Consider the following 430607-nt stretch of genomic DNA (forward strand, 5'->3'; position numbering starts at 1 on the left):
CCCGCACCTGGTGAAGGCGGGCCGGGGTCTGATCGACGCCTGCCCGCTGTGGGACGAGGAGTCGGGGGAGGCGTACCTCGTGCACGCCTGGGCCAAGTCCCGCGCCGGCTTCAACAACCGGCTCACCGGGCACCGGATGAGCCCGGACGGGACGAGGCTCCTCGACGCGGGCCGGGTCCTCGTGGACGCCGACCGGCTCCCCGGCTGGTTCACCCTGGAGGGCCCCAAGCTGTACCGGCACGACGGCTGGTTCTGGATCTTCGCCCCGGCCGGGGGCGTGGCCACCGGCTGGCAGGGCGCGTTCCGGTCGCGGTCGTTCTTCGGCCCGTACGAGGAGCGGATCGTCCTCGCGCAGGGCGACACCGACGTCAACGGGCCGCACCAGGGCGGCTGGGTGCGCACCGGGCCGGGCGAGGACTGGTTCCTGCACTTCCAGCAGTCGGGCGCGCACGGCCGGCTCGTCCATCTCCAGCCGATGCGCTGGGACACGGACGGCTGGCCCGTGCTCGGCGACGAGGGCGCCCCGGTCCGGGTGCACCGCAAGCCGGACCTGCCGGAGCAGCCGCCCGCTCGGCCGGCCGTGGACGACACGTTTCCCGGCGGCCGGTTCGGCAGGCAGTGGCAGTGGACCGCCAACCCGGGCGAGGGCTGGGCCAGTCAGCACACGGGCGACGGGCTGCGGCTCGACTGTGTGCGGTCGGACCGGCCGGCCGATCTCCGCGGCATGCCGCACGTCCTCACCCAGCGGCTGCCCGCCGGGGCCGTGGTCGTCGAGGTCGGGCTGCGGCTCGACGCGGTGGCGCCCGGGGCCCGCGCGGGGCTCGTCGTCCTGGGGGACGCGTACGCGTGGATCGGTCTGGAGCGGGCGCCGGACGGCACGGCCCGGCTCGTCCACCGCTTCGCCCCGGCGGCCGCGGACCGCGAACGGGACGCGGCCCGCTCCCGGCCGCTGACCGGGGACCGGGTCCTGCTCCGGGTCGAGGTCACGGCGGACGCGCGCTGCCGGTTCTCGTACGACACCGGGCACGGCCGCGACACCGGTACCGATGCCGACGCCGATCCCGGGGCCCGTTCAGGTTCCCGTTCCGGGTCCGGCGGCGGTTCCGGCGGCGGGCCGGTCCGGCTCGGTCCGGAGTTCGCCGCCACCCCCTGGCGCTGGGTCGGCGCGTTGCTCGGCCTGTTCGCCGGAGCGCCGGAAGGCGCGGGACACGCCGGGACGGCCGTGTTCTCCGACTTCCGCGTCACCGCCGCCTGAGCGGCATCCCCCGGGGCTCCCCACCGGGGCGCCCCGCCCCGAACTCCCCCACACCCCATCCCCGTACTCCCCTCAACACCCCGAGAGAAGAGAGCCGACGATGACCATCTTCCCCGGCGGACGGCGCAGAGCCGCCCTCGCCCTCGCCCTGACCGGCGTCCTCGCCCTGTCCGCCACCGCCTGCGGTGACGACGGCGGCGGCGGGGGCGGCGCCAAGGGCACCGAGGGATCGGGCAAGGGAAAGATCACCTTCTGGGACAACAACGGCGGTGTCCGCACCGACGTCTGGAAGGAGATCATCGCGGACTTCGAGAAGGCGAACCCCGACATCGACGTCGAGTACGTCGGTATCGCCTCCAAGGAGGTCCAGTCGAAGTACGACACCGCGATCCAGGGCGACGGCCTGCCGGACGTCGGCGGCGTCGGCGCGGCGATGCTCGCCGGGATCGCCGCGCAGAACGCCCTGGAGCCGCTGGACGCGCGGATCGAGGGCAGCGCGCTCAAGGGCAAACTGAACGCCGGCATGGTCGCGAGCGTGAAGTCGGCCGGTGGGCGGGACGAGCTGTTCACCGTCCCCACCTCCGCGAGCAACGGCGTGCTGTACTACCGCACCGATCTGTTCAAGGCGGCCGGCCTCCAGGAGCCCACCACCTGGTCGAGGTTCTACGCGGCGGCCGAGAAGCTGACGGCCACCGACAAGAACCGCTTCGGGTACACCATCCGCGGCGGCGCGGGCTCGATCGCCCAGGCCCTGGACGCCATGTACGGCCAGAGCGGCATCACGAGCTTCTGGAACGGCGACAGAACCACCGTCAACGATCCCAAGAACGTGGCCGCGCTCGAGAAGTACGCCGGCCTGTTCAAGAAGACCACCCCGGCCGCCGACGTGAACAACGACTTCACCAAGATGGTCGCGCAGTGGGACAGCGGCCAGATCGGCATGCTGAACCACAACCTCGGCTCGTACCAGGACCACGTGAAGGCCCTGGGCACGGAGAAGTTCCGGGGCATCCCCAACCCGACCCTCGACGACGGCACCCGGGTGCAGGTCTCCAACCCGGTCGACGGCCTCGGCCTCTTCTCCTCCAGCAAGAACAAGGCCGCCGCCTGGAAGTTCATCGAGTTCGCCGCCTCGCACGCCTCCAACAGCAAGTGGAACAGGTCCGCCGGCGCCATCCCGGCCAACACGGAGGCCGCCCGGGACCCGTGGCTCCAGGAGGCGGAGCCGACGAAGCTCGGCGCCGAGGTCCTCTTCAGCGGCAAGGCCACGATCGTGGAGCTGCCGTACTACCTGCCGGACTGGAACACCATCTCCAAGGCCGAGAACGAGCCGGGCTTCCAGAAGGTCCTGCTCGGTACGTCCACCGCCAAGGAGTTCCTCGACCACCTGGCCGAACAGCTGAACACGGCGCAGGCCGAGTGGAAGCAGCAGAACCCGTGAGCGTCGGCCGCCGCGCGGTGGTCACGGCCGGGGCGAGCCTCGCGCTCGCCCTGGCCGGGGCTCCCCCGGCCCGTTCCCAAGGACACCCCCGTATGCGCACCCTCTTCATCGCCGGCGACTCCACCGCCGCCCAGAAGTACGCCGACGCCGCGCCGGAGACCGGCTGGGGCATGGCCCTCCCCTTCTTCCTGCACCGGGGCGTGCGCGTCGCCAACCACGCGGTCAACGGGCGCAGCACCAAGAGCTTCCTCGACGAGGGACGGCTCGACGCGATCCTGGCCGCGCTGCGCCCCGGCGACCTGCTCCTGATCCAGTTCGGCCACAACGACCAGAAGGTCGCCGACCCCACCCGCTACACCGAGCCGTGGACCACCTACCAGGACAACCTGCGGGTCTTCGTCGAGGGCGCGCGGTCCCGGGGCGCCCTCCCGGTGTTCGCCACCTCCGTCGAGCGGCGCCGGTTCGACGTGGACGGCACCGCGCTGCGGACGCTCGGCGCGTACCCGGCGGCGATGCGGGAGGCCGCACGCGAGTCGGACGTCCCCCTCCTCGACATCGAGGCGCTGTCCCTCGCCCTGTGGCAGCGGCTCGGCCCCGAGGCCACCACGGCGTACTTCAACTGGACCGCGACCGAGCAGGACAACACCCACTTCAACCCGCCGGGGGCGATCGAGGTGGCCCGGCTGGTCATCGCCGAGCTGCTCCGCACCCATGTCCTCGCCCCGCGCGAGACGCGCCGCGTGGACGACCACATACCCGCCGGGCTCATCACCTGGCCCGAACCCACCCCTGCCGTTTCCGAGTTCGAGGAGAGCCGATCGTGAACCGACGCACGCGACGTGGAGTGGTGGCCGCGGCCGCCCTCACCCTGACGATGACCGCCCCCGCGGCCGCTGCCCACGCCGGCCCGCGCCCCGGCGCCGACCCCGCCCGCGCCACGCTGCCGGCCGGTGACGGCTGGGCGTCCGAGGGGACCGGCACGACCGGCGGATCGTCCGCCGTCGCCTCCCGCGTCTTCACCGTCACCACCTGGGAGGAGTTCCGGGAGGCGCTGGCCGTGCCCGGCACCGAACCCCGGATCGTCAAGGTGGTGGGCACGCTGAACGCCACCGCCGCCGGCTGCGCCGCCTTCGAGGCCCCCGGCTACGACTTCGCCCGCTACCTCGCCGACTACGACCCCGCCGTCTGGGGGTACGAGAACGTGGTCAGCGGCCCCCAGGAGGATCTGCGGGCGGCGTCCGCGACCGCCCAGGGCCAGGCCATCAAGGTCAAGGTGCCCGCGAACACCACGATCGTCGGTGTCGGCGACCACGCCGGGATCACCGGCGGCAGCCTCCAGGTGCAGGGCGTCGACAACGTCGTGGTCCGCAACCTGACGATCGAGAGCCCGCTCGACTGCTTCCCGCAGTGGGATCCGACGGACGGTGCGACCGGGGCGTGGAACTCCGAGTACGACAGCCTCGTCGTGTACGGCTCCACCCATGTCTGGATCGACCACAACACCTTCACCGACGGGGCCCACCCGGACAGTTCGCTGCCCTCGTACTACGGCGAGGTCTACCAGCAGCACGACGGCGAGCTGGACGTCGTGCGGGGCGCGGACCTCGTCACGGTCTCGTGGAACGTCTTCACCGACCACGACAAGACCCTGATGATCGGCAACAGCGACAGCGCGGGCGCCACCGACCGGGGCAGGCTGCGGGTCACCCTGCACCACAACCTCTTCAAGAACGTGGTCGAGCGGGCGCCGCGGGTCCGCTTCGGGCAGGTCGACGCGTACAACAACCACTTCGTGGTGCCGAGTTCGACGTACGTGTACAGCCTCGGCGTCGGGCAGGAGTCCCAGCTCTTCGCGGAGAAGAACGCGTTCACGCTCGCCGGCGACGTACCGGCGGGCAAGATCCTCAAGAAGTGGAAGGACGCGCCCGTCACCACCGTGGGCAACTACGTGAACGGCCAGCCGGTCGACCTCCTCGCCGTCCACAACACCCAGTTCCCCGAGGAGCTGTTGCGGGCCGACGCGGGTTGGACCCCCGTTCTGCGCACCCGCGTCGACCACCCGCGCGCCGTGCCCGCCCTCGTCGACCACCACGCGGGCGCCGGCCGCTCCTGCTGAGCCCACCCGCCTCCAGGAGGAGCCGTATGCCCTCACACCCCACCGAAGCGGCCCCGGGGCGCCGTTCGCTGCTCCTGGGCGCGGCGGGAGCGGCACTCACCGCCCTCGCCCTGCCCACCGCACCCGCCTCGGCCGCCGCTCCGTCGCGCGCCCGCCCCTTCGGCAGGTTCGGTTCGCCCGCGCGCCGGCTCACCGAGCGGACGCGGTACGTCCACCCGGGCGGCCTCGGCGACCACACCACCGTCCAGGCGGCGGTGACCGCCGCGAGCGGCGTCGGCTGGACCCTGGTGCTCGCCCCCGGGACGTACCGGGAGACGGTCGCCGTGAGTTCCGCCCGTACGGACATGACCTGGATCGGCGCGAGCGGCGACCCCCGGGACGTCGTCGTCGTGTACGCCAACGCCGCCGGTACGCCGCGCCCCGAGGGCGGCACCCACGGCACCACCGGGTCGGCGACCACCCTCGTCCAGGCCGCCGGTTTCACCGCCCTCGGCATCACCTTCGCCAACGACTTCCTCCGTACCGATCTGCCGGGGAACCCCGGCACGCAGGCCGTCGCCCTCAAGGTGCAGGGCGACCGGTCGGCCTTCCTGCACTGCCGATTCGTCGGCCATCAGGACACCCTGTACGCCGACTCCATGGCCCTGACGGCCTTCGCCCGCCAGTACTTCGCGTACTGCTACGTGGAGGGGGACGTCGACTTCGTCTTCGGCCGGGCCACCGCCGTGTTCGAGCACTGCCACTTCCGTACGCTGTTCCGCCCCGATCTGGCGGCGGCCCCGCACGGCTTCGTCTTCGCCCCGTCCACGGCCCGGGAGAGCCCGTACGGTTTCCTCGCCACCCGCTGCCGGGTCACCGGCACGACCCCGGACGGCTTCTACAAGCTGGCCCGCCCCTGGGTCCCCGGCTCGGACCCCACGGCTTGGCCGTCGCTCCTGGTCCGGGACAGCTTCCTCGGCCCGGCGATCGACGCGGTCACCCCGTACGCGAACATGCGCGACACGTCCCCCTGGCAGGAACAGCGCTTCGCCGAGTACCGCAACTCCGGGCCGGGCGCCCGGGTCTCCGCCCCCGAGAACCGCCCCCAACTCACCTCTGTCGAAGCCGAATCGGTGAACCGAGCCACCTACCTGGGTGACTGGGACCCGGTCCTGCCTCAATCCCCCTGACGTCCTTCCGCACTCACTCACCGCCTGATTCCGCATCCATGTCGCCGGCGGCCGTCCCCTCGCCGCCGGCCCGGCACGTACACCCGGCCCCGCTCGTCGTCAGCGAACGCCAGGCCGCCACGAGTTCCGGCAGCTGCTTGAGAAGGCTGGTGATCAGCGTGACCACCAGGGCGAGAAAACCGAAGAGGCCGAGGGCGAGCATGGTCAGGACATCCCAGGACAAGGAGTGCTCCGTTCAGTGTGTGGACGTCGGCCTCTCCACTCTCCGCGCCCTGGAGGGATGCCCGCCCACGACATGACAGCCAACTGCGTGGACACGCAGCCGGGTTGCCACTCTTTGACACCACGGGCGCCTCCGGTGAAGCATCTGCACAGACAGCAGGAGGGGGTGGCGTCGATGACGGCCGTGCCGATGCCCGACGAATCCGAGGTGCCGCCCGGGCCGCGCCGCACGCTCCTCGAGGAGCTGCTCTCCCTCCACCGGCAGGCGGGGAACCCCAGCCGCCGCCGGATCGCGGAGCAGATCCGGAAGATCGACGAACGCACCGCTGAAGTGAGTCGTGGGACGGTCTCCACCCTGCTCACGAAGGGAGAGTTCCCCACGTGGGCCAGACTGGAAGCCGTCGTACTGGCCCTGGCCGGTATGGCGACCGGGAGACCCAGGCCCCGTGAGGTGGCGTTGTGGTTCCACTCCCTGTGGGAGCGCACCACCGAGTCCGCCCCGCGTCACGACGTACGGGACGGGCGGGTGGCCCGGCGACGGCCGGACGGGCTGCTCCCGCCGGACGCCGCGACGGGCACGCTGCCCGCGGCCCCCGAGGCGCACTGGGCGGCGGCGGAGATGACCAAGGCGCGCCTGGAGTTCGCGTCGGATCCCTCCCTCCGCCTCGTCGACGTCGAGGCGACCGCCGAGGAGATCACGGTGATCGTCAACTCGACTCATCCCCTGGCGGCGGCCTTCACCCCCCGGGAGGACCGTCGGCCCTCCGACGTGTCGCCCGCGGAGCTGCGGGAGGAGATCCGCCGGATGCGCCGCGCCTTCGACCTTCTGATGATCGCCTGGGGGATGACGACCGGAGACGCCCCGTCGGACGACGTGCGGCGCCTCCTCGACCAGGCACAACACACCTGGAGCCGGAATGCCCTGACCGTCGACGCCTGGGACCGCGACGACTTCGACTGGAGCGATCCCGCGACCTGGCGGTGGATGTAGCGGCCGCGCCCCGGACCCTCGTCCCGCACGACCACCGGCTCCGTCATCCCAGGAACGACAGGCGGACCTGGCGGTCGGGGTTGTCCTTGTTCGTGTCCACCAGGCACACCGACTGCCAGGTGCCGAGCGCCAGTTCGCCGTCGATCACCGGGAGCGTCGCGTGCGGGGCGACGAGGGCCGGCAGGACGTGGTCACGGCCGTGGCCCCGGCTTCCGTGGCGGTGCTGCCAGCGTTCGTCGGCGGGGAGCAGGTGGTGCAGGGCCGTCAGCAGGTCGTGGTCGCTGCCCGCACCCGTCTCGATCAGCGCCACGCCCGTCGTCGCGTGGGGGGTGAAGACGTTGAGGAGGCCTCCCCGCCCCTGTGCCACCTCGGCCAGGAAGGCGACGCACTCCCCGGTCAGGTCGTACACCGTCTCCGACCCTCCGGTGGTGACGTCCAGGACGCGTGTGGCGAAACCGTTGCTCATCCCCTCATCGTGACGGAGCGGGGCGGTCTTCTCAAACGTCCCACGCAGACGGCCCGGCGAGGTACGCCCGGGTGCTCTCGCGCGACGTCCGGTGTCAGCCGGGCTCCGGTGCCCCGAGGACCGGCAGCCGCGCGCAGCGGCGGCAGGCGCGGGCCGAGGTCGCCACGACGGCGTGGGAGGCGGCCGCGAGCGCGCCCGCGAAGGCGAGCAGCGGCCAGTTCGTCGCGAGCGCGGCGGCGGTGGCGAGGGCGAGTGCCGTCACCGCCATGGCGGCTCCGGCGGTCGTGCCGGTCCAGGCGACGACCGCCGGCAGCCGGGCCGGCGGGGACAGCCGGCGGGCGAGGGTTCCGGTGACGGCCAGAGCAGCGGCGGCGAGCAGGGTGGCGGCGATCGCGACTCCGGACAGGTGCGCGGCCAGGAGTCGTGAGGCGTGGAGAACCGGTCCCGCGGGTTCCTGGGCGGTGGCGCCGGTGACGTACCAGCAGGCGATCAGGAAGGGTGCGGTGAGCGCCACGACCCGGGCGGTGTGCCGGGCCTGGGCGAGGGTCAGCTCCCGCTGACAGCTCGGGACGAGCTCGTCGACGGTCCCGAACTCCCGGATCGCCGCACCGATCGCCTCACGCCGTGGGACGCCCCGCTCGATCTGCGCGTCCGCCGTGTCCTCCAGTCCGCCGCGGATCTCCTCGATCATCCGGTCCTTGGCCCGGGCGGGCCCGTGCAGGGCGGCGGTGAGGCCGGAGACGTACGCGGCGAGCGGGTCGGCGGCGTGATCGGTGCCGGCGGAGTCGGTGTCGTCGCCCGTGTCTGCGGCGGTCATGTGGCGAGCCCGTGCGGTGGGGTGGGGTTGAGGACCGAGCCGATCGCCGCGGTGAACTCGTTCCAGGCCGTGCGTTCACCGGCGAGCGTGCGCCGGCCCTCGTCGGTCAGCTCGTAGCAGCGGCGGCGCCGCTCCCCGGAGGACTGCCAGCTGCTGCTCAGCAGGCCGGTGCGCTCCAGCCGGTTCAGGGCCGGATAGATGGTGCCCGTGCGCAGTTCGAGCACGCCTCCGCTGCGCTGCTGGACCGCGGCGATGATCGCGTACCCGTGCAGCGGGCCGGGTTCGAGCACCGCGAGCAGCAGTCCGTCCAGGTGCCCTCGCACCGCATCCGCCTTCATAGGTAGGCAGCCTACACAAGAGAGCGGTAGGCAGTGTATGTATTGGCAGCCAACCTATTGGTAGTCAGAACATCCAGCTCTCGTCCGGAGGCACGCGCCGTGACCGAATTCCTGCTGTCCGTCCACGTCCTGGTGGCGATCGTCACGGTCGGATCGATCACCGTGGCCGCCTCGATGTTCCCGCGCATCGCGCTCCGGGCGTGCGGCGGCGAGGAGCGGGACGGCCGGTCCGAGGGGACGGGAACGGCCGTGCTCCTCCACCGGGTCTGCACCGGATACGCCGTCGCGGGGGTCGTCGTGCCGGTGTTCGGCATCGCCACCGGCGCCCAGCTCGGTGTGCTGACCGACGCGTGGCTGATCGTCTCGCTCGTGCTCACCGTCGCCGCCGCGGTCCTGCTCGGCCTGGCCGTCCTGCCGGGTCAGCGGCGTCTGCTCGCCCTCGCCGAGGGCGCGGCCACGGAGGAGGAGGCGCGGCCCACCGCGTCCCGGCTGTCCATGACGACCGGGGTGTTCAACGTCCTGTGGGCCGTGGTCGTCGTCCTGATGATCGTGCGCCCCGGCTCCACGACGGGTGTCTGATCCGGCCCCCAGGGCGTCGTTCCGGCCCTGCCGTCACCTCGGCCCGGGCGTCCCGAAGTCGCCACGCAGGGTGGTGCGGCCGCCGTCGGCGCCCGTCAGGACGACGGTGTACGTGTCGGCCGAGGCGTCCCGTGACCCTTCGGCGTGGTTGTACTGGCCGGCGAAGGCATGGGGCCCCGGCGGGACCGTCCGGCCCGGCTTGAGCGTCCAGCGGTAGACCAGCTCCCGGCCCTCCTCGGTCACCGTCACCGTGAAGTCATCGGCCGGGCGGGTGCGCCAGTGGCCCGTGCTCACGACGCCGGGGGTGCGGACGATCCTCAGTTCGACGGTGAGGCCGCCGACGGGGGTGTCCGTCGCCAGTCGGAGATCGCTCTGCGCCCACCAGCGGTTGCTGCCTGGGTCGATCGTGGCGGTCGCCCGTGCGCCAGGGCCGGGCGCGGGGAGCGTGGTGGCGGGCGCGGCGGGCCGGTCGTTCAGCGTGGTCGCCGCGAGACCACCGAGGCCGACGACTCCCGCGACGGCCGCGGCCACGGCCACGACCGCCGTCCAGCGGCGCCCGGTCCAGCGGGCCGCGGGCCGGGGCGGCCGGGCCGCGGGGGCGGGCTCGGTCATGCCGCGCCGCACCCGGGCGAGCATGCGGGCGTGGTCCGGCCGGTGCGCGAGCGCCGCGTCCCGCAGCTCGCGGCTGAGCCGTGCCTCGTCCATCAGCGCCTCCCCGCGGCGAGTTCGGTGACGGCCTGGGGGCCGAGCAGCCGCTGGAGCTCGGCCATGCCCTTGGCGGTCTGGCTCTTGACCGTACCGACGGAGACGCCGAGCGCGAGAGCGGTGTCGCGTTCGGAGAGGTCGAAGGCGTGCCGGAGCACGACGCAGGCGCGCTTGCGGAACGGCAGGGCGCGCAGCGCCGTGCGCACGTCGATGACGGCGGGCACGTCCGGGTCCTCGGTGTGGTCGGGGCGCCGGTCCCAGAAGGCGGCGACACGGCGTCGCTCCCGGACGGTGCCGCGTATCCGGGTGCGGACGAGGTTGGCGACGACACCGCGGGCGTAGGCGGCGGGGTGGTCGGCGGCGCGCACCCGGTCCCAGCGGTGCCAGAGCGCGAGCATGGCGTCGGCGGCGAGGTCGTCGGCGGCGTCCGTCTCGCCGGTCAACAGATGTGCGAGGCGGGCGAGTTCGGCGTAGTGGCACTCGAAGAACGCCCGGAACTCGGCCGCGCTGTCCTCGGCCTCAGTGTCCGCTGCGACCACGACGGTCCTCTGCGGGAGCGGAGCCGGGCAGGCGGGTTCCGGACACGCCGGAGCCGGATGCCCGGAGGCCGGACACGCGGGAGCCGGACACGCCGTGGCCGGACACGCGGTGCCCGTGCGGGGCGGACCCGGCGATGGGGCCGGTGAAGGCGGGGCCCGCCGGGGCAGGACCGGTGCTCGCGCGCGCGGTCAGCAGCGGCCGGATGAGCTCCGTACCCCGGGGCGCCTCCCCGGCGAGGCGCCGGACGAGCCGTTCGACGGCGAGGCGGCCCATCTCCTGGGCGGGCACGGAGACGGCGGTGAGCGGTACGGAGGCGTGGACGGCCACCTGGTCGGGGCAGATGGCGACCACGGAGACGTCCTCGGGCACGGCGCGGCCCTGGTGGCGCAGGAGCGCGAGCAGCGGCTCGACGGCGGCCTCGTTCTGGACGACGAGGGCCGTGGTGCCGGGGCGTTCCTCGAAGACGCGGGTGACGGCGGCGGCGACGGCCGCGTAGGTACCGTCGACGGGCCGGTGGAGCAGGCCGACGCCGTGGGTCCCGGCGGCGGCGCGCAGTCCGGTGACGGTGCGGGCGGCGAAGCCCGTACCGCGCTCGTGGACGGCGGGCGGTGCGCCGAGGACGGCGACGCCGGTGTGGCCGAGTCCGGCGAGATGCTCGACGCAGCGTGCTCCGGCGGCCTCGAAGTCGAGGTCGACGCAGTCGAGTCCGGCGGCGTCGGCGGCTTCGGCGGGGAGGCCGATGAGGACGGTGGGCCGCTCGGCCTCCTGGAGGCAGGGGAGCCGGGGGTCGTCGCGTCCCGCGTCCATGACGATCATGGCGTCGGCGATCGCGCTGCCCTCGACGCGGCGGACGGCCTCGGGGCCCTCCTCGCCGCTGAGCAGCAGGACGTCGTAGCCGTGGGAGCGGGCCGTGGTGGTGACCGCCATCGCGACCTCCAGCGTGACCGGCACGTGGAGACCGGTACGGAGCGGCATCATCAGGGCGAGGATGCCGGTCCGGCTGCTGGCGAGCGCGCGGGCGCCGGCGTGGGGCCGGTAGCCGAGGGTGTCGATGCTGTGCTGGATCCGCTCGCGGGTGGGGGCGGATATGGAGCGTTTGCCGCTGAGCACGTAGCTGACGGTACTGGCCGACACCCCGGCGTGGCGGGCGACGTCGGCGAGGGTGACCACGTGCGCGCTCCTCGACTGTTCCCGGTGTACCGGGCGAACGGCGCCCGTCGATGATTCGGACCCCGACCCTAAGCGGCCGCTCGTCGGGCTGTCCAGGCGGGCCGCGAGGAGTCCAAGCACCGGGCGGCCGGGCGGGGTTGTACGGGGGCGTGGCGCGCGAGGGGGATGGACACCGGACGGAAGCGCTTTCCCCTCTCCGACAGGAGGACGTCTGGCTGGCGCCGACCGACAACGACGAGGGCGCGCGGCGGCCCGACGAGCGCCACGGCCCGCTCCGGCGGGAGCCCGGACCGCACCGGATGCGGCACCGTACCGACGAAGTCGTCGCTGACAAAGATGAGTTGACCGCACGGCCGCGGGTCACGCGCACGCGTGGAGGACCGGGCGGTCCCCTGCTCGGGGTCCGCCCGGTCTCGTCGTCCGCGGAGCCGCTCCGTGCGGGGCGGCTGCTATTCGAGCAGCTCCGCGTACGAGCCCATGGCCAGGGCGATGTCCGCCTGGGCCCAGAACCGGTGGTACGTGAAGACGGGCGCGGCGCCGCCCGCCAGATAGGCCTCGATCTTCGGCCAGGCCGGGTCGTCCTGGTAGAAGGTACGGATCGAGGCGAAGGTGGAGGAGGCGTTCACCGTGTCGCCGTTGGGCATGGCGCCGGTCCAGCCGTTCGGTACGTACACGGGGTCGTCGAAGCGGTTGTAGTCGGCGCGGGTCTCGGGGACGGCGATGCCCAGCGGGTCCTGGTGGTGGTCCCACATGCCGTCGAGGAGGGCCTTGGCGACGCGCTTGGCCTCGGCGTGGCCGGACTTGGCCGCGTAGTAGGTGAGGGTCTTGGCGTAGGCGGCGGCCACGCCGACGTCGTCGGTGTAGTCGGCGACGGTGACGTGCAGTCCTGCGTTGGCGCCGGGGCTCGCCGCGTTCCAGGTGTCGGGCGCGCCGGACCACTGGAGGGTGGAGGGGATGCGATAGGTGCCGTCGGGGTTGATCGTGGTCTTGGACAGCGCCCAGGAGACCCACTTGTCGAGGACGGTCTTCGCCTGGGCGTCACCGGTCTGCCGGTAGTACTCGGCGACCCGCTCCATGGACCAGGCCTGGAAGCCGAACCACTGGTTGGACGCCGGGTCGTGGTAGACGGGCTTCTCGTCGTAGAAGAGGCCGTGGAAGGTGGGGGTGCCGGCCGGCGGGGCGGCGTAGCGGCCCTGCCAGCTGTTGGTGGCGCCGCCCGCGATGGCGCCCTCGTCGGACTGGAGCCAACGGTAGAACTCCAGCTGCCGGTCGAGGCTGGTCGCCCAGTCGGCCGCGCCCGTCGTCGATTTGGGCTTGAGCGGGGCGTACTCGCTGAGCGCGTAGGCGGCGAGCGGGTTCTGGTAGCCGCCGTGGGCGTGGCTGGAGCCGATGCGCCAGGACCAGCCGGCGGAGGTGTCGGTGGCGCCGCCCCAGGCGTAGTACCAGGACATCAGATAGTGCGCGCTGTCCTTGCCGGTGCCGGCGGGGCAGGTGGTGGGTCCGACGCAGTTCCCGGCCTTCTTGAAGTACTTGTCGAACATGGCGTACCGCAGGTAGTCGCCCATCTTGGCGGCCTTGCCGACGGTCGCGGAGACCTGGCCGCCCTTGCCCTGTTCCTTGGCCCAGAGGTCGGCCCAGTAGGCGGCCTGGACGGCGCGGGCGTCGGCGTCGGGGGCGTTGGTGAACTTCCACTGCTTGGCGTAGGAGGCGTCCCCGGTGAAGAGGTCGAGGTAGCCGTTCCGACCGCCGTAGGAGAAGTTGTCGCAGGTGGGGTGGGTGACGGTCTCCCAGACGGACTCCTGCGGGCCGCGCTGGAAGGTGTTGATGTACGAGGGTCCGGTCGCCGTCGGACCGGCGGAGCACTTCCCGGGCTCGTTGCCGAAGCCGTAGACGTTGTCGACGTCCTGGATCCAGTGCATGCCGTAGATGTCGTCGGTGCCGTACGCGCTCTTGAGTTCGGCGGCGATCGGGTCCGCCCCGGAGGTGACACCGGAGTCGAGCCGCGCCGGGTACTGGGAGGGGAGGTCCCACTCGGGGGCGTAGGTCGCCGGCTTGGAGGCGTTGTAGGAGCCGGTGGTGGGCGTGTCGGCGTGGGTGGGGATCATGAATTTCTCCATGGTCTCCCAGGCGCCGTTGAACTTGGTCCAGTCGCCGGTGATCTTGCCGTACATGGCCTGGAGCCAGATGAGGTAGCTGTACGCCTCCGAGGTCGTCTCGTGCCCGTGGTCGGGGGCCTCGACGATGAGCGTCTCGACGGAGTGGTACGGGATGCCCTCGGGCGAGAAGTAGCCGTTGGCCGGGTCGGTGATCTTGCCGTGGAGGTCGAGGAAGCGGGCGTCGTACGTGGAGTTCGCGGCCAGCTGGGTGACGGTGACCTCGGCCGCGGCGTGGCCGGGTGCGGTCGCGGTGAAGACGGCGGAGCCGGTGCCGGTGGTCGCGGCGGCGACGGTCACCTTCTGGGCGGTGTTCCAGTTCGCCGGGGTGAAGGTGAGCGAGGCCGGGGTCGCGGTGAGCTGGGTGTTGCCGGAGGTACGGGCGACGCTCACCGTGACATTGGCGGTGGGGGCGGTGGAGAGCTTCAGGTCGAAGGTGCCGGTGGCGCCCTGGCGTACCCCGAGCCGGCTCGGGGCGGCGACGAGCGCGGGACCGGCGGCGACGGTGATGCCGACGGGGGCGGACTCGGCGGAGGCGCCGAGGCTGTCGTAGGCCTTGGCATAGAGGGAGTGGGTGCCGGTGGCGAGCCCGGCCGCGCCGAAGGTGAAGGGCGCGGTGGTGTCGGTGCCGAGGAGCGCGGTGTCGCTGTAGAACTCCACCTTGCTCACGGTGGCGCCGTCGGCCGCGGCGGCGGTGGCGGCGAGGGGCACCGCGTCGCCCGAGGTGAAGACGGCGCCCGGTGCGGGGCTGGTGAGGACGGCGACGGGCGGCTGGTGGGCGCCCGTGCAGGGGGTGCCGTTGACCGCGAAGGAGGTGGGGGCGGTGTTGGCGCCGGTGTACGTGAACTGGGCGCCGGTGGTGGTGGCGGCCCCGGCGGCGAGGGTGCCGTTCCAGGCGGCGTTGGTCACCGTGACGTTCTTGCCGGACTGGGACCAGACGCCGCTCCAGCCGTTGGTGAGCTTCTGGTCACCGGCGTAGGCGTAGGTGAGGGTCCAGCCGTTGAGCGCGGTGGTGGCGCGGTTGGTGAGGGTGAGCTCGGCGGTGAAGCCCGAACCCCAGTCGTTCGTCCTGTAGTCGACGCTGCACCGCACGTCGGCGGCCTGGGCCGTGGTGGCGCCGACGGCCGTGAGACCGAGGGGGAGGGACAGCGCGGCGGCCAGCGCGGTCAGCTGCCGGCGTGGTCGCGTTCTTGGTCGGAGGCGTGGCATGCGGGTGGTTCTCCTCGCGGCTCGGGAGGTCGGGGGAGCGAAGAGCGAAACGTGCGTGGAGACAAGCTCTGAACCAGTGGGAGCGCTCCCACTGTGCAGTTGGGACGCATCGGCGTCAAGGTGCGTGAAGAGTCGAAGGCAATCGGCGAGGAAATTTACCCAACTCCTCTTTTCCTTGGCGGCAGTTGCCGCTACGGTCTGCCCGACCAGTGGGAGCGGATCCGTCCGGTCGGCACACCGTCAGGGGTGTGCCCTCGCTGCGAGGACTCGCTCATGCGACATCCCCCACGTCTGTCCGCGCTGCTCTCCGGAGCGGCGCTCACGATGGCGAGCACCGCGTTCGCCCTCATGGGTGCGGCCTCAGGAGCCGCGGCCGCACCCGCCTGCACCGTGGAGTACTCGGTCGTCGGCCAGTGGGCCGGCGGCTACCAGGGTGCCGTCACCGTCACCAACAACAGCGCCGCGCTGAACGGCTGGAGCCTCGGCTTCGCCTTCCCGGCCGGCCAGGTCGTCAGCCAGGGCTGGGGCGGCACGTGGTCCCAGTCCGGGACCGACGTCACGGTCGTGAACGAGAGCTGGAACGCCGCGCTCGGCACGGGCGCGAAGGTCACGGGCGGCTTCATCGCCTCGTGGTCGGGCGCCAACACGGCGCCCACCGCGTTCACGCTCGACGGCACGCCATGCTCCTCGGGCACGACCCCGACGCCGACGCCCACACCCACCGCTCCGACGACACCGCCCACGACTCCCCCGACCACGCCGACACCGGTCACCGGCGCGCCCGAACTCGGCGTGTCCGGCAACCGGTTCACCGATCAGAACGGCGCGACCCGACGCCTGCTCGGGGTCAACCGATCCGGCGGCGAGTTCATGTGCGTCCAGGGCCACGGCATCTGGGACGGACCCGTCGACGACGCCTCCGTCAAGGCCATCGCCGACTGGAAGGCCAACACGGTCCGCATTCCGCTCAACGAGGAGTGCTGGCTCGGCCTCGACAACATCAAGCCCGAGTACCGGGGCACGCACTACATCGACGCCGTGAAGGACCTGGTCACCAAGGTCATCGCACACGGCATGACCCCGGTGGTCGAACTCCACTGGACGTACGGCCAGTACACGGGCAACTCCGCGGGCTGCGCCGACGTCCACGCCTCCTGCCAGAAGCCGATGCCCGACGCCCGGTACACGCCGGCGTTCTGGACCTCGGTGGCGAACACCTTCAAGAACGACAGACGGGTCGTCTTCGACCTGTTCAACGAGCCCTATCCGGACCGGGCCACCTCCACCGCGGCCCAGGCCTGGTCCTGCTGGCGCGACGGCGGCACCTGCCCCGGCATCGGCTACGAGGTCGCCGGCATGCAGGACCTGCTGGACGCGGTGCGGGCCACGGGGTCGCGGAACCTCGTCCTCGTCCCGGGCATCGCGTACTCCAACGACCTCAGCCAGTGGCTCGCATACCGCCCCACGGACCCGGCGGGCAATCTGGCCGCCGCCTGGCACGTCTACAACTTCAACACCTGCTCCGACGAGACGTGCTGGAACAACACCCTCGCCCCGGTGGCCGCCGAGGTTCCGCTCCTCGCGGGCGAGATCGGTGAGAACACCTGCGGACACGCGTTCATCGACCGCGTCATGAAGTGGTTCGACGACCGCGGCCTCTCGTACCTGGGCTGGACCTGGAACACCTGGAACTGCAACTCGGGTCCCGCGCTGATCAGTTCGTACGACGGCACGCCCACCGCGTTCGGCATCGGACTGCGCGACCACCTGCGCGGTCTCACCCCCTGAACTCCCCGGAAAGTCACCTGAAAGGAATCCCCACCCGCATGAGCCGCACCAGCCGCACCGCCCTCCTGGCCGCCCTCGGCCTCATCACGGCCACCGGCGCCACCGCCACCGTCCTCGGCACCGCCACCGCGGGCGCCGCCGCCCCCGGCTGCAAGGTCGACTACCAGATCACCAACCAGTGGAACACCGGCTTCGGCACCAACGTGACCGTCACCAACACCGGTGACCCGGTGGCCGCCTGGACCCTCGAATGGACCTACGCCGGCAACCAGCAGATCACCCAGGGCTGGAACGCCACCCTCACCCAGTCCGGCGCCGCAGTGACCGCCAAGAGCCTCTCCTACAACGGGACCCTGGCCACCGGCGGTTCGACCTCCTTCGGATTCAACGGCTCGTACAGCGGCACCAATGCCGTGCCCGCGACCTTCAAGCTCAACGGGGTCGTCTGCAACGGCGCCACCGAGCCGACGACACCCCCGACCACCCCGCCCACCACACCCCCGACGACGCCTCCGACCACACCGCCGGCCGGCACCAAGGCCGACAACCCGTACGCCGGCGCCAAGGTGTACGTGAACCCCGAATGGTCCGCGAAGGCGGCGGCCGAGCCCGGCGGCACCAAGGTCTCGAACCAGCCCACCGCTGTCTGGCTGGACCGGATCGCCGCCATCAACGGCTCCGCGACCTCCATGGGCCTGCGCGCCCACCTCGACGAGGCGCTGCGGCAGAAGGGCTCCGGCGAACTCGTCGTCCAGCTGGTCGTCTACAACCTGCCCGGCCGAGACTGCGCCGCGCTCGCCTCCAACGGGGAGCTCGGCCCGACCGAGATCGGCCGCTACAAGACCGAGTACATCGACCCGATCGCCGCGATCCTCGCCGACTCGAAGTACGCGGGCCTGCGGATCGTCACCACGGTCGAGATCGACTCGCTGCCGAACCTGGTCACCAACGTCTCGGGACGCCCGACCGCCACAGCCAACTGCGACGTCATGAAGGCCAACGGCAACTACATCACCGGCGTCGGCTACGCCCTCAGGAAGCTGGGCGCGATCGGCAACGTCTACAACTACGTGGACGCCGGCCACCACGGCTGGCTGGGCTGGGACGACAACTTCGGCGCCTCCGCCGAGCTGTTCAAGCAGGCCGCCACGGCCGAGGGCTCCACGGTCGCCAACGTCCACGGCTTCATCGTGAACACCGCCAACTACAGCGCCCTGAAGGAGGACCACTTCACCATCAACGACAGCGTGAACGGCGTCTCCGTGCGCCAGTCGAAGTGGGTCGACTGGAACCGGTACACCGACGAGCTGTCGTACGCCCAGGCGATGCGCGCCAAGCTGGTTTCGCTCGGCTTCGACAGCAACCTCGGCATGCTGATCGACACCTCCCGCAACGGCTGGGGCGGCGCCGCCCGACCCACCTCCCCGGGCGCCACGACCAGCGTCGACACGTACGTCAACGGGGGCAAGTACGACCGTCGCATCCACCTCGGCAACTGGTGCAACCAGTCCGGTGCCGGTCTCGGCGAGCGGCCCCAGGCGGCGCCCGCCGCGGGCATCGACGCGTACGTCTGGGTCAAGCCCCCGGGCGAGTCCGACGGCGCCAGCAAGGAGATCCCGAACAACGAGGGCAAGGGCTTCGACCGGATGTGCGACCCGACGTACACGGGCAACGCCCGTAACGGGAACAGCATGTCGGGCGCGCTGCCGGACGCCCCGATCTCGGGCCGGTGGTTCTCGGCCCAGTTCCAGGAGCTCCTGAAGAACGCCCACCCGGCGCTGTAGCAGCCCGCACGGGCCCCGCGGCCGGGCCGGACCTCCGGGTTCCCGGCCCGGCCGCGGGGAATGTGTTCGTAGGCCCGGCGGGGAGTCCTCGTACGCCTGGCGGGGGGAGTCCTCGTACGCCCGACAGCGAGTCTTCGTACACCCCGGCGGGGCGTCCTCGTACGCCCGGCAGGGAGTCCTCGTACCCCCGGTGGAGGGTCTTCGTACGCCCGGCCCCCGTCGTCCGTTCCCGGGAGTCAGCACGACTCCCGCACGATGAGCTCCGTCGGCAGCACCCGCCGGCGGGGCTCCTCCGGTGCCGCCGCGATCTCCTCCAGCAGCATCCGGGCCATCGTGCGGCCCATCTCCTCGATGGGCTGCCGCACGCTCGTCAGCGGCGGGTCCATCAGCCGTGCCACCGCCGAGTCGTCGACGCCGACGAGGGCCACGTCCTCGGGGACCCGGCGGCCGGCCTCCCGCAGCGCGCCCCGCGCCCCGGCCGCCATGACGTCGGAGGCGGCGAAGACCGCGTCCAGGTCCGGGCTGCGGTCGAGCAGCAGCCGCATCGCCCGCCGGCCGCCCTCCTCCGTGAAGTCACCCGCCGAGACCAGCCCTTCGTCGGGGGCGAGTCCGGCCTCCGCGAGCCCCGCCCGGTAGCCGCCGAGCCGGGCGCGGGCCACGTACATGTCGAGCGGACCGGTGACGGTCGCGATCCTGCTCCGCCCGCGCCCCACGAGATGGGCGACGGCCGCCCGACCGGCCCCGATGTTGTCGGAGTCGACGTACGGCACGGGTTCGGCCTCGGAGCGGCGTCCGTTCATGACGACCGGCAGTCCCAGTTCCCTGATCCGGTCGGGCAGCGGGTCGTCGCCGTGGACGGAGGCCAGCAGGACGCCGTCGACGCGCTGGGCGGCCAGATACTGCTCGAAGCGCTGCCGCTCCTGCTCGCTGCGGACCAGAGTGAGCAGCAACTGCTTGTCGGCCTCGGCGAGTTCGGCGCTGACCCCGCGGATCAGGTCGAGGAAGTACGGCTCCGCGAAGAGCCGGGCCTCGGCCTCGGGGATGACGAGCGCGATCGCGTCCGTACGGCTGCCGGCGAGCGCGCGGGCGGCCTGGTTGGGTACGTAGCCGAGTTCGGCGACCGCTCGGGCGACGGCCGTCCTGGTCCGCTCGCTCACCCGGGGGGAGCCGTTGATCACCCGGGAGACCGTGCCCCGGCCGACCCCGGCCCTGGCCGCGACCTGCTCCAGGGTGGGTCTGCCGCTCTGCCGTCCGCTCACAACTCCCGAACTCCCCTCGTAGGACAACGCGCTGCTCACCGCCGGTCCCGCCGGAACGACAACACTGATGGGAGCGCTCCCACACTAGTCCAAGCCCACACCCCCGCGCCACGACATGCGTTCAGGAGATGACGCGACCGCTCCCGCCCAGGCCCGCGAAACCCCCGGAAAACCTTCCGGTAACGAATCCGCGTTCATGTCTTGACACCCGCACCCGCCAGGCAGCAACCTTCCGGCAACGACGTGGGAGCGCTCCCATCCGGGACGCGCACAGCCTTGCGATCAGGTCCTGGCAGGCGCCGCCGAGCCGCGATCAGCCGGCCGGGCCTCTTGGCGCACAACGAGCACCACCTTGGGACGAGGAGAGTGGAATGCGCACTTCCAGCAGCAGACGCGGACGCCGTGCGGCGATCGCGGCGGTCGCCGTCGTCGTGACCGGCACGACCCTGCTCACCGGTTGCGGCAGCGACGACGACAACGGCGGCAAGGGCGGCGGGGGCGGTCAGAGCAACGAGAAGATCACGCTGCGGATCGGGACCTTCGGTTCCTTCGGCTACGACGACAAGACCGGCGCGAAGCTCTACGCCGAGTACGAGCGGCTCCACCCGAACATCAAGATCGAGGAGTCGAACGTCTCCGACGGCCAGAAGTACTGGGACACGCTGAAGCTGCGCCTCGCCCAGAACAGCGGCGTCGCCGACATCCAGGCCGTCGAGGTCGGCTACATCGCCGAGGCGACCGGCACGGCGATGGCGAACAAGTGGGTCGACCTGAGCAAGGAGGGCGGCGCGAAGATGGACGCCTTCCTCGACTGGAAGGTCAAGCAGGCGACGACCGGCGACGGCAAGGTCATCGGCCTCGGCACCGACATCGGCCCCATGGCCATCTGCTACAACAAGGACCTCTTCGCCAAGGCCAAGCTGCCCACCGACCGCGACGCCGTCGGCAAGCTGTGGTCCGGCGACTGGGCCAAGTTCCTCGCGACGGGCGAGAAGTACAAGGCCGCCGCGCCCGCCGGCACCTCCTTCCACGACTCGGCGAGCGGTCTCTTCAACGCGGTCGTCTCCAGCGACCCGGTGCAGTACGCCAACACCAGCGGCGAACTCGACTGGGAGAACAGCCCCGGCGTCAAGAACGCCTGGGACACCGCGGTCAAGGCCGCCCAGGGCGGACTGACCGCCAAGCTGCGCCAGTTCGACGAGAAGGGCACCTGGAACGCCGCCTTCAAGAACTCGAAGTTCGCCACCGTCGCCTGCCCCAGCTGGATGACCGGCATCATCAAGGACCAGGCGGGCCCCGCCAACCAGGGCAAGTGGGACATCGCCGCGCCCCCGGTCGCCGGCAACTGGGGCGGCTCCTTCCTCGCCGTGCCCAAGGCGGGCAAGCACCCCAAGGAGGCCGCCGAGCTGGCCGCCTGGCTGACCGCCCCGGCGCAGCACGCCAAGGTCTTCGCGGTCAACGGCAACATCCCCTCGTCCAAGGACACGCTCACCTCCACGGCCGTCCAGGAGGCGAAGCTGCCGTACTTCGGTGACACCCCCGTCGGCAAGATCTTCTCCAGCGCGGCGTCGGGGATCACCCCGGCCGCGATCAGCCGCTACGACGGCCAGGTCAAGACCTTCCTCACCGACAACGGCATCCTCGACATCGAACAGCGCGGCACCGACCCGGCCAAGGCCTGGGAGAACGTCAAGAAGCTGGTCGACGACAAGATCGACCAGTAGCGGGGACACCGCCGGTCCGCCGCCCGCGGGCGGCGGACCGGCACCGTCCGCACCACCGCACGCATCGACCCTGGAAGGACGCCCCCGTGGCCACCTCCGTTCGGGCGAGGCCCGACGGCTCCCCGCCGCCCGCCGCACCGCCCTCCTCCCCCGGCCCGCGCGGCCGCCGCTCCCCCGGCGGCCTGCGCGGCAGGCTCTACCGCTGGGACATCAAGGCGATCCCGTACGTCTTCGTCGCCCCCTTCTTCCTCACCTTCGCCGCCTTCGGCCTCTTCCCGCTGATCTACACGGGCTGGCTCTCGCTCCACCGGGTCGAACTCGGCGGTGACCCGACGTGGAAGGGTCTTGAGAACTACACCGACCTCGCGACCAGCGAGTTCTTCTGGAACGCGCTCTTCAACACCTTCACCATCGGGGTGATCGCGACCGTTCCCCAGCTGCTCATGGCGCTCGGCCTGGCGCATCTGCTCAACTACAAGCTCCGAGGCCGGGGCTTCTTCCGGGTCGCGATCCTCGCCCCGTACGCCACCTCGATCGCGGCGGCGACGCTGGTCTTCGCCCAGCTGTTCAACACCGACTACGGGATGATCAACGGCGTCCTGGGCTGGATCGGCGTCGACCCGGTGAACTGGGAGTCGTCCAAGTGGCCGGCGCAGATCGCCATCTCGGTGATCGTCACCTGGCGCTGGACCGGCTACAACGCGCTGATCTACCTGGCCGCCATGCAGGCCGTGCCGCAGGACCTCTACGAGGCCGCCTCGCTCGACGGGGCCTCACGCTGGCGCCAGTTCCTCAGCGTCACGATCCCGTCGATCCGGCCGACGATCCTCTTCACGATCATCGTGTCCACCATCGGCGCCACCCAGCTGTTCGGCGAGCCGATGCTCTTCGGCGGCAGCGTCGGGATCAGCGGCGGCAGCGGCAACCAGTTCCAGACGCTGAGCCTGCTGATGTACGAGAAGGGGTGGGTGACCGGCGCGCTGGGCCAGGCCTCGGCGATCGCCTGGGTCATGCTGCTGCTCCTGCTGCTCGTCGGCGGCGTCCAGGCGCTCGTCTCCCGCCACAACCGCAAGAAGCTGGGGGGCTGACCTCATGGCGCACACTCTCGACAGGAGCCCGGCCGAGTCCGGAGCCCCGGCAGCCGCCCCGGCGGCGGCCCGCCCCGGACGCCGCTTCGGGCAGACCGCCGGCCGCCAGCACCACGCGGGGCCCCTCACCTATGTGCTGCTCGTCGCGGCCGCCTTCGTCTCGCTCTTCCCGCTGTACTGGAACGTGGTCGCCGCCTCGCACAGCGGCGAGCGGGTCGTGGAGGCCCCGGCGCCGCTGCTGCCCGGCAACCGACTCCTGGACAACCTCAGCTTCGCCTGGAACCAGGTCGACATGGGCGAGGCGCTGATCAACACCACGATCGTGGCGAGCCTGGTGGCCCTGTCCACCGTGCTGTTCTCCACGCTCGCCGGCTTCGCCTTCGCCAAACTGCCGTTCCGGGGGCGGGGCGTGCTGCTCTCCCTGGTGGTCGCCACCATGACGATCCCGCCGCAGCTCAGCGTCATCCCGCTGTACCAGATCATCACCGACCTCGGCTGGTTCGACCAGCTCCAGTCGGTCGTCCTGCCCTCGCTCGTCGCCGCGTTCGGCGTGTTCTTCATGCGCCAGTTCCTGGTGGAGGCGCTGCCGACGGAGCTGGTGGAGGCGGCCCGGATGGACGGCGCGCACAGCCTCCGGATCATCTGGCACGTGGTCTTCCCGGTGGCGAGGCCCGCCATGGCCGTGCTCGGCATGCTGGTCTTCGTTCAGGCCTGGAACGACTTCTTCTGGCCCTTCATCGCGCTCACCCCGGACGGCAACCCCACCCTTCAGGTGGCGCTCGCCGGGCTCGGCGCGGGAAACCACACGGTGGACCACGCCGTCGTGCTGACCGGCGCCCTCATCTCCACCGTGCCGCTCCTCCTGGTCTTCGCCTTCCTGGGCAAGCACATCGTGGGCGGCATCACGGCCGGCGCCGTCAAGAGCTGACCGGCCGCCGCCTTCCTTCCGCACGTCTCGAACGTACCGACCCCGTACCCGCGTTGGGAGCCCCCTCCTATGACCGCGTCCGAAACCCGGCCGCTCACCGCCACCCGCTCGTTCCCGTCCGACTTCCTCTGGGGCGCGGCCACCGCCGCGTACCAGATCGAGGGAGCGGCGGCCGAGGACGGCCGCACCCCGTCCATCTGGGACACCTTCTCGCACACCCCCGGCAAGGTCTTCGAGGGACACACCGGTGACGTGGCCGTGGACCACTACCACCGGTTCCGCGAGGACGTCGGGATCATGTCCGAACTCGGCCTGAACGCCTACCGGTTCTCCGTCTCCTGGTCCCGGGTGCAGCCCACCGGGCGCGGCCCGGCCGTCCAGAAGGGCCTGGACTTCTACCGGGCGCTCGTCGACGAGCTGCTCGCCGCCGGGATCGAGCCGGCGCTCACGCTCTACCACTGGGACCTGCCGCAGGAGCTGGAGGACGCGGGCGGTTGGCCCGAGCGGTCCACCGCCGAGCGGTTCGCCGAGTACGCGGGGATCGTCGCCGACGCCCTCGGGGACCGGGTGACCCGCTGGACCACTCTCAACGAGCCCTGGTGCAGCGCCTTCCTGGGGTACGGCTCCGGGGTGCACGCTCCGGGCCGCACGGACCCGGTGGCCTCGCTGCGCGCCGCCCACCACCTGAACCTCGGGCACGGTCTCGCGGTCCAGGCCCTCCGGTCCTCGCTGCCCGCGGACCGGCAGATCTCGGTCTCTCTCAACCTGCACGAGGTGCGGCCGCTGACGGGTTCGGCCGAGGACCTGGACGCGGCCCGCCGGATCGACGCCGTCGGCAACCGGATCTGGCTGGGGCCCATGCTGGAGGGCGCCTACCCCGAGGACCTGCTCCTCGACACGGCGCAGGTCACCGACTGGTCCTTCGTCAGGGACGGTGACACGGCGACCGCACGGCAGCCGCTGGACCTGCTGGCGATCAACTACTACACCCCGACGCTCGTCTCGCAGGTGCCGGAGGGCGCGGAGAAGCCGCAGGACGACGGTCACGGCAACAGCGACCACTCGCCGTGGCCGGGCGCGGACTCGGTCGCCTTCCACCGGGCGCCGGGCGAGCCGACGGCGATGGGCTGGGCGGTCGACCCGAGCGCGCTGTACGACCTGCTGACCCGGGTGTCGGAGGCGTACCCCCGGCTCCCGCTGGTCATCAGCGAGAACGGGGCGGCCTACGAGGACGTGGTGTCCCCGGACGGTTCGGTGCACGACCCGGAGCGCGCCGCCTATGTGCACGCGCATCTGGAGGCGGTGCACCGGGCGATCGAGGACGGGGTGGACGTCCGCGGCTACTTCCTCTGGTCGCTCCTCGACAACTTCGAGTGGGGCTACGGCTACGCGAAGCGGTTCGGCGCGGTCCGGGTGGACTACGACACCCTGGAGCGGACCCCGAAGTCCAGTGCCCGCTGGTACGCGCGGGTGGCGCGGACGGGTGAACTGGTGGCGCCCGACGGCGACTGATCGCGGCGGAAGCGAGGAGGGCCGTGCCGATGATCCGGCACGGCCCTCCTCCACGAGCCTCGGGACGGTGGACGTCGGTCAGATGTCGATCACGCGGTAGCCGATGACGTAGACGCCGCCGGAGCCCTCGACCGAGCGCCACTGGGTCTCGGCGCCGACCTCGCTGCCGGTGACGAGCGTGGCGCCGAGCTTGTCGTCGCCGCTGGTCGAGTCGTAGTCCCAGAGGGTCAGGGTACGGGCCTGCTGCTTGCCCAGGATGAGGGCCGCGTTGCCGTTGCCGTCGGCCATCGACCGGACGTAACCGGTGCCCATGGTCTGGTACTTGACACCGTTGCCGGGCCAGACCTTGACGGCGTTGCCGTTGGCGTCGGTGATCTTGAGGTACGCCTCGTCGTGGTCGCCCTCGCTGTTCTTCTGGCAGTGCAGCTCGACCAGTTCGATCCGGACGTAGTCGATCGGCTCGGCCTGGGCGGTGCCGGCGAACGCGGCGACGCTGCCGAGCCCGAGCAGGGCGGTGGCGGCCGTTCGGGCGATTCGGTTCTTGCGCATGTGGTCCCCCCACACGTCGGGTCACTGACGTGACGGTGTTGTCGGCTCGTCGCGGTTCGGCGGGCCGGCGTGCCGTTCCCCTCGGCACGACACCTACTGTGCCCGCCACTCCCTCCCGGTTCTACGCGCGTTCCACTGGACGGAACGGCGCCGTTCGGAAGCCGTTCAGGGCGCGAGTGCGGCCGTCGGCACGGCCCGTCTCCGCGGTCCGCCCCGGGCGAGCGCGCGGTTGACGGCGGCCCCCGCCTCGGCGACGCCCCGGGCGAGCGTGTCCAGCGGCCGGCCGGCCGGGACCAGCGCGGCGAGCGCCGCGACCGTGCGCCCGTCCGGGGTGCGGATCGGCAGGGCGGCACAGCACACGCCGTCCATCACGTCCTCCCGGTCGAGGACGGCGCCGCCGCGGAGCGGCCCCCGCAGGGCCTTTCCGGCGGCGGTGTCGAGGTGGAAGGCGATGCCCTCCCGTACGGGGTGGAGTGGTTCGAGTTCCCCGGGGACCGAGCCGACGGTGATCGCCATGTCCTCGCGCAGCACGGTGAGGACCACGCTCGCGCCGGTGGCGGCCCTGAGCCGCTGGAGCGGCAGCCGGGCGGCGGGCAGCAGTCCCGGGTGCGGCTCCCAGGCCTGGCCGATGCGGTAGAGCTGGGGGCCGACCCGGTAGCGGTTGCCCTTCCGTTCGACCGCGCCGAGCGTGACCAGCTGGTCGAGCAGACGGTGGACGGTGCCTTTGGGCACTCCGCAGACGAGCGCCAGTTCCGTCACCCCGGCCTCTTCACCGCTCCGGCGCAGGGCGTCGAGCAGCGCGAAAGCCCCTTCGAGCACGCTCCGGCCCCGTACCGGGCCGGGGGTGCCGCCCCGCTCCCGCCGGAGCCCGGCTCTGTGCGGTTCACATACCTCGTTGGTGTCCATGAGTCCCCCCGACTCCGCGGGCCCGGCCGAGGTCCCCCGATGGCACGGCTCCGGGCGTGTCTCCCACCATGCCGCAGACCGGTGGATTCCGGCGAAGGGCCGGCGCTGTCCGTCGTCTTCGTGTCGCGGGACGGGCCCGGGGCGGGGGGGCACCGCCCCGGCCGTACGGACGCGTCGCCGCGCCATGCCGTGCCGTGCCGTGCCGTGCCGTGCCGTGCAATGCCATGCCATGCCGTGAACAGGGGACGACGAAAGCGCGGCGGGGGGTGCGAGCGCCCCCTCCCGGCGTGCGGGGCACGGCCGGCGGGGGCGCCGTCACTCCGCTACGGCTGGCCGTCGAGCCAGCTCAGCTTGTGCCCGTAGAGCACCCGCTGGCAGTAGTCCGTGCCGGTCGGGTCGCCGGTGGCACGGTTCGCCCCGCAGTCCGACGCCTGCCCCGGGCGGTGCTCGGAGAGGGACCACAGCCGGCCGGTGCCGCGCTCGACGTAGAGGTCCTCGGCGCCCCGGGCGGTCTTGACGGGCTGTCCGGACTGGACGAGCCGGCCGCCGTCCCACGTGTAGCGCCAGAGGTTGCCGGGCTCGTCGGTGCCCTTCGACTCGTTCACGTACAGGGTGCCGTTGTACGCCGCCGCGCCCTGTGCGCCGCCGTTGGCCAGGGGCAGGTAGTTCGCCCAGCCCTCGGCGGCGACGTCGGCCGAGCGGCCCTCCAGGGCCGCGACCGGGTAGGAGGCGATGCGGCCGGTGGACGGGTAGCCGCTCTCGGGACGGCAGTACTCGCCCATGATGAGCCGGTCCGGGGTGGTGCCGCGGTCGAGCGAGATGTAGGAGGCCTTCGGCGCTCCGGTGGAGACACAGGCGTACGAGCCCTGCGGGTTGCTCTGCGTCGCCTTGAACTTCCAGGCGGCCACCTGGGGCATCACGTAGCGGTAGCCGAAGCTGTACCAGACGTTGTCGTGCCGGCCGACCTTGGTCTTGTCCTCGACGTTGGCGGTGGTCTTCACGCCGTCGGTGTCGGAGCCCATCGCGTCGTGCGTCTTGGGGTCGCCGTCCGGGTCGAGGTCCATGATGGTGCGCATGTCGAAGACGCGCAGGCCGTTGCGGGTGTCCGCGACGTAGAGGTAGTTGCCGTACCAGACGATCCCGCCGGCGTGGACGCCCTTCTGGATCGGGTACTCGGCGGCGTGCAGACCGTCGAAGGAGACGTGGTCGGCCGAGTTCACATAGGTCCAGCCCAGCAGGACGTGCCGGTACTTGACCTCGGGGCTGCCCGTGGCCGGGTTGGTCCGGCTCTGGACGAAGGTGACGCGGACGCCCTTCTGGTTGCAGGCGTCGTTCGCCTCCAGCTCGGCCGTGGTGCAGTCGCCGGTCGCCGGGTTCGGGTCGTTCTCACGTCCCGGGTCCCAGCCGTCGTAGGAGGCGAAGAGCTGGATGTCGGCGGCGGCGCCCCACAGCTCGTCGTTCTTGGCGTCGGAGACGCCGGTCATCCCCTGGGGGACCCATTCCTGCGAGACGGAGTCGTCGTTCTGCAGGCAGTACTTGATGTCGGGGTCCGGGGCCGTGCCGAACGGGTCACGGGAGCACCACGGCTGCACGGTGCGGTTGGCCCCGGCCAGCAGGTCCTGGACGCCGGACTTGGGCAGCACCGCGTCCAGACGGTTCACCCGGGTGGTGGTCTCGGCGTTCAGGGCGCCGGGCGACATCGTGAAGTCACCGGGTGAGGCCGCGCCGCCGGGCTCGGTCCAGGCGCGGGTGGTGAACGGCGAGGCGGTCGCCTCGGTCGTACGGGGCTCCTGGATCCAGCTCTGCGCGGCGGTGGGCGGAAGGTCCTCCGCCTGGGCCGGTGCCGTGAGGCCGGTGAACGCGAGCGAGGCCGTGGCTGCGGCCGTGAGCCACGCGCGGCGTATGCGCCTTGTGGGCATGTGTGGTTGTCTCCGTTGCTCCTGGGCCAGTAAGTCGAACGGAGAGTTCCAGAACGCTTGAGCTAAACGCAAACCTGTTCGCATCGTCGGCAACAGCGCGTCGCCCGATGTGCAGTTGGGGCGAATCAATCCATCTCGTCACCACTCGGGCGGCCGGTCGCCGATCGGTGAGGGCGGGTGAAGGTTTCCGCCGGTTCCGGTGCGCACCCCCGCGGTGGTTCTCCGGAATTCCCTCACGCATCCGGCCTCCGCCGTCCACGGCACGAAGCGGGCACCGCTCCGTGATCCGGCCCGATCGGCCCGTCGCCCCCTAGTGTGGGCGGACATGAGAGACCCTCACCCGCCCGCCGCCTCCCGGCCCCGCCGGCGCCGCGGGACCGCCGGCCCGGTCGTCGTGGTCACCGCCGTCGCAGGTGTCGCGGCCGTGCTCGTCGCCACCGCCCCGCCCTCACTGGCCGCGCCTCGCTCCGCGGCGGACGGCGCCGCGGCGACGAGTCCCTGGATGCGCCCGGCCGGAGCGCCGGTGACCGTGATCGCCCACCGGGGGGCCTCATCGGCCGCCCCCGAGAACACCCTGATCGCCGGCGAGGTCGCCCGGCGGGGCGGGGCCGTCTGGATCGAGAACGACGTCCAGCCCAGCGAGGACGGCGTGCCGTACGTCCTCCACGACACGACCGTCGACCGGACGACGGACGGCACGGGGCCGATCCGCTCGCTGACCTCGACCGAGCTGGACTCCCTCGACGCCGGTTCCTGGTTCGCCCCGGCGTTCGCCGGCATCCATGTGCCCACCCTGGAGGCGCAGTTGGAGGATCTGCGACGGCGGGGCGGAAAGCTGCTGCTCGAGGTGAAGGGGCACCACACCTACGACCAGGTGCGCCGGATCATCGAGCTGGTGCGCGAACAGGGCATGACCGACCGGGTCTTCGTCCAGAGCTTCGAGGTCGAACACCTGCGGTACGTCCACGAGCTGGCCCCCGAACTGCCCTTGGGGCTGCTGCGGGACATCCTGGACGCCGACCCCGTCGCGCTCGCCGAGGACCTGCACCTCGCCTCGTACAACCCCTCGGACCGGGCCCTGTCCGCCCGCCCGGAGCTCGTCGGCGCCCTGCACGCGGCGAGTGTCGCCGTGAACGTCTGGACGGTCGACAGCCCGGCCCGCTGGAAGGCCCTGGACACCCTCGGAGTGGACGGGATCATCACCAACCGCCCCACGGAGCTGGGCGGTTGGTCGTCCGGACGGGCGTCCTGAGGCCTACGGCACCATCTTGATGTCGTCGACGAAGGCCCGGACCATGATCGCGTGGGTGAAGACCACGGTCCCGGGCTTGATCAGGCCGCCCTCGCCGCCCTCACCCTTGACCTGGACGGTGCGCTCGCCCAGGAAGGTGAAGGTCTTGCTGTCGAAGATCCACTCGGTGCGCTGTCCGCTGGCCTCGTCGAGCCGCGCGACGGCGACGCCCTTGCGGCCGGCGGCGTCGGTGGCGCTGTCCACCGTGACGACACCGGGGATCTTCGCGGCGGCCCGGTAGAGGGCCGCCGTCAGCTTCGGGCTCGGCCAGCTCTCGACGAGCAGGTCCCCGATGGTGGTGAAGGCCTGCTGGTCCTTGCCGTTGCCCTGCCCCTCGGTCTCCTTGTAGATCTTCCGCAGCAGCGCGTCGGGGTCGGTGGGGAGGCTCGCGAGGTAGTCGTGGGAGGGCGCGCCGAGGTGGGGCGTCGGCACGTTGCCCTGCTCGTCGCGTCCTTCCAGGGTGATGCCCTCGGGGCCGGTGTTGCCGGGCTCGATCAGCCAGCCCTTGAGGCCGTCGGGCGACCGCCAGGACTGCCGGGTGTGCAGGGGTTCGCTGACGAGGCTGCTCTCGCCGCCCACGGTCTTCACATGGGTGTTCGCGGAGCGCGTCTCGATGTAGATGTACTGGCCGGCACGGCTGCTGGGGGCCTCGGCCCCGGCGGCGGCGAGCGAGATGCGGTCGAGGAGGCGGGGCGCGCCCTTGGCGTCGGCGACGCCGATGGTGGTGGTGAGGGCGGGGCCGGTGGCGCGGTCGAGGGGGGCCTGGGCATCGCCGGGGGTGAGGACGAGGACGCCGACGGCGAGCGCTCCGGCGAGTGCGGTGGCGGCGGGCAGCAGGATCGCCTTCCGCAGGAAGGGGTTGCGCGGGGTACGGGCGGCGGCGGCGCGGCGGTCGTCGTGGATCTGGTTCATCAGGCGCTCCTTGTGGAACTGGTGGCGGCCCTGAGGAAGGTCGTGTTCCTCGATCGCCGGGAGGCCTCCGGTCTCGTGCCGGTTCGCCGTACGGGTCTTGTCCGGGTCGGGGTTCATCGGATTCCTTCCTGCGCGGGCCGGACCGCGTTCACGCGATCACCTGTTGTCTGTCGGGTGCGGGAGGCGGGTTCCCGGTTTTCCCGGGCGAGTTCGCTTCTCTCCCGGGCGAGTTCCTCCTCGGCGCCGGTACGGAGCTTGGCGCGGGCGCGGGAGAGCCGGGAGCGGACGGTGCCGACGGGGACGCGCAGGGCCTGGGCCACCTCGGTGTAGGCGAGGCCCTCCCAGAGGCAGAGGACGAGGACTTCGCGTTCGGTGCGCCGGAGGGTGCCGAGCGCCCGCAGGGTGGCGGCGATGCGGCGCCGGTCGTCGATCCGGCCCGCGACCTCGGAGGCGTGGTCGGGTACCGAGGCCCCGGCCTGTCCGGCGGCGGCGTACGCGTCGGCGGCCGCGCGGTAGCGGCGGTTGCCGCGGCAGTGGTTGCGGGAGACGTTGGTGGCGACGCCGAGCAGCCAGGGCCGGAGCGATCCCCCGTCCGGGTCCACCTTCTGCCGGAGCCGCCAGGCCTCCAGGAAGGTCGCCGCCATGACGTCCTCGGCGACCGACCAGTCGCCGGTCAGCCGGAAGGCGTGGTTGTAGACGCTCCGGGCGTAGGAGTCGAAGAGTTCGGCGAAGGCCGAGGGGTCTCCGTCCCGGACACGGGCGCGCATGTCGATGTTCACGTCTCTCGTCTGTCCGGCCCCCGGAGCGGGTTCCCGTGACCCGCGTCACACCGGGTGGCGAGTTCTGCCAGGAGTTCGGGGTTGACGATGCGCAGGATGGTCGCGATGTGCTCGGGTTCGGCCGCCGCCCACAGGGTCTCCCGGGCCGCGCGGTACTTGGCGGCGAGCCGGGCCCGCTGTCCGGGCGGCAGGGCGGCGGCCCGGTCCGAGCGGCTGTTGTGGGCGTTGTCGGCGATCTTCACGAGGGTGGCGTCGGGGTCCTCGGTGATCCGGCGGATCTTCTCCTCGTACGCCGTGCCGGGTGTGTTGGTCACGGCCTCGACGACGGCGACGACGCGGTCCGGGATCCCGGCGGCGCGCAGCCGTTCCGCCGTCCACGCGGTGTCCTCGATGACGTCGTGGAGCAGCCCGGCCATGGCCAGGTGCGGGCCGAGCGGTTCCAGTCCCGCGGCGACCGCCCGGACGTGCTCGACGTACGGGACACCGGTCTTGTCGGTCTGTCCGGCGTGCGCGCGGCCGGCGAGCGCGTCCACCTCGGGGAGAGTCGTCATCGCCCCATCATGGCGGGGGCCAGGCCTCCGCCCCGTCTCCGCTCCCCGCCGGCCGCTCTCCGGCGTGCAACGCACTCTTCACACACGGCGGGAATCCCGTTCGCGGTCGGGCCGGTTGGATTCGGTATGACTCTCGGAGTAACGCTCGGTTCGACCGCCGTCCAGCGCACGATCGACAGCACGGTGCGGCTCGCGCGGGAGGCGCGTGACGCGGGCCTGCACTCGGCGTGGTTCGGCCAGACCTTCGCGTACGACTCGCCCTCCCTGGCCGCGATCGTCGGGCGCGAGGTGCCCGGTCTCCAGGTCGGGACCTCCGCCATCCCCGTCTTCGGCCGCCATCCGCTGCTCGTCTCCAGCCAGGCGCAGACCGCCCAGGCGGCCACCGGCGGCCGCTACCACCTCGGGCTCGCCCTCGGCACCCGGCATCTGACCGAGACCGGTTTCGGCATCCCGTACCGGCGGCCCATCGGTCTGCTCAGGGAGTTCCTCACGGCGCTCCGCCCGCTGCTCGAGACGGGCAGCGCCGACTTCCACGGGGAGCTGCTCACCGCGACGACGCCGTACTCGGCGGCGGTGCCGGGCGCCCGGCCGACCGTGCCGGTCCTTGTCGCCGCGATGGGTCCGCAGGCCCTGCGCGTCAGCGGTGAACTGGCCGACGGGATCCTGCCGTTCCTGGCGGGGCCGCGCGCGCTCGCCGAGCACATCGTCCCCACCGTCACCGCCGCCGCGGCGGCGGCCGGCCGGCCCGCGCCCCGGATCGTGGCCCTCGTCCCGGGCGTGGTCACCGCGCGGGCCGAGGTGGAGGCCGTACGGGAGAAGGCCGCCGAGGCGCTCGCGCTGTACGAGCGGATTCCGTCCTACCGGCGGGCGATCGAGGCGTCCGGCGCCGCCCGGGCGGCCGAGATCGCCGTGATCGGCGACGAGGAGACGGTCGCCGCGGAGGTGCGGCGCTACCGCGAGGCGGGGGCGACCGAGGTGGTGTTCACGGCGACGGAGCTGAGCGGGGAGGACGACCGCGTACGCACCTGGAAGCTGCTCGGCGAACTGTCACGGGGCTGAGCCTCGACCCTTCTTCGCGCCGGCCGCCGCCGGTTCCACCTCTCCCTCGCCCTCGGTGTCCAGGTGGGGCAGGATCCGGTCCAGCCAGCGCGGGGTCCACCAGGCGTGCTTGCCGAGGAGGGTCATCACCGCGGGCACCAGAAGCAGGCGCACCACGGTGGCGTCGATGAGGACGCTGGCCGCCAGGCCGAGGCCGAGCATCTTGACCACGATGTTGTCCGAGACGATGAAGGCCGCGAAGACGCTCACCATGATCAGTGCGGCACAGGTGATCACCCTGGCGGTGATCTCCAGCGCGTGGGCCACGCTGGCCTTCGGATCGCCGGTGCGCAGCCATGCCTCACGGACGCGGGAGAGCAGGAAGATCTCGTAGTCCATGCTCAGGCCGAAGACGATGGCGAACATCATCATCGGCACATAGCTCTCGATGGGCACCTTGCCGGAGACACCGAGCGCGGGCCCGCCCCAGCCCCACTGGAAGACGGCCACGACCACGCCGTACGAGGCCGCGATGGAGAGCACGTTGAGGACGGCGGCCTTCACCGCGACGAGGAGTCCGCGGAAGACGATGAGGATGACGAGGAAGGCGAGCCCCACCACCACGGCGATGATCAGCGGGAGCCGGCTGGAGACGAGGTCGAGGAAGTCCACCTGGGCGGCCGTCGTGCCGGTGACGTAGGTCTTCGCCTCGGTGCCGGCCGCGGCCTGCGGCAGTACGTCGTCGACGAGGTGGTTGGTCAGCTGGGTGGTCTTCTCGTCCTGCGGGGAGGCCGCCGAGTAGGCGGTGCCGACCAGGACGTCCCCGTCGGAGGTGGCCTGGAGCGGGGTGATGTAGGCCGCGTCGGGGACACCGGTCAATGACTGCTTCAGCTTGTCGGCGAGGTCCGCGCGGTCCGCGGAGGGCACGGCCGTCTGGTCGACGACCACGGTCAGCGGGCCGTTCGCGCCGGGCCCGAAGGCGGTGGAGATGAGGTCGTACGCCCGCCGGTCCGTGAAGGACTTGGGGTCGGCGCCGTCGCCGATGTGGCCGAGCTGGATGAACAGCAGCGGGAAGGCCAGGACGAGCAGCACCAGGACGCCGCCGGTCAGGAACCACCAGGGGCGCTTCTCCACCCGCTGCGCGTACCGGTGCCAGGTGCCGTGCGCGGGCGCTCCGGGCTCGGCGTCGGTCTCCGCCACGGGCTTGCGCACGTGGTAGCGGTCGATGCGCTTGCCGACGAGACCGAGCATGGCCGGGACCAGGGTGAGCGCGGCCAGGACCGCGGTGACGACCGTGAAGGCGGCCGCCAGGCCCAGTTTGCCGATAAAGCTGACGCCGGAGACCCACAGGCCCGAGAGGGCGATGATGACCGTGCAGCCGGAGACCAGGACGGCGCGGCCGCTGGTGGTGGTCGCGAGACCCGCCGAGTCGGCGGGATCGTGCCCGTTCATGAGGTTCTGGCGGTGGCGGGTGATGAGGAAGAGGGCGTAGTCGATGCCGACGCCCAGGCCGATCATGGTGGCGAGGGTGGGCGAGACCGTGCCGAAGGTGAAGGCCGCCGCCATCAGACCGAGGAGCGCGAGGCCGCAGATCGCCCCGAGGAGCGCGGTGATCAGGGGCAGGACGGCCGCGATGACGCTGCCGAAGCCGATGAGGAGCACCACGATCGCGACGGCGAAGCCGATCGCCTCGCTGGTGCGGTCGTCGGCCGCGGGCCGGGCGAGTTCGCCGAGGGGGCCACCGTACTCGACGTCCACGCCCGCGTCGCGGAGCGGCTGGACGGCGGCGTCGACGCCGGGCAGGTAGCCGGTGCCGAGGGTGGAGGGCGGCACGCTGAAGCGCACGGTGATGTAGGCGGTCTTGCCGTCGGTGGACAGCGGGCCGGTGTTGGGGACCCCGGCCGGCAGGGCGGGCGGGGTGGTGCCCGGCGGCGGCAGGGGGTTCTGGGCGCCGATGACGTCGGGCAGTTTCTCCAGGGCGGCGACGGTCGAGTTGATGACGGACGCCTCGTCCGTGAGCGGCCCGGAGGTCCTGTTCAGGACGATCTGCGACGTGTAGCCGGCGGCCGCGGGGTCGTGCGCCTGGAGGGCGTCGAGGCCCTCCGTCGACTGCACCCCGGGGAGGTCGAAGTCGTCGGAGTACTGCCCTCCGACCGCCCTGTCGGTGATCTGGAGTCCCACCATCGCCGCCAGCCACAGCGCGATGACGACGATGAAGTGGCGGGCGCACCAGTGCCCCAGTCGGTAGAGCGCACCCTTGGGAGGTGTCGGCCGGGTGGCGGCCGGGCTTCCTGCGTTCATGGGCAAGACGGTGTCCCGTTGGGAAGTCCCCGAGCGGTCCCCCGCACCGACCGTGCGCGGGTCTACCCGTCCATTGTTCGCCCGCCCCGCCCCTCCGGCATCTCGACCGGCGCGACGGGTCGGGTCAGGTCATCAGGCTGTTCGGGTGGGAGGAGCGGCGGGCGGCGGCGAGCAGGGCGTGGATCCGGGGGCCGGCCTGGTCGATGTCGGTGACGGGGGTGGGGAAGGGCAGCCGGACGTCCTGGTGACCGGCGGGGTGTTCGAGGCGCAGGGTGATGCCGTACCGGTCGAGCGCGACGGGGAGGGCGCGGACCATGTCCCGCGCGGGACGCGGCCGGACGAGGCGCAGCAGCAGGGGGACGAGTTCGCTGTGACCGTCGACGAGATGGGTCAGCATGGACGCCTCGCAGGAGGCCATCGGGTCGATGTCCGTCGCGTGGAGTTCTTCCAGGGTGATGTAGCTCCGGCCGTCGGCGTCCTCCAGGAGGGCCTGGCCGAACTCCATGCAGATGCTCGCGGTCGCCTCCTGCTCGTACGGGGCGGCGAGGAGTCCCGTCAGGGTGACGCGCGCCCTGAGCCGTTCGCGTACGGGGGTGGGGGCGATGTCGGTGAACTCCAGGCGCACGGGGATCCGCGCGGCCTGCCCGGTGTGGCTCTCCTCGGACGGGTCGTGGAGGTGGATGTGGCCCATGGGTCCGGTCCCGTCCAGGAGGTGCACCTCCTGATGGAGTCCGTCGGAGACGACCGTCATCGAGTGCGCGGCGGCCAGGATCGATCGCACGCGCTCGGCGGGGGTGGGCCGCGTGACGCGGGTGGTGAAGGGACGCATCCGAGTTCTCCCGGGACAGGTGACGGAGACAGGCCGGAGACTGCCGCTCAGGACCATTACTTAGGTAAGCCTAAGCTAACCCATCCCTAACTCGCTACGGGACGGCGAAATCCGGCACGGCGCGGGGTGGCTGACACCTCATGTGATGATCTCCCTTTCGCTTTCCGGATCCACCGCACGCCCCAGGGGGAGAGACCATGGGAACCACGGACGCCAACGGCGTCGATCTGTCCGGCGTCACCGGCAGACTCATCCAGACCGTCGACCTGGTGAAGGGCCCCGCACCGCAGGCGATCGCCACCGACACCGTCAACGGGCACATCTTCGTCCTCCAGGTGGAGAGCTCGGCCACGGCCCCGCAGGGCAACCTCTGCCTCAACCGCATCCACCGCGGGACCGGCGTGGTCACCGGCTCGATGCAGCTGAAGGGCTTCGGTCACGGACTCTCGATGGGCGCCGAGCCGGTGGGCGCCGACACCTACCTCTGGACCGAGGTCGGCCCGCTGCAGCTCTCCGCGGACGACGCCGCCTTCGGCAAGGCCGTCACCCGGTTCCGCTTCGTCGACGGAGGGGTCCTCGACGGAGCCCTGATACCGCAGAGCCAGAAGTTCACCCCGCCCGGCAGCACGTCCAGCACCGGCCCGTCGCTCGACCCGGTGAACAACCAGCTGTGCGTCATGTACCACAAGGACGGAAAGCGGCACTTCACCCGTTACGACGCCGCCGCGGCGGCGGCCGGCTCGTGGGTCCCGGTGGGCACCACCTTCGTCATGCCGGCCGGCGAGGACGTCACTCCCGAGGTGCCGAGCCCCTATCCGCTGCAGAAGACCCTCGTCTCCCAGGGGTACACGGCACTGGGCGACGTCCTGTACGCGTACCAGTGGGCGCCGTACGACAAGAAGAACGTCCCCGAGATACCCGACGCGTTCCCGGGGATCGCGTTCCTCACCTCGTACTCGTGGACGACCGGCGAGCGCATCGACCGCCAGGTGGTCACCAACGCCGACGGGCTCACCCGCCGCGAGCCCGAGGGCGTCGCCGGCGAGGTCGACCCCGCGACCGGCGAGACCCGGCTGCTCTTCGGCTTCAGCAACACCGTCCCCGGCACCACCGGTTCCCGTGACGTCACGATCGGCTGGTACCCCACCAAGCCCGCGGTGGACGGGATCAAGGTGCTCGCCGACTGGGAGAACCTCGCGCTCGAAGCCGGCGTCTCCCCCGGCGCCGAGCGCCCGCGCGGACGGCTGATCGCCCTCGCCGGCACCACCTACCTCCAGCTGCGCGGCACCGTCACCTGCTCCCCCGGCCTGACCGCGGACAGCAGGATCGGGACCCTGCCGCACCGGCTGCGCGCGACGCACCTGACGCGCCAGAACGTGCCCCGCAACAACAGCGCCGGCCGCTGTGTGTGCCGGATCGAGACGGACGTCACCGGCGCCCTCCGCGTCTACGGCGCCACCAGCGACAACGCCATCACCTGGATCGACTTCGACGGCGTCTCCGTCGCCTGGCGATGAGCACCCCCGTGGACGGCCCCGTTCCCAGCCAGGCGCGCAGCCCCGTGGACGGCCCCGTTCACAGCCAGGCGCACAGCCCCGTCACCCCGCCCGCACGCCCCACCCGATCCGGAGGATCGCGCATGACCCAGCCCACCACCAGCCGCCGCTCCCTGCTCACCGCGGCGCTCGCCGCCCCCGCCGTCGCGGTCGCGGGCCCGCTGCTGTCGGCCACGCCGGCCGCCGCGGACCCCGTGGACGGCTGCCAGGTCGTCGTCGACTGGACGGCGATCACCGTGGACCCCGCCGTGGTGAACGAGCCCGGCGCGCCGGCCGAGGCCCGCGTGATCCGGCTCGCGGGGACGGAGTTCCTCCAGCTGCGCGGCACGGTCACCTGCGCGTTCACCGCCGACGGACGCCTCGGCACGCTGCCCGCCACCATCCGCCCGGCCAAGCTGACCCGCGGCGTCTGCCCCCGCAACAACAGCCTGGGCATCAACGCGGTCCGCATCGAGGCCAACACGGCCGGCGCCGTCAACGTCTACGGCCCCCAGACCACCAACAAGGTGACCTGGATCCAGCTGGACAACTTCTCCTCCGTCATGCGCTGAGACCGCGCAACACCTCGGCCGTCCGGCGACACGCCCCTCACGGCGTGTCGCCGGACCAGTCGAGGCGGCCCGGATCGCCGGGGCGCGGGTCGTACAGCGACCGGCCCCCGGCGCCGTACCGCCCCAGCTCCGTCTCCAGGACGGCACCGGCCGCCCGCTGCTCCGGCGTACGGTCGGTGACGTCGAGCAGCAGCCCGTCGAGCGGGCCGCCGACCAGCTCGGCGTAGACACGGCCGGGCCTCGGGCCCGGCCTGGGGTCGTCGTGGTCCTGGCCGTAGACCCGACCTCTCAGCAGCTCCTCGTCCCTGTCCATACGAGACAGCGTCCCAGCCGCCACTGACAACGAGAAGAAGGTCACAGTCGTACGCCCTCCTGCTGCTTTGTCGATCTCCCCTAGCATCCGAGCATGACGGTCCTGCCTGACGACGGGCTCACCCTGGCGTCCGAATTCCCCGAAGCGCCACACGAACAGTGGCAACACCTTGTGGCAGGTGTCCTGCGCAAGTCCGGCAAAGAGGTGTCCGGCGACGCCGCCGAGGACGCCCTTTCCACACTCCTGGAGGACGGCCTCGACGTCCGGCCGCTGTACACGGCGCGCGAGACCGCGCCCGACGCCGGGCTCCCCGGCTTCGCGCCCTTCGTGCGCGGTGGCCGCGCCGAGGGCAACACCCTGGGCGGCTGGGACGTGCGCCAGCGGCACCTCGCCGCCGACAACGACCTGGTCCTCGCCGACCTGGAGAACGGCGTCACCTCCCTCTGGCTGGGCGCCGGCGGCACCGGCATCCCGGTCTCCTCGCTCGCCAAGGTCCTCGACGGCGTCTACCTCGACCTGGCGCCGGTCGTCCTCGACGCGGGCGGCGAGACCGCGGCGGCCGCCGAGCTCCTGTTCGGTCTCTACGAGGAGCGGGGCGTCGCCGACGACGCGGCCCGCGGCAACCTCGGCGCGGACCCGCTCGGCCACGAGGCCCGCACCGGCCGCCCGGCGTACGACCTCGCGTCCGTGACCGGACTCGCGCGCCGCTGCGCCGACCGGTACCCGGGGCTGCGCGCCCTGACCGTGGACGCCCTGCCGTACCACGAGGCCGGCGGCTCGGCAGCGCAGGAACTCGGCTGCTCCCTCGCGACCGGCGTGGCCTATCTGCGGGGTCTGACCGAGGCCGGACTGAGCGTCGCCGAGGCGTGCGCACAGCTGGAGTTCCGGTACGCGGCGACCGCCGACCAGTTCCTGACCATCGCCAAGCTCCGCGCGGCGCGCCGGCTCTGGGCCCGGGTGGCCGAGGTCTGCGGCGCCCCGGACGCGGGCGCCCAGCGCCAGCACGCGGTGACCTCGACGGTGATGATGACGCGCCGCGACCCGTGGGTGAACATGCTGCGCACCACGGTGGCCACGCTCGCCGCCGGAGTCGGCGGCGCCGACAGCGTCACCGTGCTCCCCTTCGACGACGCGCTCGGCCTGCCGGACGCGTTCGCGCGCCGCATCGCCCGCAACACCTCCACCGTCCTCATCGAGGAGTCGCACCTCTCCCGGGTCATCGACCCGGCGGGCGGCTCCTGGTACGTGGAGCGGCTCACCGACGAACTCGCGCACGCCGCCTGGGAGTTCTTCCAGGTCATCGAGCGGGCGGGCGGCCAGGAGGCCGCACTGCGGTCCGGTACGGTCGGCGAGCGCCTCGCCGAGACGTGGGCCGCGCGCAGCAGGAAGCTCGCCACCCGCCGCGAACCCATCACCGGCGTCAGCGAGTTCCCCCACCTCACCGAGAAGCCCGTCGAGCGGACGCCCGCGCCCGCGCAGCCGGCCGGCGGCCTTCCCCGGGTCCGCCGCGACGAGGCGTACGAGACCCTGCGCGCCCGCTCGGACGCCCACCTGGCGGCGACCGGCGCCCGGCCCCGGGTGTACCTGGCCGCGCTCGGCCCGGCGGCCGCGCACTCGGCCCGCCTCTCCTTCGCCGCGAACCTCTTCCAGGCGGGCGGCATCGAGCCGGTCACCGAGGGCACGTTCGAGGAGAGCGGCGCCCGCGAGGCCTGCCTCTGCTCCAGCGACGCGCTGTACGCGGAGCAGGCCGGGACCGCGGCGGCGGAGCTGCGCGCGGCGGGCGCCGAGCACGTCCTCCTCGCCGGTCGTCCGGGGGACCACCCCGGTGTCGACTCGTACCTCTTCGCGGGCTGTGACGCCGTCGCCCTGCTCTCCACCGCCCTCGACCGCATGGGAGTGTCCTGATGTCCATCCCCGATTTCTCCGGGATCGAGCTCGGGGCGCCGACCGCCGACGGCGGTCCCGACGCGTGGCGCGCGGCCGTCAAGAAGGCCACCGGCGGGGACGACCTGCTCTGGGAGACCCCGGAGGGCATCGGCGTCAAGCCGCTGTACACCGGGCAGGACCTGGAGGGCCTGGACTTCCTCGACACCCGTCCGGGCATGGCCCCGTACCTGCGCGGCCCGTACCCGACGATGTACGTCAACCAGCCCTGGACGATCCGTCAGTACGCGGGATTCTCCACGGCCGAGGAGTCGAACGCCTTCTACCGGCGCAACCTCGCGGCCGGGCAGAAGGGCCTGTCGGTCGCCTTCGACCTGCCGACCCACCGCGGCTACGACAGCGACCACCCGCGCGTCACCGGTGACGTCGGCATGGCCGGCGTGGCCATCGACTCGATCTACGACATGCGCCAGCTGTTCGACGGCATCCCGCTGGACAAGATGACCGTGTCGATGACGATGAACGGCGCCGTGCTGCCGGTCCTCGCGCTGTACATCGTGGCCGCCGAGGAGCAGGGCGTACCGCCCGAGAAGCTGGCCGGGACCATCCAGAACGACATCCTCAAGGAGTTCATGGTCCGCAACACGTACATCTATCCGCCCGGGCCGTCGATGCGGATCATCTCCGACATCTTCGCGTACACCTCGCAGCGGATGCCGCGCTACAACTCCATCTCCATCTCCGGCTATCACATCCAGGAGGCGGGTGCGACGGCCGACCTGGAGCTGGCGTACACGCTCGCCGACGGTGTGGAGTACATCCGCGCGGGCCGCGAGGCCGGGCTCGACGTGGACGCGTTCGCGCCGCGCCTGTCGTTCTTCTGGGCGATCGGCATGAACTTCTTCATGGAGATCGCGAAGCTGCGCGCGGCCCGGCTCCTGTGGGCCAAGCTGGTCAAGCAGTTCGACCCGCAGAACGCCAAGTCCCTCTCCCTGCGCACCCATTCGCAGACCTCGGGCTGGTCGCTCACCGCGCAGGACGTGTTCAACAACGTCACGCGCACCTGCGTCGAGGCGATGGCGGCGACCCAGGGCCACACCCAGTCGCTGCACACGAACGCCCTCGACGAGGCGCTCGCCCTGCCGACCGACTTCTCCGCCCGGATCGCCCGCAACACCCAGCTGCTGCTCCAGCAGGAGTCGGGCACCTGCCGGACCATCGACCCGTGGGGCGGCAGCGCGTACGTCGAGAAGCTCACCTACGACCTCGCGCGGCGCGCCTGGAAGCACATCCAGGAGGTCGAGCAGGCCGGCGGCATGGCGAAGGCCATCGACGCGGGCATCCCCAAGCTGCGCGTGGAGGAGGCCGCGGCCCGTACCCAGGCCCGGATCGACTCCGGACGGCAGCCGGTGATCGGCGTCAACAAGTACCGGGTCGCGACCGACGAGCAGATCGACGTCCTGAAGGTCGACAACTCCTCCGTGCGCGCCCAGCAGATCGCGAAGCTGAAGCGGCTGCGCGAGGAGCGCGACGAGCAGGCCTGCCAGGACTCGCTCGCCGCGCTCACCCGGGCCGCGGGCGGCGAGGGCAACCTCCTCGAACTCGCGGTGAACGCGGCCCGCGCGATGGCGACCGTCGGCGAGATCTCCGACGCCCTGGAGAAGGTCTACGGACGCCACGCCGGCCAGATCCGTACGATCTCCGGTGTGTACCGCAACGAAGCCGGCGCGTCCCCCTCCGTGGACCGCACCCGGGCCCTGGTGGACGCCTTCGGCGAGGCCGAGGGCCGTCGGCCGCGCATCCTGGTCGCCAAGATGGGCCAGGACGGCCACGACCGCGGCCAGAAGGTCATCGCCACCGCCTTCGCCGACCTGGGCTTCGACGTGGACGTCGGCCCGCTGTTCCAGACCCCGGCCGAGGTGGCCCGTCAGGCCGTCGAGGCGGACGTGCACATCGTCGGGGTCTCGTCGCTCGCGGCCGGACACCTCACGCTCGTACCGGCGCTGCGGGAGGAGCTGGCGGCGGAGGGCCGCGAGGACATCATGATCGTGGTCGGCGGGGTGATTCCTCCGCAGGACGTGGCGACGCTCCTGGAGATGGGCGCGGCCGCCGTGTTCCCGCCGGGCACCGTGATCCCCGACGCGGCCCACGACCTGGTGACGCGTCTGGCGGCCGACCTCGGACACGAGCGGTGATCGATCTCGACACGTACGTCAAGGGCGTACGTGAGGGGAAGCGGGCGCTGGTCGCCCGCGCGATCACCCTCGTCGAGTCGACCCGCCCCCAGCACCGGGCACTCGCCCAGGAGCTCCTGACCGAACTCCTTCCGCACAGCGGGAACGCCGTGCGGATCGGGATCAGCGGAGTGCCCGGTGTCGGCAAGTCGACGTTCATCGACGCGTTCGGCACGATGCTGACCGGGCTCGGCCACCGGGTCGCGGTGCTCGCCGTCGACCCGTCGTCGACCCGTACCGGCGGCTCCATCCTCGGCGACAAGACGCGGATGGAGCGGCTGGCCGTCGACCCGGCCGCGTTCGTACGGCCCTCCCCCAGCGCCGGCACCCTCGGCGGGGTCGCCAAGGCGACCCGGGAGTCGATGGTCGTGATGGAGGCCGCGGGCTACGACGTGGTGCTCGTCGAGACCGTGGGCGTCGGCCAGTCCGAGACCGCCGTCGCCAACATGGTCGACTCCTTCCTGCTGCTCACCCTGGCCCGCACGGGTGACCAGCTCCAGGGCATCAAGAAGGGCGTCCTGGAACTCGCCGACGTGGTCACCGTCAACAAGGCGGACGGCCCGCACGAGCGGGACGCGCGCGCCGCGGCCCGTGAACTCGCGGGCGCGCTGCGGCTGATGCACGGAGCGGACTCCTTCTGGACGCCGCCGGTGCTCAGTTGCAGCGCCCGGGAGTCGGCGGGCCTCGACGAGGTCTGGGACCGACTCGAACAGCACCGCGCCCTGCTGGACTCGACCGGCCGGCTCACGGCCAAGCGTCACGACCAGCAGGTCGACTGGACCTGGACCATGGTCCAGGACGAGCTGCTGCGCCGCCTCCACGCGGACCCGGCGGTCCAGGACCTCGCGCCCGCCCTGGAGCGGCGGGTGCGTGCGGGCGAGCTGACGGCGACGCTGGCCGCCGAGCGGATCCTGGACGCGTTCGGGGAGCGCAACGGCTGACACGCCACCTTTCAGGGGGCCTTCCTTCGGGAGGGCCCCCTTCGCATGCTCCCCCCATACCCACTTTTTTGTGCGTACTTGTCGGGGGCGCGGGCGCCGGGCGAAGCTGAGAGCGACCCGGAGGAAGGAGAACGGCAGGGCTTCAGGAAGCGGCGGGAGCGGTCACGAGCCTCTCCAGGCGACGGTGGCCCCAGTCGGACAACGGGGCGAGCGCCGCGCAGAGTTCACGTCCGTCACCGGTCAACGAGTAGACGGTCTTCGGCGGCAGGACGTCGTGCACCTCGCGGTGGACGAGGCCGTCCTCCTCCATCTCGCGCAAGGCCTGGGTCAGCACCTTCTCGCTGATCTCGGGGATCCTCCGGCGCAGTTCGCCGGGGCGGTGCGGGCCGTACTCGAGCAGCCACAGCAGGTACGTCTTCCACTTGCCCTCGATGACCACGATCGCGGCGCTCACTCCGCACGTGTTCGAGTCCTGGGCCCTGGCGCGCGCCATCCGCGTCTTTCTCCTTCTTCCGGGAATGTCCTTCGCTCCACTGTCTCCATATGTCTACAAGGGAGTTCACCCATGTCTTCTTCCCGCGACACCGCCGTCGCCGCCGTCACCGTCATCGGCCTCGGACCGATGGGCCGGGCCCTTGCCACCGCGTTCCTGGCGGCCGGCGTACGGACCACCGTGTGGAACCGGACGCCGGGCAGGGACCGGGAGCTCGTGGCCGCCGGTGCCGTGGCCGCGGCGACCGCCGAGGAGGCGGCCGCCGCGAGCCCGCTGGCCGTGGTCTGCCTGGTCAACTACGACGCCACCGACTCCGTGCTGCGACAGGTGGCCGTGACGGCCGCGCTCAAGGGGCGGACCGTCGTCAACCTCAGCGCCGACACCCCCGACCGGGCCCGGGACACCGCGCGCTGGGCCGACGAGCACGGCATCGACTACCTCGACGGCGCCATCATGACCCCGACCACGTCCATCGGCACTCCGGCCGGGGTGTTCCTGTACAGCGGCCCGGAGGCGCTCCACGTCGAGCACCGGACGGTGCTCGACGCCCTGGGCGGCACCCACACCCACCTCGGGGAGGAGATCAGCCGGGCGGCGGCGTACGACATCGCGCTGCTCGACATCTTCTGGACGTCGATGGCCGGCTACGCCCACGCCCTGGCGGTGGCGCGGGCCGAGGGGATCTCCCCGACCGAGCTGGCACCCTTCGCCCAGGGCATCGGCGCGATCCTGCCGCCGCTGTTCCAGGAGTTGGCCGAGGACGTGGAGAGCGGAAGCTACTCCGGCGAGGGCAATCCGCTCACCTCGGCGGTGTCGACGATGGCGCACATCGTGCACGCCTCCGAGGCGCACGGCATCGACGCGAGCGTGATGCGCGCCGCCGAGGGCCTGGCCCGGCGGACGGTGGGCCTGGGCCACGGCGCGGAGGGCTTCACCCGGGTCACCGAGGTCCTCGGGCGGCACTGATCGCGCCTGAGAGCGCTTCGGATGCCGTCCCCGGCGGGACGTGGTGTGCTGATTGACAGGGGTATGCCACGGGGGCGGCGGATGATGCGCCACCCCACCTCACGAGGAGGGATCCACCATGGCGATCTTCGTGCACGCCGTCCTGCCGGGCGTCACCACCGACCAGTACGACGCCCTCAACGCGAAGCTCCAGGCGACGCCCGACATCTTCGACGGCTGCGTGTCCCACGCGTGCGCGGCGACGGACGACGGTCTGGAGATCTTCGACGTGTGGGAGACCGAGCAGCAGATGAACACTTTTGGCGAGCGCATGATGCCGATCGCGGCCGCCGAGGGCTTTCCGGCCGTCGGCGCGGGCCCCCGTGTCCTGGCGGTGCACAACTACTGGGTCCCCGGGGCGGGCGGCTGACGCGCGAGGAAGGCCGGCCGGAGGGACGGGTCGACCGCGTCGTAGTACCGGTGGAAGACCGGGGTGGCGGAGCCGGAGACCGGGGGCACGATCCAGCTCCAGTCGGCGGGCGTCTCCCTCCCGTGGCGGCTCTCCTGGGCTATGTGCCGCAGGAACCGCTGGGACTCGGTGTGGTGGTCGGCCATCGTCACCCCGGCCGCGTGGAAGGAGTGCAGCACCGCCACGTTGAGTTCGACGAGCGCCCGGTCCCGCCACAGGGTGCGCTCGCTCGACCGGTCGAACCCGAGCCGGTCCGCCACCACCGGGAGGAGGTTGTACCGCTCGGTGTCGGCGAGGTTCCGGGCGCCTATCTCGGTGCCCATGTACCAGCCGTTGAACGGCGCCGCCGGATACCGTACGCCGCCGACCTCCAGTGTCATGTCGCTGATCGCGGGCACGGCGTACCAGCGCAGGCCGAGGTCGGCGAACCACGGGTGGTCGGGGTGGCTCAGCGGCACCTCGCGGACGGCGTCGTCCGGCAGCTCGTACCACTCGGGCCGGCCGTCGGGGTGCTCCCGCACCATCAACGGCAGCACCTGGAAGGGCTCTTCGTCGCGCTTCCAGCCCAGGTCGCGGGCCTGGGCGGTCAGGGACGCACTGCGCGGGTCGCCGTGCCACGCCCCCTCCGGAGTACGGTGTCCGGCGTAGCGCACCAGTTGGTCGTTGACGATCCGGGGGCCGGGGCGGCCCGGCCGGTCGGGGGCGAAGACGGTGATCACGGGCCGGATCCTGCCGCCGTTGCCGGCGAGCCTGAGGTGCTCGAAGGAGGCGGCGGCGATGTCGTCGGCGGAGGTGAGGTGCCGCAGGTCGCGCACCACGAGGCTGCGCCAGTAGAGCCTGCCGATGCAGCGGGCCGCGTTGCGCCATGCGACGCGTGCGCCGAAGGCGAGTTCGGCCGGGGAGTGCGTGTAGGTGCCGGTGCGGTCGATCTCGGCCAGCACCTCACGTAGCCGGCCCCGTACGTCGTCCCCGGCACCCGGCTGCTCGTCGTGGAACTGGCGGATGAACCGCTCCGCCTCGTGCCGGTCCACGAGCCGCGGCAGCCGGCCGCGGGCCTCGTCGACGGGGGCTGCGGGCGCGGGGTCCCCGGACGCGTAGGGGCAGGTGCCGTTGCTGGGGACAGACTTCCGGCGGCGGCTGCGACTGAAGATCAATGTGTTCCTCCCGGCCTCATGACTACCGCATGAACACATTCAGGCGCGGAGAGTGCGTGAACATCCGGTCCCGGCAGGTCCGCGCTGGTACCCTTTCGCCGCTCATGCCCGAATGACCGGCTTCCGCACGGACGGCTCCGTCCCGCGCGCCTGGTGGCGCGCGGGACGGAGCCGTCCGTGCGGAAGAAGCCTCAGATCACGCCCTGCGCGGTCATCGCCCGCGCCACCCGCAGGAATCCGGCCACGTTGGCGCCGAGGACGTAGTCCTCCGCGTTGCCGCCGTACGCCTCCGCCGTGGTCCGGCATTCGGCGTGGACGCCGCGCATGACCGCGGCGAGCCGGGTCTCGGTCTGCTCGAAGGTCCAGCTGTCGCGGGCCGCGTTCTGCTGCATCTCCAGGGCCGAGGTGGCCACACCGCCGGCGTTGGCCGCCTTGCCGGGGCCGAAGAGGACTCCGGCCTCCCGGAACACCTTCACCGCCTCGGGCGTGCAGGGCATGTTGGCGCCCTCCGCGACCGCGAGGACCCCGTGCTTGACCAGGGCCACGGCGTCCTCAAGGCCCAGCTCGTTCTGGGTCGCGCACGGCAGGGCGATGTCGCACGGGACGTCGTACACCGTGCCCCGGGCGGAGAAGCGCGCGGTCGGCTTCGCCTCCGCGTAGGCGGAGATCCGGGCCCGCCGCACCTCCTTGACGTCCTTCAGCAGGTCGAGGTCGATGCCGTCCTCGTCGACGAGGTACCCGGAGGAGTCGCTGCAGGCCACGACGCGGCCGCCCAGGGCGTGCACCTTCTCCGCCGCGTACACGGCCACGTTGCCGGAGCCCGAGACCACGACCCGCCGTCCGTCGAAGCCCTGGCCTCGGGTGGCGAGCATCTCCTCCGCGAAGTAGACCGCGCCGTAGCCCGTGGCCTCGGTACGGACGTGGGAGCCGCCCCAGCCCACCGGCTTGCCGGTGAGGACGCCGGACTCGTAACGGTTGGTGATCCGCTTGTACTGGCCGAAGAGGAAACCGATCTCGCGCGCCCCGACCCCGATGTCCCCTGCCGGCACGTCCGTGTGCTCACCGAGGTGACGGTAGAGCTCGGTCATGAAGGACTGGCAGAAGCGCATGATCTCGGCGTCCGAGCGGCCCTTGGGGTCGAAGTCGGCGCCGCCCTTGCCGCCGCCGATCGCCATGCCCGTCAGCGCGTTCTTGAAGATCTGCTCGAACCCGAGGAACTTCACGATGCCGAGGTTGACGCTCGGGTGGAACCGCAGCCCGCCCTTGTACGGGCCGAGGGCGCTGTTGAACTCCACCCGGAAGCCCCGGTTCACCCGCACGGTGCCCTGGTCGTCCACCCACGGCACCCGGAAGAGCAACTGCCGCTCGGGCTCGCACAGTCGCTCCAGGATCGCGGTCTCGACGTACTCGGGGTGGCGCTCGATGGCGGGCGCGAGCGAGTCGAGGACCTCGGCGGCCGCCTGGTGGAACTCCGCCTCCCCAGGGTTGCGTCGGCGGACCTCCGTGTAGACGGCTTCCATGTGTGCGCTGACGTTCATGGGTGTCTCTCGCCTTCTTCTTCATCGAAAGTGCCGTTGCGTGCGGGCGACGTCAGGCCATTGTTGCCCGGCCCTCACGCAGCGCCGCCACCGAGGCGCCCCCGAGCCGGTCGACCGCCTAACGCCCCTCGGTGTCGACGTCGTTGTCGATCCACTCGGTCCAACCCAGGGGATAGGCGTACGCGGGCCGGGCCAGGTTGCCGCTGGTACGGAAGGGACGGCCGTCGTCGTCGACGCGGAGCGTGCCGTGCTCCTCGCCGCTGGACCAGACGAGTTCCAGGTACCAGCTGACATCGTGCGCCTGGGCGCGTGCGGCCACGTTGAAGATGACGGGGTCGGACTCGCTCGTCTTGTACGAGAACGTCCGCTGCCCGCCCACGGGGACGGCGGTGGGCCGGCCGGCGTCGAGATCGACGGCGAAGGCCTTCGTCGACACCTCGCCGCCGCAGCCGACGCCCATCACGTAGTCGTTCCACGCCAGGGGCACCTTCTTGCTCACGACCCGGACGTGGAGGGCCTCCAGGACGACCGTCTGCTTCCCGGTGCCCTGCACGGTCAGCCGGAGCAGCTGGTCCCCGGCCGGCACCGCGTCGAGCGCGGCGATCCATCCCGGCGCGTCCTGCTCCGTGGGCGGCGGCGGAACCTGCTCGGGCTCACGGTCGATCAGGTAGTGCTGGCTGCAGGGCCCTTCCCAGGTGTGGGGCGCGGTGGCGACGGTCGGCGCGAACGCCGACCCCGGCGTCTTGCCGCCGGAGGGCCCGGACCGCCCCGGCGCTCCGGTGGGCACGGCGCCGTCACCCGCCGCCCGTCCCCTCTCCGGTCCGTCTCCGCCCGAGAGGTTCATGACGAGCGCGACCGCCACGGCGGCGGCGACCACGGCGGTTCCCACGACCACGGCGGTACGCCGGAGCCGCCGGTGCTTCGGAGGGGACGGGGCCGCCCCCGCGGGCGGCGCCCCGGGCGCGGCCGCTGCGTCCGGGGCCTCGTCCGCCGACGTCGGCTCCGTCGACGACGCCTCGGGGGACGGCCCGGGCGACGGCTCGGCCTTCGGCTCCGTCGCGAGCGACGGGGCCGGGGCCGGGGCGACGGCCGGAGCCACCGGGACGGCCGGGGTCTTCCGCCCGCGCGACACGTCCGCCCGTACCCACAACCGGTGCAGCTCGACGAGTTCGTCGGGGGTCGCCCGGCAGAGCCGCGCGAGCCGTTCCACGGGCGCGTAATCCACCGGTACGGCGTCCCCGTTGACGTACCGGTGCAAGGTCGAGGCGCTCATGTGCAGACGCTTGCCCAGCGTGCCGTAGCTGAGCCCCGAACGCTCCTTGAGCTGCCCCAACAGCGCCGCGAACTCGTCCCCCGCCACCGTTCCACCCTCTTCCGGCGTTCGTCCCTGCGTCCCCGGACGAGGACATCAGTGCAGGTCAGCGCCTTGTTTTCATTCCAGCGTCCCGTACCACCCGGTAGGAGCGGCAACTGGAACGGATCTTGTCACAAGCTGTGGTCGGTGCAGCAAGGCCGCCACGGGGAACCGGCGGCCAGGCCGTACGACGACCGATTTCCGACCCATCCCGAGGGGGACTCCCATGTCCGGACGCACCACCCGCACCCGTCTTCTCGCCGCCACGACGCTCGCGGTCGCCGCGCTCTCGCTCACCGCCTGCGGCAGCGGCGCCGCGAAGGACGAAGGCGCCGCCACGACCTCCGTCGCACCCACCGCCCCGGCCACGCGGCCGGCCGAGACCACGACCCCCACGAACGACACGACGACGACGCCCCAGGGCGGTTCGTCGGGGAAGACGGCGGGCTCCACGAGTGGCTCGACGAGTGGATCCACGGCCGGATCGACCGGCGGCTCGAAGAACGGCGGTACGAGCACGGGATCCACCACCGGCGGGAAGTCCGGCGGCGCCTCCTCCGCCGGAAGCAGCGGCTCCGGCGGCGTCGGCGGAGCGAACGCGTCGACCTCCGGCGGCGGCGACGACACGAACGGGCCCTCGCGGAACAAGCAGTGCGGCGCGGGCGACACCAGGACCACCGCCACCCCGGTCGCCCGCCCGCTCAACCACATGCTGCTCACCGTCACCAACACCGGCTCCGGCCTCTGCGACCTCCTCGGCTACCCGGTCGCCCGCTTCGGCGAGGCCCAGTCCGTCCCGCCGGTCATGGAGGAGACCCACCCGCAGGCGGTCGTGACCCTCGCTCCGGGAGAGTCCGGGTACGCGGGCGTGCTCCTGTCCGCCGCCGACGGCAGCGGACAGCACGGCTACACGACGACGAGCCTCACGGTCGGCTTCACCAACGGCACGACCGCCAGGCCCCCGCTCGCCGGCGAGGGCGTGTACGTCGACAGCTCGCTGCGCGTGACGTACTGGCAGAGCTCCATGGACGACGCCCTCAACTGACCGGCTGCGTATCCGGCCCGGTCGTCCGTCTCCTCCGGCCGACCGGGCTGCCGTACGTCCGGGTCGTGCGCCCGCTGTGAGGTCTCGGCGGCGCGGCTCTCTGGGGCTCAGTTCTCAGGCGCGCAGTTCTCTGGGGCTCAGTTCTCAGCGGCGTCGGCGGGTGTTGAGGCGGGCTGCCTGGCGTGTCAGGTAGTCGCGTTCGGCGAGGTTGGTGGCCTCCCGGGCCGCGTCGGCGTACAGCCGTGCCGCCGTCGCCAGGTCCCCGGCCCGCTCGTGGAGGTACGCCGTCGCCGCGGTGGCGCGCGGCAGCGGGTGGCCGTGGCCACCGCGGGCGGGCGATCCCTGGGAGGCGTCGGTCAGCTCCGCGAGCGCCGCGAGCCCGGCGCGCGGTCCGTCCGCCTCGCCGACGGCCACGGCACGGTTGAGCCGGACGACGGGGCTGTCGGTGAGCCGTGCGAGCTCGTCGTACCACTCGACGATCTGCACCCAGTCGGTCTCCTCCGCGGTGGCCGCGTCGGCGTGGAGCGCGGCGACGGCGGCCTGCGCCTGGTACTCGCCGAGCCGGTCGCGGGCGAGGGCCGCCTGCAGGATCCCGACGCCCTCGGCGATCAGCGCGGTGTCCCAGCGGCTCCGGTCCTGTTCGGCGAGCGGCACCAGGCTGCCGTCGGACGCGGTACGGCCGGCCCGCCGGGCGTGGTGGAGCAGCATCAGGGCGAGCAGCCCGGCCACCTCGGGGTGGTCGATGACGGCCGCGAGCTGCCGGGTGAGCCGGATGGCCTCGGCGGCGAGGTCGACGTCGCCGGAGTAGCCCTCGTTGAAGACCAGGTAGAGGACGCGCAGCACGGTGGCCACATCGCCCGGCCGGTCGAACCGCACTCCGGAGACGGTGCGCTTGGCGCGGCTGATGCGCTGCGCCATGGTTGCCTCGGGCACCAGATAGGCCTGGGCGATCTGGCGGGTCGTGAGCCCGCCGACGGCGCGCAGCGTGAGCGCGACCGCCGAGGACGGCGTCAGCGAGGGGTGGGCGCAGAGGAAGTAGAGCTGGAGCGTGTCGTCCACCGCGGGCGCGGGCCCGGGCCGCGGCTCCTCCTCGACGAGGTCCTCGCGCCGGCGCCGGGCGGTGTCCGCCCGGGTCGCGTCGAGGAACTTGCGCCAGGCGACGGTGACGAGCCAGCCCTTCGGATCCCGGGGCGGATCCTCCGGCCAGCCGCGGACCGCCTCGATCAGGGCGTCCTGTACGGCGTCCTCGGCCGCCGCGAAGTCGGCTCCGCGGCGGACGAGGATGCCGAGGACACCCGGCGTGAGGCTCCTGAGCAGGGCCTCGTCCACGGGAGGGCTCATCACTCCGTGATCGTGGGCGCCGCGGACAGGAACGGGCGGAGTTCGAGCCACTCGTGGATCGGCTTGCCGCCGGCGCCCGGCGCCGCGGACAGTTCGCCGGCGAGTTCGACCGCCCGCTCGTAGCTGTCGACGTCGATCTCCATCCAGCCGGCGATGACGTCCTTCGTCTCGGCGAACGGGCCGTCGGTGACCGGCGGCCGCCCCTCGCCGTCGTACCGGACGAAGGTGCCCTCCGGGGACAGCGCATGGCCGTCGACGTACTCGCCGGTCTCCTTGAGGCGGTCCGCGAAGTCGCGCATGTACGTCACGTGCGCCGCGATCTCCTCCGGCGTCCACTGGTCCATGGGGACGTCGTTGACGGCGGCGGGAGCGCCTCGGTAGTGCTTCAGCAGCAGGTACTTGGCCATGGGGGTTCGTCTCCTCGGTGCCGGTGCGACCCATTGTGGTCACTTCCGCCCCGGGGACGGAGCCGACCGCGGGTTCTCGACGTCGGCGTCCGGATTTCCTTCGCCCTCTTGGCTGAGCCGGATTCCACGGGAGGTCCCACCGGGCCGACGACACGGACCGGACCACCGTGAAGACACCGTCGCGCCGTCCGCCGTCCGCCGTCCGCCGTCCGCCGTCCGCCGCACGCGGACACGCCGTGGACACCCGGGGACACGCCGGCGCGCCGTCCGCCGCGCGTCGTGCGACCACCCCGCTTCTGTGACCACCATCACTCCGTGGATACGCGGACCGTGTCAACCGGACGCCCGGCGCCGGGCGTATGCGTGGTGAAGCGAAAGATCCGGGAGTGAGTGTTGACCGTTGAGGAGTTCGAGGCGTTCTACGAGCAGGCGGTCGCGCGACTCACAGGGCAGCTGTACGTGATGCTGGGCGATCTGCACGAGGCTCAGGACGTCGTACAGGAAGCGTTCGTCAAGGGATGGAGCCGGCGACGGCAGCTCGATCGCGACGGGCAGCCGGAGGCGTGGATCCGTACGGTCGCCTGGCGCCTGGCGGTGAGCCGCTGGCGCTTCCGCAGGCGCACGTCGGACGCCTGGGACCGCGCGGGCGCTCCACCGCCGGTCGAGGGCCCCGGCCCCGAGTACGTGGTGCTCATCGACGCGCTGCGCGACCTGCCCGCGCAGCAGCGCCGCACGGTGACGCTGCACTACCTGTGCGACCTGAGCGTCGAACAGATCGCCGGCGAGACGGGACAGTCCGCCAGCACCGTCAAGACGCACCTGGTCCGCGGCCGGGTCGCCCTCGCCGATCGTCTGCAGCCCCGGAACGTTGAGGAGGACCCCGGTGCTTGACCCCCAGGACGCCCAGGACCCCCAGGCCCCTCTTCGCGAGATGTTCCGGCAGGCCGCCGCCTCCGGGCAGGCCCGCGCCCGCGCCGTACCGGTCGCGCGCATCGCCGAACGCGCCAGGCGCGCGCACCGGCGCCGCGTCGCCGTGGCCGCGGGGGCCGCGTGCCTGATCCTCGCGGGCGGCGGGGTGACCGCGTCGGCTCTCCTGTCGGACGCGCCGACCCCCGTCGTACCGGCCGTCAGCCCCTCGGCCGACGCGCCGTCCCCCGGGGAGACCACCGGACCGCCGCAGAGCAGCTCGACCGCACCGGGCACGCCCACCCAGGAGGGCCCCGCCGGCGATCCGTCGGCGACGACGACGCAGCCCTCGGGACGGGTGACGACGTCGCCGCCCTGAACATCACAGCCCGCCGCCTGACCTCCGCCGTATGACCCCCTCGTCCCGTGACGCGCCGCCGTCGCGCGATCCGCCATGCCTTCCCATCCCGACGAAAGTCCCCTATGTCTGTGATGTCCCCGAGGTCGCGGGAAAAGACGACGCCGCTCCCCCCGCTCCCCGGCCGCCGGCGGCGACTGCCGCTGCCGCTCAGCGCCGAGGACCGGGACGTGCTGTGGCTGTATCTGCTCACCCGCACGGCCCTGTGGATCACCGCCTACGGCGCGCGCTGGCTGTTCCCGGCCGACGCCGACACCCGCGACGCGGGCCCCGTCCTCAGCCCGTTCGAGCGCTGGGACTGGGGGCACTTCCTGAACGTGGCGCGCGACGGCTACTTCCCCGCCGGAAGCGGCCCGTGGGACGCCGAGTGGGACAACCGCGAGGCGTTCTTCCCGGGGTTCCCCCTCGCCCTGCGGGCCGTCCACACCGTCGTACCGAGCTGGACGGCGGCCGGGCTGCTGATCTCGTTCGTCTCCGGCGGGATCGCGGTTCTGGCACTCGTACGGATCGCACGCCTGTATCTGCCCGCCGCGAACGCCGGCCGGCGGACGGTTCAGCTCCTGCTGCTCTCGCCGTGTGCGGTCTTCCTCGCCACCGGGTACAGCGAGTCGCTCTTCCTCGCCCTCGCCCTGCCGGCCTGGCTCGCCGCCCACCGCCGCGACTGGTCCCTGGCCGCCGTGCTGGCCGCGCTCGCGACGACCGTCCGCGTCAGCGGTCTGTTCCTCGCCACTGCCCTCGCCCTGCACTTCGTCCTGACGGCCCGCGCCCGGTCCGACTGGCGGCGGCTGCCCTGGCTCGCCCTGCCGGCCCTTCCCGCGGCCCTGTACGCCTGGTACCTGCACGCCCGCACCGGCGACTGGATGGCCTGGAAGCACGCCCAGGAGCGGGGGTGGTACCGCCACTTCCACACACCGTGGGACGCCTGGAGCAACACCTGGGAGTCCGCGTTCGACCAGGTCCAGACGACCGGCTACGCGTTCATGTTCCAGGCCGAACTCCTCGCCATGGCCGTCGGCCTCGCGCTGGTGGCCCTCCTGGTACGCCGCCGCCGCTGGCCCGAAGCCGCCTACGTCGGCCTCAGCCTGTGGGCCCTGGGAACGTCCTACTGGTACCAGTCCATCCCCCGGGCGACCCTCCTGTGGTGGCCCCTGTGGATCACGCTGGCCGCCTGGACGCTTCACTCGCCACGCTTCAGGACCGCGTACTTCTGCCTCGCCGCACCTCTGTCGACGCTGTTCGCCCTGACGTATCTGACCGGGCGCTGGGCGGGCTGACTGGCCGACGATCTTGGAGGGCCGAGGGGCAACCCGGTACCACCGCGCGGCGTCCTACCGACCGTGACCGACCTCTTCGCACCCGACTCCCCCTCCGGATCCGACCACTTCGACGACGAGGGGGAGACCGTACGGCCGGGCCCGTTCTGGCGCCACGCGCTGTGGGTGGCGGGCGTCAGCGCCGCCGCGTCGGCGGCGGGCTGGTTCACCTCCCTGTTCCGGATCGGCTTCGAGGAGTACGGGCTCCCGCCCGCCGCGCCCGGCGCGCTGTGGCCGTACCTGGCCGCCTGGGCCGCGATCGGCCTCACCGTGGCCGCCGTCCTGCGCGCCACGGCCGCGAAGGTCCCGGTCTACGCCCCCGGCCGGATCGCGTTCGGGCTGACGTACCTGGGCACCCGGCTCTCCCTGGGCTGGCGCCCGGAGGCGCCGCTGGTCGGCGCGATGGCGGCGGCGGCTCTGATGGCGGCGGCCGTCTGGTGCGCCATCGCACTCCGCCCGCACCGGGCGCAGACGGAGACCGAGGCCGATACGGCGACCGAAGCCTAGACCCAAGCCCAGGTCCAGACCCCGGTCCAGGCCCCGGTCCGGACGCAGCCCCGAGCGGGGGCTCAGCGGACTCCGCGGGGGCGGAACTGGACGCTGATGCGGGGCCCCACGGCGCGGCTCGTCTTGGGGACGGCATGCTCCCAGGTGCGCTGGCAGGAGCCGCCCATCACCACGAGGTCGCCGTGGCCGAGCGGGAGGCGGAGGTGGGTGGGGCCGCCGGACCTCGGGCGGAAGGCGAGGTCGCGGGGGTCGCCGAGGGAGAGGATGGCGACCATCGTGTCGTGGTGGGCGGAACGCCCGGTGCGGTCGCCGTGCCAGGCGACGCTGTCGCGGCCGTCGCGGTAGAGGCAGAGGCCGGCGGAGACGAAGGGCTCCCCGAGTTCGGCGGCGTAATGGGCACCGAGCGTCTCCCGGGCCTCGACGAGGGCGGGATGCGGGAGCGGCGCACCCTCGCCGTAGTGGGCCAGGAGCCGGGGTACGGCAACGACGTTGTCGTACATCGGCCGCTCCTCGGCCCGCCAGGGCACCTGGCCGGCGAGCTCCTCGAAGAGCGCGTCGGCGCCGTGCAGCCAGCCGGGGAGGTGGTCGACCCAGGCGCCGCCGTCGAGCGGCGTCCGCCGGAGACCGTCCAGCGGGCCGAAGCGGATCTCGTCGCCCTGGTCGAACAGGGAGCCCTGAAGTCCGGGCAGGGCGGGTCGTGCTGCGGTCACGGACCCACCATAACGCTAAATCGAACACACAAGCGAGCGCTGTCGACGAAGCGAGGCACGCGCCTCGCCTCGGCCCACGGTCACCGAGACGGCGGCGCAGACGTCTCGTCACTCTCGTCGCTCACATCACTCCCGCCGCTTCCACCACTCCCAGCGTGCTCACCACTCTGGCCTCCCAAGTCACCGGCGTAGCGGAGGCAGGAGGCGACCACCACCAGGGGCCAGGTGGACTGGAGGCAGGTCACGAGCCGTTCGGCGACACCGGCGGACCCCTGCCGGCCCATCTCGACGAGGAACCAGACCGCACCCAGGGCCATCAGCGCGGTCACGGCGACGGAGGGCGTCAGCCGCAGCCCCCACGGCACGCCGCCACGGCGTACGGCGGCCAGCACCGGCCACAGCGCGAGCAGAGTGAAGCCGACCACGACGACCGCCCCGTGCCGCAGCGACCCCCCGCTGCTCGGCGCGGGCACGAGCGCGACCCCGAGGGCCGCCACGCCGCCACCGGCGAGCGCCACCCGCCCGGCGGGAGCGGCGGGCCGCAGCCCCCAGGCGGTGAGGAGATGACAGACGCCCAGCGCGAGGAACGCCGCGGTCATGACCCAGGATCCCTCGGCCCCGTAGGCCGCGAGGACGCTGATGGTCTGCGTGACGGGATCGTAGGCGGGCCCTTCGAGCAGCGCCGCGACGGTCCAGCCGCCGACCAGCAGCAACGGGGCACACCCCGAGGACAAAAGGGCCCATCTGGGTACGGATCGCATCGAACCACCGTAGGACGCGGCACTCTTTCCCCCACCGCACCACGGGGAACGCGTCAGCCGTGTTCCCCGCACGGCGGTGTCCTGGACGTGTACGAGCCCGCCGGCACGGTCACCCCGCGACGCGACCGGCGGCCGCGCCCGGGTGGTCGTCGCCCGAGTCGTCGTAGGTGACCGTGCCTGAGGTCAGGTGACCGGCGATCCCGAGGAGCAGGAAGAGCCAGACCAGTACCTGAGCGGCGGTGCTCAGCCGGAGCGGACGGGTCGCGGAGTACGCGGGCTGTGCGGCGGCCACGGGGGCGTCGCCCAGGAGCCCCTTGGGGTACACGGGCGTCAGCATCGTCGCGTAGGCGGCCAGCCGCATCCGGTACCGGACGACGGCCGCCGTGGCTCCGAAGACCGGTTCGGGGAGGCGGCCCAGGATGATGCCGATCAACCAGAACACCCAGCAGATGGCGAACCAGCCGGACTGCGCGAGGCTGCTGATGATGGCCGCCGGGATCATCAGGATCAGCCGGAAGAGGACGGCGAGCCGGTTGAGCGGGGTGGCGCGCAGTTCGATGCGCACCGGGTAGTCGGGGGCGTCGAAGGCGAACGGCGGGTAGCGGTCGACGAGGAGGGCCGCGCTGGCCGAGACCCGCGTCTGATAGGCGAGGACGGAGCCGAGGAAGGACGCGATCGGGTCGGGCAGCCGGCCCAGGACCAGAGCACTGAACCACCCCGCGATCGTGACGAAGAAGGCGACGAACGTCAGCAGGGCGACGACGATGAACTGCGGGAGGAGCAGCAGCCAGCGCAGCAGCACCGTCCACCGGCGCTGCTGCCCCGGCGGGGGCACGTCCAGTGCGGGCCGCCATTCGGCCCCGTCGACCCCGTCGGCACCGGCGCCGCCGAGGGGCCGGGGATCCCAACCTGCTGCCATGACGGCCTCCGTCTCTCCCGCGTCCCCCACTTCCCGGCTCACGTCGATGGTGACCCGCCGCACAGCCCGTCGCACGGCCACGGGGGCCACCCGGACCACACGGGACACCGCACCGCCGGAACGGTCCACAGGTCCCGGAACGGCTACGACCGGACGTCCGGGGTGTCCTGCCGGCCCGACAGCTTCTCGTACAGCCAGGGCCGGCGGGCCACCGCCACCGGGGTCCGCACCAGGGCGGCCGGGGATCCGTGGCCGGCGAAGGCCCCCAGCAGGACCGGTGCGACGACCATGGGCACGCCGGCCCCCAGGACCCAGCGGGCGCCCCGGCCCGAGACCGCTCCCGCCAGACGGCCTACGGAGAGGAACACGGTGATGCTGCCGCACATGAGCCGGCGCGTCCCGGGCGGCAGATGCCCGTCGACGTGTGCCACCGCCCCACCGAGGGAGGCGGCCAGCGCGGCGAGCGGGCCTGTCGACTCGCAGTGCATCGGCAGCGCGAACCGCGGGGCGAGCACGCCGAAGCCCAGCAACGGCACCGCGCAGGTTCACGTGTGCACCTTGTCCGCGGCGACGTCGCCGTACTCCAGCCATGAGGCGCGTCGTTCGGACTCGGCAGGGAACGCGCGCTGCCGACCGGGGGCTCGGCCGGTCGAGGCCGCTCACCTCCGTGGCCGGCGGGGCATGCCGAACGGCCCGCACCCCTGCCAGGTGCGGGCCGTGCGACTGCTCACGGACGTGCCGGAAAGGGGGAACGGCACGTCCGTGAGCGTGAGGAGCGGTCCCACGCGCTCATCACCCGCCTGCCCCCGATCCCACGTCTCACACCACCCCGCGAACACGACCTCGGCGAGGTGTCCGGTCGTCGCCCCTCGGCAGGGTGGAGGAGCCTCTCGCCAGGAGGCCGCTCACGCCCGCTCCCTTGGTTCCTGGCGGGTTCTTGGCGCCCGCCGGGAACCTCTCCTCACACCTTCTTGACGCGCGTTCCTGACGCGAGCGCCGGGCGCCCGCACCCTCGATCGGCCGGCACCTGGAAGGAGCCCCACCGGTGCGTCTCATCACGATCACCCTGTCGGCGGCGGACGCCTCGACCCACCTGGTGGAGAACCCGCATCTGGAAGAGGCCCTGCCGCCCTGACCGTCTTCCCGAAGCTCGCGCTGGGCCTGTCCGGCTTCGAGACGGGCGCGGCGGTCATGCCGCACGTCCAGGGCGAGCCGGGCGACACGGAGGAGAAGCCCACCGGACGCATCCGTCACTCGCGAGGTCCTGCGCGAGGCGCAACCGGACCGCGACCGCCGCCCCCGCGTCCACGTCGGCTGACCGCAGCCGGCCCGCAAGCCCAGCGGGATCCGTCTCCGCCCACCGGCCTGCCAAGAGGCCCGGCCTCGGGCCCGATGCCGCTGCCGCGCCAAGGCCGGCTCGGTCGGCGCGCGAGGGCCGGGCCGTCCTCGTCGAGGCGGAGGGGCGAGGAGGTCGTGCGGCTCGCCCGTCAGCTGGGCGACGAGCCCCGTACGTCCGCGGTTCGGGCGGCCCGCGTCAGGCGCCGGCCCGGCGCCGGCCCCGCACGCGGCGCGGGTACGGGAAGAGCCGCGGAGAGCGCTTCGCGGCCACGTCCTCGACCCAGCCGAAGGTCAGCACCAGCAGTCCGGTCAGCGGGATCGCCACCAGCAGCGGCAACCACGGGCTCATCAGCAGCCACTGGAAGTGCTCGTAGAAGAAGCCGACGGTCCAGAGGGGGTCGATCAGCGGGATGGCGGCCACCAACGCGGCCTGGTGCCAGAGGTAGACGCTGACCGCGCGTGCGTTGAGCAGGCTGATCAGACCGTTCCAGCGTTCCAGCCGTCGGGGCCACTGTTCCCAGGAGGGACTGATGTGGAGCAGGATCGCGACGAAGCCGAAGGACCACAGGGCCTGGGCGATCGGCCAGCTCTCGATGTCGGTGGGCACGGTCGGATCGACCGGCCGGGTCTGCAGGTACCACCAGCCGGCCACCATGATCAGCGGCGCGACGGACGGCACGACGTACTGCGGGATCTTCTTGAGCAGGCCCTCCTGATGCGCCATGCCGAGGATCCAGCAGGAGCCGAACATGGCGAAGTCGCTGAGGTTCTCCCAGACCCGGCCGTAGAGGAACTCCTGGTCGATGAAAAACGTGTTCATCACGACCGTCACCGCGAGCGGTACGGACAGCGTCACCACCGGCATCCGCCGCAGCGCCCACAGCATCAACGGGGAGAGCAGGACGTACCAGAGGTACGCGCGGAGGTACCAGAGCGGGACGACGACCTGTACCGCCCAGCCCTGCCCCACGAGATGGTCGAAACCGTTCAGCGATTCCGCGTACGGAGGAGTGCTCAGCGGCACGAGCCAGAACAGCAGCTTGCCCCACCACCAGTCGGGGTGCCCCTCGGCCTCGGGCCCCCAGCCGTCGACGATCTCGAGGGTGAGGATGACCGCGCCGAACAGCCACATCGGCGGCAGCAGTCGGCGCATGCGGCCCCGGATGACGCCCAGGGCGGGCCGGCTGAGGGAACGGGCCATCAGCGACCCGGCCAGCGCGAACATCACGCCCATCGACGGGAAGACGACGGGCAGCCAGAACCAGCCGAAGTTGTGGTAGAGCACCACGCGAACCAGCGCCAGGCCGCGCAGCAGGTCGAGATAGCGGTCCCGGCCGCCCCTGGCCCGGGACGGTGCCGTGGGGTCCGGCTCCGGCTCCCGCGTCGGTTCCCGTCGCGGAACGGCGGGGACGCGCAGCCGGAGGGTGTCCTGGGTGCCCCCGAACTCGAAGGATGCGGTCATGGTCAGGCCTCCACCGGTGCGGCGACCTCGCCGGTGCGCCGGAGCTTCTGCCAGCGCAGTCGGCCACCGGTCAGCGCCGTGATCGTGGACTGCAGCAGGACGACGTACATCAGCTGCCGGTAGACCAGTTGTTGGATCGGCAGGCTGATCAGATGCAGTGGCTTCTCGCCGTCGAGCCGGAAGGCGTACCAGGACAGCACGGCCTGGAGCAGGATGAAGCCGCCCCAGCTGGTGAGGGTGATCGGGGCGTCCGCGAACAGCACGCCGTACAGCAGGAACATGTCGACCAGCGGCGCGAGCAGCGGAGCGACCACGCCGAACATCACGACGAGCGGCAGCCCGAGCCGTCCGAAGCGCCCGGCCGGACCGCGGGCGGTCACGGCGCGGCGGTGCTTCCACATCGCCTGCATGGAGCCGTAGCTCCAGCGGTACCGCTGGGACCAGAGCTGCTGGAGACTGGCGGGGGCCTCGGTCCAGGCACGGGCCCGCTCGGCGTAGACGATCCGCCAGCCGTCGCAGAGCACCGCCATGGTGATGTCGGTGTCCTCGGCGAGGGTGTCGTCGCTCATTCCGCCGACCCGCCACAGGGCCTCCTTGCGGAAGGCGCCGACCGCGCCGGGGATGGTCGGGATGACGTTGAGCATGTCGTACATCCGGCGGTCCAGGTTGTGGCCGAGGACGTACTCGATGTGCTGCCAGGCGCCGATCAGGCTGTCGCGGTTGCCGACCTTGGCATTACCCGCGACCGCGCCGATCCCCCGGTCGCCGAACGGCTGGACCAGCTCGCGCACGGTGGACGGCTCGAAGACGGTGTCGCCGTCCATCATCACGATGATGTCGTACGAGGCGGCCGCGATGCCGGCGTTGAGCGCGGTGGACTTGCCGCCGTTGACCTTGCGGATCAGCCGGACGAACGGCAGACGCATGTCCTCGACGATGTCCGCGGTGCCGTCCGTCGAGCCGTCGTCGATGACGATCACCTCGATCGGATAGTCGCTGGCGGCGAGGGAGTTCAGGGTGTTCGCGATGCACTCCCGCTCGTTGTAGGCCGGGACGAGGACGGTGACCGGCTCGGTGACGGGCGGTCCCCACGCGTCCCGCCGCCGCGAGCGTCGGGCGTGCAGCGGTGCGAGGACGAGCATCAGGGCGAACCGGCCGAAGTTGAGGAAGCCGACGACGGCCAGCAGCGCGACCAGAACCGGCAGGGTGAGCACGGCGGCCTGGGTGGCCCAGATGAAGCACTTGCCCGCCCACAGCTGGTAGCCGTGCACCGGCACGGTGGCGTCGGTGGCGCCGAGCGCCTCGGAGATGGTGGCGAAGCGGTATCCCTCGCCCTGCAGCTTCTCGATGATCTGTTCGAGCGCGGCAAGGGTCTCGGTACGGTCGCCACCCGCGTCGTGCAGCAGGATCAGCTCGCCCGCGCCGGGCTTGCGCGGCATCGCCGCCTTGACGATCGCGTCGACGCCGGGACGCTTCCAGTCGTGGGTGTCGCGGTCGATGAACGCGGTGAGGTAGCCGTGGGAACCCACGTACTTGATCACCGGATAGTTCCAGTCGTCGAGCGCCGAGGCGTCGGAGGAGTACGGCGGGCGGAACAGCGCGCTGTGGACGCCCGCGACGCCGGCCAGCGCCAGCTGCGTCTGCGCCAGCTCCCAGCTGATCCGGGCTTCGGACTGGTACGCCAGGTCGGGGTGGGTGAAGGTGTGCACGCCGATCTCGTGACCGCCCGCGACGATCTGCCGGATCAGCTCCGGGTGGCGCGTGGTCATGGCGCCGGTCACGAAGAAGTCCGCGTGGATGTCGTGGGCCGCGAGCACATCGAGGATCTTCGGGGTCCACTCCGGCGAGGGGCCGTCGTCGAAGCTCAGGACCACGGTGCGGTCGGGGATCCGATAGCTCACGGGGCGCTCGTTCTTGGTGCCGCGCGCGTCGATGATCGGGCCGCCCTTGACCAGGTTCTCCGGCACGGTCGTCTTGTCGACCGAGGTCGCGACCCGGGTGTCGTGGAACGCCTCGTTGGTGGCGAGACCGCGCAGGACGAGGAGCGCGAGCAAGCAGGCCAGCAGGGACAGCGGCATGAAGAAGCGCAGCGGTGGCGCAGCCAGTCGGCGCGGTCTCAGCAGGGACTGCCGACGACGCTGGTGGCGGGACAAGGGCGCTCCTGGAGATGGGTGGTGCGGTCGATCAGGCACGCTCGGCCCGGCCCGCAGGTGGTGCTCCGGGCGGCACGACGGTCGCGGTATGCCATGGGATGTCGCGATGTTCGGCGTGTCGGCCGAACTCTTCGGGTGGGGTGTCGCGGACTTCGTCCTCTACGGCAAGGAGGGCGACACGGGCCCCTTGGCGGGCAAGTAGGAGGGCTTCGGCGGTATCCCCATCGCCGGGGCGTCCGACTGCACGCCGATAAGGCTGCTGCCCATGGCCGCCGCCAGGATCGCGCCGACCACGGAGACCGGCCAGCCGAAGCGCCGCAGCAGACGGCTGCGCAGGCCCGACTGGTCGACGAACACCGGCGCCGGAGCGGGCTCCGTCTGACGTGATTCAGCCACTCTGGACTGTGTCGAGTGGACCGATCCGCGCCGGGAGGATGTGGCGACGTGGCGCATGAGTTGTGGCCTTTTTGTGCAGGGTGGGGAGACCGCTGAAGCGTAGAGCGGACCGTAGCGCATGACCTCGATCGATTGGTGCGTGATGTTCGCATTTGGCAGGGTCCGATCGGGCGCCGTAACCGGATCGGTATGTCGACGAGCGCTTCTCGACCCTTGGGTGACCGGGTCGCGAACACGAGGCGGAATGGCTTGAAACCTTCGCTAGGATGACCGCTCGATTCATGCGATCAGCGATCGCTCCGCATGACAACGGGCGTGTCCAGTCACCGCCTCTACGCCCCAAGGAGCCTGTGTGAGCCAGCCCCGCCGCACCTCTCGTCGCCGCGCGTGGACGGCGCTCACGCTGCCGGTCCTCCTGTGCGTCCTCGCCGCGTGTTCCGCCGACCCCGCGACCGGCGGGGGCACCGACGCCGCCGGGCCCGCGCGGGCAGCCTCACCGACGCCCACCGGACCGCCGGGGACCCTGTTCGACACCTTCAACTACACCGGCGCCGACGACCCTTCCCTCGCCGCGCACGGCTGGGAGATCCGTACGGGCGGGGGCGGCCCGGGGATCAAGGACACCTGGAGCGCCGAAGGCGCCGCGTTCCCCTCCGACCCGACGGCCGAGGGGGGCAAGGTCCTCCGACTGCGCTCCGCCACCGACGGCACCCGGCAGGGCACCACGCAGGTCGAGGTGCAGACCACGAGCCGGAACTTCTTCACGGGAACGTTCGCCGCCCGGGTCCACCTCAGCGACAAACCCACGAGCGGACGCGACGGCGACCACGTCGTCCAGACCTTCTTCCCGATCTCCCCCTCGGACTCCTCGGAGAACTACAGCGAACTCGACTTCGAGTACCTGCCGAACGGCGGCTGGGGTTCGGTGGGTCCGCAGCTCGACAACGTCAGCTGGTCAAAGGCCGACCCGCCGGACCGGGTCCACCACACCCTCAAGCGGCGCCTCGGGGGCTGGCACACCATGATGATCACCGCCATGGACGGAAAGGTCACCTACTCCCTGGACGGCAAGGAGCTCTTCACCAGCTCGGGCACGTACGTGCCGCGCGAGCAGATGGACATCCACTTCAGCAACTGGTTCATCGACCTCCCCTTCACCGGTGGCCCCCGCAGCTGGGACATGAAGGTCGACTGGGTCTACCACAAGGCCGACGAGGCCGTCTCCCCGGCGGACGTCCAGAAGACGGTGGACGGCTTCCACAGCGCGGGCACCGACTACATCAACACGGTGCCGAAGCCCTGACCCCACCCGCTGCGCGGTCGTCCCCCCGACCCGCGGCGGCGGGAACCTCGTGTGGTGGCCCTGTCGCGGACCGTGAACGCCACGAGCCCTGTCCGCGGGGAGGTGCTACAACTGGGTTGTGAGCCCGTCTCGTCTCTCGTGCCCGGCGTACGGGTGCGGTCGAACCTAGGCAGAAGATTCGGAAGCGTCGCCGGACAGGTCTTCGTCCTTCAGGTGGCGATCGTGGTGCTGCTCGCCGCCGGGGCACTGCTGGCTCTCGTGCTGCAGTCGCGTTACGACATCGACCGCGAAGCGCGCAACCGGTCGGTTTCCGTGGCTCAGACCTTCGCGAACTCCCTGGGCCTGCAAGAAGCGCTGAGGTCGCCGGACCCGTCCGCGATCCTGCAGCCCCTCACCGAGGAGACGCGCAAGGACGCGGGCGTGGACTTCATCGTGGTGATGGACACGAACGGCATCCGCTACACCCACCCCCAGCCCGACCGCATCGGCGAGCGGTTCGTCGGCACGATCGAGCCCTCCCTCGCCGGCCAGGTGTACACCGAGAGCGTGGAGGGGCCACTCGGCAAGGAGATCCAGGCGATCGTCCCGGTCACCTCGCCCGGGGGTGAGGTCGTCGCCCTGGTCTCGGCGGGTCTGACGGTGGAGAGCGTCACCGGCATCGCCGACCGTCACCTTCCGGTCTTCCTCCTGGCCCTCGCCATCGGTCTGGCGCTGGCCACGGTCGGCACGGCGCTGATCAGCCGAAGACTGCGCCGCCAGACCCACGGGCTCGGCACGCAGGAGATGACCCGCATGTACGAGCACCACGACGCGGTGCTCCACTCCGTCCGCGAAGGGGTGCTGATCACGGACGGCGACGGACGACTACTCCTGGCGAACGACGAGGCGGGACGGCTGCTCGGCCTGCCGGACGACGCCGAAGGACGCCCCGTCGACGAGGTCGGCATGGATCGCCGGATGGCGGAACTGCTGCTGTCCGGCCGGGTGGCCACCGACGAGGTGCTGGAGGCCGGGGACCGGCTGCTCGTGGTCAATCAGCGGCCCACACGCCCACAGGGCTCGGCGGTCACCATCCGCGACTCCACCGAGATGCAGCTCCTGAGCAACCGGGCGGAGACGGCCCGAAGGCGGCTCAAGCTGCTGTACGACGCCGGGGGTGACATCGGCACCACCCTCGACGTGGTGCGCACCGCGGAGGAATTGGCCGACGTCGCCGTTCCGCAGTTCGCGGACTTCGTCACGGTCGACCTGGCCGACCCGGTACTGAAGGGCGACGAGCCCGGCCCGGGCGCCGACATGCGGCGCACGGCGGTCAGCGGCATCCGCTCCGATCACCCGCTGTATCCGCTCCACAGCCTGATCGAGTTCCTGCCGTCCACGCCGCAGGCCCGCGGATACGGCACGGGCACACCCGAACTCGTGCCCGATCTCCATGACGCGCCGGGCTGGCACGCTCAGGACGCGCCGCGGGCATCGGCGATCGTCGGCTACGGGATCCACTCGCTCATCGCGGCTCCGCTGAAGGCGCGGGGCGTCGTGCTCGGAGTGGTCAACTTCTGGCGGTCGCAGAAGCCGGAACCGTTCGACGAGGACGACCTGTCCCTGGCCGAGGAGCTTGTCGGCCGCGCCGCGGTCACCATGGACAACGCCCGCCGCTACACCCGCGAACACAATCTCGCCGTGGCGCTCCAGCGCAGCCTGTTGCCGCAGGATCTGCCCGAGCAGAGCGCGGTGGACGTCGCGCACTTCTACCAGCCCGCCCAGTCCGGAGTGGGCGGGGACTGGTTCGACGTGATCCCGCTGTCGGGCAGCCGCGTCGGGCTCGTCGTCGGAGACGTCGTCGGGCACGGCCTGCACGCCGCGGCCACCATGGGGCGGCTGCGCACGGCCGTGCACAACTTCTCCTCCATGGACCTGCCGCCCGACGAACTCCTCGCCCGTCTCGACAACCTGGTCCAGCGCATGGACCAGGAAGGCGACCGCGCTGCCCAGGACGGCGGCGTCCTGGGCGCGACCTGCCTGTACGCCGTCTACGACCCGGTCTCCCAGAACTGCGCCATGGCGCGGGCAGGGCACATGCCACCGCTGGTGGTCGCCCCGGACGGCACGACGACGATCTCGGAACTTCCGGCCGGCCCCCCGCTGGGGCTGGGAGGCATGCCGTTCGAGACCATGGAACTGCGCCTTGCGGAAGGCAGTCAGCTCGTCCTGTACACCGACGGGCTGGTCGAGGAGCGGAACCGGGACATCTCAGAGGGCCTGGAAAAGCTGCGCACGGCGCTGAGCCACCCCGACCGGGACCCGCACGCCAGCCGCCGCGCCGTACTCGACGCCCTGCTCCCCAGCCGGCCCTCCGACGACATAGCGCTGCTCATCGCCCGGACGCGGACCCTGGGCCCCGGCCGGGTCGCGGAGTGGGAGGTGCCGTTCGACCCGAGCGAGGTCGGCGCCATGCGCAGTCTCGCGGCCGACCAGCTCGAGGAGTGGGGACTCCAGGAACTCGTCTTCACCACGGAACTGATCCTCAGCGAGCTCACCACCAACGCCATACGGTACGGCGCCCCACCGGTTCGCATTCGCCTGTTGCGCGATCGCACTCTTACCTGCGAGGTGTGGGACGGCAGCAGCACCGCCCCACACCTGCGGTACGCCGCCACCACGGACGAGGGTGGCCGCGGACTGTTCCTGGTGGCGCAGCTCAGCGAGCACTGGGGTACCCGGTACACGCCGGAAGGCAAGGTCATCTGGGCCGAACAGGCCCTGCCCACGCCACCGGTGCCCCCTCCTGGAGCACAGCTCTTCCACTGACCGCCGTCGCCCCCACGAGCTCGTGCGCGGTGGGGAGGGTGACGGCGCGAGCGTCGGCGGCCAGGGCGTGCGACGGATCGGACGGACGAGGAGGCTCTGATGACAAGGGTCGGCCGTGACACGGCCGTTGGGCAGAAGGATGATTCGCCCGGCACACCGTCTGGTCCCCAAGTGGTCCACCAGACGCCCGAGCAGCCTTACCAGAAGGAGGCCGGTGGGGGCTGCACAGCCGAGGAGCGAGCTCCCTCCACTCGTTTCAGCGACGTGCGGATAGCATCCTGCGCCTGGAGCGTTTCTCCATCATGTGCTCGGACACGCGGCCAGGGGGCCGCGACGACATCACCGCGGGCCCGATCACGGACCAGCTCAGGCACGCAGCCGTACGGCGAGCGTGGCGAGCCAGGCGCCGGGGCTGAACGGTACCGGGGGCTCGACCTCCGTGCGTCACCAGGGCCAGGGCCAGGCCGTCCTCGTCCAGGCCGAGGGCTAGGAGGTCGTGCAACTCCCCCGTCAGCTGGGCGACGAGCCCCGTAATCGGCGAGCGCGGTCTCCTGGTCGCCGAACTCGTCCGGCATGTCCGGCGAGAACCAGCCGCCGAGCAGTTGCGCCAGTTCGGGGAAGCGGGCCCGCCACTCCCAGGGCGTCGCGGGCGCGGCAGGCGGTGGCGCCTGTCCGTTCGCCAGGCTCCCGTCGAGCCGGTCGGCGTTCGGCGTGCCGGTCGTCGAGGGCACAGCCTGTTCAGGACGAACCCAGCGAACTCTGCACCAGCGGCCGCAACATCAAGGGCTGGTTCCGCGCCGGAGACATCGGCCGGCGCGACGCCGGCGGCGCGACACAGCAGGACTCGGCGGGCACCGACCGCCCCGCCCTGCGAAGCGCACCTTGACCGCGTCAAGATGCGCTCCGGTCGGTCAAGTGCGCTGGTCCCCAACTGGTCCCCAAAAACGATCAAGGGGCCGTTTCAGATTGCTCTGAAACGGCCCCTGATCTGCGACTCTTTCGAGTCGGGACGACAGGATTTGAACCTGCGACCCCTTGACCCCCAGGAGTGGGGGTCAAGGGTATTTTCTGGATATAGCAGACTTAATCCGGGCGCAGATAGTGCACACAACGGTCCGTAGTGCGCTGTCGCGCAGACCGTGTGGTCCCCAACTGGTCCCCAACTCGCGTCCGGGCTCAGCCTTCTGCCCCTCCCTGATCCTTCCGAGCGACAACGAAGCAGCGGACTGCCCCGCCCGCCGAGGCAGTCTGCCGATACCATCCCGTTCCTGGGCTGGGGACTCCATTCATGGGTGTGTGTCAGCCTCATGGCGCTTCATCGCAGAAGAGGAACGAACACCCTGTGAGCATCGCTCGCGTAGACGGGCGGGTACAGCCTGCCCGCTCCGGCGACCCGAAGCGGGTCGGTCCCTACCGGATCATCGGCCGTCTCGGCTCGGGCGGCATGGGCACCGTCCACGCCGGTCTCGATCCAGCCGGCCTCCGTATCGCTGTGAAGGTGATCCACCCCGCGCAGGCCGAGGACCCTGAGTTCCGGGCCCGCTTTCGCCGAGAAGTCCAGCTCTCCTCGCGTGTGCACGGGCCGTGCCTCATCCCGCTCCTCGCAGCAGACCCGGATGCCGAGACCCCCTGGCTGGCCACCGCCTACGCGCCCGGTCTCACCCTCGACCAGCATCTCGCCGCCCACGGAGCTCTCACCGGCGCCACCCTGTACGCCTTCGCCACCGGAACTGCCCAGGCCCTCGCCGCAATACACGCCGCCGGCGTCGTCCACCGGGATGTGAAGCCGCAGAACGTCATCCTCACCCCGGCCGGCCCCCGGGTCCTGGACTTCGGGATCGCCCATGCCGCCGACGGCACCTCCGTGACCCGGACCGGTGTCATGACTGGTACCCCCGGCTGGATCAGCCCCGAGCACTACCGCACAGGTACCGCCGGACCCAAGGGCGACATGTTCGCCTGGGGCACGCTCGTCGCCTACGCCGCCACGGGGCGCCTCCCCTTCGGGACCGGAGCACCCGACGTGGTCGCCTACCGCGTCATATCCCAGGAACCCGATCTCGACGGCCTCCCCGACGAACTGCGCGAGCCCCTGACGAAAGCCCTCGCGAAAAACTCCGCCGAGCGAATCAGCGCCGAAGCGGCAGCAGAAGAATGCGCGCGGCTCCTGGCCCGCCAGACGACCCAGGTCCTCGGCGCAGCCGCCGAACGCGAGCCGACGCGGATCAGTGACTACCTCACCACCGCGTGGAACCTCCCCAGCATGGAGGACCCCGCCTGGAGCCTTCCCGCGCCCCCGAGGCGTAAGCGCGCGCTCATCACCGCCGCCGTCACCGCAATCGCCGTCGCCGCCGCCTCGGGCGGAATCGTCGCCTTCTACAGCAGTGACGACCGGGCGGACGTGGACCTCAGGTCCGGCCATGCCTCCCCTTCGACACCCTCCACCGAGATATCCGCCCCGGTCAGCGCTTCTGGAACCACGATTGCTGGCACGCCTACGGGGACCCCATCCGCTGCTGTAGTCGATCCGCGGACCATCAGGATCCCCAAGGATCCCCTCGCCGGAGTGACCAATCCCGCCTACACACGAGCCGGCGACGAAACGCAACCACTTGCCGACGAGTGGAGTGCGAGCACCATCGCCGGCAGCCCCGAAGAGCATGACGCCGAGAAGGCGATCCGGGACCGGATGACGTCCATGCTGGCCACCAAGGACATGGACTTCATGAAGCCCACGATCACATTCAACCAGCGGGCACAGACCGTAATGGTGACCGGCGGGCCGGTCCCGCAGTTGCCCGAGAACTACCAGGACGTGTTCCGCAGAGCCGGTGAGATGGCGGCCTGCTCCGCCCTCGCGCACCGTCTCAAGAACGACCCGGTCAACTGGCCCTACGGCCGCTTCGCCATCTACTGGAAGACATCCGACGGCGCTCTCGATGCGGCGGCCCTCGGCTATGGCGAGGCTACTGACGGCTGCATCTCGGAAACAGCCGGCCAGTGGCACGGAGACGAATCCGGCATGGCAACGGCCGAGATACCCAGCAGCGACAAGGCGGAGATCCGCGTCGCCGACGCCACGGTCAAGGCCATCGTCGCCACCTGGAACACCGACACCACCGAGACGAACGACGACCCCATCGCACTCGACGACGGCATCAGCCTCGGCTTCGATCCCGTCGAAAACGCCGCCTACGTCTGGACCGACGACCCCAACAGCCGATTCGCCAGCCACGCCTCCCAGTCCAACCTCAGAGGCGCGGTCGAGGAGGCCGTCTGTCGTAAGCTCACGGTCGAGTTCCACAGCAACAGGAGCTGGCCATACACACGCTGGGCAGTCGCCGTCTACGACGCGTATACCGGCACGCGCCAGTTCATCGGGGCAGGTACCTGCTCCTCGTGAGTGCCGCCGACCACCTGGGCGGCGGCGCGCTGCTCAAGTACGAGGGCAGCCCCCGCAAGATGGTCCGTTGTCGCCGCAGAGGCTCTGTGCCCTGCCGGATTCGGCGTGTAGCGAGCACCGACCCCTGCCCAGGAACGTATCGCCCGTGGCAAGCGGCTGATCGTCCTTCGATTACGCCAAAATCCGAGCTTTGAGCAGACCTGGTTGTGATGGGCGGCACGGTATTTCGAGGTGGCGCTCCGGGACCCGACAGTCACCGACGTGTAGTTCGCCGGGCCGGTGCCGTCGTCCGTGGGTGATGGCAGGATGCCTCGTCATGGCAACGAGAGATGGCAGCGATGAGGCGTACGTCGTCGGGCTGTGCAACCGGATTCTCGGGGAAAGCGCTCTGACCCAGCACAGGTTCGACTGGCTGCTGGGAGATCCCGGAGCAGGCGACCGACGAGTCAAGCTGCCGGTCGACGCCTACTGGCCCGGGCATCAGCTGGTGGTCGAGTACCGCGAACGACAGCACGACCAGCTGATGCCTCATTTCGATAAGCCGGACCGCCTCACGGTCAGCGGTGTCCACCGCGGCGAGCAGCGAGCCCTGTACGACGCCCGGCGCGATACGGAGATTCCCGCACGCGGGCTGCGACTGGTCGTCATCCGCCCCTCCGATCTGGATGCGGACATTCGCGGACGACTACGCCGCAACGAAACGGCCGACCTGGTAGCGCTGAAGAAAATCCTGGCCCGCAAGAGTGACGAGGCTCGGGTCACCGACGCCTTCCGCACTTGGCTCCTGGCTGGCGGCTGGACACCAGTCACTCCCACGGACCCGTGGACCGATCTGGAAGCCGTACGCAGCGAGGAACGGCTGATCTGTGAGGCCAAGGGCCGCACCAGCGACAAGGGCATCGACGCCGACATCGCCTACGGCCAACTACTACGCCGCATGACGAGCCAGAACCCGCACACGCGCTACGCCCTCGTCGTACCGTCCTCCTCCGCCAAAGCCGCCACTCGCGTCCCGGCCCACGTCCGTGAGCTCCTGCGCATCGATGTGTACGAGGTAACAGACGACAACCGGGTATGCCAGCTGACCAACTGATCCGCGCCGGGCGCTGCGACAGTGCTGCCTCGCCGTCTGCCCATCCTCCGGAGGCCACGCGATACGCGTCGACACCTCGTCGCACGAGTCGAACACCGGACGCCGTTGGCACGGAGTTGTCGTCCAGGACGGTCAAGGCAAGACCCGTCGGCGCGCTGGAGGTCGCATGCCGCGTGCCATGGCTGAATGCGGGAATGCGGCTCTTGACCGGGTGCACGACGGCTGGGAGCCTCCGGCATCGACGAAGCGGGGGTAGCCATGGCGTTGACCATGTGTCCACTGTGCAGCGACGACGAGGACATCGATGCGGTCCGCCCGCTCGACGGTGGAGGCCGGCTCGTGAGGCACCGATGCGGCTTCGAATGGGAGCACAGGGAGCCCGTGATCCCGCAGCGGATCCCGCTCCGCTCGTTCGGCGAGCTCAAGTCCCTTTTCCCGAAAGCCGAGGACGTCGATCCCGATCAGATGGAGCGCGTGACCCGGCTGAAGGAGCAGTACCTCGCCGCCAGACCGAACTTCGACCCCGACGTGGCCGCCTACTGGGCGAAGTACCAGCGGATCTTCTCCCCGGACGGGCTGTGGACATGCGACCCCCGGGCTCTCAAGGACTTCGCCAACTCCGAGATCGGTGCCCACCCCGGCAATCAGGCCACCTTCAACTCCGCGTGGAACGGCATGGGAGACGCGGCGGCCGGGGAGACGACCCGTCAAACCATCGAATACCTCCTGCGCGGGCCCGACGACGTGCCGCTCGAAGACCGGCTCGAGCACCTGCTGTCCGGCACCAAGCCGTTCGCCATGACCGGTTTCAAGGAAGCCCTCCTCACGCCGGTCCTCTGCGTGATGTACCCCGACCGCTTCCTGACGATCCTGAAGTACACGACCAAGGCCGGCGGCAAACGTGAGATCGCGCGAATGGTCTACGGACTGGAGCTGCCGGCACCCGAGTCGGTGAACTGGACCCTCGGCCGGCTCATCCTGTGGAGCAACGACCTCCTGCTCGACCTCGCCGGCGAGGGCTTCGCCAACCGACAGCACGCCGCCGAGTTCCTGTGGGGGGCCAAGGATCAGCTCTGAGGGCGACAGGCAGCTTAGACCGCCGGCAATCCGGTATCCAGGCTCGGAGGGGGGGAGTTGCAGAACGGGCACGATTTCACGTGATCTTGGAGATCATCACGCTCGATGATCACAAAGGATGGCAGCGCCAGCGCTGCCATCTTCCCTGCTCCAACATCGACCGACTGCATGAGCTGTCCCAGAAACCGGCGTCACCGGATCCACGACCCCTACCTGCACCACCTCGTCGCGACGATCAGGCACGTCGTTAATGTACTTGCTCAAATGCAGTGAGGCCCGCCGAGTGCCCTCACTCAAGCGCGTCAGACTCCCCCTCTGGCGACGTCTTGGACAGATGCATCTCAAGAACCCGACGAACTTCCGCCAGTTGCGTCTCAGCACGCAGCAGAATGGTGATCAGCTTCGAGTACCCGTCTTCCGCGACCGGTTCAGCGTCAGCGTCACCGGTGTACCTTGCGAGGGTGCTTGCAAGTTCAAGGACGGCGTCCCGTGCCGATCGCTGATCGTCGTCTTCGAGATGCCCTGAAAGCTGGAGCCACTTCGCCTCCTTATCGGCCGCTTCCCTTGCAGCAAAAACGACGATCTCACGTACTACGCGGCGGACGGCATCCTCAACGGCCAGTGCGTTCCGAAGCAGCGGGACAGCCGCGGTGTCGTCCTGACTGGGCTCATGCCCGGGCGGGAACATTTGGTAGAAGCCCCACGGGTCCTGGGGCTCACTCAGCCGCTTCAGCGCACTGAATACTGGCTCGAACGCGTCGAGTGGCGGATTGTCCATGGGGAGGGCCGACCGGTGTTTCCAGAGTGCGAGGATGGCGGCCACCGTTTCGCGTCGCATGTCGTCGACATCCGCCTCAGGGGCCGTCTCTGCACGGGTGATCAAGTCGCTGATGTGATGGGCCATCCATCGACCCAGAACATCGTGATCTGCAAGGTCAGCGGAAATTTCCTTGCCCAGTTCGAGCGTCCGTTCAAAGCTCGCCGCATCCTCCGGAGTCATCGAAGAGGTAAATCTTGTAGGACCTTTCGCGCGGGGGAAGGGATTCGTCATCGTTTTGGTCGTACCTCACCGAATGGGGCTGACTGTGGTCTTTATGAGTACGGTCTATCATCACTTGGACGATCATGCTGCGTCCGGCCAGGGAAAGGAGCTCCTGGAGGGCAGCAGGCCGGATTTCCAGTCGCTGCCCCTCAGTCCCTGTCACTCGGTCCAAACCGGTCGTAGCCGTGTCGTCCCAGACGGTACTGCGGAAGGCGGCGTCACCGGCACGAGTCCATTCGCGCATATCTGCGTCCGGTTCCAGCCCTAGCAGACCAATGAACTCGTCGGCGGGCCGATAGGTTGGATATCTAACCCCAGCGGCGAGCGGGTCTCTGCAGTCCTGACCTTCGCGGCTGTCTGGGACGACAATCCAGCCAGTCAGCTGGAAGCCTTGGGCATTGAACTGGTAGTCACTGTCGTCGGCGTCCGGAATCCGATAGGCCATGTACGAAGGGGCGGTCTGCAGGGCGATTGCGAGCGCCCTGGCCTTTTCGGGCGTGACCAGAGCACTGCGGATCAGGACTTGTTGCGCGGCTTCATAGCTCGTGTCGTCAGAGCTTTCCCACACTGTGACCCAGCCGTCGCTCGCCAGGAGACGCTCGCTGAAGTGTCCGCTGTTCAACTGCCAGATCCAGTCGGGCTTTGGTGAGTTGTATGCCCCCCGGAAGACGCTCTGCGGCGAGGGGTCGCGCCGGTCAGCAAGCCATCTGCCGTCGTCGCGTGCGAGAAGGAAGTCATTGAGCCAGTCGCCGAACAAGTCGGTGTCTGCCTCGTTGTCCTGGTACACGGGATTCGTTTTCAGCAACTCTCCGGCGACGGTCCACAAGGCATGGGTGGAGAGATAGAAGTCCAGATCATCAGCGTCCGGCCAGTTCGTGCGGTAGGAGAAGGTGCTTCCTTCCCTGTACAGCTGCAGGCTGTGGCGCGGGTCGTCCTCGTGGGCGCCGCGGTAGGAGACCTGCCAGGTGGACGTGATGGTTTGGCCGACGAGTCGCAGGACTGTCTCCTCGGAGATTCCGAAAGCTTCCCCCAGCGGCCTGCACCAGCGTTCACTAAAGTCCCACAGGAAATTGAAATTGCTCGGCTCGAGTTTGGGGGAGCTTCCCTCAGTTGTCTCGTTCCGCACTCTTTCCCTGCGCTCCTCCCACGATTGGCTGATGACCTTAATCGGAACGTTAACCCTGCGCACGATGTCGAGTTCCTCGACTGTCAGCGTCCCGAAGCCAGAATCAGCCAGGGCCAGGCAGGCGACTTTCGCGCTTTCCTGCATCACGACATGCGGCGCGTCGTCGAAGATCACCTTTCGCAGCAGCGGCTCGAATTCTGCGATTTCCTGGTGCGTTGCTGCGTTCTGAGCGGAACGCGCGAGGGCAAAAAGCAGCCATTGGAGGGCATGTCGGCTGTAGAAGGGCAGGCGGGCGTCGCGGAACGGTGTCACGTCGAGAGTCCCCAGCGCGAAGCACTGCAGCGCTTCGAGTTCTTCTTTGCAGCCGAGTTCGATGAGGATTCGGACGCAGTGCGCGGCCCGCCACCTTGCGGCGGGCTCGGGGTCCCCTAGGACCGCCCACAGATACCCTGCGAGGCATTTCGCGGTCTTTTCCGGTTTAGCTGGAAGATTGGCGAACACACCATCGGCTGAGTCCTCTGGGGCAAGGCCGGCCAGCATGGTCCCGAAGTCGTCCAGGACGACCTGCGCCTGTGCACCCGTGAGACGTGGAGCTATCCGGGCAGCCAGGTGGTGGCACTCCTCGGCGAGGAACGTAGCGGGCTGGGAACCAAGTTCCCGAAGTGCAGTTCCGAGCAGATCCGCATCAGACATGCCGGCCAGGTCAGCGAGGCTCTGTAGGTCGATCGGCTCGTAGCCCTTGGTCGTCAGCTCCCGGCTGAACCGCTTGGCGACCGTGTCCGCAACATGACGCAGCTGCCGGCGCGCGGCCAGGGGAAGCAAGCGCAGATCGGTCAACTTCTTGATCAGATGCGTGTAGTCAAAGGTGCTGAGGTGGGGATTGGAGTGAAACGCGACGAGCATGTCGTCGAGTTCACGCAGGGGCAGAGCGACCGCTCGGTCAATGACCTGCTCCATGTGCAGCAGACGATCCGATCCTCGGACTAGTTGGCGGGCCCTCTCGAAGCCCTCGTCGGTGGAGAGGTCACACGCTCCGAGGGCGTCCTCCAACTGTCGCAGACGCGCCGCTCGCTCCTCGTCCTCCTCACCTCGAGTCCATCGGGGAGAGCTGTAGCCGGATGACTCCGGGAACGCGAGGTGTCGGGACCCAACGGAGAACAACGTTCCGGAAAGGTCGATGCCCAATTCGCTGGCGGTCTCGTCAAGTTGTTCGAAGGTTGCCCTGCCGAAGCGATGTGCCCGCAAGAACTCTCCCAGCGTCCCTGCTATGCGTTCCCCGTCGCTGGGGGCCTCGCGCATGGCTCGTTCGACAAGGCGGAGGACGCTGACACGGTGCTCGCCGAACGGCACCATTGCCAAAGCAGTCACCGCGGGCGGAGCGAGCGGGCCTGCTTCTTCGTCGAGCAGTGCCTGGATGAACGGACCTTCAGAACACAGGCGACGGTCGCGCCAGCGGGAAGCAACGGCTGTCGCGGTCGTAGGGCTCAACTGCCCTATAACGCCGAGGACCTTGGAGTGGTCCAGTCCGTCCCCGAGATAGGGCTGAAGGCTTTCAGCGAGCTGGGCAACGCGATACGCCCGGCGATCGTCCTCGTGATTTCCTTCGGAGGCATGGCGGGCCATGGCAAGGAGGGCCCGCCACAGCACGTGTACGTCGTCGCCCACTCGATCGGTCAGATCGATCGCCCGGGTGAAGTAGGCGTGAGCCTCACTTACGTCGAATCGCTGGACAGCACGGGCGAGTTTGACCATCTGCTCCGCCTTGTACTCAGCACTTTCCTGGGCGGTATCGAGCGACGTGGAGACGGCCTCCGCGAGTTCGACGGCAATGTGCTGTATTTCGTCGACGGGGGCCGCTGCTCGAACGGCGTCGATCAGTGCTCCGTCCGAAATGTGCCTGTGTGTGTCCCGAAGCCAGTCGAGCAGGAGTCGACGTGTCATCTCGGAGGAGCCGAAGGCTAGAATCCGGACGCCGAATCGCGCGATGCCGCGGTACAGGAAGTACGACAACTCATGTCCGCCCTGCTTGCCCGGTATGGCGGCCGCGAGTTCTCGGAACCGAACCTCTGCGTCGCCGGAAGCTCCGAGTAGGCAGTCCATCCACAGGCTGGCCCAGGCACCGAGGGGCACGACGCCCTTCTTGTGGTCGTCCAATGCCCTTGAGTACGTATGGGGGTCCTGCCGCGCCTCGATGACATCGCTGCCCGCGATCGCGTCCACATCGAAGGGCTGCCTGCGAATCCTCGACAACAGGGCGAAACCACACAGCAGTGTGAGTGTGTCGCTGTTATCGCCGTAGCGGCTCCCTGCGCCCCGGCCCAGGTCGTCAGGCAGATTGAGGCACAGGATCCGTTCAGCCTCCGCGCCCGACAGCAGGCCATGGCGCAGGCCCATGGCGATAATCCAGCAAACCGCCGGAAGCGCCTTATTCTCCTCCGCAAGAGCCGGATGCCGGCGAAAGGAGACAGGTCTGCGTTGGCGCTTCAGCCTTCGCACCAGGCGCTGCGCAAGCGGTGCCTGGCAGACGAGGTTGGCCTGCCAGGCCGCGTAGGCGACGGCGAACTGGAGGTACTTCGAGCGCGTGGCCGCGTGGCCGAGGGCCTCCAGTTCCTCGACACGGCCCGAGTCGGCAAGCCGAGTGGTGATGATCTCTCCGGCTTCGAAGCTCACCCGATTGGGGCGCCAACGGGCCAGGTATTCGACGCACGCCTCCACGCCATCGGTGTTGAGGTACCCGAATGCGACTTCAGCGATGTCGGTCGCGGTGACGCGGTAGCGGTGAGGATGCTCCTCGTCCGGCTGCCGCACCCACGCCCTGAGCCATTCCGCCGCGCTGCGCAGCCGACTGAGCGCGAAGTCGGTCTGGCCTGCCGCGAACGAGAGTAGAGCGCCTTCGACATGAAGATTGGAGCCCGGCCAGTCCGCGGCAAGGCTGCGGTTCGCGACTATGTCTTCGACCGTGCTGGCGTCCAGGAACGCGCCCGCCAGATCGGTGTTGCACCTCAGCAGATGAAGCCGGCGGGAGTGACCGGCGGCCAGGCTTCCAGCCTTGACAGCCAGGCGAGCCGCCTCCCACTCCTTTCCCACGCGCAGTGTGGCCTTGAGGGCGAACTGGGCCCGTTGCTGAGCGATCTCCCGTTGCTCCAGATCGTCGCTCTCGGGAAGGGCGCCGTCGGTCATAGCCAGCTCGACCAGGGTGTCGACTTGCCCGGCCTCCCACAGCAGTTGCGGCAGAGAGGCCGCCACATACGGTTCGTCTGTGGCAAGCGGTGTCAGGCGGTCGATGAAGTCAATCAGGGGCTGGCCGGTCGGGCGATATTTTGTCCGAAACCAGGTCTCGGTGGGCTCATCACGGAACTGCAAGCTGTCACCATCGACAAGCAGCGGGCGTCCAAGATCTGCTGCAAAACTGTGGATCAGCGCAGCCGGCACCCCGCACAGCTGAGTCAGAACTCCTATGGGAATCCTCGGCCGGAGCGCGGCCATGGCCTCGCACAAGCGGTCGATCTCCACACTCAGGTGATGGTGGGCGTCCTTACAGCGGTCCACCAGGCTCTGCAGGAGTTCATCGAACAAGGGAACGTCGTGCTGCCTCGCCTCCCCGAGGGAGGCGAGACAGGAGTCGAGGTCCGATGCCGTACTGAGAACGAGGGCCTGGATCCGAGGGTTGCCGCCGGTGCGACGCTGGAACTCGGCCGCCTGCGCCTCCGTAACCGCGCCGAACACCGATTCCAGATGCTTCCTGGATTCGATAACACCAAATCCCGCAAGTTCGATCTTGTGGACACCAGGCGGCGGTTCCAACAGATCGACGCGTTCGGTACGGCACAACATGACGAGTCGCACGTTGTTAGGCAGGGTCTCCCGCAACAGGTCTGCGACGAAGGTACGCTCACCGCCATCTCGCGCGATGAGAGCCGCGTTGTCGGCCGCGTCCACGACAAGAACCAGGAGCGCTCCGGGGGCAGAGGCAGCGATGGCCGCTGCCCCGCCCCTGACCCTGACCATGAATGCCTTCGCGTAGTCAGCCGGCTGGGCCGTACCGGCCGGAATCAGCGGATCGGCCAGAGCATGCGCAGCAAGCTCGTTGGCCAGCTGGACCAAACCTTGCTGATGCTGGTGGCGAGGTGAACTGGAACGCCGGTAACCACCGTTCCCGAAGCAGTCATAGACGAGGGTGACGGATCCGGCCGGCAAGTTCCGTTCAATCTGCGTGGTGAGCACGGACTTCCCGACGCCGCCGGCAGCATGGACAATGACCGGCTGCTGGGCGGACCCCACGATGTCGTCGGCGATCGCGCGAGTCTGCGGAGTCACGATGACGCGCTCAGGCCGGTCAATAAGGCTCGGAGCAGGTAGGACGCGCTCCGGGGGAACCCCGAGAGTAGTGAGCACAGTGGAGCGGTCGACGACGTGATTCGTCTCGAGTGAACTCGCCCGTCTCGCGATCATCTCCTTCAGCAGAAGGGGATGCACGTCGGGGGCGCCGGGCAGGAAGCCGGCCAGATCCAGCCGGAACAGCCCTTCGAGCCGCAGTAGGCTCGGAGCCGTGGGGTCCACCTGCAGCCGCTTGAAGAACTCAGCTTCGCCGTCCGCGTCCTCGGAGAAGCCCGCATACTGCTTGAGAAATTTGACCTCGTGAGCGCACGCGCCAGGCTCACCGTCTGCTGCCAGGATCCCGATTGCTCGCAGTACGGAGTCACGGACAGGCCGATTAGAAAGAAACTCGAAGGCCACCTTCCGCTCAAGCCCTGGCGACTCCAGCCGGATCCGTCGGAACTTCTCCGCGAACCCGCTGACCGTCGTTGCAAGACCCGACACGGTCCACTCCTCCGTGGCCCGCGTCGTCGAATGCTTCAGTTGCCGGTACACCACGCGGTTGGCTTCGTGAAGCCCAGGTGCGCCGTAGTACTCGGCGATGTCAATGACGTCCTCGCCATCGCGACCCTCCGTGTCGTCATGCGACACGCCCTCAATGGCAATGGCAGTCAGATCCGCACCAGGGAGCAACAGCTTCAGCGCCTGCCGAGCCGCCCAGTAATAGTGGAACTGATCGCCGTCCCGGCTGGCACGCAGAAGATCGGTGTCAGCCATGCCCACTCCTGGCAGACCTCAGAGCGAAGGAACAGGGCAACGGTCTCCTCACATCACACCAGATCAAGACGGTACAACCCGGCACACGCTCCCCATCCTCCCCTGAGCCAGGCAACGCGTCCACCGACGGATCGTGTCACTCTGGATCGGTGTGTATCAAAACGACGTACGCGACGCTACGCATCAGGGGACAGTGGTCGTTGTCGGCTGAGCCTGACCAGCCACAACAGCGGTGCCATCAACGGTCAACTTTGGGATGAACGGATAGCAGCACCGCTCTTCGAGGAGAAGTCCCCCGCCTGGCAGAAACCACGCCGCCAATGGGAATCGCCCCCTCGCTGCTTTGAGAGGCGAGGCTGAGCTCGAACGTGGCCCGTCATTTGTCCCAGCTGTCCTGTCAGCCGTTCAGTCGCGCACCAAGCCCGACAACCATCAGCCGAAGACTCTACGGGGCGTCTGCGGGTCCCTTGGCGCCCAGACAAGAGAAAATTACTGGTCACGGCCTCTCTAACCGGCGTGGTGGTCGCGTGTGGTCGCAGGCTGAGGGTGTCGGACCTTTCCCGCCTCGTGGAGGCGATCGCCATGCGTACCAGTGCCGACCGAGGCCGTGTCTACCGTCGTTGTGGCTGCCGGGACACCCAGCGTCACCAGGTAGGTGCCCGCTGCCCTCATCTACTCGCCGACAGCACCCACGGGACCTGTTCGCCGTCGACGTCCCCGCCCCGGTCGATCGACGGTGCGCCGGGGTGGTTTCGCCAGTCAGGACTCGGCCGAGGAGGCTTTGCGCCGGTTCCTCGAGGGTGAGGCCGGCGGGTTCGATGCGGACCCGAACCAGACCGTCGCCGCCTACCTGGACGCCTGGCTGGCGGCGAAGGCGCTGGTGCTGGTGCTGAAGCCGACGACGGTGGCCCGGTACCGCGACTACGTGCGCAACGACCTGGTCCCCGCGTTCGGCACCCTCAAGCTCGACCAGCTTGCCCACCAGCACATCGCGGCCTTCGTTACCGGCCAGCTCACGGCCGGCCGCGGCCGGACCACCCTCTACCGGTGCCTCGCCACCCTTTCCAGCGCGCTCGGCGACGCCGTCCGCCAACACCGCCTCCCGCACAACCCGGCCTCTCCCCCGGTCCTGCGCCGACCGCCGTCGCCGGAGCGGCGGATATGGACCGCGGAGGAGGCGGCCCGCTTCCTCACCCACTGCCACGAGGCCGACCCGGAGATGGCCGACCTGTTCGAGGTGATCATCGGCACCGGCATGCGCAAGGGCGAGGCCCTCGGTCTGCACTGGGACGACGCCCACCTCAACGAGGGCGTGCTCTACATCCGCTGCACGCTCTCCGCCATCGACAACAACCGCCTCGTCATCACCACACCGAAGACCCGGTCGAGCAGAGGCTGGGTCGCCATCTCACCCCGCGTCGCCACCGCCCTCCGCCACCGGGCACGCTCAGCAGCACGGACCCGCGGCGACCCCAACGATCCCTTCGCGGGGCTGGTCTTCTGCCGACCCGACGGCCGCCCGCTCGGGCCACACCTCGTACTCGACCGGCTCCACCGGCTGTCCGAGGAAGCCGGCGTCCCCCGGGTCACGGTCCATGACCTGCGCCACCTCGCCGCCACCATCACCATCACCGCCGGCGTCCCGCTCACCGTGGTCTCCAAGACGCTGCGACACTCCACCCTGTCGACGACCGCGAACATCTACAGCCACCTCACCCAACAGGCAGCGCACCAGGCCGTCGACACCATCGACCACGTCCTCAGCGGCGCCCAGCAGACGGCGGTCCGTACGGACCGGCCCGCATGGCTGCGACCACCGCGCGACCACCTCCACCGCCTCCGCGAAGCCCTCCACCGGCTCCGCTCCCCCGCACCACCCGCCGCCAGCACCACGGCAAACCAGCCCCGTCCCGGGCGTGCGACCACACTGCGACCGCCGCGCCTCCGAACGCGCGAAAGGCCGCCCTCTCATGGATGAGAGAACGGCCTCCGACCTGCGTTTCCGCATGGTCGGGACGACAGGATTTGAACCTGCGACCCCTTGACCCCCAGTCAAGTGCGCTACCAAGCTGCGCCACGTCCCGATGCGCGTCTCCGTGAGGTTTTCCCCGCGTCGGCGTGCAGGGAAAACATTACCTCACCGCGGAGGGTGGGTTGGCGCACGGGCTGTCACCGCGCCGCAGGTGGTGGCCAGGGACGTCGCTTCGGCGAGCGTGGTGGCCGAGCCCGTCGCGTGGGCGAGGTCCAGGCGGGCTCGGGACTCTTCGTAGCGGGAGGGGGACGCCGCCAGGTGTGCGACGGCGCGGGTGAGGAGGCGGCGGCACTCGGCCGGGGTGGCGAAGAGGGCCAGGCAGCGGAGGGCTTCGCCACGGGCGGTGGGGGTGCCGAGGCGTTCGGCGTGGGCGTGGGCCTCGGTGGCGATGCGCGCCGCGCGGTCCGGGTCCGTCGTCGCGAGGGCGCGGGCGAGGGCGAAGGCCAGCGGGCCCAGATGACGTGGTGGCGGCCACGGACGGTCAGCGCCTCGGCCGCCGCCTCCAGCGTGTGGACCGCCTCCTCGCGCCGGCCCTCGGCCAGCAGGGGCGGCCCAGGACGCTCGGCCCGTCGGGCAGCACGATCGCTCCCGGCCGGGGCGGACCGAAGGCGTAGCGGTCGGCGACGTCCCGGGCCTCGGCGGTACGGCCCCGGGCGACCAGGGTCCGCGTGCCCGCCGAGCGCGTCGCGCGTCAGTACGGCGGTGGCCTCGGGCGTCAGGGCGTCCAGGCCAAGAGTCAGGACCGCGCGGTCGCCGAGCGCCGTGAGCGCCGCGACGGGTGGCGGACGCGCCGGGGGCGTGCGGCTCGCGCGACAGCGGGCGGTGCGCGAGGACGACCAGGACGGGGAGGCCCCTGGCCGGCAAGGTCCGGGTGCAGGCGTCCAGCCAGGCCAGGGATTCCGCGTCGGCCCACTGGGCGTCGTCGACCAGCAGCACCGGCGGCTTCTCCCTCAGCCGCTCGGCCCGGCCGTGCAGGAGCCGGACGAGTCCGCCCCGTACGCCCCGCGGGTCGGCGGGAGCGGCCGGGGCGGAGGTGGCGGTGCGAGGCCCAGCGCGGGGGCGATTCGGTCGAAATCATCGACTTTCAGGGCTTCCGTCGCGGATCGGAGCAGTTGGCGCGCTACGTGGAACGGGGCCGAGCTGTGAGCCTCGCCGCCTCGGGCCGTCAGGACGGTGCACCTGTCCCGGGCGTCGCTGCCGATCTCGGCGAGGAGCGCGGTCTTGCCCATCCCCGGTTCTCCCCGGTAGACGAGGACGCCCCCCACCGCGCGCGGGTTCCGCGACGACGCCCTCGACCGCGTGGGCGGCCGCGGCGAGTTCCGGGCCCGCGTTCGGGGAGGAGGTTCCCTCGTGCCGGGGCCGTGTCGGGCTCCGTACCCTCCTGCTCCGCTCCGGCGCTCGAAAGCGCTTCCAACGGCTTTGAGGACAAAGGATGTTCAGGATCCGACGACACCGGTGACTCACTCTCCCCACAAGAGCTGCTGCCATGACCGGCCGTGTGACCCACGCGGTCCGGTGTGCGGTGGACCGTCGAGCCTAGCGGTCCTGATCGTCCCGGGGGCCACAATGGACGGGTGAACCGGACAGCGAGTGACGACGGCAGGGATCGGGACGACGAGGGGCGAGCTCGTAGCGCGCGTCCCCGTGACGGACTCGGCCGGCCGCTGCCGTACGGCGCCGAGGGCGTGCCCCGGCAGCCCGAGGGCGTCGTCCGCACCCCCGAGGAGACCTTGCGCGAGGCGCAGCGACTCCTGGACGCCGGGATGCCCTTCCACGCGCACGAGGTCTTCGAGGACGCCTGGAAGTCCGGACCCGAGTCCGAGCGTGACCTGTGGCAGGGCCTCGCGCAGCTCGCCGTGGGCCTCACGCACGCCGCCCGCGGCAACACGGCGGGCGGGGCGCGGCTGTTGCGCCGCGGCGCCGACCGCCTCGCGGGCGGGCCGGGGAGCGTGGAGGCCGCCGCCGCGTACGGGATCGACGCGGGCGGACTCGTGGCGTGGGCGCGGGAGTTGGCCGACCGCGCCGCCGTGGATGGCGAGGCCGGCGAGGCCGAAGGGGCGGATGCGGGCGGAGGGGCGGACTCGGGCGGAGGGGCGGACTCGGGCGGAGGGAGCGGTGCGGCTGCCGCCGCCCGCCCCGTCGTCGTCGACGCCGCCTCCGAGGCGCCCCGGCTGCGGCTGGACCGGGCCTGAGGGTTACGCCCCCGCTCCCGGGTCCAGTGCCCGCAGCAGGACCGACGTATGGCTCACGGACGGGTCTTTGGCCGCCGTCAGGAGAGTGACCGTCCCCTTCGCCGCGAGGCCCCTCAGCCGGTCGAGGGCCGCCGCCGCGTCGGGGGCCTCGAGTTCGGCCTCGTAGCGCCTGGCGAACTCCTCGTACGCGCCCTCGGTGCCGTGGTACCAGCGGCGGAGTTCCGTCGACGGCGTGAGGGCCTTCGGCCATTCGTCGATGTGGGCGTCGGTCTTGGCGAGTCCGCGCGGCCAGAGCCGGTCGACGAGGACCCGTACGCCGTCGGCCGGCGAGGGGGGCTCGTAGATCCGGCGGACGCGGACACGGTGAGCGGGGCGGGCGGGCCGCCCGGGCTCTGCGGGCTGTGTGGGCTCTGCGGGCATGGTTCCAGCCTGACGGACCGGCCCGCGGCTCACCCCTCGACGCGCAGCGCCGGAAGCAGGACCGCGTCGACGAAGGTCCGCATGGTCGAGACGTCCGTGAAGCGGTCCTCGAAGAGCCGCTCGATACGGAGCATGCCCAGGAAACAGGGGGCGACGAAGCCGATCGCGGGATTGCCGGCGTCGACCTCGCCCCGCTCGACCGCGCGCGCCACGACCGCGTCGATGGCCGCGACCTCGGGCGCGATGACGGTCTCGCGGAGTGCGGCGCGCAGGTCGGGGTGCTGGATGAAGGCCTGGGCGACGGCCTCCATGAGTTCGGCGTCGCGCTCGCGGTGGGAGGCGGCGATCCGGCCCGCCTCGCGCAGGTCACCCGCGAGGGTGCCGGTGTCGATGCCGGTGAAGACGGTGCAGCGGCGCTGGGCCAGCGCGGCCGTGACGAGCTGCGGCTTCGTTCCCCACTGCCGGTAGAGGGTGGCCTTGCCGCACTTGGTGCGGGCCGCGACGCCCTCCATGGTCACCGAGTCGTACCCGCCCTCGCGCAGGAGGCAGAGCACGGCGTCGTACAGCTCCGTCTCGCGCTCCGGCGTGATCTTGCTGCGGCGGGCGGCCGCGGTGGCTGCCTCCGTGGACGCCGACGCCGACGCGGACGTGGGCACGGACGCCGACCCCGACGCGGGCGCCGACCCCGGCCTGGGCGCTGATTCGGACGCTGACATGGACGCGGACGTGGACATCGATCCCTCCCGGACACCTCTGTCTCTGCACATACGAGAGTAGGGGGTGCACAATCGAGACGCAAACGTATCGATACGCTTGCGTCTCGATGAAATCGGATCTAGGCTCACTCCGTTTGTTGGCGATTTGACTGATTAGAGGGCCGCGCGATGGCAGCCGGGACACGCGGGATACGAGGACCACGTCCTGCCGGATCGGGGCTGACGCCTACCCCCGACCCCTCCGGGCTCCACGAGCGCGGTGGCGGCGAGGGGGACGGCGGCGCGTCCGCCAGACCACCCCTCCTGCGCGAGCTCGCGCTCGTCACCGCGCTCTTCCTCGTCTACAAGTTCGGCCGGCTCTTCGCCAACGGCCACGAGTCCCGCGCCTTCCGCAACGCCGACCGCGTCTGGGACGCCGAGCGCGCGGTCCACCTGCCGGGCGAGGAAACGATCCAGCAGCTGCTCCTGCACGGCGAACCGCTGATCCGGGCCGCGAACACGTACTACGCGGCCGTGCACTTCCCGGCCACCCTCGCCTTCCTCGCCTGGCTGTATCTGCGCCGCCCCGCCCACTACGTGTGGTCGCGCCGCGTCCTCGCGCTCGTCACCGGCGCCGCGCTCGCCCTCCACCTCCTGATGCCGCTCGCACCGCCGCGGATGCTCGCCGCCAGCGGGCTCGTCGACACCGCGCGGGTCTACGGCCCCTCGGTGTACGGGGCGACGCCGGAGACCGACTCGATGGCCAACCAGTTCGCGGCCATGCCCTCGCTGCACTTCGGCTGGGCCCTGATGGTCGCGATCGGACTCATCGCCGCCACCCGGTCCCGCTGGCGGGTCCTGTGGCTGCTGCACCCGCTGGTCACCCTGCTCGTCATCGTCGGCACCGCCAACCACTACTGGTTCGACGCGCTCGCCGCCGCCGCGCTGCTCGGTCTCGCCCTGCTCGCGGTCCGCGCCCCCGGCCGCCGGACGGCGCCCCCACCCGTACCGCGTCAGGCCGGTACGACCCCTCTCCCGGTCGGAGCACTCCGATGAACCCCGCCACCGGCACCGTCGTCGCGGTGCTCCTCTCGCTCGTCTCCGCCGCCGGATACGCGCTCGCCGCCGTCGCCCAATCCCGGCTCGCCGCCGCCTCCCCCGTCCAGGACGGACGCGGGGCGCTGCGCGCCCTGCTCGCCCGCGGGCAGTGGTGGTCGGCGGTCGGGCTCAACGCCGCCGGAGCCCTCGCCCATGTGGCGGCCCTGCACTACGGGCCGCTGACGCTGGTCCAGCCGCTCGGCGCGCTGACCCTGGTGGCGGCGCTGCCGCTCGGCGCGTACGCGGCACGGCGCCGGGTGACCCGCACCGAGTGGCGCGGGGCGCTGTGGACCCTGGCCGGCCTCGTCGGACTGGTCGCGGTGACCGGCCCCACCGAGCCCGGTGAGGCGCTCAGCGTGCGTGAGTCCCTGGTCGTCGCCGCGGCGACGGCGCTCCTGATCGTCGCGCTCGCCTCGGGCCGGCACCCGGCCAAGGGGCACGCGCCTCGCGGGCTCGGGCACGCCACGGCCTCCGGGATCGCGTCGGGCGTCGCCTCCGCGCTCACCCAGACGCTGACGGCCGCGTTCGCGCTCGAACTCCCGGGCGGAAGGCCGGCCTGGTGGCAGACCGCGCTCCTCGCGGTACTCATCTCGGGCTTCGCGACGGGCGGCCTCCTGCTCTCCCAGGCCGCGTACCGGGGCGGCCTCGCGGCACCGCTCGCCGTGGTCAACCTCTCCAACCCGGCGGCCGCCGCGATCATCGGCGTGGCCCTGCTCGGCGAGACCTTCCGCGCGGGCGCGTGGGGCTGGCTGGTCGCGGCCGGCGCGTCGCTGGTCGCGGCGCGGGGCGTGGTGCTCCTGACGAAGGGCGGCCCCCCGGAGGCGACTCCGGCCACACGCCCCGAGACGGTGGCGGTGGCGGCGCCCGAGGGAGTGCCGGTGGCCGCGCCCGAGCCGGTGCCCATGCCCGAGCCGGTGGCGGCACCTGCGTCCGTACCCGAGGCCGCCGCTCCGCACGGCCCCGCGGCGCCGGCCCGGCCCGCAGCACCGTCCGAGCCCGGGTACGCAGGCTCCACGCGCCCGCGTACCCCCGCCCGGCGGACCATCCTCCGGTCGGTTCCCACCCCCCGCTCGACGACCGACGAACTCTCCGGCCTCCGTGCGGTCCGGCCCGATCCGGCCACACCCGAGCCGATCGCGCCCCGGCTCGACCTGCCCGATCTGAGCGATCTGAGCGCACCGGGCGCGCCGGCGCACGCGCCGGCAGCGGGCTGAGGTTCCCCCTCACGTCGAGGGCTGGGCGAGAAACCTCCTCGCCCAGCGAACGACCTTGAATTCGTCATCTTGACGACAACCCGTAGACCCCCCTATCGTCAACATGACGACAAGGGGGTTTCTTCATGGCCGACATCACCCGGCGGGCCGGCTGGCGCCATCTGCGCTCCGCGCCCACCGCGCACATCCGCCACCAGCGCCGCGGCAAGCTCGTGCACGACGGCGAGGGGCTGAGCTTCTGGTTCCGCCCGCTCACCGCGGCCCTCTCCGAGGTCCCGGTCAACGACCGCGAACTGGCCATGGCCTTCCACGCCAGGACCGCCGACTTCCAGGACGTCAGCGTGCAGTCCACCGTCACCTACCGGATCGGCGACCCGGCGGCCGCCGCCACCCGGCTCGACTTCTCCATCGACCCCGACACGGGCGCGTGGCGCGGCACCCCGCTGGAGCAGATCGCCACCCTCCTCACCGAGACCGCCCAGCAGCACGCCCTCGACGTCCTCGCCCGCACCGCGCTGGCCGAGGCGCTCGTCGACGGCGTGGCGGCGGTACGGGACAGCGTCACGGCCGGACTCGCGGCCGAGCCCCGCCTGCCGTCCACCGGCATCGAGGTCGTCGCCGTCCGGGTGGTCGCGATCCGCCCCGAACCCGAGGTCGAGCGCGCCCTGCGCACCCCCGCCCGCGAGCAGATCCAGCAGGAGGCCGACCGGGCCACGTACGAGCGCCGCGCGGTCGCCGTCGAACGCGAGCGCGCCATCGCGGAGAACGAGCTGGCGAGCAAGATCGAGCTGGCACGGCAGGAGGAGCGGCTCGTCGAGCAGCGCGGCACCAACGCCCGCCGCGAGGCGGAGGAGAACGCCGCCGCCGATGCCGTACGGGCCGAGGCCGAGGCCGTACGGAAGGTCCGCCTCGCACAGGCCGAGGCGGAGGCGGCGCGCGAGGTCGGACAGGCGCGCGCCGGGGCGCAGTCCGCCTGGCTGCGGGCGCACGCCGAGGTGGAACCCGCCACCCTGCACGCCCTCGCCGTGTCCCGCGCCGCCGAGAACCTGCCCCGGATCGAGCACCTGACGCTCTCGCCGGATGTCCTGACGGGACTGCTCGCCAAGCTCGGCGAGGGCGGGGCCCGGCCGTGAGCCTCGCGCCGCGCGCGGTGCTCGTGCACCGGACCACGGAGTACGAGGAGCTGCTCGCCCGGCACGGTACGCACGGCCAGGCAGCGTTCTTCCTCTCCGCGCGCGGCCGCTCGGTCGACGCCGTGCGCGAGCGGCACGAGCGCACCCACCGGGCGCTGGCCGAGGTGGCGGCCGCGGTGCCCCTGACCTGGCGGCAGACCAGGGTGGAGCGCGCCGATCTGGACCGGTTCCTGTTCGGGCCCGAGGACGTGGTCGTGGTGGTGGGGCAGGACGGTCTGGTCGCCAACGCGGCGAAGTACCTCACCGGGCAGCCCGTCATCGGGATCGACGCCGACCCGGGACGCAATCCGGGCGTCCTGGTCCGCCACCGGGCGGACCGGGCGCGGCGCCTGCTGCCGTACGCGGCGGGGTCCGGGGCGACGGTCGACGAGCTGACGATGGTGGAGGCCGTCACCGACGACGCGCAGCGGCTCCTGGCGCTGAACGAGATCTACGTCGGGCCGCGGAGCCATCAGACCGCGCGCTACACCCTGGACCTCGACGCGACGGAGCTTCCGCCGGAGGCCCAGGCCTCGTCGGGGGTGCTCGTCGGCACGGGTACGGGGGCCACCGGCTGGCTGCGGTCACTGTGGGAGCAGCGCTCCAGCACGCTCGCGCTGCCCGCGCCGGCGGATGCCCGGCTCGCCTGGTTCGTCCGCGAGGCGTGGCCGTCCCCGACGACCGGAACGAGCCGGGTCGAGGGCCTCCTCGACCCGGGCCAGGGGCTGCGCCTCACCGTCGAGTCGGACCGGCTGGTGGTGTTCGGCGACGGCGTCGAGTCGGACGCGCTGGAGCTGACGTGGGGTCAGACCGTACGCCTCACGGTCGCGGGGCCACGCCTCCGCCTCGTCCACTGACGGCGGGGGTCCGGGTCGACGGCGGGGGTCCGTCCGGGTCGACGGCGGGCTCCAGGTCGACGGCGGGCTCCAGGTCGACGGCGGGGGTTCGACCCGACGGCGGAATCCGGACCCACGGCGAAATCCGGCCCATCGACGGCCGGCCACCGACTTGCCGCCGGGCCGCCGCCGATCCTCCGACTCGCTCGCCGAACCTCCCGGCCCCCGACCCGCCGCCGAGCCGCGGCCGGAATCGATCGGCCGTGGGCGGGGGGCGTTCGCGCGGGGCGCTATGCTCGGCGCGCTTTGCCCGGTTTCCGCGGGGGTTCTGTCCGTGTATCGCCCAGTTCTGGTTCCCCGGGCCCTGATCCCCCGATCGCGTACGCGCCCGCTCCCGGCTGTTGAAGGGATCCCCATGACCTCCGCCTCCTCCGGCCCGCTGTCCGTCTCCCCCGCCACGGAGCGGGACTGGGCGCTCGTGCGCACCTGGGCGGCCGAGGAGGGGTGGAACCCGGGGCTCTCCGACGTCACCCCGTTCTTCGCGCAGGATCCCCGGGGGTTCTTCCTCGGCCGGATCGACGGGGAGCCCGTATCGGCCATTTCGGTCGTCACCTACGACGACGCGTACGCCTTCCTGGGCTTCTATCTCGTACGCCCCGAACTCCGCGGCCTCGGGCACGGTCTGGCCACCTGGCGGGCCGCGCTCGCGCACGCCGGCGACCGGTCCGTCGGGCTCGACGGGGTGCCCTCGCAGCAGGACAACTACCGGCGCTCCGGCTTCGCGACGGCGTACCGCACGGCGCGCTACGTGGGCGAGGTCCCGGCCCCCGCCGCCCCGGTGACCGGCGTGGTGCCCGCCGGGTCCGTGGACCCGGCCGCCCTCGCCGCGTACGACAGCGCCTGCCATCACGCCGACCGGCCGCGGTTCCTGGCCGCCTGGCTGGCCACGCCCGGCCATCGTGCGCTGGTCCGGATCGTCGACGGGCGTCCGGCCGGGTACGGAGTGGTCCGGCCGGCGCAGGACGAGGCGCGGGTGGGGCCGCTGTTCGCGGACACCCCGGCCGACGCCGCCGCCCTGCTCGACGCGCTCGCCGCCGAGGCGCGGGAGTTCGGCTCGGCGCGGATCGCGGTCGACATGCCGGAGTCGAATCCGGCGGCGGCGCGGCTGGCCGAGGAGCGGGGTCTGGAGCCGACGTTCGAGACGGCCCGGATGTACACGGGCCCGGTCCGCCCGGTGGCACGCGAGCGCGTGTACGGGGTGACGACGCTCGAACTCGGCTGAGACCGCGCCCGTCCGGGCCTCGCCGCCGACGACACCGGACCCCGCCGACCGTCGCCGCTCCTCGCCCGGCCCTCCCCACCGACGACACCGGTCCCCCGCCCGACCCGCGCGGGCCATGTCGACCACGCCGGCCCGACGCCCCCGCCGGCCGGGCGAGGCCCCGACACCCCCCAACGGCCTCGACATGGGCCCACCCTCGGGCTCCCGCCGAGAGGTGTGTACCTTTCCCGGTGAGCAGGTACGTACCTGCTCACCGAAACGTGCCTGCTCAGGCCCCCGACCGGGCGTACTCCCCCCGCCCGGTGCGCGTATGACGTGGCGCCGACTCCCGTGTCCGCACCCCCGGTCGCACCTCCCCTCACCGGACCCCCGCCGCCCCGTGCGGGGTGACAAGGGTTTTCCCCGTATCGGGTTCACCCCCCCGTTCCCTACTGTCCTCCGCACCGGCAGATATCATCCCCCGACCGCACCCTGACAGGTGCATGCGGAGGGTGGCATCCGCCGGGGACGGCCTTGACCCGGGCCGTCGCGCCGGTGGCGGCGCACGGGCCCCCCAGCCCAGGGAATGCCGGATCGCGACCCCACTTCGCCCCAGCGTCCCGCGCCGCCGCCACTGCTTCGCAGCTACGTCGTACTCGAAAGGGCCACACCTTGAACGGTTCCAGGCGGAGAGTCATATCCGTGGTCGCGAGCGCCGCGATCCTCGGCGCCGCTGCCACGACCGGGGCGATCGCCGCCGCCCCGGGCGCTGCCACCCCGAAGCCCGCACCGGCTTCGCAGACGATGCGGGCGCTCCCCAGCGCCCCGGTCGAGAAGGTCATCGTCACCTACAAGAGCCAGGCCGCCGAGGCCGGCTCGAACACCGCCGCGAAGAGCGACACGGCCGAGAAGGCCGCGAAGACGGGCGAGAAGCTCTCCTTCGAGCGTCGTCTCGCCGGTGGCGGCGCCCTGGTCGACCTGGGCGACAGCGCCACCAAGCAGGACGTGACCGAGGTCATGGCCGCGTTCCGCGCCGACCCGTCCGTCGCCTCGGTCGAGCCCGACATCCGCGCCTACGCGATGGCGGTCACGCCGAACGACACCGACTACACCAAGCAGTGGGACCTGTTCGAGCCCACCGGTGGCATGAACGTTCCTGCGGCCTGGGACAAGACGACCGGCTCCGGCGTCACCGTCGCCGTCATCGACACCGGCTACGCGGCCCACTCGGACGTGGCGGGCAACGTCGTCTCCGGTTACGACTTCATCTCCACCTCCGCCGACGCCCGCGACGGCAACGGCCGTGACGCGGACGCGAAGGACGAGGGCGACTGGAACGCCACCGACAACGAGTGCGGCACCGGCTCCAAGGCCTCGAACTCCTCCTGGCACGGCACGCACGTGGCCGGCACCATCGGCGCCGTCACGAACAACACCAAGGGCATCGCGGGCATCGCGTACAACGCGAAGATCCAGCCCGTGCGGGTGCTCGGCAAGTGCGGCGGCTCGTCCGCCGACATCGCCGACGCCATCACGTGGGCCTCCGGCGGCACCGTGCCGGGCGTCCCGGCCAACGCCACCCCGGCGAAGGTCATCAACCTGAGCCTGGGCGGCGCGAGCGCGACCTGCCCGAGCGTCTACCAGACCGCGATCAACGGCGCCGTCTCGCGCGGCACCACCGTCGTCGTCGCCGCGGGCAACAGCAACGCCAACGCCTCCGGATTCACCCCCGCGAACTGCGCGAACGTCATCAACGTGGCGTCCACCAGCCGTGAGGGCAACCGGTCGTACTACTCCAACTTCGGCGCCATCGTGGACGTGGCCGCGCCCGGCGGCGAGACCCGTCGCGCGACCGACACGCCCGGCACCGTCACCACCCCCGAGAACGGCATCTACTCCACGCTGAACTCGGGCGCGACCACCCAGTCGGCCGAGAACTACAAGCCCTACCAGGGCACGTCGATGGCGGCGCCGCACATCGCCGGCCTCGCCGCCCTGCTGAAGTCGGCCAAGAGCACCCTCACCCCGGCCGAGATCGAGTCCGCGATCAAGGCCAACGCCCGCCCGCTGCCCGGCACCTGCACCGGCGGCTGCGGCACCGGCATCGCCGACTCCGCGAAGACCGTCGACGCCGTCACCACCACCCCGCCGGCCGGCACCGTCTTCACCAACGCGACCGATGTGACGATCTCGGACAACACCACCGTGTCGTCCTCGATCACCGTCACCGGCCGCACCGGCAACGCTCCCGCCGCCCTCAAGGTCGGCGTGGACATCCAGCACACCTGGCGCGGGGACCTGGTCATCGACCTGGTCGCCCCCGACGGCACGGTGCGCAACCTCAAGGCGTCCTCCTCCTCGGACAGCGCCGACAACGTCCTGACCACGTACACGGTCGACGCGTCGAGCGAAGTCGCCAACGGCACCTGGAAGCTCCAGGTCCGCGATGTGGCCACGGGTGACACCGGCTACATCAACTCGTGGAGCCTGACCTTCTAAGGCACCACAGCTCCACCACGGAACCACCCCCCACATCAGCATCATTGCTGGTCAGCGACGCGCTCGTGGTCTACACCACGGGCGCGTTCTGGCGTTCCGGGGAGCCGTCCCGCCGGGGCGCCCTGTCCGTATGCCGGACACAGGGCCTGGACTCCACCGGTGGGCTCCGTATTCTCTGCCCACGGGGCTCATGGGCCGGGGGCCCGAGCGCGCCGGAGGTGATGGACAGTGACGACAGCTCCGTACCTCGCCCTGCGCCCCACGGGTCCGGGGGGACCCTCGGCGCCGGTGGGCCGTGAGGAGCTCCTCGCCCGCCTCGAACGCGCCCTCCACACCCGCGGCCGTGCCCTGCTCACCGGGCCCGCCGGTGTCGGCAAGACCGAGCTCGCGCTCGCCGAGGCGACCCGCGCCGAGGCGCGCGGCGAGACCGTGCTGTGGCTGGCGACCCTGCCGTCCGACCGCGAGATACCCGGGGCGTCGGCCGCCGCGCTCGTGGCCTCGGTGGCGGCGACGGTGCACCGGCCGCAACCCGGCGGCGGCAGGCGCCGTGAGCCCCGCCCGGCCGACAAGGCAGCCGCCGGGCCCGAGGCCTCCGCCGTCTTCGACGAACTGCCCGGGCCCCAGCGCACCGCCGTCGCCATGCTCTGCCGCGAGGCGCCGCTCGACGCCGGCGGCTGGGACCCGATCGCGCTCCGGCTCGGCATCGCCCAGATCCTCCGCACCCTGACCCGCCGGGGCCCGGTGCTCCTCGTCGTCGACGGTGTCCAGCACGTCGACGCGGACAGCGCGGACCTGCTCCGCTTCGCCCTCCACCTCGCGCCGCCCGCGCTGCGGGTGGTGGCCGTCGAGACACCGGAGCCGTACGGCGAGGCGGGCGAGCCCTACCGCGCGCCCCACCGCCCCGACGATCCGCACGCCGCCCACCTCTGGGTGCCGTCCGAGGCGGACGTGCTGCTCGTGCCGCCGCTGCACGCCGACGAGATCGCCGAACTCCTCATCCACCACCGGCTGCCCTCCCGGATGGCCGGCCGCATCCACCGCGCCAGCGGCGGCAATCCGCGGCTCGCGCTCGCCGTGGGCCGCTCGCTGGCCGACGCGCGGACCCCCGTGCACCACGCCGAGGCGCTGACGCTCTCCGGGCGTGCCCGCGACCTCGCCCGCCAGCTGCTGGGCGCCGCGCCCCTGGCCGTACGGGAGACACTGCTGCTCGCGGCCCTCGCGCTGCGCCCCTCGTCGACGCTGGTACGGCGGGCGGGGCGGCCGAACGCGGAGGCGGACCTCGCGGCGGCCGAGCGGGCCGGACTCGTCTCGCTCGCCGAGGACGGTTCGGTGACCTTCACCGCGGGGCTGCTGCCCTCCACCCTGGTGCACGACGCCTGTTGGGCCGAGCGGAGCGCCGGGCACGCGGCCCTCGCGGAGGTCGTGGACGACCCCGTGGAGGCGGTACGGCACCGGGCGCTGGCCACCGACAGTCCGGACGAGGACCTCGCGGCCGAGGTCGCGAACGCCGCCGATCTGGCCCGGCGGCGTGGCAACAGCGCGCTGGCGGCCGAACTCGCCCTGCTGGCCGCCGAGTCGACGCCCGGACGGCACGGGACGCGGCGGATCGCGCGGCTCGTCGACGCCGCCGAGGAGGCCGCCCGCGCGGCCCGCGCCGACCTCGCCATGCGGGCCGCCACCGATCTGCTCGCCCGCGACGCGGTGCCCTCCGACCGGGTCAGGGCGCGGCTCGCCGTCCTCGACACCGCGGGGCAGGGGCTGACCGGGCTCGACGAGATGTACGTCCACGCCATGGAGGACTCGGAGGGCGACACCGCGCTGCGGGCCGCCGTGCAGCTCCGGCTCGCCGTCAAGTACGTGCTCGCCGACGGCGATCCGCAGCGCTCGCGGACGGCGGCCGTCGAATCGGCCGCGCTCGCCGCCTCCATGGGCGATCCGCGTACGGCGGCGCAGGCGCTGACCGTACAGGCGCGGATGGAGCGGGCCCTCGGCGCGCCGGACGCTGAGGCGGTGCTCGCGCAGGCCCGTGCCCTGGAGTTGGCCGAGCGGCCCCTCGGGATCCGTAACGCCGCACAGATCCTGACGATCCGTCACGCCCTGTTCGACGACCGGCTGGCGGACGCCCGCGACGAACTGAACGCGCTGCTGCCCCTGGTCCAGCGGCGCGGTTCGGTGGAGGACACGATCGAGCTGTTCTCCACGCTTGCCGCCGTCGAGTCCCGTCGGGGCGCCTGCGCGGCCGCCCTCGCGCACGCCGGGCAGTCCCTCGCGCTCACCCTGGAGGCGGGCCTCTCCCCGGGCCCCGCCTGGTACACGCTGGCGCTCGCGGAGACGGCCGGCGGCAGCTTCGCGCGGGCGGCGAGCTACGCCCGGCGCAGCGTCCAGGCCTCGGAGGAGGAGGGCGACCGGGTCTTCCTCTCCCGCAGCCGGTACGCGCTCGGCCGGGTCCAGCTCATCAACGGGGACGTCGCCGCCGCCCTGGAGACGCTGCGGCGCGTGCAGGCCGACGAGCGCGCCCAGTCGACGGTGGACCCGTCGATGCTGCGCTGGCACGAGGAGCTGGCCGAGGCGCTGCTCGCCCACGACGCGGGCGACGAGGCCCTGGCCCTCCTCGACGAGGTGCGGCCGGTCGCGGCCCGGCTCGGCCGGTCCACGGTCCTGCTCGGCTGCGACCGGGCGCACGCCCTGTGGCTCGCGGCGGAGGGGCGTACGGACGAGGCGGCGCAGCTGCTCACCCGCACGGCCGAGGCCTTCGGGCGGGCCGGGCTGCCGCTGGAGCGGGGGCGGGCGCTGATCGCCCTGGCCCGGGTGGAGCGCCGCAGACGGCGCCGGTCGGCGGCGCAGAGCGCGCTGCAGACGGCGGCCTCGGTGTTCGAGCGGGCCGGAGCGACGCCGTGGCTGGCTCTGGCGTGCGAGTCCCCGGCGGGCGCCGTGGGCGAGAGCCCCGGGGGCGGTTCCGGGGGTGAGGAGGCGCTGCCGGCGCTGTCCTCGCTGACGGAGGCCGAGCTGCGGCTGGCCCGTCTGGTGGGGCAGGGCGCGAGCAACCAGGAGGCGGCGGCGAAGCTTTATCTGAGCGTGAAGACCGTCGAGGCGCGGCTGACCCGGATCTACCAGAAGCTCGACGTCCGCTCGCGGGCGCAGCTCGCGACGGCGCTCAGACCGTGAACGGCCGCTGGTCCACGAACTCCTGGTCCGGGGTGCCGGTGAGGTAGAGGTTGGGGCTCTGGGTCGGGGGCAGTCTGCGCTGGATCGCCCGGTGGAAGTCGCGGTAGCCGCCGCGGAAGCCGCCGTCGTCCCACACCTGGAGCAGCGCTTCGGTGAAGGCTCCGTTGACGTCGCCGTCGGAGGCGACCTGGTTGTCCTGGCAGGCCGAGACGAGGAGCGCGTCGGGGCCCGCCCCGTTCCGGGGGCCGGACGCGGCGAGGGAGCGCCGGAGCTCGGCGTAGAAGCCCCGGTCGCGGTCGTAGAGCTGCCGCTGCCGGGGTTCGGGCATGAAGCGTGCGGTGGCGTCGGCCTCCGGTCCGCCGGGGATCTCGATGCTGCTGCCGCTGTGGCAGCAGTCGAAGAAGGAGACGATCCGTACGTCGTCGGCGAAGGCGCTGAAGGCGCGCTGGACCTCGTCGTCGAGGAACTGCCGGTCGTAGAGGACGAGGGTTTCGTCGAGGGCGTCCGGCTCGTCGTCGGAGCCGGTGGCGGTGGAGCCGCCGTCGTCGTCGGGCAGCTGCCCGCCGTGGCCCGAGTAGCTGAAGAGCAGGATGTCGCCGGGGCCGAGCCGGGCGGCCGCGTCGCCGAGCACGGCGGTGACGTTGGCGACGGTCCCTTCGGGGGTGAGCAGGACCGTGCTCTCGAATCCGGCGGCACGGGCGATCCGCGCCATGTCGTGGGCGTCGTTCTCGCAGGCGACCAGGGTGCCTTCCCAGCCCTCGTAACGGGCGGGGTCGACGCTGTTGAGTCCGACGTGCAGGGCGAGTCCGGTGGCCATGAGGGGCCTCCTGACGGAAGAGGAGGAAGGCGGAGGAGCGGAGAGGAACCGGGGCGTCTGATCGAGTGGCCTGTGGTCCGGCGCCGAGCGCGCCCCTCTCCACGCGGTACTTACATCGTATGAACCCTTCCGATCCACCGCCCCCTCCGGGCACGGACGGCGCCCGCCGCGCGGCTGCGCTCGCCGACCGCACCGGCTACGACGAGGCCTTCCTCGGACCGGTCGTCCCGCTGCCGCTGCCGGTCCGGCAGTCGGTCGGGACGGTGATCCTGCCGTACACCCACTTCACGGTGGTCTTCCGGCCCGACCGGCGTCTCGCGGCCTCGACCGCCGTGTGCGTCGAGGGGCGGGAGCTCCTGGAGGACGTGCCCCGCGACGACGACTGGCGGTTCGACCCGCGGCTCCCCGAGGAGCAGCAGGCGGGCGACGACATCTACCGGAACAACAGCCTCGACCGCGGCCATCTGGTCCGCCGGCTCGACCCGGTCTGGGGGCCCTCGGCCCTGGCCGTCCGCGCCAACGCGGACACCTTCCACTTCACCAACGCCGCCCCCCAGGCGGATGTCTTCAACCAGGGCAAGCAGATCTGGCAGGGCCTGGAGAACTACCTGCTCGACCACGCCGCCGCCTACGACCGGAGGCTGACCGTCCTCACGGGTCCGGTACTCCACGACTCCGACCCGCCGTACCGGGGGATCCAGGTGCCGATGCGCTTCTGGAAGGTGGCCGCGTTCCTCCAGGACGGGGCGCTGGCGGCGGCCGCGTACGTGCTCGACCAGAGTCCCGATCTGAGCCGGGACGCGGAGCGGGCGCTCGCGGGGGCGACGACCGGCGCACCGCCGCCGCTCGGCCCGTACCGTACGTACCAGGTGCCCGTCTCGGACGTCGCGGAGATCACCGAGCTGGAGTTCGGCCCGCTGCCCGACGTGGACGTGATGCCGGAGACGCGGGCGCCCGAGGAACGGTGGCGGCGGCTCGAGTCGTACGAGGACATCGTGCTGCACCCCTGAGCCGCGGGCGCGACCGGCACCCGGTCCGCGCCTCGGCCGCCCCGCCCCCACAGCGATTGCGGCCCCTTGGGGCCGGTGAAACGATGGGAGGGACGGGCCGTCCGGCCCGATCAGTCACGTCCCGGCGCCGGAGCGACCGGCGCTGCGCCAAGAGCGCCGGGCAGGTGCGGTATGCCGCTCACCGAGACCGAGTGGGGGCTCGTCGCCAGTTGGGTGCGGGACCATCTCCTCGACACCCCGGAGCCCCGCGAACGACTGTTGCGCGCCGGGCTTCCGGCCGATTTCGTCGACGACCTGCCGCTCACCCCGGACGCCGACCGCAACGCCCTCCTGGTGGTGGCGGCGGCCCGCAGGGACATCGCCCACCAGCGCCGGCTCCTCGTCGTCCTCGCCGGTCTCGACGCGCTCGCCGCCATCGACGACCCGCACGCCTTCGAACAGGGCGCCGAGGCACGGAACCTGCTCACCCGGCTGCGGGAGGACGAGCGGCTGCGGCGCTCCCCGGGGGACCCGTTCGACAGCCTGCTCCTGAAGCACGGCACGGAGGTCTTCCTCGACCGGACCGAGCTGCGGCGGAAGCTGCGCGGTTTCCTCGCCGACCCGGAGCAGACGGTGCTGGTCGTCGACGGCCCCCCGGACAGCGGCCGCTCGTACACGTACGAGCTCATCCGTCATCTCGGCCAGCACCACGACTTCCGTCCGGTACGGGTGACGCTGTCCCGCACCTCGACGGCGGCGCGGCTGATGGAACGGCTCTCGGCCTTCGTGGCGGGCCCCGAGACCGACGGATTTCCCCTGAATCCCACACGGTTGAACGATCCACTGCCGACCCTGGAGGACGCCGCGCACCGGATCGTGGCGCGGGCGACCGCTGCCGAGGACCGCTTCTGGCTGGTCCTCGACGACTGCGACCGGCTCGACCCGCACGCGGACGTGTGGGACGCCATCGGGGTCCTGGCGCGGGCGATCTACGAGCACACTCCGGTACGGGCCGAGACCGTGCCCCGTCTGGTGCTGCTCGGATACGCCACGACGATGCGCCAACTCCCGTACGAGGTACGGAAGAACGAGTGCCGGGACACGACCCGCCTCGCTGACGAGGGCGATCTCCGGTCCTTCTTCCGGGAGTTCTTCGCGGACACAGGACCACCCGGGCAGGATGGGGCCGTGGACGCGCTGACGGAGACGGCCGTGGCCGAGGTCCTTCGCGCCATCGACGCCCCCTCGAACGGCGACAGTTACATGCGGCGGCTGTGTACGGCGGTGGAGGACGTCGTACGGCTCCACCGGGCGCTGCCCCCGCCGGCCTCGCCGGACGGCGAGGCCGCCCTCCAGCTGCGGGACGCCCTGCGCACCAGTCTCACCTCCACCGCCGGCGCGACGGCCGATCCGCGCCGCTCCTACCGCGAGGCCGCCTGTCTGCTCCAGGAGTTCGACCCCGCGCTGCTGCGGCTGCCCGGCGAGGAACGGCCCACCGGGCGGGCGGTCCTGGAACTCGTCGACGACTGCACCGCGCTGCCCTCGCCCGGTGCCACGGTCTGGACGCTCAAACCCGACGTCCGCGAGGAGACCCTGGCGGGCCTCGCGGGACCCGACGCCGCGCTCAGCGCGCTGCGGGCCAATATCGATCTGCGTCCGGAGGGCCCCGGCCCCGAGCGCACCGCCCTGGCTCTGCTCACCGGCACGGGCACGGGCCTCCTCCCGGAGGCAGGGCACCTCCGGAACGGGCACCTCCAGAGCGGGCGGGTGTCGGCCGCGGCCCCGGGCTCCACGACCGCACCGGCCTCCGCGCCCTCCCCCGCCGTCACCGCGGTCGCCGCGGTCCCGGCGAAGGGAGACGTCGAGGAGCTGTCCGACACCCTCCAGGCCGTGCTCTGGCTCAGCCAGGTGCCGGGCGTGACCGGGCTGCCCTCCGTCGACGCCGTCCAGCACCGCCTGGAGACGGCCCGGCTGCTCCAGCCGATGCACCGGCTGATCCGGGGCACCTTCCACGGCCGCACCACCGAACTCGACTCCCTGCACGCCTACATCGCGCTCCCCGAGGAACCGGCGGAGCCCCCGGTGCTCCTCCACGGCGTCGGCGGCATCGGCAAGAGCACCCTGCTCGCCAAGTTCCTCGTCGACGCCCTCGCCGCCTCGCCCACCGGATTCCCCTTCGCCTACATCGACTTCGCGCGTCCCACGCTCTCCGTCCACGAACCGGCCACCGTGATCGCGGAGATGGCCCGGCAGCTCGGCGTCCTCCTGCCCGCGGTCCGCCCCTCCTTCGAGGCCCTCGCCGACGAGTGCGAGCGCACGGCGGCGACCCAGCGCGGCGAACGCGACGAGCTCGACGAGCTCCACGAACTGGCCGGCACCCGGGCCACGCTCGGCCGCGACTACTCGACCGAGTTCCACGCCCGGGCGAGCGCCCACGAGCAGGACCTCGCCCACCGGATCGCGTCCCTGGTCGCCGATGCCGTCCGTCCGGCCCCCGGCGGCACTCCGCCGCCGCTCGTCGTCGTCATCGACTCCTTCGAGGAGGCCCAGTACCGCGGCTCACCGGTCCTCGGCCGGATGTGGGCGATCTGGACGGCGCTGCGGGCCGCCTACTCGCGCCTGCGGTTCATCGTCTCCGGGCGGGCTCCCATCGACCATCCGGCCCGGGTCCTCACCCCCCGCACGATGGAGCTCACCGAGCTCGACCACCAGGCCTCCGTGGACCTCCTGATGTCCTCGGGGGTCGTCGACGAGACGCTCGCCGAGGACCTGGCCGCCCGGATCGGCGGCCATCCGCTGAGCCTCAGGCTGGCGGCCCGTACGGCGGTCTCCGCGGGCGACGAAGCCCCCTCGCTCGGCGGGCTCCTGCGGGGACTGCCGTCCCGGCGGCGGTACTTCGACCGGCAGGTCGACCAGATGCTCATCCAGGGCACGCTGTACGACCGCATTCTCAAGCACATCGCCGAGGACGACCTCAGGGCCCTCGTCCAAGCGGGTCTCGCGCTCCGCTTCATCACCCCCGACCTGATCCGCGAGGTGCTCGCCGGTCCTGCGGGGCTCCACGTCGAGAGCTCGGGAGAGGCCCGCCGCCTCTACGGCCTGCTCACCTCCCGGGTCGACCTGATGGAGTCGGCGGGGCCCGACGCCATCCGGCACCGGGCCGATCTGCGGGCCATCATGCTGCGCCTCTCGGACAGCGCGCGGACCGATCTGATGCGGGCCGTGGACCGCAGCGCCGTCGCCCACTACGCGGCCCTCGACGGGTCCCGGAACCGTGCCGAGGAGATCTACCACCGGCTGAGGCTCGGCGAGAACCCCCGTACGATCGAGGCGCGTTGGGAACCGGGCGTCGCCGCATACCTGGGCGGGTCCACGCACCGGGAGATGCCCGACCGGTCGGCCGCGTTCCTGCTCGGCAGGATCGGCGGCCACGTGCCCGACCAGATCATGACCGGCGCCGACCAGGAGGACTGGGAGCGGATCGCCTCACGCGAGGTCGAGGACCTGCTCACCCAGGGGTACGTGGAGGCGGCGGCGCAGCGGCTCGCCGAGCGACGGCCGTGGACGCCGTGCAGCCGGCTCCACGCCCTGCTCGCGGAGACCCTGGCCCGCTCCGGGCGGACGGCCGAGGCGCGGGCGACGGCCGAGCGGGCCGTGGACGGGGCGGTGCGGGCGGGCTGCGCGGAGACCCAGCTCGAACTGCTCCAGCTGTCGGCGCGGCTCGCGCAGGACACGGGCGACTTCGCAGACGCGGACCGGGACCTCCAGGAGGCGGAGGACATCGCGGCGGGGCTCGGTCTTTCCTTCGAGTCCCTGGGGGTGCTCGTCGCCCGGTCGCGGCTCGCCACCCTCGCCGACGTCGACGCCGCCCCGGCGCGGGAGCGGCTCGCCAGGACGCTCCGGGGGATGCCCGACGCCGACCTGGCCCGGCAGCCGTCCCTGGCCCGCACGGCGGCCGCCACGGCCTGCCCCGAGGACCCCCAGCTCCTGGAGCACACCCTGCGGCTGGTGGGGCTCCCGGCGGACGAGGAGGCGGTGGTGACCGAGCTCGCCCGCTGGATCGACACCACCCTCGTCGACGAGCCGGGACTCCGCGAGCCGCTGGCCCGCATCCTGGAGTCGGCCGCCGGGGAGGGCTCCGCCACTCCCGCCGACGCGGCCGGGCTCGACCGCGACCGCATCGAACGGGACCTGCGGGAGGCACGGCGGCGCGGCACCCTGGACAGCGTCGCCCGGCAGGTGCTGACGCTCCGGGACGGCAGCGGGGACCTGCTGCTCGGCGTCGCCTCCGCGATGGACACGGGCCCGCCGCCGCGCGGCGCGATGCCGGGGGCCGGCTCGGGGACCGGGTTCGAACACGGCTCCGCGGACGCGGGGGGCGCCGCAGGAGGCGGTGGAGGGCTGTGGACGCGCCCGCCGCCGACCGCCGCCGGGGCAGCGCTCCGCAAGGAGCCGTTCCTCCGCCAGCAGGAACTCGTCCGGGTCCGCAACGCCGCCATGGAGGCCGGGCTCGCGGACCGGACCGTCCGCTCGACCCTCCTCAAGGGCATCCCCGGCAACTTCACGGCCACGCTCGAACCCCTGGACGACCCCCGGGAACAGATCCACGCCGACCTGAACGCGATGAACCAGGTCGAGCGGCTCATCGACGGTCTGGTGCCGCTGGAGATCTGGCTGCACAACGCCATCGAGCAGACCCGTGAACCGGGACCGCGAGCCGTCCTCCAGGGCGCCCTCGACACCGTCGCCCGCGCGATCACCGGCGAGGCGGAGCTGCCCGCGGAGATGATGCCCGGGGAGATGAAGGAGGAGATCGTCCTCCAGGACGACACCGTGCCGTACGAGTTCCTGCACGGCGGGATCCGGGCCGGTGCCTCCGTCGCGCTCCTGCGCATCCCCCCGTACGAGTCGGGCGCGCCGCTGCTGCCGTCCTATCCGCACGGCGGCACGGGCTGGATGATCGCCCCCGACCTGCTGATCACCAACCACCATGTGGTGATGGCCCGTTCGTCCGAGCAGCCGGGCGTCCGTCCGTATGTGAGCGACGAGGACCTGCGTCTCCAGGCGCTCATGTCCCGCTCCCGCTTCGACTTCGTCGAGAACGCGGCGGCCGCCCCGGAGGCCACGGCCGGTGAACTCGCCGCCTGGGACGCGGGCCTGGACTACGCCATCGTCCGGCTCGCCCCCGACCAGGAGCGCCGCCCCACGCTCCGGGTCGCCACCCGTCCGCTGCTCGTCCGCGAGCGGCAGCGCGTCCCGGTCAACATCATCCAGCACCCCGGCGGGCTGCCGAAGCGGGTCGCGCTGCGCAACAACCTGGTCTACCGGGCCGACGAGCACGACATCCTGTACTTCACCGACACCCGCGGCGGCTCGTCCGGCTCCCCGGTCTGCCTCGACGACTGGACCGTGGTGGGGCTGCACCGGGGGACGCGGAAGGTGGACGAGGTCGAGTTCCAGGGCGCCAGGACACGGTTCGTGAACGTCGGCACCCAGATGAGCGGCATCCTCGCCCATCTCCAGGAATTCACGCCGGAGTTGTACGAGGAGATCATGGCGGCCCAGTCGGGCAGGCCGGCTCCGGGGCGCACGGCGAACGCCACGAACGGGACGAACACGACGAACGGCAACGGGAAGCCGAGGTGAGTGAACCATGCCGAACGGATCACAGGGCGGGTCGCCGGTCGCGACCGCCACCGAGCGGATCTTCGGGGATCTGGGGGCGGTCGCCGCGCGGGTGCGCGGCCGGCTGGAGGCGGAGATCACCGAGTCCACCTTCGAGCTCCCCGCCGACGCGGCGCCGGCCTCCGAGATCTCCCGCTTCGCCCGCGAGGAGCGGGCGCGTGTCCTGGAGGCCGGTGTCAGCGGTCTCGAGAAGCTGGCCACGCACCGGGGGGACGAGCTCGACGGCGAAGAGTCCTTCGGCGTGGAGGCGATCGTACTCATGGAGGGGCGGCCGGCGATCCTGGTGCAGCGCCAGGACTTCGCCTCGCAGCACGACGAGTGGGCGGTCCTCGACGTCGAACGGCCCGCGATCCGCGAGTCCTTGACCCGGGTCGGCCGCGTGGAGGTCACCGGCCATCCGCGTCTGGACTGGATCGGCACCGCGTTCCTCGTCGGCCCCGGCGCGGTCATGACGAACCGTCATGTGGCGGTGGAATTCGCCCGCTCGGCGAACGGCGACGGCCGGTGGACCTTCGACCACGGAATGTCGGCGCGGGTCGACCCGGCGGAGGAGCTGCCCCTCGCGGGTGAGCCGGCCGGGGCCTCGGTGCCGTACGAGATCACGGAGATCATCGGCATCCACCCGGACGTCGACATGGCGCTGCTGCGGATCGAACCGTCGGCGGACGGCGCCCTGCCCACCCCGCTCGCGGTCGCGGCGGACGCCCCGGCGAGCGTCCCGGGCCGCCAGGTGTACGTGGTCGGTTACCCGGCCTGGGACGGCCGGCGCAACGAGCCTGAGTCGATGCGCCGGATCTTCATGGACGTCTACAACGTGAAGCGGCTCCAGCCGGGTGCGGCCACCGAGTTCACCCCGGGCGGCCTGGTCCTGAAGCACGACTGCTCGACCCTCGGCGGCAACAGCGGGTCGCCGGTCTTCGACCTCACCGACCACCGTGTCCTCGGCCTCCACTTCGGCGGCCGCTACGGCACGGGCAACTTCGCGGTCCCGCTGTGGGAGCTGGTGGACGACCCGCTGCTGACGGCGGCGGGGGTCAACTGGGTCTAGGAGGCCGACCGTCGAGACCCCTGCCGTGATCCGCCGAGCGGGCTCAGGCCCCGGGGACGGTGAGCGCGACGGCGAACACGCCGCGGGCGGTGGTGCCGTCGGGGAGCCGCCACTCGGCGGTGACTCCCCCTTCGACGCCCGGGGGCACGTCCGTGCCGGCGTCGAGGACCCGTCGTACGCGCAGGGTCAGCGGGGCAGGCGCGTCGGGGGTCCGCACCACCACGTCCGTGTGGTCCGGGCCGTCCGTGACCCGTACGAGCTCCGCCTCGGCCGCGCCCTCCGCCGTCACCGGGGAGACGGCGACGGTGAGGTCCGGCACATCGGTCAGGGACTGGGCCTGCGCCTGGGCGCGGCCGGTGAGGAGCGCGTACAACTGGGCGGCGAGCACCGGGTCGTGGGCGCCGTCGTAGATCCAGCGCTTGCCGAGGACGCCGTGCTCGGACGTGCCGACGAGGGCGTGCTCGGGGCCGTCCAGCGGCTCTCCGCGGTACGTCAGGGGGACGAGGTACGTGGTGGCCCCGGCACCCTCGCCGTCGGTCACCGCCATGAGCTCGATGCCGACCTCTCCCGCCGGGTCGTCGAGCCGGAATCCGCCGACCCGCGCCGGTCGCGGCTCCCCGCCCGCGTGCCAGGCGCGGGTGGGGAGCCACTCGGTGAGCAGTTCCAGCTTGGTGGGCTGCATCGTGGTCTGGTGGATGACGGCCATCGTGCGGGTCTCCCTCTCGTTCGCGGTCCGGCCCACCTCCTCCGCGGCCCGGGCACCGGCAACGTAACAGACCATGCCGCGGAGCCGCCGTGCGAGGCGGGGCGCCCCGGCCTAGCCTGGGAGTGGAGTGTTGTCCCCGGCCGGCAGGAGGCCCGCCGTGAGGTGCTCACGCACTTGCCGCAGGCGCGTCTGCGCGGGAATCGCGGCCCTCGGATTCCTCGCCGCCCCGCTGGGCGCGGGCACCGCCCTCGCCGCCGCACCTCCCGTTCCCGGCCCCTACGCGGTGGCGGCCCAACCACCGGGTCCCGGGCCCTACTCGGCCCCCGCCGCGTCTTCGGCTCAGGGCGACTTCCCCGAACTCACCCCGGCCGTCGCGGAACGTCTGGACAAGGCGGTCCAGGACGTCATGAAGGAGGCCGGCGTCCCCGGTGTCACGGTAGGACTGTCGGCACCCGGCAAGGGCACGTACATCCGGTCCTTCGGCGTCGCCGACAAGGACACCGGGCAGCCGATGCGGCCCGACCTGTACATGCGGATCGGCAGCGAGACCAAGACGTTCACGGTGACCGCACTGCTCGAACTCGTGGACCAGGGCGAGGTGAGCATCGACGACCCGATCTCGAAGTACGTCGACGGCGTACCCAACGGCGACAGGATCACCCTGCGCAACCTCGCGTCCATGCGCAGCGGGCTCTTCAACTACTCGGCGGACGAGGGATTCTACAAGGCGTTCACCTCGAACCCCGATCGGCCGTTCACCCCGCGGGAGTTGCTCGACTTCGCGTTCAAGCACCCGATCCAGTTCCAGCCCGGGGCCGAGTTCGACTACTGCAACACCAACCTGATCCTGCTCGGACTCGTGGTGGAGAAGGTCAGCGGCACGCCGCTGCACGAGTTCATCCAGAAGAACGTTCTCGACCCGGCGGGCCTGGACCACACCGTCTTCCCGACCGACGCCGCCATCCCGGACCCGCACGCCCACGGCTACACCATCCAGACCGCGTCGGGCCAGGTCGAGGACGCCACCGACTGGAACCCCTCCTGGGCCTGGGCGGCCGGCGCGATGATCTCGAACCTCCAGGACCTGCGCACCTGGGCCCGGGTCGTCGCCACCGGCACGCTGCTCACTCCGGAGACCCAGGCGGAGCGCCTCAAGGTCTATCCGACGACCATCCCCGGCGCCGGATACGGGCTCGGCATCTTCAACATCCAGGGCTGGATCGGCCACAACGGCTCCCTGCCCGGGTACGAGTCGCTGACGATCTACCTGCCGGAGGTGCGGGCCACCCTGGTCGTCCTCCTCAACACGGACATGCTGCACGACAACAACGAACCCAGCACCCTCTTCGGTCAGGCCATCACGCGCATCGTGACCCCGGACCACGTCTTCGACATCCCGGTCACGGCGGCGGCCCCGAGCAGCCCGAGCCCCGGCGGGAACTGATCCGGAGACCCGGCGGGTCTCCGCCGTGACGACGGCCGACGACCCGACTGATAATGTCAGAAATGCCGCTTTTGACCTGCGACACGTCACCGTGCCGCCGCACCACGGGAGCAGGAATGACCGGTGGACCCGAGCCCATCAGCGCCGCCGCCCGCGAGGCACTGGAACGCGAGCTCGACGACCTTCGCACCGAACGGGAGGCCGTCGCCGTCACGCTCAAGGGCGGAGGCGGCGACCAGACGGGCGACCGGGCCGACCAGGCCGACGAGCTGGAGCGCGCCACGGAGCTCGACCGGCTCGACCGCCGTATCGACGGCATCGAGGGACGGCTGCGCGCGGCGGACGCCGCGGGCCCGCCGCGTACCGACGCGGTCGGCGTGGGCAGCACCGTGACCGTGCGGTTCGAGGACGGCACGGAGTCGACCGTCCAGATCGGCGAGGTCGCCGCCGTGCTCGACCGGACGATGGTCACCGCCGACAGCCCCCTCGGCGGCGCGCTGCTCGGCCACCGCGCGGGCGACACCGTCAGGTACGTGACGCCCGACGGGCCGGCCACGGCGGTCGTGCTGTCCCTCGGCGACTAGCCGGCCGGCCGCCCTGCCACGAGGCCCGCGCCCCGAGGTGGCGCAGCGCCGACGCCGCCGCTCCCGCGCCGCACATGCCGTGGGCGCCGGGGCCGGGCGGGGTGGCGGCCGAGCAGAGGAACACGCCGGGCAGACCGGTGGCGTACGGGTCGAGCGCGGGGCGTGCGCCCAGGAGGAGTTGGGGGACGGTCTTGGCTCCGGTGAGGATGTCGCCACCGGCGAAGTTGGGGTTGGCGGCGGCGAAGTCGGCGGGACGGGTGAGGTGTCGGCCCACGATGCGGTCGCGGACGCCGGGCGCGAAGCGTTCCAGCTGCCGCAGGACCGACTCCGTCGCGTCGCCCTCGTAGCCGTACGGGACATGGGCGTACGCCCAGACGGGGTGGACGTCGCCGACGGACCGGGAGGGGTCGGCGAGGTACTGCTGTCCGACGAGCACGAAGGGCCGCTCGGGCATCCGACCCTCCGTCACCTCCTTCTCGGTGGAGGCCACTTCGGCGAGCGGACCGCCGAGGTGCACGGTGCCGGCGCGCCGGGCCCGTTCGTCCGTCCAGGGCACCCCGCCCTCGACGGCGAGGTCGACCTTGAAGGCACCGGGGCCGCGCCGGAAGCGTCGGTACGCGGCTGACACCCGGGCCGGCAGCCGGTCGGCGTAGAGGCGCGCGACCTGGCCGGGGTCGAGGTCGAGGAGGGTCACGTCGGCGGGCGGGAGCTGCTTGCGGTCGGTGATCCGTACGCCGGTGTGGATCGCGCCGCCGTGCTCGGCGATGACGGCGGCCATGGCGCGCGTGATGGAGTGCGAGCCGCCCTCGGCGACGGCCCATCCGGCGGCGTGTCCCGCGGTGAGGATGCCGAGTCCGATGGCCGAGCTGAACGGGTCGGAGAGCGGGCGGAAGGAGTGCGCGGCCACTCCGGCCCACAGCGCCCGCGCCTGCGGCGTGCGGAAGAGCCGGGCGAGGACCGAGGCGGGCAGCACGGTCGGCAGACCGAAGCGGGCGAGCGGCAGCGGATGCGCCGGGATCCGGAGCAGCGGGCCCATGACGTCGTCGGCGAGCGCGTCCCACCGTCGTACGGAGGACTCCACCAGGGCCCGGTAGCGGGCGCCGTCGGCGCCGAGCCCGGCGGCGGTCTCCGCCACGGACCGGAGCAGGACACCGGCCGTGCCGTCGTCGAGGGGGTGGACGCAGTCGATCTCGGGCCGCAGCCAGCGCAGCCCGTGGCGCTCCAGGCCGAGCGAGCGGAGGGCGGGCGAGGTGACGGCCATGGGGTGGATGGCGGAGCAGTGGTCGTGCAGCAGACCGGGCAGGATCGCCTCGGCGCTGCGGGTGCCGCCGCCGATCTCCTCGGCGGCCTCGAAGACGGTGACCTCCAGGCCCTCGCGTGCGAGCAGGGCGGCGGCGGCGAGCCCGTTGGGCCCGGCTCCGACGACGACGGCCGTGGTCATGACGTGGTCTCCAGGGGGCGGAGTCTCCGTGCGGGATTTCCTCAGCCCGTGACGATGCCCGTGACGAGGTTGATGGTGGTGGCAAGGATACTCACGCCGAAGACGTACGACAGCAGGCAGTGACGGAGCGCGATCGCGCGGATCGTCGTGCTGGAGACATCGGTGTCGGAGACCTGGTAGGTCATGCCGAGGTTGTAGCTGAAGTAGAGGAAGTCGCTGTAGCGGGGCGGTTCCCGGGAGTTGAAGTCGATCCCGCCGCCGGGCTTCAGGTAGTAGACGTACGCGTACCGGGTGGCGTACATCAGGTGCAGCGCCGCCCAGGCCATGAACACCCCGGCGAGCGCGGTCGCCGCGGCGGCGTGGCTCAGGTCGGACTTGCCGACCAGGAGCAGGACGACGATGCCGACGAGTCCGGCCACCGCCGTCCCGACGACGGCCAGTTCCTCGACGACGGGCCGGAACTCCTCGCGGCGTACGTTGCGATGGGTGGTGGTGGCGTCCATCGGCCACAGTGTGACCCATCCGGCGACGACGAAGAGCGTCTCCCCGACGGCGATCGCGGAGAGGACGCCCAGCGGCGCGTGGGTGGTGGCGCCGACGACGGCGCCGACGGCCGCCGCGACCAGCGCCGAGACGGCGAGCCGGGGTACGGCGGAGAGCGGCATCGGACTCTTCATGGCATCGGATCTTCCTGGCGTCGGACCTCCCGGCTCTCGGACCTCGGGACCCTCAGGTGCCCGGTGCCTCCAGGACGACCACGGCCTCGTCGGTGTACGTACGGAAGGTCAGCGTCTCCTGGAAGTACAGCTGCACGCTGTTGGCGTCGTGGCCCGTGTAGCCGATCGCCAGGTCCTGGCCGAGGATCAGCTCGAAGTCGCCGCCCCGGGTGGACAGGACGAAGCCGCCGCTGAGGGCCGGCGCCCAGATCGGCGAGCCGTCGAGCATGCGGCCGAGGTGGGCCGCGATCGGGTAGCCGTGGTCGGAGGTCTCGCTGACCGCCCGGTACTCGTCGGGGCCGAGGAGCAGCGCGTAGGGGCCGTCGACGCCGGCGAGGCGCAGGGCGGTGAGGGCCCGGCTCACGGCGTCCGGGTAGTCGCTCGGCTCGGTGGGGAGCTGGACGACCGGGTTGGAGGACCGGGCGCGCAGGCCGTCGACGCCGGCCGCCCCGTAGCCCTGGAAGATCATGCGGTCCTCGACGAACGCCATGGCGCGCGCCGCGTCCTTGACGGGCTGCCAGTCGGAGTCCTTCGAGCCGCGCTCGACGTCGTCGACGGCGGCCCGGTCGACGACGAAGGGCACCCTCAGTTCGAACAGCGGCTTCGCCTCGCGCAGCCGCGCGGTGACGCCGGGGGCGGGCGAGGCCAGGTCGCCGAGATGCCCGGTGCCGACGGCGGCGAGGTCCGGGCCTCCGGGGTCGGGGACGTCCACGACGCGGCGGCCCGCGACGTTGCGGCGGAAGGTGCGGCGGGCCTCCTCCTCGATCTCGGCCCAGGCCGCCGGGGTGATCGGGGCGAGTTCGCGGTGCAGGTTGTTCGTGTCGGGGCCGTGGTACGGGTCGCTCATGGGGCCGGGGGTCGTGGCGTCGGGGGTCGTCATGGGGAGTCAGGCTCCTTTCAGGCCGCCGATGCCCAGGGAGTCTCCCTGGCGGACGGCGGCGTCCGGCGGCGCGGCGGGAAGGTCGTCGAGGAGGTCGGCGCTCGGCACGAAGAAGAGGCCGCCGGTCACGGCACGGGAGAAGTCGAGGATGCGGTCCGTGTTGCCCGGGGGATCGCCGAGGAACATGTTGCGCAGCATCAGTTCGGTGACGGCGGGGGTGCGCGCGTAGCCGATGAAGTACGTGCCGATCTCGCCGCCGCCGATCCGGCCGAACGGCATGTTCGCGCGGAAGATCTGCCGGGTGACGCCGTCCTCGTCGACGATGGTGTTCAGCGCGACGTGCGAGTTCGACGGTTTGACGTCATCGGGCATCTCCACATTGGACGCCTTGCCGCGTCCGATGACGTGCTCCTGCTGTTCGACGGTGAGCGCGTCCCAGGCGGGCATCTCGTGCAGGTACTTCTGCACGATGACGTAGCTGCCGCCGCGGAAGCCGGCGTCCTCGTCGCCGATGTGGACCGCCGCGGCCGCCACCTGGCCGCCGGGGTTCTCGCTGCCGTCGACGAAGCCGAGGAGGTCGCGCTCGTCGAGGTAGGAGAAACCGTGCACCTCGTCGACGACGGTCCCGGCGGAGCCCAGGCTCTCCACGAGCAGCCGGGCGAGTTCGAAGCAGAGGTCCATGCGCCGGGCACGTACGTGGAACAGCAGGTCACCGGGGGTCGCCGGGGCCCGGTGGCGGGGGCCCCTGAGAGCGGGGAAGGGGTGGAGCTCGCGGGGGCGCGGACCGCCGACGAGCCGGTCCCAGCCCTCGGAGCCGATCCCGGCGACGCAGCTGAGGCCGGCGTCGGGGTACCGGAAGGACACCGACCGGACGAGCCCCGACAGGTCCTGCAGTGCCTCCCGCACCGTGGCCTCGCCGCCGGGGTTGACGGTGACCACGAGGAACACGGCCGCCCGGGAGGGTGGGGCGACGACGGGTTGTACGACGACCATGGGACTCCCGTCGAGAGGCAATGAGACAAAGAGACAGAAAGCACAAAGAGGCAGAAAGTTATGAAAAGGACAGCGCCAGCGTAGGCGCGCATGATCCGATACGCAGCCCGTAGGGGCTTCCGGGGCCGAGTGGCACCCGTGAACCGGCGGGCATAGCCTGCCCGAAAGGGTGATTTCCGTCCGGATACGCCCTGAATATTCGCAGGTGAAAGGGTGAAGCGCCGTGAGCACCGACCAGGACGCGCAGGAATCCCCGGCGCCCGGCGCCCCGGAGCCCGTGGAGCCCGTGGAGCACCAGGTGGGGCCCACCCCCGAGGGCGACCCCGAGTTCCACCCCTATCACCACCCCGCGGCGGGCTGGGGCGCGGCCAAGAGCGTGACCGGCTTTCTCGTCCGCGAGGGAGCCCTCGTCGACGGCCCCCGCGCGATCATGCGGATGAACCACGAGAACACCGGCTTCGACTGCCCCGGCTGCGCCTGGCCCGACGACACCAAGGGCCTGCACCTGGACATCTGCGAGAACGGCATCAAGCACGTCACCTGGGAGATGACCCGTAAGCGCGTCGGCACCGAGTTCTTCGCCGCGCACTCGGTCTCCGAGCTCGCCGAGTGGAGCGACTACGACCTCGAGAACGAGGGCCGGCTGACCGAGCCGATGGTCTACGACCCCGAGTCGGACCACTACGTCCCGATCACCTGGAAGGACGCGTTCGAGGTGGTCGGCCGTGCCCTGCGCGGCCTCGACAATCCTGACCAGGCCTCCTTCTACACCTCGGGACGGCTCGGCAACGAAGCGACCTTCCTCTACCAGCTGATGGCCCGCGAACTGGGCACCAACAACCTCCCCGACTGCTCCAACATGTGCCACGAGGCCAGCGGCCGCGCCCTCCAGGCCTCCCTGGGTACGGGCAAGGGCACCGTCGACCTCAAGGACTGGGAGTCCGCCGACGCGCTGTTCATCTTCGGGGTGAACGCCGCGTCGAACGCGCCCCGGATGCTGACCGCGCTCGCCGAGGCCCACCACCGCGGCGCACAGATCGTGCACGTCAACCCGCTCGTCGAAGCCGCCGCCACCCGGACCATCGTGCCGCACGACTTCACGGACATGGCCCTGTTCAAGGCGACGAAGACCAGCACCCTGAACCTCCAGGTGCGCATCGGCGGCGACATGGCGCTGATCCGCGGCATGGCCAAGGCGGTCCTGGAGCAGTCCACGACCGACCCCAGGGCCCTCGACCAGGAGTTCATCGACCGCCACACGAGCGGCTTCGCGGAGTACCGCGCGCTGTGCGAGGCCACACCGTGGGAGGAGATCGAGCGGCAGTCCGGACTGAGCCGCGCCGACATCCTCAAGGCCGCACGCGTGTACGGCGACGCCGACCGCTCCATCGTCAGCTGGTGTCTGGGCCTCACCCAGCACGAGCACGGCGTCGACACCGTCCGGGAGATCGTCAACCTGCTGCTGCTCCGCGGCAACCTGGGGCGCGAGGGCGCCGGCCCCTCCCCCGTACGCGGACACAGCAACGTCCAGGGCAACCGCACCTGCGGCATCGACCACCGCCCCAGCGACGCGTTCCTCGACCGCCTCGCCGAGGTCTGCGAGATCGAGCCGCCGCGCGCGCACGGCATGGACACGGTCCGCACCATCGAGGCGATGCGGCGCGGCGAGATCAAGGTCTTCGTCGGCATGGGCGGCAACTTCGCGCTCGCCGCCCCCGACACCCCGCTCACCTACGCGGCGCTGCGCACCTGCGACCTGACCGTACAGGTGAGCACCAAGCTGAACCGCAGTCACATCGTGCACGGCAAGCAGGCACTGATCCTGCCGTGCCTCGGCCGCACCGAGAAGGACCATCAGCGCAAGGGCATCCAGAGCACCTCCGTCGAGGACTCGATGAGCATGGTCCACCTGTCGATCGGCATGAAGCGCCCGGCCTCCCCGCACCTGCTCTCCGAACCGGCGATCGTCGCCGGCATGGCGCGGGCCGCGCTGCCCGACAGCGCGACGCCCTGGGAGTGGTACATCGAGGACTACGACCGCATCCGGGACACCATGTCCAAGGCCCTCGACGGCTTCGAGGACTTCAACCGGCGGGTGCGTCTCCCGCTCGGCTTCCGCATCAAGCAGCCCGCCCGCGAACTGGTCTTCCTCACCCCGTCCGGGCGCGCCGAGTTCTCCAGCGCCCCGCTGCCGGACGTCGTGCCCGAGCCGGGCACCCTGGCCCTCGGCACCATGCGGTCCCACGACCAGTGGAACACCACGATCTACTCCGACAACGACCGCTACCGCGGCATCAAGAACCTGCGCACGCTGGTCTTCATGAACCGGGCCGACATGCGGGAGCGCGGGATCGCCGACATGGGGCCCGTCGACATCACGAGCACCGCGAAGGACGGCAGCCGGCGGTCCGTCAGTGGCTACCTCGCCGTTCCGTACGACATCCCCCGGGGGTGCGCGGCCGGCTACATGCCCGAGATGAACGTGCTGTGCGCGCTGGTCGACTACAGCACGCAGAGCGACCAGCCGATCATGAAGCACGTCAAGGTGACGATCGTACCGACCGGCTGACCCCCCCCTCATCGCCACCGGGCCAGCCGCTCCAGGAGGAGATGGCCGCGGTGTTCCGCCGCGGCGAGTTCGGTGGGGTCGATCTCCGCCGGCCAGAGTTCGCCCGCGGCGGCGTCGTCCGCCTCCCGCAACTCCACGACGGCGGCCGCGAGTTGTCCCTGGACCACCGGAAACGACTCCAGCGCCCCTGCGCCCAGGGCCCGTTCGGCGCGGGCCGAAGCCGCCCGGCACGCGGTGAGCGCGCGCCGAGCCCGTACGGCCGCCCGGTCGTGGACCACGACGAGCGCGCACAGCAGCGCGATGCCGACCCCGAGCAGACTGCTCAGCGCCCGGTCCTGGACGAGGTCCCCGGCCGGTGCGGGCGCGGCCAGATCGGTGAGCAGCAGGGCGAGCGGGGTGAGGAAGACGACGCCGAGACCGTAGTTGCGTGCGACGACGTATTCCAGGAGGAACTCCAGGAGCACGATCACCAGGACGAGGACGACGGGATCGGGGCGGGCGGCCAGCACGCCGAGCGCGAGCATCAGGCCGGCCATCGTGCCCAGGGTCCGCTGGACGGCCCGCTGCGCTGCCGTCCGTACGTTGACGGAGTGCAGAACGGCGGCGGCGGAGATCGCCGCCCAGTAGCCGTGCCCGAGCCCGGACAGCAGGGCGGCCGCACCGGCGAGGCCGGTGCCGAGGACCATCCGCAGGGCGGGAACGAGCAGGATCGCCGTACGGCTGGGAGCGGCCGGGGCGGCCCGGCCGGCTGCCTCCCCGCCGCGAGCGCCCACGCGGGGAGCGTCCCGTCCCCAGACGAGTTCCGAGGCCCGCAGTTCGGTGGCCCGCAGCGTGGTGGGGCCGGCCGGAACCGCCCCCGGCACGGCGCCCGGGGCGATCAGGGACGGGACCGCGAGCTCGGGCAGGATCCGGGGCAGCCGTCGGCGCCGGCTCACCAGCAGCCGGACCTGCCGGCGCAGGTTTCGCGCCAGGCCGGTGGGGTCGTCCGGCACCCGCCGCGCGGAACCGACGAGGAGCGCCCACGCGAGGTCGGTGAGACGCAGGCAGGTGTCTCCCCTGCCGCCCCGCTGGGCGGCGCTCGGGGGCAGGACTCCGAGCGTGCGGTACGCCTGGAGGACGGCGGCCGTCGCCCGGTGCCGTACGCGCCCGTGACCGTTCCCCGTGCCCGCCGCCTCGCACAGGTCCGCCAGCTCGCGCAGCGCCGCCGCCACGGCGAGCCGCTGCGGCCGGTCCGGGTGCACGAACCACCCGAGGACGGCGAGCACCCAGGCCACGGCCGCGCCGATCGCGGCCAGGGCCGTCTGGAGGAGGATGTCGGAGGGATCGGTGGAGCCGTTGGCCGCGACGGCGAACGAGAAGAGCAGCAGGACCGCGCCGAGGCCGCTCAGCCGGGCCGCGTCGCAGGCGAACTTCGCCGCACCGGCCACCACCGCCATCGCCGCGACCGTCACCGCCGCGCCCGCTCCCCCGTCCCGCGGCTGCGCCCACACGGCGAGCGCCGAACCGCAGCCCACGCACACGGTCATGGCCACGGCGACGAGTGCGAGCACACGGGCCCGCCGCGCGTAGGGCAGGTTGCGACCGAAGGTGGTGGTGAAGGAACCGAGCATCGTGTAGACGGCGTGATCGGCGCGCCCGGCCAGGGCCAGCGGCAGCGCGGGCACGGCCATCGCGAAGGCGGCGCGCAGAGCGAAGGACAGGGCGCCGTCCACGCTCTGGAGCGCGAGCGCACCCCGGGGGGAGAGCGCCCGCCCGACCCGGCCGACGGCCCGCCGCCGACCACCGGTCGTGTCACCCTCCTCGGCCGCACCGCCGTTGCCAGGCCCCTCGCGGCCGTCCGACTCCTCCCGGTCGCTCAGCACGCGCCGACCCACTCCTCGTCGCCGTCCACGAAGATCTGCCGCTTCCAGATCGGCACCTCGTGCTTGAGGTCCTCGACCAGACGCGCGCAGGCGGCGAAGGCCTCCGCGCGGTGCGGGCAGGAGACGGCCGCGATGACGGCGATGTCGCCCACGGCCAGGTGACCGGTCCGGTGCACGGCGGCCACCGCGCGTACGGGGAAGTCCGCGGCGACCTTCTCGGCCACCCGGCGCAGCTCGGCCTCGGCGCCGGGGTGGGCGCTGTACGCCAGGGAGGCCACCGGCCTGCCGCCGTCGTGGTCGCGCACGGTGCCGACGAAGAGAGCGGTGCCGCCGGCGGCGTCGTCGCCCACGGCCGCGTACACCTCGTCGGGGGAGAGCGGGGTGTCCCGTACGGCGAGCAGGCGCATCGGGTCGTCGGGGGCGTCGGGCAGGTGCGTCATGGTCCAGTTCCTAGGAAAGGGGGGCGGGTGGTACGGCGGGCGGTCTCAGCCGGCCACGCGTGGCCCCTTGGGCCGGTGGTACGGCGGAGTGATCCCGGCCGCCGACCGGGTGACCCTCCACCAGAGGCGCGCGGTGGCCGAGGAGTCGGGCGAAGTACGGCCGGTCGGCGGGCCGGTCACGGTCCGGGGACGGTGAGGACCTCGACGTCGCCCCCGGCCGCCACACCGCCGGGAGGCACCACCGCGAGCCCGTCGGCGAGGGCGAGGCCGCGCAGCATGGCCGGTCCGTCGAAGGGCAGCGGCGCCACCTCGCCCGCGCTGCGGCGTACCGGCAGCAGCCGGGTGTCCCTCGGGTGCCCGGGCAGGGCGACGGCGCAGGTCGTGCGGGGCGGCTCGGTGTCCTGGTGGCCGCCGAGCCGACGCAGCAGCGGTACGGCGAGGGTCGCCGTACCGGCGACGGCGGCCAGCGGATTGCCCGGCAGGCCCACCAGACGGCGGCGTCGGCCGTCGGCGCGCGGGGGCAGTTCGGCGAGCAGCATGGGGTGGCCGGGCCGTACGGCGACGGAGTCGACGAGGAGCCGGGCGCCCAGCGCCGCGAGGGCGTCATGGAGGAAGTCCACGGGCCCGGCGGCGGTGCTGCCGGTGGTGACGACGACATCGGCGGTGGAATCGCGCAGGGCCTCGTACAGCGGCCGGAGGTCGTCGGAGACCAGGCGGCGGCCGGTGACGTCCGCACCGCCCTGTCCGCCCAGCCAGTGCGGCAGCAGGGGCCCGAGCGCGTCGCGCACGCGGCCGTCACGGGGCAGCCCGGACTCCAGCAACTCGTCGCCGAGCACGAGGAGTTCGACGACGGGCCGGCGGTGCACGGCGAGCCGGTCGTACCCGGCCGCCGCGGCGAGGCCGAGGACGGCGGGGGTCACGGTCGTACCGGCGGGGAGCAGGAGTTCGCCCGCGCGGCTCTCCTGGCCCTGGGGGCGGATGTCGCGTCCGGGCGCCGGGGCGCCGGGGCCGGCGGTTCGGTCGAGCAGCGTCCCGGTCCGGGCGTCGACCTCACCGTGCTCCCGGCGGAGCACGGCGGCGGCCCCCGAGGGCAGCCGGGCCCCGGTGGCGATGGGGACGGCGGTGCCGGGCCCCAGCGGCGGAGGCTGCGCACCGGCCAGCACGCCCCGCCCAAGCAGCCGCCAGGGCCCGGCTCCGGCCACGGCCCACCCGTCCATCGCGGAGCTGTCGAACGGCGGCAGGTCGGTGAGCGCGGCCAACGGCCGGGCGAGCACCTGCCCGAGCACCTCGCCGAGGGGGCGGCTGACGACGGCCAGGGGCGAGACGTCACGGGCGAGGCACCGGGCCCGGGCCCAGTCGACGGCGGGCGCGCGCGACGCGGACCGCCCGGAGGAGGGGGCCGCGGGGCGGTCCGAGGAACGTCCGGTGCCCCGGTCCGCCCCTTCCGTCTCGTATCCCCGCTCCTCGCCCGCCGGGAAGGTCCCCACCCCCGTGCCGCCGCTCATGGGTGCCGCAGTCATGTGTCGCTTCCTCGCCTCGTGTCGTACGCCGTCCGTGACCTCGCGTCCGGCTCCCTCGGGCGGCGCCCGCCTCACCCCCCGATCGCCGACATCGGCCGCTCGGGGCGCCGGAACTCCGGGCTGTCGATCGCGTGGCCGGGGCCCTTGCCGGCGACCGAGGCGCGCCAGGCCGCCTCGATCGCCGTGTCGTCCGCGCCGCCCCTCAGCAGGGCCCGCAGGTCCGACTCCTCCGTCGCGAAGAGGCAGTTGCGCAGCTGTCCGTCGGCCGTGAGCCGCACCCGGTCGCAGCTGCCGCAGAACGGGCGGGTCACGCTCGCGATGACGCCCACCAGCGTGTCCGTGCCGGCGATCCGCCACTCCTCGGCGGGTGCGTTGTCCCGCCGTCCCACCGGTATGAGCTCGAAGCGCTCGCCGAGGCGGTCCAGGATCTCGTCGGCGGTGACCATCCGGTCCCGGTCCCAGGCGCCCTGCGCGTCCAGGGGCATGGACTCGATGAACCGGGCCAGGTGTCCGTGCTCGACGGCGAACGCGGCGAGGTCGGCGATCTCGTCGTCGTTGACCCCGCGCACCGGAACGGTGTTGATCTTGACCGGGGTGAGGCCCGCGTCGCGGGCGGCCCGCAGGCCTGCCAGGACGTCGGGGAGCCGGTCGCGCCGGGTGATCGCGGCGAACCGCTCGGGGCGCAGGGTGTCCAGGCTGACGTTGACCCGCCCGAGCCCGGCCGCCCGCAGGGCGTCGGCGCAGCGCGCCAGGCCGACGCCGTTGGTGGTGAGGGACAGCTCGGGGGCGTCGGGCAGGGCGTGCAGCCGGGCGACGAGGCCGGGCAGGCCGCGGCGCAGCAACGGTTCGCCGCCGGTCAGCCGTACCTCGGTGATGCCCAGTCGCCGCGCGGCGACCCGGACGAGCCGGACGATCTCGTCGTCGGTGAGCAGCTCGGGCCGGGGCAGCCAGTCGAGGCCCTCGGCGGGCATGCAGTACGTGCAGCGCAGATTGCAGCGGTCGGTGAGCGACACCCGGAGGTCCGTGTGGACCCGGCCGAAGCGGTCCGTCAGCGGAGCCGGGGCGGTCCTGTCGAGGAGCGGTCGGGACACGGGGCTGCCTTCTTCCTCTGCCCGGGGGCAGTCGCGCATTTCTCACCCTGCGACCACTTTCGAGGGATACCGGGATGAAGTCAAAGAGGGTTTCTCTATTACGTGATCGGTGGCGCCGATCTGATCGATTACACCCATCCGACCTGCGGAATCACCGCAATAGGCGGCACCTATCCGCTCATCGAATTCACCTCTTTGACTTCCCGCCGAGAATAAGCGGATATTCAGCGCACGATCCCCTGGAAGCAGGGCCAGAAGCGAAGGCCCCCACAAAAGAAGACGAGGCGCATCCGTCATGAGCAGCCGCATCGAGGACGATCCGGGCGACGACCTGAAGGTCACCCCGCCGAAGACCTGGGCGACGGGTCTGCCCGCGGTGACGCACGCGCTGGAGTACTCCCTGAGCCAGACGTCCCCGCGCCGTACCGCGCTCACGCTGCTGAACATCAACCAGCCCCAGGGCATCGACTGCCCCGGCTGCGCCTGGCCCGAGCCCGCGCCGGGCAAGCGGCACATGAACGAGTACTGCGAGAACGGCGCCAAGCACATCAACGACGAGGCGACCTCGCGCCGCGTCACCCGGGAGTTCTTCCGCGAGCACTCGATCGCCGAGCTCGACGGCATGTCCGACTACTGGCTGAACCAGCAGGGCCGACTGACCGAGCCGATGGTGAAGCGCCCCGGCGGGACGCACTACGAGCCGATCGGCTGGGACGACGCGCTCGGGCTGCTCGCCGACGAGCTGCGGGGCCTGGACTCCCCCGACGAGGCCCTCTTCTACGTGTCGGGCCGGCTGAACAACGAGGCCGCGTTCCTGCTCCAGCTCTTCGCCCGCGCGTACGGCACGAACAACCTCCCCGACTGCTCCAACATGTGTCACGAGTCCAGCGGGTCCGCCATGTCGGAGACGCTCGGCATCGGGAAGGGCAGTGTCTCCCTCGACGACATCCACCACGCCGACCTGATCTTCGTCGTGGGGCAGAACCCGGGCACCAACCACCCCCGGATGTTGTCGGCGCTGGAGGAGACCAAGCGCAACGGCGGTCGGGTCGTGGCGGTCAACACGCTGCCCGAGGCCGGTCTGATGCGCTTCAAGCACCCGCAGAAGGCCCGCGGGATCATCGGCCGCGGCACACCGATCGCCGACCAGTTCCTGCACATCCGCGCCGGCGGCGACCTCGCCCTGTTCCAGGCCCTGAACCGGCTGCTCCTGGAGGCCGAGGACGCCGCGCCCGGGACCGTACTGGACCACGAGTTCATCCGTACGCACACGACCGGCTTCGAGGAGTTCGCCGGGCACGCGCGGAAGATCGCCTGGGAGGACGTCCTGGCCGCGACGGGGCTGACCCGCGAGGAGATCCAGGAGGTGTTCGAGCGGGTCCTGAGCAGCGAGCGGATCATCGTGTGCTGGGCGATGGGGCTGACCCAGCACAAGCACGGGGTGCCGACCATCCGTGAGGTGGTGAACTTCCTCCTCGCCCGGGGCAACATCGGCAGGCCCGGCGCGGGCGTGTGCCCGGTGCGCGGCCACAGCAACGTCCAGGGCGACCGCACCATGGGGGTGTGGGAGCGGATGCCGCAGGAGTTCCTCGCCGCCCTGGGGGCCGAGTTCGGCTTCACCCCGCCGGCCCACCACGGTCTGGACGCGGTGAACAGCATCCGGGCCATGGACGAGGGCCGCGCCAAGGTCTTCCTGGGCGTCGCGGGGAACTTCGTCCGGGCCACGCCCGACAGCGAGGTCACCGAGGCCGCGATGCGGAAGTGCCGGCTCACCGCGCACGTCTCCACCAAGCTCAACCGCTCCCACACGGTCTGCGGCGACACCGCCCTGATCCTGCCCACGCTCGGCCGCAGCGACCGGGACGTGCAGGCGACCGGCGAGCAGTTCATCACCGTGGAGGACTCGATGAGCGACGTCCACGCCTCCCGGGGGAAGCTGCCGCCGGCTTCCCCGCACCTGCTCAGCGAGGTCGCGATCATCGCCCGGCTGGCCCGCCGGACCCTCGGCGACGAGCCGGCCGTGCCCTGGGAGCTGTTCGAGGCGGACTACGGCACCATCCGCGACCGGATCTCCCGCGTCGTCCCCGGATTCGAGGACTTCAACGCCCGGGTGGCCGTACCCGGCGGCTTCACGCTGCCCAACCCGGTGAACCGGGGGGTCTTCCCGACCCCGAGCGGCAAAGCCGTCTTCACCCGCAACGCCTTCACGATGCCGCACATACCGGAGGGCCATCTGCTGCTGCAGACCCTGCGCTCGCACGACCAGTGGAACACCGTCTGGTACGCGCCGAACGACCGCTACCGGGGGATCCACGACGCCCGCCGGGTCGTCCTCGTGAACCCCGCCGACCTGGCGGACCTCGGCCTCGCCGACCGTGACACCGTGGACCTGGTGAGTGTCTGGCACGACGGGCGGGAGCGCCGGGCGGCGGGCTTCCGGGTCGTGGCCTACCCGGCGAGCCGCGGCTCGGCGGCGGCGTACTACCCGGAGACCAATGTCCTGGTGCCGCTGGACAGCGTCGCCGACATCAGCAACTGCCCGACCTCGAAGGGCGTCGTCGTCCGCCTCGAACGGGCGCCCGGGGCGATGCCGGCGCCTGCCCCGTGACAGAGTCGTGGAAAGCCCCCGAACAGGCACGACCGGACGACCGGCGACAGGGCGACCGGGCCACACAGCGAGCACCGTCGGAGCGGCGCTCCGAGGAGAGGAACGAACCATGGGACGAGTGACCGTACGGCGGCGCGTCCTGCGCGTGCGCGAGGGGGACTCCTCCTACCGCCCGGACACCCTGGCCGCCGAGGAGCCGATGGAGATCAGGGTCGGCGGGCGCCCGCTGACGGTGACCATGCGGACCCCGGGCGACGACTTCGACCTCGCGGTCGGCTTCCTGGTGAGCGAGGGCGTGGTGCACTCCGCCGAGGACGTGGCCGGCATCCGTTACTGCGCGGGGGCCACGGCGGACGGCGGCAACACGTACAACGTGGTCGACGTCGGTCTGGCGCCCGGCGTCGCCGCCCCCGACGCGTCCCTGGAACGGAACTTCTACACGACCTCCTCCTGCGGTCTGTGCGGCAAGGCCAGCCTGGACGCGGTGCGCACGACGGCCGCCTGGTCGGTCGCCGAGGATCCGCTGCGGATCGGGACGGACGTCCTCGCGGCCCTGCCGGACCGGCTGCGGGCGGCCCAGCGGGTCTTCGACACCACGGGCGGGCTGCACGCCGCCGGGCTCTTCACCGCCGAGGGCGAGCTGGTGTGCCTGCGGGAGGACGTCGGCCGGCACAACGCCGTCGACAAGGTCGTCGGCCACGCGCTGCGCGAGGGGCTCCTGCCGCTGCGCGAGTCGGTCCTGATGGTGAGCGGCCGGGCCTCCTTCGAGCTGGTCCAGAAGGCGGTGATGGCCGGGATCCCGCTGCTCGCGGCCGTCTCGGCGCCGTCCTCGCTCGCGGTGGACCTCGCGGCGGAGAGCGGGCTGACCCTGGTCGGCTTCCTGCGCGGGTCCTCGATGAACGTGTACACGGGCGACGAGCGGCTGAGCTCCGTGCCGGTGGCCTGAGGCGTACGTGCCCGGGGGCTGACGCGTACGTGCCCGGGGGCCTGGGCCGTACGTGCCCGGGGGCCGAGGCCGTCCGTGCCCCGGGGCCCGATGCCGTCCGCGCCGGGAGCAGGCGGGCCGCGGTGGGGCGATTGGTGTTCCGCCAACCCGTCGGGTACACCCATGGGGTGCTGTTCCGTCAACTCGAGTACCTGGTGGCCCTCTCCCGCGAGCGCCATTTCGCCCGCGCCGCCCAGGCCTGCCACGTCTCCCAGCCCGCGCTCTCGGAGGCGATCCGCAAGCTGGAGGAGGAGCTCGACGTCCCCCTCGTGCTGCGCGGCCGCAAGTACGAGGGCCTCACGCCCGAGGGCGAGCGCATCGTGGTGTGGGCGCAGCGGATCCTGGCCGACCGTGACGCCCTCAAGAGCGAGGTCGGCCATCTCCGCACCGGGCTGAGCGGCCGGCTGCGGATCGGTTCGGTGCCGACGGCGTCCGGCGCCGTCGCCCTCCTGACCGCGCCGTTCTGTCTGGCGCATCCGCTGGTCACGGTGGAGGTGATAGGGGACCTCCAGTCGGAGGACATGCTCCGGCAGCTGCGGAACTTCGAACTCGACGCCGGGATCACGTACCTCCACGAGGGCCTCGGGGAGCAGTTCCGGACGGTTCCGCTGTACGAGGAGCGGTACGTGCTCCTCACCGGTGCCGCCGACACCCCCGTCCATCGGGCGACGGCCACCTGGGCGGAGGCCGCGCGGCTGCCGCTCTGTCTGCTGACGGAGGCGATGCAGGGGCGCCGGGTCCTGGACGAGCAGTTCGCGGAAGCCGGTGTGCGGCCGTCGCCCCGGGTCGAGACGGACTCGGTGGCCGCGCTCTTCGCCCATGTCAGGACCGGCCGGTGGGCCAGCATCGTGCCGCACACCTGGCTGCATGTCTTCGGCGTGCCGCACGGCATGCGGGCGGTGCCGCTGGTCGAGCCGGCCCGGTCGGTGCCGATGGGCCTGGTGACCATCGCGCGGGAGCCGGGATCGGTGATGGCCCGCGTCCTCCGTGAGATCGCGGGCCACACCGATGTGGCCGCCGCCCTGGAGCGGCTGCCCGTGGACTAGGGCCTGTCCGGCGGACCAGGCGGTGTCGTGCCGATCCGGCTTGACCGACACGGACACCGGGTCCGGACGGGCCCTAGTCGGCCTGCCGTTCGCCGTCCGGGGGAAGGCCGACCTCCTCGCGGTCCTCCTCCAGGCGCTCCTTGAGTTCGTCCTCGTCCGGGCGGCGGGGCATGCCCCGGCTGTGCCCGGTGTCGGGGTCGCCCTCGACCTGTTCGTTCGACTTGTGGTGCGGGGCCATCGGTCTCACTCCTTGCCGTCGGTGGCGGCGGCCGGCGCGGAGGCCTCGGGGGTCCTCCCGGCGTCGTCGCCCTTCTGGATCGTGCAGTGGAGGGAGTCGTCGATCACGTCGGCGACGATCGTGTCCCCCGGTTCCGCCTCTCCGCCGAGCAGCAGGGAGGCGATGCGGTTGTCGAGTTCCGTCTGGATCGTGCGGCGCAGCGGGCGGGCGCCGAACTCCGGCTGGTAGCCGTGGGCCACGAGCAGCTTCTTCGCCGCCTCGGTGACCTCAAGGGTCATGCCCTGGGCGTGCACCCGGCGCTTGCTGCGGTCCAGGAGGTGGTCGACGATCTCCGACAGGTCCTTCTCGGTGAGGCTGTGGAAGACGATGATGTCGTCGATGCGGTTGAGGAACTCGGGCAGGAACCGGCCCCGCAGATCCTCCATCAGCTCGCCCTTGAGCTCGGCCGCGTCGCCCTCGTGGGCGAGGATCCGGTGGGCTCCGATGTTGGACGTCATGATGATGACGCAGTGCCGGAAGTCGACCGTGCGGCCCTGTCCGTCGGTGAGCCGCCCGTCGTCGAGGATCTGGAGCAGCGTGTTGAAGACGTCGGGGTGCGCCTTCTCCACCTCGTCGAAGAGGACCACGCTGTACGGGTTGCGGCGCACCTTCTCGGTGAGCTGGCCGGCCTCCTCGTAACCGACGTAGCCGGGAGGCGCTCCGACGAGCCGGGCGACGGTGTGCTTCTCCTGGAACTCGCTCATGTCGAAGCGGATCATGCGGTCCTCCTCGCCGAAGAGCAGTTCGGCGAGGGTCTTGGCGAGTTCGGTCTTGCCGACGCCCGTGGGGCCGAGGAAGAGGAACGAGCCGACGGGACGGTTCGGGTCGCCCATGCCGGCGCGGTTGCGGCGTACGGCCTCGGAGACCGCGGTGACCGCCTCGTCCTGGCCGACGATCCGGGCGTGCATCTCCTCCTCCAGCTTGAGGAGTTTCTCCTTCTCGCTGGCGGTGAGCTGGGAGACGGGGATGCCGGTGCGGCGCGAGACGATGTCGGCGATGTCGGCGGCGGTGACCGAGACGACGCCCTCGCGGCGCTCCTCGATGCCCGCGAGTTCGCCCTCCAGATCGGCGATCTGCCGCTTCAGGTCCGAGGCCTTCTCGAACTGCTCGGCGGCCACGGCCTGGTCCTTCTCGCGCTGGAGCTTGGCGCGCCGGTCCTCCCGGCTGACGACCTCGGTGGAGCGCCCGGCGCTGCGCAGCCGCACGCGCGCGCCCGCCTGGTCCATCAGGTCGATGGCCTTGTCGGGCAGGAAGCGGTCGCTGATGTACCGGTCGGAGAGCTCCGCCGCCGCCGCGAGGGCGCCGTCGGCGAACCGGACCTGGTGGTGGGCCTCGTACGCGTCCCGCAGTCCTTCGAGGATCTGCACGGTCTCCTCGACCGTCGGCTCCGGGATGAGGACGGGCTGGAAGCGCCGTTCGAGCGCGGCGTCCTTCTCGATGTGCTTGCGGTACTCGTCGATCGTCGTCGCGCCGACGACGTGCAGCTCACCGCGCGCGAGGGCGGGCTTGAGCATGTTGCCCGCGTCCATCGCGCCCTCGCCCGACGCGCCCGCGCCGACGACCGTGTGGAGTTCGTCGATGAAGAGGATGATGTCGCCGCCGGCCTGCTGGACGTCCTCGATGACCTTCTTGAGGCGCTCCTCGAACTGGCCGCGGTACTGCGCTCCGGCCACCAGGCCGGACAGGTCGAGGGAGACGACCCGCTTGTCCTTCAGGGTGTCGGGCACCTCGCCCGCCACGATCCGCTGGGCGAGGCCCTCGACGATGGCGGTCTTGCCGACGCCGGGCTCGCCGATGAGCACGGGGTTGTTCTTGGAGCGCCGCGAGAGGATCTCGATGGTCTGCTCGATCTCCTCGGCGCGGCCGACCACCGGGTCGAGCCTGCCCGCCTTCGCCTCGTCCGTGAGGTCCCTGCCGAACTCGTCCAGGGTGGTGGCCGGCTGCCTCTGCTGCTTGCCGGCGGCCGGGGCACCGCCGTCGGAGCGGCCGGCCTGGTCCGTGAGGCCGCGCAGCTTCTTCACGTCGTGGTCGTCCGCGCCGAGGAGCCGGGTCGCCCCCGAGTCGGAGTCGTCGAGGAGCGCCGCGAGGATGTGCTCGGGGCCGATGTACGACACGCCCGCCTGCTGCGAGCGGCCGTATGCGGCGGCGAGCGTGCGCTTGGCCGCCGGGGTGAGTCCGGGCTCCGACGAGGGCTCGCCGGACTCCCGGGGCAGTACCCGGTCGAGCTGGGCGGCGAGCGCCTCGGGGTCGACGCCGACCTGGGACAGCAGCCTGCGCGAGGGGTCGACCTGGGTCGCCGCCCACAGCAGGTGTTCCGTGTCGAGGTCGGACGTGCCGTCCTCGGCGGCCTTCCGGGCGGCCAGGTTGAGGAGTTCGTGCGAGGACTCGGTCAGGAGACGGCCGATCGGTACGCGCTGTACGGCTGGGGGCGACGACGCCGGCGACATTCCGAAGAACCGGTTCAGCATGTCGCTGAACGGATCGGACGAACCGAAGGGTGAACCGAACGCCATCGACATGTCAGCTCCAGAGACGCATGAGGGGTCATTCCCACTCAAACGTGGCATCTGGGGCCCCGCAACCGGAATACGCCCTGCGGAGATCGCGCGCCGGGGCCGACACGCCCGCCTCCCCGTACGAGCCGCAATCCCGGCCACGGCGGCGCGCGCGTCGACGATGACACCATGACGTCCGAGATCCCCCCGCACAGCCCCGGCCCGCAGGTCCGCGCCCGGACCCTCGTCCGGAACCCCAAACTGTGGGTCGTACCGACCGTCCTGAGCGCACTCGTCGCCGTGGGCCTCTCGCTCCTCTACATGGGCGGCATCCTCAACCCGAACGACAACCTGCACAGGCTGCCCGTCGCCCTGGTCGACGAGGACCGGGGCACCCCGCTGCCCGGACAGCGGGAGACCCTGGGGAAGCAGATCACCGACGGGATCGTCGCCGCCGGTTCCTCGAAGACCAGTGTCGACTGGCGGCGGCTCGACCGCGCGCAGGCCCAGGACGCGCTGGCGTCCGGCGAGATCTTCGGCGCCCTCGTCGTCCCGGAGGACTTCACCGCGTCCGTCGCCGCCCTGACCACGAACCGGGCGACGGTACGGCCGACGATCACCGTGCTCACCAATCCCGGTCTCGGCAGTCTGGGTTCGTCGATCGCGGCCCAGATCAACCAGAACGCGGCCCATCAGGCCTCGCTGACCATCGGCAAGCAGCTCGCCGCCGGCACCGACGTCCCGACGACCCGGGTGCTCCTGACCGACCCGGTCGCCGTCACCACCCAGGTCGGCCATCCGATCGGCCGGCACAGCGGGCTGGGCCTGACCGCCTTCTACTACACCCTGCTGCTCGTCCTCGGCGGCTTCATCGGCGGCAACCTCGTCAACAGCGGCGTCGACACCGCGCTCGGCTACGCCGACAGCGAGATCGGCCCCTGGCACTCCCGGCACCCGACGGTCCCGATCGACCGCACGCAGACGCTGGTCCTGAAGATGGTGATGACGGCGGGCATCTCGGTCCTCACCACGACGCTCGTCATGGTGGCCACGATCGCGGTCCTGGGCATGGACGCCTCGCACCTGCCGATGCTGTGGCTCTTCTCCTACTGCGCGACGGTCGCCGTCGGTCTGGGCGTGCAGGCCATCAACGCCGCGTTCGGCGGCATCGGCCAGCTCGTCTCCATGTTCGTCTTCATCGCCCTCGCCCTCCCCTCCTCCGGCGCGACCGTCCCCCTGGAGGCCACCCCTGGCTTCTTCCGCTTCCTGGGCGTCTTCGAGCCGATGCACCAGCTCAGCGCCGGTGTCCGGGCCATCCTGTACTTCGATGCCCGCGCCGACGCGGGTCTGGCCCGCGGCTGGATCATGATCGCCGTCGGCACGGTTCTGGCCCTGGCGTTCGGCTTCGGCATGACCCGGTACTACGACCGCCGGGGTCTGCGCCGCCTCACCCCGCAGCCCGCCTGAGGGGCACGGGGTGAGGGGCACGGGGTGAGGGGTACGGGGTGAGGGGTACGGGGTGAGGGGTACGGCGGCGGGGACGGGGCCCGTCGCCCTTCACCCTTCGCCTACCGCCAGTCGTCGTAGGGCGGAGGCGGCTCCTCCATCCCGTCCATGTCGTACGGCGGCTCCTCGTCGTACGGGGCCTCGGGCTCCGGCACGGAAGACGCGGAAGGCGCGGACCGCTCGGACCGCGCGACGGGGACTGCCCCCGCTGCCGCGCCGGCCGGCGCGGCAGCGGGGGCCGCGCCAGGCACCGTTCCCGCCCCGGCGGCCGCGGCGTCGGCCCCGCTCTCCGCCAGCGCCTCCAGGACACCCTCGGCGTACTTCGCCAGCTTGGCCTCGCCGACACCGCCGATGGTGCCGAGCTCCTCGACCGTCGCGGGGAGCCGGGTCGCGATCTCCCGCAGCGTGGCGTCGTGGAAGACGACGTACGCCGGGACGCCCTGCTCGCGCGCCGTCGCGGCCCGCCAGGCGCGCAGCGCCTCGAAGACCGGGACCGCGGCCGTCGGCAGGTCGACCGGCACGCGGGCACCCTTCCCGGAGCGCCCGCCGGACTCCTTGCGGGAGGCGGCGGCCGGGGCCTTCTCCTTGCGCATGGTGACGGTGCGCCGCCCACCGAGCACCTCGCCGCTCTCCTCCGTGAGGACGAGCGTGCCGTAATCGCCCTCCACCGCGAGGAGCCCCAGCGCGAGGAGCTGCCGCACGACCCCGCGCCACTCGGCGGTGCCCAGGTCGGAGCCGACGCCGAACACCGAGAGGCCGTCGTGGTCGAACTGGATGACCTTGGCCGTCTTCTTGCCCTGGAGGATGTCGATGATCTGTCCGGCGCCGAACTTCTGGCGGCGCTCCTTGGCCAGCCGCCACACGGTGGACAGCAGCTTCTGCGCGGCGACGGTGCCGTCCCAGGACTCGGCCGGGGTCAGACAGGTGTCGCAGTTGCCGCAGGGCTGACCGGACTGGCCGAAGTAGGCGAGGAGGCGCACGCGGCGGCAGTCGACCGTCTCGCAGAGGGCGAGCATGGCCTCCAGGTGCATGGCGAGGGCGCGCCGGTGCTGCTCGTCGCCCTCGGAGCCGTCGATCATCTTGCGCTGCTGGACGACGTCCTGGAGGCCGTACGCCAGCCAGGCGGTGGCGGGCTCGCCGTCGCGGCCGGCGCGGCCCGTCTCCTGGTAGTAGCCCTCGACGGACTTGGGCAGGTCGAGGTGGGCCACGAAGCGCACGTCGGGCTTGTCGATGCCCATGCCGAAGGCGATGGTCGCCACCACGACGACCCCGTCCTCCCGGAGGAAGCGGGCCTGGTTCGCCGCGCGCGCACGCGCGTCCATGCCGGCGTGGTAGGGGACGGCGTCGATGCCGTTCTCCACGAGGAGGGCCGCGGTCTTCTCCACCGAGGCGCGGGAGAGGCAGTAGACGACTCCGGCGTCCCCGTCGTGCTCGGTCCTGATCAGTTCGAGCAGCTGCTTGTGCGGGCTGTTCTTCGGGACGATGCGGTACTGGATGTTCGGCCGGTCGAAGCCGGCGACGAAGTGCCGGGCCTCCTCCAGGCCGAGCCGCGCCGCGATCTCCTTGTGGGTGGCCTCGGTGGCCGTGGCGGTCAGCGCGATCCGCGGCACCTTGGGCCAGCGCTCGTGGAGCATGGACAGCGCGAGGTAGTCGGGCCGGAAGTCGTGGCCCCACTGGGCGACACAGTGCGCCTCGTCGATGGCGAAGAGCGACACCTTGCCCCGGTCGAGGAGCCGCTGGGTGCCCTCGGTGCGGAGACGCTCGGGGGCCAGATAGAGGAGATCGAGCTCGTCGGCGAGGAAGGCCTGCTCGACGGCCTGCCGCTCGTACGGATCCTGGGTCGAGTTCAGGAATCCGGCCCGCACCCCGAGGGCCCTGAGCGCGTCCACCTGGTCCTGCATGAGGGCGATCAGCGGCGAGATCACGACGCCGGTGCCGTCTCTGACCAGGGCGGGAATCTGGTAGCAGAGGGACTTTCCGCCGCCGGTCGGCATCAGCACGAGGGCGTCGCCGCCATCGACGACCTGCTCGATGATCTCCTGCTGCTCGCCTCGGAAGGAGCTGTAACCGAAGACGCGGTGGAGCACCTGCGCTGCCTCGGAGATCACGGCGGAACCGTCGGAAAGGACCATTCACCCACCCTATCGGCCGCCACGGACACCCCGGCCGCACCGCCGAAACCTGTGGACAACCTCCCGTCCTCTCTTGCGCACACCGGCCCGGGCGCCGCGACCGGGCTCGATGACGAGCTCCGAGGCAACGCGAGGGGCGAACCCCGCGTCCTTCAGCACAGGGACGCATCGGCCGATGCACCAGCCACGGCCACAGGGAAGCAGGACACATCATGAGCGACAAGGCCCGTACTCTCTTCGACGCGCTCGACCTCGACCATGACGGCAGCCTGACGCGCATCGAGGTCATCGACGCGCTGCGGGCCAAGGGCCCGACCCTGGCCGCGCAGGGCGTGATCCCCCCGTGGGGCGTGGGGACCGACGAGGACGCCTCGGCCCTGTTCGACCAGGCCGACCAGAACGGCGACCGCGTCCTGTCGTTCGAGGAGTTCGCCGCCCTGGTCGACCGCCGCTTCGGCTGGTGACACCGGAGCGCACCCGCACACCAGAGAACACGACGGAGCACACGACAGAGAACCGGCACCGCGCTCTCCGCGCGGTGCCGGTTCTTCTGCCCGGGGGACAGATCAGGAGATCTCGGGCAGCAGCCCGGTGGCCGGCGCGGCCAGGTCGGTGAGCTGGTGGAGCTGGTTCACCTGGTGCACCTGGCTGAGCCCGCCGAGCTGACCCGCGATGCCGGGGAACTGTGCCTTGGACTCCTCGGGGATCCCGGTCGTGGCGAGCGCGTCGAGCTCGCTGACCGGGTTGATCGGCGGGCCGAGCGGGCTGGTGGTGGCGACGGCCTGCGCCGCGGACGCGCCGAGGCACGAGAAGGCGGCGGCGACGGCGAGAACGGAGGAAATGCGTCGTGTAGAGATCACACCTTCACAACGCCCCGCCCCCGCCGGCGGACACGGCCGCACCCCGCCCGCACCGCCCGAAAGCACCACCGAAGCGGGCCGCGAGACCGGCGGGATGCGGGCCGCGACACCGACGGCATGTGGGCCGCGCCATGGTGCGCGGACCGCTCCGGCGTGGCGACGCACGCGATCGGGAGTGCGTCGGTGTACGTCACAGGAGGGCTTCGGCACCTGGCCACGGACCCCGTCGCGGAAGGAGTGTCCGAGGGATGCGCAAGCTGCTGGTCGACGTCGCTCACACACTGGTGCCGCCCAAGGGGGACCGATACGGGCCGCTGCCGCCGCTCATGCTGACACTGACCCTGGTCACCGGGCTCGTGGACGCGGTCAGCTTCCTCGGGCTCGGGCAGGTCTTCGTGGCCAACATGACCGGCAACGTGGCTCTCCTGGGCTTCGCCCTCGCGGGCGCCGAGGGCCTGTCCGCACCCGCCTCCCTCGTGTCCCTGACCTCGTTCCTCGCCGGCGCCGTGGCCGGTGGCCGGTTCGGCACCCGGTTCGCCGCGCACCGCGGGCGGCTGCTCTGGTCCGCGCTCGCCCTGCAGGCGGTGCTCGTCGCGGCGGCGCTCGTCATCGCCCTCGTGGCGCACGACAGGGTGGGCACGCCGGGCCGGTACGCCCTGATCGTCGCCCTCGGCCTCGCCATGGGGATGCAGACCGCGGTGGCCCGGCGCGTCGGCGTGCCGGACCTGACCACGACCGTGCTGACCCAGACGCTGACCGGACTGGCCTCGGACTCCGCCGACCGGGCCGGTGGCGACGGCCCCCGGCCCGGTCGGCGGATCCTGTCCGTCCTGGCGATGGTCCTCGGCGCCCTCGTCGGCGCCCTGCTCCTCGACGCCGGGCTCGCGGTCGTCCTGGGCGTGGCCCTGGCCCTACTGGTGGTGACCGCCGCCGTCACGCGACGTCTGGCGGCCACCGACGCCGAGTGGGTCAGGCCGTAGCGTCCACCGAGAGCGGGGCGGAGACGGGGACAGGGGCAGAGGCAGGGGCTGCAGCAGCGGCAGGAGCGTGGGCGGCGTCGCGTACGGGATGACGGCTCAGGATCGACACACGGTTGAACGCGTTGATGGTGATCGCCACCCAGATCACCGCCGAGATCTCCTCGTCGTTCAGGACCGCGCGCGCCGCGCCGTACGCCCTGTCCTGCGCGAGGCCGTCCGCCGGGGCGGTCGTGGCCTCCGCCAGGGCGAGGGCCGCGCGTTCCCGTGCGGTGAAGAGCTCGGTGTCCCGCCAGGCGGGGAGCACGCCGAGGCGCCGTGTCGTCTCGCCGGCCCGGAGCGCGGCCCTGGTGTGGACGTCGAGGCAGTAGGCGCAGCCGTTGATCTGCGACACGCGGAGGTTGACCAGCTCGACCAGGATCCGGTCGAGCCCCGCCTCGGCGGCGGTCGCGCGGACGGCGTCGGCGGTGTGAACCAGTGCCCGGTAGGCCGCGGGGCTCTGCTTGTCGAGGTAGACCCGTCGACCGCCCGTCGCGTCGTCCACGTCGTTCACGTCGTTGTCCGCGTCGTCGTTCACGTCGTTGTTCGCTTCGTTCACCATGCGCTCCTTCGAGGAATCCGTGCGCGTCACGGGTTCTGGGGCTATGATCACCATAGTTGTTGAAAGCGAAACTATATCGCTCGGGCGGGACGCCCAACCCGCCCCACACACAAGCCACCGGCCCGCGCACCCCACGGACTCCACAGACCCCACGGACTCTTCGACCCGAAAGGCACGTCATGAGCGAGCAGGCAGCAACCACCCCCGTCGTCCGCCGCGTCGACACCCGCCACCGCTACGAGATCCTGGTCGACGACCAGCGCGCCGGCCTCACGGCGTATCGCGACCGCGACGACCGGCGCGTCTTCTTCCACACCGAGATCGACGACGCCTACGCGGGCCAGGGCCTCGCCTCGATCCTGGTCGAGCAGGCCCTGACCGACGTGCGCGCCTCCGGGATGCGGATCGTGCCGGTCTGCCCGTACGTGGCCAAGTTCCTGAAGAAGCACGAGGAGTTCGCCGACATCACCGACCCGGTGACGCCGGAGGTCCTGCGGTGGCTGGACGACCGGCTGGCCCGCTGACCCCGCGGCCGGGCCCCACCGGCCCCCACCCCCGGGCCCTCCCCGCCGTTCAACCGGCGGGCGGGGCCAGGACGACGAAGTCGGCGTTCGACGGGTCGAGGCAGACCGCGAGCCGTCCGACGCCCTCCGCGTCGTCCGGCCCCATCTGCACGGTGCCGCCGCCCGCGGTGACCCTGGCCACCGCGGCGTCGCAGTCGGTGACGGCGAAGACGGGGTGCCAGTACGGCCGCCCGTGCGCGAGAGCGAGGTCCGCCTCGCTCACCTGCATGAGGCCGCCGTGCATGCGCTCCTCGGGCAGTCCGGCGGGGGTGATGATCGTGTACGTGCCCTCCCCGCCGGGCATCGGCATGTCGCTGTACTGCCAGCCGAAGACACTGCCGTAGAACTGCTTGGCCGCCGCGGCGTCGCTCGTGTAGAGCTCGGTCCAGGACAGCGAACCCGGCGTGTCGACCTGCTCGACGCCCTTGTTCGAACCCGGCTGCCAGACGGCGAACTGGCCGCCCAGCGGGTCGCTGTACTGCGCCATCCGACCCCACTCGTCGAGGTCCATCGGCGCGACGCGCACGGTGCCGCCGGCCTCCTCCACAGCCCGGGTCGTGGCGTCCGCGTCGGCGACGCTGTAGTAGATCATCCAGGCCGGACGCGCGCCCTTCTCGGTGAGCTTGCCGAGACCGGCGACGATCTTTCCGTCGTTCCGGAACATCCCGCCTTCCATGTCCTCCCCCTCCCCCATGGCCTCGTAGTCCCACCCGAGCACACCGCCGTAGAAGGCCGCGGCGGCCGGGACGTCGGGGGCGCCGAGGTCGAGCCAGCAGGGGGAGCCGGGGACGAAGTCGGTGGTGATCATGGCGAAGGCCTTTCACGGTTCCGGGGTACGCCGGGTACGCCCTCAGCCTCGCACCGGGCACGACCCCACGCGCGTCGACCGATCCCGCTCTCTCCGGCCGATCGGGTCCGTACCGCGAGCGCGTGGCCGGGCCTTCGCCTCGCCGAGTGGTCACGGCGGAGGGGAAGGAGGACGCTGGAACTGAGCGCGTCCGGGTGTCGAGGGCGTCGCGGTGGAGCGCCCGCCCGGCCGGGAGAGGCAGCGACGTCATGCGCATGCTCCTGAAGGTCCAGATGGACACCCCGGCCTCGAACGAGGCCATCCGAGCCGGCACTCTGCGGACGATCATGGAGGAGACCCTCCGGGAGATCCGCCCCGAAGCGGCCTACTTCACGGTCGAGAACGGCTGCCGGACGGCCTACCTGTTCTTCGACATGGCCGATCCGTCGCTGATGCCGAAGATCTCGGAGCCCTTCTTCCTCAAGCTCAACGCCAAGGTCCACTACTCGCCGGTCATGAACCCCGAAGACCTGGCCAAGGGCCTGGACGCGATCACCCCCGGCGGGTGAGGGTCACCGGACCCGGAAGGTGCTCCGCAGCGACGGCGCGCCCGGCTGCCCGGTCGTCCGCACCACCACCTCGCCCGGCCCGACGCGCGGACGTCCCGGGCGCGGAACCCCGGATCGGACTCGAAGTCGACCGGCACGAGGACGATCGCACTGCCGCCGAGGGTGACGTGGCCCTACGCCAACGGCCGGAGAGGCGCAGTCGGGTGGTGCCGCCGAGGGGGACGGTGACCGTGCGGCCGGTGGCGTCCTGGGTGAGGACGGCCGGAGGCGACGGTGCGGGAGTCCCGCACCGTCGTCGCAGGGACGGGAGTCGATGTCCTGGTCGAGCCCGGAGCAGGGGTGCGGGTGGGTGCGGGGTGCCAGGCCGATGCACGGACGGCGGGGGCGGCCGATCCGCCGGGGCGGCCCACCCGAGTGCCGCCCCCCACCTGGGTGTTCACCCTCCGGGCGGCGTCGGCCGCGGCGGACCGGCGGTTACGGGCTCTCCCCCGGTTTCCGGCCCCAGGCCGTCAGCATGCCTGCCGACAGCGCGGCGCATTCGTCGGATCCCAGGTACCGGATCGCCGCGTCGACAGCCGCGTCGTCGACCAGACCGGTCGCCCGCATCGGCGCCCTGCTCCGCTCCCACGTGTCCGCCCAGAAACGGCTGATCGGGCTCCCCGCCAGCAGCGGCGGCACATGGATCTCGGCGGCCACGGGCACGAGGCCCGCGCCGCGGAGCAGCCGCGGATACGACGGCACCCAGGAGACGTCGGTGCCGATGGTCTCCCTCAGCGCCTGCCACATCGCCCGCATCACTGTGGTGTACGGAGTGCCGGGTGCCCGGTCGCTCGTCAGGTCCACCGCGTCGCTCAGCACCAACACACCGCCCGGTTCGACGAGTTCGGCGAGCCGACTGATCACCCGGTCACGCTCGGGCAGGTGCATGAGCACGAAGCGCGCGTGGACGAGCCGGAACCGTCCGGGGTCGAAGTCCGGGTCGGTGACGTCCGCCTCGATGACGTCGAGGCCGCTCACAGGACGCTCGACGAGAAAACGTACATCGCGGTCGACGGCGAGCACGCCCGTCACCCCGGCCTCGTCGAGCAGCCGACGGGAGACGGTGCCCGTGCCGGCGCCCACGTCGAGACACCGCCACCCCGGACCGACCCCGAGCGCCCTGAATCGCGCCATGGTGATGTCGTCGTAGGCCAGCGCGCCGAAGTCGATGCGCTCGTCCTCGCCCGCCCGTTCGGGAGGGAAGACGGCCTCGCCGTAACGGCCTTCACCCGCCGCGTCCCCGCGCGGGGCGGCGGTCACGCCGGCACCGGGGCCGCGGGGCGGGCGCCTGCCGTGACGCGCTCCGGCGCCCGGTCGGCGAGGCACGGGAACAGCGGGTCCTCGAACAGTGTCATGACCGGATCCCTTCAGGTGGCGGGGCGGTTCCGGGCGGCCGGGGAGCGTCGCCCGCGGCCGACCGCCCTCCTGGACACCGACACCACCGACACCGCGGCCACCTCCCGTCGATCCTCCACGGACCGCCGCCCCCGCGGCCGAGGCGCGCCGCACCTGCCCGCCGATCGGGCGCCTCGAACCCGCCCCGAGCCCACCCCGGAACCCGCCTCGGACTCTCCACGAGCCCACCCCGGAACCCGCCCCGAGCCACCCCGCCCGGCACGGAAGCCACACCGCCCGACCCCCAACCATTGACAGGTCCATCTCACTCTCACCATTCTGAGAGCGCTCTCAAGCCGCTCACGACCCAAGGACCCACCCGCCCACCCACGGATTCCCCCCACACGGAGTCCCCACCTCCGAGGAGCCCCACGTGTCCGCACACCGCAGGCGCAGGTACAGCCGCGCCGCCCTCGTCCCCCTGGCCGCCGCCGCGTTGATCGGCACCGTCGTCACCGTCGCCGGCCCGTCCCACACCGTCCAGGCCGCCGTCCCCGCGACCATTCCGCTCACCTTCACGAACAACTCCGGCCGTGGCGAGCAGGTCTACGTCTACAACCTCGGCACCGAGCTCTCGACGGGGCGGCAGGGCTGGGCCGACGCGAACGGCACCTTCCACCCCTGGCCGGCCGGGGGTTCCGTCCCCGTTCCCGCGCCGGACGCCGCCATCGCCGGTCCTGGCAACGGCGGGTCGATGACGATCCGGCTGCCGAAGTTCTCGGGCCGGATCTACTTCAGTTACGGGCAGAAGCTGGTGTTCAAGGTGGCGACGGGCGGCCTCGTCCAGCCCGCGGTCCAGAACCCGAGCGACCCCAACAGGAACATCCTCTTCAACTGGTCCGAGTACACGCTCAACGACGCGGGCCTCTGGATCAACAGCACCCAGGTCGACATGGTCTCGGCGCCCTACGCGGTCGGCGTGAAGCGCCCCGACGGCACCGTCGCGAACACGGGCCGCCTCAAGCCCGGCGGCTACCGGGGCTTCTACGACGCCCTGCGCGGCCAGCCCGGCGGCTGGGCCAACCTGATCCAGACCCGCGCCGACGGCACCGTGCTGCGCGCCCTGGCCCCGGGCCACGGCATCGAGGCCGGCGCGCTGCCCTCGGGGGTGATGAGCGACTACATCAACCGCGTCTGGACCAAGTACGCCTCGTCGACACTGACCGTGACGCCGTTCGCGAACCAGCCCTCCGTGAAGTACTTCGGCCGGGTCTCGGGAAACGTCATGAACTTCACCAACACGTCCGGCGCCGTCGTCACCTCGTTCCAGAAGCCCGACTCCGACAGCGTCTTCGGCTGCTACAAGCACCTCGACGCCCCCAACGACCAGGTGCGCGGCCCCATCTCCCGTACGCTCTGCGCGGGTTACAACCGCTCCACCCTGCTGACGAACCCGAACCAGCCGGACACGTCCTCGGCCGACTTCTACAAGGACGCGGTGACCAACCACTACTCCCGCAAGATCCACGCCCAGATGGCCGACGGCAAGGCGTACGGCTTCGCCTTCGACGACGTCGGCGCGCACGAGTCACTGGTGCACGACGGCAACCCGCAGCAGGCGTACGTCACGCTCGACCCGTTCAACTAGCCCCACCGAACCGGGAAGCGCCGCCCCGTGGAACCGCCGACCCGCCGGCCCCACCGGCGGGTCGGCGGGATCGACCCCTCGGCAGGGCGACGGACGGCGGAGGCGGTCAGCCGGCGAGGGAGGCGCTCAGCCACTCGCGGTAGCGGGTGGGGGCCAGGCGCGCGCCGGGCCCGGGGGTGAGGACGTCGCCGCGGACGGCGGCGAACATGCCCGCCCGGTCGTCGACGACGACGGGGCGGTCGTCACCCCGGGCGGCCAGGGTGATCCGGCCGATCTCGTCCAGCGCGAGGGCGTCGGGTCCGGCGACGTCCAGCGTGCCGTTCAGCGGCTCCCCGACGGCGACGTCGGCGAGGGCGGCGGCCACGTCCGCGGACGCGATCGGCTGCAGCGGGGTGACGGGGAGACGGACTTCGCCGTCGGTCGCCGTCCAGGCCATCACGGCGTCCATGAACTCGAAGAACTGGGTGGCGCGGACGATCGAGTACGGGGTGGGGCCGTCGCGCAGCAGGTCCTCCTGGAGCACCTTGGCCCGGTAGTAGTCCAGGTCGGGGACCTGGTCCACGCCGACGATCGACAGCGCGACCTGGTGGCGTACGCCCGCCCGCTCGCCCGCGCCGAGCAGGTTGCTCACGGTGGTGCGGAAGAAGTCGAGAGACTGGTCGTCGAAGGTCGGGGAGTTGCTGACGTTGATGACCGTGTGGGCGCCGGCGAGCGCCTCGTCCAGGCCGGCGCCGGTGAGCAGGTCGACCCCCGAGGAGAGGGAGGCCGCGACCACGTCGTGGCCGGCCTTCTGGAGGAGGGCGACGACCTGGGAGCCGATGAGGCCGGTGCCGCCGATGACGGTGATCTTCATGGTGTGCCTTCCTTCGTGGACCCGGCGGGGCCCCTGGAGCGCAAACTCGGATACCCGATGTCCGAGATAATACTCGGATAGCATGTGTCCGAGTCAAACGGGGAGGCGACATGAAACTGTCCGGTGGTGTGGAGTGGGCGCTCCACTGCTGTGTGGTGCTCACGGCCGCGAGCCGACCGGTGCCGGCGGCCCGCCTCGCGCAGCTGCACGACGTGTCGCCGAGCTATCTGGCCAAGCAGATGCAGGCACTGTCGCGGGCCGGTCTGGTGCGCTCCGTCCAGGGGAAGACCGGCGGATACGTGCTGACCAGAGAGGCCGCCGAGATCACCCTGCTCGACGTCGTACAGGCCGTCGACGGGCCGGATCCGGCGTTCGTCTGCACCGAGATCCGGCAGCGCGGACCACTGGCGACCCCACCGGAGAAATGCACGAGGGCCTGCCCCGTCGCCCGCGCGATGGGCGCCGCGGAAGCCGCCTGGAGGGCCTCGCTGGCGGGCACCACGATCGCCGACCTCGTCACGACGGTGGAGGGCGAGAGCGGGCCGGAGGCGCTCCCGGGAATCGGCTCCTGGCTGACGGCCGGCACGGACGCGGCCGCGGGCGTGGACGCACCGGGCACGGACACACCCCGGACCTGAGGCGAAGGCCACGACCTCACCGCCCTGCTGAGGTCACGGTCCCCCCGCCCTCCGCCCCGGCCCGCACACGCGGGCCCGACGGGTGACATCTGCGCGGGTCGACGGCACCTCCGCCGCCCCGTGGGTACGCCACGGCCCTTGCTCCCGCCACGAGTTCAGCCCCTTCCCGCTTCCGGTCCCGCGCCGCCGGGCCGGGTCCCCCGCCCCGCCGATTCGGGTTCCCGCACCCCGGGGGCAGGCCCTCCCCCAGGGTGCGGATACGGCCAAGGGGAAGGACGGGCTCCGACCGTGCGCGCGGCGGTGCCCGGAAGCTCGGCGGGGACTGCGATGCGGAGGGTCCGGGGGCGCCGGTGTCGCACAAGGATCGCCCGGTCGTCACGGTGCCGTCACGGAGCCGTCGTGGCCCCATCGAACTCGGGGCCGCCCGGATGGCCGGAAACCACGCAGCTCGATCCCCCACGCCCGCCCCGCCGTTGATCAGCTCACATACTGCGCTGACCGGTTGGCGGGCGTCGTCGCGTCCCGGCCGGAACCGACCACTCGACCTCATCCCAAGCTCCTGGGGGAGACTTGCGCGCACATGTGAAGAGAGCAGGCGCCTTCACCATCGCAGCGGCCACATCCGTGGCCCTGGTAGCAGGCATGACCGGCCCCGCGACGGCCACACCCGACACCCCGCGCCCCGGCGGCGACCAGCGGATCCCGCTCGTCACCGGCGACCGCGTGGTGGTGAACGCCAAGGGCCGGATGGTGGGCTTCGAAGCCGCCCGAGGCCGTGAGCACATACCCGTACAGGTCCAGCGCATCAACGACCGCACCCTGGTCGTGCCCAGCGACGCGCAGCCGCTGATAGCAGCCGGACGGCTGGACCAGCGGCTCTTCGACCTCGATGTGCTCACCGACGCGCGGCTGCGCGAGAGCCATCGGGACGGGCTCAAACTGATCGTGCGGTACGAGGGGAGCGCCGGTGCCGCACGGGCCGAGGTGCGCGCGGCCGGCGACACCCAGTTGCGGCGGACGTTCCCGACGCTCGACGCCGACGCGATCCGTACCTCCCCGGACGACGTCGCCCAGGTGTGGGACGCGCTGACCGACCGGCGGAGCAGCGGCCTGCGGGCCACCGCCTCCGGCATCGGCACGGTGTGGCTGGACGGGGTGCGGTCCGCGAGCCTGGACCGGAGCGTCCGGCAGATCGGCGCCGACAAGGCGTGGGAGTCCGGGTACGACGGCACGGGCGTCAAGATCGCCGTCCTCGACACCGGCGTCGACAAGACCCATGACGACCTCAGCTCCCAGGTCGTCGGCGAGAAGAACTTCTCCGCCTCCCCCGACGCCGTGGACCGCGTCGGACACGGCACCCACGTCGCCTCGATCGCCGCGGGCACGGGCGCCAAGTCCGGCGGCCGGTTCAAGGGCGTCGCCCCCGGCGCCAAGGTGATCAGCGGCAAGGTCCTCGACGACAACGGCTTCGGTGACGACTCCGCCGTCCTCGCCGGCATGGAGTGGGCCGCCGCCGAGGGCGCGGACGTGGTCAACCTCAGCCTCGGCGGCCCCGACAGCCCCGGCGTCGACCCGCTGGAGGCGGCGGTCGACCGGCTGTCCGCCGAGAAGGGCATCCTGTTCGCGATAGCCGCGGGCAACGAGGGCGAGGGCGGAGCCTCGACGATCGGCTCGCCCGGCAGCGCGGACGCCGCGCTGACCGTCGGCGCCGTCGACAAGGACGACCGTCTCGCGGCCTTCTCCAGCACCGGCCCGCGCGTCGGTGACGGCGCCGTCAAGCCGGACGTGACCGCGCCCGGCGTGGCCATCGCCGCGGCCGCCGCGGCGGGCAGCGCGATCGACACCCGCCCCGGCACCCCGCACCCCGCTCCGGGGTATCTGCAGATCGACGGCACCTCCATGGCCACCCCGCATGTCGCGGGCGCGGCGGCGATCCTGAAGCAGCGTCACCCGGAGTGGAAGTCCACCGAGCTGAAGGGCGCGCTGACCGCGTCCGCCAAGGGCGGTGCCTACACCGCCTTCCAGCAGGGCTCCGGCCGCGTCCAGGTCGACAAGGCGCTGGCCCAGAGCGTCATCGCCGATCCGGTCTCGCTGGACTTCGGCACGGCGCGGTGGCCGCACGCCGACGACCGGCCCCTCACCCGGAAGGTCGCCTACCGCAACCTCGGGACCACGGACGTCACCCTCGACCTGTCGGTGGCGACGCTCGACCCGAAGGGCAGGCCGGCCCCGGCCGGGTTCTTCACGCTCGGCGCCGACCAGGTGACCGTGCCCGCCGGCGGCCGGGCCGAGGTCGACCTGACCGCCGACACCCGGATCGGTGACGCCGACGGCAGCTACTCGGGTCACGTCACCGCCACCGCCGCGGGCCAGTCCGTCCGTACGGCCGCGGTGGCCGTCCGCGAGGCGGAGTCGTACGACGTCACGCTCCGGGCCGTCGGCCGCGACGGCGCCGACGCCCAGAACTTCCACAGCACGCTGATCGGCGTCTCCGGCGCGGCCGCCGGCTTCGAGACCCGTATCGACAACGAACCGGGCAGCCACACCGTCCGGGTCCCCAAGGGCACGTACACCTTCAACACGGCCGTCTACCAGGACCCGTCGGACTACACCAAGGGCACCGACTGGATCGCCCAGCCGAGGCTGGAGGTCTCCGGCGACACCACCGTCACCGCCGACGCGCGCACCACCAGGCCGGTGGACCTCACCGTGCCCGGCATCGACGCGGTGGACTACGGCGGCACGTACTACGAGCTCGGCGGCACCGACATCGGCCGCGTCGGCAACGGCTGGGTCCTCCGGAGCTTCGCCGGGTTCCGTACCGCCCACCTGGGTCCGGCCGTCACCGACGGCTCGCTGCTGCAGACCTGGGACGCCCACTTCCTCAAGGACGCCACCAGCCAGTACTCGGTGGCCTTCGGCGGCAGGACGAACAGGGTCTCGACCGGCTACACCAAGCACGTGAAGGCGAACGAGCTGGCCACGCTCAAGGTCGGCCTGGGTGCCTCCGCCCCCGGGAAGTCCGCCCTCGCCTCCCCCTTCGCCCACATCCCGGGCGCCCCGGAGGGCAACGGCTTCTCCGACCCGCAGCCGACGCCGGGCACGCGCACCTTCTACGTCTCCACGGCCGACGGCGTCGAGTGGGTCACCAAGTTCGAGCAGGCGGGCGAGCCCGACGCGTGGGGCTACCCGGCCTTCGAGGGCAGCTGGGAGATGGTCCGGCCGAAGCGCTACGAGGCCGGCCGGACGTACCGCGAGACGTTCGGCACGGGGGTCTTCGGCCCGCTCCTCGGCGGGAACGCGGGCGTGTTCCGCACCGCTCCCGACCCGGCGACGGGCGAGCAGCAACTCGTCGGCTCGCTGCCGCTGTTCGCCGACGGCAAGGGTCACTCGGGGTACTCCCCGTACACCTCGGCCACGTCGACGCTGTACCGCGACGGCGTCAAGGTCGCCGAGAACGACGACCCGCTGACCGGCGCGCGGCCCTTCACGGTCGACGGCTCCGACGCCGAGTACCGGCTGGTGACCTCCGTGGAGCGCTCGGCGCGGCTCGCCGGCGCCTCGACGCGGGTCGAGACCGGCTTCACGTTCCGTTCGAGGGAGGTCTCGGCCACCACCGCGCTGCCGGTGTCCACGGTCCGCTTCGCCGCGCCCGTCGACCTCGCCTCGCGCGCCCCGGAGCACGCTCCGGTCGTCGTCCCGGTGACCGTGCAGGGATCCGCGGCCGGGAAGAACCTCACGTCCCTTGAGATCTCGGCGAGTTACGACAACGGGAAGACCTGGCAGCGCGTGCCGGTCCGGAACGGCGCGATCTCCGTGAAGAGTCCCGCGAAGGACAGCGGGATCTCGCTCTCCGCCGTGGTCAAGGACAAGCAGGGCAACACGTCGACGCTGACCCTCCACAACGCGTGGCTCGGCAAGTGATCCTGCCCCGTTAGACGTTCGACCGTCCGCATCCCGCACGGCGTCACCACCCCCGGGTGGTGACGCCGTGCGGCCGTGATGGCCCCGTACCCGTAGTACTCCAGAGCTACGCGACAGGTGTCCCCCCTGGCGGGACGTCGACGACCCCCCGTGATCCGTAGGTTCGGCACCGGATTCGAGAAACACCCCGGTACGGAAGGACCACGCCATGGCGTCCCGCCCGCGCAGCCGCCGCCTGCGCCGCACCCTGCTCGCCGCCCTCGTCGCCTCCTCGGTGGCGGTGCCCACCGCGGGCGCGGCCGGTCCGGCCGCCGTGCCCGCGCCCGTCCCCGCCCCGCTCGCCCCCCTCTCGCTCGCCGCGCCCGGCGAACTCGCCGCACGGTACGCCGCCAACCGTTCCGCCGTCCTCGCCGCGGAGGTCATCGCCGACGCCCACGGCGACCACGGACGCGCCGCCACCCTGCGGGCCATGGCAGGGGAGGACCACCGGCTCCTCTCCTTCGACGGCCGGGACGGCGGCCGCAGCGTCGAGGTGTTCGGCGACCTCACCGGCGCCACCCGGATAGCCGTCCTCGTGCCCGGCTCCGACACCCGGCTCGACAGCCACCGCTTCCGGTCCGGAGCCGCCGCGCTGCAACGCGAACTGGGCCGCGGGACAGCCGTCCTGGCCTGGCTCGGCTACCGGACCCCCGCCACCCTCAGCGCCGCCGCGACGACCCCCGGTCGCGCCGAGGAGGCCGCCCCGCTCCTCGCCTCCTTCGTCCGCGAAGTGGCCACCGCCGCACCGCGGGCCCGTCTGACGCTGCTGTGCCACTCGTACGGCTCCGTCGTCTGCGCCGAGGCCGCGGGCCGTCTCCCCGTCGCCGCCCTCGTGCTCTACGGCAGCCCCGGCACCGGCGCCGGGCGCGCCGCCGACCTCGGCACCACGGCCACCGTCTGGGCCGGCCGCGGCGAGGACGACTGGATCGCCCATGTCCCCCACGTCCGCGTCCCCCTTGCGTACGGGGAACTCGGCTTCGGCACCGACCCCGTCGCCCCGGAATTCGGCGCCCGGATCTTCGACGCCGGCACCGGCGGCCACAGCGACTACCTCCGCCCAGGCTCCGTGTCCCTGCGGAACATGGCCCGGATCGTCGCGGGACGGGATCCGGCCGATGCGTGACCTCGCCCGCAGGATCGACGCCGCCACCCCGCCCGACCGCGACCGCTCCCTCGACGCCCTGCGCGCCCTCGCCATCCTCGGCGTGGTCCTCGGACACTGGCTCGTCACGGCCCTGATCATCGACAGCGGCACCTTGCGGGCCGTCAGCCCGCTGAGCCGACTGCCCGAGTTCACCCCGGTCTCCTGGGTGTTCCAGACGCTGGCCGTCTTCTTCCTGGTCGGCGGACGGGTCGCCGCCACGAGCCACGCCGCCGCCCTCGCCCAGGGCACGTTCTACCGCGACTGGCTGGCCGCGCGCCTCGGCCGGCTGTTCCGGCCCGTGGCCGTCGTCCTCGCCGTGTGGGCCGCCGCGGCGCTCGCGATGACCGTGGGCGGGGTGCCCTGGCAGACCGTGCGCACGCTCGGCACGCTCGTCCTCTCCCCGCTCTGGTTCCTGCTGGTCCTCACCGCCCTCACGGCGGCGACGCCGCTGGTCGCCAGGGTGCACCCGCTGTGGCCGCTCGCGGTCGTCCTGCACGTCGACGTGATCCGCTTCGGCCTCGGCGGGCCCGGATGGCTCGGCTGGACGAACGTGGCGGCCGGCTGGCTCGTTCCGTACTGCCTCGGCGCCCTGTGGGCCCGGCACGGCGTCAGGGAACGGCCCGTCGGATGGATCCTGCTGACCCTGGGCGCGTCGGCCACTGTCCTGCTCGTCGTCCTCGCCGGCTATCCCGCGTCCATGGTCGGCGTGCCCGGCGCGGCCGTCTCCAACCTCAACCCGCCCACGCTCGCCGCCGTCACCTTCGGCGTCGCCCAGTGCGGCGCGGCGTTCCTCCTCGTCGGCCCGCTGCGCCGGACCCTGGGCAGGCCCGCCGTCTGGGCGGCCGTGGCCCTCCTCAACCTCGGTGCCATGACGGTCTTCCTGTGGCACCAGACCGCGATGATGGCCGTCACGATGCTGGGCCTCCTCGCCGGCGGACCGACCGGACACGGTCCGCTGACCGGTCTGCACACCGTCCCCGACGGCTACGACTGGGTCCTCGCACGGCTGGCCTGGCTGCCCGTGTTCGGGCTCGCGCTGCTCGTGTGCGTCGCCGTCTTCCGTACGTACGAAGCGGGCGGCCACCGTCCGTCCCGGGCGCGGCGCCCCGCCGCGAGAAAGCAGGTGCGGCGTGCATAGGGTGGACCTGACCGGCGAGGGGGAACGGGTGGGGGACGGTTACGGGCATGCGCTGAGCGCTGCCCTGCGCAGGGCACCGGGCACGCTGCGCCGCGGCCTGTGGACGACGGCCCGCGACCCGCTGCCCCGTCAGACCTGGTTCGGCTGGCTCCCGCACGGACATCTCGTGCTGCTCGCCGTCTCCGCGGGCGTGGCCAAGATGGCCGAGTACAGCACGGCGATGACCGACCTCACCGCCCCGGTCAAGCTCCTCGTCATCCTCCAGGCCGCCTCCCTCGTCCTCGCCCTGAGCCGACCGGTGCCGGCCTGGTGGCTGTCGACGCTCAGCCTGTTCCTGACCGCCGAGGTCACCGACGCGACCGTCGGCCCCGACCTGCTCTGGCCCTGGAGCGTCTGGGGCATCGTCGTGCACACCTTCGTGATGCTGCTCCTCGCGCTGCGCGTGCACCCTCTCGTCACCGCCGTCACACTGCTGCTCACCGTGCTCTCCGGCCTTGGCAACGCGGCCGTGCCCACGGACTTCGCGCACAACGAGGACCTGGCCGGCGGCACGCTCGCCTTCGCGATCGCGGCCGTGGTCGGCGCCTCCCTGCGGCTGAGCCGGGTGGCCCGGAACAAACTGGTCGAACAGGAGGTCCTCACCGCCGAGGAGCGGGCCATGCGCACCGTCCTGGAGGAGCGCGGACGGATCGCCCGCGAACTCCACGACGTCGTCGCCCACCACATGTCCGTGATCTCCATCCAGGCGCAGGTGGCCCCGCACCTCGTCGAGAACCCCTCCGCGGAACTCCGGGAGAACCTGGCGGGCATCCGCCAGAACGCGGTCGAGGCGCTGACCGAACTGCGCCGCGTCCTCGGCGTCCTGCGCGCGGAGGACCCGGCGGCCGACTCCGTGCGGCACTCCCCGCAGCCCACCCTCGACCGGCTCGACGAGCTGCTCGACAACGTCCGTGCCGCCGGCCTGTCCGTCGACAGCGCCACCAGTGGAGAACCCCGCCGGCTCTCGCCGGGCGTCGAGCTGTCCGCGTACCGCATCGTCCAGGAGGCGCTCAGCAACGCGATGCGGCACGCGCCGGGAGCCCCGGTGCGGGTGGAGACCGGCTACCTGACCACCGGACTCACCCTCCGCATCGCCAACGCGCCGGCCACGCGCCCCGTCGACCCCGCCACCCTCCCGCTGTCGCCGGGACTCGGCCACGGCCTGCTCGGCATGCGGGAACGCACCGCCATGCTGGGCGGCGAGCTGGTCGCCGGACCGACCACGGACGGCGGCTTCGAGGTGACCGCCACCCTGCCCCTCGACACCCCCAAGGACGGCCCATGACCAGCGGCACCATCCGCGTCCTCATCGCGGACGACCAGATGATGGTCAGACAGGGGTTCACAGTGCTGCTCAACGCCGAACCCGGCATCGAGGTCGTCGGCCAGGCGGTGGACGGCGCCGACGCGGTGGCCAAGGTCGCGGAACTCTCGCCCGACGTCGTCCTGATGGACATCCGCATGCCAGGCACCGGCGGCATCGAGGCCACCCGCGTCCTCACCGCGGCCGCCGGCTCCAGCGTGAAGGTCCTCGTCCTGACCACCTTCGACCTCGACGAGTACGTCTACGAGGCCCTGCGGGCCGGCGCCTCGGGATTCCTCCTGAAGGACGCCTCCGCCGACGAACTCGCCGAGGCGGTGAGGGTGGTGGCGCGGGGCGACGCCCTGCTCGCCCCGGACCTCACCAAACGCCTGATCGCGGAGTTCTCACGGCTCAGCGCCACCCCGCGCAGCCCCCTGAAGGACCGCGTCGGGATGCTGACGGAACGGGAGACCGAGGTCCTGGCCCTCATCGCCCAGGGCCTGTCGAACGCGGAGATAGCAGCCTGTCTCGTCGTGGCCGAACAGACCGTCAAGACCCATGTGAGCCGCATCCTGGTCAAGCTGGGGCTGCGCGACCGCACCCAGGCGGCCGTCTACGCCTTCGACAGTGGCCTCGTCCGCCCGGCCGGCCACTGAGCACGCGCGTCAGCACGAGGGTTCGATGCCCCAGGCGGCGGCGCGGGCGGCGGCGGCCGCGCGGTTGGGGAGGTCGAGCTTGGCGAGAATGTGCTCGATGTGCGTACCCACGGTGCGCGGGGTGATGTACAGCCGTTCGGCGATCTCCCGGTTGGTGCGGCCGGTGGTCAGTTCGGCGAGCACCTGGAGTTCCCGCGGCGAGAGCCCGCCCGGCCGCCGGGCGCCCGGGGCGGGGTCGGGGGCGGCGGCCTTCTCGGGCGCCGGGCACGCGCGGGGGTCGACGGCAGCGGACAGGGCCTCGGTGAGCAGGGTGACCACGGCGCGCGCCGGGTCGGTGGTGCGCACCGGCGCACGGGTGCTGACGTTCAGCATGCCGACGTACCGGCCGTCGGCGGCGAAGAGGCACTGGGCCACGCCGTCCTCGATCCCGAGGGGGCTCAGCACCTCCTGGAACCCCGGCGACGCCGCCAGGAGCCGCCGGGGGACGTCCCTCAGCCAGAGCCCGCCCCGGTCAGGGCCGCGGAGAACGGGGAACACCGGGTCGTGGTGGAGGCGGGTCTCGATGTAGGCGGTGGCGTCGTCGGGGTAGGTCCCGGCCAGGGTGGTGTGGCGGCGGCGCAGCGGATCCCACCGGGCCAGGGAGGCGTGGTCGTACGCCATCACCTCGGACAGCGCCGCCAGGACCGTGTCGACGCCGGTCGCGCCGGTCGTGGCGCTCCTGGCCGCCTCACGGACGTGGACGGCCGCGTCCAGGATGTCCGCCGTGCTCCGCTCCGCTGCCATCCCCCCAGGATGATCATGTGCCCGGAATACGTCAATCGCGCAGCGTGTCGTGCACGACACGCCCGTCCATGACGGTGAGGAGGACGGGCATCTCCGGGATGTCGTGGGGGTCGGCCGTGAGCAGGTCACCGTCGAGCACGCACAGGTCGGCGGCCTTGCCCGGCTCCAGGGAGCCCTTCCAGTCGTCGGCGAAGTCCTGCCAGGCCGCGTCGATCGTGTACGTACGGATCGCCTCGGCCAGGCCGATGCGCTGCTCGGGACCGCTGACGCGGCCGGTGGCCTTCGACTCGCGCAGCATCATGGTGGCGACGCCCTGGCGCCAGTCCGGGTACGTGACGGGGGCGTCGGACCCGCTCGCGACCCGTACACCGGCGTCGAGCGCGTCCCGGTAGGGCCAGGCGTACGCGGCGCGCCCGGTGCCGACGAACTCCTCCTCCATGTCGGCGACGGTCCACTTGATGGTGGGGTTCATGTTGACGCCGAAGTCGTGCGCGGCGAGGAGCTTCATGCTGTGCGCGGTGAGGAAGTCGCCGTGGATGACGTAGTGACGGGCGTCGGCCCGCGGGTGCTCGGTCACGGCTGCGGCGAAGGCTTCCGCGACGGTGTCGCCGGCCCGGTCGCCGGTGACGTGGACGCCCAGCTGGTACCCGGCGGCGTGGGCGTGCCGGATCATGGCGCCGATCTCGGCGATCCGGTCGTCGTCGGTCTCGCCGCCGACACAGAGGGAGCCGCAGCCGCCGCCCACGTACGGCTCGTGCATCCAGGCCGTCCTGTTGGGGACGATGCCGTCGCCGAAGATCTTGACGCCGTGGATCGCGAGGAGCCGCGGATCGGCGTCGCCGGAGGCTCCGGTGTCGGAGAGAGCGGTGAGGCCGCGGACGAACTCCTCGGCGGTGCTCGCCATTCCGGTGGGCAGGAGGAGGACGCCGACGCGGGCGGTCAGTTCGCCGTCGGCGTGCAGGCGCCGGTAGACGTCGAGGGTCTCCCCGCCGAGCGCGCCCCGCATGATGCCGTCGCCGCCGGGGCCGAGCCCGGGCTCGGTGTAGCTGGTCACACCGAGCCGGGCGAGCGTGGCGAGGGTCGACCTGATCGCGTCGGTCCGCTCCTGCCGACCGAGCGCGGGCAGCGCGTTCTGGACGAGGGCCTGGGCGCCCTCGTGGAGCAGCCCGGTCGGCTCGCCGGTCTCGTCCGCGACGATGGCCCCGCCGGGTGGCGCGACGGTGTGCCGGTCGATCCCGATGAGCTCCAGCGCCTTGGAGTTGACCCAGGTGGCGTGGCCGGAGAAGGAGTACAGGACGACGGGGTGGTCCGGGCTCACGGCGTCGAGGTCGTGCAGCGAGGGCTGCCGCGACGGGTCGGCGACGCACTCGTCGAGGTAGCCGGTGTCCCAGCCGTGCCCCGTGATCCACTGCCCGGCCGGCACCCGCCCGACGGCCTCCCGGACCACGCCGGCCACGTCGGCGAGGGAGGAGACGGCGGGGTGGGCGACGTCGAGGGAGAGCGGTGGCGTCGCCATGCCGAAGGCGCATCCGTGCAGATGGGAATCGTTGATCCCGGGAAGCAGGGTCGCCCCCCGCAGGTCGACGACGCGGGTGTCGGGTCCGACGAACGGCGCCACGTCCTCCCGCCCGCCGACGGCGCTGATGACCCCGCCGGTCACCGCCAGGGCCGAGGCGACGGAGAACTCCGCGTCGACCGTGACCACCCGGCCGTCGAGAAACACCAGGTCCGCATACGTGTCCACAGAAGGTCCTTTCACACACCGGGCGCACGACGGCACCCGCAAACGATCTCCCGAGGACTATGTCCGCGCCCCCGCACCCGGCACATCGGTCATCCCACCGATACGCGCCGCTCGTCGGGACAGGCTGCTGCCCGACCGGCTCCGCCGGCTGCCCCGGAAGCCGACGAGCCCCGTCCCACAGGTCACGGGTCACGACGGGCCCTGGCCGCCGGCGCCCCTGGTCTCCGGCGGCCGGGAAGCCCGGCGTCAGCGCGCCCCGGTGGCGGCCCGCGTGACGTACGCGTCGATGTGGGTCTGGGTGAGGGTGTTGCCGTGCGCGTCCGTCAGCTCCGCGCGCAGGGACACCGCCTTGCCGGGCCCCGGCGTCGTCACCGTGATCCGTCCGCCGGTCACCGCGGCCCGCGTCCACGTGGCGCCCCGGTCCGTCGACACGGACACGGTCAGCGACCGCACTCCCGACCGTCGGGCCGCGCCCTCCACCGTCACCGCCACCCGGCTCGTGGTGTGCGCCGGGGCGGTGCCGTCGAGCGCGACGTCGGGGCCGAAGCGTACGGCGCTCAGCGGGAGGTCGGTGGCGGTGGCCGTCGCCGCGGAGGTGAACGTCCACGCCGCCGTGACGCTCCCGCGCGAACGCGTCGCGCTCGCCGTCAGCCGGTAGGCGGCCCGCCCCGCCGGCACCGTGAACGAGGCGTGCCCCGGCCTCTCGCCGCGGCGGGTCCCGACCAGCGCGCCGTTGCGATGCAGCGTGACGGTCGACGCGGTGAACAGGGGTGAGGACGGCGCGTGGCCCTCTCCGTCGGCGAGCAGCGGCACCGCCAGGTCCAGGGTGTCACCGGTGCGCTGCGCGAGGGGCCGGGCGCCGTGCGAGGAGTCCAGGGCCGGGCCGAGGACCGGGGTGTCGAAGGTGTGCACCGTGGTCGAGCCGGGCGTGAACGACTGCGAGAGGACGAAGTAGTTGTTGGAGGGCGCCTCCGGTTCGGACGGCGAGCCGTACACGAGGTCCCAGGCGCCGCGCTCGGGCGTGAAGAGGAACGTCCCACTGGTACCCGCCGGCACCGGCAGCCCCAGCGCCGGGGAGGCGCCCGCCGACGGCGCGAAGGAGACGAGGGCCGTTCCCCCGCCGGACGCGGGTCCCCCCGCGCGCACCACCAGCGTGGCCAGGTCGCCGGGCGCCGGGTGCCGGACCAGACCGGACAGCGCCCGCTCGCCCCGGAAGGCGTAGCCGAGGGCGCAGACGCCGCCCGGCCGCCTCCAGTACATGTCCACCCAGGTCCGCACGGCCCCGCGCTCGGCGTCCGGCCCCAGGTGCGCCACCCGCAGGTCCAGCGACATCGACATCAGGTTCGCGAACCCGGTGACCCCCTCGTACGTCACCTCGGCGAACGCCCCGGTCTGCTCGTACCTGGCGTCGGCGACCGGCGGCCGGATGTCCACCGGGCGCGCGACCCGGGCGTCGAGCACGAGGGTCATGTCGCGGTCGATGTCCAGCCGCGGCTGGACGAGCCAGTCGTTCCCCCAGTTCTCCTCCCCCACCGGCCTGGTGGACAGGGTGGAGTCGAGCATGTACCGCCCGGCGGGCACCTGGACGGTGACGGTGCTGGGCGACTTCTTCAGCTCCCGACCGGTGCCGGCGTCGGGCCCGGACAGGGCGGTCAGCAGGGTGCGGTAGTCGGTGGTCGGCGCGCCGTCGCGGCCCAGGTGGACGAGGGTCAGCGCATACGTGCCGGAGGCGCCGCTCGTCCGCCGCCCGGCGGGCGCGGCGTGGGCCGCGGCGGCCGGGAGGCAGACCGCGGCGGTACCGGCGACCGTCGCGACGCCGAGCCCGCGCAGCACGGCCCGGCGCGACGCCGTCCGGGCGGGGACGGCCGGGAGGGACGGGAGGGACGGGAGGGACGGGACGGATGAGACGGAGGAGGGAGAGTGCATCCAGTTGACGTTCATGATCTGCACTGGGCCGGCCCGCCCCCGAGTTCCCGTGAGCCGGGTCACATCGACGCCCGGAGAAACCCGCCGACCACGTCCGAACCGGCATATGGCATCGTTGCCGAACCGCCATGGAGGACCGCATGACCCGCACCACACCCCCGCGACCCGTCGATGTCGAAGCCGTTTTCCCCGCCCTCTCCGCCCACCGGCGTACGGCCACGCGCCTGCATCCCCGCCACGGCGTGGCGAAAGCGGAGGAGAATTCACTGGCGGGACCGCTGTTGTGGCCGGCCGACGAGCCCTGGCCGGTGTGCACCGCGGTGCACCCCAAGGGCACAGGCCATCGGCTGGACGACGTACGGCTCAAGCGGCGCATCCTCGCGGCGGCGAGAGGACGCGACTTCTCCGACGAGGAGCGGAGCGTCCTCGACACCATCGCCCGGGGACAGCACGCCCCGGATCTCCGGGACGAGGATCCTCTCCCGCTGCTGGCCGTCGCCCAGCTGTACACGCGGGACATCCCCGACCTCGTCGGCCCGGTAGGCCACGACCTGCTCCAGGTGTTCTGGTGCCCGTTCGAGGTCCACGGACCCGACCGCACCATCGACGTCGTGCTGAGGTGGCGGCGCTCGCAGGAAGTCGGCGAGGTCCTGACGCACCAGCCCGAGCCCCCGGTGGCGGGCCGCGAGGAGTGCGTGCCCACCCAGTGCGTCCTGCACCCCGAACAGGTCATCGAGCACGAGTATCTGGGCCTGCTGGGCGAAGAACTCCAGGACGCCATCGCGGACTGGGAGGAGGGCCTGCTGGACGAGGACGACGAGGACGCCTACGACTCCTCCGAGCCGCAGAGCTACGACACCTACGAGGAGTACGAAGCCGCGATGGCCCGGGCGCGGGCGGAGGAGGAGTACGAGGTCGACTACATGGGCGACCTGTCCATCGCCCCGGGATGGAAGGTGGGCGGCTTCGCCTCCTGGCACCTCACCGATCCCGCACCGGTCGACTGCGCGGTCTGCGGCACACCGATGCCTCCCCTGCTCACGGTCGACAAGGGGGAATGCGACGGCGGTTCGAGGAGCTGGCTTCCGCTCGAGGATCGCGATGCGACCGACGACCCGGACGCGATCGACCCGGTCGGCGTCCACCTCGGCCGCGGCTTGATGCGCATTCACACCTGCCCCTCCGACCCGAGGCACCCGCAGCGGCTCAGCTTCCAGTAGGCGCCACGGCACCCGCCGGCGGCACGTGTACGACGTCCCCGAGACCGTGAAGTCCTGACCTGGTCGAGACAGCCGTGCACCGGCCGGCGCCCCTCGACCGGCTCAAGGCGCGCTTTCGCCCCGGTCACAGTGCGCCGGTCCCCAAGCGGTCCCCGAAACGGGTCAGGGGCCGTTTCAGATCTCTCTGAAACGGCCCCTGACCTGCAACTCTTTCGAGTCGGGACGACAGGATTTGAACCTGCGACCCCTTGACCCCCAGTCAAGTGCGCTACCAAGCTGCGCCACGTCCCGCTGCCCGTCTGACCTGGGGTTTCCCCGGCTGGACGCGCAAGAGAACAATAGCGCACTTTCCCCGGTGGTCACGAACCCTTTCCCGGCACCACGGAGACCGTGCACGCCAGAAGCGGAACGCTCACTCTCCGTGACATGCTCCGACGCCGACGTCGTGGTGGTCAGAGCACGCCGTTGTCGCGACGGCTGATCCGCCCCATCAGCTCGGCCGCCATCGCCTTGATCGTCTCGAGCCCGGCGCGTCCCCACGGCCGGACGTCGGTGTCGACCACGCAGACGGTGCCGAGCGCGACACCGGTGCGGTCCATCAGCGGCGCGCCCATGGAGGAGCGGATGCCGATCTCGTCCACGACCGGGTTCCCCGCGAAGCGCGGGTAGTCGCGGACGTCCTCCAGGACGAGCGCCCTGCGGCGCACCACGACGTGCGGACAGTAGCCGTGATCGCGGGCCATGAAGCGGCCGACGCCGCCGGCGCCCACGGCACTCGCGGCTCTCGCGCCCAGGTCGCCGCCCGAGTGGGTGCCCTCGGGCGTGTGCAGCCCGGCGAAGAACTGCCGGTTCTCGTCGATGAAGTTGACCATCGAGAACGGGGCTCCGGTCACGTCCGCGACCCGGTGGGCGAACTCGTCGAACGCCTGCTCCGGCCGCTCCCCGAGACCGAGTTCACGCAGCCGCCGCACACGGGCCGGCGCGTCCTTGTCGATGGGGGTCAACAGGAGGTGCCCGGTGGGGTCGTACGTCATGGCGTGGCTCCGTGGACCGACGCGGCGGCCGGGATGGTGGTGAGCAGATGCTGGACGAGGGTCAGCAGGGTGCGGATGCCGGAGCTGGCGAGCCGGGCGTCGCAGAGGACGACCGGCACCTCCGGCCCGAGGTCGAGCGCGGCCCGTACCTCGTCCGGCTCGTAGCGGAAGGCGCCGTCGAACTCGTTGACCGCCACGACGAACCGGATGCCCCGCCGCTCGAAGAAGTCCACGGCGGGGAAGCACTCCTGGAGCCGACGGGTGTCGGCCAGGACCACCGCCCCGAGCACGCCCTCGCAGAGTTCGTCCCACATGAACCAGAAGCGTTCCTGGCCGGGGGTGCCGAAGAGATAGAGGACATGGCGGTCGTCGAGGGTGATGCGGCCGAAGTCCATGGCCACGGTGGTCGTGGTCTTGGATTCCACGCCCTCCAGGCTGTCGGTGGCGACGCTGACCGAGGTCAGCAGTTCTTCGGTGCTGAGCGGTTCGATCTCGCTGACCGCGCCCACGAGCGTCGTCTTGCCCACGCCGAAGCCGCCCGCCACGAGGATCTTGACGGCGGTGGGGAGCGGGTCGGTCGTGAATCCGTCGTGGCGCTCAGAGCCGTTGTCGTAGGCCATCGAGCACTGCCTCCAGCAAGGAACGGTCGGTCGGGTTGGCGTGGAAGCGGGGAGCGCGGGCGGTGAGCGCCCCGCAGTCCACGAGGTCGGAGAGCAGGACCTTGGTGACCACGGCGGGAAGCCGCAGGTGCGCCGCGATCTCGGCCACCGAGGTGGGCCCGGAGCACAGCCCGAGGGCCATGCCGTGCTCCGGACCCAGGTGGGCCTGGGGTGACGCTCCGGTCGCCATCACCATGGACAGCAGGTCCAGTGCGGTGGTCGGCCTGGTCCGGCCACCGCTGACGGTGTACGGACGGATCAGCCGGCCGGCCGCGTCGTCGAGCCAGGGCCCTTCCTGCGGGGTCGTCACGTTCACTGGCCGAGGCCGCCCACCGCTCCGGCTGCCTGCCGGGCGGGGGTGACCAGGTACGGCCGGACGCTCTTGACGAGCATCGCCATCTCGTATCCGAGGACCGCTGCGTCCGCCTCGCGGCCGGCGAGCACCGCCAGACAGGTGCCGGAGCCCGCCGTGGACACGAACAGGAGGGTGGAGTCGAGCTCCACGACCACCTGCCGCACCTCGCCGCCGTCGCCGAACCGGGCGCCGGCGCTGCGGCCGAGCGAGTACAGGCCGGAGGCGAGGGCCGCCATGTGGTCGGCGGCGTCGGGGTCGAGGCCGTGGACGGATTTCACGAGGCCGTCGGAGGAGAGCAGAACGGCGTTGCGGGTGTAGGGGACCCGCTGGACGAGGCCGCTCAGCAGCCAGTCGAGGTCCGAGGAATGGCCGGTCGGCACATTGCTCGCCATGGTGTCTACTCCTTGTGCGCGTCGCCTGGACGCAGCGGTTCATGGGGGGCGGGCTGGGACTCGGCGAGGCCGATGCCGCGCTGGAACGCGGCCATCAGGCCGGGGTCGTGCAGGACGTGTTCCTCGGGCCTGCGGGCCACCGGTTCGTCGCGCAGCTGCGGGACGATGTGTTCCTGGGCGCGCCGCTTGGGGAGCACGGGCCGGGCGTTGGCCGCGGGCGCCTGGGGAAGCGGCGAGAGGAAGGGGGCCGGCGGGCCCGGGGGTTCGGTGGTGGCCGTCGTGCTCATGGTCGCGGGCGCGGGCGCCTGGGGGTGGGCCGGTGCCGGGGCGGCCATGGGTGCCGTCAGGGGAGCCGGGGCGGGGACCGCGGGCGCGGGCTGCGACGGCACGTCCGACGGTTCCGTCGGCTGGGGCCGCACCGGGCTCGGCGGGACCGCGGAGGATCCGGGGGGCGCGGCGGCCTGGTGCTCGTGCGGGGCGAGACCCTCGGGCTCGGCTCCGAGGAGGCTCTGCGGGAGGACGAGGACGGCCTGGACGCCGCCGTAGATGTTGGACTGGAGTCGTACGGCGATGCCGTGGCGGCGGGCGAGGGCCGAGACGACGAAGAGTCCGATGCGGCCGTCCTGGAGCAGACGCGCGACGTTGACCTGGTCGGGGTCGGCGAGCAGGGCGTTCATCTTCTCCTGCTCGCCGACGGGCATGCCGAGGCCGCGGTCCTCGACCTCGATCGCGAGCCCGGCCGTGACGCACTGGGCGCGGAGCAGCACCGTGGTGTGCGGTGCGGAGAACTGCGTGGCGTTCTCGACGAGTTCGGCGAGGAGGTGGATGACGTCGGCCACGGCGTGGCCCCGGAGCGCACCGTCGATCGGCGGGACGAGCTTGACCCGGGGGTACTGCTCGACCTCGGCGATGGAGGAGCGCAGCACCTCGGTGATGGTGACCGGGTTCGACCACTGGCGGCGGGAGATGGCGCCGCCGAGCACGGCGAGGTTCTCGGCGTGCCGGCGGATGCGGGTGGCCAGGTGGTCGACGTGGAACAGGCCCTTGAGCAGCTCCGGGTCCTCGACCTCGTTCTCCAGCTCGTCGAGGAGCTGGATCTCGCGGTGGACCAGGGACTGCAGGCGCCGGGCGAGGTTGACGAAGACCTCGACCTTCTGTTCGTTCCCGACGCTACTGGAGAGCCTGGACGCCTGCACGACGGCTTCCACGGCCACCTCGTGAGAGCGCGTCAGCTCCTGGGCAAGCAGGTCGAACTCGTCGCCGGAGGCGGTGCCGGCCGGTGGGGCGGGGCGGGGTGGAAGACCCTCTCCCTTGCGCAACTGTTCGACGATCGTCCGCAGTTCGCTCTGGCCGCGGGCACTGCTGCGGCGCAGGGCGTTGCAGCGGTCGAGGACCGTCTTGGCGGCTCGGTCCGCGCCGAGCGCGGCGGCCGTCACGGCGGCCACCGTGATCGCGGCGGCGCCGGTGAGCGCGGCCCAGAGGCCGGGCGTCGGGGTGGCGCCGGTGGAGCGGAGGGTGAAGAGCACGGCCGCGGCCCCGCCGAGTGCCACCGCGACGGCGGGAAGCACGGAGGTGCGGAGGAGTTGGGGGCGTAAACGGGCTTCCATGGTGTGCGACGCGGGGGGCTGCGCCGGGGGGCTGCCACCGGTGCCGGGGGCCGGGCGGGCGCCTGACCGGCCGTGCCGCCCGCCCTCGCGTCGGTCGGACCGCGAGGCGGGTGCGCGAAGTTGAGACATGAGTGTCCTTGGTACGTACGTGCCCAGGAATCGGCGTACTGCGGGGTGCGCTACGGGTGGGGACTACGGGGGTACTGCAAGGGTTGGTTCACGGGGTGTGTGACGTGTGTGCGAAGAGCCTACCGATGATCACCGACCACACACTGTAATCGTCAACCGTTCATGTGCGGTGCGCAGTTGGCAAACTTACCCGCAGACCGGCCCGCTCTGGTATCGCTCCCAGAACGACAGGCCGAGAAGCTTCGGCCGAAACTCGCCGTCGCGGCGGGGAAGGGGCGTCGAGCACGGGAACGGAGGAGGGCGGAGGCGTTCCACGCCTCCGCCCTCTGCGGAAATCGTCCCCGACCGGAATCCCGGGAGGGGTGCGGACCGCCCGGTCCGCTCGCGGCCTCAGGGGGTCCGTGCCGCCTCAGGGGCACCCCGGCCGGTGTCCGTGCCGGGTTCACCGGAGGTCCGTCCCGCGTTCGCGCCGGTGTTCGCTTCCGTGTTTGCGTCCGCGTTCGCGTCCGTTTTCCCGTGCGACACACCGCCGAGCCGACCGTCACCGTCGGTGAGATCCGGCGCCGCCCAGCCGCCGGAGGGGACGCGGGCGACCGGACGCCACCAGGGGCTGTCGGGCACGCGCTCGGCGCCCGGCTCGAAGGGCTCGCCCGGGATGGGCAGGGCGATCCGCTGGGCGGCCCCGGCGGCGGCCTCGACGGTGCCCTCCCCCGGTTCGGCCCACGGGTGCGGGGCGAGGTTGAAGGTGCCCCAGTGGATCGGCAGCATCACCCCGGCGGGGCCGCCGCCCTGGAGGTCCAGATGCGCCCGCATGCCCTCGGCGGGGGTCATGTGGATGTCGGTCCAGAACTCCGAGTAGGCGCCGATCTGGATCATGGTGGCGTCGAAGGGGCCGTGGGCCGCGCCGATGTCCTTGAAACCGGAGAAGTACCCGGTGTCGCCGCTGTGGAAGATCCGGTGGGAGGGGCCCGTCACGACCCAGGAGGCCCAGAGCGTCATCTGCCGGTTGCGCAGTCCGCGGCCGCAGAAGTGCCGGGCCGGGGTGGCCGTGAGTCGCAGCTCGCCGATCTCGGTGGACTCGTTCCAGTCCAGCTCGCGCAGCCGGGAGGCGGGCACCCCCCACCGCTCCAGGTGGGCGCCGACGCCCAGCGGCACCGCGAAGACGGTGTCGGTGGTGGCGAGCGCCTTGATCGTCGGCAGGTCGAGGTGGTCGTAGTGGTCGTGCGAGATCACGACGACGTCGACCGGGCCGAGGGCGGCGAGCGGCGCGGGCACCGGGTGGAGCCGCTTGGGGCCGGCGAAGGGGAAGGGGGAGCAGCGCTCGCCCCAGACCGGGTCGAAGAGCACCCGGTGGCCGTCGATCTCGGCGAGGACGCCGGAGTGCCCCATCCAGGTCAGGCGCAGCCCGGTGGCCGGGGGCCTGGCCAGGTCGGCGACCGTGGTGGGGTGGACCGGGATCGTGCCGGTGGGGGCGCGGCGCGAACGGCCTTCCTTGTCGAAGTAGATCTTGGCGAACTCGACACTGGAGCCCGAGGGGCCGCGTCGGGCGGGTTCGGGGTTCTGGAAGATCCCGTCCGCGAAGTTCGGCGAGCGGTGGATGCGGGCGAGGCGCTCACCCGTGGGGTCCGCGCCGAAGGACTCGGGGCGCAGCGCGCGCAGCCGGGCCCGTGGCGAGCGGTCGGAGCCGGTACCGGTCACAGGACCTCCTGATCTCTGGGGGTCGTTCCATTATGGGCGGACCGCGCCGCGAACGGTCCGCACGGTCAGCCATACTGAACCGTCATTCAGTACGTCCGGCCGGTCGTACCGGCCTCCCGGCCCCCCGCGCCCGGCCCGCCCGCCCCTCCCGAGGAGATGTCCGATGAGTTCCGCCCCGCTTCTTTCCGTCGGCTGGACCGACCACGTGACCGGTCGCCGGGGCCATCTGGTGGTCGACCGGCTGGTGCGCGGGGTGGCCAGCGGCGGCCTGCGGATGCGGGAGGGCTGCACGGTCGAGGAGGTCACCGGGCTCGCCCGCGGGATGACCATGAAGGAGGCCCTGCACTACGACCCGAAGGCCCGGTACGTGCCGCTGGGCGGCGCCAAGGGCGGCATCGACTGCGACCCCCGCTCCCCCGAGGCGTACGGCGTCCTCGTGCGCTATCTGCGGGCGATGCGGCCGTACGTCGAGCGGTTCTGGACCACCGGGGAGGACCTGGGGCTCACCCAGGACCTGGTGGACCGCGCCGTGGCCGAGGCGGGCCTGGTCTCCTCGGTGCAGGCCGTGTACCCGCTCCTGGACGACGAGGCGGCGGCGCGCGAGCGGCTCGCCGACGCCTTCGCGATCGAGGTCGACGGCATCGGCCTCGACGAGCTGGTCGGCGGTCTGGGGGTCGCCGAGTCGGTCCTCACCGCCCTCGACCGGGCCGACCGGGCGTACGCCGGGACCCGGGTGTCGGTGCAGGGGCTCGGCACGATGGGCGGGGCGACCGCCCGGTTCCTGGCGCGCGCCGGGCTGCGGGTGGTGGCCGTGGCCGACGTCCGGGGCACGATCGTGAACCCGGACGGCCTCGACGTCGAGGCGCTGCTCGCGGCCCGGGACGCCCACGGCGCCGTCGACCGCTCCGCGCTGCGGCCCGGAGACCGTGAGGAGCCCGGGGACGCCTGGCTCGCGGCCGAGGCGGAGGTGCTGGTCCCCGCGGCCGTCTCGTACGCGATCGACGCCGGGAACCAGGGACGGATCACGGCCCGCTGGATCGCCGAGGCGGCGAACATGCCGGTGCTGCCCGAGGCCGAGGAGGCCCTCGCCGCGCGCGGGGTCACGGTGCTGCCCGACGTGGTCGTGAACTCGTGCACGAACGCCTGGTGGTGGTGGACGCTCTTCGGCGACATCGAGGCCGACGCCGACCAGGCCTTCGCCCGCGTGCGCGGGGCCATGCGGACGCTCGTCGACGGGATGCTCGACCGGGCGGAGGCGGACGGCACGAGCCCGCGCGCCGCGGCGCACGCGCTGGTGGACGAGCGGCTGCCGCAGATCGCCGAACGCTACGGCTGGTACTGAACCGCCGCCGCCCCGGAGTCGCTGACGATCATGCCCGCGTCACGTGCTGTGTAAGGTGCGTGACGTGGCAAGAGTGCGGTTGAGCGTGGCCGAGCGGCGGGAGGAGCTGCTGCGGGCCGCCGTCGAACAGATCGAGGCGCGCGGGGTCGCCGCCGTCCGGATCGCCGACGTGGCCTCGGCGCTCGGGGTGAGCAACGCCCTGGTGCTCTACCACTTCTCGTCCAAGGAGCAACTGGTCGCCGCGGCCTTCGCGCACGCCGCCGAGGGCGACCTCGCCCATCTGCGCCGGCTCCTCGGGCGCCGTTCCAGCGCCGCACGCCGCCTCCGGGCCGCCGTGCGCTGGTACGCGCCGACCGGACAGGCCAAGGGCTGGCGGCTCTGGATAGAGGGCTGGGCGGCCTCCCTGCGCGACCCCGGGCTGCGCCGGGTCGCCGCCTCCCTCGATCAGGAGTGGAAGGCCGCGCTGACCCGGGTGATCGCGGAGGGGGCCGAGGCCGGGGAGTTCCACTGCCCCGACCCGGCGGCCGCCGCCTGGCGGCTCACCGCCTTCCTCGACGGCCTCGCCGTCCAGACGACGGCCTACGCCGGCTCCCTCTCCCGCACCGCGATGCTGCGCTGGGCCGACGCCGCCCTCGCCCGCGAGCTGAACCTGCCGGACGAGGGCGAGGGCGAGGGCGTCGGCGTCGGCATCGACGACGACAGCGGCACGGGCCAGGGCCAGGCCGTCCGGGGCGGCGTCAGCGGCGGCGAGAACACCGGCCCGGTCCGGGACGGGGACGACGCGCCCTCCGGCACCTGACCACCGGCTCGGGCGCCGGACCTCCGCGCCGCCCCCACCGGCTCACACCAGCTCGAAGACCGCCGAGACGGTGACCTGCTCCTCGATCTCGCCGGGGGCCATCGGGACGCTCGCCTCGTCGTGGGCGATCCCGGGGGCGGCGCCGGGACCGGGGCGCGCGGACTCCCCCTCGCTGAGCGAGACGAGCCGCCCGAGCTGGTGGCCGCTGAGCCGGGCGTGCTGCGCCGCCTTGTCGTACGCGTCCCGGTAGGCGGCCTCGCGTGCCTTCACCCGCAGGGCCGACGGGTCGGCGACGTCGAAGACGACGCCGTTGATCCGGCCGGAGTCCCCGGTGGCGTCGTTGACGGCGCCGATGACCTGGCCGGCCCGGTCGATCTCGCGGACCTTCACGGAGAAGGACTGCCCGGCCAGGTAGCCGGTCACCTTGCTCTCGCCCGCGGCGTTCTGCGTGTAGACCGGGGACAGCGAGAGGCTGTCGGTACGGATGTCGCGCTCGGCGATCCTCTGCTTGTCCAGCACGGCGAGAAGGGCCTCGGCCGCGGTCTTCTGCGCGGCCATCGCCTCCTTCGCGGTCTTGCGGGTGGCCTCGACCCCGACGGAGAGGATCGCCAGGTCGGGCGCGGCGGACGCCCGGCCGTGGCCGGTGACGGTGACCGTGGCGGGCGCCTCCGCCCGGACGGCACGCGCGGCCGTCCGCTCGGGCGCGGCGGCCAGGGCGGGCGCCGCGGTGCCGGCGAGCAGCCCGCCGAGCACGGCGGTGGCGGCGAGCAGACGGGCGGTACGGGCGGCGCTTGGCCGACGGATCGTCACGGGCGGTCCCTTCGAGGCTGGGTGCCGGGGCTCCGGCGGGCACATCCCAGCACCCGCCACCGCCGCCTCCCGTACGCCACTCCAGACCGCCGACGCCCTTCACCTCTCCGTACCAGTCGCGGCTCGGCACCGGCCGGGCCGCCGTCGCCGGGGCGCCGCTCCCGGGGCGTGCGCTCAGGTCTGGACGAGCGGCTCGTACGCGTCGGGGTGCAGTCCGAAGGTCCAGGCGACGCCCTCCCGCGCGGTCCGGGTCGTCGGCGGGACCCGGAGCCAGTACGTGCGGTGGCTGCCGTCCGGCTCGGGCGTGGAGTTGACCACCTCGACCATCACCACGTCCTCGTCGTCGGCCAGCTCGATCCGCCACAGGACGCCGGTCTCGTCGCGGTGCTGGTGCCGTGCGCCCGAGGCGGCGAGGTAGCGGTCGTATCCGTAGTACTCCAGCATCACGCGCCGCAGTTCGGCGTTCTCCTCCTCCCGTATCCGCTCCGGGGTGAGACCGGCGAGCCCGGCGAGGAAGTCGGCGGGCACGGTCATCCCCCGCCAGGCGTACAGGGCGAAGCCGTCGGCGAAGGCCAGCGCGGGGCCGTCGCCCCGATCGAGCCGCCCGGCCTCGTCCCGGTGCAGCTCGACGGGCCGCTCGCAGACCACGGCGACGTTCTCGTACGGCCACCACCAACCCGCGTGTGCGGCGACGGCGGCGAGGCCCGCGAGGCGGTCGCCGTGACCGGCGAAGGCGGCGAGCCAGGCCGCGTCGTGCTGGCCGAGCACCGCGTCGAGCAGCACGAGCCGTACGGCGGTCGCCTCCCGCCCGGAAGGCGCCGGACGGCCGGCCCCGCCGTCCCCGGCGGCGGGCGCGGTGGCGGCCGACGCGGCCGGGCGGGGCGTGGCGTGGCCGGCGGCGGTCGCGGCCTCCGTCACCCCTGCCCGTATCCGGTCGGCCAGGCTCCGCGTGAGGTCCCAGAGGTGGGCCCCGGTCGCCTGCCAGTGGGCCGCCCAGCCGGCCGGTCCCAGGGCGTCGTGGAGCCGCCGGCGCTCCTCGGCCCACGGCCGGGTGCGCACCTCGTCCCGGACCGAACGGCCCTGGTCGTCCAGTCCCCTTACGAGCGCGACGGCCGCGAGCGGCGAGTCGGCCCAGAGCACGCGCGCCGGTTCGGCGAGGCCCGCCGCGCGGTAGGCGAGCCGGACTCCGGCCTCCGCGGCGGCGCGGTCGGCGGGGCCGGTGGCCGCGGCGACGGACCGCCACGTGTCCAGTGCGGTGGTGCGGTTCGTGTCGGTGTGGTTCATGTGGAAGCCCCCTGGTCCCTCTCGGTCAGTCCGCGACGATCCGGTACGCCCCGGGCACGTACTCCCGCTGGCGCACCACCCGGTACCAGCCCTTGGGCAGCGGTATCGGGGCGTGCTCCTCGTGCACCACCCGGCCGCCCTCGGGCAGTTCGAGCAGGAGCGGGCCGAAGGGCCCCGGCTCCCGGACGAGTCGGCCCGGTCCGGGAATCGCGTGGGCGTGTCCGGTGACCTCGCCGAGGGCCAGGACCAGCCGCCCCCTGCCGTCCCTGGGCTCCCCCGCCGCCGCCTTCACCCGCTCCGGAACGGCCGCCTCCGTGACGGGCGCGATCAGGACGTCTCCCTGCCGGTACATGGCTCTCCCCTCCCCGTTCGGCGCGGTACGGCCGAACACGAGAACGACGCTAGAGGCCGGGTCTGACAATCGGAGCCGGGCTCCGGCCCGACGTCCGCGATCGGCTGCCGGAGCCGGACTGCGGCCCGGAGCCTCGGAGGCCCACCCGCCGGAGGGCGTTGTCGGTGCCGCTTGGTAGAACTCTTGCCATCAGCCGATCCACGCCGTCCGTCGTCCGGGAGCAGTCATGACCGTTGGCCACTACCTCGAGGAATTCCACGGGCTGCCCGTGTTCCCCTTCCAGGACACGGAATCGGACACGCGGGTCGAACTTCCCGACGCCGCGGCGGTCGCCTGGCGGCTCTCGTCGCCGACCTACTGCGAGGACGACGACGAGCAGTGGGGTGCGCAGTTCGAGCGTTTCCTGAAGACGGTCGACGTCGGCCGGGTGCGCGCCCTGGTCGTCGGCGGCTGGGACGAGGCGTACGAGAACTCCTCGGCGGACATCGTCACGGCGCTCATCGCCGCCAACAACCGGCTGACCTCCCTGGAGGCGGTCTTCCTCGGCGACATGACGGGCGAGGACTGCGAGATCTCGTGGATCATCCAGTCTGATGTGACGCCGCTGCTCGCCGCCTACCCGGCCCTGCGGGAGTTCGGGGTGCGCGGGGGTTCGGAGCTGGCCTTCCCCTCGATCCGGCACTCCGGTCTGGAGAGCCTGGTCGTGGAGACCGGCGGTCTGGGTGCCGAGGTCGTGCGCGGGATCGTGGGCAGTGACCTGCCCGCCCTGGAGAAGCTGGAACTCTGGCTCGGCACCGACGAGTACGGCGGCGACAGCACGGCGGACGACCTCGCGCCGCTGCTCTCCGGCGCGGCGTTCCCCGCCCTTCGCTCGCTCGGCCTGCGCAACAGCGTGATCCAGGACGCCGTGGCAGCCGCCGTCGCGGGCGCCCCCGTCCTCGCCCGGATCGAGCGGCTCGACCTGTCGATGGGCGTCCTCACGGACGAGGGCGCGGCGGCCCTGCTCGACGGACAGCCCCTGACCCACCTCAGCCACCTCGACCTCTCCCACCACTACCTGTCCGAGGCCATGCGGGAGCGGGTGCTCGCCGCGCTCACCCCGCACGGCGTGGCCGTCGACCTCGACGACGCGCAGGAGGCGGACGAAGAAGAGGACGGCCGCGTCTGGCGGTACGTCGCGGTCGCCGAATGAGCGCCCACCCGCGCCTCGTGGTCGTCGGGGATCCGGCGGGCCGCCGCGTCGCGTTCTTCCAGGACGCGCTGCGGTCCGCCGGGCTGCCCGGGGCGCGGGTGGTGTCCTGGCCCGAGGTGCTGCGCGGTGCGGCGCGCTTCGCGGCGGGCGAGACCGTACGCCTGGACTCGCCCGGCGAGGACCCGGAGGCCGACCGGCTGCTTCGGGAGGTCGACGATCCGGCGCGGGTCGAGGGCACCGGCCGCTGGTACGCGCGGTTCGTCGCCGTCACCGGGGAACTCGCCCGGTCCGTCGCCGGGGCGGGTGCCGTGCTCGTCGACGACCCCGCCGAGCTGGCGGTGCTGTTCGACAAGCGGCTGAGCCATGGCCTGCTCCGGGCGGCCGGGGTTCCGGTGCCCGAGTCGCCGACGTCCGGCCCCTCCGCCCCGGTGGTACGCGGCTGGGCCGATGTCAGGGCCCTGACCGCCGAGCCCGGAATGCGCCGGGTCTTCGTGAAGCTCGCGCACGGCTCCTCCGCCTCGGGAGTGCTCGCGGTCGAGACGAACGGCGCGGGCCGGGTGCACGCCACCACCTCGGTGGAGCGCGGGCCCGACGGACGGCTCTTCAACTCCCTGCGGGTGCGGCGCTATACGAGCGAGCGCGAGGTCGGCGCGATCGTGGACGCCCTCGCCCCCGACGGGCTGCACGTCGAGCGCTGGCTGCCCAAGGCCGCCCAGGGCGGCCGGGCGGCCGACCTGCGGGTGGTGGTGATCGACGGCCGGGCCACCCACGCCGTGCTGCGCACCAGCCGCTCCCCCATGACCAATCTCCATCTGGGCGGGACCCGGGGCGATCTGCTCGCGGCCCGGGCCGCGATCACCGCGGCCGGCGCTCGGTGGACGGACGCGCTCGGCGTGTGCGAGCGGGGCGCCGCGGTCTTCCCCGGCACCCGGTGCGTGGGCGTCGACCTGCTGCCCTCGACGGGCTGGCGCCGCTTCGCCGTGGGCGAGGTCAACGCCTTCGGCGATCTTCTGCCGGGCCTCACGGGCCTGCCCGGCGGCGGCGCCGAGGGCCTCGACACGTACGCGGCCCAGGTCGCCGCCCAGTTCCCCCGCGCCCACCGCCACACCGACACCAGCACCAGCACCAGCACCAGCACCAGCACCAGCACCACAGGAACGAGCTCCGCGTGAACCAGCCCGACATGAACTCGATCGTCGGGAGCCACGACCTGCTCCTGGTCACCCTCGACACGCTCCGGTACGACGTGGCGGCCGAGCTCGCGGCCGCGGGCCGCATCCCGCACCTGGCCCGTCATCTCCCGGGCGGCGTCTGGGAGCGGCGACACGCGCCCGGCAGCTTCACCTACGCCTCCCACCAGGCGATCTTCGCCGGCTTCCTGCCCACCCCGGCCTCCCCCGGCCCGCACCCGCGGCTGTTCGCGGCGCGCTTCGCGGGCAGCGAGACGACCGCCGACGGCACCTACGTCCACGACACCCCGGACTTCGTGTCCGCCCTCGCGGGCGCGGGCTACCGGACCGTCTGCGTCGGCGGTGTCGGCTTCTTCAACCAACAGCCGCCGCTCGGGACCGTGCTCCCCGGCCTGTTCCAGGAGAGCCACTGGGAGCCGTCGTTCGGCGTGGCCTCCCCCACTTCCTTCGAGTCCCAGGTCACCCGCGCAGAGGAGGTCGTCGCCGGTCTCCCGCACGAGCGGCGGCTGTTCCTCTTCGTCAACGTGTCCGCGCTCCACCAGCCCAACTGGTTCCATCTGCCGGGTGCCGCCCGCGAGGCCGGCGACTCCCGGGCCACCCACGCCGCCGCCCTGGAGTACGTCGACCGGCACATCGGACGGCTCTTCGCCGCGATGAGCAGCCGCCGCCCGTGCTTCGCGATCGTCTGCTCCGACCACGGCACCGCGTACGGGGAGGACGGGTACACCGGTCACCGGCTCGGCCACGAGGTCGTGTGGACGGTCCCGTACGCGCAGTTCGAGCTCGCCGGCCCGGAGCGGGAGGCCGTGGCATGAGCGACAGCGCCGCCCCGCGTCCGTACCGGAGCTACGTCTACGCCTACCCGCACAAGACGGCGTACCGGCCTCTCCCCGACCCCGCGCCCTCGCTCGCCGCGCTCTGGCGGGACGAGCCGAAGGACGCCCTCTCCCTCTACGCGCACATACCGTTCTGCGAGGTCCGCTGCGGCTTCTGCAATCTCTTCACCCGGATCGGCGCCCCCGACGAGCTGACCACGCGCTATCTCGACGCGCTCGACCGCCAGGCCACGGCCGTCCGCGAGGCCCTCGGCGACCGGGACCCGGTACGGTTCGCGACGGCCGCGTTCGGCGGCGGCACACCCACCTTCCTCACCGCCGGCGAGCTGGAGCGGCTCTGCGACATCGCCGAGCAGCGGACGGGCGTGGATCTGCGGGCGGTGCCGCTGTCCGTGGAGACCTCCCCCGCGACGGCGACCGCCGACCGCCTCGCCCTGCTCGCCGAGCGGGGCGCGACCCGGCTCAGCATCGGGGTGCAGAGCTTCGTGGAGGCCGAGGCCCGGGCTGCCGTCCGGCCGCAGCGCCGCGCCGACGTCGAATCGGCCCTCGGCCGGATCCGGGACACCGGCGTCCCCGTGCTCAACATCGACCTGATCTACGGCATCGACGGCCAGACCGAGGAGTCCTGGCGCTCCTCGCTCGACGCCGCCCTCGTCTGGCGCCCGGAGGAGCTGTACCTCTATCCGCTGTACGTGCGGCCGCTCACCGGGCTCGGCCGGATCTCCCCCGCCGCCGACCGGGCGTGGGACGAGCAGCGGCTGCGCCTCTACCGGTACGGCCGGGACCATCTCCTCGCGCACGGCTACGAGCAGGTGTCGATGCGGATGTTCCGCCGCACTGACGCGGCACCGCTCGGCCCCGACGACCACGCCTGCCAGACCGACGGGATGATCGGCCTGGGCTGCGGGGCGCGCTCTTACACCACGACCCTCCACTACTCCTTCGACTACGCCGTCGACATGCGGGAGATCCGTACGATCATCGACGCCTACACGGAGACCGCGGACTTCTCGCGGGCCGAGGTCGGCCGGTGGGTCGACGCCGGGGAGGCCAGGCGCCGCCATCTGCTCCAGTCGCTGCTCCAGGCCGAGGGCATGCCGGTCGCCGGGTACGAGGAGCGGTTCGGCGCCTCGCCGTTCGCGGACTTCCCCGCGGAGCTGGGCCGGTTCGAGGCCCTCGGCTGGCTGGACGAGGAGGCGCCGGCCGGGCTGCTCCGGCTGTCCGCGGAGGGCCTGGCCCATTCGGACGGCCTCGGCCCGGAGCTCTTCTCCCCCTCGGTGCGGGCCGCGATGGCCGCGTACGAGCCGAAGTAGGCGGCGGCCGTGAACCTGACACCGTCACCCATCCCAGGTACGGGCAGGGACCTGACACCGTCGCCGATCCCGGCCACGGGCGCGGGCCCGGGACCGTCCCCGGTCCCGGCCACGGGCATGGACCTGACCCTGCTCTACCGCGGGCCGCTCTCCTCCTGCGACTTCGACTGTCCGTACTGCCCGTTCGCCAAGCGCCGGGACAGCAGGGAGCAGCTGCGCGCGGACCGGGCGGCGCTCGAACGGTTCACCGGGTGGGCCGCCGGGCAGACCGGGGACCGGCTGCGCGTCCTCTTCACCCCGTGGGGCGAGGGCCTGGTCCGCTCCTGGTACCGGCGGGCGCTGGTCGAGCTGTCCCGGCTCCCCCACGTGGAGCGGGTGGCGATCCAGACGAATCTCAGCTGCCGGACCGACTGGCTGGCGGAGGCGGACCCGGAGAGCGTGGCGCTGTGGTGCACGTACCACCCGGGGCAGACGCCGTACGAGCGCTTCCTCGCCAAGTGCGGGGAGCTGGCGGAGCGGGGCGTCCGCTTCAGCGTGGGCGTCGTCGGGCTTCCCGAGCACGCGGAACACGCCCGGCGGCTGCGGACCGCGCTGCCGGCGCACGTCTACCTCTGGGTGAACGCCGCGGAGGGCCACACGTACACCGACGCGGAGGCAGCGGAGTGGACGCGGATCGACCCGCTCTTCCCGTACAGCCGTCATCCGCACCGCTCGGCGGGGCTGCCGTGCCGGACCGGGGAGTCGGTGATCTCGGTGGACGGCGAGGGGACGGTACGGCGCTGCCATTTCGTCAAGGCCGAGCTGGGGAACCTGTACGACGGCTCGTACCGCGCCGCCCTGCGCCCCCGGGCCTGCCCCCTCGCCGTCTGCGACTGTCACATCGGCTACGTCCATCTGGAGACGCTGCCGCTGTACGACGTGTTCGCCGGCGGGGTCCTGGAGCGGATCCCCGCCGTCGTGCACCCGCCGGCGCTCCCCGGAACTACAGGGGCATGAGGTCGGGGCGCTTCGCCTCGACGTGGTCGCCGGAGCTCTCGCCGCGCAGCCGGCGGCCGATCCAGGGCACGAGGTACTCCCTGGCCCAGTGGATGTCGTCCCGGCGTACTTCGAGCGTGCCGCGCGGGGGTACCGGCGGCCACGCCTGGTCCGGGTCGGCGGGCACGGGGATGCCGAGGACCTGGGCGGCGCGCAGGGCGACCCGGGTGTGGCCGTCGGACGAGAGGTGCAGCCGGTCGTCGTCCCAGGCCCGCCGGTCCTGCACGGACTTCAGGGACCAGAGGTCGAGGACCGGGCAGCCGTAGCGGTCCGCGATGGCCCGGACGTGCCCGTTGTAGGTGGCGATCTTGCCGCGCAGGTGCTTGAGGAGCGTGACGCCGCGCGTGTCGAAGCCGGTGGTCACCATCACGGTGCCGACGGCGGAGGTGAGTTCGGCGACGGCGCGCTCGAAGCGCTCGGCGACCTCGTCGGGGTCGGTGCCGGGGCGGATGATGTCGTTTCCGCCGGCGCAGAAGGTCACCAGGTCGGGGGCGAGTTCCTTCGCCCGGGGGACCTGTTCCGCCACGATCTGGTCGAGGAGGCGCCCGCGTACGGCCAGGTTGGCGTAGCGGAAGGCGTCGTGCTCCGGCAGCTGGTCGGCGAGCAGCACCGCGAAGCGGTCCGCCCAGCCGACGTACGTCCCGTCGGGCCCGGGGTCTCCGACGCCCTCGGTGAAGCTGTCACCGATCGCCGCGTACGACCCGAATGCGTTCTTGTCTCTTGATCTCGAATCGTCTGCCACGGGAGCACATCCTTCCCCTTCGGATGTGACCTACGCGACCGTAAGGAGGGGTTGACGTCGGGTGATATATGCCACCGATAAAGAATTTGCCAAGCCGGAATAGACCGGGAACACGCCGGAGGCCCGGCACATGTGTGCCGGGCCTCGGGGCGACGACCGGTGACGCCGGTGGCGACGGAGCGTCAGATGTTCACACCGTGCTGACGAAGGGCGGCGATCGGGTCGATGTCGGAGCCGTAGTCCGGCCCGGTGCGGATCTCGAAGTGCAGGTGCGGGCCGGTGACGTTGCCGGTCGCGCCGGAGAGGCCGATCTGCTCGCCGCCGCTCACGGTCTGGCCGGCGGAGACGGAGATCGAGGAGAGGTGGGCGTACTGCGAGAAGGTGCCGTCGGCGTGCTGGATGACGACCTGGTTGCCGTACGCGCCGCCGTCGCCGGCGGAGTAGACGGTGCCGGGGCCGACCGCGACGATCGTCGTGCCGGTGGAGGCCATGAAGTCGACACCGGTGTGGTAGCCGGAGGACCACATGGAGCCGGCGGCGCGGTACGGGGTGGACATGCCGCCGTTGACCGGGGCGAACCAGCCGGAGGCGGAGGTCGCGGCGCCGGAGGACTGCGCGGTCTTCGCGGTGGACGTGTCCGCGGCCGGGGCGCTCGCGGCCGGGGCGGCCGAGCGCTCGCTGCTCCGGGAGGCGCGCGAGGTGTCGCCGTTCTTCTCGGAGCTCTTGGCGGCGGCCTTGGGCGCGGCGCTCTTCGGCGCGGCGGCCTTGGCGGTGCTCTTGGCGCCGAGGGTGAGCTTCATACCGGGCAGGATGAGCGAGGGGTTCTCGCCGACGACCTGACGGTTGTCCGCGTACAGCTTCTGCCAGCCACCGGTGAGGTGGTGCTCGGCGGCGATCTTCGACAGGTAGTCGCCCCGCACGACGGAGTACGTCTTGGGAGCGGCCTTCGCGGCGGCGGGCGCCGCCTTGGCGACGGCGGGGGCCTTCACCTGGGCGGCGGCGCTGACGGCCTGGCCGGGAGCGGCGGCCGGGGCGGCCTGCTCGGCGGCGTGGGCGCCGGTGGCACCGAGGAGCGGGAGGGCGACGACGGCGCCTCCCGTACCGGCGGCGGCGATTCCGCGGGTGAGGCGGTTGGACTTGATGCGGCGGTGCTTACCCTTCGCGGGCATGGCGAATTCCTCTCCGGCGCCTACGAGGTGAGCTGTCGGGTTCGGACTGGAGATGTCCGGCCGCGCTCTCACGCGGCTTCACCCCGAGCCGTCCTGCGTCGCGGGACCGGCGTACTTCCTGGGTCCCCCGCTCCTGCCACGCATGGGATGAGTGGAATTCCGGACGGTGGCAGGATTCGGCGGTCCGACCGGATTGACGGTGACGCTAGACGAGCGGGGTCGGCGCGAACAAGCCAATGATTTCTCCCGGCTTTCCGGCTACGGCCTTTCACCCGGAATTCCGGTCACCCTCCGTGGATGACGGACCCTCGATTTCCGTTTTACGTACGGCAATTGCTCGGGCCCGTCGGCCACGATCCGTCACTTCTATGACCCTGCTCACGCGTCGAAGCCCATCTCGCCTGTAAACAGGTCGCGTTATACGCAAGGCCTCAATTCGGACAGATCACCCATTCCCGTCCTGGGGGGTGCACCATCGCGGCCCCACCTGGATGATTGCCCCTGGAACCGATCTCGCGTCGGGCACCCGAACGTCGACCACCAGGAGCATCCGTGACGCAGCAGCTGCCGCAGGTCCCGCCCATCGAAGCGAACGAACCCGAGCTGGCCGAGGTCCGCAACTTCCGGGACGTGGGCGGCCTGCCGACGACGGACGGGCGTGCCGTGCACCCCGGCCGCCTCTACCGCAGCGGCCACCTCGCCCACGCCACCGAGGAGGACATCGCCTTCCTCGACTCGCTCGGCCTGCACACCGTCTTCGACTTCCGGAACCTCGCCGACCGGCATGTCGAGGGCCCGGACGTCGATCTTCCGGGTGTACGGAACGTGAACATACCCCTCAACGACCCCGCCGACGGAAAGGAGTTCTGGAAGCTGGTCCGCGACGGCGACATCGAGCAGCTGCGGGGCATCCTCGGCGACGGCAAGGCCGCGACCCGAATGTCCGACTCGTACAGGAAGATGGTGGTCGAGCGGACCACGGAGCACAGCCGGGTCCTGCACGCGCTGGCCGAGGACAGCCTCCCCGCCCTGATGCACTGCGCGGCCGGCAAGGACCGCGCCGGGCTGTCCATCGCGATCACCCTGCTGGCCCTCGGGGTCGAGCGGGAGGCGATCGAGGCCGACTACGTGAAGTCGAACGACCCGCACCGCCGCTACAAGGTACGCCGCAGCTCCACCGCCCCGGACGCGATGTCGCCCGAGGTGATGGAGCTGCTGAGCCCGCTGTTCGACGCGCGGGTGGAGTATCTGCGGGGCGCCTTCGAGACGATCGAGGCGACCTGGGGCTCGGTGGACGCCTACCTCTCGAAGGGCCTGAAGCTGTCCCCGGAGACCCGTGAGCGACTGCGCGAGCGGCTGCTCACGGAGGCGTGACCAGGACCTACTGGTTCTGCCCGCCGAGCATGAAGAGCAGGTAGAGGAAGCCGGCGAAGAGGTGGCCGGCGATCAGGTAGGCGAAGAGGCGCAGGACGAGACCCTTGGGGAACTTGCCCTCGCCTCGCTCCTCGCCGGTGACAGCTCGTGACTTCTCGGACATCTCGGTCCTTTTCTGTCGAAGGAAATGCGCGGGATCAGCGACGGTGCGGAGTTCCGTCGCCGAGACACAGCTCGGCGACGGGGCTCTGCATCAGGGTGTGGACGAAGAGCAGCTCGGCCCCGCCGGGGGTCGCCGCCCCGATCCGGTGCGGGGTCAGCGAGTCGAAGTGCGCGCTGTCCCCGGGATCGAGGACGTGGACGGCCTCGCCGAGCGCGAGCCGCACCCGGCCCTCCAGGACGTGGATCCACTCCTCGCCGGCGTGGACGCGCACGATGTCACCCCGGGTGGCGTACGGCACGTGGACCCGCAGACACTGCAGGGCCCGCCCGGCACCGCCCGCCTGGCGGTAGATCCAGCCGTCGGCCTCGACGGGTTCGGAGCGCCCGGCACGGACGACGGGATCGCGCTCGGGAGGCGTCTCGCCGAGGAGCTCGGAGACCGTCGTACCGTAGATACGGGCGAGGGCCAGCAGCATCGGGAGCGAGGGCTGCCGGTTCCCCGTCTCCAGACGCGAGAGGTGGGCCGGCGAGAGGCCGGCCCGCTGGGCGGCGGCCTCCAGGGTGAGTGCCCGGCGGCGGCGCAGGGCCCGCAGCTGCGGGGCGACGTCGGGCAGGACGTCGGGGCCGACGGTGCCAGGGGCACCGGGAGCCGGGGTGACGGGGTCCGGGGAGGCTTCCCCGGGGACGTGGTCCATGCGTCCATTCCGCCAGGATCGTGCCTCTGAGGCAAGTTTCTTGCCTCAGAGGCAAAACCCGGGGTCGTACGTTCGGCGGTCAGCGGTCAGCGCTGGGCGACCGCCTGTTTCACCAGGGTCTTACCGAAGTCCCACATCAGCCCGCCGCCCCCGTGGGCGTCGTCCATGACCGCGGTGAAGGCGGTGACGAACCGGTCCACGTCCGCCTCGTCGATGACCAACGGCGGGATCAGCTTGATCACCTCCAGCTGGTCCCCGGAGACCTGGGTGAGGATCTGGTGCCGCTGGAGCAGCGGGACGACGACCATCTGGGCGAAGAGGCCCTTACGGGCCGCCTGGAGCATGGTCCAGCGGCCGCGCAGCCCCAGCGAGGAGGGGCGGCCGAACTCGATCCCGATCATCAGCCCGCGCCCGCGGATCTCGTGGAGCAGCTCGTACCGGGGCACGAGCTCCTTCAGCCGCCCGGAGAGCAGATCGCCGATCCGGCGGGCGTGCGCGACCGTCCCCTCGTCCTCCATGACCGCGAGGACGGCGAGCCCGGCCGCCATGGCCTGCGCGTTCGATCCGAAGCTCGCCGAGTGGACCAGGACCCGGTCCATCGACGAGTAGACCTTCTTGAAGATCCAGTCCTTGCCGAGGGTGGCGCCGACCGGCACGTAGCCGCCGGAGAGCGCCTTGGCGACACAGACCAGGTCGGGTTCGACGCCGTCCTCGTGCTGGTACGCGTAGAAGTCGCCGGTCCTGCCGAGGCCGGTCTGCACCTCGTCGGCGATGAGCAGCGCCCCGTGCCGGTGCAGCAGTTCCTGGGCGGCGCGCAGGAAGCCCGGCGGGGACTCGTGGACGCCCTTGCCCTGGATGGGTTCGACGACGAAGGCGGCCACGTCTCCCTTGCACAGCTCCCGCTCCAGGGCGTCGAGGTCGCCGAGCCCGATCGCCGTGTCGGGCAGCAGCGGGGCGAAGCCGTCCCGGAAGCCGTTCTCGCCGTTGACGGAGAGGGAGCCGGTGGTGAGCCCGTGGAAGGCGTGGGTGCAGTAGAGGACCCTGGGCCGCCCGGTGGCGTACCGGGCGAACTTGAGGGCGGTCTCCACGGCCTCCGTGCCGCTGTTGCCGAAGAAGACCCGGTCGAGGTGCGGGCTGTGGGCGAGCAGCCGCTCGGCGAGGAGTCCGGGCAGCGGCTGGCAGTCGAAGCGGGTGAGGTCGGCGAGCTGGGCGTCCAGGACGTCGTGGAGGGCCTTGCGGACGACGGGGTGGTGCCGTCCGAGGCCCATCACGCCGAAGCCGGCGAGCATGTCGAGGTGGTCGACCCCGTCGGCGTCCCAGAAGTGGGCCCCCTCGGCCCGCTCGTACACCTTGTCGAATCCGATGGTGTGGAGCATGCGCGGCAGCTGGTGGTTGAGATGGCGGGCGTGCAGCTCGTACCGCTCGCCGCCGCGCTCGGCGAGCAGCGCCCGCAGGTCGAACTCACCCTTCACGGTCGTTCACCCGCTCCCTGGTCGCTCACCCGTTCCACGGGCGATCACCGGCTTCATGGGCGGTCACCCTTTCGCGGTCGCTCACCCGTTGTTCCCGGAGACGGTCTCCCTGATCGCGCGCAGGGATTCCTTGAGGGAACCCATGGTGGCGAGAACGGCGGTGGGCTCGTAGCCGCAGTGCGCCATGCAGTTGGCGCAGCGCGGGTCCTTGCCGCGGCCGTACTTGTCCCAGTCCGTCTCCTCGATGAGTTCGCGGTACGTGGGGACGTATCCGTCGCTCATCAGATAGCAGGGTCGCTGCCAGCCGAAGAGCGAATAGTTCGGAATGGCCCAGGCGGTGCACGGGAAGTCCGCCTTTCCTTCCAGGAAGTCCAGGAAGAGCGGCGAGTGGTTGAGCCGCCAGCGGCGCCGGTTCCCGCCCGCGAAGGCCTTCTTGAAGAGCTCTCGGGTCTGCTCGACGCCGAGGAAGTGCTCCTGGTCGGGGGCCTTCTCGTACGCGTACGCGGGAGAGATCATCATCTCGTCGACCTGGAGGTCGTCGTTGAGGTAATTGAGCACCTCGATGATGGTCTGCGGGGTGTCGGTGTTGAAGAAGGTCGAATTGGTGGTGACGCGGAAACCGCGCCGCTTGGCCTCCTTGATGGCCGCCACCGCCTCGTCGAACACGCCTTCCTTGGCGACGGATTCGTCGTGCCGCTCGCGCAGGCCGTCGATGTGCACGGCGAAGGCGAAGTACGGCGAGGGCGTGAAGTTCTCCAGCTTCTTGCGCAGCAGCATCGCGTTGGTGCAGAGGAAGACGTACTTCCGCTTGGCCACCAACTGGCGCACGATCTCGTCGATCTGGGGGTGCATCAGGGGCTCGCCGCCCGCGATGGACACCATGGGGGCGCCGGACTCGAGGACGGCACCGACCGCCTGGGCGACCGGCATGCGCTGCTTGAGGACACCTGCCGGGTGCTGGATCTTTCCGCAGCCCTCGCACTTGAGGTTGCAGGCGAACAGCGGCTCCAGCTCGACGATCAGCGGGAACTTCTCACGCTTGCGGAGCTTCTGTTCGAAGAGATAGGTCCCGACCCGGATGGACTGACGGAGCGGCATGGCCATAACTCGCTCACCTCCTGGGGAGCAGCAAAGAACGGTGCCATTCGAAGAATGCGGGAAGGACGGCACGAAGAACACGGAAGGCCGATATTCCCCCGCGTACCGTGCCGATCCGGACCAGTTCATGTTCTGGAGCGTCCACGACCACCCGGACGGCCGCAACCGGGCGCGCGTCCGGCCCCGGACCGCCGCGGGCCGTCCCGAGCGTCGCGGCGGACTCCATGTCGACGGCGATGGCGCCGGTGGCGCGCAGCGCGGCCCGCTCGGGGCCGCGCACCACGTGGTCGGAGCCGGTCAGCGGCCCGGTGTGGACGGCCCGCCCGGGAACGGCCCTGACCAGGGCCTTCACCAGCAGATCGGTACCGGTGCAGGAGATCGTGCCGTCGGGACCGCGGGTCTCGTCGGCGACGATCAGGTCCCCCGGGTGCATCCCGGGGGCGAGCCCCGCGCAGAAGCCGGAGGCGATGACGGCGGCGTCCTGCCATCCGTGCGCGCCGAGGGCCCGGGAGACGGCCCTGCGGGCCCGGTCGGGCCCCATGCCCGTACGGAGCACGGTGACGGGCCCGGGGGCGCCGGCCCGGTCCCCGCTGCGCAGGGCGAGCTGCTCGATGCCGAGGGCGCAGGCGATCAGCAGCGGCGATGGGGCGCCGGGGCCCGGCTCGCGCCCCATCAGCGGGCCTTGCCGGGCGAGGGCTCCCCGTACACGTAGCGTCCGAGCGCCGTGAGCGGGAAGACCTGACGGTAGAGGTGGTAGTTGATCGAGAAGTCCCAGGGGAAGCCGGTGCCCGTGAAGTACGGCTCGTCCCAGGAGCCGTCCTCGCGCTGCGTCTCGGCCAGCCAGGCGACGCCCCGCCGGACGGCTTCGGAGTCCCGCTCGCCGGCCGCGAGGAGGGCGATCAGCGCCCAGGCGGTCTGGGAGGCGGTGGAGGCACCGCGCCCGATCCACTCCTCGTCGTGGTACGAGCGGAGGTCCTCGCCCCAGCCGCCGTCCTCGTTCTGGACGGACCCGAGCCAGCGGACCGACCGGCGGATCGCCGGATGGGAGACGGGCAGCCCGGCCGCGGTGAGCGCGGGGAGCACCGAGCCCGTGCCGTACACGTGGTTGACGCCCCAGCGGCCGAACCAGGCGCCGTTCGGCTCCTGCGCGGCGAGCAGCCACTCGATTCCCCTGCGGGTACGGGGGTCCTGGGCCAGTCCCTCGAAGGCGAGCATCTCCACCACATGGGCGGTGACGTCCGCGGAGGGCGGGTCGATGACCTCGCCGAAGTCGCAGAACGGCAGCTTGTTGGGGAGGGCGCTGGTGTTGTCGGCGTCGAAGGCGCCCCAGGCGCCGCCCTTCGACTGCATCCCGAGCGTCCACCGCGCGCCCCGGGCGACGGCCGCCTCCAGCCGAGCCGGGTCGGGGTGCCTGACCCTGCGGAAGGCGAGGAGCACCTCGGCGGTGTCGTCGATGTCGGGGTAGTTGTCGTTGTGGAACTCGAACGCCCAGCCGCCCGGGGGCAGTCCGGGCCGCCGTACGGCCCAGTCCCCGGTCCTGGTGATCTCCTCGTCGAGCATCCAGTCGACGGCCTTCACCAGGGCCGGGTGGTCGGGTGCGAGCCCGGCGTCGGCGAGCGCGATGGTGGCGAGGCAGGTGTCCCAGACGGGCGACTGGCAGGCCTCGATCATCCGCGAGCCGTCCTCGCGCCACACGGCGAACCGGTCGAGCGACGCGAGTCCGGCGCGCATGACGGGGTGCTGGAGGTCGTAGCCGAGGAGGTGGAGGGCGATGACCGAGTAGACGGCGGGCGGCTGGATGCCGCCCCAGCAGCCGTCGTTCTCCTGGCGCTCGATGATCCAGCGCGCGGCCTGGTTCATCGCGGTCCTGCGCAGGGCGCGCGGCGCCACCCGGTGGTAGAGGTGCAGTGCCTTGTCGAGGCGCTGGAAGAGCCCGTCCCAGCCGGTGGCCGGAGCGAGCGGCGTGGGCGGGTTCGGGCGGGCGGGGTCGGTGTGCAGCTCGTCGAGCGGGAAGGGCGCGGGGCGAACCGGACGCTTCGCGGAGACCACGGTGAGCGGCACGATGGTCTGGCGGGCCCAGCAGCCGAAGTCGTAGATGTTGAGGGGGAACCACTTGGGCAGGAAGAGCAGTTCCGGGGGCAGCTCGGGCAGGTCCTCCCAGCGCCACCAGCCGAAGAGGGCGAGCCAGATCCTGGTGAAGACCCGGGCGGCGGCGATACCGCCGGCGGCGCGGACCCAGGCGGAGGCCCGGGCCATGTGCGGGGCCTCGGGCGGGTCCCCGGCGAGCCGCAGGGCCACATAGGCCTCGACGGTGGCGGAGAGGTCGCCCGGCCCGCCGTAGAAGGTCGCCCAGGCGCCGTCCTCGCGCTGTTCGCGGCGGATGTGGAGGGCCGCGGCGTGCGTGGTGTCGGCGTCGAGGATGCCCAGGAACTGGCGGAGGAGGAGGTCCTCGGCGTCCATGGTGACGTTGGTCTCCAGGTCGCCCTTCCACCAGCCCTCGGGGTCCTGCCGGGCGAGGAGGTGTCCGGCGGCCCGTTCCGCCGCCCGCGCGGCGGCCCCGTCGAGGCCGGAGGCGTCCGGCGGGGCGGTCCCGCCGGGCCCCGGCGCGGCGGCACCACCGGGCCGGGGCTCGTTCGTCGTGCTGGCCGCGGCTGCCCGGGGGCCCACGGCCCCGGCGCTTCCGTCGGTCGTCGCTGTCATGGCTTCCCCTTTGCGCAGTCGGTTACTTCTGCTTCTACGGGTCTGCCGTCGGCCGGCGCCGGGTGGCACCGGCCGGCGACCGCGAACTCATATCAGGGTGATGGTGATCATCTCTTCCGTACGACCACGAAGTCGGCCAGCGCCACGAGCTGCGCCCGCACCCGGGCGGGCATGTCCACCTCGTCGAGTGCCTCGATGGCGATCGTGTGCTGGCGGCGGGCCTCCTGGGAGGTCCACTCGCGCCCTCCGGCCTCCTCGATGAGGGCCGCGCGGGTGGCGAACTCCTCCTCGGAGAAGGTGTCGAAGTCATTGGACTTGGCGTCCGCGGCGAGCAGTTCGCCGAGCCGCTCGGACGCGGGGCCGCCGGCGGCGAGGGCCGCGACGACCGGCAGGGACTTCTTGCGCTGGCGCAGATCGCTCCAGGTCTGCTTGCCGGTGGCCTCCGGGTCGCCCCAGATGCCGAGCAGGTCGTCGACGGCCTGGAAGGCGAGCCCGAGGTGGTACCCGTACTCCTCCAGCTTGTCGGCGGTGCGGTCGTCGGCCCCGCCGAGGACGGCGCCGATGGAGACCGCGCAGGCGAGCAGGGCGCCCGTCTTGTTGCCCTCCATCTCCAGGCACTCCTCGACGGTGACCCGCTCGCGGTGCTCGTAGGAGATGTCCTGGGCCTGGCCGTCGATGAGCTTGCGGCTCGCGGTGGTGAGCCGGCGGGTCGCCCGGCCGGCCTCCACCGTGCCGAGCTCCAGCAGGATCTCGTTGGCCAGGGCGAACAGGGCGTCGCCGACCAGGATGGCCTGCGCGGGGCCGTGCACCTTCCACACGGTGTCGCGGTGGCGGCGCTGCTCGTCCCCGTCCATCAGGTCGTCGTGCAGCAGCGAGAAGTTGTGGACGAGTTCCACGGCGACGGCACCGGGGATCCCCACCTCGGGGGCGACGCCCGCGGCCTCGGCCGACAGCAGGGCGAGCGCGGGGCGGACGGCCTTGCCGCTGTCCCCCTCCGTGGGGTTGCCCTGCGCGTCGATCCAGCCGAAGTGGTAGGCGGCCACGGTGTCCATGGGCGGCGCGAGGCGGTCGACGGCCGCCCGCAGTACGGGGGTGGACAGAGTCCGCCCCCGCTCCAGCAGTGCGGACACGTCCGCGGTGTCGACGGCCGGATTACCCGGCGGCACAGTCGGCACGGTCTCTCCTCTTGTTCCGGTAATCACACTCATGCCGCCTCCTGCAGCGGATGGTCATGGCGGCGGCCGAGGGCGGAGAGCGCGGCACCCGCGGCGCTGAAACCACTGCGGACGGCACCCTCCATGGTCGCGGGCCAGCCGGTGGCGGTCCAGGCCCCGGCCAGGAAGAGCCCCGGTGCCTGGGTGCGGGCGCCGGGGCGTAGCCGGCCGACGCCCGGGGTGGGGGCGAACGTGGCCGTCCGCTCCCTGGTGACGAAGAAGTCGCGGATCCCGGCGCCGCGCGCGGCGGGCAGCAGCCGCTCCAGCTCGGGAAGGTACTTCGCGCGCAGGGCGGCGACGGGCTCGTCGATCTCGTCCTGGGCGGCGGACTGGGAGACGGCGAGGTACTGGCCCCCGCCGGTGAGCCCGGAGGAGTCCGTGCGGTCGAAGACCCACTGCACCGGGGAGCCGAGCGCGGTGAAGAACGGCCGCTTCAGCACCTTGCGGTCGTAGATCACGTGCAGGTTGAGGATGGGCGCGGTGGCGATGTCGAGCAGCCGGTCGGGGTCGTCGAGGGCGCCCTCGGGCAGCAGGCCGTGGGTCTCCTGCTGCGGTACGGCGAGGACGACGGTGTCCGCGACGAGCGTCTCGCCGGGTACGTCGACGGCCCAACGCCCGTCGTCGGTACGGGAGATCCGCTCGGCCTTGGTACGGAGCGCGGTGCGCACGCCGAGGGCGTCGAGCTCCTTCGCGGCCCGGGTGTCGTGGAGTTCGCCGAGCGGGACGTGGGCCCAGCCGATGTCGGCGGCACCGGGCTCGGAGAGGAGTCCGGTCTTGAAGACCATCGCGGCCAGTCCCATGGAGGCCTGCGGGGCGGGGGCGTTGAGGGTGGGGATGCCGACCAGGTCCCAGAGGGCGTCGACGGTCCGCGGGGACTGGCCGTGCCGGCCGAGCCAGGTGGCGAAGTCGATGCCGTCGAGCGCGGGGTCGGCGGGGTCGAGCTTCCGCAGGGCGAGCGCGGCCCGGCCGACGGAGGCGCGCTCGGCGAGCGAGAGGTGCGGGTAGGTCGCGAGGCTGCGTGCCAGATGCAGCGGTACGGGGAGGTCGTCGCGGCGGATCCGGCCGAGCCTCGGCCCGCGCGGGTGCGCGACGTCGAGGACGGGGACGTCGAGGCGGTCCTGGAGGGGGGCGAGCCGGGCGGCGTCGACCCGGTCGAGGAACCAGCGGTAGGCGGTGCAGCAGCGCAGGTAGACGTGCTGGCCGTTGTCGACGGTGAGGTCGCCCCGGCGGAAGGAGAAGGCGAGGCCGCCGAGCCGGGGCCTGCCCTCCAGGAGGGTGACGCCGACGCCGGCTTCGGCGAGCTGGAGGGCGGCGGTGATGCCGGCGAGCCCGCCGCCGACGACGACGGCCTGCGGCTGCCGGGTGTGCTGCCCGGTTCCTTCGTGGGTCACACGGCCTCCCTTCGGATCGTGGCGGTGAGGGTCGTGGCGGTCAGGGTCGGCGCGGGCGGGGTCGTCATGACCCGGGCCGCCCACGGCAGGGACGCCGGTGCGGTTCCTTGGGTTGCCCGGCGGGCGGGGACGGCGGTGTACGGAGGCATCAGGCACGCCTCCTGACGGTGCGCCGGGCGACGGTGCGGGTGTCCAGGCCGGAGAGGCCGCGCACCGCGACGTACGCCTTCTCCCGGCCCGGCAGCGAGACGCGGCCTCGCAGCACGGCCTCGGGGTCGCGTTCGATCCGGTCGAGGAGACGGCGGTAGATGCCGGCCATGGCGGCGACACAGGCGCCGCTGCGCCGGTCGAGCATGGGCAGCAGCCGGTAGCCCTCGGCGAACAGGGCGCGGGCGCGCCGCACTTCGAAGTGGACGAGCCCGGCGAAGTCGGCGCCGGCGGGCGGCTTCTCGCTGCCGAAGCCGTCACCGCAGCCGAACTTGGCGAGGTCGTCGGCGGGCAGATAGGTCCGCCCGTTCCCGGCGTCCTCGCGTACGTCCCTGAGGATGTTGGTGAGTTGGAGCGCGAGACCCAGGGTGTCGGCGTACTCGGGGGCGCGGTCGGCGCCCGGGGCACCGGGCTGGGTGCCGAAGACGCCGAGGGAGATCCGGCCGATCGCCCCGGCGACGCAGCGGCAGTAGACCTTGAGGTCGTCCCAGGTCTCGTAGGTCGCGCCGTGCACGTCCATGAGGACGCCGTCGATGAGTTCGTCGAGGCCGCCGAGCGGGATCGGGAAACGGCGGGCCGAGTCGGCGAGGGCGACGGCGACCGGGTCGGTGTCGTCCTCGTCGATCTTCCCGGCACGGATCCGGTCGAGCAGCTCGCGGGTGGTCTCCAGGCGTTCCCGCTTGGCCTCGGGCGCGAGGGTGCCGTCGCCGATGTCGTCGACGCGCCGGGAGAACGCGTACAGCGCGGACATCGCCTGGCGCTTCTCGGTCGGCAGCAGCCGGATTCCGTAGGCGAAGTTCCGGGCCTGCTGTCCGGTGACCGCCTCGCAGTAGCTGTAGGCGGCCAGGACCGGTGCGGACTGCTGGGGCTGTGCCTCCACGGTCGCGCTCACCCCTCTCTCCGCGCCCGGAGCAGAACCGCTCCCACCTGGCGCATCAGGCTCGGCTTGGTGGCCTTCGGTGGGCCGGTCAGCACGTCGTATCCGGCGTCGGTGATCGCGTCGAGCGCCGCGAGTCCCCCGGCGGTGAAGCCCGCCAGGAGGAGACGGAGCCGGCCGTGGACGCTGCCGACGAGCGGGGCGCCCGCGTGGAGCAGGTCGCGGGCCCGCCCGGCCTCGAAGGCGATCAGGGCGCGGACGGAGGCGCCGGCGGTGGGCCGGGCGAGGTCGCTCTCGGTGACGTGGAACCGCTTGAGGTCCTCGGCGGGGAGGTAGACGCGGTCGTTGCCGAAGTCCTCGGCGACGTCCTGGAGGTGCTCGACGATCTGGAGGGCGGTGCAGATCTCGTCGGAGCGCCTGACGCGTTCGGGGGTGTCGGTGCCGGTGATGGCGAGGACGAGCCGCCCGACGGGGTTGGCGGAGAGCTCGCAGTACGCGAGGAGGTCGTCGTACGTCTCGTAGCGGCCGACCTGCTGGTCCTGGCGGTTGGCGGCGATCAGGCCGAGGAACGGCTCGGTGGTGAGCCCGCACCGGCGCACGGTCGGCTGGAGGCCCTGGAGGAGGGGATGGCGGGGGGTGCCGTCGAAGACGCGGTGGAGGTCGGCCTCGAAGGCGTCGAGGAAGGCGAGCCGGTCCTGCGCCGTCTCCGGGTCGAGACCGAGGTGGCGGGCGTCGGCTCCGCCGGGGGCGAGGTCGCCGTCGCCGATGTCGTCGACGAGGCGGGCGAAGCCGTAGACCGCCATCAGGTCGTCGCGCCAGGCCCGGGGCAGGAAGAACGGGGCCACGGGGAAGTTCTCGTCCGCGGCCTTGCCGAGGGTGGTGCGCGAGGAGGCGTCGGTGCGCGCCTGCCGGGTGTCCGTCACAGGTCACTGCCCGACGGAGGGACGGCGAGACCCTCGTGGAGCTGGAGATTCTGCGTCATGGCCGTCACGTCTCCCGTTCTACACTGCCGAGTCAATCCATCCTATTTCGGACACGCCGCCGACCCCTGCCCGTAGAGCCGTCGCCCGGAGGCCCGATGGTCGTGGGGTATCGCCCTACTTGCCGCGAAACAGACCGGTCCAGCTTACGTTGTACGACGGCCATCGCCATTCCGGGGTGCCGGGCGCCGCGGACCTCACTCGTACGTGTCGTCAACCCTCCGGCACCGCAAGGGAGTTCGGCTTCCCGTGGAGGTCAGAGGGCGCGCGTGCCGGAGACGACCATGGCGAGGGTGGTCTCGACGACGGCGTTCCTGCGCTGCGCGGGAAGGCACCGAAGAGGCCCGTCGAGCAGCAGAAGTGACAATCCGTGGACGGCCGACCACGCTGCGGCACCGGCGGCGGGGTGGACGGCCGGGCGCGGGGCGCCGACGCGGGTGAGGCCCTCCAGGGCGTCCCGGAGCAGGGTGAAGGCGCGGATCTCGGGCTCGGGAACCTGCCGATCCGGCATCGGCCCGGCCGTTCCGTCCGGGCGGGGCACGCAGAACGCGGCCCGGTAGAGGCCGGGCTGGTCGACGGCGAAGCCGACGTACCCCCGGCAGAGGGCGGCGAGCCGGCGCTCCGCCGCGAGGGCGGGGTCGTCGGCCCCGGGCTCGCGGCCCGCGGCCCGTTCCATGGCGTCGGCGAGCACGCGCTGGGCGTGGGTCCTGACCGTGCGGAGGAGTTCGCCGCGTCCGTCGAAGTGCCGGTAGGCGGCGGTGGGCGAGACGCCCACCCGGCGGGCCGCCTCGCGCAGGACGACCCGTTCGGGGCCGCCCTCGGTGGCGAGGTCGACGGCGGCGCAGATCAGCGCGTTGCGCAGATCGCCGTGGTGGTAGGTCTTTCCCCCCGAGATCGCTGCCATGGGTTCATCCTGCCCGATGTTGCCAGCATGAACATTCCAGGTGGCGGCACGACGCGCGGAAACCGGAACCAGCCCCACCGGAAAACGGAATCGCCCCCGCCGGAAAGGGCGGGGGCGATATCGAACCGCGGGGCTCGGGGTCAGCGGGCGGTCTCCCGCTCGTACGCCCTGAGGACCTCGTCCGTGGGCCCGTCCATCAGGAGCTGGCCCTTCTCCAGCCAGAGCACCCGGTCGCAGGTGTCCCGGATGGACTTGTTGCTGTGGCTCACCAGGAAGACCGTGCCGGCCTCCTTGCGGAGCTCGCGGATGCGCTCCTCCGAGCGGATCTGGAACTTGCGGTCACCGGTCGCCAGCGCCTCGTCGATGAGGAGGACGTCGTGGTTCTTGGCGGCCGCGATGGCGAAGCGGAGCCGGGCGCCCATGCCGGAGGAGTACGTGCGCATGGGCAGGCTGATGAAGTCGCCCTTCTCGTTGATGCCGGAGAAGTCGACGATGCCCTCGTAGCGCGAGCGCACCTCCTCGCGGCTCATGCCCATGGCGAGGCCGCCCAGGATCACGTTGCGCTCACCGGTGAGGTCGTTCATGAGGGCCGCGTTGACGCCCAGGAGCGAGGGCTGACCGTCCGTGTAGACCTTGCCGCTCTCGGTGGGGAGCAGCCCGGCGACGGCGCGCAGGAGCGTGGACTTGCCGGAGCCGTTGGAGCCGATGAGGCCGATGGCCTCGCCGCGGTAGGCCGTGAAGGTGACGCCGCGGACCGCGTGGACCTTGCGGACGCCCCGGCTGACCTCGGCCTTGCCGCGGCCGACGATCCGGCTGAGCGCCGCGGTGGCGCTGCCCTTGCCGCCGCCACCGGTGTTGACCCGGTAGACGATGTGGACGTCGTCGCAGATGACGGTGGGAACGTCGGACCGCTGGGTGTTCGTGTCGGTGTCAGCCACGGCCGTACCTCTCCTCGGCCTTCCAGAAGTAGATGAAGCCGCCGATGCCGAAGACCAGGGCCCAGCCGAGCGCGGTCATCCAGACGTGCGCCGGCAGGTTCTCGGCGCCGTAGCCGTCGATCAGCGCGAACCGGATGAGGTCCATGTAGATGGCCGCCGGGTTGTACATGAGGATGTCGGCGATCCAGGCCGGCTTGTCGGCGAGCATCGTCTGGATCGAGAACATCACGCCGGACGCGTACATCCAGGTCCGCATCACGAACGGCATCAGCTGGGCGAGGTCGGGCGTCTTGGAGCCCATCCTCGCCATGATCATGGCGAGGCCGACGTTGAACACGAACTGCAGGAACAGTGCCGGGAGCAGCAGCAGCCAGCGGGCCGACGGGTAGCTGCCGAAGGCGATCGCGATGGCCACGAGGACGATCATCGAGAACAGCAGCTGCTGGAGCTGCTGGAGCGAGAACGAGATGGGGAGCGTGGCCCGGGGGAAGTGCAGGGCCCGGACCAGGCCCAGGTTCCCGGAGATCGCCCGGACGCCGGCCATGACCGAGCTCTGGGTGAACGTGAACACGAAGATGCCCGTGACCAGGAACGGGATGTAGACGTCCTTGGTCATGCCGCGGCCGGCGTCCAGGATGAGGCCGAAGATCAGGTAGTAGACCAGGGCGTTCAGCAGCGGGGTCGCCACCTGCCACACCTGGCCCAGCTTGGCCTGGCTGTACTGGGCGGTCAGCTTCGCCGAGGAGAAGGCCAGGATGAAGTGGCGGCGGCTCCACAGCTCGCGGACGTACTCGAACAGTCCGGGCCTGGCGCCGCTGACCGAGAGCCCGTACTTCTCGGCGAGCGCGGCCGGGGTCAGGCCGTCGTCGACGGACGGGGGCGCGCTCGTCGCGACCGCCCCGCCCTGCTGTGTGTCACTCACAAGTCGAAACTTTCGTGTTCAAGATGCGCGGCACGTCGGTACCACGATGTCAGACGACCGGGGGGCGACCCAGCCGGGTCAGCCGCCACACCGTACGCCACCTCATGGGGCGGCGCGGTCCGCAGGGGGTCTTCCAGCCTTCACGGAATCCGCCGAACCATGCCTTCAGCGCGGAGAACGAGGGCCGACGGGCCAGGGTGAGCAGAAGCCAGACGCCGAGATAGGCCGGCACCAGGGGCGCGGGCAGATTGCGGCGTGCCAGCCAGACTCGGTTGCGGGCCACGTTGAAGTGGTACGAGGCGTGCCGGGAGGGTGCTGTGGCGGGGTGCAACAGCACCATGTCCGCACGGTAGTCGATCATCCAGTCGGCGTCGAGCGCGCGCCAGGCGAGGTCGGTCTCCTCGTGCGCGTAGAAGAACTCACCCGGCAGATCGCCGACTTCGGCGAACACCTTGGTGCGGACGGCGTTGGCGCCGCCGAGGAAGGTCGTCACCCGTGAGGAGCGCATCGGATCGGAGGCGCGGAGCCTCGGCACGTGCCGGCGCTGGGTGATCCCGGTCTCCGGGTCGGCGATCCGGAAGGTGATGATGCCGAGGCGCGGATCGGCGGTGAAGGCCTGGCGGATCAGTTCGGCGGTGTCCGTGTGCGCGAGCCGCCCGTCGTCGTCCAGGAACAACAGGACGTCGACGTCGGTGCCGCCGGGCCCGAAGGCCTCGATGCCGATGTTCCGGCCGGCGGGGATCCCGACGTTCTCCGGCAGGTCGACGGTCCGCACCCAGTCGGGCACCCCGGAGACCGGGGTGCCCTGTCCGACGACGACGACCTCGATGCGGTCGCCCTCCTGCCCGGCGACCGAGTCGATCAGCGCGCGCAGGTCGTCGGGGCGGTCGCCCATCGTGATGACGACGGCTCCCACCCTGAGCGGCGTGCTCACGGCCGGCCTCACTTCAGCCTGCTCGAAACCATGATCGACACGAGGTGCAGCACGGTCTGGAGCAGCGCGATGCCGGCCAGGACGGCGACACCGAGACGGGTGAAGAAGAGGTCGCCCCGGACCTGGTCCGCGATGGCCAGGACCACGATCAGCAGCGAGGCCTCGATCCCGAGGACGAGCCGGTGGAACTTCAGCGCACCGGCCGCCCGGCGGGCCAGCGCCATGCCGGAGGAGCGCGGCTCGGAGGCCGACTCCTTGACCGGCGGCAGACCGCCCTGGTGCCGGGCGACGCCGACGAGGTCGGTCTCGGCCTTGATCAGGACGGCGCCGAGGGCGGCCAGGGTGCCGAGGAAGGCCCAGAGCCAGTCGATCCGGCCCGAGCCCCACAGGTCGGCGGCTCGCAGGCCGAAGCCGACGAGCACCGCCGCGTCGCACAGGTAGGCGCCGACCCGGTCCAGGTACACGCCGCTCAGCGAGAACTGCTTCTTCCAGCGGGCCACCTCGCCGTCGACGCAGTCGAGCAGCAGATAGAGCTGCACCATGAGCGCGCCGAGCAGCGCCCCGGGGATCCCGGGCACCAGCAGGGCCGGTGCCGCGAGGACGCCCGCGAGGGTCATCACGTACGTGAGCTGGTTCGGCGTGATCCTGGTGCCGACGAGCTGCCGGGTGATCCTGAGCGAGATCTCCCGCATGTACAGGCGGCCGCCCCAGTGCTCCCCGCTGCGCCGGTCCTTCACACCCGGGGGGTGGACGACCGGGCGGAGCTCAGCTACCGATGGCTTTGGCATAGTCGGCGTACGCGTCCCTGATCTGGTCGTCGGACAGGTCGAGGTGTTCGAGGATGGTGAAGCGGCCCGGCCGGGTCTGCGGGGCGAAGGACACCGCCTGGACGAACTCGTCCACGCTGAAGCCCATCTCCTCCGGCGTGACCGGCAGCCCGTGCCGGCGCAGCGTCCGGACCATCTGCGCGGACCCCTCGTGGGCTCCGCGCAGGTGCATGGCGAAGGCCGCGCCGAGACCGCACTGCTCGCCGTGGCTGGCGGCGCGGGCCGGGAAGAGCAGGTCGAACGCGTGGCTGATCTCGTGGCAGGCGCCCGAGGAGGGGCGGCTGTCCCCGCTGATCGACATCGCGATGCCTGACATCACCAGGCCCTCGGAGAGGGTGACGAGGAAGTCGTCGTCACCGACGCCGCCGGGGTGGCGGAGCACGGCCTCTCCGGCGCTGCGGGCCATGGCGGCCGCGAGGCCGTCGACGGGCTCGCCGGACACCTGGTGGGAGAGTTCCCAGTCCGCGATCGCGGAGAGGTTGGAGATCGCGTCGCCGATGCCGGAGCGCACGTAGCGGACCGGCGCGTCCCTGATCACGTCCAGGTCGATGACGAGGGCGATCGGGGTGGGCACACCGTACGAGCCGCGGCCGTTGTCGTTGTCCAGGGTCGAGATCGGGGAGCAGATCCCGTCGTGCGAGAGATTGGTGGCGATGGCCACCAGCGGCAGCCCGACCCGGGCCGCCGCGTACTTCGTCACGTCGATGATCTTGCCGCCGCCGAGGGCGACCACGGCGTCGTACCGCTTGCCGCGCATGGCGTCGGCGAGCTTCACGGCCTCGTCGATGGTGCCGCCGGAGACCGGGTACCAGTCGGCGCCGGGCAGCTCGGGGGCGAAGTGGTCACGCAGCTTGAGGCCCGAGCCGCCGCTGATGGCGACGGCGATCTTGCCGTTGCTGGAGATCCGCTGGTCCGCGAGGAGCGCGGACAGGTCGTCCAGCGCTCCCCTGCGGATGTCGACGACGACCGGCGAGGGGATCAGCCGGGTCAGTACTGGCACGCGATCTCACGGCCCTTCGCGAGGTCGTCGTGGTTGTCGATCTCGACCCACTTGACGTCACCGATGGGCTCGACGTCGACGGTGAAGCCGCGGTTGACCAGCTCCTGGTAGCCGTCCTCGTAGTACAGGTCGGGGTCGCGCTCGAAGGTGGCCTTGAGGGCGTCGGCGAGCTCCTCGGCGGCCTCGGCCTCGATGAGGGTGACACCGATGTACTCGCCGGTGGCGGTGGCCGGGTCCATCAGCTTGGTGATGCGCTGGACACCCTTGCCCTCGGCGGTGATGACCTTCATCTCCTCGTCGGCGAGGCTCTTCACCGTGTCGAGGGCGAGGATGATCTTCTTGCCGTCGCCACGGGCGGCGAGCAGGGTCTTCTCGACGGAGACCGGGTGGACGGTGTCGCCGTTGGCGAGGATCACACCGCGCTTGAGGACCTCACGGGCGCACCACAGGGAGTAGGCGTTGTTCCACTCCTCGGCCTTGTCGTTGTCGACGAGGGTGATCTTGAGGCCGTACTTCGCCTCAAGGGCGTCCTTGCGGTCGTAGACGGCCTCCTTGCGGTAGCCGACGACGATCGCGACCTCGGTGAGGCCGATCTCGGCGAAGTTCTTCAGCGTCCCGTCGAGAATCGTGGTCTCGCCGTCGACAGGCACGAGGGCCTTCGGAAGCGTGTCGGTGTAGGGGCGCAGACGCCGCCCGGCACCGGCTGCCAGTACGAGACCGATCATGCTGTTTCTCCTTCGTCATGTACGGCGGGTGCTCCGGAGGACACCCAGAAACGGATGGACTCCGCGAGCACCACAAGCGCGATGGTGACCGCCAGGGCGGTGAGCGCCAGGGTGAAGTCGTTGCCACGGCTCGCCAGCAGGGCGGCGAGGACGGTCACCAGCAACGTGCGGCCCTCGTGACCGCCGATCGTGCGCACCAGCCACGCGGGCGGCGCGCCGGTGCCGCCGCGGATGCGGTACACCGTGTCGTAGTGATGGTAGGCGACGGCGGCCACCAGCCCGTAGGCCGCGGGCAAGGCCCCGTTCACCTCGGAGCGGGCCGCGAGGATCAGGATCGTGCCGTACTCGGCGGCCCGGAAGAGCGGCGGGAGCAGCCAGTCGAGGGCGCCCTTGAGGGGGCGGGCGACGGCGGCGCCGGCGAACACCACGTAGAAGACGGCGGCGACGACGGTCTGCTCGGAGCCGAAGGGGCGGCTCAGGGCCGCGGAGAGCATCGCGCCCGTGGCGATCACCGCGAGGACCAGCGGCGGCAGCATCAGGATGCCGGTGCGGCCGAGGACCCGGTTCACCAGCGCGGCGAGCGGCCCGGAGTCGGCGAGCTCCGCCAGGGCCTGCGCGGCCCGGTCGGTGCGCTTCGCCTTGCGGGTCAGGGAGCGCAGGACACGCCCCGCCGTGGTGTAGCAGGCACCGAAGGCGCAGCCGATGATCAGGGCCCAGAAGACGATCCGCGGGGTGGTGAAGGCGGTGAGGACCGCGATCATGGCCCAGCGCTCGCCGATCGGCAGGATGATCATCCTGCGGGCCCAGACGGTCCAGCCGAGGCTGTCGAGGCGGCTGGAGACGGCGAGGCTCGTCCTGGCCGTGGCACCCGTGCTCTCGGCGTTGGCCTCGTTGAACGAGAAGTCCACGACGTGCCGGCAGGTCATGAGGATCATCGCGCCGAGGGCGAGCGCCCAGACGTCGTCGCCGTCGCGGGCCGCGCCGAGGGCGAGGCCGGCGTAGAAGGCGTACTCCTTGGCGCGGTCGAAGGTGGCGTCGAGCCAGGCGCCCATCGTCGAGTACTTCAGCGCGTACCGGGCGAGCTGCCCGTCGGTGCAGTCGAGGACGAAGGAGACGAGGAGCAGGACGCCTGCGGCGATGTAGCCGCCGCGCTCGCCGGTCGCCGCGCAGCCGGCCGCGATCAGCGCGGTGAGCAGCGAGGCGGTGGTGACCTGGTTGGGGGTCAGACCGCGGCGCGCGCACCAGCGGGCGATGTAGCGCGAGTACGGGCTGATGAAGAAGGTGGTGAAGAAGCCGTCGTGGGCCTTCACGGCGGAGCGGAGGCGTACGGCCTCGTCGTCGACGGCGTCCACGGCGGCGCGGGCCTCTTGGCGGGCCTCGGCGTCGGTGGGCACGGTGGCGACGAGGGTGCCGAGCTGGGGCCGGTGCACGGCGACGCCGTCGGCGTCGAGGGCGTCCGCGAGCGTCCCGGTGAGGTCGTCGCCTCCGGTGCCGGAGGCCCCGGCGGCGGTCAGGGCGCGGGCGAGCGCGGGGCGGGCCCCGTTCTGCACGGTGAGGGCGCCGGGTGCGGCGGCCGCGGGGAACCGGGGGTCGGTGAGGGCGAGGCGCAGCGCGTGCACATGGCCGACGAACCGGGCGTCGACGACTGCGACGCGCTCGCCCGCGGGGACCGCGGCGAGCAGGACCCCGGTCTCGTCGGGGCCGGCTGCGGTCCGGACGTCGAAGCCGAGCGACCGCAGATCTCCGTCGAGCGAGGATCCGGGTGCCGGCGGGCCGGTGAGGATGGCGGTCGACAGACGAACTCACTCCTTGGAGCTGACGGAGGGGCCGGCGGGACCCATGACTGCCCCGGGCGCGGCGGTGCGGCCCGGCACGGGGCGGCGACACGTCGGCTGAGGCTATCGGATGAAACCGAGCACGATTTCACCGAGGCTTCGCGGGCCGGACTCCCCCGGGTCCACCCGTGTCCGCACGGGTGCGCGTGGCTCCGTGGAGATCATCATGGGCGATCGGCGGCCCGCCTCACAAAACGACGGCCGGGGGCTCCGTCGGGGACCCCGGCCGAGGCCCCGGCGACACCGTCCCGCCACGATCGGTCCGGATCACATCGCCGCAGGTCAGAGCATATGACAACGGTGTTCAGTACCGTGTTGCGCATACCCCCCACCCGTAGTTGACTTGCGACTCGGGGCACCTGCGAACAGACGATCTGGAGGCCATGTCATGGGGGCTGGACACGACCACGGGCACAGTCACGGCGGCCCTGCGCCGACGGGTACGGCCGGGGCCGCGTACAAGAACCGGTTGCGCGTCGCGCTCGGCATCACGCTCTCCGTGATGGTGATCGAGATCATCGGCGGCGTGCTCTCCGACTCGCTCGCGCTGATCGCCGACGCGGCGCACATGGCGACCGACGCGGTCGGCCTCGCGATGGCGCTGCTCGCGATCCACTTCGCCAACCGGCCCCCCTCGGGAAACCGCACCTTCGGGTTCGCGCGGGCCGAGATCCTCGCGGCGCTCGCCAACTGTCTGCTGCTCCTCGGCGTCGGCGGCTACGTGCTGTACGAGGCGGTCCAGCGGTTCTTCGAGCCGGCCGAGACCAAGGGCGGTCTGGCGATCGTGGTCGCGGTGATCGGTCTGGTCGCCAACGTGATCTCGCTGTCGCTGCTCATGCGGGGCCAGAAGGACAGCCTCAATGTGCGCGGGGCGTATCTGGAGGTGCTCGCGGACGCGCTGGGCTCGGTCACCGTGATCGTCGCGGCCGGCGTCATCCTGGTCACGGGGTGGCAGTACGCCGACCCGATCGCCTCGATCCTGATCGGCCTGATGATCGTCCCCCGTACGGTCAAGCTGCTGCGCGAGACGCTCGACGTCCTTCTGGAGGCCGCTCCCAAGGGCGTCGACATGGGGGAGGTACGGGCCCACATCCTGGCCCTGCCGGGCGTCGAGGACGTCCACGACCTGCACGCCTGGACGATCACCTCGGGGATGCCGGTGCTCTCGGCGCACGTGGTCGTGGACCAGGACGCGCTCGACTCGGTCGGGCACGAGAAGATGCTGCACTCCCTCCAGGGATGCCTGGGATCCCACTTCGACGTGGAGCACTGCACCTTCCAGCTGGAGCCGGTGGGGCACGCGGAGCACGAGGCGAAACTCTGCTCGTGAGAACCGGCCCGCCTGTTAGCCTTTTCGCTCCGGCGCGTGAAGAGAGGAGCTGAGGTTGATGACCGTCGCGATGGAGGCTGCCCCGAGCGGCAGCGCCCGGTCCTTCCTCAGCTTCCGGGTCTCCGGCTGACCTGATCCCGGTTCCCACCGGTCCGTCACGTCGTCGGCCGGGGCCCTCTCACAAAGGGTTTCCCACGTTGTCCGACAACGCTTCGCACGACTCCTTCTTCGCCCTGCACCACGGCCTTCCGCGGCAGGGTCCCGGTTCCGACGCCACCACGCGTCGGCTCCTCGCGCTCACCGGCCCGCTGCCCGAGCGTCCGCGCGTGCTCGACCTGGGCTGCGGCCCGGGCCGTTCCGCGCTGCTCCTGGCGGCCGAGGCGGGCGCCGAGGTGACCGCCGTCGATCTCCACGAGCCGTTCCTCGCGGAACTGCGGCGGTCCGCCGCCGACCGCGGGCTCGACGGCTCGATCCACCCCCTCCGCGCCGACATGGGCGCGCTGCCGTTCCCGGACGGCTCCTTCGACCTGGTCTGGGCCGAGAGCTCGGTCTTCGTCCTCGGCTTCGACCGGGCGCTCGCCGAGTGGCGCAGGCTGCTGTCCCCCGGAGGCACCCTGGTGCTCACCGAGTGCGTCTGGACCACCGCGGAGCCCGGCCCGGCGGCCCGCGCCTTCTGGGAGGAGCACTACCCGCTCCGTACCGTCGCCGAGCTCTCGGCGGCGGCGGTCGCGGCCGGCTACCACGTCCTGGGGACCGTCCTCCAGCCCGAGAGCGACTGGGCCGAGTACTACGGTCCGCTCGCCGCACACGCCGACGCGGCGGACACCACCGTGCCCGGCATGGCCGAGGCGGTGGCGGGCGCCCGCGCCGAGATCGCGATGCGGCGCGAGCACGGCTCCGACTACGGGTACGCGGGATTCGTCCTGCGGCCCGCGGATCCGCGCTGGCGCACCCGCCCGGAGACGGCCGAGGAGGCCTCGGTGGTCCGCCCGCTCGTGGCGGCCGCCTTCGGCTCCGAGGCGGAGGCCGAGCTGGTCGACGCGCTCCGCCGGGACCCCGGCGCCTGGCTCCCGGGCCTGTCGTACGTGGCCGAGGCCCCGGACGGCTCGATCGCGGCGCACGCCCTGATCACCCGCTGCCGGGTGGACGGCGCCCCCGCGGCGGCGCTCGCTCCGGTCGCGGTGGCGCCCGCGTACCAGCGGAGGGGGGCCGGACAGGCCGTCGTCCGGGCGGTGCTCGACGCGGCGCGGCTGCGGGGTGAGCCGCTCGTGCTCGTCCTGGGGCATCCGGAGTACTACCCGAGGTTCGGGTTCGTACGGGCGTCCGAGCATGGAATCAAGCCAGGTTTCGAGGTTCCGGACGAGGCCATGATGGCGCTCGTCCTGAACGACTCCGTGCCCGTTCCGCCCGGCACCATCGCCTATCCGGCGGCTTTCGGGGTCTAGCCGCCCCGCGCCGTCACTCCGCTCCCGCCGCGCCGGTTGTACTCCGGTGCGGTGGGAGCGGCCACGTCCGGCCGCCGAAGTACGGACAAGCCGCTTTTGTACGGCAGACTGAGGTGGCCCCACCGGGGCGAGGACCGAAGCGAAGGATGGGTATGCCGACCACACCAGCCACCGCGGCTCAGATCTCGCCGGAGATGCCGGAGATCGTGTCGAGCGGTGTCCAGCCGTCCGGGGCCCCGGCGCCGATCATGCTCGAACTGGTCGACGAGGACGGGACGACCATCGGTACGGCGGAGAAGCTCGCCGCCCACCAGGCGCCCGGGCTGCTGCACCGCGCCTTCTCCGTCTTCCTGTTCGACGAGTCGGGCCGGCTGCTGCTCCAGCGTCGGGCGCTCGGCAAGTACCACTCCCCCGGCGTCTGGTCGAACACCTGCTGCGGCCACCCCTACCCGGGCGAGGCGCCGTTCGCCGCCGCCGCCCGGCGGACCTTCGAGGAGCTCGGCGTCTCGCCCACGCTGCTCGCGGAGGCCGGCACCGTCCGCTACAACCACCCGGACCCGGCCTCCGGCCTGGTGGAGCAGGAGTTCAACCACCTGTTCGTCGGCCTGGTGCAGGCCGCGCCGCGGCCGGACCCGGAGGAGATCGAGGACACCGTCCTCGTCACCGCCGCCGAGCTGGCCGAGCGCCATGCCGCCGCGCCCTTCTCCGCCTGGTTCATGACGGTGCTGGACGCGGCGCGCCCGGCGATCAGGGAACTGACGGGTCCGTCCGGGGGCTGGTGACGACCGGCTGGTGGATCATCGCCGCTCCTGGCCCCGGTGCCATCGGGGCCAGGGGCAGCGCCGCCCAGATGATCTTGCCGCCGCTCGCGGTGTGCTCGACGTCGCACGCTCCGCCGGACTCCTGGGCGATCTCACGGACCAGGAGCAGACCGCGGCCGCCCGTCTGCCCGTAGTCCGCTTCGAGGGCCTTGGGGCGGTACGGATGGTTGTCCTCGACGGACACCCGGATCCACTCGGGCCCGATGGCCACCTCCACCGCTATCTCCGGGGACAGCAGCGCCGCGTGCCGCACCGCGTTGGTCACCAGCTCGGAGACGATCAGGAGCAGGCCGTCCATGATCTCCTCATGGACGGGGACGCCCTGGCGGACCAGCAGGTCGCGTACGGCGTGCCGGGCCTGCGGGACGGAGACGTCGACCGCGGCAGCGGTGAAGCGCCAGACTCCTTCGTAGGACGGTTGCCGGGCGGGGGCACCCCCGTGGTTCTCCACGGTACGGTTCCCACCCTCGTGCTCGATTCTCGCCACGGATCGAGTCTTGGCAATGCGCGCAGGCGGACCGGCCTACTGACCAGAAGTCGACACTTATCGGCCGCTTTCCGATCGGGTGAGTATGCCGATGTCAGTTGTTCGACTGATCGGGCGCAGTTTCTGACCGCTCCGGAGGCGCGCTGGACACGGGCGCCGGCGTCACCATACTGACGATCCGTCGCCCGCCCACTCCGATGGCGATCAGACCGAGGCCGTCGAAGAGCAGCGCGAGCGAGAAGAAGACCCCGAGAACGTACCGGCTGCTGTCCGGCCAGTCGAACAGGACGAGCAGACCGAGCAGCAGGCCGAAGGCGCCCTGGAGCAGGGTCCAGCCGAACTGCGGCCCGCGCACCACGACACTGCCGACCAGCCGGAAGAGACCACCGGTGAGGAAGAGCAGGGCGGCGAACATGGTCAGCGCCTCGGCCGAGCCCTCCGGGTGACGGATCACCACGACACCGGCCGCGATGTTCAGGGCGGCCACCACCGCGGCGAGCCAGAAGTAGCTGGTGCCGCGCGACTGGATCGCCTGGAGGAGCCCGACGACTCCGCCGATCAGCAGCAGCCAGCCGAAGAGCAGCATCGAGGTGAGGGTGGCGAGGCCGGTGTAGACCAGGCCGACGACACCGCCGATCACCAGCAGGACGCCGAGCACGGCCAGCCAGCTGAAGCTCCGGTTGAGCCGTTTCCCCTCGCGCGCCATCTCACGGACCGGGTCGGGGACGGGGTCGGGGACCACGTCCGGCTCCTGGGCGTCCTTGGCCATGCGGTGCCTCCTCGGGACGACCCCTTCCTGATCGTACGTTCGGGTACGGCGGATAGCATCCGGCCCATGGAGCCGCAGCTGAAGGACAGCGTCACGGACGGCGTCGCCACCGTCGTCATCGCCAACCCCGCCAAGCGCAACGCGATGAGCGCCGGCATGTGGCGGGCGCTGCCCGGCGTACTGGACCGGCTCGCCGCCGACCCCGCCGTACGGGTGCTGGTGCTGACCGGTGAGGGCGACACCTTCTGCGCCGGGGCCGACATCTCGGCGCTCCGGGAGCCCGGGGACGAGCAGCAGACCCTCGCGGTACGGGCCGAGGAGGCGCTCGCCGCGTTCCCCCGGCCGACCCTGGCGGCCGTCCGGGGCTTCTGCGTCGGCGGCGGCAGCCAGCTCGCCGCCGCCTGCGACCTGCGGTTCGCCGAGGAGGGCGCCCGCTTCGGGATCACCCCGTCGAAGCTCGGCATCGTCTACCCGTCCTCGTCGACCCGGCGGCTCGCCGCACTGGTGGGTCCCTCGACCGCCAAGTACCTGCTGTTCTCGGGCGAGTTGATCGACGCGGAGCGGGCGCTGCGGACCGGTTTCCTGGACGAGCTGCATCCGGTGGGCGAGCTGGACAAGCGGGTCGCCGAGTTCGCCCGGGTGCTCGCCTCGCGCTCGCTGCTGACCCAGTCGGCGGCCAAGGAGTTCGCCGACGGGCGCCTGGACCGGGACGCCCACTGGGCGGAGCAGGCACGCGGCAGCGGCGACACCGCGGAGGGTGTCGCCGCCTTCCTGGAGCGCCGGGCGCCCCGCTTCACGTACGGGGGCTGAGGCCCGGCGGGCCTTCGCTCAGCGCCCCTGGGGGAGCTCCTCCGGCTTCACGCCCCGCCACCGCGCGACGATCTCGGCCGGAGCCTTCTCCGGCGAGCCCGCGTCGTACGGCGGCTGCGGGTCGTACTCGGTCAGCAGCTGGATGGTCTGGGCGACCTCGTCCCCGGCGATCCGGCCGATCAGGTGCAGCGCCATGTCGATGCCCGAGGAGACCCCGGCGGCGGTGACGTACTTGCCGTCGAAGACGACCCGCTCGCCGGTGGGCTCGACGCCCAGCTCCCTGAGCTCCTCCAAGGCGAGCCAGTGGGTGGTGGCTCGGCGGCCGTCGAGGACGCCGGCGGCGGCCAGGATCAGGGAACCGGTGCAGACCGAGGTCGTCCAGGTGCTGGTCTCGTCGGCGGTGCGGAGCCAGGCCCGGATCTCCGGGTCGTCCATGGCACCGCGCGAGTCGGGGCCGCCAGGGACGAGCACGATGTCCGGGCGCGGCACCTCGGCGAGGGTCTTGTCGGCGACGAGGGCGAGGCTGCCCTGGTCGTTGCGGACGGGCCCGGCCTCCTTGGCGACGAAGACGGTCTCGGCCCCGGGGATGCGGGCGAGGAGCTCGTACGGGCCGACGGCGTCGAGAGTGGTGAAGCCCTGGTAGAGCAGGACGGCGATCTGCATGCTGCTGCCTTTCAGCTGACGGGTGAGTGGAAACGGCGTCGGTAGTCGGCGGGCGCGGTGCCGAGGGTTTTGGTGAAGGCGCGGCGCATCGCCTCGGGGGTGCCGTAGCCCGAGGCGCGGGCGACCTCCTCGACGCCGCGGGAGGTCTCCTCCAGGAGGCGGCGGGCGTGTTCGAGCCGTACCCGGTCGACGTAGCGGCCGGGGGTCGTGCCCGTCTCCGCCTGGAAGGCGCGGGCGAAGTGGCGGGGCGAGAGCCGGGCACGGCCGGCGAGGGCCTCCACGGAGAGGTCGCCGTCGGGATGCTCGGTGATCCACTGCTGGAGGTCGCGCAACGGCTCCCGGCGGGCGGTCTGGGCGGCGAGCTGGACGCTGAACTGGGCCTGGTTGCCGGGGCGGCGCAGAAAGACGACCAGGTGGCGGGCGACGGTGAGGGCGACGTCCCGGCCGAGGTCCTCCTCGACCAGGGCGAGGGCCAGGTCGATGCCGGCGGTGACCCCGGCGGAGGTGGAGAGCCGTCCGTCCCGGACGAAGATGGGGTCGGGGTCCACCTCGACCTCGGGGTAGCAGCGGGCCATGTGGTCGCAGGTGGCCCAGTGGGTGGTCGCCCGGTGTCCGTCGAGGAGGCCCGCCTCGGCGAGGAGCAGGGCCCCGGTGCAGACGGAGACCAGCCGTCCGGCGTCCGGGGCGTGGGTGCGGAGCCAGTCGATCAGGGCCGGATCGGGCTGCCGGGTGCCCTCGCCGCCGGGGACGACGAGGGTGTGCGGTGCGCCGTCGGCGACCGCCTCGGCGAGGGTGGTGTCGGGGAGCAGACGCAGTCCGCTGTGGGTGCGGACGGGCCCGCCGTCCAGGGAGGCGGTGCGGATCGTGTACGCGTCCGGGGCGCCGGAGGCGCGGCCGGCACCGGCGAACACCTCGTAGGGGCCGGTGACGTCGAGGCTCTGCACGCCGTCGAAGAGGACGACGAGAACGGGTCGCTGCGTCATGCCTCCATCCTGGGAGGGGCCCGGGACGGCCGCAATGACGCCGATCCCACCTTTTCTGCCATGCCGCGACCGTCCCGGACGAGGGGCGGTCCGACTGTTCCCGTCGTACCGACCAGTCGGTAACCTTCAGGCATGACGACGACTGCTCTGCCGCCCCGCGCCGGACGCCGCTGCCACAACGCCCTCAACCCGCTGCACTCCACGCTCTACTTCTCGCCCGACCTGGACCGCGAGTTCGGCGCCCTGGGCTTCACCGACCAGACCGCGATGCGGCTCGCCTCGCGCAGCGCCGCCCTCGGCGCGGTGGGCCCCGGCACCGTCGCCGCGACCTTCTACAACTACCGCCACGAGCTGCTCGCCCGGCACCTCCCGGCCGTCTGGGAGACCGCCTCCCCCGCCCAGGTCCTGGACGCGCGGCTGCGCACCGCCGACGCCACCCTGCGCCGGCTGCTCGGCGAGGAGACGGTCGCCTCCGCGGAGATGGCCGAGGCGGCGGAGCTCGCGCTGCGCGCCACCGAGGCCTGCACCCGGCACGCCCGGCCGCTCTACTCGGCCCACGCGGACCTGCCGGTGCCCGAGGAGCCCCACCTCGCCTACTGGCACGCCGCCACCCTGCTGCGCGAGCACCGCGGCGACGGACACCTCGCGGCCCTGCTCTCGGCGGGCCTCGACCCCGTCGAGGCCGTGGTCTCCCACACCGCCACCGGCAAGGGCATGTCCCCGCGCTGGGTGCTCGGCTCCCGCGGCTGGCGGCGCGCCGACTGGGACGCCGCGGTGGAGCGGCTGCGCGGGCGCGGGCTGCTCGACGCCGAGGGCGAGCTGACCGAGGCGGGTACGGCCCTGCGCGACGCGCTGGAGGAGCACACCGACCGGCTCGACGCGGCGCCGTACGAGCACCTCGGCGCGGCCGGGGTGGAGCGGCTCACCGAGCTGGGGCGCGGCTTCCTGGTCACGGCCGCCGTCGCGGGCGCCTTCCCGCCGGATCTCGTCGGCAAGGGGTGACCGCGGGGCGCCCGGAGGCGCCCGGGACGCGCGCGGGACGCGCGCGGGACGGGCCGGTTACCGCGTACGGGTGACGGACCCGGCAGAATGCACTCGCAAGCTTGAGGCACGAGAAGGCGAGTCGGGACACCGTGACGACGTCCATCGAAGCAAGGATCGCCGAGGAGCTCGGCGTACGCGAGCGACAGGTGAAGGCAGCCGTCGAGCTGCTCGACGGCGGTTCGACCGTGCCGTTCATCGCCCGCTACCGCAAGGAAGCGACGGAGATGCTCGACGACGCGCAGCTCCGCACCCTGGAGGAGCGGCTGCGCTATCTGCGCGAGCTGGAGGACCGCCGGTCGGCGATCCTCGACTCGGTACGCGAGCAGGGCAAGCTGACGGAGGAGCTGGAGGCCCGCATCCGGGCGGCCGACACCAAGGCCCGCCTGGAGGACATCTACCTGCCCTTCAAGCCGAAGCGCCGGACGAAGGCCCAGATCGCCCGTGAGGCCGGTCTGGGGCCGCTGGCGGAGGGTCTGCTCGCCGACCCGTCCGTGGAGCCGGCGGCCGCCGCCGCGGCCTTCGTGGACGCGGAGAAGGGCGTCGCCGACGCCGCCGCGGCCCTGGAGGGCGCGCGGGCGATCCTCGCCGAGACGTTCTCCGAGGACGCCGACCTCATCGGGGAGCTGCGCGAGCGCATGTGGGGCCGCGGCCGGCTGGTGGCGAAGGTCCGCGAGGGGCAGGAGGAGGCGGGGTCGAAGTTCGCCGACTACTTCGACTTCACCGAGCCCTTCACGGCTCTGCCCTCGCACCGGGTGCTCGCCATGCTGCGCGGCGAGAAGGAGGACGTGCTCAGCCTCGACCTGGAGCCGGAGGAGCCCTCCGAGCTCCCCGGCCCCTCCTCGTACGAGGGGATCGTCGCGAGCCGCTTCGGCGTCGCCGACCGGGGGCGCCCCGGGGACAAGTGGCTCCAGGACACGGTCCGTTGGGCCTGGCGGACCCGCATCCTCGTGCACCTCGGGATCGACCTGCGACTGCGGCTGCGGACGGCCGCCGAGGACGAGGCGGTCCGGGTCTTCGCGGCGAACCTGCGCGACCTCCTGCTCGCCGCGCCGGCCGGCACCCGGGCGACGCTCGGCCTCGACCCCGGCTTCCGCACGGGCGTGAAGGTCGCCGTGGTCGACGCGACCGGCAAGGTCGTCGCCACCGACACGATCTACCCGCACGTGCCGGCCAACAAGTGGGACCAGGCGCTGGAGAGGCTGGCGCGTCTGGCGAAGGAGCACGCGGTCGAGCTGGTCGCGATCGGCAACGGCACGGCCTCCCGCGAGACCGACAAGCTGGCGGCCGAACTCCTCGCCAAGCACCCCGAGTTGAATCTGACCAAGGTGATGGTCTCGGAGGCGGGCGCCTCGGTCTACTCGGCCTCCGCGTTCGCCTCGCAGGAACTCCCGGGTCTCGACGTGTCGTTGCGCGGAGCGGTCTCCATCGCCCGCCGCCTCCAGGACCCGCTCGCGGAGCTGGTGAAGATCGACCCGAAGTCCATCGGAGTCGGCCAGTACCAGCACGACCTGGCCGAGGTGAAGCTCTCCCGCTCGCTCGACGCGGTCGTGGAGGACTGTGTGAACGGTGTCGGCGTCGACGTCAACACCGCCTCCGCGCCGCTCCTTTCACGGGTCTCGGGCATCAGCTCGGGCCTCGCGGAGAACATCGTCGCGCACCGGGACGCCAACGGCCCCTTCCGCTCCCGCAGGGCGCTCAAGGACGTGGCCCGTCTCGGCCCGAAGGCGTACGAGCAGTGCGCGGGCTTCCTGCGCATCCGGGGCGGCGACGACCCGCTCGACTCCTCCTCGGTGCACCCGGAGGCGTACCCGGTGGTGCGCCGGATGGTGAAGAAGACGGGCGGCGAGGTCGCGGCGCTCATCGGCGACACGGCCACGCTGCGCTCGCTGCGGGCCGACGACTTCGTCGACGAGACCTTCGGTCTGCCGACGGTGACGGACATCCTGCGCGAGTTGGAGAAGCCGGGCCGGGACCCGCGTCCGGCGTTCCGGACCGCGACGTTCGCGGACGGCGTCGAGAAGATCGGCGACCTGGCGTCCGGGATGGTCCTGGAGGGCGTCGTCACCAATGTGGCCGCCTTCGGGGCGTTCGTGGACATCGGTGTGCACCAGGACGGCCTGGTGCACGTCTCCGCGATGTCGAAGACCTTCGTCAAGGACCCGCGCGACGTGGTGAAGCCAGGCGACGTGGTCAAGGTGAAGGTTCTCGACGTCGACATCCCGCGCAAGCGGATCTCGCTGACGCTGCGGCTCGACGACCCGTCCGGCGCGGAGGCCGCGGACGGGGCGCCCAAGCGCGAGCGCGGTGACCGGGGCGAGCGCTCCGGCCGCCCGCCGCAGCAGCGGCAGGGCGGTGGCACCGGTGGCAGTGGCAACGGTGGCGGTGGCCGCCGGGCCGAGCGCGGCGGTCAGGGCGACCGCGGCGGCCGGAACGGGCAGGGCGGCCAGGGCGGTCGCGGCGGCCAGTCCGAGCGGGGTGGCCGGGACCGGTCCTCCGCTCCCGCGCCCGCGAACAGCGCGATGGCCGACGCCCTCCGCAAGGCGGGTCTCCTGGGCGAGGGCGGCGGCAAGCGCCGCTGACGAGACGCGTCGTCGGAGTCGTCCCCGTGTGTCCCGTCCGGGCCACGGGGGCGGCCTCCGAGCGGCGGGTTCGACCCGGTCTCGCCGGCCTGCGACGGCGCCCCGGTCACCGATCGGACCGCCGACGCCGGACCCACGGCCGAGCCCCGCTGGGCGCCCGCGTGCGGGCGGCCCGGCTCCGCTACGGCAGGAAGCGCAGGGCCCAGTCGGCGCGGTTGGCGACGGAGAGGTCGTCGTCCTCCGTCAGCGGCTGGAGGAGGCCCCGGGCCGCCGTCGGGTCGGCCTGGACCAGATCGACGATCTCGGTGGCCAGACCGTCCTGGTCGTCACCGAGGTCGACGGCGGAGGCACGGATCAGGGTCGGCAGGGCCTCCGGGCCGCCGATCGCCGCGAGGACACCGCCGAGCAGCTCACGGGCGTAGGCGTTCCGCTCGGTGAGGGCGCGGTCCAGCTCCTCCTGGAGACGCGGCAGCAGACCGGCGTCGCCCGAGGCGGCGATCTCGTCGGCGAGGTCGATCGTCTCGTCCACGTCGGCGTCGAGATCGTCCAGCATCTCTGTCAGCCGGGTCAGTAGGTCGGTCATGGTGCCTCCTGGAATGCGCCGTCCACGAGAACGGGGACGATCGTCGAGCTGTCGGTCTCGGCGGCCACGGCCACGTCCTGCGGAAAGCCGTACTCGTACAGTTCACGACCCGAGTCACAGCCGTGCAAGGCGGCGGCCGGGTCCTCGGTGGCCGCCCACAGCGTGGCCGCCGCGGCAGCCTCCGGGGTGAGGACGTACGGGCCCGCGGCCCGCAGCCCGGCGAGGACGGCGCCCGCGCCGAGCAGGTCCTCCAGCGCCGGGCGCAGCGAACCGTCCGGCCACCGCTCACCGGACGCGATGACCGCGACCGGGCGTTCGGCAGTGCCGTACCCCTGTCGCGCGAGCCGGCGGGCGACGGCCGAGTGGTTGCGCAGGGAGGCGGCGACGACGGTCGCGTCACCGGCCTCCGCGGCGATCGTGGAGCCGTTCGGCGAGGGCAGGACCAGGCGCGGCGGCGCCGGGGCGGCGCGCAGGGCCGCCGGGGAGAGCGACCACGGGTGCTCGGGGGTCGCCTCGCGGCGACCGACGGCGAGGGCCGCGCCGACGCTCTCCGCGTACGCGGCGGCCGTCGCGTCCCGCCACCGGTACGGGTGGACGGCCGCGCCGGCCTCGACGGCGACGCCCACGGCGGTGGTGAAGGACAGCACGTCGACGACGACCACGCAGGCGGCCGCGGGGGCGAGGACCCGTGCCTCGACGGGCCCCCAGCCGAACGAGACCGTCATCAGAGCTCGGTGACCTTGCCGTCCGCGACCTCGACGCGCCGCGTGGTGCGGACCGCGTCGAGCATCCGCCGGTCGTGGGTGACGAGCAGCAGCGTGCCGGTGTACGAGTCGAGCGCGGACTCCAGCTGCTCGATGGCCGGCAGGTCCAGGTGGTTCGTCGGCTCGTCGAGGACGAGCAGGTTCACGCCCCTGCCCTGGAGCAGGGCGAGCGCGGCGCGGGTCCGCTCGCCCGGGGAGAGCGTGGTGGCGGGCCGCATCACGTGGACGGCCTTGAGGCCGAACTTGGCCAGCAGGGTACGGACCTCGGCGGGCTCCGTCTCCGGCACTGCCGCGCAGAACGCCTCCAGGAGCGTCTCCGTACCGTGGAAGAGCTTGCGGGCCTGGTCGACCTCGCCGACGACGACGCCCGAGCCGAGGGCGGCGTCCCCGGAGTCCAGCGGCAGCCGGCCGAGCAGGGCGGCGAGCAGGGTCGACTTCCCGGCGCCGTTGGCCCCGGTGACGGCGACCCGGTCGGCCCAGTCGATCTGCAGGGTGACGGGGCCGAAGGAGAAGTCGCCGCGGCGCACCTCGGCCTCGCGGAGGGTCGCGACGACCGAGCCGGAGCGCGGAGCGGCCGCGATCTCCATGCGGAGGTCCCACTCCTTGCGGGGCTCGTCGACGACGTCGAGGCGCTCGATCATGCGCTGGGTCTGGCGGGCCTTGGCGGCTTGCTTCTCGCTGGCCTCGCTGCGCGCGTTGCGGCCGAGTTTGTCGCTGTCGGTGGACTTGCGGCGGGCGTTCTTGACGCCCTTGTCCATCCAGGAGCGCTGCATGTGGCCGCGCGCTTCGAGGGCCGCCTTCTTGCCGGCGTACTCCTCGAAGTCCTCGCGCGCGTGCCGCCTGGCCCTGTCCCGCTCCTCCAGGTAGGCCTCGTACCCGCCGCCGTACAGGGTGATCTGCTGCTGGGCGAGGTCGAGTTCGAGCACCTTGGTGACCGTGCGGGTGAGGAACTCGCGGTCGTGGCTGATGACGACCGTGCCGGCGCGCAGCCCCTTCACGAAGCCTTCGAGGCGCTCCAGACCGTCGAGGTCGAGGTCGTTGGTGGGCTCGTCGAGCAGGAACACGTCGTAGCGGGAGAGCAGCAGGGAGGCGAGGCCGGCGCGGGCCGCCTGGCCTCCGGAGAGGGAGGTCATCGGCTGGTCGAGTCCGACGGTGAGGCCGAGCGAGTCGGCGACCTCCTCGGCGCGCTCGTCGAGGTCGGCGCCGCCGAGGTTGAGCCAGCGCTCCAGGGTGGTCGCGTACGCGTCGTCGGCGCCGGGCGTGCCGTCGACGAGGCCCTGGGTGGCCTCGTCCATCGCCGTCTGGGCGGCGGCGACGCCGGTGCGCCGGGCGAGGAACTCCCGCACGGTCTCCCCCGCGCGCCGCTCCGGCTCCTGCGGGAGGTGGCCGACGGCGGCGGTGGGCGGGGAGAGCCGGAGCTCCCCCTCCTCCGGGGTGTCGAGCCCGGCGAGCAGCCGCAGCAGGGTCGACTTGCCGGCGCCGTTGACGCCGACGAGGCCGATGACGTCGCCGGGGGCGACGACGAGGTCGAGCCCGGCGAAGAGGGTGCGTTCGCCGTGGCCGGCGGCGAGGTCCTTGGCGACGAGGGTTGCAGTCATCAGGGTACGAATCCTAGGCGACGGCGGACCCGCCCCGCCCCGGTCAGGGGGTGGGGCGGGAACCCCGGGGCGGGACTCCGTGCGGGCCGTGTCCGCGACCGGCGTGTGCGGGGTCACGGACGAGGGCCAGGACCTGTGCGGCGGATCAAGGGCCCCGGCCGTGATCCGCCGGGCAGGCCCTAGCGGCGTGCCTCGGTCAGGGGCTCTTCCCGGGGCGCCGTCCAGGGCTCCGTGGGGGCCTCCGTCACGGGCTCCGTGGGGGCCTCGGGCCGTAGCGCGGACCGGGGCTCCGGTCCGAGGCGTCGCAGGACGGTCCGGTAGGTCGTCCGGTGGAAGCGGTACGGGCCGACGCCGGGGTAGCCCTCGCGGGCCGGGTCCGCCGTGGGGCCGGTCTGCCAGGCGAAGTCGCGCCAGACGACGTCCTCGCCGTCGTGCTCGACGACGGCGGTGACGGCTCCGCAGCCGAGGTCCTCGCAGTCGGGGCAGGAGTAGATCACCCGGCGGCCGCCCGTGAGGGGGGTCGCGATCGCGTCCGGGTCGAGGAGCCCGCGAACGTGCTCGGCACGGAGTGCGGGCGGGAGGTCGCCCGCCAGCGGCGAGACCGTGTCGACGCCCTCGGCCTCGTCGAGCCGGTGGAGCAGCGCCCGGCCGTCGACGACGAGGTCGAGGTCCTCGGCGCGGGGGCGGGGCCGGGCGAAGGCCCCGGGGAGTGCACCACCGGCGTCCGGGAGGAGGGCGGGGGCGAGGTCGAGAGTCGTGTACACGGCCGGCATGCCTCCAGCATTCCCCGGTCGAGGTCCTCGTTCCATGGCTGGTCCGTCCCGGAAATGTCCCGGTCCCGGTACGGTCCCGGGCATGGAGAGCGACGTGATCGTGGTGGGTGGCGGGGTCGTGGGTCTGACGACCGCGGTGACGCTGGCGGAGCGCGGCCTTCGGGTGCGGGTCTGGTCGCGGGACGAGGTGACGGCGACGACCTCGGCGGTGGCCGGGGCCCTGTGGTGGCCGTACCGGATCGAGCCCGAGGAGGCGGCGGGCGCCTGGGCGTTGGCCTCGTTGCGGGTGTACGGGGAACTGGCCGCCGATCCGGACCGCACGGGGGTGCGGTGGGTGGCCGGGGTCCACGCGGACACCGTCCTCGACGCGCTCGGCTCCTGGGCGCGGGAGGTGCCGGGCCTTCGGCGGCTGGCGCCCGAGGAGGTTCCGGGGCCGTACGAGGTGGGTCTCGCGGCACGGTTGCCGCTGATCGACATGCCGGTCCATCTGGCGTGGCTGCGGGGCCGGTTCGAGGCGGCGGGCGGGGTCTTCGAGCGGCGTACGGTCAGCGGCTTCGCGGAGGCGGCGGCCCGGGCGCGGGTGGTCGTCGCCTGCACGGGGGCCGCCGCGCGGGAGCTCGTGCCGGATCCCGGAATGCGGCCGGTGCGGGGGCAGTTGGTCCTGGTGGAGAACCCGGGGATCGATGAGTGGTTCACCTCGGCGGACGCGGGGTCCTCCGAGACGACGTACTTCTTCCCGCAGCCGGGGCGGCTGGTCCTGGGCGGCACGGCCGAGGAGGGCGACGAGCGGACGGAGCCCGATCCGGCGACGGCGGCGGCGATCGTGGCCCGGTGCGCGCGGGTGCGGCCGGAGATCGCGGAGGCGCGGGTGCTCGGCCATCGGGTGGGACTGCGGCCCGCGCGGGTGGGCGGGGTCCGGATCGAGGCGGTGCCGCTGCCGGGCGGCGGGCGCCTGGTGCACCACTACGGGCACGGGGGCGCGGGCGTGACGGTGGCCTGGGGCTGCGCGGAGCGGGCGGCGGAGCTGGCGGAGGCATGAGAACGGCCGCGGGGCGGGTGGGTCCTTTCGGACCGCACCCGCCCCGCGTTTGCTCACCGGATCGCTTTCCCGGCGGTTTGTTCCTACTTCCAGAGCGGCGGCTTGCTGTTGTTCTCCGCGTCCTCGCACTGGCGGGCGCGCGCCTCCAGGGCGTCGGCGCGGGCGCTGGCCTTGCGGGCCTCCGCGTGGGCGCCGAGACCCCGGAGCTGCGCGGCGCGGTTGCGCTCCTTCTGGGCGTCGTGGCGCAGCTGGGAGACGTTGCAGGTGATCTTGGCCGCGGCCGCCGGCTCGGCGGTCACCGTCTGCCCGAGCAGCACGCCGCCGGCGAGCAGCGTGGTGGCGAGCACGGACGTGAGGACACGACGTGCGGTCGTGGTGGTGCGCATGGTGTTCTCCAACTTCCAGGCCGTGGGGACCTGTTCGAGGCATGGTCAGTACCAGTGGGTAACTTTACCTCGGCAAACGATGGATTCACGCCACTCCGGCCCGCGCGCCACGTGATCGTCAACACCTCTCCACAGGACTCCCACTGACGAGGTGATAGGTGGCCCGCCCGTCCAGGAGCAGGGGCACGAGCGCGCGCCGCGACTGGGCGAGCGGGACGAACACCCCCGTTTCCTCCGGCCGCACGACGACGCCGTGCAGGGCGAGTTCGTCGCCCGCCTCCGCGTACTGGGCGGCGGACAGCCGGTAGCCGCAGGGCGGGTCGGCGAGGATCTCCGACGGCTCCGGCGGGTCGTTGTCGGCGCCGCCGAGAAAGACCGGGCCCCGGTCGGCGTATCCGGCGCGGCGGGCCGCGGAGGTGACCGCCGTGAGCGGTCCGCGCCGCTCGTCGAGGTAGGCGAAGGCCCCTTCCAGGGCGGCGTGTTGGGTGGCGACACGGCGCCGGTGGTTGAGCGCCGGGTCGTTCTGCTCGGCCTCGTCGAAGGCGTCCACCCGGGTCTCCACGAGCAGGCCCACGGAGTGCTTGATCCCGGCGGTGTTGCGCAGGATCCGCTCCTGGCCGTCGCCCGCGACCTGCTTGAGCGGCTTGCCGGTGAGCGGGTCGGTCCAGATGCCGTAGATGCCGCTGCTGTACCCGGCGAGCCCGGCGGCGGGCCGGACGTACTCCTCGGAGAGGGTCCGGGACTCGTCGTGGACGTGCGGGTCGGCGTCGAGGCTGCGCGGCCAGAGGGCGAGCAGGTCCTTGTCGTAGTACCGGGGGGTGGCACCGTACTCGTGCAGGTCGTAGACGAGTTCGGGCCGCCGGTCGCGGATGACGGCGGCGACCGCGCGCGCCTCGGCGGTGCGCAGGGCGATGTGGTCGCGGTTGACGTCGACGCCGTCGGCGTTGCCCCGGGTGTCGGCCTCCCGGCCGTCGGGGTTGGCGGTGGGCACGACGAGGAGGGTCGTCCGGGCGAGGAGGCGCAGGGTCTCCCGGTCCCGGGCGAAGGCGAGGTCGCGCACGGTGCTCAGACAGGCCTCCCGGCCCGCGGGCTCGTCACCGTGCTGGCTGCAGACGAGCAGCACCGTGGTGCGGCCCGTACCGAGGGTGGCGAGCCGGAGCGGGCGGCCCTGGGCGGTGGTGCCGATGACCCGCAGCGACAGCCGTGCGCCGGCCCGGTCGACGGCCGCGAGGAAGTCCCGCTCCTCGGCCTCGGTGGTCCATCGGGCGCCCCGGCTCGTCTCGAATCCGGTGCGCGGCAGCGGCTTCACGGGCGCGCTGTCCGCCGCCTTCGCCGGGACGGTGACGAGCGGCAGCGCGAGGGCGGCGGCGCCCGCCACGAGGGCGAGGGCGCGCCGGGAACTCCGTTGTCCGGTACGGGGGTTCATCGGGCGGCTCCGAATCCCGGCAGGCGAGGGCCGGCTACGGCGGCCGGCGGTACGGCGCCGCTCAGCGAGGGGGCGGCGGGGGTGAGCGAGGGTACGGCCGGGTACGGACCCGAGGTGGCCCGGCCGAAGGCCGCGGCGCCGCCGACCAGCGGCAGCCTCGCCGAGGTGCGGGCGAGGTCGAGGGTCAGGGTCGGGGTGGTCGACGGAGGGTCGAGCAGGTCTTTGTCGGTGCCGCCGACGATCAGGGCCAGACGGTGTCCGGCCGGGACGACGTGGTCGGTGGCGGCGAGGTCCAGGGTCATCGTGTACGCCCTGCCGGGGGTCAGCGGGCGTTCCTCGCGCGGGTCGGCCCAGGTGCCGAGATCGGCCCAGCCCCGGCTGACGACCGTGTACCCGACGTCCGCCGTGTTCGCCGCGGTCTCCTTGAAGCAGGCGCTGTCGCCGAGGGCGCTCGCGCCCCAGCAGGTGCGGTCGGTGAGGGTGGTGATGCCCTCGCCCGCGGCGCCGTAGTCGCGGATCGTGTCCGGTCCGAGGTCCACGAGGACGGCGGAGAGGTGTGCGGTGGCGGTGGTCGGGGTGGCGGTGACCGTCACCTTCGAGGAGCCGGAGATCCGCAGGTCGCGGGAGAGGGGACGGGTGACGAAGCCGGCCTTCTCGGGGGTCGCGGTATCGATCCGGGCAGCCCAGTCGAGTTCGCCCAGACCGGGGTCGTCGGTGAAGGCCGCGGTGGCGCCGGGGGCGGCGGGCGCGCGGCTGAGGACGCCGGGCCCGGACGCCGGGCCGGGGGTGGGACGCAGGGTGGTGGCGGCGGTGCCTCGCGGCGGCCACTGGCGGTCGGTGGTCCAGCGGTCCGGGGCACGCTCGATGTCGGCGACCGGTTCACGGTCGATGCCGTTCTCGTAGCCGAGGAGGTGGTGGTCGAACCAACGGTGCAGGGTGCGGACCCAGTCGGCGCGCCGGAAGTCGAAGGGGTCGACGTGGCCGGTCTGGGAGAGCCAGATCTTCCGCTCGACCCCCTGGGCGCCGAGGGCGTCCCACCACTGGCCGAACTGGTTGGCGCGCACGTTGAGGTCCTGCCGGCCGTGCACCACGAAGACGCTGGCCTTCACCTTCGCCGCGTTCCGCACGTGGTCGCGCTCGGTCCAGGCGGCCGTACGGTCGCCGCTGTACGGGGTGCCGGCGGTGATGCGGTCCTGGACGGCGCCGCAGCGTGCCTGTGCCTCGGGGCTGTTGACGTACTCGGAGAGCCAGCTCGGGTTGGCGTTGTAGAGCGGGGCGCCCTGGGAGTGGAAGTAGTCGTACCAGGAGGAGATGGCGCCGATCGGAACGATCGTTTTCAGCCCTTCGACGCCGGTGGCGGCGACGCCGTTGGCGATGGTGCCGTCCCAGCTCTTGCCGATCATGCCGACGTTCCCGGTGCTCCAGGTGGTGGCGCGGGACCGAGTGTCCCCCGTGCGGGAGGTGTAGCCGCGGGCGCGGCCGTTCAGCCAGTCGACGACGGCCTTGGCCGACTGGACGTCGGAGCGGCCGCCGACGTCGTCGCAGCCGTCGGAGCGGTTGGTGCCGGCGAGGTCGACGGCGGCGAAGGCGTAGCCGCGCGGGACGAAGAAGTTGTCGTAGAACAGCGGGAACTGGACGGGGTTGCCGTCGGCGTCGTAGGTCTTCTTCTGGCTCTCGTTGCCGCGTCCGCAGCAGGCGTAGTACGGGCTGGCGTCCATGATGACGGGGATCTTCCGGCCGGCCGCGGCGGTCTCGCGGGGGCGGACGATGTCGACGGCGACCCGGTCGGTGCGCCCGTCGCCGTCGCCGTCGAGCCCGGTGTCGACCCAGACGGACTCGCGGATGGCGTCGGCGTACGAGTGGACGGGCCGTGACTCCCGTACCGCCGACGCGGAGGACCGGGGCAGCGCGGCGGACCCGGTGGGCGCCGTGGACCCGGTGGGCGCGGCGGGCTCCGGCCGGGCGTCGGCGGGCGTGACCAGGGTCGCGAGCAGGGCGGCCGTGGCCGCGGCCACGAGGGTTCCGTACGGCAGTCGGGCTCCGCGGGTTCTCCGCTTTCGCATCGGCATGGGCGGGAACGTACCCCGGTCAACTCCCGTGCAAAAGAGTGCCGGAGGCAATCAGGGGGGATTCCGGTTGATTCCGGAGCCGGAGGGGTTCATGTCGGCCGAATGGCGATCGTGTGACAGGGGGTCCTCTGGACGTGACGGTGCGTCGGGGCACTGAATAGTGTCCGGACTAAGGACCGACGACCACCCGCGCGTCTTACTTTCTTATGACTTGGGGAGCACCTGTGCACCGCAGAATCATCGTTCCGAGCGCCCTCGCGGCCTCCCTGCTGCTGGCGATCCCGGCATCGGCGGCCGACTTCACCCCTGGGGCCCCGGGCATCGGCGACTCCTACTACCCCACCAGTGGCAACGGCGGCTACGACGTCTCCCACTACGACCTGCGCCTGACGTACCAGCCCGCCACGGACCTGCTGGAGGGCACGGCGACGATCGTCGCCACCACCAAGCAGAACCTCTCCCGGTTCAACCTCGACCTCGGCCTGAAGGTCAGCGAGGTCCGGGTCAACGGCCGCGTGGCGAAGTTCGCCACCTCGGGCTCCCACGAGCTGGAGGTCACCCCGGCCACCCCGCTGGAGAAGAACAAGTCCCTCTCGATCGTCGTCCGCTACGCGGGCAAGCCCTCCGAGGTGAAGATCGACGGCTGGACGGCCTGGGCCCGCACGCCCGACGGCGGTGTCGCCGCGCAGGAGCCGGACTCGGCCGCCTGGTGGTTCCCGTCCAACGACCACCCGCTGGACAAGGCCACCTTCGACGTCTCCGTCTCGGTGCCGGACGGCACCCAGGCCATCAGCAACGGCGTGCTGCAGTCGCAGTCCTCGCGCCTCGGCTGGACCCGCTTCAACTGGCGCTCCAACAAGCCGCAGGCGACGTATCTGGCCACGCTGGCCGTCGGCAAGTTCGACATCACGACGGACAGGACGGCGAACGGGCTGCCGGTCCTCAACGCGTACAGCAAGGACCTCGGCGACAACGACGGCGCCGCGCGCGCCTCGATCGAGCGCACGACCGAGGTCGCGGAGTGGCTGGAGGGCGTCTTCGGGCCGTACCCCTTCAACGCCCTCGGCGGGTACGTGCCGAACGTGACGAGCGGCTTCGCCCTGGAGACGCAGACCCGTCCGTTCTACAGCCCGCGGCAGTTCGCCAACGGCGCGAACGTGTCGGTGGTCGTCCACGAGCTGGCGCACCAGTGGTACGGCGACAGCGTGTCCGTCCGCGACTGGAAGGACATCTGGGTCAACGAGGGCTTCGCCCGCTACAGCCAGTGGCTGTGGTCGGAGAAGGAGGGCGAGGGCACGGCCCAGGAGCTGGCGGACTACGTGTACGCGACGCGGACGGCCGAGGACCCGTTCTGGACGGTGAAGCCGGGCGACCCGGGCGCGGAGAACCAGTTCCACATCGCCGTCTACGACCGGGGCGCGCTGGCGCTCCAGGCACTGCGCAACGAGATCGGCGACGAGGACTTCTTCGCGATCCTGAAGGGCTGGCCGCAGCAGTTCGCCTACGGCAACGCGCGGGTCGCCGACTTCGTGCGGTACGCGGAGAAGGTCTCCGGCGAGCCGCTGGCCGAGCTCTTCGACACCTGGCTGTACGAGCCGTCGAAGCCGGCCGCGTCGACCGCGGCGGCGGCCGGTCTCTCCGCGCCGGCCGCGGCGCCGGCGTCCGGAGCCCCGTCCGCGCGCTCGGCGGCCCCGAGGAGCGCGCCGAAGCCGGTCCAGCCGAAGTCCTGGAAGAAGATCGCGGCGACGAACACGGTCCACGAGTCGGAGCGTCACGACGCCCACTGAGCGGTGCGGTGACCGGTGCCTGCGGTCGCTCCGGCCGTACGGCACCGGTCACACCCGGCCGTAGGTCGGCCCCGGCCGTACGGCACCGGTCACACCCGGCCGTAGGTCGGCCCCGGCCGTACGGCACCGGTCACACGCGGCCGTAGGTCGGCTCCGCCCGCGTACGGCACCGTCACACCCGGCCGCCCCGGCCGTCCGTCAGCGCCTCGCGCGGCGGGCGGCCGCTCGGGCCTTCCGGGCCGGCGGCAGATAGCGCAGCCGCTCCGGCAGGACGGGGACCACCAGCCGGACCACCCGGGCGGACCGGCGCAGGGTGCGCTCCTGCGTGTCCGTCCACGTGAGCCCGATGGCCTCCCGGGCGTCCGGCGGCATCATGCCGACGGTGAGGAAGGCGCGCAGCCGCAGGAACGGGCGGCGCAGGACCGGCCAGAGCAGCCGGAGGGCGAGCCGGAGCGGCAGCGGACCCCGGTCGGGGGCGGGCACGGGCTGGTCGGGGTCGAGCAGCTCCCGGACGACGACGGTCGCCTCCAGCTCGTCCGCGAGGACCTTCCGGTAGTACGGCCAGAACTCCTCGATCGTCTGCGGCATGTCCCGGTCGTGGATGCCGAGGATCCTGCCGACCTGGAGCCACTCGGCGTACAGCTGCCGTTCCTGTGCCTCGGTGAGGGGGCGGGCGAGGAGGCGGAGGCCGTGCGCGTAGACGGGGAAGCCGGTCGCGTGCACCCAGGAGTAGTAGGCGGGGGTCAGCGCGTGGTAGCGGCGCCCGTGCGCGTCGGTGCCCTGGATGTCGCGGTGCAGCTTCCGGAGGCGGCGCCCCTCCCGCGCGGCGTCCTCGCCGCCGTAGATCCACAGCTGGACCGAGCGCAGGGAGCGTTCACCGCGGCCCCAGGGATCGGTGCGGAAGACCGAGTGGGCGTCGACGCCGGCGCCGATGGCGGGGTGGGCGACCTGCATCGTGAGGGCGGCGGGAAGCATCAGGAGCGCCCGGATGTCTCCGGCGACGCTCCACAGCACGCCGCCGACGGGCGGCGGCACCGGATCGCCGACGCCGTCGCCGGGGACCTGATCGCCTGCTGTCACATGCTCCATGGGGCTCTCTCTCCTCACACTCCAGGCTGCACCCACGACGAAGGGGCCGTCACCCGGGCGTTTCGGCCCCTGGTGACGGCCCCTTCCGGGGAGTACGGGTCAGCCGCGGTCGGCGCCGACCGGCTCGCCGACGATACGGGCGGCGAGGGCGTGGGCCCAGGCGTCGACATCGGCGTTGAGCTCGCGCTCGGCGGCGGCGCGCTCCTCGGCGATCTTCGCGGAACCGGCGGCGATGATCGACTCGCGCTCGGCGTTGCCCTCGGCACGGGCGGCGGCGATGGCGACCGAGCCCTCCTCGACGGCCTTGGAGCGGATGCGGGCGGCCTCGTGGCGGGCCTCGGCCAGCTCCGCCTCGTACTGCTCGCGGATCCGCGTGGCCTCGGAGCGCAGGTCGTCGGCGCGCTCGGTGCCGCCGTCGATGGCGTCCTCGCGCTGGTCGAGGGTGCGCCGGATCTTCGGCAGGATGCCCTTCGCCAGGATGAGGAAGGTGAGGGCGAACAGCACCAGGCCGAGGATGAGCTCCGCCCAGACAGGGTTGAGCGGACCGAGGTCCATCTTGAAGACAGTCGAGTTCGAAGCGAGGGTCATGCGCGCATTCTACCTGCTAGAAAAAGCGACAATTCGGGCTACCTGGCGAGAGTTGTCGCGTTCGTGCGAGCCCGGCCAGATTCCCGGCATCCAAAGGCTACCGGAAGGTAACCCTGGCTGATTGTATGTGCCGCGCCAGCACAACCCCCCACATCCTCATGGGAGTTCCTGTGTCGTTCGCCGCGCTCCGCCGCGCCCCCGGCGCCGCCCTGTCCCTGGCCCTCGCCGCCGCCACCCTGGCGGCGACCGCCCCGAGCGCGACCGCCGCCTCCGCCGGGGCGGCCGCCGAGGCCCCGCGGCTGAAGGTGCTCACGTACAACGCGTTCCTGTTCTCGAAGACGCTCTACCCGAACTGGGGCCAGGACCACCGGGCCAAGGCGATCCCGGCCGCCCCCTGGTACCAGGGTCAGGACGTCGTCGTCATCCAGGAGGCCTTCGACAACGCCGCCTCGGACGCCCTCAAGGCGAACTCCGCCGGCCAGTACCCGCACCAGACCCCGATCGTGGGCCGCAGCAAGAGCGGCTGGGACGCCACCGGCGGCTCCTACTCCTCGACGACCCCCGAGGACGGCGGGGTGACGATCCTCAGCAAGTGGCCGATCGTCCGCAAGGAGCAGCACGTCTACAAGGACGCCTGCGGCGCCGACTGGTGGTCGAACAAGGGCTTCGCGTACGCCGTGCTCGACGTGAACGGCAGCAAGGTCCACGTCGTCGGCACCCACGCCCAGTCCACCGACCCGGGCTGCGCGGCGGGCGAGGCGGCGCAGATGCGCAGCCGGCAGTTCAAGGCGATCGACGCCTTCCTCGACGCCAAGAACATCCCGGCGAACGAGCAGGTGATCGTCGCCGGTGACATGAACGTCGACTCGCGCACGCCCGAGTACGGCACGATGCTCGCCGACGCGGGCCTGGCGGGGGCCGACGCCCGCACCGGCCACCCGTACTCCTTCGACACCGACCTGAACTCGATCGCCTCCGAGCGCTACCCGGACGACCCGCGCGAGGACCTCGACCACGTCCTCTACCGCTCGGGGAACGCCCGGCCCGCGAACTGGACCAACCACGTGGTCCTGGAGAAGAGCGCCCCGTGGACGGTCTCCAGCTGGGGCACGAGCTACACGTACACCAACCTCTCCGACCACTACCCGGTCACCGGCTTCTGAGCTGACCGGCGGGCGGCCGGCGCGGGGCGTCAGTACCCGTATCCGCCGCCGAAGAGGCTGTAGAGCCAGGCACCGAGGACCCCTGCGACACAGAGCAGCACGACGAAGGAACCCAGGCTCGTGTGCCGCTCCCCGCGGGGCCTGCCGGGTCGGGCGGCACGCGCCGCACGGCCCGGCTTTCTCTGCCTGCCCGGCCTGCCCTGCCTCCCCGGCTCGGCCGCCCGCCCCGCACGCGCCTGCGCCGGGGCGGGCTCGGTGACGGCGGCGACCTCGGCGAGCATCCGCCGGCAGACCGCCGCGAGCTCGGCGGTCCCGGCCTTCAGGTCGACGACCACCTCGGTACGGGCAGGGGCGGTGGTGCCCCCGTCGAGGAGCCGCCCGGCACGCAGCAGCGCCTGGTCCTTGCCCCCGGTGGGACCGAGGCTTATCCAGCGGCGCACATGCTCGCCCCGGATGACCACGCCGCCGCCCCGCTCCCGGTAGACGGTGTGCTCCCGCCACAGGACTCCGGCCAACTCGTCGGCCGTCTCCCTGAGTTGCGTGTACATCTGACTCCCCTGTTCCCGTTCCCCCAGTTCGAACAGGCGCAGACTCTAGCCCCGGCACCGACATCCCCACGACGCCCCCCGCCCCTCCGCCCGTTACGCGCCGAAGTCGTACACGGTGACCGGTATCCCCCGCTCCACGAGCCGCCGGACCACGAGCGGCTCGACCCGCTCCCAGGAGCCTCCCGCGAGCCCGCAGCCGCTGACCTGGGGCGCTCCGTCGGGGAACACCGTGTCGACGTACCAGATGAGGGGCGCTCGCAGGCGGGCGCGGGCGGCTTCGTCGAAGGTCGCGGTCATCTCGCGAGGCCACAACCGGACCCGTGGGACGGGCCGGGAATCGCACGATGGTCTTTTACAGCTCTGGTGAGACAGCAATACTGTCCCGGTCGGCCTCAGCGGCCGGATTCGGCTGTGGATCGGAAGCGAGGCACCTCGGATGGGCGTCGGGAGCGACGAGGAGGGCGGGCCCAGCTACACCGTCGACGAGCTGGCCGCACGGGCCGGCGTCACGGTGCGGACGGTGCGGTTCTACGGGACCCGCGGGCTCCTTCCGCCGCCCGTCATCGGGGCGCGCCGGGTCGGGCACTACGGGCAGGGCCATCTGTCCCGGCTCGCGCTCATCGAGGAGCTCCAGCGGCAGGGGATGACGCTGGCCGCGATCGAGCGGTACCTGGAGCAGCTGCCGCCCGACCTCAGCGCGCAGGACCTGGCGATCCACCGGGCCCTGGTGGCCTCCTGGGCGCCGGAGTCCGCCGAGTCCATCACCCGGCGGGAGCTGGAGCGGCGGGCCGGGCGGGGGCTGACCGAGCGGGACGTGGACCGGCTCGCCGCGATGGGCGTGCTCGACCGGACCGCCGACGACGACACCTTCCGGCTCGACGGGTCCCTGCTGCGGCTCGGTGTCGAGCTGCTCGACGTGCCCATCGAGCACGAGACGATCCTCGCCTCCCGCACCGTTCTCCTGGAGCACGCGCGCGCCGCCGCGCAGGAGCTCTCCCGGCTCTTCCGGGACGAGGTGTGGAGCCCGTACCGGGAGAGCGGGGAGGACCCGGACCACCTGAGCGCGATGCGGTCGCTCTCGGCGCACATGCAGCCGATGGTGGTCCAGGCTCTCCTCACGGCCTTCCAGCGTTCGCTGAGCGAGGAGCTGAGGACGGCGTTCAGGCGTCGGTGAGGGGGCCGGCCGGCACCGTACCGGCCGGCACCGTCACCCACCGGCCGGTGACCGGCCCCCGGGGGCCGTCACGCGTCGGTGAAGACCTCGCCCCGCTCAGCCTTCTCCACCAGGAGCGCGGGCGGGGTGAACCGCTCGCCGTAGGTCTCGGCCAGTTCGCGGGCCCGGGCGACGAAGCCCGCGACGCCGCCCTCGTATCCGTTGATGTACTGGAGCACGCCGCCCGTCCAGGCCGGGAAGCCGATGCCCATGATGGAGCCGATGTTGGCGTCGGCGACCGAGGTGAGGACGCCCTCCTCCAGGAGCCGGACGGTGTCGAGTGCCTCGGAGAACAGCATCCGCTCCTGCATGTCACGGAACGGGATCTCGTACCCGGGCTTGGCGAAGTGCTCGCGCAGGCCGGGCCAGAGCTTGCCCCGACCGCCGTCCTCGCCGTACTCGTAGAAGCCCGCGCCGCCGCTGCGTCCGGGCCGCCCGAACTCGTCGACCATGCGGTCGATCACGGCCTCGCCCGGGTGGCTTGTCCAGGTGCCGCCGGCCTCCTCGATCGCCCGCTTCGTCTCGTTGCGGATCTTCCGCGGGAGAGTCAGGGTCAGCTCGTCCATGAGGGAGAGGACCTTGGCCGGGTAGCCGGCCTGCGCGGCGGCCTGCTCGACGGAGGCGGGCTCGATGCCCTCGCCGACCATGGCGACGCCCTCGTTGATGAAGTGGCCGATCACCCGGGAGGTGAAGAAGCCGCGCGAGTCGTTGACGACGATCGGCGTCTTGTTGATCTGCCGGACCAGGTCGAAGGCGCGGGCGATCGTCTCGTCGCCGGTCCGCTCGCCCTTGATGATCTCCACGAGCGGCATCTTGTCGACGGGCGAGAAGAAGTGCAGCCCGATGAAGTCGCTCTGCCGCTCGACGCCCTCGGCGAGGACGGAGATCGGCAGGGTCGAGGTGTTGGAGCAGAGCAGCGCGTCGGGCTCGACGACGGCCTCGATCTCCTGGAACACCTTGTGCTTGAGCGCCGTGTCCTCGAAGACCGCCTCGATGACCGCGTCGCAGCCCGCCAGGTCCCGGACCTCGGCGGTCGGGGTGATCCGGGCGAGGAGGGCGTCGGCCTTCTCCTGGGTCGTACGGCCGCGCTTGACCGCCTTGGCGCAGAGCGCCTCCGAGTAGGCCTTGCCCTTCGCCGCGGATTCGGCGGAGACGTCCTTGAGGACGACCTCGATGCCGGCGCGGGCACAGGAGTACGCGATGCCGGCGCCCATCATGCCCGCGCCGAGGACGGCGACCTTGCGGACCGGTCGGGGCTCGATGCCCTTGGGGCGGCTGGCGCCGGAGTTGACGGCCTGGAGGTCGAAGAAGAACGCCTGGATCATGTTCTTCGCCGTCTGCCCGACGACCAGCTCGGTGAAGTAGCGGCTCTCGATGGTGAGCGCGGTCTCGAAGTCGACCTGGGAGCCCTCGACGGCGGCGGCCATGATGGCGCGCGGCGCCGGGTAGGGCGCGCCGTTGAGCTGCTTGCGCAGGTTGGCCGGGAAGGCGGGGAGGTTGGCGGCGAACTTCGGGTTCGACGGGGTGCCGCCGGGGATCCGGTGGCCGGGGACGTCCCAGGGCTGCCGGGACTCGGGGTGGGTGTCGATGAAGGCGATGGCCTTGGCCATCATCTCCTCGGGGGTTGCGGCCACCTCGTGGACGAGGCCGCTGTCGAGGGCGCGCTTCGGGGCGTACTGGGTGCCCTGGAGCAGCACCTTCAGCAGGGCGTCGGTGATGCCCATGAGGCGGACGGTACGGGCGACACCGCCGCCGCCCGGCAGCAGGCCGAGGGTGACCTCGGGCAGGCCGATCTTGGAGCCGGGGGCGTCGAGGGCGACGCGGTGGTGGGAGGCGAGGGCGATCTCGAAGCCGCCGCCCAGCGCGGCGCCGTTGATCGCGGCGACGACGGGCTTGCCGAGGGTCTCGATGCGGCGCAGCGCGTTCTTCATCTCAAGGGCGCCGTCGAAGATGTCCTGGGCGTGCTCAGGACCCGCCTGGACCATGTCCTTGAGGTCGCCGCCGGCGAAGAAGGTCTTCTTCGCGGAGGTGTAGATGATGCCGCGGATGGAGTCCTTCTCGGCCTCGACGCGGTCGGCGATCGCGACGATGGAGGCCCGAAAGGCCTGGTTCATGGTGTTGGCGGACTGGTTCGGGTCGTCGAGGACGAGGGTGACGATCCCGGTCTCGTCCTGCTCCCAGCGGATGGTGGTGCTCTCGCTCATGTCTCTGCTTCTCCGTGGATCCGTGAAGAGGGGTTCGGACGGGACGGTCAGACGCGCTCGATGACGGTGGCGATGCCCATGCCGCCGCCGACGCAGAGGGTGGCCAGGCCGTAGCGCTTGTCCTGTCGCTCCAGCTCGTCGACGAGGGTGCCGAGGATCATCGCGCCGGTGGCGCCGAGCGGGTGGCCGAGCGCGATGGCACCGCCGTTGACGTTGACCTTGTCGAGGGTGATGCCCATGTCCTTGACGAACCGCAGGACGACGGCGGCGAAAGCCTCGTTGATCTCGATCAGGTCGATGTCGTCGATGGTGAGGCCGGCCTTGGCGAGGGCCTTGCGGGCGGCCGGCGCGGGGCCGGTCAGCATGATGGTCGGCTCGGAGCCGGAGACGGCGGCCGAGACGATCCGCGCGCGCGGGGCCAGGCCGTTGCGCTCGCCGGCCTCCTTGGAGCCGATGGCGACGAGGGAGGCGCCGTCGACGATGCCGGAGGAGTTGCCGGCGTGGTGGACGTGGTCGATCTCCTCGATCCAGTGGTACTTCTGCAGGGCGACGGCGTCGAAGCCGCCGAGCTCGCCGATGTCGGCGAAGGAGGGCTTGAGCCGGGCGAGGGAGTCCGCGGTGGTGCCGGGGCGCAGGAACTCGTCGTGATCGAGGACGGTCAGTCCCGCGCGGTCCTTGACGGGGACGATCGACCGGTCGAAGCGGCCGTCCTTGACGGCGGCCGCGGCGCGCTCCTGGGAGAGGGCGGCGTACTCGTCGACGTCGCGGCGGGTGAAGCCCTCGATGGTGGCGATGAGGTCGGCGCCGATGCCCTGCGGGACGAAGTTGGTCTCCAGGTTGGTCATCGGGTCGGCGAACCAGGCGCCGCCGTCGGAGGCCATCGGCACCCGGGACATGGACTCGACGCCGCCGGCGAGGACGAGGTCCTCCCAGCCGGAGCGGATCTTCATCGCGGCCATGTTGACCGCTTCGAGACCGGAGGCGCAGAAGCGGTTCTCCTGGACGCCGGCGACGGTGTCGGGGAGTCCGGCGGCGATCGCGGCGATCCGGGCGATGTCGGAGCCCTGGTCGCCGACGGGGCCGACGACGCCGAGGACGATGTCGTCGATGGTGGCCGGGTCGAGGCCGGGGTTCCGGGTCTGGATCTCCCGGATGAGGCCGACGACCAGGTCGATCGGCTTGGTGCCGTGCAGGGAGCCGTTGGCCTTGCCGCGTCCGCGCGGGGTGCGGATCGCGTCGTACACGTACGCTTCGGTGCTCACGGGAAGCCTTTCGCGATGAGGGCGATGAGGGTGGGTGGAACGGGGAAGGGGAACGGGGAAGCGGGGCGTCAGCCGAGGAGGGAACGGCCGATGATCTCCTTCATGATCTCGGTCGTACCGCCATAGATGGTCTGGATCCGGCCGTCGGTGTAGGCGCGCGCGACCGGGAATTCGCTCATGTAGCCGTACCCGCCGTGCAGTTGCAGGCAGCGGTCGGCGACCCGCTTCTGGAGTTCGGTCGCCCACCACTTGGCCATGGAGGCGTGGACGGCGTCGAGCCCGGCCCCGTCCGGATCACTGTGCTCCTCGATGCAGCGGTCGATGAACGTGCGGGTGACGGCGCACTCGGTGGCCATCTCGGCGATCTCGAAGCGGATGTGCTGGAGCCGGGAGAGCGGGCGTCCGAAGGCCTCGCGCTCCTTGACGTACGTGGTGGTGATCTCCAGGAGGTGTTCGGCGGCGGCGATGCCGGCGACGGCGATGGCCATCCGCTCCTGGGCGAGGTTGGTCATCAGGTGGACGAAGGCGCCGTTGAGCTCGCCGAGCAGGTTCTCCTTGGGGACGCGGACGTCGTTGAAGAACAGTTCGGCGGTGTCCTGGGACTTCTGGCCGATCTTGTCGAGGTTCCGGCCGCGTTCGAAGCCCTCCGCGCCGCGCTCGACGACGAGGAGGGAGAGGCCGTGGGCGCCGCCCTCGGGGGTGGTCCGGGCGACGACGACCACGAGGTCGGCGAGGATGCCGTTGGAGATGAAGGTCTTGGAGCCGTTGAGGATCCAGTGGTCGCCGTGGTCCTCGGCGGTCGTACGGATGCCCTGGAGGTCGGAGCCCGCGCCGGGTTCCGTCATGGCGATGGCGGTGATGGTCTCGCCGGAGCAGAAGCCGGGCAGCCAGCGCCGCTTCTGCTCCTCGGTGCCGAGCGAGGTGAGGTACGGGCCGATGATGTCGTTGTGCAGGCCGATGGCGAGCCCGGGGGTGCCGGCCCGGGTGAACTCCTCGGCGAGGACGGACGCGTAGCGGAAGTCGGGGTTGCCGCCGCCCCCGTACTCCTCGTCGACGGCGATGCCGAGGAGGCCCTGCCGTCCGGCGGCGAGCCAGACCTCGCGGGAGACGATGCCGTCCTTCTCCCACTGCGCGTAGTGGGGCAGCACCTCCTTCTCCAGGAAGGTACGGACAGTGGCCCGGAAGGCCTCGTGGTCGGCGGTGTAGAGCTGGCGCTTCATACGGCGGTCTCCTGGGTCTGGGTCGGTCGGTTCACGCGTCGGACTCCTGGGCCGTCCGGGCCGGGCGGTTCACGCCCCGGAGTCCTGGGTCCCGGACTCGGTCGCGGCCTGGGCCCCTGTCCCGGTCCCGGCCTGGTGTCCGGTCCCGGTCCCGTCCTGGTTCTCCAGGGCGGGTACGGCCCAGTCGCGGGCGACCTCGGCGGTGTCGGCGCCGGGCAAGGCGGGTCCCCTGCGGAGGGTGCCGGGGGTGACGGAGAAGCGGGGCGCGGGGGCGGGCTGGGCGACGCCGCCCTGCTCGGTGAAGGTGCCGCGGGCGGCGAGGTGGGGGTGGGCCGGGGCCTCGCGCATGGAGAGGACGGGGGCGACGCAGGCGTCGCTGCCCTCGAAGACGGCGGTCCACTCCTCGCGGGTACGGCTCCGGAAACGGTCGGCGACGGCCTCGCGCAGCTCGGGCCAGCGGCCGAAGTCACGGCGGGCGGGGGCGGCCTCCTCGATGCCGAGGAGACGGACGAACTCCGCGTAGAACTGCTCCTCCAGGGCGCCGACCGCCATGTGGCCGCCGTCGGAGGTCTCGTAGACGCCGTAGAAGGGGCAGCCGCCGTCCAGGAGGTTGACGCCCCGCCTGTCCTGCCAGCCGCCGGCGGCGAGCATGCCGTGGATCATGGTGGTGAGGTGGGCGGTGCCGTCGACGATCGCCGCGTCGACGACCTGGCCCTCGCCGTGCGCGCGGGCGTGCTGGAGGGCGGCGAGGACGCCGACGACGAGGTAGAGGGAGCCGCCCGCGTAGTCACCGACGAGGTTGGCGGGGATGGTGGGCGGGCCGTCGGGGTCGGGGCCGATCATGCCGAGGGCGCCGGTGATCGCGATGTAGCCGATGTCGTGCCCGGCGGTCGCGGCGAGCGGCCCCTCCTGGCCCCAGCCGGTCATCCGGCCGTAGACGAGGCGCGGATTGCGGGCGAGGCAGGCGTCGGGGCCGACGCCGAGGCGTTCGGCGACGCCGGGCCGGTAGCCCTCGATGAGGATGTCGGCGCGTTCGACGAGGTCGAGGACGGTGGCCGGGCCGTCCGCCGCCTTGAGGTCGACGACGGCCGAGCGCTTGTTGCGGTTGGTGAGGTCGCGGGCCGGGTCGATGCCCAGGCCGGGACCGCCGGGGCGGTCGACGCGGACGACGTCGGCGCCGAGGTCGGCGAGGAGCATCGCGGCGAAGGGGCCGGGGCCGATGCCGGCGAGCTCGACCACGCGTACCCCGGTGAGCGGGCCGTTCCCGGCGGTGTGCGTCGTACTCATCGAGCCCCCAGGGCATGTGTGACACCAATGATGTAACACCGGAGATGCTAGGAACGCGTTCCACTCGGCACAAGCCCCCCGGCCGAGCAAGCGCTTGGAAAATACCCGAGGCGGGAGGCGGGTGTACCCGCGGTTACCCGGGACAGGTACTCGGGAGTAGGGCGGCGGCGGGGTGCGGTGCGGGACCCGCTATCCTCCGCCGACGACGAGAACCGCGCACGGCGGCGCGGTACGGCCGAAACGAGGGGCTGCATGGACACAGGGGCGGACGCGGGACGGGAAGCCGGAGCCGGAAAGGGGCACGAGGCCGGAGCGGTGCCCGCAGCCGAAAGGCGGCCGGCGGCCGGAGCCGACGCGGCCAGGGCCTACGACGTGGTCCTCTTCGGTGCGACCGGATTCGTCGGCGAACTCACCGCCGGGTATCTGGCCGCGCACGCGCCCGCGGAGTGCCGTTGGGCGCTCGCGGGGCGCAACCGCGCCGGACTCACGGCGCTGCGCGAGCGGCTCGCCGCCCGGTGGCCGCACTGCGCCGGGCTGCCGCTGCTCGTCGCGGACGCCGCCGATCCCGGCTCGCTGCGTGAACTCGCCGAGTCCGCCCGGGTGGTGGCCACCACGGTCGGCCCCTACGTCTGGTACGGCGACGGGCTCGTCGGCGCCTGCGCCGAGGCGGGAACGGACTATGTGGACCTGACCGGCGAGGCCGAGTTCGTCGATCTGACGTACGTACGGCACGACGCGCGCGCCCGGGAGACCGGCGCCCGCATCGTGCACGCCTGCGGCTTCGACTCGGTCCCGCACGACCTGGGCGTGTACTTCACGGTCCAGCAGCTCCCGGAGGACGTACCGCTCCAGGTGGACGGCTTCGTCCGGGCCGGGGCGCAGTTCTCCGGTGGCACCTTCGCGTCCGCGCTGACCGCGTTCGGCCGGGGCCGGGAGATTCTGCGGGCGGCGCACGAACGGCGGCTGCACGAACCGCGGTTGGTCGGGCGCCGGGCCCGTGCACCGCTCGGCGGGCCGCGGTTCAGCCGGGAGACCGGGACCTGGGCGCTGCCGCTGCCCACGCTCGACCCGCAGGTCGTGGCCCGGTCGGCGGCGGCCCTCGACCGGTACGGGCCGGACTTCCGCTACCGGCACTACGCCTCCGTGAAGACGCTCCCGATGGCCCTCGGGGGCACGGCGGCCATCGGCGCGAGCGTGGCGGCGGCCCAACTGCCTCCGGTCCGCGCCTGGCTGATGGAGCGTTACCAGGCGGGACAGGGCCCGTCCGCCGAGCGGCGGGCCCGCAGCTGGTTCTCGGTGCGCTTCGTCGGCGAGGGCGGCGGACGCCGGGTGTTCACCGAGGTCTCGGGAGGGGACCCGGGGTACGACGAGACGGCGAAGATGCTCGCCGAGTCGGCGCTCAGCCTCGCCTTCGACCCGCTGCCGAAGACCTCGGGCCAGGTGACGACGGCGGTGGCGATGGGCGACGCGCTCATCGACCGACTGCGGGCGGCGGGCATCCGCTTCCGGGTGGCGCACCGGGGCTGAGCGGCGCTTCCGGCGGTACGGGAGGGGTCAGGGCCTTACGAGACGGAAGGGGTGACCGGCGGGGTCGGCGTAGACCCGCCAGGCCGGGTCGCCGCCGCCGTCGTCGAGAAGTTCGGCCCCGAGCGCGAGGACGGCCTCGTGTGCGGTGTCGAGGTCGTCGACCCGCACGTCCAGATGGAACTGCTGCTCGGGCGCACCCCAGACGGGCGGCCGGTGGTCGGCCACGCCCTGGAAGGCGAGCACGGGACCACCGTCACCGCGCAGCACGGCGGACCCCTCGCCGACGGCCCATCTGGGCTCGGGGCTGTCCACCTCGCCGCCGATCAACCGCCGGTAGAACTCGGCGAGTTCCCAGGCGTCGGGACAGTCCAGAACGAGGCACCGCAGACGCCCGATCACACCGAGGTCCCGGCGGAGAGAACGGATCGCGTGGTGCCGACCCGGGCGGGGACGACCGGAACGGCCCCGCTGAGGATCAGGTTCGGGCCGCGCCCCGCGGAACACGGCGAAACGGAAAGGGGTGTTGTCATGCGCCCCACTCTGCCGGTCCCCCGCACGACCCGGTATCCGTACAGGTACTCAGCTTGCCGTCCGACGTACCCGGGAGGTGCGGCCGTTCCCGGGCCCGCGCGGTCGCGCGCCCGGGGCGACCGACGGGACAATCGGGTGGTACGGGCCTTACGTTCTGGACGGGCCGCACGTGCAGGTCCGCGTGGAAGCGCGCCGGCCCGAGGACCTCGCCATCAAGGTCCGACTCATGTGGTCCTCTGTAGCCGCTCACCGACCCGGTACGGCCCGAGGGGGCGCGGGCGCCCGCGCCCCCTCCGGCATCAGGCCTCGCCGAGGGCCTCGCTCAGGGCCCTGCGGCACAGGGAGTCCGCGTGGCGGGTCGTCTCGGGGAGGCGGTAGCGGGGGGTGAGGTGGAGGGTGTGGGCGCAGGCGTTGGGCAGCGAGACCCGGTGGCCGACGGAGACGAAGACCGGTTTCACCCGGGCCCGGGTCCGCAGGGCGCGGCCGACCTCCTCGCCGGCTGCCAGGAGCGGGGCGAAGTCGCCGCGTTCCGGGCCGGGTTGCTCGTACGTGAAGGTGAAGGGGTTCTTCGCGACGCCGATCGACGGGCGGCCCGTGAGCACACCGAGGTGGCTGGCGAGACCGAAGCGGCGGGGGTGGGCGAGGCCGTAGCCGTCGCAGACGAGCAGACCGGGGTCGGCGGTCAGGCGGTCGAGCGCGGCGAGGACCGTGGGGATCTCCCGGAAGGCGAGCAGCCCGGGGACGTACGGGAACGAGACCCGGCCGACCGCCGTGGCCTCCTCCACCACCTCCAGGGTCCGCGCGTCCAGGACGACGGCCGCGGCGGCGACGAGATCGCGTTCGTCGTCGTAGGCCACGTCGAGCCCCGTGACATGCCCTTCGCCGACCGCCGGCCCCTCCTCGTCGCGTACGAGGCGTCCGCACAGCTCCTGCTGGACGGCCCGGGCGGCGGGCTCGTCGGCGGGCCAGCCCGCCGGAATCTCGATGATCGTCATGATGCGGGCCACCCTATGGTCGCCCGCCGGCCGGCTCCCAGCCCCGTGCCCCGGAAAGCGCGGTCCGGGGGCTGGGACGGCCCGCCGGGGTCCGGGCCCCGCCCGGTAGCCTGGCGATCATGTTCGTTCTGGAATTGACCTACACCGCGCCGGTCGAGCGCGTGGACGCGCTGCTCGACGCGCACATCGAGTGGCTCGACGCGCAGTACGCCGCCGGCGTCATCGTCGCCTCGGGGCGCAAGAACCCGCGCGACGGCGGCGTGATCCTGGCCGCCGGGGTCGACCGCGCGGAGATCGAGAAGATCGTGGCGGCCGACCCGTTCAGCGTCGAGGGCGTCTGCGCGTACCGGATCACGGAGTTCTACGCGACGAAGACCGCCGAGGGGCTCGCCGCGTTCCGGGAGCGGCTTCCCTCCTGACGGCCCCGTGTGACGGACCCCGCCCCTCCCGTCAGGGGCGGCCCAGCCGGGCGATCCTGCCCTTCTCGCCCGCGGCCCAGCAGGAGCCGTCGGGCGTGCAGTCCACCGTGTCGTACGAGCCGGTGTCGACCGTGCGCCAGGTGCGGCCGCCGTCGGTGGTGAGGTCCGTGCCGGTCGGCCCGACGGCGAGCGCCGCGTTCCTGCTGTGCGGGAGCCAGGCGACGCCGGAGCGGTACGCGGGCGGCGGCGTGGCCGAGGCGCGCCAGCCGCGGCCCCCGTTCCCGGTGACCGCGCCGGCCCGCGGGGACGGCTGGTCCTTGCGGTAGTCGCCGCCGACGGCGATGCCGTGCGCGCGGTCGCGGAAGGCGAGGCCGAAGACACCACGGGCCGGGTCGCCCGCCGGGATCGGCGTGTCGGTGGCGGTCCAGGTCAGCCCCCGGTCGGCGGAGTGGAGCACGCGCGCGGTGGCACCGCCGCCCGTCGCCAGCCACACGTCCCGCGGCCCGGCCGACACCAGGCACTGGCCGCTCGCGGCGAAGCCCGCCTCGCCGGGGAGCGCGTCCGGCATCCCGGTGTTCGGCAGCACCTGCCAGGAACGGCCGCCGTCGCGGGTGGCGAGGATGCGGTACTTGCCGTCGACCGGGTCGCTCATGGCGAGTCCGTGTCGGCGGTCGAAGAAGGTCATGCAGTCGTAGAAGGCCCGCGGATCGGTGTTGCGGAAGGACTCGGTCCAGGTGGCACCGCCGTCCTCGGTGCGCAGCACGCGCGAGGCCTCGCCCTCCCCGATGGCGAGGACGACGGCCCTGCGGGCGTCGAACGCCTCCACGTCACGGAACTCCAGCTCGCCCGCGCCCGGTGGCGAGACGTTTCGCCAGCTCCGGCCGCCGTCGGTGGTCCGCAGCACCGTGCCCCTGGAGCCCGCGGCCCAGGCGGTCCCGCGGTCGACGGGCGCGAGCCCGCGGAACCGGGCGTCTGTCCCGGTCGGCGTCAGCTGCCAGCCCGCCGTGTTCGTGCCGGTCGCCGCCGTGGGGGTCTCCCCGGCTCGCGCGGGCGCGGCCAGGGTCAGCGCGAGCGCCGCCCCGATCAGTCCCACCGACATCATTCGTCTCGTGTTCCCCATGGACGTCATGGCGCCGGAAGCTAGTGCCCCCGGCCCCTCCCCGTCCAGGGTGCGTCCCCCGCGGGGCGTTCCTAGGCTGGGTGCCATGACCGACCGCACGAGCGAGCGAGCGCCCGACGAGCAGCCGAAGCTCAAGGAGTACGAGGGCGAGGGCATCACCGTCACGTTCGAGCCGCGCCGGTGTCTGCACGCGGCCGAGTGCGTGCACGGGCTGCCCGAGGTCTTCGATCTCTCCCGGCGTCCGTGGGTGCTGCCCGACGCCGCCGAGGCCGGTCTGGTGGCGGAGGTCGTCCGCCGTTGCCCCTCCGGGGCGCTGCAGTACCACCCGGCGGACGGCTCCGTCCAGCACCCCGACTCCCCCACCTCCGTGCGCCGGACGCCGTCCGGTCAGCTCGTGATGCGCGGGGACCTGCTCATGAGCGGCGCGTACGGCGACCGGCGCGAGACACGGGTGATGCTGTGCGGCTGCGGGGCCTCCGGAAACCAGCCGTACTGCGACCACTCCGGCCCCTGCGCCGAGCCGGACGACGACGCGCCCGAAGCGCGCTGAACCGCTTTGACCTGCGACGATCTCTTCGGCGCGGCGCCGTGCCCGGCCCTTGACGCGCCCGTGACGCAGCTCACGCACATTCGGAGTGCACGTTCCGGCCGCTCCGCTCGTCTTGTCAGGTGTCAGGTGTCAGGTGCCCTGGTGTCGGGGAGACGCACAGGATCCGAAGTCCGCGTGAAAGGAGCCGGTCGTGTCCGCCGTCATCGAGCAGGCCGTCCAGGCCCGTCTGGTCGCATCCGCTCCGCGGATGGAGACCGTCCCCGCCACCCTGCGGTACGACCGCGAGGACCCGTACGCCGTCAGCATGGCGTTCCCTCCTCCGGCGACCCTGGAGGGTGTCGAGGTCTCCTGGGCCTTCGCGCGTGAGCTGCTCGTCCAGGGCGTCGAGCGCCCGGCCGGTGTCGGGGACGTACGCCTCCGACCGTACGGGTACGACCGTACGGTGGTCGAGTTCCACGCCCCGGAAGGCGTGGCCATGGTCCATGTCCGGACGTCGGAGCTGCGCCGTTTCCTGGAGCGCTCGCAGCACCTGGTGCCGGCCGGGCGCGAGCACCAGTACCTGGACTGGGACCAGGATCTGACGGAGCTGCTGCGCGAGCATCCGTAGCGGTCTTCCCGGACCGGTCCGTAATTCGGTTGCCCCCTCCCGCTCCCCGTCCTACCGTTGCTCACGTCCACGTCGTCGTCCGATCGGAGAAGGACGTTGCTCGTCTGAGGTTGCGAGACACCGTGCCGCGCGTGCCCCCTGTGCCGCGTGTGCCGTTCTCGACCTCGGCGTACGAGCCGTTCTGACGACAGACAGCCCGCGCCCCGGTGTCTCCACGCGTCGCATCACGTCACATCTGTGCTCACGCATCCGGGAGGCCTCCATGGCGCATCACCCCACGTTCATCACCTGTACCTCACTCTCCTTCTCCTGGCCCGACGGCACCGAGGTCGTCGACGACTTCCGGCTCACGGTCGGCCCCGGCCGCACCGGGCTCGTCGGGCTCAACGGCTCCGGCAAGTCCACGCTCCTGAAGCTGATCGCCGGCGAGCTGACCCCCGCCTCCGGCACGGTCCGGGTCACCGGCGAGCTCGGCTATCTCCCCCAGAACCTGGTTCTGGACACCTCCCGGCGCGTGGACGAGATCCTCGGCATCGACGCGAAGCGGGCGGCCCTGCACGCCATCGAGGCGGGCGACGCGGCCGAGGAGCACTTCGCCGCCCTCGCCGACGACTGGGACGTCGAGGAGCGGGCCCGCGCCACCCTCGACCAGCTCGGGCTCGGCGCCGTCGGTCTCGACCGGACCGTCGGCGAGGTCTCGGGCGGCGAGTCCGTCCTGCTGCGCCTCGCCGCCCTGCTGCTCGCCCGGCCCGATGTGCTGCTCCTCGACGAGCCGACCAACAATCTGGATCTGCACGCCCGCGCACGGCTGTACGAGGCGGTGGAGAACTGGTCCGGAGTCCTGGTCGTGGTCAGCCACGACCGTGAACTGCTGGAGCGCGTCGACCAGATCGCCGACCTGCGGGACGGCGCCGTCACCTGGTACGGCGGCGCCTACTCCGACTACGAGGCCGCGCTCGCCGCCGAACAGGACGCGGCGGAGCGGATGGTCCGCGTCGCCGAGGCGGACGTCCAGCGGCAGAAGCGGGAACTCTCCGATTCCCAGATGAAGTTGGCCCGCCGCAAGCGGTACGGGCAGAAGAGCTTCGAGAACAAGGTGGTTCCGAAGATCGTGGCGAACAACCGCAGGCGCGAGGCCCAGGTCTCGGCCGGCAAGCACAAGGCGCTGCACACCGAGCGCCTCTCGGAGGCCCGGGAGCGGCTCGACGCCGCCGTGGAGGCGGTGCGGGACGACGACGAGATCCGCGTCGAACTGCCGCGCACCTCGGTGCCACCGGGCCGCGAGGTGCTGTTCCTGCGGAATCTGGAGCTGCGGTACGGGGCCCGGGTGGCCGGCGAGTTCGAGCTGCGCGGTCCGGAGCGGATCGCGCTGGTCGGCAGGAACGGCGCCGGGAAGACGACGCTGCTGCGGACGATCGCCGGGGAGCTCGAGCCGGTCTCGGGCGAGACGGAGGCACGGGTGCCGCTCCGTTTCCTCCCGCAGCGGCTCGATGTCCTCGACGACGGGTTGAGCGTGGTGGAGAACGTGGCCCGGTTCGCGCCCACGGCGACGGGGAACGCGATCAGGGCGCGGCTGGCACGGTTCCTGTTCCGGGGAGCCCGGGCGGACCAGCCCGTCGGCACCCTGTCGGGCGGGGAGCGGTTCCGGGCGACGCTCGCGGCGCTGCTCCTCGCGGAGCCGGCTCCTCAGCTTCTGATGCTGGACGAGCCGACGAACAATCTGGACATGACTTCGGTACGGAAGCTGACGGCGGCCCTCGACGCGTACGAAGGGGCGTTGGTCGTGGCGAGCCACGACGTGGCGTTCCTGGAGTCGCTGGGGATCACCCGCTGGCTGCTGCTCGACGGTGAGCTGCGGCCGACGACGGCGGAGGAGGTACGGGAGGCGGTGTCGAGCCCCCGGTAGGACCGGCTCGCACCCGGGTCTAGCGGTGGAGTAACGCCCAGGACTTGGTGCCGCCGCCCGGAGTGAGGACGGGGGCGAGCCCCCAGTCGCCACCGTGCGCGTCGACCGCCGCGGCCAGCAGCCACATGCTGCGGCTGCGGCGGTCGCGGCATTCCTCGGCCGCGCCGGGTGAGTGGTGGGCCGGATGCCGGTCGTACAGCACGATCCGCAGCGCCTCGTACTGCCAGCGGACGCGCAGGATCATCTCCCGGTCGGGGGTGAACCGATAGGCCGCGGCGACGAGTTCGGAGGCGGCGAGGGCGGCGGTCTCGCAGAGGTCGTCGAGGCCGTGCCGGTCGAGGAGCGACTCGATCGACCGGCGCGCGAGTCCGGCGCAGTAGGCGCCTCCGGGGAGGAGCATGGAGTAGCTGAGGTTCTCCGTGGCGGGGGGTATGGGCCCGGCCGCGACGGCGGACGGGAGGCAACGCAGGGCGCCCTTCATCGGGTTGCTCACTTTTCCTGTGCATGGGGGTGCATGGGGGGGGTCCCTCCACACGGTCGGTAGCCCCGTGTGAGACTTGCGCTACCGACCGTAGCGTACGACCGGAGCACAGTGCTACTACTTGCGGGTACTTGTGCCATTCCGGCCATATCGGCGTCACGCAGCGAAGGGGAGACCGAGCGTGCCACCCAGGAGCAGCCCGACCGCGCGGCAGCAGCGGCTCGGGAGCGAACTGCGCAGACTGCGCGAACAATCGGGGATGTCGGCCCAGCAGGCCGCCGCCCTCCTGGGCGTCGACCGCACCCGCATCCCGAACATCGAGTCGGGCCGCTTCGGCATCAGCCCCGAGCGCGTCCGCACCCTCGCCTTCAACTACGGCTGCCCGGACACCGGACTCGTCGACCTTCTCGCCGCCATGGCCCACGAGCGGGACCGCGGCTGGTGGGAGGAGCACCGCGGACTGCTTCCGCCCGCGCTCATCGACATCGCGGAACTGGAGCACCACGCACGGGAGTTGCAGAGCGCCGTCACCACCCACATCCCGGGCATCCTGCAGACCGAGGAACACGCGCGGGCCGTCTTCGACACCGCCGTCCCACCGCTGCCGGAACCCGATCTGGAGGCCCGGCTCGCCCTGCGGCTCCGCCGCCAGGAGGTCCTCGACCGGGACCGGCCCGTCCAGTACGAGGCGGTGATCCACGAGGCGGCGCTGCGCATGCAGTTCGGCGGACCGAAGGTCGCCAGGGAGCAGCTGGAGCACATCCTGGCGCACTCCGAGCGGGAGAACGTCACCGTGCGCGTCATCCCCTTCACCGCGGGGGGTTTCCCGGGAGCGGGCCAGTCGTTCACCTATGTGGCCGCGCCCGTGGCACAGCTCGACACCGTGCAGCTCGACTCCTCCCACGGTTCCCTCCTCCTCGACGCCGACATGCAACTGCGCCGATACCGGGGCCTGTTGGACCGGCTGCGCGCGCTCGCCCTGTCCACGGAAGACTCACGCGCGTTCGTCCGCAACATCGCCCAGGAACTGTGAAGGACCCCCACACCATGAACCTCACCACCGCCACCGCGGTCGCCACCGCGCCCGCGGCCGGCGCCGCCGTCGCACCCCGGTCCGCCGACCCCGCCGTCGAGATCGACTGGGACGAGGCCTTCTGCAGCGAGGGCGCCAACTGCTTCCGGTTCGGCCTCGACGACGCGGGCCGGGCGTACATCGGCTCGACCCTGGCGCCCGGTGCGTACGTCAGCGACTCGGCGGAGGCGCTGCGGGCGCTGATCCGCGCGGTGAAGGCCGGCGCGGCGGACCATCTGCTCTGACCGGCGGCCGACCGCCGTCGCGGCGCCGGAAAGCCGTCCCCTTCGAGGCGCGAACCGCCGCCCGGACGCCGGAAACCCATCCGCTTCGAGCCGCGAACCGCCGCCCGGGCCCGGAAAGCCATCCGCTTCGAGCCGCCGGCCGACTGCGCCGAGCCGCGGGGCGTCTGCTCTGCGTAGTTTTTCGGAGGCCCGCCACAGGGCAGTCAGGACGTGACCTGCGTCTCCGGCGCCCCACCGGAGCAGCGCACATAACGGAACGTAACCGGACATCGCCGGGACGGGCTTGGCCGACGCCTTACGGAGCCTTAACCTACGGTTTCGTAACCTACGGATTCGTAGGTATGCCCGTATGCCCTCTCTCCGTCCCCAGGAGTCCCCGTGACGCTCACCTCTCCCCACCTCGGCAGCTCGACAGGGTGGACCGACGCGCGGCTGCTCTACGCGCTGGAAGAGGTCGTGGAGAAGGAGCTCAACCGGCACCTGAAGGTCACCAAGGACTGGATGCCGCACGAGTACGTGCCGTGGTCCGACGCCCGTAACTTCCCGGGTCTCTTCGAGGACGGGGAGGCCTGGGACCCGGCGCAGTCCAAGGTGACCGAGATCGGCAAGATCGCCCTCGTCGTCAACCTGCTCACCGAGGACAACCTCCCGAGCTACCACCACGAGATCGCCAGCCTCTTCGGCCGCGACGGCGCCTGGGGCACCTGGGTGCACCGCTGGACCGCCGAGGAGGGCCGGCACGGGATCGTGATGCGCGACTACCTGCTCGCCTCGCGCGCCGTCGACCCGGACAAGCTGGAGCAGTTCCGGATGGCGCACATGAGCGAGGGCTTCGAGTCCGACAACCGCCACTCGATGCTGCACTCCGTGGCGTACGTCGCCTTCCAGGAGCTCGCCACCCGCATCTCGCACCGGAACACCGGCCACCAGTCCGGCGACCCGGTCTGCGACCGGATGCTGGCCCGGATCGCCACCGACGAGAACCTGCACATGGTCTTCTACCGCAACCTGCTGGGCGCGGCCTTCGAGATCGCCCCCGACCTGACCATGCAGGCCGTGCGGGACGTCGTGGTCAACTTCCGGATGCCCGGACACGGCATGCCCGGCTTCGAGCGGGCGGCGGCGCAGATGGCGATCGGCGAGATCTACAACATGCGCATCCACCACGACGACGTGCTCCAGCCCGTCCTCCGCTTCCTGAAGGTCCTCCAGATCGAGGGCCTCGGGCCGGAGGGGCTGCAGGCGCAGGAGGAGCTGGGGCTGTACATGAACGGCCTGGACTCCGAGGCCAGCAAGTTCGACGAGAGGCTCGCCGCCCGCAAGGCCCGCATGGCCGCCCGCGCGGCCGGCTGAGCGACCCTTCGGTCACTGGACGACGGGACGGGCGCGGGAGGCTGTGATCAGCCTGCCGCGCCCGTCCCGTCGTGCCCGTCCCGCTCCGCGTCCGTCCTGACACGCTTGTCTCGCCGCGTGCCCCGGGACCCCTCGTACCCCCGCGCCGAGGCGTCCGCGCCCCCGCTCAGCCCTCTCGGCGCTTGAGGCGGAACCGTTCCTTCTCGGAGAGGCCGCCCCACACCCCGAACCGCTCGTCGTTGCTCAGCGCGTACTCCAGGCACGCCACCCGCCCCTCGCAGGCGCCGCACAGCTGCTTGGCCTCGCGGGTGGACGAGCCGGGTGCCGGGAAGAAGAACTCCGGCCCGGCCTGCGCGCACAGCGCGGTCTCCTGCCAGGACATGTCGGGCTCCGGTGCGGTCAGTACGGTGCTGTAGGTCTGCATGCCGTACACGCTGCCGGAGGGCCGTAAACGAGCCATCAACGTTCGATCAATGCGCCGTCCGCGGCCGTTTGCAACGCGGCGCGCCGAAACTCTTTGCGGCATCCCCGGTCATCGGCGAAGATCGCCGCATGACGACCAGAAAGGCCCATGCCGCGTAGGCGCCCCGCTCCGCTCTCCCTCGCTCGCGCACCACCGGGTGACTCCCGCCGCCGTGCCCGTCACCCGTACCCGCGCCACCGAGGAGAGCCCACCCGTGCAGACCTCCGCACTCGTGCCCTACGCCCGCCTGCCCCGCACGTACCACGACCGTCATGTCCTCACCAGCACCGTCGACGCCTTCGGCGCCGCCCACTGGCTGCTCACCGAGCGCGCCCCGGAGCCCGGCGCCGACCGGCCCCCCTACGACGCGCTGGTCGTCTCCGTGGGGGACGACGGCGGCGTCGAGGTCACCGAGCTGAGCGCCCTGCGGGCCCGGTTCCCGTACCTGGACAGGCTGCCGGACGGCGGGTTCGTCGTCGCCTCGGCCCGCGCCCGCCGCGCCGACGCCGACGGCAGCCAGGTGCAGGTCTTCGACGCGCTGGGCCGCGAGACCTGGTCCTTCACCGTCGGGGACGCGATCGAGCACCTGCTCGCCGACCCGAGCGGTGCCCTCTGGGTCGGACACTTCGACGAGAACCCGGCGGGCATCCGCCGCTGGAGCGCGACGGGCGAACTCCAGTGGCACTCCGGCGACGTGCCCGGGGCCGGCTGGATCATGGACTGCTACGCCTTGAACGTGTTCGGCTCCGTCGCCTGGGCCTGCCCGTACACCGACTTCCCGCTCCTGGAGATCCGCCCCGACCGGCCCGTGCGCGTGCGCGCCAACACCGTGCGGGGCGCCAAGGCGGTCGCCGTCCACGAAGGGCGGGTCGCCTTCTTCGGCGGATACGGCGACGAGCAGGACCGGATCGCGTACGGCGAGCTCACCGACACCACGGTCGAGCCGACCGGTGTCGCCGTCCTCACCCGGCCCGACGGCACGCCCGTCGGACGCCATCGGGTCCTCGCGCGGGGGAGCAGGATCCACGTCCAGGACGAACCGTTCACCGAGTGGGCCGTGTGGGACCTCAGCGGCTGACCCCCAGGGCGGGGAGCACGCTCTCGGCGACCCGGTACGCCTCCTCCAGGAGGGGGTTCCCGGACAGGATGAAGGTGTCCACGCCCAGGTCCTGGTACTCCTTGAGCCGCTCCACGACCTGGGCCGTGGAGCCGACGACCGCCGTGCCCGGGCCGGGCCGGAACAGGCTCATCCCGGGCCAGAGGTTCGGATGGGTCTCCAGCTCGCGCGCCCTGGCCGGCACCCTGCCGCCGTGCTGACGGAACTGGCGCTGCCAGCCCACGCCGTCCTCGCCCGCCCGCTCGCCGAGCTGCCGCGCGTACGTCGCCTCACTGGTGACGTCCAGGAGCCGGTCGGCCGCCGCCCAGGCCTCGTCCTCGGTGTCGCGGACGATGAGGTGGAGGCGCAGGCCGATGCGGAGGGTACGGCCGTGGGCGGCGGCCCGGGCCCGCACGTGGTCGAGCTTCTCCTTCAGCAGGTGCGGCGGCTCGCCCCAGGTGAGGTAGACGTCGACGTGCTCGGCGGCCATCTCGATGCCGGGTGCCGAGGATCCGCCGAACCAGAGCGGGACGTGCGGCTCCTGGACGGGTCGCAGGTCGCGGAAGGAGGCGCCGGCGTTCTTGAGGTCGTAGAAGCGGCCCTTGTGGTCGAAGACCTCGCCGGCCGTCAGCCGCTTGACGATCGACCAGTACTCGGCGCTCAGTTCGTACCGCTCGTCGTGCTCCACGTGGAGCCCGTACTCGCGCAGCGACGCGGTGGAACCGTTGACCACGTTGAAGCGGAGCCGCCCGCCGAACAGGTTGTCGAAGCTCAGCGCCATCTTGGCGAGCAGGGTCGGTGCGATCAGCCCCGGGTGGACGGCGAGCAGCGGCTTGAACCGGGTGCTCGTGGAGGCCGCGAGCGCCGAACCCAGCGGCCACACGTCGTAGAGGTCGGTGGCCAGCAACGCGCCGGTGTAGCCGAGGCGTTCGACGGTTCCGGCGAGCTGTGTGAGGTAGCCGAGGTCGACGGGGCGGCGGCCGGCCGGCTCCCAGGGGTACGCGCCCTCGCGCGGGATGATGTACCAGAGGACTTCGGGTGCCGGTGAGGTCATCGGGAGCCGGCCTTCCGGGGCAGGGCGTCGGCGACGCTGATCGCGCGGTCGATGAACCCGGAGCGGTGGAAGATGTCGGCCGCCTGCTGCTGCTCGGCGATGAACTCCGCTCCGGCCTCCTCGATCGTCCAGGGCAGGGCGCGCAGCGCGGTCTCCCAGTCGTCGACCGTGCCGCCCTGGTCCGCGGCAGCGATCTCGGCGGCCTCGCGCGGGTGCGCGGCGGCCCAGTCGTCGGCCCGCCGGAGTGCCCTGATGAGCGCTTCCACCACCTCGGGCCGCTGTTCGGCGAGGTCGCGGCGGGTGAAGAAGACGGACCGGTCGGTGATGACCTCGCCGGTACGGATCAGGGTGCGCAGGCCGCCGGTGCGGCGGGCGGCCGCGAGCTCGGCGCCCTGGGCCACCCAGGCGGTGATCGCCCCGGTACGGAGCTTCTCCTCGCTGTCACCGTCGGCGCGGACGGCGGTGATGTCGGTGGCGTACGAGAGGCCCGCGTCGTCCAGGGCCTTGGCGACGAGGTGGGTCTGCCAGGAGCCGACGGCCAGGTGGACGGTGCCGCCCTTCAGATCGGCGACGGTACGGACCGGGCTGTCCTCGGGGACGAGGAGGGCACCGTGGTCGGGGCGGGGCGCCGAGACGGCGGTGTAGACGATGTCGTGTCCGGCGGCCTGCGCGGTGACGGGCGGGGTGGAGCCGGTGCCGCCGAAGTCGATGGTGCCGTCGGCGAGATGGGCGCCGGTGCGGACCCCGTCGGTGTACGGGTGCCAGGTCACGGTCTCGCCGAGCGCGGCGAGTTCCTCCTCCGCGTAGCCGAGCCGGGAGAGGTGGTAGAGGGAGGGGTTGCTGCGGTGGACACCGATGACGACGCTCATGCGGAGGCTCCTTCGGAGGCTGCGGGGGCGGGGGTGGACGTGGCCGCCTCGCCGGGCGCGTGGACGCCCAGGTCGGCGAGGAGGCGGCGGCGCAGGGCCACGAAGGCCGGGTCGCCGGGGTCGCGGGGGCGGGGGACGGTGACGGGCTCGTCGGTGACGAGTCGGCCGTCCCTCAGGACGGCGACCCGGTCGGCCAGGCGGACGGCCTCGTCGACGTCGTGCGTCACGAGGAGGACGGCCGGGCGGTGGATCCGGCGCAGCTCGCCCACCAGGTCCTGCATTCGGAGCCTGGTCAGCGCGTCGAGGGCGGCGAACGGCTCGTCGAGGAGCAGGAGTTCGGGCTCCCGGACCAGGGCGCGGGCCAGGGCGACGCGTTGGGCCTCGCCGCCGGAGAGGGTGGCGGGCCAGGCGTCCGCGTGACGTTCGAGACCGACCTCGGCGAGCGCCCGCAGTCCGGTGGCGCGGGTCGCGGCGCCGCGCGGGAGGCCGACGGTCACATTGGCGAGGACCTTCTTGGAGGGGATGAGCCGGGGTTCCTGGAAGACGATCGTGCGGGCCTCGGGGACGAGCGTCTCTCCCCCGTCGGCTCCGTCGAGGGCGCCGAGGATGCGGAGCAGGGTGGTCTTGCCGCTGCCGCTGGCACCGAGGAGGGCGAGGAACTCGCCTCGTCCCAGGTCGAGTTCGAGACCGTCGAGCACGGGCCGGGTACCGAAGACGCGGCGCAGGCCTCGGACCCGTACCGCCGTGCCGGCGGATGATGGGGACGGGGTCATCGGGCTCCTCCCCCGGGGCCGGCCGTGCGCCAGGGCATGAGGACCCGCTCCAGGCCGCGGACGAGAACGTCGGCGGTGAGGCCGAGCAGACCGTAGACGAGGATGCAGACGGCGAGGATGTCGGTGCGGGCGTAACTCTGGGCCTGGGACATCAGATAGCCGATGCCCGCGGTGGCGTTGATCTCCTCGGCGGCGATGAGCGCGATGACGCTGAGCGTCACGGAGAGCCGCAGTCCGGCGAGGAGCGAGGGCAGGGCGCCGGGGAGGACGACCTGGCGGACGATCGCGAGCCGGCCGAGCCCGAAGCTGCGCATGGCCTCGACGAGTTTGCGGTCGGTGTCGCGGACGCCCCCGCTGGTGGAGACGTACATCGGGAAGGTGGTGGCGACCGCGATGAGCAGGATCTTCGCGGTCTCGTTGATCCCGAACCAGACCATGAAGAGGGGGACGAGGGAGAGGAACGGGATCGTGCGGAGGGTCTGCAGCGAGGAGTCGAGCAGCTCGTCGCCGAGCCGGGTGAAGCCGGTGGTGATGCCGAGGGTGAGCCCGGCGGCGAGACCGATGACGAGACCGGTCCCCGAGCGGGTGAGGGAGGTGGCGAGCGCGTCGGGCAGCTGCCCGTTGCCCCACAACTCGACTACGGCGTCGATGACTTGTGAGGGAGAGGCGAGCACGTCGGGGGTGAGGACGCCGGTGGCGGACGAGGTCCACCAGAGGGCGAGGAGGGCGACCGGGCCGAGGGCGCGGACGGTGAGGGAGAACGTACGGGAGCGGGGGCGGCGGACGTGGGGCCGGGGGGTGACGAGCCCGACGGTGCCACCGCCGTCCGCGGGCGTCTCCTTCGTGGGCGCGGGCGCGGCCCCGGGCGTGGGGGCGGTGGTGACGGTGGTCGGGGCGGTCATGACAGCTTCTCGATGTCGATGAGGTGGGCGGCGATGTCGACCTTGTTCGGCGTGACCTTCTGGTCGGCGTAGAACTGGGCCACCGTCTCGAACCGCTTGATGTCCCCGGGGCGGATCGGGTCGACGGTGCCGCCCTTGCCGGTGAAGGAGATCTGGACCTCCCTGGCCTTGCCGTCGACGGCGGTGGGGCCGGCGTCGGTGAAGACGTTCAGATAGGCGGCCGGGTCCTTCTTCTCCTTCGCGCTGTTGTCGTGGAGGTAGGCGTAGAGCGCCTTGACGACCTCGGGGTGCTCCTTGGCGAAGCCCGAACGAACGGCGTTCAGGCTGTAGTTGTCGGATCCGATGGCGGTCCCGTCGGCGACGAAGTGGGCCTTGCCCGCGCCGATCTCGGCGACGGCGTAGGTGGACCAGACGGCCCAGGCGTCGACCTGGCCGGCGTTGAAGACGGCGGCGGTCTGGTCCGGGCGGAGATAGACCCGCTCGACCTTGTCGGCGGGGACGCCGGCCTTGGCGAGGGCCTTGAGGAGCAGGTACTCGCCGGTGCCGCCCTTGTTGACGGCGACCTTGCGGCCGACGAGGTCCTCGACGGAGTCGATGTCCGAGCCCTCGCGGACGAGGATGCCCTCGCCGACGGGGTCGGGGGCCGTGGCGGTGAAGAAGGCGAAGCCGGGACTCTGGGAGAGCGAGGTGATGCCGGAGGTGATCGAGCCGGTCGCGATGTCGAGCTGGTCGGCGTTCATCGCCTGGGCGGCGGGCGCGAAGGGACCGGCGCTGCCGGTCCACGCCACCTTGGCACCGACCGCGGCGAGGGCCTTGTCGAGGCTCCCGTCCTTCTTGCCCCGGGCGAGGACGCCGGCGTTCCCGGGGTCCGGGATGCGGATGGTGACCGTGCCCTTCGCTCCCTTCGGCCCGTTTCCGGCGCCCTGGCCGACGGCCGAGTCCGCTGCGGGGCTGCCGCCGCAGGCGGTGAGAACGGAGAGGGCGGCGAGGACCGCCAGAGCGACGCGGGTGGTGCGAGTGGCGGGCGGGGTGACGGGGGCGAGTGGGCGCATGGCGGTCGTCCTTCGAGATGCGGAGGGTGGGCGTGGGGCGTGGTGACGAGGCGGCCGGTTACGGAACCGGCTGAGGCGACGTCCCCACCGGGGCGGCGGCCGCCCGTCGGCGGGCCTGCCGCAGCGGCTCCGGGTCGGCCCAGGCGCGTACGTCCACGGCCTCGGGCAGGAAGCCGTGGGCCCGCAGGGCCTCCTCCTGCCGGGCGAGCAGGTCGAGTCGGGTGTCGGACAGGTCCGGGTGGAGGGTGCGGTGGGTGCCGGTCCGGTAGGCCCCCGCGACGCCCTCGGCACCCGCTCCGGTCTCGGCGCCGAGGATCCGGGCGACCTCGTCCGGCTCGTCGGAGGCCCAGTCGGCGGCGCGGAGCAGGACGGCGAGGAACCGGGCGACGAGCTCGGGGTGCTCGTCCAGGAGGTCCTGGTGCACGGTGAGGGGACGGGGGGTGCCGTTGTTGACGCGGTGCGCGGGGTCGGGGAGCGCGTCGAGCTCCACGGCGACCTCGGCCCCGGCGCGACGGGCCGCCTCGACGGCGAGGGCGCCCTTCACGTAGACCGCGTCGACCTCGCCCCGGCGCAGGGCGTCCAGCTCCGCGGCCCACTGGCCCCCGTGCCCGTCGGCGGGTACGTCGACGAGGCGCGCGTCGCCGAGCCCGTACCCGGCGGAGGCGAGTGCGCCCTCGAAACCGCGCAGTGCCATCGCCCGCCAGAAGTCGATGGGGACCGAGTGCCGGGGCAGGGCGAGCCGCAGCCCTCGCAGGGCGGCGGCTCCCCGCACCGGGGAACCGGGAGCGACGAGCACCACCTGGCGCTCCTCGATCCAGGTGAGCCCGACGAGCCGCGTCCGCTCGCCGCGCGAACGGGCCCACAGCGCGGGCACGTTGCCGCCCTCGCGGAACAGACCGGGCAGCGCGTGGGTGAAGTGGGTGGCACGGTCGGCGCCGGGCTCGGCGTCCTGGAGGGAACGGACGGCGATGCCGTCGGGCGCGAACTCCCGCTCCAGCCAGCCGCGATCGGCGGCGACGCCGGTGGCGGTGGGCACGGGGCAGCGGGTGAACCAGAGCGTGTCGGGCACGCGGGCAGACGTCATGGAGGGGCTTCCCGGGGTGAGGTGGGACGGCGGAGAGGTCGGCGGAGGCGGCGACCGGACGCGGGGGAACGTCGAGCGGCGGCGGGGGCGCGGCTCGGGCAAGGGTGAGGGGCCGTACGGGAGGGCACGGGATACGCGGGGGGGGGCGGTCGCGCCGATGGGCACGCGTGCGCCGCGGAAGGGCCCTGCCGTGGGAACGGATCTCGCCGGGGCCGGCACACCCGCACGGGACCGGATCCCGCACCGAGCACGACGCCGGCGGGCCCGTCACACCGTCGTGGCACACCCGCCGCGAACGCTCTCGGGGAAGGGCTCGGCCGACGACGTCAGCCCCGCGCCGCCTCAGCGACAGCCGGCCCCCGCGACGCGCGCCAGGTCGATGTGGCGGCGCCGGGTGAGGACGAGCGGCGCGGGAGAGGCCGTGGGCACACATCGCGCGGTGCGTCGATCGGTACGTCGTGCGTTCATGGCTTGCCCTGCTCCCTCCGGCTCGGTGCCGCTGTGGTGGCTTGGCCGGAACCCTGCCACGGAAGCTCCGCCGCCGACAACTCATCTCCCACCATGTGGGATTGCGTATGAACGGCGTGTTTCCGACCTCGCCCGGGCCCTGATTCGACTCCCGCCATGTGGGAGCGTGGGAGCCCGATCACCCACGGGGAGCGAACCCTATGACGACCGAGGCCGGCATCGCCCGACCCCCGGCGGGCGCCCAGGCGGTCCGCCGCGCACTGGATGTACTGCACTGCTTCCACGACAACGGGCCCGACCTGAGCGCCTCCGACCTCGCGCGACGGCTCGGACTCTCCACGTCCACCGCGCACCGTCTCGCCCGGACCCTGCTCGGCGCGGGATTCCTGGAGCAGGACGCCCGGACCGCCCGCTACCGGCTCGGCCCGGCGATGACGGAGCTGGGACGGCTCTCGTACCACCAGCGGGGGCTGCATCTGGCCGCGCCCGAGCTGTCCGATCTCGCCGAACGGACCGGCGCCACGGCCGACTTGGCCCTGCGCAGCGGCTCGCACGTGGTGATCGTCGCGGGCGGCTCGGTGACGCCGAAGGTGGGGCTGCGCCGGCCGTTGCACTCGACGGCCCTCGGAAAGGTGCTGCTCGCGTGGCCCCGGGCGGGCGAGGCGGGCCCGCGCTCCCTGCCGCCGCTGTACGCGTTCACCGAGCGGACCATCGTCGAACCTCCCGCGCTCGCCGCCGAGTTGGCCCGCGTCCGGGAGGCCGGGTACGCCCTGAACGACGGGGAGTCGGCCCACGGGGTGCGGACCGTGGCCGTGCCGGTCCTGGAGCGGACGGGGCACGCGCGCTTCGCGCTCGCGGTGCGGGCGACACCGGAGCTGATCACCGACGCTCGGCTCGACTGGTACCTCGCCCAGGCCCGGTCCTGCGCCCGCGCCCTGGAGGTGCTGCTGCTCGCCCCGGCGGAACGAAGGGACCCCGGCGAGCGGACCGGCTAGTGCGGGCGGGCGGCGGACCACCACCGACGGCGGGCATCAGGCAGCGGGCGGCCGACCACCGACGGCTAGCACCGGGCGGCTAGCACCGGGCGGCGGGCGGCGGGCGGCGGGCGGCAAAGTTTCCGCACGGTCGTGCGTTCAGTAGGATGGGGGCATGAGCCACACCGGGACCAAGACCGACGGGCGCGTCAAGCGCGGGAACCAGACCCGGCGGCTCGTGCTCGGCCGGACCATGGACATCGCGTCGGTCGAGGGCCTCGACGGCCTGTCCCTGGGCCGGATCGCCACCGAGCTCCAGCTGAGCAAGAGCGGCGTCTTCGCCCTCTTCGGCTCGAAGGAGGAGCTCCAGCTCTCCACGATCAGGGCCGCCGCCGCCGTCTTCGCCGAGAACGTCGTCACCCCCCTGAAGGACGTGCCGCCGGGGGCGCGGCGGGTGCGCGAGCTGTGCCGGAACTGGCTCACGTACTCCTCGGACCGGGTCTTCGCCGGCGGCTGCTTCTTCTACGCGGTCTCGGCCGAGTTCGACGCCCGTACGGGCCCGGTCCACGACGCCGTCGCCCAGGCCCGTCGCGACTGGAACGCTTACGTGGAAACGTCCCTGACGGAGGCTCAGGCCGTCGGCGAGCTCGCCGCGGACCTGGATGTGGAGCAGCTCGCCTTCGAGGTGATCGCCCTCATGGAGGCGGCCAACGCCCAGTCCGTCCTGCTCGGCGACACGCGGACGTACGACCGCGCCGAGCGGGGGATCACCGCCCGGCTGCGCGCCTCGGCGACGGACCGGGGCCGGGCCCGCCTCGACGGGTCGTAGCCGGAGGAGACGCGCGGGAAGGGGCCGCGATCACGCCGCCCCGCCCCCGTGCGATCACACCGCCTCGCACCCCCCTCAGCTCGCGACCGCCCGCTCCGCCTCCGACGGTTCACCCGCCGGAGCCGTCAGGAACTCCACCGCCTCGCCGACGACCTCCGGGTCCCGCAGGACGCGCCGGTGGCCGAGCCCCTGGGTGACTACGAGCCGGGCCCGGTCGCCGTGGGCGCGCGCGAGCCGCCGGGAGTGGGCGAGCGGCACCATGTCGTCGGCCTGGTCGTGGAACAGCAGAACGGGCGCGCCGAGTTCGCCGGGTTCGTGGTCCGCTCCGAGGCGGTCCCAGATGCCGGGTTCACTCGGTGCGAGCCTCCGCTCCACGTGATCCCGCACGCACCGCAGGACCTTGTCGTCCACGCCGAGGCCGGCCTGGAAGCCCTTGATCAGCAAGTCGAACGAGCCGACACCCCCGATGCCGACGAATCGGGTCGTTCGGACGTCGTCCCGGAGGGCGAAGAGGGAGGCGAGGACACCGAAGGAGTGGGCGACGACGGCGTCGAAGTCGCCGTGCCGCGCATGCAACTGCCGGATGATCTCCCGGTATTCGACGATGTTGCTGGACCGCCCCGGGGACGCGCCGTGGCCGGGCGCGTCGAAGGCGACGGGACTGTAGCCGCGTTCCAGCAGCGCTTCGGCGAAGGCGGTGAGCCGCGAGGCGCGCGAGGACCAGCCGTGGACGAGCAGGACGGGCCGGCGGCCGTCGCGCCAGGCGTACGTGACGACGTCCTTGCCGCGGACCCGGAGGCGCCCGGTACGGGCGGCGGCGAAGAGCGCCTGTTCCTCGGGTTTCAGCCGTGCCCGTCCGAGCGGGCGGACGAAGAGGTGGAAGGCCCAGCGGCCGGCCGCTCCGGGCGCGACGCGGGCGGTGGCGTTCAGGGCGGTGCGGATGAGCGGAGCCATCGGGTACATGCCGGGATCTCCTCGGTCGTCCTGCGGGTTCTGCGTCCTGCTGATGATCCTGTCGATGGAAAAATGCTAGCACGATCGTTCGTGTTGTTTTAGGGTCGAGAGGGAGGGCGGGCCGATGCCCACCCGGAGGCACCGGCCCACCCTTCCCGCCACTTCAGCCCGTGGAGCCCTCGGCCCCCTTCGGCTCCCCCGTCGACTCCTCCGCCTTCTCCTCCGACTCCTTCTTCGCCCGGCTCGGCTGCACGCGCTTCGGTTCGCCCGGCATCTTCGGATACTCCGGCGGGTACGGCAGGTCCCCGAGGCCGTGGTCCGCCTCGTCCCGCCGGGCCAGTTCGAGCAGGGACTCCAGGCTGAACCGTTCGTCGTCCATGTCGGCGTGGACATCGCCCACCTCGGCGTACCGGACCGGCATCGTCCTGATGTCGAAGTCCCGCGGAACGGCGTCGTCGACCTCATCCCATCGCAGCGGCGCCGACACGGGCGCGTGCGCGCGTGGGCGTACGGAGTAGGCGGAGGCGATCGTGCGGTCCCGGGCCGTCTGGTTGTAGTCGACGAAGATCCGCTCGCCGCGCTCCTCCTTCCACCACTTGATGGTGACCTGCTCCGGCATGCGCCGTTCCAGCTCCCGCCCGCAGGCGATGGCCGCCCGCCTGACCTGCGTGAACGTCCAGTTCGGCAGGATCGGGACGAAGACGTGGATGCCCCGTCCGCCGGAGGTCTTCGGCCAGCCACGCAGTCCGTGCTCGTCGAGGACGGCGCGCAGTTCGTGGGCGGCGCGGACGGCGTCCGCGTAGTCCGTGCCGGGCTGCGGGTCGAGGTCGATGCGGAGTTCGTCGGGGTGATCGGTGTCGTCCCGGCGTACCGGCCAGGGATGGAAGGTGACGGCGCCGAGGTTGGCGGCCCAGAGCACGGCCGCCGGCTCGGTGGGGCACATCTCGTCGGCGGAGCGGCCGCTGGGGAAGGTGATGTGGGCGGTCGGGATCCAGTCGGGGAGGTACTTCGGGGCGCGCTTCTGGAAGAACGACTCGCCGGCCACCCCGTCGGGGTAGCGCTCCAGGGTGGTGGGGCGGTCGCGCAGGGCGCGGGTGATGCCGTCGCCGACGGCCAGGTAGTAGCTGACCATGTCGAGCTTGGTGTAGCCGGGTTCGGGGAAGTACACCTTGTCCGGATTGGACACGCGTACGGTCCGGTCGCCGACTTCCAGTTCCACCGCTGCCGCCTTGCCTGCCATGCCGGCCAGCCTAGGGCTCGCCGACAACTCCCGCATACCGGACAATCGCCTCATGGATCTTCCGGTGATGCCGCCCGTGAAACCGATGCTCGCCAAGTCGGTGAAGCGGATCCCGCCCGGGATGCAGTACGAGGCGAAGTGGGACGGCTTCCGCGCGATCGTGCACCGCGACGGGCCGGAACTCGTCATCGGCAGCCGTACCGGCAAGCCGCTCACCCGCTACTTCCCGGAGCTGGTCGAGGCGCTCGCGGCCCGGCTGCCGGAGCGCTGCGTGGTCGACGGCGAGATCGTCATCGAGCACGGCGGTCACCTCGACTTCGACCGGCTCAGCGAGCGGATCCACCCGGCCGACTCCCGGGTCCGCATGCTGGCCGAGACGACCCCGGCGCTGTTCGTCGCCTTCGACCTGCTCGCCCTCGGGGACGAGTCGCTGCTCGACACTCCGCTGAGCGAGCGCCGGGAGGCCCTGGAGCGCGTGCTCGCCGGCGTGGACGCGCCGGTGCATCTGGCACCGGCCACACGGGACGCCGAACTCGCCGCCCAGTGGTTCGAGCAGTACGAGGGCGCCGGCCTCGACGGGGTGATCGCCAAGCCGCTCGACCTGCCGTACCGGCCGGACACCCGCCTCATGTACAAGATCAAGCACGAACGGACGGCGGACGTCGTGGTGGCCGGCTACCGCTTCCACAAGAGCGGACCGGTGGTCGGCTCGCTGCTGCTCGGTCTGTACGACGACAAGGGCGCCCTCCAGCACGTCGGCGTGTGCGCGGCGTTCACGGCGCAGCGGCGCGCCGAGTTGATCGAGGAGCTCGAACCGCTCCGGATGGACCCGCCGGACGGACACCCCTGGGCGGCCTGGGCGGAGGAGGCGGCCCACGCGGGGGCCCGGCTGCCGGGCGCGCCGAGCCGCTGGTCGGGGAAGAAGGACCTGTCGTGGGTGGCGCTGCGGCCCGAGCGGGTCTGCGAGGTCGGGTACGACCACATGGAGGGCGACCGCTTCCGGCACACGGCGCAGTTCAAGCGCTGGCGCCCGGACCGCGATCCGCGGTCCTGCGGGTACGGACAGCTGGACGAGCCCGTCTCGTACGACCTGTCCGAGATCCTGACGTAGTGCCCGGACACTGTCCGGAGGACGCCGATCCGCCGAGTGAGATGCTTCACATTCGGCGGGCGTCCCGCCGCCCCCAACACCCCGACATCACGCACGCGTTCGTCGTACACGCGCGCGATACGCAGGGACGGTGAACAATCCCGTGCCGGCCACCCGGGCCCGTACCTGCGAGAACGTCACCGGCCGGGCCCGGCGGCCGGGCCCGCTCCCCCGCCCGGGCTCCCGCACACCCCTCCGGGGCGCCGTCGCGTCGTTGCCCCACCGCGACATCGCCGTGCCTGAACCCGTACGGCGATCCGGTACGTATGGAGAGCAGAACCCTTCCGTACGCTTCCCGGACCCACTAGGACTGACCCGTGATCACCTCGCCCTCGCGCCTCGTACCCGTCCCGATCCCCGACCGTGTGGCCGCGCTGATCGGCTCCTGCCTGCCGCTGCACGTCCTCCAGGCCGAGATCGACGCGGACTGCGCGGCGCGCGAGGTGTACCGCTTCCGGGGACCGCTCTGCGCGGAGGACCGGGCGGACCGGGAGCACGCCCTCGCCGCGCTCGCCCGGGCCAACAAGATCCTCGCCAAGCACCACCCGAAGCTGCCGGTCACGCCCTGACGGGTCGGCCTGTGCCGCCCTGACGGATCGGCCCGTCACGCCCTGACGGACCGGCCCGTCACCCCCTGACGGATCGGCCGGACCGCTCCCCGCCGGTCCGCCCGTTCGGCCGTCCCCCGCATGCACCCGGTCGGGGCCGATGTGACGCTGCGAGAGTGACCACGACCAGCGACGCAGCGCCCGCGCCCCCTGCTCCGGCCGCCACCGAGCCACCCGTGCTCGACCGCCGCCGCCGCAACATCGTCTTCGGCACGATCATGCTGGGTGTCCTCCTCGCCGCGCTCGACCAGACGATCGTCGGCACCGCCCTGCCCACGATCGTCTCGGACCTCGGCGGCGCCGCCCACATGTCGTGGGTGGTCACCGCGTACCTGCTCGCCGAGACGGTCGCGACCGTCCTCGTCGGCAAGTTCGGCGATCTCTTCGGCCGCAAGGTGATCTTCCAGATCTCGGCGATCGTCTTCATCACGGGCTCGTTCCTCTCTGGACTCGCCACCAACATGACGCTGCTGATCGTCTGGCGCGGCCTCCAGGGCGTCGGCGCGGGCGGCCTGATGGTCACCTCGATGGCGCTCATCGCCGATGTGATCCCGCTGCGCGAACGCGGCAAGTACCAGGGCGCGATCGGCGCCGTGTTCGGGGTCTCCACCGTCATCGGCCCGCTGCTCGGCGGTCTGTTCACCGACCATCTCAGCTGGCGCTGGGCCTTCTACGTCAACGTGCCCATCGCCATCCTGGTCGTGATCGCCGCCGCCCGCACGATCCCCTCCGTACGCTCGGCGAGCAAGCCGGTCATCGACTACGCGGGCATCGCGCTGGTCGCCGTCGGAGCCAGCGCGCTGATCCTGGCGACCAGTTGGGGCGGCAACGAGTACGCCTGGACGTCCCCCGTCATCATCGGTCTGTTCGTCGGCGGTGTCGTCGCGCTCGGGCTGTTCTGCTGGGTGGAGACGCGCGCGGCCGAACCCATGCTGCCGATGCGGCTGTTCGGCAATCCGGTCTTCACCGTCTGCTCCGTGCTGAGCTTCGTCGTCGGCTTCGCCATGCTCGGCGCGATGACGTTCCTGCCGACCTACCTCCAGTACGTGGACGGGGACTCGGCGACCGTCTCCGGCATCCGCACCCTCCCCATGGTCGTCGGTCTGCTCATCGCGTCCATCTTCAGCGGCAACGTGGTCAGCAAGACGGGCCACTACCGGATCTTCCCGATCGTCGGCTGTCTGGTGATGGGCCTCGGGCTCTATCTCCTGTCCTTGATGGAGCCGGGCACCAGCACGTGGCTCGCGTCGCTGTACATGTTCGTGCTCGGCGTCGGCATCGGTCTGTGCATGCAGGTCCTCACCATCGCCGTGCAGAACACCGTCGAGTACGCCGACCTCGGCACCGCCACCTCCGGCGTCACCTTCTTCCGCACGCTCGGCAGCTCCTTCGGCACCGCCGTCTTCGGCACGATCTACGTCAACTCCCTCACCCCCAACCTCCGGGCCGGGGTCGCGGAGGCCGCGACCGTCGCCGGGAGCCAGGGCCTGGACCCGTCGGCCGTCGCGCGGGCGGCACAGAGCCCGGACGGCGTGCACGGCCTGCCGGAGCAGGTGGCGGAACCCATCGTCAACGCCTACGCCGACACCCTCCACACCGTCTTCCTGTGGACGGTGCCGGTCGCCGCCGTCGGCTTCGTCGTCGCGCTCTTCCTCAAGCAGGTGACGCTCCGCGACTCGGCGCGCGCCGCCGCACCCGACATGGGCGAGGGCTTCTCCGCGCCGACCTCGTCGGGCGACTCCGCGCAGCACCTGGAACTGGTCGTGGGCCGGATCATGCGCCGGATCGACATGGCGACGGCGCGGCGGATCCTCGACGCCTCCGACACCCGGCTCGACACGGCCGGGGCGTGGGCGGTGATGCAGGTCGAGCTCTACACACGGACGGTCGGCCACGCGAGCCTTGGACTGATCTCGGCGGGGCGGCGGGTCCCGCCCGAGGTGCTGCTGCCGGTCTTCGACCGGATGGTCGACGAGGGCTTCCTGACCCGCGACGGCCATCTGCTCTCCCACACCCCGGCCGGCCGGCGCGAGGCGGACGTCATCACGCACGCGTGGGGCGACTGGCTGTCCGACCGCGTCGAGCAGGAGAGCGGCCGGCCCAGCGGGCCCGAACTGCGGGTGGCGACGGACGCCATCGCCAAGAAGGTCGTCGCCGAGGACCTCGCGAACGGCCTCCCGGACCGGTCGCTCGGCAGTGACGACGACCGCGACCGCGCCCTGAGCCGGACAACCGGCGTCTGACGCGGCCCTCCGGCTTCTCGCTCCTCGCTACTCGCCGACGTCGCCGTCCACGTACACCCAGGCGCCCTCGTGCCGGGCGAAACGGCTCCGCTCGTGCAGGGCGCCGGGCTCGCCGCCGTGGACGTAGCGCGCGGTGAAGGTGACGGTGCCGTGCCGGTGGAAGGCGGTGCCGTCGGTGGCCGACTCGATCTCCAGGCCGGTCCAGCGCATCCCGGGGTCGAAGTCGACCTCGCCGGGGCGCGTCTCCGGCGCCCAGCTGCGCAGCAGATAGGCCTCGTCGTGGACGACGAAGGCGCTGTAGCGGGAGCGCATGAGGAGCTCGGCGGTGGGCGCGCCGCCGCCCGTTTCCGTGTGGAACCGGCCGCAGCACGCGCCGTACGAGGCGTCGAGACCGCACGGGCAGGGTGACTCCGGGGTCACGGCGGGCGCGGCCGGGCGGGCCGGGGACGGACGGGGGCGGGTCTTGCGTCGGGACATGCCGCCATTCTCCCCCACCGGGTACGGGGTGCAGGTGCGCCCGCCAGGGAGCGGGTGGCGGGACGGGCTCGGGGCGCCGCCGACCGGGCGGGCGCCCGGCATGTGGACGGCCGTGTGGACGCCGGGGCGGGATCCCGCTGCTCAGGGGGTGCGTCCGAGTAGCGTACGAGCATGAAACTGACGATTCTCGGAGGCGGCGGGTTCCGGGTGCCGCTGGTGTACGGCGCTCTCCTCGGCGACCACGCCGAGGGGCGGGTCACCCATGTCACCCTGTACGACCTCGACGAGGGGCGGCTCTCGGCCATCGCCAGGGTCCTGGCGGAGCAGGGCGAGGGGGTGCCGGACGCGCCCGGCGTCACGGCGACGACGGATCTGGACGAGGCGCTGCGCGGGGCCGACTTCGTGTTCTCCGCGATCCGGGTCGGCGGTCTGGAGGGCCGGGCCGCGGACGAGCGGATCGCGCTCGCCGAGGGAGTGCTCGGCCAGGAGACGGTGGGCGCCGGCGGCATCGCCTACGGGCTGCGGACCGTGCCGGTCGCGGTGCACATCGCGCGCCGGATCGCCGAACTCGCCCCGGACGCCTGGGTCATCAACTTCACCAACCCCGCGGGCCTGGTCACGGAGGCGATGTCCCGGATCCTCGGCGACCGGGTCGTCGGCATCTGCGACTCCCCCGTCGGCCTCGGCCGGCGGGTCGCTCGCATCCTGGGCGCCGACCCGGACAGGGCCTGGATCGACTATGTGGGCCTCAACCACCTGGGCTGGCTGCGGGGGTTGAGGATCGACGGCCGGGACGAGCTGCCGCGGCTGCTCGCCGACGAGGAGGCGCTCGGCTCCTTCGAGGAAGGCCGGCTCTTCGGCCCGGAGTGGCTGCGCTCCCTGGGCGCGATCCCCAACGAGTACCTGCACTACTACTACTTCAACCGGGAGGCGGTAGGGGCCTACCGGTCGGCCGAGCGGACGCGCGGAGCCTATCTGCGCGACCAACAGGGCGCCTTCTACGAGGAGATGGGGAAGACAGACACCCCGGCCCTCGCCGCCTGGCACCGTACGCTCGCCGACCGGGAGGCCACCTACATGGCCGCCAACCGGGAGGCGGCCGGGATCGGGGAGCGCGACGAGGGGGACCTGGAGTCGGGCGGCTACGAGAAGGTGGCGCTGGCCCTCATGCGGGCCATCGCGCGGGGCGAACGGGCCACGCTGATCCTCAACGTCCGCAACGGCACGACGCTCGCCGCGCTCGACGCGGACGCGGTGATCGAGGTCCCCTGCTTCGTGGACGCGAACGGCGCCCACCCGGTGTCGGTGTCCCCGCTGCCGTACCACGCGGTCGGCCTGGTGACGGCCGTGAAGGCGGTGGAGCGGGAGGTCCTCGCGGCGGCGGAGAGCGGTTCGCGGGCGACCGCCGTCAAGGCCTTCGCCCTCCATCCGCTGGTCGACTCGGTGACGGTGGCCCGCCGCCTGGTGGAGGGCTACACGGCGGAGCACGCGGGTCTGGCGTACCTACGGCACTGAGACGGCGGCCGGCACCGGCACAACTGTCGCGAAGGCATACGGCCGACGAACAACTTTACGAGAGCGGGGGTGCGGCCTAGGCTCGCGCCCCATGACCTCACAGCGCACGGGAGTTCGACGAGGGGTGGCCCGCGTCGTCGCGGTCTGCCTGCTGGCCGCCGGTCTGGTGGGAACCGTACCGGCGGCGGCCGGGACGCCGACGCCGGGTGACGGTCCGGCCGTCGTCCCCGTACAGACCACCGGCCCCGCGGACCGGCGGTTCAACCTGGTGTTCCTGGGCGACGGCTACACCGCGGCGGAGATGCCGGCGTTCCGCGCGGACCTCGACCGGCACCTGAACACCCTGTGGAGCATCGAACCCTTCGCCTCCTACCGCTCGTACATCAACGTCTGGGCGGTGGAGGCCCCTTCGGCCGAGTCGGGCGTGGACTGCGACCCCGGCCTGGACGCCCCCGCCCGCGACACCGCGCTCGACATGGGGTTCTGGGGCGGCTGCGATCCCAGCAGCGTGCAGCGGCTGCTGACCGTCGACAGCCGGAAGGCCGCCGCGCTCGCCGATCTCGTCCCGGGCACGAGCGGCGCCAACCGGCAGATCGTCGCCCTCGCCCACAGCTCCACCTACGGCGGGGCGGGCGGCGGTTATGCCACCGCGTCCGGCGGCAACGCCCTCTCGTCCCTCATCACCCCGCACGAGATAGGCCATTCGCTCGGCGGCCTGCAGGACGAGTACGACTACTACGCGCGTGGAGTGCCGGGCGAGACGTACTCCGGCCCGGAGCCCTCCTCCACGCACCACACGCTCCTGACCGAACGTCAGATGCTGGCACAGCGGGCCAAGTGGTGGCGCTGGCTCGGCGAGGAGAGCGAGTCGGGCGGCGTCATCGGCCGCCACGAGGGCGGCATGTACAGCACGAAGGGCGTCTGGCGCCCGAGCCGTCACTCCCTGATGAAGACCCTCGGCTACGCCTTCGACCAGGTGGAGCGCGAGGTGATGGTCCGGGCGATCTCCACCAAGGTCAATCTGATCCAGGACCACACGCCGAACACCTCCCCCCTCGGGGCCGACCGGACGGTGTGGGTCGACACCCTGCACCCGGTGGGCGGCGCGCTCACCGTGACCTGGCGGCTGGACGGGCGGACGCTGCCCACCCGCGGCGCCCGCACCGTCGACCTGCGCACCCTGCGACTCTCCCCCGGGGCGCACACGCTCACGGCGACCGTCACCGACCCGACGCCCTTCGTCCGCGACCCGGCGGTCCGCGCCTCGGCGGCGCTCACCCGGACCGTCGCATGGACGGTGGACCCGGCCCTCACCACCGTGCGCGACGGCACCGCGGCCGCGTTCACCGGCCACACCCCCCTCGGGGCGCCCGTCGGTGCCCGGTCGGTCGTCCACGCCGACACCACCCACCCGGTGGACCGGACCCCGGCCGTACGCTGGCGACTTGACGGCCGACCCGTCGCGACCGGCGCCAACGACCGCGACCTGGACCTGCGTTCACTCCCCATGACCACGGGCACCCACACGCTGACGGCCCGCGTCGCGGGGACGGACGAGGAGCTGAGCTGGACCGTGGACGCCCGCCCGGCGACGACCTCGTACGAACTCTCCGAACCGCTGCGCACGGTGGGCCGGCACGGCCGTCCCGTGGAGTACGTGTACGACGGGCCGTTCACGATGCGGCTCACCGCGCGGGACGACCAGGAGGGCGCGGTGGTGAGCCAGTTCCGGGTCGACGGCGACGGCTGGTACACGTACTACGGCTGGCCGACGGACGCGGACGCGCCGTTCCGCTTCTCCCCGGGCGGCACGGTGATCGACGACCTCGTGTACGGGAAGCTGGGCCGGAGCCGCGCGGTGCCGTGGGACGACGCGACCCCCGACTACGGCACCCACAGGATCGAGTACCGCACCATCGACGCGGCCGGCAACATCGGCCGGACCGGCGAGTTCCTGGTGACGCTGGTGGAGCCGTAGCGCACGCCGGAGGAAACCCGGTACGCGAGGAGGCCCCGCCGACGGATCGGCGGGGCCTCCTCGCGTACGAACGGGATCAGGGCTTGCGGGCCACCGCGGCCCACCCGGGGATGGGCTCGTCGCCCGGCACCGGAACCGGCTCGCCCAGCTCCGGGTGCCACTCGGCGGTGAGCGAGACCCCGGGCTCGACGAACTCCATGCCGTCGAAGAACGCGGCGAGCTCGTCCCGCGACCGCGGCCGCAGTGTCAGCCCGCGCGCCTTGTACATCGCGACCGCCTCCGCCGCGCCCTCGGGGTTGAAGTCCCCGGTGACATGGGAGAGGACCAGGTAGCTGCCCGGCGCGAGCTGGTCCACGAGCTTGCCGACCAGGTCGTACGCGTTGTCCTCGTCCCCCACGAAGTGCAGCAGGGCGAGCATCGACAGCGCGATGGGCTGATCGAAGTCAAGGACCTTTCCGGCCCTTTCGAGGATGATCTCGGGTTCGCGGGCGTCCGCCTGGATGTACTCGGTGGCCCCTTCCGGGGTCGAGCGCAGCAGGGCGGCCGCGTGCGCGAGCACGATCGGGTCGTTGTCGCAGTAGACGATGCGGGACTCCGGAGCCGCCTGCTGCGCGATCTGGTGCAGGTTGGGCTCGGTCGGGATGCCCGTACCGATGTCCAGGTACTGGCGGACGCCGTGGGCGCTGAGCCAGCGGATGGCGCGGTGCATGAAGGCCCGGTTGACGCGGGCCATGTCCCGGCCGCGGGCGTCGACGGTGAGCAGCTGGCGTGCCATCGCCTCGTCGACCGGGTAGTTGTCCTTGCCGCCCAGGAACCAGTCGTACATGCGCGCCGGATGCGGCGTGCTGGTGTCGATCCGTATCTCACTCCGCGGGGATGCGGGGTCCTGGGTCATCGGCGCTCCTGGTCGGGATGAACGAGTGGCACTACAACAAGAGTTACGCGACGGTAGGGGTGGGACGGAAGAGGTCAGGTGAGCAGAAAGTCAGCCTGACCGGATTTGGCCCCCTGGATGAAAGCTGCGATCTCCCCGTGGGTGTAGATGAGCGCTGGTCCCTCAGGGTCTGCGGACTGTCGCACGGCGACTCTGCCGTCGGCCAGCTTCATGGCCTCCACGCAGTTGCCCCCGTTCCCGCCGCTCCACGGCTTGTGCCAGCCCTCGGCACCGAGCTCAGCGGCGGGCATGCCGTTGTATATGCGATCCATTCACAGCTCCTTGCGGAGATTCCGGAGAATCTCCTTCGTGCGTTGTGCAGTCGCGGCCTGAGCCGCCATGCGGTCCATGACCTCCAGGTGGGATGCCACCTCGGGGCGCGCGTCGAGATAGACGGCGCCGGTCAGGTACTCGCTGTAGACCATGTCCGGCAGTTCGGGCATGGCGAAGCGGAAGAGGACGAACGGTCCGTAGGTGCCGGGGTGGTGGCCGGACGCGAACTCCGCGATCTGCAGGGTGACGTTCGGCAGCTCCGACGCTTCGAGCAGCCGGTCGAGCTGGTCGCGCATCACTTCGGGCCCGGCGCCGACCGGTCGGCGGAACACCGTCTCGTCCATGATCACCCAGAACTTCGGGGCGTCCTCCCTGGTCAGCAGGGACTGGCGCTCCATCCGTAGGGCTACATGCCGCTCGGCATCCTCGTCCTTGCCGGCATCACTGCCGCCACCGACCGCCCCGCTGCGCAGAATGGCGCGGGCGTAGTCCTCGGTCTGGAGCAGACCGGGGACGAACTGGGGCTCGTACGCCCGGATGAGGCTGGCCGCCCCCTCCAGGCTGACGTACATGGAGAACCAGCCGGGCAGCACGTCGTGGAACCGCTGCCACCAGCCGGGGAGATTGGCCTCCTCCGCGAGGGCGATGAACCCCTCGGCCTCGGAGTCCGTGATCCCGTACTCCCTCAACAGGAGCTGCACGTACGGAATCTTCAGTGCGACCTCGGCGGTCTCCATCCGCCGGACGGTGGCCGGGGCCACCCGGAGGACCTTCGCGGCCTCTTCCCTCTTCAGGCCGGCCCGCTCCCGCAGATCCTGCAGGCGCCTGCCGAGAACGACCTGTCCCACCGTGGGGGCGGACCGCGGCTCGCTCACTCTCAGACCTCCCCGACGCACTGTTTCGACGAGTGTGCCACGAAGCCGGGCCAGAGAGAACACAGCACTCTGGAATTTTCAGAGTGCCACTTGCCAAGTGTCCGACTCAGGAGGACAGTGTTCCGGTGTGAACCAGTACACGCTGCCGCCGTGCGCCACCGCGCCACGGCGACAGCGCCGTACAGGCACTCCTGCCCCTTGTTGTGAGGAACCGGTCGTGGCTTCTGGTAACGCGCAGCCTTCAGGTCTCATGAGTCCCCGAGTCATGGCCCAGCGCCCGCAGCCCCAGATCGATACCGATGGCGTCCGCCGCTTCGCGTTCGAGCTCCCCGCCCTCACGTCGTCCGTCGCACGCGCCCGCAGGCTCGCGGAGGAACGGCTCATCCTCTGGGGCTGCGGCCCCGACATCCGCGACACGGTGGCCCTGGTCGTCTCCGAACTCGTCACCAACGCCGTGGTGCACACCGCGAGCGACCGGTTCATATGCGAGCTCCGCGAGGGCGAGGACACGCTGCGCATATCCGTGCGCGACGAGGGCGGCCCGGCGGACCCCCGGATACGCGACTGCGGCGAGGACGAACGCGGCCGCGGACTCCTCATCGTCGACGCGCTGTGCACCGCCTGGGGAGCCGACCGCACCGGCCACGGAACGGCCCAGGTCGTCTGGGCGGAACTGGCCCACGGCATGGGGGAAACGTGCTGAGGTCGATGGCCACCCGCATGATCCCGCTGCTCCCCGGGACCCGCAGGTCCCTCACCGGCGAACGCGTACCGGAAACCCGCCGCTCCGCCGAACTCCGCCCCGGCACCCCGGGCACCCCCGGCTCCGCCCGCCCCCGCGAACTGGGCGCCACCCGCCTCGCCGTCCCCGTCGGACTGCACACCGGCCTCGGCTGCGACGCCGTCGGCGTCCCCGCCCGCTTCGGCTTCAAGATCCTCTCCCGCCTCCCCGCCAAGGGCTGCGTCTACGCCGACTCCGACTGGTGGTGGTGGCTGGTCCCGGCCGGCTCCGACCAGGACGTCACCTGGCCCCTGCCCGCCTGCTACGCGCGTGGCGCCGAGATCCCGGACCGCCGGCCGCGCCTCATCCACCACCCCGACGGCACCTCCCCCTACACTCCGCCGATCCCCCTCTACCTGCTGATCTGCCAGCTGACCGGCATCGCGCCGTCCTGGGCGGGACCGCCGGTGAGCAGCGCGCGCTGACCGGCGGGGTCCTACGCGGGCGCACTCGCCCGCCCACGTTCGGTGACGACACAAGGTCGGACGATCCCCGCCCCGCGTGGCCCCTGAACGCATAGGGTCGGGGACATGTTCACCCCGCAGGGTCCCAGCCTCCGCGAGCTGACCGTCCAGGCCCTCTCCTCCGTCGAGCACGGCTACGACCTGCTCGCGAACAAGTTCGACGCGACACCGTTCCGCACCTCGGACCGCCTGCTGACCGCGGTCGGCCACACTCTGGAGACCCTCGGCCCCTTCGACTCCGGCCTCGACGTCTGCTGCGGCACCGGCGCCGGACTCGGCGTCCTCCGCTCGGTGTGCGCGGGCCCGGTCACCGGCGTCGACTTCAGTACGGGCATGCTGACCCGGGCCCGCGAGGCCCACCCCACCGCCGGCCTGGTCCGCGCCGACGCCCTGGCCCTGCCCTTCGCGCCGGTCTTCGACCTGGCGGTCAGCTTCGGCGCCTTCGGCCACTTCCTGCCGGACGAGCAGCGCACGCTGTTCGCCCAGGTCCACGCCTCCCTGCGCCCCGGCGGCACGTTCGCCTTCCCCATCGGGGCCCCGCCCCCGGTCGGCTCCCGCCTCTACTGGATCCTCTGGGGCTTCGACGCCACGATGCGCGTCCGCAACGCGGTCTGGCGCCCGCCGTTCGTCATGTACTACCGCACCTTCCGCCTCGGCGACGTCCGCGCCCGCCTGGAGGGCGCGGGCTTCGATGTCGCCTTCACGGCCGTCGACGCCCTGGGCACCCGCGAGGACGGAAGCCCACGGTGCCGCCTGGTGGTGGCACGCAAGAAGTAGGAACCGCTACCCGACGTCGCCGCTCCAGAACAGGGCGGGCCGGTCGTGGCCGACCCCCACCTCGACGTCGAGGACGGGGTTCTCGGCCGGTGGCAGGTCGAATCCGTAGCCGCCCACGGCCTTCTTTCCCGGCAGCAGCGTGCCCGACAGCCCCAGTCCGAGATGGGGCGGCGCGCCGCCGAACACCCGAGTGCCCTCCCGGCCCTCACCGTCCCTGACCTGCACCACCACGGTCGCGAGGTCCAGCCGCTGGTCGCCACCGTTGTGCACGGTGATCTGCAGGGCCACCGCCAGGTTGCCCTCCAGGTGCCCGGCCGCGGAGTCCGACGGCGTGAACGGGACCGGCGCCGACACGGTGACCTCGACCCCGTCCTCGTACCCCTGCGTCTGCCCGAAGGCGCGCGCGGCCCCCTCACCGGTGGCGGTGCGGGAGGTGGGCGGGGTCGACGTGGGCGGGCTGGAGATCCGCGGCGCGGTGGCCGACCCGGACGGTGACACCGAGGCGGGAGGCGGCGAGGGCGAGTCACCCGCCGTGCCACCGCCGCGGTCGCCACCGCCGAAGGCTCCCGCGCCGATCAGGACGCCCACCAGGCCGACGACGAGGACCAGCCCGCCCACCACGGCGATGAGAAGGACCCGCCGGCGGAGCGGCGGGGGATCCGGTGACGACGGGGTGCTCAGCGGGCCGGAGGGCGGACCCGCGGGTGGTCTGCCGCCGTCCGAGGGCGTCGGTCCGGGACTCCGTCCTTCGACCATGGCGTGCCTCCGCCACTCGCACGACGGCACGGGCCGCCGCGCGGTTCAGGCCTTCTTGACCACGCTGGACTTGAGCTGCATGGCGCCGAAGCCGTCGATCCTGCAGTCGATGTCGTGTCCGTCGACGCCGTCGACCAGGCGGATGTTGCGCACCTTGGTGCCCGCCTTGATCCCGGAGGGGTTCCCCTTGACCTTGAGGGCCTTCACGACGGTCACCGTGTCGCCGTCGTTCAGCACATTGCCGACGGCGTCCTTGATCACGCGCTCCCCGCCCGCCTCCGCGCCCGCGGCGGCGCTCGCGCCGTCGGCGGCCGGCACCCACTCGTGTCCGCACTCGGGGCACACCACCAGATTGTTCATCTCGTAGGTGTACTCGCTGGAGCACTGGGTGCAGGCGGGAATGTTCTCGATCACTCCCCCAGGATAGGCGGCGACTCCTCCTGCCGCCCCGGGTCGCCGGGGCACCGCGCACAACGCGAAATGCCGGTCGATACGAGATCGACCGGCATTCCGGCTGGTGTCCGAGGGGGGACTTGAACCCCCACGCCCGATAAAGGGCACTAGCACCTCAAGCTAGCGCGTCTGCCATTCCGCCACCCGGACAAGGTGTCTGCCGCTGCGGGGTTTCCCTCGCGGCGACAGATGTAACTCTACCAGGGGTTCCAGGTGGCTTTCACCAGCGTTTTCCGTGGTCAGTGGGGTGAAGCCACCCCACAGTCCTTGATCAAGTCCGGATTCTCCCGACCGTACGCACGGAGTGCCGCCGCTCGCTCACCCAGAGTGCGGCGGGCCGGCGCCCGGCGGGTGGGTCGGTGGCCGCGGGAGGGGTCGGTCGACACGGGAGGGTCAGTGGCCCTTCTCCCGCAGCGAGTGGAGGTGGGCGCTGGACTTGCGGGCGAAGGCCAGCGAGTCGACGGGGTTGTCGTGCTCGGCCTGCCAGTGGTGGGCGTTCCTGCCGTGGCGGGTGCGGTTGACCGCCGAGATGAAGCGCCGGTAGTCGATGTCGCCGTCACCGACGTCCGTCATCCGGTAGCCGTAGGGGACGGCGGAGTCGTCCCGGTCGCCGTCCTTCACGTGGAAGAGCGGATAGCGGTGGGGCTGGTCGAGGACGTAGTCGAGCGGATCGAACGGGGCGGGGGTGCCGTCCGGTCGGACCGAGTAGCGGTACTGGCCGACGTACGCCCAGAAGATGTCCATCTCCAGGTGCACCAGGTCGGAGTCGGTCTCCGCCAGCAGGACGTCGTAGAGGCGTACGTCGGGGCGGTCGCTGGCGAAGGAGAACTCCTCCGAGTGGTTGTGCTGGTAGAACTTCATGCCGCGCTTCCTCGCCGCGGCGCCGAACCGGTTGAACTCCTCCGCGCACCGCTTCCAGCCGTCGACGGTGGAGCCGTAGCGCCAGGGTCCGGATGCGGTGCCGATGTGCGGCAGGCCCAGGGCGGCCGCGTCGTCGAGGACGCGGTCGAGGTTCTGGGCGAAGGTGTACGCGCCGGGGTCGCTCGCGTAGTAGCCGACATGGCTGCCGATCGGGCGCAGACCGTGGTCGCGGGTGAGGCGCTTGAGCTGGGCGAGGCTGATGGGGCCGGCGGAGCCCTGGCTGTACCCGGCGTACTCGACCTCGTCGTAGCCGTACTTCTGCAGCTCGGCGAAGACGGCGGCGAAGCCGAGGGTCGCGACCTTGTCGCGCAGCGAGTAGAGCTGGATGCCGAGGCGGCCGGGCGGCAGGACGGGGCGGCCGTGCCCGTGACCATGGCCCGTCGACGCGGTGGCCTCGGCCGCCGCGGCGGCAGGGGCCGCCGCCCCGAGCAGCGCGGCGGCGGTCGCGCCGGCGGCGACGCCCAGCATGTTCCGCCTGCTGAGCCTGTGGACGAGCTCGGGGTCGTTGACGGCTTCGGTACGGCGAGTTCGACTCATCTGTGGATAACTCCTTGGCTGTCGGAAAGGCCTGCTTCACTGGATTCAGCCGGCGGGAACGGCGGGGCTCCGGAGCGATCCGAAGGGATCGGGTCGGAGCGGTCGGGTCGGAGCGATCGGAGGGATTCGGTCGGATCGGAGCGGTCGGAGGGATTCGTTCGGTCGAGCGGGTTCAGGTCGAGGTCTCCGTGACCCCGGCCAGCCTCAGCAGCAGGTTCTTCACATCGGTGGCCGCGACGCGGCCGTCCAGGGCGCGGGGGGTGGAGCACAGGATGAGCGGACCTTCGTCGTCGCTCGCGGGGAGGCGGCCATGGCTGCCGCGAAGAGGTGAGGGGTCGAGAGGGACGACCGCGAGCCGGTACCGCATACCGAGCTTCTTGCGGGCGATCTCCCTGGCGGCCTTGATCCGCACGTAGGGGTCGAGCGGGTCCATGAGGAGTTCGGCGGGGTCGTAGCCGGGCTTGCGGTGGATCTCGACGAGCTGCGCGAAGTCGGGGGCTCGGGCGTCGTCGAGCCAGTAGTAGTACGTGAACCAGGCGTCGGGCTCGGCGAGGGCGACCAGCTCCCCCGAGCGCGGATGGTCGAGGCCGTGTTCCTTCTTGCCGTCGTCGTCGAGGAGCCGTTCCAGACCGGGGAGGTCGGCGAGGGCTTCCCGGACGGCGGGCAGATCGGCGGGGCGCTTGACGTAGACGTGGGCGATCTGGTGGTCGGCGACGGCGAACGCCCGGGAGGTCATGGGGTCCAGGTACTCCATGCCGTCCTGGGTGTGGACCTCCAGGAGGCCTGCGCGCCGCAGGGCGCGGTTGATGTCGACGGGGCGCTCGACCCGGGTGATGCCGTACTCGGAGAGGACCACGACCGTACGGCCCTCGGCCCGCGCCTCGGCGAGGAGCGGCGCGAGGACGGTGTCGAGCGCGGCCGCGGCCCGGAAGGAGCGCGGGTCGTCGGGGCCGTAGCGCTGGAGGTCGTAGTCCAGGTGCGGGACGTAGCAGAGGGCGAGGTCGGGGCGGCGGGTGCGCAGGATGTGACGGGTGGCGTCGACGATCCAGCGGCTGGAGACGAGGTCGGCGCCGGGGCCCCAGAAGTGGAAGAGGGGGAAGGTGCCGAGTTTCTCGGTGAGTTCGTCGTGCAGGGCCGGGGGCCGGGTGTAGCAGTCGGGTTCCTTGCGTCCGTCGGCGTAGTAGACGGGGCGTGGGGTGACGGTGATGTCGGTGTCGGCGCCCATCGCGTACCACCAGCAGATGTTGGCGACGGTGTAGTCGGGGTGGGTGCGGCGGGCGGCGTCCCAGAGGCGGTCGCCGGAGACGAGACCGTTGTGCTGGCGCCACAGCAGGACGTCACCGAGGTCGCGGAAGTACCAGCCGTTGCCGACGATGCCGTGCTCGGCGGGGAGGGTGCCGGTGAGGAAGGTGGTCTGGGCGGTGCAGGTGACGGCGGGGAGGACGGTGGAGAGCGGGGCCTGGGAGCCGCCGCGGGCCAGGGCGGCCAGGTGGGGCATGTGCGGCAGGAGCCGTGGGGTGAGACCGACGACGTCGAGGACAAGGAGGGGCGTGGGTGCGGGTGTGGCAGCGGATGTGTGGGGGGCTGCGGGTGCGGGGTCGCTCATGGCAGTTCCTTGAGGCCGAGGTCGGTCAGCAGGTCGCGGGCCAGGGTCAGTTCGGCGGCGATGCCGTCGGCGAGCCGGGCCCTGGTGCGGGGACGGCTCTCGGGAGGAAGGGCCTGCCAGGTGTACGTCTCGACCTCCAGGTGGTGGGTGCGCGGGTGCGGGCCGCCGACGAGGAGGGCGAGGGTGTCCTGGAGGACGGGGAGCGTGGAACTGAGCGGAGGGGCGGGGGGAGCGTGCAGGGGGACGTGGAAGTGGGCGCGCCAGGGCGTCGCGTCGGGGAGACCGGGGGCGGTCGCGGCGTGGTGGTCGGAGGTGGCGAGCGCCTCGGGGAGGTCGTCGGTGCCCCGGAGGCCGGCGGCGGTCCTGGTACGGGTCTGATGGAGGAAGCGGGGCTCGGCGAACGCGGCGAGCGCGGCCCTGACCTCGGGGAGGTGCGGGTGCTCCGCGTGGAGTGCGGCGGAGAGCTGCGCCTTGGGCACGGGGATGCCGGCGGCGGCGAGCGAGTCCAGGGCGGTGCGCGGGTCCTCGAAGGAGGTCGCGAGATGACAGGTGTCGAGGCAGACGCCGATACGGGGGGTCGGGGCGGGGCCCGGGTGCGGGCTCGGTGCGGGGATCGAGCCCGGCGCGGGGCTCGTGCCCGACGCGGCGCTCGGGCTCGGGGCGGGGATCATGCCCGACGCGGGGCTCGTGCCCGACACGGGGCTCGTGCCCGACACGGGGCTCGGGGTCGGTGCGGTGGTGAGCGCGGCGACGGCGTCGGCGACGGTCTCGACGATGCAGCCGGGTTCCGGTTCGAGCCCGATCCGGATGCTCCGCCCGGTGAGCTCCTCCAGCGCGTCGAGCCGTCCGGCGAGCGTCGCCAGGGCGGTGCGGGCGGTGGCGGCGGCCTCGGCGTCGAAGGGGGTGCGCCAGGCGAGGGGCAGGGTGGAGACGGACCCTTCGGTGACGTCCTCGGGGAGCAGCGCGGCGAGGAGCCGGGCGAGGTCGGTGGTGTGGGCGAGGCGATCGGGGTGGGTCCAGTCGGGCTGGTAGACGCGGTACTTGACCTCGTCGGCGCCGAACCCCTCGTACGGGAAGCCGTTCAGGGTGACCACTTCGAGGCCGCGCCGGTCGAGTTCGGCGCGCAGGGCGCGGAGCGAGGCCGGGTCGGTGGTGAGGGAACGGGCGGCGTCCCGGGCGAGCCAGAGGCCGATGCCGAGGCGGTCACGGCCGAGGCGGCGGCGGACCGGCTCGCAGTGGTCGCGGAGCTGGGCGAGGACGCCGTCGAGGGTCTCGGCCGGGTGCACGTTGGTGCAGTAGGCGAGGTGGACGGTGGAGCCGTCGGGGTGCCGGAAGCGCATGGGGGCGCCTCATTCCCCGCCGCGGAGCACGGAGTTGCCCTCGTGCAGGTCCGGCGGGGTGGGGAGGTCGAGGTGGAGACGTCCGCTGAGCCCGTAGAAGGCGACGGGGTTGCGCCAGAGGACCTGGTCGACGTCGTCGTCGGTGAAGCCGGCGTCGAGCATGGCCCGGGCGACGGCGCGGGTCTTGAGGGGGTCGCTGCGTCCCCAGTCGGCGGCCGAGTTCACCAGTACGCGGTCGGTTCCGTACTCCTTGAGGATCGCGACGGTCCGTTCCTCGTCCATCTTGGTGTCGGGGTAGACGGAGAAGCCGAGCCAGGCGCCGCTGTCGGCGGCCTCCTTGACGGTCGTCTCGTTGAGGTGGTCGAGGAGGACGCGGTCCGGGGCGAGCGCGGACTCGCGCACGACGTCGACGGTGCGGCGCAGGCCGGTGAGCTTGTCGCGGTGCGGGGTGTGGACGAGCGCCGGCAGGCCGTGGTCGGCGGCGAGCTGGAGCTGGGCGGCGAGCGCGGTGTCCTCGGCGGGTGTCAGGGAGTCGTAGCCGATCTCGCCGACGGCGACGACACCGTCCTTGGCGAGATACCGGGGCAGTTCGTCGAGGACGGGGACGCAGCGGGGGTCGTTGGCCTCCTTCGGGTTGAGGGCGAGGGCGCAGTGGTGGGCGATGCCGTGCTGGGCGGCGCGGAAGGGCTCCCAGCCGAGGAGGGAGTCGAAGTAGTCGAGGAAGGAGGCGGGCGAGGTGCGCGGCTGGCCGAGCCAGAAGGACGGTTCGACGAGGGCGCGGACACCGGCGTCGTACATCGCCCGGTAGTCGTCCGTGGTGCGCGAGGTCATGTGGATGTGCGGGTCGAAGATGCGCATCAGGACTCCTCGGTGGGGGCGGTGAGGGCGAGGACGCGGGTCAGATCGGCGGGGACGTCGCGGCCGGCGGCGGTGCGTTCGGCGGCGTGGTCGACGAGCATCCGGGCGAGTTCGCCGTCACCGGCGGCGCGTCCGGCGAGTCCGGCGACGGCGGTGACGGGGACGTCGGTGAAGAGACATTTGAGGAGGGCGTGCCGCCAGGCGTGGGGGGTGAGGTGGGTGGCGGCGTAGGGGCCGACGGCGGCGGCGATGAGGGTGGTGTCGTGGGTGCGGAGGGCGTCCTCGACAAGGGGCACGGCCTCGGGGCCGGTGACGAGGTCGGGGAGGGCCAGGAGGACCGCGCGGCGCTCGGCGGCGGCGCCGTGCCGGTAGAGCCGGGTGAGGGTGTCGGGGTCGGCGGCGGCTGCGCGGAGGAGGAGGGTGCGGGCCTCGTCCGCGTGCTCGCGCCCGCAGTGCCGGCCCGCGGCGACGAAGCGCTCCTCCCACCCGGGGGCGCGGGCCTCGGCCTCGGCGAGGGCGGAGTCCAGCCAGGCGCGGGCGGCGGCGGTGACGGTCAGCATGTCGGGGCCTCCCCGCGCAGGAAGGAGAGGGAGGTGCGGGCGAGTTCGGGGCCGGCGTGGGAGTGGCGGGGCAGTTCGACGACGGTCAGCCCGGCGTAGCCGGCGGCGGTGAGCTCGGCGAGGGCGGCGAGCACCGGCGGGAAGTCGATCTCACCGTCGCCGAACGGCAGGTGCTCGTGCACACCGCGGCGCATGTCCTCGATCTGGATGTGGTGCACCCAGGGGGTGGCCGCGCGCAGGCAGTCGGCGGGAGGGAGGGGTTCGAGGCACTGGCAGTGGCCGATGTCGAGGGTGAGGCCGAGGACGGCGGGCGCGGGGTCGCCGAGGAGTCCGCGCAGATGGTGGAAGTCGTCGAGGGTGGCGAGGAGGTGGCCCGGTTCGGGTTCGACGGCCAGGGGGACGCGGGCGGCTTCCGCGGCCTCCAGGACAGGGGTGAGCGAGGAGGTGAGCCGTTTCCAGGCCTCGTCCGGTGGGGTGTCGGCCGGGCGGATGCCGCTGAAGCAGTGCACGGCGTGCGCGCCGAGGTCGGCGGCGACGCGAACGGCCCGCAGCAGGAGCTGGACCCGGGCCGCGCGGTCCTCGGGGTCCGGGTCCAGCAGGGACGGGCCGTGCTTGCGGCGCGGGTCGAGGACGTAGCGGGCACCGGTCTCGACGGTCACACCGAGCCCCAGCTCGCCCAGGCGCCGGGCGACCCGGGCGGTACGGGCGGCCAGATCGGGCGCGAGGGGGTCGAGGTGCATGTGGTCGAGGGTCAGCCCGACGCCGTCGTAGCCGAGATCGGCGAGGAGCCCGAGGGCGTCGTCGAGCCGCACATCGGTGAGGCCGTTGGTGCCGTAGCCCAGCCGCGGGCGGCCCGAGGAGTGCGGAGAGGAGGGGAAGGAGGCGGGAGCGGCGACCTGAGCGGCCGACCCGGCACGGGAAGGATCCGGCCGGTGGGAGGCGGGACGGGCGGTACTCATGTGGGGCTCACCTTCCGGGCGAGGGCGCGTGCGGCCGGGACCAGGCCGAGCAGTGCGAGCGCGGTCCCCGGCGCCCCGGCACGGGCGGCCAGCGCGGCCTGCAGCGGGATGGTGGCCCGGATTCCCCCACCGACGGCCCGCTCGGTGAGCGCCGCGGAGGGGTTGAGCGCGGCATGGAGGAGGAGGGTGGCCGGGGTACGGGCGTAGGCCAGGGCGAGGAGGGCGCCGAGACCGCGGGAGGAGACGGGCCGGCGAGAGGAGAGGGGAGGGCCGGAGGGGAGGAGCCGACGGGAAGGGAGCAGCCGACGGGAGGGAAGCGGCCCGGAGGGTGGGAGGGGTCGGCGGGAGGGGAGGGCGGGGTGGGGGTGGGGGTGGGGGTGGGGGTGGGGGTGGGGGTGGGGGTGGGGGGCGGGGGGCCCCGAGGGGGAGGAAACGGTGGTGGCGTCGGGCCGTGCGCCGAGCGCGTCGCCCGACACCGCCCCCGCCACCGCCAGGGTCACGGCGAGTGCGGCGAGCGGGGTGCGGGTGGAGCCGCCCTGGGTCTCGTGGCGGGAGACGGCGGTGACGGCGTAGGTGTGCGCACCGAGCAGGACGGCGGACGGCAGGGCGTGGAGGGCGCGGCGGTGGGGTCCACCGTTTCCGCCCGTCGAGGCCGTCCGGCCCGTCGAGGCCGTCGCGCCCGTCGAGGCCGTGGCGCCCAGGAGGAGGTCGAGGGCTCGGGCCGTGGCCATGGTCCCGGGGCCCGCCGGGGTGTGTTTCAGGCCGAGGTCGTAGGCCCAGACCGTGGCGGCGAGGGCGGTGGCGACCGCGAGGGTCGGGCGGCCCGCGCGGGAGGCCAGTGCCAGACCCGCCGCCGTCAGGGCCGCCGAGGCCGCGAGGGCGGCGCTCGGGGCGATGCGGCCGGAGGGCAGTGGGCGGTGGGGGCGTTCGGCGGCGTCCTCGGCCCGGTCTGCCCAGTCGTTGAGGGCCATCCCCGCCTCGTACAGGCAGAGCGAGGCGCCGATCGCGCAGAGCGTGCCCCGGCCGGGGCGGGCCCCGGCCGCCGCGGCGCCCGCGAGGGCGTCGCCGGGCACCGAGAACAGCGCCGATACGCGGAGGAGTTCCGCCCAGGCCCGTGCCCGGCCGGTACGCCGCCGGGTCATCGGGCCGTCCCCGTCCCCGCGTCCACCGTCCCTGGGGCCGCCGTACTCGCGTCCCCCGCCCCCGCGTCCCCCGTACCCGTGCCGCCCGTACGTGCACCCCCCGCGCCCCTGCCCCCCGTGCTCGGGCGGTCGCCCAGGGTGCGGCCGAAGGACAGCAGGCGGGCGTACTGGTCCGCCAGTGAGGCAGGCGGGGTGCCCTCCGGGTCCTTGAAGTAGAAGGCGAGGTCCTCCAGGGGCCCCGTGAGGCCCTTCTCGTGGGCGCGGGCCGTCAGGCGTGCCAGGTCGAGGACGAGGGGGGCCGCGAGGGCCGAGTCGCAGCCCTGCCAGAGGGTCTGGAGGATCATGCGGGTGCCGAGGAAGCCGTCGAAGGCGATGTGGTCCCAGGCGGTCTTCCACTCCCCCATCGCCGGCACGTCGTCGATGTGGACCTGGCCTTCGACGCCGGGGCCGAGGGTGTCGGTGAGGACGCGTTCCTTCCCGGCGTTCTTGGCGGCCGCGGCCGCCGGGTCGGCGAGGGCGGCTCCGTCGCCGCCGCCGAGGAGGTTGCTGCCGGACCAGGCTCGTACGGTCAGGGCCCGCTGGCGGAACATCGGGGCGAGCACGGCGCGGAGCAGGGTCTGGCCGGTCTTGCCGTCGCGGCCCGCGTGCGGCAGCCGACTCGCGGCGAGCGGGGCGGCAAGGGCGGGGTGGCGCAGGCCCGTGGACGGGGTGAAGTTGATGTACGGGCATCCGGCGCGGAGTGCGGCGGCGGCGTACAGGGTGCTGGGTGGGAGCCCGACGCCCCCCGACGCCGGCTCCGTGGATGCCACATTGACCACCACCACGCGGTCCAGGCCAATGCGTCGGCGGAAGTCCGTCAGGTCGTGGGTGAAGGCGGAGATGAGTTGTTCGTCGGTACGGGTGTCGCCGGGGGCGGGGCCGCCGGGGCGGATCTCGCGGTCGGCGGCCTCCAGCTCGCGGGTGACGGCCTGGGCGAGGCCGTACGGGAGGACTCCGGCGGTGGTGAGTTGTTCGGCGCGTTTGGGGAGCGGGCAGTCGGTGGTGTCGTGTCCGCCGAAGACGAGGGAGGCGAGTGGGGGCAGGCCGGCGTCGGCGAGTTCGGGGGTTTCCGTGGCCATGCCGGTGGGTGGGTGGAGTCCGGCGACGAGAGCGGCGCAGCCGACCATGGTGGTGGTGGCGACGGAGCCTCTCGCGCCTATGAGCCAGATTCCGGTGCGGGGTGCGTGGGTCATGGCGTCGGCCTCCCTGCTCGTCCAGCGGAAAGTGGGGTGGGGGTGGTGACGGTGGGCGGGGGGTACGGCGCCGCCCCGCCCACCGTCGTCCGGGGGCTCCCGTCAGCTGTGCGCGGGAGCCGGTCGGGGGAGTTCCGTCGGGAGTCGAGCTCCCTCGGAAGCCGTCAGGAAGCGGACTAGCCCAGAAGGCAAGCTCCGTCAGGAAGCGAACTCCCTCAGAAGGCAAGCTCCGTCAGGAAGCGAACTCCCTCAGAAGGCAAGCTCCGTCAGGAGGGGAGCTCCCTCAGGAGGCGAGCTCCGTCAGGAGGGGAGTTCCTTGAGGCGGATGTCGCGGAAGGCGGCCTGGTCTGCGGCTCCGTGGTTCTGGATGCCGATGTGGCCGCTGGTGAGGCTGCGGGCGGGGTCGGTGTTGGTGAAGTCGTTGATCTTGATGCCGTTGAGGAAGACCTGGAGGCGTTCGCCCTGGACGCGGATCTCGTACGTGTTCCATTGGCCGGGTGGGCGGAGGGCCTGGTCGCGGGCCTTGAGGTTGGCGGACTTGAAGCCGTAGACGGCTCCGGTGGTGCGGTCGGGGGCGTCGGTGGCGTCGATCTGGATCTCGTAGCCGTTGTTCACGGCGGACCAGGGGTCGTCGCTGGCGGGGAAGCCGACGAAGATGCCGGAGTTGGAGTCGCCGGTGAGTTTCCAGTCGAGGGTGAGGGAGTAGGACCGGAGTTCCTTGGCCTGGTACCAGAGCATGCCCATGCCGCCGGTGGAGTGGAGTTCGCGGTTCGTGATGTCGAAGCCGCCGGGTCCGGCCTGCTTCCAGCCTTCGCGGGTCTCGCCGTTGAAGAGGTCGCGGTAGCCGGTCTGGGGCCGGCAGTCGGCCTTGACCTGGCCGGTGGCGTAGCGGAGGCCGCCCAGGAGGTGCTGGCGGAAGGCGGGTTCGGCGTAGGACTCCTTGGTGTGGCCGCCTCCGGTGTAGAAGGAGCGGCCGCCGCCGTAGGTCTGGCACCAGGCGATGGGGTGGTCGCCCTTCATGGTGCCGCCCTGGTAGGTGGTCTCGTCGAGGGTGGCGAGGACGCGGGCCTGGTCGCGGGGGTTGGTGCGGTAGTTGTACCACTCGTCGGTGCGCTGCCAGGGGCCGTCGATGTGGGCGGTGGCGGGATGCGTGTGGTCCTCGGCGCGGACGGTGGCGGGCTGGATCTGGGGGTGGGACTGGAAGTAGGCGCCGACGAGTCCGCCGTAGAAGCCCCAGTCGTATTCGGTGTCGGCTGCGGCGTGGACGCCCATGTAGCCGCCGCCGGTGGAGACGTAGTTCTCGAAGGCCTTCTGCTGGTCGGCGTCGAGGACGTCGCCGGTGGTGGAGAGGAAGACGACGGCGTCGTAGCGGGCGAGGTTGTTGGTGGTGAACTGGCGTGGTTCTTCGGTGGAGTCGATGACGATGTCGCTGGTGGCGCCGAGTTCCTTGAGGGCGGTGATGCCGGTGCCGATGGAGTCGTGGCGGAAGCCTGCGGTCTTGGAGAAGACGAGGACCCGCTTGGCGTTGCGGTTGGCCGGGGTGCTGGAGATCGTGAAGTCGTCGAGGTCGTAGAGGGCGCCGGTGCCGCCCTTGAAGACGAGGAAGAGTTCGGTGGTCTTGCGGGGGAGGTTCCGCAGGGGTACGTCGATGTCCTGGAAGGTCTCCCAGCTTCCGGTGACGGGGACGGGTGCGGAGCCGTGGAGGGGGCCGGTGGGTGAGCCGGTGCGGACTTCGAGGAAGCCGCCGTTGCCGCCGGAGGAGATGCGGGCGGTGAGCTTGGTGGCTCCGGTGACGTTGTAGGGCTTGAAGGAGATCCAGTCGCCGTCGTTGATGTCGCCGACGGTGCGGCCGCCGTTGGCCTGGGTCTTGTCGAAGAGGTTGACGCCGTTCTGGGCGTCGAAGTGTTCGGCCTGGCGGTGGCGGGGCTGGAGTTTGGCCTGGTCGTGGGTGGTGAGGGCGGCCTGGCCGCCGGCTCCGCCGTCGGTGTACTCGGCGTCGAAGACGGCGAAGATGTTGGCGTCGTCGTCGTGGCCGCCGTCTGCGGAGGTCTTGATGGTGCCGGTGCAGCCGTTGGCGGTGGTGACGGGGTGGCCGTGGCTGTCGTGGCCGAGGACGTAGGTGACCTTGACCTTGGCGCAGTCGACGGTGCCGTCTTCGGGGTCGGTGACGGTGACCTTGAAGGGGATGTCGTCGCCGAAGGAGAAGAGGGAGCCTTCTGCGGGGAGTTCGAGGGTGACCTTGGGGGCGGTGTTGCCGACGACGATGTGGACGGATGCGGAGCCGGTGCGGCCGCTGGTGTCCTTGGCCGTGACGGTCGCCGTGTAGGTGCCGTTCTTGCGGTACGTGTGGGTGGGGTTGGCGGCCGTGGAGGTGCCGCCGTCGCCGAAGTCCCAGGCGTAGGTGAGGGTGTCGCCGTCGCCGTCGGTGGTGCCGGCGGAGGAGAAGGCGACCTTCAGGGGGGCGGTGCCGGAGGTCTTGTTCACGCTCGCTTCGGCGACCGGGGAGCGTCCGCCGGTGGCGTTCTCGATGCGGTAGAGGCCGGAGTTGTGGTCGCCGCCGAACCAGGCGGTGCCGTAGTCGAGGACGTAGAGGGCTCCGTCGGGGCCGAAGGCCATGTCCATGATCTGGGTGCCGGTCCAGGGGACGTCGTTGATGGAGGCGACGGTGCCGTTGGCGTCCTGGTCGATGCGTTTGATCCAGCGGCGGCCGAACTCGCCGGCGAAGAAGTCGCCGTCATACGTCTCGGGGAACTTCACCGGGGACGTGTTGGCGGGGTCGTAGCGGTAGACGGGACCGCCCATGGGGGATTCGGAGCCGGTGCCGAACTCGGGTACGGAGCCGCCGTTGTAGGGGATCCAGGCGGGTTCGGCGGGCGGCAGGTCGACGAGTCCGGTGTTGTACGGGGAGTCGTTCTTGAGGGCGGCGCAGTCGTAGGGGGCGCCGGAGGTCTTGGTGGCGAAGTCGTAGTCGACGTAGGGGTCGTTGTTGCCGGTGCAGAAGGGCCAGCCGAAGTTGCCGGGCTTGGTGACGCGGGCGAACTCGACCTGTCCGGCGGGGCCGCGCTCGGGGTCGGCGGCGCCGGCGTCGGGGCCGTAGTCGCCGACGTAGAGGATGCCGGTGGCCTTGTCGACGCTGAAGCGGAAGGGGTTGCGGAAGCCCATGGCGTAGATCTCGGGCCGGGTCCTGGCGGTGCCGGGGGCGAAGAGGTTGCCTTCGGGGACGGTGTAGGTGCCGTCGTGGGCGACCTTGATGCGGAGGATCTTGCCGCGGAGGTCGTTGGTGTTGCCGGAGGTGCGGCGGGCGTCGAACGCGGGGTTGCGGCCGGGGCGTTCGTCGATGGGGGTGTAGCCGTCGGAGGCGAAGGGGTTGGAGTCGTCGCCGGTGGAGAGGTAGAGGTTGCCCTGGGCGTCGAAGTCGATGTCGCCGCCGACGTGGCAGCAGATCCCGCGGGTGGCGGGGATGTCGATGACCTTCTTCTCGCTGGCGTTGTCGAGGGTGCCGTCGGCTCTCAGGGTGAAGCGGGAGAGGCGGTTGACGCCGTCGTACTTCGCGAAGTCGGCGGCGGTGCCGTTCTCGGGGGCGTCGCCGGCGGGGGTGTCGAGGGGTGGGGCGTAGTAGAGGTAGATGGCCTTGTTCTGGGCGAAGTCCGGGTCGAGGCCGACGCCCTGGAGGCCCTCCTCGTCGTGGGAGTAGACGGGGACGGTGCCGATGACGGTGGTGTTGCCGGCGGCGTCGGTGCGGCGGAGTTCGCCGTTGCGGGAGGTGTGGAGGACGCTGCGGTCCGGGAGTACGGCGAGGGACATGGGTTCGCCGACCTCCTCGCCGCCCTTGGCGAGGGTGATCTGCTGGAATTCCTCGGCGGCCGAGGCGGACGAGGCGTTCGCGCTGTTCGCGGTGTTCGCGGTGTTCGCGGCGGCGGATGCGGCGGTTCCGCCGGGGGTGGCAGCTTCGGGCTCGGCGGCGAGGCCCTGCGGGGCGCCGAGGGCGAGCAGTCCGATGGTGAGTAGGGCGAGCGACTTCCTGGCGCGGAGTCGTTTTCTGTGCACGGGTGTCCTCCGGAGTCGGGCCGGGTGTGCGGGTTGTCCGGGGACCGGCGTGCGCCGTCACGCTGGTCACATCACTGTTACGCCATGTACACATCAGGGACCGTAGCCGGGTTCGTCCACCACGGAAAGCCCTTGTGCATCAGTACGGTCGAACTTTTCCCCGCAAGAGGACAAAGACTCTCGCGGGCAGCGCGGACCGGCCGGGCGGCACCTCGCCGCCAGGCGCGGACCTGCGCATTCACCTCAGTCGGCGCTCCCGAAGGCCGCGTCGAAGGAGGTCGCCGGGGGGTCGAAGTCGTACCGCTTGAGGAAGGACAGCGCCTCGGGGGCGCCGGTCAGCCGGTCCATGCCGGCATCCTCCCACTCCACGGAGACGGGCCCGGCGTAGCCGATGGACCGGAGCATCCGGAAGACGTCCTCCCAGGGCACGTCGCCGTGTCCCGCGGAGACGAAGTCCCAGCCGCGCCGGGGGTCGCCCCAGGGCAGATGGGATCCGAGCCGACCGCTCCGGCCGTCGAGCCGCTTGCGGGCCTCCTTGCAGTCCACGTGGTAGATCCGGTCGCGGAAGTCCCACAGGAAGCCCACGGGGTCGAGGTCCTGCCACACGAAGTGGCTGGGGTCGAAGTTGAGCCCGAAGGCGGGACGCCGGTCGACGGCGTCCAGGGCCCGCTGGGTGGTCCAGTAGTCATAGGCGATCTCGCTGGGGTGGACCTCGTGGGCGAAGCGGACGCCCTCGGCGTCGAAGACGTCGAGGATCGGGTTCCACCGTTCCGCGAAGTCCTCGAAGCCGCGCTCGACCATGCGCTCGGGGACCGGCGGGAACATCGCCACCAGATGCCAGATGGAGGAGCCTGTGAAGCCGATGACGGTGTCGACGCCGAACGCGGCCGCGGCCCGCGCGGTGTCCGCGAGCTCGCGGGCGGCCCGCTGCCGCACCCCTTCGGCGTCGCCGTCGCCCCAGATCCGGGCGGGCACGATCGCCTGGTGGCGCTCGTCGATGGGATGGTCGCAGACGGCCTGTCCCACCAGGTGGTTGGAGATCGCCCAGCACTTCAGGCCGTACGCGTCGAGCAGTTCGCGCCTGCCCTTGACGTACGCCGGGTCGGCGAGCGCCTTGTCGACGTCGAAGTGGTCGCCCCAGCAGGCGAGTTCGAGGCCGTCGTAGCCGAAGTCGCGGGCGAGCCGGCAGACCTCCTCCAGGGGCAGGTCGGCCCACTGGCCGGTGAAGAGCGTGAAGGGTCGTGGCACGGTCGGGCGCCTCCTAGCTCGGTACGGATGTGTCGGCGGGCGTGTCTGAGGGTGTGCCGGCGGGCGTGCCGGCGGGCGTGCCGGCTGATCCGCCGGCTTCGGTGGGGACCGGGATGCCGACCGGGGTGTAGACCGCGTTGCTCCGGGCGCTCTCCTCCACCGCGGCCAGCACCCGCTGCACCTGGAGGCCGTCGGCGAAGGAGGGCGTCGGGGCGATGCCGGTCGCGATGGCGTGGACCAGGTCGCGGGCCTGGTGGGCGAAGGTGTGCTCGTAGCCGAGCGCGTGCCCGGGTGGCCACCAGCCCTCCAGGTACGGGTGGTCGGGCTCGGTCACGAGGATGCGTCGGAAGCCCGCCGAGACCGCCGGTTCGGTGTGGTCGTGGAAGGACAGTTCGTTGAGCCGCTCCAGGTCGAAGGCGAGCGAGCCGCGCTCCCCGTTGATCTCCAGCTTCAGCGCGTTCTTGCGGCCCGCGGCCATCCGGGTGGCCTCGAAGGAGGCGAGCGCACCGGAGGCGAGCCGCCCGGTGAACAGGGCCGCGTCGTCGACGGTGACCTGCCCGTACGCCTCCGATCCCGCTCCCCCGGCGAGACCGCCCGCGGCGACGCCCGCGAGCAGCGGACGCTTCCGCACGAAGGTCTCGGTGAGCGCCGAGACGCCGACGAGCGGCTCCCCCGCCAGGTACTGGGCGAGGTCGACGGCGTGCGCACCGAGGTCGCCGAGCGCGCCGGAGCCGGCGTGTTCGCGTTCCAGGCGCCAGGTGAGCGGGAATGCGGGGTCGACCAGCCAGTCCTGGAGGTAGGTGACGCGGACGTGCCGCAGGGTGCCGAGGCGGCCGTCGGCGATGAGCTGCCGGGCGTACGAGAGGGCGGGCACCCGGCGGTAGTTGAAGCCGACCATGGCGATCTGGCCCCGGGCGGCGGCCGCTTCGGCGGCCGCGGCCATGGTCTCGGCCTCGGCGACCGAGTTGGCGAGAGGCTTCTCGCACAGCACGTGTTTGCCGGCCTCCAGGGCGGCGACGGCGATCTCCGCATGACTGTCGCCGGGGGTGCAGACGTCGACGAGCTGGACGTCGTCGCGGGCGATCAGGGCGCGCCAGTCGGTTTCGGCGGCGGCCCAGCCGTGCCGTCGGGCGGCGGCCCGGACGGCGGTGGCGTCACGGCCCGCGACGGCGGCGAGGACGGGTCGCAGCGGCAGGTCGAAGACGCGGCCCGCGGTGCGCCAGCCCTGTGAGTGGGCGGCTCCCATGAACGCGTAGCCGACCATGCCGATGCCGAGCGTCGGCGGTGCGGCCCCGCTCTCCGTCTGTTCCATACGGTTCCTCCGTTTCGTGGTGCGGCGAGTTGCTGCTCCCCGGGGGCGGTCGGGCCGCCGGGGACCGGTCCGGCCGGACGGCCCGGTGCGGGCCGCCCGGGTGGGGACCGCCCGGGTCCGGGTCGGTCAGCTGAAGCCGGTGGGCAGGTACTCGTCGACGTTCTCCTTGGTGACGACGGCCGAGTAGAGGGTGATCGAGGCGGGGATCTCCAGCTCGGACATGCCGCCGACGCCCTTCTTCTGGCCGAGGGCGCGGGCGAGGTCGATCGCGGAGGCGGCCATGGTCGGCGGATAGAGGACGGTGGCCTTGAGGACTCCGGTGTCGGCCTTGATGGCGTCCATGGCGGACTTGGCGCCGGCGCCGCCGACCATGAGGAAGTCCTTGCGGCCGGCCTGGGCGACGGCCCGCAGCGCGCCGACCCCCTGGTCGTCGTCGTGGTTCCACAGGGCGTCGAACTTCGGCTGTGCCTGGAGGAGTTGCGCCATCTTGGCCTGCCCGGACTCGACGGTGAAGTCGGCTGCCTGGCGGGCGACCTTGCGGATGTTGGGGTAGTTCTTGAGGGCGTCGTCGAAGCCCTGGGTGCGCTGCTTGGTGAGTTCGAGGCTGTCCATGCCGGCGAGTTCGACGACGGTGGCGTTCGGCTTGTCCTTGAGCTGTTCGCCGATGAAGTTGCCGGCGTTGAGGCCCATGCCGTAGTTGTCGCCGCCGATCCAGCAGCGGTAGGCCTGCGGGGAGGCGAAGATCCGGTCCAGGTTGATGACGGGGATGCCGGCCTTCATGGCCTGGAGGCCGATCTGGGTGAGGGCCTTGCCGTCGGCGGGGAGGATGACGAGGACGTCGACCCTCTTGTTGATGAGGGTTTGGACCTGGCCGATCTGGGTGGCGGTGTCGTTGGAGCCCTCGGTGATCTCCAGGGTGACGTCGGAGTACTTCTTCGCGCGCCGCTCGGCGTTGTCGTTGATGGCGTTGAGCCAGCCGTGGTCGGCCTGCGGGCCGGCGAAGCCGATGGTCACGGGGGTGCCGGGCTTGTCGTCGGCGGCCGGCGCGGCGCTCCCGACGGGCGTCTGGTTCTTCGGCTCATTGCTCGTACACGCCGTGAGCAGGGCACCGGCGGAGACGGCCGCGCCGCCGAGGAGGAGGTGTCTGCGGCTGGTTTCGGGCATGGCGGTGGATCCCTTCCGAGCGGATGGTGGTGAAGGGGGTGGTGGTGAGGGGGCGGGTGCGGCGGGTGTCCGGTCAGGTTCCGTCGCGGACGGTGCGGCGCTGGAGCAGGACGGCGGCGACGATGATCGCGCCCTTGGCGATCTGCTGGACGTCGCTCTGCAGGTTGTTGAGCGCGAAGATGTTGGTGATCGTCGTGAAGACGAGGACGCCGAGGACGGAGCCGACGATGGTGCCCCGGCCGCCGCTGAGGAGGGTGCCGCCGATGATGGCGGCGGCGATGGCGTCGAGCTCGTACAGATTGCCGTTGGTGTTCTGGCCGGAGCCGGCGAGCACGACGAGCAGGAAGGCGGCGATGCCGCAGCACAGTCCGGAGAGCAGATAGAGGAAGAGCCGCTGGCGGCGTACGTCGATGCCGGCGAGACGGGCGGCCTCCGGGTTGCCGCCGACGGCTATGGTGCGGCGGCCGAAGGTGGTCCGGTTGAGGAGCAGCCAGCCGGCGACGGTGACGGCCGCGAAGACGAGGACGAGCGGCGGGATGCCGAGGACGTAGGCGTCGGGGAGGCCGAGGTCGAGGACGGACGGGACGGTGACGATCTGCGTCTTGCCGTCGGTGATCTGGAGGGCGAGACCGCGGGCCGAGGCCAGCATGGCGAGGGTCGCGATGAACGGGACCATGCCGCCGTACGCGACGAGGACGCCGTTCACGAGGCCGCAGCCGAGTCCGACGGCGACGGCCGTGAAGAGGATGCCGGCGAAGCCGAACTCCTGCGTGGCGAGGGTCGTGGCCCATACGGAGGCGAGGGCGACGATCGCGCCGACGGAGAGGTCGATGCCGCCGCTGGTGATGACGAAGGTCATGCCGACGGTGACGACGCCGATCACGGAGGCCTGCGTCAGGACGAGTTGGAGGTTGGAGGTGGCGAGGAACTCGGCGGGTCGGGTGAGGCCGCCGACGACGATCAGTGCGGCGAGCACGCCGAGCAGTGACAGGTTGCGTACGTCGGCCCTGAGGCCGAGTGCGCGCCAACGGCTCTCCTGGGGCGGCGCCTTGGCCGGGGTGGTGAGCGTCATACCGCAGGGCTCCCTTCCATCACGAGGTCGAGTACGCGGTGTTCGTCGAGGTCACGGGCGGGCGCCTGGTGGACGACGCGGCCCTCGCGGAGGACCAGGACGCGGTCGGCGAGACCCAGGACCTCGGGGACCTCGCTGGAGACGAGGAGGACGGCGAGTCCGTCGTCGGCGAGCCCCCGGATGACCGCGTACAGCTCGGCGCGGGCGCCGACGTCGACGCCCCGGGTGGGTTCGTCGAGGAGGAGGACGCGGCAGCCCCGGAGGAGCCAGCGGGCGAGGACGGCCTTCTGCTGGTTGCCGCCGGAGAGGGTGCGGACCGGGGCGTCCGGGAGGTCGGGGCGCAGCGACAGGGTGCGGGTGGCGGTCCTGGCGGTCGCGCGTTCGGTGGCGCGGTCGATCCAGCCGGCCCGGGAGAAGCGGGCGAGGGAGGAGACGGAGACGTTGCGGGTGACGGATTCGAGGAGGAGCAGGCCCTGGGCCTTGCGTTCCTCGGGGGCGAGGCCGAGTCCGGCGGCGACGGCGGCGGGGACGCTGCCGGGGCGCAGGGGGCGTCCGTCGACGGTGACCCGGCCCGCGGTGGGCTTCCGCGCTCCGTAGACGGTCTCCAGGATCTCGGAGCGGCCGGAGCCGACGAGCCCGGCGAGGCCGACGATCTCGCCGGGGCGCAGTTCGAGGTCGAGGGCCTCGAACTCGCCTTTCCTGGCGAGCCCTTGGACCCGTAGGACGGGTTCGCCCGTCGGTGGGCGGGCCGGGCGTTCGGGGAAGACGTACGGGACGTCCCGGCCGGTCATGAGGGCGACGACCTCACGGGTCGGGGTGGTCGCGGCGGGCAGGCCGCGGGCGACGGCGCGGCCGTCCTTGAGGACGGTGACGCGGTCGCCGATCCGGCGGATCTCCTCCAGGCGGTGGGAGATGTAGACGACGGCGACGCCGTCGGCGGTGAGGTCCGCGACGATCCGGAAGAGGTTGGCGACCTCGTCGGGGTCGAGGGCGGCGGAGGGTTCGTCCATGACGATGAGGCGGACGTCGTGGGAGAGGGCGCGGGCCATGGAGACGATCTGCCGCTGGGCGGCGGAGAGTTCGCCGACGCGGCGGGCCGGGTCGATCTCGGGGTGGCCGAGGCGTCTCAGGAGGGCGGCGGTGGTCTCCCGGGCTTCGCGGGTGCGGACGAATCCGGCGGTGGTGGGTTCGTGGCCGAGGTGGACGTTCTCAGCGACGGAGAGGCCCTCGACGAGGTCGAGTTCCTGGTAGATGGTGGCGATGCCGAGGCGGACGGCGGCGCTCGGGGAGCGGAGCCGGACGGGTGCACCGTTCCAGGTGATCCGGCCCTCGTCGGGCTGGTGGGCGCCGGCGAGGACCTTGATGAGGGTGGACTTGCCGGCGCCGTTCTGGCCCAGGAGGCAGTGGACCTCGCCGGGGGCGACCTCCAGGTCGACGCCGTCGAGGGCGCGGACGCCGGGGAAGGACTTGGTGATGCCGGACATGGTGAGCAGGGGCGGGTGTTCTTGGGGCTCTTGGGGCTCGTTGGGCATTTGGGGTTCTTGGGGTTCTTGGGGTTCTTGGGGCATGGCGGAGGTCCCCTCGGCGGGTGCGGGTGGCGCCGGAGCGGGTGGACGTGGGCCCGGCGGTGCGGGCCGGGGGTGGTGTGTGCCCACCCGTTCCGCCCGGGGGGAACGGGTGCCCACACATCACCGGGGAGGAACCGGCGGGCTACGCGGAGGTGTTACGCCGGGGAGAAGAGGTGGTCGCTGATGAGGCGGGCCGCGCCCGTGACGCCGGCTGTCTGGCCCAGTTCGCCCAGGACGATGGGCAGGTTGCCGGTGGCCAGGGGCAGGGACTGCCGGTAGACCTGGGTGCGGACGCTGGCGAGGAGGTTGTGACCGAGGCCGGTGACTCCGCCTCCGATCACCACCAGACCGGGGTTGAAGAAGCTGACGAGTCCGGCGATGACCTGCCCGACCCGGTTTCCGCCCTCACGGATGAGGGCGAGTGAGGTGGCGTCTCCGGCGGCGGCGGCCGCCGCGACGTCGACGGCGGTGAGGTGGCCGACCGCCGCGAGCCGGGCGGCGAGCTCCTCCGACCCGCCGCCGCGCGCCGCGTCCTCGGCGTCGCGGGCCAGGGCGGCGCCGCTGAAGTGGGCTTCCAGGCAGCCGTTGTTGCCGCAGGCGCAGGGGCGGCCGTCGGGTTCGACCTGGATGTGTCCGATGTCGCCCGCGCTGCCCGTCGTACCGCGGTAGACCTCTCCGCCGACGACGATGCCGCAGCCGATACCGGTGCCGATCTTGACGCAGAGGAAGTCGCCGACCGAGCGGGCGACGCCGGCGTGCTGCTCCCCCATGGCCATGAGGTTCACGTCGTTGTCGACCATGACGGGGCAGCCGAGTTCCTGGCTGAGCGCCTCCCGCACGGGGAAGCCGTCCCAGCCGGGCATGATCGGCGGTGCGACGGGGACGCCCTCGGGGAAGCGGACGGGTCCGGGGACGCCGATGCCGGCGCCGTCGAAGCCTTCCGCGAGCCCGGTGGAGCGGAGCTTCGCCGCCATCGACAGGGCCTGTTCGAAGACGGCGACGGGGCCCTCGCGGACGTCCATGGGGTGGTTGAGGTGCCCGAGCACCTCCAACTCGGCGTTGGTGACGGCGACATCGATGGACGTGGCGCCGATGTCGATGCCGAGGAAGCGGAGTTCGGGCGCGAGCCGGATGTTGTGCGAGCGGCGGCCGCCCCGGGAGGCGGCGAAGCCGTCGGCGACGACGAGACCGGTCTCCAGGAGCCGGTCGACCTCGACGGCGAGCTTGGAGCGGGAGAGATCGATCTGATCTCCCAGCTGTGCACGGGAGTTGGGTCCTCCGTCGCGCAACAGCCTGAGGAGTCGCGCCTGATGCCGGTTGGCAGGTCGTGCCGTCATGCGTCTCACGCGCCCCTCCCTCTCGTACGTGCTCGTCTTCGTGCTTTCGAGGGGAACGTAGCAGCGGCGTACCGGAGTGGGAAGAAGTTGCGCAGGAATCCGCCCCGACTTTTTCCTGGTTGGGGACAAAGGCGGGATCGGGGGTGGGAGAAGGGTCGGTCCGGGCCCGGCGCGGGTCAGCGGACCTCGGCCAGGCGGGCCGAGACCACCACGTTGCCCGCGTAGCCGTTCTCCTCGGTGAACGCGCCGCCGCAGGTGATCAGGCGCAGCTCGGGCACGCCGGAGTCGCCGTAGACCCGCTCGGCGGGGAAGCCCTCCTTGGGGACGACCTCGACCCCGTACACCGTGAAGACGGCGGTCCGGCCGTCGCGGCGCGCGATCTCGACGCGGTGTCCCTTGCGGAGGGCGCCGAGGTCGTAGAAGACGGCCCGGCCGCCGGGGACGTCGACGTGCCCGACGACGACGGCGGTGCCGCGCTCGCCGGGGGTGACCGCGCCGGTGAACCAGCCCGCGAGCCGGTTCTCCTCGGGCGGCGGGGCCTCGATCCAGCCGTCGCCGTCGAGCCCGACCTTGGTGATCGGCGCGTCGATCCGGACGGCCGGGACGCGGACCCGGAGGGGGGTCGACGGGGGCAGTGGACCGGGTACGGAGGCGGGGACGAGCGCGGCTTCGGCGCGGGTGCCGTCGGGTGCGGCGGCGGAGAGCGGCTGCGGGGGACCGTCGGCCCGGATCTCCTCCGTACCGCCGCGTACGAGGTGGACGCCGACGAGGAGGACGACGGCGACGAGCCCCCACGCGCCGTGCCGCCCCGCACCGTCCACCCTCGCCCCGCCGCCGGCCCGCCCGGTCACGTCCGTCCGTCCCGTCGCGGGGTTCTGCTGTCCCGTCGCGGGGTCCGTCCGGCTCGGCGCGGTGTCCGGCTGACCCGTCGCGCCCGAACGCCTCGCGTCCGTCCCGTCGCGTCCGTCCGCCGCACGCCCGCCCGCCCTCCTTCTCGGCCCGCCCGCCGCCCGCGTCCTTGATCGTGTGCCCGGCGGCGCCCGCGCACGGGCGTCCGCCGGTTGTGGCGCCCCTCCGTCCCGGACCTCGTCACACCGGGGCGGAGGGGCCGTTTCAGACCGGCCCGCGTCCCGGCCGTCAGCCGCGGCCGTCGGTGGCGCGGCGGCGGGTCAGGACGACTGCGGCGCCGAGCGCCCCCACGATGAGCAGCACGCCCGTGACCACCTCGGTGACGCCGAGGCCGTCGGTGTCCGTGCCGGAGGCGGTGGCGGTGCCGTAGCCGGCCTTCACGCCCTTGTGCGCTCCGGGCGGCGGGCTCTCGTTGTGCCCGGTGGTGTTCCCGCCGGTGGTGCCCTGGGCGATGGTGAGGGTGGTGGTGCCGCGCTCGCCCTTGCAGTCGAAGGTGATCTCGTACTGGGCGCCGGTCTTGGCGTCGACGTCCACGGTGGCGTTGCCCGCACGGCCCTCGTTGAGGGTCACGGTGTCGAACACCCCGGAGGTGACGGTCACCGACGGCACCTCGCAGCCGTCGGACTTCAGCGTCACGGTGCCGCCGGGGGCGACGGTCTCGGGGCTGACGGAGAAGCCGAACGACGTGATGGTGGGGTCTTCCTCGCCCGCCAGGGCGGCCGGCGCGACCGTGACCACCACGGCGGCGGCGCTCAGCAGGGCGGCGGAAGCGGCACGTATCGCGCGCATGACGGTCCTCCAGATCACGGGAGGGCTCGGTCACGGAGCGATTCCGTGCCCGGAATACGACGACCCTCACCGCGATCGAAGCTAGGTCCGCCACCGGCGCGCCGCCAACCGGGCTCCGCCGAACGGGGGCATGGCGAAGGGACCGGCGCTCCGACCCGCGCCACCCGGGGGCGGACCGGAGCGGCCCGTGCTACGGCACCCGGACGACCTGGCCCGCGTACGACAGGTTGCCGCCGAAGCCGAAGAGGAGGACCGGGGCGCCGGAGTCGAGTTCGCCTCGTTCGACGAGCTTGGCGAGGGCCAGCGGGATGGAGGCGGCCGAGGTGTTGCCGGAGTCGACGACGTCACGGGCGACGATCGCGTTGACGGCGCCGATCTTCGCGGCGAGCGGCTCGATGATCCGCAGGTTGGCCTGGTGCAGGACGACGCCCGCGAGCTCCTCGGGGCCGATGCCGGATCGCTCGCAGGCCTGCCGGGCGAGGGCGGGCAGCTGCTGGGTGGCCCAGCGGTAGACGCTCTGGCCCTCCTGCGCGAAGCGGGGCGGGGTGCCCTCGATCCGGACGGCGTGGCCCATCTCGGGGACCGAGCCCCACAGGACCGGGCCGATGCCGCGTACGGCCCCCGGCGCCTCGTCGTCCACGGCCTCGACGATCGCGGCGCCCGCGCCGTCACCGACGAGGACGCAGGTGGTGCGGTCGGTCCAGTCGGCCACGTCGCTCATCTTGTCGGCGCCGATCACCAGCGCGCGGCGGGATCCACCGGCCCGTACGGCGTGGTCGGCGGTGGCCAGGGCGTGGGTGAACCCGGCGCAGACCACGTTGAGGTCCATGGTGGCCGGCGAGGTCATGCCGAGGCGGGCGGCGACGCGGGCGGCCGTGTTCGGCGAGCGGTCGATGGCCGTTGAGGTCGCGACGAGGACGAGGTCGATGTCGTCGGGGGTGAGCCCGGCGTTGGCCAGGGCCTTGCCCGCCGCGTGCGCGGCGAGCTCGTCGACGGGTTCGTCGGGTCCCCCGATGTGCCGGGTGCGGATACCGACCCGGCTGGTGATCCACGCGTCGTCGGTGTCGACCAACTCCGCGAGGTCATGGTTGGTGAGCACCTTGGCGGGCTGGTAGTGCCCGAGCGCGGCAATGCGAGTGCCCGTCATCCCGGGACCCCCTCGGTGGTTCGATCGTCCGGCAGGATTTCCCAGTGTTGCCAGCGACTGATGGGTAACAGGTGACGTAAACCACCAAGATTCACCCGAACCCCTTGGCCGACCGTGACAAGGCCCCGGGCGCCCCACGGGCCCCACGGCATCGCGTGGGGCCGCGGGCGGGGTCAGTTCTTCGGCGGGTCGATCATCTGGAGGGCGAGGGTGGCCGGGGGCGGGGCGATGCCGGGGCCGCCGGCGGCCGTCCAGGCGAGGATGTCGTCGAGGGAGTCCTGGTCGAGGGTGAAGGCGACCCAGGCGGCCCGGCCGCCGCGCCGCCGGCCCTCGGTGGAGGGCTGGACGACGACGATGTTGGCCTGGGCGCAGGGGCCGAGGCAGTCGCTCGTACGGACGGCGAGCCGGCCGCCGGAGGCCGCGGCGGCCTCCCGGAGGCGGGCGAGCTGTCCGGCGTGGTCGGTGCCGGGGTTCTTGCGGGCGTCGCCGCAGCAGCAGCCGCGGCAGACGACGAGGGAGCAGGGGCGGGCCCCGTAACGTATCGGGACCGGGCTCACGCGCGGCCGTCCGGGCTGGTCGTGGAGGCGGGGGCTTCGAAGGTGATCTCGGCGACGGGGGCGACCGTGCCGAGGCGCGGGAAGTCGAGGTCGACGGAGGCGCGGTGTTCGTCGGCGGTGAGCGCGCTCATCGCGTCCTCGGCGAAGACGAGGTCGTAGCCGAGGTCTCCGGCGGCGCGGGCGGTGGACTCGACACCGAGGTTGGTGGCGATGCCGCCGAGGACCAGGGTGGTGGTGCCGAACGTGGTGAGGAGTTCGTGGAGTCCGGTGTCCTGGAAGCCGCCGATGGTGCGCTTGACGACGACAGGCTCGCCGTCCCGGACGAGGTCGGCGACGAGTTCGCTGCCGGGCGGCTGGGCCTCGACGTTCGGCCGTTCGACCCGGATGTGGACGACGGGCGCGCCGGCGGCCCGGAAGGTGTCGGCGAGCCGGGCGGCGGCCGCGAGGACGTCGGTGCCGGGGCGGGGCGCGAGGGGCAGCGCGACGATGCGTTCCATGAGGTCGACGAGGACGAGCGCGGTGCTGCCGGAATCGAGTGCGGGCATGGGAGCACCGTAGCGGCCGGGATGATCATCCTGGGGTGGTCGTGGGTGTGATCCGGCCTACGGAGGGGGGCGTCGGGGGAGCCACCGCGGTCCCGTCCGTCTCGGGATCCCCGTCCGCGTCACGGGCGCGGCGCTTCGCGATCACCGCGCACACCATCAGCTGCATCTGGTGGAAGAGCATCAGCGGGAGGACGGCGAGGGCGGCCTGGGGGCCGAAGAGGACGCTCGCCATCGGCAGTCCCGCCGCCAGGCTCTTCTTCGAACCGGCGAACTGGATCGCGATCCGGTCCGCCCGGCCGAAGCCGAGGCGCCCGGCTCCGTACCAGGTCAGGGCCAGCATCGCCGCGAGCAGGGCGGCCTCGACGGCGAGCAGCAGGCCGAGCCGGGCCGGGGTCACCAGGTGCCAGATGCCGGCGACCATGCCCTGGCTGAAGGCGGTGTAGACGACGAGGAGTATCGAGCCCCGGTCGACGTACCCGAGGAGCTTCTTGTGGCGGACGAGGAGGCCGCCGACCCAGCGGCGCAGGAATTGTCCGGTGAGGAACGGTACGAGGAGCTGGAGCACGATCTTCATGAGCGCGTCGGCGGAGAGGCCGCCCGCGCTGTTGCCGAGGAGCAGTGCGGCGAGCAGCGGGGTGAGGACGATGCCGGCGAGGGAGGAGAAGGAGCCCGCGCAGATCGCGGCGGGCACGTTGCCGCGGGCGATCGAGGTGAAGGCGATGGAGGACTGGATGGTGGACGGCACCAGGCAGAGGAAGAGGAGGCCGCTGTAGAGCTGGGGGGTGAGCACGGTGGGGACGAGGCCGCGGGCGGCGAGTCCGAGGAGCGGGAAGAGCAGGAAGGTGGAGCCGAGGACGGTGAGGTGGAGCCGCCAGTGTTTGAGGCCGTCGAGCGCCTCGCGGGTGGAGAGCCGGGCGCCGTAGAGGAAGAAGAGGAGGGCCACGGCTCCGGTGGACGCGCCTTCCGCGACGTGGGCGGCGGCGCCGGACGCGGGGAGGAGCGCGGCGAGGCCGACTGTGCCGAGCAGCGCCACGATGTACCCGTCGACGGGCAGCCGGGACGGCAGCCGGAGGGTGCGGCGCGGTGTGCCGGGGCGGCGCGGTGTGCCGGGGCGGCGCGGTGTGCCGGGGCGGCGCGGGCGCGGGGCGGGGGCGGGCGTGCGGGCGGTCATCAGCTCCACTGCTCTGTGCTCGGCGAGGGGGTGTCTCGCGCCTTTCCATCCTGGCCCAGGGCCCGGTGATCGGGAATCCCGTACAGGGCACTGACTGTCATCGCGTTTCGCGATGATCGGGGGGGGTGGGGGCGTTACGGTCGTCCTGTGTACGAGCCCACCCATCTGCGCACCTTCCTCGCCGTGGCCCAGACGCTGAGCTTCACCCGGGCCGCGGACCGTCTCGGGCTGCGGCAGTCGACCGTCAGCCAGCATGTGCGGCGCCTGGAGGAGGCGACGGGCCGGCCGCTGTTCACCCGGGACACCCATCGGGTGGCGCTGACCGAGGACGGGGAGGCGATGCTCGGTTTCGCGCGCACGATCCTTCAGGCGCACGAGCGGGCGGCGGCGTACTTCGGCGGGACGCGGCTGCGCGGGCGGCTGCGTTTCGGGGCGTCGGAGGACTTCGTGACGACCCGGCTGCCGGAGATCCTGGAGTCGTTCCGGCGCGAGCACCCGGAGGTCGACCTGGAGCTGACGGTCGAGCTGTCCGGCACGCTCCAGGCCCGGCTCGCCGCGGGCCGGCTGGATCTGATCCTGGCCAAGCGGCGCGGCGGGGAGAGCGAGGGGCGGCTCGTGTGGGAGGACGCCCTGATCTGGATCGGGGCGCCGGGGCTTCGGCTGGATCCCGACCGTCCGGTTCCGCTGATCCTGTACCCGCCGCCGGGGATCACCCGGGCGCGGGCCCTGGAGGTCCTGGAAGCGCAGGGCCGGGCGTGGCGGATCGCGTGTACGAGTTCCAGCCTGAGCGCGAACGTGGCGGCGGCCCGTGCGGGGCTGGGCGTGATGGCGCACACGCGGGGTCTGGTGCCGCCGGGTCTGGTGCCGGTGGCGGGGCTTCCGGAGCTCGGCGACGTCGGCTTCGTGCTGCGCGCGGGGCGCCGGGGCGGTGCGGTGCAGGAGGCGGCGGACGCGCTGGCGGAGGCGATCCTGGCGGGCGGCGACCGGCTGCACCGGCCTGGCTGACCGGGCCCGGAACGGCCCTGTGCGGGCCCGCGCGGGGCCGCTCCGGGCGGGCCGGGTGGGCCCGCGCCGGCGGCCCCGCGCGGGCCGGTGCCGCGCCTCGCGGGGTGGCGGCCCGTGAGCGGCCCGTACAGATTCCGTGGAGATTCCCGCCCGGCGGACGTACCGAGCGGTCGGTAACGCCCCCGCACCACCCGTGACTTGACTCTGCCACCCATCCTGACCTGTGCGAACACGGAATGTCCCGGCTTGGTGAAGGCCCTCCCGCCGGGCAGTCCCGTGGGGTACCGTCACCCGCGCCGTACGGAGCGCTACAACGAGCTTTTCCAGCCATCGAGCCGTCGAGGAGCAGGTCAGTGCGCGAGTTCACCGTGCCGCCCGTCGAGGCGGCGCCTCAGGTCGGCGGTCTGGCGGACGCCGTGTTCGAGCGTGCCCTGACGGAGCCGGACCGGATCACCTTCGGCCGGAAGGGTCCGGACGGGGCGTGGCGGGACGTGACGGCCGTGGCGTTTCGGGACGAGGTCCTCGGTCTGGCGAGGGGGCTGATCGCGGAGGGGGTGCGGTTCGGTGACCGGGTCGCCATCATGGCCCGCACCCGCTACGAGTGGACGCTCTTCGACTTCGCGCTGTGGGCGCTCGGCGCGCAGCCCGTGCCGATCTATCCGACGTCCTCCGCCGAGCAGGTCTTCTGGATGCTGCACGACTCCGAGGTCACGGCCTGCGTGGTGGAGCACGAGGACCACGCGATGACGATCGGCTCGGTGATCGACCGGCTGCCCCGGCTCCAGCGCCTGTGGCAGCTGGACGCGGGCGCGGTGGCCGAGCTGACGGCCGCCGGGGCGGACATCGACGAGGAGGTCGTGCACCGGCATCGGCGGGCGGTGACCCCGGAGACGGTGGCGACGGTCATCTACACGTCGGGGACGACGGGCCGCCCCAAGGGCTGTGTGATCACCCATTCCAACTTCATGTTCGAGACGGACATGTTGGTGGGGCGCTGGGAGTCGGTGTTCCGTTCCCGGCCTGGCGAGGAGGCGTCGACGCTGCTTTTCCTGCCGCTCGCGCACGTCTTCGGGCGGATGGTGGAGGTGGCGGCGGTCCGGACGGGGGTGAAGCTGGGGCACCAGCCGGTGATGGCGGCGGCGGAGCTGATCCCTGACCTCGCCGCCTTCCGGCCGAGTTTCGTCCTGGCCGTTCCGTATGTCTTCGAGAAGGTCTTCAACGCGGCGCGGCGCAAGGCGGAGCGGGAGGGGAAGACGGGCCCGTTCGACAAGGCCGTGGAGGTGGCGGTCGCGTACGCGGAGGCGCTGGAGCACAAGGCCTTCGGCACCGGTCCTGGGCCTTCGGCGGCGCTGCGCGTGCAGCACCAGTTCTTCGAGAAGACGGTGTACGCGAAGGTCCGCGCGGCCCTCGGCGGACGGCTCAGGCACGCGATGTCGGGCGGTTCCGCGATGGCCCGTCGGCAGGGGCTGTTCTTCGCGGGTGCGGGGGTCACGGTCTTCGAGGGGTACGGCCTGACGGAGTCCTCGGCCGCCGCGACCGCGAACCCGCCGGAGCGGACGCGGTACGGCACGGTGGGGCAGCCGGTCCCGGGGACGACGGTGCACATCGCGGAGGACGGCGAGGTGTGGCTGCACGGCGGCCAGGTCTTCTCCGGCTACCTCAACGCCCCCGAGGCGACCGCCGCCGTCCTCAACGACGGCTGGCTGGCCACCGGCGACCTGGGCTCCCTCGACGAGGACGGTTATCTGACGATCACCGGGCGGAAGAAGGAGATCCTGGTGACCTCGGGCGGCAAGAGCGTCGCGCCGACGGGCCTGGAGGAGCGGGTGCGGGCGCATCCGCTGATCGCCCAGTGCATCGTCGTCGGCAACGACCGGCCGTACATCGCCGCGCTCGTCACCATCGACCAGGAGGCGGTGGAGCACTGGCTCGCGATGCAGGGGCGGGCGCCGCTCGCGCCGGCGGAGCTCGTCCGCGATCCGTCCCTGGAGACGGAGATCCGGCGGGGGGTGGTGGCGGCGAACACGCTGGTCTCGCAGGCCGAGTCCATCCGCACCTTCCGGATCCTGGCGCATCCGTTCAGCGAGGAGCACGGGCTGCTGACCCCGTCTCTCAAGCTGAAGCGGAAGGCGATCGAGCGGGCGTACGCGGCGGAGGTCGCGGCGCTGTACGGCTGAGCCGTGTCCGGGGAGTTCGGTGAGCGGAATGCGAGACGCCACCGGATCGTTGAAAATGGGAGCAGTCAGTCAGGACCCGCGACAACGTAAGGATCCCCTCCACGTGAGCACGGACAGCAAGGTTCCCTCGGTCACCCTGAACAACGGCGTGCGGATGCCGCAGCTGGGCTTCGGTGTCTGGCAGGTGCCGGACGACGAGGCCTCGGCGGCCGTGGCGACCGCCCTGGAGGCCGGCTACCGCTCGGTCGACACCGCCGCGATCTACGGCAACGAGCGGGGCACGGGCCGTGCCGTCGCAGCGTCCGGGATCGCCCGCGAGGAGCTGTTCGTCACCACCAAGGCATGGAACAGCGAGCAGGGCTTCGACTCCACGCTGAAGGCCTTCGACGCCTCGCTCGACAAGCTGGGCCTCGACTACGTCGACCTGTACCTGATCCACTGGCCGGTCCCCTCGAAGGACGCGTACGTCGACACCTACCGCGCGTTCGAGAAGATCTACGCGGACGGGCGCGCCAAGGCGATCGGCGTCTCGAACTTCCTCCCGGAGCACCTGGAGCGGCTGATCGGCGAGACGTCGGTCGTGCCCGCCGTCAACCAGATCGAGCTCCACCCGCAGCTCTCCCAGCAGGCCTCCCGCGAGGCGCACGCCCGGCACGGCATCGCGACCGAGGCGTGGTCGCCGCTCGGCTCGGGCAAGGGGCTCCTGGACGTGCCGGCGATCGTCGCGATCGGCCGCAAGCACGGACGGACCCCGGCCCAGGTCGTGCTGCGCTGGCACCTCCAGCTGGGCAACGTGGTGATCCCGAAGTCGGTCACCCCGTCCCGTATCCAGGAGAACATCGACGTCTTCGGCTTCGAGCTGGACGCCGAGGACCTGGCGGCGATCGCCGCCCTCGACGAGAACCGCCGACTGGGCCCGAACCCGGCGGAGTTCGGCGCCTGACGCGTGGTGGGACGCGCCTGACCGGTCGCGTGACGCCGGTCGCGCACCAGCGGTCGTGCGATGGCGACGGCGCCCGAGGTCCACCCGGACCTCGGCGCCGTTGTCGTACCCCCGGCATAGAGTCGACGGCGGACCGTGAAGCAGTGGGGCGAGCGGCGAGCGAGGGAGTCGGTTCGGTGAGTGGTGGTTCTCCGGTGCCCGTCGAGGAGGGCCTCTACCGGGTGCGGAACGTGGCCAGTGGGCTGGTCCTCGAGGTGTACGAGGGGTCGAGCCGCAGCGGTGCCACGGTGCAGCAGGGCACCGAGAGCGGCACGCCGGGACAGCACTGGCACATCACCTCCGTGCCGAACGGCGGCGGGCTCCACCACCTGGTCAACGCGGCCAGCGGCAAGCGGCTCGACGTCGCCGGCGCGTCCACGGAGAACGGCGCCCGCATCCAGCAGTGGAAGGCGAACAACTTCGGCGCGCAGGAGTGGATCATCGAGCAGGATCTCCAGTCGCCGGGGACGGTCGCCCTGGTGAGCTTCATCAGCGGGCTGTTCCTCGAGGTCGCCGACGACTCGGAGGAGGACGGCGGCGCCGTACGGCAGTGGGAGGACACCGACTCCCCGTTCCAGTGGTGGCGGCTGGAACCGGTGTCCTGACCCGGCGGGGTACGGCCGCCGGGGTGGAGCCGACGGAGCACGGCCGCCGGGGCGCGGCGGTCCTCAGCCCTTGCGCGCGGTGTGGACCGTGCGGGCCGCGAGGTAGAACAGGTCCGTGCGGTGGTGGAGCGACCGCTCGTCGGCCGGGTCGAGGAGCCGGTCGAGCGTCGCGCGGTCGTCCGCGTCGAGCCGGTCGCCGAAGCCGTCCCGGACCCGGCCGAAGTGGTGGAGGGCCAGCTCCCGGACGACCGGGGACACCGGCGCGGGGACGTCGGTGAGGAAGGTGCGGGTGCCGGCGGGGGTGAGGCCCGCGTCGGCGAGCAGGGCCCGCCAGTCGTCCGGCTCGTCCTTGTGCCCGGGGGTCTCGGCGCGCATCTCGGCGAACCGGTCGGCGTTGGCGGCGTCGAGGCGCGCCTCAAGGCCCGGCCGGCCGAAGCCGATGTGCCAGGGCAGGTGCCGGGCGGGCAGCCCGCCCTCGACGAGGACCATCAGACCGCCGGGGTTCAGCAGGCCCGCGAACTCGACGAGCGCGGCCCGCTGGTCGCCGATGTGGTGCAGGGAGTTGCCCGCCCAGATCACGTCGGCCTTCCCCAGCTCGGCGATGCCTTCCGGGAGTTCGGCGTGGAGTGTGGTGACCCGGGCGCCGAGGCCGTGTTCCCCGGCGCGTTCGCGGGCGCGGGCGAGGAGTTCGGGGCTGCCGTCGACGGCGACCGCCTCGGCGGCCGGGAAGGCCTCGGCGAGGACACCGGTGATGACACCGGGGCCGCTGCCGACGTCGAGGACCCGGCGGACGCCCTGTACGGGGGCGAGAGTGCCGAGCCAGGCGGCGGCGTCCGCGTAGGCGGGGCTCTCGGTCTCCGCCTGCCGCTCCAGGAGCGGGGCGATCTCGTTCCAGTCGAGAGGGGCGCCGTCGTGGTGGGAACCGTGGCGGTGCTGGTGCCCGGGGGCGTGTGGGGCTGCGGGGGTGTGCGGGTGGCCGTGCCCGTCGCCGTGCGCGTGGCCGTGGTGCGTTGCGGTGTGCTGGCTCATGGGTCCAGCGTGCGTCGAGTCTGCCGCGAGCGCGAGAAGCGTTGCCGTTCCGGCAAGAAATTCGATCCCGTGTTGCCCGTGTCGTCCTACCCGCCGGCTCGTGCCCCGGCTCGCCGCACCCCGGCGCGCGTCATGCGCCGGCGCGGTGCTCCTGTGGGCTGACGCCCCTGACCCGCTTGAAAGCGGCGCTCAGGGCGAAGGCGCCGCTGTAGCCGACCTGCCGGGCGACGGACTCGACGGTGGCGTCGCTCTCGCGCAGCAGATCGGCGGCGAGCGCGAGCCGCCAGCCCGTGAGGTACGCCATCGGGGGCTCGCCGACGAGTTCGGTGAAGCGGCGGGCGAGCGCGGCCCGGGACACGCCCGCCTTTGCGGCGAGCGAGGCGACGGTCCAGGGGTGGGCGGGGTCGTCCTGGAGCAGTCGCAGGGCGCGGCCGACGACCGGGTCGCCCATGGCCCGGTACCAGGCGGGGGCCTCGGCGCCCGGCCGGGAGAACCAGGCGCGGACGCCGGAGATGAGCAGCAGGTCGAGGACCCGGTCGAGGACGACGGTCTGGCCGGGTTCGTCGCGGGCGATCTCCTCGCCGAGGAACGGCATGAGGGGGCAGTTCCAGGCGTCGGCGGGCAGGTGGAGCAGCCCCGGCAGGGCGTCGAGCAGCCGGCGGCCGACCTCGCCGTCCATCCGGTACGTGCCGACGAGGACCGTGGTGCCACCGTCGGGCGCGTTGCCCCAGGTGCGGACGCCGAGCCGCATGCGGTCGGCGAGCGGCTCCCCGCTGAGGGTGGTGCAGACGCCGTCGGGCCCGATCACGGCGGTGGGCGGGGCGTCGGCGGTGTGGGCGACGGTGTACGGCTCCGGGCCCCGGACGATGGCGATGTCCCCGGGCCGCAGCATCACGGGCTCGCCGGTGTCGGGAACGGCCCAGGCCTCGCCCTCGGTCACGCACATCACGCAGATCGGGGCGGCGTCCTCGATGCGCACCGACCACGGCGGCTCCATGACCATGCGGAGCAGGAAGGCGCCCCTGGCGCGGGGTCCGTCGAGGAGTCCGGCGAGTGCGTCCATGGGTCACCAGGGTAGGCGGGCCGGTGAGACGGAGACATAGGGGCGTGAGACGGCGGAGCATGGGCGGCGGGCGCCGTGGGCGGGAGGCTTGACCCATGACGAAGCAGACGAACGACACGCGGACCGAGCAGGGCATCGACGAGCAGCACGTGAACGGGCGGGGCGCGAACGGTGAGAGCGTGACCGTCCTGGTGACGAGCGCCACCGGCAAGACCGGGCGCCGCGTGGCCGAGCGGCTCACGGCGCGCGGGGTGACCGTCCGCGCCGGGTCCCGTTCCGGCTCGACGCCCTTCGACTGGGAGGCCCCGGAGACCTGGGGCCCGGCGCTGCGGGGTGCGGACGCCGCGTACGTGGCCTACTACCCGGATCTCGCCGCGCCCGGCGGGGTCCAGGCGATGGAGACCTTCGGCCGGCTGGCCGCGGAGCACGGCGTACGGCGGCTGACGGTCCTGTCCGGGCGCGGGGAGCCGGAGGCGGTCGTGGCGGAGGAGGCCCTGCGCGCGGCGGCCGTCGGGGTGGAACTCACCGTCGTGCGGGCCTCGTTCTTCGCGCAGAACTTCTCCGAGGGGCTGCTCGCGGAGGGGGTCGCGGAGGGCGCGGTCGTCTTCCCGGCGGGTGACACGGCGGAGCCGTTCATCGACGTGGACGACCTCGCGGACGTGGTCGTCGAGACCCTGACGACGGACGGTCACGCGGGGCGGGTGCACGAGCTGACGGGGCCCCGTCCGATCGGCTTCGCGGAGGTGGCTGCGGAGATCTCGCGCGTCTCGGGGCGTCCGGTGGCCTATCAGCCGGTGTCCGAGTCCGCGTACGCCGGGATGCTCACCGAGTTCGGGCTTCCGGCCCCGGAGGCCGTATGGCTCGCGGCCCTGTTCGCGACGCTCCTCGACGGCCACAACGCCTCGGTGACGGACGGGGTGAAGCGGGTCCTGGGCCGTGAGCCGCGCTCCTTCGGCGCGTTCGCGGACGCGACCTGGGCCGCCGAGGAGGCCTGAGCCGCCGGCCCGCGGTGGCGGCTCAGGCCTGCCGGACGAAGCGGACGAGCCGGTACCGGGGATCGGCACGGGGCCGGTCCTGGTCCGGGAGGGCGGCGAGAGCGGTGGCGAGCGTCTCGACGACCGCCGCGTCACCGGGGAACCAGGAGGCGAAGTATCCGGCGCGCAGCTTCCGTACGGTGTCGCGCGGGGTGCCGCCCTGGCCGTGTCCCGTGAAGTGGGTGCCGGGGACGGGTGCGAGGCCGTGGGCGGCGGCGTACCGGGTGATGAGCTCGGCGCGGTCGGAGGCCGCCCCGGGCGAGCGGTACGGGCGGAGGATCGTGTCGATGTCGCTGCCGACGTCGTGGGCCGCGTCCTTGTCGACGGTGGCGATCAGGACGCCGCCGGGGCGCAGGACGCGGGCGGCCTCGGCGACGATCTCCGCGGCGAAGGGGACGAGGTGCAGCAGCCAGACGGCGCTGACCGCGTCCAGGGAGGCGTCGGGGAGCGGCAGTCGCCGTGCGTCGGCGCGGACGACGCGGCCGGGTGCGCGTCCCTCGGCGACCCGCAGCATGGCGTGGGCGGCGTCGGCCCCGTACACGCGCAGTCCGGGCCGGGTGAGCCGTTCGGTGACGAGGCCGGTGCCGCAGGCCAGGTCGAGCAGGGTCCGGGCGCCGGACGGCACGAGCCGGAGGACGGCCTCGGCCGCGGCGCCGGCCCGGGGCACCCCGCCCCGGGTCCGGTCGTAGTGCGCCGCTTCGGTCTCGTAGTCGAGCACGGTCTCCGCCATAGCGCCGATCGTACGAGGGGGGGGGTGAGCGTACGAAGGGCGGGAGGCGGGCGACCGTACGAACGGCGGGAGCGGGTGACCGTACGTCAGGCGGCGCCGTGGCCCGGGGCGATCCCCTCCACCCGCTCGGCGAGCCCGAAGTCCTTGTCGGTGACGGCGCCACCGGCGGAGTGGGTGTTCACGGACAGGGCGACGGTGTTGTAGCCGAGGGTCAGATCCGAGTGGTGGTCGAGTTCCTGCTGGATCCTGGCCACGTGGACGACGAACGCGGTCGCCGCGAAGTGGTCGCCGAGCCGGTACTCGCGGGTGAGCCGGTCGTCCTCGACGGACCAGCCGGGGAGCTCCCGCAGTCGGTCCTCGATCTCCTTCTGCGACAGCGGCTGTGTGGGCACGACGGTGCTCCCTCCGGTCGGGTGGCGCGGGTGACGGACAGGGGTCCCCGGAGGAAACTACCCGGGTCCCCCTCTGGGATACCGTCTGGCCATGACGACGGTCGTGAACGACACGGGAGTGGGACCGCTGCTGCGTGGCTGGCGTGAGCAGCGGCGGCTGAGCCAGCTGGAGCTGGCGCTGCGCGCGGACTCCTCGGCGCGGCACATCTCGTTCGTGGAGACGGGCCGCTCCCGGCCGAGCGAGGAGATGGTCCTGAGGCTGGCCGAGCACCTGGAGGTGCCGGTCCGCGAGCGGAACGCGCTGCTGCTGGCCGCCGGTTACGCGCCCCGGTACGCGGAGTCGCCGCTCGACGCCCCGCGCCTGGAGACGCTGCGGGCGGGCATCGAGCAGCTGCTGCGGGGGTACGAGCCGTATCCGGCGCTCGTGGTGGACGGCTCGTACACCGTGGTGGCGGCGAACCGGGGCATCGGGCTGCTGCTCGACGGACTGCCGGAGCATCTGCTGACGCCGCCGCTGAACGCGATGCGGATCACCTTGCACCCGGAGGGGCTCGCGCCCCGGATCCGGAACCTGCCGGAGTGGCGCGGGCATCTGCTGCACCAGATGGAGCGTCAGATCGGTCTGGCGCGTTCGGAGTCGCTGCGGGCGCTGTACGCGGAGGTGACGGCGTATCCGCCGCCGCCGGGCGCGGACGACGACGATGACGCCGGGGCCCCGGGTCCCGAGGAGGTGTACCCGTACTTCGCTCTGCCGCTGCGGATCGAGCACGACGGGCGGGTGCTGTCGTTCGTGTCGTCGATCTCGACGTTCAACACCCCGCTGGACGTGACGGTCGCCGAGCTGGCCATCGAGACGTTCCTCCCGGCCGACCCGGCGACGGTCGCGTACCTCCATTCCCTGCCGCCGTTCAGCGACTAGCGGCGACGGCCCGGAGCGCCGCCCACTGGGCGAGGGCGAAGCCGCCGACGGTGGCCGCCTGCAGGGGCGTCCACACCAGGCCGGCGGTGGTCGGCTCCAGCCAGGCGACGAGGGCGACGATGCTGAGGACGGCCCAGACCGCGTTGATGTCGACGACGAGCCTCACGCCGAGCGCCGGGGGCTGCGGGCGGCTCGCGAGCCAGGCGACGCCGGCGGCGTACACGGCGAGCAGGACGCCCAGTTCGAGCAGGAGGCCCGCGTCGACACCGAGGAACTCCCCGAGCGGGCCGGAGGCGACGGCGTAGGCGATGCCGTTCGCCCCGGTGACGACGGCGTCGAGGGCGAGGAAGCGGCGCACCGCGGTCTGCGGACGGGTGGTGCGGGCAAGACCGGCGAGCAGGGCCTGGGACATGGCGGATCACCCTCCATGGGGGACGTTCGCGCTGATGGTGGACCCGGAGCCCGAACGGAGTGCGCCGCCCGGGTTCCGGTGTCTCCGAGCATGCCGGGCGGCTCGGCGGGGGTCGATTACGTGCCAGGTAATGCGGACCGTCTCGCGGTCTCCTTCGAGCCGCCCGTCCCCTCCCCCGGTCCTCGGCGCGTCAGAACGTCTGTGTCAGGGCGTTCCGGTCCGCTTCGGTCAGGTGGGCCGAGTTGGCCGCGCGGACCTCGGTGACGAATCGCTCCGCCTTGGTCACGAATTCCTGGATGCTTCCGGCCTTGCCGCCCCAGCGGAACTCCATCGGGACTCCCCGCTGGCCGTGAACGGCGGCGGCCATCTGCGGTGACGGCGCGTCGGGCTGAGGGAGCGGCCTGCCGGGCGCGACGGTGCGGAAGCCCGTGTCGCCGCGGAAGAGGGCGCCGAGCAGCTGCCTGGTGCCCGCCCGCGGATCGGCCGCGTTTCCGTGGATCGGTTCGCGGCTCGCCGAGGTGCCCATTCCCACGCCGTACGCCTGTGTCCAGTAGGCGGGGTCGGTCTGGGGCACGAAGGTGTGGAACCAGTCCGCGATGGTGTCGAGCAGGCCCGGTGAAGCGGTGACGGGCTGCGCGTCACCCAGCGCCGAGCCGTGCACCTGGGCGAGGTCGTCCAGCTTCACCAGGAGCGGGACGGCGTTCTTCGCCGTGCTGGTGGCGCCGAACAGCTGGGTCTGGTTCATGGCGTTTCCGATGACGTACGAGAGGCCGAGACTCAGCAGTCCGCGGATCTGGCGCTGCGGGAATTCGCTCAGGCCTACGAGCTGTTGCTGGAATTCCTGGTTGCTGAAGAGCGTGTTGACGTACTGGGGTACGGCCGCCGCCGCTTCCCCGCGTGCCCGCAGGGCGGCCACGGCGCCGGGGGTGCTCGCCTCCTCACCGAGCCGGGTGGCCTGTGTGGTGTACAGGTCCTGCATGCCCGAGGGCAGCACACCGGCGGTGGCCTGGATGCTCAGAGACATGGACATGGCGTCGGTGAACGCGGTGCGTTCGGCCTGCACGGCGTGGTAGATGTCGTCGCCCAGCCAGGCCCGGAGTGCCTGGTCGGGGAATCCTGTGAGGTACTGGCTGCCCGGAACGGCGCACATGCCGGTGCTCAGTGGCATGCCGAAGATCTGCTGGATGTGCCCGCTGATGCTCCCGATCTGCTCGGAGAACCGCTGGTTCGATCCCGCCGCCATCTCGTCCAGCGGCAGGCTCACGTACTCCAGGTTGCTGACCGACACGTATCCCGAGGGGTTCGCGACGATCATCTGGTTGCGTTGGAGCGCCGCCTTGGCGATCGCGATGTACAGGTTCCTCCCGTGCCTCTGGAGCGGGTTGTGGTCGGTGGTCAGGAACCACCCGTCGGTCGCCCGTCGGTCGAGGACCTCGGTCGCGTACGGGAGACCGCCGAAGAACAGCGTGCTGACCGCGTCCATGCTCCGCGCGTCGACCCCGGCGTGGGTGGCCAGGAGGTTCGCGTCGTGCGTGACGTGCTCGTAGCTCGGGGCGCTGACCTCGACCTCGAATCCGACGAGGCGCTGGACCGGCCGGGTTGTCCCGACGGAACCGGCCTTCGTCGCGGGCGGGTTCTCGTGCGCGGTCTCGCGCCCGGGCGCGGACGCCGGTGCCGGGCCCGCCATGACCCGGGTGGCGTTGGCTTCGGCTTCGCGTTCGAAGCGGTCGGAGGGGTCGGAGACCTGTAGCCCGCCGCCGTTGTCGGTGCCCGCGACCGGGCCCCGACGCTGCTGGATGACGTGGGTGAGCTCGTGGGCGAGGGTGTGTCTGTCGGCGCCGCCGTCGCCGACGACGATGTGGCTGCCGGAGGTGTAGGCGCGGGCGCCGACCTCGGCGGCGGACGCCTTCGCCGCCGCGTCCGTGTGCATCCGTACGTCGGAGAAGTCCGCCCCCAGGCGTGCCTCCATGTCGGTGCGGGTGGTGGTGTCGAGAGGACGTCCGGGGGCGCGCAGGACGTCGTGGACGGCGGACCGCTGCACGTTCTGCGGGTGACCGCAGCCGGCGGAGTGCTGGTGCTGTTCGGGCTGGGCCCAGGAATGACCGGCCTGGCGGAGCATCTGGACGACGGCGGCGTTCCCGGCGGCGGCGTGCAGGCCGAGCAGGCCCGGTGGCAGGGGCCGGGAAGGGCTGCGTACGGTGTCGGCCGCCTGTTCTGTTCTGGCGTTCTCGTGGTCGCGCAAGAGGGTCCCCGGGGTGCTGTGGCGTGGGTGTCTGTCGGCTTCTCCTGGATACGTCGCGGAGTGCCGCCCACGCCAGGTGCGTCAGGGCAGCGGCGGCTGACCGGAAGGGCAATCACGGCCGGGGGTCGGCTCCCGGCCGGCGAGGGGCGCCGACACTGCCCCCGCCCCTGCCCCTGCCGCCCCTGCCCGACGGATGACGCGCGCGGGCGGCGGGGTGCGCGGGCGGCGTTCGGCCGGTTGCGGAAGCCTGTGTCACCGGGCTCCGGGCGTGAGTATTGTTCGCGCCGGGGTGGCCGGGAGTGGTCTCCCCGGAGGGGGAGAGACACATGGCGTGGAACAGGGAACGGGCCCGCATGGTGGCCACCGGGGACGATCACGCGGTGACGCCCGCGGAGCTTTTCTTCGATCTGGTGTTCGTGTACGCGATCACGCAGGTCACCGCCCTGATGGCGGCCGCGCCCTCGCCGATGCGGGTGGTCGGCGCGATGGTGGTGCTCGCGCTGCTGTGGTGGTGCTGGTGCTGCTTCGCATGGCTGGGCAATGTCGTACGGGCCGACTCCGGCGCCCTGTTCGGGGTCCTCGTCACGGTCATGGCCGTCGTCCTGATCGTGTCGCTCGCCGTCCCTGACGTGTTCGCGGACTCGCCGGACGGACTGTCGGCGCCGCTGGTGTTCGTGCTCTGCTACGGCGCGGTGCGCGTCCTGCACCTCGCCTCGTACTGGGTCTCCAGCCCCGACGACCCCGTCCTGCGCGCCACCCTGCGCCGCACGGCGCTGACGTCCGTCGTCCCGCCGCTGGTGCTGCTCCTGATCGGCAGCTCGTACAGCGGCCGGGTCCAACTCCTGTTGTGGCTGGGGGCGGTGGCCGTCGACTACCTCGGCATCTTCGTCACCGGTGCGACCGGCTGGCGCGTCAACTCCCCCGGGCACTTCTCCGAGCGGCACGGACTGATCGTGATCATCGCGCTCGGCGAGTCCATCGTGGCGATGGGCGTCGGCGTCTCCGGCCTCCCGCTCACCTTCGCCGTGCTCGGCGCCTCGGCCGCCGGGCTGTTGCTCTCGGCCGGGCTGTGGCGGCTCTACTTCCGGCAGCTCGGTGAGGCGGCCGAGCACCGGCTCGCCGGACTCGACGGCGACGACCGCACCCGGTTCGCGCGGGACGTGTACACGTTCCTGCACCTGCCGCTGGTCGCGGGCGTCGTGCTCACCGCGCTCGGCATGAAGAAGGTCCTCCACCAGGTCGCCGACACCGGGCACTACGGCCTGGCCGAGCCCCTCCACGGGGTCGTCGCCTGGTCGTTGACCGGGGGCGTGGGCGTGTACCTGCTGGGCGCCGCCGCCATCGTGCTGCGCACCACGGGCCGGCGGCCGACCGCCCTCGCCCTGGGCGGCGTGTGCTGCCTGGCGGCGGGCCCGCTCGTCGGTCTCGTCCCGGCCCTGGTGGCGCTCGTGTCCCTCGCCACGGTCGCGGCGGTCCTGGTGTGGCTGCACGGGCGGCGCCGGGCGGCGCGGCCGTTCGAGGCCGTCGAGGCGGCCTGAGCGAGGGCCGGGGACGGCGGCCGAGACCCGCGCGGGAGGGACGGACGAGGCGGGGTGGCGGTGGTGGCCTCGGGCCTCTTCACCGCCCCCTCCACGCCGGACGCGGGTCCGGCGGACCGATCGGGGCCGGTGCTCCGGCCGGTAGAGGTCCTCGGAACACCCTCGTACGTCCGGACGCCGGTACGCACATCGGATGTCGCCGGGGCCCGCGTCGGGGCGTGCCGGAGGGTCAGCGGAGGCGTTCGTCCCGGTACGTGGCCGGCTCGGGTGCCGGGTCCGGGGCGGGCTCGGCGGCCGGGGCGGCGGGCTCGGGCGCCCGGCGTTCGGGGCGCTGGGCCCGGGAGGCCTCGGCGCGCAGCAGGGCCTGGAGAACGGCGAACGGGTCGACGGGCATGGCGAAGCTCCTCGTGGTGCGGGGGTGATGTCGGGGGGGGACTGCGGAGCGGCGTGGGCCTCTCAGCAGCGCATCACCACGCACCGGAGCGCGTCGCCGCGCGGGCCGGGGACGGGGGCGTCGGCCGGGGCACGGCGGCGTTCCCGGGCGCCGTACGGGGGGCGGCGCGGGTGCCGGACCGGGCGGAGGCCCGTCCGGTGCCGGCGGGAGCGGCCGGGCAGTCCGGCCTCGGTGGCGGCCGGATCGTGGGTCTCACCGCCCGGGTCGGAGGCCGGGGAGGCGGCGGGCCGGAGTTCGGCCGCGCCGATGAGCGCGCCGGTGGCCCCGGTGCCGAGCAGCGCGGCGAGCACGAGCAGCAGCACGACCCAGAGGCGCCGGCCGGAGGCCGGGCAACGGCCTCGACACCCCGGTCGGGCGCGCCCCGGCCGCGCCCACCCCGCTCGCGCGCACCCCTCCCCCGCACCCCGCGGCCTCGCGCACCCCGGCCTCGCGCACGCCGGGCGGCCCGCCGGGGTGGCGGGCGGCGCGGTGGTCGGCTCGGGCGCGGGGCTCACGGAGATCCGTACTGCCCCGCCGGGGTCCCGACACGCGTGTCCCGCCCGAGATCCGCCCGAGCGGCCTACGGGTGGGGCCCGTGATTCACCGGTTCACCGCACGGCCGGCGGTCACACGGGTCACGGCCGGGTCGCCGCCTCCCCCACGGCCGCGCGCCGCCCGCGGGCCGACATCCCCGCGTACACGAGCACGCCCACGAAGAGGAACAGCACGCCCTGATAGACGGCCGCGTAGCCGGAGCCCGCGACCAGCCAGAGGGAGAAGCCGAAGGCGGCGAGGGTGAGGAGGGTGTCGCGGATGAGCCGGGGGCGGTGGACGCGGTCGGACTGTCCGGAGAGGAGGAAGTAGAACTGCGCGGCGGAGGAGAGCAGATAGGGCACGGTGGCGGTGAAGGTCGTGACGAGGACGAGGGTCTCGAAGACGCCCGCGGTGCCCGCCGTGTAGTTGTAGACGGTGAGGAGCGAGGCGAGGACGACGGTCACCAGGACGCCGACGGTGGGGACCCCGCGCCGCTTCCTGGCGAAGACCTTCGGGAAGAGGCCGTCGCGGGCCGCCGCGTAGGGCGTCTGGGCGCTCAGCAGCGTCCATCCGTTGAGGGCGCCCAGCATGGAGACGAGGGCCATGCAGGCGACGGCCGTGCCGCCCCAGGAGCCGCCGAACATGAGGTCGACGGCGTCCGTGAAGGGGGCGCTGGAGGCGACGAGCCGCTCGTGCGGGACGGTGCCGAAGACGGACAGGGTGGTCAGCAGGTAGAGGAAGGCGGCGGCCAGGGTGCCGAGGACGGTGGCGCGGCCGACGTTGCGGCGCGGGTCGCGGACCTCGCCGGCGCTGACGGCGGCCGACTCGACGCCGAGGTAGCTGAAGAGCAGGATCGCGGCGGAGGCGGAGACGGCGCCGAGCGCGCTCTCGTCGCCGGCCCGGAAGGGGCCGAGGTTGGAGCTGTCGAAGAAGAGGAATCCGCCGACCGCGACGAGCAGCAGCGGGACGAACTTGAGCACGGTCGCGACGATCTGCACGGCCCCGACGTAGCGGGTGCCGGCGAGGTTCGCGAGGGCCGGGAGCCACTGGATCAGAAGCGCGGCGGCGAGGGTGGCGGGCTTCGATCCGTGGAGCGGGATCAGCACGTCGAGGTAGCCGACGGCGGCGACGGCCAGGGCGGCGTTGGAGACCCAGGCGGTGATCCAGTACGACCAGGCCGTCAGGAATCCGGCGAAGTCACCGAAGGCCTCGCGGGCGTAGACGTACGGTCCGCCGGTCCTGGGGTGGCGGTGGGCGAGGCGGCCGAAGACGAGGGCGAGGGCGATCGCGCCGAGGGTGAGGACACCGAAGGCGACGAGGCTGATGGTGCCGTAGGGGGCGACGGAGGCCGGCAGCAGGAAGATTCCGCCGCCGATGATGTTGCCCATGACCAGGGCGGTCGCGATGGGGAGCCCGAATCGGCGGGAGTGCTTGCCGTCGGTTCCGGGGGTTCCGTCGGTTCCGGGGGTTCCGGAAGCCTCGGGGGTCCCCGGGGCCCCCGGGGCTCCGGTGTCGCTCTGTGGAGTTGTGGTGGCCGTGCTCATGCGGTGGTGCGCCTTCCGTCGTACATTCCGGGTCATCGTCCGGTAAGGGCGAACAGGCGTCCAAATCAGCGGTTTTTGTCCTGCGTGACCGGCTCATCAACCGGAAGAAGTGATTCCGATCCGTCCGTGGACGGCGAAATCTCCAGCGGGACCTGCGGACCCGAGCACTCCCGCAGCCAGCGCCGCAGCACCCGGTGCACCTGCTCCGCACCGACCAGCTCCTCCCCCTCGCCGACCGGCGGCGACAGCTCCGGCGGGGAGAGGAGGAAGGGGTGCGACTGCTCGCCGCCGAGGCCGCCGTGCGAGCCGATCTGCTCCTCGAAGGCGTGCACCGTGCCCGTCGCCGGGTCGTACATCGAGTTGACCATGATGTCCGCGACGTGCGGGAAGCCGTCCGTACGCCGCACCGCCCGCGCCGCGCCCGGGCCGAAGACGGCGAGCGGTCCCCCGTCGTCGAGGTCCGCGACCGGCACCTCCACCCCGTCGCGGGCCAGCACCACCGAGCCGTGCTCGGCGCTCGCCACCAGGACGAAACCGATGCCCGGATGGTGGGCGAGGGCACGGAGCAGAGCCGGGTGGCGCCGGTCGATCTCCTCCCGGGTCATCCGGTGCGGCACGTCGGGGAACGAGATGAGACCGAGGTTGCCGGAGGCCAGGACGAGCGGCTCGGAGGGCCGGGCGGGCAGCTCCTTCGCGGTCTCGCCGGTCTCGTCCACCGGCCGGTGCAACGCGAGGCGCAGCGCGTCCCTGGCCGCGTCCCGCGCCTCCGAACCTCCCCCGGACTCCGTCCTGGGGCGCCCCCTCCCGATCCTCCGCACCCGGCGCGGCACCGGAAGCCCGCAGCCGGCCCTGACCAGGTCCTTGAGCGTCAGCCCGTACGCACCCTCGAAGGTCTCGCCGGGACTCTGCCCGTGGTCCGAGAGCAGCACGATCCGGTACGGGCGGGGGGCGTGCTCGGCGACGGTGGCGATCAGCGCGATCGAGCGGTCGAGGCGGCGCAGGACCTGGTCGGTGTCCCGGCCGTGCGGGCCCGAGTGGTGGGCGACCTCGTCGTAGGCGACGAGGTCGGCGTAGACGGCGGTCCGCCCGCCGAGCATGTCCCCCATCACCGCGGAGACGACGACGTCCCGCTCCACGACCGTCGCGAAGGCGCGCACGAAGGGGTACGTGCCGCCGCGCGAGACCCGCGGGGTCTCGCGGCGCAGCAGCGCCCGGGTCGACTGGACCATCTCGCGGCCGCACTCGGCGACCAGCGATCCGGCGGTGCGGACGGCGTTGGCCGGGTCGGAGAAGTACGCGAAGTAGCCGGCCCGCGAGCGGTTGCGCGGGCCGCGCCGGGCGGCCATCGACAGCACGAGCGCGAGCTGGTCGGCGCCGCCGCTGAACAGGTTGCCGCGCGAGGCACCGTCGACGGTGAGCAGGCCGCCGTCCCCGGTGCGGCGCACGGCCCGGCGCTGGAGCTCCACGGCACTGGCCGGGCGGTTCGACACCATGAGCCGGCCGGTGTCCTTCTCGTACCAGCGGAAGGCGGGCACGTCCTCGTTGGAGCCGTGCAGGATGCCGAGCTGGCTCGCGCCGGTCTGGCTGGACCAGTCGGTGCGCCACGGGGTGAGCCGGTGGCCCGCGTCGATCCAGGACGCCACGGTCGGCATGAGCCCGTCGGCGACGGCGCCGCGCAGGACGTGGTGGCCGACACCGTCGAGCTGGAGGAAGACCGTCCCGGGGACCTGCTCGGGCGCGTCGTCCGACGCGCGGGGCCGGGTGCGGCCGGTGAGCCGGTAGAGCCGGCGCCGGTAGGCGTCGTCGTCGCGGACGGCGAGGGCGGTGGAGCTGGCCGAGGCGACGGCGGACATGACGGCGGCGACCACGACGGCGGTCTCGGGATCGGCGGCGCCGCGCCCGTCCGGGATCAGCCAGAGCGCGACGAGCAGCAGCGAACCGTTGAGGAAGAACACGAGCAGACCGAGCACGAGCGCGGGGACGAGCAGCAGGGCCCGCACGATCACCGGCCACACGAGGGCGCCGAGCAGACCGAACGCGCCGGCCGCGGCGGCGGCGGTGAGCGCCGTCCTCGTGAAGGTGTCGCCGTCGGCGGACTGCAGCTCGAAGTCGGGGAGCAGTCCGGCGAGGACCAGCATCGTGAGCGTCGACACCGCCCACACCACGATCACCCGCCCCAGCGCACTCCCCGCGGACCGCCAGCGGTCGGCGCCACCCCATCGCCCGTCACCCACGCCCGCTACACCTTTCGCCCGTTTCCTGCCTCAAGCGTGGCACAACGCCCACGGTCGGCGGGGAAAACGGGTGACGGCGATCGGCCCGGGTGTGTCAGGTCGTACGCGACGACGTACGTCGGATCGGGCGCGAAGACGTGGGTGAGATCGCGCGGGAAGACGTACGTGGGGTCGTACGTGAGGTCGTACGTCGGGTCGCCGTGGCGGTCGCCGGGCGCGCGGGGGCGGCGTCAGCAGCCGTCGTACCCGGCCGTCGGCATCGAGAGCCGCCGGTGGACCCCCGCCTTGGCCGCCGCGTCGTACTCCGGCTCGCACGCCGGCCCGTCGGAACAGGCGGTCTCCACCCGCACCCCGCGCCGCGCGCACTCCGCGCGGAAGCCGGGCACGGAGGTCAACGCGCGCGCGAGGACCCGCTCGTTGGCGGCGACGAACAGGTCGACCGCCCCCGCCTCCACGTCCACCCACAGGGCCTCGTGGTCGGGCCGGATCCCGTAGAACAGCAGCCGGCGGGCGACCACGTACCCCTTGTCGTCGGCCCAGCGCGCGCACACCGCGTGCTGACGGCGCGTGTCCACGAGGAAGGGGTCGCTGTCCAGCTCTTCGAGCGGGGTGAGGCTGGCGATCGCCGCCACCCGAACGTCGTCCATGGGCCGACCCTACTGCGGGACGGCACGGCCGAACATCCTCCGGCGCCCGCTCCGGACATTTACCCTCGATACGGAGCGAGGGTACGAGCGCGGACATCGTGAACGGCGGTGGACGACGGCCGGAACCCGGGACGACGGAAGGCGGCATGCCGGTGGAGGTCACCTGGTGGGGTCACGCGACCTGCACGGTCGAGGACTCCGGGGTCCGCTTCCTCACCGATCCGCTGTTCGCGCGGCGGTTCGCGCACCTGCGGCGGCGGCGCGGCGCCCTGCCGCCGCCCGAGGCCGCGGTCGCCGAGGCCGTCCTCGTCTCGCACCTGCACTCCGACCATCTGCACCTGCCGTCGCTGGCCCGGCTCGCACCCGGGACGCTCCTCGTGGTGCCGCGCGGCGCCCCCGCCGCCGTACCGGGGCTGCGCAGGCTCGACGGGAACGGGCTGCGGCTCACCGAGGTGGAGCCGGGCGACACGGTGACGGTCGAGGGCGTGACGGTACGGGCCGTGCCGGCGCTCCACGACGGACGACGGCTGCCCTTGGGGCCGCACCGCGCCCCCGCGCTCGGGTACGTCGTCGAGGGCGAGGCGCGGACGTACTTCGCCGGGGACACCGGCCTCTTCGACGGGATGGCGGAGGCGGTGGGCCCGGTCGACGTGGCGCTGCTGCCGGTCGGCGGCTGGGGCCCGTACCTGGGGCACGGCCATCTCGACGCGGGCCGGGCGGCCGAGGCGCTCGCCGCGCTGTCGCCCGCGGCGGCGGTCCCCGTGCACTACGGCACGTACTGGCCGATCGGGCTCGACGGGATCAGGCCGCACGAGTTCCACGCGCCGGGCGACGAGTTCGTACGGCACGCGGCGCGGCTGGCACCGAAGGTGGCGGTCCATCTGCTCGCGCACGGCGAGCGGGTACGTCCGGAGGTGGCCCGGTGAGACGGGGGACGAGGGACGGACAGGCGGGGCGGGACGGACGGGGGACGAGGGACGGACAGCCGGCGCGAGACGGACGGGCGGCGCGGGACGGACAGGCCGCGCGGTCGGGGTACGGCCGGTGATACACGGGCTCACCGGGGTCGTGACGGCGGTGCGGGAGCTGCCGCCGGAGTCGACGCAGCAGGCCGTCGGTTATCCCTCCCTGTTCCTGCTCGTGGCGCTCGGCGCCCTGGTGCCGGTCGTACCGACGGGCGCGATCGTCAGTTCGGCGGCGGTGGTCGCCTTCCACCAGAGCTCGCCGCTCGCGCTGCTCTTCGTCTTCCTGGTGGCGGCGTTCGCGGCGCTCCTCGGCGACACCGCCCTGTACTGGCTGGGACAGCGCGGGGTGCGCTCGCGCAACGGCTCGCGGTGGCTCGCCGCGCTGCGGGGCCGGGTGACACCGGAGCGGCTCGCGTACGCGCAGGAGCGGCTCGACACGCGTCAGGTGTCGGTGCTCGTCCTGTCCCGGCTCGTGCCGGCCGGGCGGATCCCGGTGATGCTGGCGTGTCTGCTGTCGGAGATGCCGCTGCGCCGGTTCGTGCGCGGTGACCTGGCAGCCTGCCTGGCGTGGGCGGCGACGTACCAGCTGATCGGGATCCTGGGCGGTTCGCTGTTCCCGGAGCCCTGGCAGGGTGTCGTCGCCGCGGTGGGCCTCACGGTGCTGATCAGCGCGGTCCCGGGGTTGTGGCGGCGGTTCCGGGGGCCGCGGGCGAAGGCCGACGGGGCGCCGGGGCACGCCGCGTCAGGGCACGAGCACCCGTGAGCCGCCGACCGGCAGGTCCCACAGGTCCTCACGGCGCAGCCCGGCCTGCTCCCAGGCGGTCCTCACCCGGGTGAGGGGTTCGAGGACGGGCTCCGAGGACAGCACGAAGGTCGCCCAGTGCATGGGGGCCATCCGCCGCGCCCCCAGGTCCTGGTGGGCGCGGACCGCCTCCTCCGGGTCGGTGTGGACGTCGCTGAGCCACCAGCGGGGGTCGTAGGCGCCGATCGGGAGCAGGGACAGGTCGATGCCGGGGTACCGGCGGCCGATCTCGGCGAACCAGTGGCCGTACCCGGTGTCCCCCGCGAAGTGGACGCGCCGCCCGGACCGGTCGGTGAGCACCCAACCGCCCCACAGGGAGCGGCAGGTGTCCAGGAGGGTGCGCTTGGACCAGTGGTGGGCGGGGACGAAGTCGAAGCGCACGCCGTCGAGTTCGGCCGCCTCCCACCAGTCGAGCTCGGTGACGCGGCTGAACCGGCGGCGGGCGAACCAGCGGCCGAGGCCGGCCGGGACGAAGACCGGGGTGTGCCGGGGAAGCCGCTTCAGGGTCGGGGCGTCGAGGTGATCGAAGTGGTTGTGGCTGATGACGACGGCGTCGACGCGCGGCAGGTCCTCCCAGCGGACACCGACGGGGGTGAGCCGGGCAGGGGTGCCGAAGATCCGACGGGACCAGACCGGGTCGGTGAGGACGGTGAGCCCGCCCATCCGCAGCACCCAACTCGCGTGCCCCGCCCAGGTGATGGCGAGGGTGTCGGGTCCGGCGGGCGGCAGCGGGCCCGGCTCGAAGGGCAGCAGCGGGATGTCGCGGAGGCCCTCGGGGCGGGGGCGTACGGCTCCCTCGCGGGCGAGGCGGGCCAGGGCCCGGACGCCGGGGAGCGGGGCGGTGAGCCGGTCGGCGAAGCTGCGGGGCCAGTCGAGGCGGAGCCGCCCGACGGGCTGGAGGTCGGGAGCGGGCGCCGGGGAGGGCGCGGGAGCTGTGGCGGGATCGGGCTGGTACGGGGCGGCCTGGGCGGCCCGCGTGGGGTGTGCCGTCCGTTCCGTCATCTGCGGGCTCCGTTCTGCGCGGATGGTTCGGCTCGTGCGGAGGGTCGGTCTTGTCCGGGTGGTGCGGAGGGGCGGGGGCGGTCGGCGCGTACGGCTCGTCCAGCTCGTACGGCTACGGCTCGTGCCGCGCCCACGGCTCGCGCGGGTCGCTTCGACGGGCGGCCGACCGGGTCTGCTGTCACCGGAGTTCCTCCAGGATTCCTCCGAACTCCGCCAGCTTCGCCGCCACATGGGGAAGCGTCTCCGGATCTCGCGCTCCGAGCGTCTCCACCCGTTCCTCCTCCGTACTTCCCATGAACATGCTGGTGCCGAACCTGACGCGCAGGGCGCCGAGTTCGTCGCCGAAGCGGTGGCCGCCGGTCGCGGGGGCGCCGAGGCGCGCGCCGAGGTGGCTCTCCAGTTCCAGGGAGTCGGTGACTCCCCGGGCGGCGAGACCGGCCCGTAGCGGCCCGAGGTCGACGTACAGATGACGGCCCGCCTGCGGTGGCCGGGCGAGGGCCCCGGCGGCGAGGACGGCGCGGTGCGCGGCCGCGGCCAGGCGGCCGTGGACGGCGGCGGCGCGGCGGGCCCGTACGGTGACGTCCTCGGGCTCGTCCAGGGCGTGCGCGGCGGCGGGGGCGACGGGCCCGGGGACGACGGCCCCGAGGGCGGTGAGCACGTCGAGGACGCGGGCGCGACGGTCGGTCCAGCGGTCGGCGCGGGAGGGATCGGTGGGCGGGAAGCGGGCGACGGCGCAGGGCCAGGCGGCCGGGGTGAGGGCGCCGCCGAGGTCGGAGAGGACGGTCACGTCGTCCGGACACATCTCGGCGGGGCTGAGGAGCACGGTGTCCTCGGGGTGGTGGCGGGTGTCGCGCCAGGTCTCGTCGCTGATGACGTGCAGCCCCTCGGCGACGGCGGCCTCGCACGCCTCGCGGACGAGTTCGGGCGGGGCGACGGTGGCGGTGGGGTCGTCGGCGACGGAGATCAGGAGGACGCGCGGGGTGCCGCCCTCGGCGCGGATCCGCCGGACGGTCTCCAGGAGGGCGTACGGGTCGGGGACGCCGCCGGCCTCGGCGGGGGTCGGCACGTGGTAGGCCGGGCGGCCGAGGAGGCGGGCCTGCGGGGTCCACCAGGCGGGGCAGGGCCGGGGCAGCAGGAGGTCGCCGCCGTGGGCGGCGATCAGGGCGAGCAGCAGCGCGGGGGCGCCGGGGCCGGCCACGACGTCCTCGGGGTGGGTGCGCAGGCCGCGGCGCCACCAGTAGCCGGAGGCGGCCTCGCGCAGGACGGGGCCGCCGCCGGGCGGCTCGGGGGCGGTCCGTCCTGCGGCGGCGGCGAGGAGCCCGGCGAGTCCGGGCAGGACGGGCAGGCCGGTGTCGGGGGCGGGAGGGCCGTAGCGCACCGGGCCGCGGCCTTCCGGAGCCGTCTGCCGCATGTCCCGTACCTCCTGAGGGCACGGGGGCGCCGGCACGGCACCCCCGTGCCCTTTATACGAAGGTTCGGCCGGTTCCGCCGCTCCAGGCGTCGGTTCAGGCGACGGTCACCGGGTGGCGCACGATCGCGTTGAAGAGATAGCCCTGGGTGTTGTGGACGGCCCGCTCGGGCTGGGTGTTGCCGGCGGTGTCGGTGGTCCGTGAGAGCAGGGTGACCGGTCCGGTGGCGCGCGGGAGCCAGGGCGTGCTCCAGCGGACCCAGCCGTCCCGTCGCGGGGTGTCGTGGAGGTGGGCGCGGCGCCAGTGCGCGCCACCGTCGGTGGACACCTCGACCGTCCGTACGGGCGCGTGCGCGGACCAGGCCCTGCCGGTCAGCCGGTGGACGCGGCCGGCCTCCAGGGTGGCGCCGAAGGGCAGCTGGTAGCCGGACTTGAGCGTCTGGCGGCTGATCGGGGCGCTGCCGCCGGCCGGGTGGGCGTCGCCGAAGAGGCGGTACCAGTCCGTGGACCAGGGCGAGGTGAGCGGACGGGTGGAGACCTCGATGTCGCCGAGCCACTTGATGGAGGCGATGCCGACCCAGGAGGGCACCACGAGCCGCACCGGGTGACCGTGGTCGTACGGGAGGGGCTCGCCGTTCATCTCGTACGCGAGGATCACGTCGTCGAAGGCCTTGGCGACGGGCAGCGGGCGGCGGACCCGCCCGTAGTCGATCCCGCCGGAGACGTACGGGTCGTCGAGGCCGCGCGGCTGGAGGTCGACGGCGTCGCGGGCGATCCCGGCCTTGCGCAGCACGTCGGCGAGGCGCACCCCGCGCCAGCGGGCGGCTCCGACGGCGCCGAGGGTCCAGGCGGTGCCGGTGACCGGCTCGCCCTGCTGGCTCATGTAGAGGCTGCGGCCGTTTCCGGCGCACTCGATCAGGGCCGTTCGGGTGACGGAGGGCAGGTCCCGGAGCTGTCCGTAGGTGAAGTGGACCGGGCTGCGGCCGTGCAGTCCGTCGCCCCAGAGGGTGAGGCGCCAGTCGGCGGCGTCGAGGACGGGGGTGGTGGTGTGGTTGCGGACGAAGAAGCGGTCGACCGGGGTGAGGGAGCCGGTGTCGCCGAAGCTGTCGAAGCGGGCCTCGGCGTTGGTGCCCCGGACGGTGAAGTGCTCGGCCGGGAGGGCTTTGACGATCCCGGGCGCGGCGACGGGGACGGCGGCTCCGGCCGTGGCGCGCGCGGGTGCGTGCGCGGATGCGGCGGTGGCCGTGGTGGCGGTGGCGAGCCCGCCGAGGGCGGAGACCGCCGGGGCCGCCGCGAGGACCTTCAGCACGGAACGGCGGGCGGGCGCGGGCGAGTTCGGCACGGGACTCCTCGGCACGTGGGTGAGGCACGCCGCCGGGCGGCGGCGCGGCCGATCCTAGGGGCGGGAGGGCGACCGGGACGGCCCGTTCATGGTGCTGTCACAGGGGGTTCGTCAGGTCGGCGCGGGCGGCCTGAGGACCTGCGTCCTCGCACGTGCGGCGGCGGCTTCGACAGGGGGCCGGACCTGCGACGGCGGATACGGAGTGCGGCCCGTAAATGTGAGGCGGCGAGGGCGCCGCTCCGCCGACAATGCGGCATGCCGATACGAGAAGCCCTTCCCGAGGACGCGGCGGGCATCGCCGCCGTGCACGTGCTGTCCTGGCGGGCCGCCTACCGCGATCTGCTGCCCGGCCCCTACCTGGACGCCCTGGACGTCGAGGAGCGCACCGCCACCTGGCGGGTCCGCCTCACCGCCCCGGAACGGTCCACGGTCCTGGTCGAGACGGGCCCCGACGAGCGGGTGCGGGCGTTCTCCTGCTTCCGGGCCTGGCCGGACGAGGAGTTCGACCGGCGGACCACGGCCGAACTGGCGGCCCTCTACGCCCTGCCGGAGGTGTGGGGCACGGGAGTCGGGCGGGCCCTTCTCGCGGCCTCCACGGAGGCCCTCGTGGCGACCGGGTTCCGCACGGCGGCGCTGTGGGTGTTCGCGGGGAACGCACGGGGGCGCCGCTTCTACGAGGCGGCGGGCTGGCGCCCGGACGGCGAGGCCGTGCGGGAGGAGACGGGAGGCCGAGTGCTCGAAGAACTCCGGTACCGGGGAGACCTGTTCGCCTGACGCGCCACCCCCGCCATGTCCACATCCCAAGACACATATCTCATCATGCGACATCCGTGCGTACGGTGGTGAGCACGCACCCACACCGAGGGAGTCGCTCCGATGACGCATGCCTCCACCTCCTCCATGCACCCGGCGGGCCGCGGGACGGCCCATGAGACGGCCGTCTACACCCACGGTCACCACGAGTCGGTCCTGCGCTCGCACAGCTGGCGGACGGCGGCCAACTCCGCGGCCTATCTGCTGCCCTCGCTCTCCGCGGGTCTGGACGTCCTGGACGTGGGCTGCGGGCCCGGCACGATCACCGCCGACCTGGCCGCCCTGGTCGCCCCCGGCCGGGTCACCGCGGTCGACGCGGCCGAGGAGGTCCTGGCGAAGGCCCGTACCGTGGCGGCCGAACGCGGCCTGGAGAACGTCGGGTTCGCCGTCGCCGACGTGCACGCCCTGGACTTCCCCGACGACTCCTTCGACGTGGTCCACGCCCACCAGGTGCTCCAGCACGTCGGCGACCCGGTGCGGGCGCTGCGCGAGATGCGGCGGGTGTGCCGCCCCGGCGGTGTCGTCGCGGCCCGCGACAGCGACTACGGCGCCTTCGCCTGGTATCCCGAACGGCCCGTCCTGGACGACTGGCTGGACCTGTACCACCGGGTCGCCCGGGCCAACGGAGGCGAACCGGACGCGGGACGGCGGCTGTTCTCCTGGGCGCGGCAGGCCGGCTTCACCGACATCACGACGACCGCGGCCACCTGGTGCTTCGCGACGCCCGAGGAGCGGGCCTGGTGGAGCGGCCTGTGGGCGGACCGGACGACCGGCTCCGGCTACGCCGGCCTGGCCGTGTCCGGCGGCCACGCGACCGAGGCCGGGCTGACGGAGATCGCGGAGGCCTGGCGGGAGTGGGGTACGCGGGAGGACGCCTGGTTCATGGTCCCGCACGGCGAGATCCTGTGCCGGGTGTCCTGACGGACCGGCGGTCGCCACCCGGCCCGGCGTTGGTCACACTCGGCCCCGCGTGGCCGCGCTCGGCCCGGCGCGGTCATCGCTGGGCCGTTCCGTGGCCGCCGCGGAGCCCGAGGCGGCCGGCGAGGGCGCGGTAGCGGGCGCGCCGGGCCTCGTCGACCGGGACCGCGTACGTCTCCAGGAGGTGCAGGAGGAGGCGGAAGCCGAGGTCCGGGTCGACCGCCGTGACCACGTCCTCCAGGACCCGCGCCACCCCTCGTACCTGCTCCGCGTCGGCGTGGACCGCCTCGCGCACCTCCCGCAGCACCGCCTCCGTGAGATCGGTCCTGGCGGGCGGGAGGAAGGGCGCGTAGGCCGGGTCGACCTCCGCGAGGTGGGCGTGGCACACCTGGGAGACCTGCTCCAGCCAGACCCGCCCGTCGGCGTCGGACTCGTCCTCGTCGAGGACGTGCGGGCGCCCGGCCGCGGTCCGCCAGAGCAGGCCGAGCGCCTCCCCCGTCAGGGCGGAGTCGAGGAGCCGCCAGGCGTCGTCGAGGAGCACCGCGGCGTACGCCCCCGGGGGCTGTCCCGGCCCGTCGTCGGCGACCCGCTGGATGTGTTCGCGCGGGGTGCCCCCGTAGGTCCGTTCGGTGCCGCTGAGTGCGGACGCGAGCGCCGGCAGCCCGAACCGGCGGTGTGCGAAGTCGCGGCGGCCCGGGTCGAGGGGGCGCCAGCGCACGGTCAGTCCCTCGTGGACGGCGGCGGGCGGGTAGGCCAGCGCGTCCCCGAGGGCGAGCAGCCGGTCGTACGCGTCCGCGTCGACCGGAACGGAGTACGCCTTGAGCGCCCTGAGGAAGAGCCGGAACCCGAGGTCGGCGTCGGCCTCCCGCACGACCCGGAGCAGGGCCGGGACGATTCCGGGTACGGCGACGCGGAGTTCGAGACCCGCGGCGGCCGACTCGATCTCGGCGGCCACGGTCGTCCGCAGCTCCTCCTCCGGCAGGACGGGCCGCGTCGCGTCCAGGGACCGCACCTCGTACGGGTCGCGCTCCGGGGCGCGCGGCGGGCACAGCTCCGCGACCCCGTCGAGCCAGGTCCGGGTGTCCGTGCCCTGCTCGGCGGGGTCGAAGCAACGGCGTACGGCCGCCAGCCACACGGTGCGGAGCACGTCGTCCGGCAGCGGGGACTCCAGGAGCAGCCGTGCGTCCGCGCCGAGCCGGTGGTCGTCGTCCTCCGCCTCGGACTCGGCGATGTCGAGGACCACCGGTTCGTCGAGGCGGAGCGTCGACCGGGCGCACAGGGTGCCGGCGAGTCCGCTGAGCCCGAAGTCGGCCGCGAAGTCGTAGAAGTAGACCTCCCGCGTGCGCGCCATTTCCGTGCCTCCTGCCTCCCGGGCGGAACGGGGCGTCCGTCGGCGCGAAGGGCGCCCCTTCCCATGATCGCCGCTCGGCGCGTCCGGCGCCCTTCCGCGAGCGGCGGCGGCCGGAAGGGGGAAGCCCCCGGCCGCGTGTGCGGCCGGGGGCTTCCCGTTCAGGCCCGGAACGGATCGGTCGGGCTCAGCGCTTCCAGTTCTTCATGTTGTTCGGGTGGAAGGGGTCCAGGAGTTCGGCCACCTTGTCGCGGGGCGTGATCCGCGGGTCGAAGTGGTCGAAGAGGTCCTTGCCCACGATCAACCTCTGGAGGTTGAACGCCTGGTCCTCCCATGTCTCACGGGCGGCTCCCCCCAACACTCCCAGGGCGGGTATCGCCTTCGAGCCGGTCGTCATGGCGTCCTGCCTGAGGTACAGATCCTCACCCTTCTGCTCGACGCTGAAGGAGATGGTCGAGCCCCGGTCGTCGAAGTAACCGCTTTCGAGCACCTCGAAGGTGAAACTGGTGTCCGCGGCCGACACCCGGACCACGCCGGGCTTTCCGAAGAGATCGATGCCCCAGTCGGTGGGGAAGGGATGCAGGGTGCAGACTTCGCCGCCGAGGAACTCGTCGCAGCCGCTGATCGGGAACGGGAACACCTCTCCCGGGTTCGCCTTGAAGGCCGCCATGACGGACTCCGGCGACCCCATGGTCGACGTCGGCCCCAGGTAGTGCGTGTACGTGTACGTGTACGAGTACCGGTAGTTGTTGGCCGGCTTGGGGTGACTCGCGTGGCCCTTGGGCGTCTTGTTGTACGTGCCCTTCTTCCGTGCCTGCTTGCTCATCGCGTCCGCCGCCGCGCGGCAGGAGGCGCGGTTGCAGTTGTTCGAGTTGTCGCCGATGACTCCGTCGGTGTCCCCGTCGACGCCCGCGCAGATGCCGTCGCGGCCGCCGCCGGGCGAGCCGTGCAGACACATGCGGCCGTCCGGGTCGGTGTTGTTGACCGGGTCGTTGTTCGCGTAGGCGTAACCGTTCCACTGCTGCGGGTCCATCGGTGACAGCAGCGGGTCGGTGCTGATGAAGCGGCCCGTCGTGGGCTGGTACAGGCGGACGCCGAGGCTGGTGAGCCCGGTGGTGTCGTCCTTCTGGCCGCCGACGAACCCCTTGTTCCCGGCCCAGCCTGAGGGCTGCGTGCCCCGGACGTTGCCGAAGGCGTCGGTACGGCTGCGGCTCGCGGCCAGCGTCGACAGGTCGACGCTCAGGTTGTTGGTGCCGTGGTGGTCGGCGATCTGGGCGACGAACGTCCCGGCGGCGGTGCCCGACCCGGTGCGCACGATGGTCATGCCGCCGGGGATGGGGTAGTAACGGACGCCGGTCCTGGCCTGGGTGGCCGTGTTCACGGTCAGCTCGTCGTTGCCGAGGGTGAGCGTGACCGTCCCGGGGTTGCGGCGGAGCAGCAGCTTGCCGTCGGCGTCGTACAGGTACGTCGTGGTGGTGTTCGGAATGGTCCACTTCTGCCCGGCGGGCACGGTGGTGGCGCAGTCGCCCAGCACGAGATTCAGACTGTCGGTGGCCACGTCGCCCGGGACGGCGAGGCAGCGGCCGGAGACTGGGTTGTGGAGCGTGCTGTCGGCCCGCGCTGTCCAGGTCTGGTCGGCGCCGCCGTCGCAGTCCTGGAAGGTGACCGGTGATCCGGCCGTGGTGCCCATGGCCTGGACGCAGCGGTTGCCACTGGAGAGCGTGCTGTTCGCGGTGGAGTACTTCTGTCCCGCGCCCGTGTTGCACGCGTAGATCTGCAGCGGGCTGCCGACCCCGGTCGAACCGCCTTCCGCGTCCAGGCACTTGCCGCCGATGCCCTTGATCTGGGTGGCCGTGGTCAGGGAGGCGAGCTTGCCCTCGCTGTTCCACGTCAGGCTGCTCGTACCGGCCTTGCCGGCCCGGTAGGAGGTGGTGGCGCCGTTCTCGTCGTACTGGAACGCGTCGTTGTTGGTGGTCGTGCCCGTCTTCGTCGTGGCGAGCAGCAGGGCGTGGGCACCGCCGGTGCCGCCGCCCGTGGCGGGGGCGGAGGTCGGGGCGTTCTGCTGTCCGGGGGCGCCGAAGGTCTGGACGGTGGTGGCGTCCTTCGTGGTGTCGCCCGCGGGGTCGCGGTTGACCAGCTTGGTGCGATTGCCCGTCAGGTCGTACGCGTACTCCTGCCAGTAGGGGGCCGGGCCGCCGACGGTGGTCTTCGCCGGAGCGACGGCACCGCTGGTCGGCGTGGTGTTCGCGCACGCGCCCTGATCGGCCGTCTGGTGCGTCAGCGGGTCGGGCCTCTTGATGGCGCCCGTGTCCGTCCACGCCGTCGTCAGTCGGCCGAGGTGGTCGTAGGCGAAGCACTGCCGGTCGGTCAGCGCGGGGGTGTTGTCCGCGACGCTGGTGAGCGAGGTGATCCGGCCGGCCTGGTCGTACGTGTAGCCGGTCTGCTGCACCGCGCCCGTGGTCGAGGTCTGCTTGTCGGTGAACTGGTCGCGGACCCGCCCGGTGGCCTCGTCGTAGACGGTGGTGGACACGACCTGGGAGGCCCACGGGTTGACGGTGGACCGGATCACGCGCCCGAAGGCGTCGTACTCGGTCTGCGTGTCGTACGTGGTGGCGCCGGCGTATTTGTACAGCTGGCCGTAGTCGTTGTACGAGTACGCGATGTCGTCCAACGGCAGTCCCGCGAGCGCCGGCAGGACCGTGTTCTTCGGGTTGCCGGTGAGCCGGTCGTGCGTGGTGCCGACGGTGTAGGTGAAGGTGCCGGAGGCGAGTCCCGCGTCCGTGCCGGGCACGGTGATCGTCGTGCCCGTGATCCGGGCGCCGTCGTCGTAGCCGGTCACGGCGTTGGTGTACGCCTTCCCTGCCGCGCCGCCGACGTAGCGCGTGGAGGTGGCGGGCTTGCCCTTGCCGGCGACCGCCGTGTCGAAGGTCCAGCCGGCCAGCTGCTTGGCGGCGCTCACGGTGCCGTCGTACAGGCCGGTCTTCCGCCCGAGCAGGTCGTAGGCGTACACCAGCGTCTGGTTCTTGGCGTTGGTGATGGTCGAGAGCCGGGAGGCCGCGTCGTACGTCTGCGTGGTCGTCCCCGTGTCCGGGTCACTGGCGCTGACCTGGCGGCCCCGCTGGTCGTAGGTGTACGTCCAGAGGTTGCCCGCCGCGTCCTTCCGGGTCAGCGGCCGGCCGTCGAGGGTCGAGGTGTAGCGGGTGACGGCCGCGTCCGAGGCCTGCCCGGTGGGCGTGGGTGTGGAGTACTGCCACAGCTCGGTCGTGTGGCCGAGCGCGTTGGTGAAGACCGACGTCGGCGCGCTGCCCTTCGGAGGCAGGACGTCGGTGCGGTCCGCGCCCGGGTAGCTGGTCGTCGTGCGGTGCTGCTCCTTGCCCAGCGACCAGGTCGAGATGACGGTGGCCCGGCCGAGGCCGTCGTAGCTGGTCCGCTTCTGCGAGGGAACGGTGCTGTCGGCAGCGCCGACGAGAACGTCCTTCGGACCCGAAGCGTCGTTGTACCAGGCTGCGTTGGTCGCGATCTCCCGGCCGTGCGAGTCGAAGCGGCTGTCCGTCACCAGGCGGCCGGTGTAGGCCGGGTTGGCCGGGGTGGACTGCGTCTGACGGGTGTGGGCGAAGCCGTCCACCAGCTTGATCGACGTGGTCCGCACCGGGGTGGTGCCGTCCACGGTCAGCTTCTCGGTGGTGATCGTGGAGGGGACGCCCGCCTTGTTGGAGATGCGGTAGCCGAACTCCGTGTCGGCGTTGCTGTGGGACTCGGGGGAACGCCCCGGCTGCCACACCGCGGTCAGCCTGCCCAGCGCGTCGTAGGCGCTGGTCGTCGTCTTCTGGTTGGCGTCGGTCACCTTCAGTGGCAGCGATCGCCGTGCGTCATAGGTGGTGACGGTGTCCCAGGTGCCCGTCGCCTGGCCGGGAACGGGCGCGGAGACCGTCACCGTGCCGGGCAGCTCGCCGACGGCGGCAGGGGTGTAGACCGTGCTGATGGTGGCGCCGTTCGGGTGCTGCGCGTCCGTGCTGTTCGGGTCGGTCGTGGTGGTGACGCGGCCGTAGCCGTCGTACGCGGTGGTGGAGGCTGTGACGAGGACCGGGGTGCCGTCGGCGGCGTACCGGTCCAGGATCTCGCTCTTGGTCGCGTCGGCCGTGGCGCCCGCCTGCCCGTGGGCGAGGCCGTCGTAGAAGGTACGGGCCAGGGAGACCGTGTTCGCGGCGGTGGGGTCCGCGGTGCACGCTTCGGTGCCCGAGACCTTCAGGACCTCGGACACCAGATCGGTGCGCTGGGCGTCCGGTCCGCTCGCGTACGTGGTGCGCGTGCACTCGTCCGGGACACCGTCCCCCTGCTCCAGCGAGGTCACGGTCCGGTTGTTGCGGGTGGAGTCGGTGACCTGCGTGCTGGTGCTCGTACGCCAGTTGCCGTCCGCCAGCTTCACGCGGGTCGTGGTGGTGTGCTTGGTTCCCGCGTAGCGGGCGACGAGGGGGGGCAGGCCGGTGCGGGTGCGGGTGGCGGTGGCGACCGGGTCGGTGGAGGCGTTCACGGTCTGTGTGGCGACGGTGCCGCCCGCCTGGTCGAAGGCCTCGGTCTGCAGGATCCGGCCGTTGAGCCAGTCCACGTCCGTGACGTCCTGGCCCAGGGCGTTCGTCAGGTGCACCGAGCGGGCGCTGCCGTTCTTGCGGAGGTCACCGTCCATGCCCTGGCGGTAGGTGGTGACGGTCTGCCCCTTGGGTCCGTCGTTGCCCGAGCCCACGGTCGTCGTCACCTTGGCGAAGCCGCGGAAGTCGCCCCAGGTGCGGGCCTTGGCCTCGGTCAGCTCGCTGTCGTCACGGTGCCAGGCGGCGGAACTGTAGGCGTAGTTGGTGATCTTCTGCGGGGTGTCGGTGGCGGTGTCGTTCTCGGTCAGCGACTTGACCGTGTAGTGGTGGAACCAGTCCAGCACCGGATCGGAGTCGGCGACCGAACCGGGCGGGGACCAACGCACCGGATAGCAGGCCCTGTTGTTGTCGTCCTCGGCCGTCGGCATCACGTTGTTGATCCGCGAGCAGTCGGGGAGGTTGTAGTCGACGTTCAGGACGCCGCCGGTCTCGTTGCGGATCTGCTGGATCCGCGGCCGGTTCATGATCGGCGGTGCCGGTACGAGGTTCGTCCCGTCCACCCGGTTGGGCAGCATGACGGGCGTGAACGACACGGCCGGAAGGTCGGCGTGGGGTGTCGCGGTCCTGCCGGTGCGCTGGACCGAGTCCAGCCACAGGGCGCGCTGACTGCCCGCGTCCTTCGGGTCGGGGAAGGAGTGGACCAGCTTGTAGGAGTCCACGTCCTGCCAGACGTTGCCGACGCGGACCTGGGTGACGATGCCCGTCAGTCGCTTGGTGGTGAAGTACGTGGCGGCGTAGTAGACGCAGGTGCCGGTGCTCTTGCACTCGTTGTCCACCGGGACGTCGGGCCAGTTGGCCTTGTTGGCGACGGTCCGGTTGGCGGGCTCGCATGCCGTGCCCGCGGCCACGCAGCGCTCGACGACGGTGAAGTCGACCTTGGCGGCGGGCTGGAGCGCTCCCTTGGCGGCGACCTGATCGGCGAGCTTCTGCCCGTAGGCGATGCTCTTCAGAGTGGTGGCCCGGGTGTACTCGGTCATCGTGCCGTTGCCGTTGTTCTGACCGGCGCCGCGCTTGTACCAGTTGGTCTCCGGAGCCCACTTGTACGTGGTGAGGTTCCCGTGGGCGTCGACGACGTGGTCGAGCGAGAGACGCTGCCACATCTGGCACCAGGAGCCGGTGCCCTTGGCGCTGTCGTAGCACGGCTGGCCGCTCTTGGGCGAGTACACCGGCACGGAGGACACGGAGTTGGTGGCCGGGTCGGTCTTGTCGCCGCCGGGCAGGTGGTTGACGCCGAAGTAGTACGTGGTGCCCGCGGAGTCGGTGACCTTCGCGTACGAGCCGTCCCGGACGCCGTTGGCGGCACCGGAGCCGAACTCGATCCTCGTACCGTCGTCGTTCTTGAGGCGCCACACGCCGGTGGCGGCGTCGGTGGTGGCCGTCGCCGAACCCGCCTTGTCGTCGCGCACGAGGGAGCCCGAGTGCGAACCGAGGGACAGGGAGGCGTTGAACCCCGCCCAGCAGGCGTCGCCCGAGTCGGGGATGCCCGCCTTGTCACAGGGCTTGTAGACGCGCTCGATGTAGCCGGGGTTGAAGTCCCAGCCGTCGCCGATCCAGGAGGCCTGCGCGTTGGTGACGGAGGTCTTGCCGTCCACCGACGAGGAGTTGTAGTCGAGTGCGACCTCGGGGGCGGTGCCGCCCAGGGCCGGCGGAACCTGGATGGCGTGCTGGTACGTCAGCGCACCCGAACTGCCGCCCGAGGCCCAGCCCTGTGAGGAGTCGAGCGCGGTGGCCTCGTACGTACCGCCGGGACCTGAGGAGTCCGTCTCCGCGGCCAGCAGCATCGGAGCGGCGGGGGCGGCGAGCAGCCTGCCGCTCGCAGCCGCCTGCGCGGCGGCCTTCGCCGGGGCCGGGGCGGCGGCCGCGGCCGTCGGTAGTGCCACGTCGGCGACGAGCCGCTTCGTCGCCTCGTCGTAGCGCGTGGTGAGCGGCGTACGCACCTGACAGGACGGCACGTTCGGCGTCGTCAGCGCGCAACCGGGCAGGGTCACCAGGCGGCCGCGGAAGGCGAACTCGCCCCCGGTGGCGGCCTGCAGCTCGGCGAGGTCCAGGCCGACCACGACGCGGGAGTCGGTGCGTGGGCCGCCGGACGTCTGGGCGGCGAGGCTGTACAGGGCGCCGTTGACCCCGACGCCCCGCGCGGAACGGTCGTCCTTACGGACCACCGTGACCTTGCCGCTCAGGCTCGACGTGGCCCCGGTGCCCTTCCGGGACACCCAGACCGGCAGGCTTCCGGCCCTGACCGGAGCCGTACCGGTGGCGCCCGTCAGGTCGGCGCTGCCGCTGACCGGTGCGGAGAACGGAGTCCTGGACCGCGCCGCGGAAGGCGCGGGCACCGGGTAACGGGGCTTGACCGCCGCGGCCTTGCGGACGTCGGAGGCCTTGACCGGCGTGGTGCCGGGCAGTGGCCGGTGCGGCGGCTTCCAGACCTTCGAGAAGTCCGACTCCGCGGCCTGGGCCTGCCCCGCCTGCGCCATCGGGGCGGCGCCGAGGAGGGAGGCGGCCAGCGCCAGGACGACCGGACCGGCCACCCGCGTGCGGAACGTGCGCGTTCTTCGGCGCACGCCATGAACTGACATGAGGATTCCTTCGTCTGTGGTCAGCAGAGAGCCGAGGCTCCCGGCCGCGCGGGCCGGGACCTCGGTCATACGGGTCTGAAGTGGGGTCGGTCGGAGCCGGAGAGAGGCAAACGGAGGCCCCAAATCCGCTTAACTGCCGGTCTAAACGGGGGAAGCTAGCAGTAAATGATCGTTGCGTCACTATCAACGATCGTTTATGGATGCGTGGGAAGGGTCACCTCGCGGCCAATTGGGCACGACCCCCCACAGGAGGGGCGGAATTGAATCCTCCGGCTGTTGATCAGCCGTGTGCCCGCCTGACACAGTGCGCGGGCCCTGCCTGTCTGGTCAGGGACTCGACACGTTCTAGGGGGAGTGGGCACTCGCATGTCCAACGCACCAAGATCCGGCTTGCGGAAGCCGGTGTCCGTCGGTCTGGCGGTGGGGATCTCGACCGCCCTGCTGCTGGCCGCGCCGTACGGCGCGGCGGCCGCGCCGACGCCTCCGCCCGGTGCTCCGGCCACGGAAGCCCCGGCGGCTCCCGGCGCCGTCGGCACCGCCACTCGACCTGTGGCCCCGTCAGGAACGCCCGCACGCACAGCGGTCGAGAAGGCGTGGGAGCTGGCGGCGAAGACCGGCAAGGACGTGCCGGTCCCGGAGCTGACGACGGAGTACGCGACCACGGTCGCCACCCCGAAGGGCAAGCTGCGCTCCGAGAGCCACCTTCTGCCGCAGCGCGCCAAGGGCCCCAAGGGCCGCTGGCTGGCCCTGGACGACACGCTGGCCGTCCGCGCGGACGGCACCGTGGCGCCCAAGGCGTCGAGTTCGGGCCTGGTCATCTCGGGCGGCGGCACGGGTCCGTTGGCGACGATGACGACCGAGGACGGCAAGAAGCTGTCCGTCTCCTCACCGTTCGCCGGCGCTCTCCCCCGGCCCGTGCTGCGCGGCAACGACGCGCTGTTCGAGAACGTGGCCCCCGACACCGACCTCCAGGTGAGCGCCACCAAGTACGGCGGCTACACCACCGTGGTCGTTCTGCACTCGCCCGCGGCGGCGGCCCACCCGGCCGTGCGCGACCTGGTGTTCCCCACCGTCACCGACGGCCTGACGCTGGCCGAGGGCAAGGACGGCAGCCTGACCGCCGCCGCCGGCGAGGAGACCGTCTTCCGTGCCCCGGCCCCCCTGATGTGGTCGGCCGGCGAGGCACGCGCGCCCGGTGCGCGCGGCTCCCGCTACGCCGACCTCGACGCCCGGGACACCGTGAGCTCCACCGGGTCGGAGTCGGCGCTCAGCAGCGCCGACGGCCCCGGGGCCGGTGCTTCCGTGGCCCGGATCCCGGTGACCCGTGCGAAGGTGACCGGAGCGCGTGAGACCGGCGCGAAGGCGACCGGCCCGGCGAAGAGGGCCACGGGCGAGATAGCCCTGGCTCCCAGTGCCGAGCTGCTCGACGGCGCCGACACCAAGTACCCCGTCTACGTCGACCCCTCGTGGTCCGTGGACAGCCGGGGCAAGCAGCACCACGCCTGGGTCCAGCAGGCGTACGACGCCGGCAACTTCGACCGCACCGGTTCCAGCGACAGGGACCGCCCGGGAGTGGGCTACCAGGGCTGGGAGACCAGCAAGGGCATCGAGCGCGCGCTGTACGAGTTCGACCTCAACGGCTACGCCGGCGCCACGATCAACTACGCCAACCTCCGCCTGGAGCAGTACCTCTCGGCGGACTGGTCCTGCACGAACACGTACCCGGTGCACCTGTACCGCGCCGGCGCGTTCGGCTCGTCGGTCAAGTGGAGCAACCACCAGATCCGCGAGTGGATCCAGAACCAGTCCATCGGCGGCAACGGCAACAACGGCGACTGCTACGGCAACATCCCCGTGGACTTCAACGTCACCAACGCCATGCGTGACGGCATCCGCGACACCGGCACCCCGCTCGCCTTCGCCCTGACGGGCCAGGAGGGCACCGGCGACAAGATCGCCTTCAAGCGGTTCGCGTACACCGCGGTGCTCAGCGCCGAGTACGACTTCCCGCCGCGCGTCCCGGAGAACCAGCGCACGGTTCCCGCCCCGCGCCGTGTGGTCGCGGGCGACACCCAGGCCTGTGGTGACGTCCCCGCCGACCAGTTCGGCTGGATCACCACCCCGACCGTCACGATCGCCTCGAAGGTCAGCAGCCCCAACCAGGGCCAGCTCACCCAGTTCGTGGGCGTGTGGGACCACGACACCGGCGCGGCGGCCAACACCGGCTGGTCCGGCTTCGTCGGCACCGGCACCGACGCCACGTACACCACCCCGCTCGACGCCCTGAAGGACGGTCGCAGCTACGGCTGGGCGGTCCAGGGCGACGACGGCCTGCTGCGCGGCCCCGCCACCACCTCCTGCCACTTCGCGGTCGACCTGACCCCTCCGGTCCTGGAGTTCGGCCCCTTCACCGACCCGGCCACCCAGTACCCGCCGGCCGGCAACGGCCAGATCACCAACCTGCGCCTCGGCGACACGGGCTCCCTGCCCATCGTCGTCTCCGACCCGAGCCCGGGTGCGGGCCTGCGCAGCTCCGGACTGGCCTGTGTCCAGTGGGGCTTCGACCCGCAGCTGGTCGGCGCGCAGCAGCGGTGCGCGAGCGGCGGCAGCCCGCTCGGCGTGAACCCCCTCGACATCAAGCCCACCACGTGGGGGACCAACATCGTCTACGCACGGGTCCTGGACGAGGCGGGCAACGCCTCCCAGACCCGGTCGTACGCCTTCTACGTGCCGTGGAAGGACGGTGCGGTCGCCTTCGGCGACACCACCGGCGACGCGCGCTCCGACATCCTGCTGCCCGACACCGCGGGCAACCTCGTCACGCACGGCCGTGCCACTGACGGCAGCAGCCGCAGCATGATCCCCAGCGGAACCGCGGCCACCGCGCTCCAGGCTCCCGAGGTGGCCTCCGGCCGGACGTGGAAGGACTACCGCACGGTTCACCGCGGTTCGCTCGACCCCGGCCGCAATGTGGACGACCTGTTCGTGCACCAGGAGCCGGCCACCCCGGGCGCACTCGGCGGGGCACAGCTCTTCGCCTACGACAACACCCTCTCCGCCCCGGGCCGCTTCACGCTCGGCACGAAGACCGCGGTCGCCAAGCCGGAGTGCTCCACCACCCACGCCACCTCCTGCACCGGCTACCGCAACGAGGCGACCTGGGCGTACTCCAGCCAGATCACCCCGACCGGCCCGGCCCGCACCACGCGGACGCCGAGCCGCAAGGTCACCGACGCCACCGGACTGCTGTCCGTGGAGTCCGGCAACCTGTGGTTCTACCCGGTCAAGTCCAACCAGACCCTCGCCGCGCCGGCCCTGGTCGACGCGAGCGGCACGTGGGACGACAAGGACCTCATGGTCCCCGGCAACGCGCTGAACATCGGTGCCACGACGGACACCGCCCCGGCGCTGTGGGTGCGCAACCGCACCAACGGCGACATCTTCCAGTACAAGCTGACCACCGGCACCCGTGCGGTCGACGGCTACGTCGTGGTCACCGGTGTCGCGGCGCAGCCCGCCACCCGCATCGGATACGGGATCAAGGGCGCGGACTACCCGCGGGTGGGTTCCGAGGGCGATGTGACCGGCGACGACATCCCGGACTTCTGGGCGGTCGGCACCGACGGCGTCCTGCAGGCCTGGGCCGGCACCGCCGCCGGCGGCGCGGTCGACGGCTTCGGCGGCCACCACGTCCGCGGCGACGCCCAGGCCCCGACCGTCCAGTGGCGCCTGGAGGGTGACACCAAGGCCATTCCGGCCAAGAACGGCGCCGGCGTCTCCAACGACGCCACCGCCACGGCGGTCACCTACGCCACCGAGACGGTCGACGGCCGCGCCCGCAAGGTCGCGGTCTTCGACCCCGCGGCGAAGTCGGTCGTCACCGGCCCCGCCAAGGCCGTCGACACCCGCCAGTCGTTCACCCTCTCCACCTGGGTGAAGATGAACGCGCAGGACGGAATGATCGTCAGCCAGGACGGCGCGCACGCCAGCGCGTTCATGCTGTGGGCCGACACCGGCCACTGGCGCTTCGCCCTCGCGCACGGTGACGACGACGGCTGGCCGTACGACTACAACGCCGTCGTCACCCCGGCCAACACCTTCAAGCAGGGCGTCTGGACCCAGCTGACGGCCACCTACAACGCCGCCTCCGGTGCCATGACCCTGTACGTGAACGGGACGCTGGCCTCCAGCGGATACCACCGGGCGAGCACCAGCCCCGCACCCAGCGGCGCCCTGGTCCTGGGCCGGTACAAGTACATCAGCAAGCCCAGCAACCACCTCAACGGCTCCATCGCCGGGCTGTCGGTCTTCCAGAACCACGTACCGCCGGCCACCACCACGGACCTGCCGATCCGGTACGCGGCGTCGCCCGACTTCTGCCTGGACACGCCGCAGGGCGCCAACGGCAACGGCAACCAGCCGCAGCTGTGGGACTGCAACGGCTCCGACCCGCAGAAGTTCAGCGTCAACGCCAACGGCACCCTGACCCAGAAGGGCCAGTGCGTCGCGGTCCGGGGCAACCAGACCGCCCAGGGCACCGACCTGATCTTCTGGCAGTGCCTGGGCGAGGGCGGCCAGCAGTGGCTGCCCCGCGCCGACGGCAGCATCTACAACCCGCAGTCGAACAACTGCCTGGACCTGCCGCAGGCACGGCGCGACTGGGGTACGAAGCTGGCGATCTGGGCCTGCAACGGCACTCCGGCCCAGCGCTGGAGCATCCCGACGCTCCAGACCCCGGCCCTGCCGGTCGCTCCGTGACACCCGCCCCACCCGATGACATCCGCCCCGCCCCGGCAGACGCCGTGGCGGGGCGGATGTCATCCGTCGCAGGGGGACAAGGCGGCACCACCGACCGACGCGGTGGTGCCGCCGTCCCTGTCCTCGGGGACCGAGCCGAGCGCCCGGGAGATGCCGACCAGGAGGTCCCGGTACTCGCCCTCCGCCGCGCGCAGCGCCCGAACCGCCGGCACACCCCGCTCCTTGTCCGGAGGCATGCCACGGCCACGGGCGTCCGCCGCGGCCCTGACCATGGCGGCCAGCCCGACGGCGACGCTCTCGGCCTCCGTCCGGCCGCCCCGGCGGGCCTCCGCGTAGGCGCGCGCACGCACCTCGTCCGAGCAGTACGCCCCGAGTTCCAGCATCCGGTCGTGGATGTCGGTCATCCGGTCCGTGAGGCGCCGGCCGGGACCGGCGCTCCAGGGAGTGGAGAGCCGCATCCGGCCCTGCGGACCGTCGGCGCCGCACAACGTCCGCCGCAGCGGGCCCAGGGCGCGCAGTGTCCGCAGGGGTTCGAGGACCCGGACGGTGAGCCAGGGCCCGACGATGGGGATGAGGAAACCGGCGGCGACCAGCAGGGTGCCGAGGGCGGCCAGGGACACGGCCGCCTGGTTGAGCGGTTCCCAGTTCCGGCCGCTCCAGGCGGCCACGACCGCCACCAGCTTGGCCGCGCCGTAGGTCACGTTGGTCAGGAAGCCGACGGCCAGGACGGTGAGCCCGGTGCGCAGCAGGCCACGGGCCGGTGTCCGCCGCTCGGGGAACTCGCTGCGGATGTCGCGCGCCCACCTCAGGCACGCGGCGGCCGCCGCGCCGGCGGCCGCGGTGACGGCGAACAGGCAGAGCAGCACCATCTCCCGGATGAAGGGGGTGCTGGCGTAGTACGTCTCGAAGTCACGCTGCCGTTCGACCGGCGCCTCGCCCCACACGAAACAGCCGATGAGCAGGAGGGCCACCACGCCGTGCCCCCAGATCCACCGTCTGACCCGGCGGCGGGTGCGGGGAAGGACCTCCACGTCCCCACGCCAGTTCTCCATGAGGACCCGGCAGGCGCACGCGTAGGCGGAGAGCAGGCAGTAGACCAGCAACGCCGAGAAGTTGCTGACGCCGGTCGTCCTGTTGACGAACCCGATGGTCGGGGGCGCGGAGAAGAAGAACGCCGAGGCCTGCAGGAAGATCACGGCGTTGACGCTGCGGACCACGGGACTGTGCCTGCGCCTCACCAGCGAGGGAAGTTTGACGACCAGCACGATGCCGAGCGCGGCGGCCGGGATGTAGAGATTCACGCCGTCTCCCCCGTCATCCTCTGAACGACGCCCAGATACGGCCGGCCACGCCGGAGGGGGTCGTGCCGCGCCTGCGGTCCAGGCGGGTCCTGACCCGGTCGGCCAGCATCCGGCCGAACTTCTCCGCGCGCCGCTCCTCTTCGAGGTCCGGCTCCGTACGGGCGGCGACGTGGGCGACCGCGTCGGCGAGGTTCCAGCGGTCCCCGAGCATGCGGGCCGCGGCCCGCGCACCGGCCGCGCCGCCATGCCCGCAGTGCCCCTCCTTGAGGTGCCACAACTCGTGTCCCAGGATGACGACCTGATGCAGCGGGGACGTGTTCGCCTCGACGACGATCAGGTCGTAGTCGCCCATGTCCAGCCAGAGACCCGTCACCGAGCCCGGCGGGAACTCCTCGAACATCAACCGCAGTTCCCGGCCGCTGATCCGGGCCGCGCACGCGCAGATCGCCGTCAGCAATTCGGCCGGCCGCTCGGGAACCGGCTGCGGCAGGCCCATGACCAGCACGTCGCGATACCGCTTCATCTCGCGCGAGACCCCCACCCCGTGCCACCCCGTCACTCGTGCCGGACGGACCGGCCCCCCTGCATCGCTTCTGCGCGCTACCGCTGGTGAGCCGTGGGGTCCACGCCGCGATCAATCGACGTCATTGTGCACCAACCCGGCTTCGAGGGCCGCGCGGGCCTCCCGGGCGCGCTCCTCGCGGGACCGCCGCGCGACGGACTCGATCAGGGCGATCAGGGGCTGAGCGGTGTCGTCCGGTACGTCGGCCAGTGCCCGGGCGGCGTACGCGACCACGCCGAGGGAGGGATCCACCTCGCTCGCCGGACCCGCGATGCGCAGGCGCCGCAGGTCCTGGTCCTGGCGTTCCACGGTCCGCTCCAGGAGATCCTTGTGGATCTGCTGGAGGACGCGGTCCAGCGCCTCGGCCGGCTCGGCGACCAGGAACTCGATCTTCTCCCCGAAGAATCCCGCGATCCCGGCGGCGTGGTTGAGGTTCGGAGCACGGCCCGTCTTGATCATCTTGTCGAGCCACTGTGCGCTCGTGCCCGCGCCGGCCGCGATCTCCGCGAGCGAGTAGGCCCGCCTGCTGCCGTCCGCGGACGCGCGCAGCCGCGTCGCGCGCAGGAACAGGATGCGCTCGACCACGCGCCGGTGGCGCGCCTCGACCACGTCCACCTCGCTCCCGGCCGGAACGGACCGTTCGCCGCGCAGCAGTTCCCGCACTTCCTCCACCGGCACCCCGGAGGCGTACGAGAGCCCGCCCTCGCCCTCGACCCGCAGCACGTCGGCGCGATTCAGTCCCATGCGTTCCAACAGCGAGTCGATCCGGCGCACCGTGCCCATCAGGTCCTGAGCAGGCCCATCACTCATAAGAACTCCCGCGGTCATCGGTCGAGGTCCCGCAAGGCTAGCAACCACCTCTGATCCGTCGGCGGTTGCCACCCGGACCAGAGCGATCTGCACGACCGGCTTCCCCGCTGCCGGCGGTCGCCACCGTCGTGCCGCCCACGAACGGCAGCAGCCGGTGCGCCTCCTGTTCCAGGGCCGCTCGGTCGGTGGAGCGGAGCCGGCGGAACGGGGCAAGTCGCAGTGTTCCGGCGTCGAGTGACCACGTTCCGTGCACCCGGCCGTCCACCAGGAAGGTGGGCCGAACCTGTGCCGATCCGGGCATCACGCGGGTGCGGTCCTCGTCGCCGATGATCCGGCTCCGGTCGGCGTGGCCGAGCAGGACGTTGTCGAACGCGGGCAGCAGTCGCACCGGGGCGGGGGCCTCGGGGTCCGGCAGCTCGGCGTCGGCCAGGTCGAACAGGTCCCCGCCTCCGGGGCCGGAGTAGCGGCGCAGTTCGGCGCCCATCTCCGCGACGACCTCGCCCAGGCGGGTCAGCCCGCACCAGGCCTGGACGTCCTTCACACCGGCCGGGCCGAAGGCGGCGAGGTAGCGGCGGACCAGCTCCTTCGCCGCTTCGCCGTCGCCGGTGGCCGCGACCGGTCGTCCCAGCCATGCCTCGGCGGACGTGACGGAGATGGCCGACCGGTTGCCCCAGGACCCCCAGGCGCCCGTGGCGGGATCGTGGACGAGCGGAGTCCGCAGCTCGACCTCCCCCGCCAGGATCCGTCCGTCGACACCCGGGTGGCGTGCGACGAGTTGCCGGGCCAGCTCCCTGCGGGACAGCGTCCGGCCGCCGAGCAGGGCGAGCCCCTCGGCGACGAGGAACGCGGCGTCCAGGCCCGTGCCGTGCGCGGTGGCGCGGTTCCGGGTGAAGTACGACGAGCCGGCGGTGCGGTCGAGCACGGGCTGCAGCAGCGGCCGCAGGCGGCGGAAGTCGTCGGCCGCGGTGAGGTGCTGAGTGCTGCGGAGCAGGGCGGACCGGACGACCCTCCGGTCCTCGACGAGCGCGGTGAGATCCGCCTGGGTGAAGCCGTGGATCCTGCTCCACAGGCCGACGTAGGGCCAGTTGGGCTCCTGCGCCTGGAGGGCGACCAGGCGTCCGATCACGTCGAGCGGCGTCCGGTCGGTGCGCGCGAGCAGGAACTGCCGGTCGAGGAGCGCCCGGTTCAGGGCCCGGAGCGAGAGGGTGGTCACGACAGACGCACCGAGACGTTGCCCCGGTGGGCCCCCTGGGGCAGCGAGAGGAACGCACCCGGTACGTCCTCGATGCCGCCCTCGACGACCGTCCGCGGGTGGACGAGGCGGCCCTCGCCCAGCCGGGTGCGGAAGTGCCGCTGCCAGGCCTCGGTCTGCTCGGGGGTGTGGTGGCAGGAGAACGGAAGCAGGTCGACGCCCCCGGCCTCGGCCGCCGCGCGGTCGGGCCCAGGGAAGCGGTCCGCCGCGTCGCCGAGCCGGCTCGACAGCGAGCCGCACAGGGCGAAGCGCGCCCCGGGCCGGGCTGCGCGAAGGGCGGCGTCGTACCGCTCGCCGCCCACCACGTCGAAGAAGACCGAGATGCCCTCGGGCGCCAGCTCCTGGAGCCGGTCGGCGGGGGAGCCGTCGTGGTGGTCGAACGCGGCGTCGAAGCCGAGCTCGTTCACCAGGTACGCGGCCTTCGCCGGGCTTCCGGCGCTGCCGATCACCCGCGCCGCGCCGCGACACCGGGCGATCTGACCGGCCGGCGAACCGACTCCGCCCACCGCGCCGGAGACGAACACCACGTCGTCCTCGCCGACGGCCGCGATGTCGGCCATCCCGTGGTGGGCGGTCGGCCCCTGGCCGAGGTGAGGGCCGAGGCCGGGGAGGAGTCCCGGGTCGAGCTTGTCGTACGCGGCGGCCGGACCCGCCGAGTACTCGGTCCGACCGGTCATCGACCGGACCAGGTCGCCGGCCGCGAGCTCGGGCTCGCGGACCGTACGACCGTGCCGACGGTGGCCACGCCCGCCCTTCGGCCCGGCTGCCAGGCCGGCACCGGGAGGGTGCAGTCGACCCGCATCAGCTCCAGGTACGTCGCGGCGAGCCCGACCCGCTCGGTGCGTACGAGGACCTCGCCGTCGACCTCGGTCTCGGCGACGGCGAAGTGGCCGGGTGTCGGGACGCCGGTGATCTGGGCGGCCGGCCGGATCTCACGAGTGATCATTTCTCGGTCCTCACATCGATCGCGTCTCGGGGCAGGGGCGCGGGTCCGGTGCGGTTTCCCTTGCCCCGGTCCGGTGCCTTCGCCCTCGACCCTAAGGACCCTTCCGGTCAGTTTCCGGCCGGAACTCGGGGCAGTATTCCGGCATGGCGAACACCAGCTCACGGACCCTCCGACTGCTCTCCTTGCTGCAGACCCACCGCCACTGGACCGGCGCCGACCTGTGTGAACGGCTCGGGGTGTCCGAGCGGACCCTGCGCCGCGACATCGACCGGCTGCGCGAGCTCGGCTACCCGGTCGGCGCGGCCCGTGGCACGGACGGCGGCTACCAGCTGGCGCCCGGCGCCGTCCTGCCGCCGCTCCTGCTCGACGACGAGGAGGCGGTGGCCCTCGCCGTCGGCATCGGCGACGCGGCGCAGAGCGGGATCGCGGGAATCGAGGACGCGTCGCTCCGGGCGCTCACCAAGGTGGTGCGGGTCCTGCCGCCCCGGCTGCGGGCCCGGGTGGACGCCCTGCGGGCGGTGACCGTCTCCGCGGCGGCGCCGGGGCCGGCCGTCGCGGCGGGGGTTCTCACCACGGTCGCCCAGGCGTGCCGGGACGAGGAGCGGCTGCGGTTCGGCTACACCGCCCGGGGCGCCGGGGCCACCGAGCGCGAGGTCGAGCCGCACCGCGTCGTCGCCCTCGGCGGGCGCTGGTACCTGGTCGCCTACGACCTGGACCGGCACGACTGGCGCAGCTTCCGCCTCGACCGGCTGACCGGACCGGCGGCGACCGGAGCCCGCTTCCGGCCGCGTCCGCTCCCGGCCGAGGACGCCGCGGCCTTCGTGCGGGCGGCGAGCGGGGCCCCGGCGCCGTACACGGTCGAGGTCCTCGTCCACGCGCCCGCCGCGCGGGTGGGGCGGACGGTCGGCCGGTGGGGCACGGTGGAGCCGGCCGGCCGGAACAGCTGCCGGCTCACCATGACCTCGACGTCCCTCGACTGGCCGACGCAGGCGCTGGGCAACGTGGAAGCCGAGTTCGAGGTGCTGGGGCCGCCGGAGTTCGCCGCGCACGTCCGGGAGTGGGGTGCCCGCTTCCTGCGCGCGACCTCTCAGTAGATGTCGTGGAACCCGATGCAGTCCGGGTCCTGGAGGGGGCAGCCGGGGTGGGGCGTGCGGTCCCGCTCCGGGGGCGGGGGCGGCTCGTCCGCGAGCGCGGGAGCCGGGGGCAGCTCGAAGGATCCGCAGAGGCAGGCGCCACAGGTCCCCGAGAACCGGGGTTCCCCGTGCCGGAACCGTGGATGCCCGCACCGGCACTCCTGTGTCGCCCACGCCGCCATCCCCGGACCTCCGCTCCCCCACGGTCCCCGTCCCCTCCAGGGTAGCGACCGTGCCCCCCGGACGACCGCCCCTGCTCTCAGCTCGGTCGCATCCTGAACTCGTAGGTGTCCGGCAGGACTTCGTCGGTGATCCGCGCCCAGAGCTCGCCCAGGATCTCGGCTCCCTCGCCCAGGTCCGCGACCTCGAAGCCCGCGTCGAAGACGGCCCTGGCCTCGCCCGGGCGGCCCTCGGCGAGCAGCAGCCGGACTTCGAGCAGCCGGAAGGCCCCGTGCCGCCGGGCGGAATCCGGCAGCCGGCGCCAGAGGGCCCGGGCCCCGTCGGGCCGGTCGACGGCGAGGAGCGCGTCGAGCGCCTCCCGGCCGAGGGCGGTGGCGACCAGGGCCCGCGCCCCGCCACGATCCGCGCCGGACTCCGTGGCCTCGTGACCGGTGAGCGTGTCCGCCCCGGCCTCCGTCGCCTCGTGGTCGGCGAAGGCCTCCGTGAAGTGCTCGGCGGCTCGTTCCGGGTGGCCGTCCTCCCGGTCGGCGACGGCCAGGCAGTACAGCAGGGGCCAGCGCGTGGTCGCCTCCTTGAGACCCCGCTCCCAGCTCCGTACCGCCTGGGCCCGGTCGCCGGCGTGCCACTGGGCGATGCCGAGCTGGTACTCGGTGGTGGGGTCGGCGGGGGCGGTCTCCAGCATGTCCCGCCAGGGAGACCCGACCAGCGGCGCGATCAGGGGTGCGGACGGCTGCGCGGTCGGGTCCGCGTCGGGGGCCGCGCCCTTCGCCGGGGGCGGCAGGACGCCGGTGCGGAGCAGTTCCCGCCAGGGCTCCTGCTCGGGTCCGAGCGTCGACTCCGGGAACGGCGTACCGGGCAACTCGTATCCCCCACGCAGGACTTCGAGTGCTCCCCAGCCGGATCCGGCCGCGAGGACCTCCTCCGGCGCGCGGTCGGCCGCCCCCTCCCGCCAGGCCGTGTACGCGGCGTCGACGGCGGCGCGGGGCAGGGCGCCGGACAGGCTGCGCTCGATGTCGGCGCGGGCGGCGGTCCAGTCGTCGCCGAGCACCGTCGCGGGATCGGCGGCGAGCGGTCCGTACGCCTCCAGCCAGCTGAACTCCGCGCCGCCCGCGAGCTCCAGGTGTTCCAGCTGGGTGCGGGCGAGCCCGGCCTGGATCTCGGCGTAGCCGGGGGTGCCGGGTTCCGTCAGCCATTCCTGCCAGCGCCGGCCGCCGCGCCCGGTGCCCCACACGAAGAGCTTGCGGCCGCGCAGCGGGTCGGTGGAGGTCTGGACGAGTCCGGTGCCGTCCGTGTCGAGGGCGGCGATCCAGCGGCGCTGCCCCTCGGGCAGGTCGTAGAACCAGTCGGCGGCGTGCGTGCTGTTCAGCGGGTACGTGCGGTCGGTGCCGTCCTCGGTGACCGGTACGGGGACCCGGCTCAGGCCGCGCTCGTACCCGTGGTGCCAGGCGGTCTCGGCGGGCGCGAGGACACGGCGGTCCTCGGGGACGGCGATGTTGGACCACCAGTAGACGGGGGCGGTGCGCTCGTGGGGGTTGCGTATCCGGACCCCGACGTACAGGAAGTCGGAGTCCTCCGGGAGCCAGAGGTCGACCTGGAAGGGCAGGTCGCGCAGTCGCTCCCACTCCCAGAGACGGAGCATCGGACCGCCGTCGGGCGCGCGGACGACCGCCGCGTGGAGGGGCGAGCAGGCGAGGGTGGTGTGGCCGGTGGCCCCGATGTTCCACTCGACGCCGCCGGAGAACCAGGCGCCGTTGAGGGCGAACGCGGCCGGCTGGAACACCGGGTTGCGGTAGAGGAGTTCGCGTCCGGTGGGCTTGTGGTGGAGGGAGTGGATCCGGCCGCCGAGACCGGGCAGCACGGTCACCCGGAGCCGGTCGTTCTCGATCACGATCGTGTCGAGGTCCGCGGGCCGGCGCTCGCGGCCGTAGCCGTCGCGCACGGGGGCGGGGAGCAGGCTGCGCAGCGGGTCCCGGCCGATGCCCCGGGCCATGTCGCGCGGGAGCTCCGCGAGGGTCGGCGGGTCGACCGCGTGGGCCCCGGCGCCGGCGGGGGCCCGCAGTGCGGGGAGAGGGTTGTCCGGGCCCAAGGGGGCGGCGGGCAGCGTCAGTACGGTACGTCGTACGGTCGTCATCGCCCCATGGAACACGCCCGGGGGCCTTCCTGACCAGGGGTTCTCGGCCTCGGGCTTCGGCGGATCCCGAGGTGCGGGGGCGGCCGGAAATTCCCGGCGGACCGGACGGCCGCCGCCGTAGGGTGGACGGCCGGTACGCCGCCGGGCGGCCGGGACAACCAGGGCACAGGGAGTACGAGGAATGGGCACGCAGCACACCTACCGGGTCATCGTGCGCGGCACGTTCGACGGTCTCTCGGAGGAGAGCCGGGCCCGGCTGCTCGCCGAGGTGGACGCGCACGGGCTGACCGCGATGCAGTTCACGGAGGAGGGCTCGCTGGCCTACGACCGGACGCTGAAGCACTTCTCGTACCGCCTGGTCGTCGTCTCCGACGCGGAGGACGGCGACGAGATGGCGGGCGCGCTCGCGGAGGAGCGCGTGGAGACCGCGCTCGGGGAGCTCGGCCACGGGTACAAGGGGCTGCGGTCGACGGTGACCGACCTCGACACGATGAAGATCAACTACAAGCGCTGAGCGGGGTCGGGGGTGGCGGCCCGGGCCTGGCCGCCGGCCGTGGAGCCGCTCAGCGGTGCCGGCCGTCAGCGCCGGGCCATCCTCACCCGGGGCGGGCAGCTCTCCCCCTTCCGTACGACTCCGATCATGACGGTGGTGCGGCGGTCGAGGGCCGTGCCCGCCGACGGGTACTGCGTGACGACCCGCCACCGCGGCGGCCAGATCACCCGCCGGTCCCGCCCGCTCACATCGTGGACGTCGAGCCGGGTGCGGCGGTCCAGCCGGGTGAAGACCCGCCACAGGCCGCGGCCCAGGAAGTCGGGCACCGGGCGGGTCCCGGCGCCGTCCTCGGCCGCGGCGGCCTCCTCCGTCGAGGTCACGGCGACGGCCGCGAGCGCGAGGACGGCGCCCGCCCCCACGACGGCGCGCCGCTTCACTTCCGCCTCCGGGCCACGACGCAGGAGCCGCAGGCGGCGCCGATGAGCGCGGTCGCGAGCAGGGCCAGACAGAGCGGCATGGACACCTCGGGGACGAGGGGCCGGATCTCGACCTGCCGGGTGTTCTGGAAGCTGAGGACCAGGGTGACGATGGCGAGCACGGCCATCCCGATCCGGCCCGGGGTCAGGGCTTCGGTGAACCGGGACACGCCCCCGCCCGATGTCCGTGACGTCTCCTGCGGACTCATGCCCGGCCCTCTTCTCCGTCGTGCCGTCGGTCGTACCCGGCCGCAGCCGTGGGACCAGAATGAGGTGAGCGGAGCCACACCGTGACGGCGAGGAGAGCCGTACGGGTGACTTGTCAGACAACGTGGGCCGACTACCGTGGTGCCGGACACCGTCGGAACCGGACCCACCGGACCACCGGAACCGACCGGAATCGAGACGAGGAGCGGCCGTGGCGGTCAGCGGACAGCGGCGGCGGCCGGTCGTGGCGCTCTACGAGCGGATCGCGGACGCCGTCCACGACGGCACCTACCCGCCGGGCTCGACGCTCCCCTCCGAACCGAAGCTCGCCGCCGAACTGGGCGTGAGCCGGCCCGCCCTGCGCGAGGCCCTGCTGCTGCTCCAGGAGGACGGTCTGCTGACCGTACGCCGCGGGGTGGGCCGGACGGTCAACGACCGGCCGCCCCGGCGCGGGTTCGAGCACGTCCAGCCGCTGGAGGAGCTGATCGGCGCGGGCACGCCGCTGCGGGTGCGGGCGCTGCTGCGGACGGTCGAGGAGCCGACCGACTTCACCACCCAGCACCTGCTCGCCCCGGCCCGCGCGGAGCTGCGGTTCTGGGAGTCCGTGCTGACCGGGGAGGGTACGGCGGCGGCGCTGAGCCACGAGTGGGCGGCGGCCGACGAGCTGCTCGACCGGGTGCACCCGGAGTTCGCCCGGGCCCTGCGGGCGACGGAGGGGCGCACGGCGCGCGGGCCCGCCGTCTCCATGCTCTCGGTCCTGCTCGGGGCCTCGCGGGAGACGGCGCTCACCGCGCACAGCGGCATCACGGCGACGCTGCTCGGGCGGCGCCGCGGGGACCAGCTGGGGCGGCCCGCGGACACCCCTGCCGTGCTGGTCACCCAGGTCGTGCGGGTCGGCGAGACCCCGGTCCTGGCCGCCAAGCACATGCTCCCGACGGGCGCCCCGGCGCTGCCCGTCCTGCAGTCGCACTAGGACCGGACCGATCCCCGGCAGGGACGCGCAGCGCGCGCGCTCGGGCCTCCCGTCGCCCCCCTGCCGCACCCCCTGCCGCACCCCTGTCGGGCCCGTCACAGCGGGTCCCTCCCCCGTGGCGTACACTTCCCCGCCATGCACTTGTCTGACAACCCTGCCACGCCTGCCGCCGCCACCGTCTCCGAGTGGATCCGCCGGGCCCCCAAGGCCGTCCTCCACGACCACCTCGACGGTGGGCTGCGCGCCGCGACCATAGTCGAGCTGGCACGGGAGTGCGGCTACACCGCGCTGCCGACCGAGGACCCCGCCGCGCTCGCGGTCTGGTTCCGGGACGCGGCCGACTCCGGTTCGCTGGAGCGCTACCTGGAGACCTTCGCCCACACCTGCGCGGTGATGCAGACCCGCGAGGCGCTCACGCGCATCGCGGCCGAGTGCGCCGAGGACCTCGCGGCGGACGGTGTCGTCTACGCCGAGATCCGCTACGCCCCCGAGCAGCACCTGGAGGGCGGTCTGACCCTCGACGAGGTCGTCGAGGCCGTGAACGACGGCTTCCGTGAGGGCGAGCGCCGCTCCGGCGGCCGTATCACCGTCCGTACCCTGCTCACGGGCATGCGCCACACGGACCGCTCCCTGGAGATCGCTCGGCTCACGGTCGCGCACCGGGACAACGGCGTGGCCGGCTTCGACATCGCCGGCGGCGAGATCGGCAACCCGCCGGCCCGCCACCTCCCCGCCTTCCAGCACCTGAAGCGGGAGAACTGCCACTTCACGATCCACGCGGGCGAGGCCGTCGGCGCGGAGTCGATCCACGAGGCCGTGCAGGTCTGTGGCACCGAGCGGATCGGCCACGGCGTGCGGATCACGGACGACATCGGCGAGGACGGCACGCTGGGCCGGCTCGCCTCGTACGTCCGGGACAACCGGATCGCCCTGGAGGTCTGCCCGACGTCCAACCTCCAGACGGGCGCCGCGAAGGACTACGCCTCGCACCCGATCGACGAGCTGCGCCGCCTGGGCTTCCGGATCACGCTCAACACGGACAACCGGCTGGTCTCCGGCACCACCATGAGCGAGGAGTTCCAGCACATGGTGGACGCCTTCGGTTACGGTCCCGAGGTCTTCGAGGAGTTCACGGTCGCCGCTCTGGAGGCCGCCTTCCTGCCGCTGCCGGAGCGGCAGCGGCTGATCGACGAGGTCGTCCGCCCCGGGTACGCGACGCTCCGGGCCGTGTCGGTCTAACCCACCCGCCCCTGGATCAGGGGCAGTTCGAGCGTCCCCGGGTTTCCGGGGGCGCTCACGACGGTCACCGGCTTGATGCCGCGGTTCCCGGAGTACGCCGTGTCGCTGCCCGCGATCACCAGCTCCAGCCGGTGGCCGGTCTCGTAGCGGTGGACGACGGCGGGCAGTTCGACCGTGAAGGGCCGGGTGACGTCCGGCACCCGCACCGGTGCGACGAGGCGGTTGACCAGGGTTTTGGCGCCGTCGGGGGCGATGTCGTAGAGCTTGGCGAAGAGCACGAGCTTGTCGGCGGCGTCGCCGGAGCCCTGGACGCGCTCGGCGGCCGGCGAGTCCACCTTCAGGGTGGCCTTCGGGGCGCCGACGAGGTCCACGGGAGCGGTGAGCGGGGCGCTGGTCCAGCCGAGGTAGGTGCCCGCGGTGTCGTAGGGCCGGGGGTCGGGCAGTCCGATCGTCCCGGCGAGCGAGGATTCGGAATGGCTCGTCGGGAAGAGCCAGTTGCTGTATGTGCGCGAGCCCCGGGCGACCTTCGTACGGTTGTCGACGAGCTTGCCGTCGCCGGAGAGGTACAGCCGCTGGCTGAGCGCCGGCACCCGCGCGGCGGTGCCGTAGCCGCTCTGCCCGTCGCGGTACCAGGCGAAGGCGGGCCCGGTGTCGGCGGCCGGGTTCTTCCGCAGGTACCGGTCGAACCATCCGAGGATCCGCTGTCCGACGTAGCTTCCCTCCAGATTGCCCTGTGCCAGGTCGAGTTCGCCGGGCTTCTGGCCGCCGCTGTGTCCCCAGGACTGCCAGATCATCCGGGTGTCGACACCGCGCTCGCGGAGCCGGTCGTAGGTGGCGTTCGCCTCGTTGAGGTTGAACAGCGTGTCGGCCTGACCTTGGACGATCAGGGTGGGGGCGGTGATCCGGTCGACGTACGAGACCGGGGAGACGCCGCGGGCGTAGGCGAGCATCTTCTCTGTCTCGGCCTTCGGGTAGCGGCCGGAGTTGAGGAGCCGCACGGTGTCGCAGGCGTCGGTGACGAAGTGCAGACAGCGCAGTGAGTTGATCCGGCTGGGGTCGAGGGAGGGGACGAGCAGCGGCTGTCCCTCGCCCATCAGGTAGAAGCCGTTCGCCCACTGCCATTTGAAGACGCCGGGGGTGGCGCGGTCGGCGGCGTTGGGGGCGAGGGAGTAGGCGAGGTCGTTCCAGGTGATGAGGGGGACGAGGGCGTCGATACGGGGGTCGACGGAGGCGGCGGCCAGCTGTACGGCCCCGCCGTAGGAGCCGCCGATCATGCCGACCCGCGGGTCGCCCGCGCCGTCGCGGGTGACGAAGTCGGCGCGGGTGCCGTCGTCGGCGGCCCGGTCGCCGGCGAGGAAGTCGACGAGCCGGGCGGCGGCGCGGCCGTCGATCTCGGGATCGTCGAGGGAGATCAGGCAGCCGGACTTTCCGAAACCGAGGCCGGAGTAGACGAGACCGACGTAGCCCCGCTCGGCGAAGGCCTTGCCGATGGCGTCGGTGGACCCGTCGCTCTTGCTGCCGCCGAAGCCGTTGGTGGCGAGGACGGCGGGCGCGGGACGCCCGGCGTCCACCCCGGCGGGCCGGTACAGGTCGGCGTCGACGACACAGCTCCGCCCGCCGGCCTCGACGGTGAACCGCAGCGGGGTGACGCTGTACGGGGCCTCGGCGCCGCTCGCGGGCGTGGCGAGCGTCAGCGGCCCGGCCAGCGCGGCGGCTCCGGCCGCGAGCGCGAGGACCTTGCGGGATCGGGGCACGGCACGGGACACAGAGACCTCCACGCTGAGGACGACGCCGGGCGACCCACGACACCTACCGACTGGTAGACACCCGGGCAGCGCCCATGCTGTGACACGTGTAAGAGCCCGTCAATGCGCCGGACGAAGGTTGTTGACGGAGATTCAGTGAAGGCCGCCGCGGGGCGACCAGGACGGCCCGGGTCCCCCGCCCGCCCCTCAGCGCAGGGCCGGGACGTCCAGGGTGAGGGTGTTCTCCTCGGTGTCCAGGACCGCCGAAATGCCGAGCGGCATGGTCAGGGCCGTCTCGCTGTGGCCGAAGCCCAGTTCCTCCACGACCGGCACGCCGAGGTCGCCGAGGCGGTCCGTGAGAACCGCGCGGATCTCCTCGTACGGGCCGCATTCCGCCCAGGAGCCGAGGGCGATGCCCGCGACCCCGTCGAGCCAGCCGGAGCGGAGGAGCTGGGTGAGGACGCGGTCGAGCCGGTACGGCTCCTCCCCGACGTCTTCCAGGAGCAGCAGGCCGCCGCGGGCCGAGGGGCGGGCGTGCGGGGTGGCGAGGTCGGCGGCGAGGAGGCTGACGCAGCCGCCGAGGGTCACGCCACGGGCGCGGCCCGGTGCCAGGGTGCGGGCCGTGTCCAGACCGAGGGTGCGGACCGACTCGGGCTCGAACAGCGTGGCCCGCAGGGACTCCTGGGTGCGCGGGTCGGAAAGGAAGGTGCCCGCCGCGACCATCGGACCGTGCAGGGTGGAGTAGCCGGCCCGGACGGAGAAGGCCTCGTGCAGGGCGGTGATGTCGCTGTAGCCGACGAACGCCTTGGGCCCGGCCTCCCCGATCGCCCGCCAGTCGACGAGGTCGACCATGCGCTGCGCCCCGAATCCGCCGCGCGCGCAGAGGACGGCGGAGACCGAGGGGTCGCACCAGGCCTCGGTCAGGTCCCGGGCCCTGGCCCGGTCGGCGCCCGCGAGGTGGTCGAGGGCGGGGTGGGTGTCCAGGACGTGCGGGGCGACGACGGGGTCGAGGTCCCAGCCGCGGAGGATGTCGAGCCCCGCCCGCAGCCGCTCCTCGGGGACGGGTCCGGCGGGGGCGACGACGGCGACCCGGGCGCCGGGCCGCAGCCGTTCGGGCCGGGTGAGCGGTCCGACGTGCGGCCGGGCGTCCGGCGGGGCGGGGCTGGTGGGATCGGGCGTCGTCACGTGCGGTACTCCAGGTCGGGCACGTCCGTGCGGCTGATGCCGAAGGTCCGGGCGTACAGGGAGAGTTCGGCCTCCAGGGCGCGGACCATCGTGTCGGCCCTGCGGAAGCCGTGGCCCTCCCCCTCGAAGGCGAGGTAGGCGTGCGGGACGCCCCGGCCCGCGGTGCGGGTGAGGAAGCGCTCGGCCTGTGCGGGTGGGCAGATGACGTCGTCGAGGCCCTGGAGCAGCAGGAAGGGCGCGGTGACGCGGTCCACGTGCTCGATGGGCGAGCGTTCCTTGTACCGGGCGGGGACGTCGTCGATGGATCCGATGAGCCCGTGGAGGTACTGGGACTCGAAGTCGTGGGTCTCGTCGGTGGCCCAGCCCCGCAGGTCGAGGATGGGGTAGATGATCGTGCCGCAGGCGTACACGTCGGTGGAGACGAGGGAGGCGGCGGTCGTCCAGCCGCCGGCGCTGCCGCCGCGGACGGCGAGCCGGGCCGGGTCGGCGGTGCCCTCGGCGGCGAGTGCCGCGGCGACGGCCGCGCAGTCCTCGACGTCGACGACGCCCCACTGCTCGCGCAGCCGCTCGCGGTACTCCCGGCCGTAGCCGGTGGAGCCGCCGTAGTTGACCTCGGCGACGCCGATGCCGCGCGAGGTGAAGTAGGTGATCTCCAGGTCGAGGACGAGCGGGGCGTGGCCGGTGGGGCCGCCGTGGGCCCAGATCACATAGGGCGGGAGTTCGCCCTCGGGGCCGGTGAAGCCGGGGTGGTGGGGCGGGTAGATCTGCGCGTGGATCTCGCGTCCGCCGGGGCCGGTGAAGGTGCGGACGCGGGGTTCGGGGTGGTGGGCGGGGTCGACGGCGTCGGTGTGCGCGGCGCCGACGACCCGGGTGCGGCCGGTGCGGGTGTCGAGTTCGACGAGCTCGTAGGAGGTGTGCGGGGAGGCGGCGATGCCGACCACGCGGCTGCCGTGGGCGGCGAGGGTCGGGGCCCATTCGGTCCAGGGGCCGACGGCATCGACGAGCGTGCCTCGGTCGGGGTCGAGGATGCCGAGGGCGGTGGTGCCCTTGCCGTGGACGACGGCGACCAGGCCGTTCTCCAGGGGGGAGAACCAGTTCAGCCCGATCTTCCAGAGCGGTCCGCCGAACTCCTCGGCGCGGGGGCAGAGCGCGGCCGGTTCGCCGAGGCCGCCGTCGGCGTCGATCTCCGCCCGGTAGAGGTTCCACCAGCCGGTGCGGTCGCTGACGAGGAGCAGTCGTCCGGCCGCGTCCCAGTCGACCTGCGGGATCGACTCGGCGGGTCCGCCCGCGACGGTCGCGGTCCGGTGGAAGGTGCCGTCGGGGGTGACCTCGGCGAGCTGGACCTCGGTGCCGTCCCAGGGCATCCGGGGGTGGTCCCAGCCGATCCAGGCGGCCCGGCGGCCGTCCGGGGAGAGCCGGGGGCCGGTCACGAACCGGTGGCGCCCGTCGGAGAGTTCACGCACGGCCGCGCGGTCGTCGGCGGCGGAGCCGTCGAGGGGTACGGCGACGATCACCCGGCGTACGTCGGTCGGGGCGGGGCCGGTGAACTCCTCCAGGACGCACCACACCTCGGCCCGGTCGGCGTGGATGACCGGGTCCACCCAGCGCAGTCCGCCGCCGGTCCCGGAGACGGGGGTGAGGGGCCGGGGCTCGGCGCCGGGAGCGGCGTCGGGCTCGTAGGCGTAGAGCCGCTGGTCCGGGAAGTGGCAGAAGACGGCGAGGGGTCCGCCGGCCGGGCGCGGGACCGCCGACCAGGGCAGGCCGCCGTACTCGATCACCCTGCTGCGGACGTTCCACGGGGCGGGCAGCAGGTCTTCCTCGGTGCCGTCGGCGCGCCGTCGCGCGAGGGCGCGCCTGCCTCCCTCGGCGGGGCGTGGCGCGGTCCACCAGAGCTCGTCGCCGACGACTCCGGGGTACTCGGGCCGCCCGTCGTGGGCGGCGGCGAGCGCCGCGTCGACGGGTGACGGCCAGCTGCCGTGGGCGGCGATCGTTTTCATCCCAGCTCCCCCTGTCACGGTGTTACGCGAACGATGACGGCCCTACGCCGACTTCAGGTAATGGTCGAGCACCCGGACGCCGAAGTGCAGGGCGTCCACGGGGACGCGTTCGTCGACGCCGTGGAAGAGGGCCCCGTAGTCGAGGTCCGGGGGCAACCGGAGCGGCGAGAAGCCGTAGCCGGTGATGCCGAGCCGGGAGAACTGCTTGGCGTCGGTGCCGCCGGACATGGTGAAGGGCACGACGTGCCCGTCCGGGTCGAAACGCTCGACGGCGGCCCGCAGTTTCGCGAAGGTCGGCGAGTCGACGGGGGCTTCCAGGGCGACCTCGCGGTGGTGGAACTCCCATTCCACGTACGGGCCGGTCAGCTCGTCCATGGTCGCGGCGAACTCCTCCTCGGTGCCCGGCAGCGTCCGCCCGTCGATGTAGGCGACGGCCTGGCCCGGGATGACGTTGACCTTGTAGCCGGCGTCGAGGATCGTCGGGTTGGTGCTGTTGCGGACGGTCGGCGCGACGAGGGCGGCGGCGGGTCCGAGCTTGTCGAGGAGGACGTCCACGTCGAGGTGGGGCGCCTGGGTGTCGACGTCGATGGCGTACAGCGCGGCGAGTTCGGCGAGGGCGGCGCGGACGGTGGCGGTGAGCCGGACGGGCCAGGTGTGCGAGCCGATCCGGGCGACGGCGTCGGCGAGGCGGGTGACGGCGTTGGCCGTGTTGACCTTGGAGCCGTGCCCGGCGCGGCCGTGGGCGGTGAGCTTGAGCCAGGCGGTGCCCCGCTCCCCCGCGGCGATCGGGTAGAGGGTGGTGCCGGGCTGCGGGTGGAAGCTGAAGGCCCCGGACTCGCTGATGCCCTCCGTACAGCCCTCGAAGAGCTCGGCGTGGCGGTCGGCGAGGAAGCCGGAGCCGTCCTCGGCGCTCGCCTCCTCGTCGGCGGTGTAGGCGAGGACGATGTCGCGGCGCGGGCGGATGCCCTGCCGGGCCCAGGAGCGGACGACGGACAGGACCATCGCGTCCATGTTCTTCATGTCGACGGCCCCGCGGCCCCACACGACCCCGTCGCGGATCTCGCCGGAGAAGGGGTGGGTGGTCCACTCGGCCGGGTCGGCGGGCACGACGTCCAGATGGCCGTGGACGAGGAGGGCCTCGGCCGACGGGTCGGTGCCGGGGATGCGCGCCACCACGTTGGTGCGGCCGGGGGTCCGCTCCAGGAGGGTGGGCTCGACGCCGGCGGCGGCGAGGCGCTCGGCGACGTACTCGGCGGCGGGCCGTTCACGGCAGTCGCCGCCGCCCCGGTTGGTGGTGTCGATACGGATGAGCTCGGAGGTGAAGGTGACCACCTCGTCGAGCGCTGTCGTGTCCGGGCCCCGGACCTCCTCAGCCATACTGCTCCTCCACCGCGGCCGAGACGATCGTCGTGACCGCTTTGAATGTGCGGATTGCCTCGTACATCGTCTCGCTCGTGTACGCGACGCGCCGCTCCGCGCCGCGCGCCACGCCGGGAACCACCGTGGCGGCCGCGCCCAGGTGCTCGGCGTCGAACTCCAGCTCCACGGTGAAGGGGCCGCCGTGCACCGGCTCGTGGCGGACGGCGAGCGCGGCGCCGGTCTTCGCGGCCGCCCGGATGTCGGCGGCGGTTCTGGCCGGGGTCCGGCACACCGCCGCGTACCGCGAGACGTAGTCCTTGACGGCGACCTTGGGTGCCTCCGGCGCGTAGCCGAGGGCGTCCTCGCAGGTCAGGTCGTCACCGGTGACGAGGACGACGGGCACGCCGTACTCCGCGACCACCTGGGCGTTGAGCAGGCCCTCGCTGGCCCGCTCGCCGTTGAGCCAGACGCCGGTGATCGAGTTGGCGAGGTAGGTGTGGGCGAGGACGCCCTCGGTGCCGGCGCCCGTGTGGTAGCCGACGAAGGCGATGCCGTCGACGTCCCCGTGCTGGACGCCCTCGACCATGGAGAGCGACTTGTGCCGGCCGGTGAGCATCTCGGCGCGCTCGTCGAGCCGTTCCAGGAGCAGGTTCCGCATGGACCAGTGCGCTTCGTTGATGAGGACCTCGTCGGCGCCGCCGTCGAAGAAGCCGAGCACGGCGGCGTTCACATCGGAGGTGAACATCGCGCGGCACCGCTCCCACTGGGGCGTGCCGGGCAGCACGTCGGCGGGCCAGGTCACACCGGTCGCGCCCTCCATGTCGGCGCTGATGAGGATCTTCATGACTGGCACCGTACGCGCAGCCCGGCGGCCGTACCACCCCTGTGGAAAACGTCATTGGCCTGGCCCAATGACGGCCCGGACGGGGTCCGGCGCAGGGTCCGGACGGGGTGCCGAGGGGGTCCGGACCCGCGAGGACCCCCTCCGGCGGGGGGTTGCGGAGGGGGTCGTTCACGGGGGGCGGCGGGCGTGGTCGAGGGAGTGGCCGGGGTGCCCCGAGCAGCTCGGTGGCACGGGTGAGGTCGAGGGGCGGTGAGGGTCCGCAGGACGGCGTCGGTGACATCGCGTACGTCGACGAAGTCGCGCCGTGCCCGGAGCGGCGGCAGCCTTCGGGGGTCGGTGTGCCGCTGGTGCCGGCGCCGTACTCGTGGACCGTGCCGAGCTGGACGAGGCGGGACGGGCGGGCGAGGGCCCGGACGATCCGCGCGGGGAGTTCGGCGTTGCCCGCGCGCATGCCCGCCTCGTCGGTGTTCCTGGCGCGGCCGACGGCGTTGGCCACGGCGCCGTCGTCGGACCGTCGGGGTCGCCGAGGGCGTCGGCGACAGCGGCGGCGATCCGCCCGGGTGCGGCGGAGGCGAGGTCGAGTCCGCCGGCGCCGGTGCCGGCGAAGGGCACCACCCGGTGGCCCGCGTCGGTGAGGCCGCGGTGGAGGTGGGCGCCGAGGAGGACGACGTTCACCCGGTGCCGCCCTCGGTGTGCCTGGCCGCCCACCACCGGTCGGGGTGGTCCCGGTACCAGGCGACGGTCTCGGCGAGTCCACGGTCGAAGGGGGTGCGCGGGGCGTAGCCCACCGTGGCCGCCCCCGCCCCGGGCCTCGGGTCCCACTCGCGGGCGGAGGACGACCGGCGCAGAGGAGCGTTCTCGCTCCAGGGGGACGTATAGGCTGCTTTGCAAGCATCCGTCCCCCGCGCACCTCAGGAGACTCCTCGGTGACCGTCACGCTCGCCCAGCCCGAGACCGCCCCCCAGTCCGAGCACACCGCCGACCTCGACCCCGTCGTCGTCCGTGACGCACAGGACTTCGGGGTCTACGCACGCACCGGCGGCTGGACCTTCGCGCTCAAGGTGGCGCGCAGCGTCCGTCCCGGCGGGCAGGCCGCCGAGGGCACGGCCGCGGCGAAGGTCTCGGCGAAGGCGTTCGCGGAGCTCGCGGGGTGCTCGCCGGAGCGGGTCATGCGCTACTACAAGGCCTGGGACATGGCGGCCGACGACGGTGTCGTCCCGCAGTTCGAGGTGCTCGTTCCCGGCGAGGACATCGAGCTGCCCGACGCCGACGTCTGGCTGTCGTACTACACCTCGCGCAACGGCGCCTCGTCCGTGCGCGGCCAGGCGATCAGCGCGGCGGCCGAGGCGGAGGGCATCCGTCCGACGAAGGCCCTGGAGGTCGCGGAGAACCCGACGGCGCTGCGGGCCGCGATCCTCGCCGACCCGGGGACGGCGGAGGCGGCGCGGGGCGCGCTGCTCGACCGGATGAAGGAGGACCCCGCCCTTCAGACCGAGATGGCCCGCGCCATCGCGCGTACCGATGATCTGAAGAAGGCCGTGGCGAGCGAGGCGAAGGCGGCCGACCGCATCGGCTACGTGCGCCAGATCGTGGAGAACGGCCAGATCAAGACGCCGGCCGGGCAGACCGTGGAGGCGCCGGCCGAGCTGCGGGCCGAGGCCGAGCGCCATCTGTCGCTCCTCGACGAGCTCGACGACTCCGAGGAGGCGGGCGAGTGGGCCGGTGAGGCGTACGACACGGTCAAGGGCCTGGTCGCGAAGGCGGTCGAGGAGGACCCGGCGCTGCGGGTCCAGGAGCGGCGGACGAAGTTCTACAGCAGCCTGCAGAAGGCGACGAAGGTCTTCGAGGAGCTGACCCTCGACGAGGTCCTGGAGGAGGAGATCTTCGAGGACGACATGCTCCAGCGCCTCGAAGCCCTCCAGGAGGCGATCAGCTCCTGCATCAGCACGCTGCGCAGGGCGACGACCGCCTCCTGACCCCGGGAGGGGGCGCCTCAGTCCTGGTGCCCGAGCTGGAGGTCGCGCTCGGTGCGACCGCCGCCGGCCATCTGGAGGACGGTCGCGACGGGCGGGTAGCCGGCGGCGATGACGGTGTACTCGCCGGAGGAGAGGTCCACGAAGCGGAAGGTGCCGTCGGGGCCGGTGGTGAGGGTGTCGACGACGTTGCCGGCGGCGTCGAGCAGGGTGACCCGGGCGTCCTCGACGGGGCGGCCGCCCCCTGCCCGTACGGTGCCGCGCAGCACCGCCCCGCCGGCGAGTTCGATGTCCTGGCGGGTCTCGCGGGAGGCCTGGACGCTGACGGGCAGCGCGGCGGGCCGGAAGGCGGGGGCGCTGGCGGCGAGCGTGTACTCGCCGGCGACCAGTTCGGAGATGACGTACCCGCCCTCGCGTCCGCTGCGGGTCGAGGCGACGACCTCGCCGCGTACGTCGGTGAGGGTGACGGCCGCGTCCCGTACGGGTGTCCCGTCGGCGGTGACGACGCTGCCCGCGAGCCGGCCGGCGCCGCCGAGGACGACGTCGAGCTCGACGGGCCGGTCGCCGACGGTGACCGAGACGGCCTGGGGCTGGTGTCCGCCGGCCGCGGCGATGAGGACGTACGAACCGTTGCCGGGGACGCTCAGCGCGTACCGCCCGTCCTCGCCGCTGGCGCCCCGGCCGACCTGCCGGCCCTGGACGTCGATGAGGGTGAGGGCGGCCCGGGGGACGCGGCTGCCGTCGTGGTGCTGGACGGTGCCGCAGACGGGGAGTCCGGAGTGCGGGGCGGCGAGGGAGGCGGGCGCGGGGGCGGCGTGCCGGGCGTGCGGGACGGCCTGGACGCCGCCGGACTCGTCGGCTCCGGTGGCCTCGGTGGTGGGGCTGTGGTGGGTCACCAGCGGTTTCTCCTTGAGGAAGAAGGCGAGGACGAGGCCGAGCACGAGGACCGGCACGAGGTAGAGGAAGATGCGCGGCATCGCGTCCGCGTACGCCTGGATGTAGGCGTCGCGTACGGCGGGCGGCAGGGTGTGCACCGTCTGCGGGGTGATGGACTCGGCGGGCGGCAGGGCGGTCGCGCCGCCGGCGAGGACGCCGGCGAGCCGGTCGCCGAGGGCGTCGTCGAGGCGGGAGGCGAAGAGGGTGCCGAAGACGGCGGCGCCGACGCTGCCGCCGATCTGGCGGAAGTAGTTGTGGGCGCTGGTGGCGGTGCCGAGGTCACCGGGGCGTACGGAGTTCTGTACGGCGAGGACGAGCACCGGCATGACGAGGCCGATGCCGGTGCCGAGGACGGCCTGCCAGAGGCTGTGCTGGAGGCGCGGGGTGTCGGCGTCCATGCGGGAGAGCAGCCACATGCCGAGGACGGAGAACGCGCCGCCGAGCAGCGGGTAGACCTTGTAGTGGCCGGTGCGGCTGATGAGCTGGCCGGAGACGACGGAGGCGATGACGATGCCGCCCATGAGGGGCAGCATCAGGAGGCCGGACTCGGTGGCCGTGGCGCCCTCGACCATCTGCAGGAAGCTGGGGAGGTAGCTGGCGGCGCCGAAGAGCGCGATGCCGACGACGGCGCCGACGAGGGCGGTCACGGTGAAGACGGAGTCGCGGAACAGCCGCAGCGGGATGAGGGGTTCGGGCGCGATGTGCTCGACGACCAGGAAGAGCAGGGTGGTTCCGGCGGCTCCGCAGGCGAGGGCGATGACGACGCGGGAGTCCCAGGCGTACTCGGTGCCGCCCCAACTGGTGAGCAGGACGAGGCAGGTGGAGGCGGCGGCGAGGAGGAGGGCGCCGAGGACGTCGAAGCGTGCGCGTGCCGTGGGCTTGGGGAGTTTGAGGACGACGGCGACGACGGCGAGGGTGACGAGCCCGAAGGGCACGTTGAAGTAGAAGCACCAGCGCCAGGAGACGTGGTCGGTGAAGAAGCCGCCGAGCAGGGGTCCCGCGACGGAGGCGAGGCCGAAGGCAGCGCCGATCAGGCCCATGTAGCGGCCTCGTTCGCGGGCGGGGACGATGTCGGCGATGATCGCCTGGACCCCGATCATCAGTCCGCCGGCGCCGACGCCCTGGACGGCGCGGAAGGCGATGAGTTCGTCCATGCTGCGGGACCAGCCGGCGAGTCCCGAGCCGATGACGAAGACGACGATGGCGAAGAGGAAGACGCCCTTGCGGCCGAGGAGGTCGCCGAGTTTTCCGTAGATCGGCAGGCCGACGGTGGCGGTCAGCAGATAGGCGGTGATCGCCCAGGACATCCGGTCGAGGCCCTGGAGTTCGCCGACGATCTTCGGCAGGGCGGTGGCGACGATCATCTGCTCTAGCGCGGCCAGGAGCAGCGCGAGCATCAGGCCGCAGAAGACGAGGCGGACGCGGCGGGGGTCGAGGTGGTCGGCCCTGGCGGGGTGGGGCGGTGGGGTGGGTTCGGTGGGCGGGCCGCCCGCGGCGAGCGGTGCCGCGCCCTCCGTGTCCGCCGGCACCTCTCCGTCCTCGGCGGATTTCACGATCGTGATCGCACCCACGTACCTGCTCCCCTCGTCACGGCGTCTGCGCCGCGCCATTCTTCGCATTGGGCACGAAGGGGGAGCAAGTCGGGCGGTACGGGAGGTCAGTGGCGTCCGAAGGTCCGAACGGCCCTGCGGTACGGCGCACTTGGGTCGCTCATCAGCGCGTTTACGAGGGGGCCCGCGCCCCCGGCGCACAGGGGGCGCCGTTACGGGGGTGCGGGCGATCCACTCGAATCGGTGAACGCTCCGGGCGTTACTTCTCGACCTCGTCCGCCAGCTTGGCGAGAACGGCGTCGTAGATCCGGCCGAGGCCCTTGGGCGCGAAGGTGCGCTCGAAGAAGCCGCCGACGCCGCCGGCACCGTCCCAGACGGTGGTGACGACGGCGCGGGACTTGCCCTCCCCGGCGGGGGTCACGAGCCAGGTGGTGACCATGGAGGAGTTGCGGTCCTTCTCGACGAGCTGCCCGTCGGTGGGCTCGGTGACCTCCAGGAGACAGTCGCGGACGCGCTTGCTCGTGGCCTGCAGCTTCCAGTGGACGAGGGTGCCCTCGCCGTCGCCGCCCTCGCGCACCTCGTACTCGCTGAAGTGCTCGGGGAGCAGCTTCGCGCGCGTGCCGCTGTAGTCGGCCAGCGCGTCGAACACCGTCTCCGCGTCGGCGGCGATGATCCGTTCCGTGGTGGCCTCGACCTGCGCCATTGACTTCCTCCAGCTCGTGGTTCCTCAGGGGTGTGGGCCTAGAGAACCACGTGGGCTCCGGGGCGCGAAATCCGGGTTGCAACGATCAAGGGAACAGGTGTTCTATTCTGAGCGAACGGTCGACGCAGAGCCATCGAGGAGGCGTCCATGCGCTGGGACAATCTGGGCGACACGCCCACCGCTCCCGCCGACATCGCCCTGTTCGGTACGGACGCGGTGACCACCCGGACCTTCGACACCCCCGAGTTCCGGGGCATCACCTTCCACGAGGTACGGGCCCGCTCGATCCTCAACCGGGTGCCCGGCGCCTCGCGGATGCCGTTCGAGTGGACGGTCAACCCGTACCGGGGGTGCACGCACGCGTGTGTGTACTGCTTCGCCCGCAAGACCCACAGCTATCTCGACCTCGACACCGGGCTCGGCTTCGACTCCCAGATCGTCGTCAAGATCAACGCCCCGGAGCTCCTGACCCGCCAGCTCGCCTCCGCACGCTGGCAAGGCGCGCACATCGCGATGGGCACCAACGTCGACTGCTACCAGCGGGCCGAGGGCCGGTACGGCCTGATGCCGGGCATCCTCACCGCCCTGCGCGACCGCGCCAACCCCTTCTCGATCCTCACCAAGGGCACGCTGATCCTGCGGGACCTGGAGCTGCTCACCCAGGCCGCCCGGGTCACCGAGGTCGGCATCTCCGTCTCCGTCGGCTTCACCGACCAGGAGCTGTGGCGCACGATCGAGCCCGGCACCCCCTCCCCGCAGCGCCGGCTCGACGTGGTCCGGACGCTCGGCGCGCACGGCATCGACTGCGGGGTCCTGATGGCGCCCGTGGTGCCCTTCCTCGGCGACCGGCCCGAGCAGCTCCGCGACACGGTCCGCGCGATCGCCGAGGCCGGGGCGAGTTCGGTCACCCCGCTCGTGCTGCATCTGCGGCCGGGCGCCCGCGAGTGGTTCATGCAGTGGCTGCGGCGCCACCACCCCGGTCTGGTGCGGCGGTACGAGCGGATGTACGCGGACGGGGCCTACGCGCCCACGTGGTACCAGCGCCGGATCACCCGTCAGGTGCACGAGCTGGCGGCCGAGTTCGGCATCGGGCCCGCGCACCGGGGCGCGACGCGCCGGACACCCGTACCGGAGGAACCGGAGACGGCGGCGGCACCGGAGCAGCTGACGCTCCTCTGAGCGACCGCCGCTCCCCCGGTCATCTCTGAGCGACCGCCGCTCCCCCGGCCGTCGCTCCTCCGGCCATCTCTCCCCCGGCCACCGATCCTCCGATCATCGGACCGGTCACCTGACACGCCGTCGGATTCCCCTCCGTTCGGGTCAACTCTCGGCGAAACAGGTCCTCTCCACGCCGGTTCGGGACACAAACGCCCTATGACCCCACGCGCAGGAATGCTGATCGCCGCAGGAGCGCTGGTCGCCGGGACGGTCACCGTCCTGCCCGCCGCCCCCGCGGGCGCCGGTGAACCGGCCCCCCGTCCCTTCCCCTCGCTCGCCTGGACCGGCTGTGCCACCGAGGCGTACCCCAAGCTCCAGTGCGCCACCCTCCGGGTGCCGCTCAACCACGACGACCCGGCCGGCCGGACCGTCACGCTCGCCCTCACCCGCGTCCCGCACACCGCGAAGACCTTCCAGGGGCCGCTGCTCGTGAACCCGGGCGGGCCCGGCGGCAGCGGCCGCGGCATGGCCGGGTACGTGGCGTCCTCGCTGCCCCCGAAGGTGGCCGCCGAGTACGACGTGATCGGCTTCGACCCGCGCGGGGTCGGCAAGAGCGAGCCCGCTCTCGACTGCAGGCCCGGCCACTTCGCCCCGGTCCGCCAGGACTCGGTGCCGAGCGACGCCGCATCCGAGCGGCTCGCGATCGAGCGGGCCCAGGCCTTCGCCGCGGCCTGCGGCAAGAAGTACGCGGACGTGCTGCCGTACATCGACACCGTGAGCACCGCCCGGGACATGGACGTCATCCGGCGCGCGCTCGGCGCCCAGAAGATCAACTACCTCGGCTACTCGTACGGCACCTATCTGGGGGCCGTGTACGCGCGGCTCCACCCGGACCGGGTGCGGCGGATGGCGCTGGACTCCGTCGTGAACCCGCACGGCGTCTGGTACGAGGACAACATCGCGCAGGACTACGCCTTCGACACCCGGCACAAGGACTTCATGGCCTGGGTGGCCAAGCAGGACTCCGTGTACAAGCTGGGCGCCGACCCGGCGGCGGTCGAGGCGGCCTGGTACCGGATGCGGGACGCGCTGCGCGCGAAGCCGGCCGGCGGGAAGGTCGGACCGGGCGAGCTGGAGGACACCTATCTGCCGGGCAGCTACTACAACGGCTACTGGCCGCGCCTCGCGAAGGCGTTCGCCGCGTACGTCAACGACGCGAACGCGGTGCCGCTCACGGAGGCGTACGAGCGGTACGGCGAGGCCGACGCGGCCGCCGACAACGGCTACTCGGTCTACACGAGCGTGCAGTGCCGGGACGCGGCCTGGCCCCGCGACTGGAGCGTCTGGCGCAAGGACAACTGGGACGTGCACGCCAAGGCGCCCTTCTCCACCTGGAACAACGCCTGGTACAACGCGCCGTGCGCGTTCTGGCCGGTGGATTCGCTGACCCCGCCGGACGTCAGCAACGACCAGGTTCCGCCGGTCCTCATCCTCCAGGCCACGGACGACGCGGCGACGCCGTACGAGGGCGGGGTCGCCCTGCACCGGCTGATGCGCGGCTCCAGCCTGGTCGTGGAGGAGGGCGGCGGGAACCACGGTGTGACCCTCGGCGGGAACGCGTGCATGGACGAGCACCTGTCCGCCTACCTCGCCACGGGCGAGGTCCCGCGCGCGGAGGGCGACGCCGAGGTGGACGCGGCCTGCGCGACGCTGCCGGAGCCGAAGCCCGAGCCGGCGACCCGGACCGCCCCGACCGCGGCCGAGTCCGCGGGCAGCGCGCTGCACGGTTTCCTCGGCCACGTACGCTGAGGTTCCCCGGCCCGGTGCGCCGACGATGCCCGCATCCCCCAGGGGTGCGGGCACTGTCAGTGCCATGGGCGAGGATGTGGGGCATGACGAGCCACCTGACCCATCTGCCCGCTCCCGACGGGATCGCCGCCAGCCCGCAGTACAGCCATGTCGTCTGGGGGACGGGCCGCTTCGTCGCGATATCCGGCCAGTGCGCGTTCGACGCCTCGGGCGCGGTGGTCGGGAAGGGTGACGCGGTGGCGCAGGCCCGTCAGGTCTTCGCGAACCTGGACCGCTGCCTCGCGGCGGCGGGCGCCGGGTTCCAGGACGTGGTGAAGCTGACGTACTTCGTCACGGACGTCGCCCACCTCCCGGCCGTACGGGAGGCCAGGGACGCCCATTTCGCGGGGGCGCCGCTGCCGGCGAGCTCGGCGGTCCAGGTGTCGGCGCTCGTCCGCCCGGAACTGCTCGTGGAGATCGAGGCGTTCGCGCTGGTGCCGGAGCGGAGTGCGGCGCCCGGGGCCGATGGTGCGGCCCGCCCGCTCCTCCGCTCAGTGGGTGGTGCCGAGCCGGCCCAGTGACGCTTCCGCCGCGGCGCCGAGCCGGGGGTGCGGGAGCGCGGCCTCCAGGGCGGGGCGGGCCCGGGGGTCGCCCAGGGTGCCCAGGCCCTCGACGCAGGCGAGGCCGACCCGCCAGTGGGGGTCGTCGGCGGGCAGGCGCCGTTCGAGGACGGTGATCAGGGCCGGTACGGACTCGGGGGCGCGGAGGGCGGCGAGCAGCCGGATCGGCAGCAGGGCGTAGGCGACGCGGAGTTCGTTGGTGGCGAGGGCGGCGGCCGCGCGGGCGGTACGGGGGTCGCCGAGCCGGGTCAGGGCGTGGGCGGCGGTGACGCAGCGCTCCGGGTCGCGGTGGTTGAGGAGGAGCACCAGGGCCTCGAAGGCGCGTGGGTCGCCCGTGACGCCGAGGGCGTAGGCGGCGATCTCCCGGGCCCAGAGGGGCTGCCCGGGGGCGGTGAGGACGTGGTGCAGTTCCTCGGGATCGGTGGTTTCCGCGAGCTGTTCGAATGCCGCCGGGACGGTTCCCGCGTCATTCTCGATCTCGTCCCGCAATCGATCGATCATCGAGCAGAATTCCGGATCCTCGGCGTATTCCATGAATCCGAGCCTATCCGCGATCCAGATCACATTTTCCTCAACTTCCCGGGACTGGCGCGCTCGTTACCCGCCGGTTAGTCTCAGGTGAGCGGGGCACCCCCGCGCTTCTCACAACGGCCTGGTGACGCAGCCGTTGTGGGTGTTTGTCGGTTCGGCAGTTTCGACGTGGCTCCGGGACAGAGTCCGTCGCCCTTTTCCCTCCAGGGCATCGCCCTTTCTCCGGGCAGAGCCCTCGCTCTTTCCCGCGGCCTTTCGTGCGCGCACTGCCCTCAGTCGTCACTCTTCCTCTCAGGAGTCCCCTGATGGACACCCCTCTCTCCACCATCGCCGTCGTCGGTCTCGGCACCATGGGCACGGGTATCGCCGACGTCCTCGTCCGCGCCGGCCGCGAGGTCATCGGCATCGACATCAGCGACACCGCCGCCGCCCAGGCCGTCGCCGCCCTGGAGGCCTCCACCGCCCGTGCGGTGGCCCGCGAGCGGATCACCGAGGAGGAGCGGCAGGACGTCCTGGCCCGCTTCCGTACCTTCTCCGACCTCCAGGCGGCCGCCGAGGCCGACCTCGTCATCGAGGTCGTGCCCGAGTCGTACGAGGCGAAGCAGGAGGTGTTCCGGGCCCTCGACGGCATCGTCCGGCCCGGAACGATCGTCGCCACCGGCACGAACGCGCTTTCCGTCACCCGGCTCGCGGCCGACTCGGCCCACCCCGAGCGGGTCCTCGGCCTGCACTTCTTCACCCCGGTCCAGGCCATGAAGCTGGTGGAGGTGGTCTCCTCCGTGCTGACCGACCCGCGGGCCGTCGACGCCGTCACGCAGCTCGCCCTCGACCTGGGCAAGGAGCCGGTGGCGGTCGGCGACAGGGCCGGTTTCATCGCGGACGGGCTGCTCTTCGGCTACCTGAACCAGGCCGCCGCCATGTACGAGGCCAAGTACGCCTCCCGCGAGGACATCGACGCGGCGATGAAGCTGGGCTGCGGTCTGCCGATGGGCCCGCTGGCGCTGCTCGACCTGATCGGCGTCGACACGGCCCGTACGGTCCTTGAGGCCATGTACGCGGACTCCCACGACCGGCTGCACGCCCCGGCCCCGATCCTCAAGCAGCTCAGCGAGGCGGGTCTGACCGGCCGCAAGTCGGGCCGCGGCTTCTACACCTACGAGGCGCCGGGCTCCGGCGAGGTCGTGCGGGACGCGCTGACCCCGCTGGGCTTCGCGGAGGCGGCCGGCGGCCGCGAGGTCCGCTCGGTCGGCGTCGCCGGCTCGGGCACCATGGCCTCCGGCATCGCCGAGGTCTTCGCCAAGGCCGGATACCAGGTCGTCCTCGCCGCCCGCTCCCAGGAGAAGGCGGACACGGCGAAGGCCCGGATCGCCAAGTCGCTGGCCCGCTCGGTCGACAAGGGCCGGATGACGGGCGAGGCGCGCGACGCGACGCTGGCCCTGATCACCCCGGCCGGCACGCTGGACGCCTTCGCCGACGTCGACCTGGCCCTGGAGGCGGTCGCCGAGGACCTGGAGATCAAGCAGGAGCTGTTCGCGCGGCTCGACAAGATCTGCAAGCCGGGCGCGGTGCTCGCCACCACGACGTCCTCGCTGCCGGTCGTGGCCTGCGCCCGCGCCACCTCGCGCCCGCAGGACGTCATCGGGATGCACTTCTTCAACCCGGCGCCGGCCATGAAGCTGGTCGAGATCGTCCGCACGGTGCTGACCGGCGACGACGTCCACGCGACCGTCCGCGAGGTCACCACGAGGATCCGCAAGCACCCGGTGGACTGCGGCGACCGTGCCGGCTTCATCGTGAACGCGCTGCTCTTCCCGTACCTGAACAACGCCATCAAGATGGTCCAGGAGCACTACGCGACCCTGGACGACATCGACGCCGCGATGAAGCTGGGCGGCGGCTACCCGATGGGCCCGTTCGAACTGCTCGACGTGGTCGGTCTGGACGTGTCGCTCGCGATCGAGCAGGTGCTGCACCGCGAGTTCCGGGACCCGGGCCTGGCCCCGGCCCCGCTTCTGGAGCACCTGGTGGCGGCGGGCTGCCTGGGTCGCAAGACGGGGCGCGGCTTCCGCGAATATGCCCGACGCTGAGCCGGGAGCGGCCGGCTGGGGTGGTCTGCTGAGCCCTCCGGGCACCGTCGGTGTCCCGGGGGGCTCCCCGCCCCCACCTGGGCACACTCCCCCTCCGATGCAGTACGTTCGGACCATGCCCAAGGCCGCGAAGACACCCCGTGCCACGTCCCCGTCCGACGCTCCGGAGAGCGCGGCGGGCACTCGTGCCGCCGCGCAGCGGCTCAAGATGCGCCGGGAGCTCGCCACGGCCGCGATGGAGCTCTTCGCGAGCAAGGGGTACGAGGCCACGACGGTCGACGAGATCGCCGCCCGGGCCGGCGTCGCGCGGCGGACGTTCTTCCGGCACTTCCGCTCCAAGGAAGAGGCGATCTTCCCGGATCACGACGACACCCTGGTGCGGGCGGAGGCGGTGCTGAACGCGGCCCCGCCGCACGAGCACCCGCTCGACACGGTGTGCCGGGGCATCAAGGAAGTCATGAAGATGTACGCGGGCTCTCCCGCGGTCTCCGTGGAGCGCTACCGGCTCACCCGCGAGGTGCCGACCCTGCGGGAGCGGGAGATCGCCTCGGTGGCCCGCTACGAGCGGCTGTTCACCCGCTACCTCCTCGGCCACTTCGACGAGCGGGACCACCACGACGGCAACGACGACCCGCTGCTCGCCGAGGTGGCGGCCTCCGCGGTCGTCACGGCCCACAACCACGTCCTGCGCCGCTGGCTGCGGGCGGGCGGGCAGGGCGACGTGGAGAGCCAGCTGGACCACGCCTTCGCGATCGTCCGGGAGACCTTCGGCTCGGGCATAGGCGCGGGCCGCCCGGCCCCTTCCTCGTCCTCCCCGGGGACCACCGAGCCGGCCCCGGCCGTGCGGGCCTCCACCACGGGTGACGTGGTGGTCGCCGTGGCCCGGACGGACGCGCCGCTCGACGAGGTCATGCGCACGATCCAGCAGGCGCTGACGAAGAACTGAGCCCCGACCGACACCCTTCACGACGAAGGCCGCCCCTCTGCGGGGGCGGCCTTCGCCCGTTTTGACCTGCGATTCGATCGATCATCGCTCACATGTGACCGGCAGATTGCATATGAGTGAAATTGTTGGCACGCAGTGCCTTGTCACGTGACACGGCGTGCCATACGTTGATGGTGTCCGGGCGGCCGGCGCGCAGAGGTCTCCTCGTGCGCCGGCTGTCCCCACAAGCGATCGTGATCGTGCGCCCGGACGCCTGCGTCACAGGCACCCACCGCGCCCACCAGGCGCAGCCCGCACCACCCCGCCGAACCGACGGCACACCTCCACAGCAGCAGCCCCAGACGTAACCCTCAGCGCGTCCTCCCCTCAGGACGCCGCACCGCCGGAGGCAACCCCGTGAAGGACATCCTGGACGCGATCCAGTCCCCGGACTCCACGTCCGCCGACTTCGCGAACATCCCGCTCCCCGAGTCGTACCGCGCCATCACCGTCCACAAGGACGAGGCGGAGATGTTCGCCGGGCTCGCCAGCCGCGACAAGGACCCGCGCAAGTCGCTGCACCTCGACACCGTGCCGGTGCCCGAGCTCGGCCCGGGCGAGGCCCTGGTCGCCGTCATGGCGAGCTCCGTGAACTACAACTCGGTCTGGACCTCGATCTTCGAGCCCGTCTCGACCTTCGGCTTCCTGGAGCGCTACGGCCGGCTCAGCGACCTCAGCAAGCGCCACGACCTGCCGTACCACGTCATCGGCTCCGACCTCGCGGGCGTCGTGCTCCGCACCGGCCCCGGCGTGAACTCGTGGAAGCCCGGTGACGAGGTCGTCGCGCACTGCCTCTCGGTGGAGCTGGAGTCCTCGGACGGACACAACGACACGATGCTCGACCCCGAGCAGCGCATCTGGGGCTTCGAGACCAACTTCGGCGGCCTGGCGGAGATCGCGCTGGTCAAGTCGAACCAGCTGATGCCGAAGCCCGACCACCTGAGCTGGGAGGAGGCGGCGTCCCCGGGCCTCGTCAACTCCACCGCGTACCGCCAGCTGGTCTCCCGCAACGGCGCCGGCATGAAGCAGGGCGACAACGTCCTCATCTGGGGCGCGAGCGGTGGACTCGGCTCGTACGCCACGCAGTTCGCCCTGGCCGGCGGTGCCAACCCGATCTGTGTCGTCTCCTCCCCCGAGAAGGCCGACATCTGCCGGGCGATGGGCGCCGAGGCGGTCATCGACCGCAACGCCGAGGGCTACAAGTTCTGGAAGGACGAGCACACCCAGGACCCGAAGGAGTGGAAGCGCTTCGGCAAGCGCATCCGCGAGCTCACCGGCGGCGAGGACATCGACATCGTCTTCGAGCACCCGGGCCGCGAGACCTTCGGCGCGAGCGTCTACGTCACCCGCAAGGGCGGCACCATCACCACCTGCGCCTCCACCTCGGGCTACATGCACGAGTACGACAACCGCTACCTGTGGATGTCGCTCAAGCGCATCATCGGCTCGCACTTCGCCAACTACCGCGAGGCGTGGGAGGCCAACCGCCTGATCGCCAAGGGCAAGATCCACCCCACCCTGTCGAAGGTCTACTCCCTGGAGGAGACCGGCCAGGCCGCCTACGACGTCCACCGCAACCTGCACCAGGGCAAGGTCGGCGTCCTGGCGCTCGCGCCCGAGGAGGGCCTCGGCGTCCGCAACCCGGAGATGCGCGCCCAGCACATCGACGCCATCAACCGCTTCCGCAACATCTGAGCCCGGGACCATAGATGACTGAGCGCCAGAAGGACCGGCCGTGGCTCATGCGGACGTACGCCGGTCACTCGACCGCCGAGGCGTCCAACGAGCTGTACCGGCGCAACCTCGCCAAGGGTCAGACCGGCCTCTCGGTCGCGTTCGACCTGCCGACGCAGACGGGCTACGACCCTGACCACATCCTCGCCCGCGGCGAGGTCGGCCGGGTCGGCGTCCCCGTCTCGCACCTCGGTGACATGCGACGGCTGTTCCAGGACATCCCCCTGGACCAGATGAACACCTCGATGACCATCAACGCCACGGCGATGTGGCTCCTGGCGCTCTACCAGGTGGTCGCCGAGGAGCAGGGTGCCGACGTCACCCGGCTCCAGGGCACCACCCAGAACGACATCGTGAAGGAGTACCTGTCGCGCGGGACGCACGTCTTCCCGCCCGGCCCCTCCCTCCGCCTCACGACGGACATGATCACCTACACGGTGAACAACATCCCGAAGTGGAACCCGATCAACATCTGCAGCTACCACCTGCAGGAGGCCGGGGCCACTCCGGTCCAGGAGATCTCGTACGCGATGTCCACCGCGATCGCCGTGCTCGACGCGGTGTTCGCCTCGGGCCAGGTCCCGGAGGACCGCAAGGGCGAGGTCGTGGCCCGTATCTCCTTCTTCGTGAACGCGGGCGTCCGCTTCATCGAGGAGATGTGCAAGATGCGCGCCTTCGGCCGCATCTGGGACAAGGTCACCCGCGAGCGGTACGGCATCGAGAACGAGAAGCAGCGCCGGTTCCGCTACGGCGTGCAGGTCAACTCGCTCGGTCTGACCGAGGCCCAGCCGGAGAACAACGTCCAGCGGATCGTCCTGGAGATGCTGGCCGTCACCCTCTCCAAGGACGCCCGCGCGCGTGCCGTGCAGCTGCCCGCCTGGAACGAGGCGCTCGGCCTGCCCCGGCCGTGGGACCAGCAGTGGTCGCTGCGCATCCAGCAGGTCCTCGCCCACGAGTCCGACCTCCTGGAGTACGAGGACATCTTCGCCGGCTCGCACGTCATCGAGGCCAAGGTCGACTCGCTCGTCGAGGAGTGCCTGGCCGAGATCGACCGGATCCAGGAGATGGGCGGCGCGATGGCCGCCGTCGAGTCCGGCTACCTCAAGTCGCAGCTCGTCTCCTCGCACGCCGAGCGGCGCGCGCGGATCGAGGCCGGCGACGAGAAGATCATCGGCGTCAACATCTTCCAGGCGACCGAGGAGAACCCCCTCACCGCCGACCTGGACACCGCCATCATGACGGTGGACCCGGCGAACGAGGCGCGGGTGGTCACGGCCCTCCACGAGTGGCGCGACAACCGCGACGAGACCCGCGCCCAGGAATCCCTGGCGACGCTGAAGGCGACGGCTGCCGGTGACGGCAACCTCTTCGCCGCCACCCTGGAGTGCGCGCGTGCGGGCGTCACGACCGGGGAGTGGTCCTGGGCGCTGCGGGATGTCTTCGGCGAGTTCCGCGCCCCGACGGGCGTGTCCTCGGCCCCGGTCGCGGTGACGGCCGAGGCCGGCACGCCGCTGGCCCTGGTACGGGACAAGGTGGCGCGGACCGCCGAGGAGATGGGCGTCGGGCGGCTGCGGCTGCTCGTCGGCAAGCCGGGCCTGGACGGGCACTCCAACGGGGCCGAGCAGATCGCCGTACGCGCGCGTGACGCCGGTTTCGAGGTGGTCTACCAGGGCATCCGGCTGACGCCCGAGCAGATCGTGAGCGCGGCCCTCGCGGAGGACGTGCACTGCGTGGGTCTGTCGATCCTCTCCGGCTCGCACGCCGAGCTGGTCCCGGACGTCCTCGACCGCCTCCGCGAGGCGGGCGCGACCGACGTGCCGGTCATCGTCGGCGGGATCATCCCGAACGCCGACGCCGCAGAACTGAAGCGTGCGGGTGTGGCCGCCGTCTTCACACCGAAGGACTTCGGCATCACGGAGATCATCGGACGTATCGTCGACGAGATCCGGACAGCGAACAAGCTCCACCCCCTTGAAAGTACGGAGGTCCCCGCATGACCAGCCCCGTGAACCGCCTGCGTCCGCGCCGCTCCTGCCTGGCGGTCCCCGGTTCCAACCCGCGCTTCCTCGAGAAGGCCCAGGGCCTCGCCGCCGACCAGGTCTTCCTGGACCTGGAGGACGCGTGCGCCCCGCTGGCCAAGCCCGAGGCCCGGCACACCATCGTGAAGTTCCTGAACGAGGGCGACTGGACCGGCAAGACCCGGGTCGTCCGCGTCAACGACTGGACGACCCACTGGACGTACCGTGACGTCGTCACCGTCGTCGAGGGCGCCGGCCAGAACCTCGACTGCATCATGCTGCCGAAGGTCCAGGATGCCCAGCAGATCGTGGCGCTCGACCTCCTGCTGACCCAGATCGAGAAGACGATGGGCTTCGAGGTCGGCAAGATCGGCATCGAGGCGCAGATCGAGAACGCCCAGGGCCTCACGAACGTCAACGCGATCGCGCAGGCCTCCCAGCGCGTCGAGACGATCATCTTCGGCCCGGCCGACTTCATGGCCTCCATCAACATGAAGTCGCTGGTCGTGGGCGAGCAGCCGCCCGGCTACCCGGCGGACGCGTACCACCACATCCTGATGAGCATCCTGATGGCCGCCCGCGCCAACAACCTCCAGGCGATCGACGGCCCGTACCTCCAGATCCGCAACCAGGAGGGCTACAAGGCCGTCGCGCAGCGCGCCGCCGCCCTCGGTTTCGACGGCAAGTGGGTGCTGCACCCGGACCAGGTCGCCGCCGCGAACGAGATCTTCTCGCCCTCGCAGGAGGACTACGACCACGCCGAGCTGATCCTCGACGCGTACGACTACTACACGTCCGAGGCCGGCGGGAAGAAGGGCTCCGCGATGCTCGGCGACGAGATGATCGACGAGGCCTCCCGCAAGATGGCCCTGGTCATCTCCGGCAAGGGCCGGGCCGCCGGCATGCAGCGCACCAGCAAGTTCGAGATCCCGGAGGCCTGAGTCCGATGCAGTTCGGCCGTACCTACGAAGAGTTCGAAGTCGGTGCCGTCTACAAGCACTGGCCCGGAAAGACGGTCACCGAGTACGACGACCACCTCTTCTGCCTGCTGACGATGAACCACCATCCGCTGCACATGGATGTGAACTACGCCGAGAACACGACGGATTTCGGCAAGAACGTCGTCGTCGGCAACTACATCTACTCGCTGCTGCTCGGCATGTCCGTGCCGGACGTCTCCGGCAAGGCCATCGCCAACCTGGAGATCGAGTCGCTGCGGCACGTGGCGCCGACCTTCCACGGCGACACGATCTACGGCGAGACCACGGTCCTCGACAAGACCCCGTCGAAGTCGAAGAACGACCGCGGCATCGTCTACGTCGAGACCAAGGGCTACAAGCAGGACGGCACCCTCGTGTGTGTCTTCCGCCGCAAGGTGATGGTGCCCACCGAGACGTACATCAAGGAGCGCGGCGGCGAGCAGCCCGGCCGCCCCGAGCTGATCGAGCCCGCCAAGAAGACGGAGAAGTAGCCATGGCCCGACTCGCCCAGACCGCCGGGCTCACGGACGTCCAGCAGGAGATCCTCAAGACCGTCCGGGAGTTCGTCGACAAGGAGATCATCCCGGTCGCCACCGAGCTGGAGCACCGCGACGAGTACCCCCAGCAGATCGTCGACGGGCTCAAGGAGCTCGGCCTGTTCGGTCTGATGATCCCCGAGGAGTACGGGGGTCTGGGTGAGTCGCTCCTCACCTACGCGCTGTGCGTGGAGGAGATCGCGCGTGGCTGGATGTCGGTCTCCGGCATCATCAACACGCACTTCATCGTCGCGTACATGCTGAAGCAGCACGGCACCCAGGAGCAGAAGGACTACTTCCTGCCGCGGATGGCGGCCGGCGAGACGCGTGGCGCGTTCTCGATGTCGGAGCCGGGCCTCGGCTCGGACGTGTCGGCCATCACGTCGAAGGCGGTCAAGGACGGCGACGAGTACGTCCTGAACGGCCAGAAGATGTGGCTGACCAATGGCGGAACGTCAACGCTGGTCGCCGTTCTCGTCCGAAGTGACGAAGGCCACCCGGAGGGCACCGCCCCCCACAAGTCGATGACGACCTTCCTCGTCGAGAAGGAGTCCGGTTTCGGAGAGGTGCGCCCCGGCCTCACCATCCCCGGGAAGATCGACAAGATGGGCTACAAGGGCGTCGACACCACCGAACTCATCATGGACGGACTACGCATTCCGGCCAATCGGGTCCTCGGCGGGGTCACCGGCCGAGGGTTTTACCAAATGATGGACGGCGTCGAGGTCGGCCGGGTGAACGTGGCGGCCCGTGGCTGCGGCGTCGCTCAGCGTGCCTTCGAGCTCGGTGTCTCGTATGCCCAGCAGCGTCACACTTTCGGCAAGGCGATCGCCCAGCACCAGGCGATTCAGTTCAAGCTGGCCGAGATGGCTACCAAGGTCGAGGCCGCTCATGCGATGATGGTGAATGCAGCACGCAAAAAGGACTCCGGGGAACGAAACGACCTCGAAGCAGGGATGGCGAAGTACCTCGCCTCCGAATACTGCAAGGAGGTCGTCGAGGATGCCTTCCGCATCCACGGCGGCTACGGGTTCTCCAAGGAGTACGAGATCGAGCGTCTCTACCGTGAGGCGCCGATGCTGCTCATCGGTGAAGGTACCGCCGAGATCCAGAAAATGATCATTGGTCGTCGGCTGCTCGAGGAGTACCGATTCCAGGGTTGATTGTCGGTTTTGAGTCGTTTCGGCCGCGAAGAAGATCACACCCTGTGTTCGTCTTCCGGCCGTCGACTCGGTTCCTGGCTTACCCAGTTGCGCCCCGCAACCGATAGCATCGAGGGAAAGCCGCCGTCCCCCGTTGCCAGTGCGGCATCATCCGCTACGAAGGTCATCCATGCCCCACAGCCAAACCTCTGCACACCGCGACAGCCTCACGGGCGTACGCATTGCGCGCGGAGCATCGCCGTGGCTTCTGCCGACCGTCGCCACCGCGGCGCTCAGCCTCGTGCGCGCGCGCAAGTCGAGGCGGGCCGCGGCCATCGCCGTGCCGACCACCGCGCTCGCGGCCGGCATGCTGTGGTTCTTCCGCGACCCCGAGCGTGAGATCGCTCAGGGCCGGGTCATCTCCCCCGCCGACGGTGTGGTGCAGAGCATCATGCCGTGGAAGGACGGGCGCACCCGGGTCGCCATCTTCATGAGCCCGCTGAACGTCCACGTCAACCGCGCGCCGCTGGCCGGCACCGTGACGTCCGTGGAGCACGTTCCCGGCGGGTTCGTCCCGGCGTTCAACAAGGAGAGCGAGAACAACGAGCGCGTTGTCTGGCACTTCGACACCGAGCTCGGCGACATCGAGATGGTGCAGATCGCGGGCGCCGTCGCCCGGCGCATCGTGCCGTACATCCCGCAGGGGACCAAGGTCGAGCAGGGTGACCGCATCGGTCTGATCCGCTTCGGCTCGCGCGTCGACATCTACCTCCCCGAGGGTGTCGAGGTCGCCGTCGAGGTCGGCCAGGCCACCACAGCGGGGGTGACTCGCATTGACCGTGATTGATCCCGACACACGGGCCGCCGACTGGGTCGCCGGCACCGATGCGGAAGGGGCCGAAGAGGCCGAGGAGATGCCGTTGTCGTTGAGGCTGTCCATAGCGGACGCCCTCACGCTCGGTAACGCCACGTGTGGCTTCATGGCGGTGTACTTCACCACCACGGGCATCCTCATCCCGCACCTCACGGGCAGCACGGAGACCGGCATGGCGCGCAACAGCGCCGCCACCGCCGTGATCCTGATGCTGGCCGCGGCGATCTTCGACCTGTTCGACGGCATCGTGGCGCGCAAGCTGCGCTCCTCCCCGATGGGCGCCGAGCTCGACAACCTCTCGGACCTGATCAGCTTCGGTCTGGCCCCGGCCTACTTCGTACTCGTGTACGGCATGGTCACGCCCGGCGCGCAGCAGAAGGTCTCGGCGGTGGCCGCGATCGTGGTGCTGCTCGCGGTGGTGCTGCGACTGGCGAGATTCTCCTGCGTGACCATGAAGGACGGCATGTTCCAGGGCATGCCGAGCCCCTTCGGCGCGCTGACGGTGGTCTCCATCGTGCTCCTGGAGCTGCCGTTCATCCCGACGCTGCTCGCGATCATCGGTGTCGCCTGGCTGATGGTGAGCCGGGTCGAGTACCCCAAGCCGCGGGGCATCCTCGCGGTGGCGATGCTGAGCTGGATCGTCGGTGCGATGGGCATGCTGGCGGCCTGGGCCTTCGACGCTCCGGGCGGACAGTTCCTGCTCCAGACCGGGTGCGCGCTCCAGGTCGTGATGGGCGCCGTGATCCCCCTCTTCGCGACGGCCCGTCGCGTGAACACCTTCCGCGGCAACCGGCGTGAGAGCCGGGAGGCGCGGGCGGCGCAGCTGCCGTAGCGCGAGTACGCACGAGAAGGGCCCCGTAGGCGATGTCGCCTACGGGGCCCTTTCCGTTCCCCTCGGGCTCAGCCGAGGCGCTTGTAGTAGAGCGTGGTCGCGCGCAGGACGCCCGCCGGGTCGGCGGCGAAGTCCGGGATCGTGCCGGCGGCCGTCCAGCCCGCACCCCGGTAGAGGCGCTCGGCGGGGCTGTCGGTCTGGGTGTCGAGGACGAGCAGGGTGAGGCCGGAGGCGGCGGCGTGGGCCTCGGCCGTGGCGAGCAGCCGGTACCCGAGGCCTCGGCCGCGGGCCGAGCGGTGCACCAGGAGGCGGGCGATCTCGCCGCGGTGCCCGCCGTTGGCCGTGCCCGCGCGGACGAGGGTGACGACGCCGGTGAGGCCCCCGTCGGGGCCGTGGGCCGCCCAGACGTCCCGTACGCCCTCGGCCGCCTCATCGGCGACGCGCGTCCACCAGGCGGCCGCCTGGTGGGCCGCCAGGGGTGCCAGGAAGCCGACGGAGGCGCCGGAGTCCACGGCGTCGACGAGGAGCGCGGCGAGACCGGCGGCGGCGTGCGTCCGTACGGCGTCGGGGGTGAGGCGCTCGATGACGTCGAACGGCTTCTCCAGACAGACCAGGTCGGGCCGCTCGTCCCAGGAGGCGACCGTCTCGAAGCCCAGAGCGCGGTAGAGGGCCAGCGGCTCCTCCCGCCAGTTCCAGACGGTGAGGCGTACGGCGGGTGCCCCCGAGGCTGCGGCGCGGCGCAGGGCCTCGGTCATGAGGGCCTTCGCGAGGCCCTTCCGCCGGGCCTCCGGCGCGACCCAGAGCCGCTTGATCTCGGGCGCCCGGCCCTCGTACGGGGCCTTGAGGACGACGCAGCCGGCCGGGAGGTCCGCGCCGGGCGGGGTGCCGAGCAGGACCGTGTCGTCGGCGAACGCGCCGGCCGGGTCCTCGACCTCGGCGCGGTATACGGCGGGGAGCCGGTCGGCCGACTCCACCGCCGTCCCCTTCTCGGCCTGGTTGACCAGGTGGTAGGCGGCCAGCAGGTCAGGGAGGCGCGGGTGGGAGCGGTTCTCCTCGATGCGTGCAGTCATGGGCCCGAGCTTCACACCGCGATGTTTCGGGCACGTGAAGATCTCTTGGGCTGGGCCGATGCGTGTACTGGTAGCGGGCGCCACGGGCGCCGTCGGTCGTCAGCTCGTACCGCGTCTGGAGGCGGGCGGCCACGAGGTCGTGGCTCTGTCCCGGCGCGGTCCGCACCCCGTGGACGTCCTGGACGCCGGGGCGGTGCGCCGCGCGGTGGCCGCGGCGGCGCCGGACGCCGTGGTCCATCAGCTCACGGACCTGGGTGCGGCGGACGGGGCCGCCAACAACCGCGTACGGGTCGAGGGCACCCGGAACCTGGTGGACGCGGCGCGCGGGGCCGGCGTCGGCCGGATCGTCGCGCAGTCGATCAGCTGGGCGTACGCCCCCGGCGACGGACCCGCCGACGAGTCCGTACCGCTCGACCCGACGGACGAGCCGCCCCGGTCGCGGATCGTCGCCGGGGTGCGGGCCCTGGAGGACACGGTGGCCGAGCTGACCGAGGCGGTCGTGCTGCGGTACGGGATCCTGTACGGCCCCGGCACCTGGTACGCCCCGGGCGGCGCCGTGGCCGCCGCGCTCGCCGGGGACCCGGCGGCCCGGTTCCTCGGGAGCACGGCGGCCGACGACGCGGTGAGCTCCTTCGTGCACGTCGCCGACGCGGCCGACGCGGCCGTACGGGCTCTCGCATGGCCCTCGGGCGCGTACAACGTGGTGGACGACGAGCCGGCGCCCGGCCACGCCTGGCTGCCGGTCCTCGCGGAGGCCCTGGGGGTCCCGGCCCCGGCGCGGAGCGGGGGCGGGGCGCCCTGGGCGCGGGGCGCGGTGAACGCCCGGGCCCGGGCCCTGGGCTGGACCCCGGCCCGCCCGTCCTGGCGGACGGGCTTCGCGGACCGGGACCCGGGCCGACCCCGCTGAGCCCTCAGGGCGTGTAGGACTTCGCGGCGTCCGCGACGAAGGGCTGCCGGACGGTGCGCATACCGCCGGGGACCTTCTTGTCCGGCTGGATGATGACGGACTCCCGGGACGACGGCGCCTTGGGGTCGGCGAGGTCGTGACTCATCCCGAAGCCGGCGTCGTAGGACGTCAGCGTCAGGAGCGCCTTGTCGACGCCGTCGCGGGTGAGGTCCTTGCTCTCGCAGGCCTTCTTCAGGGCCTCGCCGAAGACGCTCGCCGCGGTCCAGCCGGCGACGATGCCGTTGTCGAGGGAGTCGCTCGGGTAGGCGGCCTTGTAGTCGGCGACGAGCTTCTTCGCGGTCGGGGTGTCCGCGCCGATGGGGAGGCTCGGGGAGGCGAACCAGTACATCTTCTCCAGCGCGGGACCGGCCTGGGTGCCGAGCAGCTGCGGCGCGAAGGCGGAGTTGTTGCCGACGACGGGGACCTTCAGACCGGTGGCGGCGGCGACTCCGACGAGGGAGGCGGCCTGGCGGGGGCCGGCGCTGATGACGATGGCCTTCACCCCGGCCTGCTTGAGCGCCGCGACCTGCGCCGACATGTCGTTGTCGGTGGGCTTGATCTTCTGCTCGACGACGGTCAGGCCGGCCTTCTCCGCCGCGTGCTTCGAGCCCTTGAGGGCGTTCTCGCCGTAGTCGCCCTCGAAGTAGACGTGGCCGAGCTTGTCGCCCGACTTCAGGCCCTTCTCCTTGAGCAGGAAGTCGACGGCGTTGATGGTCTCGACGTCGTACGTGGCGCCCAGGACGCGGATGTACGGGGAGCCGAGCAGCGAGGCCGACCAGGCCTGCGGGAGGACGAGGCCCTTGTCCTTGACGTCCACCCGCGGCTTGACGGCGGCGACGAACGGGGAGCCGATGAACTGGGCGAAGCCGACGACCTTCGGCTCCAGTTCGGTGTAGGCGGCGAGCGCCTTCTGCGGGTCGTAGCCGTGATCGCGGACCGTCAGCTCCAGCTGCCGGCCGCAGATCCCGCCGGCGGCGTTGACCTGCTTCACGTACAGCTGCTGGGCCTGGGTGACGCTCTTGCCGAGGGTGGCGTACACGCCGGTCATGTCGGTGAGCGCGCCGAGCGAGATCGTCTTGTCGGTGACGCCCTCGCCGGTCTTCACTCCGCCCGCGCCGGTCTGCTTGCCGTCGCCGGACTTCGCCTTCGAGCTGCATCCGGCGGCGGTGAGCGCGACCAGTGCGGCGAGCGCGGCGGCCAGGCCCCGCACGGCCTGTCGTCGGTGGTTCATCGTGCCTCCCCTGAGGGTTCGGTGGTGGTCGGGGTGTCGGGGGTGTGTATGGGGGTCTCGGGGCCGTTGCCGCGTCCGGGTTTTCCGGGCCTCCGGGCGGCCAGCCGGGCCAGGCCTCCGGGCAGGAACAGGACCACCGCGACGACGGCGGCGCCGTACAGGTAGCGCGCGGCCTCCCCCGGTGCGATGCCGCCCGTTCCCGGGGCGGAGACCAGCGGGAGTGCGTCGCTGTAGCGGTTGAGGAGCTGGGGCAGGAGGGAGACGAAGACGCCGCCGGCGACCGCTCCCGCGACCGAGCCGAGACCGCCGATGACGATCATGGCGAGGTATTCGAGGGAGAGCGCCATGCCGAAGTACTCCGGCACCGTGCGCTGGAAGACCAGGGCGAGCAGGACGCCCGCGAGGCCCGCGTACATGGAGGACAGGACGAACACGGCACCGCGGTAACGGGCGACCGGGATGCCCATGACGCCGGCGGCGATCCGATGGTCGCGGATGGCGTTCATCGCCCGCCCGGGGCGGCCCCGGAGAACCCCGCGGGCGAACAGCACGCCGCCGAGGAGCAGGACCAGACCCAGGTACCAGAGCTTCTCCACCGCGCCGAACGGCACCTGGGCGACGAGGAGTTCGGTGTCGTCGAAGGTGAGGCCGAAGAGGGAGAGCGGTGGGACCGCGCGGCCGTTGTAGCCGCCCGTGAGGTCATGGGCGTTGAAGAGCACGTGCTGGCCGATGAAGATCAGCGCGAGGGTGGCGATGCCGAGGTACGCGCCCCGCAGCCGTCCCGCGATCGGGCTGAACACCCCGCCGGCCAGGCCCGAGAGGGCGACGGCGAGGACGGCGGCGAGCCAGCCGGGCAGGCCGAGTCCGGCGAGCCCGTCGGTGCCGTCCCCGGCGAAGGCGCAGTAGCCGTAGGCGCCGACGGCGAGGAAGAAGGCGTGCCCCATGGAGAGCTGTCCGGTGGCGCCGGTCAGCAGGTTGATGCCGATGGCGCCGAGGGCGGCGGCCATCGCGAACAGGCCGGCCTGGAGCCAGAACCGGTCCAGGTAGAACGGCAGGACCAGGAGGACGAGGCAGGCGGCGGCCCCCGCGTACACCGCGGGACTGCCGACCCGCAGGCCGCTCCGGGCGAGGGTCTCAGACACGGGCGAGCTCCTTCGTGCCGAAGAGTCCGGCCGGGCGGATCAGGAGCACCGCGACCATGACGAGATACGGGGCCAGGTCACCGATCCCCCGGCCGAGGAACGCCAGGTCGCTCTGGTAGCCGGTGGCGAGGGACTCGGTGACGCCGACGAGGAGCCCGCCCACGAGGGCGCCCGTGGTGGAGTCGAGGCCGCCGAGGATGGCGGCGGGGAAGGCCTTGAGCGCGGCGAGCGAGGTGGCCCGCTCCAGGCCCGGGGTCGGGAAGACGGTGAGGAAGAGCGCGGCGACGGCGGCGAGACCGCCGGCGACCGCCCAGGCGCCGATCGAGACCCGGCCGAGCCGGATGCCCATCAGGGCGGCGGTCTCCTGGTTCTCGGCTGCGGCCCGCATGGCGACGCCCCAGGACGTGTACCGGAAGGCGAGCAGGAACGCGGTGATGAGGAGGCCCGCCGCGAGCAGCGCGGCGATCCGCGTCTCCGCGATGGTGACCCCGCCGACGGTGACGACGGCGTCGCCCCACGGGTCGCCGAGGGCCAGGATGTCGGTGCCGATCCGGCGGGTCAGCTCGGTGGCGAGCAGGATGTCGACGCCGATGGTGACGATGGCGAGGACGCTGTGGTCGGCGCCCCGGTGGCGGCGCATCACGAAGAACTCGACGGCCGCGCCGACCACCGCCGCCCCCGCGATGCCGGCGAGCAGCGCGGGCCAGAAGCCGATGTCGTCGTGGAGGACGGCGGTGACGTAGCCGCCGGCGAGGAGCAGGGAGGCGTGGGCGAAGTTGACGACCTCGGTGGCCCGGAAGATGACGACGAAGCCGAGGGCGATGAGGGCGTAGATCGAGCCCAGGGAGATGCCGTTGATCAGGAACTCGGCGAAGGTGCTCACGCGGCGGACTCCTCTCCGAGGTAGGCGCGGACGACCGCCGGGTCGTTCTGGACGTCGGTGGGTGCCCCGTCGGCGATCCGGCGGCCGAAGTCGAGGACGGTGACGGAGTCGGCGAGCCGCATCACCAGGCCCATGTCGTGCTCGACGAGGAGCACCGAGATGCCGAGGCTGTCGCGGACCCCGGCGATGACCGAGGCGGTACGGCGCCGCTCGTCGGCGGTCATCCCGGCGACGGGCTCGTCGAGGAGCAGCAGCCTCGGCTCCATGCAGAGGGCGCGGGCCAGTTCGGCGAGCTTCTGCTGCCCGTACGGGAGCGAGCCCGCCGGCCGCGCGAGCTGCTGCTCCAGACCGACGAAGGCCGCGATCTCGCGGACCCGGGCGCGGTGGCGGGCCTCCTCGCGGGCGGCGGAGGGCAGCCGCAGCCCGGCGGCGAGGAAGCCGGTACGGGTCAGCCGGTGGCGGCCGAGCATCAGGCTGTCCTCGACGGTGGCGCGGGGCGGCAGGGCCAGGTTCTGGAAGATCCGGCCGACGCCGAGGTCCGCGATCCGGTGCGGGGGCAGGGCGGTCAGCTCGTGCGGGCCGAGGCGGACGGAACCCTCGGTGGCGCGGTAGACACCGGACAGGACGTTGAAGCAGGTGGACTTCCCGGCGCCGTTGGGCCCGATGAGGGCGTGCACGGTGCCGGGCCGGACGGTGAAGTCGACGGCGTCGAGGGCGGTGAGGCCGGCGAAACGGACGGTGAGGCCGCGGACTTCGAGGGTGGGGACGTCAGGGGCCGGGGCCTCGGGCGCCGGGGCGCCGGGGGCGGGTGGTGTCGCGGGGCCGGGTGACGAGGGTGGTGTCGGCCGTGCTGTCATCGGGTCTCCTCCCAGCGGGACAGGAGCGGGTGCGTGGCGCGGGCGCGGGCCGCGTCGGCGGCGGCGTCCTCGTCGACCACGCCCAGATAGCGGCGGCGCACCTCGTCGGAGGCGGCGAGTTCGGCGGCCGGGCCCGAGAGGGTGACCTCTCCGACCTCCAGGACGTAGGCACGGGAGGCGAGCCGCAGGGCGAGCGCCGCGTTCTGCTCGACGAGCAGCACCGCGGTGCCCTGGGCGTTGATCTCCCGGACGGCGTCCGCGATCCGTGCCGCCATCAGCGGGGCGAGCCCGAGCGAGGGCTCGTCGAGCAGGAGCAGGCCCGGCGCGGCCATCAGGGCGCGGCCGACGGCCAGCATCTGCTGTTCGCCGCCGGAGAGCAGCCCGGCGGGCTGGCGGGCCCGCTCGGCGAGCACCGGGAAGAGCTCGTGGACCCGGCGGAGCGAGGCCGCCCTGGCCGCCCGTCCGCCGCGGCTGCCGAGCGCTCCGGCGCGCAGGTTGTCCTCGACCGTCATCCGGGCGAAGACCTGGCGGCCCTCGGGCACCTGGGAGACGCCGGCCCCGACGACGCGGTCGGGCGGCAGCCCGTCGAGCGGCCGGCCGTCGCGGCTCACCGTGCCGGAGACCACGGCGCCGCCGTGGAACCGGAGGGTGCGCGAGACCGCCCGCAGCAGCGTCGACTTGCCGGCCCCGTTGGCCCCGAGGACGGTGACGACCTCACCCGCCGGCACGGTCAGCGACACCTGTCGCAACGCGTGTACCGGTCCGTATCCCGCCGTCAGGTCCGTCACCTCGAGGGCGGGTGCGGTACCTCCCATGGTTCCCCTTTTTCCGGTGTTCCCGGCCGCTTCTTGTTACTCGGCCGTTCGATGGCGCTCACCCCAGCACCGGGCCGGACCGCGCGTCCACGGCCCGCGGCCGAATCGCTGCCGGTGACCAGCGGGCGCGCCGAAGGGCTGTGCATGCGCACAACGCTGCGCGTCAGGGCTGTGCGGAGGGGGCCGGGGCGGTGGATCCTCCGGGCATGGGACGGCGCAGACGGCGGACCGGTGACGACTGGAAGGTGCTCGCTCAGGCGTGCACGGCGCTTCTTGGGCGGGTGCCGGAGCTGGTGGACGAGCATCTGAGGGAACTCCACGCGTACGAGCCCGCCTACGGGCGGATCCTGCCGTACGACCAGCACTGGCAGGAGGCCGAGGAGGCGATACGCATCGGGATCGAGATGATCTCGGCGCCCCGGAGCTCCCCCCGGCGGGACCTGGAACACGCGGACGCGATGGGCCGGCGGCGGGCCGCGCAGGGCATGCCGCTCGAACTGGTCGTGCACGCCTACCGGCACGCCGGGCATCTCGTCTGGGACGCGCTGATCGAGGGCGCCGGGACGGACACGGCGCAGTTGGCGGCGCTGATGCAGTCGGCGACGACGGTGTGGTCGGCGGTGGACGCGCAGGCGGACACGGCGTCGGAGGCGTACCGGACGACGGAGCTCGAACTGCGCCGCCGCACGGACGAGCAGCTCCAGGCGCTCCTCGACGCGCTGCTCCAGGGCCGGCGGTCGCCCGAGCTGGTGGCGCGGGCGGCGGCGGGCCTGGACCTGCCGGAGCAGGGGCGGTACGCGGTGGTCGTCCTGCGCTACGACCGGCGGGAGGAACGCGAGCTGTTCCACCGGCAGGTGCAGGGCGAGGGCGTGCGGTTCCTGTGGCGGATGGGGGCCGACTGCGAGCTGGGGGTGGTGGCGCTCGCCGGGGACACCGGTCTGGACGCGCTGTCGGAACTCCTCGACGGGCGGTGCCCGGGTCCGGGCGGGATCAGTCCGGTGGTGGTGGGGCTGACCGAGCTGGGCCGGGCGCGGCGGCTCGCCGAGCTGGCGCTGCGGACGTGCCCGCCGGGGAGCCGCGAGATCGTACGGCTCGACCGGCGGATGGCGGGCGCGCTGGTGGTGGCCCAGCCGGAGGTGGCGAGCCTGCTGGTCTCGGACGTCCTGGGCGGGCTGCTGGAACTGGACCCGGCGGACCGGGCGGTGCTCCTGGAGACGCTGGACGCGTGGCTGGAGTGCGAGGGGTCGGCGGGGCGGGCGGCGGGCCGGCTGTACTGCCACCGGAACACGGTCTTCAACCGGCTGCGGCGCTTGGAGCAGCTGACGGCGCGGTCTCTGTCGCGGCCGCGGGACCTGACGGAGATGACGCTGGCGCTGGACGCGTTCCGCCTGACGTCACCGAGCTAGGCGCCCCCGGCCGTGGGTGGCCGTAACCCCGTACGGACCCGCGCCCCGGCGGTGCGATGCCGCCGCCCCCGTGTGGGCAATCGTCCCTCCCCAAGACTCCGTCCGGGGGGGACCCCCACGCCCCAGCGGAACAGATGCCCACAACGAGGGGGCGGCAGCGGGCGCGGGGGTGGGCACCGCCCCAGTGGAGCTGCGGCAGGCGCGGGGGGTAGCGCCCCAGCGGGACCGGCGCCCACAACGAGGGGGCGTCGGCCCGGCGGAGCTGGTGGCCACGACAGCGCGCGGCGCGGGGGCGGGTTACTTCAGGAAGTCTCGGGCGATGTTCGCCGACGCTTCTTCCAGGAGCGGGCCCGCGTTCGCCATCGACGTCGCCGGGTCCGGCTCCAGCGCCGACAGCGCGTACGCCCGGCGGATGCCCGCCTTGCCCAGCGCCTCCGGCGGGAGGGCCAGGCGGCCGCAGACCGCGACGACCTCCTTGCCCGCCGCGCGCGCCGCCGCCGCGACGCCGGCCGGCGCCTTGCCGTGCAGCGTCTGCTCGTCGAGGGAGCCCTCGCCGGTGATGACCAGGGTCGCGCGCTCCAGGGCGGGAGCGAAGCCGAGGACCTCCAGCATCAGCTCGATGCCGGGCCGGAAGCTCGCGCCGAGGATGAGCGCGCCGTAGCCGATGCCGCCCGCGCCGCCCGCGCCGGGGGCGACGGCCGCCTCGGCGGCCTTGGGGCCGATGGCCTTCTCCAGGACGGTGGCGAAGTGGGCGAGGGCCGCGTCCAGGGTCCGGACGTCGTCGGGCGTGGCGCCCTTCTGCGGCCCGTAGACCGCGGGGGCGCCCTTGGGCCCGGTGAGCGGGTTGTCGACGTCGCTGGCGAGGATCAGGTCGACCGAGGCGAAGCGGGGGTCGAGGCCGGTGAGGTCGGCGGTGGCGAGGTCGGCGAGGGTCGCGCCACCGGGGCCCACGGGCGCGCCGGACGCGTCGAGGAAGCGGGCGCCGAGCGCGGCGAGCATGCCGGCGCCGCCGTCGGTGGTGGCGCTGCCGCCGACGCCGAAGACGACGGTGGTCGCGCCGGCGTCGAGCGCCGCGCGGAGCAGTTCACCGGAGCCGTACGTGGTCGCGGTCAGCGGGGCGAAGACGCCGTCGGGGAGGAGCTGGAGCCCGGAGGCCTCGGCCATCTCGACGACCGCGGTGGTGTCGCGCAGCGCGAACGCGGCGGTGACCTGCTCGCCGAGCGGCCCCGTCACCAGGACCTCGCGGCGTTCGAATCCGGCCGCGACCGCGGCCGCGACGGTGCCGTCGCCGCCGTCCGCGACGGGCAGGGTCTCCACCGTGAGCTCCGGGACCACCCGTCGCAGTCCTGCTGTGACCCGCTCCGCGACCTGCACGGCCGTGAGCGAGCCCTTGAACTTGTCGGCCGCCACGAGCACGTGAGCGACCTGAGTTGCTGCCCCGTCCGTCACCTTGCATCCCTTGCTTTCGAACGTGCAGTCGCGCCGAGGCCGACCCTATCCGTACCGCCGGACGGCGTGCCACCCCCGGATCGCCTGATATTTCGCACCATAGTGGGGTCGCATGAGTACGGAACCGATCGACCGGCCCCCGCAGGAGCAGCAGGAACGGCACGCACCCGACGGCAAGGTCATCGGCATCGGGATGGCGGCGGTGGTGGCCGTCGTCGCCTGGGCGGCCCTCGGTGAGGACTCCTTCGACCGTGCCTCGTCGTCGGCCCTGCGGTGGGTGCTCGACAACTTCGCCTGGCTGTTCGTGGTCGCCGCCGACACGTTCCTGGTGCTGTGCGTGGTGATCGCGCTGAGCCGTTTCGGCCGGATCCGGCTGGGTGCGGACGACTCGGAGCCCGAGTTCACGAACGTGGCGTGGATCGCGATGATGTTCAGCGCGGGCATGGGAATCGGCCTGATGTTCTACGGGGTCGGGGAACCGCTCACGCACTTCCTGAGCCCTCCCCCGGCGACCGGCGTCCCGGCGGGGACCGGGCCCGCCGCCCGTACGGCTCTGGAGTACTCGTTCTTCCACTGGACGCTGACGCCCTGGGCGATCTACGGCATCGCCGGCCTCGCGCTGGCCTACGCGGGTTTCCGCAAGGGCCGCGGCAACCGGCTGAGCTCCGCGTTCGTGCCGCTGATCGGGTCGCGTCGGGCGGATTCCTGGCAGGGCAAGGCGATCGATCTGCTCGCGGTGTTCGCGACGGTGTTCGGCACGGCGACGAGCCTGGGGCTCGGCGCCCTCCAGGTGTCCGAGGGCCTGAACCTGACGATGGACGTGAAGGACTCCACCGCCACCCAGCTGATCATCATCGTGTCGCTCTCCGGGGCCTTCGTCCTGTCGGCCTTCTCCGGTCTCCACAAGGGCGTGAAGTGGCTGTCCACGATCAACATCGTCCTCGCGGGCTGTCTGATGCTGTTCGTCTTCCTGCTCGGCCCGACCGTCTACATCCTGGACACGATCCCCGCCTCCGTCGGCGGCTATCTGCACGAGCTGCTGCCGATGGCGAGCCGTACGGGCGCGTTCACCGACCGTAAGTGGCTCGGGGCCTGGACGATCTTCTACTGGGCGTGGTGGCTGTCCTGGGCGCCGTTCGTCGGCACCTTCATCGCCCGGATCTCGCGCGGCCGCACGATCCGGGAGTTCCTGGTGGGCGTGCTGCTCGTGCCGTCCGGGGCGACGGTGGTCTGGTTCTGCGTGATGGGCGGCACGGCGATCCGGCTGGAGTCCACCGGCGCGGCGGACCTGGCGACGGCGATGAAGGACGGGGCGGAGGCCTCGCTGTTCGCGATGCTGGAGGCGCTGCCGATCGGCACGGTCACCTCGGTCGTGGCGATGCTCCTGGTGATGACGTACTTCATCACCAGCGCGGACTCGGCCTCGCTGGTGATGGGTTCGCTGACGAGCCGGGGCTCGCTGAACCCGCCGACCTGGCTGGTGGTGACCTGGGGCGTCCTGATGGCCGCCGTGGCGGCGGTGCTGCTCGTGGTGGGCGGTCTGAAGTCGCTCCAGACGGCGACGATCCTGGTGGCGCTGCCGTTCGTGGTCGTGATGCTGGTGCTGTGCTGGGCGCTCCTGAAGGAGCTGCGCGAGGACCCCGGCGCGGGCCCGGCCCGGCACCACGCCCTGCACGGTCTGCGGGACGCGGTGCGGACCCTGGTCGGCGAGGCGATGACGGAGCGGGGCGGCGACCCTCACCACCGGCCGCTGCGGGCGGCGAAGGCCCGCACGGACACGGATCCGCCGGAGGGCACGGGCACCCCTCGGCGCTGACCCCTCGGCGCCGACCGGGCCGGGCTCCGGCGCGCGGGCGGCCGCCCGGTTCGGTACACCGGAGGTATGGGCCTGACACCCGGGGAACGCGCGCACGGGAAACGCACACAGGGGGAAAGCCCGCAGGGGGCACTCCCCCGTGCGGAGCTCGCGGACCGTGTCCTGGGCGGCTGGACCGGCCGGATCGCCGGGAACATGCTGGGGAAGCCCGTGGAGCAGGGTGAGCACTGGACCCGGGAGCGCATCGACGCCTATCTGCGGCTCACCGACGCGCTCCCGCTGACCGACTACCTGCCGCCCCCGCCGCCCGGCGCCACCGGTTTCGAGCTGAGGCCCGAATGGCGGCGGTGCGTGCGCGGCGGGATCGACGGCAGTTGCCGGGACGACGACATCGACTGGACGATCCTGGGGCTGCGCGTCCTGGAGACGTACGGCTCCGCCTTCACGACCGAGCAGGTGGGTCAGGAGTGGCTGCTGCGTATGCCGTACCTCCAGACCTTCACCGCCGAGCGGGCCGCGTACCGGAACCTCGCCAACGGGCTGCGGCCGCCGCTGACGGCGACGTACGACAATCCGTACCAGGAGTGGATCGGCGCGCTGATCAGGGCCGACGTGTACGGATGGACCTGCCCGGGGGATCCGCGCCGCGCCGCCTCGCTCGCCCGGCGCGACGCGGTCCTCTCGCACACCGGGAACGGGGTGTACGGGGCGATGTGGGCGGCGGCCCTGATCGCGGCGGCGTTCACCGCACCGGACGTCCGGTCCGCCCTGGAGACGTCCCTGGAGCGGATCCCGGCGAGCTGCCGGCTCGCCCGGACCGTACGGGACACGATGGCGCTGCACGAGGCGGGCCTCGACTGGCCGGCGACGCTGGCCACGCAGGCGGAGCGGACGGCGGGGCTCGGCTGGATCCACACCGTCCCCAACGCGGCCGTGCTGTCCGCCGGACTTCTGTACGGCGAGGGGGACTTCACCCGCACGATCGCGCTCACGGTGCGCGGCGGCCTGGACACGGACTCCAACGGCGCGACGGCCGGTTCGGTGGCGGGGGTGAGGTGCGGGGCGGCGGCGATCCCGCCGCGATGGTCGGAGCCGCTGCGGGACCGGGTGCGCAGCGCCGTCTTCGGCTTCGACGGGGTCGGGATCCGTGAACTCGCCGAGCGCACGGTGCGGTTGGCCGAGTCCGCCTGACCGCCGTCAGCCCTGCGGCGGTTCCGGCGGGACGGCCTCGCCGGTGCGCCCGGCCTCGTCGCGGCTGACGGCCCGGGCCTCGGTACGGTGGCCGCGGGCGATGTAGTCGCGGACGACCGCCTCGACGGCGTCCTGGGGGTTGCCGATGCCGGCCAGAACCATGACTTCCACGACGAGTTCGGCGTCGAGACCGATGTTCACCTTGGCCATGGCGGGAACCTAGCACCGGGAAACCCGCTCGCGGGAGCGGTTCGGTGGTGCCTAGGGTCGTCGTATGACGATGGTCGCGATCTTCAGTGGCGCCGGTATCTCCACCGACTCGGGCATCCCCGACTACCGGGGGCCGAACGGCGTGTGGCGGAAGGACCCCGAGGCCGAGCGGCTCGTCACGTACGGGCCGTACATGGCCGATCCGGAGATCCGCCGCCGCTCGTGGCGGATGCGGCTCGACGGTCCGGTGCTGAGCGCCGAGCCGAACGTGGCGCACCGCGCGATCGCCGCGTACGAGCGGACGAGCCGCAACCCGCTGCGGGTGATCACGCAGAACGTGGACGGACTGCACCAGGCAGCCGGGGTGTCCGCACGGAAGGTCCTCGAACTCCACGGCTCGGCGCGGTCGGTGGTGTGCACGGCCTGCCACACGCGCTCGACGATGGAGGAGGCTCTCGACCGGGTACGGGCCGGTGAGGACGACCCGGCGTGCCGGGCGTGCGGCGGGATCCTGAAGTCGGCGACGGTGATGTTCGGGCAGCGGCTCGACCCGGTGGTGCTCGGCGACGCCATGTCGATCGCGAAGGCCACGGAGGTGTTCGTCGTGGTCGGCAGCAGCCTCCAGGTCCAGCCGGCGGCCTCCCTCGCGGGGATCGCGGCCGAGCACGGCGCCCGGCTGATCATCGTGAACGCCGAGCCCACCCCGTACGACGCCGTCGCCGACGAGGTCGTGCGCGAGCCGATCGGCACGGCGCTGCCGGCACTCCTGGACCGGCTGCGCTAGAAGAGAGCGGCCGGTTCCGCCGCACCCGACTCGAAGGCGAGCAGCCGCTGCTTGCGGTCGAGCCCGCCGCCGTAGCCGGTGAGGCCGCCGCCGGCGCCGATCACCCGGTGGCAGGGGACGATGACGCTGACGGGGTTCTTGCCGTTGGCGAGGCCCACAGCCCGGGAGGCGCTCGGGTTGCCGAGTTCCTCGGCGAGTTCGCCGTAGGTCCGGGTCTCCCCGTACGGGATGCGCAGCAGCCCCTCCCAGACCCGCAGCTGGAACGGGGTCCCGATCAGGTTCAACGGCAGGTCGAACTCGGTGAGTTCACCCGCGAAGTAGGCGTCGAGCTGGCGGATCGCCTCCCGGAAGGGGCGCGGGTCGGGCTCGCCGAAGGTCTCCTCCGGGGGGCGGTGGCGCTGCCCGGTCATGTGGACGCGGCTGAGGACGCCGTCGACGGCGACGAGGGTCAGCGGCTCGTACGGGCTGTCCATGACGGTGTGCGTGACGATGGGGGCCATGGCGGTTCAGTGTCCTTCGCTGGGCAGGTGGTTGATCGGGTGGTCGTCGGTCGCCCAGAGGTACTGGACGGCGTACGCGCGCCAGGGGCGCCAGTGCGCCGCGCGGGCGGTGAGGGCGGCCGGGGTGCCGGGGAGGCCGAGTCCCTCGGCGGCGCGGCGGACGCCGAGGTCGCCGGGGAGGAAGGCGTCCGGGTCACCGAGGGCGCGCATGGCGATGATCTCGGTGGTCCAGGGGCCGAATCCGGGCAGGGCGAGCAGCCGGGCGCGGGCCTCCTCGCGGTCGTCGGCGGGGCCGAGGGTGAGGGAGCCGTCGGCGAGCGCGCCGACCAGGGTGAGGAGGGTGGTGCGGCGGCTGCGGGGCAGGGCCAGGGTCTCGGGGTCGAGGGCGGCGAGCGCCTCGGGGCCCGGGAAGAGGTGGGTGAGGCCGCCCTCGGGGTCGTCGACCCGTGTGCCGTGCGCGGTGACGAGCCGGGCGGCGTGGGTGCGGGCGGCGGCGGTGGAGACCTGCTGGCCGAGGACGGCCCGGACGGCGAACTCGGCGGGGTCGACGGTCCCGGGCACCCGGCGGCCGGAGGCGGCGTCGACGATCGGCGCGAGCCGCGGGTCGGCGCGCAGTCGCTCGTCGACGGCGACGGGGTCGGCGTCGAGGTCGAGGAGCCGGCGGCACCGGCTGATGGCGTGGGTGAGGTCGCGGGGGTCGGTGAGGGAGAGCCGGCAGGCGATGTGGTCGGCGCGGGGCGCGAGGGCGACGATGCCGTGCCCGTACGGGAGGGCGAGGGTCCGGCGGTAGGCGCCGTCGCGCCACTCCTCCACGCCGGGGACGGCGGTCGCGGCGAGGTGGCCGAAGAGGTTGGAGGGTTCCAGCGGGGTGCGGAACGGCAGCCGGAGGCTGATCACCCCGGGGGTGGGTGCCCGGTCGGCGGCGGGGCGGGCGGCGCGGGCGCGGAGCTCGCCCGGGGTGAGGGCGAAGACCTCGCGGACGGTGTCGTTGAAGGTGCGGATCGAGGCGAAACCGGCCGCGAAGGCGATCTCGCCGAACGGCATCGGGGTCGTCTCGATGAGGACCCGGGCGGTCTGGGCGCGCTGGGCGCGGGCCAGGGCGAGGGGTCCCGCGCCCAGCTCGGCGAGGAGCTGGCGCTCGATCTGGCGGGTGGACCAGCCGAGCCGCCGGGCGAGCCCGGGGACGCCCTCCCGGTCGACGACGCCGTCCTGGATGAGGCGGACGGCGCGGGCGACGGCGTCGGCGCGGACGTTCCACTCGGGCGAGCCGGGGCTGGTGTCGGGCCGGCACCGTTTGCAGGCCCGGAATCCGGCGCGCTGGCAGGAGGCGGCGCTGGCGTGGAACTCCATGTTCTCGGGCTTGGGCGGGACGACCGGGCAGCTGGGCCGGCAGTAGATCCGGGTGGTGCGGACGGCGGTGAAGAACACGCCGTCGAAGCGGGCGTCCTTCGACTGGACGGCCCGTACGCAGCGCTCGGTGTCGGTGTGCATGCGTCCAGGATCGTGGACGGACGGCTCGCGGGCTGGCGAGAAAACGACATGGACGTCGCTGTGCCCGAGGTCCGGCCCGGGTGGCCCCCGGCTGGTCGCCCCCGGCAGGGTCGGGCCGCGACCGGCCGGGAGCCGCCCGACGAGGTCAGACCGCGACCGACCGGTAGTGGGTGGTCAGCCTGCCGTCGTCCCCGAGGACGTGGAAGGCGAGCGCGGGCGGCTGGTCGAGGTGGATGTGCGGATGCGTCACCGGGCGCTCCCAGGGGAGGCGGATCGAGGAGACGACCCCGGGTGCGACGAGCAGCGGGCGCCCAGCGAAGGTCGTCGCGGCGGCGGTGTGGACATGGCCCGCGAGGAAGGCGGTCAGGTGCGGGTGGCGGTCGGCGAGCGCGGCCAGCCGCTCCTCGCCGAACTGCCTGATCTCGTCGACGTACGGGGTGTGCAGCGGGACCGGCGGGTGATGGAAGCCGACGAGGACGGGTACGTCGCGTGGGGTGGCGTCGAGGACGCCGTCCAGCCACTCCAGGGTCTCGTCCTCCAGGTATCCGTCGTGCTTGCCGGGCACGGAGGAGTCGCAGAGGGCGATCACGAAGCCCTCGCCCCGGAGCACCTGGTTGACGGGGGCGTACGGGCGCGTTCCTGTCGTCCCGGGGAGGAGCACCTTCCGCAGGACGGCGCGGTCGTCGTGGTTCCCCGGGCAGACGAGCAGGGGGTGACGGGACGTCAACAGCTCGCGTACGAGGGCGTATTCGTCCGGGGTCGCGTGGTCGGCGATGTCGCCGGTGACGACGACGGCCGCCAGGTCGTACGGCAGTTCCTCCAGGTAGCGCATGACCGCGCGGGTGCGGTCGGCGCTGCGCTGCTCCAGGTCGACATGGATGTCGCTGACATGAGCGATGACGATCACGTGCCTCGGTCCTCCGTCGGTCGGGCGGGCGGATGCCCACCCGACCGTACGGTGATCGCGGTCCGTGCCGTAAGGGCCGCTTCGTGAGCCGTGGCCCGCTCGCCCTGCGCGACGGCCTCGCCCTGAGCGGGCACCGCGCCCTGTCCGACGGTCTCGACCGCTCGGCGGCTTCGCCCTGAGCGGCGGCCCGCACGCGGCGTGTCCGCTACTCGAACCGCGTGGTGTCCCCCGCGCCGCGGCGCAGGATCTCGGGCTCGCCGCCGGAGAAGTCGACGACGGTGGTGGGTTCGGTTCCGCACTCGCCGGAGTCGAGGACCGCGTCCACGAGGTGGTCGAGCCGCTCCTTGATCTCCCAGCCCTGCGTCAGCGGCTCCGCCTCGTCGGGCAGCAGCAGCGTGCTGGAGAGCAGGGGTTCACCGAGCTCGGTGAGGAGGGCCTGGGTGACGACGTGGTCGGGGATGCGGACGCCGACCGTCTTCTTCTTGGGGTGGAGGAGCGCCCTGGGCACCTCCTTCGTCGCGGGCAGGATGAAGGTGTACGGGCCGGGGGTCGCCGCCTTGACCGCGCGGAAGACGTCGTTGTCGATGTGCACGAGCTGGCCCAGCTGGGCGAAGTTCTGGCACATGAGCGTGAAGTGATGCCGGTCGTCGAGGTCGCGGATCGCCCGGATGCGGCTGATGCCGTCCTTGCTTCCGAGTCGGCTGCCCAGCGCGTAGCAGGAGTCGGTCGGGTACGCGACGAGCGCACCGTTCCGGATGCTGTCGGCCACCGTGCCGATGGTGCGCGGCTGGGGGTTGTCGGGGTGCACGTCGAAGTACTTCGCCATGAGGGCAGTCTAATTTTCCCGGGCGGAGGGGCGCAGCAGGCGCCAGACGGCCTTCGCCGCGTTGTGCCCGGACATGCCGTGCACGCCGGGCCCGGGCGGGGTGGCGGAGGAGCAGAGGAAGACCGCCGGGTGCGGGGTGGCGTAGGGGCGGAGCGAGAGGGTGGGGCGCAGCACCAGCTGGAGGCCGCGGGCGGCGCCGCAGGCGATGTCGCCGCCGACGTAGTTGGCGTTGCGCTCGGCGAGTTGGGGCGGTCCCGCGGTGGCGCGGGCCAGGACGCGGTCGCGGAAGCCGGGGGCGAAGCGCTCGATCTGGCGCTCGATGGCGTCGGTGAGGTCGCCCTGCCAGCCGTTCGGCACATGGCCGTACGCCCAGAACACCTGCTTGCCCTCGGGGGCGCGGGAGGCGTCGACGACGCTGGGCTGGGCGGTGATGAGGAAGGGCACGTCGGGCGCGGTGCCGCTGGAGGCCTGGTGCAGGGCGCTGTCGATCTCGCCGGCGGTGGGGCCGATCTGCACGGTTCCGGCGCGCCGGGCCGCCTCCGCGGTCCAGGGGACGGGGCCGTCCAGGGCGTAGTCGATCTTGAAGGCGGCGGCGCCGTACCGGTAGTGGTCGTAGTGGCTTCCGAAGCCGGCGATCCGGGCGAGGGCCGTGGGTGAGGTGTCGAAGACGTAGGCGCGGGCGGGCGGCAGGTCGTCGAGCCGCTTGACCTCGAAGTCGGTGTGGACGGCGCCGCCGAGGTCCTTGAGGTACGCGGCGAGGGCGTCGGAGATCGACTGCGAGCCGCCCCGGGGCACGGGCCAGCCGCCGGCGTGGGCGGCGAGCGCGAAGACCAGGCCGACGGCGCCGGTGGCGAATCCGCCGAGCGGGGCCATGACATGGGCGACGAGCCCGGCGAACAGGCCCCGCGCCTTCTCGTCCTGGAAGCGGCGCATCAGCCAGGTGGCCGGCGGCAGTCCGGCGAGGCCGAAGCGGGCCAGGGTGACCGGGTCGCGGGGCAGCGCCGTGAGCGGCAGCTGCATGAAGTCCCGGGCGAGGGTGTCCCACTTGCCGGCAAAGGGGGCGACGAGCCTGCGGTACGCGCCCGCGTCGCGCGGCCCGAAGGAGGCGGCGGTCTCGGCGACGGAGCGGGCGAGGACGGCGGCGGTGCCGTCGTCCCAGGGGTGGGCCATGGGCAGTTCGGGGTGGAGCCACTCAAGTCCGTACCGCTTCAGGGGCATCGTCCCGAAGACCGGCGAGCCGGCCCCGAGGGGATGCACCGCGGAGCACGGGTCGTGGCGGAAGCCGGGGAGGGTGAGCTCCTCGGTCCTGGCGCCCCCGCCGACGGTCGGCTTCGCCTCGAAGACGGCCACGGAGAAGCCACGGCGGGCCAGTTCGACGGCGGCGGTCAGTCCGTTGGGCCCCGCCCCCACGACGACGGCATCGAGCATCGACGTCACCTTCGACACCTTCGGACTCCTTCGTCAGCCGATGGCCAAGGCTCCCAGGATAGGCCGGTGGTTCCGGGGCCCTCACTGCCCCCTGAGGAGGGTGAGGATCCGGTCGGCGGTCGCCGCGTCCCGGGCCGCGGTGAACGGCAGGGCGTTCCCGCCGGTGATCGTGAAGGGCTCGCCCGCGACGGTCGCGTGCGTCCCGCCCGCCTCGGTGACGAGGAGCAGCCCGGCCGCGTGGTCCCACGCGTACTCCCAGGAGAACGCCGTGGCGGAGAGCGCGCCGCGCGCCACGGCCAGGTACTCCAGTCCCGCGGAGCCGCAGGGCCGGGGGGCGACACCCTCGGTGACCAGGCCGAGCAGGGCCCGCTTCTGGTCCGGGGTGGTGTAGTCGGGGTGCGAGGTGGCGACCTCCAGGACCTCACCGGGGGCGGGCGAACCGGCGTGCAGCGGCTGCCCGTTGAGCGTGGCGCCACGGCCCCGTACGGCCACGGCGAACTCGTCGAGCGCGGGTGCGTACGTCCAGGAGGCGAGCAGCTCGCCGTGCCGGGCGAGCGCGACGAGGGTGCAGAAGCCGGGGTCGCCGTGGACGAACTGGCGGGTGCCGTCGACGGGGTCGACGATCCAGACGGGGGCGTCGCCGCGCAGGGCGTCGTAGACGGCGGGGTCGGCGTGGACCGCCTCCTCGCCGACCACCACCGAGCCGGGAAGCAGGGCGGTCAGAGACTCCGTGAGGTGCGCCTCGGCGGCCCGGTCGGCGACGGTGACCAGGTCGTGCGGACCGTTCTTCTCGACGATGTCGTCGGCGGCGAGCTGCCGGAAGCGCGGCATGATCTCGGCGGCGGCCGCCTTGCGGACCGCCTCCTCCACCTCGGTCGTACGGCCGGCCAGGACAAGGTCAAGGAACTCTTCGCTCATGCGTCCAGCTAAGCACGCGGCGCTGACAACCGGACCGCCTGATTCGTCACCCTCTGTTTCCCGGGGGAGTACCCTTTGGCCGAGTTCACCCCTTACATACAGGGAGGGTTCCGTGCACGGCGCGTACCACGGTGAGTACAAGGTTCCCGGCGGCAAGCTGGTGGTCGTCGACCTCGACGCCGAGGACGGGGTCCTGCGGAACGTCCGGGTCGCGGGCGACTTCTTCCTCGAACCGGACGAGGCGATCCTGGCGATCGACCGCTCCCTGGAGGGCGCGCCGGTCGACACCGACGCGTCCGCGCTCGCGACGCGGATCGACGCGGCGCTGCCACCGGGCACGCAGATGTTCGGGCTGACCTCGGAGGGCGTCGGGGTCGCGGTCCGCCGGGCGCTCGCCCACGCCACGGACTGGACCGACTACGACTGGCAGCTGATCCACGAGCCGCCGCAGTCCCCCGCCCTGCACATGGCGCTCGACGAGGTGATCACCACCGAGGTGGCCGCCGGCCGGCGGCCGCCGACCCTGCGGGTCTGGGAGTGGGGCGCCCCCGCGGTGGTCATCGGCAGCTTCCAGTCCCTGCGCAACGAGGTCGACCCGGAGGCGGCCGAGCGGCACGGCATCCAGGTGGTGCGCCGGATCAGCGGCGGCGGGGCCATGTTCATCGAGCCCGGCAACACGATCACGTACTCGCTCTCCGTGCCCGACGCCCTCGTGCAGGGGCTGTCCTTCACCGACAGCTACGCCTACCTCGACGACTGGGTGCTCGGCGCGCTCGGCGACATGGGCATCCGCGCCTGGTACCAGCCGCTCAACGACATCGCCACGGACGCGGGAAAGATCGCGGGCGCGGCGCAGAAGCGGATGGTGACGGGGCACGGGGCGGTCCTGCACCACGTGACGATGGCGTACGACATCGACGCCGACAAGATGACGGAGGTGCTGCGGATCGGCCGCGAGAAGCTCTCCGACAAGGGCACGAAGAGCGCGAAGAAGCGGGTGGACCCGCTGCGGCGCCAGACCGGGCTGCCGCGCGAGACGGTGATCGAGCGGATGATCGCCTCCTTCCGGAGCCGCTACGGCCTGTCGGAGGGCCATGTCACGGAGGACGAGCTGACGCGGGCGAAGCAGCTCGCGGAGACGAAGTTCGGGACGGCGGAGTGGACGGGGCGGGTGCCGTAGCCGCGACGCGGGACCCCCGGGGGGGACGCCTCCCGGGCCCCGCGCCCCGCGCGCGAACCCACCACGTAGGGTGACGGCATGCGCGTCGAGGGGCCGGTGAAGCCGGGGTTGCGGATGGAGTGCGCCGACGGGCGGCGGCTGGTCCTGATGCAGGGTGATGCCCCCGTGCTCTTCGCCCGGCAGCGGGCCACCCACCATGGCCTGCACTACGCGCGCACCGGCCGGTACTCCTCCCCACTCGCCCCGCTCAGGGCCGAACGGGCGCGTGCGGTCGCGGAGTTCGCGGAGCCGGGATCGCCGGAGTGGTGGAAGCGCTGGGCCGCGCACGCGGAGGCTGAGCTGCGCGGGGCCGCCGAGGGCCCGCTCCACGCGGGCGAGTGGCTGCTGCTCCCGGACGTCCACCGGTGGTTCAAGGCCGTCAACTGGCCCAAGCTCCTGGCCCACGACCCGGACCGGGGGCATCTGACCTGGTTCGGATACGGGGATCCGGTGGAGGACGCGCGCGACCTGCTGCCGCTGCGGGCGCTGTCGGCCCCCGAGGCGCCGCGGGTGAAGGCGTACCGCCGGCAGTACCGGGAGGGTGTCCTGCCGCCGGTGTTCGCCTGGTGGATCAGCGGGCTCAACTCCCCCGTCGTGCTCGACGGTCACGACCGCGTGACGGCGGCGCTCGCGGAGGGCGGGCGCCCGAAGGTGCTGATCCTTTCGCGGGCGGTCGTGGACGCCACGTGGGTGGCGCTCCTCTCCGCCCGTCCCGTGGAGGAGTACGAGAAGCGGGTCGCCGCCCTGGAGGGGCCGCTCGCCGCGTCGCGGATCGCGCACCAGAGCCGCAGTCTCGCCGACGACCTGACCGCGATCATCGGCGGGTACGACCGCACCCTGGCCTGGCCCTTCCCGGGCGGGGCCGCGGCCTGGGACGCGGCCGCGGCGACGCACGTCCCCGGCTGGGCCCCGGACGCCGACCGCTGACCCGTCCGGTCGCCGCGTCACCCGGCCACCGACGCACCGGTCACCGCGTCGGTCACGGGTCCGGCCCCGCGAGCAGGTGACCCCATCCGGCCCGCGTCGTTGAGCCCATGCGGGCCGGAACGGCGTGCGGCGGACGTGCGGAAACGTCTCCGCACAGCGGCGGCCCGCGCACATGGCGTCGACGGTACGGAGATCAGGTGGCACGGACGAAGAGGTTCCTTGCGGCGGTCGTGGGCGCGGTGCTCTCGGTGAGCCCCCTCGGCATCGCGCCGCCCGCGCAGGCGGTGGTCGGCGGGCAGGAGGCGCGGCCCCACCAGTACCCGTTCATGGCGGGACTCGTGGACGTCCTCGAACGGCGGGTGATGTGCGGTGGGGCGCTGATCGGCGACCGGTACGTCCTCACCGCCGCCCACTGTCTGACGGGCTCGTACAGCGATCCCACGCGGGTGGGCGTCCTGCTCGGCGACCACGACTTGACGACCGGGTCCGACAGCCCCCACGCCGTCCTGGCCTCGCCGGCACGCTTCTTCCCGCATCCGGAGTACGACCCCGGCACCCAGCGGAACGACATCGCCCTGGTCGAGCTCGCCGGGCCGCTCGCCCTCAACCGCGACGTGCGCCCGATCGGACTGCCCGTGACGTCCGCCCCCGGCAGCGTCGACGGCACCCAGGTCGAGGTGCCGGGCTGGGGCACGACCTCGTTCGGCGGGCGCACGTCCGACGTGCTGCGGACCGTGGCCCTCTCCACCATGACCAACTCGGCCTGCGCGAGCCGGGGCATGGCGCAGATCGCCCCCACCCAGATCTGCACGTACGCCCCCGGGCGGGACACCTGCCAGTACGACTCCGGCGGCCCCCTGGTCCGGGTGGTCCGGGGGCGGCCGTACGTCGTCGGTCTGGTGTCCTACGGCAAGGAGTGCGCCACCGACACCCCCGCCGTGAACACCCGCGTGCGCTCCTATCTCAGCTGGATCGAGCGGACGACCGGCCTGCCCCGCGCCTCATGAGGGCGGTGTAGAGGAGCAGCGAGGCGGCGAGGCCGACGGCCCAGCCGTAGTCGGACAGGGGTTTCAGGAAGGGGATCAGCCCGTCCTCGGGGAAGGGGCCTGTGCCCGGGGCCGAGTGGGAGCCGCCGACGGCGAGGACGCCGCCGACCAGGAAGGCGAGCACGGCCGCCGGGTTCCAGCCGCCCCGGTACCAGTACGGTCCGTCGGCCCGGTAGAGCCCCGCCAGGTCGAGGACGGTACGGCGGACGAGCCAGTAGTCGGCGATCAGGATGCCCGCGACCGTACCGAGGAGGCCGCCGACCAGACCGAGCCAGGTGAAGATGTACAGCTCGGGGGTGGCGGTGAGCTTCCACGGCATGATGAGCACGCCGACGACTCCGGTGATCAGCGCGCCCGTACGGAAGTCGATCAGCTTCGGGGCGAGGTGGGCGAGGTCGTACGCCGGGGAGACGACGTTCGCCGCGATGTTCACCGACAGGGTGGCGACCAGGACGGTCACCAGGGCGAAGAGCAGTCCGAAGACGTTGTCGGTCTTGGCGGCGAGTGCCACCGGATCCCAGACGGGCGCCCCGTACACGGCCTGCGAGCCGGAGGTGACGAGCACCGAGAGCAGCGCGAACAGGGTCATGGTGGTGGGGAGTCCGAGGGACTGGCCCAGGACCTGGGCGCGCTGGCCGGCGCCGAAGCGGGTGAAGTCGGGGATGTTGAGGCTGAGCGTCGCCCAGAAGGCGATCATGCCCATGAGGGCGGGGAAGAAGACGGGCCAGAAGTCGGCGCCCCAGCCGAGCTTCGACGGCTGGTCGAGCAGGGGGCCGAGGCCGCCGGCCTTGACGGCGATCCAGCCGAGGAGCACGAGCGCGCCGACGATGACGAAGGGCGCGGCCCAGTTCTCGAAGCGGCGCAGGGCCTCCATCCCCCGGTAGATGATGGCGAGTTCGAGGGCCCAGAAGAGGGCGAAGCAGAGCCAGAGGGTCCAGGGCTGGCCGCCGATCCTCGACGCGTCGGCCCAGCCGCCGCCGAAGACCTTGTCGAGCAGGACGAAGATGCCCTGGCCGCCGATCCAGGTCTGGATGCCGAACCAGGCGCAGGCGACCCCGGCCCGGACGAGGGCGGGCAGGTTCGCTCCGCGCAGGCCGAAGGAGGCGCGGGCGAGGACGGGGAAGGGGATGCCGTACTTGGGTCCGGCATGCCCGGTGAGCAGCATCGGAAGCAGGACGACGACGTTGGCGAGGGCGATGGTGAGCACCGCCTGCTTCCAGTCCATGCCGAGGGCGACGAGACCGGAGGCGAGCATCCAGGAGGGGATGTTGTGGGCCATGCCGACCCAGAGGGCGGCGAAGTTGTAGGTGGTCCAGCGGCGTTGGGCGACGGGGACGGGGAGCAGGTCCTCGTTGACGAACCGGGGGTCGTCGGGGGCGGTGCCGGGGGCGAGTTCGACGCGGCCGCCGGGTGCGGCGGGTGCGGCGGGTGCGGAGGGGCCAGCGGATCTTTCCGGGGGGACGGTTGCGGTCATACGGAGGAACCCTTCGTTCGGCGGGGAGGACGGAACGAGGTGTCGCCCGGGGAGGGGCGAGGGGTGCCATGCCGGATCGGCTCCGTCGCGGTCCGTCAAGGACCACGTGCAGCCGTTGAGTGGGGGACCGATTCTTCCACTCGGCGTGCGACGCGGGTAGACCCCCGGCACCACGTCGGACGCCGCCGGGCGCCTAGGACCCTCCCCGTACGGGGAGATGGCCGTCCAGCGGGGAGGCGGGAGGCGTCGCCGGGCGCGTGCTCCTTGGGCGCGGCGTCGCCCGCCGGCCGCTGCGGCTCCCCGCCGGACGGTGCCTCGACGGCGGCGAGCCCGGGCCGCCCGCCCGCCGCCCGCGTCTCCTCCCGGGCCCGCACCAGGCCGGTCCGTCGCCCTCGGTGCCGACCGTCGTGACCGCCCGGCGGCGCGGGGCGGGGTCGCGGGTCAGCGGAAGGCCGGGACGACCTCGGAGCCGTAGGCGTCGATCGTCGTCTCCTTCGCGTCGTGCATGGCGTACACGGCGAACTGGTCCACGCCCATCTGCCGCAGCCGCCGCAGCTTCTCGATGTGGGCCTCGGCCGGGCCCAGGAGGCAGAAGCGGTCGACGATCTCGTCGGGCACGAACTGGGTGTCGGGGTTCCCCGCGCGGCCGTGGTGGGAGTAGTCGTAGCCGTGCCGGTCCTTGATGTACGCGGTGAGCTCCTCCGGGACCATGTCGGAGTGCTCGCCGTACTTGGCGACCAGGTCGGCGACGTGGTTGCCGACCATGCCGCCGAACCAGCGGCACTGCTCGCGGGCGTGCGCCAGGGCTTCCGGGGAGTCGTCGGCGGTGACGTAGGCGGGCGCGGCCACGCAGATGGTGAGCGCGTCGGGGTCGCGGCCGGCGTCCGTGGCGGCCTGGCGGACCGCCTTGACCATCCATTCGGTGAGGAAGGGGTCGGCGAGCTGGAGGATGAAGCCGTCGGCCTTCTGTCCGGCGAGGGCCAGCGCCTTCGGGCCGTACGCCGCCATCCACACCGGCAGCCTGCCGTTCTTGATCCAGGGGATCCGGACCGGGTTGCCGTCGACCTGCGCCTCGCGCCCCTCGGCGAGGTCACGGATGACGTCGATGGCCTCGCCGAGGCGGGCCAGGGTGTTCGGCCGGCGTCCGGCGACGCGCATCGCCGAGTCGCCGCGGCCGATGCCGCAGACGGTCCGGTTGCCGAACATGTCGTTGAGCGTGGCGAAGGTGGAGGCGGTCACCTCCCACGTACGGGTCCCGGGGTTGGTCACCATCGGGCCCACGTGCAGCTTGGTGGTGTGTTCGAGGATCTGGCTGTAGATGACGAAGGGTTCCTGCCACAGGACGGCGGAGTCGAAGGTCCAGCCGTAGCGGAAGCCGTTGCGCTCCGCCCGGCGCATCAGCCCGACGACCTGCGACGCCGGCGGGTCGGTCTGCAGGACGAGTCCAAAATCCAACGTCGCTCTCCTAGTTCAGGTACTGGCAGGTGGAACGCGGCACGAAGGTGCCGTGACCGGCGTGGCCGACGTACTTGCGCTGGTCGATGACGATCTCGCCGCGGGAGAGGACGGTCTCGACCTGGCCGGTGACCGTCTTCCCCTCGTACGCCGAGTAGTCGACGTTCATGTGGTGGGTCTCGGCGGACAGGGTCTGCACGGCGTGCGGGTCGTAGATCACGACGTCGGCGTCGGCACCCGGGGCGATCGTGCCCTTCTGCGGGTACAGGCCGAACATGCGGGCCGGCGTCGCGCAGGCGATCTCGATCCAGCGGCGCCGCGAGATGTGCCCGTCGACGACGGCCTGGTGGAGGAGGTCCATGCGGTTCTCCACCCCGGGGAGCCCGTTGGGGATCTTGGAGAAGTCGCCGCGGCCGAGGTCCTTCTGACCGACGAAGCAGAACGGGCAGTGGTCGGTGGAGACCACCTGGAGGTCGTTGGTGCGCAGTCCGCGCCAGAGCGCCGCCTGGTGCTCCTTCGGCCGGAGCGGGGTGCTGCACACGTACTTCGCGCCCTCGAAGCCCGGCTCCGCGAGGTTGTCGGTGGAGAGGAACAGGTACTGGGGACAGGTCTCGCCGAAGACGGGCAGCCCCTTGTCGCGGGCGGTCGCGATCTCGGCGACCGCCTCCTCCGCCGAGACGTGCACGACGTACAGCGGCGCGCCCGCCACGCGGGCGAGCTGGATCGCCCGGTGGGTGGCCTCCGCCTCCAGGAGGGCCTTGCGGACCTCCCCGTGGTAGCGGGGGTCCGTCTCGCCGCGGGCGAGGGCCTGCTCGACGAGGACGTCGATGGCGATGCCGTTCTCGGCGTGCATCATGATCAGTCCGCCGTTGTCGGCGGAGCGCTGCATGGCCCGCAGGATCTTGCCGTCGTCGCTGTAGAAGACGCCGGGGTAGGCCATGAAGAGCTTGAAGGAGGTGATGCCCTCCTGGACGAGCCGGTCCATCTCCTTGAGCGTGTGCTCGTTGACGTCGGAGAGGATCATGTGGAACGCGTAGTCGATCGCGCAGTTGCCGTCGGCCTTGGCGTACCAGGTGTCGAGACCCTCGCGCAGGCTGTGGCCGACGCTCTGCACGGCGAAGTCGACGATGGTGGTGGTGCCGCCCCAGGCGGCGGCGCGGGTGCCGGTCTCGAAGGTGTCGGAGGCGGAGGTGCCGCCGAAGGGCAGCTCCATGTGGGTGTGGGCGTCGACGCCACCGGGCAGCACATAGCGGTCGGTGGCGTCGATCGTCCGGTCGGCGGTCCAGGCGCCCGCCGCGTCGGAGCCGTGGGCCACGAGGGCGACCACGCGGCCGTCCTCGATCAGCACGTCGGCGTGGAGTTCGTCGGCGGCGGTGACGACGAGGCCGCCCCGGATGACGGTTCGGATGCTCACGGGACTCTCCCTGCTCGATACGGCGGGACGATCTCGATACGGCGGGACGGTGTGGCTCGCGGTACGGCGGGGCGCGGCGGCTCGGTACGCGGGGGCGGCTACAGCTCGCGCAGGGCCGCTTCGAGCATCGCCGCGCCCTCCTCCGCCTCGGCGACGGTGAGCGAGAGCGGTGGCGCGATGCGCAGGGTGCTGGTGTTGTGGCCGCCGCCCTTGCCGATCAGCAGGCCGTTCTCACGGGCGGCCTCCAGGACGGTGGCGGCCGCGTCCGGGTTCGCCCGCTCGGTGCCCGGCTCGGTCAGCTCGATGCCGATCATCAGGCCGCGGCCGCGGACCTCCCGCACCGCCTCGACTCCGGCGCAGGCGGCTCTGATCCGCTCGATGAGCAGACCGCCGACCCGGCGCGCGTTGCCCTGGAGGTCGTGCTCCAGGAGGTACGAGAGGTTGGCGAGGCCGGCGGCCATGGTGATGGGCGAACCACCGAAGGTGGAGATGGAGTTGGCGTCGACACAGTTCATGATGTCGGCGCGGGCGACGACTCCGCCGACGGACATGCCGTTGCCGATGCCCTTGGCGAAGGTGAGGATGTCGGGCGGCCCGGCCTGACCGTGCGCCTGCCAGCCCCAGAAGTGGTCGCCGGTACGGCCCCAGCCGGTCTGCACCTCGTCGGAGATCCACAGGATGCCGTGCCGGTCGAGGACCCGGCGGAAGGCGGCGTACAGGCCGTCGGGCGGGGCGGTGAAGCCACCGACGCCCTGGACGGGTTCGGCGATGAGCGCGGCGACGTCCCGCGTGTGGCCGAGGAGGTCCTCCAGGTCGGCGACGCAGGCCTCGATGAACCGCTCGTCGGTGTACTGGGCGTACGGACCGCGGGTCCGGACGCCGCCGTGGACGTACAGGGTCTGCAGCGGAGAGAGGCTGGTGGGCGACCAGGCGCGGTTGCCGGTGATGCCGACGGTGGAGAAGGAGCGGCCGTGGTAGCTGTTCCGCATGGCGAGGATCTGGTTCGACCGGCGGTACGCGGTCGCGAGGAGCAGCGCCGTGTCGTTGGCCTCGGTGCCGGAGGTGGTGAAGAAGACGCGGGCGTCGGGGATGCCGGAGAGTCCGGCGATCCGCTCGGCGAGCTCCACCATCGGGCGGTTGAGGTAGAGCGTCGAGGAGTGGATGATCCGCCCGGCCTGCTCGGCGACGGCCTTGGTGACCTCGGGCAGGGCGTGGGCGGTCATGGTGGTGAGGATGCCGCCGAAGAAGTCGAGGTACCGGCGTCCGTCGGCGTCCCAGACGTGGCGGCCCTCGCCGTGGGTGATCTCGATCGGGTCCTTGTAGTAGAGGGCGACCCAGTCGGGGATGACGGCCTTGTGCCGGTCGAAGAGACTGCTCACGGCTGCACCAGCCCGTCGTACGCGTCGGGGCGCCGGTCCCGGTAGAACGCCCATTGCTGGCGCACCTCCTCGATGAGACCGAAGTCGAGGTCGCGGACGAGGAGTTCCTCGGTCTTGTCGGAGGCGACCTCGCCGACGAACCGCCCGCGCGGGTCGACGAAGTAGCTCGTGCCGTAGAAGTCGTTGTCGCCGTACTCCTCGACGCCGACGCGGTTGATGGCGGCGACGAAGTACTCGTTGGCGACGGCCGCGGCGGGCTGTTCCAGCTGCCAGAGGTAGGAGGAGAGACCGCGGTGGGTGGCCGAGGGGTTGTAGACCAACTGTGCTCCGTTGAGCCCGAGTTGGCGCCAGCCCTCGGGGAAGTGCCGGTCGTAGCAGATGTAGACGCCGACGCGGCCGACGGCGGTGTCGAAGACCGGCCAGCCGGCGTTCCCCGGGCGGAAGTAGTACTTCTCCCAGAACCCCTTGACCTGGGGGATGTGGTGCTTGCGGTACTTGCCGAGGTAACTGCCGTCGGCGTCGATCACGGCGGCGGTGTTGTAGTAGAAGCCCTCGCTCTCGACCTCGAAGACGGGCACCACGATCACCATCCCGGTCTCCCGGGCGAGGTCCCGCATCCGGCTGACGGTGGGGCCGTCGGGGACGGGCTCGGCCCACCGGTAGTGCTCGGGCTCCTGGACCTGGCAGAAGTAGGGGGCGTTGAACACCTCCTGGAAGCCGATCACCTTGGCACCCTGACGGGCGGCCTCCCGGGCGTACTCCTCGTGTTTGGCGATCATGGATTCGGTGTCGCCGGTCCAGGTCGCCTGGACGAGCGCGGCGCGTACGACGTCGGTCATGATCTGCTCCTTCGGCACGGCGTCAGAGAGCCTCTACGCACGTAGACGCGGTGCGTAGGAGGAGAACGTAAGCCCCGTCACACCTCGGAGCAAGACCGCCGCCGGGAAGCGGCGGGGTCGATCATGTTTCATACCCGAGTGGTCCACGTCGGACACGTACCGACACGTACCGGCACGTCCGGGCATGACGGAGACGCGCAGGCGGGGGCCTCCCGCGCGGGGCCGGATTCCGGGCCCGTGTGCGGGGAGCCCGCGGGGTCGCACCGGAGCCCGCGGGCCTCCCCCGAGCCTGACGCCGGAGCCCGCCCGGCCGGGTCACGCGCCCGCGAGGCCGGCCACGCGCAGGGCGTGCAGCAGATCGCTCTCGCGGGCCGCGGACACCGATCGGGCGGCTTCGAGGAGTTGGGGGGCGAGCCCCCGCGGGTCCTCGGCCGCGAGGCGGGCCGCGTCCTCGGGAGCGCGGACCCGGACGAAGGCGGTGAGCAGGGCGTGGGCCTCGCGGTGGTGGCCCTCGGCTCGCAGGGCGGCGCAGGCCCCGGCGAGCTCCTCGACGGGGCGGGCCACGCCCTGGCGGAGGAGCTGGTCGCAGTCGGTGGGCCGGCCCGCGTCGGCGAGCACCCCGGCGACGGCGGCGAGCCGGCCGGGCGGCAGCGAGGCCGCCTCCCAGAGCAGGATGGACCAGTCGGCGCCGAGACCGGCCCGGTGCAGTTCCCCGGCGAGGGCGGGCAGCCGGGCGGGCGGCCCGTTGAGCGCCTCGCACAGCAGGGCGTGGGCCTCGCCGCTACGGCCCTGGGCGCGGAGCCGCTGGAGCGCGTAGACCGCGTTGGCTGCGGCGCGGGCCGCCTCGGCGGGGTCGGCCTCGGAGGGCACGGCCGGGCCGGTGCCGCCGGGCGCGGGGGCCTCGGCGGACTGGGCGGCGCCCCCGCCCCCGAACCGGGCGCCGCGCGGCGGCGCTCCCCCGGCGGGGAGTAGGGGAACGGATGCGGGTGCGGCCACCGGCCCCTGGTCCTCGGCACCGCCGTCCAGCCACGCGTACCGCGCGCCACGCGGGCGGCGCTTGGTCCTGGCGGGGCGGGCGGACGGCTCGGCGGGCGGGGCGGGTCGCTGGGCGGACGGCTCGGCGGGCGGGGCGGATGGCTCGGCGGGCGGGGCGGATGGCTCGGCGGGCGGGGCGGATGCCGTCGTCACCGGCGGCGGTACGGGCCCGGGCCGGTCGGCCGGGGCGACAGGTGTCGGCGGTGGCCCCGGCGCGGCGCCGCCCTCGGCCCACTCCCCCAGCCGTGCGAGCCGGGCCGTCAGGTCGGCGACCCGTGCCACGGCCCGCGCGTGGTCGTCGCGCGTCCAGGCCAGGTCGTGCTCCAGGCGGGCCCTGTCGTCCGGGCCGCGGCCCGGGGCCGCGCGGAGCCGGTCGCCGAGTTCGCGGGCGCGGGACTCGGCGTACCGGCGTTCGCGCTCCATGAGCTCGCGGCGTTCGGCGAGCGCCTCCGCCCCGCCGGGGCGGCGGTCGTGGGCGCCGGTGGCCGCCGCGTACAGCGTCCCGCCCCGGCGGGCGAACGGTCCTCCGGACGGTTCGCCGGCGTCCTGGAGCAGGGACTCGACGATGTCCCAGGGCAGGATCTCCGTCCCGTCGAAACAGGCCCGCAGCCCCTCCGGGTCGCGTTCGGCGAAGACTCCGTACCAGCCGCCGCCCGACGGGATGCGGCGCGCGAGCTCCGTCAGCCAGTGTCTGAACGTGGCGACTTCCACCGGGAGTTGATACACCGTCATGCGATCCGCACCTGCCCCGCCGTCGACTGGAACCTTCCGGTCCGCGGGTATTGGACCGCAGTCGTGTTACGGGACGACTACGGACCGTTTTCCTGCGCGTGCCCTACCGCCCACTTCACCCGAATCGCACGACGATCCCGGTGTGCGGGCGCTTGCCGAGTCGGACGAGCATGGCGGGCACGTCGGTCAGCCAGTACTGCCAGGTGTACTTGCGCGAGAGCAGCCCCCGGATCCGGCGCAGCTCCTCGCCCGTCACCAGCCGGCCCTCGCCGGAGAAGCGCTCGGTGCCCTCGGCGATGTTGCCGCGCAGGTCGCAGACGGCGACCTCGACCCTCGGGTCGTTCCGCAGCCGCTTGACCTTCCAGGAGTCCGTGCGGGTCCAGGCGTACAGCTCGTCGCCGTCCACCGCGTACCAGACGGGCGTCGCGACCCCCGTGCCGTTCTTGCGGTAGGTGGTCAGGCTGACGTAGCGGCCGCGCCGCAGCTCTTCGGGCATCATGCCCGGGAGCCTATGCCGGGGCGGTGGCGGGCTTCTCTCAGGGGCACAGGGCCGCGTCCGCGCCACCGACCGCCGAGGTGGGGCCGGAGCTCGCGCCCGTCACTGGCCGACCCTGCCGTCGACGCACTCGCGCAGCAGGTCGGCGTGGCCGCAGTGGCGGGCGTACTCGTCGATCCGGTGCACCATCAGCTCCCGGATCGCGATCCTGTCCTTCCCCGCGCGGGCGCCCAGGTCGGGATGCTCGGCCAGCTCGGCGTCGAGCGCCGCCTGCTCTCGCTCCAGATCGGCGAACGCGGCGTCGACCACGGCCTGTTCGCCGACGGCCCCGTCGAAGTCCGCGTCTCTCTTGCCGTACAGCTTCGGCAGCGGCTCGCCGTCGCTGATCCAGTTGCGCCAGTCCCGCTCCACCTCGGCGAGGTGCCGGACCAGGCCGAGCAGCGACATGGTCGACGGCGGGACCGACCGGCGGGCGAGCTGCTCCGCGTCCAGCCCCTCGCACTTCATCCGGAGGGTCAGACGGAAGTCCCGCAGGGCGTCCCGCAACGTCGCGAGCTCACCCTCCGGGCTGGAACCCCCGTTGTTGTTGCGGGGGTCGTCGTCCGGGTCCGCCCACATGTCGGGGTAGACGGTCGCCGTGGTCCATCGTGCGGGTTCGTCGCTCATGGGTCGCATGATCGTCCGTACCGGTCCGACGCGCCAGCGAATTCCCGCGCACCCGGGGCCCGGGCCGTCAGACGGGCGCGAGCGCGCAGCGGACGACCAGCTCGTCCATGGAGAGGCCGAGGACCCGGGCGAGGGCCGCGACGGTGAAGAACGCCGGGGTCGGGGCCCGGCCCGTCTCGATCTTGCGGAGGGTCTCGGCGGACAGGCCGGCGGCGGCGGCGATCTCCACCATCGACCGGTCGCCGCGCGCCTCGCGCAGGAACAGGCCGAGGCGCTCGCCGCGCTCGCGCTCTTCGGGGGTCAGGGGTGTGCGCACCATGAGGCCATACTAATACCGGTATAGTAATTGGCATGGTGGAGATCAAGACGAACGAGAACCTGGCCGCGATGCGCGAGGCGGGGCGGGTGGTGGCCCGCGCCCTCGCGGCCGTACGGGAGAAGGCGGCGCCCGGCGTGCCGCTGACCGAGCTCGACGGGGTGGCGCGGGAGGTCCTCGCCGAAGCGGGCGCCGGATCGCCCTTCCTCGGCTACCGCCCCGAGTGGGCTCCGGTGCCGTTCCCCGCGGTCGTGTGCGTCTCCGTGAACGACGCGATCGTCCACGGCATCCCGGACGACACCCGGCTCGCCCCGGGCGACCTGGTCTCGGCGGACTGCGGGGCCCTGCTCGGCGGCTGGGCCGGCGACTCGGCGATCAGCTTCACGGTCGGCCCGGCCCGGCCGGAGGACACCCGGCTGGTCGCCGCGGCGGAGGAGGCCCTGGAGGCGGGCATCGCGGCCGCCGTCGTCGGCAACCGCGTCGGCGACATCGCGCACGCGATCGGCCGGGTGTGCCGCGCCGCCGGGTACGGCATCCCGGACGGCTTCGGCGGCCACGGCATCGGCCGCACGATGCACGAGGACCCGGGCGTCCCCAACGAGGGTCGACCGGGCCGGGGCATGAAGCTGCGGCACGGGATGGTGCTCGCGATCGAGCCGATGCTGATCGGGGGCGGCACGGACGATCACTACACGGCGCGTGACGGCTGGACGATCCGCACGGTCGACGGCTCGCGCGCGTCCCACGCGGAGCACACGGTGGCGATCACGGACGAGGGCCCGCGGGTGCTGACCGCGCTGTAGGACGCGGAGGGAACTCGGTACGCGGGACGGGGAGGGGGCACCCGTGTGCCCCCTCCCGCCGCTACTTCCCCGCCGGCCTGACCACCATCGCCGACCCGCCGCCCCTGCGGACGGTCTCGGCCGCGGCCACCCAGCGGCCGTCCGGCAGGCGCTGGACGCCGGTCGCCGCGCCGATCTCCGGGTTCTGCCGGAAGCCGTGTCCGATGGCTTCGAGTTCCGCCCTGACCGGGCTGTTCCACAGCCCGGGTTCGAGTTCGGTGGTGGCCTGGTTGCGCTGGCTGGCCCGCGGCGCGGCGATCGCGTCGACGAGCGGCAGGCCCCGGTCGACGACCCCGGTGAGGGTCTGGAGGACCGTCGTGATGATGGTCGCGCCGCCCGGCGAGCCGAGCGCGAGGACCGGCCGGTCGTGTCCGTCGAGGACGATCGTCGGCGAGATCGAGGAGCGCGGCCGCTTGCCGGGGCCGGGCAGGTTCGGATCGTGCACGGCCGGGTTCGCCGGGGCGAAGGAGAAGTCGGTCAGCTCGTTGTTGAGCAGGAAGCCCCGGCCCGGCACGGTGATCCCGCTGCCGCCCGTGGACTCGATGGTGAGCGTGTAGGCGACGACGTTGCCCCACTTGTCGGACACCGTGAGGTGGGTGGTGTTCTCCCCCTCGTACGTGGTCGGCGCCGCCGTGCCACCCCTCGCGCACGGCACCGGGCTGTTCGGGTCGCCGGGTGCCAGCGGGCTGGTCAGGGCCGCGTCGTCCCGGATCAGGCAGGCGCGCGAGTCGGCGTACCGCTGGGAGAGCAGCCCGCGCGTCGGCACGTTCTCGAAGGCGGGGTCGCCGACCCAGCGGCCCCGGTCGGCGAAGGCGATGCGACTCGACTCGATGAAGCGGTGCAGATAGCGGGCCGGGGTGGCGCGCGCGAGGTCGGTGCCCTCCAGGATGTTGAGGGCCTCGCCGACGCTCGTACCGCCGGAGGAGGACGGGGGCATCCCGTAGACGTCGAGACCTCGGTACGAGACCTTGGTCGGCTTGCGGAACTCGGTGCGGTACGCGGCGAGATCACGTTCCGTCAGGTCGCCGGACCGGACCTTCCGGGTGGCGCCCTCGCGGACCGGGGGTGTGCGGACCGTGTTCACGATGTCCCGGGCGAGCGGGCCCCGGTAGAGCGCGCCGACGCCCTCGCGCCCGAGCGTCTTGTACGTACGGGCCAGGTCGGGGTTCTTGAAGACCGAGCCGACGACGGGCAGCTCCCCGCCCGGCAGGAACAGTGCGGAGCTGGCGGGGAAGTCGCGGAACCGTGCCTCGTTGCCCGCGGTCTGCGCGCGGAAGGTGGCGTCGACGGTGAAGCCCTCGCGGGCGAGCCGCTCGGCGGGTTCGAGCAGGGTGCCGAGCCGCTTGCTGCCCCAGGCGTCGAGGGCGGTCTTCCAGGTCGCCGGGGTGCCGGGGGTGCCGACGCCGCGGCCGCTGGTCATCCCCTCCTCGAAGGGGATCGGCGCGCCGTTCTCGACGAAGAGGTTCTCGTCGGCCGAGCGCGGCGCGGTCTCGCGTCCGTCGACGGTGTGGACCGTACGGCTCTTCGCGTCGTAGTAGACGAAGTAGCCGCCGCCCCCGATGCCCGCCGAGTACGGCTCGGTGACGCCGAGCGCGGCCGCGACGGCGACGGCGGCGTCCACGGCGTTGCCGCCCTTGCGGAGCACCTCGACACCGGCGGCCGAGGCGTCGGCGTCCACGCTGGCGACCGCCCCGCCGTAGCCGACGGCGACGGGCTCCTTGACGGGCGGTGGCGGTGCGGCCGGTGGGGCCGTGGGCGGGGCGGCGGCACCCATCGAGAGCACCGTCGCCGCGACGGCGAGGGCGGAGACCTTCCCAGCGGCGGAGCGACGCATTCCCTACCTCCAGTCAATGACCGTCCGCGCAGCGTAACTTCCCCCGGCCCCTCCCGTCAGGACCGCCTCGAACAGGAGGACGTTTCCCCGCTAGCATGCGCGCCCATGGACGAAGACCTGCGCAACATCGTGCTCGGGGTGCTCGCGACGGGAGTCAGCGCGTCGCTCGGCTGGCTGGGCCGCACGTACCTCTGGCGGCGGAAGCTCCGCCGCAAGCAGGAGTTCTTCGGCCTGCCGGGGAACTCGGAGTGCCTGCTCGTGGTGAACAGGGAGTCGGGCGGCGACCGCTCGGTCCACCGGTTCGACGTGTTCGCCCTCCTCGAACTGTCCGCGCTGATCAAGGACTGCGGGGCGCAGGCCCGGATCCTCTCGCACGACCAGACCCACCAGGGGTTCGGCGACCGGACGGAGTTCTGTGTGGGCGGCCCCTACTCGAACCGGCGGATGGCCGCCCATCTGGCGACCCTGCTGCCGGGCATCGAGGTGAACGTCGAGGTCGAGCCGAGCGCGGACCGCGGGGCGTTCCTGATCGGCGGGGAGCGCTACCCCTCGGAGCCCGGGGTCAGCGAGTACGTGATCCTCGCCCGGCTCACCGCCGGGGAGGGCGGCCGGCCCGTGTTCCTCTTCTGCGGACAGCGGGCCATCACCAACCAGGCGGCGACCCGCTATCTCGCCCGCCACTACGAGGAGTTGACACGCCTGCACCGCTCAGGGTCCTTCGTGGTGCTCCTGAAGGTCGTCAACTCGCAGGCGTACGGCCCCGATGTGGTCGAGCTGGTGGCCGACGTCACGCGCGCGGCGCGGACCGTTCCCGTAGTCGCACCGGCAGCGACTTGACGCCGTTGATGAAGTTGGAGACGAGGCGCCGGGGCGGGCCGGTGAGCTCCAGGCCGCCGGGGCAGGCCCTACGCACCTCCTCGTGGAGCACCCGGAGCTGAAGCCGGGCGAAGTGCGCGCCGAGGCAGACGTGCGGGCCGTCGCCGAAGGACACGTGGGGGTTCGGGGTCCGGCCGAGGTCGAGGCGGTGCGGGTCGGGGAAGACGCGCTCGTCGTGGTTGGCGGAGGCGTGGAAGACGACGACCTTGTCTCCGCGGCGGATCGCCCGCCCGGCGAGTTCGGTGTCGGTGGCGGCCGTGCGCCGGAAGGAGAGCACGGGCGGGTGCACGCGCAGGAGTTCGTCCACCGCCGTGTCGGTGCCGACCTCGCCCGCCCACATCCTCCGCTGTTCGTCGGGGTGTTCGGCGAGGGCGAGCAGGCCGCCGGGGGCGGCGCTGCGGACCGTGTCGTTGCCTGCGACGGTCAGCAGGAAGAAGAACATCTCCAGTTCGGCGTCGGCGAGTTCGGACGTGGCGAGCACGCTCATCACATCGTCGGCGGGATGCTCGCGCTTGTGCGCGGCGATCTCCCGCGCGTAGTCGAACATCTCGGCGAGCATCGCCGGTGACCGCGGATTGACCGGCCGCCCCTCGTCGTCGAGGACGGGCGGCTCGTCGGGGTCCTGGTAGGCGATGACCCGCTCGGTCCAGGTGTGCAGCAGCCCCCGGTCGCCCGGCGGCACTCCGAGCAGATCGGTGAGGTTGAGCAGGGCGTAGTCGTCGGTGACGGCCCGGACGAGGTCCACCTCGCCCCCGGCGTCGATCGCCCCCGCGAGCAGCCGCCGGGCCCGCTCGCGCGCGGTGGCACCGAACCGCTCGATCCGTCCCGGGGTGAAGGCCCGGCTGACCAGCCGTCTCAACCGGCCGTGTCCGGGAGGGTCTTGGTTGAGCATCATGCGCCGGATGAAGGGCAGGTCGGCGGGGTCGGGGTCGCGGATCTGGGTGGCGCCGAGACAGGACGAGTACGTGCCGGAGTCCTTCAGCACCCGGACGACATCGACATGCCGGGTGACCGCCCAGAACCCGGAACCGGCGGGCCAGCCCAGGATCCCGGGCTCCTCCTGCCAGGCGACGGGGGCGCGGTCGCGCAGGGCGCGGAAGCGGTCGTGCGGGATCCCGGCGGCGTAGATCCGCGGGTCGAAGACGTCGGGCACACCGCTCGACTCGTGCACCGCGCCTCCCAGTCAGGGGTGAAGACGTCTTCATCATGGCAGGCCGAAGGCGGCTTTCGCGCCCTGCACGCAGAGGCCGTCGCCCTCCTGGACGGGGCCAGGCGCACACCAATCGTTACCCGCACGTAACTTACCGACCGGTTACCACGGGTAAGGAGTCGCGGTTACCGTCGGGTCACTTTCACTGCCCCCCCATCAGTGCCCGTACTGCCTTCCCCAGCAGTACCCCAGTGAGGAGTGACCCGTGCGACGCACACCCCTGACCCTCGCCGTCTCGGCCGCCCTCGTGGCCGGGACGGCCCTCGGGTTCGCACCCGCCGCCCAGGCCGGAGAGACCGCCGGCACCGGCATCCGCTTCGTCGACATCGTCGGGGAGGGCGGCACCGTCCTCAAGGCGAACGTCGTCACCCCCGCCGGGTCCACCGACACCACCCGCCACCCCCTGATCGTGCTGCCCACGAGCTGGGCCATGCCCCAGGTCGAGTACCTCGCCCAGGCCAAGCTGCTCGCCGACTCGGGCTACATCGTGGTGAGTTACAACTCGCGCGGCTTCTGGCAGTCCGGCGGCGAGATCGAGACCGCAGGACCCAAGGACATCGCCGACGCCTCCAAGGTGATCGACTGGGCACTCGCCAACACCGCCGCCGACCCCGGCCACATCGGCATGGCGGGTGTCTCGTACGGCGCGGGGATCAGCCTGCTCGCCGCCGCCCATGACCCGCGGATCAAGGCCGTCGCCGCGCTCAGCGGCTGGGCCGACCTCATCGAGTCCATCTACAGCGGCCGCACCCAGCACGTCCAGGCCGCCGCCCTGCTCGGTGGCGCCGGCTACCTCACCGGCCGCCCCGGACCCGAACTCAAGCAGATCCTGGGCGACTTCCTCTCCTCCAACCTGGACAAGGAGGAGGACATGATCGCCTGGGGCCGCAAGCGATCCCCCGTCGAGCAGCTGGACCGGATCAACGCCAACGGCGCCGCGATCATGCTCGGGAACGCCTGGGGCGACACCATCTTCCCGCCCAACCAGTACGCGAGCTTCTACGAGAAGCTCACCGGCCCCAAGCGGCTGGAGTTCCGCCCCGGCGACCACGCCACCGCCGAGGCCACCGGCCTGTTCGGGCTGCCCAACGACACCTGGACCAGCGCCCACCGCTGGTTCGACCGCTACCTCAAGGGCGTCGACAACGGCATCGACCGCGAGCAGCCCGTCCAGCTCAAGTCCCGCTCCACCGGCGGATACGAGGGCTACCCCGACTGGAAGTCCGTCCACGCGAACCAGCGGACGTTCGACCTCGGCGGTACGCAGCGGGTCCGGGCGAACATCGACTCCGGTGCCAACGGCGGCATCACCCTGCTCACCAACGCCCTGGACCAGTTCCTCCGCACCCCGCCCGTCGTCTCCGTCCCCCTCCTCCCCCGCGCCTTCGCCGGCGTCTGGCAGTCGGAGCGGTACGACTCCCCGCAGCGGGTGCGCGGCACCGTGAAGGTGCACACCACCGTCACCTCCACCGAGGAGAGCGGCACCCTCGTCGCGTACCTCTACGACGTGGGCCCGCTCGGCGTCGGCAAGCTCGTGAGCAACGCCCCGTACACCTTCCACGACCGGACCCCGGGCGAGGCGTTCGGCGTCGATCTGGAGCTGTTCTCCACGGCGTACGACGTCCCGGCGGGACACCGGCTCGCGCTGGTCGTCGACACCGTCGACCCGCTCTACATCGAGCACAACCCGACCGGCGCGCAGCTGACCTTCTCCTCCCCCTCGGCCGACCCGTCGTACGTGTCGGTACCGTTGCGGAAGGAGTGATCACCGGCTGCTGCCGGGCGGGTGCGGCCCTCGCTCGCTACTGCGGTCCCGGCAGCAGCGTCTCTGGTTCGGCCTGGTCCACGTCCACGGCCTTCGTCTTCGGGCTGCGGCGCTCTCTGCGGGCCACCCAGGTGGCGAACCAGGAGAGCAGCATGCACATCCCGATGTAGATCGGTGAGATCACCAGGACGACCGGGATGAACGGCAGGTCGTAGTCCAGGTCGGAGGCGATCAGTTTGCCCGCGTGGAGGAACTCCTCGTAGGTGATGAGGAATCCGAGCGAGGTGTCCTTGAGGGCGACCACCAGCTGGCTGATGATGGCCGGGAGCATCGCGCGGACGGCCTGGGGCACCAGGACGTAGGTCATGACCTGCGTCTTGCGCATGCCGAGGGCGTACGCGGCCTCGCCCTGGCCGCGTGCCACGGAGTGAATGCCGGTGCGGAAGACCTCCGCGAGGACGGAGCCGTTGTAGAGGGTGAGCCCGGCGACGAGTGCGGGCAGGGCCTGCACCTGGAGCGCCACGAAGATGAAGAAGATCATCACGAGGACGGGCATGGCACGGAAGAACTCGACGAGCAGGGTCGAGACCCAGCGGAGCACCCGGTGGTCGGAGAGGCGCCCGGTGGCGAGGACCGCGCCGAGGGCGAGGGACAGCACCGAGGCGTAGGCGAAGGCCTTGAGGGTGTTGCCGAGGCCTTCGAGCAGCAGCTCCTGGATGCCCTCGTACAGGAAGGGCGACCACTTGGTGGAGGTGAACTGCTCGTTGGCGAAGAGGAGATAGAGGATCCAGCCGACCAGCGCGAGGAGCACGACGGTGGACGCGACGCCGTAGAGGAGGTGGCGCCGCCGGGCGTGCGGTCCGGGGATGTCGTAGAGGGCGGTGGAATCGGTCATCGGGCGACTCCCCAGCGCTTCTCGAGGACGTTGAAGAGGGCGCTGATGGTGAGGGTGATGATGAGGTATCCCACGGCGATCCAGACGAAGGTCCAGACGATGTTGTAGCCGAGTTCGCTCAAGGTCTTGTAGGTGCCCAGGAGTTCGGTGACGCTGAACGCGCCGGCGATGGCCGAGTTCTTGGCGAGGGCGATCAGGGTGGAGCCGATCGGCGGGATCACCGTACGGAAGGCCTGCGGCAGGACGACCGTGCCGAGGGACTGGGTGAAGCTCATCCCCAGACTGCGGGCGGCCTCGCCCTGGCCTCGCGGCACCGTGTTGATGCCGGAGCGCAGCACCTCGCAGATGAAGGCCGAGGTGTAGCAGCCGAGCGCGAGGACCGCGAACAGCTTGAAGGGCAGCACGAGTCCGAACCGGGGCAGGCCCAGCATGACGGCGAAGAAGAGCAGGGTCAGCGGGGTGTTGCGCAGGACGGTGACCCAGACCGTGCCGAAGACCCGGAAGGATCCCACGGGCGCGACCCGGAACGAGGCCATGAGGAAGCCCAGGACCAACGCCAAAGCCGAGGCGTAGACGGTGAGTTCGACGGTTCCGAGGAATCCCTCGGCATAGAGCGAGAAGTTGTCGGTCAGGACGTCCATGTCGGGAGGCTCCTCTCGTCAGCTCGCGGGATAGCGGTCGATGGGGGGCGGTGTCGGGGCCGGGACCCCGGAGAGGCCGAGGGTGGCGTCGTAGGCCTTCTTCCAGTCGCCGTTCTTCTCGTGGGCGGCGAGGGCGTCGTCGAGGGCGAAGCGCAGGGCGTTGTCACCGCGCGGGACGCCGATGCCGTACGGCTCCTCGGAGAAGGGTTTCCCGACGACCTTGAGTTCGTCCGGGACCTTGGCTGCGTAGCCCATGAGGATGGTGTCGTCGGTGGTGACCGCGTCGACCTGGTAGGTCAGCAGGTTGTCCACGCAGGCGGAGTACGTGTCGTAGGCGACGAGTTCGGCCCTCGGGTAGTCCTTCTCGATGCGCTGGTACGGGGTGGAGCCGGCGGCCGAGCAGACCCGCTTGCCGGCCAGGTCCTGGGGGCCGTCGATGTCGTTCTCGTCGGTGCGGACCAGGAGGGACTGGCCGGCCATGTAGTAGGGCCCGGCGAAGCCGACGAGCTTCTTGCGGTTGTCGTTGATGGTGTAGGTGCCGACGTAGTAGTCGATCTGCCCGTTCTGCAGGGCGGTTTCGCGGTTGGCCGAGGCGATCGTGCGGAAGTCGACGCCGGCCGGGTCGAAGCCGAGGGAGGCCGCCATCATCTTGGCGATCTCGATGTCGAAGCCGGAGTACCGGCCGGTGGCCGGGTCCTTCTCCCCCATGTACGGCTGGTCCTCCTTGGCGCCGACGACGAGACGGCCGCGCTTCCTCGCCCGGTTCCAGGTGCTGGAGTCCGGCAGGGTGAAGCCGGACTGGACCTGGTAGACGGGGAGTTGGTCGGGCTGGGGGCCTTTGACGGGCGGGCTGCCCTCCTTGCCGCAGCCGGCCAGCGCCGCCGTCAGGGCGAGCAGCACGGCGAGCACGGCCGGGACGCGGTGCGGGCGGTGCGTACGCTGCATGGTTCCCACCCCGCTCAGTGCTTGAGGATCTTGGACAGGAAGTCCTTGGCGCGCTCGCTGCGCGGGGCGGTGAAGAAGTCCTCCGGAGCGCGGTCCTCGACGATCTTCCCGTCGGCCATGAAGACGACCCGGTTGGCTGCGGAGCGGGCGAAGCCCATCTCGTGGGTGACGACCACCATCGTCATTCCCTCGTGGGCGAGTTGCTGCATGACCTCCAGGACCTCGTTGATCATCTCGGGGTCGAGGGCCGAGGTCGGCTCGTCGAAGAGCAGCGCCTTGGGGTCCATGGCCAGGGCGCGGGCGATCGCCACGCGCTGCTGCTGGCCGCCGGAGAGCTGGGCCGGGTACTTGTCGGCGTGCGCGGCGAGTCCGACCCGGTCGAGGAGTGCGCGTGAACGCCGGTCGGCCTCCTCCTTCTTGCGCTTGCGGACCTTGATCTGCGCGAGGGAGACGTTGGCGAGGACGGTCTTGTGCGCGAAGAGGTTGAACGACTGGAAGACCATGCCGACCTCGGCGCGCAGCCGGGCGAGCGCCTTGCCCTCCTCGGGGAGGGGTTGTCCGTCGATGACGATCTCGCCCGACTCCACGCTCTCCAGTCGGTTCATCGCCCGGCAGAGGGTGGACTTGCCCGATCCGGACGGGCCGATGACGACGACCACCTCCCCCCGGCCGACGGTGAGATCGATGGACTGGAGGACGTGCAACGTGCCGAAGTGCTTGTTGACGCCACGCAGTTCGATCAGCGGATCGACGACGGCCATACGCTGCCCTGCCCCATTTCTCAGCGGTGTCGAGTCAGCGCAAACTATCCACCAGAAAAGGGACTTCACGCCCGACACGCATGAAACCGCAATAAGCCGTATTTACTGCAAAAGGGTGGCGGGAGCGGGGTGCGGAACCGGCCGGAGCGGGGCGGCGGACTCAGTACTCGGCGGCCTCGGCGTACATCTGGGAGAGCTCCGGCGAGCCCGTCATCGCCCAGTCGAGACCGGCCTCGACGACCTGGATCTCCCGGCCGGAGGCGAGCCGCACCACCGGGCCGCCGCCGGGCCACACCTGCCAGCGCGCGCCGGGCACGTTCCGCACGATCACGGTGCCGAGGTAGAGCCCCGCGTCGTTCCCGATCCAGGGAAGCTCCTCCGGGTCGTCGCGCCAGCGGGGCGGCAGCTGGTCGAGCTCCTGGAGGGAACGCGGGGTGTCGTCGAGTGCCACCCCGGACTGCGCCACACGGGCGCGCAGCAGCTCGCACTCGGCGAGCAGCTCGGCCACCCCGTCGGGGTCACGGTCGAAGGCCGCGGCCAGCGGGGACCCGGCCGGCTCGGGTACGTGCCGCTTGCGCCAGTTGTCCAGGAATGGAATGTTCATCCGAACAGCCTCGCACCGTCACCTCCCGGTCGACCACCCGGCGCGCGGAGATCGTTCCACCGCCGGGTGCGTACCCCGTCCGCTACACGTCGAGGTCGACCACGACGGGCGCGTGGTCCGAGGCGCCCTTGCCCTTTCGCTCCTCACGGTCCACGTAGCCGTCCGTGACGGCCTCGGCGAAGGGCTTGTTGCCGTAGACCAGGTCGATGCGCATGCCCCGGTTCTTCGGGAAGCAGAGCTGGCGGTAGTCCCAGTACGTGAACGGGTGGTCGTACTTGAGGGGGCGCGGGACCACGTCGGCCAGACCGGTCTCGCGGAGGCCGGCGAGCGCGGCCCGCTCGGGCTCCGTCACATGCGTCAGGCCCTCGAAGGCCGACCGGTCCCAGACGTCGTCGTCGGTCGGCGCGATGTTGTAGTCGCCGAGGACCGCGAAGGGCCGGTCCCCCGCCGCGTCCTCGGCGACGGCCGCCTTCAGGGCCTCCAGCCAGCGCAGCTTGTAGGCGTAGTGCTCGTGCTCGACCTCCCGGCCGTTCGGCACGTACACCGACCAGACGCGGACCGGGCCGCAGGTCGCGGAGATCGCCCGCGGCTCCTCGGCCCCGTCGTACTCCGGGCCGCCGGGCAGACCCGTGACCACGTCCGCGAGGCCGACTCGGGAGACCAGGGCCACGCCGTTCCACCGGCCCGTGGCGTTGACCACGGACTCGTACCCGAGGGCGCGCAGCTCCTCGGTGGGGAACTGCTCGGCGGTGCACTTGGTCTCCTGGATGCACAGCACGTCCGTGCCGCTGCTCTCCAGCCAGGCGAGGAGTCGGGGCAGCCGGGCGGTGATCGAATTGACGTTCCAGGTGGCGATGCGCATGGGCGCAAGCCTACGTGCGGGGTCCGACAATCGACGCCGTGCCGGGCTGGAGCGGCCCCGGGGGCCCGGCGGACGGGCTCAGAGCTCGGCCGAGGCGCCGGGGGCGAGCCGCTGGTGGTCGGTGCCGCCGAGCGCGCCGATCTGGCGGTCGTAGATGGGCCGGGCGAGGTCCGTGAGCAGGGCGTCGTGGATGTCGTACGCGCGGCGCGGCCCGACCTCGCGCACGTAGTCGATGACCTCGGAGATCTTGTTCCACGGGGCCATGACGGGGAGCAGCAGCGTGTCCACGGGGTGGTCGGGCACGGTGAGCGCGTCGCCGGGGTGGAAGACCGCGCCGCCGTCGACGAGGTATCCGACGTTGGTGATGCGCGGGATGTCGGGGTGGATCACGGCGTGCAGCTCGCCGTGCACCTGGACGTCGAACCCGGCGGCGGTGAACGTGTCGCCGTGCCCGACGGTGTGCACGCGGCCGGGGAAGGCCGCCGAGAGCTGGTCGGCGACGCTGCGCAGCGTCCAGATCTCGGCGGCCGGGTTGGCCTCCAGGGCGGCGCGCAGGCGGCCCTCGTCGAAGTGGTCGGGGTGCTCGTGGGTCACGAGCAGGGCGTCGGCCCCGAGGACCGCGTCCTCCTCGGTGAACATGCCGGGGTCGAGGACGAGCGTCCGCCCGTCCTTCTCCAGCCGCACGCACGCGTGGGACTTCTTCGTCAGCTTCACGGGGCCAGGCTACGCCGGGGGCGTCGTCTCCTCCGCGACGACCCTGGCGATCACCCGCAGCGCGGTCTCGGCGGCCGGGAAGCCGCAGTACACGCCCGCGTGGAGCACGATCTCGCGGAGCTCCTCGGCGGACAGGCCGTTGCGGAGGGCCGCGCGGGTGTGGTCGGCGAGGGCCTCCCGGTGGCCTCCGGCGATGAGGGCCGTGAGGGTGACGACGCTCCGGGTGCGCCGGTCGAGACCGTCCCGGCTCCAGACCTCGCCCCAGGCGTACCGGGTGACGAGGTCCTGGAAGGCACCGTCGGCGTCGTCGGAGAGGGCCTGGTCCACATGGGCGTCGCCGAGGACCTCGCGCCGCAGCCCGAGCCCCTTCTCGTACGGGTCGGGGCGGCCGGCCTCGGCGGGCTCGGCGTCCGGGACCGGCTCGGCGGCGGGCACCGGGGCGGCGGGCAGCGGCGGCACGGTCAGGGTGCCGCTGGTGTCCGGGGCCGTACCGGCGAAGTGCTCGATGAGCAGGTCGGTGACGGCGGCGGGCTGCTCGACGGGCGCCAGGTGCGAGGCGCCGGGGACGACGGCGAGCCGGGCGTCGGCGATCCCCGCCACCAGGGTGCGGGCCTCGGCGGGGCCGGTGACCTGGTCCTCCGAGCCGACGAGGACGAGGGCCGGGATGGCGATCCGGTCGAGGGCCTCCCGCACGTCGAAGACGGCGAGGGCCTCGCAGGCGGCGATGTAGCAGGCGGGGTCGGTCGTCCGGACCATCTGCACGGCCCAGTCCACGATCGCGGGCTGCGCGCCGGCGAACACCGAGGTGAACCACTGCTCGGGGGCGGTGCGGGCCATCGGCTCCAGGCCGTTGGCGCGCACGATGACACCGCGCTGGCGGAACTCGTCGGCGCTGCCGAACCGGGGCGAGGTGGCGACCAGGGCGAGGGAGGCGACCCGGTGGGGCGCGCGCAGGGCCAGATCGAGGCCGACGGCGCCGCCGAGGGAACAGCCCGCGTACCCGAAGCGCTGGACGCCGATCGCGTCGAGGGTGGCGAGGAGCCGGTCACCGAGTTCGGCGACGGAGGTGAAGGGCTCTGCGGGCGCCCCGCCGTGCCCGGGGAGGTCGAAACGGACGACCCGCCAGTCCCGGGTGAGCTCCGGTATCTGCCGGTCCCACATGTGCCATGTGGTGCCCAGTGAGGGGCCCAGGACGAGCACGGGAGCCTCTTCGTGCCCGTCGACGCGGTATTGCAGGGTGTTCGGTGATGTCTCGCTCACCCGCTAGACCCTCTCATCTCTCGCGGCGGCTCCTTCGACCGGGGGCCCGGCTGTGCCGGTCCGGCCCGGTCAGCCGATGATGGCGACCGGGGCGTCCCAGGCGTTGCGGTCGACGGTGATGGTGTGGCCGCCGCGGGTCTCCCTGCTGTTGGCCTTGTACTGGTGGCCGCGGCTGTGGTCGGTGTACAGCTTCGGGTCCCAGGGCCAGTCCTTGGTGGTGGTCTCCTGGCCGTTCCACAGGGCGTACCAGAGGTTTCCCGGCAGGTCCGTGCGGTTCTTGGCGGTGGCGATCGCCTTGGCGCCGGAGCCGCTGAAGCCGTAGAGGCCGGCGCGGTAGGTCTTGGCGCGCAGGGTCTTGGTGAAGGAGCGCACGTAGGTCAGGGTGGCGTCGTTGCACGCCTTGTCGGCGATGTCGTACGACTCCATGTTGAGGTAGATCGGGCTGCCGGCCTTCATGCCGAGCGCCGACGCCTTGGCGACCGCGTCGTTGGCGTTGCTCACCCCGACCGAGGCGGCCGAGGCCGCGGTGAACCGCTCCTTGTTCCCGCTCTTCTGGCAGGGCGGCTGGGCCCCGACGTAGAGCGGGACGACGCGCCAGCCGAGGGTGTCCACCGACTTCACCCAGGACCTCGTCAGGTTGGGCTGGGCGCAGCCGCGGTTCCTCCCGCCGATGTAGACCGCGACGCCGCCGTAGTACGCGTCCTTCTTCCACGCCTTCATGGCGGTGAGCGAGGGCGCCGTGCAGGCGTCGAACGCCCGGCCCGTGTAGGTCTTCTGCGCCGGCCATGCCGGTGCCGCCATCGAGGTCTGCGCCGCGATCCCGGCGCCGGCCACGACGGCGACGCCCGTCGCCGCCCACGCGATGTGACGACCTCTTCTGGACAACCGGTGCTTCGGCATTCCCCACCCCACCCGACTTCTGGCTCTGGAGCGGTTCAGCCTATAGCCCGCTCCGAGGGGGTTGAGCAGGTCATACGTGTGGCCCGATCGACCGGACGGCCCTGTCGGTCGATAATGGGACCTATGCGCCAGAAAACCGCAGGGAAGCCGCATGAGCCCTCGACCTTGACGGTCAAGGGACGGGACATGCGTGTGCGCACCATCGGTTTCGTGATTCTCGCCGCCCTGGCCATCTGGTTCATCGCGGCCAACACCGGTTCGATCACCGTCAGGCTCTGGATCCCGACGGTCACCCTCCCGCTGTGGATCGTCCTCACCGTCACCCTTCTCGTGGGCATCGTCCTCGGCCTGCTGATCGCCCGGCGCCGCGCACAGCGCTGATCCGCGCGCGGCTCAGCGGCCCGGCTCCGCCGAGGGGGTCGCGCCCCCGTCCGCCGTCCCGCCCGGCGCCTCTGTCCTCGGCCCGAGGTAGTGGCTCAGGGGCGGCTCCTGGGCCAGTACCGCTCCGATGGTGAACGCGAAGGTGATCCCCGCGCACACGACGATCAGCCAGGACAGCATCGTGAGGACGAGGCCGAGGGATCCGTACTCCCCCAGCGCCCTGTTGAGCGCGGTGGGCATGTACACCCGGGCCGTCAGGGCCAGGGCGCTCGTCGCCGCGGCCGCCAGGATCGCGCCGGGGAGCAGCGGCAGCCACGGAACGCGCTTGGCGAGCAGCAGGTGCTGTGTCCACATCCAGATGCCCACGCTCACGAGGAAGAAGACCGGCACCCCGACCCACAGGCCCGCGCCGAAGCCGTCCCGCACCGGACCCTGTACGAGGACCACCAGGAACAGCGCGAGCAGCCACACCACCCACCGCCAGGCCGCGACCCGGGTCTTTGCCTTGGGCAGGGCCCAGGCCCGCTCGCAGACCCTCGCCATGGCCCGGCTGAAGCTGGTGGCGGAGGCCAGCGCGATGACCAGACCGACGGCACCGGTAGCCTCCCGCAGCTCTTCGTCGGTGGAGCCGCCCAGGACCTGCTCCAGCTCGACGTCGGAGCGTCCGGTCAGCCCGAACATGGCACGCAGGGAATCCCGCAGCTGGTCACGTACGGAGGCCGGGGCGAACGCCGCGACGGCGAACAGCAGCGGTACGGCCGCCAGGAAGGCCTGAGCCGCGAGCCGGGTCCCCGCGTCCAGCAGGTTCCCGCCCAGCAGGCGGCTCGCGATCTCGGTCAGGACGGGCAGCCGCTCCTCCGCGCTCGCGCGCAGATGCCGCCATCGTGCCGCCCAGCGCGCCATCCGGGCTCCTCCGGGCATCCGCCCGCCCTAGGTCCGGACGGACGCTTCCTCGTCGGCGTCCGCGGGCCTCGCCCCGAGGAACCCGACCACCGCGAAGACGAACAGCAGAGCCAGCGCGAGACCGACGACCACCCAGGCGGTGGGGTGGTCCCACAGGACGTACACGAGAACGGCGAGGGCCACCAGGATCCAGGTGATCCAGGTCCGGTACCGGCGGACGAAGGGGCCGACCGGGCCCGTCCGCAGACCGGCCCGGTCCGCGGCGGTACGGGTCGCGTCGATGCCGGAGTTCCACATGCGGCGGGTGACGACGGCGGGGCGACTGGGGCCGGTGAGCCAGGCAGCGAGGGCGACCACCAGGCCGAGGGTCACCACCATGCGGACCGTGGTGCGCAGGAAGTGGATCAGGGCGTCGTAGACGGACCCGGCGGCGGGCTGGGAGACGGTGTCGGGCAGGGCGTTGAGGTAGACCGTACGGAACACGGTCAGCGCGATGCCGAGGACGAGGGCCGCGACGGCGACACCGATCGCCGAGGCGATCACGGTGCGACGGCGATGGGTGGACAGCAGGACTCCCGCGACCACCAGCAGCACCGCGAGCACCGGCAGCCACAGCCCCATCACCTGAAGCAGGCGGAAGCCGGTCTTGACCTTGCCGATGTCGTCGGACTTGACGACCGTGAAGTCGGTGTGGATCTCCGGGATCTTGCCGGCCACGGTGAGTCCCGAGTCGACGAGCCGTTCCTTGACCCGGTCGATCACGGGCGCGAGGTCGACCGTGACGGTGTCGTTCTTGATCTGTACGGCTCCGTCGCCACTGCCCGTCAGGGCGCGGACGACCGAGGTGTGGACGGCCCGGTTGGCATCGGTCCAGACCGTCTCGAAGGCGTCCGACGCGACGACGTCCTGCGCCTTGTCGTGGACGAAGCTGCGGACCGCGCTCTCCAGGGAGCCGCCGAGCTTCCCCAGGGCCTTGGCGAGCAGCGGGCGCTGTTCGGGGGCGACCCCCTCCAGGAGGTCCTCCAGGTCGATGTGCTCCATCACCGCACCGGTGACCCGGTTGGCGACCGCCGCCTGCACGTCCGCGTCGGAGGCGAGCGGGGCGACCGTGGAGACGTACCGGTCGGTGTCGCCGACGATGTCGGAGGTCCAGGCGGCGACGATGCCGAGCGGAACGAGGAGGCATCCGATCACGATGAGCACGGCGGCCAGGAAGGAGCGGCCACGATGGCGAGGAGCGGGCCGGGCGGCCGCCTCCCCCTCCAGCGCGGCGACCCGCGCGCGCAGCGCGGCCAGCTCGTTCTGATTCTCGTCGTCGGGCACGGGTGCCTCCTCGCGGTGTACGCTCAGCCAATCCCGTCCGCGCGGTTCCGGCCAGGCAGGGCGGAGCGAACGGGTGAGAACACGCACCCGCGCCGCGGCCGGTCTCCCGCGGGCCCGGTATCCGGAGGTGACGGGCCCTGTCTGCCTCCCACGCACCGAGCCGCGCCCGCCGTCATCGGGACGGTGGGGGCGCGGCTCGTCGATCGGATCTCACCGGCTGACGTACGGCAGCAGTGCCATCTCACGGGCGTTCTTGATGGCGGCGGCGAGCTGCCGCTGCTGCTGGGCGGTGACCCGGGTGACGCGCCGGCTGCGGATCTTGCCGCGGTCCGAGATGAACTTCCGCAGCAGGTCGGTGTCCTTGTAGTCGATGTACGTGATCTTGGCGGCGTCCAGCGGGTTGGGGCGGGACTTCGGAGGCGTGCGGGGTTCCTGGCGGCGGGCCATGCGGGTTGTCCTTCCGGATCGGGTGGTTCGTGGGTCAGGCGGCGTCGAGGAGGGCATCGAAGGCGGCGGGCAGGCGCCTCCAGCCGTCCGGCCCGGACGCGTACTCCTCGTCCGTGAGCAGGCAGGAGTCGAGGAGCCGTTGCAGTCCTTCGCGGTCGAGCCCCGGCGAGGTGAAGACGAGGTGCTGGCAGCGGTCGCCGTGCTCGGGGTCCCAGTCCAGGGCGGCTGCGGCCCGGCGCATCGGCGGGACCAACTCCCAGGCGGCGTCCGGCAGGGAGACGAGCCACGGGCCGGCGCTCTCGACGCACAGCGCACCGCCCGCGGCGTCCCAGGCCAGCAGGGTGTCGGGGCGGTCGGCCAGCCAGAACCGGCCGCGGCTGCGCGCGGCGGCGCAGCACAGGTCCTCCAGCGCCGCGTACAGGCGCTCGGGGTGGAAGGGACGCCGGCGGTGCCAGACGAGTGTCGTGACACCGGCGTCGTCGGCGTCCTGCGGCAGCAGCGCGCACGCGGGGTGCTGCGCCGCGGCGGCGGCCTCGACGTCGAAGCCGGCGAAGGCGGCCACCGCCAGATCACCCGAGCCCGCCGCCACCCGGCGGGCGGTGGGGTGCAGCTGGGTGAGCAGCGCGTGGTCCTCCTCGTCGGCCTCCTCCGTGCCCACGAGGGCGAGGACCGGCGGGTACTCCAGCTGACGGGCGAAGGTGTCGCCGACGGTGCGCCGGTCGGTGGGGGCGGCGGCCAGGCCGGCTTCGGCGAGGTCGTCGCCATTGCCGAGGTACGGCAGCACCAGAGCCGGGTCCACCGCCGTGATCACGTTGCCGAGGGTGAGGCCGTCGCCGGCGTGGGCTGCGACGACCTCGGCCATCGCCTTCGGCTCGACGGAGTCCCACAGTTCGACCACGGCGAGCCGGGTCCGGCCCGCGCCGGCCAGCCGCTCCAGCTCCGGTACGAGGTCCTCGCGCAGCGCGCAGCACGCGCAGTCGTTGACGAGGGGCGTCCTGTCCTCGGACAGGAGCCCGCCCGCGTCGCGGACGAGGCGGCGCACCGTGCCGTCCGGCGCGGCCGTCAGGTCGTGGTGGAGGGCGACGCTGCCGGGGACGGTCCGCAGGAGACGGTCGACGACCTCCTTGCGGGCGTCCGAGTGGATCCCGGCGACGATCACGACGGGCAGCCGGGAATCCGGCGCCATCAGCGGGCCCCGTAGCGGCGCTCGAAGCGCTCGACGCGTCCGGCGGTGTCCATCACACGGGCGGTGCCCGTGTAGAAGGGGTGGCTCACCGAGGAGATCTCGACGTCGACGACCGGGTACGTCCGCCCGTCCTCCCACTCGATCGTCTTCTCGCTGGTGACGGTGGAGCGCGTGAGGAACGCGGAGCCGGAGGCGGTGTCGCGGAAGACGACGGGGCCGTAGGCGGGGTGGATGCCGGGCTTCATGGCAGGACCTTTCTTCAGTGCGGCAGGGGGTGCTCAGTCGCTTCTGCGCGGCAGGGCGTGCTCAGCGCTCTTCGCGGAAGTCGACGTGGCGGCGGGCCATCGGGTCGTACTTGCGCAGCACCAGCCGGTCGGGGTCGTTCCGCCGGTTCTTGCGGGTGACGTAGGTGAAGCCGGTGCCCGCGGTGGAGCGCAGCTTGATGACGGGGCGGAGTTCGTTGCGTGCCATGAGGCTAGTATATGGCAACGGTTTTCATTTCCAATAAGCGGGCCGACGACGGCCCCGGAGAGAGGCAGGTACCACCCATGTCCGCCCACTGCCAGCTGACCGGCGCCAAGCCGGGCTTCGGCAACTCGATCTCCCACTCCCACCGGCGCACCTCGCGGCGCTTCGACCCGAACATCCAGCACAAGCGCTACTGGCTGCCCAGCGAGGGCCGCACCGTCCGGCTGACGCTGAGCGCCCGGGCGATCAGGACGGTGGACTCGATCGGCATCGAGGCGGCCGTGGCCCGGATCCGGGCGCGCGGGGGGAAGGTCTGATGGCGAAGCGGAGCAAGATCGCGCGGAACGAGAGGCGCAAGGTGATCGTCGAGCGCCACGCCGCCAGGCGGGCCGAGCTGACGGAGATCATCCGCCGCCCGTCGTCGACCCCGGAGCAGCGCCTGGCCGCCCGGGAGGAACGGGACCGGCAGCCGCGCGACGCCAGCGCCACCCGGGTCCGCAACCGCGACAGCGTCGACGGCCGGCCCCGCGGCTACCTGCGCAGGTTCGGACTCTCCCGCGTCCGCACCCGGCAGCAGGCGCACGCCGGCTTCCTTCCCGGCGTCACCAAGTCCTCCTGGTAGTCGCCCTGAAGACTCCCGGCACAGGCTCCGACCTGGGACGACGCACACGCCGGGGGCCGGTGCCGCACCTCCTGGACGGCCCCCGAGCGGTGCGCGGCAAAAAAACTTCGGCCGCAGCTGAATCCTCTTGGGGGGTCGCCGTCTCTTATGTGTGTACCGGCCGAACGGGCCGGCGGAACAACAGGAGGAACACAATGGTCACGGCCCTCGTAGTCATCGGAGTCCTGCTCGTGGGCGCGTGCAGCTGGCACCTCATGCGGCGCTACAACAAGAGCCGAAGCTGACGAGTGCCTGCGCGCGGGGCACTCGCCGGGTATGAGTAGCACATGAACCAACGTTTCTCCTGGCCGGACGAGCGGCTGATCAAGGCTGCCCAGGACGGCGACGTCACGTCGCTCACCACCGTCGTCATGGAATCGCAGCCGCATGTGCGCAAGTTCGCCAAGTCGCTGTGCGCCTCGCCCCAGGACGCCGAGGACGCCGCGCAGGAGGCGCTGATCATCCTCTACCGGAAGATCGGCACCCTGCGGGCCACCGGTGCGCTCGCCTCATGGATGTTCCGGATCGTGCGCAACGAATGCCTCCGGCAGGTGCGGTTTCTCGTCCATCGCAACGACGAGCCGCCGACCGAGCCGGAGGCGTCCACTGAGCCGTCCGCCGAGGAAGCGGTGCTGCACAGGCTGGAGGTGGAGCGGATCGCGGCCGCGGTCGGCGCGCTGCCCCGCGACCAGCGGCAGGTCCTGATCATGCGGGACGTCCAGGGTCTGCCCGGCAGGACCGTCGCTCATTCCCTCGGTCTGAGCAACGCCGCGATGAAGTCCCGGCTGCACCGAGCACGCGCGACGGTACGTCAGTCACTGGAAGCGATCGACCAAGCACCCGAACAGGCCACCGACCAGGCGGCTTGATCGAGCCATCGACCACCCCGTCGGAGGAGAGTCACGACCGTGAACATCGTGAAGCCCGCACAGGGCGACCAGATCCGGGTCACCACGAAGGCCCCGGCGAACGACATGAACTTCGCCAGCAAGTCCGTCCCGCGCCACCTGGCGCGCGGCGTCATCGGCTTCGGGCTGATCATCGGCTCGATCGCCATGGTGCCCGTCGCCGGTCCGGCCACCCTGCTCGCGGCCCCGCTGGCTCTGATCGCCTTCCGCGGCTGCCCCACCTGCTGGATGGTCGGCCTGGCGCAGACGATCTCGCGCGGCCGGCTGGAGCGCCAGTGCGTGGACGGCGTCTGCACGCTCACCAAGGCGGACCCGGCGGCGAAGGCCGCGGGCGAGCCGGCGGCCGACAGAAACATCCCGGCCGCTTCCCGGTGACCGGTCCACGGCCCGACCGTGGACCGCGTGCCCCGCACCCGCCCGGCCCGTCGGCTTCCCCGCGGTCGCGGACCCAGGCTTTCCGGACTTCCGGCCCGGCTGATTCTCGCCCTTGTCGACCGACCTGGGCGAGGCCGCCGGGCCGGAAGGCGTGGGCTGTCGCAGGGCCGGCCGCTCTCTGGCGGCATACGCCTTCCGCGGCGGAAAAGCGCGTCCTGCACAAGTACGCGCTGTTTCCGCGTGGTTAACTGAGCGGTTACGCGAGACGAGTCCTCGACGCCGGTCCCCCCGATTACCGGCAATTTGATTCTTGGACCAACTCCCGCGCCCTGGCCATTGGTTTACGGAGCGCCGACTCGATGCTAGGGTCCAAATTGAGATTGAGTCAGGCTGGGCCGCCGAGTCGGCCGCGCCGTTGATCGTGCTTCACGGGGGGAGCAGGAACATCATGATCCGCCATGCCCAAATTCAGGCGGCAGCAACGCCATCAGACAGCGCGGTACGAAGCCCTTCAGGCGGTGCGGCGGAAAAGCGGGAACCGTCGGTCCAGGATGGATCGTCGCAGCAGTTACCGAGCGGGATCGACGACCGGACCGTCGCCGTCGTCGGGCTTTCCTGCCGCTTTCCCGGCGGGGCGAACCCCGCCGAATTCTGGGACCTTCTCAGGAACGGCCGCGACGCCATAGCCGCGCCGCCCGCCGATCGCGCACACCTTGCCTCCATGGCCGACGGGTCGCCGCGCCCCGGTGGCTTTCTGCCCAGGGTCGACACCTTCGATGCCGAGTTCTTCGGTATTTCCCCGCGTGAAGCAGCCGCGATGGACCCGCAGCAGCGACTCGTCCTCGAACTCGCCTGGGAGGCGCTCGAGGACTCCGGCATCGTTCCGGCCACCCTCGCCGACACCGCCACCGGTGTCTTCATGGGCGCGATCGCCGACGACTACACGGCCGTCACGCACGCGGCCGGCCCCGACGCGACCTCCGCGCACACCGTGACGGGGCTGCACCGGGGCATCATCGCCAACCGGGTCTCGTACGTCCTCGGGCTCCGGGGCCCCAGCATGGTGGTCGACACGGCGCAGTCATCCGCGCTGGTCGCGGTGCATCTGGCCTGCGAGAGCCTGCGCCGCGGCGAGTCCGTCGTGGCCCTCGCCGGCGGCGTCAACCTCAACCTCGCGCCGGAGAGCACCCACGCCCTGGCCGCCTTCGGCAGCCTCTCGCCCGACGGGCGATGTTACGCACTCGACGCCCGGGCGAACGGCTACGTCCGGGGCGAGGGCGGCGGTGTGGTGACGCTGAAGCTCCTCAGCCGGGCCCTGGCCGACGGGGACCGCATCCACTGTGTGCTGCACGGCGGGGCCGTCGGCAGCGACGGTGCGAGCGACACCCTTCCCACCCCGAACGGAAAAGCCCAGGAACGCGTCATACGCGATGCCTGGGACAATGCGCGAATACCGCTGGAACAAGCACAGTACGTAGAAATACACGGATCGGGCACCCGGGTCGGCGACCCCATCGAAGCATCTGCTCTGGGCGCTGTTTTCGCCTCCTCCCGCTCTCCGGAGAATCCCCTCAGGCTCGGATCCGTCAAGACGAACATCGGCCATCTCGAAGGCGCTTCGGGCATCGCGGGGCTTGTCAAGACCATTCTCTGCCTCGCCCAACGGGAACTCGTACCGACCCTGAACTACGAGACCCCGAATCCACAGATTCCTTTCGCCGATCTCCGTATCTCCGCCGCCACCGAAACCGGACCGTGGCCGAATCCCGACGGTCCTCTCGTCGCCGGTGTGACATCGGTCGGAATGGGCGGGACCAACTGCCACCTGGTGCTCGGATCATGGCCGGAGAACACCGTGTCGGCCGCCGAGATCACGCCGCATCAGCCGCGTCATCGGGACGATTCGGAAGGTTCCGAATCCCTCGCCTGGGTGATCTCCGGGCGCGGCGACAAGGCGCTGCGCGCCCAGGCGGCCCGCCTACGCGAATTCCTCACCACGCACCAGGAATGCGGTGCCGCCGAGATCGCCCGGGCCCTCGCGCACGACCGGACCGCCTTCAGCCACCGGGCCGTCCTGGTCGGCGCCGACCGGAACGACCTGCTGGGCGCCCTGGACGCGGTCGCCGACGCGGGCGTCCACCGGGGCGCGGTCGAGGGCAGCAGCCACCAGGCCGTTCGCGAGGCCGTGTTCGTCTTCCCCGGCCAGGGTTCGCAGTGGGCCGGCATGGCCGCCGAACTCCTCGACAGCGCCCCCGTCTTCGCCCGGGTCGTCGAGGAGTGCGAGCGCGCGCTGCGCCCGTACCGCGACTGGTCGCTGACCGATGTGCTGCGCGGCCGCCCCGGCGCCCCGGCCCTTGACCGTGACGACGTCGTGCAGCCCGCGCTGTGGGCCGTGATGGTCGGTCTGGCCGCACTGTGGCGCGCGGCGGGTGTCGAACCGGCCGCGGTCGTCGGCCACTCGCAGGGCGAGATCGCCGCCGCCACCGTCAGCGGCGCCCTCTCCCTGGACGACGCGGCCCGGCTCGTCGCCGTACGAAGCGCCGCGCTCGGCGCGCTGGCCGGACGCGGTGGCGGCATGCTCACCGTGTCGCTGCCCGCCGACCGGGTGCGCGAAGACCTCGCGGCGTACCCCGGGTTGAGCGTGGCCGCCGTCAACTCGCCCGGCATGACCGTGGTCGCCGGTGACGGGGCCGCCCTGGACGCGCTGGCCGCCCACTACGGCGAGGACGTCCGTACCCGCCGTGTGCCGGTCGCGTACGCCTCGCACAGCCCGCACGTCGACGCCGTACGCGACACGCTGCCGGCGGAGCTGGCCGGAATCGCACCGCGCACCGGAACCGTGCCGCTGCTCTCGACCGTGACCGCCACGGCGCTCGACGGCTCCGAGCTGGACGTCGACTACTGGTACCGCAACCTGCGGGAGCCCGTGCGGTTCGAGCCCGCCGTACGCGCGCTGCTCGACGCGGGCCACGAGCTGTTCATCGAGATGAGCCCGCACCCCGTGCTCGCGCTCGCCGTCCAGCAGACCGCGGAGGCCGCGGACCTGCCCGTCGCCGCCCTGGGCACCCTGCGCCGCGACGAGGGCGGCCCGCAGCGGCTGCTGCTCGCGTTCGGCGAGGCCTTCTGCCACGGCGCGGACGTGGACTGGTCCGCGGTCCTGCCCTCCGGCGGCACGCGCGCCGAGCTGCCGACGTACGCCTTCCAGCGGCGGCGCCACTGGATCGCCGGGCCGTCCGACACCGCCCGCGCGCCGCTGTCGGCGGGCACCGCCCCGGCGCCGGCGGCTTCCGTCCGGGCTCCGGTGGTCCCGGACGACACCGAGGACGCACAGGACGCCGAGGCGACCCGCTCGCTGACCGGCCCGGCCGCCCTGGAGCTGGTGCGGGCGCACACCGCCGCCGTGCTCCGCTACGACTCCGCCGCCGAGATCGAGCCGCGGCGGACGTTCAAGGAGCTGGGCATCGACTCGGTGATGGTCGTCGAGCTGCGCAACCGGCTCGTCGCCGCCACCGGGCGCAGGCTGCCCACGACCGTGGTGTACGACCACCCCAGTCCCGCCGCCCTGGCCGCGGTGCTGGCCGAAGGGCAGCAGGACGCGGCGGCCCCCGAGGACCGGGCCGGCCAGGACGACGATCCGATCGTGATCGTCGGCATGGGCTGCCGTTTCCCGGGCGGGGTGGACTCCCCCGAGGCGCTGTGGCAGGTCGTCGCCGAGCAGCGTGACGTCATCTCGGGCTTCCCCGCGGACCGGGGCTGGGACCTCGACGGCCTCTACCACCCCGACCCCGCCCATGTGGGCACCACCTATGTGCGCAACGGTGGCTTCCTGGAGAACGCGGCGGAGTTCGACGCCGAGCTGTTCGGCATCTCGCCGCGTGAGGCGCTGGCGATGGATCCGCAGCAGCGCGCCTTCCTCGAAACGTGCTGGGAGGCCCTGGAGCGGGCCGGAATCGCCCCGGACTCCCTGCGCGGCACCCAGGCCGGCGTGTTCGCCGGTGTGATGGCCCAGGAATACGGTCCGCGGCTCGGCGAGGCGGGTGCGGGTGCCGCAGGGTTCGGTCTCACGGGCACCACGTCGAGCGTGGCCTCGGGCCGGGTCGCCTACACGCTCGGCCTGCAGGGACCCGCTCTCACGGTCGACACGGCGTGCTCGTCGTCGCTCGTCGCGCTGCACCTGGCCGTCCGTGCCCTGCGGTCCGGCGAGTGCTCGCTCGCCCTCGCGGGCGGTGTGACGGTCATGTCGACGCCCGGCATCTTCGTCGAGTTCTCGCGTCAGCGCGGGCTCGCGGCCGACGGCCGCTGCAAGTCCTTCTCCGCGGACGCGGACGGTACGGCGTGGGCCGAGGGCGTCGGTGTGCTCGTCGTCGAGCGGCTCTCCGACGCCCGACGGCTCGGACACGACGTCCTCGCCGTCGTCGCCGGTACCGCCGTCAACCAGGACGGCGCGTCCAACGGACTCACCGCACCCAGCGGCCCCGCCCAGGAACGGGTCATCCGCGCCGCCGTGGCCGACGCGGGAGTCACCTTCTCCGGAGTCGACGCCGTCGAGGCCCACGGCACCGGCACCGTCCTCGGCGACCCCATCGAGGCACAGGCCCTCCTCGCCACCTACGGCAGCGAACGCGAAGACGACCGGCCCCTCATGCTCGGGTCCCTCAAGTCCAACCTCGGACACGCGCAGGCCGCCGCCGGCGTCGGCGGCGTCATCAAGATGGTCATGGCCCTGCAGCACGGTGAGCTGCCCGCCTCGCTCAACGTGAGCAGGCCGAGCGCGCTCGTCGACTGGCAGTCCGGCGGCGTCGAGGTCCTCACCGAGCCCCGCCCGTGGCCCGCCGTCGAGGACCGGGCCCGCCGTGCCGGTGTCTCGTCCTTCGGCATCAGCGGCACCAACGCCCACGTCATCCTCGCCGAGGCCCCCGCGCCCGAGCCGGTCGCGTCCGGAGCGGGCTCCGGGAACGACGGCTCCGCGCCCCTGTGGGTGCTGTCCGGCCGTACCGAGGCGGCGCTGCGCGCCCAGGCCACCGCACTCGTCGACGCCCTGGACGCCTCCGGCGAGGTGTCCGACCGTGACCTCGGCCGCGCCCTGGCCACCACCCGTACCGCGCTCGACCACCGCGCGGCCGTCACCGCCGAGGACCGCTCCGAGGCCGTCGCGGCGCTGGCCGCGCTCGGCCGCGGCGAGCCGCACTCCGCGCTGACGCTCGGCACGACCCGCCCCGACGACGGTCTCGCCTACCTCTTCACCGGGCAGGGCAGCCAACGCGTGGGCATGGGCCGCGAGTTGTACGAGGGCGAGCCGGTCTTCGCCGCAGCCCTCGACGCGGTGTGCGCCGAACTCGACGCCTGCCGCGGCTCCGTGCCCGGTACCCCGCCGATCCGCGAGGTGATGTTCGAGGACGCCGAGGCGCTCAACCGGACCGAGAACACCCAGTGCGCCCTCTTCGCGCTCCAGGTGGCGCTGTTCCGGCTGCTCGAACACCAGGGCCTGGCGCCGGACGCCGTACTCGGCCACTCCATCGGCGAGTTCGCCGCCGCCCATGTCGCCGGGATCCTCACCCTGCCGGACGCCTGCGCCCTGGTCACCGCGCGCGGCCGGCTCATGCAGGCCCTGCCGGCCGGTGGCGCGATGCTGGCCGTCCAGGCGTCGCAGGAGGAGGTACTCCCGCTCCTCGAAGGCCGCGAGCACGAGGTGAGCGTCGCCGCCGTCAACGGCCCGATGGCCGTCGTCGTCTCCGGTGATGTCGAGGCCGTCGAGCAGGTCGCCGAGGCGTTCGCCGCCTCCGGCCGCAAGACCCGCCGGCTCGTCGTCAGTCACGCCTTCCACTCGCACCGCATGGACGGGATGCTCGACGCGTTCGCGGCCGTGACCGCGGGCGTCACGTACGCGGAGCCGCGCATCCCCATGGTGTCCACCGTCACCGGCGGACCCGTCGAGGTCACCGCCGACTACTGGGTGCGGCAGGTGCGCAGGGAAGTGCGGATGTCCGACGGTCTGGCGGCGCTCCACGGGCTCGGGATGCGGACCTTCCTCGAACTCGGCCCGGACGGTGTGCTGTCGGCGCTCGGTCAGGACTGCCTCGACGACGACGCGCTGGCGTTCGTCCCCGTGCTGCGGCGCGGCAGGTCCGAGCACCGCACCCTGGCCGCCGCGCTCGGCGCCCTGCACGTCCGCGGCCGGGGACCGGACTGGGACGCCGTGTTCGGCCCGGGACCGACACCCGGACTGCCCACGTACGCCTTCCAGCGGGAGCGGTACTGGCTGACGGCGCGCGGCACCGAAGGAGCGGCCGGTCACCCGCTGCTCGGCCCCGCCGTCGAGCTCGCCGAATCCGGGCAGGTCGTCCTGACCGCGCGGCTCGGCCGCCGTACCCACCCCTGGCTCGCCGACCACGCCGTCCTCGGTTCGGTCCTGCTGCCCGGCACCGCCTTCCTCGAACTCGCCGCCCGCGCGGGCTCGGAGACCGGTACGCCGCGGGTCGCCGAACTCACCCTGATCGCCCCGCTGGTGATCCCCGAGGAGGGCCGCACCGAGGTGCAGGTCGTCGTGGCCGCACCCGGCGACGACGGGCAGCGGGCGCTGACCGTGCACGCCCGCACCGAGACGCCGGACGGCGCCGTCGAGCCATGGACGCTGCACGCCACCGGAGCCCTCGCCGCGCACGACGGAGCCCCCTCGGCCGCGGCGGGCCTGCCCGCCACCGGCGGCGAGCCGCTGGCCGTCGACGGCTGCTACGACGAGCTGGCCACCGCGGGGTACGCCTACGGGCCCGTCTTCCAGGGCCTGCGGGCCACGTGGCGGCACGGCGCGGACCTCGTCGCCGAGGTCGCCCTGCCGCCGTCGGTCACCGACGCCGCCTCGTACGGGCTGCACCCGGCCCTGCTCGACGCGGCCCTGCACCCGATCGTCATGACGGCGCTGGACGACGGCAACCGCCGTCTGCTGCCCTTCTCCTGGCACGGTGTGACCGTCCGTCAGCCCGGCGCCCGCACCGCCCGCGTGGTCATCGCCCCCACCGGTCCGGACGCGGTGTCGCTGACCCTGCTCGACGAGTCCCGCGCGGTGGTCGCCGAGGTCGAGGAGCTGGTCCTGCGCCCGGTGAGCGACGAGGTGGCCGTCCCGCGGTCCCTCCACCGGCTGGACTGGATCCCGACCACCGTGGACCGGGAACCGTCGCCGTCGGCCGCCTCGCTCGGCACCGCCGACCTGGGCGTCGGTGCGCCGTACGCCGATCTCGCGGCCCTGGGCCGGGCCCTCGACGCGGGGCTTCCCGCCCCCACGGTGGTCTTCGCACCGCTCGCGGACCTCGGGGACCCCGGTGACGTCACCGGCTCCGGGGAGCGCGCCGACGGGTGGGGGGCCGGCTCCCGGACCGCCGTGCACCGTGCGCTCGCCCTGCTCCAGGAGTGGCTGGCCGACGACCGGCTCGCCGGCTCCCGGCTGGTGCTCGTCACCCGGGCCGCCGTGGCCACGGCGGCGGACGCCGACGTGGACCCCGGCCTCGCCGCCGTATGGGGTCTGGCCCGCTCGGCGCAGACCGAGAACCCCGGGCGCGTCGGACTCCTCGACGTGGAGTCGGCGGCCGACTGCCGCACCGCGCTGCCGCTGATCGGCGCGGAGCACCAACTCGCTGTACGTGGAGCCGAGTTGCTGGTACCGATGCTCGGCCGGGCGACGGCCGACGGCGCCCTGGTCCCGCCGGCCGGGGCCACCGCCTGGCGGCTGGGGGTCCGCGACCGCGGCACCCTGGACCACCTGGCGCTCGAACCCTGCCCGGAGGCCCTGGCCCCGCTGGCCGACGGCGAGGTACGCATCGCCGTGCGCGCCGCGGGCGTCAACTTCCGCGACGTCCTGAACACCCTCGGCCTCTACCCCGGCGACCCCGGGCTGCTCGGCCTCGAAGGGGCCGGCGTGGTCACCGAGGTCGGGCCCGGTGTCACCGGTCTCGACGTCGGCGACCGGGTCATGGGCCTGTTCTCCGGGGCGTTCGGCCCCGTGGTCGTCGCCGACCACCGGCGGGTCGCGGTCATGCCCGTCGACTGGACCTTCGCCCAGGCGGCGTCCGCGCCCATCGTGTTCCTCACCGCCTACCACGCCCTGGTCGACCTCGCCGGCCTGGCCGAGGGCGAGCGCGTCCTGATCCACGCCGCCGCCGGCGGTGTCGGGATGGCCGCCGTCCAGCTGGCCCGGCATCTCGGGGCGGAGGTGTACGGCACGGCGGGCCCCGGCAAGTGGGACGCCCTGCGTCCCCTCGGCCTGGACGGCGCGAACCTGGCGTCGTCCCGCACCCTGGACTTCGAGTCCGCGTTCCGCGCGGCCACCGAGGACCGCGGTATGGACGTCGTACTGAACTCGCTCGCCGGTGAGTTCATCGACGCCTCCCTGAGGCTGCTGCCGAACGGCGGCCGCTTCGTGGAGATGGGCAAGACCGATCTGCGCGACCCGGAACAGGTCGCCGCCGACCACCCCGGGGTGGACTACGGCTTCTTCGACCTGCTGCAGGAGCCGACGGAACGGATCGCCGAACTCCTCACGGACGTCCTGCGGTTGCTGTCCTCGGGGGCGCTCACTCCGCTGCCGCTGAGCACCTGGGACGTACGCCGGGCACCGGAGGCGTTCCGTCACGTCAGCCAGGCCCGGCACATCGGCAAGGTGGTCCTCACCCTGCCGGCGGCCCTCGACCCGGACGGCACGGTCCTGGTCACCGGCGCCACCGGCGCCCTGGGCGGGCTCGTCTCGCGGCACCTGGTCACGGAGCACGGCGCCCGCCGTCTGCTCCTCGTCAGCCGCCGGGGCCCCGACGCACCGGACGCCCAGGAACTGGCGGCCGAACTCGGGCAGCTGGGCGCGCAGGTGACGCTCGCCGCCTGTGACACCGCCGACCGCGACGCGCTCGCACGGCTGCTCACCGGCGTACGGCTCACCGCCGTCGTCCACGCCGCCGGAGTGCTCGACGACGGTGTGATCACCGCGCTCACCCCGGAGCGCCTCGACACGGTGCTCGCCCCCAAGGCCGCCGCGGCCCGCAATCTGCACGAGCTGACCGCGGACCACGACCTCGCGGCCTTCGTCCTCTTCTCCTCCGTCATGGGCGTCATCGGTGGCGCCGGCCAGGGCAACTACGCCGCGGCCAACGCCTACCTCGACGCCCTGGCCCAGCACCGCAGGGCACAGCGCCTCCCCGCGCTCTCCCTGGCCTGGGGCATGTGGGCGGACACCGCGGGACGACCGGGCGCCGCCGGAATGGCGGGGTCCCTGTCCGAGGCCGACCGGGGGCGGCTCGCCCGCACCGGCCTCGCGCCCATCGACCGGACGGAGGGCCTGGCCCTGCTCGACGCGGCACTGCGCATGGACACCGCCGCGCTCGTCCCCGCTCCGCTCGACCGTGCCACCCTCGGCACGCTGGGCACCCAACTGCCCACCGTGCTGCGGGACCTGGCACCGGCCGCACCGCGACCGGTCCAGGCGGCTGCCACCGCCGCGGCCCCGACGACCGCGACGCTGCGCGACCGGCTCGCCGCGCTGGGCGCGGCCGAGCGGGAGGAACTTCTCCTCGACCTCGTTCGAGTGCAGACCGCCGCCGTGCTCGGCCGCTCCTCCGCGTCCGGCATTCCCGCCGACCGGTCCTTCAAGGACCTGGGCTGCGACTCGCTGACGCTCGTGGAGCTCCGCAACAGGCTGCAGACCAGTGCCGATCTGCGGCTGCCCGCCACCTTCCTCTTCAACTACCCCACGCCGAGCGCGGTCGTGGCCCATCTGCACACCGAACTGGCCCCGGCCGAGGCGGAATCCGCCGCCTCCGGCGACCCGAAGGCCGTACCCGGTCTGGTCGAACTCGACGGCCTCGAAGCGGCGCTGGCCGAACTGCCGGACGACACCCAGGACGCCGTCAGGGACGAGATCGTCCAACGGCTCCAATCCCTGGCGGCCCGCGTCCCGGCTCAGCGGACCCAGGCCGACGACAAGGATCTGGCCGCCCGGGTCGAGTCGGCCTCGGTCGATGAACTCCTCGCGTTCATCGACTCCGAACTCTGACCCGAACCCCACTCCGACCACAACTCCACCCGCGCACCACACGGACCCGCGGATCCCGGTCCGCTCGTCCTGTCCTCCGCGCGCGGCACGTCCCTGGCACATCCCGGGGGCGTGCCGTGCCCGGACCGCGCACACGCACAGCTTCACGACGCCTACGGGGGCATCATCGCCATGACAACACCGGACAACGACAAACTCGTCGAATACCTCAAGCGCCTCACCGTCGACCTCCACCAGTCCCGCCAGCGGGTCCGTGAGCTGGAGGCCGGCGCCAACGATCCGATCGTGATCGTCGGCATGGGCTGCCGCTTCCCGGGCGGGGTGGACTCCCCCGAGGCGCTGTGGCAGGTCGTCGCCCAGCAGCGCGATGTGATCTCCGGACTCCCCACCGACCGCGGATGGGACCTCGACGGTCTCTACCACCCCGACCCGGACCACTCCGGCACGTCCTATGTGCGCGACGGTGGATTCCTCAGCGGCGCCGCCGAGTTCGACCCCGCGTTCTTCGGGATCGCTCCCCGTGAGGCGCTGGCGATGGACCCGCAGCAGCGGCTGCTCCTCGAAGTGTCGTGGGAGGCCCTGGAGCGGGCGGGAATCGCCCCCGGAACGCTGCACGGCACGTCGACGGGCGTGTTCCTCGGCGCGATCGCCCAGGAGTACGGTCCGCGGCTCGGCGAGGCGGCGGCGGGTTCCGCCGGGTTCGGTCTGACGGGCACGACGTCCAGCGTGGCCTCGGGCCGGGTGGCGTACACCCTGGGCCTGCAGGGACCCGCGCTGACGGTGGACACGGCGTGCTCGTCGTCGCTCGTCGCGCTGCATCTCGCCGTACAGGCCCTGCGGTCCGGCGAGTGCTCGCTCGCCCTCGCGGGCGGTGTGACGGTCATGTCGACGCCCGGCATCTTCGTCGAGTTCTCGCGTCAGCGCGGGCTCGCGGCCGACGGCCGCTGCAAGTCCTTCTCCGCGGACGCGGACGGTACGGCGTGGGCCGAGGGCGTCGGTGTACTCGTCGTCGAGCGGCTCTCCGACGCCCGACGGCTCGGACATGACGTCCTGGCCGTCGTCGCCGGTACGGCCGTCAACCAGGACGGCGCGTCCAACGGACTGACCGCGCCCAGCGGTCCGGCGCAGGAGCGGGTCATCCGGGCCGCCGTCCAGGACGCCGGGGTGTCGTTCTCCGGTGTCGACGCGGTCGAGGCCCACGGCACGGGCACGGTCCTCGGTGACCCCATCGAGGCGCAGGCACTGCTCGCCACGTACGGCAGTGCGCGGGACGGCGGTCAGCCCCTCATGCTGGGCTCGCTCAAGTCCAACCTGGGGCACGCGCAGGCCGCCGCCGGTGTCGGCGGGGTCATCAAGATGGTCATGGCCCTGCAGCACGGTGAGCTGCCCGCCTCCCTGAACGTGAGCAAGCCCAGCGAGCTGGTGGACTGGGAGTCCGGCGGCGTACGAGTGCTGACCGAGCCGCGCCCGTGGCCCGCCGTCGAGGACCGGGCCCGGCGTGCCGGTGTCTCGTCCTTCGGCATCAGCGGCACCAACGCCCACGTCATCCTCGCCGAGGCCCCGGCGGCCGAGCCGGTCGCCGAGGTCGCGCCCGAGCGTCCCGGGGCCGGTCTGCCGTGGATGGTGTCGGCGCGGTCGGCCGACGCGCTCGCCGAGGCCGCGGGCCGGCTGGCGGAGTACGTACGGGCACGGCCCGAGCTCCGCCCGGCCGATGTGGCCTTCTCCCTGGCCGCCAAGCGGTCCGCCTTCGAGTCCCGGGCCATGGTCCCCGGCGCCGAGGGGAGGGACGGGCTCCTCGCCGGTCTCGACGCGCTCGCCTCTCGCGAGGTCGACGGTGAGAACGGCGTGTCCTCTTCCCGAGCCGTGTTCGTGTTCCCCGGGCAGGGGTCGCAGTGGGTCGGCATGGCCGTGGGCCTGCTGGACTCCTCCCCCGTTTTCGCGCAGGTCATCGCCGACTGCGAGACAGCCCTCGCACCGTTCGTGGACTG

General features: G+C 72.5%; 363 protein-coding genes, 3 tRNA genes, 3 pseudogenes and 1 riboswitch (1 of these 370 cut by a window edge). Of the genes and pseudogenes, 148 read left to right on the top strand and 221 right to left on the bottom strand.

Going from position 1 to position 430607, the window contains the following annotated elements; all coding sequences use genetic code 11:
• The 5 genes from ACIP8Z_RS11160 to ACIP8Z_RS11180 all read left to right on the top strand — a co-directional run.
• Nucleotides 1-1255 carry the 3' portion of a family 43 glycosylhydrolase gene (locus ACIP8Z_RS11160; protein WP_402081571.1) on the top strand. It extends 311 nt beyond the left edge of the window, so only the last 1255 of its 1566 coding nucleotides appear in the window; the start codon falls outside the window, past its left edge; the stop codon is at nt 1253-1255.
• 100 nt (nt 1256-1355) lie between these two features.
• Entirely contained in the window at nt 1356-2696 is a 1341-nt protein-coding gene (locus ACIP8Z_RS11165) for an ABC transporter substrate-binding protein (protein WP_402081573.1), read from the top strand.
• Nucleotides 2693-3520: a rhamnogalacturonan acetylesterase gene (locus ACIP8Z_RS11170; protein WP_402081576.1), complete on the top strand. Its 828-nt coding sequence runs from the start codon at nt 2693-2695 to the stop codon at nt 3518-3520. Before ACIP8Z_RS11165 ends, ACIP8Z_RS11170 begins: the two co-directional genes overlap by 4 nt.
• Entirely contained in the window at nt 3517-4812 is a 1296-nt protein-coding gene (locus tag ACIP8Z_RS11175) for a polysaccharide lyase family 1 protein (protein ID WP_402081579.1), read from the top strand. Before ACIP8Z_RS11170 ends, ACIP8Z_RS11175 begins: the two co-directional genes overlap by 4 nt.
• 26 nt (nt 4813-4838) lie before the next feature.
• Nucleotides 4839-5981 carry a pectinesterase family protein gene (locus ACIP8Z_RS11180; RefSeq protein WP_402081582.1) on the top strand — a complete coding sequence of 381 codons (1143 nt, stop codon included), beginning with the start codon at nt 4839-4841 and terminating at the stop codon, nt 5979-5981.
• Nucleotides 5982-5994: 13 nt separating this feature from the next.
• On the opposite strand, the gene ACIP8Z_RS11185 is transcribed toward ACIP8Z_RS11180, so the two are convergent.
• On the bottom strand, nt 5995-6204 hold the full coding sequence (locus tag ACIP8Z_RS11185) for a hypothetical protein (protein WP_402081585.1): 210 nt from the start codon (nt 6202-6204) through the stop codon (nt 5995-5997).
• A gap of 189 nt (nt 6205-6393) precedes the next feature.
• On the opposite strand from ACIP8Z_RS11185, the gene ACIP8Z_RS11190 reads away from it, so the two are divergent.
• Nucleotides 6394-7194, top strand: coding sequence for a hypothetical protein (locus tag ACIP8Z_RS11190; protein ID WP_402081588.1), 801 nt, complete (start codon nt 6394-6396; stop codon nt 7192-7194).
• A gap of 43 nt (nt 7195-7237) precedes the next feature.
• Here ACIP8Z_RS11190 and ACIP8Z_RS11195 read toward each other — a convergent pair whose 3' ends face one another.
• From ACIP8Z_RS11195 to ACIP8Z_RS11205, 3 genes are all read right to left on the bottom strand, one after another.
• A complete protein-coding gene (locus ACIP8Z_RS11195) occupies nt 7238-7660 on the bottom strand; it encodes a YjbQ family protein (RefSeq protein WP_150162773.1) in 423 nt (140 codons plus the stop codon).
• Nucleotides 7661-7754: 94 nt separating this feature from the next.
• Entirely contained in the window at nt 7755-8477 is a 723-nt protein-coding gene (locus ACIP8Z_RS11200; RefSeq protein WP_402081591.1) for a permease prefix domain 1-containing protein, read from the bottom strand.
• The gene (locus tag ACIP8Z_RS11205; protein WP_319313795.1) at nt 8474-8815 is read right to left on the bottom strand and encodes a PadR family transcriptional regulator; all 342 of its coding nucleotides are present in this window, start codon (nt 8813-8815) and stop codon (nt 8474-8476) included. The genes ACIP8Z_RS11200 and ACIP8Z_RS11205 overlap by 4 nt, the downstream gene beginning before the upstream one ends.
• Nucleotides 8816-8914: 99 nt before the next feature.
• Here ACIP8Z_RS11205 and ACIP8Z_RS11210 point away from each other — a divergent pair, with 99 nt between their 5' ends.
• Nucleotides 8915-9394 (top strand): DUF2269 family protein, encoded by a 480-nt coding sequence (locus tag ACIP8Z_RS11210; protein WP_402081593.1) that lies wholly within the window; start codon nt 8915-8917, stop codon nt 9392-9394.
• Nucleotides 9395-9427: 33 nt separating this feature from the next.
• Here the strand turns inward: ACIP8Z_RS11210 and ACIP8Z_RS11215 are convergent, their stop codons facing one another.
• The 4 genes and pseudogenes from ACIP8Z_RS11215 to ACIP8Z_RS11230 form a co-directional block, all read right to left on the bottom strand.
• Nucleotides 9428-10099, bottom strand: a complete 672-nt coding sequence (locus tag ACIP8Z_RS11215; RefSeq protein ID WP_402081596.1) for a hypothetical protein — start codon at nt 10097-10099, stop codon at nt 9428-9430.
• Nucleotides 10099-10638 (bottom strand): SigE family RNA polymerase sigma factor, encoded by a 540-nt coding sequence (locus ACIP8Z_RS11220; RefSeq protein WP_402081598.1) that lies wholly within the window; start codon nt 10636-10638, stop codon nt 10099-10101. Before ACIP8Z_RS11220 ends, ACIP8Z_RS11215 begins: the two co-directional genes overlap by 1 nt.
• 160 nt (nt 10639-10798) lie before the next feature.
• Nucleotides 10799-11809: pseudogene (locus ACIP8Z_RS11225) on the bottom strand (LacI family DNA-binding transcriptional regulator); the annotation flags it as partial.
• 449 nt (nt 11810-12258) lie between these two features.
• Nucleotides 12259-15171: a glycoside hydrolase family 48 protein gene (locus ACIP8Z_RS11230; protein ID WP_402081601.1), complete on the bottom strand. Its 2913-nt coding sequence runs from the start codon at nt 15169-15171 to the stop codon at nt 12259-12261.
• Nucleotides 15172-15444: 273 nt separating this feature from the next.
• On the opposite strand from ACIP8Z_RS11230, the gene ACIP8Z_RS11235 reads away from it, so the two are divergent.
• Both ACIP8Z_RS11235 and ACIP8Z_RS11240 read left to right on the top strand, forming a co-directional pair.
• Complete coding sequence (locus ACIP8Z_RS11235; RefSeq protein ID WP_402081604.1) at nt 15445-16959, top strand: cellulase family glycosylhydrolase; 1515 nt, start codon at nt 15445-15447, stop codon at nt 16957-16959.
• A 38-nt stretch (nt 16960-16997) separates the two neighbouring features.
• Nucleotides 16998-18743 carry a glycoside hydrolase family 6 protein gene (locus tag ACIP8Z_RS11240; protein WP_402081606.1) on the top strand — a complete coding sequence of 582 codons (1746 nt, stop codon included), beginning with the start codon at nt 16998-17000 and terminating at the stop codon, nt 18741-18743.
• A 236-nt stretch (nt 18744-18979) separates the two neighbouring features.
• Here ACIP8Z_RS11240 and ACIP8Z_RS11245 read toward each other — a convergent pair whose 3' ends face one another.
• The gene (locus ACIP8Z_RS11245) at nt 18980-20002 is read right to left on the bottom strand and encodes a LacI family DNA-binding transcriptional regulator (RefSeq protein WP_402081609.1); all 1023 of its coding nucleotides are present in this window, start codon (nt 20000-20002) and stop codon (nt 18980-18982) included.
• A 371-nt stretch (nt 20003-20373) separates the two neighbouring features.
• Between ACIP8Z_RS11245 and ACIP8Z_RS11250 the strand changes: the two genes are divergently transcribed.
• The 4 genes from ACIP8Z_RS11250 (at nt 20374) to ACIP8Z_RS11265 (ending at nt 25254) form a co-directional block, all read left to right on the top strand.
• Nucleotides 20374-21726, top strand: coding sequence for an ABC transporter substrate-binding protein (locus ACIP8Z_RS11250; protein ID WP_402081612.1), 1353 nt, complete (start codon nt 20374-20376; stop codon nt 21724-21726).
• 86 nt (nt 21727-21812) lie between these two features.
• Nucleotides 21813-22814: a carbohydrate ABC transporter permease gene (locus ACIP8Z_RS11255; RefSeq protein WP_402081614.1), complete on the top strand. Its 1002-nt coding sequence runs from the start codon at nt 21813-21815 to the stop codon at nt 22812-22814.
• A 4-nt stretch (nt 22815-22818) separates the two neighbouring features.
• Nucleotides 22819-23742 (top strand): carbohydrate ABC transporter permease, encoded by a 924-nt coding sequence (locus ACIP8Z_RS11260; protein WP_402081617.1) that lies wholly within the window; start codon nt 22819-22821, stop codon nt 23740-23742.
• Nucleotides 23743-23811: 69 nt separating this feature from the next.
• Entirely contained in the window at nt 23812-25254 is a 1443-nt protein-coding gene (locus ACIP8Z_RS11265; protein ID WP_402081620.1) for a GH1 family beta-glucosidase, read from the top strand.
• 78 nt (nt 25255-25332) lie between these two features.
• Here ACIP8Z_RS11265 and ACIP8Z_RS11270 read toward each other — a convergent pair whose 3' ends face one another.
• The 3 genes from ACIP8Z_RS11270 to ACIP8Z_RS11280 form a co-directional block, all read right to left on the bottom strand.
• Entirely contained in the window at nt 25333-25803 is a 471-nt protein-coding gene (locus tag ACIP8Z_RS11270; protein WP_254047275.1) for a hypothetical protein, read from the bottom strand.
• Between the two features lie 165 nt (nt 25804-25968).
• Nucleotides 25969-26709 (bottom strand): helix-turn-helix domain-containing protein, encoded by a 741-nt coding sequence (locus ACIP8Z_RS11275; protein ID WP_402081622.1) that lies wholly within the window; start codon nt 26707-26709, stop codon nt 25969-25971.
• A gap of 323 nt (nt 26710-27032) precedes the next feature.
• Complete coding sequence (locus tag ACIP8Z_RS11280; protein WP_402081625.1) at nt 27033-28628, bottom strand: hypothetical protein; 1596 nt, start codon at nt 28626-28628, stop codon at nt 27033-27035.
• Nucleotides 28629-28953: 325 nt separating this feature from the next.
• Here ACIP8Z_RS11280 and ACIP8Z_RS11285 point away from each other — a divergent pair, with 325 nt between their 5' ends.
• Nucleotides 28954-29880 carry a glycerophosphodiester phosphodiesterase gene (locus tag ACIP8Z_RS11285; RefSeq protein ID WP_402081628.1) on the top strand — a complete coding sequence of 309 codons (927 nt, stop codon included), beginning with the start codon at nt 28954-28956 and terminating at the stop codon, nt 29878-29880.
• Nucleotides 29881-29883: 3 nt separating this feature from the next.
• On the opposite strand, the gene ACIP8Z_RS11290 is transcribed toward ACIP8Z_RS11285, so the two are convergent.
• The 3 genes from ACIP8Z_RS11290 to ACIP8Z_RS11300 are packed head-to-tail and all read right to left on the bottom strand — an operon-like array spanning nt 29884 to nt 32161.
• Nucleotides 29884-30948 (bottom strand): CU044_5270 family protein, encoded by a 1065-nt coding sequence (locus ACIP8Z_RS11290; protein ID WP_402081630.1) that lies wholly within the window; start codon nt 30946-30948, stop codon nt 29884-29886.
• Nucleotides 30945-31610 (bottom strand): RNA polymerase sigma factor, encoded by a 666-nt coding sequence (locus ACIP8Z_RS11295; protein WP_402081632.1) that lies wholly within the window; start codon nt 31608-31610, stop codon nt 30945-30947. The genes ACIP8Z_RS11290 and ACIP8Z_RS11295 overlap by 4 nt, the downstream gene beginning before the upstream one ends.
• Nucleotides 31607-32161 carry an HD domain-containing protein gene (locus ACIP8Z_RS11300; RefSeq protein WP_402081634.1) on the bottom strand — a complete coding sequence of 185 codons (555 nt, stop codon included), beginning with the start codon at nt 32159-32161 and terminating at the stop codon, nt 31607-31609. Before ACIP8Z_RS11300 ends, ACIP8Z_RS11295 begins: the two co-directional genes overlap by 4 nt.
• A 126-nt stretch (nt 32162-32287) precedes the next feature.
• Here ACIP8Z_RS11300 and ACIP8Z_RS11305 point away from each other — a divergent pair, with 126 nt between their 5' ends.
• Nucleotides 32288-33220, top strand: coding sequence for an LLM class F420-dependent oxidoreductase (locus ACIP8Z_RS11305; RefSeq protein ID WP_402081636.1), 933 nt, complete (start codon nt 32288-32290; stop codon nt 33218-33220).
• On the opposite strand, the gene ACIP8Z_RS11310 is transcribed toward ACIP8Z_RS11305, so the two are convergent.
• Together ACIP8Z_RS11310 and ACIP8Z_RS11315 are read right to left on the bottom strand one after the other, a co-directional pair.
• Nucleotides 33209-35500: an MMPL family transporter gene (locus ACIP8Z_RS11310; RefSeq protein ID WP_402081639.1), complete on the bottom strand. Its 2292-nt coding sequence runs from the start codon at nt 35498-35500 to the stop codon at nt 33209-33211. The genes ACIP8Z_RS11305 and ACIP8Z_RS11310 overlap by 12 nt on opposite strands.
• 124 nt (nt 35501-35624) lie before the next feature.
• The gene (locus tag ACIP8Z_RS11315; RefSeq protein WP_319313751.1) at nt 35625-36329 is read right to left on the bottom strand and encodes a DUF2470 domain-containing protein; all 705 of its coding nucleotides are present in this window, start codon (nt 36327-36329) and stop codon (nt 35625-35627) included.
• Between the two features lie 197 nt (nt 36330-36526).
• Between ACIP8Z_RS11315 and ACIP8Z_RS11320 the strand changes: the two genes are divergently transcribed.
• Together ACIP8Z_RS11320 and ACIP8Z_RS11325 are read left to right on the top strand one after the other, a co-directional pair.
• A complete protein-coding gene (locus ACIP8Z_RS11320; protein WP_402081641.1) occupies nt 36527-37846 on the top strand; it encodes a hypothetical protein in 1320 nt (439 codons plus the stop codon).
• 122 nt (nt 37847-37968) lie between these two features.
• Nucleotides 37969-38436 (top strand): hypothetical protein, encoded by a 468-nt coding sequence (locus tag ACIP8Z_RS11325; protein ID WP_402081643.1) that lies wholly within the window; start codon nt 37969-37971, stop codon nt 38434-38436.
• 37 nt (nt 38437-38473) lie between these two features.
• Here ACIP8Z_RS11325 and ACIP8Z_RS11330 read toward each other — a convergent pair whose 3' ends face one another.
• Entirely contained in the window at nt 38474-38749 is a 276-nt protein-coding gene (locus ACIP8Z_RS11330; RefSeq protein ID WP_402081646.1) for a hypothetical protein, read from the bottom strand.
• Nucleotides 38750-38842: 93 nt separating this feature from the next.
• On the opposite strand from ACIP8Z_RS11330, the gene ACIP8Z_RS11335 reads away from it, so the two are divergent.
• From ACIP8Z_RS11335 to meaB, 3 genes are read left to right on the top strand one after another with little or no spacing between them, the layout of a single operon-like run.
• Nucleotides 38843-40654 carry a methylmalonyl-CoA mutase family protein gene (locus ACIP8Z_RS11335; protein WP_402081648.1) on the top strand — a complete coding sequence of 604 codons (1812 nt, stop codon included), beginning with the start codon at nt 38843-38845 and terminating at the stop codon, nt 40652-40654.
• Nucleotides 40654-42828, top strand: coding sequence for a methylmalonyl-CoA mutase (gene scpA, locus ACIP8Z_RS11340; RefSeq protein ID WP_402081651.1), 2175 nt, complete (start codon nt 40654-40656; stop codon nt 42826-42828). The genes ACIP8Z_RS11335 and scpA overlap by 1 nt, the downstream gene beginning before the upstream one ends.
• Entirely contained in the window at nt 42825-43808 is a 984-nt protein-coding gene (meaB, locus tag ACIP8Z_RS11345; RefSeq protein WP_402081654.1) for a methylmalonyl Co-A mutase-associated GTPase MeaB, read from the top strand. Before scpA ends, meaB begins: the two co-directional genes overlap by 4 nt.
• 142 nt (nt 43809-43950) lie before the next feature.
• On the opposite strand, the gene ACIP8Z_RS11350 is transcribed toward meaB, so the two are convergent.
• Nucleotides 43951-44301, bottom strand: a complete 351-nt coding sequence (locus ACIP8Z_RS11350) for a winged helix-turn-helix transcriptional regulator (protein WP_402081657.1) — start codon at nt 44299-44301, stop codon at nt 43951-43953.
• Between the two features lie 72 nt (nt 44302-44373).
• On the opposite strand from ACIP8Z_RS11350, the gene ACIP8Z_RS11355 reads away from it, so the two are divergent.
• Both ACIP8Z_RS11355 and ACIP8Z_RS11360 read left to right on the top strand, forming a co-directional pair.
• Nucleotides 44374-45267 carry an NAD(P)-dependent oxidoreductase gene (locus ACIP8Z_RS11355; RefSeq protein WP_402081659.1) on the top strand — a complete coding sequence of 298 codons (894 nt, stop codon included), beginning with the start codon at nt 44374-44376 and terminating at the stop codon, nt 45265-45267.
• A gap of 118 nt (nt 45268-45385) precedes the next feature.
• Nucleotides 45386-45676: a hypothetical protein gene (locus tag ACIP8Z_RS11360; RefSeq protein ID WP_402081662.1), complete on the top strand. Its 291-nt coding sequence runs from the start codon at nt 45386-45388 to the stop codon at nt 45674-45676.
• Here the strand turns inward: ACIP8Z_RS11360 and ACIP8Z_RS11365 are convergent.
• The 3 genes from ACIP8Z_RS11365 to ACIP8Z_RS11375 form a co-directional block, all read right to left on the bottom strand.
• Nucleotides 45649-46869: a nitric oxide synthase oxygenase gene (locus ACIP8Z_RS11365; RefSeq protein WP_402081665.1), complete on the bottom strand. Its 1221-nt coding sequence runs from the start codon at nt 46867-46869 to the stop codon at nt 45649-45651. The two genes, ACIP8Z_RS11360 and ACIP8Z_RS11365, sit on opposite strands and share 28 nt — an antisense overlap.
• A gap of 191 nt (nt 46870-47060) precedes the next feature.
• On the bottom strand, nt 47061-48407 hold the full coding sequence (gene gdhA / locus ACIP8Z_RS11370; RefSeq protein ID WP_402081667.1) for an NADP-specific glutamate dehydrogenase: 1347 nt from the start codon (nt 48405-48407) through the stop codon (nt 47061-47063).
• A gap of 118 nt (nt 48408-48525) precedes the next feature.
• The gene (locus ACIP8Z_RS11375; RefSeq protein WP_402081669.1) at nt 48526-49767 is read right to left on the bottom strand and encodes a helix-turn-helix domain-containing protein; all 1242 of its coding nucleotides are present in this window, start codon (nt 49765-49767) and stop codon (nt 48526-48528) included.
• 220 nt (nt 49768-49987) lie between these two features.
• Between ACIP8Z_RS11375 and ACIP8Z_RS11380 the strand changes: the two genes are divergently transcribed.
• Nucleotides 49988-50806: a DUF4232 domain-containing protein gene (locus tag ACIP8Z_RS11380; protein ID WP_402081672.1), complete on the top strand. Its 819-nt coding sequence runs from the start codon at nt 49988-49990 to the stop codon at nt 50804-50806.
• A 144-nt stretch (nt 50807-50950) separates the two neighbouring features.
• Here the strand turns inward: ACIP8Z_RS11380 and ACIP8Z_RS11385 are convergent, their stop codons facing one another.
• Nucleotides 50951-52147: an RNA polymerase sigma factor gene (locus ACIP8Z_RS11385; RefSeq protein WP_402081675.1), complete on the bottom strand. Its 1197-nt coding sequence runs from the start codon at nt 52145-52147 to the stop codon at nt 50951-50953.
• Complete coding sequence (locus tag ACIP8Z_RS11390) at nt 52147-52554, bottom strand: YciI family protein (RefSeq protein ID WP_402081676.1); 408 nt, start codon at nt 52552-52554, stop codon at nt 52147-52149. Before ACIP8Z_RS11390 ends, ACIP8Z_RS11385 begins: the two co-directional genes overlap by 1 nt.
• 393 nt (nt 52555-52947) lie before the next feature.
• Here ACIP8Z_RS11390 and ACIP8Z_RS11395 point away from each other — a divergent pair, with 393 nt between their 5' ends.
• The 4 genes from ACIP8Z_RS11395 (at nt 52948) to ACIP8Z_RS11410 (ending at nt 55698) form a co-directional block, all read left to right on the top strand.
• Nucleotides 52948-53445, top strand: coding sequence for a SigE family RNA polymerase sigma factor (locus tag ACIP8Z_RS11395; RefSeq protein ID WP_030313934.1), 498 nt, complete (start codon nt 52948-52950; stop codon nt 53443-53445).
• Nucleotides 53438-53839, top strand: a complete 402-nt coding sequence (locus tag ACIP8Z_RS11400; protein ID WP_402081679.1) for a hypothetical protein — start codon at nt 53438-53440, stop codon at nt 53837-53839. The genes ACIP8Z_RS11395 and ACIP8Z_RS11400 overlap by 8 nt, the downstream gene beginning before the upstream one ends.
• Nucleotides 53840-53943: 104 nt before the next feature.
• Nucleotides 53944-55152: a mannosyltransferase family protein gene (locus tag ACIP8Z_RS11405; protein WP_402081682.1), complete on the top strand. Its 1209-nt coding sequence runs from the start codon at nt 53944-53946 to the stop codon at nt 55150-55152.
• 63 nt (nt 55153-55215) lie between these two features.
• Entirely contained in the window at nt 55216-55698 is a 483-nt protein-coding gene (locus tag ACIP8Z_RS11410) for a hypothetical protein (protein WP_402081684.1), read from the top strand.
• A gap of 62 nt (nt 55699-55760) precedes the next feature.
• Here the strand turns inward: ACIP8Z_RS11410 and ACIP8Z_RS11415 are convergent, their stop codons facing one another.
• From ACIP8Z_RS11415 to ACIP8Z_RS11440, 6 genes are all read right to left on the bottom strand, one after another.
• On the bottom strand, nt 55761-56408 hold the full coding sequence (locus ACIP8Z_RS11415; protein WP_402081686.1) for an alpha-ketoglutarate-dependent dioxygenase AlkB family protein: 648 nt from the start codon (nt 56406-56408) through the stop codon (nt 55761-55763).
• 80 nt (nt 56409-56488) lie between these two features.
• Nucleotides 56489-57169, bottom strand: coding sequence for a DUF998 domain-containing protein (locus ACIP8Z_RS11420; RefSeq protein WP_402081689.1), 681 nt, complete (start codon nt 57167-57169; stop codon nt 56489-56491).
• A gap of 109 nt (nt 57170-57278) precedes the next feature.
• Entirely contained in the window at nt 57279-58088 is an 810-nt protein-coding gene (locus ACIP8Z_RS11425) for a DUF4389 domain-containing protein (protein WP_402081691.1), read from the bottom strand.
• 143 nt (nt 58089-58231) lie between these two features.
• Nucleotides 58232-58624: a hypothetical protein gene (locus ACIP8Z_RS11430; RefSeq protein WP_402081694.1), complete on the bottom strand. Its 393-nt coding sequence runs from the start codon at nt 58622-58624 to the stop codon at nt 58232-58234.
• A gap of 998 nt (nt 58625-59622) precedes the next feature.
• Nucleotides 59623-60888: an acyltransferase gene (locus ACIP8Z_RS11435; protein ID WP_402081697.1), complete on the bottom strand. Its 1266-nt coding sequence runs from the start codon at nt 60886-60888 to the stop codon at nt 59623-59625.
• Between the two features lie 2 nt (nt 60889-60890).
• Nucleotides 60891-63041, bottom strand: coding sequence for a bifunctional polysaccharide deacetylase/glycosyltransferase family 2 protein (locus ACIP8Z_RS11440; RefSeq protein WP_402081698.1), 2151 nt, complete (start codon nt 63039-63041; stop codon nt 60891-60893).
• 748 nt (nt 63042-63789) lie between these two features.
• Between ACIP8Z_RS11440 and ACIP8Z_RS11445 the strand changes: the two genes are divergently transcribed.
• The 5 genes from ACIP8Z_RS11445 (at nt 63790) to ACIP8Z_RS11465 (ending at nt 73121) form a co-directional block, all read left to right on the top strand.
• Complete coding sequence (locus ACIP8Z_RS11445; protein ID WP_402081701.1) at nt 63790-64740, top strand: glycoside hydrolase family 16 protein; 951 nt, start codon at nt 63790-63792, stop codon at nt 64738-64740.
• 213 nt (nt 64741-64953) lie between these two features.
• On the top strand, nt 64954-67548 hold the full coding sequence (locus ACIP8Z_RS11450; RefSeq protein ID WP_402081703.1) for a SpoIIE family protein phosphatase: 2595 nt from the start codon (nt 64954-64956) through the stop codon (nt 67546-67548).
• Nucleotides 67549-68836: 1288 nt separating this feature from the next.
• Nucleotides 68837-70951, top strand: coding sequence for a serine/threonine protein kinase (locus ACIP8Z_RS11455; protein WP_402081706.1), 2115 nt, complete (start codon nt 68837-68839; stop codon nt 70949-70951).
• A gap of 316 nt (nt 70952-71267) precedes the next feature.
• Nucleotides 71268-72044 (top strand): hypothetical protein, encoded by a 777-nt coding sequence (locus ACIP8Z_RS11460; RefSeq protein WP_402081709.1) that lies wholly within the window; start codon nt 71268-71270, stop codon nt 72042-72044.
• A gap of 381 nt (nt 72045-72425) precedes the next feature.
• Nucleotides 72426-73121 carry a hypothetical protein gene (locus ACIP8Z_RS11465; protein ID WP_402081712.1) on the top strand — a complete coding sequence of 232 codons (696 nt, stop codon included), beginning with the start codon at nt 72426-72428 and terminating at the stop codon, nt 73119-73121.
• 289 nt (nt 73122-73410) lie between these two features.
• On the opposite strand, the gene ACIP8Z_RS11470 is transcribed toward ACIP8Z_RS11465, so the two are convergent.
• Nucleotides 73411-74121: a hypothetical protein gene (locus ACIP8Z_RS11470; protein ID WP_402081714.1), complete on the bottom strand. Its 711-nt coding sequence runs from the start codon at nt 74119-74121 to the stop codon at nt 73411-73413.
• Nucleotides 74093-80383 carry a hypothetical protein gene (locus ACIP8Z_RS11475; protein WP_402081717.1) on the bottom strand — a complete coding sequence of 2097 codons (6291 nt, stop codon included), beginning with the start codon at nt 80381-80383 and terminating at the stop codon, nt 74093-74095. Before ACIP8Z_RS11475 ends, ACIP8Z_RS11470 begins: the two co-directional genes overlap by 29 nt.
• A 781-nt stretch (nt 80384-81164) precedes the next feature.
• Between ACIP8Z_RS11475 and ACIP8Z_RS11480 the strand changes: the two genes are divergently transcribed.
• Nucleotides 81165-82361 (top strand): tyrosine-type recombinase/integrase, encoded by a 1197-nt coding sequence (locus ACIP8Z_RS11480; protein WP_402081720.1) that lies wholly within the window; start codon nt 81165-81167, stop codon nt 82359-82361.
• A 29-nt stretch (nt 82362-82390) separates the two neighbouring features.
• On the opposite strand, the gene ACIP8Z_RS11485 is transcribed toward ACIP8Z_RS11480, so the two are convergent.
• Nucleotides 82391-82467 (bottom strand) — tRNA-Pro (locus ACIP8Z_RS11485).
• Between the two features lie 412 nt (nt 82468-82879).
• On the opposite strand from ACIP8Z_RS11485, the gene ACIP8Z_RS11490 reads away from it, so the two are divergent.
• Together ACIP8Z_RS11490 and ACIP8Z_RS11495 are read left to right on the top strand one after the other, a co-directional pair.
• Complete coding sequence (locus tag ACIP8Z_RS11490; RefSeq protein WP_402081723.1) at nt 82880-83029, top strand: hypothetical protein; 150 nt, start codon at nt 82880-82882, stop codon at nt 83027-83029.
• Nucleotides 83030-83989: 960 nt separating this feature from the next.
• On the top strand, nt 83990-84607 hold the full coding sequence (locus tag ACIP8Z_RS11495) for a DUF309 domain-containing protein (protein WP_402081725.1): 618 nt from the start codon (nt 83990-83992) through the stop codon (nt 84605-84607).
• A gap of 3 nt (nt 84608-84610) precedes the next feature.
• Here the strand turns inward: ACIP8Z_RS11495 and ACIP8Z_RS11500 are convergent, their stop codons facing one another.
• Entirely contained in the window at nt 84611-85027 is a 417-nt protein-coding gene (locus ACIP8Z_RS11500) for a DUF488 domain-containing protein (RefSeq protein WP_402081727.1), read from the bottom strand.
• 29 nt (nt 85028-85056) lie between these two features.
• Nucleotides 85057-85683: a TetR/AcrR family transcriptional regulator gene (locus tag ACIP8Z_RS11505; protein ID WP_402081730.1), complete on the bottom strand. Its 627-nt coding sequence runs from the start codon at nt 85681-85683 to the stop codon at nt 85057-85059.
• 228 nt (nt 85684-85911) lie between these two features.
• On the opposite strand from ACIP8Z_RS11505, the gene ACIP8Z_RS11510 reads away from it, so the two are divergent.
• From ACIP8Z_RS11510 to ACIP8Z_RS11540, 7 genes are all read left to right on the top strand, one after another.
• A complete protein-coding gene (locus ACIP8Z_RS11510) occupies nt 85912-86778 on the top strand; it encodes a phosphatase PAP2 family protein (protein WP_402081731.1) in 867 nt (288 codons plus the stop codon).
• Entirely contained in the window at nt 86775-88034 is a 1260-nt protein-coding gene (locus ACIP8Z_RS11515; protein ID WP_402081734.1) for a DMT family transporter, read from the top strand. The genes ACIP8Z_RS11510 and ACIP8Z_RS11515 overlap by 4 nt, the downstream gene beginning before the upstream one ends.
• Nucleotides 88035-88159: 125 nt before the next feature.
• Nucleotides 88160-89167: an SPFH domain-containing protein gene (locus ACIP8Z_RS11520; RefSeq protein ID WP_402081736.1), complete on the top strand. Its 1008-nt coding sequence runs from the start codon at nt 88160-88162 to the stop codon at nt 89165-89167.
• Nucleotides 89164-90063 (top strand): hypothetical protein, encoded by a 900-nt coding sequence (locus ACIP8Z_RS11525; protein ID WP_402081739.1) that lies wholly within the window; start codon nt 89164-89166, stop codon nt 90061-90063. Before ACIP8Z_RS11520 ends, ACIP8Z_RS11525 begins: the two co-directional genes overlap by 4 nt.
• Before the next feature lie 394 nt (nt 90064-90457).
• Entirely contained in the window at nt 90458-91324 is an 867-nt protein-coding gene (locus ACIP8Z_RS11530) for a GNAT family N-acetyltransferase (RefSeq protein WP_402081740.1), read from the top strand.
• 783 nt (nt 91325-92107) lie between these two features.
• On the top strand, nt 92108-93802 hold the full coding sequence (locus ACIP8Z_RS11535; RefSeq protein WP_402082348.1) for a S8 family serine peptidase: 1695 nt from the start codon (nt 92108-92110) through the stop codon (nt 93800-93802).
• A gap of 228 nt (nt 93803-94030) precedes the next feature.
• Nucleotides 94031-96967: an AAA family ATPase gene (locus tag ACIP8Z_RS11540; RefSeq protein ID WP_402081743.1), complete on the top strand. Its 2937-nt coding sequence runs from the start codon at nt 94031-94033 to the stop codon at nt 96965-96967.
• Here ACIP8Z_RS11540 and ACIP8Z_RS11545 read toward each other — a convergent pair.
• Nucleotides 96957-97784: a caspase domain-containing protein gene (locus tag ACIP8Z_RS11545; protein ID WP_402081745.1), complete on the bottom strand. Its 828-nt coding sequence runs from the start codon at nt 97782-97784 to the stop codon at nt 96957-96959. The genes ACIP8Z_RS11540 and ACIP8Z_RS11545 overlap by 11 nt on opposite strands.
• Nucleotides 97785-97903: 119 nt before the next feature.
• On the opposite strand from ACIP8Z_RS11545, the gene ACIP8Z_RS11550 reads away from it, so the two are divergent.
• The 3 genes from ACIP8Z_RS11550 (at nt 97904) to ACIP8Z_RS11560 (ending at nt 105506) form a co-directional block, all read left to right on the top strand.
• Complete coding sequence (locus ACIP8Z_RS11550) at nt 97904-98794, top strand: DNA/RNA non-specific endonuclease (protein WP_402081748.1); 891 nt, start codon at nt 97904-97906, stop codon at nt 98792-98794.
• A 171-nt stretch (nt 98795-98965) separates the two neighbouring features.
• Complete coding sequence (locus tag ACIP8Z_RS11555) at nt 98966-104419, top strand: trypsin-like peptidase domain-containing protein (protein ID WP_402081751.1); 5454 nt, start codon at nt 98966-98968, stop codon at nt 104417-104419.
• 7 nt (nt 104420-104426) lie between these two features.
• The gene (locus tag ACIP8Z_RS11560; RefSeq protein ID WP_402081752.1) at nt 104427-105506 is read left to right on the top strand and encodes a trypsin-like serine peptidase; all 1080 of its coding nucleotides are present in this window, start codon (nt 104427-104429) and stop codon (nt 105504-105506) included.
• Nucleotides 105507-105549: 43 nt separating this feature from the next.
• Here the strand turns inward: ACIP8Z_RS11560 and ACIP8Z_RS11565 are convergent, their stop codons facing one another.
• Nucleotides 105550-106212, bottom strand: coding sequence for a 1,4-alpha-glucan branching protein (locus tag ACIP8Z_RS11565; protein WP_402082350.1), 663 nt, complete (start codon nt 106210-106212; stop codon nt 105550-105552).
• A gap of 157 nt (nt 106213-106369) precedes the next feature.
• Between ACIP8Z_RS11565 and ACIP8Z_RS11570 the strand changes: the two genes are divergently transcribed.
• The gene (locus ACIP8Z_RS11570) at nt 106370-107656 is read left to right on the top strand and encodes a serine hydrolase domain-containing protein (RefSeq protein WP_402081753.1); all 1287 of its coding nucleotides are present in this window, start codon (nt 106370-106372) and stop codon (nt 107654-107656) included.
• 116 nt (nt 107657-107772) lie between these two features.
• A complete protein-coding gene (locus ACIP8Z_RS11575) occupies nt 107773-108240 on the top strand; it encodes a GreA/GreB family elongation factor (protein ID WP_402081754.1) in 468 nt (155 codons plus the stop codon).
• On the opposite strand, the gene ACIP8Z_RS11580 is transcribed toward ACIP8Z_RS11575, so the two are convergent.
• From ACIP8Z_RS11580 to ACIP8Z_RS11595, 4 genes are read right to left on the bottom strand one after another with little or no spacing between them, the layout of a single operon-like run.
• The gene (locus tag ACIP8Z_RS11580) at nt 108182-109681 is read right to left on the bottom strand and encodes a phytoene desaturase family protein (protein WP_402081756.1); all 1500 of its coding nucleotides are present in this window, start codon (nt 109679-109681) and stop codon (nt 108182-108184) included. The two genes, ACIP8Z_RS11575 and ACIP8Z_RS11580, sit on opposite strands and share 59 nt — an antisense overlap.
• Nucleotides 109682-109722: 41 nt before the next feature.
• The gene (locus ACIP8Z_RS11585) at nt 109723-110358 is read right to left on the bottom strand and encodes a DUF1345 domain-containing protein (RefSeq protein ID WP_402081758.1); all 636 of its coding nucleotides are present in this window, start codon (nt 110356-110358) and stop codon (nt 109723-109725) included.
• A 52-nt stretch (nt 110359-110410) separates the two neighbouring features.
• Nucleotides 110411-111244 carry a family 1 encapsulin nanocompartment shell protein gene (locus tag ACIP8Z_RS11590; RefSeq protein WP_402082353.1) on the bottom strand — a complete coding sequence of 278 codons (834 nt, stop codon included), beginning with the start codon at nt 111242-111244 and terminating at the stop codon, nt 110411-110413.
• A gap of 39 nt (nt 111245-111283) precedes the next feature.
• Entirely contained in the window at nt 111284-112270 is a 987-nt protein-coding gene (locus ACIP8Z_RS11595; RefSeq protein ID WP_402081760.1) for a Dyp-type peroxidase, read from the bottom strand.
• A gap of 277 nt (nt 112271-112547) precedes the next feature.
• Between ACIP8Z_RS11595 and ACIP8Z_RS11600 the strand changes: the two genes are divergently transcribed.
• On the top strand, nt 112548-114839 hold the full coding sequence (locus tag ACIP8Z_RS11600) for an FdhF/YdeP family oxidoreductase (protein ID WP_402082356.1): 2292 nt from the start codon (nt 112548-112550) through the stop codon (nt 114837-114839).
• A gap of 8 nt (nt 114840-114847) precedes the next feature.
• On the opposite strand, the gene ACIP8Z_RS11605 is transcribed toward ACIP8Z_RS11600, so the two are convergent.
• From ACIP8Z_RS11605 to moaA, 4 genes are all read right to left on the bottom strand, one after another.
• Nucleotides 114848-116509 carry an FUSC family protein gene (locus ACIP8Z_RS11605; protein ID WP_402082359.1) on the bottom strand — a complete coding sequence of 554 codons (1662 nt, stop codon included), beginning with the start codon at nt 116507-116509 and terminating at the stop codon, nt 114848-114850.
• A 185-nt stretch (nt 116510-116694) separates the two neighbouring features.
• Complete coding sequence (locus tag ACIP8Z_RS11610) at nt 116695-117141, bottom strand: molybdenum cofactor biosynthesis protein MoaE (RefSeq protein WP_402081762.1); 447 nt, start codon at nt 117139-117141, stop codon at nt 116695-116697.
• A 176-nt stretch (nt 117142-117317) separates the two neighbouring features.
• The gene (locus ACIP8Z_RS11615) at nt 117318-118661 is read right to left on the bottom strand and encodes a molybdopterin molybdotransferase MoeA (protein WP_402081764.1); all 1344 of its coding nucleotides are present in this window, start codon (nt 118659-118661) and stop codon (nt 117318-117320) included.
• Nucleotides 118662-118732: 71 nt separating this feature from the next.
• Entirely contained in the window at nt 118733-119752 is a 1020-nt protein-coding gene (gene moaA, locus ACIP8Z_RS11620) for a GTP 3',8-cyclase MoaA (RefSeq protein WP_402081766.1), read from the bottom strand.
• A 295-nt stretch (nt 119753-120047) separates the two neighbouring features.
• Here moaA and ACIP8Z_RS11625 point away from each other — a divergent pair, with 295 nt between their 5' ends.
• From ACIP8Z_RS11625 to ACIP8Z_RS11635, 3 genes are all read left to right on the top strand, one after another.
• Entirely contained in the window at nt 120048-122360 is a 2313-nt protein-coding gene (locus ACIP8Z_RS11625) for an FdhF/YdeP family oxidoreductase (RefSeq protein WP_402081768.1), read from the top strand.
• A 109-nt stretch (nt 122361-122469) separates the two neighbouring features.
• Nucleotides 122470-123306, top strand: coding sequence for a formate dehydrogenase accessory sulfurtransferase FdhD (gene fdhD / locus ACIP8Z_RS11630; protein ID WP_229313675.1), 837 nt, complete (start codon nt 122470-122472; stop codon nt 123304-123306).
• Between the two features lie 167 nt (nt 123307-123473).
• Nucleotides 123474-124391, top strand: coding sequence for a LysR family transcriptional regulator (locus tag ACIP8Z_RS11635; protein WP_402081771.1), 918 nt, complete (start codon nt 123474-123476; stop codon nt 124389-124391).
• A 73-nt stretch (nt 124392-124464) separates the two neighbouring features.
• Here ACIP8Z_RS11635 and ACIP8Z_RS11640 read toward each other — a convergent pair whose 3' ends face one another.
• A complete protein-coding gene (locus tag ACIP8Z_RS11640) occupies nt 124465-124629 on the bottom strand; it encodes a hypothetical protein (protein ID WP_402081773.1) in 165 nt (54 codons plus the stop codon).
• Nucleotides 124630-124634: 5 nt separating this feature from the next.
• Nucleotides 124635-127187: an ATP-dependent Clp protease ATP-binding subunit gene (locus ACIP8Z_RS11645; RefSeq protein WP_402081776.1), complete on the bottom strand. Its 2553-nt coding sequence runs from the start codon at nt 127185-127187 to the stop codon at nt 124635-124637.
• A 165-nt stretch (nt 127188-127352) separates the two neighbouring features.
• Between ACIP8Z_RS11645 and ACIP8Z_RS11650 the strand changes: the two genes are divergently transcribed.
• Complete coding sequence (locus tag ACIP8Z_RS11650; RefSeq protein ID WP_402081779.1) at nt 127353-128630, top strand: YhgE/Pip domain-containing protein; 1278 nt, start codon at nt 127353-127355, stop codon at nt 128628-128630.
• A gap of 101 nt (nt 128631-128731) precedes the next feature.
• On the opposite strand, the gene recQ is transcribed toward ACIP8Z_RS11650, so the two are convergent.
• On the bottom strand, nt 128732-130801 hold the full coding sequence (gene recQ, locus ACIP8Z_RS11655; RefSeq protein WP_402081782.1) for a DNA helicase RecQ: 2070 nt from the start codon (nt 130799-130801) through the stop codon (nt 128732-128734).
• A gap of 212 nt (nt 130802-131013) precedes the next feature.
• On the opposite strand from recQ, the gene ACIP8Z_RS11660 reads away from it, so the two are divergent.
• Nucleotides 131014-131265: an EF-hand domain-containing protein gene (locus ACIP8Z_RS11660; protein ID WP_402081784.1), complete on the top strand. Its 252-nt coding sequence runs from the start codon at nt 131014-131016 to the stop codon at nt 131263-131265.
• Nucleotides 131266-131367: 102 nt separating this feature from the next.
• Here the strand turns inward: ACIP8Z_RS11660 and ACIP8Z_RS11665 are convergent, their stop codons facing one another.
• Entirely contained in the window at nt 131368-131661 is a 294-nt protein-coding gene (locus ACIP8Z_RS11665; protein WP_266971184.1) for a hypothetical protein, read from the bottom strand.
• Nucleotides 131662-131909: 248 nt separating this feature from the next.
• On the opposite strand from ACIP8Z_RS11665, the gene ACIP8Z_RS11670 reads away from it, so the two are divergent.
• The gene (locus ACIP8Z_RS11670) at nt 131910-132641 is read left to right on the top strand and encodes a YoaK family protein (protein WP_402081787.1); all 732 of its coding nucleotides are present in this window, start codon (nt 131910-131912) and stop codon (nt 132639-132641) included.
• Here the strand turns inward: ACIP8Z_RS11670 and ACIP8Z_RS11675 are convergent.
• Nucleotides 132631-133191, bottom strand: coding sequence for a carboxymuconolactone decarboxylase family protein (locus tag ACIP8Z_RS11675; RefSeq protein WP_402082361.1), 561 nt, complete (start codon nt 133189-133191; stop codon nt 132631-132633). The genes ACIP8Z_RS11670 and ACIP8Z_RS11675 overlap by 11 nt on opposite strands.
• A gap of 227 nt (nt 133192-133418) precedes the next feature.
• On the opposite strand from ACIP8Z_RS11675, the gene ACIP8Z_RS11680 reads away from it, so the two are divergent.
• Entirely contained in the window at nt 133419-133763 is a 345-nt protein-coding gene (locus ACIP8Z_RS11680) for a GNAT family N-acetyltransferase (protein WP_402081790.1), read from the top strand.
• Nucleotides 133764-133812: 49 nt separating this feature from the next.
• Here the strand turns inward: ACIP8Z_RS11680 and ACIP8Z_RS11685 are convergent, their stop codons facing one another.
• Entirely contained in the window at nt 133813-134610 is a 798-nt protein-coding gene (locus ACIP8Z_RS11685; RefSeq protein WP_402081793.1) for a VOC family protein, read from the bottom strand.
• Between the two features lie 248 nt (nt 134611-134858).
• On the opposite strand from ACIP8Z_RS11685, the gene ACIP8Z_RS11690 reads away from it, so the two are divergent.
• The gene (locus ACIP8Z_RS11690; RefSeq protein WP_402081796.1) at nt 134859-135158 is read left to right on the top strand and encodes a hypothetical protein; all 300 of its coding nucleotides are present in this window, start codon (nt 134859-134861) and stop codon (nt 135156-135158) included.
• Between the two features lie 474 nt (nt 135159-135632).
• On the opposite strand, the gene ACIP8Z_RS11695 is transcribed toward ACIP8Z_RS11690, so the two are convergent.
• A complete protein-coding gene (locus tag ACIP8Z_RS11695) occupies nt 135633-136457 on the bottom strand; it encodes a class I SAM-dependent methyltransferase (protein WP_402081798.1) in 825 nt (274 codons plus the stop codon).
• 508 nt (nt 136458-136965) lie between these two features.
• Between ACIP8Z_RS11695 and ACIP8Z_RS11700 the strand changes: the two genes are divergently transcribed.
• Nucleotides 136966-138180 (top strand): glycoside hydrolase family 64 protein, encoded by a 1215-nt coding sequence (locus ACIP8Z_RS11700; protein WP_402081801.1) that lies wholly within the window; start codon nt 136966-136968, stop codon nt 138178-138180.
• A 106-nt stretch (nt 138181-138286) separates the two neighbouring features.
• On the opposite strand, the gene ACIP8Z_RS11705 is transcribed toward ACIP8Z_RS11700, so the two are convergent.
• Complete coding sequence (locus tag ACIP8Z_RS11705) at nt 138287-139033, bottom strand: SDR family oxidoreductase (protein WP_402081803.1); 747 nt, start codon at nt 139031-139033, stop codon at nt 138287-138289.
• A gap of 110 nt (nt 139034-139143) precedes the next feature.
• Between ACIP8Z_RS11705 and ACIP8Z_RS11710 the strand changes: the two genes are divergently transcribed.
• The 6 genes from ACIP8Z_RS11710 (at nt 139144) to ACIP8Z_RS11735 (ending at nt 147914) form a co-directional block, all read left to right on the top strand.
• Nucleotides 139144-139671 (top strand): RrF2 family transcriptional regulator, encoded by a 528-nt coding sequence (locus ACIP8Z_RS11710; RefSeq protein WP_402081805.1) that lies wholly within the window; start codon nt 139144-139146, stop codon nt 139669-139671.
• A gap of 642 nt (nt 139672-140313) precedes the next feature.
• Nucleotides 140314-143595: a S8 family peptidase gene (locus ACIP8Z_RS11715; protein WP_402081807.1), complete on the top strand. Its 3282-nt coding sequence runs from the start codon at nt 140314-140316 to the stop codon at nt 143593-143595.
• A 208-nt stretch (nt 143596-143803) separates the two neighbouring features.
• Nucleotides 143804-144757, top strand: coding sequence for an alpha/beta hydrolase (locus ACIP8Z_RS11720; RefSeq protein ID WP_402081809.1), 954 nt, complete (start codon nt 143804-143806; stop codon nt 144755-144757).
• Nucleotides 144750-145916, top strand: coding sequence for an acyltransferase (locus ACIP8Z_RS11725; protein WP_402081811.1), 1167 nt, complete (start codon nt 144750-144752; stop codon nt 145914-145916). The genes ACIP8Z_RS11720 and ACIP8Z_RS11725 overlap by 8 nt, the downstream gene beginning before the upstream one ends.
• A complete protein-coding gene (locus ACIP8Z_RS11730) occupies nt 145909-147240 on the top strand; it encodes a sensor histidine kinase (protein ID WP_402081814.1) in 1332 nt (443 codons plus the stop codon). Before ACIP8Z_RS11725 ends, ACIP8Z_RS11730 begins: the two co-directional genes overlap by 8 nt.
• Nucleotides 147237-147914 carry a response regulator gene (locus tag ACIP8Z_RS11735; protein WP_402081816.1) on the top strand — a complete coding sequence of 226 codons (678 nt, stop codon included), beginning with the start codon at nt 147237-147239 and terminating at the stop codon, nt 147912-147914. The genes ACIP8Z_RS11730 and ACIP8Z_RS11735 overlap by 4 nt, the downstream gene beginning before the upstream one ends.
• A gap of 9 nt (nt 147915-147923) precedes the next feature.
• On the opposite strand, the gene ACIP8Z_RS11740 is transcribed toward ACIP8Z_RS11735, so the two are convergent.
• The 3 genes from ACIP8Z_RS11740 to ACIP8Z_RS11750 all read right to left on the bottom strand — a co-directional run bounded on the left by ACIP8Z_RS11740 (nt 147924) and on the right by ACIP8Z_RS11750 (nt 152382).
• Entirely contained in the window at nt 147924-148697 is a 774-nt protein-coding gene (locus ACIP8Z_RS11740) for a LuxR C-terminal-related transcriptional regulator (RefSeq protein WP_402081819.1), read from the bottom strand.
• 31 nt (nt 148698-148728) lie between these two features.
• Nucleotides 148729-150441 carry an amidohydrolase gene (locus tag ACIP8Z_RS11745; protein WP_402081821.1) on the bottom strand — a complete coding sequence of 571 codons (1713 nt, stop codon included), beginning with the start codon at nt 150439-150441 and terminating at the stop codon, nt 148729-148731.
• 246 nt (nt 150442-150687) lie between these two features.
• Nucleotides 150688-152382 (bottom strand): serine protease, encoded by a 1695-nt coding sequence (locus tag ACIP8Z_RS11750; RefSeq protein ID WP_402081824.1) that lies wholly within the window; start codon nt 152380-152382, stop codon nt 150688-150690.
• A 125-nt stretch (nt 152383-152507) separates the two neighbouring features.
• Between ACIP8Z_RS11750 and ACIP8Z_RS11755 the strand changes: the two genes are divergently transcribed.
• Nucleotides 152508-153587, top strand: coding sequence for a hypothetical protein (locus ACIP8Z_RS11755; protein WP_402081826.1), 1080 nt, complete (start codon nt 152508-152510; stop codon nt 153585-153587).
• Between the two features lie 217 nt (nt 153588-153804).
• On the opposite strand, the gene ACIP8Z_RS11760 is transcribed toward ACIP8Z_RS11755, so the two are convergent.
• The 7 genes from ACIP8Z_RS11760 to ACIP8Z_RS11790 all read right to left on the bottom strand — a co-directional run bounded on the left by ACIP8Z_RS11760 (nt 153805) and on the right by ACIP8Z_RS11790 (nt 159461).
• Nucleotides 153805-153878: transfer RNA gene (locus tag ACIP8Z_RS11760), tRNA-Pro, on the bottom strand.
• Between the two features lie 161 nt (nt 153879-154039).
• Nucleotides 154040-154621 (bottom strand): GAF domain-containing protein, encoded by a 582-nt coding sequence (locus tag ACIP8Z_RS11765; RefSeq protein WP_402081828.1) that lies wholly within the window; start codon nt 154619-154621, stop codon nt 154040-154042.
• Nucleotides 154618-155241 carry a GTP-binding protein gene (locus ACIP8Z_RS11770; RefSeq protein ID WP_402081830.1) on the bottom strand — a complete coding sequence of 208 codons (624 nt, stop codon included), beginning with the start codon at nt 155239-155241 and terminating at the stop codon, nt 154618-154620. The genes ACIP8Z_RS11765 and ACIP8Z_RS11770 overlap by 4 nt, the downstream gene beginning before the upstream one ends.
• On the bottom strand, nt 155219-155590 hold the full coding sequence (locus ACIP8Z_RS11775; RefSeq protein ID WP_402081832.1) for a DUF742 domain-containing protein: 372 nt from the start codon (nt 155588-155590) through the stop codon (nt 155219-155221). The genes ACIP8Z_RS11770 and ACIP8Z_RS11775 overlap by 23 nt, the downstream gene beginning before the upstream one ends.
• A gap of 2 nt (nt 155591-155592) precedes the next feature.
• Nucleotides 155593-156027: a roadblock/LC7 domain-containing protein gene (locus tag ACIP8Z_RS11780; protein WP_041132185.1), complete on the bottom strand. Its 435-nt coding sequence runs from the start codon at nt 156025-156027 to the stop codon at nt 155593-155595.
• 5 nt (nt 156028-156032) lie between these two features.
• The gene (locus tag ACIP8Z_RS11785) at nt 156033-157763 is read right to left on the bottom strand and encodes a sensor histidine kinase (RefSeq protein WP_402081836.1); all 1731 of its coding nucleotides are present in this window, start codon (nt 157761-157763) and stop codon (nt 156033-156035) included.
• A gap of 390 nt (nt 157764-158153) precedes the next feature.
• Nucleotides 158154-159461, bottom strand: a complete 1308-nt coding sequence (locus ACIP8Z_RS11790) for an MBL fold metallo-hydrolase (protein WP_402081839.1) — start codon at nt 159459-159461, stop codon at nt 158154-158156.
• Nucleotides 159462-159624: 163 nt separating this feature from the next.
• Between ACIP8Z_RS11790 and ACIP8Z_RS11795 the strand changes: the two genes are divergently transcribed.
• Nucleotides 159625-160803: a Glu/Leu/Phe/Val dehydrogenase dimerization domain-containing protein gene (locus ACIP8Z_RS11795; protein WP_402081841.1), complete on the top strand. Its 1179-nt coding sequence runs from the start codon at nt 159625-159627 to the stop codon at nt 160801-160803.
• A 64-nt stretch (nt 160804-160867) separates the two neighbouring features.
• Nucleotides 160868-161455 (top strand): annotated as a pseudogene (locus ACIP8Z_RS11800) (TetR/AcrR family transcriptional regulator); the annotation flags it as partial.
• 189 nt (nt 161456-161644) lie between these two features.
• Here ACIP8Z_RS11800 and ACIP8Z_RS11805 read toward each other — a convergent pair.
• The 3 genes from ACIP8Z_RS11805 to ACIP8Z_RS11815 all read right to left on the bottom strand — a co-directional run bounded on the left by ACIP8Z_RS11805 (nt 161645) and on the right by ACIP8Z_RS11815 (nt 164048).
• Nucleotides 161645-162412 carry an SIMPL domain-containing protein gene (locus tag ACIP8Z_RS11805; RefSeq protein WP_402081843.1) on the bottom strand — a complete coding sequence of 256 codons (768 nt, stop codon included), beginning with the start codon at nt 162410-162412 and terminating at the stop codon, nt 161645-161647.
• A gap of 174 nt (nt 162413-162586) precedes the next feature.
• Nucleotides 162587-163696: a DUF6745 domain-containing protein gene (locus ACIP8Z_RS11810; protein ID WP_402081846.1), complete on the bottom strand. Its 1110-nt coding sequence runs from the start codon at nt 163694-163696 to the stop codon at nt 162587-162589.
• Between the two features lie 25 nt (nt 163697-163721).
• Nucleotides 163722-164048: a hypothetical protein gene (locus tag ACIP8Z_RS11815; protein WP_402081848.1), complete on the bottom strand. Its 327-nt coding sequence runs from the start codon at nt 164046-164048 to the stop codon at nt 163722-163724.
• A 226-nt stretch (nt 164049-164274) separates the two neighbouring features.
• On the opposite strand from ACIP8Z_RS11815, the gene ACIP8Z_RS11820 reads away from it, so the two are divergent.
• From ACIP8Z_RS11820 to ACIP8Z_RS11840, 5 genes are all read left to right on the top strand, one after another.
• Nucleotides 164275-165240 (top strand): STM4015 family protein, encoded by a 966-nt coding sequence (locus ACIP8Z_RS11820; RefSeq protein ID WP_402081851.1) that lies wholly within the window; start codon nt 164275-164277, stop codon nt 165238-165240.
• The gene (locus tag ACIP8Z_RS11825) at nt 165237-166412 is read left to right on the top strand and encodes an STM4014 family protein (protein WP_402081854.1); all 1176 of its coding nucleotides are present in this window, start codon (nt 165237-165239) and stop codon (nt 166410-166412) included. Before ACIP8Z_RS11820 ends, ACIP8Z_RS11825 begins: the two co-directional genes overlap by 4 nt.
• Nucleotides 166413-166423: 11 nt before the next feature.
• Complete coding sequence (locus tag ACIP8Z_RS11830; protein WP_402082363.1) at nt 166424-167245, top strand: STM4013/SEN3800 family hydrolase; 822 nt, start codon at nt 166424-166426, stop codon at nt 167243-167245.
• Nucleotides 167242-168579 (top strand): STM4012 family radical SAM protein, encoded by a 1338-nt coding sequence (locus ACIP8Z_RS11835; protein ID WP_402081857.1) that lies wholly within the window; start codon nt 167242-167244, stop codon nt 168577-168579. The genes ACIP8Z_RS11830 and ACIP8Z_RS11835 overlap by 4 nt, the downstream gene beginning before the upstream one ends.
• A gap of 117 nt (nt 168580-168696) precedes the next feature.
• A complete protein-coding gene (locus ACIP8Z_RS11840) occupies nt 168697-169575 on the top strand; it encodes an STM4011 family radical SAM protein (protein ID WP_402081860.1) in 879 nt (292 codons plus the stop codon).
• On the opposite strand, the gene ACIP8Z_RS11845 is transcribed toward ACIP8Z_RS11840, so the two are convergent.
• Entirely contained in the window at nt 169562-170356 is a 795-nt protein-coding gene (locus ACIP8Z_RS11845) for an SGNH/GDSL hydrolase family protein (protein WP_402081862.1), read from the bottom strand. The two genes, ACIP8Z_RS11840 and ACIP8Z_RS11845, sit on opposite strands and share 14 nt — an antisense overlap.
• Nucleotides 170357-170538: 182 nt before the next feature.
• The gene (locus ACIP8Z_RS11850; RefSeq protein WP_402081865.1) at nt 170539-171525 is read right to left on the bottom strand and encodes a peptidoglycan DD-metalloendopeptidase family protein; all 987 of its coding nucleotides are present in this window, start codon (nt 171523-171525) and stop codon (nt 170539-170541) included.
• A 4-nt stretch (nt 171526-171529) separates the two neighbouring features.
• A riboswitch (cyclic di-AMP (ydaO/yuaA leader) is annotated at nt 171530-171717 on the bottom strand.
• Nucleotides 171718-172077: 360 nt separating this feature from the next.
• Here ACIP8Z_RS11850 and ACIP8Z_RS11855 point away from each other — a divergent pair.
• On the top strand, nt 172078-172899 hold the full coding sequence (locus ACIP8Z_RS11855; RefSeq protein ID WP_402081867.1) for a tyrosine-protein phosphatase: 822 nt from the start codon (nt 172078-172080) through the stop codon (nt 172897-172899).
• Between the two features lie 7 nt (nt 172900-172906).
• Here ACIP8Z_RS11855 and ACIP8Z_RS11860 read toward each other — a convergent pair whose 3' ends face one another.
• The 19 genes from ACIP8Z_RS11860 to ACIP8Z_RS11950 form a co-directional block, all read right to left on the bottom strand.
• Nucleotides 172907-173062 carry a DUF6126 family protein gene (locus ACIP8Z_RS11860; protein ID WP_198955821.1) on the bottom strand — a complete coding sequence of 52 codons (156 nt, stop codon included), beginning with the start codon at nt 173060-173062 and terminating at the stop codon, nt 172907-172909.
• A 34-nt stretch (nt 173063-173096) separates the two neighbouring features.
• Nucleotides 173097-173756 carry a helix-turn-helix domain-containing protein gene (locus tag ACIP8Z_RS11865; RefSeq protein WP_402081870.1) on the bottom strand — a complete coding sequence of 220 codons (660 nt, stop codon included), beginning with the start codon at nt 173754-173756 and terminating at the stop codon, nt 173097-173099.
• 86 nt (nt 173757-173842) lie between these two features.
• Complete coding sequence (locus ACIP8Z_RS11870; protein ID WP_402081873.1) at nt 173843-175228, bottom strand: aspartate aminotransferase family protein; 1386 nt, start codon at nt 175226-175228, stop codon at nt 173843-173845.
• Nucleotides 175229-175309: 81 nt separating this feature from the next.
• Nucleotides 175310-176332 carry an adenosyl-hopene transferase HpnH gene (gene hpnH / locus ACIP8Z_RS11875; protein WP_402081876.1) on the bottom strand — a complete coding sequence of 341 codons (1023 nt, stop codon included), beginning with the start codon at nt 176330-176332 and terminating at the stop codon, nt 175310-175312.
• 7 nt (nt 176333-176339) lie between these two features.
• Nucleotides 176340-176999: a 1-hydroxy-2-methyl-2-butenyl 4-diphosphate reductase gene (locus tag ACIP8Z_RS11880; protein WP_402081879.1), complete on the bottom strand. Its 660-nt coding sequence runs from the start codon at nt 176997-176999 to the stop codon at nt 176340-176342.
• Nucleotides 176999-179026: a squalene--hopene cyclase gene (shc, locus tag ACIP8Z_RS11885; RefSeq protein WP_402081882.1), complete on the bottom strand. Its 2028-nt coding sequence runs from the start codon at nt 179024-179026 to the stop codon at nt 176999-177001. Before shc ends, ACIP8Z_RS11880 begins: the two co-directional genes overlap by 1 nt.
• A gap of 107 nt (nt 179027-179133) precedes the next feature.
• Nucleotides 179134-180234 carry a polyprenyl synthetase family protein gene (locus ACIP8Z_RS11890; protein WP_319313591.1) on the bottom strand — a complete coding sequence of 367 codons (1101 nt, stop codon included), beginning with the start codon at nt 180232-180234 and terminating at the stop codon, nt 179134-179136.
• Nucleotides 180231-181631 (bottom strand): hydroxysqualene dehydroxylase HpnE, encoded by a 1401-nt coding sequence (gene hpnE, locus ACIP8Z_RS11895; protein WP_402081884.1) that lies wholly within the window; start codon nt 181629-181631, stop codon nt 180231-180233. The genes ACIP8Z_RS11890 and hpnE overlap by 4 nt, the downstream gene beginning before the upstream one ends.
• Nucleotides 181628-181780, bottom strand: coding sequence for a hypothetical protein (locus ACIP8Z_RS11900; RefSeq protein ID WP_402081887.1), 153 nt, complete (start codon nt 181778-181780; stop codon nt 181628-181630). The genes hpnE and ACIP8Z_RS11900 overlap by 4 nt, the downstream gene beginning before the upstream one ends.
• Complete coding sequence (hpnD, locus tag ACIP8Z_RS11905; RefSeq protein WP_402081889.1) at nt 181780-182730, bottom strand: presqualene diphosphate synthase HpnD; 951 nt, start codon at nt 182728-182730, stop codon at nt 181780-181782. The genes ACIP8Z_RS11900 and hpnD overlap by 1 nt, the downstream gene beginning before the upstream one ends.
• Nucleotides 182727-183638 carry a squalene synthase HpnC gene (gene hpnC / locus ACIP8Z_RS11910; RefSeq protein WP_402081892.1) on the bottom strand — a complete coding sequence of 304 codons (912 nt, stop codon included), beginning with the start codon at nt 183636-183638 and terminating at the stop codon, nt 182727-182729. Before hpnC ends, hpnD begins: the two co-directional genes overlap by 4 nt.
• 313 nt (nt 183639-183951) lie before the next feature.
• Complete coding sequence (locus ACIP8Z_RS11915) at nt 183952-184599, bottom strand: TetR/AcrR family transcriptional regulator (protein ID WP_402081895.1); 648 nt, start codon at nt 184597-184599, stop codon at nt 183952-183954.
• Between the two features lie 140 nt (nt 184600-184739).
• Entirely contained in the window at nt 184740-185537 is a 798-nt protein-coding gene (locus ACIP8Z_RS11920) for an ABC transporter ATP-binding protein (RefSeq protein ID WP_319313581.1), read from the bottom strand.
• A complete protein-coding gene (locus tag ACIP8Z_RS11925; protein WP_402081898.1) occupies nt 185530-186459 on the bottom strand; it encodes an ABC transporter permease in 930 nt (309 codons plus the stop codon). Before ACIP8Z_RS11925 ends, ACIP8Z_RS11920 begins: the two co-directional genes overlap by 8 nt.
• A 49-nt stretch (nt 186460-186508) precedes the next feature.
• Nucleotides 186509-187354 (bottom strand): glycosyltransferase family 2 protein, encoded by an 846-nt coding sequence (locus ACIP8Z_RS11930; protein WP_402082365.1) that lies wholly within the window; start codon nt 187352-187354, stop codon nt 186509-186511.
• 47 nt (nt 187355-187401) lie between these two features.
• Nucleotides 187402-188181, bottom strand: a complete 780-nt coding sequence (locus tag ACIP8Z_RS11935) for a CDP-alcohol phosphatidyltransferase family protein (protein ID WP_402081900.1) — start codon at nt 188179-188181, stop codon at nt 187402-187404.
• A complete protein-coding gene (locus ACIP8Z_RS11940) occupies nt 188159-189220 on the bottom strand; it encodes an iron-containing alcohol dehydrogenase family protein (RefSeq protein ID WP_402081903.1) in 1062 nt (353 codons plus the stop codon). Before ACIP8Z_RS11940 ends, ACIP8Z_RS11935 begins: the two co-directional genes overlap by 23 nt.
• On the bottom strand, nt 189208-189945 hold the full coding sequence (locus ACIP8Z_RS11945) for a sugar phosphate nucleotidyltransferase (protein WP_402081905.1): 738 nt from the start codon (nt 189943-189945) through the stop codon (nt 189208-189210). The genes ACIP8Z_RS11940 and ACIP8Z_RS11945 overlap by 13 nt, the downstream gene beginning before the upstream one ends.
• Nucleotides 189942-191741: a DUF5941 domain-containing protein gene (locus tag ACIP8Z_RS11950; RefSeq protein WP_402082368.1), complete on the bottom strand. Its 1800-nt coding sequence runs from the start codon at nt 191739-191741 to the stop codon at nt 189942-189944. The genes ACIP8Z_RS11945 and ACIP8Z_RS11950 overlap by 4 nt, the downstream gene beginning before the upstream one ends.
• Nucleotides 191742-192168: 427 nt before the next feature.
• Here ACIP8Z_RS11950 and ACIP8Z_RS11955 point away from each other — a divergent pair, with 427 nt between their 5' ends.
• The 3 genes from ACIP8Z_RS11955 to idi all read left to right on the top strand — a co-directional run bounded on the left by ACIP8Z_RS11955 (nt 192169) and on the right by idi (nt 195337).
• Nucleotides 192169-193110 carry a cation diffusion facilitator family transporter gene (locus ACIP8Z_RS11955; RefSeq protein WP_402081908.1) on the top strand — a complete coding sequence of 314 codons (942 nt, stop codon included), beginning with the start codon at nt 192169-192171 and terminating at the stop codon, nt 193108-193110.
• Nucleotides 193111-193307: 197 nt separating this feature from the next.
• Nucleotides 193308-194555, top strand: coding sequence for a GNAT family N-acetyltransferase (locus ACIP8Z_RS11960; RefSeq protein WP_402081910.1), 1248 nt, complete (start codon nt 193308-193310; stop codon nt 194553-194555).
• Between the two features lie 152 nt (nt 194556-194707).
• Complete coding sequence (gene idi, locus ACIP8Z_RS11965) at nt 194708-195337, top strand: isopentenyl-diphosphate Delta-isomerase (RefSeq protein ID WP_402081912.1); 630 nt, start codon at nt 194708-194710, stop codon at nt 195335-195337.
• Here idi and ACIP8Z_RS11970 read toward each other — a convergent pair.
• Both ACIP8Z_RS11970 and ACIP8Z_RS11975 read right to left on the bottom strand, forming a co-directional pair.
• Nucleotides 195303-195827, bottom strand: a complete 525-nt coding sequence (locus tag ACIP8Z_RS11970) for an ATP-binding protein (RefSeq protein WP_319314693.1) — start codon at nt 195825-195827, stop codon at nt 195303-195305. The two genes, idi and ACIP8Z_RS11970, sit on opposite strands and share 35 nt — an antisense overlap.
• A gap of 130 nt (nt 195828-195957) precedes the next feature.
• A complete protein-coding gene (locus tag ACIP8Z_RS11975) occupies nt 195958-196569 on the bottom strand; it encodes an HdeD family acid-resistance protein (RefSeq protein WP_402082371.1) in 612 nt (203 codons plus the stop codon).
• A 129-nt stretch (nt 196570-196698) separates the two neighbouring features.
• Here ACIP8Z_RS11975 and ACIP8Z_RS11980 point away from each other — a divergent pair, with 129 nt between their 5' ends.
• Nucleotides 196699-197442 carry an enoyl-CoA hydratase/isomerase family protein gene (locus tag ACIP8Z_RS11980; RefSeq protein ID WP_402081915.1) on the top strand — a complete coding sequence of 248 codons (744 nt, stop codon included), beginning with the start codon at nt 196699-196701 and terminating at the stop codon, nt 197440-197442.
• A gap of 18 nt (nt 197443-197460) precedes the next feature.
• Here the strand turns inward: ACIP8Z_RS11980 and ACIP8Z_RS11985 are convergent, their stop codons facing one another.
• Together ACIP8Z_RS11985 and ACIP8Z_RS11990 are read right to left on the bottom strand one after the other, a co-directional pair.
• Nucleotides 197461-198105, bottom strand: coding sequence for a DJ-1/PfpI family protein (locus ACIP8Z_RS11985; protein WP_402081918.1), 645 nt, complete (start codon nt 198103-198105; stop codon nt 197461-197463).
• Nucleotides 198106-198116: 11 nt separating this feature from the next.
• A complete protein-coding gene (locus ACIP8Z_RS11990) occupies nt 198117-199088 on the bottom strand; it encodes a GlxA family transcriptional regulator (RefSeq protein WP_402081921.1) in 972 nt (323 codons plus the stop codon).
• 132 nt (nt 199089-199220) lie between these two features.
• On the opposite strand from ACIP8Z_RS11990, the gene ACIP8Z_RS11995 reads away from it, so the two are divergent.
• Together ACIP8Z_RS11995 and ACIP8Z_RS12000 are read left to right on the top strand one after the other, a co-directional pair.
• Nucleotides 199221-200090, top strand: coding sequence for a hypothetical protein (locus tag ACIP8Z_RS11995; RefSeq protein WP_402081924.1), 870 nt, complete (start codon nt 199221-199223; stop codon nt 200088-200090).
• A gap of 131 nt (nt 200091-200221) precedes the next feature.
• Nucleotides 200222-202711: a Tex family protein gene (locus ACIP8Z_RS12000; RefSeq protein ID WP_402081926.1), complete on the top strand. Its 2490-nt coding sequence runs from the start codon at nt 200222-200224 to the stop codon at nt 202709-202711.
• Nucleotides 202712-202892: 181 nt separating this feature from the next.
• Here ACIP8Z_RS12000 and ACIP8Z_RS12005 read toward each other — a convergent pair whose 3' ends face one another.
• From ACIP8Z_RS12005 to ACIP8Z_RS12020, 4 genes are all read right to left on the bottom strand, one after another.
• Entirely contained in the window at nt 202893-203294 is a 402-nt protein-coding gene (locus tag ACIP8Z_RS12005) for a hypothetical protein (RefSeq protein WP_402081929.1), read from the bottom strand.
• A complete protein-coding gene (locus ACIP8Z_RS12010) occupies nt 203291-204019 on the bottom strand; it encodes a 2-phosphosulfolactate phosphatase (protein ID WP_402081931.1) in 729 nt (242 codons plus the stop codon). The genes ACIP8Z_RS12005 and ACIP8Z_RS12010 overlap by 4 nt, the downstream gene beginning before the upstream one ends.
• Nucleotides 204019-205656: an ABC-F family ATP-binding cassette domain-containing protein gene (locus tag ACIP8Z_RS12015; RefSeq protein WP_402081934.1), complete on the bottom strand. Its 1638-nt coding sequence runs from the start codon at nt 205654-205656 to the stop codon at nt 204019-204021. Before ACIP8Z_RS12015 ends, ACIP8Z_RS12010 begins: the two co-directional genes overlap by 1 nt.
• A gap of 179 nt (nt 205657-205835) precedes the next feature.
• The gene (locus ACIP8Z_RS12020) at nt 205836-206429 is read right to left on the bottom strand and encodes a hypothetical protein (protein WP_402081937.1); all 594 of its coding nucleotides are present in this window, start codon (nt 206427-206429) and stop codon (nt 205836-205838) included.
• Between the two features lie 82 nt (nt 206430-206511).
• Here ACIP8Z_RS12020 and ACIP8Z_RS12025 point away from each other — a divergent pair, with 82 nt between their 5' ends.
• Nucleotides 206512-207468 (top strand): FAD-dependent oxidoreductase, encoded by a 957-nt coding sequence (locus ACIP8Z_RS12025; RefSeq protein WP_402081939.1) that lies wholly within the window; start codon nt 206512-206514, stop codon nt 207466-207468.
• 83 nt (nt 207469-207551) lie between these two features.
• On the opposite strand, the gene ACIP8Z_RS12030 is transcribed toward ACIP8Z_RS12025, so the two are convergent.
• From ACIP8Z_RS12030 to ACIP8Z_RS12040, 3 genes are all read right to left on the bottom strand, one after another.
• Entirely contained in the window at nt 207552-207854 is a 303-nt protein-coding gene (locus tag ACIP8Z_RS12030) for a hypothetical protein (RefSeq protein ID WP_402081941.1), read from the bottom strand.
• A gap of 118 nt (nt 207855-207972) precedes the next feature.
• Nucleotides 207973-209280, bottom strand: a complete 1308-nt coding sequence (locus ACIP8Z_RS12035) for a M14 family metallocarboxypeptidase (protein WP_402081944.1) — start codon at nt 209278-209280, stop codon at nt 207973-207975.
• Nucleotides 209277-211349, bottom strand: a complete 2073-nt coding sequence (locus ACIP8Z_RS12040; protein ID WP_402081947.1) for a Xaa-Pro dipeptidyl-peptidase — start codon at nt 211347-211349, stop codon at nt 209277-209279. Before ACIP8Z_RS12040 ends, ACIP8Z_RS12035 begins: the two co-directional genes overlap by 4 nt.
• A gap of 224 nt (nt 211350-211573) precedes the next feature.
• Here ACIP8Z_RS12040 and ACIP8Z_RS12045 point away from each other — a divergent pair, with 224 nt between their 5' ends.
• Nucleotides 211574-213136 carry a M1 family metallopeptidase gene (locus ACIP8Z_RS12045; RefSeq protein WP_402081950.1) on the top strand — a complete coding sequence of 521 codons (1563 nt, stop codon included), beginning with the start codon at nt 211574-211576 and terminating at the stop codon, nt 213134-213136.
• Between the two features lie 198 nt (nt 213137-213334).
• Here the strand turns inward: ACIP8Z_RS12045 and ACIP8Z_RS12050 are convergent, their stop codons facing one another.
• Together ACIP8Z_RS12050 and ACIP8Z_RS12055 are read right to left on the bottom strand one after the other, a co-directional pair.
• Nucleotides 213335-214225 carry an oxygenase MpaB family protein gene (locus ACIP8Z_RS12050; RefSeq protein WP_402081952.1) on the bottom strand — a complete coding sequence of 297 codons (891 nt, stop codon included), beginning with the start codon at nt 214223-214225 and terminating at the stop codon, nt 213335-213337.
• Nucleotides 214226-214324: 99 nt separating this feature from the next.
• On the bottom strand, nt 214325-214813 hold the full coding sequence (locus ACIP8Z_RS12055; protein WP_319313540.1) for a hypothetical protein: 489 nt from the start codon (nt 214811-214813) through the stop codon (nt 214325-214327).
• 158 nt (nt 214814-214971) lie between these two features.
• On the opposite strand from ACIP8Z_RS12055, the gene sph reads away from it, so the two are divergent.
• On the top strand, nt 214972-215976 hold the full coding sequence (sph, locus tag ACIP8Z_RS12060) for a sphingomyelin phosphodiesterase (protein WP_402081954.1): 1005 nt from the start codon (nt 214972-214974) through the stop codon (nt 215974-215976).
• Nucleotides 215977-216005: 29 nt separating this feature from the next.
• On the opposite strand, the gene ACIP8Z_RS12065 is transcribed toward sph, so the two are convergent.
• Both ACIP8Z_RS12065 and ACIP8Z_RS12070 read right to left on the bottom strand, forming a co-directional pair.
• Entirely contained in the window at nt 216006-216524 is a 519-nt protein-coding gene (locus tag ACIP8Z_RS12065; protein WP_402081956.1) for a hypothetical protein, read from the bottom strand.
• Between the two features lie 93 nt (nt 216525-216617).
• Nucleotides 216618-216722 (bottom strand): annotated as a pseudogene (locus ACIP8Z_RS12070) (Appr-1-p processing protein); the annotation flags it as partial.
• Nucleotides 216723-216960: 238 nt separating this feature from the next.
• On the opposite strand from ACIP8Z_RS12070, the gene ACIP8Z_RS12075 reads away from it, so the two are divergent.
• Entirely contained in the window at nt 216961-217698 is a 738-nt protein-coding gene (locus ACIP8Z_RS12075) for a MerR family transcriptional regulator (RefSeq protein WP_402081958.1), read from the top strand.
• 68 nt (nt 217699-217766) lie between these two features.
• Here the strand turns inward: ACIP8Z_RS12075 and ACIP8Z_RS12080 are convergent, their stop codons facing one another.
• The 4 genes from ACIP8Z_RS12080 to ACIP8Z_RS12095 all read right to left on the bottom strand — a co-directional run bounded on the left by ACIP8Z_RS12080 (nt 217767) and on the right by ACIP8Z_RS12095 (nt 223710).
• On the bottom strand, nt 217767-219941 hold the full coding sequence (locus ACIP8Z_RS12080; protein WP_402081961.1) for a 3-hydroxyacyl-CoA dehydrogenase NAD-binding domain-containing protein: 2175 nt from the start codon (nt 219939-219941) through the stop codon (nt 217767-217769).
• A gap of 47 nt (nt 219942-219988) precedes the next feature.
• A complete protein-coding gene (locus ACIP8Z_RS12085) occupies nt 219989-221203 on the bottom strand; it encodes an acetyl-CoA C-acetyltransferase (RefSeq protein ID WP_319313527.1) in 1215 nt (404 codons plus the stop codon).
• A 68-nt stretch (nt 221204-221271) separates the two neighbouring features.
• Nucleotides 221272-222423 carry an acyl-CoA dehydrogenase family protein gene (locus ACIP8Z_RS12090; protein ID WP_402081963.1) on the bottom strand — a complete coding sequence of 384 codons (1152 nt, stop codon included), beginning with the start codon at nt 222421-222423 and terminating at the stop codon, nt 221272-221274.
• A gap of 69 nt (nt 222424-222492) precedes the next feature.
• A complete protein-coding gene (locus ACIP8Z_RS12095) occupies nt 222493-223710 on the bottom strand; it encodes a CaiB/BaiF CoA transferase family protein (protein ID WP_402081965.1) in 1218 nt (405 codons plus the stop codon).
• 252 nt (nt 223711-223962) lie between these two features.
• On the opposite strand from ACIP8Z_RS12095, the gene ACIP8Z_RS12100 reads away from it, so the two are divergent.
• Complete coding sequence (locus tag ACIP8Z_RS12100; RefSeq protein WP_402081967.1) at nt 223963-225237, top strand: saccharopine dehydrogenase family protein; 1275 nt, start codon at nt 223963-223965, stop codon at nt 225235-225237.
• Between the two features lie 27 nt (nt 225238-225264).
• Here the strand turns inward: ACIP8Z_RS12100 and ACIP8Z_RS12105 are convergent, their stop codons facing one another.
• Nucleotides 225265-225636 (bottom strand): VOC family protein, encoded by a 372-nt coding sequence (locus tag ACIP8Z_RS12105; RefSeq protein ID WP_319313519.1) that lies wholly within the window; start codon nt 225634-225636, stop codon nt 225265-225267.
• Nucleotides 225637-226067: 431 nt separating this feature from the next.
• Nucleotides 226068-226763 carry an endonuclease V gene (locus ACIP8Z_RS12110; RefSeq protein ID WP_402081969.1) on the bottom strand — a complete coding sequence of 232 codons (696 nt, stop codon included), beginning with the start codon at nt 226761-226763 and terminating at the stop codon, nt 226068-226070.
• A 119-nt stretch (nt 226764-226882) separates the two neighbouring features.
• Here ACIP8Z_RS12110 and ACIP8Z_RS12115 point away from each other — a divergent pair, with 119 nt between their 5' ends.
• The gene (locus ACIP8Z_RS12115) at nt 226883-227182 is read left to right on the top strand and encodes a YciI family protein (protein WP_402081971.1); all 300 of its coding nucleotides are present in this window, start codon (nt 226883-226885) and stop codon (nt 227180-227182) included.
• A 31-nt stretch (nt 227183-227213) separates the two neighbouring features.
• Here ACIP8Z_RS12115 and ACIP8Z_RS12120 read toward each other — a convergent pair whose 3' ends face one another.
• Entirely contained in the window at nt 227214-228311 is a 1098-nt protein-coding gene (locus ACIP8Z_RS12120; RefSeq protein ID WP_402081973.1) for a WD40/YVTN/BNR-like repeat-containing protein, read from the bottom strand.
• A 76-nt stretch (nt 228312-228387) separates the two neighbouring features.
• Here ACIP8Z_RS12120 and ACIP8Z_RS12125 point away from each other — a divergent pair, with 76 nt between their 5' ends.
• The 3 genes from ACIP8Z_RS12125 to ACIP8Z_RS12135 all read left to right on the top strand — a co-directional run bounded on the left by ACIP8Z_RS12125 (nt 228388) and on the right by ACIP8Z_RS12135 (nt 231365).
• Nucleotides 228388-228852: a (4Fe-4S)-binding protein gene (locus tag ACIP8Z_RS12125; RefSeq protein WP_402081975.1), complete on the top strand. Its 465-nt coding sequence runs from the start codon at nt 228388-228390 to the stop codon at nt 228850-228852.
• A gap of 190 nt (nt 228853-229042) precedes the next feature.
• On the top strand, nt 229043-229459 hold the full coding sequence (locus tag ACIP8Z_RS12130) for an SsgA family sporulation/cell division regulator (protein ID WP_319313509.1): 417 nt from the start codon (nt 229043-229045) through the stop codon (nt 229457-229459).
• 262 nt (nt 229460-229721) lie between these two features.
• Nucleotides 229722-231365 (top strand): ABC-F family ATP-binding cassette domain-containing protein, encoded by a 1644-nt coding sequence (locus tag ACIP8Z_RS12135; protein WP_402081977.1) that lies wholly within the window; start codon nt 229722-229724, stop codon nt 231363-231365.
• Between the two features lie 19 nt (nt 231366-231384).
• Here ACIP8Z_RS12135 and ACIP8Z_RS12140 read toward each other — a convergent pair whose 3' ends face one another.
• A complete protein-coding gene (locus ACIP8Z_RS12140) occupies nt 231385-231858 on the bottom strand; it encodes an ATP-binding protein (RefSeq protein ID WP_402081979.1) in 474 nt (157 codons plus the stop codon).
• Between the two features lie 169 nt (nt 231859-232027).
• Here ACIP8Z_RS12140 and ACIP8Z_RS12145 point away from each other — a divergent pair, with 169 nt between their 5' ends.
• The 3 genes from ACIP8Z_RS12145 to ACIP8Z_RS12155 all read left to right on the top strand — a co-directional run bounded on the left by ACIP8Z_RS12145 (nt 232028) and on the right by ACIP8Z_RS12155 (nt 234516).
• Nucleotides 232028-232879, top strand: coding sequence for a helix-turn-helix domain-containing protein (locus ACIP8Z_RS12145; RefSeq protein ID WP_402081981.1), 852 nt, complete (start codon nt 232028-232030; stop codon nt 232877-232879).
• A gap of 14 nt (nt 232880-232893) precedes the next feature.
• On the top strand, nt 232894-233163 hold the full coding sequence (locus ACIP8Z_RS12150; RefSeq protein WP_402081983.1) for a hypothetical protein: 270 nt from the start codon (nt 232894-232896) through the stop codon (nt 233161-233163).
• 378 nt (nt 233164-233541) lie between these two features.
• The gene (locus ACIP8Z_RS12155; RefSeq protein WP_402081985.1) at nt 233542-234516 is read left to right on the top strand and encodes an acyl-ACP desaturase; all 975 of its coding nucleotides are present in this window, start codon (nt 233542-233544) and stop codon (nt 234514-234516) included.
• 166 nt (nt 234517-234682) lie between these two features.
• Here ACIP8Z_RS12155 and ACIP8Z_RS12160 read toward each other — a convergent pair whose 3' ends face one another.
• The gene (locus tag ACIP8Z_RS12160) at nt 234683-234940 is read right to left on the bottom strand and encodes a WhiB family transcriptional regulator (RefSeq protein ID WP_402081987.1); all 258 of its coding nucleotides are present in this window, start codon (nt 234938-234940) and stop codon (nt 234683-234685) included.
• Between the two features lie 253 nt (nt 234941-235193).
• Between ACIP8Z_RS12160 and ACIP8Z_RS12165 the strand changes: the two genes are divergently transcribed.
• A complete protein-coding gene (locus ACIP8Z_RS12165; RefSeq protein ID WP_402081989.1) occupies nt 235194-236057 on the top strand; it encodes a hypothetical protein in 864 nt (287 codons plus the stop codon).
• Here ACIP8Z_RS12165 and ACIP8Z_RS12170 read toward each other — a convergent pair.
• The 7 genes from ACIP8Z_RS12170 to ACIP8Z_RS12200 form a co-directional block, all read right to left on the bottom strand.
• Nucleotides 236047-237129 carry an LLM class flavin-dependent oxidoreductase gene (locus ACIP8Z_RS12170; protein ID WP_402081991.1) on the bottom strand — a complete coding sequence of 361 codons (1083 nt, stop codon included), beginning with the start codon at nt 237127-237129 and terminating at the stop codon, nt 236047-236049. The genes ACIP8Z_RS12165 and ACIP8Z_RS12170 overlap by 11 nt on opposite strands.
• A complete protein-coding gene (locus ACIP8Z_RS12175; protein ID WP_402081993.1) occupies nt 237126-237998 on the bottom strand; it encodes an ABC transporter substrate-binding protein in 873 nt (290 codons plus the stop codon). The genes ACIP8Z_RS12170 and ACIP8Z_RS12175 overlap by 4 nt, the downstream gene beginning before the upstream one ends.
• Entirely contained in the window at nt 237995-238771 is a 777-nt protein-coding gene (locus tag ACIP8Z_RS12180) for an ABC transporter ATP-binding protein (RefSeq protein ID WP_402081995.1), read from the bottom strand. Before ACIP8Z_RS12180 ends, ACIP8Z_RS12175 begins: the two co-directional genes overlap by 4 nt.
• Complete coding sequence (locus ACIP8Z_RS12185) at nt 238768-239673, bottom strand: ABC transporter permease (protein ID WP_402081997.1); 906 nt, start codon at nt 239671-239673, stop codon at nt 238768-238770. Before ACIP8Z_RS12185 ends, ACIP8Z_RS12180 begins: the two co-directional genes overlap by 4 nt.
• Complete coding sequence (locus ACIP8Z_RS12190; RefSeq protein ID WP_402081999.1) at nt 239670-240725, bottom strand: ABC transporter substrate-binding protein; 1056 nt, start codon at nt 240723-240725, stop codon at nt 239670-239672. Before ACIP8Z_RS12190 ends, ACIP8Z_RS12185 begins: the two co-directional genes overlap by 4 nt.
• Nucleotides 240726-240783: 58 nt before the next feature.
• Nucleotides 240784-241809, bottom strand: coding sequence for an ABC transporter substrate-binding protein (locus ACIP8Z_RS12195; RefSeq protein ID WP_402082001.1), 1026 nt, complete (start codon nt 241807-241809; stop codon nt 240784-240786).
• 342 nt (nt 241810-242151) lie between these two features.
• Entirely contained in the window at nt 242152-242277 is a 126-nt protein-coding gene (locus ACIP8Z_RS12200; RefSeq protein ID WP_402082003.1) for a putative leader peptide, read from the bottom strand.
• A gap of 200 nt (nt 242278-242477) precedes the next feature.
• Here ACIP8Z_RS12200 and ACIP8Z_RS12205 point away from each other — a divergent pair, with 200 nt between their 5' ends.
• Together ACIP8Z_RS12205 and ACIP8Z_RS12210 are read left to right on the top strand one after the other, a co-directional pair.
• Entirely contained in the window at nt 242478-243272 is a 795-nt protein-coding gene (locus ACIP8Z_RS12205) for an IclR family transcriptional regulator (RefSeq protein WP_402082005.1), read from the top strand.
• 154 nt (nt 243273-243426) lie between these two features.
• Nucleotides 243427-244080 carry a TetR/AcrR family transcriptional regulator gene (locus ACIP8Z_RS12210; protein WP_402082007.1) on the top strand — a complete coding sequence of 218 codons (654 nt, stop codon included), beginning with the start codon at nt 243427-243429 and terminating at the stop codon, nt 244078-244080.
• Between the two features lie 75 nt (nt 244081-244155).
• On the opposite strand, the gene ACIP8Z_RS12215 is transcribed toward ACIP8Z_RS12210, so the two are convergent.
• On the bottom strand, nt 244156-245043 hold the full coding sequence (locus ACIP8Z_RS12215; protein ID WP_402082009.1) for an alpha/beta hydrolase: 888 nt from the start codon (nt 245041-245043) through the stop codon (nt 244156-244158).
• A 154-nt stretch (nt 245044-245197) separates the two neighbouring features.
• On the bottom strand, nt 245198-246274 hold the full coding sequence (gene ligD, locus ACIP8Z_RS12220; RefSeq protein ID WP_402082011.1) for a non-homologous end-joining DNA ligase: 1077 nt from the start codon (nt 246272-246274) through the stop codon (nt 245198-245200).
• A gap of 52 nt (nt 246275-246326) precedes the next feature.
• Between ligD and ACIP8Z_RS12225 the strand changes: the two genes are divergently transcribed.
• The 3 genes from ACIP8Z_RS12225 to ACIP8Z_RS12235 all read left to right on the top strand — a co-directional run bounded on the left by ACIP8Z_RS12225 (nt 246327) and on the right by ACIP8Z_RS12235 (nt 250275).
• The gene (locus ACIP8Z_RS12225) at nt 246327-247385 is read left to right on the top strand and encodes an ATP-dependent DNA ligase (protein WP_402082013.1); all 1059 of its coding nucleotides are present in this window, start codon (nt 246327-246329) and stop codon (nt 247383-247385) included.
• Between the two features lie 356 nt (nt 247386-247741).
• Nucleotides 247742-247993, top strand: a complete 252-nt coding sequence (locus ACIP8Z_RS12230) for a hypothetical protein (protein ID WP_015037573.1) — start codon at nt 247742-247744, stop codon at nt 247991-247993.
• A 155-nt stretch (nt 247994-248148) separates the two neighbouring features.
• Nucleotides 248149-250275 (top strand): MDR family MFS transporter, encoded by a 2127-nt coding sequence (locus tag ACIP8Z_RS12235; RefSeq protein ID WP_402082015.1) that lies wholly within the window; start codon nt 248149-248151, stop codon nt 250273-250275.
• A gap of 27 nt (nt 250276-250302) precedes the next feature.
• Here ACIP8Z_RS12235 and ACIP8Z_RS12240 read toward each other — a convergent pair whose 3' ends face one another.
• The gene (locus ACIP8Z_RS12240; protein WP_402082017.1) at nt 250303-250752 is read right to left on the bottom strand and encodes a YchJ family protein; all 450 of its coding nucleotides are present in this window, start codon (nt 250750-250752) and stop codon (nt 250303-250305) included.
• Nucleotides 250753-250923: 171 nt separating this feature from the next.
• On the opposite strand from ACIP8Z_RS12240, the gene ACIP8Z_RS12245 reads away from it, so the two are divergent.
• A complete protein-coding gene (locus tag ACIP8Z_RS12245; protein WP_402082019.1) occupies nt 250924-252267 on the top strand; it encodes a 6-phospho-beta-glucosidase in 1344 nt (447 codons plus the stop codon).
• A 91-nt stretch (nt 252268-252358) separates the two neighbouring features.
• Complete coding sequence (locus ACIP8Z_RS12250) at nt 252359-254245, top strand: M64 family metallopeptidase (RefSeq protein ID WP_402082021.1); 1887 nt, start codon at nt 252359-252361, stop codon at nt 254243-254245.
• A gap of 76 nt (nt 254246-254321) precedes the next feature.
• Here ACIP8Z_RS12250 and ACIP8Z_RS12255 read toward each other — a convergent pair whose 3' ends face one another.
• The 3 genes from ACIP8Z_RS12255 to ACIP8Z_RS12265 all read right to left on the bottom strand — a co-directional run bounded on the left by ACIP8Z_RS12255 (nt 254322) and on the right by ACIP8Z_RS12265 (nt 256327).
• On the bottom strand, nt 254322-255140 hold the full coding sequence (locus ACIP8Z_RS12255) for an SAM-dependent methyltransferase (RefSeq protein WP_319313469.1): 819 nt from the start codon (nt 255138-255140) through the stop codon (nt 254322-254324).
• 74 nt (nt 255141-255214) lie between these two features.
• Nucleotides 255215-255451, bottom strand: a complete 237-nt coding sequence (locus tag ACIP8Z_RS12260) for a DUF397 domain-containing protein (RefSeq protein WP_015037566.1) — start codon at nt 255449-255451, stop codon at nt 255215-255217.
• Nucleotides 255452-256327: a helix-turn-helix transcriptional regulator gene (locus tag ACIP8Z_RS12265; protein WP_319313461.1), complete on the bottom strand. Its 876-nt coding sequence runs from the start codon at nt 256325-256327 to the stop codon at nt 255452-255454. It lies immediately after the preceding gene.
• A 250-nt stretch (nt 256328-256577) separates the two neighbouring features.
• Here ACIP8Z_RS12265 and ACIP8Z_RS12270 point away from each other — a divergent pair, with 250 nt between their 5' ends.
• The 3 genes from ACIP8Z_RS12270 to ACIP8Z_RS12280 all read left to right on the top strand — a co-directional run bounded on the left by ACIP8Z_RS12270 (nt 256578) and on the right by ACIP8Z_RS12280 (nt 258349).
• On the top strand, nt 256578-257030 hold the full coding sequence (locus ACIP8Z_RS12270) for an ATP-binding protein (RefSeq protein ID WP_402082023.1): 453 nt from the start codon (nt 256578-256580) through the stop codon (nt 257028-257030).
• A gap of 5 nt (nt 257031-257035) precedes the next feature.
• Nucleotides 257036-257533 (top strand): hypothetical protein, encoded by a 498-nt coding sequence (locus tag ACIP8Z_RS12275; protein WP_402082025.1) that lies wholly within the window; start codon nt 257036-257038, stop codon nt 257531-257533.
• A 105-nt stretch (nt 257534-257638) separates the two neighbouring features.
• Nucleotides 257639-258349, top strand: a complete 711-nt coding sequence (locus ACIP8Z_RS12280; RefSeq protein ID WP_402082027.1) for a class I SAM-dependent methyltransferase — start codon at nt 257639-257641, stop codon at nt 258347-258349.
• 6 nt (nt 258350-258355) lie between these two features.
• Here the strand turns inward: ACIP8Z_RS12280 and ACIP8Z_RS12285 are convergent, their stop codons facing one another.
• From ACIP8Z_RS12285 to ACIP8Z_RS12400, 24 genes are all read right to left on the bottom strand, one after another.
• Nucleotides 258356-258967: a hypothetical protein gene (locus ACIP8Z_RS12285; RefSeq protein ID WP_402082029.1), complete on the bottom strand. Its 612-nt coding sequence runs from the start codon at nt 258965-258967 to the stop codon at nt 258356-258358.
• A 183-nt stretch (nt 258968-259150) separates the two neighbouring features.
• Nucleotides 259151-259519 (bottom strand): zinc ribbon domain-containing protein YjdM, encoded by a 369-nt coding sequence (locus ACIP8Z_RS12290; protein ID WP_402082031.1) that lies wholly within the window; start codon nt 259517-259519, stop codon nt 259151-259153.
• 101 nt (nt 259520-259620) lie between these two features.
• Nucleotides 259621-259708, bottom strand: a tRNA-Leu gene (locus ACIP8Z_RS12295).
• A gap of 243 nt (nt 259709-259951) precedes the next feature.
• Nucleotides 259952-261016 carry a sugar phosphate isomerase/epimerase family protein gene (locus ACIP8Z_RS12300; protein WP_402082033.1) on the bottom strand — a complete coding sequence of 355 codons (1065 nt, stop codon included), beginning with the start codon at nt 261014-261016 and terminating at the stop codon, nt 259952-259954.
• Between the two features lie 172 nt (nt 261017-261188).
• A complete protein-coding gene (locus ACIP8Z_RS12305) occupies nt 261189-262622 on the bottom strand; it encodes a nucleotide pyrophosphatase/phosphodiesterase family protein (RefSeq protein ID WP_402082036.1) in 1434 nt (477 codons plus the stop codon).
• Complete coding sequence (eboE, locus tag ACIP8Z_RS12310) at nt 262619-263962, bottom strand: metabolite traffic protein EboE (protein ID WP_402082038.1); 1344 nt, start codon at nt 263960-263962, stop codon at nt 262619-262621. The genes ACIP8Z_RS12305 and eboE overlap by 4 nt, the downstream gene beginning before the upstream one ends.
• 9 nt (nt 263963-263971) lie before the next feature.
• Nucleotides 263972-264820 (bottom strand): TatD family hydrolase, encoded by an 849-nt coding sequence (locus ACIP8Z_RS12315; protein ID WP_402082041.1) that lies wholly within the window; start codon nt 264818-264820, stop codon nt 263972-263974.
• Entirely contained in the window at nt 264820-265380 is a 561-nt protein-coding gene (locus ACIP8Z_RS12320) for an EboA domain-containing protein (RefSeq protein ID WP_402082043.1), read from the bottom strand. The genes ACIP8Z_RS12315 and ACIP8Z_RS12320 overlap by 1 nt, the downstream gene beginning before the upstream one ends.
• Nucleotides 265374-266339, bottom strand: coding sequence for a sugar phosphate isomerase/epimerase family protein (locus ACIP8Z_RS12325; protein WP_402082045.1), 966 nt, complete (start codon nt 266337-266339; stop codon nt 265374-265376). Before ACIP8Z_RS12325 ends, ACIP8Z_RS12320 begins: the two co-directional genes overlap by 7 nt.
• Complete coding sequence (locus tag ACIP8Z_RS12330; RefSeq protein ID WP_402082047.1) at nt 266336-267481, bottom strand: SCO3242 family prenyltransferase; 1146 nt, start codon at nt 267479-267481, stop codon at nt 266336-266338. Before ACIP8Z_RS12330 ends, ACIP8Z_RS12325 begins: the two co-directional genes overlap by 4 nt.
• A complete protein-coding gene (locus ACIP8Z_RS12335; protein WP_402082049.1) occupies nt 267478-268713 on the bottom strand; it encodes an inositol-3-phosphate synthase in 1236 nt (411 codons plus the stop codon). Before ACIP8Z_RS12335 ends, ACIP8Z_RS12330 begins: the two co-directional genes overlap by 4 nt.
• A 300-nt stretch (nt 268714-269013) precedes the next feature.
• Nucleotides 269014-272760: a ThuA domain-containing protein gene (locus ACIP8Z_RS12340; RefSeq protein ID WP_402082051.1), complete on the bottom strand. Its 3747-nt coding sequence runs from the start codon at nt 272758-272760 to the stop codon at nt 269014-269016.
• A 243-nt stretch (nt 272761-273003) separates the two neighbouring features.
• On the bottom strand, nt 273004-274008 hold the full coding sequence (locus ACIP8Z_RS12345; protein WP_402082053.1) for a sugar phosphate isomerase/epimerase family protein: 1005 nt from the start codon (nt 274006-274008) through the stop codon (nt 273004-273006).
• Nucleotides 274009-274021: 13 nt separating this feature from the next.
• A complete protein-coding gene (locus tag ACIP8Z_RS12350; RefSeq protein ID WP_402082055.1) occupies nt 274022-275320 on the bottom strand; it encodes a Gfo/Idh/MocA family protein in 1299 nt (432 codons plus the stop codon).
• Nucleotides 275321-275446: 126 nt separating this feature from the next.
• Complete coding sequence (locus ACIP8Z_RS12355) at nt 275447-276484, bottom strand: substrate-binding domain-containing protein (RefSeq protein ID WP_402082057.1); 1038 nt, start codon at nt 276482-276484, stop codon at nt 275447-275449.
• A 73-nt stretch (nt 276485-276557) separates the two neighbouring features.
• Nucleotides 276558-277556: an ABC transporter permease gene (locus ACIP8Z_RS12360; protein ID WP_402082059.1), complete on the bottom strand. Its 999-nt coding sequence runs from the start codon at nt 277554-277556 to the stop codon at nt 276558-276560.
• Nucleotides 277553-279088: a sugar ABC transporter ATP-binding protein gene (locus tag ACIP8Z_RS12365; protein WP_402082061.1), complete on the bottom strand. Its 1536-nt coding sequence runs from the start codon at nt 279086-279088 to the stop codon at nt 277553-277555. The genes ACIP8Z_RS12360 and ACIP8Z_RS12365 overlap by 4 nt, the downstream gene beginning before the upstream one ends.
• 191 nt (nt 279089-279279) lie before the next feature.
• Complete coding sequence (locus ACIP8Z_RS12370; RefSeq protein ID WP_402082064.1) at nt 279280-280461, bottom strand: ROK family protein; 1182 nt, start codon at nt 280459-280461, stop codon at nt 279280-279282.
• A gap of 176 nt (nt 280462-280637) precedes the next feature.
• Nucleotides 280638-281312 carry a class F sortase gene (locus ACIP8Z_RS12375; RefSeq protein WP_402082066.1) on the bottom strand — a complete coding sequence of 225 codons (675 nt, stop codon included), beginning with the start codon at nt 281310-281312 and terminating at the stop codon, nt 280638-280640.
• A gap of 286 nt (nt 281313-281598) precedes the next feature.
• Nucleotides 281599-282159 (bottom strand): hypothetical protein, encoded by a 561-nt coding sequence (locus ACIP8Z_RS12380; protein WP_402082068.1) that lies wholly within the window; start codon nt 282157-282159, stop codon nt 281599-281601.
• Nucleotides 282160-282349: 190 nt separating this feature from the next.
• Nucleotides 282350-283306, bottom strand: coding sequence for a beta-ketoacyl-ACP synthase III (locus tag ACIP8Z_RS12385; protein ID WP_402082070.1), 957 nt, complete (start codon nt 283304-283306; stop codon nt 282350-282352).
• 173 nt (nt 283307-283479) lie between these two features.
• Entirely contained in the window at nt 283480-283863 is a 384-nt protein-coding gene (locus tag ACIP8Z_RS12390; RefSeq protein WP_319313415.1) for a (2Fe-2S) ferredoxin domain-containing protein, read from the bottom strand.
• Entirely contained in the window at nt 283860-284408 is a 549-nt protein-coding gene (locus ACIP8Z_RS12395) for an isochorismatase family protein (RefSeq protein ID WP_402082072.1), read from the bottom strand. The genes ACIP8Z_RS12390 and ACIP8Z_RS12395 overlap by 4 nt, the downstream gene beginning before the upstream one ends.
• A gap of 25 nt (nt 284409-284433) precedes the next feature.
• On the bottom strand, nt 284434-285579 hold the full coding sequence (locus tag ACIP8Z_RS12400; RefSeq protein WP_402082074.1) for a bile acid:sodium symporter family protein: 1146 nt from the start codon (nt 285577-285579) through the stop codon (nt 284434-284436).
• Nucleotides 285580-285726: 147 nt separating this feature from the next.
• On the opposite strand from ACIP8Z_RS12400, the gene ACIP8Z_RS12405 reads away from it, so the two are divergent.
• The 4 genes from ACIP8Z_RS12405 to ACIP8Z_RS12420 all read left to right on the top strand — a co-directional run bounded on the left by ACIP8Z_RS12405 (nt 285727) and on the right by ACIP8Z_RS12420 (nt 290348).
• Nucleotides 285727-286584, top strand: coding sequence for a LysR substrate-binding domain-containing protein (locus ACIP8Z_RS12405; RefSeq protein ID WP_402082076.1), 858 nt, complete (start codon nt 285727-285729; stop codon nt 286582-286584).
• A 353-nt stretch (nt 286585-286937) separates the two neighbouring features.
• Nucleotides 286938-288761: an AMP-dependent synthetase/ligase gene (locus ACIP8Z_RS12410; RefSeq protein ID WP_402082078.1), complete on the top strand. Its 1824-nt coding sequence runs from the start codon at nt 286938-286940 to the stop codon at nt 288759-288761.
• A 55-nt stretch (nt 288762-288816) separates the two neighbouring features.
• Entirely contained in the window at nt 288817-289704 is an 888-nt protein-coding gene (locus ACIP8Z_RS12415; RefSeq protein WP_402082080.1) for an aldo/keto reductase, read from the top strand.
• A 176-nt stretch (nt 289705-289880) separates the two neighbouring features.
• Nucleotides 289881-290348, top strand: coding sequence for an RICIN domain-containing protein (locus tag ACIP8Z_RS12420; RefSeq protein WP_402082082.1), 468 nt, complete (start codon nt 289881-289883; stop codon nt 290346-290348).
• A 63-nt stretch (nt 290349-290411) separates the two neighbouring features.
• Here the strand turns inward: ACIP8Z_RS12420 and ACIP8Z_RS12425 are convergent, their stop codons facing one another.
• Both ACIP8Z_RS12425 and ACIP8Z_RS12430 read right to left on the bottom strand, forming a co-directional pair.
• On the bottom strand, nt 290412-291377 hold the full coding sequence (locus ACIP8Z_RS12425) for a class I SAM-dependent methyltransferase (protein ID WP_402082083.1): 966 nt from the start codon (nt 291375-291377) through the stop codon (nt 290412-290414).
• Nucleotides 291378-291507: 130 nt separating this feature from the next.
• Entirely contained in the window at nt 291508-292440 is a 933-nt protein-coding gene (locus ACIP8Z_RS12430; RefSeq protein ID WP_402082085.1) for a cupin domain-containing protein, read from the bottom strand.
• 95 nt (nt 292441-292535) lie between these two features.
• On the opposite strand from ACIP8Z_RS12430, the gene ACIP8Z_RS12435 reads away from it, so the two are divergent.
• On the top strand, nt 292536-293435 hold the full coding sequence (locus ACIP8Z_RS12435; protein WP_402082087.1) for an NmrA family NAD(P)-binding protein: 900 nt from the start codon (nt 292536-292538) through the stop codon (nt 293433-293435).
• A gap of 22 nt (nt 293436-293457) precedes the next feature.
• Here ACIP8Z_RS12435 and ACIP8Z_RS12440 read toward each other — a convergent pair whose 3' ends face one another.
• Together ACIP8Z_RS12440 and ACIP8Z_RS12445 are read right to left on the bottom strand one after the other, a co-directional pair.
• Nucleotides 293458-294192, bottom strand: a complete 735-nt coding sequence (locus tag ACIP8Z_RS12440) for a class I SAM-dependent methyltransferase (protein WP_402082374.1) — start codon at nt 294190-294192, stop codon at nt 293458-293460.
• A 98-nt stretch (nt 294193-294290) separates the two neighbouring features.
• Nucleotides 294291-294596: a 4a-hydroxytetrahydrobiopterin dehydratase gene (locus ACIP8Z_RS12445; RefSeq protein ID WP_319313399.1), complete on the bottom strand. Its 306-nt coding sequence runs from the start codon at nt 294594-294596 to the stop codon at nt 294291-294293.
• A 91-nt stretch (nt 294597-294687) separates the two neighbouring features.
• Here ACIP8Z_RS12445 and ACIP8Z_RS12450 point away from each other — a divergent pair, with 91 nt between their 5' ends.
• Complete coding sequence (locus ACIP8Z_RS12450; protein ID WP_402082089.1) at nt 294688-295515, top strand: helix-turn-helix domain-containing protein; 828 nt, start codon at nt 294688-294690, stop codon at nt 295513-295515.
• Here the strand turns inward: ACIP8Z_RS12450 and ACIP8Z_RS12455 are convergent.
• On the bottom strand, nt 295505-295927 hold the full coding sequence (locus tag ACIP8Z_RS12455) for a hypothetical protein (protein ID WP_402082091.1): 423 nt from the start codon (nt 295925-295927) through the stop codon (nt 295505-295507). The genes ACIP8Z_RS12450 and ACIP8Z_RS12455 overlap by 11 nt on opposite strands.
• Nucleotides 295928-296117: 190 nt before the next feature.
• Nucleotides 296118-298169: a DUF4157 domain-containing protein gene (locus ACIP8Z_RS12460; RefSeq protein ID WP_402082093.1), complete on the bottom strand. Its 2052-nt coding sequence runs from the start codon at nt 298167-298169 to the stop codon at nt 296118-296120.
• Between the two features lie 326 nt (nt 298170-298495).
• Here ACIP8Z_RS12460 and ACIP8Z_RS12465 point away from each other — a divergent pair, with 326 nt between their 5' ends.
• The gene (locus ACIP8Z_RS12465; protein ID WP_402082095.1) at nt 298496-299707 is read left to right on the top strand and encodes a low temperature requirement protein A; all 1212 of its coding nucleotides are present in this window, start codon (nt 298496-298498) and stop codon (nt 299705-299707) included.
• Between the two features lie 229 nt (nt 299708-299936).
• Here ACIP8Z_RS12465 and ACIP8Z_RS12470 read toward each other — a convergent pair whose 3' ends face one another.
• The 5 genes from ACIP8Z_RS12470 to ACIP8Z_RS12490 form a co-directional block, all read right to left on the bottom strand.
• A complete protein-coding gene (locus tag ACIP8Z_RS12470; protein WP_319313391.1) occupies nt 299937-300101 on the bottom strand; it encodes a hypothetical protein in 165 nt (54 codons plus the stop codon).
• 62 nt (nt 300102-300163) lie between these two features.
• A complete protein-coding gene (locus ACIP8Z_RS12475) occupies nt 300164-300463 on the bottom strand; it encodes a hypothetical protein (protein WP_402082096.1) in 300 nt (99 codons plus the stop codon).
• Between the two features lie 312 nt (nt 300464-300775).
• Complete coding sequence (locus ACIP8Z_RS12480) at nt 300776-302218, bottom strand: amino acid permease (RefSeq protein WP_402082098.1); 1443 nt, start codon at nt 302216-302218, stop codon at nt 300776-300778.
• Nucleotides 302219-302283: 65 nt separating this feature from the next.
• Entirely contained in the window at nt 302284-304452 is a 2169-nt protein-coding gene (locus ACIP8Z_RS12485) for a phage holin family protein (RefSeq protein ID WP_402082100.1), read from the bottom strand.
• Between the two features lie 230 nt (nt 304453-304682).
• Nucleotides 304683-305099 carry a hypothetical protein gene (locus tag ACIP8Z_RS12490; RefSeq protein ID WP_402082103.1) on the bottom strand — a complete coding sequence of 139 codons (417 nt, stop codon included), beginning with the start codon at nt 305097-305099 and terminating at the stop codon, nt 304683-304685.
• A 146-nt stretch (nt 305100-305245) separates the two neighbouring features.
• Here ACIP8Z_RS12490 and ACIP8Z_RS12495 point away from each other — a divergent pair, with 146 nt between their 5' ends.
• Both ACIP8Z_RS12495 and ACIP8Z_RS12500 read left to right on the top strand, forming a co-directional pair.
• Nucleotides 305246-306025: an MBL fold metallo-hydrolase gene (locus tag ACIP8Z_RS12495; RefSeq protein WP_402082106.1), complete on the top strand. Its 780-nt coding sequence runs from the start codon at nt 305246-305248 to the stop codon at nt 306023-306025.
• Nucleotides 306026-306143: 118 nt separating this feature from the next.
• Nucleotides 306144-306827, top strand: a complete 684-nt coding sequence (locus ACIP8Z_RS12500) for a DedA family protein (protein ID WP_402082109.1) — start codon at nt 306144-306146, stop codon at nt 306825-306827.
• Here ACIP8Z_RS12500 and ACIP8Z_RS12505 read toward each other — a convergent pair.
• The 3 genes from ACIP8Z_RS12505 to ACIP8Z_RS12515 all read right to left on the bottom strand — a co-directional run bounded on the left by ACIP8Z_RS12505 (nt 306807) and on the right by ACIP8Z_RS12515 (nt 310618).
• Nucleotides 306807-307868: an MBL fold metallo-hydrolase gene (locus ACIP8Z_RS12505; protein WP_402082112.1), complete on the bottom strand. Its 1062-nt coding sequence runs from the start codon at nt 307866-307868 to the stop codon at nt 306807-306809. The two genes, ACIP8Z_RS12500 and ACIP8Z_RS12505, sit on opposite strands and share 21 nt — an antisense overlap.
• 178 nt (nt 307869-308046) lie before the next feature.
• Nucleotides 308047-309279, bottom strand: a complete 1233-nt coding sequence (locus ACIP8Z_RS12510) for an aminotransferase class I/II-fold pyridoxal phosphate-dependent enzyme (RefSeq protein ID WP_402082114.1) — start codon at nt 309277-309279, stop codon at nt 308047-308049.
• Between the two features lie 94 nt (nt 309280-309373).
• Nucleotides 309374-310618: a sulfite oxidase gene (locus ACIP8Z_RS12515; protein ID WP_402082117.1), complete on the bottom strand. Its 1245-nt coding sequence runs from the start codon at nt 310616-310618 to the stop codon at nt 309374-309376.
• 255 nt (nt 310619-310873) lie between these two features.
• Here ACIP8Z_RS12515 and ACIP8Z_RS12520 point away from each other — a divergent pair, with 255 nt between their 5' ends.
• Both ACIP8Z_RS12520 and ACIP8Z_RS12525 read left to right on the top strand, forming a co-directional pair.
• Nucleotides 310874-311392, top strand: a complete 519-nt coding sequence (locus tag ACIP8Z_RS12520) for a GNAT family N-acetyltransferase (RefSeq protein WP_402082119.1) — start codon at nt 310874-310876, stop codon at nt 311390-311392.
• A gap of 102 nt (nt 311393-311494) precedes the next feature.
• A complete protein-coding gene (locus tag ACIP8Z_RS12525; protein WP_402082122.1) occupies nt 311495-312352 on the top strand; it encodes a methyltransferase domain-containing protein in 858 nt (285 codons plus the stop codon).
• Between the two features lie 73 nt (nt 312353-312425).
• Here ACIP8Z_RS12525 and ACIP8Z_RS12530 read toward each other — a convergent pair whose 3' ends face one another.
• A complete protein-coding gene (locus ACIP8Z_RS12530) occupies nt 312426-313700 on the bottom strand; it encodes a hypothetical protein (RefSeq protein WP_402082125.1) in 1275 nt (424 codons plus the stop codon).
• 184 nt (nt 313701-313884) lie between these two features.
• Nucleotides 313885-320904, bottom strand: a complete 7020-nt coding sequence (locus ACIP8Z_RS12535; protein ID WP_402082128.1) for a ricin-type beta-trefoil lectin domain protein — start codon at nt 320902-320904, stop codon at nt 313885-313887.
• A 381-nt stretch (nt 320905-321285) separates the two neighbouring features.
• On the opposite strand from ACIP8Z_RS12535, the gene ACIP8Z_RS12540 reads away from it, so the two are divergent.
• Nucleotides 321286-325677, top strand: coding sequence for a ricin-type beta-trefoil lectin domain protein (locus ACIP8Z_RS12540; protein WP_402082131.1), 4392 nt, complete (start codon nt 321286-321288; stop codon nt 325675-325677).
• Between the two features lie 59 nt (nt 325678-325736).
• On the opposite strand, the gene ACIP8Z_RS12545 is transcribed toward ACIP8Z_RS12540, so the two are convergent.
• The 6 genes from ACIP8Z_RS12545 to ACIP8Z_RS12570 form a co-directional block, all read right to left on the bottom strand.
• Nucleotides 325737-326978 carry an MAB_1171c family putative transporter gene (locus tag ACIP8Z_RS12545; RefSeq protein WP_402082134.1) on the bottom strand — a complete coding sequence of 414 codons (1242 nt, stop codon included), beginning with the start codon at nt 326976-326978 and terminating at the stop codon, nt 325737-325739.
• Between the two features lie 13 nt (nt 326979-326991).
• The gene (locus tag ACIP8Z_RS12550; protein ID WP_402082137.1) at nt 326992-327501 is read right to left on the bottom strand and encodes a toxin-antitoxin system, toxin component; all 510 of its coding nucleotides are present in this window, start codon (nt 327499-327501) and stop codon (nt 326992-326994) included.
• 111 nt (nt 327502-327612) lie between these two features.
• Entirely contained in the window at nt 327613-328350 is a 738-nt protein-coding gene (locus ACIP8Z_RS12555; RefSeq protein ID WP_402082139.1) for a hypothetical protein, read from the bottom strand.
• Between the two features lie 37 nt (nt 328351-328387).
• Entirely contained in the window at nt 328388-329563 is a 1176-nt protein-coding gene (locus ACIP8Z_RS12560; protein ID WP_402082142.1) for a winged helix DNA-binding domain-containing protein, read from the bottom strand.
• Nucleotides 329560-330279: a zinc-binding dehydrogenase gene (locus tag ACIP8Z_RS12565; RefSeq protein ID WP_402082144.1), complete on the bottom strand. Its 720-nt coding sequence runs from the start codon at nt 330277-330279 to the stop codon at nt 329560-329562. The genes ACIP8Z_RS12560 and ACIP8Z_RS12565 overlap by 4 nt, the downstream gene beginning before the upstream one ends.
• A complete protein-coding gene (locus tag ACIP8Z_RS12570) occupies nt 330276-330548 on the bottom strand; it encodes a hypothetical protein (RefSeq protein WP_402082146.1) in 273 nt (90 codons plus the stop codon). Before ACIP8Z_RS12570 ends, ACIP8Z_RS12565 begins: the two co-directional genes overlap by 4 nt.
• A 143-nt stretch (nt 330549-330691) precedes the next feature.
• Between ACIP8Z_RS12570 and ACIP8Z_RS12575 the strand changes: the two genes are divergently transcribed.
• The gene (locus tag ACIP8Z_RS12575) at nt 330692-331642 is read left to right on the top strand and encodes a helix-turn-helix transcriptional regulator (protein WP_402082149.1); all 951 of its coding nucleotides are present in this window, start codon (nt 330692-330694) and stop codon (nt 331640-331642) included.
• A 298-nt stretch (nt 331643-331940) separates the two neighbouring features.
• Here ACIP8Z_RS12575 and ACIP8Z_RS12580 read toward each other — a convergent pair whose 3' ends face one another.
• Nucleotides 331941-333992, bottom strand: coding sequence for a DUF5107 domain-containing protein (locus tag ACIP8Z_RS12580; protein WP_402082151.1), 2052 nt, complete (start codon nt 333990-333992; stop codon nt 331941-331943).
• Between the two features lie 181 nt (nt 333993-334173).
• On the opposite strand from ACIP8Z_RS12580, the gene ACIP8Z_RS12585 reads away from it, so the two are divergent.
• A complete protein-coding gene (locus ACIP8Z_RS12585) occupies nt 334174-334506 on the top strand; it encodes a DUF6204 family protein (RefSeq protein WP_030320174.1) in 333 nt (110 codons plus the stop codon).
• 65 nt (nt 334507-334571) lie between these two features.
• On the opposite strand, the gene ACIP8Z_RS12590 is transcribed toward ACIP8Z_RS12585, so the two are convergent.
• Nucleotides 334572-334922: a hypothetical protein gene (locus ACIP8Z_RS12590; protein WP_402082154.1), complete on the bottom strand. Its 351-nt coding sequence runs from the start codon at nt 334920-334922 to the stop codon at nt 334572-334574.
• Entirely contained in the window at nt 334919-335170 is a 252-nt protein-coding gene (locus tag ACIP8Z_RS12595; RefSeq protein WP_402082156.1) for a DUF1049 domain-containing protein, read from the bottom strand. The genes ACIP8Z_RS12590 and ACIP8Z_RS12595 overlap by 4 nt, the downstream gene beginning before the upstream one ends.
• 209 nt (nt 335171-335379) lie before the next feature.
• On the opposite strand from ACIP8Z_RS12595, the gene ACIP8Z_RS12600 reads away from it, so the two are divergent.
• Both ACIP8Z_RS12600 and ACIP8Z_RS12605 read left to right on the top strand, forming a co-directional pair.
• Complete coding sequence (locus tag ACIP8Z_RS12600) at nt 335380-336141, top strand: GntR family transcriptional regulator (RefSeq protein WP_319313346.1); 762 nt, start codon at nt 335380-335382, stop codon at nt 336139-336141.
• A gap of 135 nt (nt 336142-336276) precedes the next feature.
• The gene (locus ACIP8Z_RS12605; RefSeq protein WP_402082158.1) at nt 336277-337380 is read left to right on the top strand and encodes an adenosine deaminase; all 1104 of its coding nucleotides are present in this window, start codon (nt 336277-336279) and stop codon (nt 337378-337380) included.
• Here ACIP8Z_RS12605 and ACIP8Z_RS12610 read toward each other — a convergent pair.
• From ACIP8Z_RS12610 to ACIP8Z_RS12630, 5 genes are all read right to left on the bottom strand, one after another.
• On the bottom strand, nt 337377-339146 hold the full coding sequence (locus ACIP8Z_RS12610) for a CocE/NonD family hydrolase (protein WP_402082160.1): 1770 nt from the start codon (nt 339144-339146) through the stop codon (nt 337377-337379). The two genes, ACIP8Z_RS12605 and ACIP8Z_RS12610, sit on opposite strands and share 4 nt — an antisense overlap.
• Before the next feature lie 186 nt (nt 339147-339332).
• Nucleotides 339333-340310 carry an LD-carboxypeptidase gene (locus ACIP8Z_RS12615; protein ID WP_402082163.1) on the bottom strand — a complete coding sequence of 326 codons (978 nt, stop codon included), beginning with the start codon at nt 340308-340310 and terminating at the stop codon, nt 339333-339335.
• Nucleotides 340307-342307, bottom strand: coding sequence for a prolyl oligopeptidase family serine peptidase (locus ACIP8Z_RS12620; protein ID WP_402082165.1), 2001 nt, complete (start codon nt 342305-342307; stop codon nt 340307-340309). The genes ACIP8Z_RS12615 and ACIP8Z_RS12620 overlap by 4 nt, the downstream gene beginning before the upstream one ends.
• 42 nt (nt 342308-342349) lie before the next feature.
• Entirely contained in the window at nt 342350-343684 is a 1335-nt protein-coding gene (locus ACIP8Z_RS12625) for a M20/M25/M40 family metallo-hydrolase (RefSeq protein ID WP_402082167.1), read from the bottom strand.
• Nucleotides 343677-344510 (bottom strand): M55 family metallopeptidase, encoded by an 834-nt coding sequence (locus tag ACIP8Z_RS12630; RefSeq protein WP_402082170.1) that lies wholly within the window; start codon nt 344508-344510, stop codon nt 343677-343679. The genes ACIP8Z_RS12625 and ACIP8Z_RS12630 overlap by 8 nt, the downstream gene beginning before the upstream one ends.
• Before the next feature lie 926 nt (nt 344511-345436).
• On the opposite strand from ACIP8Z_RS12630, the gene ACIP8Z_RS12635 reads away from it, so the two are divergent.
• A complete protein-coding gene (locus ACIP8Z_RS12635) occupies nt 345437-346486 on the top strand; it encodes a hypothetical protein (protein ID WP_402082172.1) in 1050 nt (349 codons plus the stop codon).
• Nucleotides 346487-346503: 17 nt separating this feature from the next.
• On the opposite strand, the gene ACIP8Z_RS12640 is transcribed toward ACIP8Z_RS12635, so the two are convergent.
• Entirely contained in the window at nt 346504-348990 is a 2487-nt protein-coding gene (locus ACIP8Z_RS12640) for an MFS transporter (RefSeq protein ID WP_402082174.1), read from the bottom strand.
• Nucleotides 348991-349228: 238 nt separating this feature from the next.
• Nucleotides 349229-349672, bottom strand: a complete 444-nt coding sequence (locus ACIP8Z_RS12645) for an SRPBCC family protein (RefSeq protein ID WP_073907439.1) — start codon at nt 349670-349672, stop codon at nt 349229-349231.
• A gap of 147 nt (nt 349673-349819) precedes the next feature.
• Here ACIP8Z_RS12645 and ACIP8Z_RS12650 point away from each other — a divergent pair, with 147 nt between their 5' ends.
• The 3 genes from ACIP8Z_RS12650 (at nt 349820) to ACIP8Z_RS12660 (ending at nt 353199) form a co-directional block, all read left to right on the top strand.
• Nucleotides 349820-350851, top strand: a complete 1032-nt coding sequence (locus ACIP8Z_RS12650) for an Rv2578c family radical SAM protein (RefSeq protein ID WP_402082177.1) — start codon at nt 349820-349822, stop codon at nt 350849-350851.
• A 195-nt stretch (nt 350852-351046) separates the two neighbouring features.
• Complete coding sequence (locus tag ACIP8Z_RS12655; RefSeq protein ID WP_402082180.1) at nt 351047-352639, top strand: alpha/beta hydrolase; 1593 nt, start codon at nt 351047-351049, stop codon at nt 352637-352639.
• Nucleotides 352640-352722: 83 nt separating this feature from the next.
• Nucleotides 352723-353199: a RidA family protein gene (locus ACIP8Z_RS12660; protein WP_402082182.1), complete on the top strand. Its 477-nt coding sequence runs from the start codon at nt 352723-352725 to the stop codon at nt 353197-353199.
• On the opposite strand, the gene ACIP8Z_RS12665 is transcribed toward ACIP8Z_RS12660, so the two are convergent.
• Complete coding sequence (locus ACIP8Z_RS12665; RefSeq protein ID WP_402082184.1) at nt 353170-353772, bottom strand: HEAT repeat domain-containing protein; 603 nt, start codon at nt 353770-353772, stop codon at nt 353170-353172. The two genes, ACIP8Z_RS12660 and ACIP8Z_RS12665, sit on opposite strands and share 30 nt — an antisense overlap.
• 302 nt (nt 353773-354074) lie before the next feature.
• Between ACIP8Z_RS12665 and ACIP8Z_RS12670 the strand changes: the two genes are divergently transcribed.
• The 9 genes from ACIP8Z_RS12670 (at nt 354075) to pssA (ending at nt 364957) form a co-directional block, all read left to right on the top strand.
• Complete coding sequence (locus ACIP8Z_RS12670; RefSeq protein WP_402082187.1) at nt 354075-355856, top strand: 3-hydroxyacyl-CoA dehydrogenase family protein; 1782 nt, start codon at nt 354075-354077, stop codon at nt 355854-355856.
• A gap of 115 nt (nt 355857-355971) precedes the next feature.
• Complete coding sequence (locus ACIP8Z_RS12675; RefSeq protein ID WP_402082189.1) at nt 355972-356802, top strand: TetR family transcriptional regulator; 831 nt, start codon at nt 355972-355974, stop codon at nt 356800-356802.
• Nucleotides 356803-357198: 396 nt separating this feature from the next.
• Entirely contained in the window at nt 357199-358536 is a 1338-nt protein-coding gene (gene ccrA / locus ACIP8Z_RS12680; protein WP_319313313.1) for a crotonyl-CoA carboxylase/reductase, read from the top strand.
• 14 nt (nt 358537-358550) lie between these two features.
• Nucleotides 358551-360572, top strand: a complete 2022-nt coding sequence (locus ACIP8Z_RS12685) for a protein meaA (RefSeq protein WP_319313311.1) — start codon at nt 358551-358553, stop codon at nt 360570-360572.
• Nucleotides 360569-361534, top strand: a complete 966-nt coding sequence (locus ACIP8Z_RS12690; protein ID WP_015037486.1) for a CoA ester lyase — start codon at nt 360569-360571, stop codon at nt 361532-361534. Before ACIP8Z_RS12685 ends, ACIP8Z_RS12690 begins: the two co-directional genes overlap by 4 nt.
• A 5-nt stretch (nt 361535-361539) precedes the next feature.
• Nucleotides 361540-362064, top strand: coding sequence for a MaoC family dehydratase (locus tag ACIP8Z_RS12695; RefSeq protein ID WP_030320137.1), 525 nt, complete (start codon nt 361540-361542; stop codon nt 362062-362064).
• Between the two features lie 2 nt (nt 362065-362066).
• Complete coding sequence (locus ACIP8Z_RS12700; protein ID WP_189834655.1) at nt 362067-363272, top strand: acyl-CoA dehydrogenase family protein; 1206 nt, start codon at nt 362067-362069, stop codon at nt 363270-363272.
• A 169-nt stretch (nt 363273-363441) separates the two neighbouring features.
• Nucleotides 363442-364098, top strand: a complete 657-nt coding sequence (locus ACIP8Z_RS12705; protein ID WP_015037483.1) for a phosphatidylserine decarboxylase — start codon at nt 363442-363444, stop codon at nt 364096-364098.
• A complete protein-coding gene (gene pssA / locus ACIP8Z_RS12710; RefSeq protein ID WP_030320135.1) occupies nt 364091-364957 on the top strand; it encodes a CDP-diacylglycerol--serine O-phosphatidyltransferase in 867 nt (288 codons plus the stop codon). The genes ACIP8Z_RS12705 and pssA overlap by 8 nt, the downstream gene beginning before the upstream one ends.
• A gap of 68 nt (nt 364958-365025) precedes the next feature.
• Here the strand turns inward: pssA and ACIP8Z_RS12715 are convergent, their stop codons facing one another.
• On the bottom strand, nt 365026-366027 hold the full coding sequence (locus ACIP8Z_RS12715; protein WP_402082193.1) for a GNAT family N-acetyltransferase: 1002 nt from the start codon (nt 366025-366027) through the stop codon (nt 365026-365028).
• A gap of 58 nt (nt 366028-366085) precedes the next feature.
• On the opposite strand from ACIP8Z_RS12715, the gene ACIP8Z_RS12720 reads away from it, so the two are divergent.
• Nucleotides 366086-366934: an NAD-dependent epimerase/dehydratase family protein gene (locus ACIP8Z_RS12720; protein WP_402082195.1), complete on the top strand. Its 849-nt coding sequence runs from the start codon at nt 366086-366088 to the stop codon at nt 366932-366934.
• Nucleotides 366935-366938: 4 nt separating this feature from the next.
• Here ACIP8Z_RS12720 and ACIP8Z_RS12725 read toward each other — a convergent pair whose 3' ends face one another.
• Genes ACIP8Z_RS12725 through ACIP8Z_RS12745 form a run of 5 tightly spaced genes read right to left on the bottom strand, consistent with a single transcriptional unit; the run spans nt 366939 to nt 371901 of the window.
• Nucleotides 366939-368204, bottom strand: a complete 1266-nt coding sequence (locus ACIP8Z_RS12725) for an ABC transporter substrate-binding protein (RefSeq protein ID WP_402082198.1) — start codon at nt 368202-368204, stop codon at nt 366939-366941.
• Nucleotides 368201-369346 (bottom strand): branched-chain amino acid ABC transporter permease, encoded by a 1146-nt coding sequence (locus ACIP8Z_RS12730; RefSeq protein WP_402082200.1) that lies wholly within the window; start codon nt 369344-369346, stop codon nt 368201-368203. The genes ACIP8Z_RS12725 and ACIP8Z_RS12730 overlap by 4 nt, the downstream gene beginning before the upstream one ends.
• The gene (locus ACIP8Z_RS12735; protein ID WP_402082203.1) at nt 369339-370229 is read right to left on the bottom strand and encodes a branched-chain amino acid ABC transporter permease; all 891 of its coding nucleotides are present in this window, start codon (nt 370227-370229) and stop codon (nt 369339-369341) included. Before ACIP8Z_RS12735 ends, ACIP8Z_RS12730 begins: the two co-directional genes overlap by 8 nt.
• Entirely contained in the window at nt 370226-371086 is an 861-nt protein-coding gene (locus ACIP8Z_RS12740; protein ID WP_402082206.1) for an ABC transporter ATP-binding protein, read from the bottom strand. The genes ACIP8Z_RS12735 and ACIP8Z_RS12740 overlap by 4 nt, the downstream gene beginning before the upstream one ends.
• Nucleotides 371083-371901, bottom strand: a complete 819-nt coding sequence (locus ACIP8Z_RS12745; protein WP_402082208.1) for an ABC transporter ATP-binding protein — start codon at nt 371899-371901, stop codon at nt 371083-371085. Before ACIP8Z_RS12745 ends, ACIP8Z_RS12740 begins: the two co-directional genes overlap by 4 nt.
• Nucleotides 371902-372107: 206 nt before the next feature.
• On the opposite strand from ACIP8Z_RS12745, the gene ACIP8Z_RS12750 reads away from it, so the two are divergent.
• Complete coding sequence (locus ACIP8Z_RS12750) at nt 372108-373307, top strand: PucR family transcriptional regulator (RefSeq protein WP_402082210.1); 1200 nt, start codon at nt 372108-372110, stop codon at nt 373305-373307.
• 297 nt (nt 373308-373604) lie between these two features.
• Here ACIP8Z_RS12750 and ACIP8Z_RS12755 read toward each other — a convergent pair whose 3' ends face one another.
• Complete coding sequence (locus ACIP8Z_RS12755; RefSeq protein WP_402082212.1) at nt 373605-374756, bottom strand: glycerate kinase; 1152 nt, start codon at nt 374754-374756, stop codon at nt 373605-373607.
• A gap of 112 nt (nt 374757-374868) precedes the next feature.
• Between ACIP8Z_RS12755 and ACIP8Z_RS12760 the strand changes: the two genes are divergently transcribed.
• Both ACIP8Z_RS12760 and ACIP8Z_RS12765 read left to right on the top strand, forming a co-directional pair.
• Nucleotides 374869-376572 (top strand): BCCT family transporter, encoded by a 1704-nt coding sequence (locus tag ACIP8Z_RS12760; RefSeq protein WP_402082215.1) that lies wholly within the window; start codon nt 374869-374871, stop codon nt 376570-376572.
• A gap of 66 nt (nt 376573-376638) precedes the next feature.
• The gene (locus ACIP8Z_RS12765; RefSeq protein ID WP_402082218.1) at nt 376639-377763 is read left to right on the top strand and encodes an ADP-ribosylglycohydrolase family protein; all 1125 of its coding nucleotides are present in this window, start codon (nt 376639-376641) and stop codon (nt 377761-377763) included.
• Nucleotides 377764-377769: 6 nt separating this feature from the next.
• On the opposite strand, the gene ACIP8Z_RS12770 is transcribed toward ACIP8Z_RS12765, so the two are convergent.
• Nucleotides 377770-377973, bottom strand: a complete 204-nt coding sequence (locus ACIP8Z_RS12770; RefSeq protein WP_402082220.1) for a DUF2191 domain-containing protein — start codon at nt 377971-377973, stop codon at nt 377770-377772.
• 64 nt (nt 377974-378037) lie between these two features.
• Here ACIP8Z_RS12770 and ACIP8Z_RS12775 point away from each other — a divergent pair, with 64 nt between their 5' ends.
• Entirely contained in the window at nt 378038-378757 is a 720-nt protein-coding gene (locus ACIP8Z_RS12775; protein ID WP_402082222.1) for an SIR2 family NAD-dependent protein deacylase, read from the top strand.
• Here ACIP8Z_RS12775 and ACIP8Z_RS12780 read toward each other — a convergent pair.
• From ACIP8Z_RS12780 to ACIP8Z_RS12805, 6 genes are all read right to left on the bottom strand, one after another.
• Nucleotides 378754-379257: a methylated-DNA--[protein]-cysteine S-methyltransferase gene (locus ACIP8Z_RS12780; protein ID WP_402082224.1), complete on the bottom strand. Its 504-nt coding sequence runs from the start codon at nt 379255-379257 to the stop codon at nt 378754-378756. The two genes, ACIP8Z_RS12775 and ACIP8Z_RS12780, sit on opposite strands and share 4 nt — an antisense overlap.
• A gap of 6 nt (nt 379258-379263) precedes the next feature.
• Nucleotides 379264-380748: an AlkA N-terminal domain-containing protein gene (locus ACIP8Z_RS12785; protein WP_402082227.1), complete on the bottom strand. Its 1485-nt coding sequence runs from the start codon at nt 380746-380748 to the stop codon at nt 379264-379266.
• 145 nt (nt 380749-380893) lie between these two features.
• Nucleotides 380894-381655 (bottom strand): metallophosphoesterase, encoded by a 762-nt coding sequence (locus tag ACIP8Z_RS12790; RefSeq protein ID WP_402082230.1) that lies wholly within the window; start codon nt 381653-381655, stop codon nt 380894-380896.
• Between the two features lie 205 nt (nt 381656-381860).
• Complete coding sequence (locus tag ACIP8Z_RS12795; RefSeq protein ID WP_319313268.1) at nt 381861-382481, bottom strand: L-threonylcarbamoyladenylate synthase; 621 nt, start codon at nt 382479-382481, stop codon at nt 381861-381863.
• Between the two features lie 9 nt (nt 382482-382490).
• Nucleotides 382491-383918 carry a phytoene desaturase family protein gene (locus ACIP8Z_RS12800; RefSeq protein WP_402082376.1) on the bottom strand — a complete coding sequence of 476 codons (1428 nt, stop codon included), beginning with the start codon at nt 383916-383918 and terminating at the stop codon, nt 382491-382493.
• Between the two features lie 72 nt (nt 383919-383990).
• A complete protein-coding gene (locus ACIP8Z_RS12805) occupies nt 383991-384827 on the bottom strand; it encodes an inositol monophosphatase family protein (protein ID WP_402082233.1) in 837 nt (278 codons plus the stop codon).
• 112 nt (nt 384828-384939) lie between these two features.
• Here ACIP8Z_RS12805 and ACIP8Z_RS12810 point away from each other — a divergent pair, with 112 nt between their 5' ends.
• The 3 genes from ACIP8Z_RS12810 to ACIP8Z_RS12820 all read left to right on the top strand — a co-directional run bounded on the left by ACIP8Z_RS12810 (nt 384940) and on the right by ACIP8Z_RS12820 (nt 387980).
• Nucleotides 384940-386007: a biotin/lipoate A/B protein ligase family protein gene (locus tag ACIP8Z_RS12810; protein WP_402082235.1), complete on the top strand. Its 1068-nt coding sequence runs from the start codon at nt 384940-384942 to the stop codon at nt 386005-386007.
• Between the two features lie 78 nt (nt 386008-386085).
• Nucleotides 386086-386973: a hypothetical protein gene (locus ACIP8Z_RS12815; protein ID WP_402082238.1), complete on the top strand. Its 888-nt coding sequence runs from the start codon at nt 386086-386088 to the stop codon at nt 386971-386973.
• A gap of 197 nt (nt 386974-387170) precedes the next feature.
• A complete protein-coding gene (locus ACIP8Z_RS12820) occupies nt 387171-387980 on the top strand; it encodes a serine protease (protein ID WP_402082240.1) in 810 nt (269 codons plus the stop codon).
• Here the strand turns inward: ACIP8Z_RS12820 and ACIP8Z_RS12825 are convergent.
• The 9 genes from ACIP8Z_RS12825 to ACIP8Z_RS12865 all read right to left on the bottom strand — a co-directional run bounded on the left by ACIP8Z_RS12825 (nt 387937) and on the right by ACIP8Z_RS12865 (nt 397828).
• Nucleotides 387937-389493 carry an NCS1 family nucleobase:cation symporter-1 gene (locus ACIP8Z_RS12825; protein ID WP_402082242.1) on the bottom strand — a complete coding sequence of 519 codons (1557 nt, stop codon included), beginning with the start codon at nt 389491-389493 and terminating at the stop codon, nt 387937-387939. The two genes, ACIP8Z_RS12820 and ACIP8Z_RS12825, sit on opposite strands and share 44 nt — an antisense overlap.
• Before the next feature lie 441 nt (nt 389494-389934).
• Nucleotides 389935-390948 carry a TIGR03842 family LLM class F420-dependent oxidoreductase gene (locus tag ACIP8Z_RS12830; protein WP_402082245.1) on the bottom strand — a complete coding sequence of 338 codons (1014 nt, stop codon included), beginning with the start codon at nt 390946-390948 and terminating at the stop codon, nt 389935-389937.
• 10 nt (nt 390949-390958) lie between these two features.
• On the bottom strand, nt 390959-392362 hold the full coding sequence (gene hydA / locus ACIP8Z_RS12835) for a dihydropyrimidinase (protein WP_402082251.1): 1404 nt from the start codon (nt 392360-392362) through the stop codon (nt 390959-390961).
• A 98-nt stretch (nt 392363-392460) separates the two neighbouring features.
• Nucleotides 392461-393741 carry an aspartate aminotransferase family protein gene (locus ACIP8Z_RS12840; RefSeq protein ID WP_402082254.1) on the bottom strand — a complete coding sequence of 427 codons (1281 nt, stop codon included), beginning with the start codon at nt 393739-393741 and terminating at the stop codon, nt 392461-392463.
• Nucleotides 393738-394580, bottom strand: a complete 843-nt coding sequence (locus ACIP8Z_RS12845; RefSeq protein WP_319313248.1) for a nitrilase-related carbon-nitrogen hydrolase — start codon at nt 394578-394580, stop codon at nt 393738-393740. The genes ACIP8Z_RS12840 and ACIP8Z_RS12845 overlap by 4 nt, the downstream gene beginning before the upstream one ends.
• Nucleotides 394581-394895: 315 nt before the next feature.
• Nucleotides 394896-396347, bottom strand: coding sequence for a UL36 very large tegument protein (locus tag ACIP8Z_RS12850; RefSeq protein ID WP_402082257.1), 1452 nt, complete (start codon nt 396345-396347; stop codon nt 394896-394898).
• A 115-nt stretch (nt 396348-396462) separates the two neighbouring features.
• Nucleotides 396463-396846 carry a PPOX class F420-dependent oxidoreductase gene (locus tag ACIP8Z_RS12855; RefSeq protein ID WP_402082259.1) on the bottom strand — a complete coding sequence of 128 codons (384 nt, stop codon included), beginning with the start codon at nt 396844-396846 and terminating at the stop codon, nt 396463-396465.
• 99 nt (nt 396847-396945) lie between these two features.
• Nucleotides 396946-397518: a DinB family protein gene (locus ACIP8Z_RS12860; protein ID WP_402082262.1), complete on the bottom strand. Its 573-nt coding sequence runs from the start codon at nt 397516-397518 to the stop codon at nt 396946-396948.
• A gap of 58 nt (nt 397519-397576) precedes the next feature.
• Nucleotides 397577-397828: a helix-turn-helix transcriptional regulator gene (locus ACIP8Z_RS12865; protein WP_319313240.1), complete on the bottom strand. Its 252-nt coding sequence runs from the start codon at nt 397826-397828 to the stop codon at nt 397577-397579.
• Between the two features lie 32 nt (nt 397829-397860).
• Here ACIP8Z_RS12865 and map point away from each other — a divergent pair, with 32 nt between their 5' ends.
• Nucleotides 397861-398628 (top strand): type I methionyl aminopeptidase, encoded by a 768-nt coding sequence (gene map, locus ACIP8Z_RS12870; protein WP_402082264.1) that lies wholly within the window; start codon nt 397861-397863, stop codon nt 398626-398628.
• Between the two features lie 61 nt (nt 398629-398689).
• Here the strand turns inward: map and ggt are convergent, their stop codons facing one another.
• Nucleotides 398690-400501, bottom strand: coding sequence for a gamma-glutamyltransferase (gene ggt / locus ACIP8Z_RS12875; RefSeq protein WP_402082267.1), 1812 nt, complete (start codon nt 400499-400501; stop codon nt 398690-398692).
• A 105-nt stretch (nt 400502-400606) separates the two neighbouring features.
• On the opposite strand from ggt, the gene ACIP8Z_RS12880 reads away from it, so the two are divergent.
• Nucleotides 400607-401338, top strand: a complete 732-nt coding sequence (locus tag ACIP8Z_RS12880) for a hypothetical protein (protein WP_319313233.1) — start codon at nt 400607-400609, stop codon at nt 401336-401338.
• Here the strand turns inward: ACIP8Z_RS12880 and ACIP8Z_RS12885 are convergent.
• Complete coding sequence (locus tag ACIP8Z_RS12885; protein ID WP_402082270.1) at nt 401289-402548, bottom strand: cytochrome P450; 1260 nt, start codon at nt 402546-402548, stop codon at nt 401289-401291. The genes ACIP8Z_RS12880 and ACIP8Z_RS12885 overlap by 50 nt on opposite strands.
• A gap of 244 nt (nt 402549-402792) precedes the next feature.
• On the opposite strand from ACIP8Z_RS12885, the gene ACIP8Z_RS12890 reads away from it, so the two are divergent.
• Entirely contained in the window at nt 402793-404352 is a 1560-nt protein-coding gene (locus tag ACIP8Z_RS12890; protein WP_402082272.1) for a CocE/NonD family hydrolase, read from the top strand.
• Between the two features lie 37 nt (nt 404353-404389).
• Here the strand turns inward: ACIP8Z_RS12890 and ACIP8Z_RS12895 are convergent, their stop codons facing one another.
• From ACIP8Z_RS12895 to ACIP8Z_RS12935, 9 genes are all read right to left on the bottom strand, one after another.
• Nucleotides 404390-405247, bottom strand: coding sequence for an amino acid ABC transporter permease (locus ACIP8Z_RS12895; RefSeq protein ID WP_402082274.1), 858 nt, complete (start codon nt 405245-405247; stop codon nt 404390-404392).
• Complete coding sequence (locus ACIP8Z_RS12900; RefSeq protein WP_402082276.1) at nt 405244-405888, bottom strand: amino acid ABC transporter permease; 645 nt, start codon at nt 405886-405888, stop codon at nt 405244-405246. The genes ACIP8Z_RS12895 and ACIP8Z_RS12900 overlap by 4 nt, the downstream gene beginning before the upstream one ends.
• 18 nt (nt 405889-405906) lie before the next feature.
• Nucleotides 405907-406833, bottom strand: coding sequence for a glutamate ABC transporter substrate-binding protein (locus tag ACIP8Z_RS12905; protein WP_402082279.1), 927 nt, complete (start codon nt 406831-406833; stop codon nt 405907-405909).
• A gap of 14 nt (nt 406834-406847) precedes the next feature.
• On the bottom strand, nt 406848-407594 hold the full coding sequence (locus tag ACIP8Z_RS12910; RefSeq protein ID WP_402082282.1) for an amino acid ABC transporter ATP-binding protein: 747 nt from the start codon (nt 407592-407594) through the stop codon (nt 406848-406850).
• 160 nt (nt 407595-407754) lie between these two features.
• Nucleotides 407755-408198: a DUF6278 family protein gene (locus ACIP8Z_RS12915; RefSeq protein ID WP_383857176.1), complete on the bottom strand. Its 444-nt coding sequence runs from the start codon at nt 408196-408198 to the stop codon at nt 407755-407757.
• An 82-nt stretch (nt 408199-408280) separates the two neighbouring features.
• Entirely contained in the window at nt 408281-409060 is a 780-nt protein-coding gene (locus ACIP8Z_RS12920; protein WP_402082284.1) for an exodeoxyribonuclease III, read from the bottom strand.
• A gap of 78 nt (nt 409061-409138) precedes the next feature.
• Entirely contained in the window at nt 409139-409774 is a 636-nt protein-coding gene (locus ACIP8Z_RS12925; protein ID WP_402082287.1) for an MBL fold metallo-hydrolase, read from the bottom strand.
• A gap of 9 nt (nt 409775-409783) precedes the next feature.
• The gene (locus tag ACIP8Z_RS12930; RefSeq protein ID WP_402082289.1) at nt 409784-411034 is read right to left on the bottom strand and encodes an alpha/beta fold hydrolase; all 1251 of its coding nucleotides are present in this window, start codon (nt 411032-411034) and stop codon (nt 409784-409786) included.
• A gap of 69 nt (nt 411035-411103) precedes the next feature.
• Nucleotides 411104-411934: a glycoside hydrolase domain-containing protein gene (locus ACIP8Z_RS12935; RefSeq protein ID WP_402082292.1), complete on the bottom strand. Its 831-nt coding sequence runs from the start codon at nt 411932-411934 to the stop codon at nt 411104-411106.
• A 186-nt stretch (nt 411935-412120) separates the two neighbouring features.
• Between ACIP8Z_RS12935 and ACIP8Z_RS12940 the strand changes: the two genes are divergently transcribed.
• Nucleotides 412121-412315, top strand: a complete 195-nt coding sequence (locus ACIP8Z_RS12940) for a lipopolysaccharide assembly protein LapA domain-containing protein (protein ID WP_245234595.1) — start codon at nt 412121-412123, stop codon at nt 412313-412315.
• A 12-nt stretch (nt 412316-412327) separates the two neighbouring features.
• Here the strand turns inward: ACIP8Z_RS12940 and ACIP8Z_RS12945 are convergent, their stop codons facing one another.
• From ACIP8Z_RS12945 to rpmG, 6 genes are all read right to left on the bottom strand, one after another.
• Nucleotides 412328-413218, bottom strand: a complete 891-nt coding sequence (locus tag ACIP8Z_RS12945) for a YhjD/YihY/BrkB family envelope integrity protein (RefSeq protein ID WP_402082295.1) — start codon at nt 413216-413218, stop codon at nt 412328-412330.
• A 27-nt stretch (nt 413219-413245) separates the two neighbouring features.
• Nucleotides 413246-414541, bottom strand: coding sequence for a hypothetical protein (locus tag ACIP8Z_RS12950; protein ID WP_402082297.1), 1296 nt, complete (start codon nt 414539-414541; stop codon nt 413246-413248).
• A gap of 210 nt (nt 414542-414751) precedes the next feature.
• Nucleotides 414752-414988, bottom strand: a complete 237-nt coding sequence (rpsR, locus tag ACIP8Z_RS12955; RefSeq protein ID WP_402082300.1) for a 30S ribosomal protein S18 — start codon at nt 414986-414988, stop codon at nt 414752-414754.
• 34 nt (nt 414989-415022) lie between these two features.
• Nucleotides 415023-416174: a CobW family GTP-binding protein gene (locus ACIP8Z_RS12960; RefSeq protein ID WP_402082303.1), complete on the bottom strand. Its 1152-nt coding sequence runs from the start codon at nt 416172-416174 to the stop codon at nt 415023-415025.
• A complete protein-coding gene (locus ACIP8Z_RS12965; RefSeq protein ID WP_383857153.1) occupies nt 416174-416419 on the bottom strand; it encodes a type B 50S ribosomal protein L31 in 246 nt (81 codons plus the stop codon). Before ACIP8Z_RS12965 ends, ACIP8Z_RS12960 begins: the two co-directional genes overlap by 1 nt.
• Before the next feature lie 61 nt (nt 416420-416480).
• A complete protein-coding gene (gene rpmG, locus ACIP8Z_RS12970; RefSeq protein WP_209497550.1) occupies nt 416481-416645 on the bottom strand; it encodes a 50S ribosomal protein L33 in 165 nt (54 codons plus the stop codon).
• A 77-nt stretch (nt 416646-416722) separates the two neighbouring features.
• On the opposite strand from rpmG, the gene rpmB reads away from it, so the two are divergent.
• The 6 genes from rpmB to ACIP8Z_RS13000 form a co-directional block, all read left to right on the top strand.
• A complete protein-coding gene (gene rpmB / locus ACIP8Z_RS12975; protein ID WP_402082305.1) occupies nt 416723-416959 on the top strand; it encodes a 50S ribosomal protein L28 in 237 nt (78 codons plus the stop codon).
• Complete coding sequence (gene rpsN / locus ACIP8Z_RS12980) at nt 416959-417264, top strand: 30S ribosomal protein S14 (RefSeq protein ID WP_402082307.1); 306 nt, start codon at nt 416959-416961, stop codon at nt 417262-417264. Before rpmB ends, rpsN begins: the two co-directional genes overlap by 1 nt.
• 326 nt (nt 417265-417590) lie before the next feature.
• On the top strand, nt 417591-418172 hold the full coding sequence (locus ACIP8Z_RS12985; RefSeq protein WP_402082310.1) for an RNA polymerase sigma factor: 582 nt from the start codon (nt 417591-417593) through the stop codon (nt 418170-418172).
• A 39-nt stretch (nt 418173-418211) separates the two neighbouring features.
• Nucleotides 418212-418586 (top strand): hypothetical protein, encoded by a 375-nt coding sequence (locus ACIP8Z_RS12990; protein WP_383857141.1) that lies wholly within the window; start codon nt 418212-418214, stop codon nt 418584-418586.
• A 448-nt stretch (nt 418587-419034) separates the two neighbouring features.
• A complete protein-coding gene (locus ACIP8Z_RS12995; RefSeq protein WP_402082313.1) occupies nt 419035-428619 on the top strand; it encodes a type I polyketide synthase in 9585 nt (3194 codons plus the stop codon).
• A 171-nt stretch (nt 428620-428790) separates the two neighbouring features.
• A partial coding sequence (locus ACIP8Z_RS13000) for a type I polyketide synthase (protein WP_402082316.1) occupies nt 428791-430607 on the top strand: 1817 nt, incomplete at its 3' end.

The sequence above is a fragment of the Streptomyces sp. NPDC088553 genome (assembly GCF_044752965.1).
Lineage (GTDB): Bacteria > Actinomycetota > Actinomycetes > Streptomycetales > Streptomycetaceae > Streptomyces.

Excerpts from the sequence above, each read along its gene's own strand:
- ACIP8Z_RS11165 (WP_402081573.1), top strand. The coding sequence starts at position 1,356 with ATGACCATCTTCCCCGGCGGACGGCGCAGAGCCGCCCTCGCCCTCGCC.
- ACIP8Z_RS11180 (WP_402081582.1), top strand. The coding sequence starts at position 4,839 with ATGCCCTCACACCCCACCGAAGCGGCCCCGGGGCGCCGTTCGCTGCTC.
- ACIP8Z_RS11190 (WP_402081588.1), top strand. The coding sequence starts at position 6,394 with ATGCCCGACGAATCCGAGGTGCCGCCCGGGCCGCGCCGCACGCTCCTC.
- ACIP8Z_RS11195 (WP_150162773.1), bottom strand. The coding sequence starts at position 7,660 with ATGAGCAACGGTTTCGCCACACGCGTCCTGGACGTCACCACCGGAGGG.
- ACIP8Z_RS11200 (WP_402081591.1), bottom strand. The coding sequence starts at position 8,477 with ATGACCGCCGCAGACACGGGCGACGACACCGACTCCGCCGGCACCGAT.
- ACIP8Z_RS11205 (WP_319313795.1), bottom strand. The coding sequence starts at position 8,815 with ATGAAGGCGGATGCGGTGCGAGGGCACCTGGACGGACTGCTGCTCGCG.
- ACIP8Z_RS11215 (WP_402081596.1), bottom strand. The coding sequence starts at position 10,099 with ATGGACGAGGCACGGCTCAGCCGCGAGCTGCGGGACGCGGCGCTCGCG.
- ACIP8Z_RS11230 (WP_402081601.1), bottom strand. The coding sequence starts at position 15,171 with ATGCCACGCCTCCGACCAAGAACGCGACCACGCCGGCAGCTGACCGCG.
- ACIP8Z_RS11235 (WP_402081604.1), top strand. The coding sequence starts at position 15,445 with ATGCGACATCCCCCACGTCTGTCCGCGCTGCTCTCCGGAGCGGCGCTC.
- ACIP8Z_RS11240 (WP_402081606.1), top strand. The coding sequence starts at position 16,998 with ATGAGCCGCACCAGCCGCACCGCCCTCCTGGCCGCCCTCGGCCTCATC.
- ACIP8Z_RS11250 (WP_402081612.1), top strand. The coding sequence starts at position 20,374 with ATGCGCACTTCCAGCAGCAGACGCGGACGCCGTGCGGCGATCGCGGCG.
- ACIP8Z_RS11260 (WP_402081617.1), top strand. The coding sequence starts at position 22,819 with ATGGCGCACACTCTCGACAGGAGCCCGGCCGAGTCCGGAGCCCCGGCA.
- ACIP8Z_RS11265 (WP_402081620.1), top strand. The coding sequence starts at position 23,812 with ATGACCGCGTCCGAAACCCGGCCGCTCACCGCCACCCGCTCGTTCCCG.
- ACIP8Z_RS11270 (WP_254047275.1), bottom strand. The coding sequence starts at position 25,803 with ATGCGCAAGAACCGAATCGCCCGAACGGCCGCCACCGCCCTGCTCGGG.
- ACIP8Z_RS11275 (WP_402081622.1), bottom strand. The coding sequence starts at position 26,709 with ATGGACACCAACGAGGTATGTGAACCGCACAGAGCCGGGCTCCGGCGG.
- ACIP8Z_RS11280 (WP_402081625.1), bottom strand. The coding sequence starts at position 28,628 with ATGCCCACAAGGCGCATACGCCGCGCGTGGCTCACGGCCGCAGCCACG.
- ACIP8Z_RS11285 (WP_402081628.1), top strand. The coding sequence starts at position 28,954 with ATGAGAGACCCTCACCCGCCCGCCGCCTCCCGGCCCCGCCGGCGCCGC.
- ACIP8Z_RS11290 (WP_402081630.1), bottom strand. The coding sequence starts at position 30,948 with ATGAACCCCGACCCGGACAAGACCCGTACGGCGAACCGGCACGAGACC.
- ACIP8Z_RS11300 (WP_402081634.1), bottom strand. The coding sequence starts at position 32,161 with ATGACGACTCTCCCCGAGGTGGACGCGCTCGCCGGCCGCGCGCACGCC.
- ACIP8Z_RS11305 (WP_402081636.1), top strand. The coding sequence starts at position 32,288 with ATGACTCTCGGAGTAACGCTCGGTTCGACCGCCGTCCAGCGCACGATC.
- ACIP8Z_RS11310 (WP_402081639.1), bottom strand. The coding sequence starts at position 35,500 with ATGAACGCAGGAAGCCCGGCCGCCACCCGGCCGACACCTCCCAAGGGT.
- ACIP8Z_RS11315 (WP_319313751.1), bottom strand. The coding sequence starts at position 36,329 with ATGCGTCCCTTCACCACCCGCGTCACGCGGCCCACCCCCGCCGAGCGC.
- ACIP8Z_RS11320 (WP_402081641.1), top strand. The coding sequence starts at position 36,527 with ATGGGAACCACGGACGCCAACGGCGTCGATCTGTCCGGCGTCACCGGC.
- ACIP8Z_RS11325 (WP_402081643.1), top strand. The coding sequence starts at position 37,969 with ATGACCCAGCCCACCACCAGCCGCCGCTCCCTGCTCACCGCGGCGCTC.
- ACIP8Z_RS11330 (WP_402081646.1), bottom strand. The coding sequence starts at position 38,749 with ATGGACAGGGACGAGGAGCTGCTGAGAGGTCGGGTCTACGGCCAGGAC.
- ACIP8Z_RS11335 (WP_402081648.1), top strand. The coding sequence starts at position 38,843 with ATGACGGTCCTGCCTGACGACGGGCTCACCCTGGCGTCCGAATTCCCC.
- scpA (WP_402081651.1), top strand. The coding sequence starts at position 40,654 with ATGTCCATCCCCGATTTCTCCGGGATCGAGCTCGGGGCGCCGACCGCC.
- ACIP8Z_RS11350 (WP_402081657.1), bottom strand. The coding sequence starts at position 44,301 with ATGGCGCGCGCCAGGGCCCAGGACTCGAACACGTGCGGAGTGAGCGCC.
- ACIP8Z_RS11355 (WP_402081659.1), top strand. The coding sequence starts at position 44,374 with ATGTCTTCTTCCCGCGACACCGCCGTCGCCGCCGTCACCGTCATCGGC.
- ACIP8Z_RS11360 (WP_402081662.1), top strand. The coding sequence starts at position 45,386 with ATGGCGATCTTCGTGCACGCCGTCCTGCCGGGCGTCACCACCGACCAG.
- gdhA (WP_402081667.1), bottom strand. The coding sequence starts at position 48,407 with ATGAACGTCAGCGCACACATGGAAGCCGTCTACACGGAGGTCCGCCGA.
- ACIP8Z_RS11380 (WP_402081672.1), top strand. The coding sequence starts at position 49,988 with ATGTCCGGACGCACCACCCGCACCCGTCTTCTCGCCGCCACGACGCTC.
- ACIP8Z_RS11385 (WP_402081675.1), bottom strand. The coding sequence starts at position 52,147 with ATGAGCCCTCCCGTGGACGAGGCCCTGCTCAGGAGCCTCACGCCGGGT.
- ACIP8Z_RS11390 (WP_402081676.1), bottom strand. The coding sequence starts at position 52,554 with ATGGCCAAGTACCTGCTGCTGAAGCACTACCGAGGCGCTCCCGCCGCC.
- ACIP8Z_RS11405 (WP_402081682.1), top strand. The coding sequence starts at position 53,944 with ATGTCTGTGATGTCCCCGAGGTCGCGGGAAAAGACGACGCCGCTCCCC.
- ACIP8Z_RS11420 (WP_402081689.1), bottom strand. The coding sequence starts at position 57,169 with ATGCGATCCGTACCCAGATGGGCCCTTTTGTCCTCGGGGTGTGCCCCG.
- ACIP8Z_RS11425 (WP_402081691.1), bottom strand. The coding sequence starts at position 58,088 with ATGGCAGCAGGTTGGGATCCCCGGCCCCTCGGCGGCGCCGGTGCCGAC.
- ACIP8Z_RS11435 (WP_402081697.1), bottom strand. The coding sequence starts at position 60,888 with ATGACCGCATCCTTCGAGTTCGGGGGCACCCAGGACACCCTCCGGCTG.
- ACIP8Z_RS11455 (WP_402081706.1), top strand. The coding sequence starts at position 68,837 with ATGGGTGTGTGTCAGCCTCATGGCGCTTCATCGCAGAAGAGGAACGAA.
- ACIP8Z_RS11460 (WP_402081709.1), top strand. The coding sequence starts at position 71,268 with ATGGCAACGAGAGATGGCAGCGATGAGGCGTACGTCGTCGGGCTGTGC.
- ACIP8Z_RS11470 (WP_402081714.1), bottom strand. The coding sequence starts at position 74,121 with ATGACTCCGGAGGATGCGGCGAGCTTTGAACGGACGCTCGAACTGGGC.
- ACIP8Z_RS11475 (WP_402081717.1), bottom strand. The coding sequence starts at position 80,383 with ATGGCTGACACCGATCTTCTGCGTGCCAGCCGGGACGGCGATCAGTTC.
- ACIP8Z_RS11500 (WP_402081727.1), bottom strand. The coding sequence starts at position 85,027 with ATGCCCGCAGAGCCCACACAGCCCGCAGAGCCCGGGCGGCCCGCCCGC.
- ACIP8Z_RS11510 (WP_402081731.1), top strand. The coding sequence starts at position 85,912 with ATGGCAGCCGGGACACGCGGGATACGAGGACCACGTCCTGCCGGATCG.
- ACIP8Z_RS11515 (WP_402081734.1), top strand. The coding sequence starts at position 86,775 with ATGAACCCCGCCACCGGCACCGTCGTCGCGGTGCTCCTCTCGCTCGTC.
- ACIP8Z_RS11520 (WP_402081736.1), top strand. The coding sequence starts at position 88,160 with ATGGCCGACATCACCCGGCGGGCCGGCTGGCGCCATCTGCGCTCCGCG.
- ACIP8Z_RS11530 (WP_402081740.1), top strand. The coding sequence starts at position 90,458 with ATGACCTCCGCCTCCTCCGGCCCGCTGTCCGTCTCCCCCGCCACGGAG.
- ACIP8Z_RS11535 (WP_402082348.1), top strand. The coding sequence starts at position 92,108 with ATGCGGGCGCTCCCCAGCGCCCCGGTCGAGAAGGTCATCGTCACCTAC.
- ACIP8Z_RS11545 (WP_402081745.1), bottom strand. The coding sequence starts at position 97,784 with ATGGCCACCGGACTCGCCCTGCACGTCGGACTCAACAGCGTCGACCCC.
- ACIP8Z_RS11550 (WP_402081748.1), top strand. The coding sequence starts at position 97,904 with ATGAACCCTTCCGATCCACCGCCCCCTCCGGGCACGGACGGCGCCCGC.
- ACIP8Z_RS11555 (WP_402081751.1), top strand. The coding sequence starts at position 98,966 with ATGCCGCTCACCGAGACCGAGTGGGGGCTCGTCGCCAGTTGGGTGCGG.
- ACIP8Z_RS11560 (WP_402081752.1), top strand. The coding sequence starts at position 104,427 with ATGCCGAACGGATCACAGGGCGGGTCGCCGGTCGCGACCGCCACCGAG.
- ACIP8Z_RS11565 (WP_402082350.1), bottom strand. The coding sequence starts at position 106,212 with ATGGCCGTCATCCACCAGACCACGATGCAGCCCACCAAGCTGGAACTG.
- ACIP8Z_RS11575 (WP_402081754.1), top strand. The coding sequence starts at position 107,773 with ATGACCGGTGGACCCGAGCCCATCAGCGCCGCCGCCCGCGAGGCACTG.
- ACIP8Z_RS11580 (WP_402081756.1), bottom strand. The coding sequence starts at position 109,681 with ATGACCACGGCCGTCGTCGTCGGAGCCGGGCCCAACGGGCTCGCCGCC.
- ACIP8Z_RS11585 (WP_402081758.1), bottom strand. The coding sequence starts at position 110,358 with ATGAAGAGTCCGATGCCGCTCTCCGCCGTACCCCGGCTCGCCGTCTCG.
- ACIP8Z_RS11590 (WP_402082353.1), bottom strand. The coding sequence starts at position 111,244 with ATGAGCGACCCGTACCACGGCCCCGACACGAACAACCTGCACCGCGAA.
- ACIP8Z_RS11595 (WP_402081760.1), bottom strand. The coding sequence starts at position 112,270 with ATGGTCGTCGTACAACCCGTCGTCGCCCCACCCTCCCGGGCGGCCGTG.
- ACIP8Z_RS11605 (WP_402082359.1), bottom strand. The coding sequence starts at position 116,509 with ATGGCCGTGCCCGCGCTGCCGCTGGCCCTGGCCGGGCGCGCCGATCAC.
- ACIP8Z_RS11610 (WP_402081762.1), bottom strand. The coding sequence starts at position 117,141 with ATGACGCACCTGCCCGACGCCCCCGACGACCCGATGCGCCTGCTCGCC.
- ACIP8Z_RS11615 (WP_402081764.1), bottom strand. The coding sequence starts at position 118,661 with ATGACTGCGGCACCCATGAGCGGCGGCACGGGGGTGGGGACCTTCCCG.
- ACIP8Z_RS11625 (WP_402081768.1), top strand. The coding sequence starts at position 120,048 with ATGAGCAGCCGCATCGAGGACGATCCGGGCGACGACCTGAAGGTCACC.
- fdhD (WP_229313675.1), top strand. The coding sequence starts at position 122,470 with ATGGGACGAGTGACCGTACGGCGGCGCGTCCTGCGCGTGCGCGAGGGG.
- ACIP8Z_RS11640 (WP_402081773.1), bottom strand. The coding sequence starts at position 124,629 with ATGGCCCCGCACCACAAGTCGAACGAACAGGTCGAGGGCGACCCCGAC.
- ACIP8Z_RS11645 (WP_402081776.1), bottom strand. The coding sequence starts at position 127,187 with ATGTCGATGGCGTTCGGTTCACCCTTCGGTTCGTCCGATCCGTTCAGC.
- ACIP8Z_RS11650 (WP_402081779.1), top strand. The coding sequence starts at position 127,353 with ATGACGTCCGAGATCCCCCCGCACAGCCCCGGCCCGCAGGTCCGCGCC.
- recQ (WP_402081782.1), bottom strand. The coding sequence starts at position 130,801 with ATGGTCCTTTCCGACGGTTCCGCCGTGATCTCCGAGGCAGCGCAGGTG.
- ACIP8Z_RS11660 (WP_402081784.1), top strand. The coding sequence starts at position 131,014 with ATGAGCGACAAGGCCCGTACTCTCTTCGACGCGCTCGACCTCGACCAT.
- ACIP8Z_RS11670 (WP_402081787.1), top strand. The coding sequence starts at position 131,910 with ATGCGCAAGCTGCTGGTCGACGTCGCTCACACACTGGTGCCGCCCAAG.
- ACIP8Z_RS11680 (WP_402081790.1), top strand. The coding sequence starts at position 133,419 with ATGAGCGAGCAGGCAGCAACCACCCCCGTCGTCCGCCGCGTCGACACC.
- ACIP8Z_RS11685 (WP_402081793.1), bottom strand. The coding sequence starts at position 134,610 with ATGATCACCACCGACTTCGTCCCCGGCTCCCCCTGCTGGCTCGACCTC.
- ACIP8Z_RS11690 (WP_402081796.1), top strand. The coding sequence starts at position 134,859 with ATGCGCATGCTCCTGAAGGTCCAGATGGACACCCCGGCCTCGAACGAG.
- ACIP8Z_RS11705 (WP_402081803.1), bottom strand. The coding sequence starts at position 139,033 with ATGAAGATCACCGTCATCGGCGGCACCGGCCTCATCGGCTCCCAGGTC.
- ACIP8Z_RS11710 (WP_402081805.1), top strand. The coding sequence starts at position 139,144 with ATGAAACTGTCCGGTGGTGTGGAGTGGGCGCTCCACTGCTGTGTGGTG.
- ACIP8Z_RS11715 (WP_402081807.1), top strand. The coding sequence starts at position 140,314 with ATGACCGGCCCCGCGACGGCCACACCCGACACCCCGCGCCCCGGCGGC.
- ACIP8Z_RS11720 (WP_402081809.1), top strand. The coding sequence starts at position 143,804 with ATGGCGTCCCGCCCGCGCAGCCGCCGCCTGCGCCGCACCCTGCTCGCC.
- ACIP8Z_RS11725 (WP_402081811.1), top strand. The coding sequence starts at position 144,750 with ATGCGTGACCTCGCCCGCAGGATCGACGCCGCCACCCCGCCCGACCGC.
- ACIP8Z_RS11735 (WP_402081816.1), top strand. The coding sequence starts at position 147,237 with ATGACCAGCGGCACCATCCGCGTCCTCATCGCGGACGACCAGATGATG.
- ACIP8Z_RS11740 (WP_402081819.1), bottom strand. The coding sequence starts at position 148,697 with ATGGCAGCGGAGCGGAGCACGGCGGACATCCTGGACGCGGCCGTCCAC.
- ACIP8Z_RS11750 (WP_402081824.1), bottom strand. The coding sequence starts at position 152,382 with ATGAACGTCAACTGGATGCACTCTCCCTCCTCCGTCTCATCCGTCCCG.
- ACIP8Z_RS11755 (WP_402081826.1), top strand. The coding sequence starts at position 152,508 with ATGACCCGCACCACACCCCCGCGACCCGTCGATGTCGAAGCCGTTTTC.
- ACIP8Z_RS11765 (WP_402081828.1), bottom strand. The coding sequence starts at position 154,621 with ATGACGTACGACCCCACCGGGCACCTCCTGTTGACCCCCATCGACAAG.
- ACIP8Z_RS11770 (WP_402081830.1), bottom strand. The coding sequence starts at position 155,241 with ATGGCCTACGACAACGGCTCTGAGCGCCACGACGGATTCACGACCGAC.
- ACIP8Z_RS11780 (WP_041132185.1), bottom strand. The coding sequence starts at position 156,027 with ATGGCGAGCAATGTGCCGACCGGCCATTCCTCGGACCTCGACTGGCTG.
- ACIP8Z_RS11785 (WP_402081836.1), bottom strand. The coding sequence starts at position 157,763 with ATGTCTCAACTTCGCGCACCCGCCTCGCGGTCCGACCGACGCGAGGGC.
- ACIP8Z_RS11795 (WP_402081841.1), top strand. The coding sequence starts at position 159,625 with ATGAGTTCCGCCCCGCTTCTTTCCGTCGGCTGGACCGACCACGTGACC.
- ACIP8Z_RS11810 (WP_402081846.1), bottom strand. The coding sequence starts at position 163,696 with ATGAACCACACCGACACGAACCGCACCACCGCACTGGACACGTGGCGG.
- ACIP8Z_RS11815 (WP_402081848.1), bottom strand. The coding sequence starts at position 164,048 with ATGTACCGGCAGGGAGACGTCCTGATCGCGCCCGTCACGGAGGCGGCC.
- ACIP8Z_RS11820 (WP_402081851.1), top strand. The coding sequence starts at position 164,275 with ATGACCGTTGGCCACTACCTCGAGGAATTCCACGGGCTGCCCGTGTTC.
- ACIP8Z_RS11825 (WP_402081854.1), top strand. The coding sequence starts at position 165,237 with ATGAGCGCCCACCCGCGCCTCGTGGTCGTCGGGGATCCGGCGGGCCGC.
- ACIP8Z_RS11830 (WP_402082363.1), top strand. The coding sequence starts at position 166,424 with ATGAACTCGATCGTCGGGAGCCACGACCTGCTCCTGGTCACCCTCGAC.
- ACIP8Z_RS11835 (WP_402081857.1), top strand. The coding sequence starts at position 167,242 with ATGAGCGACAGCGCCGCCCCGCGTCCGTACCGGAGCTACGTCTACGCC.
- ACIP8Z_RS11840 (WP_402081860.1), top strand. The coding sequence starts at position 168,697 with ATGGACCTGACCCTGCTCTACCGCGGGCCGCTCTCCTCCTGCGACTTC.
- ACIP8Z_RS11850 (WP_402081865.1), bottom strand. The coding sequence starts at position 171,525 with ATGCCCGCGAAGGGTAAGCACCGCCGCATCAAGTCCAACCGCCTCACC.
- ACIP8Z_RS11860 (WP_198955821.1), bottom strand. The coding sequence starts at position 173,062 with ATGTCCGAGAAGTCACGAGCTGTCACCGGCGAGGAGCGAGGCGAGGGC.
- ACIP8Z_RS11865 (WP_402081870.1), bottom strand. The coding sequence starts at position 173,756 with ATGGACCACGTCCCCGGGGAAGCCTCCCCGGACCCCGTCACCCCGGCT.
- hpnH (WP_402081876.1), bottom strand. The coding sequence starts at position 176,332 with ATGGCCATGCCGCTCCGTCAGTCCATCCGGGTCGGGACCTATCTCTTC.
- ACIP8Z_RS11880 (WP_402081879.1), bottom strand. The coding sequence starts at position 176,999 with ATGGGGCGCGAGCCGGGCCCCGGCGCCCCATCGCCGCTGCTGATCGCC.
- shc (WP_402081882.1), bottom strand. The coding sequence starts at position 179,026 with ATGACAGCGACGACCGACGGAAGCGCCGGGGCCGTGGGCCCCCGGGCA.
- ACIP8Z_RS11890 (WP_319313591.1), bottom strand. The coding sequence starts at position 180,234 with ATGAGTGTGATTACCGGAACAAGAGGAGAGACCGTGCCGACTGTGCCG.
- ACIP8Z_RS11900 (WP_402081887.1), bottom strand. The coding sequence starts at position 181,780 with ATGCCTCCGTACACCGCCGTCCCCGCCCGCCGGGCAACCCAAGGAACC.
- ACIP8Z_RS11915 (WP_402081895.1), bottom strand. The coding sequence starts at position 184,599 with ATGGCAGCGATCTCGGGGGGAAAGACCTACCACCACGGCGATCTGCGC.
- ACIP8Z_RS11930 (WP_402082365.1), bottom strand. The coding sequence starts at position 187,354 with ATGGGCGACCGCCCCGACGACCTGCGCGCGCTGATCGACTCGGTCGCC.
- ACIP8Z_RS11935 (WP_402081900.1), bottom strand. The coding sequence starts at position 188,181 with ATGCCAAAGCCATCGGTAGCTGAGCTCCGCCCGGTCGTCCACCCCCCG.
- ACIP8Z_RS11945 (WP_402081905.1), bottom strand. The coding sequence starts at position 189,945 with ATGATCGGTCTCGTACTGGCAGCCGGTGCCGGGCGGCGTCTGCGCCCC.
- ACIP8Z_RS11955 (WP_402081908.1), top strand. The coding sequence starts at position 192,169 with ATGGGGGCTGGACACGACCACGGGCACAGTCACGGCGGCCCTGCGCCG.
- idi (WP_402081912.1), top strand. The coding sequence starts at position 194,708 with ATGCCGACCACACCAGCCACCGCGGCTCAGATCTCGCCGGAGATGCCG.
- ACIP8Z_RS11975 (WP_402082371.1), bottom strand. The coding sequence starts at position 196,569 with ATGGCGCGCGAGGGGAAACGGCTCAACCGGAGCTTCAGCTGGCTGGCC.
- ACIP8Z_RS11980 (WP_402081915.1), top strand. The coding sequence starts at position 196,699 with ATGGAGCCGCAGCTGAAGGACAGCGTCACGGACGGCGTCGCCACCGTC.
- ACIP8Z_RS11985 (WP_402081918.1), bottom strand. The coding sequence starts at position 198,105 with ATGCAGATCGCCGTCCTGCTCTACCAGGGCTTCACCACTCTCGACGCC.
- ACIP8Z_RS11990 (WP_402081921.1), bottom strand. The coding sequence starts at position 199,088 with ATGACGCAGCGACCCGTTCTCGTCGTCCTCTTCGACGGCGTGCAGAGC.
- ACIP8Z_RS11995 (WP_402081924.1), top strand. The coding sequence starts at position 199,221 with ATGACGACGACTGCTCTGCCGCCCCGCGCCGGACGCCGCTGCCACAAC.
- ACIP8Z_RS12005 (WP_402081929.1), bottom strand. The coding sequence starts at position 203,294 with ATGACCGACCTACTGACCCGGCTGACAGAGATGCTGGACGATCTCGAC.
- ACIP8Z_RS12010 (WP_402081931.1), bottom strand. The coding sequence starts at position 204,019 with ATGACGGTCTCGTTCGGCTGGGGGCCCGTCGAGGCACGGGTCCTCGCC.
- ACIP8Z_RS12015 (WP_402081934.1), bottom strand. The coding sequence starts at position 205,656 with ATGACTGCAACCCTCGTCGCCAAGGACCTCGCCGCCGGCCACGGCGAA.
- ACIP8Z_RS12020 (WP_402081937.1), bottom strand. The coding sequence starts at position 206,429 with ATGCCGGCCGTGTACACGACTCTCGACCTCGCCCCCGCCCTCCTCCCG.
- ACIP8Z_RS12025 (WP_402081939.1), top strand. The coding sequence starts at position 206,512 with ATGGAGAGCGACGTGATCGTGGTGGGTGGCGGGGTCGTGGGTCTGACG.
- ACIP8Z_RS12030 (WP_402081941.1), bottom strand. The coding sequence starts at position 207,854 with ATGCGCACCACCACGACCGCACGTCGTGTCCTCACGTCCGTGCTCGCC.
- ACIP8Z_RS12035 (WP_402081944.1), bottom strand. The coding sequence starts at position 209,280 with ATGAACCCCCGTACCGGACAACGGAGTTCCCGGCGCGCCCTCGCCCTC.
- ACIP8Z_RS12040 (WP_402081947.1), bottom strand. The coding sequence starts at position 211,349 with ATGCCGATGCGAAAGCGGAGAACCCGCGGAGCCCGACTGCCGTACGGA.
- ACIP8Z_RS12050 (WP_402081952.1), bottom strand. The coding sequence starts at position 214,225 with ATGGAGCATGTGACAGCAGGCGATCAGGTCCCCGGCGACGGCGTCGGC.
- ACIP8Z_RS12055 (WP_319313540.1), bottom strand. The coding sequence starts at position 214,813 with ATGACCCTCGCTTCGAACTCGACTGTCTTCAAGATGGACCTCGGTCCG.
- sph (WP_402081954.1), top strand. The coding sequence starts at position 214,972 with ATGGGAGTTCCTGTGTCGTTCGCCGCGCTCCGCCGCGCCCCCGGCGCC.
- ACIP8Z_RS12065 (WP_402081956.1), bottom strand. The coding sequence starts at position 216,524 with ATGTACACGCAACTCAGGGAGACGGCCGACGAGTTGGCCGGAGTCCTG.
- ACIP8Z_RS12075 (WP_402081958.1), top strand. The coding sequence starts at position 216,961 with ATGGGCGTCGGGAGCGACGAGGAGGGCGGGCCCAGCTACACCGTCGAC.
- ACIP8Z_RS12080 (WP_402081961.1), bottom strand. The coding sequence starts at position 219,941 with ATGAGCGAGAGCACCACCATCCGCTGGGAGCAGGACGAGACCGGGATC.
- ACIP8Z_RS12090 (WP_402081963.1), bottom strand. The coding sequence starts at position 222,423 with ATGAAGCGCCAGCTCTACACCGCCGACCACGAGGCCTTCCGGGCCACT.
- ACIP8Z_RS12095 (WP_402081965.1), bottom strand. The coding sequence starts at position 223,710 with ATGAGTACGACGCACACCGCCGGGAACGGCCCGCTCACCGGGGTACGC.
- ACIP8Z_RS12100 (WP_402081967.1), top strand. The coding sequence starts at position 223,963 with ATGGACACAGGGGCGGACGCGGGACGGGAAGCCGGAGCCGGAAAGGGG.
- ACIP8Z_RS12110 (WP_402081969.1), bottom strand. The coding sequence starts at position 226,763 with ATGACGATCATCGAGATTCCGGCGGGCTGGCCCGCCGACGAGCCCGCC.
- ACIP8Z_RS12115 (WP_402081971.1), top strand. The coding sequence starts at position 226,883 with ATGTTCGTTCTGGAATTGACCTACACCGCGCCGGTCGAGCGCGTGGAC.
- ACIP8Z_RS12120 (WP_402081973.1), bottom strand. The coding sequence starts at position 228,311 with ATGACGTCCATGGGGAACACGAGACGAATGATGTCGGTGGGACTGATC.
- ACIP8Z_RS12125 (WP_402081975.1), top strand. The coding sequence starts at position 228,388 with ATGACCGACCGCACGAGCGAGCGAGCGCCCGACGAGCAGCCGAAGCTC.
- ACIP8Z_RS12135 (WP_402081977.1), top strand. The coding sequence starts at position 229,722 with ATGGCGCATCACCCCACGTTCATCACCTGTACCTCACTCTCCTTCTCC.
- ACIP8Z_RS12150 (WP_402081983.1), top strand. The coding sequence starts at position 232,894 with ATGAACCTCACCACCGCCACCGCGGTCGCCACCGCGCCCGCGGCCGGC.
- ACIP8Z_RS12160 (WP_402081987.1), bottom strand. The coding sequence starts at position 234,940 with ATGCAGACCTACAGCACCGTACTGACCGCACCGGAGCCCGACATGTCC.
- ACIP8Z_RS12170 (WP_402081991.1), bottom strand. The coding sequence starts at position 237,129 with ATGACCTCACCGGCACCCGAAGTCCTCTGGTACATCATCCCGCGCGAG.
- ACIP8Z_RS12175 (WP_402081993.1), bottom strand. The coding sequence starts at position 237,998 with ATGAGCGTCGTCATCGGTGTCCACCGCAGCAACCCCTCCCTCTACCAC.
- ACIP8Z_RS12180 (WP_402081995.1), bottom strand. The coding sequence starts at position 238,771 with ATGACCCCGTCCCCATCATCCGCCGGCACGGCGGTACGGGTCCGAGGC.
- ACIP8Z_RS12185 (WP_402081997.1), bottom strand. The coding sequence starts at position 239,673 with ATGACCGCCCCGACCACCGTCACCACCGCCCCCACGCCCGGGGCCGCG.
- ACIP8Z_RS12190 (WP_402081999.1), bottom strand. The coding sequence starts at position 240,725 with ATGCGCCCACTCGCCCCCGTCACCCCGCCCGCCACTCGCACCACCCGC.
- ACIP8Z_RS12195 (WP_402082001.1), bottom strand. The coding sequence starts at position 241,809 with ATGACGTCTGCCCGCGTGCCCGACACGCTCTGGTTCACCCGCTGCCCC.
- ACIP8Z_RS12200 (WP_402082003.1), bottom strand. The coding sequence starts at position 242,277 with ATGAACGCACGACGTACCGATCGACGCACCGCGCGATGTGTGCCCACG.
- ACIP8Z_RS12205 (WP_402082005.1), top strand. The coding sequence starts at position 242,478 with ATGACGACCGAGGCCGGCATCGCCCGACCCCCGGCGGGCGCCCAGGCG.
- ACIP8Z_RS12210 (WP_402082007.1), top strand. The coding sequence starts at position 243,427 with ATGAGCCACACCGGGACCAAGACCGACGGGCGCGTCAAGCGCGGGAAC.
- ACIP8Z_RS12215 (WP_402082009.1), bottom strand. The coding sequence starts at position 245,043 with ATGTACCCGATGGCTCCGCTCATCCGCACCGCCCTGAACGCCACCGCC.
- ligD (WP_402082011.1), bottom strand. The coding sequence starts at position 246,274 with ATGGCAGGCAAGGCGGCAGCGGTGGAACTGGAAGTCGGCGACCGGACC.
- ACIP8Z_RS12225 (WP_402082013.1), top strand. The coding sequence starts at position 246,327 with ATGGATCTTCCGGTGATGCCGCCCGTGAAACCGATGCTCGCCAAGTCG.
- ACIP8Z_RS12240 (WP_402082017.1), bottom strand. The coding sequence starts at position 250,752 with ATGTCCCGACGCAAGACCCGCCCCCGTCCGTCCCCGGCCCGCCCGGCC.
- ACIP8Z_RS12245 (WP_402082019.1), top strand. The coding sequence starts at position 250,924 with ATGAAACTGACGATTCTCGGAGGCGGCGGGTTCCGGGTGCCGCTGGTG.
- ACIP8Z_RS12250 (WP_402082021.1), top strand. The coding sequence starts at position 252,359 with ATGACCTCACAGCGCACGGGAGTTCGACGAGGGGTGGCCCGCGTCGTC.
- ACIP8Z_RS12255 (WP_319313469.1), bottom strand. The coding sequence starts at position 255,140 with ATGACCCAGGACCCCGCATCCCCGCGGAGTGAGATACGGATCGACACC.
- ACIP8Z_RS12260 (WP_015037566.1), bottom strand. The coding sequence starts at position 255,451 with ATGGATCGCATATACAACGGCATGCCCGCCGCTGAGCTCGGTGCCGAG.
- ACIP8Z_RS12270 (WP_402082023.1), top strand. The coding sequence starts at position 256,578 with ATGAGTCCCCGAGTCATGGCCCAGCGCCCGCAGCCCCAGATCGATACC.
- ACIP8Z_RS12275 (WP_402082025.1), top strand. The coding sequence starts at position 257,036 with ATGGCCACCCGCATGATCCCGCTGCTCCCCGGGACCCGCAGGTCCCTC.
- ACIP8Z_RS12280 (WP_402082027.1), top strand. The coding sequence starts at position 257,639 with ATGTTCACCCCGCAGGGTCCCAGCCTCCGCGAGCTGACCGTCCAGGCC.
- ACIP8Z_RS12300 (WP_402082033.1), bottom strand. The coding sequence starts at position 261,016 with ATGAGTCGAACTCGCCGTACCGAAGCCGTCAACGACCCCGAGCTCGTC.
- ACIP8Z_RS12305 (WP_402082036.1), bottom strand. The coding sequence starts at position 262,622 with ATGAGCGACCCCGCACCCGCAGCCCCCCACACATCCGCTGCCACACCC.
- eboE (WP_402082038.1), bottom strand. The coding sequence starts at position 263,962 with ATGCGCTTCCGGCACCCCGACGGCTCCACCGTCCACCTCGCCTACTGC.
- ACIP8Z_RS12315 (WP_402082041.1), bottom strand. The coding sequence starts at position 264,820 with ATGCGCATCTTCGACCCGCACATCCACATGACCTCGCGCACCACGGAC.
- ACIP8Z_RS12320 (WP_402082043.1), bottom strand. The coding sequence starts at position 265,380 with ATGCTGACCGTCACCGCCGCCGCCCGCGCCTGGCTGGACTCCGCCCTC.
- ACIP8Z_RS12325 (WP_402082045.1), bottom strand. The coding sequence starts at position 266,339 with ATGAGTACCGCCCGTCCCGCCTCCCACCGGCCGGATCCTTCCCGTGCC.
- ACIP8Z_RS12330 (WP_402082047.1), bottom strand. The coding sequence starts at position 267,481 with ATGACCCGGCGGCGTACCGGCCGGGCACGGGCCTGGGCGGAACTCCTC.
- ACIP8Z_RS12335 (WP_402082049.1), bottom strand. The coding sequence starts at position 268,713 with ATGACCCACGCACCCCGCACCGGAATCTGGCTCATAGGCGCGAGAGGC.
- ACIP8Z_RS12350 (WP_402082055.1), bottom strand. The coding sequence starts at position 275,320 with ATGGAACAGACGGAGAGCGGGGCCGCACCGCCGACGCTCGGCATCGGC.
- ACIP8Z_RS12355 (WP_402082057.1), bottom strand. The coding sequence starts at position 276,484 with ATGCCCGAAACCAGCCGCAGACACCTCCTCCTCGGCGGCGCGGCCGTC.
- ACIP8Z_RS12360 (WP_402082059.1), bottom strand. The coding sequence starts at position 277,556 with ATGACGCTCACCACCCCGGCCAAGGCGCCGCCCCAGGAGAGCCGTTGG.
- ACIP8Z_RS12365 (WP_402082061.1), bottom strand. The coding sequence starts at position 279,088 with ATGCCCAACGAGCCCCAAGAGCCCCAAGAACACCCGCCCCTGCTCACC.
- ACIP8Z_RS12370 (WP_402082064.1), bottom strand. The coding sequence starts at position 280,461 with ATGACGGCACGACCTGCCAACCGGCATCAGGCGCGACTCCTCAGGCTG.
- ACIP8Z_RS12380 (WP_402082068.1), bottom strand. The coding sequence starts at position 282,159 with ATGCGCGCGATACGTGCCGCTTCCGCCGCCCTGCTGAGCGCCGCCGCC.
- ACIP8Z_RS12385 (WP_402082070.1), bottom strand. The coding sequence starts at position 283,306 with ATGACGGGCACTCGCATTGCCGCGCTCGGGCACTACCAGCCCGCCAAG.
- ACIP8Z_RS12395 (WP_402082072.1), bottom strand. The coding sequence starts at position 284,408 with ATGCCCGCACTCGATTCCGGCAGCACCGCGCTCGTCCTCGTCGACCTC.
- ACIP8Z_RS12400 (WP_402082074.1), bottom strand. The coding sequence starts at position 285,579 with ATGACCGCCCGCACGCCCGCCCCCGCCCCGCGCCCGCGCCGCCCCGGC.
- ACIP8Z_RS12415 (WP_402082080.1), top strand. The coding sequence starts at position 288,817 with ATGGGAGCAGTCAGTCAGGACCCGCGACAACGTAAGGATCCCCTCCAC.
- ACIP8Z_RS12425 (WP_402082083.1), bottom strand. The coding sequence starts at position 291,377 with ATGAGCCAGCACACCGCAACGCACCACGGCCACGCGCACGGCGACGGG.
- ACIP8Z_RS12430 (WP_402082085.1), bottom strand. The coding sequence starts at position 292,440 with ATGGACGCACTCGCCGGACTCCTCGACGGACCCCGCGCCAGGGGCGCC.
- ACIP8Z_RS12435 (WP_402082087.1), top strand. The coding sequence starts at position 292,536 with ATGACGAAGCAGACGAACGACACGCGGACCGAGCAGGGCATCGACGAG.
- ACIP8Z_RS12450 (WP_402082089.1), top strand. The coding sequence starts at position 294,688 with ATGACGACGGTCGTGAACGACACGGGAGTGGGACCGCTGCTGCGTGGC.
- ACIP8Z_RS12455 (WP_402082091.1), bottom strand. The coding sequence starts at position 295,927 with ATGTCCCAGGCCCTGCTCGCCGGTCTTGCCCGCACCACCCGTCCGCAG.
- ACIP8Z_RS12465 (WP_402082095.1), top strand. The coding sequence starts at position 298,496 with ATGGCGTGGAACAGGGAACGGGCCCGCATGGTGGCCACCGGGGACGAT.
- ACIP8Z_RS12470 (WP_319313391.1), bottom strand. The coding sequence starts at position 300,101 with ATGCCCGTCGACCCGTTCGCCGTTCTCCAGGCCCTGCTGCGCGCCGAG.
- ACIP8Z_RS12480 (WP_402082098.1), bottom strand. The coding sequence starts at position 302,218 with ATGAGCACGGCCACCACAACTCCACAGAGCGACACCGGAGCCCCGGGG.
- ACIP8Z_RS12490 (WP_402082103.1), bottom strand. The coding sequence starts at position 305,099 with ATGGACGACGTTCGGGTGGCGGCGATCGCCAGCCTCACCCCGCTCGAA.
- ACIP8Z_RS12495 (WP_402082106.1), top strand. The coding sequence starts at position 305,246 with ATGCCGGTGGAGGTCACCTGGTGGGGTCACGCGACCTGCACGGTCGAG.
- ACIP8Z_RS12505 (WP_402082112.1), bottom strand. The coding sequence starts at position 307,868 with ATGACGGAACGGACGGCACACCCCACGCGGGCCGCCCAGGCCGCCCCG.
- ACIP8Z_RS12510 (WP_402082114.1), bottom strand. The coding sequence starts at position 309,279 with ATGCGGCAGACGGCTCCGGAAGGCCGCGGCCCGGTGCGCTACGGCCCT.
- ACIP8Z_RS12520 (WP_402082119.1), top strand. The coding sequence starts at position 310,874 with ATGCCGATACGAGAAGCCCTTCCCGAGGACGCGGCGGGCATCGCCGCC.
- ACIP8Z_RS12525 (WP_402082122.1), top strand. The coding sequence starts at position 311,495 with ATGACGCATGCCTCCACCTCCTCCATGCACCCGGCGGGCCGCGGGACG.
- ACIP8Z_RS12530 (WP_402082125.1), bottom strand. The coding sequence starts at position 313,700 with ATGGCGCGCACGCGGGAGGTCTACTTCTACGACTTCGCGGCCGACTTC.
- ACIP8Z_RS12540 (WP_402082131.1), top strand. The coding sequence starts at position 321,286 with ATGTCCAACGCACCAAGATCCGGCTTGCGGAAGCCGGTGTCCGTCGGT.
- ACIP8Z_RS12550 (WP_402082137.1), bottom strand. The coding sequence starts at position 327,501 with ATGAAGCGGTATCGCGACGTGCTGGTCATGGGCCTGCCGCAGCCGGTT.
- ACIP8Z_RS12555 (WP_402082139.1), bottom strand. The coding sequence starts at position 328,350 with ATGAGTGATGGGCCTGCTCAGGACCTGATGGGCACGGTGCGCCGGATC.
- ACIP8Z_RS12565 (WP_402082144.1), bottom strand. The coding sequence starts at position 330,279 with ATGACCGGTCGGACCGAGTACTCGGCGGGTCCGGCCGCCGCGTACGAC.
- ACIP8Z_RS12570 (WP_402082146.1), bottom strand. The coding sequence starts at position 330,548 with ATGATCACTCGTGAGATCCGGCCGGCCGCCCAGATCACCGGCGTCCCG.
- ACIP8Z_RS12575 (WP_402082149.1), top strand. The coding sequence starts at position 330,692 with ATGGCGAACACCAGCTCACGGACCCTCCGACTGCTCTCCTTGCTGCAG.
- ACIP8Z_RS12580 (WP_402082151.1), bottom strand. The coding sequence starts at position 333,992 with ATGACGACCGTACGACGTACCGTACTGACGCTGCCCGCCGCCCCCTTG.
- ACIP8Z_RS12585 (WP_030320174.1), top strand. The coding sequence starts at position 334,174 with ATGGGCACGCAGCACACCTACCGGGTCATCGTGCGCGGCACGTTCGAC.
- ACIP8Z_RS12595 (WP_402082156.1), bottom strand. The coding sequence starts at position 335,170 with ATGAGTCCGCAGGAGACGTCACGGACATCGGGCGGGGGCGTGTCCCGG.
- ACIP8Z_RS12605 (WP_402082158.1), top strand. The coding sequence starts at position 336,277 with ATGCACTTGTCTGACAACCCTGCCACGCCTGCCGCCGCCACCGTCTCC.
- ACIP8Z_RS12620 (WP_402082165.1), bottom strand. The coding sequence starts at position 342,307 with ATGAAAACGATCGCCGCCCACGGCAGCTGGCCGTCACCCGTCGACGCG.
- ACIP8Z_RS12625 (WP_402082167.1), bottom strand. The coding sequence starts at position 343,684 with ATGGCTGAGGAGGTCCGGGGCCCGGACACGACAGCGCTCGACGAGGTG.
- ACIP8Z_RS12630 (WP_402082170.1), bottom strand. The coding sequence starts at position 344,510 with ATGAAGATCCTCATCAGCGCCGACATGGAGGGCGCGACCGGTGTGACC.
- ACIP8Z_RS12645 (WP_073907439.1), bottom strand. The coding sequence starts at position 349,672 with ATGGCGCAGGTCGAGGCCACCACGGAACGGATCATCGCCGCCGACGCG.
- ACIP8Z_RS12650 (WP_402082177.1), top strand. The coding sequence starts at position 349,820 with ATGCGCTGGGACAATCTGGGCGACACGCCCACCGCTCCCGCCGACATC.
- ACIP8Z_RS12655 (WP_402082180.1), top strand. The coding sequence starts at position 351,047 with ATGACCCCACGCGCAGGAATGCTGATCGCCGCAGGAGCGCTGGTCGCC.
- ACIP8Z_RS12660 (WP_402082182.1), top strand. The coding sequence starts at position 352,723 with ATGACGAGCCACCTGACCCATCTGCCCGCTCCCGACGGGATCGCCGCC.
- ACIP8Z_RS12665 (WP_402082184.1), bottom strand. The coding sequence starts at position 353,772 with ATGGAATACGCCGAGGATCCGGAATTCTGCTCGATGATCGATCGATTG.
- ACIP8Z_RS12670 (WP_402082187.1), top strand. The coding sequence starts at position 354,075 with ATGGACACCCCTCTCTCCACCATCGCCGTCGTCGGTCTCGGCACCATG.
- ACIP8Z_RS12675 (WP_402082189.1), top strand. The coding sequence starts at position 355,972 with ATGCCCAAGGCCGCGAAGACACCCCGTGCCACGTCCCCGTCCGACGCT.
- ACIP8Z_RS12685 (WP_319313311.1), top strand. The coding sequence starts at position 358,551 with ATGACTGAGCGCCAGAAGGACCGGCCGTGGCTCATGCGGACGTACGCC.
- ACIP8Z_RS12690 (WP_015037486.1), top strand. The coding sequence starts at position 360,569 with ATGACCAGCCCCGTGAACCGCCTGCGTCCGCGCCGCTCCTGCCTGGCG.
- ACIP8Z_RS12695 (WP_030320137.1), top strand. The coding sequence starts at position 361,540 with ATGCAGTTCGGCCGTACCTACGAAGAGTTCGAAGTCGGTGCCGTCTAC.
- ACIP8Z_RS12700 (WP_189834655.1), top strand. The coding sequence starts at position 362,067 with ATGGCCCGACTCGCCCAGACCGCCGGGCTCACGGACGTCCAGCAGGAG.
- ACIP8Z_RS12705 (WP_015037483.1), top strand. The coding sequence starts at position 363,442 with ATGCCCCACAGCCAAACCTCTGCACACCGCGACAGCCTCACGGGCGTA.
- ACIP8Z_RS12715 (WP_402082193.1), bottom strand. The coding sequence starts at position 366,027 with ATGACTGCACGCATCGAGGAGAACCGCTCCCACCCGCGCCTCCCTGAC.
- ACIP8Z_RS12720 (WP_402082195.1), top strand. The coding sequence starts at position 366,086 with ATGCGTGTACTGGTAGCGGGCGCCACGGGCGCCGTCGGTCGTCAGCTC.
- ACIP8Z_RS12725 (WP_402082198.1), bottom strand. The coding sequence starts at position 368,204 with ATGAACCACCGACGACAGGCCGTGCGGGGCCTGGCCGCCGCGCTCGCC.
- ACIP8Z_RS12740 (WP_402082206.1), bottom strand. The coding sequence starts at position 371,086 with ATGACAGCACGGCCGACACCACCCTCGTCACCCGGCCCCGCGACACCA.
- ACIP8Z_RS12745 (WP_402082208.1), bottom strand. The coding sequence starts at position 371,901 with ATGGGAGGTACCGCACCCGCCCTCGAGGTGACGGACCTGACGGCGGGA.
- ACIP8Z_RS12750 (WP_402082210.1), top strand. The coding sequence starts at position 372,108 with ATGGGACGGCGCAGACGGCGGACCGGTGACGACTGGAAGGTGCTCGCT.
- ACIP8Z_RS12760 (WP_402082215.1), top strand. The coding sequence starts at position 374,869 with ATGAGTACGGAACCGATCGACCGGCCCCCGCAGGAGCAGCAGGAACGG.
- ACIP8Z_RS12765 (WP_402082218.1), top strand. The coding sequence starts at position 376,639 with ATGGGCCTGACACCCGGGGAACGCGCGCACGGGAAACGCACACAGGGG.
- ACIP8Z_RS12770 (WP_402082220.1), bottom strand. The coding sequence starts at position 377,973 with ATGGCCAAGGTGAACATCGGTCTCGACGCCGAACTCGTCGTGGAAGTC.
- ACIP8Z_RS12775 (WP_402082222.1), top strand. The coding sequence starts at position 378,038 with ATGACGATGGTCGCGATCTTCAGTGGCGCCGGTATCTCCACCGACTCG.
- ACIP8Z_RS12780 (WP_402082224.1), bottom strand. The coding sequence starts at position 379,257 with ATGGCCCCCATCGTCACGCACACCGTCATGGACAGCCCGTACGAGCCG.
- ACIP8Z_RS12785 (WP_402082227.1), bottom strand. The coding sequence starts at position 380,748 with ATGCACACCGACACCGAGCGCTGCGTACGGGCCGTCCAGTCGAAGGAC.
- ACIP8Z_RS12795 (WP_319313268.1), bottom strand. The coding sequence starts at position 382,481 with ATGGCGAAGTACTTCGACGTGCACCCCGACAACCCCCAGCCGCGCACC.
- ACIP8Z_RS12805 (WP_402082233.1), bottom strand. The coding sequence starts at position 384,827 with ATGAGCGAAGAGTTCCTTGACCTTGTCCTGGCCGGCCGTACGACCGAG.
- ACIP8Z_RS12815 (WP_402082238.1), top strand. The coding sequence starts at position 386,086 with ATGCGCGTCGAGGGGCCGGTGAAGCCGGGGTTGCGGATGGAGTGCGCC.
- ACIP8Z_RS12825 (WP_402082242.1), bottom strand. The coding sequence starts at position 389,493 with ATGACCGCAACCGTCCCCCCGGAAAGATCCGCTGGCCCCTCCGCACCC.
- ACIP8Z_RS12845 (WP_319313248.1), bottom strand. The coding sequence starts at position 394,580 with ATGACCGACGTCGTACGCGCCGCGCTCGTCCAGGCGACCTGGACCGGC.
- ACIP8Z_RS12850 (WP_402082257.1), bottom strand. The coding sequence starts at position 396,347 with ATGACGGTGTATCAACTCCCGGTGGAAGTCGCCACGTTCAGACACTGG.
- ACIP8Z_RS12855 (WP_402082259.1), bottom strand. The coding sequence starts at position 396,846 with ATGATGCCCGAAGAGCTGCGGCGCGGCCGCTACGTCAGCCTGACCACC.
- ACIP8Z_RS12860 (WP_402082262.1), bottom strand. The coding sequence starts at position 397,518 with ATGCGACCCATGAGCGACGAACCCGCACGATGGACCACGGCGACCGTC.
- ACIP8Z_RS12865 (WP_319313240.1), bottom strand. The coding sequence starts at position 397,828 with ATGGTGCGCACACCCCTGACCCCCGAAGAGCGCGAGCGCGGCGAGCGC.
- map (WP_402082264.1), top strand. The coding sequence starts at position 397,861 with ATGGTGGAGATCAAGACGAACGAGAACCTGGCCGCGATGCGCGAGGCG.
- ggt (WP_402082267.1), bottom strand. The coding sequence starts at position 400,501 with ATGCGTCGCTCCGCCGCTGGGAAGGTCTCCGCCCTCGCCGTCGCGGCG.
- ACIP8Z_RS12880 (WP_319313233.1), top strand. The coding sequence starts at position 400,607 with ATGGACGAAGACCTGCGCAACATCGTGCTCGGGGTGCTCGCGACGGGA.
- ACIP8Z_RS12895 (WP_402082274.1), bottom strand. The coding sequence starts at position 405,247 with ATGACCGATTCCACCGCCCTCTACGACATCCCCGGACCGCACGCCCGG.
- ACIP8Z_RS12900 (WP_402082276.1), bottom strand. The coding sequence starts at position 405,888 with ATGGACGTCCTGACCGACAACTTCTCGCTCTATGCCGAGGGATTCCTC.
- ACIP8Z_RS12905 (WP_402082279.1), bottom strand. The coding sequence starts at position 406,833 with ATGCAGCGTACGCACCGCCCGCACCGCGTCCCGGCCGTGCTCGCCGTG.
- ACIP8Z_RS12910 (WP_402082282.1), bottom strand. The coding sequence starts at position 407,594 with ATGGCCGTCGTCGATCCGCTGATCGAACTGCGTGGCGTCAACAAGCAC.
- ACIP8Z_RS12915 (WP_383857176.1), bottom strand. The coding sequence starts at position 408,198 with ATGAACATTCCATTCCTGGACAACTGGCGCAAGCGGCACGTACCCGAG.
- ACIP8Z_RS12920 (WP_402082284.1), bottom strand. The coding sequence starts at position 409,060 with ATGCGCATCGCCACCTGGAACGTCAATTCGATCACCGCCCGGCTGCCC.
- ACIP8Z_RS12935 (WP_402082292.1), bottom strand. The coding sequence starts at position 411,934 with ATGCCGAAGCACCGGTTGTCCAGAAGAGGTCGTCACATCGCGTGGGCG.
- ACIP8Z_RS12940 (WP_245234595.1), top strand. The coding sequence starts at position 412,121 with ATGCGTGTGCGCACCATCGGTTTCGTGATTCTCGCCGCCCTGGCCATC.
- ACIP8Z_RS12945 (WP_402082295.1), bottom strand. The coding sequence starts at position 413,218 with ATGGCGCGCTGGGCGGCACGATGGCGGCATCTGCGCGCGAGCGCGGAG.
- rpsR (WP_402082300.1), bottom strand. The coding sequence starts at position 414,988 with ATGGCCCGCCGCCAGGAACCCCGCACGCCTCCGAAGTCCCGCCCCAAC.
- ACIP8Z_RS12960 (WP_402082303.1), bottom strand. The coding sequence starts at position 416,174 with ATGGCGCCGGATTCCCGGCTGCCCGTCGTGATCGTCGCCGGGATCCAC.
- ACIP8Z_RS12965 (WP_383857153.1), bottom strand. The coding sequence starts at position 416,419 with ATGAAGCCCGGCATCCACCCCGCCTACGGCCCCGTCGTCTTCCGCGAC.
- rpmG (WP_209497550.1), bottom strand. The coding sequence starts at position 416,645 with ATGGCACGCAACGAACTCCGCCCCGTCATCAAGCTGCGCTCCACCGCG.
- rpmB (WP_402082305.1), top strand. The coding sequence starts at position 416,723 with ATGTCCGCCCACTGCCAGCTGACCGGCGCCAAGCCGGGCTTCGGCAAC.
- rpsN (WP_402082307.1), top strand. The coding sequence starts at position 416,959 with ATGGCGAAGCGGAGCAAGATCGCGCGGAACGAGAGGCGCAAGGTGATC.
- ACIP8Z_RS12985 (WP_402082310.1), top strand. The coding sequence starts at position 417,591 with ATGAACCAACGTTTCTCCTGGCCGGACGAGCGGCTGATCAAGGCTGCC.
- ACIP8Z_RS12995 (WP_402082313.1), top strand. The coding sequence starts at position 419,035 with ATGATCCGCCATGCCCAAATTCAGGCGGCAGCAACGCCATCAGACAGC.